Consider the following 461,373-nt stretch of genomic DNA (forward strand, 5'->3'; position numbering starts at 1 on the left):
TCTTTTCGCGCCGCCCCATGCGGCGCGAACCTGACACCAGAGCAACAATCCATTCGTTAACTTTTTTTTAACTGAAAACCAGTTTTATCCACTGCATATTTCACCAGACTCAGAACAACCAGCAACCAGCTTACTCAGGGCACAAATTATCCACTTTTCGCCGCTTTTTTACCCGTGAGCGGCTTTGGCGCCGCGTTGAAATGTCACTTTTGCTATGCCTAATATGGCCTTTCGTCAGTCTAAAAATCATAAAAACTTATGCAAGCATCAATCGCCACAGCTATCGATACCGAACAACAAACGCCCGTTAACTCACGCAGTAAAGTGGTGGTCGCGTCACTTATCGGGACCGCCATCGAATTCTTCGATTTTTACATCTACGCCACCGCGGCGGTCATCGTCTTCCCCCATATTTTCTTTCCCCAGGGGGATGCCACCGCTGCCACGCTACAGTCGCTGGCGACGTTCGCCATCGCCTTCATCGCCCGGCCGGTCGGCTCGGCGCTGTTTGGCCACTTCGGTGACCGGGTGGGGCGTAAAGTCACGCTGGTCGCCTCGCTGCTGACCATGGGCATTTCCACCGTGGTGATTGGCCTGCTGCCAGGCTATGAAACCATCGGGATTATGGCGCCGGTGCTGCTGGCGCTGGCCCGCTTCGGCCAGGGGCTGGGGCTGGGCGGCGAATGGGGCGGCGCAGCATTGCTTGCAACCGAAAACGCCCCGGCACACAAACGCGCGCTGTACGGTTCTTTCCCGCAGCTTGGTGCGCCTATCGGCTTCTTCTTTGCCAACGGCACCTTCCTGCTACTCTCCTGGCTGCTGAGCGACGAACAGTTCATGAGCTGGGGCTGGCGTATTCCGTTTATCTTCTCGGCGGTGCTGGTGCTGATTGGCCTGTATGTGCGGGTTTCGCTTCATGAAACGCCGGTGTTTGCTAAAGTCGCCAAAGAGGGTAAGCAGGTTAAGATACCGCTCGGCACTCTGCTCAGCCGCCACCTGAAGGCCACCGTGCTCGGCACCTTTATCATGCTGGCGACCTATACGCTGTTCTATATCACTACGGTCTATTCCATGTCGTTCAGTACCGCACCCGCGCCCAACGGGCTAGGTTTCCCGCGTAATGACGTGCTGTGGATGCTGATGATGGCAGTGATCGGCTTCGGCGTGATGGTACCCATTGCCGGACTGCTGGCAGACCGCTATGGCCGCCGCCGCTGCATGATTGTGATTACCAGCCTGATTCTGCTGTTCGCGCTGTTCCTGTTCCAGCCGCTGCTGGGCTCCGGTAATCAGGGTGAAGTGATGCTGTTCCTGCTGATGGGGCTGAGCCTGATGGGCCTGACTTTCGGCCCGATGGGCGCGCTACTGCCAGAGCTGTTCCCGACCGAAGTCCGCTATACCGGGGCCTCCTTCTCATATAATGTGGCCTCGATTCTGGGCGCCTCTGTGGCCCCATGGATCGCCGCCTGGCTGCAAACCAGCTACGGGCTGTTCTGGGTGGGAGTCTATCTGGCCGTGATGGCGGCCATAACCCTGGTGGCGCTGCTGTGCGCCCGGGAAACCCGCCACGACACGCTGTGATCACCCCATCCCATCCCCTCACCCTAACCCTCTCCCCAAAGGGGAGAGGGAACTGGCTGGCACACCCTTTCAGGAACAGCTATTTCCCCAACTGCGACAGAATAGTACGACACTGGTTATCCGCACCGCCTTGCGATGGTGAAACCAGCGCCAGCAGCGCCGCAGCGGGCGTCACCAGAGTTGCCAGCGCCGCCGCTACCGCACCACGTACGATCAGCGGTCCCGGTTTGACTCCCGCATCCGGTGACTTAAAGGTACCACGCACGTAGAGCGGCGATCGCAGTGTGATAATACGAATTCCCTTACTTTCCGGCGTGATGGTCAGATCGAGGCGCTCGCTGGCCAGATTCGCGTTACCGGTGATATTGACCAGCGCATTTTCGGTATCGAAGGCGAAGATATCGGGCCTGACCAGTCCATTAGTCAGTTGCAAACCCGCAGCGGCACAGTTCACCCGCACTTCGTCATCGCCAAAGATTTGCCCTACCACGTAGTTCCCCACATTCAGCCCCAGAATCTCCATCAGGTTACGGCTGATCAAGCCATCGTTCATCAGCAGCTTAAGATTACCGTTACTGCTGCCCAATAGCGCCGCCACCGAGTTACCGCTGCCGCGCAATGTGGCATCGCCATTCAGCTCGCCCAGGGTTTTCTGCATCTCCTGAATGTTCGGCATTAACTGCTTGAGCTGCAAACGCCGCGCCCTGATTCTGGCCTCTCCCTGCATCGGCTGCCGGTTGCCCTGCAGGCGAATGTCAGCATCGATATTGCCCCCCGCCATACCAAAGCGCAGCGGCGTCAGACGCAGATCGCCATCGCGCAGATTCAACTGCACGTTAAGGTCGCGCAGCGGCAGGGTACTGCCGTGCTCAATACGCTGACCTCTGAAGCGCACATCGGCATCCATTACCCGCCATTTATCGGTTTCGAAGCGATTCACCGGCAGCACTTTATCTGATGGCTGCACGGTCTGCCCGGGCTCCGATTTCGCACCGCCGGACTCCACGCCAATCAGTGGCCCCAGATCTGCCAGCCGCAGCTGGCGCGAAACCAGATCCCCTTCAAGCTTCGGTCGCGGCTGGCTCTGGCGGTAAGTCAGGGAGCCGTGAATATCGCTGGCGCCAATGCGCCCGTTAAAGTCCCGGTAGTCAAAGCGGTTGCCCTCTTTACCCCCCAGACGCGCGACCAGGTGCCCGTCGGTTTCATAGGGCGGCGAATCGGGCAGCAGAACGCCGGTCAGGGCATAGAGATCCCCCAGCGAATCGCCGGAAAGGCGCAGCCGCAGAGAGGCCCCGCCAAAATCCATGGGGTTGCTGATGGTGCCGCTGACCGCCAGTCGGCTCTGACCGGCGCGCACATCGGCCTGTAGCGGGAATGGCGTCCCTTCGCTACGCAGCGCCAGCATGCCGCCAATCTTGCCGCTACCGGTGATATCCTGCTCTTTATAGCGTCCGTTAATCCGTAACCCGAAAACATAATCCCCCACCTTCGCAGCGCCGGACTTGCCGCTGCCGGTCACTTCGCTAAACGCCAGCGGCTTACCCAGCGGATCGACCATCACGGTCATCTGCGCTTTAGTCACCTGGTCGTCGATGACAATGCGTCCACGGTCAAACAGGATATTGTCGAGCCGGAACGACCAGCCAGAGGGGGGCTTTTTATCTTTCGCGCTATCATCCTCCAGATCAAAGCGCCAGTTATAGCGCTGCTCTGACAGGCGAATCAGCCGCACATCGGGCTGTACCAGACGCAGCCACGGCAGCCAGACGGTTTTCGTCAGCAAAGCTGGCGGGGAAAGGGTCGCTTCCACCTTTGGCAGTAGTACCATAGTCTTATCGGGAATGTTCGGTGGATTCCCCAGCATCACATCCTGAGCCGTCACCTGAGGCCATGGCACCCAGCGCCGCCAGCCCGGCTCTTCCGGATGACGAACCCAGGCCACGCTAAGATCGCCGCGTATCGCAAACGGGCGTCGCAACTCGCTGGACACTTTATCGTTAATCACCGGCTTCAGGCGGTTCCAGTCAAAGGTCGCGATAAAGGTCACCAGGCCCACGCCCAGTACCACAATCGCCACCACCAAGCCCAGCCCTGTTTTTCCCAACCTTGTCATATTCCGTTCCTGTGTTCCCTGACATGATTTAAAGATAGTTGAGGCGCCGGGACACGGCCATCCAGCGAATTACCCGCGAAAACCCGTTCTGGCGCAAGTTTTATCAAAACGGCGTTTTAAAATGATTGACTGTACTGGTATGGCAGACCAAACTAGCGCCAGTCGTCTTACATGCAGGTTTCATTATTATGTCTACACAGAAGATTGCCGTTATCGGCGAATGCATGATCGAGCTGTCGGAAAAGGGCGCTCTGGTTAGTCGCGGCTTTGGTGGCGACACCCTTAATACCGCAGTCTATATCGCCCGTCAGGTGGATGCCAACGCGCTCAGCGTCCATTACGTTACCGCGCTGGGTCAGGACAGTTTCAGTCAGCAGATGCTCGACGCCTGGCAGCAGGAAAACGTTAAAATCGATCTGGTACAGCGCATGTCCGACCGCCTGCCGGGGCTCTACTACATCGAGACCGATGACAGCGGCGAACGCACCTTCTGGTACTGGCGTAATGAGGCGGCCGCTCGTTACTGGCTGGAAAGCGACCAGGCACCGGCTATTATCGAACAGCTCGCCGACTTCGATTACCTCTATCTTAGCGGTATCAGCCTTGCCATCCTCAGCCCTCGCAGTCGTGAAATGCTGCTGGAACTGCTGCGCCGCTGCCGCGACCGTGGCGGTAAGGTGATTTTCGATAACAACTATCGCCCGCGCCTGTGGTCCGGCAGGGAAGAGACGCAGCAAGTCTATCAGCAGATGCTTGCCTGTACCGATATCGCGTTTCTGACCCTGGATGATGAAGACGCCCTGTGGGGTGAACGCCCGGTGGAAGAGGTTATCGCCCGTACTCAGGCGGCTGGCGTGCAGGAAGTCGTGATTAAGCGCGGCGCCGAAAGCTGCCTGGTGGCGGTTGCCGGTGAAGCATTACAGGAAATTCCGGCGGTGAAACTGCCGAAAGAGAAAGTGGTGGATACCACCGCGGCCGGGGACTCCTTCGGCGGTGGCTATCTTGCGGTACGTCTGAGTGGCGGCAATGCCGCAGATGCAGCGGCCCGCGGGCACCTGACGGCCAGCACCGTGATTCAGTATCGCGGCGCCATTATTCCAAAGCAGGCGATGCCGCAGTAAAACGGTTACGCGCCGGGGCCTGGCTCCGGCGCACCGACATTACTGCCGTTCCGGAATATCCGAAACCTCGCCCAGCGGATGTGCGCCTGGAGTCAGGCCTGTCGCACCTTCCGTCGGACTCATCCCTTTATCCCAGGTCGCCTGAAGCTGCTTCATATTAAACTCCGGCTCCCCTTCCGGCTGCTGCAACACCAGCGCCATCTCCTGAGAGAGAATCTGGCGCAAATCCATATTGACCATTTCCGGCGTCAGCTGGTCCAGAAACGTCTGGCGCAGCTTCTGATACTGTTCCGGCGCGAGATCCACCACCTGATTCTGTAGCGAACGCAGGCGCTGATTGGCCAGTACTTCGGTATTGGTACGGGCGTAAGTGGCGAACAGTTTTTCCAGTTCCAGCTTTTTCTGGGCCATCAGCGTTTCGAACTCGGCCGCCGGGAGTCCCCCATCGCGAACATTGGCCAGATCGCGGGCAATCCGCCCCAGATTATCGTCGAGTCGGGCATTGGGGGTGTCGATATGGATACCGCACTGGCCACGCAAGAACAGCACCCGGCAGTCGAAACCCAGTTCAACGTCACGAACGTTATTCTTGTTAAGATTCTGCTGAACGTGCCAGAACAGCGCCTCGCGGGCCAGTTCACTGCGCCAGTAGCGCATCAACCCTTCCGAAGAGCGAATCGGCTGCCAGGGGGTATCCCACATCATCGACAGCCGGTCTTGCTGAATCTTGGGGCTCATGATGCTCACCGCATCACGCTTAAGCGGCGATAGCGTCGGTACCGGGGTCGGGGTTTCGCGCTTGCCTTTCAGAGAGCCGAACAGTTTGTTGACCTGTTCCGACACGCTGCGGCTGTCTACGTTACCCACCACAATCAGCGTCATGGCGTCCGGGGTGTACCACTGCTGGTACCAGGCTTTCAAATGCTCAGCATCCACCGGCTGCCCAACCTGCGCTGCCGGATCGTGCCCCAGCAGCGTTGAGCCTTTCAGACGATAGCGCCACCAGCCATCGCGCGTATCTTCAGGCCAGGTCGCTATGCCATCCTGCACCTGTAGCGCTTTATCGATAGATTCCGGCGTAATGGTTAGCTCACCCGCCGTTTCCGCCAGCCAGCTCAGCGCCTCTTTCAGCGAGTCGCCACGACCGCTGGTGCTGGGCAGACTCAGGTTAAACTGCGTGAGATTATAAGAGACGATCGCGGGCGGCTGGGGGTGGCCGGTCATCCCCTGTTGCCAGGTACTTTTCTCGGGCGATGTCTGCTGACTCAGCGCCAGGCGCGGCAGGAGATGGCTGTAACCGCTCTGCTGCGTACTTTCGGTAAGAGAGCCGGTGTTGACCAGCAGTCGAACTTCTATCCGATCGCCTGGCCGTTGAGGGGTGGCGAGCACCTGCCACTGAAAACCGTTATCCAACTTTCCCTGCTGCCAGGCCGGGTCCGGCTGGAGCATGGCGGCCTGTCCCTGACCGCTAATCGCCGCCAGTAGCGTTCCCCCGGCGATAAGACCCACTTTTGTGCCCTGCATGTCTACCCCTGAATGAGATTCCTGAAAAAAGATGAAAAGGCGGCGCGTCGCGCACAGACGCCCGCCATAGCGGTAACGTTTTTTTCTTGGACCGCAAATAACGGTAAACGTCACTCAACAATGTGAAAATACATGGACTATATCAGAATTATGCGCAGGAGCCCGCGGCAAGGGCAAGGAGCCGCGGGCAATTGACAGGAGTCAGGAGGAGGCTTCCGTGTTCGCGGCAGCGATTTTAGGATTATCCAGGGTCTGTTTGAGCTGTTTTTCATCCAGCTCTTTTACCCATTTCGCTACCACAACGGTGGCTACGCCGTTACCGACCAGATTGGTCAGCGCACGCGCTTCTGACATAAAGCGATCGATACCCAGGATCAGCGCCAGACCGGCCACCGGCAGGTGTCCTACCGCCGAAATCGTCGCCGCCAGTACGATAAAGCCGCTACCGGTCACCCCAGCGGCCCCTTTCGACGATAGCAGCAGTACCACCAGTAGCGTAATCTGATGAAAGATATCCATATGGCTGTTAGTGGCCTGAGCGATAAACACCGCCGCCATGGTCAGGTAAATGGAGGTGCCGTCCAGGTTAAAGGAATACCCGGTTGGAATCACCAGCCCCACCACCGATTTACGGCAGCCCAGCTTCTCCATCTTGTCGAGCATACGCGGCAGCGCCGACTCGGAAGAGGAAGTCCCCAGCACAATCAGCAGCTCTTCTTTGATGTAACGGATAAATTTAAAGATGCTGAATCCGGTGACGCGGGCAATCGAACCCAGTACCAGTACCACAAACAGAATACAGGTGATGTAGAAGCAGACGATCAACTGCCCCAATTGCAGCAGCGTTCCCACCCCATATTTACCGATGGTGAACGCCATGGCGCCGAAGGCGCCGATGGGCGCCAGGCGCATAATCATATTGATGATGCCGAAGATAACCTTCGAGAAGCTTTCGATAACGTTAAAAATCAGCTGTCCTTTCTCGCCCAGGCGATGCAGGGCAAAGCCAAACAGTACGGCAAACAGCAGTACCTGAAGGATATTGCCACTGGCGAAGGCACCAATCACGCTGCCCGGAATCACATCCAGCAGGAAGGCGACCACGCCCTGTTGTTCCGCCTGCTGGGCGTAAATCGCCACCGCTTTGGCATCCAGTGTAGCCGGGTCAACGTTCATGCCAGCGCCTGGCTGCACCACGTTCACGATAATCAGACCGATAATTAGCGCCACGGTACTGACGACTTCAAAGTAGAGCAGCGCCACGGCACCAGTGCGGCCAACGGCCTTCATACTTTCCATTCCGGCAATACCGGTGACAACGGTACAGAAGATGACCGGGGCGATAACCATTTTTATCAGTTTTACGAACCCGTCGCCGAGCGGCTTCATCTGCGCGCCCAGCTCCGGCCAGTAGTGGCCCAGCAGAATACCGATGGCGATCGCCGTCAGTACCTGAAAATAAAGGCTTTTAAACAGAGAGGTTTTCATCAGGGGGTGTCCTTGCAGCGGTAAAAAGCAGAAACCCGCGTTGGGTCTGCGTCGCTAAAATAACACCAGAGAAACACCTCAGATACATCCATGTATCTTATTTGGAACAAAATGATTAGGTTTTTGAGCTGAAACGCTACAGTCTATGACTTTTGGTTAAGGGCTTTTCGGCAATTGCCGGGCGGGTTCGCAGTAAAGCGCCATAAAACGGTGCGGCGGCAGGGCCTTATCAAACAGGAAGCCCTGCCCGATATCGGCGCCGGCCTGACGCAGCCAGTCGCGCTGGGCCGGGGTTTCCACCCCTTCCGCCACCACCTTCATATTCAAATGCTTCGCCAGCGACAGGATCACCGCCACCATGCTGTCGTCTTCCGGCAGCGCGTCGATAAAGGATTTGTCGATCTTAAGAATATCCACCGGCAGCCCCTTAATCTGCTGGAGCTGATGCAGGCTGGCGTACCCCATACCGAAATCATCGATGGCAATGCGCACCCCCAGGGAGCGTAGCGGGCGCAGAATGTCATGCACTTTTTGCGGATTATCGATGCGCTGGCTTTCGGTCACTTCCAGAATCAGCGAGCCCGGATGAATGCGCCAGCGCGTCAGCAGCGCCATAAAGCGATGGCGCAGGTCATCATTAAGCAACTGAAGCGCCGAGACATTCACGCTTAGCGTCAGGGTCACGCCCTGGCTCTGCCACTCCGCCAGCAGGCGGCAGGACTCTTCAAGGATCCAGTCGCCAACCCGCGCCATCATCCCACAGCGCTCGATACGCTCAATCAGCCCTTCCGGCAGCGCAAAATCGCCATCCGGCTGGCGCTGACGCAACAGCGCTTCGGCGCTGACCACCTCTCCGCTGGCCAGATCCACCTGGGGCTGAAGCCACAGCGCAAACTCGCCGTTTTCCAGGCTTTGCAATATATCATGCTGTTCGGTCATCCGCTGTTGGGCCACGGCCAACTGCTGAGGATCGAAGAACTGAATCTGATTTTTACCCAGACGCCGGGCAGAATAGACGGCCGAGACCATCCGCTGATAGTGCTGCTCGCCGTTCACGCCAGGCGCCCATATGGCAATCCCGATGCTGGCGGCCGGATACAGCGGTATCTTTTGCACCGGCAGCTTCTCATTCAGCGCCGTAAGCAGACGCTTAGCCAGGGAAGCCGCCTGCCAGGATTCACTGATGCCGTTAGCCAGAATGGCGAAATCAAAGTGGCTAATCTGGGCCAGCACCATAGAAGGCCCCAGTTCGGCCTGAATTCGGGCAACCATCGAAAGCAGCAGAATCTCGCGCTGCTGCTCGTTCAGGGCTTCGGCGGCTTCCTGCAATGTTTCACAGGAGATCATCAACAGCGGCGCTATCGACTGCTCTTCCTGACCGCGCAGTAGCGCCAGTAACAGCGCTTTATTGGGCAGGCCGGTAACGGGGATATGGGTGGCAAGCTGGCTCATCTCTTCCTGGGCCCGACGCACCTGCTGCTGGTTGCGGTTATAACTGCGCACCAGCATGCCTATCTCATCGTCGTTGTGCAGCCGCGACAGCGTCAACTGATGTTCCGCCGCTTCGCCTGGCGACAGCCCATCCAGCTCACGGGCAATATCACGCAAGGGGTGGACAATCAGGCGGTTAATGCACCAGGTAATCGCCACCGTCAGTACCAGCGCCAGCAGCAGCCAGGTGGTAATCAATGTGGAGAGGGTGCTGATAATAAACTTGTACATGCGCCAGGAGTCAGCCTGAAGCACCAGATAGGCCAGCGGTTGCGGGTTCGCGGGCCGTTCCAGAGAATAGAGCGGCAGGCTTATCTGTACTGGCAACTCGAACAGCCGCGAAATCAGCATCGGCACGGACCGTTCCGGCGCGAAGCTCACCCGCAGCGCCTGAAACTGGTTAGGCAACACCACATCCGCGCGGCTGATAACGCCAACCGGCTGAATATCTTTAAGAATCTCTTCGGCCTGCGGAATATCCGCCCTCAGAATGGCGGAGGAGAGCGGATTACGCACCGAGTGAGCGATACTCTCCATCTGCGCCGCGGTGGTATAACGGCTCTGCTGCACGAAGTGGAAAAGCTGAATCACGGCAAAAACAAAAATAAAGGCCACGGCGACTACGGCCACCATTGCCATCTGTTTTATCGTTAACGAACGCCTGACTCGCAAACCCACTCTCCGCACTCAACTTTCCACGCCTGATGCGGGCAGAGTATACTGCATCGCATGGCGTTTTAACCGCTTTCCTTCCGGTAATCCCCATAATTTACCAGTCCGCATAGGGTACCAGCGGTTGCGGCGGCATATCCATATCCCCCTGCCACCCGGCCTGCGAATAACGCACAAAGATCAGAGCGTGGCTCGGCGTGTAGTCTTTGGCCTCCTGAATATCAATCCCTGCCCCGATGGACCAGTGCGACGTCAGGCGTCGCTCCACCAGCGCCCGGGCGGTATAACCCACGCCGGTCGATGACGACCCTTCTTCCATGGCATCAACCCGGGCAGGTAACAGCCCCTGAAGAGGATAGCGCCGCTCGTTGTCGGTCTTCGCATAGGACCAGGAGACGGAGCCCCCCAGCTCCCACGACCAGTTTTCGGTACGCTGGCGCCAGATGATCGGCACCGAAAACGAAAGATAGCGCTGCGGGCTGTAGTAGCCCCCCTGCCCCAGGGTATAGCTGCTCAGATCTTTATCGTAGTGCCAGAGCATGTTGGTCAGGCCTACGGTCACCCGACGATTATTTTCGTTGAGCAGCTTATAGTAGTAGCCGGTCATCCAGCGTACCCGCCAGTTATCCGCCACGTTCTTCCCTGTCAACTGGTCGGCGCTCAGGCTTGACCAGACGCCGTGATCGCCGCCCTTGTCATAGCTCATACTGATACCGCCACCGTCGGCGCGCACGCCGCCCCACACCTTATGAGTATTGGGATCGCGCTGGCCTGCGAACGAAAGCAGCGAGCTGGAGATCGGCCGCCGGTGGGCATTCAGGGTATAGCCAAACGGCCCCAGATCGCTGCTGTAGCTCAGTCCACCCACCACATCCACCACGTTAAAACCCATCGGCGTGGTGCCGATATCCGCCGCCCAGGTCTCATTCTGCCAGCCTACCGCTACGCTTGCGCCACTGGCCCGCTGCTGGTGGTTGCTGCTACAGGTGAAGTCGTAGCAGGTGCCCCATTTTTCGTCATAGCTACCGCCGCTGAAACTGCCGGCATCCATATTCACCACATCGGTACGCAGCAGCAGGCGCCCGTCGCTGAGCGGCGCATCCACCTGCAGCATCGTAGTATGGGCCCGCAGATCCGAGTAGCCCGGCGTACCGCTGGAGCCCCAGTAGTCGTGATCGAGCGTGACGTTCACGTCCTGCTGGCGATAGAGATCCGCCGCGTCGCTGCGTATACCACGCTTCAGCCAGTCGTCGCTGGCGTCGTTGCGCGTCAGACGGGTAAAGGTATCGTTATCTTCAGGCCGCTTATCGGTAATATCAGATGCCACCATCGCATCGCGATAGCGTTCCAGCGCCTGCTGCGGTTCGCCGCTGGCGGCTTCGAAACGCGCCGCGTCGCGCAGCGCCAGCGCGCTCTCCATCGAAGGCGGCTGCCTTTTCGCCGCCGGGACGATGCGCTGGTAGATCGCACGGGCGCGATCGGGTTTTCCGGCCTCGATCCAGGCGTTCGCCAGCCGTCGTTCGCTGTTTACCGACGGCGCCTCCTGCGCAGGCGCACGCTCAAGCTGCGTTAGCCACTGACGGGCCTGCGCTTTATCGTTCTGAGCCAGCGCCGCCTCTGCCAGCCCCAGTAGCGCATCTTCATTGCCTGGCTCCCGGGCCAGCACCTGCCGGTAGCGGCTGGTGGCTTCCGGGTAGTCTCCCCGCGCCACGGCCCAGTCCGCCAGGGTCAGGTCGATACGGTCGGCGGCGGGCTGGCGTTTCAGCAGCGCGATGGCTTCGGGCTCGCGACCCGACTCTCGCAGTTCCTGTGCCTCGGCGAATATCCGGTCCAGGGTCAGCCGTTGCGCCAGCTCCTGAATATTGTCGCTCCACTGACTGCGAGGCAGCGTATCAAGGTGGCGTAGCGCCGCCTCATCCCGCCCGGAAGAGGAAAGATAAAGGCCATAGGCATAAACCTGGTCGGCATCCGTCGGCTGGCGCCGGGCCAGATCGCGAAACAGGGCGTCGGCCTGGGCGTGTTGACCGGCGGCATAGCGCGCCTTCGCCAGCCGGTAGAGGGTCCAGACGCTGTCGGGATACAGCTGTAGCCGCCGCTGATGCAGTTCGGCAGCCTGATTCCAGCGCCCCTGCGATTCCAGCGCGCTTGCCTGGGCTTCCAGCCGATCGTCTTCCAGACCGCGTTCGATATCGTCAATGCTGCGGCGCTGGCTGGCGCTCAGGGTGTTGATAAAGGCCGTCGCCCGCTCTGGAGACTGACGGCGATAGACATTGGCCAGCCCGCGTACCGCGTTGCTGTTGCCGCGATCCATTCTCAGCGCCTGGCGGTAGAAACGTTCAGCTTCGGCGTCATCGTTACGCGCCACCGCCACGTCTCCCAGACCGAGCACTGCATAGCTGTCGCTACCGTCCACGGCCCGCGCCTGGCGGAATTTACGCTCTGCCAGCGCGGTATCCTGAGCCTTGAGTGCCGTATCCCCTTCATCGATCAACAACCAGTAGCGATTGGTGTTAAGCAGCGATTTCCATTTGCCACTGCTGTCGTTATCGGGATCGAGACGCAGCGCCCGGTTAAGCTGGCGTACCGCGGCGGCGCGTTTTCCGGCCTGGGACCAGGCCTCGCCCAGCGCCGCCACCGTTTCGGCATCGTTCTGATTTTCACGCAGCGCCGTTTTCAGCGGCGCAACCGCCCGGGCGCCGTCGCCTGCGGCCACCTGCGCCAGCCCGGTCGCTTTGGCCCGAAAACCGGGGTCGGCCAGTTGCTTGCGTTGCTCCGCCAGTTTGGCTTTCGCATCATCCACCGTCTCGCCATCGGTAAACAGCGTCAGGAAGCGCTCCAGCGCCGCCACGCTGGCGGCGCTGACCGGCAGCCCCTGAATGCGCTGATACCAGAGATCCGCCGCCTGGCCGCGCCCGGTTCCCGAGCGCGCCATCTGCTCCAGCACGCTGAACCCTTCCTGGGAACGATTGCTGTCGAATAGCAGTCCGGCCAGGCTGGCGCGCAGCGTATCGTTGCCGGGCATTCGGGCATTCAGCGCTTTAAGCTGTTCAATCGCCTGGACGCGTCGTTGCGGCTTTTTCGCCACCAGCAGCCAGTACTCCACCGCCAGGTCGCCATCAGGAGGCGTTCCCTCAAACAGCGCCTGATACGCGGCGATGGCTTCATCGGTATGGCCGGTGGTGCCCAGCAGCCGCGCCTGTTGCAGCGCCTGGCTTCCGGCCGGGGTGGCGAGTTTCATCTCCAGTTGCGAACGTCGGTATGCCGTGGAATCCGCCGCCGTGGTTTTGAGTTTGTTCATCAACGCCTGGGCGCCAGCGCTGTCGCCCTGGCGCAGCAGATAACGCACCCGGGCGGCAATGACTTCCGGGTCATCCGGGGCGATAAGTTCCAGCCGGTAGAGCGACTGACGCACCAGATCGTCACGATGGGTCGCTTCGCCCAGCCGTACCTGTTCCAGCAGGTGCAGCCGGGCGGGGTTCGCCGCCTGGACAGGTACGGTCAGCGCCAGTCCCAGCGCGACGGCAATCAACGTTAACGAGGATCCGCGCATACCCGCTCCCAGTCCGGCACCAGCTCACCCTGGGCATTAAAACGAAAGCGCTGCTGATCCCAGCCCTGGCCAAACAGCGTCAGCACAAAGCTGTAGTAGGACTCATGGTCGGGGAAGTTTTTCGTCAGCCGCTGACGCTGAGCATAGAGCGCCGGGCTCTCCTGAAGCATGGGCAGCATGGCGGCGGAAAAACCGCCGGGACCATCGTTGGTCAACTTACCGGTCACGGTATCGATTTTTTCAGGCGGCGCGCCGCGCTGTTCCGTGGCGGCCACCATCGGCTGGAAATGATTTAGCAGCCGCGCTTTATCGGGGGAGCGATCGCTGAGCATCCCCACCCACAGGTAGACGCGAATCGCATTGTAGCTGCCCGTGAGCGTGGGCTTATCCTGCATCTGCCAGCCGCTTCCCTTGTTCCAGCTCACCCAGTCGGGGGAAAATCCTTTGGGCGCGGTTTCCAGCAGCAGTCGCATCATAGGTTTGCGCATCGCTTTCCAGGGGCCGGGATAACGGGCGAAACGGGCGATAACCTGGGGCGGCAGATAGCTGGGGTTCAGGCGCCAGCGGTTATCATGAGCGAAGCCCTGTGCCCCTGGCAGCAGCATTTCGCCAAGGCCTGGGATCTTCACTACCTCTTTATGGGCAATCAGGTCGAGCAGCGCCCGCCCCTGGGTGGTGTAATCCTCGTTCTTCCAGAGTCTGCCAGCTTCCAGCAGCGCCCAGGCAATCCACACATCGGAATCCGAAGCGGTATTGCTGTCCAGCACCCGCCACTGATTGTCTTCACGCCTGCCCCAAAGCCAGGCGGGCAGGGTCGTGGTTAAATCGCCTGCGCCAAGATTATTGCGGGTCCAGGTCAACAACTGGTCGAAACTCTGGCGATCGTTCGCTACCAGCGCGAAGAACAACCCATAGCTCTGCCCTTCGGAGGTGGTAATTTTGCGCGGATCGCTGGTGTCGATAACCCGCCCTTCATCACTGATATAGTGCTGCTTAAATTGCTGCCAGGCAGGCCAGTCGCAGGCGGCGCTGGCGGTCATCGCCGCCAGCAGCAGGCCCAGAGCTAATGCAGAACGCCATCCCATGATGTTATTCATCCTCCGGATCCAAACGGCGGCGGCTCAGCATTCGCAACACCCGCCATAGTACCCAGGCCAGCAGCACCACACTGATGGCGGCGCAGATAGCCAGCCATACCGGGTGGTTCGCCAGGGCATACCAGATGCGCTCAAACCACGGCAGGTGGCCGACATAGTAAATATCCCCGACCCGCAGGCTGTTGACGCCAGATTCACGAATCACCGACACCGAACCATACATGGCGGCACGCTTGCCGCTGTCGTTCAGGGCGCCGTTCAGCAGCTCATAACCGCGCGGGCTGTCCGCCAGCAGAGCAACAACGCTGCGCTGGCTGTGGAACGGCGACTGGAAGCCGACAATGGCCGCCATCGGTCCCCGGGAACTGATGGTGGTTCGAACATCGGGTTCCCGGTCCGCCGGACTTGCCATAATCGACGGCAGCGGCGTCTGGCGATACGGCATTTTCACCCAGCTCAGCGCCGCTTCCACCAGCAGATCCAGGCGCTTATCATCCTTCAATTTTTCGGGCAGGGAGCCGATTACCATCAGGTCAGCGTCGCGCTTTTTAATTTCGTCGGCGCTGTCCGTCAGCGCCACCTTCACGGCAGGCAACCCGGTCTGGGCGCCGATAATGCCCAGGGTATCCAGCAGGGTGCTGACCTGGGCAGGCGTCGGCTGCTTAGACACCACTACCAGGGTATCCGACAGATCCGCCATCCGGCTGTAGGGGAAGCCCGCATTGGCGAAGGCGCGCAGGTCCGGCATGGCGATAAAGTGATGATAGTTGGAGAAGTCGATGGTCGATTCATCTTCAATCACCACGTGGTTTTGCACCGGCTGGAAGGTAATACAGTTTTCAACAGAGCCGCCGGGCATTGGGTTCATGTACTGGAAGTCGAAGCGTAGCTGGTTAGCGGCCCCCAGGCGCAGCGCCGGAATCGAGACATCGTTCTTACCGTCCAGTAACCCCTGCACCACCGGCAGGCGCATCAGCAGATTGCCTTCCCGGCTCTTCGGCGACAGGCTGAAAGATTGCAGGAACTGATTGTTCAGGTTGATATCCATCCGCGAACTGTCCTTCACCGGCGGCGCGGTATAGCGATATTTCAGATCCATATCGATGCCGTTGCTACGCAGCAGATAGAGATCCGGTGGCAGATTAAGGGTCAGAGCCACGGAGCCGGGCTCAATGCCGCTCGACTGAAGTTGTTGCTCGTAGGTTTTCAGTTCGCCAAAGGTGACGGGCCGGTCGGTACGCACCCAGTGCGGTGCGTCATAAGGCTTACGCGGCAGTAACGGATCCACTTCATCCACAGTAACGGCATCGCCGCGGAACAGGATATCGCCCCGGGCGATCCCCTGAGCCGCCTGAAGCAGATCGCTGTCGTCACGACCAAAGACAACCAGCAGCTTCACGTAAGGATTATCCGGGTGGTTGATCATCTCGATGGTGGGCGCTTTCACCGGCGGGTGCTCACGCAGGAAATCCGGGCGCCTGTCGTTGGTGGCGAAGACGATGGCGTTACTTTCCGGCAACTGGTTATAGAGCACCGGGAAGCGCTGGCCGCGCCACACCGAACGGGTACCGAACCAGGAGGCGATAATCCCGGCTGCGCGCTGCTGCTCCACGTCAGGTGCTGCGGAAAAAACCATCGGCAACGTCAGCGGTCTGTCATCTCTGGAGTCGAAAAACGGCACCGGGAAGTGGGAGAGATCGTTACGCAGTTGCAGTTTCTGATACAGCAGGCTCAGGGAGCTGCCGCGCCCGATATCCATCCATAGCGTGCTGTTGGCCGGGTTTTCGCACACGTCGCGATAGTGACCGACGAACTCCAGCCGCACCCGGTTAAAGTCGCTGACGTAGAGCGGGTCGATGGGCAGCCGGGCCAGCGTTTTCTTACCTAACTGCTCTTTGGTGACCGGCAGTACCCCCATCAACTCATCGTTCAGGTACACCTTAAGCTGCGACTGAACCGGAATCAGCGCCGGAGACGGGGTGTACTCCAGGTTTAATAGCGCGCGGGAGACCACTTCGTCGCTGCGCATGCCGAATTCCACCGAACCGTTGGGATGCACGCCGCGCAGCACCATGCTGCCGGGCGGCGGTGCAATCTGGGCGAAGTTCAGCGTCACTTCGCGGGCCGGTGCATTTTCGGCAACGACCGGCGCTCCGGCGCCAGGTATGCCCGGCATCACCTGCCCGGTTCCCTCTTCCGGCGCCTGCGGCACGACCGCCTCCAGGTCATTACTGGTCGGCCCCTGAGTCACCACGCCTTCGGTTGCCGGAGCCACCGTCGGCACCATCGGCGCCGGAACCGCGCCGGGGTCCGCCGGGGCCGCCATGCCAGGCCGATACGGCAGCGCGCTCAGCCCCAAAACCACTGCACAGATCCAGAAGAGATTTCTTTTCATCGCATTATCATCATTGTTGAGTCATGGCCGAATCCGGTTGCCGATCGCCGGCGCCGCGCGCTGGTCTGCGGGGGATCAGGGAAACCACCCAGTCCACTACCAGCGTGATGCTCCGGAACACATACTTCAGCGACGCCGGGGCGAACTCCGCCAGATGGCGGTAGCCGCGCAGTCCCAGCTTCAGAATATCCAGCAGGCTTTCCAGCGGTTTATCTTCCGGGAAACTGTCCTGCCATAGCGCCCAGGTATCGGCGCGGGCAAAGGTGCACTGAATAAAATCGATATGCTGTCGGGTGGTCATCTCCGCCAGTTGCAGGCCAACGCTTTCTCCGGCGGCGCGAACTACCTGCGCCGGGAAGAAGAACTGCTGCTGACCACGGCGCAGCAGCAGTTGAATGCGCTCGCCGTGGCGCAGCGACAGCGAGCCATGCAGACGAATACCGACACCGCCGTCGGAGTAGTCGCGTACTGTGCAGGGGTAGAGATGGCCGTCTTCCCGGGCCAGCGCCGCAGGCATGGCGATCTCGACCCGGTGAGCCCGGCGCACCTGCTTGCTTTCTACCGAAACCGCCACCGCGCCCCCCAGAATAATCAGGTTGTAGGTCACCCAGGCAATGCTCACCAGCACGGTCAGCATTTCGTGTTCCGGCCCTTCGAAAAAGCGCCAGACGCCGAACAGCAGCCCCAGCACGTTAAGCAGAACCAGCATCAGGTAGGGTCGGGTAATCACCCAATCGACATATTCATGGGGCACCAGCCCCCCTTTCGCCGTGACGTTAAACTTCCCTTTGCGCGGGTTTATCAGCGCGACGATGGTGGGCGGCGTGATGTACCAGGCCAGCACCGTTTCGTAAATTTCACTCCAGAAAGAGTAGCGATAGCGCCCCTGAATTTTCGAGTTGGTCAGGCTGGCGTGAATCATATGGGGCAGGACGAACAGCGCTATCATTAGCGCCGGGGCGTAAATGATATAGGCATGCAGCAGCAGAAAGGCCAGCGGCGCGATCAGGAAGATCAGGCGCGGCAGGCCGGAAAGAAAGTGCAGCATGGCGTTGGCGTAACACAAGCGCTGAGCCAGCTTCAGCCCCTTGCCCAATAGCGGGTTGTCCAGCCGGAAGATCTGAATCATGCCGCGAGCCCAGCGGATGCGTTGACCAATGTGCGCCGACAGGCTTTCGGTCGCCAGACCGGCGGCCTGGGGGATGCGCATATAGGCCGAGGTGTAGCCGCGCCGGTGCAGGCGCAGCGAGGTGTGGGCATCCTCAGTGACGGTTTCTACGGCGATACCGCCAATTTCATCCAGCGGCTGTCGGCGGATAACCGCACAGGAGCCGCAGAAGAAGGTGGCATCCCACATATCGTTGCCGTCCTGCACCAGGCCGTAGAACAGCGCGCCTTCGTTCGGCGTTTTGCGAAAACGCCCCAGGTTGCGCTCAAAGGGGTCCGGCGAAAAGAAGTGGTGCGGCGTCTGAATCAGCCCCAGTTTCTGATCCTTAAAGAACCACCCCATGGTCAGTTGCAGGAACGAGCGGGTCGGCACGTGGTCGCAGTCGAAAATCGCCACAAAGTCGCCCCGGGCCTGCTTGAGGGCGTTATTAATATTCCCCGCCTTGGCGTGCTCGTGGGTGGTGCGGGCGATGTAATTCGCCCCGACTTCATCGGCGAAGCGTCGGAACGCTTCACGCCCACCGTCATCGAGGATCCAGATATTGAGCTTATCCTTCGGCCAGTCCATGCCCAGCGAGGCATAGACCGTACCTTTCACCACGCTAAGCTCTTCGTTGTAGGTGGGAATCATCACATCCACCACCGGCCACTGCGCCGTTGAGGCGGGCAGCGGTACTGGCTGGCGATGCAGCGGCCAGATAATCTGGAAGAACCCCAGCACCAGTACCAGCCAGGCGTAGGTTTCAGCAAACAGTAGAATCAGGCCGCAGACCAGGCTGACCGGATCGTTCCAGTTCAGGGTGGAGGTATAACGCCACCAGATATAACGGCAGGAGATGGTCAGCGACAGCACCACCATCACCAGCGCGGGGAAACGCCCGGGAATGCGCCGTACCACCAGCGCAATACCCCACAGCAGCATCAGAAAAATAAACTGCGCCAGCGGGCTGAAGGGCTGGGTGACGCACAGTACCGCCATAATCAGCGCCACCACAACGACCACCCCCAGCAGAATACGCCTTGCCAGCACGCTGAACTGACTCAGATCCTGAACGTTGCGCCGAAAGCCCTGGCTGCGCTCTACCCGCTGCGGCAGCGCCTTCATCCACTGATAGTAATTTTCCCGCCATGCCTGAATACGCGCCAGCCGCGAGGTTACCGGCGCTGCCAGCCCGCGACCTGGCAGCATCAGCAACAGCCAGAGGGATTGAATAAGATAGCGCAGTGGATCGAGCGGTCGCGGGCGCTGAGGATCGATTTGCGGATACAGGCGCTGGCGCTGGGCCCTGATGCGCTGCCAGCTTTCGCTTTCCAGCCGCAGAAAGATCCAGCCCAGCGCCACCATCAGGCAGCACAGTCCGGCGCTGAACGGCGTGGCGCCGTTACGCCGCCAGCCCATATAGCGCGTTCGCAGGCGCTGGCTAACGCCGGGCGCCAGCAGGCAACGCAGAAGCAGGCTCATGGCTGCGGCTCCGCCAGATTGAGCAGGCACCAGCCCGCCAAGGTCATCAGCTCTTCCGCCACCAGCGAAGCCGGGCTGTACTCGCCCACCGGCTGTTTAGCCGCCATCGATTCCGCCATGGCTTCATCACTGTGCAGAATCACCGGAACCAGACTGCGCTGACTCTGGAGCCAGAGCTGATAAATATCGTCCTGAAGATGGCTGGCAACCCGTAATCCGTTGACCAGCAGGTAAGCGTCCTGAGCCAGCGGCTGCTGATGCAGGCGGGCGTGGCAGTTGGCGTCTGGCGTCGCCACCACAATGCGGCTATCCACCGCCGCCAGGGTTTCCAGAGCAAAGGCGCTGAAACCGGCGGGAATATCCACCAGTATCCAGCGGTAGCGGCCGCTCTGTTTCAGGGTTTTCAGGGCATCCAGAAAATGCGCAACACCTTCCGGGCGCGCCAGCAGTTCGCTGCTCTGCATGGCGTTTAACTGCCCGTATGGAAGAACATCGAGACGCGGCGTATAGCGCCAGGCGGCACTCTGCCAGGCCAGCCCCTCATGCAGGGCATACGCCCAGCCCGCGCTTTGCGCAAACCCGATATTGAACAAAAGACGCAGCAGGTTATCCGGAGCGGCGCCCACCACCAGTACCGACTCGCCCTGCTGTTGCAGCGACCAGCCCAGCCCCGCGGCGATCGACGTCGTTCCCACGCCGCCGCGTAGCCCCTGTAACCCTATCACTGCCATCTGGCCTGCTCCCTTTAGTGATCCTGCGCCAGCTCGGCCAGCAGTGGCCAGCGCTGGAGCGCGATATTCAGCCTTTCCTGCCGGGAGATGTCGGTATAATCAATATCCGGCAAAGCAAATGCCCGAAACAGCGTCTGAATATCATTCTGGGTGGCAATTCCAGGCAAATTCCGGAAATCATCAGATGTGTCATTTTGCTTATTCATACCCTGCACCGGTATAATCTATTGGTGTTGTTATGCACCAGGTAGATTCGCAACAAAAAAAACGCCTCATGCTGCGACAAAGTTTTTGTTTTACAATGCTAAGACCGCTGATGTTTATTTTCAATGTTAGGTTTATTTCCGCACTTTGGCGAGTAAGCGAAGAGAGAGAACATGGGCCCCATTTTTTCTGTTGGAATACACGCACTGTGGAATGAGCTGCGGCATATGCCCACAGGCGGCGTCTGGTGGGTAAACACCGAACGCTACGAAGACGCGGCGCGCCTGGCCAACAGCACCATCTCCGCCCAGAAAAACGACGCAAAAGTCGCGCTCGTCACAATGGGTACGGCACCGAAAAAGATTCTTACTTCGCTTTCCGAAGAAGGGCCGGATGAGATCTTACTCTATAAAGCGCAAAATACGAAAAATAGTCTATACTCGCTATTGCCAGATATGTCATGCAATATAAAACCCAAGCATTATCTGATTATTTTCTTGCTCCAGGACAATTTTTTTAGAAATATAAGCTCAGAAACCCTTCACAAAATTGCCAACCAGATAAATCTCCAGTGCCAGAAATATCAGTGCACATTGCTGGTGATAAACCCGGGAAACCGCAGCGACGATCAATATTCTGCACTGGTCAATGCCCACCGTAGCCTGAACGGTCTGGCCAGCCTGCGCCCACAGAATGATGCCTGGTGTTTCGATGTCGCGTTCTGGTGCAACGAAAAAGGGGTCAGCGCCAGACAGCAGTTAACCATTCGCTGGCAGCAGAGCCGCTGGGAATTATGCCAGTCGGTACAGAGCGCGCCTCAGCCCCGCAGCGATGAGCGCACCATCCTTAGCCACCAGGCCGTCCTGGAAGGCGCGCCGCCACTGTCAGAACACTGGCGATTGTTCGACAGCAACCAGGCTTTGTTCGAAGCGGCGCGCGGCGCCCAGGCCGCGACCATTATCTTTTCGCTCACCAATAACCGCGACGTGGAAACCATCGCCCACGACCTGCATGCGCTACGGCGCCAGCGTGGGAGCGCCCTGAAGCTTGTCGTTCGCGAAAGCCAGGCCAGCCTGCGCGCCGTAGATGAACGTCTGCTTATGGGCAGCGGCGCCAGTCTGGTCATTCCGGGAAGTACGCCGCTTTCCCGTAGCCTGACGCTTATCGAGAGCGTCCAGGGCCAGCAGTACAGCCGCCCGGTACCGGAAAGCCTCGCCGAGCTGGTGGGCGCGCTGCGCCCGCTACAGCTACGCGGCTGGCAGCCCTGGGACGAATTCTGCACCGCCATTGAAGCATTGCTCCATAACCCGCTGATTCCTGAAGATAATCGCGGCGTGCTGGTCGCGCTGCGGCCAGTGCCGGGACTCGCGACCCGGCAGGCGCTCTCCCTCTGCCGTATTAAGCGTCAGGGCGATATTATGGCCGCTAACGACCAACGCATTGTGCTGTTCCTGAGCTACTGCCAGGTCAACAGTCTGGACATCGCCCTGAAGAATATTTTTTCGCTGCCGCCGGAAGAGGTGGTTTCCAACCGCGTAGTGTGGTTCGAAGACCGGCAAATCGCCGCAGAGCTGGTCCAGATGCGCACTCAGGCGCCGCGTCACGACATTATGCCTGCCGCCATCGCCCGCCCCATTGCCCGGGCTGAAGAGATGCAGAGCGCACGACAGCACCAGCCGCAGCCCATTACCCTTATGGCCCCGGAGTCCGCTTATGATGACCATCAGTGACATTCTTCAGTTGATTGCGCTGTGCGCCGTCATCTTTCTGCCGCTGGGCTTTTATGCCCGGCGCTGGCTGACGCCTCTGGCTACATGGATGCGCATCACCTTTTTTAAACCCCGTTTCGTCAAACCCGCCGGTACGCTGCGCCGGCAACAGGCTGCCAGGGCAAACTCAGAACATGACTGAACACAAACCAACGTCTCCGTTATCAATGCCGCTCTGGCAGTACTGGCGCGGGCTTTCTGGCTGGAATTTCTACTTTCTGGCGAAATTCGCGCTGCTGTGGACCGGCTACCTGAATTTCCACGCCCTGGAAAACCTGGTTTTTGCCGCTTATCTGTTATTCCCTCTTCCCAACCCGCGGCTGCATCGCCTGCGTCACTGGGTGGGGCTGCCCATCGGCTTCGCCCTGTTCTGGCACGACACCTGGCTACCAGGCCTGGACAGCATGATGAGCCAGGGCTCCCAGGTGGCCGGTTTCAGTTGGGATTATATTCTGGATCTCACCACCCGCTTTATTAACTGGCAGATGGTAGGCGCGGCCTTTGTGCTGCTGGTGGCCTGGCTGTTTATCTCTCAGTGGGTGCGGGTAACGGTACTGGTGGTAGCAGCCCTGATCTGGCTTAACGTACTGACCGTTTCCGGCCCGGTTATTGCGCTGACCCCCGGCGGCAATACGGCGCCAGCGGCGGTGACCACCGCCATCACATCAGGCGATACCAATACGCCTCAGGTGGGGGATATCCCGGCCCAGACCGCTCCGGCCAGTTCCCAGAATCTGACCGCATGGCTGAACAGCTTTTACGCCAGCGAGGCCAAACGCCAGACCCAATTCCCGGCATCGTTGCCCATGGATGCCCAACCGTTCGAACTGCTGGTGATCAATATTTGCTCTCTGGCCTGGTCTGATATGGAAGCGACCGGCCTGACGTCGCACCCATTATGGTCGCACTTCGATATTCTGTTTAAAGAGTTTAACTCTGCCACCTCTTACAGCGGCCCGGCAGCCATTCGTCTGCTGCGCGCCAGCTGTGGGCAGTCTTCCCATAAGAATCTCTATTCGCCCGCCGGTAACCAGTGCTATCTGTTCGATAACCTGGCGGCGCTCGGCTTTAGCCAGCATCTGATGCTGGATCACGATGGCGTCTTCGGCGACTTCCTGAAGGAGATTCGCCAGTACGGTGGCGTTCAGTCACCGCTGATGAATCAGAATGGCCTGCCGACGAATCTGCTGTCGTTTGATAATTCGCCCATCTACGACGATACGGCGGTGCTACAGCGCTGGCTTTCTGAGGAAGGGCGCGATCCCAACACCCGTTCCGCCACCTTCTTTAACCTGCTGCCGTTGCACGACGGCAACCATTTTCCGGGCATCAGTAAAACTGCGGACTATAAGGTGCGGGCCCAGAAGCTGTTCGACCAGTTGGACAACTTCCTGACCGAACTGGAAAAGTCAGGCCGTAAGGTGATGGTGGTGGTGGCGCCGGAACACGGCGGTGCGCTGAAGGGCGATAAAATGCAGGTTTCCGGGCTGCGCGACATTCCCAGCCCGTCGATCACCCATGTTCCGGTGGGGGTGAAGTTTATCGGCATGAAGGCGCCCCATCAGGGCAGCCCGATTGAGATTAGCCAGCCCAGCAGCTATCTGGCGATTTCCGAACTGGTCGCCCGCTCTGTGGATGGCAAAAATTTTGTGGCCGATCAGGTGGACTGGAATGCGCTGACCAGCAATCTGCCGCAGACGGCGCCGGTCTCTGAAAACGCCAATGCCGTGGTGATTCAGTATCAGGGTAAGCCCTGGGTACGGCTTGGCGGCGGCGACTGGGTGCCGTATCCGCAGTAATAAAAAAAGCGCCCCTTTCACAAAGAAAGAGGCGCCTTATCTACCCATCAAAATCAGAACTGCAACTTAATCCCCAAAGTACCGCGGGTATCGCTGTACTTATTGCGCCCAACCTGCTGGCCCACATCGGCCCACAGCGCCAGATTGCTGTTCAGTTGGCCTTCGGCGCCAATCCGAACTTCCGCCAGATTCTGGGTGCCGATCATAGCGTTACGCTCGCCGTTCATCTTCACCGCAAAGGCCCGGGTGTTATGTATCCAGTTGGCTTCAACGTAGGGGCGGAAGCGGTCAGAACCCCCTTTTTCCGTCCGTCCTTTCATCCAGGCGCGCATACCCAGCTGGGTCATCACATTGCCCGCCCCGCTGCTGCTAACGTGGGTTCCCTGATCTTCTACCAGCGAGTCCGCCCGCACGTCCATCCAGACAGCCTGACCGCGCGGTTCCAGCCAGAAGCTGAAGCGTTCGGAGCTACCGACCGGCAGCGCATAGCCTGCCTCTACCGAGGCCGTCACGCCTCGGGAGCGGTATTTTTCTTCGCGGAATTCGTCGCCAGAAACCCGGTTATGGAACCAGCCGTACTGAACCCAGGTATCAACCCAGGCACCAGTACGCCCGGCATCGTCAGCAAACCAGGTACCGTACAGTCCTACACTATAGCCGTTTACCTGACCGCGTGAGGTGTAGCCGGTCAGTTCCGAGCGGGTTTTGTTCTGGTTATGCCCATAGCCCGCCATCAGGCCAAACCGCCAGCTGTCGCTCTCATTGCTGCTCCAGCGCGCCACATCGCCGCCGAGCTGTACGGCATAGCTGTTGCTGCGGCTAATCAACTGACCGCCCGCCTCTTCAAAGCGGCTGTGAGAGCCGGTGTTACGCAGCCACAGCGTAGTGGAGTGACGTTCGCCAGTGACAGGATCGATATATTCATGCTCCCCCTGCCGGTCATGCAGACGGGTAAGGAACAGCGTATTGGCTGCCGCGATATTGGCGATATAGCTACCGCTTTCCGGGCGATACACCTTGGTGTAGTCGTAACGCCCCTGGGTGCCGCCATCGTCACTGCCGCCGCTGCCATTCCCGGACTTATCCGGATTATCGCTGCCATCCCCAGATTCTCCCGAATTATCGCTGCCATTCCCGGATTCTCCCGGATTATCGCTGTTATTCCCGGATTCTCCCGGATTACCGCTGTCATTACCACTTTCGTTTTCAGCGGGGGCCTCTTCCGGCGTACCCGCGCCACCGCTACCTGACTCGCCGGAGCCGCCGCCCGCACTGCCGGTATCGTTGCCCGTTTCTTCTTCCGCCGGGGCTTCCGGCACATTCGCGCCAGCGCCGTTATCATCCCCAGACTCTACGTCTGAAGCGGGCGTTTCCGGTTCGGCAATAACGCCCGTCACATCCTCTTCGCTGTTACTCAGATACCAGTTGCTTCCTTTCTGCACCAGCGCGTAGTCGTACAGACCAATACCAACCCGTCGATCCAGGCTAAACGCGCCATCGGATACGCCGCCAACGGTGATCAGTTCGATCCCCATATCGGTGTGTTCGCCGTGACCATAGATATTATTGAACTCTACCTGGGTGCTACCGCTGGTGTCGCCGGTGACCACCATACGATCGCCCGGAGAGTCATTGTCGCTATTCAGGGTGACGTTCATCACCAGAGTTCCGCCATCGCCGTGATAATCACCATTAACCGTCAGGGTCTTAAATTCCGAACCGGAATCATTCAGAAAGTTAATGGTGCCGCCGTTAAGCTGCAAACCGGTCAGCGTTGAGTTACCGGTCATATCCCAGACGCTGCCCGCACCGTTCAGCGCCAGATTCACCGTACCGCCATTCATGGCCGTCATGGTGCTGTAGAGATAGGAGTTATCCGCCGTGCGCAGATCGATATCCCCGCTATCGGCAACCACTGCGCCCCAGGCGTTCACCGTCTGGTCATTGAGCGTCACTTTACCGCCGTCCTGAGCAAAAAAAGCGGTGGCGTTATCTGCCGTGCGCAGATCGCCCAGATTGACGCTGCCGTTCAGATCGATGGCGCTGTTGCCTTCGGCCCCCACGTAAATCAGGTCGTTGCCCAACGGCGAACCTTCCGACACCGCAATATTCAGCTCGCCGTCCACCACAATAGTCGAAGCCACATCATCCCGGCTGTTTTGCGCGGTGATAAAGCGATCGGTTTCACTGACGCTGGCATTGCTGTCAAGCATGACCCAGGTATCTGTCAACTGTACCCGTGCGCCATCCTGAGCCAGGACGCCATTAATGCCATGAGTATTACCGGCATCACGTATCAGTTCCAGCTTCGCGCCGCCCTGGAGATCGATATTCGCCAGCCCCGATGCGGACGGACCGCTGGCTGATATCGCCGTTAACAGGCCATTGCCGGAAACCGACAGATCGGTGTAGCCAGCAGCGGTAATGCTGCCGCCGCTGGTGACCAGTCCCTGGATATTCGCATCGTGGCTACCGCTGTTCACCACGATCGAAGATTGATTCATCGCGATATTCTGCCCTGCGGCCTCAATGCCCGTGGCATTGCCTTGCGCGATAATATTTAATCCCAGATTCTCAAGTTGAACATTGGTGCTCTGGCTGGTGTTACAGTTCCCCGCCGGGGTACAGCTTGCCAATATCCCGGTGATGTCACCCGAGCTATTATTAAGTGTCATCTGAGATAAGCCAGTTAAATTCACGAATTGCGAACTGGCATTTTCTGACCTTGCAATCGTGTTTATGCCATATAACTGCGCCATATTCTGACCATAGTTTTCATCTGTAGCCTGAATATCGAGATCCTGGCCACGTACCATCCCGCCATTCTCAACGGTCAACGCATTCGCGCTATTACCAGAAATCATTTGGGTCCCGCTGCCCAAATCAATAGCGCTGCCATTAGCATAAACCACATATCTGGCGAACGCTGCCGATATATTTGAGCTGTCAATGGTCGCGCCGCCGTTAATAACAATATTTCCAGCCGCCAGCACAACACCTTGTCCGGAGCCGCCCGATACGCCGTTGATGGCCCAGACCGCCGAGACCTGGCTGCCGTTATCAATCACCAAATCACTGGCACAGACAGAGGCAGGCAGCAGCGCCAGGGCTATCTGAACAGCGAGTCGTTTCCTTACTCCAGGTAAAATCCGCATGAAGTTTCTTCCTGATACAGGGCTTCCATCTTCTCCGGCAAAAGTGTTCTTTCGCTACGGAGCGCTTTCGAAGAAGATCATTTCCTGTCTGGCTAAAACCAACCTATCTCCTAATGATGGGTACGCCAAGCCACAGACAGAAAATCTATCTCCAGGATAACTAATCAATTTTTAAGACCATTCCCGGATTAATTTCCTATAAAGATTTTCCTTAAAAATGAGATTTTTCACACGAAATTTTAAATTTTAAGAGGAGTAACACAACCCATATAACGGCATACAATTTAGATTCGGACATTTCCAACAATGCATCAAATAAAAACACAGAAAAGTACACGCAAAAATAGATATTACTGACATTTCCATTCAGTGAACAAACAAAAAAAGAGCGCCACAGGGCGCTCTCGAAACATACTGCTACCTCACTCAAGCCGCGCAGGGTGAATCACCGCTATTTCCTTCGTCTTTATCCACGGCAAAGCAGGCCACCAGCTGCCCCTGGTATGACTTAAGCTGCGGCGGGTTTTGAGTGCACGGCTCGAAACAGCGGCGGCAGCGGGCACTAAAGGCGCAGCCCGGCGGCGGATTCAGCGGACTGGGCAGTTCGCCAGTGAGCTTAATTCGCTCCCGACGCTGCGCCGGGTTAAGACGCGGCGTAGCCGACAGCAGCGCCTGGGTGTAAGGATGGCGCGGGTTGTCGAAGATCTGAGATTTGGTACCTTTTTCCACGCAGCGCCCCAGATACATCACCATCACCTCATCGGCGATATGCTCCACCACCGAAAGATCGTGCGAGATAAAGACGTAGGAGAGCCCCATCTCCTGCTGCAGATCCATCATCAGGTTCAGTACCTGCGCCCGCACCGACACATCCAACGCCGAAACAGGTTCATCGGCAATCACCACGTCCGGGTCCAGCATCAGCCCGCGCGCAATCGCGATGCGCTGACGCTGACCGCCGGAAAACATATGCGGATAGCGATCGTAGTGCTCCTGTTTCAGCCCTACTTTCGCCATCATCGCCATGGCCTTTTCCCGACGTTCCACTTTGCCAAGCCCGGTATTAATCAGCAGCGGCTCTTCCAGAATCTGGCCCACCTTTTTACGCGGATTCAGCGAAGCATAGGGATTCTGGAACACAATCTGGATCTTCTGGCGCCGCAGTTTTTCAGCCTGAGGATCATGCTTCAGCAGGTTCTGGCCCTGCCAGTAAAGCTCGCCCCCGGTTGGCGTTTCGATCATGGTCAACAGACGCCCCAGGGTGGACTTACCGCAGCCGGACTCGCCCACCACCGCCAGGGTTTTACCACGCTCCAGGGTGAAAGAGACGCCGTCCAGCGCCTTCACCTGACGCTCCGGTGCGAACAGCCCGGTTTTCACCGGGTAGTACTTTTTCAGATCGGTGGCCTGCAACAGCGGCTGACCGGGGTTATCTTGATTGCTCATAGCGTCGGCCTCCCGGCATCATCAAGCGGATAGTGGCACTTCGACTGACGGCCCTCTTCAAGGCTTGCAAGCCCTGGCTCTTCTGCCCGACAGCGATCGGTAGCGTAAGGGCAGCGCGGGTTCAGCAGGCAGCCGGACGGCCTGTCGTATTTACCCGGAACCACGCCCGGCAGCGAAGCCAGCCGCGCCTTGTCGTGCGCAAACTCCGGCAGCGCCCGCAGTAGTGCCTGAGTGTAGGGATGACGCGGCGCGCGGAAGATCTCTTCCGCTATTCCGGTCTCTACCACCTGCCCGGCATACATGACGATGATCTTGTGAGCGGCTTCGGCCACCAGCGCCAGATCGTGCGTGATCAGAATCAGCGCCATGTTCTCTTTCTGCTGCAGGTCCAACAGTAGCTCGATGATTTGCGCCTGGATGGTGACATCCAGCGCGGTGGTGGGTTCATCGGCAATCAGCAGTCGGGGTCGACAGGCGATCGCCATGGCGATCATCACGCGCTGGCTCATGCCGCCGGAGAGCTGGTGCGGGTAAACCGCAAGTCTTGATTCGGGATCGGGGATCCCCACCAGGTTCAGCAGGTCAATAGCCCGCTGGCGCCGGGTGCGGCGATTGCCGCCCTGATGCACCTTAATCGCTTCCATAATCTGATAGCCCACGGTGTAACAGGGGTTCAGGCTGGTCATCGGATCCTGGAAGATCATCGCCACATCGGCCCCCACCAGATTGCGGCGATCCCGTGAAGAAAGTCGCTGCAAATCCTGGCCGCTGAACATCAGCTCCTGCGCCATCACTTTGCCCGGGAAGTCGATAAGCCCCATCAACGCCAGGGAACTCACCGACTTGCCAGAGCCGGACTCACCGACAATGCCCACCACTTCGCCCTGATCCACGCTATAGCTCACGCGGTCCACGGCACGGAACGGCGCCACTTCGTCGCCGAAGTGCACCGATAAATTATCAACATTCAGTAACGCCATCTCATGCCTCTTTACTGCTTGAGTTTGGGATCGAGGGCGTCACGCAGGCCGTCCCCCATCAGGTTAAACGCCAGCACCGTCAGCAGAATGGCCAGTCCCGGGAAGGTCACGACCCACCAGGCACTCTGGGCAAACTGCAGAACATCCGAGAGCATGGTGCCCCATTCCGGCGTGGGCGGCTGCGCACCCATCCCCAGGAAGCCAAGAGCAGCCATATCGAGAATGGCATTAGAAAAACCGAGCGACGCCTGAACGATCAGCGGAGCAAGGCAGTTCGGGAAGATATTGATAAACATCTGGCGCAGCGCGCCTGCGCCCGCCACCCGGGAAGCGGTCACATAGTCCCGATTAACCTCCGCCAGTACCGCGGCGCGGGTCAGTCGCACATAGTGCGGCAGCGCCACAAAGGTCAGCGCCAGCGAGGCATTAACGATAGACGGGCCGAAGATAGCCACCAGTACCAACGCCAGCAGCAGGCTGGGTAGCGCCAGCATAATGTCGACCACGCGCATAATGGCAATATCCACCACGCCGCCGAAGTAGCCTGCCACCAGGCCGAGGATAATCCCCATCACCAGCGACAGCGCCACCACCAGACAGCCCACCAGCAGTGACAGTCGGGCGCCGTGCATCAGGCGAGACAGCACATCGCGCCCCACGTCATCGGTCCCCAGAATATGCTGCCAGCTTCCTCCTTCCTGCCACACAGGCGGATGCAGCAGCGCATCGCGGAACTGCTCCGCCGGGTTATGCGGCGCAATAAAATTAGCCAGTAGTGCAATCGCAAACATCATCACGATATAGGCCAGGCCAACTACCGCGCCTTTGTTGCGCCGGAAGTAGAACCAGAATTCACGCAGCGGAGACATCGGCACCGGCGCGCTCAGATTATTTTCAGTCAGTTGCGTCATGATGCTCCCCTTACTTCCTGTGGCGAATGCGCGGATTCACCACGCCGTACAGCAGATCCACCAGCAGATTCACCAGGATAATCATGGTCGCCACCAGCAGTACGCCGCCCTGCACTACCGGATAATCGCGGCGCTGTAGCGCCTCAATCAACCAGCGGCCAAGCCCCGGCCAGGAGAAAATAGTTTCGGTCAGAATCGCTCCCGCCAGCAGGGTGCCGACCTGCAAGCCAATCACCGTCACCACCGGCAGCATCGCATTACGCAGTGCGTGCACGATGATCACCCTAAGGCGGCTCAGCCCCTTGGCGCGAGCGGTGCGGATATAGTCCTCGCCCAGCACTTCCAGCATTGAGGAGCGGGTCATACGCACAATCACCGCCAGCGGAATGGTGCCCAGTACGATGGAGGGCAACACCAAATGTCCCAGCGCGTTAATGAAGTCGCCCTCTTCGCCCCAGAGCGCGGTATCAATCAGCATAAAGCCGGTCAGCGGCATGGTATCGTCCAGAAAAACCATATCGCTGATGCGCCCGGAAACCGGCGTCAGATCTAACTGCACCGACACCAGCATAATCAGCATCATGCCCCACCAAAAAATGGGCATGGAGTAGCCGGTCAGCGCCAGCCCCACAGCGGTGTGATCGAAGATTGAGCCACGTTTGACCGCCGCCAGTACCCCTACCGGAATCCCCACCGCCACGGCGAAGATCATGGCGCACACGCCCAGTTCCAGCGTGGCCTTAAAGCGCGGAACGAATTCATCCCAGACCGGGATGCGGCTTTTCAGGGAGATGCCCAGATCGCCATGCAGCACGTTCCAGACATAGGTGAAATATTGCTGCCAGAGCGGCTTATCGAGCCCCAACTGCGCCAGAAGCTGAGCATGACGCTCAGCAGACATACCGCGCTCGCCCGCCATAATCATCACCGGATCGCCGGGAATCATATGCACAAAGGCGAAGGTCAGCAGCGTGATACCAATAAACGTTGGGATAACCAACCCCAGACGTCTGAGAATAAACTGCAGCATATCCTGGATTCTCTGTTATCTCCCCCCGGCGCTGGCGCCGTCTGGCAAACGCCACCGACCGTCCGGCGGGATAGGATGTGTTACAGATACGAAACCCTCCCGCTCCCAAACGGGAGCAGGAAGGCGGCGCATCATAGCGGAACGGGCCAGGATTACTCGTCTAAAGAAACCTGATCAAAATGGTGGTTGCCCAGCGGATCCACAACATAGCCCTTCACCTCTTTACGCACCGGCTCATAGACGGTGGAGTGAGCGATGATCAGCGCCGGAGCCTGATCGTGCATAACCACCTGGGCCTGCTTGTAGAGTTCAATACGCTTATCGTGGTTGTCTGAAGCACGGGCAGTCTGAATCAGATCCTCGAACGGCTTATAGCACCAGCGAGAATAGTTGGAGCCATCTTTAGCCGCCGCGCAGCTGAACAGAGTGGCGAAGAAGTTATCCGGATCCCCATTGTCACCGGTCCAGCCCATCATCACGGTCTGATGCTCGCCATCTTTGGCGCGCTTGAGGTATTCACCCCACTCGTAGGAGACAATCTTCGCCTTCACGCCAATTTTCGCCCAGTCGGCCTGGATCATCTCTGCCATACGACGGGCATTGGGGTTATAAGGGCGCTGTACCGGCATAGCCCACAGATCGATGGTGAAGCCTTTTTCCATTCCGGCCTCTTTCAGCAACTGCTTCGCCTTTTCCGGGTCGTAGCTGTAGTCCTTCACATCGTCGTTGTAGCTCCACATGGTGGGCGGAATCAGGTTTTTAGCCGGCTGGCCAGCGCCCTGGTAAACGGCTTTGATAATCGCCTCTTTGTTCACCGCCCAGGTCAACGCCTGGCGAACCTTCACATTATCCAGCGGCGGCTTTTCAACGTTGAAGGACAGATAACCGACGTTAAGTCCCGGCTGCTCCATCATGGTGATATTTTTATCCTTCTTCATACCTTCGATATCCGCCGGATTGGGATAAGGCATGATTTGGCATTCGTTTTTCTGTAGCTTGGCGTAGCGTACCGAGGCGTCAGGCGTGATGGAGAAGACCAGGCGATCGACCTTCGCTTTATCTCCCCAGTAATCTTTAAAGGCTTTGTAGAGGATGCGCGAATCTTTCTGATACTGCACCAACTGGAACGGGCCGGTTCCCACCGGGTTGAGATCCAACTTCTCTGGCGTGCCCGCCTTCAGCATGGCATCGGCATACTCTTTAGACAGGATGGAAGAGAAGCTCATCGCCAGATCGGCCAGGAACGGCGCTTCGGGGCGGTTCAGCACTATCTGGACGGTGTAATCATCCAGCTTCTTCACCTCTTTAATCAGCGCCGGGAATCCCATACCTTCGAAGTACTCATAGCTGCCGCCAGAGACATTGTGGTAAGGATTCTGCTTATTCATCTGACGATCGAAGGAGAAGATAACATCGTCGGCATTCAGATCGCGGGTGGGCTTAAAGTTTTTAGTGGTGTGCCACTTCACGCCTTTGCGCAAATGGAAGGTGTAGGTTTTACCATCTTCGCTGACGTCCCATTTTTCCGCGACGCCCGGCCGCAGATCGGTGGTGCCCAGCTTAAATTCCACCAGTCGGTTATAAATGGGAAACGCGCTGGCATCGTTAGTAGTGCCAGAGGTGAACAACTGCGGGTTAAACCCTTCCGGAGAAGCTTCTGAACAATAAACCAGTGTTTTTGACTGTACGCTCGCGGCGATGGTCATAGCCAGCAGGCCAAGACCCAGTTTTATCATCCCTGATTTTCGCAAGGAATTTCTCATCAATTTTGCTCCAGTGTGATGTGTGTTGTGCGTTGTTTTCCCCCGCCATAACACCGATTGTTTCACTGTAGCTGGCCGTAAAGCGCCGACAACATCGTCGTCTATACCCTAAATAATTCGAGTTGCAGAAAGGCGGCAGGCTCGTGAATCCCCGGGAGCATAGCCGTACTATGTAACCGGGGTGAGCGAGTGCAGCCAACGCATCCGCAGCTTGAAGTATGACGGGTATATGCACTGAGTCAGGCCAGACTACGTTAATAAAACCTGCGTTATTTAGGGATTAACGTCGGACCTTTTTTATTTTTTACCCGGCCCGTTCGGAATATAAGTGAGGTAATCCCTGAGGTTATGGCCCGGTTATCCAGACAAAGAACCTGTTTACCCCCTTTCTCGCACTACAATCTGTCAACTGACAGACTAAAGGTCAATATAGTCGTCGGGGTTTTGTCAAAATTGTGTGCCATACGAAACAACGCTTAAAAAAAGCCTGTGCCTCGATTCACAGTACAGAAAATTATGCTACTGCCAGTTAATTAGAATAATACGCTGAATACAGGTTAAGAATCAGTCATCAATGAGGTTCTTTTTTCTGTGAAATTTGTCCCAGACAATGTGCTTATAGTGGGTTTATAGCGAACAATCTTCCGGTTTTAGAAGAAAATGCTATGGCGGTATTGAAGAAAAAAGGTGAGTCGGCCCCTCACCCCGTCCCTCTCCCTAAGGGAGAGGGGGCCCACCGACAAACGGTTGGCGTTGAGGGGCCCCGGAAAGCAAAAAACCCAACCTTGCGGTTGGGTTTTTCTGAATTTGGTCGGTGATAGAGGATTCGAACCTCCGACCCCTTCGTCCCGAACGAAGTGCGCTACCAGGCTGCGCCAATCACCGAATGCGGGGCGCATATTACTGCCCCCCTGTTGTGGCGTCAATCCTTTTTAAGAAAAAGAGAATCGATCGCCTGAAATCCCATCAATCCACTGCTTTCGCCGCCGAAGCGTCCGGAATGTGGCACCAGTTATTCTGCTCGTGAATCCCGCCATCCGGCGATGTGTAGCCCAGACAGCCCAGGATAGAGTCGTACAGCTCCACGTGGCGATGCTTCACGCCGCGTTTTGCCTCTTCCTGCATATGCGCAAAGCCGCGGGCGCGCTCAGGATCCTCCAGATACTTATCAGAAGCCCAGACCAGCAGCGGCACCCGGAACTGCTCCGGCGGCGCCATTTCACGCGGCGTACCGTGCAGACGCTCGTGCTCGTTAATGGACTCACCGTGATCCGACGCATAGAAGATCAGCGCCTTCTTATCACGGAACTGGTCATAAACCTTATCGATAAAACTGTCCACATAGAGGATGGAGTTATCGTAAGCGTTGATCAGCTCTGCCTGACTACAGTCCCTATCCCCGCCAATACACTCCGGCTTCCACTTCGCGTAATCACGAGTGTAGCGCTGGGCGTAGGAGAAGTGAGAACCCTTGGTATGCAGAATCACCAGGTGTTTCCCCTTAGGATGTTTCACCAGCGAATCTTTCACCTCATCCAGCAGCAGCATATCGTCCACCCGTTTGCCCTGATGGCGGGCGCCGATGATCTCACGATAGGCAATATTTTCTGCCATGGTGTTGCTGTAAAACCAGAGTTCACTCTGCATCGCAAACAGATCGCTGCTGAAACCCAACTGACGCAGCACCGCAAAAATGTTCTGCTCTTTCAGGGTACGCTGCGGATTATCTTCCGTCCCCCCTTCCCGCACGAACATACAGCGTAGCGAAAGCTTGGTTGCGGTATCGCAGGACTCACCGCGAAAGGCCGCCAGGTTCTTCTCGCGCGAGAGATTCGGCGTGGTATCACGCTCATAGCCTAGCACCCCCATATGATCCCAACGGGTGGTTTCACCGATAATAAACACCACATAGGTCTCGTCGATGCCCTTCGGCGCCTCATATTTGAACTTCTGCGCCGGGTTCATCAGCGAATTGTGATCCGCTGATTCATCTACCTGCGCCCAGGCGTAGAGACCCAGCGCCGCAACCCAGTTCGAAGGCAGATAAGAGTTAGCCACCACGCCGCCGTAGCTCGGCATATCAACCCGGGTGGTCTCTTCAATCTCTTTCATCTGGATATCAATAAAACGCAGCGGCGCCCAAACCAGCAGACCGGCGACAACCACCACGGCCAGGTTCTTCAGACGCAGCCCGGGAGTACGCAGTTGATGAAGCAGAGTAAAACGGCAGCGATTACTCCAGATAAGCAGCAGCGGCAGCGCGCTGACCAGTACCATCCAGATAATGAAATTTTTACCGACCACTTCTTTCGAAAGATCGATATCCGTCGTCATTACCGAGGCAACAATGCCATAGCCAATCACGACATTTAAAAATGTCATGTAATAGCTGGCGCCCACCGAACAGAGCACAACAAAAGAGGCCAGTACCTGCCAGAGCCGACGGCCAAACAGTGAAATAATCCGGAACAAAAAGAAGGTGACCAGAACTGTCGCCGCCACTTCTACCACGGCGGTCACGCCATCGAGCAGCGTGAAGTCCTGTGCGAACAGACTGAAGCGCCGATAAAATACCGATGCATTCAGAAAGAGGCCGATATAGATAGCCAACAGAAAGCAGAGTTTCTGCTGAGTTATCGATTTTATAAATTTCATGCAAGCCGCCCCGGCAAAAATAAAAAGGTCTTAAAACATTTATCTGACCCTGAAAACGCGCCAGAGTTCTGAGGGGAATACCCACGAAGTAAAACAGGATTAATCTGCAACAATCCAGGCAGGTGGAAAAATAAAAGTCGCACATACTTTAAGGTGTTTCGCAATGGATAAAAATTAGACAATTCTGTATCTGACTATTCTGAGCGAATATGCTTAATTTTTTCGGTAAAACTGGACGCGTTATAAGAGGTTATGGGAAAACATCAGAGTAAGTGGCTCAGGTTTCACGGGAGGAAAACGGATGCTGTCACTGGAAGAACACGCTCGCCGCTTTGCAACAAGGGCCCATGCTGCCCAGGATCAACGGCGTAAATATACCAACGATCCCTATATCATCCACCCCGCAGCGGTGGTGGAACAGGTACGTCTGGTACTGCCCGAAGATGAGCCCGCGTTGGCCGCCGCCTGGCTGCACGATACCGTAGAAGATACCGATACCACCCTGGCCGATATCGAAAGCCATTTCGGCCCCGAAGTGGCGCGTCTGGTAGAAATGCTGACCAATCCGCCTACACCGGAAGAGATGAACCGCGCCCAGCGTAAGCGCCTGCACTTTCAGCATACCGCCCACGCCTGTTCCCGCGCCCAGACCATTAAGCTGGCCGACATTATCGACAACACCCGGGAACTATTACATTTCGATCCCGACTTCGCGCGGGTTTACCTGCTGGAAAAGCGACTACAGTTGGACAGTATGACGCTGGGGGATGCCCGACTACGCCAGCAGGCGCAGCAGCTGGTGGAACAGGGGATTACCCAATTAATGAGGCCGCCGTATAACGTCCCGGCGGCCTGGTTTGATAAACGAGCAACGCACTATCTGGCACCTCAGGCGTGAACCTCTTTCAGGTGCTCGCTGCCCGGCTGACGAATAGTGGTGGAGAACGCCAGCGACAGAATCAACAGGGCGAAGATAACGCAGAAGGTGATATAGAAGCCGCCAAACAGCGACGCGATAATCGAACCGCAGATGCTGCCGATACCGAAGCCCAGGTAGATAACGCCGTAGTTTTTAGTCAGGTTATTCAACCCGAAGAATTCGCTGACCAGTGACGGATAGACGGTGATAGTGCCGCCGAAGTTAAAGGCTACGCAGGCAATCGCCGCGAAAAAGGTCATGGCGTTTAGCGGCGCGAACAGCAGCGCGGCCATCCCCACCAGCGAAATCACCTGCCCGAGGGTAATCACCCGAATACGCGCTATTTTGTCCGACAGCACCCCCAGCACCAGGCGACCGCCAAGGTTGGCAATGGAGATAACGGTCACAGCGCTGGCTGCAGTCATCGCATCCAGGTGTACCATCCCCTGGGCGATATCCTTGGCAACGCCGATTACATACAGACCGCTCATGCAGGCGGTCAGAAACATCAGCGCCAGCATCCAGTACTGCGGTTTGCGCATAGATTCGGCCAGCGTGAAATCCTGTTCGGCACTGCCATCGGCCGCGGTGACTTTCTGCGGCGGCGCATCGCTCATCAGGACAGAGCCCGCCAGTACCATCGCCAGCGCCATCGCGCCCCAGATAATAAAGGTGTTTTCCAGGCCGTAAGCCGCCAGCAGGTGGCTGTTGATAAATTTAAAGCCCAGGCTGCCCAGCCCGTAGGAGCCAATGGCAAAGGCGGAAATCAGCCCCTTGCGCTCCGGGAACCATTTAACGCAGTTCGACAGCGTCATCAGATATCCGGCCCCGTCCGCCAGCCCCACCAGTACCCCGGCGCACAGCCAGAGGAGCATCAGGTTACTGGACCAGGCGGTCAGGCACAGCCCCACGCCCAGCATCAGACCCGCAGCGACAGAAACCCGGCGCACGCCGAAGCGGTCCTGCAGCTTACCCGCTACCGAAGAGGAGAGCGCCAGCGCCAGGCTGAGCAGGCCGAAGGAAAAGGCCACCTGGCTCACCGGTTCGCCCAACTTATTCGCCAGCGGGCCATTAAACAGGCTCCAGGTATAGACAGAGCCCAGCGCAAACTGCGTGATGATGGTACCGATAAGGGTTAACCAGCGGGTACGATTCGTTGTAGTCATGTTCATAGCAGAAGTCCTGGTCAACAAATGAAATCGTCAATCTCTGCCAGCTACCTTATCCGTCACGTAATACGACCAGGGGGAAAAAGGAATGAAATGCCGCTCAGGCGGAATGAAATGCCACAGGACGGGAATGAATGACAGCGACACCTGTCCACCCACCAAAAAAGTAAGCAGTCACTTTCCTTTAATACCTTGCTATATAAGGCCTTAACGATTACAAATCAGTATCTGATGATTAACATATCTCCGCCATTGTTAACACATGACGCACAGTGTCAGAGCGCAAACCACAGGAATAGCGGGTTCCCATCACACCCGGCGAAATTCGCCAAAATGATAGTAAGCACTAACTTATTTTTCCTGCTACCCGCCCACCGCGATCCGGGCTGCAAATTTTGGTCATGCCTGACCGGCTACAGCCGAAAAGCGCTATTATCGCCACTGGCGATTCCGCCGGTCTGATTAAGGAGCAATCAATGCAACGCTGTGGATGGGTGACTCAGGACCCGCTCTATCTTGCCTATCACGACAATGAGTGGGGCATGCCGGAAACAGATCGGCAGAAGCTGTTTGAAATGATCTGCCTGGAAGGCCAGCAGGCGGGGCTATCATGGATAACAGTGCTGAAAAAGCGGGAAAACTACCGCCGGGCCTTCCACCACTTCAACCCCGATGTGGTCGCTCAAATGACGCCCGATGACATAGAAAGACTGTTACAGGATCCGGGAATTATTCGCCACCGGGGGAAAGTGACCGCGATTATCGGTAACGCCCGATCACTGCTGGCCATGGAGCAGGACGGCGAAGATTTTGTGCAGTTCGTCTGGTCCTTTGTTGACGGACAGCCCATCATCAACCACGCCGCCAGCCTGGATGAGGTTCCGGTCACCACACCGGCCTCCGATGCGCTGTCGAAAGCACTGAAAAAACGCGGCTTCAAGTTTGTGGGCTCCACCATCTGTTACTCCTTTATGCAGGCCTGCGGTCTGGTTAACGACCACCTGACCAGTTGCTTTTGCCACCCGGAATCGAAGGTGTGATTCGCCCCCTGGTGCCTCAGGCGGATATTTCGCCGCTACTGACGCTATGGCTGGAGAGCACCACCCTGGCTCACCCCTTTATCCCGGCCAGCTACTGGCACGAGAGCCTACCCGCAGTGCGCGACGACTATCTGCCCCACGCCCGGAGCTGGGTGTGGGATGATGGCGCACTGCGCGGCTTCGTCAGCGTGATGAATGAACGTTTCGTCGGCGCGCTGTTTGTCGCCCCCGAATGCGCCCGCCGGGGCATTGGCGGCGCGCTACTGCGCCATGCCCAGAGCCGCTACCCGCGGCTGAGCCTGGAGGTGTACCAGCAAAACACCCGAGCCGTTGCTTTCTATCAGGCCCAGGGGTTTCGCGTGGTGGAATCTGCCTGGCAGCGCGACACCCGCCACCACACCTGGATTATGCAGTGGCAGGCGGATCAAACGCCCTGACCGGCATCTCAGGCCCCTGATATTTTTCCAGCCAGACCAGCGATGAATTAGCCGCACAGCCGTTCGCCAGCCGCGAGGTGGGAATATCCAGGGTCAGCACGTTGACCGCGCCGTGTCGGCAAAGATTGCCGGCTTCCGGCGCCAGATCCGGCCATCCTCCCTCGTGAATACAGATGACGCCCGGCTTAATATCCGCCGTGACCTGCGCGCCAGCCAGCACCTGGCCGCGCTGGTTCCAGACCCGCACCACATCGCCATCGGCAATGCCGCGCGCTGCCGCATCAATAGGATGCAGCGTGACTGGCTCACGCCCCGCCACCGCATAACGTTCACGTAGCTGCGCGTAGTTCAACTGGCTGTGCAGCCGGTGCGCGGGGTGGGAAGAGAGCAACTGAAGCTGCCCTTCCCGGGCGTTGCCATGCCATTCATCCGGCGCCAGCCAGCGGGGATGAGGCGGGCAGTCGGCGTAACCGTAAGCGGCAATGCGTTCAGAATAGATCTCGATTTTGCCGCTGGGCGTCTTCAGTGGATGACCCTGGGGATCGGCCCGAAAGTCTCCAAAGCGCACAAACCGGGCGCTGTTTTCATCTTCCGGCATCTCGACAATCTGATTCGCCGCCCAGAATGCGGAGAATTCCGGCAGCGCAACGCCGCGGGCTTCACCCTGCTTACGTGCAACGTCGTAGAAATAGTTCAGCCAGGCCATTTCATCCCGCCCTTCGGTAAAGCGCTCGCGACCGCCCTGCTCCAGCCGTTCGGCCAGAGAGGCGAAGACATCGAAATCGTTACGCGCGCCGAATTGCGGCGCCACGACCTGCTTCATCGGCACCAGATGCTGCTGACTGTAATCACCGGTCATGGTCAGATCGTTGCGTTCAAACGAGGTGGTAATCGGCAGCACAATATCGGCGTGCTTCGCCGCTGCCGTCCAGAAACATTCGGAGATCACCACCAGCTCCGGCTTCTGCCAGGCGGCAATCAGGCGGTTGGTATCCTGATGATGCGTAAAGTTACCGCCACCGGCCCACCAGACCATGCGGATATCGGGGAACTGACGCGTTTCACCGTTATGCTGATAGACGCCGCCGGGGTTCTCCAGCGCTTCGACAATACGCGCTACCGGAATGCGCTCCACGGCATCGCTACCCCCGGCCACGCGGCCCTGCATCGAAGCCGGTACAGCGGCCCGACGCGTGGGGTTACCGCCGTTCGCAAAGTGGTACGACAGTCCAAAACCGCCGCCGGGCAGCCCAATCTGGCCCAGCATGGCGGCCAGAGTAATCAGCATCCAGTGCTTCTGTTCGCCATACTGCTGGCGCTGCATGCCCCAGCCAGCCATTAACATAGTGCGATGATGGCGAAAGATATCTGCCAGTTCACTAATTTTATCGCCAGATACACCACAGATGGCCGCCGCCCACTCCGCGTTTTTCGCCACGCCGTCATCCCTGCCTGTCAGGTAGCGCTCGAAGATGTCATAACCATGGGTGCATGAGTCCAGGAACGCCCTGTCGTGCCAGCCGTTTTCCACCAGGGTATGGGCAATACCCAGCATCAGCGCCACATCACTGCCCATATGTGGGGCTACCCATTCGGCGCTATCCTCCAGGAAGGCCGCCGTTTCCGAACGCATGGGATCGATACAAATCAGGCGCTTACCGCTCTGTTTAAGCTGTTCGAAGAAACCGATGCCCTGCTCGTCTGATGCATTCCAGGCAATCTTCAACGTATTTAGCGGGTTGGCGCTCCAGAGCACCACCACCTCACTGTGCTCCAGCACCAGCGGCCAACTGGTCTGCTGTTGATATACCTCATTGCTGCCCACCACGTAGGGCATAATCACCTGGGCCGCGCCGGTGGAATAATCGCCCAGATGGCCGGTATAGCCCCCCGCCTGACTCATATAGCGCTGTAGTAGCGTGGCCGCTTTGTGCAGGATGCCGTTAGATCGCCAGCCATAAGAGCCTGCGAAAATCGCGGCGGGGCCATGGCTGGCACGAATGCGTTGATGCTGCGCGTGGATAAGATCCAGCGCTTCTTCCCAGCTTACGCGCACATACTCATCCTGCCCGCGCACGCCCTGCGGTTTATCCGGTGATGTCAGGAATCCCTTACGGACCATCGGCCAACGCACGCGGGTTTTACTGTGAACCTGGTCACGCACCGCGCTCTGTAACGAGTTCGGATGTACCGAAGCCAGGGCCCCCGTGGAGGAAAATACCTGCTCACCGTCGGTCTCAACCAACATGGGCCCCCAGTGGGCCGCGGTCAGAATCGTTTTTGTTGAAGTGGTCAAAGCCTGTGCTCCCGGATGTCTGGGCTCTTTCTGATGCTGTTAATAATTGTCACAAAATTCAGAATTTGGCCTGGAATGTTTTGCGTCATCAAACGGCATAATCTCCCGCGACGCCCATAGGGGCATAATAAAGAAGGACGAAGGAAATAATAAAATGAAAAAACGTAGTGTTATTTATATTGCTGCTCTGGTCAGCGGCGCTCTGGCGGTTTCCGGCTGCACAACAAACCCTTACACCGGTGAACGAGAAGCGGGTAAATCCGGCATTGGCGCAGGTATTGGCTCGCTGGTCGGCGCAGGCGTAGGCGCACTCTCGTCTTCGAAAAAGGATCGCGGCAAAGGCGCGCTGATTGGCGCTGCGGCAGGCGCCGCATTAGGCGGCGGCGCGGGTTATTACATGGATGTACAGGAGGCCAAACTGCGCGACAAGATGAAAGGCACCGGCGTTAGCGTCACACGCAACGGCGATAACATCATCCTCAACATGCCGAACAACGTCACCTTCGATAGCAGCAGCGCAACGCTGAAACCGGCGGGTGCCAATACCCTGACCGGCGTGGCGATGGTGCTCAAGGAGTACAACAAGACCGCCGTTAATGTGGTGGGTTATACCGACAGCACCGGCGGGCAGGATCTGAACATGCGCCTGTCACAACAGCGCGCTGACTCCGTCGCCAGCTCACTGATCACCCAGGGCGTAGAGGCTAACCGCATTCGCACCAGCGGTATGGGTCCGGCCAACCCCATCGCCAGCAACAGCACCGAGCAGGGCAAGGCGCAGAACCGCCGCGTCGAGATTACCTTAAGCCCGATGCAGTAACTCCGGCCACTTGCCATCGCCGATTTTCGCGCTAAGGTGTTGTCACTTCAGCGAAGGAATCGGCGATGAAAAAATCAACTCGAGCGACCATCAGCGATGTCGCAAAAGCGGCTAACACCGGTAAAACCAGCGTTTCGCGCTATCTTAACGGCGAACAGCATCTGCTCTCCGATCCCCTTCTTGCCCGTATTGAACAGGCCATTGCCGATCTCGATTATCGCCCCAGTTTAATGGCCCGGGGCCTGAAGCGCGGTCGTACCCGTTTGATTGGGCTTATCATCGCCGATATAACCAATCCCTACTCGGTGGACGTGCTCAGCGGTATTGAGGCCGCCTGCCGCGAGCGGGGCTTTACGCCGCTGGTCTGTAACACCAATAACGAAGTAGACCAGGAGCTGCATTACCTCGATCTGTTACGCAGCTATCAGGTGGAAGGGATTGTGGTGAACGCCGTCGGTATGCGTGAGGAGGGACTCAACCGCATGCAGCAGTCAGCCCTGCCGATGGTGCTTATCGACCGTAAGATACCGGACTTCGCCTGCGATGTGGTGGGGCTGGATAACGCCCAGGCCGCCAGTACCGCCACCGAACATCTGGTGGAGCAGGGATTCGAAGCCATTCTGTTTCTTAGCGAGCCGCTGGGTTCCGTTAACACCCGTCGCGAACGACTGCGCGCTTTCCGCCATACTCTCTCACGCTATCCGGGCATCGTGGCGGAAAACGCCGAAGTTCCCCTGCATGAAAACGCACAGCTCGATGCCCTGCTGCATCAGTTCAACAGCCGCTGTCGCGGCATGCGCAAAGCGCTTATCTCCGCCAACGGCGCGCTGACGCTTCAGGTGGCCCGCTCTCTGAAACGCCTGGGCCTTAACTGGGGCAGCGATATCGGCCTGCTGGGCTTCGATGAACTGGAGTGGGCGGAGCTGGCAGGCGTTGGCATCACCACGCTGAAACAGCCCACCTGGCAGATTGGCTATGCCGCGCTGGAACAGGTGGTTAAGCGCATTGAAGGGGTCAGCGATCCGGTGCGCGAACAGGTATTTTCCGGTGAACTGATCGTCAGGGGCTCCACCCGTCGTTAACCCCGATGTTCGTGACGACGATCATAAATTATCACTCCAGGACTTCTCGATGGAACCGGTTCCATTTACCGTAAGTGTAAAGAAGATGTTGCCGCTCCGGAGAATCCGATGGAGAGAAAAATTATCGTGGTCACCGCCGCCTATGGACGTGACCGTATCCAGGCGTTGGGCGGTCAATCCGCCGTCCTGCCCATCATTGCCGAAGCCGGCGCCGACGGTGTGGAAATCCGCCGTGAACTGCTTACCTCCACGCAGCCAGACCACCTGACCTCACTGGCGGATGCCATTGCCGTCAACGGCCTGATGGCCTGCTATTCGGCCCCCGAAACGCTGTGCCTGCTGGATGGCAGCCTGAATCCGCAAATCCCGGAACTGCTGCTGGAAGCTCACCGTCTGAATGCCCGATGGCTGAAGCTTTCGCTGGGCCATTTTCAGGAGAATTTTCCGGCCAATCGGCTGCGCCAGTGGCTGGCGGAAAGCCCCGTCGCACTGGTAGTGGAAAACGACCAGACTCCCGGCGGCCGCCTGGCGCCGATGGCGCGTTTTCGCGATGCCTGCCGCCAGCATCAGCTACCGGTCAGTCTCACCTTTGATATGGGCAACTGGCTGTGGGTGGACGAATCTCCGGAACAGGCAGCGCGCCAGCTTGCCCCGGCCGTTGGTTACGTTCATGTGAAGGCCGCCGCGCCCGGCAATCACGGCTGGCGGGCGCTGCCCCCGGATGAAGCCGGTGAACGCTGGGCGGCGCTGCTTAACCTTCTGCCGACGGACGTGCCGCGCGGCATTGAATTCCCGCTGGAGGGCCGCGACCTGACCGCCGTCACCCGCCACTACGTCAACCTGCTACGCGAGGAGTAAGGGATGCCCGATGTCATCACAATTGGCGAAGCGATGGCGATGTTCGTCGCACGCGAAACCGGCGATCTGGCCGACTGCGAAAGTTTTATTAAACGAGCGGCCGGGGCGGAACTGAACGTCGCCACCGGCTTTGCCAGACTGGGCTTCGACGTCAGTTGGGTCAGCCGGGTGGGCGATGATTCCTTTGGTCGCTTTGTTCTTAACGTCCTGAAACAGGAAGGGATCGATACCCGCGGCGTTTCCATTGATGCCAGGTATCCCACCGGTTTTCAGCTTAAATCGAAAGTCGAGGATGGAACCGATCCCAGCGTGGAGTATTTCCGTAAGGGCTCCGCAGCCAGCCATCTGTCGGTGGAGGATTATTCGCCTTCACTGTTTAACAACGCCCGCCATCTGCACCTGAGCGGCGTTGCCGCTGCGCTTTCCGAAAGCTCGCTGGCGCTGCTTAACCACGCCGCGGCGGCCATGAAGGCCAACGGCAAAACCATCTCGTTCGATCCCAACCTGCGTCCGGTGCTGTGGAAAAGCGAGGCGGAAATGGTGCAGAAGCTCAACCATCTGGCCTGCCAGGCGGACTGGGTTCTTCCGGGACTCAGGGAAGGCATGATTCTGACCGGCCGCAAAACGCCCCAGGGCATCGCCGACTTCTGGCTGGAGCGCGGCGTGAAGGCAGTCATTATCAAGACCGGCTCCGACGGCGCCTGGTACAAAACCGCAGAGGGAGAATGCGGCGCGGTGGCGGCAGTGAAAGTGGACAATGTGGTCGATACCGTAGGCGCCGGAGACGGCTTCGCGGTTGGCGCAATCAGCGCGCTGCTGGAAGGGAAATCCCTGGCGCAGGCGTGCCGCCGCGGTAATCACATTGGCGCTTTGGCCATTCAGGTCAGTGGTGACAGTGAAGGCTTACCCACCCGGGATGGGCTGGACGAATAACGGCCTCGACTCCGGAATAGTGAAAAAGAGTTCAACACCAGAATATCGCGCATCGGCCTCTAACCCTACAACCCCTGCGCGCTAGCCTCAACCAGAGGACAGAACGATGAAAAGTCCAACTAATGCAGTAAAACGCTGGTGGTACATCATGCCTATCGTGTTTATCACGTACAGCCTGGCGTACCTCGATCGCGCAAACTTCAGCTTCGCCTCCGCCGCAGGGATCAATGAAGATCTCGGCATCACCAAAGGGATCTCCTCACTGCTGGGCGCCCTGTTCTTCCTGGGTTACTTCTTCTTCCAGATCCCGGGGGCTATCTACGCCGAACGCCGTAGCGTGCGCAAACTGATCTTCGTCTGTCTGATTCTGTGGGGCGGCTGCGCCTCGCTGACCGGCGTTATCAGCAATATCCCGGCGCTGGCGGCCATCCGCTTTATTCTTGGGGTGGTGGAAGCAGCGGTGATGCCCGCCATGCTTATCTACATCAGTAACTGGTTTACCAAATCGGAACGCTCGCGCGCCAATACCTTCCTGATCCTCGGGAATCCGGTCACCGTGCTCTGGATGTCCGTCGTTTCCGGTTACCTGATCAACGCTTTCGGCTGGCGGGAAATGTTTATTCTGGAAGGGATTCCGGCCGTTATCTGGGCCTTCTGCTGGTGGGTACTGGTGAAAGATAAACCGTCGCAGGTGGGCTGGCTGGCGGAAAGTGAAAAAGCCGCACTGCAGGCGCAACTGGATAAAGAGCAGGAAGGGATTAAAGCGGTGCGCAACTATGGCGAAGCCTTCCGTTCGCGTAACGTGGTGCTGCTGTGCCTGCAATATTTCGCCTGGAGCATTGGCGTTTACGGCTTTGTGCTGTGGCTGCCTTCGATTATCCGCAGCGGCAGCGCCACCGGTATGGATATGGTGGAAGTGGGCTGGCTTTCAGCCGTGCCTTATCTGGCCGCGACTATCGCCATGATTGTGGTTTCCTGGGCTTCGGACAAAATGCAGCGCCGTAAGATCTTCGTCTGGCCGCTGCTGCTGATTGGCGGGCTGGCGTTTATCGCCTCCTGGGCGGTGGGCGCAAACCACTTCTGGATCTCCTGGTCTCTGCTGGTGATCGCCGGTGCCGCCATGTATGCCCCTTACGGTCCGTTCTTCGCCATCATTCCCGAAATGCTGCCGAAAAATGTCGCAGGCGGCGCCATGGCGCTCATCAACAGCATGGGTGCGCTGGGCTCTTTCTTCGGCTCCTGGTTCGTCGGCTACCTCAACGGCGCAACCGGCAGCCCGGCGGCTTCTTACGTGTTTATGGGGGTGGCGCTCTTTGCCTCTGTGTGGCTTACTCTGATTGTGAAACCCGCAGACAATCAGAAATCCATTACGCCGGGCGCCCATAGTCACGCATAGCCCTGAAGAATGAAGGAGAGATCAACAATGAAGCCGTCCGTCATCCTCTACAAAGCGCTACCTGATGACCTGACACAACGGCTGGAGACCTATTTCAACCTGGTGCAGGTGAAGGATCTCAGCCCGCAGACCGTTAGCCAGAACGCCGATGCTTTTGCGCATGCCGAGGGAATGCTGGGCTCCAGCCAGACGGTGAATCGCGAGCTGCTGGAAAAGATGCCCGCGCTGCGCGCGGCTTCCACCGTTTCCGTGGGCTATAACAACTACGATGTTCCGGCGCTTACCGAACGCGGCATTGTGCTGATGCACACGCCTACCGTGCTTACCGAAACGGTGGCCGATACGCTGATGACCCTGGTGCTGACTACGGCGCGGCGCGCCGTGGACGTTGCACAACGAGTGAAGCGAGGCGAATGGCGTTCCGGTATCACGCCGGACTGGTTCGGGGTGGATGTACATCATAAAACGATGGGCATTGTCGGTATGGGACGCATCGGTATGGCGCTGGCGCAGCGCGCTAACCTGGGCTTCGGCATGCCGATTCTCTACCACGCCCGCAGCCGCCACCAGGAAGCCGAAGCGCGCTTTAACGCCCGCCACTGCTCCCTGGATACGCTGCTGGCGGAGTCGGATTTTGTCTGTCTGGTGCTGCCGCTAACCGACGAAACTCACCATCTGATTAGTGCGCCGCAGTTGGCGAAGATGAAAGCTTCCGCCATTCTGATCAACGGCGGTCGCGGTCCGGTCGTCGATGAAAAGGCGCTGATCGCGGCACTTCAGGCAGGTCAGATTCACGGTGCCGGGCTGGACGTTTTCGAACAGGAGCCGCTGCCCGTGGACTCCCCGCTGCTGGAGATGTCCAACGTGGTCGCGCTGCCCCATATCGGCTCCGCCACCTTTGAAACCCGCTACAACATGGCCGCCTGCGCCGTGGATAACCTTATCGCCGCCCTGACCGGTAAGGTGGAACAAAACTGCGTTAATCCTCAGGTGCTGAAGTCGTAACCGATTAAAGGCCGGGGTGGCGCCCCGGCCTTAGTTACGTTTCCACTACCGTCTGCCGGTTAAGGCAGGAGATAGCGAATCAGCTCTAAAAGCACCAGCAGCACTTTCAGAACGATGACGGCGATATCCATCACCCGTTTCTCCATAACATGGAGTGAGGAGACCACCGCTTACTCTTACGCTGCCTGTCACGGCGGTTTTCCCTGACTGTTAGGTGAGGGCTGTCTCACCCCGACCAGAGCACCGGAATCGGCACCACCCGATTTCCGGCCAGGACATAAAGAATTCCATAGAAACGCCGGGGGTTAACAGCAACAACGCTAACCCCCTGACAATAATCAGATGGTGGAACTGCCGCCAGTGTGAATGAGGGGAAAGCCGAAACGCATTGTGGACAATCAGCACCAGACGACAACCATTTCACAGAAAATGGAATCAATCCCCCAGGACGCAGAGAGGGAATTGCAAAAAAAAACATGCCGCCATAAACTGGAATCGTTAGGTGAGGACTGTTTCATTTCAACCAGAGCCACCAACTCTGAGTCCGAACAAAAAGCCCAATTTAATCGTTGGGCTTTTTTGTGCCTGAATCCCCCACTTCCACGCTGCCGTTCGGCCTGCTGTCAAAAAATATGATACAAAGTATCAGGTATGGATAATTCAACGCGACAGCATATGGCATCTTATACAATCGATATTATCTCCTGTATCACCGACCGCTTTATGTCGCTGACCGCCACTGAAAAGCGCATTGCCCGCTTTATTCTGGACGATGTCGCGGCGGCGGCGGAGCTGCCCATTGCCGAACTTGCCCGCCTGACTGACAGTAGCCAGGCCTCAGTCACGCGCTTTGCCCGGACGCTGGGTTGCAGGGACGTTCGCGAACTGAAAATGCGGCTGGCTCAGTCCCTGGCGGTGGGGCAACGCTTTATCCTGGATGTGCCGGATCTGGAGGGCGTGCAGGGCATTTACGAATCGATCATCAGCGTGCTGGACATCAACCGACGGGCGCTGAATAGCGAAACGCTGAGTAAGGCCGTGGGCTGGATGAGTCGCGCCCGCCAGATTCTGGCGATCGGCATGGGCGGCGGCTCGACGATCTGCGCTCTGGAGCTGCAACACCGGTTATTCAGGCTGGGGCTGCCGGTCGTCAACCAGAGCGACGGGATGCTGGTACGCATGATGTGCGCCGCGGTGGCGCCCCGAGATGTGGTGATTGCGCTGTCGCTGGGAGGCTACACTCAGGAACTTATCGACAGCGCCGCCATCGCCCGACAGTACGGGGCCAAAGTGGTAGCAATTACGCCCAGGGAGACGCCGCTGGCGAAGCAGTCAGATCTGGTACTGCCGCTGGTGGTGCAGGAAAACGACTACATTTTCAAACCCAGCACTTCGCGCTATGCCATGCTAGCGATGGTAGACGTGCTGGCGACCGAACTGGCCATGGCCAATAAGCCGCAGGCGAAAGACCGTCTGCGGCGAATTAAACTGGCGCTGGACGGCCAGCGTAGCAGCGGCGGCGATCGCCAGCCGCTGGGGGATTAAGACGCCGCCTCCAGGGCTGCGATAAAACGCCGCGCCCGGGCGGCGGTATCTGCCGCACTCTGCCCGGGGCGGTAGAGATCGTTGCCTAACCCCGCCCCTGCACATCCGGCCTGCAGATAGTCGCCCAGGTTTTCCGGCGTGATCCCCCCAACCGCCAGCACCGGCACCGCTGGTGGCAGCACCGCCTTCAGCGCACGAATATAGGCGGGACCAAATGCCGATGAAGGAAAAATCTTCAGCCAGTGCGCACCGGCATCCAGCGCGTTAAAGGCCTCGGTCGCCGTCGCGCAACCGGCACACACCAGCATTCCCTGGCGTACCGCACTGCGAATGACCGCAGGCTGGGTATTGGGCGTAACCACCAGCCTGGCGCCCATCTCCGCCAGTCTGTCTACCTGTTCAACGTTAAGCACAGTACCAGCGCCAATCATCGCCCGTTCGCCAAAACGCTCGACCGTCTGCCGGATACTCTGTTGCCAGTCCGGGGAATTTAGTGGAATCTCAATATAACGGAACCCGGCATCGCACAGCGCGACTGCGTGATCGTCCGCCTCTGTCGGCTGAATCCCCCGCAAAATCGCGACCAGTTTATTTTCCTGCATCCATTATCCTCCCAATCCCCCGTACAAATGCACGCTCGCCATCACAGGCAGATGCGGTAATGCCGGCCAGGGAAAACGCCTTAAGATAGCGCGCCACCAGGGCTTCGCTACCCACCACCACCACCGATTCCGGCCGCAGTTGCGCGCTTTGCGCCGCCACCTCGGCGCCAATCAATAGCCCCGACAGGTAATCACTGACCGATTCACGCGCCAGCGCCCCCAGAAGCCAGGCCGCCCGTGTTTCAAACAGGCGCGGCAGTACCGATGGCGCCTCCAGTCCCGTTTCCAGGCCCCGGTGAAAAGCCTGTTCATCCTCTTTCTGCGCGGGAAGCGACTGCCCCACCAGGGAATGGGTGAGCAGTAGATGGTGCAGTTCGCCGGTCATGACCGTGTCGAAACCCGCCACCTGACGCTCTGCGACCGGCACCCATTTACAGTGGGTGCCCGGCATCACATAGCAGCTTGCAGGCGCCAGTTCATACGCGCCCAGCAACTGGGTCTCTTCCCCACGCATCACGTTGTACACCCCGTGCCGGGCGCTTTTCAGACCAGGCACGATCCACACACCTTTAGCCACGGCACAACGCTGTTCGCCTGGCGCTTCCAGCGTTGCCGGACACGGCAGGTAAGGCACCGGCAGCCAGCCCGATTCACTGCCAATCATGCCAGCCATCACGACCGGTATGGCGTCTTTGCCACGCCAGGGCGCCAGATGGCGCTGGAATATCTCTTCCGCCGTATCCTGCCCCATGCGGGTTACGCCACAGGGCAGCGCCAGCGTATTAACGAACTCTCCGCTGCGGATATGCCAGGCCCGCAGATGGGTAGAGCCCCAGTCAACGGCAATATATTCTTCAGCCATCGCCCTCACCCCGCGTTACGCGTTGTTTTCGCCACTGCCAGCGATCCACTCCGATCTTCGCGCTCGCGGGTGATCGCCTCCAGCGCCTGTTCGCGGCTGAGTTTGTTAGCAGGCGTCATTGCTGTGACAAACACGGCGGACGCCAGACTCACCAGCACGGAAGGAATACAGGGATTGCCCCAGAATGCCAGCCAGTCGGCGCGCGCCAGAATGACGATGGAGGTTAGCATTCCGCCCAACAGCGCCGTCAGCGCCCCCTGCCAGTTAAAACGCCGCCAGAAGCGACCCAGGATGGAGCAGACAAACAGGCCGGACATCAGCATGGAGATCATCCTGGTGATGTAGCTAATGATGTCATCCGAGGTCAGGGCAAAGATTAAAGCCAGCCCAATCACCAGCGTCAGCATCAGACGTGAAAGGCGTATTGCCTTATTTTCCGGCGGCATTCTTCCGGTGACCATGGTGTAGAGATCGCGCATCATGATGGCAACTGCGGCAATGGCATCGGAACTGGCAGACGACATGGTGGCGGATAACCCGGCAATCAGTACAATCATTCCCAGAAAAGGGGGCAGGAAGCTGGTGGCAAACAGGAAGGCATAGTTGCTGTTCGCCAGTTCCGGGTTCATGGCAAATGCCGCCATGCCAATAATCGCAGGCAGTATGGAGAAGAACAGATACAGCACACCGGTGTACACGAAGGAACGGCGCACCGAAGAGACATCCTTACCGGAATAGATACGCTGACGGTAAGACGGCGTCGCCAGTACCCCCACGCCAATCACCATCGCCAGCGAGAGCGCCGGGATTGCTCCCATCTTATCAATGGCAAACAGACTGAGCGCCGCAGGGTCCATCGCCTGTTCGATAGCTCCCCAGCCCCCGGCATGTACCACCGCCAGAATCGCCATCAGGATAAAACCAAAAAACAGAATCAGCGCCTGGATAGTATCGGTCCATACCACTGCGGAATAACCGCCGATGATGACATAAATCGCAAATGCCAGAGCGATAATCAGTTTCGCTACCGTCAGATTTAAACCCGTAGCCCAGGCCAGATATAAGCTGCCGCCAAGAATATGGGCTCCGAGCCAGCCAATAGAGGCAATAAATATCATCAGGCCAACGATATTCTTAATTAAATGGCTGCCACCAGTATAATAAGAGAGCTCCTCACTCATAGTCATAAAGCGTAATTTACGCACCGGCGCAAACAACCAGGCCACCAGCAAAATGCCAACTGCTCCCCCCAGACCATAAAGCATGCCAGCCCAACCGTTGCTGTAACCAAAGCCCACCGCCCCCATACTGGAGCCGGTACCAACCATGGTCGCTACCGTGGAGCCAAGGGTTAAAAACAGCGGCAGGGAGCGCCCGCCCAACAGAAAATCTTCTCCGCTTTTCTGATTCCGTGACACATACCAGCCAAGCCAGATCATGGCGATGGCATAAATAATAAAGCCGACTAAAAAGATAGGACTGTTCATGACTCACATCCTGCCGCTTAGCTAAAAATAGGGTAAGGGGTTCCTGAGTGTTGAATAAATTCAACACTCATTTTTTTACTTTTTTATTTTTTAATGACGATCAGACGCGCGCTGCGTTATAGCAGGTCACATCGACTTCCACCTTGCAGTCAACCACTAAATCCGCCACGCAGCAAATTCTCGCCGGGGGGTGATCGCCAAAAATTTCACTAAACACTTTATTGAAAGACTGGAAATAGCGTGCGTCGGTCAGAATCACGGAAACATGCACCACATCCATAAGGGCGTAGCCTGCCTCAGCCATGATATCCAGGCAGTTCTGAATCGCCAGTCGTGACTGTTCGACAATACCGCCCTCAACCACTTCGCCATCCTTCATCGGCGTCTGGCCGGAGACATACAGCCAGCCCCCTGCTTCTACCGCGCGAGAAAAGGGCAGACGCTGACCGCCGGTTCCCGTACCGCCCTCTGCGCCATAACGTTTAATGCTCATTCATCACTCCTTTATTCCACACTGTGGCGACGCAGAAAACGGCCTGCCCGCCCACTAATTGATTGATCTTTCCCGTAACTCATCGCGCCATTAACCATCACTGCCTCAATGCCTTCGGCAGGCCGCCTGGGATCGTCGAAGCTGGCGACGTCCCGAATGGTCTGAGGATCGAACAACACCAGATCGGCATAGTAGCCTGTTTTGACCAGGCCGCGCTGCGATAGCTGAAAACGCGCTGCCGACAGCCCCGTCATCTTATGAACCGCCGTGGTCAATGGGAACAACTGCTCGTCACGGCAGTAGTGGCCAAGCACTCTGGGGAAGGCGCCCCACAGCCGGGGATGCGGCATCGGGTCGTTGGGCAGACCGTCCGAACCTATCATGGTCACCGGATAACGCATAACCCGACGGACATCCTGCTCGTCCATGTTGTAGTAAATAGCCCCGGCGGGCATCAACTGCTGCGCCGCATCGTGCATGCTCATCTGCCAGTCGTCCGCAATCTGCTGCAGGCTCTTGCCTGCCTGCCCCGGATGCGGCTCCGACCAGGTAATGATAATATCGAACTCATCCGTGACCTGTTTTAAGTCCAGCGTAGAAGAGCTGGCGGAATAAGGGTAGCAGTCACAGCCTATATCCTGGCGCTGACGCATTTTGTCGAAGAACGCCAGCGTCTCGCGGGTTCTCCCCCAGTTTTTCGCCCCGGCGCATTTGTGGTGCGATACCACCACCGGCACCTTCGCGTGGCGGCCAATACGAAATGCCTCATCAAGCGCTTCAAGAATGGGTTCAAATTCAGAACGCAGATGGGTGGTGTAGACTCCCTTCCAGGCTGCCAGCTCCTCCGCCAGCGCCATCACCTCTTCGGTGCTGGACTGGTACGCGCTGGCATACGCCAGGCCGGTGCTCAGCCCCAGCGCTCCCTGTTCCAGCCCTTCCCGCAGCTGCGCGCGCATGGCGGCAATCTCCTGCGCTGTTGCCTCACGGAACAGCGAATCCATATGGTTATTGCGCAGCGTAGTATGGCCTATCAGGGTTCCCACATTCAGCGCCGGACGAGCCGCTTCAACCGCATGGGCATAGTCGCTAACGGTGGGATAAATAAAGTGTTCGCGCTCGCCCAGCAGGTTCATAGGGTCCGGCACTTCGTCTTTTATACTCGCCGTTGCGGCACTGATACCGCAGTTGCCGACAATCACCGTCGTGATGCCCTGGCTTATTTTCGGCAAATATTCGGGAATACGGATCACATTAGTATCGTCATGGGTGTGAACATCGATAAACCCCGGTGACAGCACTTTTCCTGTACCTTCGATAACCTGACGGGCTTCAACATCCAGCCCGGGCGCGATATCGACAATGCGATCGCCTGTTACCGCGACATCGGCGCGGTACTGCGGGCCGCCGCTTCCATCAATCACCGTGACATTTTTAAACAACCAGTCAACCTTCATGCTTTCACCCCTTAGTTTATGGTGAAAAAGTAAACCATTTACAAGCGGTAAAAACAGTGGAAGACTACGCAAAAAGGTTATGATTTATTGATACTTTTATGCATAAAAACAACAAAGCATAACTTTAATGGCTATATTTCAATGATATAAAAATGATACCCAACTGTTTTCGCTATAAGAAAACGAAGGAAAAAAGTTATGAAATACCATCCCGATACGTTAGTCCCTCACAAATCCGCCGTGATGAACACCCCGGCGAATATCCTGGCGGAAGATGTCTGCCTGCCAGCCGCCGTCATTAAAAAATCCGCCCTCGAAAATAACATTCGCTGGATGCAGCAATATGCGGATACGCGGGGCGTTTCACTGGTGCCTCACGGCAAAACCACGATGACGCCATGGATATTTCAGGCCCAACAGCAAGCGGGCGCCTGGGGGATTGGCGTAGGCAGCGCCTGGCAGGCCAGCGTGGCGATGGCCAGCGGCATCCATCGGGTGCTGATGGTGAATCAACTGGTTGGTAAGGCCAATATGCAGCTGATATCCCGCCTGAAAGCGCACTACCACGACGTGGACTTCATGTGCTGCATCGACAGTCTGACCAACGCCCGGGCGCTATCCCATTTTTTTACCGCTTGCGGGCAGACGCTGGACGTTCTGGTTGAACTCGGTGTGGAGGGCGGGCGCTGCGGCTGTCGCACGCCCGATGAAGCGCTGGCGCTCACCCAGGCCGTTAGCGAAATGCCGGGGCTGCGCCTGCGCGGGCTTGAGCTGTATGAAGGCGTACTGCACGGCGATAATCCGCAGCCTCAGGTGGAAGCGCTGTTGCAGAATGCCGCTGCGCTGGCCTGCCAGATGGCGCCCCAGGTCGACGGCGAGTTTATTCTGACCGGTGCTGGCAGTGTCTGGTACGACGTGGTGTGCAATGTCTGGACCACGGCCCAAAAGCCGCCGCAGTGCCGCATCGTCATTCGTCCGGGCTGCTACATCACCCATGACCTGGGAATCTATGATGAAGCCCAGCAGCAGCTAATGGCGCGCGACAGTGTCGCCTGTGACCTGGGGGGGGATTTAACCCCGGCGCTGGAGCTGATTGCTATTGTTCAGTCGGTGCCAGAGCCCGGGCGCGCCATTGTTAACTTTGGTAAGCGCGATAGCGCCTTCGACGCCGGTCTGCCGCAGCCCATCGCCCACTATCGTGACGGACAGGCGCTGGCGCTGAAGAGTGGGGAGATTGCCAGCGTCGGCATTATGGATCAACACTGTATGTTAACCCTGGCGGCGGACAGCGACGTGCAGGTGGGCGATATTCTGGTGTTTGGCACCTCTCACCCCTGCCTGACCTTCGATAAGTGGCAGACCTTACACCTGGTGGACGATGACTATAACGTTATCGAAGAACTGGTAACGATGTTTTAGTCATGAAAAAAGGCCGCGTAAGCGGCCTTTCAGGATTATCGTTCCAGCATTACTGCATCGCGTTAGACGCCGTGTTCCACGCCTGGCTGAATGCCTGATGCTGCGACGCCAGGGGGGCTATCAGACTGTTGTACTGACTGGCCTGCTGGCTGGTGGGGAACTGAATGCCGTTGGCGGCAAAGCCCACTTTATCGCCCTGCTGTTGAATAAAATCACCCACCTGCACAAGCTGCTGAGTAAAGGTTTGCGCCGCTGGAATCAGCGGTTGCAGCGCATTCGCTGGCTGGGTGACGACCTTCTGATAGGCCTGGTCATAGACCTTCTTCAGCTCTTCTGCCTGATTCAGATTAGAGCGGGCGCTGTCGGCCTGCGCCTTTGCGTTCTGTACCTGCTGCCCGACGACGCCAAGGTTGCCGTTAGCCTGGCGCAGCGCTTCGCGCTGAGTCACATAGTCCTGAGGTACGCGAATGGCGTTAACGCTGTCTACCACCGGCTTAATACCGTTATCCACCGCCTGGTTTACCTGACGGGAGAAGCCGTACAGAATCGCATAGTCGGATGTAAACGGACCGAACTGCTTCTTCTGATCCGTGGTCAGCGTCGGCAGACGCTCGCCGCTACGCATCACAGTATTCTGCAGAAAATCGATAAACGCTTTACGCTGATCCCCTTCTTTGTCGAAGCAGCCACTCAGACTAACGACCATTAATAGTGCCGCCAGTGGCGCGAACCAACGGGAGCAGGACTTACCTGTCACCATCTTTTTAACTCCTGGTTATTTTTAGCTATCGCCTGATGACCACAAGAATAGTCTAACACGCAGTCACAGCATAGCCCGGATACCGCTTTTTCTGTGGATCTCCGCCATGTTAACCAGTTGTTATTTAAATCACAAAACCGATGAAATTCTGGCGCAGAAAAACAATAATTAACTTTTTGATTTTTATTAAAAAAATAATTTTTACCCTGCTGCTTTTCCCGGGAACGTCCGATTATCGCACGCTAACGCTGCCCCCCCGGTTGCTGCTCCATCCGGGCTCTGTTTAATTAAAAAGCCGATTAACGGAAAAGTGTTCGAACATCGCCCAACTGACGCGGCGGCGCGAATTATCAAACGCCCCGCCGGTATTCCGCAGGAATTGTCCCTATGACGCAACCAACAACCGTAGATATTCAGACACTGATAAATAACCACCGTATTTCGAAATATCAGTGGCTGATTCTTGTTCTCTGCTTTATTACCGTTGCCATGGACGGCTTCGACACGGCGATTATTGGTTTTATTGCCTCCGACCTGGTTCAGGAATGGGGCGTGAATAAAGCCGATCTCGGGCCGGTGATGAGCGCCGCGCTGGTGGGTCTGGCGGTCGGCGCCCTGACCGCCGGCCCCATGGCCGACCGTATCGGCCGTAAAAAGGTGCTGATTCTGTCGATTATCACCTTCGGTAGCTTCAGCCTGCTAAGCGCCTTCGCCACCAGTCTGAACATGCTGGCGCTACTGCGTTTTCTGACCGGATTAGGGCTGGGCGCCGCTATGCCCAATGCCGCCACGCTGATGTCCGAATATGCGCCGCAGCGTCGGCGGGCGCTGCTGGTGAATCTGATGTTCGTCGGTTTTCCCATTGGCTCATCAATGGGGGGATTTATTTCGGCATGGCTAATCCCTCATTTTGGCTGGCAGAGCGTACTGATTCTGGGCGGCGTGATGCCGTTAATACTGGCGCTGGTACTGGCTATCTGGCTACCGGAATCGGCCCGCTATCTGGTAGTGCATAACAAACCCCAGCCGCAAATAGCCGCCATCATGAGGCGCATTGCCCCCCTACCCGAAGGGGCGCGCCTGGTGTTGGACGAGCCGGATCAGCCTCAGCAAACCTCAGCCATCGGCGTGATTTTCTCGCGGCGCTATATCGTCGGCACCCTGATGCTGTGCTTCACCTACTTTATGGGGCTGCTGATCTTCTATCTGCTCACCAGTTGGCTACCGCTGCTGATTCGCGAAACCGGCGCCACCCTGGCCCAGGCTTCAGTGATAACGGCGCTGTTCCCGCTCGGTGGTGGTATTGGAGTGTTGATTATTGGCGCGCTGATGGATCGCCTGGAGCCCAATAAAGTGGTGGCAGTCAGCTATCTGCTGACCGGCCTTTTTGTCTGCCTGATCGGCTTTGCCACCAGCAGTCTGGTACTGATGGGCATCGCTGTGTTTATTGCCGGAACCATTATGAACGGCGCCCAGTCTTCGATGCCTGCGCTGGCGGCGGGCTTCTATCCGACCCGCGGGCGCGCCACCGGCGTTTCCTGGATGCTGGGGCTGGGACGCTTCGGCGGCATTCTGGGCGCCTTCAGCGGCGCCTTCCTGATGCAGGCCGAGCTCTCATTCCGCACCATCTTTATGATGCTGGCGATCCCCGCCCTGTTCTCTACGCTGGCGCTGTTGGTGAAATACCAGGCAAGCCTGAGGACCGCCCGCCAGGACACGGGCGGTCTGGTGAACGCCAGCAAAGCTTCGCAGTAATCAGCTTCGGATGCATGGCCTGGATCAACCCAGATCGCGTCCGTTGCTGGCGATCACCTGCTTGTACCACCAGAACGATTTCTTACGTCGCCGCGCCAGGGTGCCGCCCCCCTGGTCATCGCGATCGACATACACCAGGCCGTAGCGCTTGCTCATTTCACCGGTCGAGGCGGAAACCAGATCGATGCAACCCCAGGTGGTGTAACCCATCAGCGGTATGCCATCTTCTATGGCCTGGGCCATGGCCCGGATGTGTTCACGCAGATAGCCGATACGGTAATCGTCGTTGATCTCCCCCTGAGCATCGGGCTCATCCCGGGCGCCCAGGCCGTTTTCCACCAGGAACAGCGGCTTCTGGTAGCGGTCATACATCATATTCATGGTGATGCGCAGCCCCAGCGGATCGATACCCCAGCCCCACTGACTCTGCTGAATCCAGGGGTTTTTCAGGGATTTCACCACATTTGCCGCGCTGCTGTTGTTATCGTTCATATCGGCAGAGGCGCAGCGCGAAGCGTAGTAGCTGAACGATACAAAATCGACGGTGTGGCGCAGAATCTCCGCATCGCCGGGCTCCATCTGCACACAGATGCCCTTCTCTTTAAACATCCTCGCCGTCCAGGCCGGATAGGCACCGCGCGCCTGAACATCGATAAAAAACAGATTTTCGCGATCTTTTTCCAACGCCGCCCAGACATCTTCCGGCTTACAGGAGTAAGGATAGAAATTGCCGCCCGCCAGCATGCAGCCCACCTGGTTTTCCGGGTTTACCTCATGGGCGATACGGGTCGCCAGGGCGCTTGCCAGTAGCTCGTGGTGTGCCGCCTGATACTTCACCTGCTCCGGGTTTTCCCCCTCTTCAAACGCCAGACCGGCGCCGGAAAACGGGCTGTGCAGCAGGATGTTGATCTCATTAAACGTCAACCAGTATTTCACCAGACCATTGAAGGCTTCAAAGCAGGTGCGGGCGTAACGGGTAAAGAAGGTCACCATTTCACGGCTGCGCCATGAACCGTACTCAGTGACCAGATGCATCGGCACATCGAAATGACAGAGCGTTACCAGCGGTTCGATGTTATGGCGCCGACACTCCTGAAACAGATCGCGGTAAAAGGCGATTCCGGCCTCGTTCGGCGCACTCTCATCACCGTTCGGATAGATACGGCTCCAGGCGATGGAGGTACGGAACACCCGAAACCCCATCTCCGCCATCAGCGCAATATCCTCTTTATAGCGGTGATAAAAATCGATGGCCTGATGGCTGGGGTAGAACTCATCGTCGCGCAGCGCCGTGCGCCGCTCCAGCCCCAGTTTAATCGGCATACGGTGTGGGCCATGGGGCAGCATATCGACCGTCGCCAGCCCCTTTCCTCCCTCCTGCCAGGCGCCTTCCGCCTGGTTCGCCGCAAGGGCGCCGCCCCACAAAAAATCGTCCGGGAATGCCGTTTCTGACATCAAATCTGTACCTCGTTAATCGTTAATGAGTCGCCTGGGCCGAACCTGCACGGGTCGCGCTGGCCAGGCTTTGCTGAGGCTCTACGGGAATATCCTCAAAGCCAAGCATCAGGGTAAGAATGAAAGAGAGCACCACCGACAGCACCATAATGCCCGCGATCCAGACAATGCTCATCGGGTTGCCGGGGTCGATAAACTGCACGCTGGTAAACAGCCCGGGCGAAGCCATGGAATGGCTGGCAAGTCCCGCAATACCCGCCACGGCTCCGCAGATAAAGCCGCTGATCAGGCTGGCAATCAGCGGGCGTTTCAGACGCACCGCCACGCCGTACAGGGCCGGTTCGGAAATCCCAGCCACGATGGCGGATGCCGCGGCGGCAAGCGCCGTCTGACGTAATGCCGGATTTTTGGTGCGCACCGCCACGGCCAGCGAAGAGCCGCCCAGCGACAGGTTGGCGCCAATCTCAGACGGCATCACCATCCCCTCTTTACCGGTTTCGGCAATGGTCTGAATAATGGTGGGGGTGAATACCCGGTGCATGCCGGTCATCACCAGCAGCGGCCACAGCGCCCCCATAATGGCGACGGAGAGCCAGCCCAGATAACCGTGAATGGTATAAACCAGCGCGGAAATGCCGCTACCGATCCAGATCCCCAGCGGGCCGATCAGCAGGATCGCGATCGGCGCCGCCGTCAGTACGATCAGCATCGGTTTCAGGAAGTTTTTGGTCACCGCAGGCGTAATGCGATCGATACCGCGCTCAATCCACGACAGAATCCAGGTCATACACAGCGCCGGAATCACCGTGTAGGTATATTTCACCGCCGTCACCGGCAGGCCGACGAACTCCACCGGTTGCCCTTCGGCGGCTTTAGCCATCAGATCGATAAAGTTCGGGTGGATTAACACCCCGGCGATGGCGATGGCCAGCGACATATTGGTTTTGAATTTCACGGCCGCCGAGGCCGCGACCATCACCGGCAGGAAGAAGAAAGCTCCATCGCCAATGGCGTTGAGGATAATCAGCGTCGATGCGCCCTTTTCCAGTACCCCGCCCATCTCCAGCATCATCGCCAGCAGCTTAACCATCGAACCGCCGATAATGGCCGGGATCAGCGGCGACATGGTGCCGATCAGCGCATCCAGGATACCGGCGCCGATGCGCCGCAGGCTGAAACCGCCTCGCGTTGGCGAAGTCGGTGCTTCATTCGGCGTCGCCAGCGACGGTAACCGCTTCATCACTTCCGCATACGCCTGCCCCACCGTGTTACCGATAATCACCTGGCACTGGCTATCGGCACGCACCACGCCCAACACGCCATCAATGGCCTGTAGCGCCTGTTCATCGACCCGCCCCTGGTCTTTCACCACAAATCGCAGTCGCGTCATACAGTGGGTAAGCGCCTCGATATTGTCAGCCCCGCCCAGCGCATTCAGGATGGCGCCGGATACTGCCGCATAGTTTTTTGCCATGGACTCTTATCTCATTGTTATTTTGGGTACAGTTGCGCACGGCTTAATGCGCTGAGTCGCGGTGCCCCAATCGCTATCATCCGATGAAACACCATAGGAAACCGGTTTCACAAAATCATGGATAGATCAAATTGCGATCGCAACATATTTCCGATGAGGTAATTTTAAATTTGAGATACTCATCACTATTAGCAGTGAAAAACGCCCCCTGGAGGCGGCTGAAAAAGTGTGAACGCTGAAGTAAACTGTTGCCATCGTGGGTCAAAACGGGACGGCAGACACAGATGACAACCATGCTTGAGGTGGCAAAAAGGGCGGGCGTATCCAAAGCCACCGTCTCACGGGTGCTGTCCGGCAATGGTTACGTCGGCGAAGAGACCAGGGCGCGGGTGTTCCGGGCCATCGAAGAGAGTGGCTACCGCCCCAATCTGCTGGCCAGGCAACTCGCCACCCGCAAGTCGCAAACCCTGGGCCTGGTGATGACCAACACGCTGTATCACGGCAGCTACTTTAGCGACCTGCTTTCCCAGGCGGCACAAATGACCGAAGCCTGCGGCCGACGGCTTCTGCTGGCGGACGGCAAACACAGCGCGGCCCAGGAGCGGGAAGCGCTACAGCATCTGCTGGATCTGCGCTGCGACGCCATCATGATTTATCCCCGCTTCCTGAGCCCTGATGAGATGGATGCGATTATTGATGAGCAGCGGGTGCCGGTGATGGTGCTTAATCGCCGCCTGCGTAAACACCCCAGCCACTGTATCTATTCCGATCAGCTCAGCGCCGCTCGTGACGCCGTTGTCCGCCTGATTGAGCTGGGCCACCGTGATATTGCGTTTGTCACCGGCGCGCTGGATTCCCCGACCGGCCGCGATCGCCTGGCGGGCTATCAGGCGGCGCTGGCGCAGCACGGCATTCCGGCCAGTCAGACCCGGGTGCGGGAAGGTAAGTGGACGCCCGCCTGCGGCGCTCAGGCCGTAGCGTCGCTACTGCAGGATGGCGTCGCTTTCAGCGCGCTGGTCGCCAGTAACGATAATATGGCCATCGGTGCGCTGAAGCAGCTTCACGAAGCCGGCATCGCCGTGCCGGAACAGGTGTCGGTTATCGGTTTCGACGACATTCCCACCGCCCCCTGGGTGGTTCCTTCGCTTTCCAGCGTCCGGCTACCGATTCGTGAAATGATTCAGGAGACGATTAATAAGCTGATTTTTATGCTGGAAGGCGGTGAGCTCGGTACGCCAGCGCGTTTTGAAGGTGAGCTGATTGTGCGGGAGTCGGTGGCCGCCGCGACGTCCAATAGCGGAACGAGATAACTCTATTACACTTGATCGTCATAACGTTCTCTTCACCAGGTAATGCGCGGAATGATCTGCCGCCTGTGTTCCCAACGTGAAAGGTAATCCGATATGACGATGACGTTAAAAGAGAAGCTGACGGGCGCCTGGCAGTTAGTCTCCTATGTGGAAAAACCGCTCGATGGCTCACCGGATGTGTATCCGATGGGAGACGCCCCTATGGGGCTGATTCTGTATACGCCCGATGGCTATATGTCTGCCCAGTTGATGAAACCGAACCGAACGCCGTTTGCATCCGGCGACTGGTTTTCTGCCTCACCGCAGGAGTTTACGGAAGAAGGAAGCACCTATATCGCCTATTCCGGGCGCTTTTATACCGATGAAGCCCAACAAACCCTGTCCCACAGCATGTTTGTTTCGCTTTATCCGAACTGGACCGGTCAGACTCAGCAGCGAGCCTTCCTGTTCGAAGGCGCGCTACTGAAATTAAGTAGCCCAACGCCGATACTTTCAGGCGGCAAAGAGGTGATCCCTTACCTGACGTGGAAGCGGGCAGAACCCAACGCAACATAAAAAAACGCTCCCCAAGGGGAGCGTTTCATCAGCAAACCACAGGGCTTACTGCAGTACGGAGATATCCGCTACCTGCAGGAACAGCTCGCGCAGCTTCGCCAGCAGAGTCAGACGGTTGATGCGCAGATCTTTATCTTCCGCCATCACCATCACTTTATCGAAGAAGGCGTCTACCGGCTCGCGCAGCGCGGCCAGCTCTACCAGCGCTTCCTGATAACGCCCCTCCTGATACAGCGGCGCCAGTTTGTCGCCCAGTACCCGCACCTGGAGCGCCAGGCGAATCTCTTCGTCCTCTTTCAACGCCGAGGCCAGCACCTCATCGTTCAGCGGCTCGTCACTCTTCGCCAGAATATTGGAAACACGCTTGTTAGCCGCCGCCAGCGCTTCGGCATCATCCAGGGTGCGGAAGTGAGAGACCGCCTTCACCCGGGCATCAAAATCAGCCGGGCGGGTCGGACGACGCGCCAGCACCGCCTGGATGGTATCCACGGCATGCCCTTCTTCCTGATACCATGCGCGGAAGCGACCCAGCATAAAGTCGATAACGTCATCAGTCACTTTTGCGTTGGTCAGCTTATCGCCGTACAGACGTACCGCCTCTTCGGTCAGGGTCTGGAGATCCAGCGGCAGCTGTTTCTCGACGATAATACGCAGCACGCCCAGCGCGGCACGGCGCAGCGCAAACGGGTCTTTGTCGCCTTTCGGGTGCTGACCAATACCGAAGATACCCGCCAGGGTATCCATTTTGTCGGCGATCGCCACCGCGCAGGAGACCAGACTGGATGGCAGGTCATCACCGGCAAAACGCGGCATGTACTGCTCATTCAGGGCAACGGCCACATCTTCCGCTTCACCGTCGTGGCGCGCGTAGTGCATCCCCATCACGCCCTGAGTGTCGGTGAATTCGAACACCATATTGGTCATCAGGTCGCATTTGGAAAGCAGACCGGCACGGGTAGCGTGAGTGACGTCAGCGCCGATTTCCCGGGCTACCCAGCCAGACAGCGCCTCAATGCGATCGGTTTTATCGCGCAGGGAGCCCAGTTGCTTCTGGAACAGGACCGTTTCCAGACGCGGCAGGTTGTCTTCCAGGCGCTTTTTACGGTCGCTGTTGAAGAAGAATTCGGCATCGGCCAGACGCGGACGCACCACCTTCTCGTTACCGGAAATAATCTGCTGCGGATCTTTGGAGTCGATGTTAGCCACAAAGATAAAGTTTGGCAGCAGCTTGCCCGCATCGTCATACACCGGGAAGTATTTCTGGTCGCCTTTCATGGTGTAGACCAGCGCTTCGGCAGGCACCGCCAGGAATTTCTCTTCGAACTTCGCGGTCAGTACCACCGGCCATTCCACCAGCGAGGTCACTTCGTCCAGCAGGCTGTCGCTAAGGTCGGCCTTGCCGCCAATCTGGCGCGCCGCTGCTTCGGCATCGGCTTTGATCTTCGCCTTACGGGTGTCGTAGTCGGCAATCACCTTACCGCGCTCCAGCAGGATTTGCGGATACTGATCGGCATTGTCGATGGTCAACGACGGCTCACCCATAAAGCGGTGACCGCGAATAACGCGATCGGATTCAATTCCCAGCACTTTAGCCGGTACTACCTGGTCGCCCAGCAGCAGGGTCACGGTGTGAACCGGACGCACGAAGTGCTCGTCGCTATCGCCCCAGCGCATCAGTTTCGGAATCGGCAGTTTCGCTAACGCGTGGTTGACCATATCCGGCAACAGCGCTTCCACGCTCTCGCCCTTGACGTGAGCGCGATACAGCAGCCATTCGCCTTTATCCGTCACCATCCGCTCAGCTTCAGAAACCTGAATACCGCAGCCGCGCGCCCAACCTTCGGCCGCTTTGCTCGGATTACCGTCGGCATCAAAAGCCTGTGCCACCGCAGGGCCGCGTTTTTCAACGGTACGATCCGCCTGAGCGGCGGCGAGTGTCGCTACTTTCAGCGCCAGACGGCGCGGCGCGGCAAACCACTCAACCTTACCGTGAGCAAGAGAGGCCGCGTCCAGTTCTGCGGTGAAGCGGGCAGCAAAGGCTTCGGCCAGGCTGCGCAGCGCTTTCGGCGGCAGCTCTTCAGTGCCGATCTCCACCAAAAAAGTTTTCTCAGACATGCGCGCCCCTTACTTCTTATTGTTGTTGCACATCGGGAAGCCCAGCGCTTCGCGAGAAGCGTAGTAGGCTTCCGCCACTGCTTTAGTCAGCGTACGGATACGCAGAATATAGCGCTGGCGTTCAGTCACGGAGATAGCCTTGCGGGCATCCAGCAGGTTAAAGCTGTGCGCGGCTTTCAGAATTCGTTCATAGGCCGGCAGCGGCAGCGGCTTCTCAAGAGCCAGTAGCTGCTGCGCCTCTTTTTCATACTGCTCAAAGCAGGTGAAGAGGAAGTCGACATCGGCGTATTCGAAGTTATAGGTGGACTGCTCCACTTCGTTCTGGTGGAAAACATCGCCGTAGGTGGTTTTACCCAGCGGGCCGTCGCTCCAGACCAGGTCGTATACGCTGTCCACGCCCTGGATGTACATGGCCAGACGCTCCAGGCCGTAGGTGATCTCGCCGGTTACCGGCTTACACTCCAGGCCGCCCACCTGCTGGAAGTAGGTGAACTGCGTTACTTCCATCCCATTCAGCCACACTTCCCAGCCAAGACCCCAGGCGCCCAGCGTCGGGTTTTCCCAGTTATCTTCCACGAAGCGGATATCATGAATGGTCGGATCCAGGCCCAGCGCCTTCAGCGAGCCCAGGTAGAGCTCCTGAAGATTATCCGGAGAAGGCTTGATAATGACCTGAAACTGGTAGTAGTGCTGTAAACGGTTCGGGTTTTCGCCGTAGCGGCCATCGGTCGGACGGCGGGAAGGCTGAACGTAGGCGGCAGCGATAGGTTCCGGACCCAGCGCGCGCAGGCAGGTCATTGGGTGAGAGGTGCCAGCGCCGACTTCCATGTCCAGAGGTTGAACAATGGTGCAGCCCTGCGTGGCCCAGTAATCCTGTAAGGTCAGGATCAGGCCCTGAAAGGTCCTGGTATCAAACTTTTGCATAATATGTCGTGTGCGATACGAGTGATGGATTTTGGAAACGATCAGTATACCCTTTGACCGTCAGATATACAGCCCGAATCGCCACCAATCGCAGCATGTTCTGAGCCGGGGGCAAGCCCCCGGTCAGGTTTACATCAGCGCGGGGGCAGGAACAACACCAACCCCGGAAAGATAACCAGTAAGGCGATAAACAGGAAGAACGCCTCCAGATAGGGAACAGAGGCTTTAACAAAGGCCACCGAGCTACAGTTCAGAATGCCGTAACGGTTTTCCGTCACGCTGGCGATCATCCCCGCCAGGGTTTGCGGAATCTGCTCGATAGATAATAGTGACATGGCCCGGAATCGCCGCCGACATAATCAGCAACATCACCGCACGGGAATCATGCCCGATTAGCTTTAATATCTTTCCCCCTCCTTTTTCTTACATCATTCATCATGCAAGTGTCGGCAGGCAGAGAAATTCCAGTAAATAATGGGTAAGTCAGCCAGGTAATTATTTAATTTGAATACCCGGTTCGCCTGCGTTGAATAATAGCCTCTGCCCCTGCGCCAGAAATAATATGACTGGATCACAGATTATCCTCTAGCGCATGGAGAGGTGCAGAAACTGGCCATCTGTTTCGAAAGTACAGGTGAACTGCTCCTGGCTGCCGGTCGCGCCACGCAATTCGTAACTGCCCTGAAACGCGACAACCCCTTCAAGCTGAATCCGGGCCGGTCGCGTATTGTACTGATGAGCGGCTTTATCCCGGCACTGCTGTTCCATGGTCACCGACCGCGCCGAATCGATCCGCGCCTTCTGAGCATACTGGGTACGCCCCTCCTCATGTTCATGCTGAGGCACACTGCACCCCACCAGCATCAGTGTCAGAACCACTACCCGGATCTCATTTTTGCCCATTCTTTATCCCTTTTTCCGTCCTGGTCGCCCGGCGGCGGATTCGCATTTTGCAAAGCCCGGCAAACCTGAGCAAGATAAACCTAAAAACTCAGACAGTTCCGGGAAGTCAATCTGCCCTTCCGGCAGTCACACTGCACAGCTAAAAAGATAGAACAGAGGATCTGAATGCCGCAAAAGATAAACTGGATTGATAACCTGCGTGGTATTGCCTGCCTGATGGTCATCATTATTCATACCACAACCTGGTATGTCACTAACCCCGATATGATTAGTACCGCCAACTGGTGGCTGGCGAACCTGCTTGATGCAGCCTCCCGGGTCAGCGTTCCGCTGTTCTTTATGATCTCCGGCTACCTGTTCTTTGGCGAGCGCAGCGCCCAGGGGCGCCACTTTCTACGCATCACGCTATGCCTGCTGTTTTATAGCGCAGTGGCGCTGCTCTATATCTGGCTGTTAACCCCCATCAGCCCAGGACTTTCACTGACAAACCTGTTCCAGAAGCCGGTGTTCTATCACCTGTGGTTTTTCTTCGCGCTGTTTGCCGTCTACCTGCTGTCACCGCTGATCGAGGTAAAAAAGCCCGCCGTTAAGATGCTGATTCCCCTCCTGCTGGTACTGGGTATTATCGCCAACCCCAATACGCCGGCGCAGAACATCGCCAGGCTGCAATGGCTGCCGGTCGATCTCTATATCAGCGGCGATACCTTCTATTACGTGCTGTATGGCGTGCTGGGGCGTGCTATCGGCATGATGGAGACCGGCAAGGGGCGTACCGCTTCCCTTGCCGCTGTCGGTTTTGTGGGCTGCGTGGCGGCGATCGCCTGGGGAACCTGGCGCGAATTGCTGGCGCGCGGGGACTTCGCCGACACCTGGTACCTGTACTGTGGGCCGCTGGTCTTCCTGGCGGCGCTCTGCGCGCTGTTGATGGCCAAACAGTGGCTCAACGCCCGTCCGCTGCCCGGGCTGGCGTTTATCTCCCGCCACTCGCTGGGCATCTACGGTTTCCATGCGTTGTTTATCCACTTCCTGCGCACCCATCATCTGGATATGAAGCAGTGGCCAGCGCTGGATATCATCTGGATATTCGCCGCCACGCTGTGCGGCAGCGTGCTACTGGCGATGGGGTTACGGCGCATCGATAGCCGCCGATACGTCTGCTAGTAAAAACGCCCCCTCACCCCGGCCCTCTCCCCCAGGGAGAGGGAGTATTCACCTGACTCGGAGGTATCATTCCCCCAACATCAGCGGTTCCAGGCGGTGATACAACTCGCTAAAGACCTTACGCTGCTCGATATAGCGCTGATGGCGCGCCGTATCCGGTTCATGACGCTGCTCCAGCGCCAGTTGCGGTAGCAGTTCGCTGAGCGGGCGTTCGGGGGACAGCGCTATCTGCGCCAGCCGGGCAGCGCCCAGCGCAGGGCCCACGTCGCCGCCAGTGCGATAATCCAGCACCTGACCGCTGATATCCGCCAGCATCTGGCGCCAGTACGGGCTACGAGCGCCGCCGCCGATTAGCGTGACGCTCTGCGGAGTCACGCCACATTCGTGCACCACGTCCATACCTTCCGCCAGACCATAACCCACGCCTTCCAGCACCGCACGCGCCAGCTCCGCCGGACCGTGCTGATGGGTCAAACCAAAGAATACGCCTTTGGCTTCGGGATTGTTATGCGGCGTCCGTTCACCGGACAGATAAGGCAGAAACCAGAGATCCCCCGCCTGCTCGTCTGCTTTCTGAGCCGCCGCCAGCAGGGCCGGTACGTTTTCCATCCCCGTCAGCCGCGCGGCCCAGTCCAGACAGGAGGCCGCGCTCAGCATCACCGACATCAGATGCCAGCGCTGAGGCAGCGCATGGCAGAAGCTGTGCACCGCCCGCTCCGGTTTACTCAGAAACCCATCGCTGACGGCGAAATAGACCCCGGAGGTGCCCAGCGACAGCATGGCCTGGCCGGCATCGGCCATTCCTACGCCCACGGCGCCTGCGGCATTATCCCCGCCACCAGCCACCACCGGCACGCAGCCCATTCCCCAGGCCTCGGCCACCGCTTTACGCAGATAGCCGGTGACGTCACAACCTTCGAACAGTGCGGGCATCTGCGACCTGTTCATATCACAGGCCGCCAGCATTTCGTCACTCCAGTCGCGTTTTGCGACATCGAGCCACATGGTGCCCGCCGCATCCGACATATCGCTGGCGAATTCACCAGTCATCCGCAGCCGCAGATAATCCTTCGGCAGCAGAACTTTATCCAGTTGCCGGAAAATATCCGGTTCATGACGAGCGACCCACACCAGCTTGGGCGCAGTAAAGCCAGGCATAATCAGGTTGCCGGTAATACGCCGCGAAGCAGGCACCTGGGATTCCAGCCAGCCGCACTCTTTGGCGCAGCGACCGTCGTTCCACAGAATCGCCGGTCGCAGCACCTGCTGCTGTTTATCCAGTAGCGTGGCGCCGTGCATCTGCCCGGACAGCCCGATAGCTTTCACGCCCGTCAGCGAATGCTGACTGGCTAGTCCGCGCATAGCGGCATCGGTGACCTGCCACCACTCTTGCGGATCCTGTTCAGACCAGAGCGGGTGGGGGCGCGACACCGTTAGCTTCTGGGTGCAGGATGCCAGGACTTCGCCCTCTTCCCCCAGCAAAATCGCCTTCACCCCGGAGGTACCCAGATCGATCCCGATATACATATAAGGCGCTCCTTAGTACTGCGCCAGGGTTTCCCCTGGCGCGCTAACCTTACTTATCAAAGATATAGTGATTGACCAGGTTTTCAAGCTGCTCCTGGTGACCGCTCTTATGGTGCGGCGCCAGATTGTGCTGCTGCGCATATTCCGCCACCTGCGCCAGATTCATCTGTCCTTTCAGAATTTGCTGACCCAGCTCGCCGTTCCACCCGGCATAGCGCTGCGCGACCCGCCGGTCCAGCTCACCGTCTTCCACCATACCTGCCGCAATTTTCAGCGCCAGCGCCATGGTGTCCATCGCGCCGATATGGCCATAGAACAGGTCATAAGGATCGGTGCTCTGACGGCGTACTTTGGCGTCGAAGTTCAGGCCGCCAGTCGTGAAGCCGCCCGCTTTAAGGATTTCATGCATCACCAGCGCGTTCTCTTCCACGCTGTTCGGGAACTGGTCGGTATCCCAGCCCAGCTGCGGGTCACCGCGGTTAGCATCCACCGAGCCGAACAGCCCCAGCGCGATAGCCGTAGCGATTTCGTGATGGAAAGAGTGGCCAGCCAGAGTGGCATGGTTCGCTTCAATGTTCAGTTTGATCTCTTTTTCCAGACCAAACTGCTTCAGGAAGCCGTAAACCGTGGCGGCATCATAGTCATACTGATGCTTGGTCGGCTCCTGCGGCTTGGGCTCAATCAACAGGGTGCCCTGGAAACCAATCTTGTGTTTGTGCTCTACCACCATCTGCATAAAGCGGCCGATCTGCTCGCGCTCCTGACGCAGGTCAGTGTTCAGCAGGGTTTCGTAGCCTTCGCGGCCCCCCCACAGCACGTAGTTCTCACCGCCGAGTTTATGAGTCGCTTCCATAGCGCTAACGACCTGGGTCGCCGCCCAGGCGAAAACTTCCGGGTCTGGGTTGGTGGCGGCACCGGCGCCGTAGCGCGGGTTAGTAAAGCAGTTGGCGGTGCCCCACAACAGCTTTACACCGCTCTGCTGCTGCTTCGCGGCCAGAACCTCAACCATATGCGCGAAGTTATTGCGGTATTCACGCAGCGAGCCGCCTTCGGGGGAGACATCCACATCGTGGAAGCAGTAGTAAGGTACGTTCAGCTTATGGAAAAACTCAAAGGCGACATCCGCCTTGCGCTCGGCAAGCGCCAGCGCATCGCCCGACTGCTGCCAGGGGCGTTCGAACGCGCCCACGCCAAACATATCGTTACCGTTCCAGCAGAAGGTGTGCCAGTAGCAGGCGGCGAAGCGCAGGTGATCTTCCATGCGCTTACCCAGTACCAGCTCATCCGGGTTGTAGTGGCGGAATGCCAGCGGATTGGTGGTTTTCGGCCCTTCGTAACGTACGCGGTCGAGTTTATCGAAATAAGCTTCCATAGTCGGCTCCAGATTCAAAATAACAGCATCAGGTAGTGATGGTTTATTTATCCTGGATTTTCCGCTTTTCCGGCTCAATTACGTTATTTCACACCGCGATTAAGAGAATACACAAACGTGCGCCAGATCCCAAAAAGCCTTACTGCACCGCGAATCCGCACGTTTTATCGCCGGTTTGCGCAGGGGAAAAATAAAACCAAAAAACGTAACTCAAAAATAAAAAACAGGATTGTCGGCCGCGATCGCAATTCCAGACCATGGTTTCCCTCCAGGAGGCCCGTTTATGGTATTGAAAAGGGAGATTCATCCAGGTAACAGAAAAATATGTTTGAGAAACGTCACCGCATTACGCTGTTATTCAATGCCAACAAGGCCTACGACCGCCAGGTGGTGGAAGGGGTAGGCGAATATTTGCAGGCGTCTCAGTCCGAGTGGGATATTTTCATCGAAGAGGATTTCCGTACTCGTCTCGATAACATCAGCCAGTGGCTGGGAGACGGCGTTATCGCCGACTTTGATGATAAAGAAATTGAAACCCTGCTCAGTGGCACCAACGTGCCCATCATCGGTGTGGGAGGTTCTTACCACGATCCCGCACTCTATCCACAGGTGCATTATATCGCGACTGACAACTTCGCCCTGATCGAGCGCGCCTTTCTACATCTGAAAGAAAAAGGGCTGCATCGCTTCGCCTTCTACGGACTGCCCGCCAGCAGCGGCAAACGCTGGGCGGAAGAACGGGAACTCGCTTTTCGCCAGCTAATGGAGCGGGAACAGTATCGCGGCGTGGTTTACCAGGGCCAGGAGACAGCCCCGGAGAACTGGCAGTACGCCCAGAACCGGCTGGCGGACTGGGTGCAAACGCTACCGCCCCAGACCGGCATCATCGCCGTGACCGATGCCCGGGCGCGCCACCTGCTACAGGTATGCGATCACCTGCACATCCCGGTGCCTGAAAAACTGTGCGTCATCGGCATCGATAACGAAGAGCTGAGCCGCTATCTTTCCCGGGTGGCGCTCTCTTCCGTTGCCCAGGGGGCCCGCCAGATGGGCTACCAGGCCGCCAGCCTGCTGCATCGCCTGCTGGCAGGCGAACAGCCGCCGTTACAGCGAATACTGGTGCCCCCCACCCGGGTGGTGGAGCGTCGTTCCACCGACTATCGTTCGCTGCACGATCCCGCCGTCATTCAGGCCATGCACTACATCCGCAACCACGCCTGCAAGGGCATTAAGGTCGAACAGGTGCTGGATGCCGTGGGTATCTCGCGCTCCAATCTGGAAAAGCGCTTTAAGGAGGAGGCAGGCGAAACCATCCACGCCGTGATCCATGCCGAAAAGCTGGAGAAGGCCCGTAGCCTGCTGGTCGCCACTTCGCTGTCGATTAATGAGATTTCACGGATGTGCGGCTATCCGTCGCTACAGTATTTCTATTCGGTGTTCCGTAAGGAATATCAGACCACGCCCCGGGACTATCGGGAACGCCATAACGAGGTGGGTGTGCGCGGCGAAACATAGCGCAGGGCGCTAAACGGCAAAGCCCCCGCAAGCGGGGGCTTTGCCTGTCAGGCTACCGGTATCAGTTTGATGCGGTCAGCAGATGCTGGTTGCTCTGATACAGAGAGAACAGGTAGTTGTTGTAGCTCTTTCCTTTGGTGGAGTAGCCCTTCAACTTGTGGATCATGTTGCTCGCCGTCAGTTCCGTATCCGACTTGCGCAACTGAGCACGCGACTGCCGGAAGGATTTGTAAGCCGGATGCGTGTTCAGGTTATTCACGTAAGCCGTCACAGACTCCTTTACCGAGTCAAAGTGCTGGTATCCGCCAATCTTCCCCGCACTGCGATTACAGCTACGGCTGGAGCACTTCATTCCAAACAGGTTAGTGTTGGCGCGAGCCAGTTTGGAGGTTCCCCACCCGCTCTCGACCGCCGCCATGGTCACCACCATGCTGCTGGGAATAATGTCTACGCGCTCCAGAAGCGTGTTCCAGGGCACTGAACGGGTATTCCCGCTCCAGGACACCTTATAGCGTGACGCCAGCGCCTTCAGTCGCGCCTTCTCGGAAGGTGACCAACGGCCGTCGTAACGCTTTTGCACCAACCAGTTACGGTCTGCGGTAATCGCCGCATTCTGGTGCTTGATAGAAGGCATCACCGTCCGGATAAAAGCCTTTTTCCTGGCCGTTCCGGAAGGGTATTTTCGCAAATCAGGAAGTGGTCCGCTTTCACTATTGCGAGAATACTCTTTATTATTTTTTGTCAGTAACTTACTTTGTGTAGTCTGGGCTTTATGACTCGTTATTCCTGTCTCTTGCTTGCTCGCCAGCGCGTTGCCGGCAAACCCCCACGCGAGAGACAGGATTACCGCAGCCCCGACGCGTCGGTAGCGTGACGATATCATTATGTCTCCTGGTCGGATGCGACAGCGTCATACATCCTTTGTTATTAAAAAGTAAAATTCAGGAATAAACCCGAAGAAGTATATCAAAGTACCGGCTTCGGGACACTAAATGAATAAACCAAATCCGAATCAGTGTCACGAAATTAGCGCCATAATGGGGTACGAGATTGCTAATTTTGATTATTTTCCCGTTATTTCAATAATTAAAATCCCAGAAAAATCGTGACCGCATGCAGCGACTCAATCTTCCTCTTTCTATATCCAAACGACAAAATCAGTCTTTTAATCCAAAAAAATCAAATTAAAAAGCATAATACACCAGACCATACGGCAGCGCACAGTTTGCAGAGCGAGAACTCTGGCGCTATGGTTAGCTCCTTCCCCTGGCTTTCGACTGACTGACCGCTATGACGTTTTCACTTTTCGGCAACAAATTTACCCGTCCCTCCGCCATTACCCGCCTGATGGAAGATCTCAACGACGGCTTAAAAACCCCCGGCGCCATCATGCTTGGCGGTGGTAACCCGGCACAAATCCCGGCGATGAATGACTACTTCCAGGGACTGCTGGACGAGATGCTCGCCAGTGGTCAATTGACCCGCTCGCTGTGCAATTACGACGGGCCTCAGGGGAAGGATGAACTGCTGAAAACCCTGGCGTCGATGCTGAGAGAAAGCGAAGGTTGGGATATCGGGCCGCAGAATATTGCACTGACAAATGGCAGTCAGAGCGCGTTTTTCTACTTATTCAACCTGTTCGCTGGCCGTCGGGCAGACGGCAGCGTGAAGAAGGTTCTGTTCCCGCTGGCACCGGAATATATCGGCTATGCCGAATCCGGACTGGAAGACGGTCTGTTCGTCTCTAACCGCCCCAATATCGAACTGCTGCCAGACGGCCAGTTTAAATATCACGTCGATTTTGAACATCTGCATATCGGCGAAGATACCGGGATGATTTGCGTATCTCGCCCCACCAACCCCACGGGCAACGTGATTACCGACGAAGAGCTGCGCAAGCTGGACGTTATGGCTAATCAGCACAATGTGCCGCTGGTCATCGATAATGCTTACGGCCTGCCCTTCCCGGGGATCATCTTCAGCGAGGCACGTCCACTGTGGAATCCCAATATCATTCTGTGCATGAGCCTTTCCAAGCTCGGCCTGCCGGGAAGCCGCTGCGGTATTATCATCGCCAACGAAGCGCTGATTAGCGCCATCAGCAACATGAACGGCATTATCAGCCTGGCCCCGGGCGGAGTTGGCCCGGCTATCGCCTGCGAAATGATTAAGCGTAACGATCTGCTGCGCCTGTCAGAAACGGTGATTAAGCCCTTCTACCAGCAGCGGGTCGAAGAGACCATCGCGATTCTGCGCCGCTGGCTGTCGCCGGAACGCTGTCTTATCCATAAACCGGAAGGCGCCATCTTCCTGTGGCTCTGGTTTAAAGATCTGCCCATCACCACCGAACAGCTTTACCAGCGCCTGAAGAAACGCGGGGTGCTGATGGTGCCGGGTAACCACTTCTTCCCCGGGCTGGATAAACCCTGGCCCCATACTCATCAGTGCATGCGAATGAACTATGTGCCGGAACCGGCACAGATTGAGAAAGGGGTTGAGATTCTGGCGGAAGAGGTCGAGCGAGCCTGGCGCGAAGCTACTCCATAGCCGACGGCACGCAGGCCGTTCGCTGTCGTTTGCGTACGCCAGCGGCGGTTAACGCCCGGTCATCCAGACAGCCGAGCGCCCCGGTAGGGCAGACGCTAACGCAGGCCGGGCCGCCTGCCCGTTCGTGGCACAGATCGCACTTCACTATCTGCATCCCCTCACCTGCCGGGGCTGCCACGATATTAATGGCGCCGAACGGGCAAACTACCATGCAGTGCTTACAGCCAATGCAATCCGCATCACGCATACGGATTGCGCCGCCTTCGCGCCACAAAGCGCCGGTGGGGCAAGCGCCGGCACAAGGCGCCGCTTCGCACTGACGACAGGCCAGCGCCACAGACACCTTCCCTTCTTTCACCACCTGAATGCGCGACAGCAGCGTCTGTGCAGTTAATCCCTGTACGCTGTGCTCCGCCCGGTGAGCCACCGCACAGGCCACTTCACAGGTCCGGCAACCGATGCACTTTGCCGCATCGGCGAAAATAAAACGGTTCATCATCCTTATCTCTCCGTTTCTGGATTGCCTGTAACATACTCACAGTGACGGAGAGCGTTATTGATCCCGGTAGTCGTGCTGGCGATTTTTCTTCCCTTAATGTAAAAAACGCCCGGAACGGCTGGAAGTCGCCCGAGCGTAACAGGACCGGCTGTTTTAAAAGAGCCCCTGCGGCTTTTCTGAGTAACTTACCAGCAGGCATTTGGTCTGTTGATAGTGCTCCAGCATCATTTTATGAGTCTCCCGGCCAATACCGGATTGTTTATATCCACCGAAGGCGGCATGGGCAGGATAAGCATGGTAGCAGTTAGTCCAGACTCTCCCGGCCTGAATACCACGCCCCATGCGATAAGCCAGAGCGCCGTTCCGGCTCCAGACACCGGCCCCCAAACCATATTGCGTGTCATTGGCGATAGCCAGGGCCTCTTCCGGCGTTTTAAAAGTCGTCACCGCAAGCACGGGGCCAAAGATTTCCTCCTGAAAGATTCGCATTTTATTGTGACCACTCATGACCGTCGGCTCCAGATAAAAGCCCCCTTCCAGCGCTCCGGTCTGACGGCGCACTTTACCGCCCAGTAGCAAATTAGCGCCTTCACGTTTGCCGATATCAATATAATTCAGAATGGCTTCCAATTGTCCCTTTGATACCTGGGCGCCTATTTGCGTCTTTTCATCCAGAGGATTGCCTCCCCGAATCGCCGCTACTCGCTTCAGAGCACGCTCCATGAAACGCTCATAAATCGATTCCTGAACCAGCGCCCGACTTGGGCAGGTACATACCTCTCCCTGATTGAAGGCGAACATAGCGAATCCTTCGATGGCCTTCTCCAGATATGCATCGTCACTCGCCATCACATCCTCGAAGAAGATATTGGGAGACTTACCTCCCAGTTCCAGCGTCACTGGAATGATATTGCGGGTAGCGTATTGCATAATCTGCCGCCCCACTTCCGTTGATCCGGTGAAAGCGACTTTCGCGATACGCGGCGAAGTTGCCAGATATTCGCCAATTTCTCCACCCGCCCCATTCACGACATTAATCACCCCCGGAGGCAGCAAATCGCCAATAAGCTCCATCAGGACAAGAACAGACAGCGGCGTAAGACGGGCGGGTTTAAGAACAATAGCGTTCCCGGCCGCCAGCGCAGGCGCCATTTTCCAGCAGGCCATCAGTAGCGGAAAATTCCATGGAATTATCTGCCCCACGACGCCCAAAGGTTCATGAAAGTGATAAGCGACAGTATCAGCATCCAGTTCGCTGATTCCCCCTTCCTGAGCGCGAATACAGGCGGCGAAGTAACGGAAATGATCAATGGATAACGGAACATCGGCGCCCCGGGTTTCACGAACAGGCTTACCGTTATCCCAGGTTTCAGCGGCCGCCAACAGATCAATATTCTGCTCCATGCGATCGGCAATCGCTAACAGCAGCGATGCCCGTTCCTGTACCGATGTGCTTCCCCACTGCGCCTTAACCGCATGAGCGGCATCCAGAGCCAGTTCAATATCCTGCCCCGTAGAATTAGCCACCTCGCATAGCGGCTGTCCAGTAATAGGCGTCAGATTCTGATACCACTCCCCCGCCTGTGGAGGCGTCCATTCTCCGCCAATATAGTTGTTATAACGGGCTTTCAGACGCAGTGGATAACCATATTCACCGGGCGTTAATGTATTCTCACTCATCGTTCGACTCCTTGCTGATTGTCACGGTTCATCGCGAAGCGCTGGGTGCTTCGCGCTGATACTGCGCTTTACAACGCCGCACGGTAGATAGCGACGATCTCCTCGTGTGTCGCCTGAATCGGATTGGTGAATCCACAGGCGTCCTTCAGGGCGTTATCAGCAAGCACGGAAAAATCCTGCTCTTTCACGCCTAATTCGCGCAGACCACGCGGAATACCAACGCGTTGGGCCAACTGCCTGATAGCCGTAATACAGGCATCGGCCCCCTCTGCGGCGTTCAACGCTTCAACCGCCACGCCAAGCGCGCTGGCGCAATCACGCAGCCTGTCCGCTGAAACCTGCCGGTTAAACATCTGTACGTGAGGCAGCAGCACTGCATTACAGACGCCGTGCGGCAGGTCGTAAAATCCGCCGAGTTGGTGAGCCATCGCATGAACATAACCCAACGAAGCGTTATTAAACGCCATACCCGCCAGGAATTGCGCCCAGGCCATCTCCTCCCGAGCCTGGCAGTCATTGCCGCTGGCAACGGCGGTCGGCAGCGCGTGCGCGATCATCGCCATCGCCTTCAGGGCGCAGGCGTCAGTAATCGGAGTCGCCGCAGTAGAAACGTAGGCTTCAATCGCATGCGTCAGGGCATCCATACCGGTTGCGGCGGTCAACATCGCAGGCATGCCCAGCATGATCTGCGGATCGTTAACGGAAAGCCTGGGCGTGACATGCTTATCCACAATCGCCATTTTGATATGCCGCTCTTCATCGGTAATGATGCAAAAACGGGTCATCTCCGATGCCGTGCCAGCCGTGGTATTAATCGCCACCATAGGAAGTTGCGGCTGACGAGAGCGATCGACGCCTTCATAATCACGAATCGTACCGCCGTTAGTCGCCACTAAAGCAATCGCCTTCGCACAATCATGCGGACTACCGCCGCCTAAAGAAATAACGCACTGGCAATCAGATTCCCGCAATAATGCGAGTCCCGCCTCTACATTCGCGGTGGTTGGATTGGGATGGGTGCCGTCATAAACGGCGGTCGCGATATTTTCCTGAGCTAAGATCTTAACCAGCATATCTGTCATACCCAGCCCGGATACCCCCTTATCCGTCACTATCAATGCGCGTTGAAATCCCCACGCCTTCAGGTAGCCAGGCACATCATTAACGCTATGCTGACCGATAACGTTAACGGAAGGCATATAAAAACAGCTTGTCGTCATTATTCATCCTCCAGATTTCCATATGGCTTGATGAAAATAACAACCGCTGCGACGAATACTGTGACCGAATTACCGACGCCAAAAACCATTTAATTTGAATGGTTTTATTTTTTTTACTTAATCGAATCACTTCTAAAGAATGGATGAATTACTGCAAGTTCAGTCAATGAATGCGAGGTCTCCATCACGCAACGGGAAAAACCGGTTTTACAGGTGGCAGGCTGCGACGTCCAGACTGATCCCTTAACGCTGCTGTCATCTATGCAGCGTTAAGGGACACGACCTGACAGCAGATTCAGCAATCAGGTATCGAACAACCCGTTATCGCGCAGCAAATGGTCGTTGCCACGCCGCCGGGTAAAGCCGATGCGATCGAAGTATTCCAGAATCTGAATCGCCAGCTTACGGCCAACGCCCAGCCGATCGCGGAAGTCAGCGGCGCAGGTCGTGCCCCGCTCCAGGTCCAGATCCCGCACCAGGTTCGCGAAAGCGCGGATCCGTTCATGGCGGTAGTAGCGATCTTTAACGATCGCCGTGATCAGTCCCTGCTGGGCGGCCATACGCAGCAGTTGGCGCATGGCCTGCTCCTCCTGGCCGGTTTCCCGGGCCAGATCGCGCACCCACCAGGGTTCATCCCCAAATAACGCCTCAACCCGCTGCCACAGCGCCAGCTGTTCGCCGGAAAAGCCCGGCTTATGGTCCGGCAGATGGAGCCAGCCGCGACGGCTTTCCACCAGCCCTTCCTGACGCAGACGTTCAATGAGCCCCAGCACCAGCGCCTCATTTTCCATCGGTAACGCCATGCGTCGCAGACGTTCGCGCCCGGGGCCCGGCTGGTCGTCATGCTGTTCGTGATAGCGCGCCAGGGTTTTCAGCAATGTCTGCTGCCAGGCGGCGGCCACCTCCGGGCTCAGGGCGTGATCCCCGGCCAGTAACAGTCCGGGACGTTGCGTGAGCTGCGCCATGCCCGCGGGTGAAAGCTGGCGCGCCCAGGCGAAGGTCGCCAGCGGCACGGCGCCACGTTCGAGCCAGGCCGTGAAGGAGGCGTCGTCGTCCCGGGCGTTCGCCAGTTGCGCCAGCCAGTCGAGGAATGGACGCTGGCGTTTGCCGCGCCGTGGCGGATTCAGAAGCACCACCCGCGCTCCCGCCAGGGTGGTTCGGGCGCTGATATCCCGCAACACCAGACGATCGTTATCCGCCAGCCAGAGCGGCGTATCCAGCACCAGTTCCGCCAGCTCCCCTTCCAGCAGCGATACCCGCCCGGTTATGTGGCGAGCTGCATGGTACAGGTGCAGCGACTGCCACTGCTGAAGCGCCGTGTTGCCACTCAGTTGCACGATAATCCGTTCGGAAGGTTCGCCAGGGCGCGCCGCCAGCAGCCAGTCACCGCGCTGGATATCCGCTTTTTCCGCATCGCCGCTAATGTTCAGTGCGATACGCTGCCCGGCACGGGCTTTTTCCACCGGCTGGTTCTGGGCATGCAGACCACGCACGCGCATCGGTTTATCCGCCCCGGTCAGCCACAGGGTGTCGCCCTCGCTCACCTCACCGGAAAGCGCAGTACCGGTCACTACCAGCCCGGCGCCCTTAACGGTGAAAGCACGGTCGATAGCCAGACGAAAACGTCGATTAGCGGGATGCTCACGACCGCTTAGCTGTCGAAGATGCTCGCGCAGCGCCTCAATACCCGTGCCCTGGGGGGCCGCAGTGACAAACAGCGACGCCGTCGGCCAGCCCAGCGAAGTCACCCGTTCACGCACCTGCTGCTCCACTTCACGGATGCGCTCTTCGCTAACCCGGTCTGCCCGGGTCAGGGCCACCGTCAGCGATGGCAGGCCGGTCAGTTGCAAAATCGCCAGATGCTCCCGGGTCTGAGCCATGACGCCGTCGTCGCAGGCCACCACCAGCAGCGCGTGGTCGATTCCCCCCACTCCCGCCAGCATATTGGCCAGGAATTTTTCGTGCCCGGGCACATCGATAAAACCGATTACCTCACCGTCGGGCTGCGGCAACCAGGCGTAACCCAGATCGATGGTCATTCCGCGCTTCTTTTCTTCCGGCAGCCGGTCGGCATTGACGCCGGTTAACGCCTGTAACAGCGTGGTTTTGCCGTGGTCCACATGCCCGGCAGTGGCAATAATCATGACTGCAACATCTCCATCAGGCCTGCCTCATCCTCCAGACAGCGCAAATCCAGCCACATCCGTCCATCATTGATGCGGCCAATGACCGGGCGCGCCGCACCGCGCCAGCGTTCCGCCAGCCTGGCCAGCGCGCTGCCGCTGCCGTCGCGCGGGGCAAAGGTCAACGCAGCGCCAGGCAGGCGGTCAACCGGTAACGAACCACTGCCAATCTGCGACAGGCAGGGCTCCACCCGCAGTTCAAAATCCGGGTAGAGCGGCGCCAGCAGTGAAAGCAGACGCTCGCCCTGGGCCTGAATCTCCGCCGGTTTACGGGTGAGCAGACGCAGCGTGGGTAAACGCTCCACCAGTTTTTCAGGGTGACGATACAGACGTAACGTGGCTTCCAGGGCCGCCAGCGTCATTTTATCGGCACGCAGCGCCCGCTTCAGCGGGTGAGACTGCAGGCGGGCGATCAACCCTTTCTTCCCGACGATAATACCAGCCTGGGGGCCCCCCAGCAGCTTATCACCCGAAAAGCTCACCAGGCTGACGCCAGCCGCAATCAGGCGCTGAGGCATCGGCTCTGCGGGCAAACCGTACTGCGTGAGATCCACCAGCGAGCCGCTACCCAGATCCACCACCACCGGGATATCGCTTTCCGCCCCCAACTGCGCCAGCTCCTCTTCGCTCACCGATTTGGTAAAGCCGCTAATCTGATAGTTGCTGGTATGCACCTTCATCAACAGCGCGGTTTCCGGCCCAATGGCCTGGCGGTAATCCTTAAGATGAGTGCGATTGGTGGTGCCGACCTCATGGAGCTGGCACCCCGCCTGACGCATCACATCAGGGATTCGGAAAGCGCCGCCAATCTCCACCAGCTCGCCGCGGGAAACCACTACTTCGCCGCCCTGAGCGCAGGCCGCCAGCATCAGCAGCACCGCTGCCGCGTTGTTATTGACGATGCAGGCGTCTTCCGCGCCGGTCAGCTCGCAAAGCAGTGCTGCCAGCGCGCGGTCCCGGTGGCCGCGCCCTGCGTCATCCAGGTCATATTCCAGAGTGACCGGCGAGCGCATCGCACGGCTGACGGCTTCTACCGCCGCCTCGGCCTGAATGGCGCGCCCAAGGTTGGTATGCAATACCGTGCCCGTCAGATTAAACACCGGACGCAGGGCGCTCTCTTCATCTTTATGCAGGCGTCTTCGCGCTTCCGCCGCCCAGTCGTCACGCCATTCAGGCAACCGTTGATGCGCGCGGATTTCGTCGCGCGCCGCCGTCTGCATCTGCCGCAGGGTATCCACCAGTCGGGTGTGACCAAATTCGGCGCACAGCGCCGTGAACGCCGGTTCGCGCAGCAGACGATCCGTCGCGGGAAGCTGGCTGAATAGTGCGTGTTGACTCATGAGACTGTGTCATTCCGGAAAAAGTGTGGCGATCAGTTTAACAGGGGGGGTCCCCCCTGTCATAAGAGCCAGATCATGGCATTGGCGGTTCGGTGCGGGCAAAGCTTTCACGTTCGAAGAGCTTTCCCGCCAGGCGGACCAACAGCGGGCGTTCAGCGCACCAGCCAGGCGCAATACGTCGGAAGTTAAGATAGCCAATGGCGCACCCCAGGGCGATGGCTCCCAGCCGAGGTGGTTCGCTTTCAATATTCTGGTCGTTGATCTGCTGTTCAAGCCAGTCCAGACCGCGCGCGATCTTCTGGCGCTGACGCAGCAGGAACGCTTCAGATTGCTGCTGCGCCGGACGCTGACGTTCGCGCACCAGCAGCACGGCGGCATCGAGAATACCGTCGGCCAGAGCTTCCACCTGACGCTCCCACAGCGCCAGCTTCAGCTCACGCGGTACCAGCGCCGGAGCAATATCCAGCAGTTCCAGGTAGCCGACAATTACCGGGGAGTCGAACCAGATGCTGCCATCATCAGTGACCAGGGTGGGGACTTTTCCCAGCGGATTGTAATCCGGTACCTGCGTCGCCTCCTCCCAGGGAGTGTCATTAACGAATTCAAACGCAATGCCCTTTTCCAGCAGAACCACCGAGATCTTGCGGACATAAGGGCTGGTGTAACTGCCTATCAGTTTCATATCGCCGTCCCTTTTCGAACCAACCACATATAATTATGGTGCATGACGGCATGAAGAGGGGGTTATTCCAGGGCCGCCATGGCATTTTGATGGGCTCTCGCTTTTCATCAGACGATCCCGATCACAAGCGGAGTAATTCACGGCCACAAATTGTGATTAACATCACAATAACCAAACAAAAACACAATATTAAATTGTGATCAAAATCACATAAAACCACCTTTCGCGACGTTTTTTTCATCGCTGACGTTTTTACACTCGCTGTTTTTGTGATCATAATCACCAAAAAAACCGGTCACCCCCCTAACATTAAGTGACATTTATCACAAAAAAATCCGACATCTGGACAGTCTGCCCATTCGGTGCCAGATTTCGCGTCATGGACGAAAGGTCGGCGACCCCGCCACCTCATGCGGCCTGGAAAAACACCGGGCTGTGCCCTGCTCGACATCACAATAAGGGGTGTAATATGTCATCCGATATCAAGATCAAAGTGCAAAGCTTTGGTCGTTTTCTCAGCAATATGGTGATGCCCAATATCGGGGCGTTTATCGCATGGGGGATCATCACCGCTCTCTTTATTCCCACTGGATGGTGGCCTAACGAAACGCTGGCCAGGCTGGTCGGCCCGATGATCACCTACCTGCTGCCGCTGTTGATCGGTTATACCGGTGGCCGCCTGATTGGCGGCGAGCGCGGCGGCGTGGTGGGCGCAATTACCACGATGGGGGTGATTGCCGGTGCCGATATGCCGATGTTCCTTGGCGCGATGATTGCCGGTCCGCTGGGCGGCTGGTGCATTAAGAAATTCGACGCGGCCGTAGACGGCAAGATCAAGTCCGGCTTCGAAATGCTGGTGAATAACTTCTCTGCCGGCATTATCGGTATGCTGCTGGCGATTCTGGCGTTTCTCGGCATCGGTCCGGCGGTGGAGATACTTTCCAAACTGCTGGCGGCTGGCGTTAACTTTATGGTGACGCACGACATGCTGCCGCTGGCTTCGATTTTTGTCGAGCCGGCAAAAATTCTGTTCCTGAATAACGCCATTAACCACGGCATCTTCTCGCCGCTGGGAATTCAGCAGTCTCAGGAAATGGGTAAATCCCTGTTCTTCCTGATTGAGGCCAACCCGGGTCCGGGGATGGGCGTCCTGCTGGCCTATATGTTCTTCGGTCGCGGCAGTGCGAAACAGTCCGCAGGCGGTGCGGCCATCATCCACTTCCTGGGCGGTATCCATGAGATCTACTTCCCTTACGTGCTGATGAATCCGCGTCTGATTATCGCCGTCATCCTGGGCGGCATGACCGGCGTGTTCACGCTAAACCTGCTGGACGGCGGCCTGGTTTCTCCGGCTTCTCCGGGTTCGATTCTGGCCGTGCTGGCTATGACGCCGAAAGGCGCCTGGTTCGCCAATATCGCCGCTATTGTCGCTGCGATGGTAGTTTCCTTCGTGGTTTCCGCCATCCTGCTGAAAACCAGCAAGGTGAAAGAGGATGACGATATCGATGCGGCCACCCGCCGTATGAAGGAGATGAAAACGCAGTCCAAAGGCGGCAATACAGCGGCAGCCAGTGATGCAGGCGACCTGAGCCACGTGCGTAAGATTATCGTGGCCTGCGACGCCGGTATGGGCTCCAGCGCTATGGGTGCCGGGGTACTGCGTAAGAAAATTCAGGATGCGGGTCTGACCAATATCTCGGTCACCAACTGCGCCATCAACAGCCTGCCGGGCGATGTGGATCTGGTGATTACACACCGCGATCTGACCGAGCGGGCCATGCGCCAGGCGCCGCACGCGCAACATCTCTCGCTGACCAACTTCCTGGATAACGCGATGTACAGCGATCTGACCCAGCGTCTGATCGCCGCACAGCGCCACAGCGAAAACGAAGAGAAGGTGCAGAGCAGCCTGAAAGACAGCTTCGATCAGGATGACAGCCGCCTGTTCAAACTGAGTGAAGGCAATATCTTCCTGGGCCTGCAAGCCGCCAGCAAAGAGGAGGCTATCCGCTTTGCCGGTGAACAACTGGTTAAAGGCGGCTATGTTGAGCCGGAGTACGTCGCAGCCATGCTGGAGCGTGAAAAACTGACGCCGACCTACCTGGGCGAATCCATCGCCGTGCCGCACGGCACCGTAGACGCCAAGGATCGCGTGCTGAAGACCGGCGTTGTCTTCTGCCAGTACCCGCAAGGCGTCCTGTTCGGTGAAGAGGAAGACGATGTCGCACGTCTGGTTATCGGTATTGCCGCGCGCAATAACGAACACATCCAGGTGATCACCAGCCTGACCAACGCGCTGGATGATGAGTCGGTTATCGAAAAACTGGCGAATACCACCAGCGTGGACGAAGTTCTGTCGCTGCTGGGAGCGAAGTAACCTTAAACTCCCTCTCCCTTCGGGGAGAGGGTTAGGGTGAGGGGCAATGCCTCACCCCAGCCCTCTCGGGGTCAGTCAAATTGAAAAGGGTTCAGACAATGAAAGCATTACACTTTGGTGCAGGTAATATCGGACGCGGATTCATCGGCAAACTGCTGGTGGATGCCGGCATTCAACTGACGTTTGCCGACGTTAACCAGACGGTGCTGGATGCTCTGAACGACCGCCACAGCTATCAGGTTCGGGTTGTTGGCGAACAGCAGCAGATCGATACCGTCGCCAACGTCAACGCCGTTAACAGCAGCAGCGAAGCGGCTGAAGATCTGATAGCCCAGGTCTCTCTTATTACTACCGCCGTCGGTCCCGTGGTGCTGAAGCTTATCGCCCCGACCCTGGCGAAAGGACTGGCTAAGCGCCGCGCCGCCGGTAACGAGCAGCCGCTGAACATCATCGCCTGTGAAAACATGGTACGCGGCACCTCGCAACTGAAAGACCATCTGTTTGAGGTTCTGGCGCCGGAAGAGCGTGACTGGGTGGAAGCCCACGTAGGCTTCGTCGATTCCGCCGTTGACCGCATTGTGCCGCCGTCCGAATCTGCCGACAGCGACCCGCTGGCGGTCACCGTAGAAACCTTCAGCGAATGGATTGTCGATAAAACCCAGTTTAAAGGCGCCCTTCCCGCCATTCCGGGTATGGAGCCGACCGATAATCTGATGGCCTTTGTGGAGCGCAAACTGTTCACTCTGAACACCGGCCACGCTATTACCGCCTGGCTGGGTCAGCAGGCGGGCCACAAAACCATTCGTGACGCGATTCTTGACCAGAACGTTCGCGCCGTTGTGCAAGGCGCAATGGAAGAGAGTGGCGCGGTGCTTATCAAGCGTTACGGCTTCGATCCTGAAAAACACGCTGCCTATATTCATAAAATTCTGGGCCGCTTCGAAAACCCTTACCTGAAAGACGACGTGGAACGTGTGGGGCGTCAGCCGCTGCGCAAGCTGAGCGCCGGTGACCGTCTGATCAAACCACTGCTCGGCACCCTGGAATACGGCCTGCCTCACACCAATCTGGTACAAGGCATTGCCGCCGGTCTGCATTACCATAGCCCGGAAGATCCTCAGGCCCAGGAACTGGCGCAGTTGTTGGCGGAAAAGGGCCCTGCGGCGACGCTGGTACAAATTTCCGGTCTGGATGCCGCAAGCGAGGTGGTCGCAGAGGTGGTACAGGCCTGGCAGGCTCAGGCATAATAGCTTCCGGGCGCACTGCGCCCGGCGTCTTTGTCTAACCATGCAGGCTGAAATGGAAGAAACCCAGGTCTTTGAAAACCGCGTGCTGGAGCATCTTAATGCCGGCAACAGCGTCAGGAGCCTGCTGATTGCCGCTGTAGAAATGCTGACCGAAGCGGTCGACATGCTGGTACTCCAGGTATTCCGGAAAGATGATTATGCGGTGAAATATGCCGTTGAACCGCTGCTCGACGGCAACGGTCCGCTGGGCAACATGTCGGTGCGCCTGAAGCTTATTTACGGGCTTGGCGTCATTAGCCGTGCCGACTATGAGGATTGCGAATTGCTGATGGCGCTACGTGAAGAGCTGAATCACGACGGCACCGAATACACCTTCATCGATGACGAAATCCTGGGTCCTTTCGGCGAGCTGCACTGCGTGTCGGCGCTACCTCCAGCGCCGCCGCCAGGCGATGATCCCGAACTGGCTACCATGCAAAAGCTGCGCTATCAGCAGATCGTGCGTTCCACGATGGTGCTTTCCCTCACTGAGCTGATCGCCCGGATCGGCTTAAAAAAAGCGTTCAGTAAGTAAAGGCTTTTCCCTCTCGCCCCCTGACTGATGTATCCTTGCCGCCCTGTCTGATCACAACTATCCTGAATACCATGTCAAAAGAGATCGAAAAGAACGAAATTAAACGCCTGAGCGACCGCCTTGATGCCCTGCGCCATCAGCAGGCCGAGCTGTCACTGGTCGAGCAAGCGGAAAAGTACGCTCAGAACGAAAAAGAGATAGCCACACTGGAAAGTGAAATCGCGCGTCTGAACGCGGTGCGCCACCAGAAGCTCAGTAAGGAAGCGCAAAAGCTGATGAAAATGCCCTTCCGCCGCGCCATCACCAAAAAAGAGCAGGCCGATATGGGTAAGCTGAAAAAGAGCGTACGCGGTCTGGTCGTGGTACACCCCATGACCGCTCTGGGCCGCGAGATGGAGCTCACAGAGATGACCGGTTTCGCTCGCACCTCATTCTGATTTGCCGTCAGCGACCGAATAACCGCCGCGAAAAGCCTTCTATTCCGCCGGAAATTCGGCGATTTTGCAGGGTCTGCGTCCAACTGGCCGACAGCCCGGCGGCGCTCAACAAGCGATGATACTGCTCATCGTCGAAAGGTTGATGCCAGGCGATGACGCCCGCCTCATGCACGCTGATATCGCTCAGCCGCGATACCAGTTCCAGCGGGGCATCGGCACTCACAGCCCCCGATGCAATCACCCGATACAGCCAGCCGGTTTTCCCGTTTTGCTGCATTAGCTGCGATAAATCTTCTATCTCAAAATGGAAGTTGAGCTTAAAACAGGGGGAACGCGGCTGGGTGACCTGAATCAACGCATCTCCCCAGCGCCATACGTCGCCAATGAAGGTGTTCTGCTCCGTCAGCCCGGTGGTAGAGAGGTTTTCACCGAAGCCCGGCGCGTTAAAGCGTTCAGCCTGCTCGGGAAAAGCCAGCGCCCAGTCATCGTAGTGTTCGCGGGGATAGTGGCACAGCGCGCGGTCAGGGCCTCCGTGGTATTTGCGCTCTGCCTGACAGTCGCCAGAAAGCCCCGTCGGCGTCAGCATCAGTTCGCCATCAACCTGATATTTTTCGATAGCGCTGGGACGTCCGCCCGGATAGTCGCGAACCTTTCCTGTATAGACCTGCACGGGATAGTGCATCCTCTCCCCCCTCATCTGAGCACCTTTGCCTGAAAGTATGAGGGTATAAAAAAGGACGTCGATGGACCAGCGAAAACGAGGGATTGAGGTGGGATGGGCGTCCTCCCGTTCCCTGTGGAGGACGCGCCGGGATAACGCTTACTTCGAAGAGGAACCGAAAAGTCCGCCCAGTACGCCCTTCAGAATGCCGCTCACGGTATCGCCTACGGTCCCCGCAGCCTCACCCGCAGTGTCACCAACACCGCCAATCACTTTATCTGCCAGTTTCGCTATGCTCACCACAGTGCTCAAAACGGAACCACCTGAAACATCGTCCAGCATCTCGTCCGACAGCTCGATCATGTTTGCTTCTGCTTTATCTGTCATCATAGTTTCCTCACTCTTTATCAGTGTTTACATAATGGTTCAGACCGTGATGTCACCATAACTGCCCCTGCTTCCTTTCACCCTCCTGGCTGAGCTGCCATTTCCGTGACGAGTTAAATCCTGGCACAAACATTAGAATTGTGAATGTTTTTAGGATTAGTTTTATTAAAAAATCGTTAACCACATGCTAATTGTGAGTAAAACACACGAAAAACCACAATACCAACGATGAATAAATAAGAACTGCTTATCTATTGATCCAGAAAGAACTTTGCCTGTTTCGGAGGGATACTTCGGGAATAAACCAAAAAAAAGCGAGCCCGAAGGCTCGCTTATCCGTCTTAAGTGACGCGATTATTTTTTAGCGGCGAAACGCGCTGCAGCTTCGTCCCAGTTCACCACGTTCCAGAATGCTTTGATATAGTCCGGGCGGCGGTTCTGGAATTTCAGGTAGTAAGCGTGCTCCCACACGTCCAGACCCAGGATCGGGTAGCCGGAAGCGCCAGAGATAGCTTCACCCATCAGCGGACTGTCCTGGTTTGCGGTAGAAACTACAGCCAGCTTGTCGCCTTTCAGCACCAGCCATGCCCAGCCGGAGCCGAAGCGGGTTGCAGCCGCTTTCTCGAACTCTTCCTGGAATTTCTCAACGCTACCGAAATCGCGCTCAATGGCGGCTTTCAGGTCGCCCTGCAGGGTGGTGCCTGTTTTCAGACCTTTCCAGAACAGGCTGTGGTTAGCGTGGCCGCCTGCGTTGTTACGCAGCGCGGTTTTCTTATCGGCCGGAACCTGATCCAGACGGGTAATCAGTTCTTCTACCGGCAGAGCAGCCAGTTCCGGCAGGCTTTCCAACGCAGCGTTGGCATTGTTTACATAGGTCTGATGGTGTTTGCTGTGATGAATTTCCATCGTCTGCTTGTCAAAGTGCGGCTCCAGCGCGTCGTAGGCGTACGGCAGGGATGGCAGTGTATAGCTCATACTCTTCTCTCCATTTATTGTCGGGCGGCAGAGTTTTTGTTAATGCCGCGTAAGCATTCGGTTCATTATAGTTAATTAAATGATATTGAAAATGTTTATCAATGCCACACATTTCGTGCGCATATTACTAAATCATAACTTTTGGTTATGATAGTAAAAATGTGAAGCCATACAAGCAATTCCTGATCATTTTGCCAGCCGACACGCCATTGCGGCAGCAGTGTAAAGGTTCTCCCAGGCGTCTCTTTTTTAGACTGCCAGACGGGTAGCGCCGCGAGCGATATCCGACAACCCCCAGGGAGAACAAAAAAATGAATGACGCAATTTCAACGGGCATCCTCTGGCATCTGGTGGGCGCAGCCAGCGCCGCCTGCTTTTATGCCCCCTTTAAAAAGGTCAAAAACTGGTCATGGGAAACCATGTGGTCCGTGGGTGGTATTGTCTCCTGGATAATCCTGCCCTGGGCAATCAGCGCCGCGCTACTGCCCAACTTCTGGGCCTATTACGGCTCCTTTAACGCTTCTACCCTGCTGCCGGTATTCCTGTTTGGCGCCATGTGGGGGATCGGCAATATCAACTACGGCCTTACCATGCGCTATCTCGGTATGTCGATGGGCATCGGTATCGCCATTGGTATTACCCTTATCGTCGGTACGCTGATGACGCCTATCCTGAACGGCAAGTTTGGCGTGCTGATCGGCACCCCAGGTGGCCAGATGACCCTGCTGGGCGTTCTGGTAGCACTGATCGGCGTGGCAATAGTCACCCGCGCAGGCCAGTTGAAAGAGCGCCAGATGGGCATCAGGGCCGAAGAGTTCAACCTGAAGAAGGGGCTGATTCTGGCGGTGATGTGCGGCATCTTCTCTGCCGGTATGTCCTTCGCCATGGATGCGGCCAAACCGATGCACGAAGCCGCAGCGGCGCTGGGTGTTGATCCTATGTATGTCGCACTGCCCAGCTATGTGGTGATTATGGGCGGCGGCGCGCTGATCAACCTGGGTTTCTGCTTCGTGCGCCTGGCAAAAGTGCCAGGAATCTCCCTGAAGGCGGATCTGTCGGTGATGAAGCCTCTGCTGATTACCAACGTCCTGCTTTCCGCACTGGGCGGCCTGATGTGGTACTTCCAGTTTTTCTTCTACGCCTGGGGACACGCCAAAATCCCGGCCCAGTATGACTACATGAGCTGGATGCTGCATATGAGCTTCTACGTACTGTGCGGCGGCCTGGTGGGGCTGATCCTGAAAGAGTGGAGCAACGCAGGACGTCGCCCGGTAGGGGTTCTGAGCATTGGATGTATCGTGATTATCATTGCCGCCAACATCGTTGGCCTGGGCATGGCGAAATAACGCGCGCTGTGGCACCCGGAACGATACGGCTACAGACCAGCGCGGGTGAGCACTGGCTCACTCGCGCTCCCCTCCTCCCGCTGGCGCCACTGGCTTGGCGAAGCCCCACTCTCCCGGGTAAAGACCACCGAAAAGTAGTTACTGTCTTCAAAACCACACTGCATCGCCACTTCGCTGATTCGCATAGCAGTATGGCGCAGCAGGTACTGGGCATGGCAGATGCGTAACTGGCGCAGATACTGGCCCACGGTCATGCCCGTCTGCTGGCGGAACTGCTGACGCAGAGTACGCACGCTGCACTGCTGCACGGCGCAGAAAGCCTCCAGATCGAAAGGGGCGCTCAAACTCCCCGCCAGTGCGGTAATGAGCCGATCCAGCGCGCCGCCTTCGGTTTCCTGGCCTTCAATCTGCTCTGGCAAATAACGGTGACGTTGCAGGAGCAGCAAAATCTGCAAAAACAGGGTTTCCGCCATCGACTGCGACAGCGTATCGCGTCGGGCGCTTTCCAGCTCCAACTGGCCGATCACCTGACGCGCCTGGCTCATCCCCTGGCTGCTCAGCCGCCAGGCCCGCTGCTGCGCCATATTGGGAATCATCTCGTCCCAGTTAACGCGCAGCCGGAACCGCTCCGGACACCAGATTATGTTCTGCAATACCAGATCGTTAACCGAGGCATAGCTGTGGCAATCGTCGGCGCGAATATAGAACAGATCGCCGCGGGTAATGCGGTATGGTCGCCCGTTCAGCACGTGCAAACCGTTGCCGCGCCAGACCACCACCAGCTCGCAAAAGTCATGGGTATGTTCAGCAAAAACGCTCTGGGGATAACGGTCCGCCACCGCCACCGACTGGGTGGAAAACGCGAAAAAATCCGTCTTGTGAAGGGTCAGACCGGCCACGGCGCCTCCTTAGAAATCGGGAGCCGGGTATTATCTGTTGTTACACCGCAAAAAAGGGTGACTCCCTTCGCGTTACTGAAGTTGGACATCGCGCCCCTGGCGCACATCGCGCGGCGACCAGTGAAATTCCCGCTTAAACAGCGTGGAAAAGTGGTTGCTGTCGCCAAAGCCGCACTGGAAGGCGATGCCAGTGACGCTCTCTTCGCTATGGCGCAGCAGGTGCAGGGCGCGCATCAGACGCAGACGGGTCAGATAGCGCTGGGGGGTCAGGCCGGTGCGCTGCTTAATCTGGCGGTGCAGCGTACGCAGCGACAAAGTAAACCTGTCGGCCAGCGCTTCCCAACAGATCTCTTCAGCGAAATGCGCCTCCAGCCACGAAAGCAGCTGATTCAGGTGGCCTGGACTTTCGCCATCACCGTCGCTGCGGCAACTCTGACGCAGCAGCACCAGCAGTTGCATAAACAGGATCTCGCGGCTGGCAACATCGTGCGCCTCTCCCTCTTCGCCGCCGGGCCGTTCCAGACTGGCAATCAACTGCCGCACCTGCTTCAGCGCATCGGGGTTTACCCGCCAGTGGGAAGGATAGTAACCGTCACGCTCCTGCGGCAGCAGCTGTTCAACGCCAGAAAGAAAGTTAAAGGCGTCCGGCGCACGATAGAGCACGTTGGTCAGGCACAGGTTTTCGGTATGTTCGAACAGATGACGATCGTGGTCGCGCACAAAACAGACCGAACCGCCGCTCAGAGTATAGGGCTGGCCGTTGAAGATATGGGTGCCGGTCCCCTGTTCAACAATAACAATCTCATAGAAATCATGATGATGCTCCGGGAACGCGGACTGCGGTATCCGGGGCTCAATCGCCACAGGAACCCGACCGGAAGAGAAAAAGTCCGAGCTGTGCAGTACCGTCATTATCGTCCCCTCAGTTTGTTAACCTGCCCGCGATAGTATTAAACGAGAGTTATTCTCACCTTAAAATTTCGGCGTGAACGGCGGCAAAAGCTGCTCGTTTTTCAAGATTCCGCTGGCTATTGCGCGGATTTGCGGCAGGCATCACACCCCCCTGCAAACGTCTGAGGCGCTGTCATCGCGTTTATCGGGCTTTAATTTGTGAACTCTCTCACGTTCACCTTTGATTCCTTGCCAGCGGCCTGTTTGCGCTGTCAGTAACAAGAAGGTGTCGCACAACGCGACTTTTTAGACTGAGGACCAACGATTATCAGAAGGACCCCATCATGACTGTTCGCCATTGTGTCGCCGTTGATTTGGGCGCCTCCAGCGGTCGCGTAATGCTGGCCCGCTATAGCCGAACTGAACGCAGCCTGGAACTCAGGGAGATCCATCGCTTTGCCAACTGCCTGCGCCAGGTTGACGGCACCGACTGCTGGGATGTGGATACCCTGGAAACGGAGATCCGTACCGGCCTGCGCAAGGTGTGCGAAGAGCAGACTATTCGCCCGGACAGCATCGGCATTGATACCTGGGGCGTGGACTTTGTTCTTATCGACGACAACGGCGAGCGTGTGGGACTGCCGGTTTCCTATCGGGACAACCGCACCGATGGCGTCATGGCCCGCGCCGTGGAGCAACTGGGCCGCGAAGAGATTTACCGCCGTTCCGGTATTCAGTTCCTGCCCTTTAACACTCTCTATCAGTTCCGGGCGCTGAGCGAACAGCGGCCTGATCTGGTAGAGAAAGCGGCCCATGCCCTGCTGATCCCCGATTATTTCTGCTACCGCCTGACCGGCGAGATGAACTGGGAATATACCAACGCCACCACCACCCAACTGGTGAACATCAACACCGATAATTGGGACGATCGCCTGCTGGAATGGGCTGGCGTTCCGCGCCGCTGGTTCGGCACGCCGGGCCACCCGGGTAACGCCATTGGCCACTGGATCTGCCCTCAGGGCAATCAGATTCCGGTGGTATCGGTGGCGACCCACGACACCGCCAGCGCGGTACTCGCCGCGCCGCTGGAAGATGGCGATGCCGCATACCTCTCTTCCGGCACCTGGTCGCTGATGGGCTTTGAGAGCAAAAGCCCATACACCAGCGACCAGGCGCTGGCCGCCAATATCACTAATGAAGGCGGCGCCGAAGGGCGCTACCGGGTACTGAAAAACATCATGGGGCTGTGGCTGCTACAGCGAGTCCTGCGCGAACAGAAGGTCAGCGATCTGGGGAGTCTTATCGACCACGCCCGCCAGATCCCGGCCTGCACCTTTACTATCAACCCCAACGACGACCGTTTTATTAATCCGGACAACATGAGCCAGGAGATTCAGGCCGCCTGCCGTGAGAGCGGGCAGCCGGTTCCCAACAGCGATGCCGAACTGGCGCGCTGTATCTTCGACAGTCTGGCGCTGCTGTACGCCAAAGTGCTGGATGAACTGGCGGCGCTGCGTGGCCGTCCCTTTACCCGGTTGCATATCGTCGGTGGCGGCTGCCAGAACGAACTGCTCAACCAACTGTGCGCCGATGCCTGCGGTATTCCGGTACTGGCCGGTCCGGTAGAAGCCTCGACCCTTGGCAATATCGGCTGCCAGCTGATGGCGCTGGATGAGGTCGCCGATGTGGACGAGTTCCGCCGCCTGGTGGCCCAGAGCCACACCCTGATCCCTTTTAATCCCGATTCGAACAGTGAAATTGCCCGCTACGTTGCGCAGTTTCAGCCACAACGTCAAAACAAGGAGCTTTGCGCATGACTACCCCCATCGAACAGGCCTGGGGCCTGGCTAAAGAGCGTTTCGCCGCCGTCGGCGTTGATGTCGAAGCGGCACTGCGCCAGCTGGATCGCCTGCCGGTTTCTATGCACTGCTGGCAGGGTGACGATGTCGCCGGTTTTGAAAACCCCGAAGGCCAGCTTACCGGCGGCATTCAGGCCACCGGTAACTATCCGGGTAAAGCGCGCAACGCCACCGAACTGCGCGCCGACCTGGAACAGGCCCTGAGCCTGATTCCGGGGCCGAAGCGCCTGAACCTGCACGCTATCTATCTGGAAAGCGATAGCCATGTCGATCGCGACCAGATCAAGCCGGAACACTTTAAGAACTGGGTGGAGTGGGCCAAAGCCAACCAACTGGGGCTGGACTTCAACCCCTCTTGCTTTTCACACCCGCTGAGCGCTGACGGTTTTACCCTGTCCCACGCCGACGACAAAATCCGTCAGTTCTGGATCGATCACTGTAAGGCCAGCCGCCGCGTATCCGCATACTTCGGTGAACAGTTAGGCACGCCGTCCGTCATGAATATCTGGGTACCGGACGGCATGAAGGACATCACCGTAGATCGCCTGGGGCCGCGCCGCCGCCTGATGGAAGCGCTGGACGAAATTATCAGCGAGAAGCTGAACCCGGCACACCATATAGACGCGGTAGAAAGCAAGCTGTTCGGCATTGGCGCCGAAAGCTACACCGTCGGCTCCAACGAGTTTTATATGGGCTACGCCACCAGCCGCCAGACTGCGCTCTGCCTGGATGCCGGTCACTTCCACCCCACCGAGGTGATCTCCGACAAGATCTCCAGCGCCATGCTTTATGTACCGCGCCTGCTGCTGCACGTCAGCCGCCCGGTTCGCTGGGACAGCGACCACGTGGTACTGCTGGACGACGAAACCCAGGCCATCGCCAGCGAAATTATCCGCCACGACCTGTTCGACCGGGTGCATATCGGTCTGGACTTCTTCGATGCGTCCATCAACCGCATCGCCGCCTGGGTTATCGGCACCCGCAATATGAAGAAAGCGCTGCTGCGCGCCCTGCTGGAACCGACCGCCAGACTGCGCGAACTGGAACTGGACGGCGACTACACCGCCCGTCTGGCACTGCTGGAAGAGCAGAAGTCGCTGCCGTGGCAGGCGGTCTGGGAAGTTTACTGCCAGCGTCACGACACCCCGGCCGGTAGCGAATGGCTGGATAAGGTCCGCGGCTATGAGCAGGACGTATTGCGTCAGCGTGGGTGATTGCCCCTCCCCTCACCCCGGCCCTCTCCCCAAAGGGGTGGAGGAGAAGGACCAAATAGTTCCCTCTCCCCTCTGGGGAGAGGGTTAGGGTGAGGGGAAAAACCTCACCAACCCAACAGAGAACACAAGACTATGCAGAACATCCTCAACGCCTGGTTTGTCCTGGGCATGATCAAGGCCACTTCCGATGCCTGGCTGAAAGGCTGGGACGAACGTAACGGCGGCAACCTGACGCTGCGCCTGGACGCTGCCGACATTGAGCCATACCATGCTGACTTCCACGCACAGCCGCGCTACATCGCCCTGAGCCAGCCAATGCCGGAGCTTGCCGGCATGCCCTTTATCGTCACCGGCTCCGGCAAGTTTTTCCGTAACGTGCAGCTCGATCCCGCCGCCAACCTGGGAGTGGTACAGGTAGACAACGACGGCGCCGGTTACCACATCCTGTGGGGCCTGGAAAATGACGCAGTTCCCACATCTGAACTCCCGGCCCACTTCCTGTCACATTCCGCGCGCATCAAAGCTACCAACGGCCAGGATCGCGTTATTATGCACTGCCACGCCACCAACCTGATCGCCCTGACCTACGTACTGGAAAACGACAGTGACGTCTTTACCCGCAAACTGTGGGAAGGCAGCACTGAGTGTCTGGTGGTCTTCCCGGACGGAGTGGGCATTTTGCCCTGGATGGTCCCCGGCACCGATGAGATAGGCCAGGCGACCGCCGATGAAATGGCGCACCGTTCGCTGGTGCTCTGGCCGTTCCACGGCGTCTTCGGCAGCGGTCCGACGCTGGACGAAACCTTTGGCCTTATCGACACCGCAGAAAAATCGGCCCAGGTGCTGGTAAAGGTCGAGTCGATGGGCGGAATGAAACAGACTATCAGCCGCGACGATCTTATCGCGCTGGCTAAACGCTTTGGCGTAACGCCGCTGCAGAGCGCTATCGATCTCTGAAAGCCCGGGCGGCGGATCGCACAGGATACAGGTTCAGGCGTGCCCGATGGGCCGCCCTTTAAGGAGAAAAAGATGAGCTTTATGCTGGCACTGCCGAAAATCAGCCTGCACGGCGCAGGCGCTATCGGCGATATGGTAAAGATGGTCGCCGGAAAGAACTGGGGCAAGGCGCTGATCGTCACCGACGCACAGCTGGTGAAACTGGGTCTACTCGACAGCCTGTTCAGCGCGTTGGAGGGCCACGGCCTGACCTGGCATCTGTTTGACGGCGTATTCCCCAACCCCACGGAAACCCTGGTGCAAAGCGGCTACCGGGAATACCAGGAAGCCCACTGCGACTACCTGATCGCCTTCGGCGGCGGTAGCCCCATCGATACCGCCAAAGCCATTAAGATCCTGACCGCTAACCCGGGCCCCTCCACCGCCTATTCTGGCGTGGGTAAAGTGACCCACCCCGGCGTACCGCTGGTCGCCATTAATACCACCGCAGGCACCGCCGCCGAAATGACCAGCAACGCCGTTATTACCGACAGCGCACACCAGGTAAAAGAGGTGATTATCGACACCAACATCATCCCGGATATCGCCGTGGATGATGCCAGCGTGATGCTGGGGATTCCACCGGACGTTACCGCCGCCACCGGGATGGACGCCCTGACCCACGCTGTCGAAGCCGTGGTTTCGGTCGGCGCGCATCCGCTCACCGATGCCAATGCGCTGGAAGCCATCCGCATTATCAGCCAGTGGCTGCCTGTCGCAGTCGCAGAGGGCCACAATCTGGAAGCCCGCGAGATGATGGCCTATGGCCAGTATCTGGCGGGTATGGCCTTTAACAGCGCCGGTCTGGGGCTGGTACACGCCATGGCCCACCAGCCGGGCGCCACCCACAACCTGCCCCACGGCGTCTGTAATGCCATTCTGCTACCAGTGGTGGAAAACTTTAACCGTCCGCAGGCGCCTGCCCGCTTTGCCCGTATCGCCAGGGCCATGGGGGTTCATACCCAGGGGATGGACGACGATCGGGCGAGCCAGGCGGCTATCGACGCCATTCGCGCACTGTCGGAAAAAGTGGGCATTCCCTCTGGTTTCCGCGAGTTGGGTATCAGCGAAGCGGATATCGAAGGCTGGCTGGATAAAGCCCTGGCCGACCCCTGCGCGCCCTGTAACCCGCGCATCGCCAGCCGGGACGAAGTGCGCGCGCTCTATCTGGAGGCTCTGTGATCCGTAAAGCTTTCGTTATGCAGGTTAACCCCGACGCTCACGAAGAGTATCAGCGTCGTCATTCGCCCATCTGGCCGGAACTGGAAGCGGTGCTGAAATCCCATGGCGCCCACCATTACGCCATCTGGCTGGATGCCGCGCGCAATCTGCTGTTCGCGACGGTAGAGGTAGAATCCGAGGAGCGCTGGAACGCCGTGGCGCAGACCGAGGTCTGCCAGCGCTGGTGGAAACATATGCGGGAAGTTATGCCGAGCAACCCGGATAACAGTCCGGTGAGTGAAGAGCTGAAAGCGGTGTTTTATCTGGAATAAGTCTCTCCGCGCTGTCATTGTACAGCGCGGTGCTTTTAATATCCTCTTTTTAATCTCCGGGATTAATCGCACATCGCGTTTATTATTTCCTGATGAATAGCTGCGGTTTCCAGAAATAATTTCTTTATTGCAATTATATTAAAAACGATAAATGATAGAGTTTATTGATAGCTAAAAGGATTTTCGGATTAATGAAGATGGAAACGCTGCTTGTTATTGTATTGTTCGCTATCCTTATTTATCTCCTGATAGCAAGGGGAAAAAAGCGTTATCGCCCTACGAATACATCCAAAGCACGCAGCGTCAGCAATATCGCCGATCAGCTCTATTTTGTTGAAACAGCATCGTTTGAAAAACGCAATTTAATGAATAAAAAAGAATATTACCTTTTTCGCAACATCGAAGCATATCTTCAGAAAAACCACCCAACGTTTCGGGTATTCCCGCAGGTATCGATGGGTGAATTCTTGAGTTCCAAAAGCGATAATGCCTATAGCTCCATTAACAGCAAAAGAGTGGACTTTATTATCATTTCAAAGTTTGGTCAGCCATGTATTGCTATAGAATATCAGGGCACAGGCCACTACCAGAACAACGCTATCTCGCGCGATGCCGTGAAAAAAGAGGCCTGCCGGAAAGCCGGCATTCGCTATATTGAGTTCGAAGCCAGCTACCGTGATGAGGATATGGCGTCTATAGGCCGCTATCTGTCACAGCTTCAATAAAATCAGGCTATACCCGCAACCGCTGAGGATGGGTATAAACCGTAGCGCGTCCCGGCTTGCTGAAACCCACCAGCGTCAGATTCGCTTTATGCGCCACTTCAACAGCAAGCGTAGTGGCGGCAGAAACGGCAAACAGAATTTCCACGCCGCACATCGCGGCCTTCTGCACCATCTCGTAGCTGGCACGACTGGAAACCAGCGCGGCCCCTTCCTGCCACTGCTCGCGGCTGCGATGACCCAGCAGCTTATCCAGCGCCACGTGGCGCCCCACGTCTTCATGACCGCTGGCTATCTCACCGTCGGGCATCAGCCACGCGGCCGCGTGGGTACAACCGGTCAGTTGGCCCACGGGCTGAAACTGACGCAGCTGATCCAGCCCGCGATCGAGGGCGGAAAGCTCAAAACGCTGAGTAAAGGGCAACGGCGTGACCGGGCGAACCACCTCATTCAGTTGCTCAACCCCACAGACGCCGCAGCCGGTGCGGCCCGCCAGCTGACGACGGCGCTCTTTCAGCCCCATAAAGCGGCGGCTGGAAAGCTCGATATGTACCTCGATTCCCCGACAGCCCCGCTCGATATCCATGCCGTAGATATCATTAGCGGATTCAATAATGCCTTCCGATAACGAGAAACCTAATGCAAAAAATTCCAAATCACGGGGTGTCGCCATCATCACAACGTGTGAAATACCGTTATAGACCAGCGCGACCGGTACCTCTTCGGCCAGCCAGTCATCGCTGGCGTTATGCAGATCGGCACGTGACCAGACCGGCGCTGCACGATAGCAAGCGCTCTCAATCACATTTTCTTGTCTTTTTTTTGTAAACTCATTCACTATTTTTTAACCGTATATGAACTGTTTTAACGGCGTTATGGTATTCTTTAACCATTACCCCTCACTCAGAAGGGGCAATGTGTTCAATTCTGAACCTAAGCGGCTCCAACCGCAAAAAAAACTCTCAATGTGACGTGTCGAATAACAAGGAGTGACCCATGCAGGTCAGCAGAAGGCAGTTCTTTAAGATCTGCGCTGGCGGTATGGCAGGCACCACTGCGGCAGCTTTGGGTTTTGCACCCGCCGTCGCGCTGGCAGAAACGCGGCAGTATAAGCTGCTGCGTTCCCGGGAAACCCGGCAAACCTGCACATACTGTTCCGTCGGCTGTGGGCTGTTGATGTACAGCCTGGGCGACGGTGCAAAAAACGCCAAAGCCTCAATTTTCCACATCGAAGGCGATCCGGATCATCCGGTGAACCGCGGTGCCCTGTGCCCGAAAGGCGCAGGACTGGTGGACTTTATTCATAGCGAAAGCCGCCTGAAGTATCCGGAATATCGCGCTCCTGGCTCCGATAAATGGCAGCGCATCAGCTGGGAAGACGCCTTTGAGCGTATCGCGAAGCTGATGAAAGCCGACCGCGACGCTAACTTTATTGCCCAAAACGACCAGGGCGCCACCGTTAACCGCTGGCTCTCTACCGGTATGCTGTGCGCATCCGCTTCCAGTAACGAAACCGGCTATTTAACCCAGAAGTTCGCCCGCTCCCTTGGGATGCTGGCGGTCGACAACCAGGCGCGTGTCTGACACGGACCAACGGTAGCAAGTCTTGCTCCAACATTTGGTCGCGGCGCCATGACCAACCACTGGGTGGATATTAAGAACGCCAACCTCGTCGTCGTAATGGGCGGGAACGCGGCCGAAGCGCATCCGGTCGGATTCCGCTGGGCGATGGAAGCCAAGATCCACAACGGCGCCAAACTGATCGTCATCGATCCGCGCTTTACCCGCACGGCATCGGTCGCCGACTTCTATACGCCGATCCGCTCCGGTACCGACATCGCCTTCCTGTCGGGCGTATTGTTGTACCTGCTGACCAACAATAAATTCAACCGCGAATACGTTGAAGCCTATACCAACGCCAGCCTGATCGTGCGTGAAGACTTTGGTTTCGACGACGGTCTGTTCACCGGCTACGACGACAGCAAACGCCAGTACGACAAAACAAGCTGGCACTACGAACTGGATGAAAACGGCTTCGCGAAGCGCGATACCACGCTCAGCCATCCGCGCTGCGTCTGGAATCTGCTGAAAACCCACGTTTCGCGCTATACGCCTGAAATGGTCGAAACCATCTGCGGCACGCCGAAAGCGGACTTCCTGCAGGTCTGCGAATATATCGCCGAAACCAGCGCCAAAGACAAAACCGCCTCGTTCCTCTACGCACTGGGGTGGACTCAGCATTCCATCGGCGCTCAGAACATCCGCACCATGGCGATGGTTCAGCTACTGCTGGGCAATATGGGCATGGCGGGCGGCGGCGTTAACGCGCTGCGCGGCCACTCCAACATTCAGGGACTGACTGACCTGGGGCTGCTTTCCACCAATCTGACGGGCTATATGAACCTGCCCAACGAGCAACAGCTGGATCTGGAAACCTATCTTGCCGCCAATACGCCGAAGCCACTGCTGGAAGGCCAGGTTAACTACTGGGGTAACTACCCGAAATTCTTCGTTTCGATGATGAAAGCTTTCTTCGGCGATAAAGCGACGAAGGAGAACAGCTGGGGCTTCGACTGGCTGCCGAAATGGGACAAGGGCTACGACGTCCTGCAGTACTTCGAGATGATGAACGAAGGCAAGGTCAACGGCTACATCTGCCAGGGCTTTAACCCGGTAGCCTCGTTCCCCAACAAGAACAAGGTCGTGGGCGCACTCAGCAAGCTGAAGTACCTGGTGACCATCGACCCGCTCAACACCGAAACCTCTACCTTCTGGCAGAACCACGGTGAATCCAACGATGTGGATCCGTCGCAAATTCAGACCGAGGTCTTCCGTCTGCCCTCCACCTGCTTTGCCGAAGAACATGGTTCTATCGTCAACTCCGGTCGCTGGCTACAGTGGCACTGGAAAGGGGCCGACGCCCCCGGGGATGCGCTGAACGACGGTGAAATCCTGGCGGGTATCTTCCTGCGTCTGCGCGAAATGTATCAGCGCGACGGCGGCGCGGTGCCGGAACCGGTACTGAACATGACCTGGGATTATAAAACCCCGGAAGCACCGGATTCCGAAGAGGTGGCGAAAGAGAGCAACGGTAAAGCGCTGGCCGACATTCTGGACGACAACGGCAACGTGCTGGTGAAAAAAGGGCAGCAGCTCTCGACCTTCGCCCATTTACGGGACGACGGTACCACCTCCAGCGGCTGCTGGATTTTCGCCGGTAGCTGGACCGAACAGGGCAACCAGATGGCGAACCGTGACAACGCCGATCCCTCTGGCCTGGGCAACACCCTGGGCTGGGCCTGGGCGTGGCCGCTTAACCGCCGCATTCTCTACAATCGCGCCTCCGCCGACCCGCAGGGTAACCCCTGGGATCCGAAGCGCAAACTGCTGGAATGGGACGGCGCCAAATGGGGCGGCGTGGACATCCCCGACTACAGCACGGCGGCACCGGGCAGTGACGTCGGGCCGTTCATCATGCAGCCGGAAGGCATGGGGCGCCTGTTTGCTATCGATAAGATGGCCGAAGGTCCGTTCCCGGAACACTACGAGCCTTTTGAGACGCCGCTGGGCACCAACCCGCTGCATCCCAATGTAGTCTCTAACCCGGCGGCCCGCGTCTTTAAAGGCGATCTGGAAGCCATGGGCAAGGCCGATAAGTTCCCCTATGTGGGCACCACTTATCGTCTGACCGAACACTTCCACTTCTGGACCAAGCACGCGATGCTGAACGCCATCGCCCAGCCCGAACAGTTCGTCGAGATCGGCGAAAAGCTGGCGAATAAGCTGGGGATTGCCCAGGGCGATACCGTGAAGGTTTCCTCTAACCGCGGCTACATCAAAGCCAAAGCGGTGGTGACCAGGCGTATCCGCACCCTGAACGTCCATGACAAAGAGGTGGATACCATCGGTATTCCGATCCACTGGGGCTATGAGGGAATTGCGAAGAAAGGTTTCCTTGCCAACACCCTGACGCCGTTCGTCGGCGATGCCAATACCCAAACGCCGGAGTTCAAGGCGTTCCTGGTTAACGTTGAAAAGGTGTAACGGAGACGAGATATGGCTTATCAATCACAAGACATTATTCGCCGCTCCGCCACCAACGGTTTCACGCCTGCCCCGCAGGCGAGAAATCACCAGGAGCCCGTGGCGAAGCTTATTGACGTCACCACCTGCATTGGCTGCAAGGCCTGTCAGGTGGCCTGTTCAGAGTGGAACGACATCCGCGACGAAATTGGCCACAACGTGGGGGTGTATGACAACCCGGCTGATCTCACCGCGAAATCCTGGACGGTCATGCGTTTTTCGGAAGTGGAAGAGAACGGCAAGCTGGAGTGGCTGATCCGCAAGGACGGCTGCATGCACTGCGCCGATCCGGGCTGCCTGAAGGCCTGTCCGGCGGAAGGGGCTATCATTCAGTATGCCAACGGCATTGTGGATTTTCAGTCCGAGCACTGCATTGGCTGCGGCTACTGTATTGCTGGTTGTCCGTTCGATGTGCCGCGTATGAACGCGGACGATAACCGGGTCTACAAGTGCACACTGTGCGTGGATCGCGTCAATGTGGGTCAGGAGCCCGCCTGCGTGAAGACCTGCCCCACCGGGGCTATCCACTTTGGCAGCAAAGAGGATATGAAGAACGTGGCAAACGGGCGGGTGGAAGAGCTGAAAACCCGCGGCTACCAGAATGCCGGCCTCTACGATCCTCAGGGCGTTGGCGGCACGCACGTGATGTACGTGCTGCACCACGCCGACAAGCCGAATCTGTATCACGGCCTGCCGGAAAACCCGGAAATCAGCGAAACCGTGAAGTTCTGGAAGGGAATCTGGAAACCGCTGGCCGCCATCGGCTTTGCGGCCACCTTCGCCGCCAGCATTTTCCATTACGTGGGCATGGGTCCCAACCGCGTGGACGATGACGACGACGATGATACGGACACAAAAAGCGATGAGGTGCGCAAATGAAAAAACGTGACACCATCGTGCGCTACACGGCGCCGGAGCGAATCAACCACTGGATAACCGCCTTCTGCTTTATGCTGGCGGCCATCAGCGGGCTGGGGTTCTTCTTCCCCTCCTTTAACTGGCTGATGTACGTTCTGGGCACGCCCCAGCTGGCGCGGATACTGCACCCCTTCGTGGGCGTGGTGATGTTTGCTTCCTTCATCATCATGTTTTTCCGCTACTGGCACCACAACCTAATCAACAAGGAGGATATCTTTTGGGCGAAGAATATTCGTAAGATTATCGCCAATGAGGAGGTCGGCGACGTCGGGCGCTACAACCTCGGCCAGAAGTTCGTTTTCTGGTCGGCTATCCTGCTTTTGATACTGTTGCTGGTCAGCGGCGTGATTATCTGGCGCCCCTGGTTTGCGCCCGCGTTCCCGATTCCTGTGATCCGCTTTGGCCTGATGCTGCATTCATTTGCCGCAGTGGGGTTAATTGTGGTTATTATGGTGCATATCTACGCCGCCCTTTGGGTTAAAGGCACCATTACCGCCATGGTGGAGGGCTGGGTTACCAAAAGCTGGGCGAAGAAACATCATCCACGCTGGTACCGGGAACTGCGCCAGAAACAGGAAAAATCGACTGAATGAGTATTCGCATTATCCCGCAAGATCAGCTGGAGAAGAGCGATAAACGTGCGGCGGAAGTGATTCCGCCGTTATTGTTCCCCAGACTGAAAAATCTTTATAACCGCCGCGCCGAGCGCCTGCGTGAACTGGCGGAAAGCAATCCGCTGGGCGACTACCTGCACTTTGCCGCCCTCATCGCCCATGCCCAGGAAGTGGTGCTGTATGACCACCCACTGGAGATGGATCTGGCCGCGCGCATTCGTGAAGCAGCCGAACAGGGCAAGCCACCGCTGGACATTCACGTTCTGCCCCGCGACAAACACTGGCAGCGTCTGCTGCATTCGCTGATCGCCGAACTGAAGCCGGAAATGAGCGGCCCGGCGCTGGCGGTCATCGAAAATCTGGAAAAAGCCTCTGAACAGGAGCTGGAAGAGATGGCCAGCGCGCTGTTCAGCAGCGATTTCAGCGCCGTCAGCAGCGACAAAGCGCCGTTTATCTGGGCCGCGCTGTCGCTCTACTGGGCGCAGATGGCCAGCCTGATTCCGGGCAAAGCGCGCGCTGAATACGGCGAACATCGCCAGTTCTGCCCGGTGTGCGGCAGTATGCCGGTTTCCAGCATGGTGCACATCGGCACCACCAACGGCCTGCGCTATCTGCACTGCAACCTGTGCGAAACCGAATGGCACGTGGTGCGCGTGAAGTGTAGCAACTGCGAGCAGACCCGCGACCTGCACTACTGGTCGCTGGAAAGCGAAGAGTCGGCCATCAAAGCAGAAAGCTGCGGCGACTGCGGCACCTACCTGAAGATTCTCTACCAGGAGAAAGAACCGAAGGTCGAAGCCGTGGCCGACGATCTGGCCTCGCTGGTGCTGGATGCGCGCATGGAGCAGGAAGGCTTCGCCCGCAGCAGCATCAATCCATTCCTGTTCCCCGGCGAAGGGGAATAGCGCCTTTCTGGCGTGGCGAAAGCCGCGCCAGATATCATTATCCCATCAGCCAGACGCCCCACCCGGCCAGTGCCAGCCAGGGACCAAATGGCACCGCTTCACCCAGCGCTTTCCCGGAAAATAGCTTTGCCAGTACCACCAGCGCCAGCGCCATCAGGGAAGCGACCAACAGCACCTCAGGTATCGCCCGCCACCCCAGCCAGGCGCCCAGCGCCGCCAGCAGCTTAAAATCACCATATCCCAGCCCCTCGCGCCGCCGGACAGACCAATACAGCCAGTAGATTATCCAGAGGAAAAGATAGCCGCCAGCGGCCCCCAGCACCGCCTCTTCAAGATTGACCGGCGAGTCATCAGGTAACAACAGATGGAATAATAAACCGCCCCACAGTAGCGGCAGCGTCAACATATCGGGCAACAGCATATGCTGGAAGTCGATAACGGCCAGCGCCAGTATGCTCCCACAAAAGAACAGCCAGAAGGCCATGCACAGCGGTTCGGTAGCATAACGCCAGCACAGTAGCGTCAGCGCCATAAACAGCAACTCAATGGCCGGATAGCGCCACCCAATCGCCTGGCGGCAAAAGGCGCAGCGCCCGCGCAACATCAGCCAACTAATCACCGGTATGTTGTGCCAGAGACTCAGTTTATGGCGGCAGTGAGTACAGTGAGAGCCGGGCACCAGAAGATTAAAACCATGGCTGCTTCCCCTGGTTTCCATGGCAGGAATCCGCCAAATAACGACATTAATAAAACTCCCAAGGCAAAGCCCGAAGAGCCCCAAAAAGATGTATGGAATAGCGACCTCGACGTCCATGTAACCGTCTCCATGATAAAAAAGGCGCGACAATCATCGAATCGCGCCTTAGCCAGATGGGAAAACCGGTGTCGTTCGTTCGCCATCTCTGCGACACCATCACCGGCTCCACGCCTTATAAGCCGACGGATATATCTGTCCTCTTCGCCGCTGTGGCCCATATCAAACCCGCGGCGAAAACAGATATATATCCAACCGAACCATTTATTCACAAAAAATAAAACTAAGAGCAATTTATTACCAATCCATGCGATCCATCCCGCAATAAAAATCATTAAGCTAAGATATAATAAACACAAATAAACATTTTACATACACAACTTCTCCACCCTAAATTTTATATATCACACAAGTTAATATCGAAAAAATGCAATCGGCGGGAGCTGATTGATATAACAGGAGATACAACAGAACCTACCCCCGAGAAACAGAGAATTCGTTCTCTGAAACCGGGAAAGTGATAACTGCCGATAAAAACAAATATTCTGCACTCTAAAAATATTCATCCGATATGATTCACAGCACTCAAAAAAAAGCACAGTAGACTGAAAACATATTATTAATAATCCAGAAAACTTTATTCAATGTATTTACGAGGAAAACATAAATTGCAGAAATAACATTTATGATAGAGGTAAAAAAAAATTACGGACAGTGATAACCTCTTTGCTGCAAATCAGGACTTACCGCTCTTAACGATACCTGAAAAGCAAAATAAGCCCCTGACGGCGTAAAAATGAGCAAAAACCCTGCCAGGGCTAGTGGTTAGCGAAAGAAAGGCGCTATAATGCGCTCGCCTCCATGTAGCAATGCAGGCGCGGAAGATCGTCGTCTCCGGTGAGGCGGCTGGACTTCAAATCCAGTTGGGGCCGCCAGCGGTCCCGGGCAGGTTCGACTCCTGTGATCTTCCGCCAATTTGCTCCTCCCGAACCTTCCTGAAGTTAACCAAACCCTGGTCATCTCTGAACACCAACCGACTGCCCGGTTCGTCAACGCCACTAGCCAGCGATAAAAGCGAAGAGATACTTAACTGTCGCGAAAAACAACCTTAACCAGAATATATTTATGATGTTCGCCAATCCCCCCCTTCCCGGCTCGCCAGGGCGATAAGCGCGAGCACAACAGGCGCCAGCGCGCCCCACAGTACAGCATTCCAGCCAAACTGATTCAGTAACGCTCCCGAAGAAAACGACCCCACCATCATCACGCCGAACACAATAAAGTCATTCAGCGACTGGACCCGCGTTTTCTCTTCCGGGCGGTGATAGTCGATAATGCTGGCCGATGCGCCCGTGAATCCCAGATTCCAGCCAAGACCCAACAAGATCAACGACAGCCAGTAGTGTGCTACTCGGTCCCCGCCAGCCCTACCGCGATCGACAGCCCGGTAATCACCAGACCAGCGATGCCCACCCGGTTAGCGCTAAAGCGGTTAATCAACCTGCCCGTGAAAAAAGCGGGCCCGTACATGGCAATCACGTGCCACTGAATCCCCAGGTTCGACACCTGCTGCGAAAGGCCATGCTTATGCATCGACAGCGGCGGCGCCGCCATCAGAAAATTCATCACCGATAAACGATTAGCCAAAGCGGAATATCGTCCGATTTTCAACATTATGCAATCGAAAGCAGAGCAACTCAAAGAGGGCAAAAAGCGTTAATCGTCAGATATCAGCTACTCTCCTGACCGTTGCATGGAAGCCATTGCATCATGCCATTACTGGCTAATGTCGCCATAAAGCTCCGCATGATCTTCAATCACCTGTAGCATGCTTTGCCGGATATCATCTTCTCTGTCTTTAAGCCATACCACCGATAGCGGTAGCCCCGCCAGCGCCGACGCCGATGCGATGGGCAGAAACTTCACGCCATTCACCGCAAAACGGCTTATCCATAACGGCACTATCGCCAGCCCCATTCCCGCCGCCACCAGATTAATGATGGTTTGCTTCTCATTAGCAACCTGTGAAATTGATGCCTCAATCCCTGCCTCATGGAACAGGTTCATGGTCATATCATGGCTATGAGGTCGTGAGCGCCGCTCCGGCACAATCATCGGCATATTTTCCAGCTGGCGAATCTCAATACTCCCCTGAGCAGCCAGAGAATGATGCTGTGGCACTGCCACCAGCCCCGGTTCAAAACAAAGAAAGTGGTGAGCGATTTCCGCAGACATCATTTCGGGGGGTCTGATAAAGGCAATGTCCAGTCGGCCATTTAAAATTTTTGGGAGCAGGTTCACTGTTTTATCTTCATATATCTGAACCTCAACCTCCGGATATTTTATTTTAAAGAGCTGGATTAACTGAGGCAATAAACCAATGGCCGCACTATCGATAGCCCCCACCCGTAAAAGCGGATATGAATGATGTGACTTTTGACGAAACTGCAACATTAATGCATCCGCATGAGCCAGTAGCTTTCTGGCCTCTTCACGCAACAAAAGACCACTATCCGTCAACGCCACCCGCCGGGTAGAACGGGTAAATAATCGGGTCCCAAGTGACTCTTCTAACAGGCGAATATGCCTTCCCAGCGCGGAAGGTAGCATATCCATACGTTGCGCGGCCTGACCAAAATGCAGCGTCTGTGCGACAGTAAGAAAACAGCGCAACTGATGAAGGTCCATAATAGCTCCCAACGCGATTATATGATTTTTTTGTATAAACCCATGCGCATGATCATGCAACAAAACTCTGCATACTGGAATGAGCAGCCTGCTGCTTACCCTACAAAATAATGACAGAGGATAACCTCACATGACCTGCGAACTCGAAAAAAGGGTGATGCGAAAAATAACCTTACGCATCGTGCCCTTCATCATGATTTTGTATTTCATCGCTTTTCTCGATCGTGTCAATATTGGTTTTGCGGCGCTGACCATGAATGAGGATCTGGGCTTTTCACCTACCGTATTTGGTCTGGGCGCGGGGATCTTTTTTCTGGGTTATTTCCTGTTCGAAGTTCCCTCTAACCTTATTCTGCATAAAGTCGGAGCCCGCATCTGGATAGCCCGGGTCATGATTACCTGGGGGCTGGTTTCAGGCGCCATGGCCTTCGTTCAGGGCACCACCAGTTTTTATACCCTGCGCTTCCTGCTGGGCGTGGCGGAAGCTGGTTTTTTCCCGGGCATTATTCTCTATTTAAGTTACTGGTTTCCCGCACAAAAACGTGCCCAGGTGACCGCCATTTTTATGGCGGCGGCGCCAATCTCTACCGCCCTGGGCTCCCCCATTTCGGCAGCGCTGCTGGAAATGCACGGTTTTCTGGGGTTCGCGGGCTGGCAGTGGATGTTTGTTCTGGAAGCCATTCCCGCAATCATACTGGGCATAGTCGTGCTGTTCTGGCTGACCGATCGACCTGAAAAAGCCCGCTGGCTGAAAGAAGATGAACGTGCATGGCTCATCTCAACTCTTGCGGCGGAGCAGGCCCGCAAACCAGCTTCGGCTCAACACAGCATCTGGAGTGGGCTGCTTGATAAACGAGTACTCGCGCTGGCGCTGGTCTATTTCGGCACCTCTGCCGGGCTCTACACCCTGGGAATCTGGTCGCCGCAGATCATTAAAACACTGGGCCTCTCTTCCATGACTATTGGCCTGCTTAACGCCATTCCCGCCGTTGTTTCCGTGCTGGCCATGGTGCTGTGGGCGCGTCATTCGGATAAAACCAACGAACGCTCGTGGCATGTGATTGCCGCCTGCCTGCTGGCCGCTTGCGGTTTGTTGTTTGCCGGTACGGCAGGGACTGTGGTGACAGTGATCCTGGCGCTGACGCTGGTCAACTGCGGTATCAGCGCCTCGAAACCGCCCTTATGGAGCATGCCGACGCTGTTCCTTTCCGGCCCGGCTGCAGCCGCAGGCATCGCCACCATCAACTCCATCGGCAATCTTGGCGGGTTTATTGGTCCGTTTATGATTGGCCTGATTAAGCAACACACCGGCAGTTTCAGTTGGGGACTCTGGTTTGTCGCCGGGCTGCTGGTGCTCTCCTCTTTAACCGTATTTGCTCTGTCATCCATGTCGCACAGGAAACCAACCTCGCGGGACAGCGCTATCACACACCCCAAAATACATTAATTATTAAGGAAATATCATGAAGAAATATGCTATAGCCGCTATTCCTGCTGACGGTATCGGCCCGGAAGTGATTTCCGCAGGCATTGACGTTTTGCAGGCGCTGGCTCAGCGCCAGGGCAATATTGAATTCAGCGTGCAGACCTTCGAATGGGGTTCAGATTATTACAAAGCGCATGGCGTAATGATGCCGGAAGACGGGCTGGCGCAGTTGAAAGATTTTGACGCTATCTATTTTGGTGCCGTAGGAGCGCCGGATGTCCCGGACCATACCACGCTCTGGGGCTTACGTTTGCCGATCTGCCAGGGTTTCGACCAGTACGCTAACGTGCGGCCAACCCGTATCCTGCCCGGTATTCAGTCACCGCTGCGCAAAGCCGTCCCAGGCATGCTGGACTGGGTTATTGTGCGCGAGAATTCTGAGGGAGAATACTCCGGCCACGGCGGCCGGGCCCATAAAGGACTGCCGGAAGAGGTGGGTACCGAAGTCGCGATTTTCACCCGCACCGGCGTTACCCGCATTATGCGCTACGCCTTTCAGCTTGCGCAGTCGCGCCCCCGCAAGCTGCTGACCGTGGTCACCAAGTCTAACGCGCAGCGCCACGGCATGGTGATGTGGGACGAAATCGCGGCTGAAGTCGCGCAGGATTTTCCGGACGTCAGTTGGGATAAAATGCTGGTGGACGCCATGACGGTACGTATGACGCTGCACCCGGAATCTCTGGATACCATTGTGGCGACCAACCTGCACGCCGATATCCTCTCCGACCTTGCGGGGGCGCTGGCCGGAAGCCTGGGGGTCGCGCCAACGGCGAATATCGACCCTGAACGCCGGTTCCCTTCCATGTTCGAACCTATCCACGGCTCAGCCTTTGATATTACCGGCAAAGGCATCGCCAATCCGGTCGCCAGTTTCTGGACAGCGGCTCAGATGCTGGAACATTTAGGCGAACAGGAAGCGGCAACCGTGTTAATGGCGGCGGTGGAACAGGTCTGTGCGGCTGGGATTATGACGCCCGATGTCGGCGGTAAGGCCACCACTCGTGAAGTAACCCAGGCCGTGGTGAAGACCATTCTGGGCTGGCAGGAATCCTGACGGCATAATACAGAAGCCGCCCCCTGACAGGTGCGGCTTCAACGACTCACGTTAATAACGGGCCTCCCGATGTGGAGAAAGGGTTAACGGTACGGAGAAAACATCTGGCTGGAATAGGCGTTACTGCACTTCTGGTTCTGGCGAATATTATCAATCTTACCGCTCAGCGCATCCAGACGCGCCTGCAACAGCTGACGAATCTCTTTCTCGTTATTCAACAAGCAAGTCAGCGAGCTGAAAGCCTGCTCTTCATCATCAAACGCCAGCCCTCCTTTTTCCCCCAGCAGATTTTGCACGGCAGAGATGTAGTGGGTGTTTAGTTCAATAAAGTCATCCCAGTTACCCTGCTTTGCCTTAGTCAGCATGTCATCACTTAACTGTAGGGCAAGCTGATATTTCTGAGCAGAAAGGGCCATATTAGCCATAGGTGCAGAATTAGCCATTCAGTTTCAACCTTTAGTTCGGCGCTATTTGTTTCCACGCGTCCGAAATACTCATTAAGAGCTCATCGACGTGTTGTAAAGTATCAATATTGTTATCCAGGTTGGCCCGCATCAGCGTCCGCGTCATGTAATCATAAAGCTGCTCCAGATCGAGCGATATTTCGCCCCCTTTCTCATGATCGAGTGACGCACGCAGCCCGTTATCAATGATGTTAATGGCTTTAGTTATCGCCGCTCCCCGGGCCGATACATCGCCCTTTTCCATCAGGATACGGGCGCGAACCAGCGCGTTGTGGGCGCCATCAAACAGCATCGAAATCAGCTGATGCGGGCTGGCAGACTGAACCCGACTCTGCAGATCGACCTGTGCATAGGCTTTAACGCCCTGGCTACCGTACATATTTCATCTCCTTCCCTGAGTAAGGCGCCACGCGGCGCCGTTACTGCTTGTTACTATCATCATGAGTACTGCATCAGCATCGCGGTAATTGAATTACTGGTTCCGGTTAACTGCGTCATAACGGAGTCCAGGTTCTGGAACTGAGTGCGGTAGCGTTCAACCTGAGCATCAATCAGTTTCTGGGTCTTATCAATCTGCGTTTTCACCAGTTTGAGCTGCTCATCAAGACCATCTTTGGTCTGCTTGATGGTGCCTTCGATTTTTTTCTCTTCATCCCCGGCGTAGGTAGTGATCACCTCGCCCAGCTGCACGGCCAGCCCGGGATTACTGCTGGTACCCGCAAACATCTTCTCTACCTGGTCGGGGTTGTCCGCCAGGGCTTTATCCAGCTTGGTTTCATCCAGCGTCATCTGGCCGGTAGCAGCATCGATCTTGATACCCAGATCCGCCAGCGCCCGAATATCGGCATCCGAATCGCCATAGATGCCGTTGGATATACCGCGAATCTCATCCACCATACCGCGCAGCGTCGAATCGCCCATCAGGGCGCCGTTCTGGCTATTTGGGGTGGCAACTTCACCATCCTGCAGGCCGGAAGCATCGTTCGCGACCCATTTACTGGCGCTGGAGGTCTGGGTCAGTAGCGCATTGTAGTTCTTAACGAAGTCCTGGATGGCGGTTTTGGCAACGCTGGTATCTTTGGTCAGAATCAACTGCTCGCCATCACCATCCTTGGAAACTTTATTCAGCGTCAGGGTCACATTATCGATAATATCGGTAATGTTATTGCTCGGGCGGGTATACTTAATGCCGTTCACTTCCAGCCTGGCGTCGCGGGCTTCCCCGACTTCGCTCATATTATTGTTTTTGCCAAGCGCTGGATCGTAACTCAGCACTTCACCCAGCTTATCGTCCCCCTCAACCCGAACGCTCATCTGCCCCTCTTCGCCGGAGGTTTTCGAGGTCAGGATCAGCTGGTAGCCCTCATCGCTACGCACCACGCTGGCTTTAACGTCCCCTTCGGCCTGGTTAATCTTTTTGGCGATCTGGTTAAGGGAAGTTTCATCGTCCGCCAGGTCGATCCGCATCTCTTCGCCATTTTTATGGGCAATCACCAGAGTGCGATTACCGCTGCCGTTAGTACCCAGGCGTTCGTCGGCATCGCTGACCTTGCTGCCATCCGTCGCCAGCGAGTGGGAGGACGCCAGTTGAGTCACCACCACCTTATGGGTGCCGGACAGCGCGCCAGCGCTGGCGGTAGCGGTAAAGGCTTCGTTGGAGCTCAGTTTCTGAGTATTAAACGCATCGCCGCTCAACTGCTTCGTGGTGGTCTGCAGCGTTTTCATTGCGTCTGTAATCTGCCCCCAGGCGGAAATTTTGGCCTGGAAGCTGCTTTGCCGATTGGTATAAGGCGTTAAGCGCGTCTGCTCCGCCGCAGCGATCTGAGTCAACAGGGCGGCAGTATCTAATCCCCCCGTACCAACTCCAAGTCCACTAATGGTTGCCATAACGTTTTGCCCTTTTCCTGTGCTGTAGAAATCTTCTGTTCTTCAGCCATACCTATCGGCCTGTCGCGAGCAAAAGTTTAATCCTTTTCGCCAGGGTCAATGGCGAGAGAAGGCGGTAAAACCGTCGCTATATTTCGGCTTAAGATTTTTCTTCGCACGCTCCAGGAACGGTAAAACAGACAGATAAATAAAGAAGGAAAAAACGCCTGACAATCCGGCAACTCAGAGACCGGAAAGCTAAATGAGAAAAACAAAATAGCTAAAAATCAAATAGTTGATTTGTTTTTTCACTAACTGAAAAATTTCTTTAAAGTAAAAAAAAACCTCACCGATAACTGTAGTGCAAGCGGGAAACCGCAAACGACACTGAACGGCTGTAACAGCACAGCAAGCAAAAAAGGAATGAATCATGGCACAGGTTATCAATACTAATACTCTGTCTCTGACCGCTCAGAACAACATGAACCGCTCACAGGGTGCGCTGGGTACCGCGATCGAGCGTCTGTCTTCCGGTCTGCGTATCAACAGCGCCAAGGACGATGCCGCTGGTCAGGCAATCTCTAACCGCTTCACCGCCAACATCAACGGCCTGTCCCAGGCTTCCCGTAATGCCAACGACGGTATCTCCATCGCTCAGACCACCGAAGGCGCGCTGAACGAAATCAACGACAACCTGCAGAACATCCGCCGTCTGACCGTACAGGCGCAGAACGCCACCAACTCCGGCTCTGACCGTAAGTCCATCCAGGACGAAATCGACCAGCGTCTGTCTGAAATTAACCGTATCTCCGAGCAGACCGAGTTCAACGGCGTGAAGGTACTGAGCAAAGATCAGACTCTGAGCATTCAGGTAGGTTCTAACGATGGCCAGACCATCGAAATCAACCTGAACAAGATGGATGCCACCACCCTGGGTATGGATGGCTTTAACGTAAACAACGTTGCCACCAAGCTGAAAGAAGGTTCTAGCATCACTACAGGTAGTGAGTCTTATAAGCTGACTGCTACGGATATGACCACCTACAATGGCGGCGTGGTATCCATGAAAAATGACAGTGGCGACGACGTTGTCTATGGTATTAAAGAAGCGGCTGATGGCGCCAAGACCTACTTTACACTGACAGCAAAAGCGGGCACTAACGCAGGCGATCCGAGCGAGCTGGACTCAGCCGCGATGACGGATACGACTACCATCGCAAAAATCGATGCTGCCTCTTCCCCGCTGGCTGACATCGATGCCGCTATTGCTCAGGTTGACGATCTGCGCTCCGGTCTGGGTGCGGTACAGAACCGTTTTGACTCTGTTATCAACAACCTGGACAGCACGGTTAACAACCTGTCTGCTTCCCGCTCTCGTATCCTGGACGCTGACTACGCGACCGAAGTGTCTAACATGAGCCGCGCGCAGATCCTGCAGCAGGCGGGCACCACGGTTCTGGCTCAGGCCAACCAGGTTCCGCAGAACGTCCTGTCTCTGCTGCGTTAATTCGCAAGCCACCGACAGAAAACAACCCTCGCCGCTCTGCGGCGAGGGTTTTTTATACCCGCAATAAGGGGGTGTTTCACGGGTTTATTCCGGCCATTGATTCCACATTAACCAACGATAATAAACGCGGGTTTTAGATTGTCGGATAAGCGTGATGGTGAACAACTTATATACTGCGGCAGGCACGGTAACAGATAAAAACGCGCTCTGGACGGAGTACGCGCCACTGGTACGCCACGAGGCGCTGCGCCTGCAGGTGCGCCTGCCCGCAAGCGTCGAACTGGATGACTTAATTCAGGCCGGCATGATCGGGCTGCTTAGCGCCATCGACGGTTACGATCCCCAGCAGGGAACCCAGCTACGCACCTGGGTCACTCAGCGGGTACGCTGGGCGATGATGGATGAACTGCGCGAACGCGACTGGGTTCCGCGCCGGGTACGTAGCAATGCCCGCGACGTTTCCGCCGCTATTCACCGGGTTGAACAACGGCTGGGCCGCACCGCTTCGGAGCCCGAAGTCGCCGAAGAGCTGGGGGTGGATCTTGAAACTTACCAGCAAATTCTGATGGATACCAATACCAGCCAGCTCTTCTCCCTGGACGAACTTCAGGAAGAACAAGGGGGCAGCATGGAACTGCCCGATGAACAGCACGCACGCCAGAATCCACTCCAGCAGCTTCTTTCCAGCAGCCTTCGCCAGCGAGTTATCGAAGAAATTCAAAGACTTCCTGAAAGAGAACAGCTTCTGCTCAATCTCTACTATCAGCAGGAGCTGAATATGAAAGAGATTGGCGCCGTGTTGGGGGTAGGCGAACCCCGGGTCAGTCAGCTTCACAGCCAGGTCATTAAGCGCCTGCGCGCCCGCCTGCAATCCGCCGAATAATCTTTCTATGTAAGAAAACGTCAGAGCCCTCTCAACATGACTGACGTTTCTTTACACTCTGCGATACTCAACGCCTGGTTAAATAACGCAAGGTTCCGCCAAATTTACCGATAACACTAGCGTCAGTCTCCACCAGGAAGAGAGAAATGAAAACCCTGAAGTTATCCACGTACCTGAAAGGTGCGCTGGTCATATTTTGCGTTATCACCTTTATTACCAACGCGATGGTGATTATTAACGCCAATAAAACCCGCGACTCTTTTGCCCTATTTAGCCTTGCCGACAGAAACTCCCGGGAAATATCCCGTCTGGTGGATGCGCTCTATAGCGTTCGCGGCGACCTGAACTACGTTCACAACGACCCCAATATGTCCCATGAAACCATCGACAGAAAACATCGTGAAATTCAGGAGTCCATTGCCCGGGCAAAAGAACACGCCCGTATTTTCCAGGGTCTGGAACGTTCCAGCGCAGAGACCCGCATGAGCGCTGAAGAGATCGTCAAAGCCTTTAACGCGCTCGTCGCCCGCTATGACGGAAATATCCAGCAGTTGGAAAACTACAACAATACCGGTTTCGACAACGGCGAATATGAACGCAAGCTCAGCACGGCCATCGATCGCTATATGCAACAAAACAAAGCCGTCAGCCTCCATGCCCAAACAGATGCCGCTGGAGATCGTACCAAAGCGATCTGGACCGCCATCGTCTTTATTATTGTCACCGTCTTCATCTCCGTCTTCGCCAGCTTCTGGCTGCGCAAGAACCTGTTCCAGCGCCTGAGCTTGACTGCAAATACGCTGGAATCTATCGGTCATGGCGAGCTGTATCACAACTTCGACCCCGGCCCGCGTAACGAGATTGGCGAAATGCTGCTGGCACTGAAAAATATGCAGACCTCACTGGTTGATATGGTCAGCAAGATTCAGGGGGGATCAGCAAACATTACCACCAGCGCCGGCCGAATCGAGGTGGGCAACAACGATCTCTCTTCCCGTACCGAACAACAGGCCGCAGCGCTACAGGAAACCGCAGCCAGCATGGAAGAGCTGCGTATTACCGTGAAGCAGAACGCCGACAACGCCCGTCACGCCAGCCAGCTTACCGTGCACGCCAGCGATGTGGCCCGTAAGGGCGGCGAAGTGATGACCAATGTCATCCAGACCATGGATCAGATTACCGAAAGCTCGCGTCGGATTGCCGACATCAACTCGGTCATCGACAGCATCGCCAACCAGACCAACATTCTGGCGCTTAACGCCGCCGTGGAAGCGGCCCGGGCAGGCGAACAGGGTCGCGGCTTTGCAGTGGTGGCCAGCGAAGTGCGTAACCTGGCGAAGCGCAGCTCCGACGCCGCCAAAGAGATCAGCGGCCTGATTTCTCACTCGGTAGAAAGCGTTAACGACGGCGCAAAGCTGGTTGAAAAAGCCGGTGAAACTATCCAGGGCATTGTGACTTCTGTTGCCCAGGTGAGCGACATCATGAATGAGATCACCTCAGCCACCGATGAACAGAGCACCGGTATCGATCAGATTGCCCAGGCGATTAATGAAATGGACCTGGTCACCCAGCAGAACGCCTCGCTGGTTGAAGAGGTGGCATCCGTCTCCACCACCATGTCTTCTCAGGCTAATGCCCTGAAAAGCAGCGTGTCGATTTTCCAGATCCGTGAGCACCAGGAGCCGGTACGCCATAAAATCGTGCGCCCTGAACCGAAAATCGCCCACGTCGAAACACCGGCGAAGCCTGCCCGTCAACCAGCCAAAGAGGAGAAGACGGAAGTGCATGACGAATGGGATACCTTCTAATCCCGTCTTAGCGTTCATCTTGATGTAGCAGACCAGGCGGGGTTCTCCTCGCCTGTTTGCTTCACGCTGTTTTTTTCAAATGACACCGGCAATACCTTTCCTGATTCATCTGGGTAGAAGATGAAAGACGGCAACACTCCCCGGCTCAAAAATGCCGACAGGATTCCGGCTCTCAGGGACGCCCCGCAGGGATGCGGGGCGAGGATGCGCCTTACAGGGACGTTACATCGCGCCCGGTCCCGTTAAGAGAGCCGGGAGCACGGAGGGGACCCGAAGGGCATTTTTTTCGCCGGGCGCCGGGGGTTGTCAGGGGGCCGGGCGTAAGGCCACCTGACCCGTTCACCGGCTCCGCTATTTGCATAAGCAAAATCACCTTAAGGTGAACGGAACCTTCCCCCTGCGCTGCATGTTTATCCAGAAAATGGACTAACCACGATAACTTCATTTTCACGCTAACCTGCGATGAACCAAAAAAAAGCCCCCGAAACCGGGGGCAAAGGGCGGTGTAAACCGATTACTGCGCCTGTAACAGCGTACGCAGCATTAAGCAGGCATCGGGGCTGACATCCTGCGGATGGCGATAGTTAATGTTCTCCGTCGCGCGGGTCCAGAGCGCTACCAGCCAGTCGTACACATAGTGCGTGGCGGCATGCACCGGGTTCGCCTCCAGCTTCGTCAGTCGCTCGCTGCTGCGTGGGCGCACGCCAAGCGAAAAGATAGGGTGACCCGGGTTCCAGCGGCTGGCCGGACGCACGGAAGCATCCAAACCGGCATAGCCAAGCCAGGAGATAAAATCACTCAGGGCAGACATCACCCGGGCGCTGTCCGCCAGCGCGCTACGCTCACAGCCCACCAGAACCCGGGTAAACACCCCCGGCAGATTCAGGCGATAGCTGGTGGTAATCAGAATTTCGCACAGGGTACGACGCTGCGGGGTCGACAGGTTCAGGCCGTCGCTCCCCTTCTCTGCCCACTGTCGCAGGTGGTTCACCCACAGCCTGTGTACCGCATGTTCGAAATCGGCGCGACTGGCTTCAGGGGCAGCCACATCACGACGATCGTCTGCAAACAGATCGAGAGAAAAATCAAACAGATCGGTACCGGACTCCAGCGACGGCGGATACTGCTGCCACACGCGCTGTAGCGCGCTTCGGGCAGGCAGTAAGGCATTCAACAACGCGCCATGGCCCGCCGCCTGCTGCTGTAGCACCCTGACCAGCTCTTCCAGTTCAAGATTACTGGCCGGCCCCAGAGTGGCGGGATCCACTAACCAGCGCCGGAACAGTTCGCTGACCTCCGTTTCCAGTTCGCGCTGACGACGCTGGATCTGTGCAGTCCGTCTGTCATCCCCCAGGTTATCACCCAGCCAGCGCACCAGACGCCGGGCGTCGTTGTCCGTGATGACCTGGCAGACTCCCCAGGGATAGCGGGCGCTATCCAGCAGGCTCTGCACTGCGCTGTCTATAGATTCTGCGCCGGGAACAGCGTCGAAACGGGTATCAAAGGGCGTAATGGCCCAGGCCAGTCGCGGCGTGTCGGCAGTCGCAGGCAGCCAGTCAATCAGCAGGGAAGCCACCTCGCGGTTATCCTTGCGCTCCTGCACCGACTGACACACCAGCAGCAGATCGGGTTCGCCGTTCTGGCGATAAAATTCGCTCAGGAAATTACGCTTACTCAGGCCCAGGTTACGCCCGGTATCACGCTGAAAACCGGGGATATCCAGTACGTTAAGCGCTGGCAGATCTTCAACAGACCCGGCGCCAGAGGCCAGTTCGGCGCACAGCAGGGAAAGCTGGCTACAGGGTACGGCGATCGGCTCTGCAAGCTCGCCCCCCACCAGCGGGCGGACGCCGATCGACGCCGCTTCGCCTGTGGACTCCTCAGGAGCCAGGAACTCCATGACCGGCTGGCGATATCTGTCCAGCAGCAGTTGCTCCGGCGCCAGAACGTAACGCGCATTGCCCAACTGTTGCAGGGCAGAGGTCACACCCTGCCAGCGCCGGGTCAGCGCGTGGTTGTCACCCCACAGCAGCGCCAGGCAGCGCGTGCGCTGCGCCAGACTCATCAGCGGCAGCGCTTCCGCCATTTGGCTCCAGATCCCCGGCTCGGCAATGCCCGTTAACTGGCGATAAGCCGCGGCCAGTCCGACAATCTGTTCCGCATCGATGCCGGTGGCTTCGCCGCTGTCGTAGCTGCGGCGAGCCTCGTCCAGACGCTCGCGCATCTGCGCTGGCTCAAAGGGGCGGCCATCGCCGCTGGCCATATGGTGACGCAGGAAAATCTGAGCCAGTTCCCCTTCGTTGAACAGCGTCAGGTACAACGGAAATCCCGGGTGCTCCGGCCAGTGGGCAGGACCAAAACGCACGGCCATCTGCGGCTGTTTGTCAGCCCCTGCCAGCGCGCTTAAAAACGCCGCGTGTTCCGGCTCCGTGACCATCAACTGTCTGAGATGGGCCTTACCCCGGGCCGAATGACCATACAGTCCCACGGTGGGCAGCGCGGCCGTCGCGCACTCGGCCTGTAAATACTGCTGACGTACCTGACGCAGGCGCAACAGAATACCGTCAGCGACATCGTCCAGCAGCGGCGATTGCTGGCGATTCACCGTCACCCAGTGGAACAGCGCGCTAAAGACGGCGGTGTTTAATGAAATAGAGGCGCTCATTTGTTGTACAGGTTCCCGCTGTCAATCCAGTATTCAGACACGCTGCCGCGTGAGTCGGTCAGGGTATTTAAGGTCAGGCTCAGCCGCTGCGGCGACACCTTCTCGCCGCTGGCGAGCCGGGCTTCAGCCAGTACGAATGCCTCTCCCTGTCCGGCTTCCTTGTTTAGCGCCAGGCGCACGTAAAGCGGCCCCTGGCTGGCAATGGCCACCGTCAGCTGCGGATCGACGATATTCAGGGTGTAGAGCGGCGTGGCGGGCCAGCGGGCATTATCCAGCTGGCGGAAACCCAGCCGAACGTTGCCGCGAATCGCAAAGGCGTTATCGCTCTCCAGACAGCCCCGAGGGTCATCCAGATCGATATCGCGATACCAGATATCTTCATCCGCCAGGCGGTTCTGTTCGTCCAGGACGCCCAGGTAACGAATGGTCGACCAGGCCTGAATCCCCGCGGTCTGGAACAGGAAACCCGGCAACCGCAGGGACTGTGACAGACTGAACAGCATGGCGCCCACCGCCGCGGTGGACTTCGGGTGGCCGTTAAAGGGGTACCACTCATGCACCGGGTAGTCGTTCATCATCACCATACGGTTGACCGGTACCGGTTGCAGATAACGCAGCAGCGCCTGAATACCCGGCAGTCCCACGGGGCGGCCGGTCATCAGTACCAGGTCGCAGTCGTACCAGGTGACGGCCTCGCACAGCGCATGCAGCGGCGACGAGATGGCAAAGCGCCGTTCCAACACCGCCTGCTGCAGCTCGGTAAAGTTGGTCCGCAGCGGCATGGCCGCTAAATCGAAAGGCGTCGCGTCATCCGCCAGCGCAGGCTGCACCAGTCGGGCGACTTCCGTGATCAGCTCATCTGAAAGCGGGTCCGTCAGCATATCGCCCGCCAGCATGTCGAGCCCGGGCAACCGATCGTCCGGACGGCTCCGTTCCCAGGCGGCCAGAATGGCGTTACCAAGCGGAATAAAGAATTGCAGCGTCATCTGCTGGCGCAGCATATCTCCGGATTCGGGGTACTCAGCTTCACCGACCAGCCGCTGCATCAGGATATCGATATCGCGCGCGCCGCACTGGCGTAGCCAGTTTGCCAGCGCCGGCAGCAGACACTGGCCAATCACGTCCAGCAGAATGTCGTCGCCCGCCACCCGGAAGCCTTCCCGGAACAGCAGGCGCGGCGTTATCCGCACGCTGCGGCTGTCATCTTCCTGCAACGAATACTCTGTAACGGCCATATCGGTGGTCCCGCCACCAATATCGATAGAGGCCACCCGCAGCGGATAGCGCTGTTCCGGGTCAACTCCCGGCCGGGCCAGCGCACTGAACAACGCCCCGGCGCTTCCGGCATAGTTTTGATGAATCTCGTTATACAGCCAGAACATCTGGCCGCAGCTTGCCTCGTCCCATTCGGCCTGTACCACAGGCAGCGGTACGCTACGTCCCTGGTCCGCTTCCTGTGGATGCCAGCCCATAGCGCGCCAGACCAGGTTAATCGCCTGCTCCATCCGCTGGCGGAAAATATCACGCTCCCTGGCCGGCATACCGGTCGGCAGGGTTAAAATTAAGGTCCGCAGCTGGCGCGGCGCATCGGGGCGCCCCATGCGCAGGCGGTTATCCACGCTGTTAATCTGACTCAACGCCTGGGCCAGCAGCTCGCAGAGTAACTGGGTCATCAGCGCGCTGCGGCTGTAGTTTGCGGAAAATACCGGCAGACGCTCATCAGCGGGGAGCTCCGCCAGCGGCACGCCTTCGTCGTTCATCAGCATCATCAATGGCCGGACGATGGCTTCCGCTTCTGCGCCGTTAGCGCTGCGGCTAAAGCGCCACGCATTATCCACCGGCGAACAGTCCCACAGGTAGCGACGCGGGCTGGAAAGGCTGCATGCGCCGGAAATGGCCGGACGTCGGGCCGCAAGCTGGCAAGCGTCATGGCCCACCCGCGCCTGTGAAGGCCAGATGAAGGCGTCGTCGCGCCCGCTTTCCACGGAATAAAAACGCTTGCCGAAATCGGCACGGGCAAAAGTCAGGCGACTAGGGAAAAACGACGCGCTGGCGAACTGCGGCGCCTCTGGCGAACGTAGCTGAAGCTGTGCGGTATGGCGCAGGCCGTTATCGCCAATGCCGTGATCTTCGATCAGGAGCCCGCAGGTGTGGGTATTCCCCACATCCAGCACCAGATCCGCCGGGATCGTCTCCGTAGGCGATCCCGCCGCGACGATCTTAAGCTCGGGGATCGCCAGGTGCTGCCCCATCAGTTCCAGCAGATTCAGCCAGTGCGCCTGATATTCGAATTTTTTCAGCGCCAGTTGAATATCGCCCTGGGTTCGGTCTTCCAGCTCCGCGGCGGTCATAAAGCTTTCCCGCAGCCAGCCGTCTACCCACGTCTGATCGATAAAGTCATCCAGCTCGCTATCGTGCCAGGCCAGCGCAAAGCGCGTACCGGCGGTAATATCGCTCTCGACCGGCGCCAGCAGCTCTTCCCCTTCGACATCGCGGGCGATACGGGTATCCAGCGCCAGCGTCAGGCGGTGGGTATGGCCTGCGTCATCCGGCTGCGCCAGGCGGCGAACCTGGAAGCGCGCCCAGTTGCAGGGGCCCTGGGCAAAGCGACGCATGGCGCTCACCCGCAGCACCGGCAGAGGCAACCATTCGCCATCCAGCAGATTTAAAGAGTGGCTGATGGAAATCCGGCTTTCCGGTTCAACCACCTCTGGCGTGCCGCCATCGTGGGCAGGCAGGGTAAACTTTTGCCGGTCCTGGTCCCACGACAGACGCAACAGCGGACCATTAGCTGTTTTACGCACAAAACAGCCGGATGCTCCCGGTTCGGCCAGCGTGATGCCAAAGTCCAGGAACTGAATGCCGCTATCCCGAATCAGGGAGACATCATGACGGTACGGATACAGATTAACCAGCATGGCTTACTTACTCACTTTCTTAAACGTTAGCGGCAGGGATTGCTCCTGATCGTTATAGCGCGCCTCGCAGCGAGCCGCGCCGGTCTCCCCCTGGCGGCAGGCGATCTCCGGCATCGGATAGCGCGAGCCATCGCTACAGCGCGCCCGGGCGCGACTTTTCACCATCAGGGTGCCGGAAGGCATCAGTCCGGAATAAATATCCGTCTTACAGCTGAGCTTACCGTCGAGCGCCAGAGTCGCACTCCCTTCGTTATCTTTGATTTGCAGCGTGATGGCGTGCAGCACCGGCAGTTTATCCAGTCGGACAACCGGCCCACGGTTCTCGCCGCTGATTCGCCAGCGGCCATTCAGAAAGCGGGTAGAGCCCGCCTTGACCGCATCGACGGGCATCACCAGCGCGCCCGGTGTTAGCGGCGGAGGCGGAGGCGGTGGCGCTTCCAGTACCGTGGCGAGCTGAAGCGGCAGCGTTGACGGAGCTGGCGGCTCAGGCGCCTTAACCGGCTCAGGCTCCGCTTCTTCGCTTATCTGCGGTACCGCCGTCTCCGCTTCCGGTGTGCCGGACAGCGTGAACCAGGCCGCCGCAGAAGCGATACACAGCATCAGCACCATGCCGCCTACCAGCGGTAAACTGCGCGAGCGCTTCTTCGGCGCAGGGATTTCCACCTCTTCCGGCTCGACAGGCACGGCAGAGGTGGTTTCATAAAGGCGGGTACCCAGCGCGGCCTGGGTGTTAACCGCCTCAGGCTCCGGTACGGGCGGAGTGGAATCTGCCGCGGCGACAGGTTCAGGTTCGGGCACCGGTTCCGGTTCGGGAAGCGGCTCCGGCGCCACGACGCTGCGCAGTACGATCAGGGCATCCTCCGGTACCTTCTGATGATGCGCAATAAAGCCCCAGAAGGTAATTACCGGACGATCGTCCACCAGAAAGACGTGATTGGCGCCGGGAAACATAAAGGCGCGCGCCAGCAGCAGACCAAAACGGCGCATCGACGGTCTGGAAGCCCGCTGGCTGCGTTCACTTAATGTCGTGACCTCCTCCAGGCAGCGCTCCAGCTGTTTGAGCGCCTTACGGCGTGTTTCGCCGTCAGCGCCAATCCAGGAAACCACCCGCTTTCCGGCAGGGGCATACCAGTCTACGCGCTGACCTGCGTCATCGACCTGAGGAATCGCCAGAATACTGGCCGCCTGTTCCAGCCCGCGTAATCGCAGCGCCTCGCGGATCTGCACCGCAGACTCAAACACCGCCTGCCCGTTATTGCCTACGGCCTGAAAGTCATTCAGGGAACCGCTGCGAAGTAAGACGTGAGCCACGTTAACACGCTCCTGAGAGCCCGGGGGCTCCCGGCACCAGGTAGGTCACAGGACATCTCGTATTCATAGGCAGGTCGCTTTCACTCAGGAAGTGGGATCAGGGAATTACGGCCTATTCTATGGGATGCCAGCGCAGATCTTTTGCGCTAAAAACGGCCGTTTTTGCTGCTTAATTTGTTTTGACTTCCGCTTTATTTTATGAATGTACCTGCCACTGGCCTGTTTTACCGCTCCCCCTGATAAACAGCTTCAGAAAATAACAATAATGCCACCTACCGCGAACATTTAATCCACATTTAAAAGAATTATCCTGGCTATCACGCTGGCATCATAGCAGTCCATTGACGAAAGTCAGATTAATAATTTCATTTAACCACCATTTAATTTCTCATCCGTATATATCTATTGACATACGTCCTTCCCAGCCAGAGAAACGCATTCCGCCATGATTCAAAATGACCATGAAAAATATAGCGCAGAGCAAAATCTCAAATACATTTTTATTATATTATTCTTTAACATCATTGCATTCTCTCGCTATATCATGCTTGACATATTTAACAAACGCACCACTATATACGATCGCGCCAGCGATAAGGTTTATAACCTTTCCGGGGTGAACGTCCAGCAGCTGCTTAAAGCGCCGGGAAATACTCTGCTACAAATGGCCCAGAGACTCTTCGTTATAAGACCAGGCAGGGCGGCAAGAGAATGAAAAATAAAAAAATACCCGTCAGAAATATGCTACTGGCTATCAGCACCGCGCTGGCTATCTGGCTGGTCGGGGCGCTACTGATCCACCAGCAGACCCTCAGCACTTACCAGGCCGAGGATGAAATTAGCATGGCCAACGCCATCAGCCGCATCGATATGATTTTTGAGACGGTCAACCAGTCGCTGGGTAAGGCGTCCGACCTTTACAGCGACCGCTGCCCCGAAATGGCCCATTCGCTGCGCCAGTTAACCGCGCTTTCCCCTTACTCACGCTCCTTTAGCATGGCGAAACAGGGCACCATTTATTGTTCATCACTGTCGGGAGAGGTCGCCATTCCGGTTAGCGATTACTTTAAAAACGACAGGAAACTCTCTTTCAGCTATGGTCCTGTTCCTGCCCAAAAAACCCAGGTCATTAACCTGAAGCGCCAGTTTCAGAACGTCGAGATCATCGCCAGTATTCCCGGTTTCTATTTCTATAATGACCTGACCGGGCAGAACGACAAAGAGCAGCACTATCTGAGCATTGACGGCCACTATCTGGACAGATCAGGGCAACTGCATACGGCACCGCTGGCGCGGAGCAATACGCGCACACGGGTTCAGGCATCGACAAACTATGACTACAGCCTTGTGTACGTGCTGCCGGACAGCTACACCTGGCGACAGTACTATCAGGCCTCTGCCGTACTGTTTTTCGTTTTTCTGGCCATTGGTCCGCTGGCGGGCGTGTGGGTCTACAGCACGTTAATCAAGCCGAAATCCCTGCGTAAAAAGCTGGAGGTCGCTATCGATCGGGGTGAAATACAGCCGTGGTTTCAGCCCCAGGTCGATACCCTGACCGGCGAACTGACTGGCTGTGAGGTGCTGGCACGCTGGATCTCTACCAGCGATGGCATTATCCCGCCCAACCAGTTTATTCCCCTGGCCGAAGAGTCCAGGCTGATCATCCCGATGACCCGGGACCTCATGCGCCAGGTCAGAAGCTGGCTGCTGACGGAAAAACGCCATATTACGCCGGGCTTCCACGTCAGCATTAACTTCAGTTCACACCATATTCTGTCCGGTCAGATAATCAAAGACTGCCGCCACTTTCTGAACGGCCTCCCGGACGGGCTGATCCACCTGGTGGTCGAAATTACCGAAAGCGAAATCCTTAACGATAACCGGCAGATCAACGATGTTCTCACCCAGTTACACCAGCTTGGCGTGATTATCGCTATCGATGATTTTGGTACCGGGTATTCCAACCTCAGTTACCTACAGGACTACCCGCTGGATATTCTGAAGGTGGACCGCAAGTTTATTACCCATCTTGAACCCGAAGTCGCCCATCGCCATCTGATTGCCGGTATCATCGATATTTCAAAAAAGCTGGATCTGAGTACCGTGGTGGAAGGCGTGGAAACCGAAAAGCACGTAGAGAGCCTGAAACAGTTGGGAGCTACCTGGCTTCAGGGCTTCTATTACGGAAAACCGGTCCCGGCCAGCGAATTTTCCCGGATCTGGCTCAAAAAAACGGGCGCCTGACCACGCTCCGCCGTGATACAGATTTCAGCTATCTGGATAACCCGAAAAAGCTGAACGAACAGTCATCATCCGTGGCGCCCGTTTCCCCTACAGGCGTTGCTTCCCTTCCCCTCATAATCCCGGGCAGAAAAGGCTCGCCCCTTCCGTTTACCATCTATTTTTTCAAATAAAAACAAACAATTAATATATGATGCACTTTTACAAAAGAAATCCACATTTTTGGAAAAGTTCTCATCTCGCTGACCGATAACTACTCCGTGCATTTGTTACCCACCGGCCCGAAGGTAGAGAGCTTTATGTTAAAAACAATACGAGCCCGCATCACTGCTGCGGGCATCGCTATCGTCGTCAGTGTTCTGATGTTGAACACTTTCCTTAACTACAGCGTTGCTCACAGAAACAACGATCAACTCATCAACGCCAGCCTGTCGTCCATCAGCAGTAGTCATGCTACGGCGCTGGCCGACTGGATAATGATCAAGAAGCGCAATATTGAGTCATTAACCGATGAAGCGCTGATGGAAAATCCACGGCCTTACTTCCGTTCGATCATCGACGCTTCCGGTTTCACCAATATTTATGTGAGCTTTACCAATAAAACCACGCAGTTCGAAGGTATTACCGATGTGCCGCTGGATTATGATGCCACTTCCCGCCCCTGGTTTACCCAGGCCGTTAATGCGGGCCATACCATCGTGACCGAGCCCTATATGGATGATGCCAGCGGTATCCTGGTAGTGACCGTCGCGACGCCGATTACCAAAGAGGGCGTGCTATTGGGTGTGGTCGCAGGCGATATGGCGATGGACACGGTGATTAACAACGTGCTCAGCATCCATCCGGCGGAAAAGAGCTTTGGCATGCTGATTAACCGCAGCGGCACCATTATCGCCAACGCCGATCCCAGTCTGACGCTCAAGCCCATTACCGAGCTGTCGCCCAATTTCGACATGACCAAATTGTTGATGACCACAACGCGTAAAGAGGTGGAAATCGATAACGAAATGACGCTGGTTCGGGCTAAAGAGGTTGCAGGGACCGACTGGCTGGTCATGGTCGTGCTCAATAAAGCGGTAATGAACGAAGGCAGCGCCTGGATGTTAACGCTGTCGCTGATATCGCTGGTGGTACTGGCAGCGGGCGCTGCACTGATTATCAGCCTGATTATGGCCAAAGTGCTTAAACGTCTGGCGCTGGTGCGCGACTCTATGCTGGCCATCAGCAGCGGCGATGCCGATCTGACCCAGCGTCTGCCGGATCAGGGGGGCGACGAGGTGTCGCAAATCGCCAGCGCCTTTAACCAGTTTGTCGGTAATCTGGGCGGAATCATGAGCCAGATCCGCGACACCAGCCATTCGGTACACACCGCGTCGGATGAGATAGCTGCTGGCAACCGCGAACTCTCCGGCCGTACCGAATCCGCCGCGGCCAGCCTGCAACAGACCGCTTCGTCGCTGGAACAGATTACGGCAACCGTCGCCCAGTCGGCAGACTCCGCGCGTCAGGCGGGAAGCATTACCGAATCCGCCACCAGTGCCGCCCAGCATGGCGGCGAGGTGGTTAATACTGTGCTCAGCACCATGGGCGATATTGAAAACGCCTCCGACAAAATTCGCGACATTATTAGCGTTATCGACGGCATTGCCTTCCAGACCAATATCCTGGCGCTCAATGCCGCGGTAGAAGCGGCGCGGGCCGGAGAACAGGGTCGGGGCTTCTCGGTGGTCGCCAGCGAAGTCCGCAGCCTGGCGCAGCGCTGCTCCCATGCCGCCAGGGAAATTAAAGATCTGATCGAAGCCACGGTTGAAAGCGTCATGTCTGGCGCCTGCCAGGTGCGGGAGGCTAATGATGCGATGGACAACATCATCATCAACGTTGAGAACGTCACGCAGATCATGAAGGAGATTCAGGACGCCACTGCCGTGCAGATGGTGGGAATTAACGAAATCAATCAGGCGGTGCATCAGCTCGACGGCATCGTTCAACAGAATGCCGCCATGGTGGAAGAATCCACTACGGCCGCCGCAGCGCTCCAGGATCAGGCCGCCAGCATGACCCGCGTCATTGGCCGGTTTCGGATCGAATAATTAACAATAACAGAGAGATAGCTCTCACCTTTTTTTCTGTCGCTTTCCGCCAGCTTCGCTGGCGGCTTTTTTCTGGTCATACCGCAATTAAAGAATTTTCACAATTAACCGATAGCACTACATAAGACTCCCCACTCCACTGATCTGAAGGGAATCAATCAGACATGTAGTGAGCAACGATTAAAGGGACTAAAGACCGTCATGCAACGAGAAGTAGACATACATAATCCAGCTACCGGCTCACAGCTCTGTGACAACATCAATAAGTTTATGGTCCGTGTGCCACTGACGGAACCGGAATTTAAAAAGCTCAGCCAGCTGATTTATCAACGTGCCGGTATCGTTCTGGCTGATAACAAGCGGGATATGGTTTACAACCGACTGTCCCGCCGTCTGCGGGCGCTAAATCTGGACAATTTTTCACAGTATATTGGCCTGCTGGAAAGCCATACGCTACACGCAGAGTGGCAACCCTTTATCAACGCGCTTACCACCAATCTGACCGCGTTTTACCGCGAATCGTATCACTTCCCTATTCTGGCCGAACACGCCCGTTCGCGCCCGGGCGGCTACAGCGTCTGGAGTACTGCGGCCTCTACCGGTGAGGAGCCCTGCTCCATCGCCATTACGCTGGATGAGACCCTGGGGCGCAGTACCGGCACCCGAATCTGGGCAACGGATATCGACACCGAGGTTCTGGACACCGCCACCCGCGGTATCTATCGCGAACTGGACATCGCCAAGCTGACGGAAGCGCAGAAAAAACGCTACTTCCTGCGCGGTACCGGCAGCCAGGAAGGCAAGGTGCGGGTGCGCCCCGAACTGCTCTCAGGCATCCAGTATCAGCCGCTGAATTTGTTGGATAACGACTGGGCCGTTCCCGGCCCTTTCGATGCCATCTTCTGTCGTAACGTAATGATTTATTTTGATAAGGATACGCAACGGAAAATTCTGCGCCGATTCGCTGGCATGCTGAAAGAAGGTGGAATTCTGTTTGCCGGACATTCCGAACACGTCAGCCAGCTTAGTGATGATTTCTATCTGAAGGGGCTGTCCGTCTATGGACTGACTAAGGATAAGCGATGAAAAAGATACAGGTACTGTGCGTTGATGACTCGGCATTAATTCGTCAGTTAATGACCGAGATCGTTAACAGCCATTCGGATATGGAAATGGTGGCGACGGCACCGGATCCGCTTATCGCCCGTGATTTAATTAAGCGCCATAACCCGGACGTGCTGACGCTCGATGTGGAGATGCCGCGCATGGATGGCCTCGATTTCCTGGAGCGCCTGATGCGGCTGCGCCCGATGCCGGTCCTTATGGTTTCTTCGCTGACCAGCAGGGGGTCGGAAATCACCCTGAACGCGCTGGAACTGGGGGCCGTGGATTTCGTGACCAAGCCGCAGATCGGCCTGCGAGAAGGGATGATGCACTATAGCGACGCCATCGCCGATAAGATCCGAGCCGCCTCGCGGGCGCAGATCGCACGCCATACACCCGCGGCGCCCCCCAGGCGCCTGGTTTCTCCTCCCATGGTGGGCAGTGAAAAAATTATCGCTATCGGCGCCTCCACTGGCGGTACCGAAGCCATTCGTCAAACCCTGGTGCCGCTGCCCCCCACCTGCCCGGGACTGCTGATTACCCAACATATGCCGCCAGGCTTTACCCGCTCCTTTGCCGATCGCCTGAACAAACTGTGCCAGATCTCGGTAAAAGAAGCCGAAGACGGCGAGCGTGTTATGCCAGGCCATGCCTATATCGCCCCTGGCGATAATCATATGGAGCTGGTGCGCAGCGGGGCGAACTACCACATCAAGCTGCATGACGCACCGCCAGTGAATCGCCACCGCCCGTCGGTAGACGTGCTGTTCCATTCGGTGGCGCGCACCGCAGGCAAGAACGCCGTGGGCGTTATTCTGACCGGTATGGGCAACGACGGCGCCGCCGGACTGCTGGCCATGCGTAATGCAGGGGCCTGGACTCTGGCACAGAGTGAAAAAAGCTGTGTGGTTTTCGGCATGCCCCGTGAGGCCATCGCCGCAGGCGCCGCCTGCGAGGTTGTCTGTCTGGAACATGTCAGCCAGAAAATGCTTAACGCCGTCGTGGGCCAGGCCCAACGCATCTGATTAACCACGTTCCGGCCGCGCCGGAGATATTGAGACGTTTATTTAATTTTTTACAGAGGTAATGAAAAACATGGCCGATAAAAACATGCGCTTCCTGGTTGTTGACGACTTTTCCACCATGCGCCGCATTGTCCGCAACCTGCTTAAGGATCTGGGCTTTCATAACGTGGAAGAAGCCGAAGACGGTCAGGACGCATTGAACAAACTGCGTGAATCCAAATTTGATTTCGTCGTCAGCGACTGGAATATGCCGAACATGGATGGCCTGCAATTACTGTCTGAAATTCGTAAGGATCCGGCGTTGGGTCAGACGCCGGTACTGATGGTGACAGCGGAAGCGAAGAAAGAGAACATCATCGCCGCAGCCCAGGCTGGCGCCAGCGGTTACGTGGTGAAACCCTTTACTGCCGCGACGCTGGAAGAAAAGCTGGGCAAAATCTTTGAAAAACTCGGGTGGTAACGGTGATGGATACAATGACTACAGCCCAGGCGGCAGGTAACGTTAACGACATTATTTCGCGCATCGGTAATATGACCCGCCTGCTGCGCGACAGCCTGAAAGACCTGGGACTGGATCAGACCATTATCCAGGCAGCCGAAGCCATCCCTGATGCCCGGGAGCGCCTGAGCTACGTGGTGAGCAAGACCTCTCAGGCGGCAGATACTGTACTAAACTGCGTGGACGAAGCGCGTCCTTTGCAGGACCGTTTGCACAGCGGTGCGGGTGAGCTCTCTCTGCGCTGGGATGCCTGGTTTGAGGATCCGATTGAGCTGTCCGATGCCCGTGAGCTGGTACGCGACACCCGCAGCTTTTTGAAAGAGACGCCAGCGCTGGTCGATAAAACCAATGCGCATCTGATGGATATTATGATGGCGCAGGATTTCCAGGATCTGACGGGTCAGGTCATCAAACGCATGATGGACATGATCCAGGAGATCGAAAAAGAACTGATCCAGGTTCTGCTGGAAAACATCCCGGAATCGGCACGCACGGAGCAGCCTAAAAATAGTGGACTGATCAACGGACCGCAGATAGACAGCTCACGCAATGGCGTAGTGGCAAGCCAGGATCAGGTGGATGACTTACTGGATAGCCTTGGTTTTTAAGCAACAATACCTCTCTTTATGCGCCAGCCGCCTGTTTTTATCTGCGGATCGGGCTGGCGCATCCCTTCATCGCTTTTTCGTGGGTCAATAGACGCTATCAGCGAAAAAGCGCCTAAAAGGCATCTCTTTTCCCCGCATGATTCTGGCCAAAATTTGGCATCCTATACAGCCTGAAACCCTCTAAATACAGAGCACAAACGACGGGCTACCGTGGCTGAAGAAAGCGACCAGGAAAAAACAGAAGACCCCACCCCCACACGACGAGAGAAAGCGCGAAAAGAGGGACAAATCCCCCGTTCGAAAGAGCTGACCTCGCTGTTGATGCTGGTGGCTGGCTGGGCACTGCTGTGGACGGTGGGGCACCACATGGCCCGCGATCTCGGGTTGCTATTGCAGGACGGGCTGAATTTCGATCACAGCATCATTAACGACCAGAAGACCATGGTGCGTCAGTTCGGGCGCCTGATACTGGAGGCGGTCAGCGCCCTGGTGCCGCTGATGATGGGGCTGGTGCTGGTGGCGATAGGCTCGCCGATGCTGCTGGGCGGTCTGCATTTCAGCGGCAAGTCGTTTAAGCCCAACTTTAAACGGATGAACCCGCTGCCCGGCATTAAGCGCATGTTTTCCAAACAGTTTGTATCAGAGATGCTGAAAAGCGTGCTGAAAGTCACCCTGGTGACGGTGACCTGCAGTCTGTTTCTGTGGGGCAACTGGGCCAAAATGATGCGCCTGCTGCACGAAACGCCATTGACCGCCATTGATGACGCGCTGGCCCTGATTTCGCAGTGCATGTTGCTGATTACGCTGAGCCTTATTCCAATGGTGGCTTATGACGTATTTTACCAAATCTTCAGCAACCTGAAGAAAATGCGTATGACCCGCCAGGAGATCCGCGACGAATTTAAACAGCAGGAGGGGGACCCGCACGTTAAAGGACGCATCCGTCAGCAGCAGCGGGCCGCGGCCCAGCGCCGCATGATGAGCGACGTACCCAAAGCGGACGTGATTGTGAATAACCCGACTCACTATTCCGTTGCCCTACGCTATGAGGAAGGCGCTATGTCGGCGCCAAAAGTGGTGGCGAAAGGGGCTGGCGCCATTGCGCTGCGCATTCGCGAACTGGGCAACGAACACCGCATTCCCATGCTGGAAGCGCCGCCGCTGGCGCGCGCGCTGTATCGCCATAGTGAAATCGGCCAGCCGATTCCCACCGCACTCTATAGCGCGGTGGCCGAAGTGCTCGCCTGGGTCTATGGACTGCGCCGCTGGCGTAAAGAAGGCGGGCTTATCCCGCGCAAACCGCAAAACATTTCGGTTCCGGCAGGGCTGGACTTTGCACGAGAGAGTAAACACTGATGTCCAACATCGCCACAAAGCTACGCTTACCCAATCTTAAAGAGACCCAATGGCAAATCCTTGCCGGTCCGGTACTGATCATGCTGATTCTGGCGATGATGGTACTGCCGCTACCGGCGTTCCTGCTGGATCTGTTCTTCACCTTCAACATCGTCCTGGCGCTGATGATTCTGATGGTGGCCATGTTCACCCAGCGAACCCTGGAATTCGCCGCCTTCCCGACCATCCTGCTGTTCTCCACCCTGCTCAGGCTGGCGCTCAACGTCGCTTCCACCCGTATCATCCTGATGGAAGGTCATACCGGTTCAGCGGCGGCGGGCCATGTGGTAGAGGCCTTTGGTCACTTCCTGGTGGGCGGTAACTTCGCCATCGGTATCGTGGTGTTTATTATCCTTGTGATCATCAACTTTATGGTTATCACCAAGGGTGCAGGCCGTATCGCGGAAGTAGGTGCTCGCTTTACTCTGGACGGAATGCCTGGCAAGCAGATGGCTATCGATGCCGACCTGAACGCCGGTCTGATTGGCGAAGAAGAAGCCAAACGTCGTCGTACCGAAGTGACTCAGGAGTCCGACTTTTACGGCTCCATGGACGGTGCGAGTAAATTCGTCCGCGGTGACGCCATCGCCGGTATTCTGATTCTGGTTATCGAGATGGTCGGCGGCCTGCTGGTGGGTATGCTGAGCCACGGCATGCCGTTCGGCCAGGCTGGTGAAACCTACGTTCTGCTGGCGATTGGTGACGGTCTGGTCGCCCAGATCCCGGCGCTGATTATCTCCACCGCCGCCGGTGTTATCGTGACCCGCGTGTCGAATGAGCAGAGCGTGGGCGAACAGATGTTTACCCAGTTGTTCAGCAACCCAAGAGTCATGGTGCTGGCTGCGGGCGTAATCGGCTTGCTGGGGCTGATCCCCGGCATGCCGAACTTCGTCTTCCTGCTGTTTACCGGCGGGCTACTGGGACTAGCCTGGTGGCTGCGCGGCGCCGACGGCAAAGGGCGGACCTCTTCCGGAACCGCGGCAGACGGTCAGACGGAGAAAGATCCCATCAAGCAGGAGTCCCTGCAGGCCAGCGAAGCTACCTGGCAGGACGTACAGTTCGAAGATATGCTGGGGCTGGAAGTGGGTTACCGCCTGATTCCAATGGTGGATGGCGCCCAGAGCGGCGAACTGCTTGGCCGTATCCGCGGCATTCGTAAGAAATTCGCTCAGGATATGGGCTTCCTGCCGCCGGTGGTGCACATCCGCGACAATCTCGACCTGACGCCGACTCACTACCGTATTCTGATGAAAGGGGTGGAAATAGGCAGCGGTGAAACTCAGCCGGAGCGCTGGATGGCAATTAATCCCGGTAATGCCGTGGGCTCCCTGGAAGGCGAGCCCTGCCAGGAGCCAGCCTTCGGTCTGGAAGCGGTCTGGATCGACGAAGTTCTGCGCGAACAGGCTCAGACCCAGGGCTACACCGTGGTGGATGCCAGCACCGTGATGGCGACACACCTTAACCATCTGATTGCCATGAATGCCAGCGATCTGTTTGGTCGTCAGGAAACCCAGCAGTTGCTCGATCGCATCACCAAAGATATGCCGAAGCTTATCGAGGATCTGATCCCCGGTACCGTCAGCCTGACCGTGCTGCATAAGGTTCTGCAAAATCTGCTGGCCGAGCGCGTCTCCATCCGCGATATGCGCTCGATTATTGAAGCCCTGGCCGAACATGCGCCGGGCCAGACCGATCCGGATGAGCTGACCGCGCTGGTGCGCGTGAAGCTGGGTCGCGCCATTACTCATCAGTGGTTCCCGGGCAGTGGGGAGCTGCAGGTGATTGGTCTGGATGTGGGGCTGGAGCGCATTCTGATTCAGGCAGCCCAGAGCGGCAGCGGCCTTGAACCGGGCATCGCGGAAAACCTGATGATTCAGACGGAACGTGCGCTCCAGCGTCAGGAGGCTATGGGTGCGCCGCCGGTACTGCTGGTGAACCACATCCTGCGTATGATGCTGTCGCGCTTCCTGCGCCGCGCCATGCCGCAGCTGGTGGTGATGTCCAATATGGAGATCGCAAACCATCGCCCTATTCGGATGAGCTCTATCGTGGGGGGTCAATAGTAATGCGCCGCAGTATCGCTCTGGCTTTGATTTGTGGTCTGTTACCGCAGGCCGCCCTTGCCGCCACCGCCTCCTGGAGCCAGACCACCGTCGGCGGCATACTGAACGTCGGCAACCAGATAATGTCCGGCAGGCCGCTAACCCCTTCTGTCGCCGTACCGCCTCAGGCCACCGTCACCCGTATCAGCTGGCGGATTTCGTTACTCAATCCCCCGCCACCGGGGCTGGAGATTAAGCTGTGCACCCAGGCCCGCTGCGTCAAAATTGACGCGCTGGCCGGCCAGCGAGCGCTGCCGGAAAATATGCGCCCCGGCGATACCTGGCGCTTTATTTATTCGGTAAATCAACGCGGCCAGCTACGCCCGCCGCTTAATGTCGTCAGTCAGCAGCTCACCGTGAATTACCGTCTGACATCATCATAAAGGAAATTTGAGCCCAGGTGCGGGCGAGCGGCCCGCCCTGCCATACCCCATTCCTGAATGCCTTGTAAGCGCTCTTTCTCAACACCTTTCTGCTCCAGGTTTAGTGCATGGTTATAAAGAGATCCTCATGTTGCGGTGAACGGCGCCAAAATAATTTGCCTGGACTGTAGCAGCCCGGACAGCGTCTGAGTGTGATATCCTCAATAAAAAACACCCATCATTAATGCAGCATATCAGCGAACGCCGTCATCGAGACCGGTCTGGAATAATAAAAGCCCTGATGAAGATAAATCCCCAGTCTCTCCAGTTGCTGTTTTTGATACTCTGATTCCACGCCCTCGGCGATCAAAATGACATTCATTGCCCGGGATGCAGCCAGTAAACCCTGGAGAATCTTTTTATAATAAAGCGTCTGTTCCCGACATCGGGTCAGGCTTTTATCCAGCTTGATAGTATCAACCTCAACCAGATTAAGATAATCAAACGCCGAAGACTCAACACCAAAGTCATCCAATGAAATCTTTATACCTTGCTGATTCAAAAAATGGCTCGCCTCGATAACATCATCACCTATTTCCTGATGAATATGACGTTCGACAATTTCAACCTGAATATGAATATTGTTACCAGCAACTTTTTTCAACTGAACCAGGCGCTGAATCAGCGTTCTGTCACAAAGCTGAAACAGACACAGATTGAGAGAAAACGTAAAGCCGCTATCCAGTTTATTACGCTGCTGGATGATAAACCCCTGAAGTCTGGAGATTAATGCCATCGAATAAATACTGGCAAACTCAGGTTCTTCAAGGTGACGAATAAGCTCCCCGGTAAGTATGTATTCATCGTTAATCAGAAACCTGGCCAGAGCCTCAACGCCAATAACGCGATGAGACGCCGAATTAAATATTGGTTGAAAAAAAAAGCGTTAGTGACCTTAAGCCCTCAGTAATTCCAGGAAATAACTCTGCGTTAACATCACCATCTCCATACTCCCTGTCAGGGTATTTATCAATATAAGCCTTCATCTCCCCGCCTGTGTTTAATAAAAGTTAATAAATTGAAATTAAATTTGCATAATCAGATTATTCTGATGCATATTGCTCTTCCGGTGACGATCGCGGCTTACGGGGGTGATAATAACGGAAAACGCAAAATTTCGAGTATTTATATTGATAAATCACATGATTATAGGTTAAGACACTGAAAATATGTGGTTTTACAGAGTAAGTATTCATGGATACAAAATATCCTACCAAAAACGATTTGACTGCGGGTAAATCCTGAACGGAAATTTAATGTAAAGGTCTTATGATGGTTTATTTAATTAATGACACGGTTGTTTTTCGAATGGAAGATGGCGCGTTATGGAATACCACAGCTGCGGAAGAAATCATCCACATCTCCTCTACCATCGCCAGGATACTAAGTTTTTTCATAGAAAATCATGGCGTGATCTTAAGGAGGACGGCCATATTATCAGAAGTCTGGGAAAAATATGGCTTGTATTCATCCAATAATACGTTGAATCAGTATATCTCGATACTGAGACGCACCTTTGTACGGCTGGGTCTGGAAGGCGAAGTTATTCAAACAATACCCAGGGTCGGCTTTATTATGCTGGAACACGTTGGTATCCAGACGATTGATCTCAACAATACACAGGAAAACGATAAGCACTCCGACACTTCCGCAGTGCAAAAATCACCCGCCGAAAATATGCCAGGTTGGCAGCATCTCAGGCTCAGTTCGGGAAAGCTGATCAAAGCCTTTGCGATTAGCGTTATCGGCATCGCGTTTCCCTGCCTGATTTATGCTATCCACCCGAACAATACGCCAGCGCCTAATCTGATCTATGATCAAAAAAATCGCCATGGCCCATGTGAAATCTATTCACTAAGTAAAAAAACGTCTGACTGGATAGCAGCAGATGACAATCTGCAACGCTTGTTGGATGAAAGTAAAATAACATGCGACGAAGGGGACACCATTATTATGAAGGTGAGTGAATATTCAATAAATGCTCATCCGGAACAGTTGTTTGTAGCGAATTGCCTGCCCGATGAAAATGCTCCCACTACATTCAAAGCCTGTAAGAGCATCTATCACTATGAATAATAAAATAATATTAATCGCCAGTTTTCTGACACCGCTTATTATTCTGGCGGTGTTACTCTTTACTGTACTACACCCCACGCGCAATAATCGTGTTGATATTAGCTGCATCTCATCCTTCGAATCTTCATCGGATATTGCACACTTCAGTACTCATGGTTACTTCATGCTGCAAACCCAAAGCCGTCATACAGGAATCATCAGGATCTCAGCCATCCTGAGGGTCAGCGGCGCCGACAGTTCAGCGAATCGATACCGGGTTGCCCGCGACCTGCATTTTAAATATGCCGCCGATCGCGAAGGGAATATGACGATGAGACATATCAAAATCCATAAGAGGAATGTCGATACCATCACCGATGAACTCTTCAACCGCTATGTGTTCAGCGTGGAGCCGCACAAACAGTACTCGATAGTAAAAATGAAAAACGCATATCTGATTGGCAATAGACTGATGCCGCTCTGGAGCTGCGTGAATCTTTAGTCGTTTGAGGGTAAAGCGCGCACGCCACGGGCGCGCTTATGATTAGCCAATGTCGCCCATAATCTGCGTCAGACGCTCAAAAACATCGCTGATCAGATATTCAGCGAACGGCGCCAGGGTGTAGATCAGCAGCGACATCGCCACCATTCCCACCGTCAGGGTCAGCGGGAAACCCACCACAAAGATAGAGAGCTGCGGCGTCAGGCGATTCAGCAGACCCAGGGTAATATTCAGCGTCAGTAGCAGGGTAATAATCGGCAGTCCCAGCATCAACCCGTGGGAAAAGATAATCCCCCCGGTTTTCACGATAGCCAGAAAGCCGTGGCCATTCAGCGGTTCCGGGCCGATGGGGATCACGGTAAAGCTGTCCGCCAGAATGGAGATCATCCACAGATGGCCGTTGAATGCCAGAAACAGCAGAATCATCAGCACGTTCAGTAATCGCGCCAGTACCGGCATGTTAGGGCCGCCGGAAGGATCGACGAAGGTCGCGAAAGAGAGCCCCATCTGCAGGCCGATTATCTCCCCCGCCGTACGTACCGCGGCAAAAATCATCTGCATGGTCAGGCCAATGGCCGCGCCAATCAGAATCTGCTGCAGCGCCAGCCACAGCCCGCTCACCGTCACAATATCAACCTTCACCGGCGGGAGCGAAGGCGCAATCAGAAAAGAGATGAGCATCGCCAGGCCAATTTTCACCCGGGTGGTTATCTGTTTTTCACTGATAATCGGCGCCGTGGTAAACAGCGCCAGCACCCGCACGCTGGGCCAGAAGTAGTGGCTTATGAGCGCACCAATCTGGGAAATATCGACCTGGTACATGTCAGCCAATAATGTACGGCAGGCTGTTAAACAGCGTGCGCATATAGTCCAGGAACATATTCATCAGGGTCGGACCGGCGAGCACCACGGTCAACGCAACGGCCAGAATTTTCGGGATAAACGACAGCGTCATCTCGTTAATCTGGGTCGATGCCTGGAGGATACTGACCACCAGGCCGGTAATCAGGGCGGCAATCAGCAACGGTGACGCCATAGAGAATCCGATGCGCATAGCCTGATAGCCGAGCGCCATAACGCTTTCAGGAGTCATAGCATGTCCTCGTGATTAACTGAAAAAGCTCTGGGCGAGCGAACCGGTCAATAGCTGCCAGCCATCCACCAGAACGAACAGCATCAATTTGAAGGGCAGCGAAATACCGGCTGGCGGCACCATCATCATCCCCAGCGCCATCAGCACGCTGGCGATCACCAGGTCGATAATCAAAAATGGTATAAAGATGGTAAAGCCTATCTGGAATGCGGTTTTCAGCTCGCTGGTAACAAACGCCGGCAGCAGAACGCGCATCGGTACATCTTCCGGCCCCTGAAATCCATTCTCTTTCGCCAGCCGGGCATAGAGCGCCAGGTCGGTTTCCCGGGTCTGGTTTAGCATAAATTCACGCAGCGGACTGGCCGCACGATCGAGGGCGGTTTCCATATTAATTTTATCTTCGGACAGCGGCAGGTAAGCGTCCTGATACACCTTGTCGAAAACCGGCGACATCACGAAAAAGGTTAAGAATAGCGCCAGTCCCAGCAGCACCTGGTTCGGCGGGGACGACGGCGTGCCCAGGGCGTTACGCAGCAGACCCAGCACGATAATAATGCGGGTAAAACCGGTCATCATCAGCAGCACCGCGGGCAGGAAGGTCAGCGACGTCAGCAGGACCAGCGTCTGCACCGGCAGTGACCAGCTTTCGCCGCCGCCGGGCAGCGGTCGGCTAATCACGATTCCCGCATCAGCGGCCAGCGCGCTCTGTACAGGCAGCAATATCAGAAACGCCAGCGCCAGCAGCGGCATCAGACGACGGTTCAGGGTAAAGCTCATTGCGGTGACTCCGGTTTACGACCCTTCTTCAGCAGCGCCCCCAGCGCCGCCTGAAAATCCACGACGGCTTTGCCGGTTTCCGGTTCGCCGTCCGCCGCCCGAGCGTCCAGGGTATGCAGATGCGTCACCTGCTCCGCCGTTACGCCCAGCACCAGCCACTTGCCTTCAATCTCTACCACCGCCACCTGCGCCTTCTGTCCCAGCGAGCACTGACTCTTAACGCTCAGCAGCCGCTGACCGGGGTGCTTCAGCGAGGTCAGGTTAAACCGGCGCACCAGCCAGGCGATGGCCAGAATAAACAACAGGATAAAACAGAGTGCCCCGCCGACGTTCACCATCAGTGAAGCCGGCGTGGTCACAGGCGCCGATGGCGCCGGGATGGAAACCTGATTTTTCATCAGCGGCTCAGACGGCGCATACGTTCGGAAGGCGTGATGATATCGGTAATGCGGATGCCGAATTTATCGGACACCACCACCACTTCGCCCTGGGCTATCAGGTAACCGTTGATCAGAATATCCAGCGGCTCACCGGCCAGACCGTCAAGAGACACCACTGAGCCCTGACTCAGGCGCAGTAGCTCTTTGATAGTCATCTTGGTGCGCCCCAGTTCCACCGTCATTTTGACGGGAATATCCATAATCAGATCGAGATCGGCGGACAGATTCATCTGCGGGCTTTCTTTATCCAGGGCCTGGAAAACGGCGCTGCTTTCAGCGGTGAGCTGCTCGCTCATCGCCTCGCCCCAAAGATCGTCCACAGACTCCTTTTCCGGGCTGGACGGCTGTTGGGTATCATTCATGGGGTAATTCCTCGTCGTTCAGGGACTGTAATGCGGAGTTAAACAGGTGTTCTACCTTCAACGCGTACTGACCATTCAGGCTGCCGTACTTCCCGTACAGCACAGGGACATCATCAACCGTCACTTCGGTGCGTTCTGGCGCGTCGATCGGAATGACATCACCCTCTTTCATCTTAAGCACTCGCGAAAGACGGGTAGGGATCCGGGCGAAGTTCGCGACCAGCTCTACTTCGGACGCTTTCACCTGGGTGGCCAGGGTATCGCGCCACTGTTCGTCTTCCTGACGCGAGTTTTCCAGCGGTGGGCTGGTCAGCAGCTCGCGCAGTGGCTCAATCATGCTAAAAGGGATACAGATCTCAAATTCCCCGCTCTGCGCGCCAATCTCCACGTAAAACGGCGTGGTCACCACAATATCGTTCGGCGACGTGGTGATATTGGTAAACTTCACCTGGATTTCAGCACGTACGTACTCGACATCCAGTTTATAAATGGAGCTCCACGCTTCACTGTAGGCATCCAGCGCCATATTCAGGATGCGCTTGATGATGCGCTGTTCGGTCGGCGTAAATTCACGCCCCTCGACCTTGGTCGGAAAACGCCCGTCGCCGCCAAACAGGTTATCCACGGCCACGAACACCAGATTGGGCGAAAAGACGAACAGCGCCGTACCACGCAATGGGTTCAGGTGCACCAGGTTCAGGTTGGTGGGCACCGGCAGATTACGTGCGAACTCGAGGTACGGTTGAATCTTAATATTGCCGACGGTGACATCCGGGCTGCGGCGTAGCAGGTTGAATAGCCCGATACGAAACTGTCGGGCAAAGCGTTCGTTGATAATCTCCAGAGACTGAAGACGCTCGCGCACCACGCGACGCTGCGTAGTGGGATCATAGGGCGTCACGTTATCGCCCGGCAGAGCAGCGTTCTGGGCAGCGGTATCGTTTTCCGCGCCACTGCCGCCGTTAAGCAGGCGGTCGATTTCGGCCTGGGATAAGATGCTGTCAGACATGGCGTTTACCGCAGGATAAAGGCGTTATACAGCACGTCGGTGACGGCGGCAGTACGGTCAGAAATAGGCTTATTCAGCTCCGTTTTAATCTGATCGCTCAGTGCCGTTTTACCGTCGTTGGTCGCCAGCTGTTCGGCGGTCTGCTGAGAAAGCAGCACCAGCAGGCGGCTGCGAATTTCCGGTAAGAACTCTTCCAGTAGAGCCCGGGAGTTTTCATCGCGCAGACGCAGCGTCAAACCGATATACAGCACGCGATCGGCGTCTTCTTCGGTCGGCTTCAGGCTGACGGTAAAGGTTTCCAGCGGCATATATAGCGGAACCTGACTGACTACGGGCGGCTGTTCTTCGACCCCATTGGCAATCTGTGATTTAACATTTTTCAGCTCATACCAGGTGTAACCGGCGGCGGCACAGGCGCCCAGAGCGATGAGGGCAAACAGAGCAACCCCCAGTCCCCCCTTTTTCTTCTTCTCATCCGCTGAATCTTTCTTTGCCATGGAATTTCTCGATCCTTTCACAACATTAGCGCCAGCCCCGGCGCTAAAACTTCGTCAACAACGCAATAATATGCTGCACATTATCGCAGCAAACTTTTGAAGCAATGGTCCGAATAACACGGGAAAATAGCGCCACATCGACCGTTAAAACGGGATCAGGCAAAGGTGTCCACACCGCCTGGCCGCATGATGGTTCGGGTCTGAACAGTGGTCTGTTCGGCCTCATCCTGGCCGCTACCGCCTGCGCCTGAGCCATTGCCACCCTCGCCGTCACCCCCCTGACGATTTTCACCAGAAGCATCCTGCCAGGGCGCAGCATTATCGGCGCTGACGCTGCTTTGGCTCAGTTCGATACCCGCTTCAGCCAGTGAGGTTCGCAACTGAGGCATAGCTGCTTCCAGCGCGGCGCGCACGTGGTGGTTATCAGAGACAATATGCAACTGGGCCTGCTCCTGGCTCATACGAATATTGAGCTGTAGCGCGCCAAGATCCTGGGGATGCAGCCGCAATTCGGCGTTGTGAATACCGTTGCGGGTAAACATGGCCAGCTGCTGCCCCAGCGCCTGCTGCCAGGCGGCGGAGCCCAGCGGCTGACTAAGGACCGGCGCCGCATTGGTACTGGCGGTCGCCAGCGCGTTGGCGTGGCCCGTAGTGCCCCCTTCCGGCGCCAGACGCAACAGCGCGGCGTTCAGAGGCTGGGTTTCATGCGTGACGCCCGCCTGAGGCAGTGAGGATTCCTGCACCAGCGCCGTCGCGTTGGCTCGGCTGGCCTCGGTCATCTCGGGCTGTACCGCCATTTTGCCCTGGGTCAGCGCATCGTTCACCGGCGCCTGTTCCTGGCCGGAACGGCGCTTTTCAATATTCAACGCCGATGCCACCAGCGCCGGAATATGTCCGCCGGACGACGTAGTAGCGGCACTGATTGACGCCAGCGTGGTTTTGCCTTTACCTTCATCTTCGATCAGGCTTTTAAGCAACGTTGTGGCCTCTTCTCCGGTCACCCCGTCAGCGCTGGCGCTAAGGCGCATAAGCAGCGCGTCTTTCTGCTCCTGCGTCTGCGGCTCCGGGCTATTGGTGAGCTGCGCCAGCCACTGCTGAAGCTGCTGTACCTGCCCACCGTCCAGCGCCGTGCCTTCCGGCAACGTGCCAGATTCCAGCGCATCGCGAATCTGCTGTATCAGTTTTTCAGCCAGCGGCAGCGTATCTGTCGTCATCTCCGGCATAACGTCGGCAACCGTTTCATCGCCAGGCAGCGCCGATGCCAGTTGCAGCGCGAAATCCGCTTCCCCGTTCGCAGTGCGCGCCTCAGGCGAGGAAGCGGCCAGACCCGCCACGCCCATATTCGGTAATGTATTCGGAATCATAAGTTATCCTTCCTCAGGCTCGCGCGCTGCGCATATTCATCCATCAATTTTTGATCCAGCTTGTTCTCTCGCAGCAGCTGGGTTGCCATCGCCCGGTCTCTGAGCGTTTCAAACGCGTTCAGACGCTGCTTTTTCTCCTGCCAGGTTTTCAGCGCCAGACTGACATGATGCTGGCACTGAGCCACATGCTGACGATGGTGCTCAAGGGTTTTGTCCAGGGATGTCATAAACTGTTGATAATTCATCCAGTTCGTTGCCGCCATTCCCTCGGCCGTCATATTGGTATGTAGCCGCTGTCGGTATTCCTGCTCATAGTTAATGAGCTGGTTCAGCTGATCTTCCGCCTGCTGGCAGGCCAGACGCATTTTTCCTAACTGGGTGGTCGCCTCCTGCAAGGCCTCTTCGGCCAGTTCTCGCAAGGTGTCCATTGGGGAAGCGGTCGCCATTTATTCCTCCTGTGTTACCGGGAAGAGAGGTCGGGGAACAGCGCAAACAGCGCCTCGCGTGCCTCTTCATAACTGCTGCGTTCAAGGATGCCCTGCTGTAACCAGGCCTCCAGTTGCGGATAAATCCTGATAGCGTGATCGAGCTGCGGGTCGCTGCCCGCGGCGTAGGCGCCCACGCTTATCAGATCGCGGTTGCGTTGATAGCTGGAGATCAACTGCTTAAAGGTGTTCACCATCTTGTAGTGTTCCGGGGCAATCAGCTCGGTCATGGCGCGGCTGATAGAGGCTTCGACATCGATTGCCGGATAGTGACCGGATTCAGCCAGACGGCGTGACAGCACGATATGGCCGTCGAGGATCGCGCGCGCCGAGTCGGCGATCGGATCCTGTTGATCGTCCCCTTCGGTCAACACGGTATAAAACGCGGTGATCGATCCGCCATCCTGGGTGCCGTTCCCGGCGCGCTCCACCAGCGCGGGGAGCCTGGCGAATACCGAAGGCGGGTAGCCTTTGGTGGCTGGCGGTTCGCCAATGGCCAGCGCGATTTCGCGCTGCGCCATGGCATAACGGGTCAGCGAATCCATGATCAGCAGTACATCCTGTCCGCGATCGCGAAAGTCTTCCGCAATGCGCGTAGCGTAAGCGGCCCCCTGCATACGCAGCAGTGGGGAAACGTCCGCGGGAGCGGCGATGACCACGGCGCGCTTCAGGCCCTCTTCGCCCAAAATATTTTCAATAAAGTCTTTAACTTCGCGCCCGCGTTCACCGATCAGTCCCACGACGATCACATCGGCTTTGGTGTAACGCGCCATCATGCCAAGCAGCACGCTTTTACCCACCCCGGAACCCGCAAACAGGCCCACACGCTGCCCCTTACCAATGGTCAGCATGCCGTTAATGGCGCGTACGCCGGTATCGAGTACGTTATGGATCGGCACCCGCTGAAGCGGGTTAAATGGCGGGGTAATTAGCGGTGCGCGATAGCCGGTATCCGGCGCGGGTTTACCATCAAGCGGCCGGGCGCTGGCATCCAGCACCCGGCCAAGAAGCTCAGGGCCAAGGGGCAACTGCTTACCGGGCGGCAGGCCATTTACCATGCCTGGGGCATAGACGCGGGCGCCGGGCAGAATGCCGTCTACCTGCTCCAGCGGCATCAGATAGAGCATCTGGCCGTTAAAGCCCACCACCTCGCTTTCCACCTGCTCAATGCCCTGGCCGTTATTACGTTCGATAATGCAGTTGGTGCCGATAGGAAGCTGCAGTCCGGTGGCCTCCATGACCAGCCCGGTGGCACGGGTCAGCTTGCCGTACTGACGGTAGGGCGCCAGGTTCTTCATCCGCTTTTCACTACGGCTCAGGGTGCTGAGCCAGCGGTCGAGGCGCGCCGTCATAACAGCGTCTCCTCCTGGGTCAGATGGCACAACGCTTCCCAGCGAGTCCCCAGGGTGGCATCCAGTTCGCCGTCGGTAGAACAAATACGGCAACCGCCGCGTAAGATCTTGCCGTCTGAGTACAGACGCCAGCCGTGATTTTCCAGGGTGCTGCCCAGCTGTTCCTGAACCATCGGATAATCATCCGGGCTGACCCAAAGCTGCGGCTGGCCGTTGAACAGCGTCTCTTCATGCAGCAGCTTACGCACCTGTTCAACCAACGCGCTGGCATCGCACATCGGCGCCTGACCAATGACCTGACGGGCGGCGGTGAGCGCCATCTGCACCAGGCGCGCCGGAATCACTTCATCCAGGCTTTCCATGGTGACGTTAAAGTCCTTCAACAGGCTGGCGAACTGGTCTGTCAGTTCCTGTTGTTCGGCTTTGGCCTGCGCCAGACCCAGTTCGATCCCTTCGGCTTTGCCCTGTTCAAGGCCGCGCTCATAGCCCTGGGCATGACCCTCTTCTTCGCCCTTTTTCAGTCCTTCGTTGTAACCCTGCTGCTGCGCCTGCTGACGCAGACGGTTAAGCTCGGCCAGCTTCTCTTCCGGGCTACTCTCTACGCCTGCCTCGGGAATCGGCGGCAGGCTATCCAGCGACGCAAAGGGAGAACCGAGATCTTCCGGCATCCAGCGGCGCCAGTCGTGCTTCAGACGCCCGTCAGACATACTCGTCCTCGCCACTGCTCAGTACAATCTCGCCGCTTTCCGCCAGGCGGCGCACCACCATCAGAATGCTCTTCTGCTCGGTCTCGACCTGAGACATACGTACCGGGCCGCGGGAACTGAGATCTTCGCTGAGAATCTCGGCCTGGCGACGGGACATATTGCGGAAGAACTTGTCGCGCAGCGGCTGTTCAGCCCCTTTCAGTGCAACGATAAGCGATTCGTTTTCCACATCCTGCAGGATGCGCTGAATGCTGCGATCTTCCATTTCGACCAGGTTTTCGAACAGGAACATTTCGTCGATAATCTTCTGCGCCAGTTCGCCGTCGTATTCGCGAACCGCCTCGATAGCCGCCTCTTCCTGCTGCGATTTCATCAGGTTCAGGATCTCCGCCGCCGGACGGATACCGCCCATCTTACTGCGCTTGATGTTCTGACCATCCAGCAGGTTGTTAAGCACTTCGGTCAGTTCCTGCAGCGCCGCCGGCTGAACGCCGCCAAAGGTCGCGATACGCAGCATGATGTCGTTGCGCTCGCGGTCGTCGAATCGTGCCAGTACGTCCGCCGCCTGGCCGCGTTTGAGATGTACCAGGATGGTCGCGATGATCTGAGGATGCTCTTCGCGGATCAGATCGTACACCATCTGAGGCTCCATGAAGTTCAGGGTTTCGATACCGTTGGTACTGTTCTGAGAATCCAGCAGATCTTCCAGCAGGCTGGAGGCGCGCTCTTCACCCAGCGCCTTCACCAGAACGCTACGCACGTAGTCATTGGTATTTACGCTCAGGGCGGAGAAGTCCGCCGCATCTTTATGGAATTCGCGCAGGACTTCGGCCAGCTGCTCATGGGTAAAGCTGGTCATGTTGACCATCGCGGAGCTGATCTGGGTCACTTCCTGATTGTTGAGGTGTTTAAACACCTCAGCAGCCCGGGCTTCTCCCAGCGTCATCATCAGGATGGCGCTCTTCTCAATCGCATTCATGGGTTATTTCTGCTCTTTACTTAGCCATTGACGGATCACCAAGGCAATCACCTGCGGCTCCTGGTCGGCCATGTTGCGGATGGTCTGGCTGTGCATTTCTGTTTCAGTACGCAACTGGGCACGGGCGTTCTCTTCCTGCTCGGCACGGGTGCTCTGGCGCGGCGCTTCCGGTTTGGCCCGACGGGCTTCTTTATCGGCCTCGATTTGCATGCGCGTCAGTTCACGCTGTTTCTCGAGCTGCGGACGAATGCCCTTACGCCACAGAATCCACGCCACCAGAAGTACTACCAGATAACGCAGGCCAGAGAGCATCAGGTCGATGAAGCGATCCTGCTGCCAGAACGGCAGTTCCACGCTCAGCTCGCTGTTATCGGTGAACGGCGAATTCACTACGCTCAGGTTATCGCCGCGATCGGTTGAGTAGCCCATCGCACCGCGTACCAGCTGATTGATCTGATCCATCTGCGCCTGGCTCAGGGCGACCGGCTTACCTTCTTCGTCATTCTGATAGTTCACCACCACCGCAACGGACAGACGCTCAATATTACCTTTGCCTCGTTTGGTATGGGTCAGCGTGCGGTCCACTTCATAGTTGGCGGTTTCATCGCTGCGATTGCTGTACGGGCCACTCTGGGTCGAGTTGGTGCTTACCGTATTTCCTGCCGCTGCGTTATTGTTGTTATTGTTGTTGGCGCCAGCGTTAGCGTTGTTATTCCCCTGGGCGGGCGGCGTTTCAATCGGCGCGCTCGGCGGTGGTGCGGGCTGGTTGCTTAGCGCTCCCGGCACGCCACCCACGTTGCCCATACCGGCCTGCTGACTCTGGCTGGTCTGGCGGCTGCGCAGCGCCATTTTTTCCGGATTGTTATTAGGCTGATACTGTTCCGCCGTCTGTTCATGGGTCGAAAAGTCAATCTGCGCTGTCACCTGCGCGTGCACGTTCTGGCTGCCGACCACCGGCGCCAGTATTGACTGGATACGCTGCTGATAATCGGCTTCAACTTCGGCGATATACTTAAGCTGCGAGGCATTCAACGACTGTTCATCGCTGCCTGACTGAGTCAGCAGGCGGCCGCTCTGATCCACCACGGTAACGTTACCTACTGGCAGACCCGGTACCGCACTGGAAACCATATAGGCGATAGCATTCACCTGACCGCTATCCATGGTGCGACCCGGATACAGGTTCAGCGTAACGGATGCCGTGGGCTGCTTCTGCTCACGCACAAAAAGAGAGGGTTTAGGAATAGCCAGGTGGACGCGCGCGTTGCGCACCGGCCCCAGAGTTTCCATGGTCCGCGCCAGTTCACCTTCCAGCGCGCGCTGGTAGTTCACCTGTTCGCTGAACTGGCTGATGCCGAACTTCTCTTTATCCAGTAGTTCAAAGCCTATCGCACCACCTTTCGGTAATCCCTGTTGAGCCAGCTTCAGGCGCGCGTCATGTACTTTATCCGCCGGAACCATGATCGCGCCGCCGCTATCGCTAAAGCGATAGGGCACCTTCATCTGTTCAAGCTGAGCAATCACCGCACCGCCATCCTGGTCGCTGATGTTGCTATAAAGGACGCGATAGTCAGGGGAGCGAGCCCAAAGCAGAGCCGCAATAACCACGGCCACCGCCGCTGCTATGGAAACGAGTAAAAGAAGTCTGGGGTTTGCACGAAAACGTTCCAGTTGGGCCATTAGGCCTGCAGTTTTATTCGTGGGTATGCCGTTTGACTGGGCACTCATGCCATATTCCTGCCTGATTATCTAAATGAAGTCATTAACGCGTACTGAATGGGTTACCCGATCCTCAGGGCCACACTCTTTAGCGTCCGGCTTCGGGGTAGACATTATTTGCGATTTGCACCGATATCGATGGGTGAATAAGCCTGCCTTTTTGCCTGCTATTTACCGGTTTTGTTTGCATTCCACTGTGTTATGGTGCGCAACACTGATACAAGCCTGGCGAAACAGGCTAAATAATCAGCGATTCGACAATCTGGTTTAAGGTGAAAATATGGCCGTTCCGGCAATAAATAGTGTTGTTGAAAGCATGCAAGCGCTGGCTGCGCAGGCATCCGGCGGTATTCAGTCGCCAGCCGTTAATCTTAATTCCGCCTTGCAGGAAAAAAGCGAAACCCGCTTTTCCGATGTACTGCTGGATAGCGTGAAGAGCCTGAATGAAGTTCGTAACCAGTCTTCCGCCATGACGGAGAAGTTTATGCTCGGCGCCCCGGACGTGAGCCTGAATGACGTGATGGTCGGGATGCAAAAGTCATCCCTGGCGCTGAACCTGGGTGTGCAGGTGCGTAATAAGCTGGTGAGCGCCTACCAGGAAATTATGAGTATGCCGGTCTGATTGTGAATGGGGAGAGGAGGAAAAGAGGCAATCCGACCCTGGAGCCGCTGATCACCCTCACCCCGTCCCTCTCCCTAAAAGGGAGAGGGGGAAAACCAAAGCTAACATAGTCCCCTCTCTCCTTTGAGATGTACGCTCAAGAAAACCGAAGCTAACATAACCCCCGCTCCCCTTTTAAGATGTACGTTCAGAAAACCGGAGCCAACATCGTTCCCGCTCCCCTTTTGAGATGTACGTTCAGAAAACAGGAGCCAGCATAGTCCCCTCTCCCCTTTGGGGAGAGGGTTAGGTGAGGGGGAAGGGTTACAGCGCAAGCGCGCTGGCATCACCGTGAATCTTATCAACCAGCTCCATCTCTTCACTGCTCAGCAGTTTTTCGATATCGACCAGAATCACCATCCGCTCATCAATGGCCCCCAGCCCCACCAGGTACTCGGTGGACAGCGTCACAGAAAACTCCGGCGCCGGTTTTACCTGTTCGGCGGTCAGGGAAAGGACATCAGAAACGCCATCCACCACAATGCCCACCACCCGCTGGTTCACGTTCAGAACAATCACCACGGTGTTATTGTCGTAGCGGATATTTTCCTGAGCGAATTTGACCCTAAGATCGACGATCGGCACGATAATGCCGCGCAGGTTGGTAACACCTTTAATAAACTCCGGCGTATTGGCGATGCGGGTAACGCGATCGTAACCGCGAATCTCCTGCACCTTAAGAATCTCGATACCGTACTCTTCATTGCCCAGCGCAAAAATCAGGTACTCCTGTCCGAGGTTTTCAACCGCCATCTGGTTGTCTGAAGTCATGCTCATCATGCTGATATCTCCTGGATACGCTGCCGTCACGCAATGACGTCGGCGATACGTTTGTCACGACATAAAAGTGGCAACGCGGCCACATCCACAATCAGGGCTACACTGCCATCCCCCAGAATGGTGGCGGCGGAAATACCGGGAACTTTGCGGTAATTCATCTCCAGGTTTTTGACCACTACCTGGTGCTGCCCAATTAACTGATCGACCAGCAGCGCGTATCGTCTTCCTGCACTCTGCAGAATAACGGCAATTCCCTTGCCCGGTTCAGTCTGGGCATCGCTAATATTCAGCACCTCATGGAGCTGAATCAACGGCAGATACTCTTCGCGCACCTGCAACATCAGTTCGCCGCCTGCCATCGGGTGCAGCGCTTTTTCCTGAGGCTGTAGCGACTCCATCACCGCGTTCAGCGGCAGAATAAAGGTCTCTTCCCCTACCCTGACCGACATCCCGTCAAGGATCGCCAGCGTCAACGGTAGGATAATGCGGATGGTGGAACCCTTATCTTTCTCGGAACGGATTTCCACATAACCGCCCATGTCCTGGATATTTCGCTTCACAACGTCCATACCCACGCCACGGCCGGAAACATCCGTCACCTTTTCCGCAGTAGAGAATCCCGGCGCGAAGATCAGCATCCAGACCTCTTCGTCGCTGATGTTTTCGCTAACGTCCATCCCCTGAGAAACCGCCCTGGCGAGAATTTTTTCCCGGTTAAGACCGGCGCCGTCGTCGATCACTTCGATGACGATGTTGCCCCCCTGATGCTCCGCAGAGAGGATCAGGTTGCCTCGGGCGGATTTGCCCTTCGCCAGGCGGGTTTCGCCATCTTCAATACCGTGGTCGATACTGTTACGCACCAGGTGAGTCAGCGGGTCGATAATGCGTTCGATCAGGCTCTTATCCAGTTCAGCCGAACCACCATGCAGCGTCAGTTCCACCTGCTTTTGCAGCTTGCCAGCCAGATCGCGTACCAGACGCGGGAAGCGACTGAAGACATACTCCATCGGCATCATACGGATGGACATCACCGACTCCTGCAGATCGCGCGCGTTGCGCTCCAGCTGACCGATGCTGTTCAGCAGATCGCCGCTGATCGCCGGGTCGAGCGAAGTAGACAGCTGCGACAGCATGGACTGGGTGATAATTAGCTCGCCGACCTGGTTAATGATCTGGTCAACTTTCTCTACCGCCACGCGGATACTGCTGGACTCCTGGACCGCGCTACGCTGTGGACGGGCCACTGCCGCCGGGGCTTTAGGCTGTACCGCTTCAGGACGCTTTTCCGCGGGTTCGGGCTGCTCGTTTTGCACCACCGTCGGTTTGACCAATTCGGCCGACACCGGCACAGCGGTAATCTGGTCCGGCTCTACGATGAAGCACATCACGGCAACGATATCGTCGGCTGGCGTCTGGGTGTCCAGGGTCGCAATCAGGCTGTCTCCCTGCTGCTGATGCGCCACAACGGCGCCCAGATTGCCCAGTTCTTCAAGCAACAGCGCAGGTTCGTTCTCTTTTAATTTGCTCAGCGTCACCTGCAGGTGAGTATGCTCAGCCGCTGCGTCTACCGGTGCCTGCGGGGCAAGCGCAGAGGGGGTCGCGGTTTCTGGCGCGTTGCCTTCCTTCGCGGCTTTGTTCTCCAGCGCCAGTTCGCGCAACGCCTGACAGATATATTCAAAGCTCGCGCTGTCCGGCTCCTGGGACGATTTATAAGCCTCTAGTTGCTCTTGCATAATATCTTTGGTTTCCAGAAACAGGTTGATGATGTCGCCATTTAGCGCCAGTTCACCACAGCGGGCTTCATCCAACAGGTTTTCCAGCAGGTGCGTGGTCTCCTGCAAAATGCTGAAGCCAAATGTTCCCGCTCCGCCTTTAATCGAATGAGCCGAACGGAAAATCGCATTCATCAACTCCTTATCGGGCGTCTGCGGATCCAGCTCCAGAAGGTGCTGTTCCATATCCGCCAGGAGTTCGTCGGCCTCGTCAAAGAATGTCTGATAAAAATCACTAATATCCATAATCGCTCGCCGCTCTAACGTTCCTGTATTAGGACGCCGGAGGAACCTGTTCCTGAATCTGCTGGATCCCCTGCGGATCCTCCTCGCTCAGGGAGATGTCCCGCGCCTCATTGTTATCTTCATTCAGAATCTCATGTGCTTTTTCTTTGGTCAGAATCAGGATGCTGATTCGACGGTTCGAGGGATCGTCCCCGGGCACGTTTTTCAGATTCATCGCGTCGGCCATCCCCACCACCCGCAGGATCTTATTGGCCTGCAGGCCACCGGCAACCAGCTCACGGCGCGAAGCATTGGCGCGGTCAGCGGAAAGTTCCCAGTTACTGTAGCTACGTTCGCCGTTTGCATAAGGGGCGTCATCGGTATGGCCGGAAAGGCTGATGCTATTGGGGATATCGTTCAGGACCGGTGCAATCGCGTGCAGGATATCCCGCATATAGGGTTCAACCTCTTTGTTGCCGCTACGGAACATGGGCCGCTGCTGGCTATCGATTATCTGAATACGCAGGCCGTCATTCAGTAACTTAATCTTCAGGTTGGGCTGTAGCTCTTTCAGGCGAGGGTCATTTTTAATCAGTTGATCGAGACGCTCACGCACCCGATTCAGACTCTGCATATCCCGCTGGCGGCTGCTATCCGCACGGCGCTTCTGGACCTCTCCCTGGACCTTCATCATATCGTCACCGCCGCCCGGAATGGTGCTGTCGCTCAGGCTGAAGCGATCGCCATTCGACATCGCCGTCTTCAGCGGCATTTGAAAATATTCGGCAATCTGGTGGCGCTCTTCAGGCGTGGAGTTAGACAGCAGCCACATTACCAGGAAAAACGCCATCATCGCGGTCATAAAGTCTGCGTAGGCAATCTTCCACGAGCCGCCGTGATGGCTGTGCCCGTGCGATTTCTTTTTTTTGACGATAATGACGGAACTGTCTTTTTTACTCATGGCCGATTATTCCGTGCTGTTGCCGGCTTTCTTCACCTGGCGTACGTGCTCTTCCAGTTCGGTAAACGACGGACGCTCGGTGGAGTACAGCGTCTTACGGCCGAACTCAACGGAGATTTGCGGAGCATAACCATGGATGCTGGACAGCAGCGTGACCTTGATGCACTGCATCATCTTGATGTTTTCACTGCTCTTCTGGCGCAGCAGCGCCGCCAACGGCAGAATAAAGCCGTAAGCCAGCAGGATCCCCAGGAAAGTCCCCACCATGGCGTGGGCGATCAGCGCCCCCAGTTCGGCGGCCGGGCGATCCGCAGCCGCCAGGGCGTTAACCACCCCCATGACCGCGGCCACAATACCAAATGCGGGGAAAGCGTCGCCGACCTGGTTAAGACTGCTGGCCGGAACTTCGTTTTCGCTTTCGCAGGTTTCGATCTCTTCGTCCATGAGCGCCTCTATTTCGAAGGCATTCAGGTTCCCACTGATCATCAGACGAAGGTAATCGACGATAAACTCCATCAGTTGCTTATCGTCCATCAGGCGGGGATAGGCAGAAAAAATCGCGCTGCTGGCGGGATCTTCAATATCCGCTTCCAGCGACATCATCCCGTTCTGGCGCCCTTTAGCGAGCAGCAGAAACATCAGCGCCATCAGATCCATATACATCTCTTTGGTGTATTTAGACCCACGAAACAGGCGTGGAAACGCTTTCATGGTGGCGCGAATAGCCTTACCGTTATTACCGACCACAAATGCGCCGACACCAGCGCCGCCGATAATCAAAAGTTCAGTGGGCTGGTACAGCGCGCCGAGCTGGCCGCCTGACAGCATAAACCCACCAAAAACACATACAAATACAATGACATAACCGATAAGAACTAGCACACGATTCCCTTAACGATCCGATGCTTAACACAAATGCTTCCCGGGCGTTATGAAGAATTACGCACGCCCCTGAGCGTTGTATCCCTCATTCGCCAGCGCGAGAGAAGCGCTGTGCCACTCATGCTCATCCAGCTTGAGTTGGTGTAAGAGGTTATCGGCCACCTCTTCGGAAAGTTTACTTTTTTTCACCGCCCGGGAAGGCGGGTTGCACAAACTGCACACAAAGTTGTGCTTCGGCTGATAGCTGTAGACGATGAAAGCCCCTTTGCAGCAGGAACATTCGGTGCGATCCAGCATGCCGCTTTCGATAAAACGCAGTAGCGTCCAGGCGCGGGTCAGCCCCAGCACCGGCTCTTCTCCGGGGTTATGCGGCGGGCACTGTTCCAGATACAGGCGGTAGGCCTTAATGATCGCCTCAATCGGACGACACTTATCGGTCTTGAGCAGATACAGATAGATGTTGTAGAACATTGAGGAGTGAATATTCTGCTCCCATGCCATAAACCAGTCGACCGAGAATGGAAGCATGCCTTTCGGCGGCGGCGCTCCCCTTAGTTCCTTGTAAAGTTTTAGAAGGCGTCCCCGACTGAGGCTGGTCTCATTCTCAAGAATCTGCAAACGGGCGCCCAGGGAGATAAGCTCCATAGCCAGCTGAATATCCTGGATTTCACGAAGAATGCTTTTTTCACACATATCATGACAGCCTCTTGGCAGCAGGCATTTCCGGCTCGGTCAACGTACTGAGCAGATCGGTCGACAGCAGAATACCGGCATGAATCTGCTGCAGGCCGTCAATACGCGACTCTTTGGTCAAACGGCCAATGACACCGTCTTCATCAAAGCGCAGTCGGCAAATCACCTGATTGGTGGTCGATAGCTTGATCAGTTGAGAAAGCGAAAGCTCCTTCAGGGTGCTAATTGTTGATTCACTCAACCCCAGCCTGAAACTGGCGGCAGTTTCATCCTCCATGATTAAACGCTGAGCGAGTAACAGGTAAGACAGGTTAATGTTATGGATACTCTGCAGCTGTTTATCGATGTTCATAGGCAATAACTTTCCAAAAGAATAATAGGGCCAGACTATAAAATGCACACGCAAAGTTAACAATGAACAAGCACTGATTAACATATATTAAACATGTGAAATGAATAACAACACTGGCGAACTTTCGGGCTTATTATTGTGATAAGTCCGAGGTTGTTCAATTTTAATTTTGTATATTTTTTACAATAATTGCGTTCTGAGGGAAAAAGTCAGATATGACGCGGCCTGAGAGGAAACCAAAACATAAAAATATAATAACTATAGTGATAATACGGCCAGAAAACGCCTGAAAAAAAGAGGCTTATATGTAATTTTATGTAAGCAAAGGAACATCAAATCCAGAGCAGGCTTTCACTAACTAATTGAAATAAAACAAAATAAATAACAATGCGGTTAAAAATCGCAATGTCATTGCTTTTATTTATCAAAACATCACCTCCATCTATAGGCAAGTTCATAAACGGAGTGTAAACAAATTCAGAAAACCCAGGACAATTCTAATAAGGACGTTTTTATTATCTTATAAATATTATATTGTTAATTATATTTTATAAAATAGTAGATACTAAGATCCTTTATAAACCCTCTATAAACTAATAAAGAAAAATACTCAACAATATAAAAATTAGAATAGGACAAATCTACTCAATAAAAAATCATACATTGATGTTAAAAGAACGGCCGGAAGCGCCAGTGCGTGACTGCCCGTCAGATCCATAGACCATCTGGCCGACGCGAGTCTTATTCATGGCATTCTGTAATTTCCTGACGTTCTCCTGCTGCTTTTCCAGTAACAGACCGCTACGCTGGTTAAGTTCACTAAGGCGTACCGTAAGTTGATGAATCTGTTGCCAGCTGGTCTCCAGCCCCTGGATGCCCGCATAAGGCGCACGTTGGTGATGCAGGGTCTCTTCTTCCTGGCGGCGGGTGTCATAGTGCGCGATCGCGGCCAGCAGGCTGCTCTTTTTATCCGTAACCACCTGAAGCGAGACAGGGTCTATTTGCGAGCCGCTAAGCTGCGTGTTTTCTTCCAGCAGCGTGACCTCCAGCTCGCAGAGTGCCCCGTACATTTTCTCCAGAATGAGCGCTAAGTTTTCCATAATACCTGTGACAATCGTTGATTATTCAAAGAACGCGCTATCGGCAAGCAGCGCATCCGCAATCTTTCCTGCATCCAGATGCAGTTCGCCACGGGCAATGGCATCTTTAATCTGCTCTACGCGCGCCATATCGATATCTTCACTGCCGGCGATCTGGCGTGATGCATCGCTGATGGCAACCTGAACGCCCGGTTTTTCGGTAGTCCCGGTCCTGGCAGGCTGCTGCTCACGAACGCCTTTGGCGTCGTTCATGGTTGACTGAACCGCACCAGTGGTAGCGATGGGTTGGGTCGGCAGTGTGCGCTCAATACTCATAGTTTTCCTCACAATCTCTGTGCCTGACGGCTTATCTTGTAGTTGTTAACTGGGTTATCGGCGGGATAAAACAAAACTTGCGCTTTTTTTTACCCAGATTCACGGCACTGCTACTGCCGCACCACGACATCCCCGTTAACGGCCACATTACCGCTGATGACCTGCCCGGATGCCATACGAATACGTACCGACTCATCCACCGCGGCGTTACTCATGGCCTTCCCCTTACTGCGAATGCGAAAGCCTTCACCGCTCAGGATAACATCCACTTCATCACCGGTTTTAATCCGCCACGATTTACGCAGCTGGCTGGCAATGATCGGCTGACCGGGCCTGAAAGCGCGGGAAGCAACGCTACCCACAATCTCCTGAGGCTGGAACGCCAGACCCGCAGGCAACTTGCTTAACGGGCCGCTACGCGTACCAATTTGCGACCGGGTAATCGCCTCCCCCGCGGGAATAGCCTGTTCGGCGACCCAGTAGCGCCCTTCAGCCTCGACCATCACTTGCAGAAACTGCTTACGTTCACACTGCACCGCCACGCTCATATTGCCCGTTAACCGGTTGCCATCCGGCAGCGTCAGCTTCGGACGCTGGCAGCCTGGCCACTGCGCCCGGGGCGTTTTGATCGTGACCTGATGCCTGATGCCTTTATCAGCGTGGCGCGCATTAAGCTGCGTCTCAATTTGCTCAGCGAGTGCGGAACGCTCCGCGCTCCAGGCCGGTGTACTGCCCGCCAGAGCAAGCGCAACCAGCCCGGACAGGCCAAAAACAGCAATTTGAACGCGCGCAGATAACGACATCACAGCCCCCAGGTTAACCCATCGTCGGCGATACGACGACAATTTCTCAGGACGCCAGTCTATAGAAAAACGCGCCAGGTTAAGGGGACAAATAACCAAAGTTTTTGCCCTTATTCGTCGGATAGCCTTTTCCCTTTCGGTTTTAAAATAGCCACCTCATAAATACCCGGAGTGGGAGGAGAGATGCTCGACAAACTAGACAGTCACCTGAATTTCCAGAAGGAAGCGCTGCATTTACTGTCCCGGCGTCAGGAAGTGCTGGCGGCCAATATCGCCAACAGCGATACCCCGGGCTATCAGGCTCGCGATATCGATTTTGCCGCGGAACTGAAAAATGCCGTGGAACAGGGTCGAACGTCCGGCAAGGGCGCGCTATCGCTCAATCTCACGTCCAGGAGCCATATTCCAGCCACCGGGCCGGACAGCCTGGATACCCAACTGCTCTATCGCGTTCCGGATCAGCCGAGCGCCGATGGCAATACCGTCGATATGGACAGAGAAAGGGTGAACTTCGCGGATAACAGCGTGAAATACCAGACCAGCCTGACCATGTTGAACTCGCGTATTAAAGGCATGATGACCGTCATGAACCAGGGATAATTTTAGCCATGTCCATTTTCAGCATTTTTGATATTTCAGGTTCGGCCCTGACGGCGCAGTCCCAGCGTCTTAACGTTAGCGCCAGCAATATGGCCAATGCGGATAGCGCCACAGGCCCCGACGGACAGCCCTGGCGTGCCCGCCAGGTTGTTTTCCAGGTCAACGGCGCGCCGGGTCAGGATGTCGGCGGCGTAAAAGTGGCCTCGGTCGTGGAAAGCAACGCACCGGACCGTATGGTGTATGACCCGGGCAATCCGCTGGCGGACGGCAGCGGCTATGTCCGTATGCCTAACGTGGATGTGGTGGGTGAAATGGTCAATACCATCTCTGCCTCGCGCAGCTATCAGGCGAACGTGGAGGTGATGAATACCGCCAAGTCGCTGATGTTAAAGACTCTGAGCCTCGGCCAGTAAGGAAACGATAAATGGCGATATCTCCTCTGATGTCCTCCGCCACCAGTAACCAGAGTACGGCTAAAGCCACCAGCAGTACCTCTGATACCAGCACGGCGACGGCAACCAGCAACAATACGCTGGGTAACTCCGCCGATGAGCTGCTGAACAACTTTATGACGCTGCTGATCACCCAGATGCAGAACCAGGATCCCACCAACCCGATGGACAATAACCAGCTCACCGCACAGCTGGCGCAGTTCCAGACCGCGGCTGGGGTTCAACAGCTGAACTCCAGCGTTGAAACGGTGGGCATGATGATGACCAGTATGCAGCAGATGGGCGTCTCCGACTGGGTGGGACGTACCGTAATGATCGAAGGCGATCCGACCGTTTCCACCAGCGAGGATGGCAACAAAGTGTTTGGCCTGTCGCTGGGTAGCGACGCCGAAACCGTGACGGTCACGCTGACCGACAGCGCGGGCAACGTCTTCACCGGGGAACTGAAGGACGTGAAGGGCGGGGTTCACAAATTCACGCTCGACGATCTGGAAAACGTTCAGCCAGGCCCCCCTACCGCCGACAAGGAATTCAAGGTGTCCTTCAGCGCCAAAAACGCCGATGGCGATGCCCCGAATGTTGTGGCACTGAAAGCCGCGAAGGTGGAAGCCGTCGCCTTTGGTCCGAACGGCGCAATATTACAGCTGGGCATGGATGGCACGGCCACCCTCGGCAAGGTTTACATGGTCGAATAACCCATTTTTGGATTTAACGCTTTTTATTACAGGAAACATTAAATGAGTTTTTCACAAGGACTTAGCGGCCTGAATGCCGCCTCCCAGGCGCTGGACGTGGTGGGTAACAACATTGCTAACTCCCAGACGGTGGGCTTTAAATCCGGCTCGATCGCCTTTGCCGACGTTTTCGCCGGTTCCCAGATCGGGATGGGTGTCACCGTTGCAGGCGTGAATCAAAACTTCACGGACGGCGTACTGGGTGCAGGCGCCAGCAGCCTGGATATGGGGATTTCCGGCAACGGCTTCTTCCGTATGACCGACTCCGCAGGCCGGACCTTCTACAGCCGTAACGGCCAGTTCAAATCCGATGAGAACGGCTTCGTGATCAATAACCAGGGCATGTTCCTGAACGGTTATCAGGCCACCGGCACGCCGCCGACCATTGAAGCAGGCGCCCCCGTGGGTCCGATTCAGATCCCAACCGGGCAGATGCCGGCCAGCGCGTCGACCGGCGGCACCATGAAGGGCAACCTGAACTCCGATGAAACAGCCATCAATACCGCGGAATTCCCGTTCGATCCGGCCGAGAGCAAATCCTACAACAATGTAACTCAGGTCGATGCCTACGACAGCCTCGGCAACAAGCACACCATTAACGTCTACTTTGTCAAAACCGGTGACAACACCTGGAAGGCTTACAGCAGCGATACCACCGCTCCGTTACGCGACGCCGATGGCAACCCGGTCTATCAGGAGCTGGAGCTAAACTTTGACTCTTCAGGCCAGCTGACCACCAACCCGCCGCAGCTCAACGTGCAGAGCTCCGGATATAACGGCGCCGATCCGCTGGACTTCGCGCTGGATATGGACGGCATGATTCAGCAGGGGGCCGAGACCTCGATGAACAGCCCCAGCACCAATGGCTTCCCGCCGGGACTGATGAACGGCTATTCCGTCAGCGACAACGGTCAGATCATCGCCTCTTATTCCAACGGCCAGAAGCAGCTGCTGGGCCAGGTGGTACTGGCAAACTTCACCAACCCCGGCGGCCTGAGCTCTGAGGGGAACAACTGCTGGTCTGAGACCCCACAGTCCGGCCAGCCGACCATTGGTGTTTCCGGTACCGGTAACCTTGGCAACCTGTACGGCGGCAAGCTGGAAGCGTCGAACGTCGATCTGGGCCAGGAGATGGTCAACATGATCGTTTATCAGCGTAACTACCAGTCTAACGCCCAGACCATCAAGACCCAGTCTGAAGTGCTACAGACCCTGGTCAACCTGCGTTAAAGGTAATCCGCTATGGATCGCGCTATTTATACCGCATTAGGCGCCGCGTCAGCGGCGCTGGATCGCCAGGCTGTCACCTCCAACAACCTGGCCAACGCCTCCACGCCGGGCTTTCGCGCCCAGCTGGCGGCGTATCGCGCCGTCCCCATTAACGGCCCCAGTATCCAGACCCGTGCCCTGGTCACGGCATCCACCCCTTATCACGACACCACCATGGGCACCGTCAGCCAGACCGGGCGCAACCTGGATGTGGCCCTGCCCCAGGACGGCTGGCTGGCGGTTCAGCTACCCAACGGCGGCGAAGGCTACACCCGTAACGGCAATATCGAAGTCGATGCCGAAGGCCAGCTCCGGGTACGCGGTTATCCGCTGATGGGCGACGGCGGTCCGATCGCCGTGCCGCCTCAGGCAGAAATCACCATTGCGCCGGACGGCACCATCTCGGCGCTGGGCGCCGGTGACGAAGCGACAGCCGTCGCCCAGGTCGGACGCCTGAAGATGGTGAACGCCGAAATGTCCGAACTGAACCACGGCGACGACGGCCTGTTCCACGTTAACGCAGGTGCTGCGGCGCAGCGTGGCGCGGTACTGCCGCAGGATCCGGAACTGGTGTTGATCCCCGGCGCCATTGAGGGCAGCAACGTCAGTCCGGTGAAATCGATGGTGGACATGATTAGCAACGCGCGCAGCTTCGATATGCAGATGAAAACCATCTCCAATCTCGATGACAACGCCAAACGCGCCAACCAATTACTGAGCCTTGGCTAACGCCGGGCACAAGGAGTAGCACAATGATCCGCTCTTTATGGATTGCCAAAACCGGCCTCGAAGCCCAGCAGACAAATATGGATGTGATCTCCAACAACCTGGCGAACGTTAGCACCAACGGCTTTAAACGCCAGCGCGCCGTGTTTGAAGATCTGCTGTATCAGACCATGCGTCAGCCGGGGGCTCAGTCATCCGAGCAGACCACCATTCCGTCTGGCCTGCAGTTGGGTACCGGCGTGCGGCCGGTCGCCACCGAGCGCATTCACAGCCAGGGCAGCCTGACCCAGACCAATAACAGTAAGGATGTGGCCATCGACGGTCAGGGCTTTATTCAGGTACTGATGCCCGATGGCACCACCGCCTACACCCGCGATGGCTCTTTCCAAATCGATCAGAACGGCCAGTTGGTGACCTCCAGCGGCTACCAGATCCAGCCAGCGATTACCGTACCTCAGGACGCCCAGACCATCACCATTGGTAAGGACGGGATCGTCAGCGTCACCATCGCAGGCCAGACCAGTCCGCAGCAGGTGGGGCAGCTGACTCTGGCAACCTTTATCAACGACTCCGGTCTGGAAAGACTGGGCGAGAACCTGTACCGCGAAACTCAGGCCTCTGGCGCACCAAACGAAAATACCCCGGGGCTGAACGGCGCCGGTTCTCTGATTCAGGGCTACGTGGAAACCTCGAACGTGAACGTGGCGGAAGAACTGGTCAATATGATCCAGACCCAGCGTGCCTATGAAATCAACAGTAAAGCCGTATCAACGTCTGACCAGATGCTCCAGCGTCTGAGCCAGCTTTAATACCGCTTAGCCATACCGTGCTCCGCCTGAAGGCGGAGCCGTAACCGCAGTGACCAAAGACATGACCTTATCCTGTACTCAAATGTCCGCCAGTGGCGGCCGCTCTACCCTCCGTAAACGGTCCGGTGCCTTTGCTGCTCTGGGCCTGAGCCTGTTGCTCAACGGCTGCGCCTATCTCCCGCACAAGCCGCTGGTTGATGGCCCGACCACAGCACAGCCGGTGCCGGTGGCGTCCAGCGCTGCCAGCGGTTCCATTTTTCAGTCTGGACAGGCCATGAATTACGGCTATCAGCCGATGTTCGAAGACCGTCGCCCGCGCAACATCGGCGACACCCTGACCATTGTGTTGCAGGAAAACGTCAGCGCCAGCAAGAGCTCTTCGGCCAACGCGTCGCGCGATGGCTCCGCAGGCCTGTCGTTTGAAGCCATGCCGCGCTTTATGAACGGCCTGTTCGCAGGCGATCGCGCCAATACCGCCATCACCGGCAATAACGACTTTACCGGTCGCGGCGGCGCGGCGGCGCAGAACACCTTTAGCGGCACCATTACTGTGACGGTTCACCAGGTTCTGGCTAACGGTAACCTGCATGTGGTGGGTGAAAAACAGATAGCCATTAACCAGGGCACGGAGTTTATCCGCTTCTCCGGCGTAGTGAACCCGCGCACCATTAGCGGCAGCAACACCGTGATCTCCACCCAGGTGGCAGACGCCCGCATCGAGTATGTCGGTAATGGCTATATTAACGAAGCGCAGCAAATGGGCTGGCTCCAGCGCTTCTTCCTGAATCTTTCTCCGTTTTGAGTAGGTGATAATGAAGAATTCAGTTTTTGCCTGGTGCCTTTGCCTGCTGTCTGTCGGTGTAAGCCTGATGGCGGCCCCCTCTGCCATGGCCGAGCGCATCCGGGATTTAACCACCGTTCAGGGCGTGCGCAGTAATGCCCTGATCGGCTACGGTCTGGTGGTGGGTCTTGACGGTACCGGCGACCAGACCATGCAGACCCCGTTTACCACCCAGAGCCTGAACAACATGCTCTCTCAACTGGGGATTACCGTTCCGGCGGGTACCAATATGCAGCTGAAAAACGTGGCCGCCGTGATGGTGACCGCACAGCTTCCCCCGTTTGCCCGCGCCGGGCAGAAAGTGGATGTGGTGGTCTCTTCACTGGGTAACGCCAAGAGCCTGCGCGGCGGCACCCTGCTGATGACGCCGCTGAAAGGCGTGGATAACCAGGTCTACGCCCTGGCTCAGGGTAACCTGCTGATTTCCGGCGCCGGTGCCCAGGGTGGCGGTAGCAGCGTTCAGGTCAACCACCTGAACAGCGGACGTATCACCCACGGCGCCATCATTGAACGCGAAGTACCGGCGGATTTCGCCAACGGCAACACGCTGAATCTGCAACTGAATGAAGAAGACTTCACCGTAGCGCAGCAGATTAGCGACGAGATTAACCGCCGCTTCGGCGGCGGCACCGCGCTGCCGGAAGATGGCCGCACGGTGCGGGTCTACGTACCGCGCGACGGCGCCGGTAAGGTGCGCTTCCTGGCCGATATGCAGAATATCCCCATCCGGGTGGGCGTATCGGACGCCAAAGTGATCCTTAATTCGCGTACCGGTACCGTGGTGATGAACCGCAACGTGGTACTGGATTCCTGCGCCATCGCTCAGGGCGATCTGACCGTGGAAGTCAACCGCTCTCTGGAAGTTAATCAGCCGGATACGCCGTTTGCCGGTGGCCAGACCACGGTCACGCCGAACACCCAGATTTCGTTGCGCGAACAGGGCGGCTCGCTACAACAGGTCAATGCCAGCGCTAATCTGAACAGCGTGGTACGGGCGCTGAACAACCTGGGGGCCACCCCGAACGATCTGATGGCGATTCTGCAGGCGATGCAAAACGCAGGCTGTCTGCGTGCGAAACTGGAGATTAACTAATGAAAGGGACGGCAGCATTCGATATCCAGTCGCTCGCCGCACTGAAGAAGGAGGCGAACACCTCCCCCAACGGTGCGTTAAGGAAAGCGGCGCAGCAAATGGAAGGGCTGTTCGTACAGATGATGCTAAAAAGCATGCGCGACGCCACCCCGGAAGGCGGGCTACTCGACAGCAGCCAGTCGCGGATGTTTACCGCGATGTACGACCAGCAGATCTCCCAGGATATCGCCGCCCGGGGCCTGGGGCTGGCGGATGTGATGGTTAAGCAGTTCGGCGGCGAGCCGGAAACCACTACGGTACACAGCGCCTCTCACGAGGTACCGCTGGCCCTGAGCCAGGAGGCGCGCAACAACATGCCGCTTCAGGCTCTGAACCAGGCCGTACGACGGGCGGTTCCTTCGCTGGAATCTGCGCCGCTGCCTGCCCAGCCCACCGGCCCGGTGCTGAGCAACGCCAACTTTATTTCACGCCTGTCCGCACCGGCCCAGCAGGTCGCGCGCGAAAGCGGCATTCCGGCGCAGCTGATTATGGCTCAGGCGGCGCTGGAATCCGGCTGGGGTCAGCGCGAAATCCCGACTCAGGACGGCAAACCGAGCCACAACCTGTTCGGCATTAAGGCGACCGGCGGCTGGAAGGGACGCACCACCGAAGTCACCACCACCGAATATGTGGACGGTATCGCACAGAAGGTGAAGGCGAAATTCCGGGTTTACGACTCTTATGCCCACGCGCTTTCCGACTATGCTTCGCTGCTGACCCGCAACCCGCGCTATCAGAAAGTAGTTGGCGCGCAAACTCCCGAGCATGGCGCCAAAGCGCTTCAGGCGGCGGGCTACGCGACCGACCCCAGATATGCGCAGAAGCTGATTTCCATTATTCAAAACGTGAAAGGCAATCTGAACCAGGCGGTAAAAGCGTACCAGACCGATCTGAGTTCAATTTTCTAAAAATGACAGAGAAGTTTTGCCCTGTTATGCCGATAACGCTAGCAGGGACTTCACTCTGCCAGCGCCCCGCGACTGGCCGGAAAGATAAAACGGGAACACTATGTCCAATCTCATGTATCTGGCCCGCAGTGGGCTAAGCTCAGCCCAATCGGCCCTTAACGTCGTGGGTAACAACATGAACAATGCCTTCACCGAAGGCTACAGCCGACAAAGCATCGTTCTGGGACAGGCCGGCGGTAAAAGCACCAACTACGGCTTTTTCGGCTATGGCGTGCAGGTAGACGACGTCCAGCGCGCCTACGACGGTTTTATTAATAATCAGCTGCGCGGCGCCACCACCAATTTTATGTCGCTGTACAGCCGCAATACCCAGCTCACCCAGATCGACAATATGCTGGGCGACGACAGCTCTAATGTCTCCGCTTCGCTGAACAATATTTTCACCGCCATGGAGGGAATTTCGAAGGATCCGGTGGGGGCTGCCGAACGTCAGGAAACGCTGTCGAATATGCAGTCCATCAGCTACCAGTACCAGAGCTACAGCAACACGCTGAACGGACTGGAAAAGAGCACCAACACGCTGATCGAACAGTCGGTAAAGGACATTAATACCGCCACCGAGCAGCTGGCGAATATCAATAAAGAGATATCCAAGATCCAGGCACAGACCGGCGGCGTACCGGCGGATCTGCTGGATCAGCGCGATCTGCTGCTGAACCAGCTGAGCCAGCAGGTCGATATCCGGGTGGAAGAGAACACCACCACCGGCATCGTTTCGGTTTCGATGGCTAACGGCCTGCCGCTGGTTAACGGCGATCGCTCCTACAAGCTGGAAACCAGCGCCTCGCCGGAAAATCCGGCGCAGACCATCGTCTCTTACGTTGACGCTTCCGGTAATAGCATCCGTCTGGACGAAAGCAAAATCACCAACGGCAACCTCGGCGGCCTGTTCAAGTTCCGCAACGAAGACCTGGTACAGGCGCGCAACGACCTGAACATGATGGCGTTACAGATGGCCAATCGCTTCAATGAAGTGAACCGCGATGGCTACGATCTGAACGGTAATCGCGGCGAGGATCTCTTCAGCTTTAAAGATCCGGTGGCGCAGGCCAACCGCAACAACGCCGGTGACGCCAGCTTTGACATTAGCTGGACCAACATCAGCGAAGTACAGGCCCAGGAATACACCCTCACCTTTAAAGGCCCGGGTCAGGACGACTGGGAAGTAGTACGCGCTGACGGCAGCAAGGTCACGCCAACCATTGGCGACAACGGCGAGCTGGAGTTCGACGGTATCTCCATGATGCCGAACGGTACGCCTCAGCCGGGCGATAGCTTCCGCATGAACCCGGTGGAAAACGCGGCCGGTAGCCTGAAGGTCGCCATCACCAGCGGCGATCAGATTGCCGCTTCCAGCTCTGACGATCCCACCAACGAAAGTAACAACGAAAATATTAAAGCGCTGATCGCCATTCGCGATGAGCGTCTGATCGGTAACGCGACCCTGACGGAAGCCTACGCCAGCCTGGTGAGCAACGTCGGTTCTTCCATGAGTTCGCTGAAAAGCAACCTGCAAACCAGCGCTAAAGTGGTCACGGCAGTACAGACCCAGCAACAGTCCGTAGCCGGCGTGGACATCTATGAAGAGTATGTGAACCTGCAGATGTTCCAGCAGTATTACCAGGCCAACGCCCAGGTGCTGCAAACCGCAGTGAGCATTTTCGACACTATTCTGAGCATTCGATAACGGCTGCCGTGACAAGGAGAGACCAGGACTATGCGTCTAAGCACTAATTTTATGTACCAGAAAAATATCGAAAGCCTGTCGAATGCGATGGTTAAAGGCAACGATATCTACACGCGTCTGGCGGCGGGCAAAATGCTGCTCAATCCGTCTGACGATCCCTCCGCTGCTTCCCAAGCCGTGACGCTGCAGAACAGCCTGTCCCGCGCCGATCAGTTTACCACCGCGCGTACCTACGCCCAGGACAAGCTGGGTCAGGAGAATAACGCGCTGACGGCGATCTCTAATCTGATGACCAATAATCTGGCGGAAAAGATTGTGGCAGGCGGTAACGGCTCTTACTCCGACGCCGACCGCGAAGCTCTGGCGACCGAACTGCAGGGCATTCGCGATAACATAATGGATATTGGCAATAGCAAAGACAGCAATGGCCGCTATATCTTCTCTGGCTATAAGACCAACACCCAGCCGTTTGATAAAGAGACCGGCGCCTATTCCGGCGGCGATACTCCCATGTCTCAGGTCGTGGCCGACAGTACCGAAATGCAAGTGGGCCATACCGGTAGCGACGTCTTTATGAGCGGCACCGACGACGATATCATCGTCCAGTTGGATCGCGCTATTGCAGCGCTGAAGCAGCCAGTGGAATCTGATGAGGATCGCGAAGCGCTGCAAAAAACCCTGGACGAGGTGAACGTCTCTATTAAGAAAGGCGTGGACAACCTGGGCCGTATCCAGGCGGAAGTGGGTACCAGCCTGCAACAGCTGGAAGCCCTGGGCTTTAGCGCCGATACCCAGCGGGTCAACCTGGAAACCCGCCTGCAGGATACCGTGGGTTCTGACCCCAACTCGATGGTCACCATGGTGGCGGCATCGAAGATGTCGGAGTTCTCACTGAGCGCCTCGATGATGGTGTTCCAGTCCATGCAGAGCATGTCGCTGTTTAATATGGTGCGTTAAGCACACGGGGCCGCCAGTTCCGGCGGCCTTTTTTATTCGATAACCCGCCGTTTATCATTATCTCATCCCCCTACTGCCACCGGGCATTTTATCGTAGAGGGCACGGCGCAACAGGGATTAGCGCTTGTTTACGCCGAAATACCACGACATATTTACACACAACCTCTAATGCGTATACTTCTCACTTGTATTCACATAATTATTCATTGTCTCTTTTTTTCGGCTTACCGATCTCACGCCAGCGAGACCAGAGACTTCGTGTGGGCCTGATAGCATCCATAACAATAAGGATTCCAGTCACAATGCCTTCCCCATTCAGAGCAGCATCCACCCCCTCGCTGTTGGCCGTCAGTATTGGCCTGGCGCTACTCTCTCCGACCTTCGCGGCCCAGGCCGAACCCGAAGAGACGATGGTCGTCGACAGCAGTGCAACACCGAACGTGGCAGACGATAAGCAGGACTACAGCGTCAAGACCACCACGGCGGGCACTAAAATGCTGATGATCCAGCGCGATATTCCGCAGTCGGTCAGTATTATCAGCAAACAGCGTATGCAGGATCAGCAACTGAATTCGCTGGGGGATGTCCTGAGCAACACCACCGGTATTACCACCAACATGTCGGATTCGGAGCGTAGCCTCTATTATTCTCGCGGCTTTCTGATTGATAACTACATGGTGGACGGGATCCCCACCTTCTTTGAATCGCGCTGGAATCTGGGAGATGCGCTGTCCGATACCGCGCTGTTCGAACGCGTGGAGGTAGTGCGTGGCGCCACGGGGCTGATGACCGGCACCGGCAACCCTTCGGCGGCCATCAATATGGTGCGTAAACATGCCGACAGCCGCACGCCGACCGGCGATATCTCTGTGGAGTATGGAAGCTGGAACAAGCAGCGCTATGTGGCTGACCTTTCCACGCCGCTGACCAGCGACGGGCGCATCCGCGGTCGGATGGTGGCGGGCTATCAGCATAACGATAGCTGGCTGGATCGCTACACAAGTGAGAAGAAGTTCTTCTACGGCGTGCTGGATGCCGACCTGACCGACGCCACCCGCTTTTCTGTGGGCTATGAATACCAGCAGATCGATGTCGATAGCCCAACCTGGGGCGGCCTGCCGCGCTGGTATACCGATGGGGGCTCCACCCATTTCGACCGCAGCCGCAGCACCGCGCCGGACTGGGCCTATAACGACAAAACCTTCAAGAAAGTCTTCGCTACCCTAAACCACCGCTTCGATAACAACTGGGAAGTGACCCTGAACGGCACCCACAGCGAAACGGAACTCGACAGCCGCCAGATGTACCTGGACGCGCTGGTCGATCGCAGCACTGGCAATCTGGTCAGCCCTTATGGTCCCTCTTACCCCGTAGTGGGCGGAACCGGTTACAACACCGGAAAACGTAAAGTCGATGCGCTCGATCTGTTCGCCAGCGGCAATTATGAGCTGTTTGGCCGTCAGCATCAGTTGATGGTCGGCACCAGCTACAGCAAGCAGAATAACCGTTACCTGAACGCCTGGGCCAATGTCTCCGCCGAAGAGGTGGGCAACGTCTGGAACGGCACCGCGCACTTCCCGGAAACCGACTGGGGCCCGATGGACGTGGCGCAGGATGACACCATCCACATTAAATCGGCCTATACATCGACCCGTATCTCGCTGGCGGACCCGCTGTACCTGATTCTGGGCGCCCGCTACACCAAATGGAGCATCGACGGGCTGACCCAGCATATGGAGCAGAACCGCACCACGCCTTACGCCGGGCTGGTGTATGACATCAACGATAACTGGTCGACCTACGCCAGCTATACCTCCATCTTCCAGCCCCAGAGCTACCGGGATATTAACGGCAAGTATCTGTCGCCCACCACCGGTGAAAACTACGAGCTGGGCGTGAAGTCCGACTGGATGAACAGCCGTCTGACCACCTCGCTGGCGGTGTTCCGTATCGAGCAGGATAACGTGGCCCAGACCACCAACCAGATTATCCCCGGCACCACCGAAACCGCATACCGGAGCGTAAACGGTACCGTCAGTAAAGGGGTTGAGCTGGAAGTGAACGGCGCGCTGACCGACAACTGGCAGATGACTTTTGGCGCCACCCGCTATCTGGCCGAGGATGGCGACGATAAGGCGATCAATCCAGAGCTGCCGCGCACCTCGCTGAAGCTGTTCACCAGCTACCGCCTGCCTGCGCTTCAGGCCCTGACCGTTGGCGGCGGCGTGAACTGGCAGAATGGCACGTATCAGGATGTCGCCACCCCGGACGGCACCTGGCGCGCGAAGCAGGGCAGCTATGCGCTGGTCGATCTGTTCGCCCGCTATCAGGTGAATAAAAACCTGTCGCTACAGGCTAATCTGAATAACCTGTTCGATGAGGCCTACGACACCAGCGTCAGCCGCTCCGTGGTTTACGGCGCGCCGCGCAACTTCAGCGTTACCGCCAACTACCGGTTCTGATGATGTCCCGGGTGGCGCTACCGCCGCCCGGTCATTTCGCTTAGCGCCTGCTGCAACTGGCGGTAAAGCCCGCGAATGGCCGGAGAAAACTGACGCCGGTGGGGGCAGATAAAGTTCAGGGGCGCCGCCTGGCCCGGAATCTGCGGCAGCAATATCTCCAGCCTGCCGGCGGCGATATCCGGATAGAGATCGATCCACGATTTATAGACAATCCCCATACCTGCCACCGCCCAGCGCCGGGCCACATCGGCGTCGTCGCTAATCAGTCTGCCGTGAATTTTTAACTCCCTCGGCCCCTCTTCGGTATCAAACGGCCAGCGATCCCACGCATGACCGTTGATGGTAAACAGAATGCAGTGGTGACTGGCCAGAGCGTCCAGACTTTCCGGCCTGCCGTAACGCGCCAGATAGTCCGGCGAAGCCGCCAGCACCCGACGATTATCTTGCGCCAGCGGCAGAGCCACATAGCTGCTGTCATCCAGCACGCCATAGCGGATTGCCACATCCACCGGATCGCGAAACACATCGCTTATCCTGTCGGAAAGCGCCAGCCGCAGCGTGAGCTTAGGGTGCTGTTCACAAAACGCGGTAATCGCCGCCAGCAGCACATTGCGGCCGGTATCGGAAGGGACGGAGATTTTCAATTCGCCGCTGAAGGCTTCATCGCCGCTGTGCAAACTTTCCGCGCCCGCCTGGACGACCTCCAGCATCTCCAGCGCATAGGGCAGATACCTTTCCCCTTCCGCCGTCAGCCTCAGGCTGCGGGTGGAACGGGCGAACAGCCGCTTATCCAGTTCCCGCTCCAGGCGCTGCACCGCCGCGCTCACCTGGCCAGGCAGCAGATTGGCTTCGCGCGCCGCGTTGGAAAAACTGCCCAGCGCGGCGGAGCGAACAAACAGCCTGATATCTTCCAGACGAATCATCCGGTACCCCCAATACTTAGAAGCGACGGCTAACACTGTAAATGATTTTCACTGCAAGAGTGAAAGTCCTGCTCTTTATCTGCCGTTTTTCGCTGATAGCGCGGCGGCTACCCTGTTTTTTAGCAACGCGGCACCGTGGGCGCCGTTTATTCACCACTTTATAAGGAAGCGTTATGAAAGCCATTGTCTACAGCCAGAACGGTTTACCCATTACCGACCCCCAGTCGCTGTATGAAACCGAGCTGCCCAAACCGCAGCCCGGCGCCCACGATCTGCTGGTTAAAATCCGCGCCATCTCCGTTAACCCGGTGGATACCAAAGTCCGCAACGGCGCGCCGACCGATACGCCGCGCATTCTGGGTTGGGATGCCGTTGGCGAAGTGGAAGCCGTGGGTGAAAGCGTGACGCTGTTTCAACCCGGCGATGAAGTGTTTTACGCAGGCTCTATTGTGCGGCCCGGCGCCTATGCCGAATATGGCCTGGTGGATGAACGTATCGCGGGACATAAGCCGCGCTCCCTGGGCGATGCCGATGCCGCGGCGCTGCCGTTAACCTCCCTCACCGCCTGGGAACTGCTATTTGACCGCCTGCAGGTGGGCGAAAAAGAAGATGCGGCGCTGCTGATTGTCGGTGCGGGCGGCGGTGTGGGCTCTATCATGACCCAACTGGCGCGCCAGCTTACGTCGCTGACCGTGATCGGTACCGCCTCGCGGCCGGAAACCGCCGAATGGGTGAAATCCCTGGGCGCTCATCATGTTATCGATCACAGCCGTCCGTTGGCCGAAGAGCTGAAAAAAATCGGCATCGACCAGGTACGTTACGTGGCCAGCCTGACCCATACCGATAAGCACTTCCCTCAGATTGTAGAAGCGCTGGCGCCCCAGGGGCGGATGGGGGTCATCGACGATCCGGAAGTGCTTGATGTGATGCCGCTGAAACGCAAGGCCGTTTCACTGCACTGGGAGCTGATGTTTACCCGCGCTATCTTTCAGACCGAGGATATGCAACGTCAGCATGAAATTCTGGAAAACGTCAGCCGCCTGATTGATAACGGCACCCTGCGTTCCACCCTGGGTGACCACTACGGCCAAATCAACGCGCAGAACCTGCGCAAGGCCCACGCGTTAATCGAAAGCGGTAAAGCGCGCGGGAAGATTGTGCTGGCAGGGTTTTAACCTCTTTTGCTATTCAAGCGCTACCGCCTTAACCCTCTGCCTGGCAAAGATGTCATACGCCAGGCTCTGGCGTTACGACTCTTGCGGGTTACTCATTAATGCATCGGATTCATAACAGCATATCGTTATCGTCTGTAGTGGCTCGTCTGTCCATGGTCTATAGTGATTGTCGCCGTGGCCGGAAAAACAAACCTCTCCCCTCACATCCCCCGGCCATCGCCCCTCTAAGCCTCATCCACACCAACAAGCTCAGGAGCGTATTCATGAAAGTTTTAGGTTATGCCGCGCAAAACGCTACCACACCTCTGGCGCCCTGGACCTTCGAGCGCCGCGCAATGCGCCCGGACGACGTCGAGATTGAAATTCTCTACTGCGGCGTATGCCATTCCGACCTGCACCAGGCCCGTGATGACTGGGGATTCAGTCAGTTCCCGCTGGTGCCAGGTCACGAAATTATCGGTCGCATCACGGCCGCCGGCGACAAAGCCAGTAAGTTTAAAGCCGGTGAGCTGATGGGTGTCGGCTGCATGGTGGACTCCTGCCGCGAATGTTCCCCCTGCAGCCACGGCCTGGAGCAGTACTGCGAAGAGGGCAATATCCAGACCTATAACGGCCGGGATCGCTTTGACAGCCAGACGACCTACGGCGGTTATTCGCAGTCCATCACCGTAAGCGAGGATTTTGTCCTGCGCATGCCAGAGGGCATGGATCTGAAAGGCGCCGCGCCACTGCTGTGCGCCGGGATCACCACCTGGTCCCCCCTGCGCCACTGGAAGGTCACCAAAGGCAGCAAGGTCGCCGTGATCGGCCTGGGTGGTCTGGGCCATATGGCGCTGAAACTGGCTCATGCGATGGGCGCCGAGGTAACGCTGTTTACCCGCTCCCCCGGTAAAGAGGCCGATGCCCGCCGTCTTGGCGCGCACCACGTCATCCTCTCCACCCGGCCGGAGCAGATGGAAACCGTAAAGAGCACCTTCGATTTAATTATCGATACCGTGCCTTACGAACACGATATCAATCCCTACATGCCAACCCTGACCCTTGACGGCACGCTGGTGTTCGTTGGCCTGCTGGGCGATGTTACGCCTCCGGTAAGCACCCTTCCCCTGATTCTGGGGCGCCGTACCGTATCGGGTTCCTGCATCGGCGGCATTGCAGAAACTCAGGAGATGCTGGATTTCTGCGGCGAGCACGGCATTACTGCGGACGTGGAAATGATTGATATCCAGAATATTAACCACGCCTTCGAACGTATGGAAAAGAGCGATGTGAAGTACCGCTTTGTTATCGATATGGGCACGCTAAAGGCCTGACCCCGCTACAGCCGCAAATGATGGAGACAAATAATGACGCAACGAACCTGGTTCATTACCGGCGTGAGTAGCGGTTTTGGCCGCGCGCTGACACAGCAGCTGTTACAGAAAGGCGATCGCGTGATCGGTACGGTACGCAGCCACGGCAAAGTAGAGGATCTGCTGGAAAACTGGCCAAAAACATTTAGCGCGCCGCTGCTGGAGATGACGGACAGCGCCGCCGTGCGTCGAACCGTCGATGATGCCTGGCGTCAGCACGGGCGTATCGATGTGGTTATCAGTAATGCCGGTTACGGCCTGTTTGGCGCCGCCGAAGAGCTGAGCGATGATGAGATTCAGCAAATCATTGCGACCAATCTGACGGGCGCCATCCAGCTTATTCGCAGCGCCCTGCCCCATATGCGCCAGCAGGGCGGCGGGCGGATTATTCAGATCTCCTCTTACGGCGGGCAGGTGGCTTTTCCGGGCAACTCGCTGTACCACGCCACCAAGTGGGGTATCGAAGGCTTTGTGGAGTCCGTGGCGCACGAAGTGGCCCCCTTCGACATTGGTATGACGCTGGTAGAACCCGGCGGCGCCCGTACCGAGTTTCGCTACGGCAGCGCCCGCGTGGCTAAACTGATGCCGGAATACGACACCAGCCCCGCCCATGCTTTCCAGAGCATGCTGGATCCCGCCAACGGCCTGGCGCCGGGCTGCCCAGAGCGCATGGCGGCACGCATTATCGAAAGCGTGGACATCAACCCAGCGCCGTTGCGTATGGTGCTGGGCTCCAAAGCCCTGCAAAACACCATCGCCGTGCTGCGCCAGCGCATTACGGATTTTGAAACCCAGCGTAAACAGGCGGCCTCCACCGACATTCCTGACGGCCGGTAACCTTCCCCGGCGCTATCATTCACGATAGCGCAGCGCCTCCACCAGCAGGGAGAATGCCCGGGTATGCTGTCTGCGGCTGGGATAGTAAAGGTAGTAGCCAGGGAATGGCTCACACCAGGACTCCAGCACCCGCACCAGGCTCCCTTCCTTCAGCTCCTGCTCCACGCAGTTTTCCGGCAGATAAATCAGACCTAAGCCCGCCCGGGCGGCGGCGATACGGTGGCGCAAGTCGTTAATGGTCAACTGCCCCTCCACCCTGACCCGCAGCTCTTTACCGTCGGCAGAAAACTCCCACGGCAGCATCCCCCCCAGGGTCGGCAGGCGCATATTCACACAGCGATGGTGCTGAAGATCCGCCGGGATCTGCGGCGGCGCATGGTGGGCAAACCAGTCGGGCGACCCTACCACCGCCATGCGCATCGGCGGGCTGACGGGAACCGCCACCATATCCTTCGCCACCTGTTCGCCCAGCCGGATACCGGCGTCAAAGCGGTGGCTGACAATATCCATCAGCGTATTATCTACGGTGACTTCCACATGAATATCCGGCCACTGGGTCATAAAGCCCTGCAACACCGGCCAGAGCACGGTATCGACGGCGTGCTCACCGGCAGTGATACGAATATTGCCCGCAGGCCGATCACGCAACTCCTTTAACAGACTGAGCTCCAGCTCAATTTCGCTGAAGTGCGGACCAATACGCTCCAGCAACCGTTCACCGGCTTCAGTAGGCGAGACGCTGCGGGTGGTACGGGTCAACAGACGAATGCCCATTCGCTCTTCCAGCGCGCGCATCGAATGGCTGAGCGCCGACTGGGAAAGCCCCAACCTGGCGGCGGCGCGGGTGAAACTGCGCTCTCTGGCCACCACCAGAAAGGCAATCAGGTCGTTAAAATTCTCTTTAAGCAAAAGGGCGCTCCGGTAAGATCTTATCCCCCAGTATATGCTCAGTTATGAGCTTAGCTCATGAGTCCATTCACATTTTGCCCGCTAATCAACCTGAGCCACTCCTGTTACGCTTATTCCATCAGCAATTCACCAATGGAGAACCTGCCATGAAAATTATCCGCAACGCCTCAACCCCCTCCGTTCAGGGACCGGAAAACTGCTTTACTGGCCGGGTGCGTATCGATTCCCCGTTCCAGGCCACAGAGCCCGCAAAAGTGGGCGGCGCAACCGTCACCTTTGAACCCGGCGCCCGTACCGCCTGGCACACCCACCCACTGGGCCAGACGTTGATTGTCACCCACGGCAAAGGGTGGATTCAGTGCGAAGGCGAAGCCATTGAAGAGATGAACCAGGGCGATATCGTCTGGATCCCTGAAAAGGTAAAACACTGGCACGGCGCCACGCCGGATAACGCCATGACCCATATCGCCATTGCCGAGTCGGTGGATGGTTCACCGGTGACCTGGCTTGAGCAGGTCACCGATCGGCAGTACCAGAAATAATCCCGCCGCCGGGCAGTACGCCCGGCGCGAGCCCTTTCCGTTACATTCCCCCACGTTATCCAATCCGCCCGTTAAATAAATTTTTAATATGACTCAGTGACTTGCCAATTCCCCCTGGCTGTGACAGTCTGTTTTTCGATCTTGTATATACAACCATAGTCATTCGCAGATTGCGACGTTCTGCCTGTCATCTTCCCGCCGCCACTGGCGCAACTCATCCTGGCAAGGAGAACCTATGTCTTCCCCATCGATCCATACTCAAACAACCAACGCGCCGGGGGTCTCGCTGAGGGAGTTCCGGTCTATCGACTACATTCCCCATACGGAGCGTCACGGCCACCCTTTCAGCCAGTTTACCCTGTGGTTTGGCGGCAATCTGCAAATCACGGCCATCGTCACCGGCGCGCTGACGGTAGTGCTGGGGGGCGATGTGGTCTGGTCGCTGGTGGGTCTGTTGACCGGCCAGATTCTGGGGGCCGCTGTGATGGCGCTGCACGCCATTCAGGGACCACGCTTCGGCATGCCGCAGATGATTATCAGCCGGGTGCAGTTTGGCGTTTATGGCGCGGTGATCCCGCTGGTGCTGGCCTGCCTGATGTACATCGGCTTTTCGGCGAGCGGCACGGTGCTGGCCGGACAGGCGATGGCGCAACTGCTGCACGTGGGCAACAGCACCGGCATGATGCTGTTCAGCGCCATCATCATCGTGGTGGCGATTCTGGGCTACCGGGTGATTCATAAGCTGGGCAAACTGGCGAGCGTTATGGGGATTCTGGCTTTCGCCTGGCTGTTTGTGACGCTGCTGCTGTCCAACGATGTCGCCACGCTGCTGCACAATCGCCACTTCACGCTGTCTTCCTTTTTGCTGGCGGTGTCGCTTTCCGCCTCCTGGCAGCTGGCCTTCTGCCCCTATGTTTCTGACTACTCCCGCTATCTGCCCCATACCGTTTCGGCTCGCTCCGTCTTTAGCGCCGCCTTTTGCGGCACGGTGCTCGGTACCCAGGCTTCCATGACGCTGGGAGTGTTCGCCGCCGCCATTGCCGGTAGCGCCTTTTCCGGCAATGAAGTCAGCTATATCGTTGGCCTGGGTAACAGCGGCGCCATGGCGATGGTCATCTATTTCGCCATCTGTTTCGGCAAGATAACCTTCACCACCATGAACGCCTATGGCAGCTTTATGTCGCTCACCACCATCGTCTGCGGCTTTCGCAAGACCACCGCCATCGGCCAGAGAACGCGCACGCTGTTTGTGGTGACGATGGTCGGCCTTTCCTGTGCTATTGCGCTGCTCAGCGAGCCTGACTTCCTGAAAAGCTTCACCCATTTTCTGCTGTTACTGCTGGCCTGTTTTATTCCCTGGAGCGCCATGAGCCTGACGGATTACTACCTGATTTCCAGAGGCAAGGTAGACATTCCGGCCCTGAGCGCCCCCCATGGCCGCTACGGACGCTGGAATGGTTATGGTATTGCGGTTTATCTGCTGGGACTGGCGATTCAGGTGCCGTTTGTCGCTAACGCGTTCTGGCAGGGAGGGCTGACCTGGCTGTTTGGCGGTAACGATATCTCGTGGATTATCGGCTGGTTCTTTACCGCCATTCTCTACTACAGCCTGCGACGTTTTGACCGGCGCCGGTTGCCGGAGCAAACCCGTCTCCCCTGAACGACTATGCCCCAAAATCCCCGCCGTTCGCCAGCCTTTCAAGAAAGGCGCGGAGCAATGGCTTCAGCGCCTTTGCCTTGTCATCGACCAGGTTGAAAGGATGGCTTTCGCGCATATAGTTGCACTGCGCCAGTTCGACCTGCACCGCATACTGACGTCGAGCCGGGGAGCCGTACTGGCGAGTGATATAGCCGCCCTTAAAGCGACCATTCAGGACATAGCGGTACTGCGGGTATGACTCGCACAATTCAACCATCGCCTGCGCCATGGCAGGCGGGCAGCTCCTGCCGTCGTTGGTGCCCAAATTAATATCGGGCAGCGCGCCGTCGAACAGGCGGGGGATCATCGAAGCAATAGAGTGGGCATCGTAAAGCACCACATAGCCGTGCTGCTGCCTGATGCGCGCCAGCTCTGCCTGGAGTTTCTGATGATAAGGCTGCCAGATCTCCGCCAGCCAGCGCTGGCGACAGGCATCATCCGGCTCCTTTCCTGCTTTCCAGGCGAGCGTGCCGTCGAACAGCGTCTGAGGGAACAGCCCGGTGGTGGCGCTGGCGTAGAGCGGTGTGTCGTCCGGCGCCCGGTTAAGATCGACCACAAAACGCGAATAGTGCCCGCGAATAATGCTGGCTCCCAGCCCGGCGGCAAAATCATAGAGTTCAGGGATATGCCAGTCGGTATCCGGCAGGGGCAGCGCTTCGGGGCTAAGCCCCTGCTCCGCTTCCGGCGTCAAACGGGTTCCGGCATGGGGAATGCTGACCAGCAGCGGTGCGCTGCCCTGGTGAAAATCATACGCCATCATCGCAGTTCTCCTCTGTAGACCACCTCGCACGGCAGGGTACCGCCGAGCCAGTACACCAGCCCGGCGGGCTCGGTAATGTTCCAGTGCACGAAGTCCGCCACTTTGCCCGGCTCCAGGCTGCCGTGGCTTGCCTGAAGACCGAGCGCCCGGGCGGCGTTGAGAGTCACCCCCGCCACAGCCTCTTCCGGCGTCAGCCCAAACAGGGTACAGCCCATATTGAGCATCAGCCGCAGCGACAGCGCCGGAGAGGTGCCAGGGTTAAGATCGCTTGCCAGCGCCATCGGCACCTTATGCTGCCGGAAACCGGCCACCGGAGGGTGCTGCGTTTCACGCATCAGATAGAAGGCGCCGGGCAGCAGTACCGCTACGGTGCCGTGCTCCGCCATCGCGCGAATATCTTCATCCGTGGCATATTCCAGGTGATCGGCAGACAGCGCCTGATAGCGTGCCGCAAGCTCCGCGCCGCCCAACGCCGAAAGCTGTTCGGCATGAAGCTTCACCGGTAGCTCCAGCTTGCGGGCCGCCTCAAACACCCGCGCCACCTGGGCGGGGGAAAAGGCCAGATGCTCGCAGAAGGCATCCACCGCATCGGCCAGACCGGCGGCGTGGGCTTCCGGCAACAGTTCGTCGCACACCACCTGAATCCAGTCATCAGGATGGTCACGATATTCCGGCGGCACCGCATGAGCCGCCAGGCAGGTGGTCACCACCTCCACCGGCATCTGCTCCCCCAGACAACGCGCGGCCCGCAGCATACGCAGTTCGGTCGGTTTATCCAGGCCGTATCCGGACTTGATCTCCACCGTAGTGACGCCGTCCGCCATCAATAGCGCCAGCCGCTCCCGGGCCAGTTCAACCAGGGTTTCCAGGCTGGCTTCGCGGGTGGCCCGCACTGTGGAAAGAATGCCGCCGCCCTGAGCCGCGATATCGGCATAGCTCACGCCGTTAAGCCGCTGTTCAAACTCGGCGCTGCGGTCGCCGCCAAACACCAGATGGGTATGGCAGTCGATAAACCCTGGCGTCACAATTCCCCCCGCAAAGCGGTGGCGATGGGTCGGATTGAAGCGGACCGCCTCCTGCGCCGGGCCGATCGCGACTATCCTTCCTGCCGTCACGGCGATAAAGCCATCGCGAATAATATTCCATGCGCCGTCGCGCATGGTGACCAGGTCCGCGCCGCTCCAGAGCGAGTCGCAATCATTACTGGATTGTTCAGCCATATCGCCTCTTCGATGATTTACAGTGCGTCATAGTGTATGTATATGTATATACAACTACGACAGCGAGGATCAACCATGACCCGATATTTTGTGGAGCGTGCCTTACTGGATGACCAGTTGGCCAGCGATGTAGCCATTGAGGTTAATCACGATGGCAATATCGAAACCCTGGCCCCCAATGCCAAACCGGAAGGCGCCCACCGGCTTGCGGGGATCATGATTCCCGGCCTCGCTAACCTGCATTCCCACGCCTTCCAGCGGGCGATGGCCGGGCTGACCGAAGTCGCCGCTGACGACAGCGACAGCTTCTGGACCTGGCGCGACCGGATGTATCAATTGCTCGGCGCCATGACGCCGGAACAGGTGGGCATCATCGCCCGCTATCTCTATATCGCGATGCTGAAAGGGGGCTATACCCAGGTCGCAGAGTTTCACTATCTGCACCACGCGCCGGACGGCACCCACTACGCCGGTGACGATATGCTGTGGCAGCTTATCCATGCGGCGCGGGAGAGCGGTATTGGTATGACGCTGCTGCCCGCGCTCTATAGCTGGTCCGGCTTTGACGAACGGTCGCCGGAAGCCGGTCAGCGCCGCTTTATTCACTCGACCGACGACTATCTTCAGCTTCAGACACGGCTTGCGGCGGCCATCCGCGACGAGCGGCTCATCAACCACGGTATCTGTTTTCATTCGCTGCGCGCCGTTAGCGAGCGGCAGATCGATGAGGTGCTGGGCAGCGCCGGGTCGCATCTCCCGGTGCATATTCATATCGCAGAGCAGGAAAAAGAGGTGCGGGACTGTCTGGCCTGGTCAGGTCAGACGCCGGTGGCCTGGCTGCTGGACCATGCGCCGGTGGATGAGCGCTGGTGCCTGGTGCATGCCACTCACCTAACCGGGCAGGAAACCGCAGCCCTGGCCCACAGCGGCGCGATTGCTGGCCTGTGTCCCACTACCGAAGCCAGCCTGGGAGACGGTCTGTTTCCCGCCACCAACTACCTGCGCCACGGCGGGCGTTGGGGCATTGGTTCGGACAGCCACGTCTCGCTGAGCGTGCTGGAAGAGCTGCGCTGGCTGGAATACGGGCAGCGCCTGCGCGACAGGCAACGCAACCGGCTGGCGACCCGGGCGCAGCCCATGGTCGGGAATCTGCTGCTGTCGCAGGCGGCAAGCGGCGGTGCTCAGGCCTGCGGCATTCGCGGCGGCCGTCTGGCTCCCGGCCTGCGCGCCGACTGGCTGCTACTGGACGACGACGCCTGGCTGGGCGCCTGCCCCGAAGCGCATATGATAAACCGCTGGCTGTTTGCAGGCGACAGCAGCACTATCCGCCACGTCTGGGTCGCAGGCAGGGCAGTGATTCAGGATAGAACGCATCCGCTGGAACAGCAGGCGGCCCGCGACTTTGCGCGGGTGATGAGGGAGTTATAAAAATAACTCAACTTATATCACTGCCGGACTATTCACCAGCAGGCAAAGAGAACTGTCCATCGGCGGGCTTATTTTTCTTCAGAACCAAGGCGAGTAAATCCCCGAACCACACATCCGTGGCAAGTTGCAAACCTACACCGTTACTGTAGTCAGAATAGTGGCTATAGCTACCAGACTTACGCTTCAGGTCAGCCAGCGAATTATCGGTACCTGACGACTATCAAAACCGCGCACCTTAACCTGTAATTCGTTACGATCACCGTTTTTCTGAAGGATCACACCGGGCACGACACTCAGCGCCTGTGCCACATTCTCTTTATCCAGCGCTATCAGGGTGTTCCTGTCCAGAATGGTGGAGGTCGCAGCAGCAGGGTTTGGCCAGACGGTCATCGTTTCTGTAGCGAGGCCATCAGACGCGCAAACGAGCGATAACGCCGAATAAAGACAGCTTCTTGAGAATTCCATTTTTCTGTTTCCATATTATAGGGATCATTGGGTAGAGTTTTCCGGAATCAATCTGACCCCAATATCCGCCGGTGTGGCGTAATAAGGTGCAGAGGTCACAAACAGCCTGATGCCGCAATCGAGATATTCCGGTAGCGAGGCAGACGTTATGCCGCCGGTCAGAGCCAGCGAACAATCGGGGGCAGTCATCGCGGCCTGTTTCGCTACCTGCAAGGCCTGGTCGGGGGTAAATTTATCGAGCTGGATAAGGTCGGGCGCCGCCGCCAGCGCAGCCATGGCTTCATCCGGAGTATCCGCCTCTACGACGATTTTTTTCTCCGGCGCCGCACGCCGCAGGCGATCGACGATATCCCGCCACGCCTGGTTATTCGCCAGAAAGCGCCGATGATTAGCGAACAGCAACACTGTTTCCGCGCAGCCGGCCCGGTGAATCAATCCACCGGCGGCGATAACAGCCTGAGTTGCCAACAATTTAGTACCGGGAATCGCCTTCCGGGTGCAGGCAATATGGCCGTCTGGGTGACGCTGACGCAGCACCGCGAGCATGTCAGACAGATAGCCGGAAACGCCGCAGCTCCACTCCAGCACGTTCTGCACCGCCTTCCAGCCCTGATGTAGCGCCGCGGCACAACCACTGGCTGTCAGCAGCGCCTGACCCGGAGCTACCCGCTCGCCGTCACAGGCAAGCGTCGTAACCGACAGCCCCAGGGCACATAGCATCTGCCTGCCCGCGACAATACCGCTGACACAGCCGCCTTTACGGTGGCAAAAGATTATCCGGCCGGGAATATCGCCAATACCCAGGGCCCGGGTAGTCACATCCCCACCGTAGATATCTTCCTGCAACCAGGCATCGGTAAGTGCCTGAGGGATGAAGATCATCTGAGCCTCTCCTCTGGTACGCTGTCCCAGTATATGAGCGCCCAGTCGCGGCGCGCAGGCGCCAGCGCGCTGGCGTCATATCGCTGGTACCAGCGATACAGACGCTGACGCTCATCATCGTCCAGCCCCCCCAGGTGCCAGCGCATATTCTCCTCAAACAGCTCAAAAGTGCTGGTATCCTGGCGGTATTCACACTGACCACGAATAAAATCGACCCGGGCCTGTATCCCCATCTGATAGAGCACGTTCAGGGCATAGATATAATCCGGGAGTTCTACAACCTCACGCCCCAGCGCCCGTAGAATCGACGGTGGAACGAACGAGCTACTGGCCATATGGGTGGAGTACACTCTTAAGCGTGCCATGCGGTTAAGGCGAACCATGGCCTGCCGGATATCGGCGACCAGCGTCGAGCGGGAAGCCACCGCAATATCGCACTGTGGCAAATCATCCCAGGGGTCTTCCCAGGCCCGCTTTACCCAGTGAACGTTCTTAATCGCCCTCTCCTGCGCACGCCTGGCGGCGACCGCCAGCATCCCCGGACTGTAATCCACGCCATAAACTTCGCGCAGCTTGTCTGCCAGCTCAAGCGCCACCGTTCCCGGCCCACACCCCATATCAAATAGTGTCTGCGCGCCGTGCAGATCGATCTTCGCCAGCAGCTGTTGCAGATAGCTATTTTCCGGTGCATCACTCCGGGTCGCCATTTTCTCCGCCCGCAGATCCCAGTGCTCAGGTGTTTTTTCGGTACGCTGCGCCAGCCGCATCTGCTGGCGGTAAAGTTCTGCAAAATCAATATGATCAATAAGCATAAAACGATCTCCGTTACGCCAGGTATTTTTAGCGATGTACTCTGCGGGTCAGCAATAGAAGGAAAAAAGGCGCTCCTAAAAATGCCGTTACGATACCCAGAGGGATTTCCACATCGTTCAGGGTTCGGGCCAGAGTGTCAGTTAATAACAGCAAAATTGCCCCACATCCCATGGCGACCGGCAGCAGTCGCTGATAATTACCCCCCGTCATCAACCGGGCGATATGTGGCACAATCAGACCAATCCAGCCAATAACTCCCGCAACGGCCACCGCGCTGGCAGTGATCAGGGTGGCGCAAACAATCAACCCAAAACGCAGCCTGCTAACGTTTATCCCCAGGGATAGCGCCTCTTCATCAGACAGCGTCAGCAGGTTCATACGCCAGCGCAACAACAGTAAGGGCGCGGACCCCATCAGTATCACCGGTGCGCAAAATCCAAGATCGGTTAGCGTCATGCCCGACAGTCCTCCCATCAGCCAGAAGGTAATAGACGGCAATTGGGTATAGGGATCGGCAAGCGTCTTGATTAGCGAGATCCCGGCGGCACACAAAGTGCCCAATGCAATCCCGATCAGCACCAGGCTTAACACCGGATCGCGGCGCGTTATCAGGCGGGAAATCAGCCAGACGCCGAACACCACGATCAAGCCACCGCTAAACGCCAGCAGTTGAATAAATTCCATCGACAGGCCCGCACTTATGGCAATACAGGCGCCCAATCCCGCGCCAGCAGAAACGCCAAGAATATCCGGTGATACCAGCGGGTTACGAAAGATTCCCTGGTAGGTGGCACCTGCTCCTGCCAACCCAGCGCCAATCAGTAACGCCGAGGCAATGCGCGGCAGGCGTATATACCAGAACATAAAGCGCTCGCGGTCGGGAACCCCATCCTCATTGAGCAACACCGCAGCCAGCCGCCGGAAACTCAGAGGGTAAGCACCGGACATGGCCGCCAGCGCAACGCAACCCACAATCAATACGCCAATAAGAAACAGCTGCGTCGAGGGTTTCATCGGGGATCAACCAGATTGTGATACTGCGCCTTGCTGAGCCGGGTATGCCAGAACAGCGCCGCAAAGCGCATCATATCCTGTTCAAATCCCCGGCGGACGGATGCATCCAGCCAGCCATGCAACCGGCGTAGTCCCAGCAAGCGATTAATGCCTGGCGGCGCATCCAGCCAACCGAAAGGCAAACCACTCAGAAACAGAATGCGCTTTCTGGCCACCGCCTTCACGCCCTGCCAGACCAGATCGCGGGTCAGGCTGTGCAGGGTCGCTGCTTCCTGCACCAGAATGATATCGGGCTGCCATTCCAGAAGATTTTCCATCGATACCTGAGTCAAACCGCTACGTCCATTTACCCGGGCAACATTCTCCAGTCCAAGCAATTCGGCAGCTTCAGTATGCAGGGAACCCCGCAATCCCGTCTGAAGCCCACGGATACCGCGAGCGGCATAGAAGCGTACCCTGGCGCCGGAGGTACGGGAAAAGGCCAGCGCGTCCTGGATAAACTGGCGAGCCAGCGCCACTTGTGCCGTGGTACGAAATTCAGTGCCCAGTATCTGCCCTATTGCCTGTAACTGCTCCGGGGTCCGGCGGAGTTCACCATTAATCAACAGCCATGGAATATGCGTCTGACTGCCAATACGCCTGGCCTGTGAACGCCAGGTCTCATCGGCGTTACCGCAGTCAACAATCAGATCCGGACTCAGCGACAGCAGTTTTTCCAGCGGAAGCGTGCTGGCCTGTCCGGCGAGCCGTCCATATTTCGGCAGCCGTGCGATCCTCTGCGGCAGGAGTCCATCCTGATTCAGGCTGAAATCAAAGGAAGAGAAACCGATCAGCTTCTCTGGCGCTGCGGCCAACAACAGCATATCCGCAGGCCCGCCAGCCCCCATAACCCGACGAATTTCGTGAGGAGCGGGTATTCCACCAACGGAAAAAGTAGCAGGCTCTGCGGCAAAAGCAGGCATGCCGCGCATCAACGCAGTCGCAGCCACTCCCTGAATCAATCTCCGTCGCGTAACCGGCATCGTTGCTCTTCGTCCTGAAAAATGATCGATATATAAAAAAATATATAACGAAAAAAATGAAAAAAAGTGGCTCAAAATCACAGCAATGACATTCAGCTCATCTCTATCTGAAGGTTGTACTTACACGCCATCGTTTTTTCTTTCAGAGTTGGCCGCAGCAATATCCAGCGCAACACTGAAATATCGCTCAAGAAAGCGGGAAGAATGAATAGATTAAATCCATCATAACGGCATACGCTAAAAATCAGTTATGACCGCGAAACTTGCCTAACAGCTTATAGCGGGTGCCGGGATAGAGCAGACGGGCGCCGGTCACCGCATGGTTGCCGCTCCATGTCTGGCGGCGCACCAGCAGGCAGGGCTCCCGGGCATCAATCATCAGCGTCTTCTGCTGGAAGGCATCGGGCATCACCGCTTCCACCACATGTTCCCCGGCGGAAAGCGGCGCCACCTGCATCAGGTAGGTATAGGGCGTGATGACCTGATAATCCTGCTTCAGGTAATCGGGCGCCATAATGGGATTCACCAGCCGGTCTTCCAACTGAACCGGAATACCGTCTTCGTAATGCACAATCTGCGAATGAAACAGGGGCTGACCTTGCGCGACGCCCGGCATGGTCAGCCGCTCGCCGTCTGCCTGTATTTCTTCCAGCGTCAGCAACCGACTGGTGTGCTCATGGCCGCGCAGGGCGATCTCTTCAGCAATATTGTGCACTTCCAGCATCGCCGTATAGCCTTTGCTTTCCGCCACAAAGGTACCCACGCCCTGCATGCGCACCAGATAACCTTCGCTGGTCAGTTCACGCAGGGCGCGATTAATGGTCATGCGACTGACCCCCAGCTCATTAACCAGTTCGCTTTCCGAAGGAATACGCTGATGCGGCTGCCAGTGGCCGGCGCGAATCTGGGTAATAATCGCCTGCTTCACCCGAAGATAGATGGGGGCGGGCTGCTGGCCCATAGCGCTGGCTAACTGAGAAACGGCGGACTGGCTGGTCATTGGCTTACCCTGATGCAGAATATAACGCTAGTGTACTGGCTACCCACCAGGATGTATAGACATCTGACACCGCGACAGACTCGTCTCTTCACGTCATTTACCCACTGATACCCGACTTTTCACGACAAAATTTGTCACTGTGATCCCGTTCCCGCCTGGTTGTATAGACAAGATAATACAAATATGCTTGACTCAAAAATAACCGCCCGCAGGAGGGGCAATACACCTTGTCTCAACACAGGAGTGATTATGTCATCTGTCGAATGCCGCCTGACGCCCGGAGAAGTCAGTCTGGCAACCCTGAAAGCGATCTACCACGGTAACGTCACGCTGACGCTTGCCGACAGCGCCTGGAGCGCCGTCAATGCCGCCCGACGCACGGTCGACGAGATTGTCGATGCCGGGCGGGTGGTTTACGGCATCAATACCGGCTTCGGCAAACTGGCCCAGACCACCATCCCCCACGAACGACTGGCCGAGCTACAGCGCAATCTGATTCTGTCGCACAGCGTCGGACTGGGGGCACTACTGCCGGATAACGTCACGCGGCTGGTGATGGCCACCAAAATTATCAGTCTGGCCCGGGGCCATTCCGGCGTACGGCCTGCATTGATTGAAGCCCTGATCGCCCTGTATAACGCGGGAATCATGCCCTGCATCCCGGAAAAAGGCTCCGTGGGCGCCTCCGGCGATCTGGCGCCGCTGGCCCATCTGTCGCTGATGCTACTGGGAGTCGGTGATGTGCGGGATAACGGGCGAATTGTTCCCGCCCGGGAAGCGCTGGCCAGAGTCGGTCTGAACCCGCTGGAACCCGGTCCGAAAGAGGGGCTGGCGCTGCTGAACGGCACTCAGGTTTCAACAGCGCTGGCCCTGCGCGGGCTGTTCGAAGCTGAAAACCTGTTTGCCGCCGCGCTGGTTTCCGGCGCGCTGTCGCTGGAGGCAATCAAAGGTTCGATACGCCCGTTCGATGTCCGCATTCACCAGGCCCGCGGCCAGCGCGGCCAGATTGCGGTGGCGCAGGTCGTCTCTTCGCTGCTGACCGGCAGCGAAATCCTCACGTCCCACGCCAACTGCGGTCGGGTGCAGGACCCCTACTCCATTCGCTGTATCCCTCAGGTGATGGGCGCCTGCCTGGATAACCTGCGCCACGCCGCCGGAGTCCTGCAAACCGAAGCCAATGCGGCGTCAGACAATCCGCTGGTATTCAGCGACGATGATGATGTTATCTCCGGTGGTAACTTCCACGCCGAGCCTGTCGCCTTTGCCGCGGACATTATCGCCCTGGCGGTGGCGGAAGTCGGCGCTATCTCCGAACGGCGGCTGGCGCTGCTGCTGGACAGCGCGCTTTCCGGGCTGCCGCCGTTTCTGGTTAACGACGGCGGCGTCAATTCCGGCTTTATGATTGCCCAGGTCACCGCCGCCGCACTGGCATCAGAGAATAAATCTCTGGCTCATCCCGGCAGCGTGGACAGCCTGCCCACCTCCGCCAACCAGGAAGATCACGTCTCGATGGCAACCTGGGCCGCGCGCCGTCTGGGCGAGATGTGTTTTAACAGCGCGGCAGTGGTCGGTATTGAAGCCATGGCCGCCGCCCAGGGCATCGACTTCCACCGCCCGCTCCAGAGCTCGGCGCTACTGGAAACGGAGCTGGCCGCCATCCGCCATCAGGTGCCTTTCCTGGAACAGGATCGCCTGCTGGCGCCAGAGCTTGATGTGATGCGCCAGTGGGCCAGCCGCAGCGCCTGGCCTGACGTTATTACCGCCATTCTGCCCACCGTAACCGAAGGATAACCCCATGTCTGACTCCCGGAACGCGACGATGAATCGCGAAATCAGAGCGCCTCACGGCACTGAACTGCACTGTGAAAACTGGCTGATCGAGGCGGCATACCGCATGATTCAGAACAACCTGAATCCCGATGTGGCCGAATGCCCGGAGGATCTGGTGGTGTACGGCGGTATCGGCAAGGCGGCCCGGAACCCTGAGTGCTTTGAACAGATTCTGGCGACGCTAAAGCGTCTGAAAGCCGATGAAACGCTGCTGGTGCAGTCCGGCAAGCCGGTCGGGGTTTTCCGCACCCACGCCGATGCCCCCAGGGTGCTGATCGCCAACTCCAACCTGGTGCCCCACTGGGCCACCTGGGACCACTTCCACGAACTCGACAGGGCCGGGCTGATGATGTACGGCCAGATGACGGCGGGCTCCTGGATCTATATTGGCGCCCAGGGCATTGTGCAGGGCACCTTCGAAACCTTTGTCGAAGCCGGGCGTCAGCACTACGGCGGCGATTTAACCGGCCGCTGGATCCTGACCGCCGGTCTGGGCGGCATGGGCGGCGCCCAACCGCTGGCCGGCGTGCTGGCGGGGGCCTGCGTACTGGCTATCGAATGTCAGGAATCGCGCATCGATTTCCGGCTGCGTACCCGCTATCTCGACCATAAGGTCACCACTCTGGACGAAGCCCTGGCGCTTATCGACAAAGCCACCCGGGCCGGTGAGGCTATCTCGGTAGGGCTTCTGGGTAACGCCGCCGAAATTATGCCGCAGCTGGTGGAGCGCGCGAAACACGGTGGGCCGCGACCGGATATCGTGACCGACCAGACCTCGGCTCACGATCCGCTAAACGGCTATTTGCCATTGGGCTGGAGCGTGGCGCAATGGCATGAACGCCAGCGCACCGATCCCGCAGCGGTAGAGGCGGCAGCCCGGGCCTCTATGGCCGAACACGTTCGGGCAATGCTGGCATTCCACCATATGGGGGTCCCCACTATCGACTACGGCAACAACATCCGCCAGGTAGCGCTGGAAGAGGGGGTAAAAAACGCTTTTGACTTCCCCGGGTTCGTTCCCGCCTGCATCCGCCCGCTATTCTGTGAAGGCAAAGGTCCGTTTCGCTGGGTTGCGCTTTCCGGGGATCCCGAAGATATCTACAAAACCGATGCAAAGTTAAAAGAACTGTTCCCGGATAACCGCAATCTGCATCGCTGGCTGGACATGGCCAGGGAGCGCATCGCTTTCCAGGGGTTACCCGCGCGTATCTGCTGGCTGGGGCTGGGCGAGCGCCACCAGGCGGGGTTGGCCTTTAACGAGATGGTGCGCAACGGCGAACTGAAGGCGCCGGTAGTGATTGGCCGCGATCATCTCGACTGCGGCTCAGTGGCCTCGCCAAACCGGGAAACCGAAGCGATGAAAGACGGCTCCGACGCCGTTTCCGACTGGCCGCTGCTGAACGCACTGCTTAACACCGCAGGCGGCGCCACCTGGGTCAGCCTGCATCACGGCGGCGGCGTCGGGATGGGCTTCTCACAGCATGCCGGGGTGGTTATTGTTTGCGACGGCAGCGATGCCGCAGATGCCCGGCTGGGAAGGGTGCTGTGGAACGATCCGGCCACCGGGGTAATGCGCCACGCCGATGCGGGCTACGATATCGCCATCGACTGTGCCCGGCGTCATCATCTGGACTTGCCGATGGTGAATCGGGAATAGCGCCTGACGGAAGCAGACCCCAAAGGGGTCTGCAACTCTTACTGGCGAATCTGCCGCAACACCTGTTCCGACAGACCAGTAGCCTCGGCAATCACCTCCAGGGATAACCCCCTCCCTAACAGGCGACGGGCCACATCCTGCATCGCCTCCTGGCGGCCTTGCTCCAGGCCTTTCGCCAGACCTTGCTGCAACCCCCGCTCCAGACCTATTTGTTCCAGTGCCTGCGCTATCGTCATAAACTCCTCCCTGTGTTGTGGCATCCGGTGCGCCAGTTCCTTCACAAAGGCGACCGGTTCAACGGTATTCGCAGTATGCAGCATCCAGTTCATCAACGCCGTTAACCGCGCCTGCGTAGTGTATCCCTCCTCCAGCAGGCAGACCAACGGTTCGATCACAGCCATAAGATCACGGATATGGCTGTGCTTAAGCAGCAGTTCCAGCATCGCCATGCGTTTGTGCTTCATGATGTCGTCGTCGTCCAGCGCCCCCACGTCAACCAGAGGGAAGCTTGCGCTGTATAGCTGGCGCGCCACCTCCGGCTCGTTAAACAGCTCCAGCCAGTTCAACGTATAAGGCCAGGGCGTGGCGCGACCGTGGCAGAACAGTATCGGCACCACCAGCGGTAGCCGCTCATGACCGGCATCCAGATGGCGCTGCATGGCGGCAATGGCATACCTCAACAGCCGGAAGGCCATATGCCTGTCGGGCGTGCTCTGATGCTCGATCAGCGCATAGATATAGCCTTCACCGTTGGCGGTCTTCAGCGACCAGAGCACATCCGCAAAGTAAGGGTGCAGCCCTTCTTCAATAAAAGAGCCGGACTCCAGCTTCAGCGTATTCAGATCGCAGATTTTCAACAGCGCGGGCGGAAGATAGAGCGCCAGAAAATCCCGAGCAGTATCGGGGTGAGTCAAAAAGGTTTTATACACTTCATACTTCAAGCTGCCTCTTTGTTGGCTGCCTTCACTCACCACGGTCACATAGGACTACTATGCTCCCGGGGATTCGTTCAGTTGCCGCCGCGATGCAACTTGAATTATTTTGTGTATCAACAATCCATCGTGAGGCACCGGCGGGCGCTTTTTCTTCATCGTCCTGACTCCGAAAAAATTTTTCAGGCATTCTGCCACGTGGCATGAATGCCTGTATCCGCACATTACCGGTTTTGCGCGGCCGATTCAGAACAATAATCACCGCCTCTGAAACGGTACATATAACTACTGAGTCACACTCAAAATCGTCCTGATATTGCGGGCGCTGGTGGCGATAACGTCGATGGCGCCGGTACGCAGCGCGCCCATAATCGCCATCGCTTTGGTGCTTTCAGAAGCAATAGCAATAACACAGGGGATCTGGCGCAGCTCTTCCACGCTCAGACCAATAACCCGATCGTCCATCACCGTATGCACGTGCTGGCCCTGAGCGTTAAAGAAGTCATAGCCCGCGATATCGCCGATCACGCCCTGATTCAGGCTGGCGTCATTAATCTCCTGAGGCGTGAACCAGCCCAGCTTCACCATATAGCTGTCTTCATTCATATCGCCGATACCCACCAGCGCGATATCCGCCTTACGCGCCCGGTCCAGGGTCTCTTTAATGGTGCCGTTACGCAGCAACGCCGACTTTAGTTCGGTATTTTCCACATAGGCCGGCGCGTAGAGCGATTCACTGCTGCCGCCGAACTTTTTCGCCAGCAGGCGGCTGATATGGTCGGCGTTAATCACATCGCCGGGGCGGTGAGTGCCGCCGATGCCGCAGATAAAGCGGCAGTCTTTCGGCTGTACCGTGCTGGTGTACTCCGCCACCGCCGCCACGTTGCGCCCCTGGCCCACGGTGACCACCATATTGTCGCGCAGCGAGGCCGCCAGATAGCCGGAAACCAGCGCCGCCACCTGACGGCGCTGTTCATCTTCATCGTTATGATCCAGCGCAATTAGCGCACGTTTCACGGAGAAGCGCTCTTTTAGCTGCTTTTCAAGCTGGGTGCTGAACACCGGATGGTAGCGAACATTGATCTCGACAATGCCCTCTTCCTTCGCGCGTTTCAGCAGACGGCCCACCTTGATACGTGAAAAGCCGAAACGTTTGGCGATCTCCTCCTGGGTGACCTCATCGCAATAGTAGGCGATGGCGATCTCCGTCAGTAATTCGTAATCCTTTGAGTCGTTGGATCTATCCATACGGGCTGCGATCTCCACGTCGTGAAATTGTCAGGGTGATGAACATTTGCCAAAAACTATACCAGATAACGGATAGACAGAGGATGACTACACCGACAATCCCTGTACGGACAAACCCTTAGCCGCCAGCAGCTAAAGCGCGCCGGACAATGCAGCGGCCTCATCAAGAATGGCGCGGTAAGCTTCAGGCTGATGGGCGAAGCGCCCCAGGAACAGACCATCGACATCCGGCCACAGCTGGCTAAGCAACCCCGGCCCGGCACTGCCGCCATAAATCACCCGGTGTGGATCCGGCGTATTGTCCTGCAACCACGCCCGCAGGCCGGAACAGACCTCGCGAATATAATCATCGCCAGCAGGCTGAGGCGCGCCGATGGCCCACTGGGGCTCCCAGGCGAAAATCACCGCCCCCTGCGGCGTCGTTCCCGGCTCGCCCAGTACCTGGCGAGCCTGTTCAATAGCGACACGGGTCGCGTCGGCAGGGCTAAGCTGCTCCGGCTCGCCGATGCAGACCACCGGCGTCAGACCGTGCTGAAGCGCAATATTGACCTTACGCTGAATGAGCTCGTCGGTTTCAAAGAAGTGGCGACGCCGCTCGGCATGGCCGATTTCCACATAGCGACAGCCCATCTCCTGCAGCATGGCGGCGCTGACTTCGCCAGTCCAGGCGCCCGGCGGCTCCGATGAGACATTCTGGGCGCCGACCCCCATGGCAGTGCCCCGAAAAGCCTGTAGCGCCCCTTCAATGGCAGGCGCCGACGGGAAGGTAAACAGCGTGGCCTGCCCTTCCCGTTGAGTCAGCGGGTGGCTGGCGATGATGCCGGACACCGCCCGACACCACTCCAGGGTCTGCTGGTAGCCGAAGTACATCTTCATACTCGCGCCGATAACCGGTTTCAGTGACATGCCATTCCCCCTGTTTCGGATTCACGGTTCATGCAGCGACCAACGGCCCGAATAATCTGCGCCAGTGAGACGGCGCCCGCATCCGGCGTGCCTTTACTGCGCTCCGCCAGCGGTCGGGCTCGCCCGATTTTAGGTACCATATCCGCGGTCTCCCGGGCGCTGCGTTCCGCAACATCGGCAGCGTTCCACCAGGCTTCCGCCAGCGGCTGCCCCCGGGAAGCCTGTTGATTCAGCGCTTCGCTGAACGGCAGCAGCACGTCCACCAGCGTCTTATCGCCGGGCTTCGCCTTACCAAAGTGCATCACGCCGTCACAGGCCCGGGTTATGGCCTGCGCCACCACCAGAGTATCCGGCTGGCGCTCATTGCCCAGGGTAATACCGATGGTATTCAGAATCACGCCCCAGATGGCGCCAGAGGTTCCACCGGCCTTGTCGGCCCAGGCATCGGCGGCCTGTTGCAGCACGCTGCCCGCCCCGGCGCCGCGTTCCAGCGCCTGACGCGCCTGCTCACGGGCAGCCCGCACGCCGCGCTCCATACCAATGCCATGGTCACCATCGCCCGCCACGGCATCAATACGCCCCAGCTCTTCGGCATTTTCGATGACCGTTTCCGCCAGCGCATCCACCATTCCGGCAATCCGTACCGCGCACTGGCGGGATTCGGCACTGGCTTTCGGCAGCGGCGCTACCTGATTTTCACTCTCCTGCCCCGCAGGCAGCGGCTCTTCGTTAAAACGCGATCCTTTACGGAATGCCGAACTGTAGACAGGTGCCTGCCACAGCCCTTCCAGCTCGTCATTCAGCCAGAACAGCGTCAGGGAAAGTCCTGCCATATCAAAGCTGGTGACGAATTCCCCAACCTGGGGATCCACCACCTCAATGCCGCGCTGCGCCAGATCTTCCGCCACGCTGTGCCACAGCACAAACAGCTCTTCATACTTCACCGACCCCAGACCGTTCAGGATCGCACCGACCCTGGCCCCCTTAACCTGAGGCACCGAAGAGGGAACGTCGCGCAGCAGGTGTTCCACCAGGTGGTGAGACAGCTCGCTGGCGGTGCCTATCGGCATTTCACTGATGCCCGGCTCGCCGTGAATCCCCATGCCGAAAGCCATCTGCCCCTCGGGAATGGTAAACAGCGGCTGTCCGGCGCCGGGCAATTTACAGCCGGAAAATGCCACGCCGATAGTGCGGGTGCGCTGGTTAGCAAGCCGCGCCGCCGCCAGGACCTGTTCCAGGCTGTCGCCGCGCTCTGCGGCAGCGGCCGCCGCCTTGAACACTACCAGATCGCCCGCCACCCCGCGCCGCTTTTCCTCTTCGTCGGCCACAGCGCTGGAAATATCATCGGTAATGGCGATGACCTCACAGGGGATCCCTTCGGCAATCAGCCGCTCCCGGGCCAGACCAAAGTGCAGAACATCCCCGGCATAGTTACCGAAGGCCAGCAACACGCCGCCGCCGTTGTTGGCTGCCCGGGCCACCGAGCAGATCTGCTGGGCCGACGGCGAAGCAAACAGATTGCCCATAGCCGCACCGTGGGCCAGCCCCTGACCAACCAGACCGGCGAACGCCGGATAATGGCCGGAGCCGCCGCCGACCACCACGGCCACGGTACCCGGTTTACTGCAGGTACTGCGTACCACGCCGCCGGGAACCTGACGAACAATGGCGGCATTGGCACTGACGAAGCCTGAAACCATCTCTTTGGCGAAATCGGACGGGTGATTAAAAAGCCATGTCATAACGCTGCTCTCCTGCCTGTCTATTCTGTCTGTATCGCGGCGCCGCACGGTTGTGTCGGCATCGCCTTGTGGGGTTCACCCTGACTCAGCATCGGGTTTGTTATCGGATTGTTATCTGATAATGAACATAACAGTTGACCCAAAATGAGCATATGAACATCAATTGAAACTGTGAGCGATTTCAAAAATGGCGAAAAAAACCCTTATTCGCCATATAAAGGCGAAATAAGGCGGTACAAAGGGAAAATCAGTTGCCGCGCCGCCTGTTCAAATGAAATGCTATTGAACTTATGAATATTTAAAGCTACTTTTTTAACCGGACCTGAATGTTCATGTGTTTCGATGAAAAGCATCTGAACGAACCACGGAAGGGCGACACGACAACCACCGGAGGTAAACACTATGGCGACTATCGCAATCGGCGCCGACGACGCGGCAACCGAGATGAAAAACATCGTAAAGTCACACCTGCAGGCAAAGGGGATCGACGTAAAAGACTTCAGCCACGACGTGGTCGATAACGATCAAATCTATCCGGATATCGCCTTCCATCTGGCAACGGCCATTAGCGAAGGCAAGTTTGAGCGCGGTATTCTGTTGTGCGGAACCGGTATCGGCATGGCGATCGTCGCCAATAAGGTCCCCGGCGTTCGGGCGGCCCAGTGCCACGATGTCTACTCTGCCGAACGGGCCCGCAAGAGCAATAATGCCCAAATCATGACCATGGGCGCCCGGGTCATCGGCCCCGAACTGGCGAAATCTCTGGTGGATGCCTGGCTGGAAAGCGAATTCGAATCCGGCCGCTCCGGCCCGAAAGTGGAGCGCATCAGCTACTACGAGCATCAGGCACATCAGGGCAGCTAAGGAGCGCAAAGATGCAACAAAAACTGGAGCCAGGCGTTAATACCGCCATGTTCGACGGCGTGGAACCGGAAGTGGCTTTCAGTACCATCCGGGAAGCCGGTTTTCGCTATATCGAACTGGCGTACAATCAGGGCTACGTGGGGAATCTGGACCCATCGCTGTTCGGCCCGGAAAACGCCGCACGGATTTTGGATCTACTGGAAAAGTACCAGTTACAGACCCGGGCGCTGGGCTGCACCATGAACCTGGCGGCGCCAGACGCCGTGGCGCAGTTTACAACGCGGATTCAGTTTGCCACCCGCATCGGCGCCACCTTCCTTAACGCCTGTATCGGCAAACGCGAAGACCGGCAGACCATTATCGCCAACCTGCAGGAACTGGCGCCGCTGGCCGCCGACAGCGGCTGCGTTATCTGCATCGAAAACGGCGGCGATCCCAATTACGATGTCTTTGCCGTCGCCGAAGAGGGTATGGCGCTGCTGGAGGCTATCAATAGCCCGGCGGTCGCTTTTAATATCGATCCGGGCAACACCGTTTCGCTGCGCCCGGAGCGCGATGCCATTAACGAATGCATTCATATGCTACCCGGCGCGCGTCACGCCCATATTAAAGATGTGCTGTGCAAAGAGGGCGAGTTCTTCTTCCCGGCTATTGGCGAAGGCGTGCTGGACTACCAGCCGCTGCTGCGCGAACTTGAGCAACGCGCCATTCCCTGTAGCCTGGAGATTCCACTGCGGATGCATCGCAGCAGCGATACTCTGCCCCATCGGGCATCACAACCGGTGGATCCCGCCATTAGCCTTGAGGTGCTGAAACGCTCACGTCAGCAGCTAGAAGCCCTGCTCGGTTATCCGCTGTAATCTCTGTGCGGGCCGCAGCGTGCGGCCCGCACTTTACGCCATAGCCGCCTGTAAAAACTCCCGGCATTCGCGCTCATTTGCCCACAAATCGTCCTGTTCTGTGGTGCGCATTTCAATGGCGATGGTAATTTCATCCAGCTCCGGTGGCGGTTCCAGGCTACGGGCTACCGTAATGATCTCCCGGGCCACCTCAGCCGTCAGAAAACCCGGTGCGCCGAACTTCATGTGGTAGTCGCCATAGCCGGGCTGCGCCGGGTCGAGAATCGCATTAGAGAGATGCAGCTGCGACATCAGCGGCGCGCACTGGCGCAGCGAGGTGGCCAGCGCTTCCTGATTAAGCGCCACGTGAGCGCTATCCCAGGCGATATAAAGCTTCGGGCAGTCGGGGCGCAGCGCCTGCATCCACCTCGCCGTCTCGTCGCTAAATCCGATGAGCTGGCGCTTATGGGCAAAGCGGTCCAGCGGCTCCAGTTGCAGAATCATATCCGGGTACTGACTGACCGTTTCCCCCAGCGCCACCAGCGAATCGCCAAAGGCGGCCAGCGCTTCATCACGGCGAGCCTCGCCGGGGTCGGCACCGCTCACCAGCGAAAGCTTACGGGTGCCGCACTCCGCAGCCAGATGCGCCAGTTCCCGGGCTCTGGCTACCGACTTGCGGCGTAGCGCCGGATCAAGACTACTCAGGTTAAGCTGCTCGTTAAGTAGCGCAAAGGTCAGCCATTGGGTCAGTATCAGCGGCGTGGAGGCGACCCGTTCGCGCAACGCCTCTCTTTCCCGGGAGCCGGTGATAATGCCGGTCTCAACGGCCCGGTAGTACCCGAACCCGGCAATGCGCCGGACCGTCTCGACGACCTGGGGTTCCGAGGCCATCAGGGGAAAAAAGAGTTCAGCGATATGGGCAGAGGGAACCAGCCGCGCGGAGGATCCAGACATTATTATGCTCCTTATCCAAACGCGGCCAGGCTCGGTTTCCTGAACGGCGTTCATTCGTTTTAACCAAATACTTATGTTCAATCTTATCAAAGCAGAAATGGCAAATAACTGAGGGTGATACAAATCACATAATTTAGTGAAATATAAAACAAGATATTTCTAAAACCCTATTAAGCCACACCAATGATACGGTTATAAAATGAAATAACCATCGTTTCAATAACATCATAACGAATTATTGTCCATAGCATTTACGCGTTAATATCAGAATAAAACAATTAAAATAAAATCATTATAAAACAATTAAATGAAAACAAAAATCCGTTGCAAGAAATGATGATAACGGTAATTAACAAACCCGAATAATTACCTGGTAGAATTAAAAAGCCAAACAAATGATATATGTAAAATAAAAATACGAACAAATGTTCTCATTCATGAGAGGGAAATAAAAAAATCCTCTATTTTTATTCCATCGTTTTCGTTTTTTGTGATTCCTTTCATTTTTTCACATCAGAATTCCCTCTACTTTCTTAAACACAAGTTACTGTTATGAACATCTGAACAAACATCACACCGCTGGCCACCGCCGGAAATTCCGGACGTCTGCCTTAGCGCCTGGGGCGCGACAGGCGCCTGTGACGATAGCAACGGAGAACCGATATGCGCATTTCAACCCCCCCGCTGTCTGCCACACAGGAACAACCCACCCGAGTCCGCTGGCGGATTTTTGCGGTGCTCTTCTTCCTGCTGGCGGTCAATCTGATGGACCGCATCACTATCTCCATTGGCATCCCCTATATCAAAGAAGAGTTCCACCTGTCGCCGACCATGCAGGGGCTGATTCTCAGCAGCTTTTTCTGGTCATACGCGCTGTTGCAGATCCCCGGCGGCTGGGCGCTGGACCGCTTTGGTCCCCGTAAGGTGTTGACCACCTCTACGGTACTGTGGGGCGCCAGCCAGATTGGCCTGGCGCTGGCGACCGGCGGCCTGTCGCTTATCTTCGCCCGTATCGCGCTGGGAGTGGCGGAAACGCCGGTTTCCCCTTCCGGCGCCAAGATGAGCTCCACCTGGCTGGCCCGGGCCGAGCGTGGTCGCGGCGCTTCGATAATGGACTGCGGCAGCCCGCTGGGCGTGGCTGTAGGAGGCTTGATCATCGCGTATCTGATAGACCTGCTCGACTCCTGGCGTCTGGCCTTTGTGGTCGCCGGGGTGTTCAGCATGTCGCTGGCGCTGCTGGCCTGGTTCAAGCTGCGCGATAAACCCACCGAAGATAAGCGCGTGAATGCCGCCGAGCTGGCGCTGATTCAGGCCGATGATGAAGCCGCCCGTAACAACGAGGAAGAAGCGCCCTGTAAAGGTATGGGCATCGATACCCGTTCGCTGGTGGGCATTATGTTCGGCCGCGCCACCTGGGCGATGATTTACTTCGGCCTGCTGACCTGGGGGCCCAGCTACCTGGCCCAGGCGCGCGGCTTCGACCTTAAGGCCATCGGTAACGCCACCTTTATCATCTTTATGATGGGGGCTCTGGGCTCGCTGAGCGCCGGGTTCCTGGTCGATTTTCTGGTAAAACGCGGCATGCGCCACGGCCTTGCCGTGAAAAGCCTGATCGCCATTTCCGGACTGGTGACTCTGACTATCTTCCTGCTGCTGCCTGGCATCAGCGATCCGATAAGCGCCGTGATGATGCTTTCTGTCGCCTCGTTCTTCCTGACCGGCGGCGGCGGTATCTACTGGAGTCTGCCTGCGCTACTGGCCCATAAATCCCGGGTAGGCCTGGTGGGCGGCACCATGAATATGGCAGGCAGCGTCGGCGGTATTCTGGTTCCCATCGTGGTGGGGCTGATTTTGCAGGCCACCAATAGCTTCACCGGCGTGCTCACCTTCTTCACTGTCTGTTCTGGCCTTTATGTGCTCGGCACTCTGGTGATTCGCTTTCACAAGCCCGGCGTACCAGACGCGCTGGACCAGGCCCCGGCCCGTTAACAGCCGATATCCGTTATGACGATGTAAGGAGTTTTTATGCTGCGTTTTGCCGCTAACCTGACCATGCTGTACCCCGAATATCCGTTCCTGGAGCGCTTCGACAGGGCCGCCGCCGATGGCTTTCAGGCCGTGGAGTTTTTCTTCCCCTACGGCACACCGGCAGAAACTTTTAGCCAGGCGCTGGAACGTAATCAGCAGGAGCTGGTGCTGTTTAATATGCCGCTGGGCGACTGGGACGCAGGCGAACGCGGCTTTGCCTCGCAGCCATCGCGGTGCGACGATTTCCGGGCAGGGCTGGATCAGGCCGTCGCCTACGGTAAGGCCCTGCGGCCGCCGCGCATTAACTGCCCTTCCGGCCCCGAAGGCAACGATGCGCAGCCCTGGCCAACGCTTGTGGAAAACATGACCATGGCGGCCCGGGCGCTGGCGGATATCGACGTTCAGTTAGTGGTGGAGCCCATTAACCGCAACGACGTGCCCGGCGCCGTGATCTCTAACGTCGAACAGGCGCTGGCCCTGTTTGAAAAAGTGGATAGCGACAATATCGCCATTCAGTTCGATCTCTGGCACTCGCTGCGCGCCGGTGAAGATCCGTTCTCGGTGCTGAAGAGCCATATGGACAGGATTGCCCATATTCAGATAGCCGACGTCCCCGGGCGCCACCAGCCCGGCACCGGCGAGGTGGATTTCGAGAAGCTGTTTACCCTGATCGATAATTCCGGCTATCAGGGCTGGGTAAGCCTGGAATATCACCCTCAGGGCGGGACTCAGGAAAGCTTTTCCACGCTGCGCCAGATGGGGATTCTGGGCTAAACGACTAGCGAAAATGGCCGCTAAAGCTGAGCGTGCCGCCCCAGACGGTATCGCTCAGCGCCGAACGCCCCACCGAGGGCATCAAGGCAATCTGCATATCCTGGTTCAGATTCCAGACCAGCCCGGAGCTTATCTCACCACGGGTATGGGAAATATCGGCATCTTTGCGGTACGAACCCATCCAGGGAATATCCGCCGACAGTGACGGCTCGTCTTTATCCAGATCCTGTTCCACTTCTGCACGACTGACCCACGCCACCTCTTCACTCAACGGGATACTGTAATGCCCCCCCAGGTAAGCAGAGGTGGTTCGATAATTCACCTCGTCATAATCCACAGGGAAGACCACCCCTTTTTCGGTATAACCGGTTTGCCGCAAGTCGCTGTAACGCAACCCGGCATACCATCCGGCCTGATGCTGATGCCATACCTGCAAATTTTGCCCGCCTTCCAGCGAAGCGCTCCAGCCCTTAATGTCACTGTCGCCTCTTCCCGATTCAGTGTGATCCCTGTACGGGCGGCGGATACTGACATCAAAACGATTTCCTGCCAGCGCGCCACGCAAATACCATTCCCCTTCGCCCCCGTTCAGGGGTGCATGCCATACGCCATAAAGCCCTAATCCGATGTTGTTGTTGTCTTTGCGATAGCTCTCTGGCAGAGAGCTATCGAGAGAATGTTCCAGACTGCCACCAATCGCAAAATTGTCAGTAACCCCGTATCCCATCCGGATACCCGCCGGTGCATCCCGGTTTCCCCCTTCGCCCATCATCCCGGCGTAAATGGAATAACAAAGATCCCCCTGTCCGCGCCACTGGCACCCTTCCTGTAACCTCCCCAGCCCCCAACGCTGCATCTCCATCACCGAAAAAGTGTCCCCGCCCAGTTGCGCGACGGTCTCAAGGGTGTTGGTCGCATCCACCATAATGACCTGAGGTATTGGTGTCGGCGACGGGGTTGGGGTCGGTGGTGAAGGATTCGGCGCGGGCGTGGGCGTCGGTGAAGGTTCGGGATCGGGTGAAGGCGTCGGCCGATCCGGGTCATCCGGCGGCGTGGGATTGTCCGGCGGTGGATTTGGATTATCCGGCTCACCGGGAGCGTCAGGCTCGTCCGGCGTGGGCACATCCGGTGTCGGCAGAGGAGCAGGTTGCGGGGCGGGATCATCCGTTGGAAGTCTGGAATCATCGACAATCTTCCAGACAACAGCGTGAGTATTACCGGTTTCAGTAACCGACTGTCCGGCAGCAACAGTTCCATCGGCAGAGACTGCATAGGCAACTGAGCTGCCCCAGTTGCCGCTGGTCAAAGTGCCAAGATCGACCTTTGTGGCATAGCCCTCCCCTGACCACCAAGTCGCGCGGGAAACGTTATCATCACTGTCCGCCTGACCGACAGCCACGCTACCGTCGTCAGATAGAGCATAAGCCACCGAATTTCCGCTGTTATCGGCCCGCAGCGTACCGAGATCGGTTTTGGTGCTCCAGTTAGTACCGGACCAGACCGCCGCGTGGAGCGTGTTGCTGGTATCCGTTTCGGCCTCACCGGCCGCCACGCTGCCATCACCAGACAACGCGCGCGCCATGGAATGCCCGCTATTGTCTGCTCGCAGCGTGCCCAGGTCGCCCTGCGTGGCCAGACCATCGCCGGACCATATCGCCGCCCGCTGTTCTGCGCTATCCGTTGCCGAGACCCCGGCAACTACACGCCCCTCGCCGGAAACGGCCATGGCCTGGGAAACACCGCCATTATCGCTACGCAGCGTTCCCAGATCCTGCTTTGCGCCATAATCCGCACCAGACCACACGGCCGCATGAGTGGGACCGGCATCACTGTCCCCGGCCCCGACGATCGTGGTGCCGTCCGCCGAGATAGCGTTAGCCACCGAGTTACCGTAAATATCCGATCGCAGGGAGCCCAAATCTATCTGCTCTTCTCCTTGCCAGACCATCGCCCGATTACCCAGCGTATCGATATTGGCGAAACCAACGATAGTGCTTTTATCATCAGAGATACCGAACGCACTGGAATAATCACTATTCATCAACTGTTCAGCGCCGTAATCATCTCCGGCCCAGTAAGCCGCCGACTCGCTGTTGTTATTTACACCGCCGATGTATCCCACCAGCACCGAGCCATCTGCCGAGATGCCATTCGCCTGAGTCCAGGCAGTATCATCGGGGGCGGGATCCATTTTACTCACGGCCACCGTGGCCGCCTGGCTGCCGGAAACCCCCAGAAAAACCGACAGGCAAATCAGACTTTTTTTCCTGGAAAGTTGAAACATGTCACCCCCGGGATAAAAAATGGCGTGTGAAAGTTCAGCGCATCAAAAGCAACGCACCAACCCCCAGGGAATAAACATAGACAAGATTATTGCGGCTCGCCGAATCTGGATGGCATCGGATTTTCAGGATGGGAAGAGAAGCATCAGCGATTTGTCTGGATTTCCAAAGCACAGCGCAACCAGAAGCGACGTTGTCAGCAATCTGAACGCCACAGGCGTGGCGCTCAGAACACAGCGCTATTCAGGGCATTTGATCTGCTTAATAGCAGCGTCATACTGCTGCTGATTTTTACGCTGCATCGCCTGAGTCGCCTGCTGAATATTCTCTTTATTACCCTCCATCCCCAGCAGGCGGTTCTGCCATTCGGTATCACTCTGCTCCAGACTGACACCGCACTTCGCCCGCATCTCTTTCACGATCTGCGCACGCTGCTGCTGAAACTGCAACCCGGCGAAGGGATTGTCCGCCAGGGCACTTATCGGCACGGACAACACGCTACCCAGAAGAAAAAATTTCAGTGATTTCATAAACTCATCCTTAATGTTAACGGTCTTTCTTTATCCGAATGAGTATAGCAGCCTGGAGGAAAGAGGACGGGACAGAACGCCCCGTCCGGGGGATCAGAAGTCGTACTGAAGCGTCAGGCGATTCTGCCAGAAGTCTTTCTCATACAGCGGTGAAGTCTGAACGCCGACGAAGTCGCTCAGGCTCAGGCCTTTCAGCGCGCCCTGGAAGTTCCAGATGAAGTAGAGCAGATATTCAGATTGACGCAGGCTACCGGAATCCACCGACGGCGTGAGATCCATCCATGAATAGCGCGCCCCCATGGTCAGGCTTTCGCTGGCCTGCCAGTTCAGGTTGGTGGCCCAGGCGTTGCCGCTGCCCAGATCCTGAGTGCTGGTGAAATACGGCTGCGCGAAATAAGGGCCAGAGGCGGTATTGTGTGCGTAAGGGGTCACCAGCGATCCGTAACCATAGCTGTTGCCGCTGGCGGCGATATGGTCATACCCCATGGCCCAGGAGAGGTTCGGAGTCAGCGTCAGCGCCAGTTGGGCGCCAAAGGAACGGTTATCCACCTCGCCCACCAGCGCCTTACCTTCACTGGTGCCGCGAATAAACTGCAAGCCGAAGTCCGGGCTCAGCGGCGCCTGCTGCCACTGAATATGGCCTTCGGTATAGAAGATGTTAGAGAAGTCGTCATAGCTTTCATACCACATCTGGCCGGTCAGCTTTTTGTCGTCCCACATCAGGTGATGTCCGGCACCGATAGCCCACATGCCGTCGGTCTTCTCGTCCACTTCGGTGTAGGCGGTGGTGCGCTTAACCTGATCGCTGCCCCAGCCTTTATAGCGCCAGATTTTAGTAGCGCGCAGGAAGTCATCGCCGCTGCCGTACTGCATATCTACCGCCTGATAGAGGATAGGGGTGATACGCCAGTCGTAGTCGCCGACAAAAGGCAGATCCAGACGCTGATTACCGCCGGTAATGCGGAAATCGCCGTGACGCCAGGTCAGCCAAGCTTCGCCGATATTGGTCTGGTTATCGCCAATATCGCTAATGACGCGCTCTTCGGGCGGGTGATTGATACCGCGCAGGAACAGGCCGCTGACCCCGACGTTAAAACCGTACAGAGGCGCGGTTTCATACTTCACAAAACCGCCGTAGCTGATGGTGTCCTGATTAAAACCTTTAGAGAAATAGGCGTTATGGGTGGTGTAGTAAAGCGCCCGGGCGCTGCCGCTAACCTTACCGCAGCTAAAGGCATCGGCCAGACTGCTGACGTTGCCGTTGCTGTCGAAACAGGCGCTGTCAGACTTAAAGGAGACAGCCGCCTGCGCGCTCAGAGGCAATGCCAGCGCCAGACAGACCGCAGCCCCGCCAACGAATAATGATGATATCCCTGCGCGCCGTGCGCCGTTTACCCCTGCTTCCCAACATTTGTTCATGTTGATACCCTGATGATGAAAACAAAAAAGAGCCAAAATAAATGGTGCAGCACCTGCCCATCCGCCTGGCTCGTCCCTTTAAACAGGTCGATACCACGCGGAAATATGGCCCATACAAGGCCCCGCCCCGGGGTGCCATGCCACACAAGGCTGCGATTATCATCATCTGAAGGGTTGCAATCCAGTGCTGAGCGCAAACGTTTGCTTCCTTTCAACGGAGTGATATTCTGGCAAAATGTCAAACCAGAAACAGATCCCCAAAAACCGACGCTGTCATCCAGAATATAAGACTAAAAATTTTTAAAAAGTAATACATAACCCTCATTTTACGATCTACGAAAACGTTTGCTGACTGCTGTTTTTTCAGACACCCTGCGCGGAAAATCTCAGAAGTAATAGCCAATATTAACGTTGGTACGGAAATACCACTTGCCGCTGCCCTGAGACTCGGTATTGGTCCAGCCGGTGGCGTTGAGCGCACCGCCCCATGGATTCACGTTCTTCGCCCAGCTAAAGTCCACCCAGAACATCACCGGCATGGCGAAAACCTGCACCCCCACGGTGTTCATCTGCGAGTCACTCCAGTCGCCTTTATCTTTCCACAACACGCTGTAGTCATTGTAGAAACGCAATTTCGATACCGGCCCCCACTTCACATCCACGTCCCGGGCCAGATTGAGCGACGCGGTGGTCGCCTTTGCCGGGATCAGGTAAGCCGGGGTCAGGCCGTTGCCGCCCATCAGTACTGTATCGTCATCCACACCCGTGGGGTTTTTGGGTGAGTACTGGTAGCGAATCAACTGGGATGAAAGCTGCCAGGGACCGTTCTGCAAACGCCCATGCAGACCCGCCGCCCAGAAGCTGCCGTCATCGCCGGTATCGCGATTATGCAGGCGCGCCAGCGCCAGAGATCCTCCCAGCTCGTTGCGCCAGTCGCCAGACTGAAATTCGCGGGCCAGCCGTACATTGACCTGGTCGCGCTTTTCGTTACGCTGCTGATGTTGAGTGGGATATATGGTGTTTTTCAGACGGCTGTAGTCCCCCACCTCCGGGGCATAGCGCAGATTTTCCGGCTCCATCCACGGGAAATAAGCCACATCTAACGACCAGTGATTATCATGGTACTGATATTTAATGCCGCTTGCGGCATTGACGCCAAAACCTAAATAAAACGGAATACCATACGACCAGCCAAACTGGGGATAGGGTTCAAGCCCAAAAGGCTTTCCGGGAATACCCAGTTGAACGCTATTATTCTGATTAAACCGATAACCCACAAACGCCCGATCGATGGCATATTTTCGATTATCCTGAAACCAGAACCCGGCATCGAAAAAATAATTATTATAATAGCCACTGCTGTCTATTCTGAACGTATCAAAGCGTAAGTGAGGGGGATTACGATAATGACTTCCCTGCCAGTCTTCATAGCGATAATTGGCACGCAGTGCGCCACCGATATCCAGCCCGGCGTTACCGTCCGCGCTGCGCCATCCAATATGGGGAAACGGCTTACCCACGGCCATTGCCGGAGCCGCTCCCGCAGTCAATCCGCCCACCAATAGTGATATTATTATTTTCCGCATAGCCCACTCCCTTACATTAAATAAGCAATAGCCCACCACCACAGATTATTTATCTGCGTTATTGACAGGTCGCCTGGTTTCACCGGCGAAACAAAACATTATAAATAGCAGTGGTTATTATTTTATAGTTTCAAATATGATACCCGATATATTATTTGATACCGGGAAAATCTCATGGGGCGATATGGGAGTCAAGGTTCAAACTTTGAGCTATAACGCAATACTATTAATACTGTGGTCTGGTGTCAGAATTTGCGAATAATATCCAAAAATATTCTCAAATATGAAACTTATTTCGTGATATCAGCCGACAGCGATGGTCGGCTGACAAGAAGTGAACCTGATTGTCAGGCAGCCATTGCCTGTTCGAAAGAGTCCGGCGAGGCCATCCGCCACATGCGAGCGTAAAACTCGCTGGCGATCTCTGGCTCCAGCAGAGCGCCGGGCTCCAGATAGAAATAGATATCCGAGTAAGCCTTAATTTCGGTAGGCGCAATGCGGCGCAACATATGGTGTGAAGTCAGGTCCTCAGGGCGGCTGACCCCTGCCGCCGCCAGCATCTCCGCCAGCGCTTTAATAGTGTTGTGATGGAAGTTGTAAACCCGCTCGGCTTTATCCGGCACCACCAGCGCCTTCTGGCGTTGGGGATCCTGAGTCGCGACACCAACCGGACAACGATTGGTGTGGCAACTCTGGGACTGAATACAACCCACCGCAAACATAAATCCGCGGGCCGAGTTCACCCAGTCGGCTCCCAGTACCATCATGCAGGCGATATCGAAGGCGCTGATAATCTTACCGCTGGCGCCAATGCGGATTTTGTCGCGCAGCCCGCAGCCCACCAGGACGTTATGCACAAACAGCAGGCCTTCGCGCAGCGGCATCCCCATATAGTTGGAAAGCTCCAGCGGCGCGGCGCCGGTGCCGCCTTCTTTGCCGTCCACCACAATAAAGTCCGGCGTAATGCCGGTTTCCAGCATCGCCTTCACGATAGCGACAAATTCCCAAGGGTGGCCGATACAGAGTTTAAAGCCCACCGGCTTACCGCCGGAAAGCTCACGCAGTTGGGCGATAAATTCCATCATCTCCAGCGGCGTGCTGAAGGCGCTGTGAGAGGCAGGCGAGATACAGTCCACCCCTTCCGGCACCCCACGCGCGGCGGCGATTTCGGCATCCACTTTACTGCCTGGCAGAATACCGCCATGGCCCGGTTTCGCCCCCTGGCTCAACTTGATTTCCACCATCTTCACCTGAGGCATCCGCGCCTGGGCGGCGAAACGTTCGGGATCGAAACGACCATCGACGGTACGGCAGCCGAAGTAGCCGCTGCCAAGCTCCCATACCAGATCGCCGCCATATTCCCGGTGGTAGCGGCTGATACTGCCTTCGCCGGTATCGTGATAGAAATTGCCTTTCGCCGCGCCGCGATTCAGGGCGCGAATCGCATTGGCCGACAGCGCGCCGAAGCTCATTGCCGAAATATTGAAGATCGACGCCGAATAAGGCTGCTGGCACGCCGGTCCACCAATCGTCACCCGGAAAGAGGCGGGATCCGCCGCCGGGACCGGATACATGGAATGGCCAATGCACTCATAGCCGGTGACATACACATCCAGCAGCGTACCGAAGGGTTTGTCGCCCATCTCGTTTTTAGCCCGGCGATAGACCAGCGAGCGCTGGGCCCGGGAAAATGGCACCTGCTCCTGATCCTCTTCCAGCAGGTACTGGCGCACCTCGGGGCGGATAAATTCAAAGAAGAAACGCAACCGTCCAATCACCGGATAGTTACGGCAGATGGCATGGCGGGTCTGGGTCAGATCCAGCACCCCCAGCGCAGTCAACGCGCCGAACAGCGCCATGGGCACCAGAAACCAGAGCGACTGAGGGATCATCGCCAGCGAAATCAGGGTCAGAATGATGCAGAGTACAAAACAGGTATAGCGGCTGAACAGGAACGTTTTCATGGTATCTCCTGATATAACTTTCTGTCCTTATTTCTTTTTTATAGAAGGCCGTCCTGGCCTGTCGGGCCGTAGAAGCAGATGGAATGTTATTAAATTGTTAACTTAAGGTTGTTGCGGAAAGTGTGCAATACCCACATCCAACGGCGGTTTTCTGTAATCAGATATGTAGCGGAAAAACTATGATCCGGCTCTCCTGGCGTTGTGCAAAGTTACAACAATGATGATTTATTGTGTGTTTTTTGTTGTGAACAGCCACCCAATATCCTCCCTCCCCGCTCTCTAGACTGCTGGCAATGTATTTGGCATTGCCAGGAGAGAGAGATGACGAGCGGCACTAACGCTTCCAATATGTACCAGATGCTGTGCCACAGCGCGCAACGCTATCCCGATTCCCTGGCGCTGGCGTTTGAACAGCAACGCTACAGCTATCGGGAGTTCCACCATCGGGTGCAGAGCGCCATGGCTCAGCTCAGCCACGGCTGGGGACTTAACCAGGGGGATCGTATTGTCCTGGCCTGGGGCAATCACCCGGCGTTCTGCGAGCTGTTTTTCGCCGCGCTGGGGCTCGGCATCGAAGTCGTGCCGTTCAGCACCAAGCTGCCGGAAGCCGAAGGCAAAAGCCTGATTGACCATATCGCGCCTGATGCGGTGCTGTGGCATCACGGCCACCAGGAGTGGCTTTCCCGCACTCCGGGAGCGCGCTGCGTCTCGCTGGCCGAATGGCAGGCGCTGACCCTGCCCGCCCCCCTGAGCGGGCCGCTCCCCGGGGTTGGCCCGGAAGATACGGCGGTCATCATGTTTACCTCCGGCACCACCGGCAGCCCGAAAGGGGCGGTGATCAGCCATGGCAACCTGCTGCATGCGGTTCAGGCTTATGCCAAAGAGCTGAAGCTGAGCCATCGCGACAGCACCGTGCTGGCGGTGCCGATTTATCACATCACCGGTCTTTCCGCCCTGCTGGCGCTGTTTATCTATCTGGGCGGCGCCATCTGGCTGCAGCAGCGTTTTAATGCGCGGGAAGTGGTCAATACCGTACGCGAGCGCAATATCTCGTTTCTGCACGGCTCGCCGACCGTGTTTATTCTGCTGTGCCAGGCCGTGCGGGCCACTGAGCAGCCGGTGCCGGAAAATTTCCCTGCCCTGCGCGCCATTGCCTGCGGCGCCGGGCATCTGAACCAGGGGCTGATTCGCGAGCTTAAAGAGTGCTTTCCCCATACCGCTATCCACCCCATCTACGGGCTGACCGAGACCACCTCGCCCGCCACGCTGCTGTGTGAAGATGCCGCCGATGGCGCCCGGCCCGGCAGCGCCGGTCGGCCGATCCCCGGACTGGAGGTGGCGATTCTCGATGACCACAAACGGCCACTGCCGGACGGAGAAATTGGCCAAATCTGGCTGCGCGGCGAGGTAGTTATTCGCCACTACTGGCAGCCCTCGGCCTGGCGCCCCGCCTGCGATGAAAACGGCTGGTTCGCCACCGGCGATCTGGGCTATCTGGACTCTGATGGCTACCTGTTTGTTAAAGATCGCAGCAAAGACATGATCAATCGCGGCGGCGAGAAGATCTACTCCATCGATCTGGAAAACCTGCTTTCCACCTACCCCGGCGTTGAAGAGGTGGCCATTATCCCGGCCCCCAGCCCGGTCTACGGCGAGGAGCCGGTGGCCTTTATCGTCCCCGACAGCCACCACCGCCTGACCCGCGACGAGATAGTCGCCTGGCTCAAAGGGCGGGTGGCGCGCTTCAAGATACCGGCCCACATCATTTTCACCCACACGCTGCCGCGCACCCACAACGGAAAAATAAGCAAATGCCAGCTCCGTGAACAGCTGGCCGGGCATATTCCATGGATTAACGGGAGAGACGACTGTGACCACTAAATTTATCCGCGCCGACCTGGCGGCGGCCATGATTCAAAACGGCGATACCGTCTGTACGGTCGGCATGACGCTTATCGGCGCCGCCGGGTCGATACTCAGCGCCATCGAAGCGCGCTTTCTGTCCGGCGGCGAACCGCGCGACCTGACCCTGGTGCACGCCGCCGGTCAGAGCGATCGCCAGCGCGGCAATCAGCACTTTGCCCACCCGGGGATGGTCACCCGGCTGATTGGCTCGCACTGGGGGCTGGCGCCGCGCTGGATGGCGATGATCGACCGCGATGAGGTCGAGGCGTGGTGTCTGCCCCAGGGGCAGATGGTGCACCTCTACAGCGATATGGCCGCCGGTCTGGACGGGCGTCTGTCGCGGGTGGGACTGGGCACTTTTGTCGATCCCGACGTCGAGGGCGGGCGGATGAACGCCCGCACCCGGGAGTGCGGTCAGTTAGTGGAAAAGGTGAGCTTTCGCGGCGAGCCCTGGCTGTTTTACCCGGCAATACCGCTCAACGTGGTGATTATTCGCGGCACCCATGCCGATGAAGACGGCAATCTCACCACCGACGAAGAGGCGATGAAGCTGGAACTGCTGCCCGCGGTCCTGGCGGCGAAACGCTATGGCGCCAGGGTGCTGGCCCAGGTGAAATACCGCGTGGCCCGCCACACCCTGCACCCCAGGCAGGTGACGGTGCCGGGAACGCTTATCGACGCCATCGTGGTGTGCGAGCAGCCAGATCGCGATCACCGCCAGACCTCAAGCTGCGCCTTCGATCCGGCGCTGTGCGGCGATACCCGCATCCCGGAAGACGGCACCACCCCCCTGGCGCTCGATTTGCGCAAGCTGATTGGCCGTATCGCCTGTCGTTTCCTGACCCCGGGCTGCGTGATCAACCTGGGCACCGGCATTCCCAACGACGTGATCGGCGCCATCATCCATGAAGAGAAAGTCGCGGACCAGGTGACCATTACCGTGGAGTCCGGTATCTACGGCGGCCTGCAGCAGGGCGGCATCGACTTCGGCATTGGCCGCAACCTGAGCGCCATGATCAATCACCGCGATCAGATGCTCTATTACAACGGCGCCGGGGTGGATATCACCTTTATGGGCGCCGGTGAAATGGACCCCAACGGCCACGTCAACGCCACCCGACTGGGCAGCGTCTGCCCCGGCGCCGGGGGCTTTATCGATATCACCCAGAATGCCCGCCACGTGGTGTTCTGTTCCTCTTTCACCGCCCGGGGACTGGAAATCGCCTGCCAGAACGGTGAGTTGCAGATCCTGCGCGAGGGCGACGTCTGCAAGCTGGTAAGCCTTGTCAATCAGATCTCATACAACGGCGAACAGGCCAGGGCCAACGGCCAGACCATGCACTACGTCACCGAGCGCGCCGTTTTCGAGCTGCGCCCCGAAGGGCCGGTGCTTATCGAGATCGCCCCGGGAGTCGACCTGCAACGCGACATTCTGGACCAGATGGCATTTCGCCCGCAGATAGCAGAAAACCTGGCCGTCATGGATAGCGCGCTGTTCCAGAACGCCCCCTTTAACCTGGCCGGACAGCTGTCGGCCGCCACTCAACAGGGAAATACGCTATGAAACTCGCCAATAAAACCGCCATTGTCACCGGCGCAGGCCGCGGCATTGGCCTGGGCATCGCCCAGGTACTGGCCCGGGAAGGCGCCCGGGTCGTTATCGCCGATATCGGCGACCAGGGAGAACGCGCCGCCGATACCCTGCGCAGCGCCGGTCACGAAGCGCTGTTTATCGCCTGCAATATTGCCGACCCCGCTCAGGTAGAGGCGCTATTCGCCAGGGCGCAGGAATGGGCCGGCGGCATCAATATCCTGGTCAATAACGCCGGCATCAACCGCGACGCCATGCTGCATAAGCTGAGCGAGGCCGACTGGGACATGGTCATCGATATCAACCTGAAAGGCACCTTTCTGTGTATGCAGCAGGCCGCCCGCCTGATGCGCGAGGCCGGGGGCGGTCGCATTATCAACATCGCTTCCGCCAGCTGGCTCGGCAATGTGGGGCAGTCGAACTACGCCGCTTCTAAAGCGGGCGTGGTCGGGCTGACCAAAACCGCCTGCCGTGAACTGGCGAAAAAGGGCGTCACCGTCAACGCCATCTGCCCGGGCTTTATCGATACCGAGATGACCCGCGGGGTGCCGGAAAAGGTCTGGGATCTGATGATTAGCAAAATTCCCGCCGGTTATGCCGGGGATGCGGCCGACGTCGGCGAATGCGTGGCGTTTCTGGCTTCGGACGGCGCCCGCTACATCAACGGCGAAGTGATTAACGTTGGCGGCGGCATGGTGCTGTAAGGAGAACCACATGAAACAACCCAACGATATTGTCATCGTCAGCGGCGTGCGTACCGCCATTGGCACCTTTGGCGGCAGCTTCAGCCATACCCACCAGCACGACCTGGCGGCCGCCGTTATCCGCGAGGCGGTCGCACGGGCGGGTCTTCCCCCGGAAGCGGTCGATGAAGTGGTGGTGGGCAACGTCGGCCAGATAGCCGAAAGCGGCTTTATCGCCCGCGTCTGCCAACTGCGCGCCGGGCTGCCGGAAGAGACCACCGCCTGGTCGGTCAACCGCCAGTGCGCCTCGGGCCTTCAGGCGCTGGCCGACGGCATGATGTCGCTGCAAACCGGCCAGGCCAGCGTCGTGGTGGCCTGCGGCACTGAAAACATGACCCAGCTCCCCTACTACCTGCGCCGGGCCCGCGAAGGCTACCGGATGGGACACGGCGAACTGGAGGATGGCTTAACCACCATACTGACCTGGCCGGAGGGTCCGTGGCACAACGGCACCACCGCCGAGAATGTCGCCGAACGCTTTGGCATCAGCCGCGAGGCCATGGACGATTTCGCCAGGCACAGCCAGCAGAAGGCGCTGCGCGCCATCGCCGAAGGACGATTCCGGGAACAGATCCTGGCGATGGACGTGCCGGAAGGGAAAAAAGGCACCCGCCGGTTCGATACCGATGAGCACCCACGCGACACCCCGCGCGACAAGCTCGCCACGCTACGCCCGGTGTTTCGCAGCGGCGGCAGCGTCACGGCGGCCAATTCATCCGGTATTAACGACGGCGCCGCCGCGCTGGTGATGATGACCCGCGCCGAAGCTGAACGCCGCGGCCTGCGCCCCAGGATGTCGATTAGCGGCTGGGCGGTGGCGGGCTGCGACGCCGCCATTATGGGCATCGGCCCGGTACCGGCCACCCGCCGCCTGATGGCGCGGCTGGACCGGGACATTCAGTCGGTGGATCTGATTGAACTTAACGAAGCGTTCGCCGCCCAGGCGCTGGCGGTGATTCAGGAGCTGCGGCTCGACCCTGAGCGGGTCAACGTTAACGGCGGCGCGATTGCGCTGGGGCACCCGGTGGGCGCCAGCGGCGCCATTCTGCCCGTCAGGCTGATGTATGAAATGGAGCGCAGCGGCGCCCGCAGCGGGCTGGTCACGCTCTGTGCCGGCGGCGGTCAGGGCATGTCCATGTTATTCGAGCACGAAGGCGAGTAACTCAGAGGCGAAAAGGCCCGATGTGGGGCATCGGGCCTGACGTCGTTCGGTTCAGGTCCTCCGACAACCCGTTACCACCCGGGGATCGACGAAGGCATTTGACCGTGACAACGGGAGAATAGTAACCATGTCACCATCTCATGAAAAGATAAAACCAGAAGCTCAGCGCATCAACAGCAAGATCTATCGCCACCTGATGCCGCTGCTGATTATCGCCTACATCATCAGCTTTATTGACCGGACCAATATCGGTATGGCGAAAGCCTCAATGTCGGTGGATTTGGGGCTGTCCGCCACCGCCTTCGGGCTTGGCGCCGGGCTGTTTTTCCTGACCTATGCGGTGCTGGAGGTCCCCAGTAACCTGCTGCTCGCTAAAGTCGGCGCCCGACTCTGGATAGCCCGCATTATGTTGACCTGGGGGGTTATCTCCTGCGCCATGGCCTTTGTCACCGGCCCCTGGTCGTTCTATGCCATGCGCCTGCTGCTGGGCGCCGCCGAAGCAGGGCTTTATCCCGGCATTATCTACTATCTGACGCTGTGGTTTGGCCGGGAAGATCGCGCCAAAGCCACCGGGCTGTTCCTGCTGGGGGTCTGCTTCGCTAATATCATCGGCGCACCTCTGGGTGGAATACTGCTGGAAATGCACGGCCTGGCGGGCTGGTCCGGATGGCAGTGGATGTTCTTTATTGAAGGGCTGCCCGCCGTAGTACTGGCCTTCGTGGTGTGGCGCAAACTGCCGGATACACCCGCCGCTGCCCCCTGGCTGACCCGCCAGGAGAGTGACTTCATCGGGCAGAAGCTGGCCTGCGAAGCCCGTGAAGCGCCACAGTCGGATGGTGGATTTTCGCTGAAAAAGGCGTTTACCACCCGCCTGTTTCTGCTGCTGGTGCTTATCTACTTTACTCACCAGTTTTCGGTCTACGGCCTGAGCTACTTTCTACCGGGCATTATCGGCGCCTGGGGCGAGCTTTCGTCATTGCAGATTGGCCTGCTGACCGCCATTCCGTGGATTGCGGCGGCCATCGGCGGCGTGCTGCTCCCTCGTTTCGCCCGCAGCGAAGCGCGTTCCCGGCGGCTGTTAATGCTGGGTTATCTGGTGATGGCCGCAGGAATGACGCTGGGCGCCACCGCCGGGCACAGCCTGGCGCTGGTGGGTTTCTGTCTGGCGGCCTTTATGTTCTTCACGGTGCAGTCGGTTATCTTCAGCACCCTGCCGAACCTGATGAGCGGAAGTATGCTTGCGGGCAGCTTTGGTCTGCTGAACTGCCTGGGGCTGTGCGGCGGCTTCCTCGGCCCCTTTATTCTGGGGGCATTCGAGGACCGCACCGGCAGCGCCACCTCCGGCCTGTGGTTCGCCGTCGCGCTGCTGATAGTCGGCGCCATCGCCAGCGCGTTTATTCGCCCGTCGCACTCGCGCCCGCTTCCCGAACCTTCTCTTAGCAGTAAATCCTGACTGCAGGAACGACAGGTATTACCGGCCGGGCGCTGGCCCGGTCGGGATAATGAGGCCACCCTACAGCGAAAAGGAATAATAAGATGAAAATCGTTATCGCACTGGACTCCTTTAAAGGCAGCTGCAGCGCCCGGGCCGCCTGCTCGGCCGTAGCGGAGGGCTTACGCCGGGTCAGTGATTCACTGACCCTTATCGAAATGCCGATTTCCGACGGCGGCGAAGGCATGCTCGCGGCACTACAGGACAGCCCGCTGCTGGCCCGGGCACAGTGGCATGCACGGCGTATCACCGGGCCCTATGGTCAGCCGACCGAAGCGGGGTTTATGCAGCTCCCGGACGGTAGCGCCCTGATTGAAATGGCGCAGTGCTGCGGGTTGGAATTAACCCCCGCAGCCCGGCGCGACGTGCGCCACGCCACCAGCTACGGACTGGGAGAACTGCTGAGCGCTGCGCTCGACGTCGGCTGTCGCGATATTGTGATTGGGCTGGGCGGGAGTGCGACCAACGACGGCGGCCTGGGGTTCGCCCAGGCGTTGGGCGCCCGCTTCTGGCATGCCGACGGCACGCCGCTGAAATGCCCGGCAACCGCGGTCGATCTGGCCTGCGTCGACAGGATCGATCTTAGCGCGCTCGATCCGCGGCTGGCCCGGATCGGCGTCCAGGCGTCGTGCGATGTCACTAATCCCCTGCTCGGCGAGCAGGGCGCAACCCGGGTCTACGGGGCGCAAAAAGGGGCCGATGCCACCACGCTGAACCGGCTGGAAGCGGGGATGAGCCACTACGCACAGCGGCTCATCCTGGCCACCGGTCGCGACGTCAGCCGCGTTCCCGGCGCCGGGGCCGCTGGAGGGATGGGCGCCGCCCTGCTCTGGTATACCGACGCCCGGCTGCGACCGGGGATTGAGCTGGTGCTGTCGCTGCTGAATGCCGATACCCAGCTGCACGAAGCCGATCTGGTCTTTACCGGCGAAGGACGGCTGGACAGCCAGAGCGTCTGGGGCAAGGCCCCGATCGGAGTCGCCCACGCCGCCGCCCGCCACGGGGCGCCGGTGATTGCGCTGTGCGGCGGGCGCGACGAGAGCAGCCGCCAGCTCTATCAGCACCACATCGATGCCATGTGGTCCATCTGCCCGCGTCCCCTGAGTCTGGAGCAGGCGATGGCCGATGCCGAACGCCTGCTGGCCGATACGGCGGAAAACGCGCTGCGCACCTTTTTGGCCGGGCGGCGCTCCCCGCCCTCTGCGACCCGGGATCAGGCATGAACAGAGTAATCACAAAATCCCTGGCCAATGAGATAGTCAGCCGGGCGATGGCCATCATTCACCATAACGTGAATGTTATCGATCACCACGGGCGCATTATCGCCTCCGGCGATCGCCAGCGCATTGGCGAACAGCATGAAGTGGCCCGCGAGGTGATCCGCACCAGTAAGCGGATCTGCATTCATAATGCCGCCGAGGCCGCACCCTTTAAGAACGTGAATCCGGGAATTAATCATCCGATACTCGTGGATGAGCAGGTGGTGATGGTGATTGGAGTTAGCGGCGATCCCACGGCCATTTCACGCTATGCCGAGCTGGCTATCCTCACCGCCGAACTGCTGGTGCGCCAGGCGCTGGAGATGCGCGATATGAACTGGCGCCAGCACCTGCGCAATACGCTGTTTTGCCAGTATCTGGAGCACGGCGAGGCTCGCGAAGGCCAGGAGGCGCTGCGCCGCCTGGGCGAAATGGGTTTTGCCCTGCGCCTGCCGCTGGTGCCCATCGTGATTGCGCTGGAGGTCGCCCAGCATCGTCTGAGCGATATTTTAGGCACCCTGCTGCGGGAGTTTTCCCGCCTTACCGCCGTCCATGAGGTTATCCTGCTCAGTAGCCACGAAATTCTGATTCTGGTGTCGGTTAAAGCGCCGCAGGAGACGCTACTGGAACGGATTGGCTTTATTCTCAGCAGCCAGATTAGCCACTATCACATCGGCGTCGGGGTCAACGCCGACGACACCCACGCGATTCGCGAAGCCGTGCGCTTCGCCCGTTCGGTTATCGAGGTCGGCAGCCAGGTCGAGCCCCGGCGTCAGGTGTACTACTTCCGGGAAATGGCTATGCTCTGTCTGTTCCAGGTGCTGGAAAACAGCTACATGGTCAACTTTTTCAAAAATAACGTGCACCTGTTGCTGGCCCACGACTCCGGGGAAATGCTGCTCGACACCCTCGACTGCTTTATCACCAACAATGGCGAGGTCGGAAAAAGCTCGCAGCAACTGGGTATCCACCGCAATACCCTGACCTACCGACTCCAGCAGATAAAAAAGCTGACCCAGCTCGACCCCACGGTATTTACCGATCTGGTGCAGCTTTCGGTTTCGGTGCACTGCTATCGCCGGACTCACCCACGTCAGAGCCCCTGGATAGACACCCTGAGCTGAATGGCCTTGTCTTCAGGGCAGGCCATTGCTATGCCAGGTTCTCTGCGGTTATCAGATTAAAAGCGACTTTCCCGGCCTCGTAAACATCCGGCTGCCAGCCGGTATCAAGGTGACGCAGCAGGATCCCTATCGCCAGCTGGGCATGCTGCGCCGCATTCTGATCGAGGGTAAAGCTCAGGATATCCTGTTGTAACAGGCGGCGGGTAACGGAATAGAGTTCATGCGTGATGTAGGTGCAGCGCCCGCTCAACTGGTGCTGCATCAGGACGTCGCTGATTTCGGTATTGCCAAGGCCGGTATTGTATAAGCCGACGATATGGCCCGCCCGGCCCAGGCTTTGATCCAGCAACTTACGAATGGTCTGGCGCTGATCCTGTCCGGCCAGCACCTCGCGCAACCGCAACTGCGGCGCCCGCTGTTGCAGCGCATCCCGAAAGCCCGCTACCCGCTGGCGGTGAGCGCGATAGTCGAAGCGGCCGCTGACGACAATGGCCTCCCCCGCCTGAGGCGTGGCGCGGCTCATCAGCAGCCCGGCGGTGCGGCCCGCCTGATATTGATCGATACCCACATGGCACAGCCGCCCGGCATCAGGCAGATCGGTGGCGATGGTAACGACCGGTACGCCGCGAGCCTGACACAGCGCCAGCGCGTCGCGTACCGGCCCATAATCGTGAGCGAAAACAATAATGCCGTCGCGGGATTCTATGCAGTCGATCAGGTGGCGGGCCAGCCGTTCCGGCTGGGATTCCGGAATCAGCGTCCGGTGCAGGCAAACGCGCTGATAGCCCACGGCATCCGCCACTTCGCTAAAATCCCTGGCCAGCTTCTTGAAGAAGAAGGCGTTATTACCGCTCAGCAGCAGCTCTATCTGCCAGGGACGCTGGTAGGCTTCCGGCAGAACCCGGCGCAGATTGGCTTTGCGCGCCGCCTCAAGCACTTTACGGGCGGTTTCCGGAGAAACGCCGCCGCGCTCATTCAGTACCCGATCGACCGTCGCCACGCCAACGCCCGCCATTTTTGCCAGGATCTCCAGCGTCAATTTTTTCATTGCCATAATGGGAATCCCGTGAAAATAAAACGCTCCATCATGTAATAATCCAAAGGATTTACGCAATCACCTGTTTTTATTTTTCAGCCACTTCTATTTTTATATCGCACAAAAGGATGATTCCCCTCTGGTGCAATCCTTTTGATTCTTCCTGACTTATTAGTTGCGACAAAACCCATTATTTCCACCCGGCAATTTGTAACTTTTTATGACGCTCCTGCCCTGAGAAATATCGTTCAGTGAAATGTTAAAAACCTTATCATTCATGAGATTGTTTTTCATCCACGCCACCACACCAGCGCCGGATATTCAGGTTATCATAGCGTACCCGGCGCCATAATACGTTCAAATTTTATCCGCCATCACTGAGTTGATGGAAAACCATCAAGCCAGATGTACCCAAAAAGTAACAACCTCGTTAACATCCAATACGGATTAAAATGGCTACCGCGTTGTTCAATCAGGGAAGAATTTCATACCGCGAATATCTTATTTAATTAATGTCGTTGGCTCTCTGATTTCCTTATCTGTTATCCGGAAAGTGTACTGATGGATTATTACGCGTATTTCTGATGGACTGCCTGATACCCTCCAGAAGCGCCTGTCATTTACGGTGGCAACCGTGGTAAGCCGCACCAGAAATAATGATGAGCACAGGACAAACCAGATGAAACGTAGAGAGTTTTTATCGTCTCTCGCCGTCCTCGGCGTGGCTTCCACGTTGCCTGCAGCCGGTAAAGCGGCGGAGGTAAGCGGCGGCCAGCCCTGGGAACCCGGAAAAATACAGACGCCCCCGGCACCGCCGCGTAAAGGCGGCCTGCAATTTTTTACCCAGCATGAATTCGAAACCGTCGGCGCCATCGCCGAATGCTTTATTCCTGCCGATGAGCTTAGCATTAGCGGTAAAGAGGCTGGTTGCGCCACCTTTATCGACCGCCAGTTGGCCGGTGACTATGGCCGGGCCGCTACGCTGTATCGCCGCGGACGCTTTATTAAAGGCACCCCGGAACAGGGGCCGCAGTCGGCGCTGACCCCCGCCGAACGCTATCGCCAGGGGCTGAAAGCACTGGATACCGCCACCCATAAGCGTTTCGGCAAAGATTTTGTCGCGCTGTCGACAGAGCAGCAGGAACAACTGCTGCACGCCATGGAAGCCAATAATCTCGACCTTGGTCCGGAGGTCGACACAAAAGTGCTGTTCGAACTTCTGCTGCAAAACGTGCGCGAAGGTTTCCTTGCCGACCCTATCTACGGCGGTAACAAAGGGATGGCCAGTTGGAACATGATCGGCTTCCCGGGCGCCCGCTATGACTTCCGCGATCTGCTCAGTAAGAAGGGGCAGAAGCTGAACATTATCCCCACCAGCCTGATCGATAACGGCCTGTAAACCACAGTCTACGAAAGCGGTAAAAAAATGAAAAATGTACGCCCAAAAGCGGATGTCGTGGTCGTCGGCCTTGGCTGGTGCGGTTCGCTGATTGCCGAAGAGCTGACCCGTGCTGGTCTGAACGTGGTCGCCATTGAGCGCGGCCCCTGGTTTGAGACCGCCACCGACTTCCCCCCTTCCGTCGATACCGACGAACTACGCTGGGACACGCGCCGCGGCATGCTGCTGCCCCCGGCAGTAGAAACCTCGACCTTCCGTAATAACAGTAGTCAGAAAGCGCTGCCGACCCGAGACTGGAACCTGAACGAGATGGGCTATAACGTGGGCGGTTCCGGCACCCACTGGGCGGGTATGGCCTGGCGCTTTACGCCATTCGACCTTGAGCCCTACACCCAAACCGTGCAGCGCTACGGCGAAAAACAGATTGCCGACGGCCTGATCCTCCAGGACTGGGGCGTCACTTACGACGAACTGGAGCCGTTCTACGATCGCTTCGAGAAAATTTCTGGCGTTTCCGGTAAAGCCGGGCGCCTGAACGGTGAAACAATCCCCGACGGCAACCCGTTTGAAGGTAACCGCAGCAGCGAATATCCGCTGCCGCCGCTGGAAGGGATGCGCCTGACCGATATCTTCCGCGACGCCACTAAAGCCATGGGCTACCACCCGTTTATGGTCCCGGCGGGCCAGGCGTCCCGCGCCTATGTCAATCCGCTGGGCGTGCGTATGGGTCCCTGCACCTATTGCGGCTACTGCCTCTATTACGGCTGCGGTAACTTCTCTAAGTCCAGCCCCAACGCCTGCGTGATCCCGGCGCTGATGCAGCGTGAAAATTTCACCGTACTGACCGAATCCGCCGTAGTGCGCGTCAACAAGGCTGACGACGGCAAGACCGTTACCGGCGTGACCTATATCGACCGCAATAACCAGGAGTGGGAACAGCCCGCGGATATCGTGGTGTTAAGCGCCTTCCAGATGCAGAACGTGCGCCTGCTGCTGCTGTCGAAAATCGGCCAGCCTTACGATCCGGTCACCAAAACTGGCGTGGTAGGCCGCGCCTACAGCTTCCAGACCGTCTCTGGCGCTAACCTGTTCTTCGAAGACGAAAATCTCAATCAGTACATCGGCGCTGGCGCCCTTTCCCAGCAGATCGATGATTTTAACGGTGACAACTTCGACCATAGCAATCTTGGCTTTATCGGCGGCGCCGGTATCCTGGTGGTGGCGCGCGGTGCCCGCCCCATCGGCAATGCCGATCTGCTGCCGCCCGGTACGCCGCGCTGGGGTAAAGACTGGAAGAAGGCCTATACCCACGCCTTCCAGAACGCCACCTTTATCTTCGGCCAGGGAACCAGCTACTCCCACGAGGATTACTACCTCGACCTCGATCCGGAATACACCGACGATTACGGTTTGCCGCTGCTGCGCGTGACCTTCGACTACAACGAAAACGATCGCCGCTCCGCAAAGTTTATTGAAGAGAAGAGCGTCGCCATCGGTAAGGCCATGGGCGCGAAAACGGTGGTGGGCACCAACTCCGCCTCCGGCCACTATTCGCCCTACAACCTGGCAAGCGATCACACCATCGGCGGCGCGGTGATGGGAACCGACCCTAAAACCAGCGTGCTTAACCGCTATCAGCAGAGCTGGGATATGCACAACCTGTTTGTACTGGGTGCTTCCTCGTTCCCCAATAACGCAGGCTATAACCCCACTGGCACCATCGGCGCCCTGAGTCTGTGGACGGCAAAGGCCATTATCGAACAGTACCTGAAAAACCCCGGACCGCTGGTAAAGGTGTGATATGAAAAAGAGAAAAATCGTTGGCGGTCTTGCCGTTATCGCCGCTGTGGTCGCGGCGGCTCTGCTGTGGCGCAACGGCGACGCATCGGCGGATGACGTGGCCGATAATCAGATTCCAATGAAGCAGCCGCCTGCCCCGCAGGACGCCGCCGCGGTGGCTCGCGGCAAGTATGTCGCCATTGCCGGCGACTGCGTGGCCTGCCATACGGCGCCGGGCAGTAAGCAGCCCTTCTCCGGCGGTTACGCCATCAGCACCCCGTTTGGCGATATCTTCGCCAGCAACATCACGCCGGATGTCGAAACCGGCATTGGTAACTGGACCGAGCGCGACTTTTACCGGGCTGTACGCCACGGCAAAGGGAAAGAGGGGGAAAACCTCTACCCGGCGATGCCTTATAACGCCTATGTGAAGGTCAGCGACAAGGACATGCACGACCTCTGGATGTATATGCGGTCGGTAAAGCCAGTGCACAGCAAGGTTCCTGAAACCCAACTGCCGTTCCCCTATAACATCCGGCTGGCGATGATGGGTTGGAACCTGCTGTTTTTCGATAATTCCGGCTTTACGCCGGACCCCAGTCAGTCCGATGCCTGGAACCGTGGGGCTTATCTGGTTCAGGGGCTGGAGCACTGCGCCGCCTGCCATACCGCCAAGAACCTGCTGGGCGGTGATACCCGCGCTTACCTGCAGGGCAGTAATCTGGGCGACTGGCACGCGCCGGACATCACCAGCAATCCCCATACCGGTATCGGCCAGTGGAGCGAAGCGCAGATCGTGCAGTATCTGAAGCTCGGCAGTAACCACGTCGCCGTGGCTTCCGGGCCGATGGCGGAAGCGGTGACCAATTCGACTCAGCACCTGAGCGATGAGGATTTGCAGGCCATCGCCCGTTATCTGAAGTCGCTGCCAGGTGATGACACCCAGCCGCCGCAGCCGCTGGCCGCCAGTCATCCGCAGATGAAGAGCGGGGAAAATATCTATTCGGTGAACTGTACCGCCTGCCATAACAGCGACGGTAAGGGCATTGCCAACCTGGCGGCGGGTCTGGCCAATAATCCGGGACTGCGGGCGGATGATGCCTCTTCCATCATCACCACCATTTTGCAGGGTGGACGCGGCGCCGTAACTCAGGGCAACCCCACCAGTGGCGCCATGCCCAGCTTCGCCTGGAAGCTTTCCGACCAGCAGGTGGCCGCCGTTGCTACTTACATCCGCAACGCCTGGGGCAATGCGGCAACGCCGGTCAGCGCGGAAGAGGTCGCGAAACAGCGGGCTAAACTCAAGCTGCCGGAGCAAATGCCGGAACGCTAAGAACGCTAATCATCCTTCGGCCCGGCACCCGCCGGGCTGAGGGTTTTCCATCATCAGGCCCGTCCCCAAAAGCGTGAACGCTTATCTATAGTCAGCTCTCGGAACCCACAACAGAATAATCAGGAGCAGCTATGTTTCCCTCCTCTTTACCCACACCGCGGCGCCCGGCTCCACAGACCATTCCCGAACTACGCTGGGGCATTATCGGCCCGGGCTGGATTGCCGAACGCTTTGTTCAGTCGCTGCGCGAGAACAGCCGCCAGCAATTAACCGCCGTGACGGCCCGCAGTCAGGAGAAAGCCGGGGCCTTTGCGCAGCAGTGGCAGATTCCGCACGCGTTTGACGATACGGACGCGATGCTGGCTCATAACGGACTCGATGCCATTTACATCGCCACGCCCCACAACCGCCACTTTCCGGACGCCATGCGCTGCCTGCAGGCCGGGAAACACGTGCTGATCGAAAAGCCGCTGGCGTTAAACGCCCGGGAAGGGGCGACGTTACAGGCGGAAGCCCGCGCCCGGGGCCTGCTGTGTATGGAAGCCATGTGGTGCGACTTCCTGCCGAAATATGACGTGCTGCGCCAGTTGCTGGAAGATGGCGTACTGGGCGATGTTCACACCCTGATTGCCGATCACGGCGAATTTTTTACCGCCGATCACCGAATTTTCAACGCCAGCCTGGCCGGAGGGCCTATGCTGGATCTCGGTAGCTATCTGGTGGCTTTTAGCCTGATGGTGGGCGGCGAGCCGCAGGAGATTATCGCTCGCGGCCAGCAGGTGCCGGGCGGAGTAAACGGACAGGCGTCGATATTGATGGTGCATAACAGCGGGATGCAGTCGGTGTTAAACACCACGCTGTTTAGCAACACGCCAGGCGGCGCGGTTATTGCCGGACGCGACGCCACCCTGACTCTGGACGGACAGTTTTATGCACCTGGCAACTTTACGCTGCGCGCCAGCCAGGGAGACCGGACGCTGACGTGGCAGGAACCCACCAACCGCTACCAGCAACTGTTTCACGAAGCGGAACACTTCGCATGGTGTCTGGAACAGGGGCTGACAGACTCCCCCATTCGCCCGCTTTCCGCCTCTTTGTCTACCCTTAGCGCGATGGATGAGGTCCGCCGCCAGTTGGGTATCGTCTTTAACGAAGAGCGTTAATTCGCGATATTCCGGCCGCCAGCGGTGGCCGGTTACAGGAAGCGATCGCCAAAAGCCCCCTGCCAGTCCTGTTCGAAGCGTTCAACGGCGGCTTCAACCGCTGGCGCCTGAATAAACTGCTGTGCGATCTCTACCGGCAGCGTAATCGCCTCACAGCCTGCCAGCAGGCACGACAGCGCCTGGCGGGCAGTTTTAAAGCTGGCGGCCAGCACGCGGGCATGGGGAGCATGTTGGGTCAGCAACTGCTGGAGATCGCGCGTTGTCTGTACGCCGTCTCCGCCCTGTGCATCCATACGATTAACGTAAGGAGAGATATACTCCGCCCCCGCCAGTGCGGCAAACAGCCCCTGCCCCGCACCATAGACCGCCGTTCCCAGAGTCGGGATTTTTTCCTGTTTCAGCAGGCGGATCGCCGCCAGTCCTTCCGGTATTGCGGGAATCTTCACCACCAGATCGGGGACCAGCGTTCGTAACTGTCTGGCCTGAGAGACCATGCCTTCCGCATCCGGGGCCAGCACCTGGGCAAACAGCCGCCCTTCGCAACCCAGGGCTTCGCGCAGCGCTATGAGCGTCTCGGCCAGTGGCCGACCCGCAGCGGCCGCAATAGAAGGATTGGTGGTCACCCCCGCAACGGGAAAGCAGCGCGCCAGGCGCGCTACGGCTGCGGCATCGGCGGTATCGAGATAAAGCTCCATTGTCCACTCCAGGTTAAAAATGTGATAACGGTCAACCGTTGCTCAGTATAGAGAACCCGGGGGAATCGTGCCGTTTTTACAAAATGGGAACTGAAACCACGTGGAACCTGCCATGCCAGGTCATAATCAGAACAGCGGCATCAGAGAAACATGAGGAATTCCATGAGAATAGTGCATAGCGGCATTCGCGACGTCAGCGCTGGTAATAATGTTACGGTGGTGGCGCCGGTAAATCTCTATGAGTGTGAGCTTCAGGATGATGTCTTTATCGGTCCTTTTGTGGAGATCCAGCGTCACTGCCGCATCGGTAAAGGAAGTCGGGTGCAATCCCACTCTTTTCTCTGCGAAGGCGTCACTCTGGGCGAAAACTGCTTTATTGGTCATGGGGTAACCTTTGCCAACGATCTGTTTAAGGACGGTGCCCCGGAGCCAGACCCTGCACGCTGGATAACCATTATCCTGGGCGATCATGTCACCGTAGGCAGCGGAGCGACTATTCTGACCGATACCATTTGCCCTGGAGCAGTCATCGGGGCCGGTAGTGTGGTGGTGAAACCCATTACCCGTAAAGGGATCTATGCGGGGAACCCAGCCCGGCTGATTCGGGTGCTTTAATATCCACCAGCATGGACTAATCCTGGACACCGGGGAGTGGCTGTCGGGAAGGGGAAAAACGTATAATAGCCGGAAATAGATCAACCGATGAAAATATGAAGAATACACTGGCCGAATGTGGCGATTGCGATAGCTGCTGTTTTGGAAAAATATGCAAAGACTATCTGTTCGACAACCCTGTACCCCAACTGGTGCAAAGCCTGGAACGCAAAAGATGTTACAAGAAAGGAGAAAGCCTGTTTTCTTGCGGCGATGAGGTCACTCATTTGCTGGCACTGCGACGCGGCGCAATAAAGTTGTATGATGCCGCGGGTAATATTCAGAATCTGTTTATTTCCGGCCAGTTGATTAACGGTGATGCACTGCACAATGGCCGCTACCATTACGATGCCATTGCGGCTACCGATACCGAAATCTGTATGCTGGAAACCCGTCGGCTTTATGATTTGAGCCTGATAACCACCGACTTTCTTAACTATACCCTGGCGTTACTCTCCCGTGCAGTATATGAAAATCAGCGCCTGATTTCTGTATTAACTCGTGGCGAAGCCGCCGGTCGCATTTGCGCCTTTATTTCCTTGCTGTCTCAAAAACTTGAGGAAAACACCTTTCCGCATCAGCACTTTAGCCTGCCGGTCACCTTAAAGGAGATGGCTACCCTGCTGGCTATTTCCCCCTCAACCCAGAACCGAATAATAAATGAACTCTGCCTTCAGGGAATTATCGCCACCGAGAAGAAAGAGATTATTATTATAAATAAAGAGCTGCTATGGCAGCGCTGCAATTTCAATCACTTCCCGCTATGACAATATTACGCAGGTCATCACCGGTGATACCATATTCCCTAAAAGAATATAGCCATCACGATGACGTTCCATATAAACATAAACACCGCCGACAAGGCCAATAACCCGGTAGATTTTTTGTGCTACCTCGTCCGGCGCCGAATCATGGCCAATCTTGTTTACTTTGTTAATCGCCATACGGTAGCGATTATTGTTTTCATTCAGATAGCTAAAGTTAACGTAGCGGGAAAAAATATAATCCTGGTCAGCACTTCGTGCGCTGCCTGAAAGATAGAGCTGTCCGGTACGGTTAGTTTCAAAATCAAACACCAGATTACCATAAAAATGGTACGGGTCGCCTTCCGTACTGTCGCTGTAGTTAAGGTTGACCTCACAACTACTTTGATAATAACCCCGACCATGATTCAGGCTTAGCCAGGCGAAGCTCGCCGCCAGAGCCATAAGAATAAGCAGTAATGCGATCGTTCTTTTCATTTATAGCGCCCAGTTATAATAGTACGAGCTTTCACACCATGAAACATTGCCATTACTGAGTGGGCAGAATGACAAAAACAGCCGCCCCCCTCCTCCGTACAGGACATTACGCTGCGCCTGCACAATCACCAGCGCGGGGTGATGAGTACAACGTTCTTTAAGATAAGGCGATATTCTATTAATTGCCTCAGTTATCTTATTCATTGCACGAGCAGGAATCCCAATATAGGATTTAACCTGGCATTTCTTTATTTGATAGAGTTTTACTGTTTTAGTATAAGGCTGCCAGAGGTTATTTTTAAATAATGCATCAATATTTAAGAAAAGCACCATGACGATCAGAGCACAGAGTAATGCATCCAAAAACCATAACGGCACACGGCGTTTTTTTGATACCTCAACGGTTTCCTTCCAGGGCAGGACATCAATATCAGGCGAAAACAGAAACCCCACCTTTGGCACCGCAATAATGATATCATCAAGGTCGGTTAATGAGGCCAGAGATTTTCGTAATATACTAATGTACTGATTTAAAGAGCCGTTAGATCCCACATGACCATACGACTCCCAGACATTCTCCAGTAAATATTGACGTTCAATGACTTCACCGCGGGACTCAATCAGCAACACCAGGATACGATTCGCCGTATTAGTCAATTTTTTTGACTCATGATATTGCACATCATTACAGATCAGTAATGCTGCATCGGAATCATAAACAACCCTGTTGGCGATAATATACTTCATAAAATCCCTGTATTGCTCATTATCTCTCTGATCGAACAATCAAAGAGAAAAATCGTAAACGATTATACCCGTAGGACGCACTGATAAACGTCATCAAGATGCCGCTTAACAATATCCACCACATCACCGTCCAGCTTATTTCCGGCAACTTCCTCTTCCAGGATAGTTAATGCTTTCTGCGCCGCCATTCCCTGACGATAGGGCCGATTTTCCGTTAGCGCGGTAAAGACATCGGCAACGGCCATAATCCGGCTGGGCAGATCGAGATCCCGGGCCGTCAGACCAAAGGGATAGCCGCCACCATCAAGTCGTTCGTGATGATTCACCGCCCAGGGCGTAATTCGTTTAAGGGGCTTAATCAGGGCTAATATTTCCAGCGTTTTATAGCTGTGCTTACGAATCAGCGCATATTCGTTGTCCGTCAGGCGTCCCTCTTTTTCCAGCACCGCCAGCGGAATATGCACCTTACCTATATCGTGAAGATAGCCCGCAATGGCGATTTCGGTCTGATCGTGAAGCGAAAAGCCCATAAGGTTGGCAATTTTGCAGGAAACATTCGACACGCTGGTGCTGTGCGTCATCGTAAAGCTGCTGTATTTATCCACGATTCGGGAAATCAGCAGGCAGAACTCCAGAAAATCCTGGCTGTCCATCAGCATATTCGCCACCGGGGTAATACGCTTTAGTACGCTGTGCAACCGCTGGGATTCCAGGCGAAACCAGAAAGCATCCCGTTGGCTAAGTTTACGCAGCGTTACGATTAATTCTGGCGGATAATCGGAATGAGCCATTAGAAAATCATTAATAATTTCATCAGCATTGACGATGAAATCTTTCGGGCATTTTCTTAAATAGAGATCAAACTCATCTGCCATATGGATAATATGATTATCCAGCGGATACTCATCCGGATGTTGGCTGTTCCAGTGAATATGGTGGTGACGAATCATCGATTGCACTTCCGGAGGAAAGCTGATTCCCGCCACCATAGCTTCGCCAATCTCTTCATGATGGAACATCAGGTTTTCATTGCTCAGGTTGTCGGCGGTAATTTCACGCTGCTTTTTCGCCAGCAGGCCAATATCGTGGATACTGGCAGCCAGATAGATATTCCGGACCCGATCTTCCGGCAGTTCCAGAGCTCTGGCCAGACTCAACGAAATATAGGTTGTACGCTGCATATGGGATGCCAGATCCGGGAAAATCGGCTCAATAATGATATTGAGAAGATTAATTGCATCCTGTAAAGATATTATCATTATTAATTCAGGCCATTATTACAATGCAAAATAAGAAAACTGTTTTTCAGGGCAACTTGTGACTGCCATCAATCGTAACCGAACATAATTTGCGCGGTTGCCACGACTTTGCCTGAGGTTAAAGCTGATGCGTTATAGACCTTATAATAAGCATTCATATATAACGCAAAGTAACCATCAACCGCTTCACCTTCGTCTATTGTGAATATTTCGGTTGCGCCCAGATCGGTCATCCCGCTGGAAATGACCAGGTCATCCTCTGCAATACCAAGATTATAGGGCCGTAATGATATCCCAACGCCGCCGGCATCGGTTTCATCATTGACCAGAATGGTGCCGGTACTGGCATCATTAAGAATATCGTTGCTGGAAATCCAGGCGCGAATATTACGGGTGGATTTGCTGCCCCCCAACATGTTGACGCAGGTAATCGGTACAACAAAATTGGTGCCGGGTGCCTTACCGTCGCGCTGTAATATGCTGACGGAAGTCGGCGGCAGTTGCACTGTCATATCTTTTTTCAGATTGCAGGTGGTCTGATTCGGGTCGAACTGAATATACAGGCGTTCAAAGGCGATATAGCGACTGGTTGACCAGGAAGAACGGTCCAGATCGTTCATCATATTGTCAAACACTTCCTCTGCGTAGGTATATTTATTACCCCAAATACCGCCAAAAGTTGAATCACTGGCTCCTGCTCCACTCATTACTGCCGGAATTATTGAAGCCACGCCGGAGGTCGTGGTTTTGGTATAACTTTCAACGCCGGAAGGTGCCATAGAGAGCAGCTCTGCGGTAATGGTATAGCTGGTTTGATAGCTAATGGAATGAGTACCGATAATCCCGTTTACCGTCACCTTAGTATCGCCGGTAATTTCCGCGGTCACTTTAACCCAGTAGTCCGATTCACCATCGGCGCTGGTGAAGTTCAGATAAACAGGGTTGCCACCCAGCGCGGTAAAATAATAGAGGTGGTCCTGAAGCAAGCCGCCGATACCCACGTTGCCATAGGTACAGCTCATTCTCCCACTCCAGGCCGTGGTATAGGAAAATGTCGCTTTAGTACCACTCAAAAACGCCGTAGAAAGGTTAAGCGTTTTGTCAGACTCAGCCACGCGGGTTTTTGAAAACAGGCCGCTGATAATACCGCAGGTATCCCCCGCCAGACCATAGGCATCTATATCCGCCGCCGGTAGCTGCGCCATTGTGCCCGTGGTGAAAAGGGTTGCCACCACGGCAATTGCGGTAAAAAAACGCTTAAGCATAACGATTTCCGGTAATAGCTGAAGAAACAGAGCGACCAGGCACGGCGTAATGGCTGATGTTTTCATCAGTTCGGGAATTCAGGCTGCGCAGGCTGGCGTGGTCAAAATGCAGTAAAAACTTAAGGGTCAGCCAAAACTGGGCATTGGTATGGCAATGCATCTTAGCCATGACCTGACGCTTACGGTTAGAAACCGCCTTAATACTGCAATTTTCAATGCGCGCTATCTGTTTGGCGCATAACTGCTTCATATGATAGTAAATTAGTTCAAGTTCCCCTGGGGTAAATCGTAATCCAGGCCAGGGGATCACTTTGGGCTCAAACTCATGGGTAACAATGCGACGAATATTCTTTTTAATCAGCGCATATTCAGAATCCAGGCAAACAAACCTTAACCGCCACTTAGTAAAAAAGTGCTGGATAAGCGCATAGTAAAATTGCGAGCACAGGATCAGATCATACCGATCGGGATTAACGCGACAAAAACGAGCCAGTCCTTCAACAGGATCTTTTTCAGCAATCACCAGAATTCTCAGATGCGCCACATTCACGTTTTCGACTGCCAGCTCATCCAGCATATTGTTGAGCGCCAGCCGAATATAGCTATCGGCGCATTCAACGGAGTGCGTACGCTCAACGGCAAACATTTATCACTCCCTCTTTTGGTGCTTCGATCACGCAGGTTTCCCGCTTATGACGAGTACCGACGTTAATTTTCAATCTTTGCGGCATCTGTTCCGCCTTCACATACAACTGGCTGCCCTGAGAGACATAGCCCAGATTCTCCCCGTTGCCATCGAGCACTGCGGTGCCGAACGGCAGCGACTCGCCATTTTCACGCCGGGCCTCCAGGGTAAACAGCCGACGGGTATCCGTCTGGTATTTCAGGTATGTGATGCTGCCTTCGTAGGGGGCCATATGCATGATGTTGCCCAGCAGATCGACATCGCTATCCTGTTTTTCATCGGCATCGATACTGAAGTTGTTCTGCCGGTAGGCGACCGCGTTGGTAACCAGCGCCTTACCACTGGCGTTGGTGCGTACCGAAGAATCGCCGTTGATGGTGGCATTCTTCATTCCTGGCGCATCGACAATCACAAAGCTTCTGCCGGTTGAACCAGAGGCCAGTACCCCACCGGACCAGGCCAGCAGGCTGCCGCTGGCACCCATACTCATCTGACGGTAGTCGCTGGCTTCGGTTAAACCACCGCTCAACCGGCTCCAGGAGGTATCCCACGAGCCGTACAGATCGGCTGAACGGGTTTTCGCGTCGTTATCGTTGGTCAGTACCAGGCTGTAATCCACGTCCTGCTTCGTGCCATTCACGCTCAGATCCGTAGAGGCATATTTCCCCTGCTGGAAACTGGTGCGGGTCGAAATACTGCCCGGGCTGTCGAAGATGCTCATCGGAATGGTCAGTGACAGATAGACGCTGTTTTCCGACTTACGCTGGCTGCGTAGATAGCTGCTCTGGTTACCTTTGTAACTGTCATAGTCATAGTAGCTCTGGTTGTATTCAGAGCGGCGCAGCGACAGGGTGTAATTCACCGAATTAAACTTATTGCTGTAGCTCAGGTTGTACTGTTTGGTGCTCTTACGGTTATTCCAGTAGTCGCGCCAGTAGGCCGTTAGCGACAGACGCCCGTAGTTTTCCCCCAGCGGCTGGCTCACGGTGGCGCTGAATGCCTGTTTGCTATAGCGGGTGATGCCGTTATAGCCGTAGTACTCAATGTTGTCCTTCGTGGCGATGTAGTCGCTGAACGAAGCGTAATCCTGGGTACGGTAGTAGTACGACGCCAGCGTGATATTGGTACGGCTGGGCAGATACTTACTCCAGGAGATGGTGTATTTCTCGCCGCTGCGCTTTTCATCCCCCGGCAACTGATAGCGGGCCTGCTCCATCGAGCCAGAAACCGATCCCACCCAGGGGATGGAAACCGCGCTACCAGCCAGCCAGGACTGGTAATCGCTGCTCGCTGTCAGACCGGAATAGAGAGTCCAGTAGTTATTCATGCCTCGGGTGTAGCTGAACTGCATAAATCGGGTGTCATCCCCGGAATTCAGCACGTTCACTTCGCCCGCGTTAAAGCGCCAGTCGCTGGTGCCTGGCCGCAGCATGTCGGGGATAGAAGAGAATGGCACCACGAAGGTTTCAACGTTACCGCCACCGCCGCTGTTTTTAACTTCCACAGTCAGGTCGCTACGCGAGCCGGTCGGCATCAAATCACGGATTGCGAACGGCCCGGGCGGTACTGTGATTTGGTAAATCACGTGTCCGTCCTGATACACGTTCACGATTGATGCCGTGTTGGCTACGCCACTTATCACCGGCATATAGACCTGTTCGCGATCCGGCAACATCTGGCGACTCTTGTTCAGCGTTACGCCGCGAAAGCGAATGCTGTCGAAATATTCCGATGAGGTATAGGCATCACCAATGCGCAGCACTGCCCCCAGGCTGGCGAACGGGCGTTCCAGATAGCGGGTGGAGTTACGCCAGTAGCCTTTGCCGGTGTTGCTGTAACGCATATAAGTCGAGTTATCGATCAGGTGCCAGCCAAACAGATTTAACCCGCTGTTCAGCGACAGGTAGATATTATCGGTGTTGCTGTAGTCCGCCTGTTTCGCGTGAAAGCTGTAGTAGTTCAGGTTGTAGTTGGTATACAGGCCGTTAATGCCCTGGTCCCATTTTTCTGGTGCTACCCAGTTACGATCGGACTTATTGACCCATGCCTGAGGCACTTCCAGGTTGACCCGCATTTCTCCCGGCTTTAGCGAACTTTTACCGCCGTGCAGCAGGGTATCGATATCGATGTACTCCGCACCGCCGGTTGCTGTGCTGCTGATATCGCGAATATCCAGCATGCTTATCTGGCTGGCCTGAATCTGCAGCGTGCCTTCTTTGCCATTCGTTACTTTGAATGGAAATTTCCCTTTCCATTCATCATTCACATAAACATCAAATTCATATTCACCGGGTGTCATCACCATGGCCTGGTTATTCCAGTCCATGCTGCCAGCGCTGCCCACCAGCAGGCTGCTGTTAAAACTCTCACCAAATACACAGCAGGAATAAAGCGCGGCGCCAATGGAGTTCACTAATAATCCATTACGGATAAGAGCCTTACATTTCATTGGAAAAGAACCCGATGAAAAATACCGTTAAGTCATTTACTGAATGACGCCGAATTTTTTACTGCCGTAGTCATCCATCCATGTCACCCGATAGCGGGAACCGGCTTTAATGCTGGCCGGTACAGACTGACAGCCAAAAGGTTCAACAAACACGGTGGCTTTCAGCAGGTTATCGTCCGTTTTCTTTTTCAGATCGCCGCCGCTCCATGCAATGATTTGCGGCACGGTCACGTAATAAGGGCCGCTGTTTTTCAGGCAACTGCCGCCCGAGCGCGACTCCAGCGTCAGTTTTTTATGGATATCGCTGGCCGGTGACGGTATTTCATCCGGGCGATAGAGCAGTTTGATGCGACTGCGAATGGCTACCTGCAGGTAATTATCACCACCGCTGGCGTTTTCCGGAACCGGAGGAATATCCAGCACGTTCAGCCAGTAGACGGTTTCCCGATCTTTCGCCAAAGGCGTGCCTTTGCGCAGGGTGATTTTCAGGGTCTGCCCTTCACTGGCGGCCATTTTGACGACCGGCGGCGCCAGGGTGAAAGGCACTTTAATACTTTCCGGCGCTGCGGCCGGGTTACCATCGTCGATCCAGGACTGAACCAGATGCGTGGTGGTGCTACGGTTGACCAGTTGCACATTCACGAATTTGGATGAGGATGGATAAATAACACGCGTTGCGTTAATCACAACGCTGGCATGGCCCGATACCGATAACAGCATCACGCTCAGCAGAATAAGAAAATGGCGCATAGGTTTTGATCAAACACAGAAGCCGGGAAGCAGGGGGGCTCCCCGGCCACGCGTTTTTACTCGTAGGTAAAGGTGTAAGTCGCGGTGGTCACTACGCTACCGGTAGAGACACTGGCGCCGCCGTAGTTGTAGTAGTTAGCGAAGAAGCTAACGTTAGCACCGGTGGTGGAAGCCGCGTCGGTAGAGGTGACGCCAGTATCCAGCGCGCTATCAAAAGCCACCGCCGTACCGGCGGAGCCATCGGTCGTCAGCGCGATACCAACACCTTCAGCGTCGCCGCTGTAGTTGGTCAGGTATTTTTGATCGTCAGAAACGTTGCTGCTGCTGAAGGTAATTTTCAGCGTGTCATCTGCGGTGGAAGAACCCGTGCAACCAGAAACCGCCATGGTAAATTGTTTAGCACCGTTCGCGACAACACCCGCAGTAGTACCCAGAGAATCCAAAGTAATGGGATCAAGACTTACAGTAAAATCTGAACCATTATTTGTGGTCACATTACAGGTAGTATCTGTTACCGAACCATTGAAGGTAATAGTACCCCCCGCAACACCTTCATCAGTTGCTGCATGAGCAACACCAGCAAACATAATTACGGCAGCCGCCACCAGACTTTTCTTGAACATATCGATGTCCCGGTAATCCTTAGAATTAATATCCTGCGGGAAATTAAAAGGAGCACCAGTAAGTCAGGCGTCCGTTAATAACCCGTATCACTTTTCAGAGTTGCCTTCCATTGAGCATCATGGCTATCGCAGCCGCTCGGGAAGTGAGGGATATAACACCACCAAAGAATCACACGGTAAACAATTATTCTTATAAATTGCACTTTTTAAACAAAAAACACCATCAACAATTAAAATAACAGACCAAAACACCAATAAATGATAGTAACAGGTAGCCACAACCCACACAAAAAACTACCTTTCAGCAGCCTTAAAAAACTTAAAAATCGCATACAGGTGTTTTTATCTTATCAAATAGCCCTGTTTATTTAAAAAAGGCAACATCACAGTACAAACATTTAACAGTATATTTTCAACAGTCGATAAAAACGCCCTCTCGCTACCCATAAAGTGGATTAGGATAATGCCCGAAAAATAACAACAGGAAGGAAAATCACAGTAAGAGGAATAACAGAAAACCTGGTGTACCAGGCGTGAGGCGATGATCGAAAGCGAACAGTTCTTTACATCATAAAGCCAACAAAAACACCTCCACCCAAAATAATAAAGCAGGCAACCAGGTGCAGGCTAAATATTTCACCCGGTAACGCTCGATAGTTTGAAACAATTTCGTCAAAAGCTGGACAAACAATAAAAAGAGCCCGGCGTCCGAAAGCGCCGGGGAATAATAATGTTTTATTGCGCCACCCAACCGCCGTCCATATTCCAGGCAGCGCCGCGAACCTGAATAGCGGCATCGCTGCATAAAAAGAGCGCCAGTTCACCCAACTGTTCCGGCGTGACAAATTCGCCGGAAGGATGTTTTTCTGCCAGTAACGCATCCCTCGCCTGCCGGGGAGTGGCGCCTTCGGCAATACGCTTATCGATTTGCTGTTGAACTAGCGGCGTCAGCACCCAACCCGGACACAGCGCATTGCAGGTGATACCGGTTTGCGCCGTTTCCAGCGCCGTGACTTTGGTGAGTCCCAGCAGACCATGCTTGGCCGCCACATAGGCCGATTTTTCCCGGGAGCCCACCAGCCCATGCACTGAAGCGATATTAATGACGCGTCCCCAGTTGCGGGAACGCATCTCCGGCAGCGCCAGCCGGGTGGTATGAAACGCCGCGCTCAGGTTGATGGCCAGTATCGCGTCCCATTTTTCTACCGGGAAATGCTCTACCGGCGCCTGATGCTGGATTCCGGCATTGTTGACCAGAATATCTACGCCGCCGTACTCCCGGGCGGCCCAGGCCATCATCGCCTCGATTTGCGCCACGTCGCTCATATCCGCCGGGTGGTATCCCGGCTGTTTTCCCTGAGCCGCCACCCGCGACCGGGCGGTCGCCACATCACCAAAACCGTTCAGGAGCACCTGAGCGCCAGCCCGGGCAAGGCTTTCGGCCAACCCCAGACCAATACCGCTGGTCGAACCGGTCACCAGCGCCGTTTTTCCTTCCAGATTCATCACAGACTCCTGCATTGTTAGTCGCGCTCAATCGCCAGCGCCACACCCTGCCCACCGCCGACGCACAGCGTCGCCAGTCCCCGGGTTACCTTCCTGCGCCGCATTTCATGCAGCAACGTCACCAGAATTCGGCAGCCGGAAGCGCCGATCGGGTGTCCCAGCGCTATCGCACCGCCGTTCACATTGACCCGCTCATCGTCCCAGCCCAGCTCCTGGCCTACCGCCAGCGCCTGAGCTGCAAAAGCTTCGTTGGCTTCAATCAGAGAGACGCTGTCCAGCGTCCATCCGGCCCGCGTCAGACAGCGGCGGCTGGCCAGGACCGGGCCAATGCCCATAACCGCCGGGTCTACACCCGCCAGGGCGCCAGCCGTAATGCTTCCCAGCACCGGAAGACCCAGCGCCGCCGCCCGCTCTGCGCTCATCATCAGGACCGCTGCCGCCCCGTCGTTGAGGGTGGAGGAATTACCGGCAGTCACCGTACCTTCTTCACGCAGGAAGGCCGGGCGCAGGGCGGCCAGGCGCTGAGCGAAACTGTCCGGCCTGGGTTGTTCATCCTGGCTCACTACTCTGGGCTCCTTTTTACCCTGGGGAACCGTGAGCGCCACAATCTCATCATCAAAACGCCCGGCGGCCTGGGCCGCTGCGGCCCGCTGCTGAGAGCGCAGGGCAAAGGCGTCCTGGCTTTGCCTGTCTATGCCGTAACGCTGCGCCAGGTTTTCTGCGGTTATCCCCATATGATAGTCATTGAAGGCGTCCCACAGGCCGTCGTGAATCAGAGAATCCACCATGTTGCCGTGGCCCAGCCGCAACCCGGAGCGGGCACCGGTGAGTACATAAGGAGCCTGACTCATGCTCTCCTGACCACCAGCGATAACGATCTCCGCATCGCCGCTGCGAATCGCCTGTGCCCCCTGCAACACCGCTTTCAGCCCGGATCCGCACACCTGATTAAGGGTGACGGCAGGCACGCTGTACGGCAAACCGGCCCGTACCGCCGTCTGGCGCGCCGGGTTTTGACCGCAACCGGCGCTGAGTACCTGCCCGAAGATCAGCTCATCTACCTGTTCTGGCGGCACGCCGCTGTTTTCTATTAACGCCTTCACCAGCGCGCTACCCAGATCGACAGCGCTTAGCGAGGAAAGCGCGCCATGAAAGCTGCCAATGGGCGTTCGCAGGGCGTTAACAATCACCACATCCCGCATCAGGCACCTCCCGGAGTCAGCGTCATTTCCGGCACTGCATCCGGCACAATCAGTTTTCCCGCAGTCTTCGCCACAATCTCTTCCACGCTGACGCCGGGCGCCCGCTCCCGCAGAATAAAAGCGCCATCTTCAATTTCCAGATAAGCGAGATCGGTCACCACCCGCCGGATGCAGCCCGCGCCGGTGAGCGGCAGGGTGCAGCGCGGCAGCAGTTTGGATTCGCCGCTCTTTGACGCATGCGTCATCATCACAATGATATTTTCCGCTCCGGCCACCAGGTCCATGGCTCCGCCCATTCCCTTCACCATCTTGCCAGGGATCATCCAGGAGGCGATATTGCCGGTCACATCCACTTCCAGCGCGCCCAGAACGGTAAGATCGACATGACCGCCGCGAATCATGGCGAACGAATCCGCAGAATCGAAGACAGCCGCCCCTTTGCGGGCCGTGACCGTCTGTTTACCGGCGTTGATCATGTCCGGATCCAGCTCTTCTTCTGTGGGAAAAGCGCCCATCCCCAGCAGGCCGTTTTCCGATTGCAGCATGACATCCACACCGGGCGGCACATAGTTCGCCACCAGGGTAGGAATGCCGATCCCCAGGTTTACGTAGTAGCCGTCGCGCAGTTCGCAGGCCACACGCTGCGCCATTTCTTGTCGTGTCAGCATTTGTGCCTCCGGTTATGCGCGCAGGGTGCGCTGCTCAATGCGTTTTTCGAACTGGCCCTGGATCAGGCGATCCACATAGATGCCCGGGGTATGAATGGCATTGGGATCCAGCTCGCCGGGGGCGACTATCTCTTCAACTTCGACCACCGTAATACGCCCGGCGCTGGCCATTAGCGGATTGAAGTTCCGGGCGGTGTGGCGGTAAATGACATTGCCGTACCAGTCCGCTTTCCAGCCTTTAACAATGGCGAAATCGCCGGTAATGGCCCGTTCCATCACGTAGTGGCGGCCATCGAATTCCCGCACCTCTTTGCCTTCAGCCACCGGCGTGCCGTAACCTGTGGCAGTGTAGAACGCGGGTATCCCGGCGCCGCCTGCGCGGATTTTCTCTGCCAGGGTGCCCTGCGGCGTGAGTTCTACCGCCAGAGAGCCGTTGAGCACCTGCTGTTCAAACAGGGCGTTTTCCCCCACGTAAGAGGCCACCACGTTGCTGACCTGGTGAGTTTCCAACAGGCGACCCAGGCCGAAGCCATCCACCCCGCAGTTATTAGAGACCACCGTTAGCCCGCGCACGCCGCGGCGGCGAATTTCGTCGATCAGGTTTTCCGGAATGCCGCACAGGCCGAAACCGCCTGCCAGCACCGTCATGTTGTCCGTTATTCCGTCCAGCGCTTCCTGATAGCTGGCGACTCGTTTATCCAGTCCGGCCATATCGTTGCCTCTTGCTCACTCTGATATCCGCCATCTTGTTAATCCTGCGACTGATTTGTGAATTTTGTTTTTGTGAGCCATTAATCCGTTTTTGTTATTAATTTATTGTTAATGTATGTTTTCCAATTAGTTAAATGGCGGCAGAATGAAAATCAGCGTCAAACAGTTACGCGCGTTTTTAGCGGTGGCTCACACTCTGAACTTTGCCCAGGCCAGCGAGCGGCTGAATCTTTCCCAACCGGCACTGAGTCTGGCTATTCGCGGGCTGGAAGAGGCATTAGGCGGCGCGCTGCTGACGCGTACTACCCGGCGGGTGGCACTTACGCCGGAAGGCGAAGCGCTGTTTCCGATGGCGCGCCAGTTACTGGCGGACTGGGATAATGTGGAAGAGGCGATGCGCCAGCGCTTCACGCTCCAGCGCGGTAAGGTTTCGGTCGCCGCAATGCCGTCGTTCGCGGGCAATCCCCTGCCGCCAATTCTGCGGGCCTTTCGCGATCGCTATGCCGGTATTAACGTGACGGTGCATGATGTGGTTAATGAGCAGGTGCTGGAGATGGTGCGCGATGGCCGGGTAGAAATGGGGATAGCCTTCGAGCCGGAACCTGATTCCGGTCTGCATTTTACCCCTCTGACCTGCGATCGCTTTGTGGCGATTGTGCCCGCCGACTCCCGACTGGCAACGCGGTCTAAACTGAGCTGGCGTGAACTGCTCTCGCTCGACTTTATTACCCTGCCGCGCCCCTCTGCGGTGCGGCTGTTACTGGAAGAGAGCCTGATGAAAAGCGGTCGTCGGCTGGAGGTCGCCTTTGAAAGCCACCAGTTGGTGACCGTCGGCCGTATGGTCGCCAGCGGCCTGGGTGCCAGCGCGGTGCCAACGCTGTGCGCTGGCCAGATGACGGAACTGGGCGCGGTCAGTCTTCCCCTTAGCCACCCGGTTATCGAACGGCGGGTGGGGGTGATTCGCGCCAGTCGCCAGCCGCTTTCCGCCGCCGCTCAGGCCCTGCTGGACACCGTACGTACCGCCTTTCCAGCCCTCTGGTGGCCCGCTTCGTTGACTGGCAACCCTCGTTGCAATAAAAACTTTACACTGCCATATAAATAATAATCAGTATAAATAACCTAATCATATGGATATATTGCTGCCATATGTTAGATTTTCAGCGCATTTATCTGGCACATCGCCAGTTCTTTCATTTTAGCGACTCCGTTAATTGTCATGAAAACAAATGATAATCGCCATCTGTTGATCATGTTGATCCTGCTGGTGGCCGTCGGCCAGATGGCCCAGACCATTTATATTCCAGCTATTGCCGATATGGCGCAGACGCTGGGCGTGCGTGAAGGCGCAGTACAGGGCGTGATGGCCGCTTATCTGCTGACTTACGGAGGCTCGCAGCTAATTTACGGCCCCATTTCCGATCGCATTGGACGCCGTCCGGTGATTCTGGCAGGCATGATTATCTTTATGGTGGCGACGCTGTTCACCATTACTACTCACAGCCTGACGGTGCTGATTGCCGCCAGCGCTATGCAGGGAGTGGGCACCGGCGTGGGCGGCGTGATGGCGCGTACCCTGCCGCGGGATCTTTATGAAGGCCCGAACCTGCGCCACGCGAACAGCCTGCTGAATATGGGCATTCTGGTGAGTCCGCTACTGGCGCCCATGATCGGCGGCGTATTGGATACGCTGTTCGGCTGGCGCGCCTGTTTTATTTTTCTGCTTACCCTGAGCGTTCTGGTCACCTTCAGCATGTGGCGCTGGATGCCGGAAACCCGCCCGGAACAGGCATCCCGTACCCGTCTTCTGGCCAGTTATCGCACGCTGTTCGGTAGCCTGGCATTTAACTGCTATCTGGTGATGCTGATTGGCGGCCTGGCCGGGGTGGCGGTGTTCGAAGCCTGCTCCGGGGTGCTGTTGGGCGCCAGACTGGGTCTGAGCGGCCTGGCGGTCAGCATTCTGTTTATTCTGCCGATTCCGGCCGCCTTTTTCGGTGCCTGGTACGCAGGTCGCCAGACTAAGCGCTTCTCGTCGCTGATGTGGCAGGCGGTGCTGAGCTGTCTGCTGGCAGGTATTCTGATGTGGCTGCCCGGCCTGTTTGGCGTGATGAATGTCTGGACTCTGCTGGTGCCTGCGGCGCTGTTTTTCTTCGGCGCCGGAATGCTGTTTCCTCTGGCCACCAGCGGCGCGATGGAGCCTTACCCTTTCCTGGCCGGTACTGCAGGGGCGCTGATTGGCGGCCTGCAAAACGTGGGATCCGGCGCTCTGGCGTCGTTTTCCGCCGTGCTACCTCAGGACGGGCAGTTCAGCCTGGGCGTGCTGATGCTGGCAATGGGGCTTCTGATTCTGCTGTGCTGGCTGCCGCTGACCCATCACGATCAGCGTCACGGTCAGACGGTGTAGCCTTCCACGCTTACGCCGGACGTTTCTCACTGGCATGCAGCATCGCCATCAGTTCTACCGGCGAACGACGCTGACGAATAAGATCGCGCATGGTCTTCATATAAGGCGCCGTGCGGGTAAAGAAGTCGCGATAACCAGCGCACAGCACACTCTTACCACCGTCCAGTCGGTGTTTGGGGCAATCCCCCTGACACAAAGGCCGCGCCCGGCATTCCAGACAGTCATTCACCAGCGAGCGTCGCTTGTGCTGACCAAAATCCCGGGCGGCGTCACTGGCGTTGATCTGCGCAATGGAGATCTCATGCAGATTACCCAGCCGGTATTCGGGAAAGACGTAGTGATCGCACTGATAGAGGGTGCCATCAGCTTCCAGCGCAAAGGCGTGGCCACAGGTTTCACTAAATACGCACATCTGGGAAGGCTGGCCGCACCATACCCCAAGGGTTGAATCGAACAACTGAACGAAGACCCGACCGATATCCTCGCGCACCCAAAGTGCAAAGACCGCATTCAGGAAACGCCCCCAGGCTTCGCCGCTGACCGATTCCGGCGTCAGTGCGCCCTGTTCGTCCGACTCCACCAGCGGAATAAATTGCAGATGCGGCGTGCCCAGGTCGCGCAGATAACGGTACAGCCGTTCTGGCTGCCCGATGTTGTGCGCATTCACCACCGTCAACAGATTAAAGTCCACGCCGTGCGCCTTCAGGCGCCCCATCGCTTCCATCACCCGTTCATGGGTTGGCTTACCGGCGCGGGTGACCCGGTAGCGATCATGGAGATCCGCAGGGCCGTCCAGCGATAGTCCCACCAGCCAGCCGTAGCGGGCCAGGAAGGCGCACCAGGCTTCATCCAGAAGTATACCATTGGTTTGTAAGGTGTTCTGAATGCGTCTGCCCGCGGCATAGCGCTGCTGAAGCGCCACGGCCCGCTCAAAGAAAGCCAGCCCCGCCAGCGTCGGTTCTCCCCCCTGCCAGGCAAACTCCACCACCTGGCCCGGCTGGGCGTCGATATGCTGGCGGATATAGGCCTCAAGCGTGGCGTCATCCATGCGAGGCTGGCGTGGTTTATCGATATAGAAGCAGTAATGGCAGTCCAGGTTACACCGGGAACTGGCGGGTTTCGCCATGACGTGGCAACCGTTCATGATGCAGCACTCCATAGCACCAACAGTTGATTAATATGAGAGACGGCAAACAGCGCAGCCAGCAGGCAGACTGCCAGCGCGATCAGCATTTTGGCACGTACCGGACCGGATTTTGCGAAGTCATCCGTCGCCACGTCCATCAGGTTACGCTGGCGGGCGTAGCCATAGACCAGCAACGCCACCACCAGAATAATCACCAGCGAGAACCAGAACAGCATGCCCGCCTGATACCAGGCGTGGCGCAGGGCCAGCGCCATCAGGGCGCCATAGCCCAGCAGCGTGCGAAACCAGGCGAGCGAGGTGCGCTCTGGTTGCAGGCCGGGATCGGCAAGACGGCGCGCCCGGCGCTTATCCGGCATACAGCACCATCAGCGCCACGGTGCCCGCCGCTACAACCATCGCAATACTGACGATAAGCAGCGTGCGGGTATAGGGCAGATCCTGCTTCAGGCGCATCGCTTTCTCGTTACGCAGCCAGCGCAGGTAACCGTAGACCGCCAGCAGGCCGGCGAAGACACACAGCAACAGCGAAATCGCTTCACGCACTGCGGGTGTCGCAAGACTCGGCGCCAGTTGATCCAGCCCCACCCCCGCCGCCAGGAACCCCAACGCGGTACGAATCCAGGCGAGGAAAGTGCGTTCATTCGCCAGCGAAAAGCGGTAGTCGGGCGCTTCGCCGAGCTGTGATATCTTCATGCCATCTCCTTGTGTGTTGCCTCCCTGTCGGGAGCATCAGAACTTCTGTTTCTTCTCTTCCACCTTCACCCCCTGAGTGGGCATACCAGTGTCGTAGTCGCGCACCACCGGCGAATAACCATCTTTCGGACGCGGGCGGAAAGCGCCCATCCAGCGCGGCTGCGCGTCTGGCCGCCAGGGGCGGCTCGCCCACTGCCAGGTGCGGAAGGGGTCGCGAATCCTGTCCATATAGTCCAGCAGGGCGTCGTGCAGCTGGTTACGCTGCTCAGCATAGCGCGAATCGTCGATCAGGTTATGCATCTCCTGCGGGTCGGCGTGCCTGTCGTAAAGCTCATCGCTGCTGAACAGGTTTAGCACCAGTTTAAAGCGATTGGTGACCCAACAGCGTACCGGAATAAAGCCGCCAAAGCTGTCATGTTCGATCTCATAGCGGTTAAATTCCACCATCACGCCGCGATCCTGAGCGGCCTCCAGCAGATTACCGCCCGGCAGGATTTCCGGCTGTTCGATGCCCGCCAGCGCCATCATGGTCGGCAGGATGTCAATATGGCTGACCGGAACATCTTCCTGACGCGGCGCGGCCTGACCCTGAGGCGGGCGGAAGATCAGCGGAATGCGGGTGATATCGTCATACATCGCCGCCCCTTTGCTGATGAGCTTATGCGCCCCCATCATTTCGCCGTGATCGGAGGTGTAAATCACCCAGGTGTTGGCGCACTGTTCCGGGGTCAGGGCCGCGATCACCCGGCCAATCTCATCATCCACAAAGTCATTGCAGGCGAAGTAGAGCGGATGGTGATACAGCCCGTCTTCCCCCACCGGTGCCGGCATGGCCTGGGCCCACAGGCGGTGGTGTTCCGGTTTGTTTTCCAGATTATCGCGACCTTTTTCCCCCAGGTCATAGTAAAAGTCCTGATACTTTTCCAGATATTCCGGCGGGCAGGTAAAGGGGTGGTGCGGTTCGTCATAGGAGAGCACCAGCAGGAAAGGTTCGTCCTGGCGTTCCGGGCGCCCCAGGTAGTCCAGCGCCCGGTCACTGATGCGGTGGGCCCAGGTGAAGGTTTCGTCGATATTGTTTTCGCGCAGATCGTCGAGGGTATTCAGGCCGTTACGCCACAGCCCGATCTCCTGTTCGCTCAGATCTTCCAGGTAGTTAGCGCCGTCATACCAGTAGTCGGCATCCCATTCCGGCGGGCAGATCCCGGTGCCGAAGTAGTCATGACCGTCCAGGTGCCACTTGCCGATATAGCAGGTCTGGTAGCCCGCATCCTTAAAGTAGCGACCCATGGTGGAGATATTTTTCCCGGGGGCTACGTTATTGGTCCAGGGGCCAGACTGGTTGGCATAGATGCCGGTAAACAGCCCCGCCCGCGCCGGGGTACAAACCGGGGTACAGGTATAGGCGGAGTTAAAGCGAATGCCTTCTTCCGCCAGGGCGTCGATATGGTCAGTGTTGAGCGGCTTACCGCTGTAGCAGCCCACCATATTGGTGGCCTGGGTATCAGTCATAATAAACAGGAAGTTAGGGCGAGACATCTATTTCTCCTTAACGTCACAAGCCAGTTTTGACGCCGCGCGTTTTGCACAGCGACCGCTATAAATCAGGTATCCCACAATACCGACCACTACGGCATAGCAAGCCACCGCCAGCCATTTGGTCGGGTAGCCGCCAAATTGCGCCAGCCCGGCGTAAACGCCGATCATGCCCAGCAGTACGCCCACGGCGGCGATTTTAGTGTGGCGCCAGGGCTGCATATCCACGGCGAAGGCGTCGTTAAAGCGGAACGCCGTTTCCCGTGGTTTCCACCAGCCCAGGATAAGCATCAGCACAACGTTGATACAGAAGGTGATAAACAGCACGTAGAGGAAGTGGAAATCGAAATCCACCAGGTAGTTGATCACGATATAGCTAACAATGCCGAACAGCAGTGCCGCCTTGGCCGCCAGCGCTGGAATGCGCGGGAAGAAGAAGCCCATGATCACAATGGTAACCAGCGGAACGTTATAAATGCCGTTCAACTGCTTCATCCATGAATAGAGCCCTTCCGGCGCGTTGGCTATCCACGGCGCTACCAGTACGGAAACCAGCGCCAGTCCCAGACCAAACCAGCGACCCACGGTGACCTGCTTCTGGGATTCGGCGTTAGGGTTAATCAGACGGCTGTAGATGCCTAAGCTAAACAGGGTGCTGGCGCTGTTCAGAAAGCCGTTAAAGGTGCTGATGATGGCCCCGAAAAGTACCGCGCCGAAGAAGCCCACCAGCGGCGTTGGCATTACGGCATTGACCAGCGCCGGGTAGGCCATATCAGCCTTGGGCAGCGACTGGAACAGATGGAAGGCGATAAGCCCCGGCAGCACCAGAATCAGCGGGTCGAGCATTTTCAGCACCGCGGTCAGCAGGGCGCCTTTCTGCCCTTCGGAAAGACTTTTCGATGCCAGGGTGCGCTGCACAATGCCCTGGTTGGTGCACCAGTAAAAGGTATTCACCAGAATCAGGCCGGTCAGCGCCGCGCCGATCGGTACCGGATCGCTACTGCCGCCAATGGAGTTCAGCTTTTCGCTGTGTACCGTGGTCAGTTGCTCAACGCCGCGCAGGAAACTGCCCTGCCCCATGGCCATCAGACCAAAGATCGGCACCATCAGACCGCCGATCACCAGACCGATACCGTTAATGACATCGGCGACGGCAATGGCCTTCAGGCCGCCGATAACGGCGTACATCATGCCGGCGAAGCCCAGCAAAATCACCATCCCCCAGATAGCGGCATTTTCGGTGATCCCCAGCGATTCGCCCACGTGGAACAGGCTGTTAAGGGCCAGCGCGCCGGAATAGAGCACGATGGGCAGAAAGCAGATACCGGTGGCGATCAGAAAGCAGCAGTCCACGACAATACGAGTGGTTTTGTCATAGCGCTCCTCAATGAAGTCCGGAATGGTAGCGATACCGCGCTGCAGATATTTGGGCAGGAAAATCAGCGCCAGGAAGATCAGCGGAATGGCCGAGATAACCTCCCAGGCCATGACCGACATCCCGCTCTTATAGGCCTGCCCGCTTAACCCCACCAGCTGTTCGGTAGAAAGATTGGTTAACATCAGCGAGGCGGCGATAACCGGCGCCTTCAGAGAGCGACCGGCCAGGAAGTATCCCTGCTGGGATTGGGTATCATCTTTACGCAGCTTCCACCAGGTGATTATCGCCACCAGCAGCGTGAAAGCAAAAAAGCTCACGAGTTGTAATGTGTTCATCTCATTGGCCTATAGTTATCGTTATGCCCCACTATTCCTGATTACAGAGGTAATGGAAGAAGGTTGGCGGGGCTCAGGCTGACTGAAATCTCAAACCAGGAAAGTATGTTTCCCCGGCGGAAGGAAGAGCTGTTAATCTCTTCGACCAGGTTGGGTGCATCATTCTCTTCTGGAGAAATAAAATGAATGGAAAAATCGGAGTTTCGGATGTAAAAACCGAAACTACCTATAACATTCCGCTGGTTCTTGAAGAAAATGTGATCTCAAGCGGCCTCGCGCTTCTGGCGCTGTGGCATACCCTGGCGGATAACCACTACGTGGTCAGCTGGCCACGTGATAAACGGAAACCGCTGATTGCCAACTCCTGGGTGGCGATTTATACGCTCCAGGGCAGCGGTAAAGTTATCCTTCAGGATAATTCAGTCATTACGCTTAACGGTAATTGCGTTATTTTTCTGAAACCCACGGATATAAAATCCTATTATTGCGACGGGCTGGTCTGGGAACAGTACTGGATGGAATTTATTCCTACCGGAGCGATGGATATTCCGTTATCTCAACCAGCGCTAATATATAACGGCGACGCATTTAATCGCCAGTTGGAAGAGGTGGCGCGGCTAATTCAGAGCCCGGTATCGATGGAAAACAACCTGGCGGTGGCCGCACTGACCCATATGATCTACCAGTGGATCTGCCTGATTGCCCGTAATGGTACCCGGGAGCCGCAGTTTATCCGCCTGGAAAAATTGCTGACCGCGCTCCATGCCGACCTTCAACGGCGCTGGACGGTCAGTGAAATGGCGCAGCGTATGCAGTGCAGTGAACAGTATCTGCGGCGACTGTTTCTGCGTTATACCGGTAAGAGCCCCAGAGAATACTACCTGGATGCCCGCCTGGAACTGGCGCAGTCGCTGTTGAAGCAGGAGCGCCATGGCGTGAGTCAGGTGGCGGATATGCTGAACTTCTTTGACACCTTTCATTTCAGTAAAGCGTTTAAGCAGAAATTTGGCGTGGCGCCGTCGATGCTGATTCGGCACAGGGAGCCATAAAAAAGCCCCCGCAGTTGCGGAGGCCTTTTCAACGTCGACGAAAGATTACTCTTTCGCGCCGCGGTTTGCGCGTTTACGCTCGTTTTCCGTCAGATGACGCTTACGCAGACGCACAGAGGTCGGGGTGACTTCTACCAGTTCATCATCATCGATGAACTCCAGCGCCTGCTCCAGGGTCATTTTGATCGGCGGAGACAGGGTGGTGGCTTCGTCAGTACCGGAAGCACGCATGTTGGTCAGCTTCTTACCGGTCAGGCAGTTCACAGTCAGGTCGTTGGAACGGCTGTGAATACCGATAATCTGGCCTTCATAGACTTCCGCGCCGTGGCCCAGGAACAGCTTACCGCGATCCTGCAGACTGTAGAGCGCGTAAGCGACCGCTTTACCCTGGCCGTTAGAGATCAGCACGCCGTTCTGACGCTGACCGATTTCACCCGGACGCACGTCATCGTAGTGGCTGAAGGTGGAGTACAGCAGACCGGTACCGGAAGTCATGGTCATGAAGTCGGTACGGAAGCCGATCAAACCACGGCTCGGGATGATGTAGTCCAGACGTACGCGGCCTTTGCCATCCGGCAGCATGTCGCGCAGTTCACCTTTACGCAGGCCCAGCGCTTCCATGACGGAACCCTGGTTCTGCTCTTCGATATCCAGCGTGACCTGCTCGAACGGCTCCTGTTTACGGCCGTCGATTTCGCGGAAGATAACTTTCGGACGGGATACCGCCAATTCGAAACCTTCACGACGCATGTTCTCGATAAGAACTGACAGGTGCAGTTCACCACGGCCGGAAACGCGGAAAGCATCCGGGTCTTCGGTTTCTTCTACGCGCAGCGCCACGTTGTGAACCAGCTCTTTGTTCAGGCGGTCCAGAATCTGACGCGAAGTGACGTATTTACCCTCTTTGCCGCAGAACGGCGAGGTGTTAACGCAGAAGTACATGGAAACGGTCGGCTCATCAACGGAGAGCGGCGGCAGCGCTTCAACGGTACCCGGATCGCACAGGGTATCGGAGATGTTCAGCTCGCCCAGACCGGTGATAGCGATGATATCACCCGCTTCGGCAGAAGCAGACTCGATACGCTGCAGACCCATGTGGCCCAGAACCTGGCTCACCTTACCGTTACGGCGTTTACCTTCCGTATCGATGATGGTGACCTGCTGGTTCGGCTTCACCACGCCGCGCTTGATACGACCAATGCCGATAACGCCCACGTAGCTGTTGTAGTCCAGCTGGGAGATCTGCATCTGGAACGGACCGTTCAGGTCAACGTTCGGCGCTTCCACGTGCTTAACGATAGTTTCGAACAGCGGGGTCATATCGTCGGCCATGTCTTCATGGTCCAGACCGGCGATACCGTTCAGCGCAGAAGCGTAAACGATGGGGAAGTCCAGCTGCTCATCGGTAGCGCCCAGGTTAACGAACAGGTCGAACACCTGATCGACAACCCAGTCCGGACGCGCGCCGGGACGGTCAACTTTGTTGATGACCACGATCGGCTTCAGCCCGTTGGCGAATGCCTTCTCGGTCACGAAACGGGTCTGCGGCATCGGGCCATCCATTGCGTCGACAAGCAGCAGAACAGAGTCAACCATCGACATTACGCGTTCTACTTCACCACCGAAGTCGGCGTGCCCCGGGGTATCAACGATGTTGATGCGGTAGTCGCGCCAGTTAATAGCCGTATTTTTCGCGAGGATGGTAATCCCACGCTCTTTTTCCAGATCGTTGGAGTCCATGACTCGCTCGGTAAGCTCATTACGCTCACCGAAGGTGCCAGATTGTTGCAGCAGCTTGTCAACCAGGGTGGTTTTCCCATGGTCAACGTGCGCAATAATGGCGATGTTACGCAGATTTTCGATCACAACTTTGCCTCAGGCATTAGAAATAGCGCGTTATTGTACACGGATTAATCGGAGGACTGAACAGATCGCAGGAAACCTTTTTCTTTTGGTGTCTGTGATCGTTTTCACGGAGAGAGAAAAAGAGAGGTTCGCACCATTTTGGTGCCCTGACATCCTCTGGGTGCACCATTATAGTGCATAATGTTCAGTGTGGTGCAGCCCTTTTCACTGCGGTGCGCATCATAGCGCCTTTTTGGGGCGATGTGAAAGTTGGCACGCTTTTCGCTTTTTTATCTATAAAGAGCCTGTACAAGGCGAAAAGCCACTTTAAACAAAAGTTGTACCACGACGACAATGACAAATCCGGGAGAGTTACCTATGTCCGCAGAACACGTTATGACGCTGCTGAGTGAGCACGAAATAAAGTTTGTCGATTTGCGCTTTACCGATACTAAAGGAAAAGAACAGCACGTCACCATTCCTTCCCATCAGGTGGACCAGGACTTCTTTGAAGAAGGCAAAATGTTCGACGGTTCCTCGATTGGTGGCTGGAAAGGCATTAACGAATCCGACATGGTACTGATGCCGGACCCGTCAACCGCCGTGATCGACCCGTTTTATGAAGAGCCGACGCTGCTTATCCGCTGCGATATTCTGGAGCCGGGCACGCTGCAGGGCTACGATCGCGACCCGCGTTCTATCGCCAAGCGCGCTGAAGACTACCTGCGCGCCACCGGTCTTGCCGACACTGTGCTGTTCGGGCCGGAGCCGGAATTCTTCCTGTTCGACGACATCCGTTTCGGTAGTTCCATTTCCGGCTCTCACGTCGCCATCGACGATATCGAAGGCGCCTGGAACTCTTCCACCAAATACGAAGGCGGCAACAAAGGCCACCGTCCGGGTGTGAAAGGCGGCTATTTCCCGGTTCCGCCGGTAGATTCCGCTCAGGACATCCGTTCCGTGATGTGTATGACCATGGAAGAGATGGGTCTGGTGGTTGAAGCGCATCACCACGAAGTCGCGACCGCAGGTCAGAACGAAGTGGCAACCCGCTTCAACACCATGACCAAGAAAGCGGACGAAATTCAGATCTATAAGTATGTGGTCCACAACGTCGCTCACCGCTTCGGCAAAACCGCAACCTTTATGCCCAAGCCGATGTTCGGTGATAACGGTTCCGGTATGCACTGCCACATGTCCCTGTCGAAAGACGGCAACAACCTGTTCGCCGGTGACAAATATGCCGGTCTGTCCGAAATGGCGCTCTACTACATTGGCGGTGTGATCAAGCACGCGAAAGCCATTAACGCCCTGGCCAACCCAACCACCAACTCTTACAAGCGTCTGGTGCCTGGCTATGAAGCGCCGGTCATGCTGGCTTACTCTGCCCGTAACCGTTCCGCCTCTATCCGTATCCCGGTCGTCACTTCTCCGAAGGCTCGCCGTATCGAAGTGCGCTTCCCGGATCCGGCTGCCAACCCGTACCTGGCTTTCGCCGCCCTGCTGATGGCCGGTCTTGACGGTATCAAGAACAAGATCCACCCGGGTGAAGCGATGGATAAAAACCTGTACGACCTGCCGCCGGAAGAAGCTAAAGAGATCCCGCAGGTTGCCGGTTCTCTGGAAGAAGCGCTGGAAGCCCTGGATGCCGATCGCGAGTTCCTGACGGCAGGCGGCGTGTTCACCAACGACGCTATCGATGCCTACATCGCCCTGCGTCTTGAAGAGAACGACCGCGTTCGCATGACGCCGCACCCGGTTGAATTCGAACTGTATTACAGCGTTTAAGATGTTACTGACTGCGCCTGCCATCTTTTGGGCGCAGCAGACGATTTTTTTGTTGCCGTGGAAACGTTTAGCCCATCTCTGATGGGCTTTTTTCTCCCATGTACCTGCGTGTACGGTTCATTAGTACCCTGTGTAGCGGCAAAGAATACCGCCCGGGGCCAGGCTATTAATGAAGCGAACACCAGTATGCACTAAAATAGTGCAATAGCTGGAAGGGGGCTAATAATGGCAAATGGCACACAGCCCGATGCAGGGCTTATCCTGAATTCGCTGATGAACAGCATTCTGCTGGTGGATGACGAACTTGCCGTACACTATGCAAATCCCGCCGCCCAGCAGTTGCTGGCGCAGAGTTCGCGCAAGCTGTTCGGTGCGCCGCTGCCGGAGCTTCTTAGCTATTTTTCGCTGAATATCGAACTGATGCGCGAAAGCCTGAATACCGGCCAGGGCTTTATCGATAATGAGGTCACGCTGGTGATTGACGGTCGCGCCCATATTCTTTCGCTATCAGCGCAGCGTATGCCGGATGGCCTGATTCTGCTGGAGATGTCCCCAATGGATAACCAGCGACGACTCAGCCAGGAGCAGTTGCAACACGCCCAGCAGGTGGCGGCCCGTGACCTGGTACGCGGCCTGGCGCACGAGATAAAAAATCCGCTCGGCGGGCTGCGCGGCGCGGCACAATTGCTTAATCGCGCCCTGCCTGACCCAACGCTTACGGAATATACCACCGTTATTATTGAGCAGGCCGACCGGTTGCGTAATCTGGTCGACAGGCTACTGGGGCCTCAGCAGCCGGGGATGCATATTACTGACAGCATCCATAAGGTGGCCGAGCGGGTGGTGAATCTGGTGAAGCTGGAGCTGCCGGAAAACGTCACCCTGGTGCGTGACTACGACCCCAGTCTGCCGGATCTGACCCACGACCCCGATCAGCTTGAACAGGTGCTGCTGAATATCGTGCGCAACGCGCTCCAGGCGCTGGGCGAACAGGGCGGCGAAATTACGCTACGCACCCGTACCGCCTTCCAGTTGACCCTGCACGGCGAGCGCTACCGCCTGGCGGCACGCATTGATGTTGAAGATACCGGCCCCGGTATTCCCCCCCACCTGCAGGATACGCTGTTCTATCCCATGGTCAGCGGCCGCGAAGGGGGGACCGGGCTGGGGCTCTCTATCGCCCGCAGCCTTATCGATCAGCACTCGGGAAAAATTGAATTTAGCAGTTGGCCGGGACACACCGAATTTTCGGTTTATCTGCCCATCCGTAAATAAGCGCCTGAATAGAGGTCACTATGCAACGAGGGATAGCCTGGGTAGTCGATGACGATAGCTCCATCCGCTGGGTACTGGAGCGAGCGCTCACCAGCGCTGGCATTAGCTGTACCGCCTTTGAGAGCGGCCATCAGGTACTGGACGCCCTTGCCACACAGACCCCGGATGTTCTGCTTTCCGACATTCGCATGCCGGGTATGGACGGGCTCACGCTGCTTAAACAGATTAAACAGCGTCATCCCATGCTTCCGGTCATCATTATGACCGCCCATTCCGATCTGGACGCCGCCGTCAGCGCCTATCAGCAGGGCGCTTTCGACTATCTGCCTAAACCCTTTGATATCGACGAAGCGGTAGCCCTGGTGGAACGCGCCATTAACCACTATCAGGAGCAGCAGCAGCCGCGCCTGACTCAGGCTAATAGCCCCGCCGCCGATATTATCGGTGAGGCGCCAGCCATGCAGGACGTGTTTCGGATTATCGGGCGTCTGTCGCGCTCGTCAATAAGCGTGCTGATTAACGGCGAGTCAGGCACCGGTAAAGAGCTGGTCGCCCACGCCCTGCATCGTCACAGCCCGCGGGAAAAATCACCATTTATCGCCCTGAATATGGCGGCTATCCCGCGCGATCTGATTGAATCTGAGCTGTTTGGCCACGAAAAAGGGGCCTTTACCGGCGCCAGCCAGATCCGCCAGGGGCGCTTCGAGCAGGCCGACGGCGGCACCCTGTTTCTGGACGAGATCGGCGATATGCCGCTGGATGTTCAGACCCGCCTGCTGCGCGTGCTGGCCGATGGCCAGTTTTATCGGGTGGGTGGTTATGCGCCGGTGAAAGTGGACGTACGGATTATTGCCGCCACCCACCAGAATCTGGAGCAACGGGTGCAGGAAGGCACCTTTCGTGAGGATCTGTTCCACCGCCTGAACGTAATCCGCGTTCATCTGCCGCCCCTGCGCGAGCGACGCGAAGATATTCCACGACTGGCGCGCCACTTTTTGCAGAAGGCCGCTCAGGAACTGGGGGTCGAGACCAAGCAGTTGCACCCGGAAACCGAAGCCGCGCTCACCCGCCTGGCCTGGGGCGGCAACGTGCGCCAGCTGGAAAATACCTGTCGCTGGCTAACGGTAATGGCCGCCGGTCAGGAGGTGCTGATTCAGGATCTGCCTCCCGAACTGTTTGAAACCAGCGTGCCAGAAAGTAACGGCACCCAGGTTCAGCCCGACAGTTGGGCGACGGTGCTGGCCCAGTGGGCGGATCGGGCGCTGCGTTCCGGTCATCAAAATCTGTTGTCCGAAGCGCAACCGGAAATGGAACGAACTCTGCTGACCACGGCGCTGCGCCATACCCATGGCCACAAACAGGAGGCGGCGCGCCTGCTCGGCTGGGGACGAAACACCCTGACCCGTAAGCTCAAAGAGTTAGGAATGGAGTAGAAAAGGACCGTTTTTTGACGTTTTTTTAGCCTTTGACTCAGAGGCAAGGATGAGTATGATCGGGCGCGATTATACGGAGGTTTACCATGCTGGAATCATTCATCAATGTGATTTCGAGCAGCGCTGACGTGGGCGCGGCAGCCAGCCAGTCACCCCATGCGGCCATTGCGGCGCTACTCTGCGCGGCGCTGTTCAACTTCTTGAGTTAAAAAAAGCGGGGAGCCTGAATCAGGCTCCCCGCTTTTTTAGTTTTCCTAAATGACCCGAGAAAACTTCTGCAATTTGGCCTTACGGCGCAAATAAATATCAAAGCACATACAGATATTACGAATCAGCAGACGCCCTTTCGCCGTCACCTGAATGCCCTGGTCATTAATATCCACCAGCCCATCCTGCGCCAGCGGCGCCAGCAGCGCTAAATCCTCGGCAAAGTCATTATGAAAATCGAGCTGCCATGCGCGCTCGATATCGGCAAAATCCAGCCGGAAGTTACAGATAAGCGCCTTAATGATATCGCGACGAATGCAGTCATCCCGGGTAAGCGTCAGACCACGCCACAGGGCATCGCCCTGCTCTTCTACCTGCTGATAATATTTCTTCAGCTCTTTCTGGTTCTGGGCATAGCAGTCTCCCAGCATGCTGATGGCGGAAACCCCCAGCCCCAGCAGGTCGGTATCTCCCTGGGTGGTGTAACCCTGGAAGTTGCGATGCAGCACGCCGTTACGCTGGGCAACCGCCAGTTCATCATCCGGACGCGCAAAGTGGTCCATACCGATAAACTGATAGCCTGCGCCGGTCAGGGAAGCGATAGTCTGCTGCAAAATATCAAGCTTCTGCTGCGCTGAAGGCAGGTCATCCTCTTTAATTTTGCGCTGGGCGGCAAACAGCGTTGGCAGGTGAGCATAGTTAAAGACGCTCAGCCGATCCGGGCTTAGCTCCGCCACCTTATTCAGGGTGAAGGCAAAGCTTTCCGGCGTCTGCTTCGGCAAACCGTAGATCAGGTCGATATTGGTGGAAGTGAACCCCAGTTCCCGGGCCCGGGCGATCAGCGCGAAGATAAACTCTTCATCCTGCTCGCGGTTGACCAGGCGTTGCACCTCTTTATTGAAGTCCTGAACCCCCATGCTCAGGCGCGTGAAGCCTTCCGCGCGCAGGTGGTCCAGCATATCCAGTTCGATTTCCCGCGGATCCAGCTCAAGAGAAAGCTCGGCATCGTCGTTAAAGCGGAAATTTTCACGCAGCAGCCCCATCAGGCGGCCGATCTGCGCTTTATTCAGGTAAGTCGGCGTACCGCCGCCCCAGTGCATCTGGCTAACCTGACGCTGCCCGAAACGCGGCGCCTGATGGCGAATTTCACGCTCCAGCGCGTCCAGATACTGGTCGGCCTTATGGCGCTGGCGGGTGACGACCTTATTGCAACCGCAGAAGTAGCAGAGCTTATGGCAGAACGGGATATGCACGTAGAGTGACAGCGCCCGCTCCGGATAACGCTCCGCCGCGCGAGTAAAATCGTCTTCACTAAAGGATTCTGAAAACTCAAGGGCGGTGGGGTAAGAGGTATAACGCGGCCCGGAATAGTTATATTTCTGGATTAGGGCCAGATCCCAGTCAATTAACTGCTCAGACATACTCACTCCTTCCTGCGGCGCCGCAACCGCCTTCCTGCGCGCCCCGGATAAGACGCGCCGCCCGAGCCCCGGGCCATCATGCGGTTGCGCAGCCACCGTTGTCGGCGCGACAACCGCTGTAGTTTAACGAATAACCACAACAGATAACAGGCTATGGGTAGAACGATGATCAGAACCAGCGGCCCCATAGCGCTACGTTTAGTCTCCGCCCTTAAGCAGGCGCATCAGATCTTCTTCACCCTCTTCCTCTTCATCGTCGTCGAAGGAGAGGCCGAGCTGCTGCATCAGTTCATCAATGCGATCGAGTTGAGCGTTGACCCAATCCCGGTCTTTTTTGTCGATCGCTTCCCCGGACTCAATCCTGTCCAGCAGCGCATCCAGTCGAGGATCGTTTTCCAGCTTTTCCAGCTCTTCACTGGGGGAAAGCAGTGGTCGGGCAGGCACTTTTTCCGCTTTCGGCGCCTGGCTTGCTGGCACGCCCAGAGCAACAGGCTTTTTGCTGCCCAGGCGCGGATCGGGAAGGTTTTTCCCCCCTTTCCCGGAATTGCCCTGCCGGGAATCGCTGTTACGGTTACCGGACGAAAGGCCGCGATGCTTTTTCTGGCGCTTGCGATCGCGCGCCTGCTGGTTCAGCTCTTCACGCGTCGAACGGCGTTTATTTGGCCCTTTAGCGCGGGCAGGGGTTTGTTGCTTCATGATTCTGTGTCTCGAGGCCGTTTCAGGTCGGTATGAAGTGAGAATAATAGCAGGTTCGGCGGCAAATCTGCGATAGCGCCCCCGGACAGGAGTGAAAAATAAAAAAGGCGGCAGGATAGCCTGCCGCCTGATTCATCACTAAACTCTTGCGAGTTAAATCGTCCGTGTTTGCTGTCGACGCCCTGTCTTTCCCTCAGCGTACTACGTCCTTTGTGTTGTCCCTGTCCCTTTATCTGTTCCGCCATCCCAGCGGTCGCCCATCCTGGCTTGTCCCTACTCTTCGACGTCCTGTCACTCCTGAGCGTTCATCCTGAACCGAATCCTTAGGGCTCCTTGCCTGTGAGACATACTTTACGCTTATCCCTTATTTTCACAAGGAGATACCCGGGAGCGGTCATGCGTCTCACAGGGTATAAATGTATTACTACACTGTTTTTATTACCGTTTTATTAAAGTTCAGATCAATAAAAGCCGCTTTTTCCCGCCTCAACAATGGTCAATGTCTTACAAAGCGTATGGCAATGCTGCCAGCCTGTTCGCCAATAGCGGGCTTCCGGTGGTGCATATCAGGTATAATCCCGGCCATATGCATCCCTGATGGAGACGACCATTTTGACTAACTGGAATTATCAACTGACGCACTTTGTAACCAGTGCGCCAGATATTCGCCACCTCCCCGCCGACAGCGGGATCGAGGTTGCCTTTGCAGGCCGCTCCAACGCCGGTAAGTCGAGCGCGCTGAATACGCTGACCAACCAGAGAAACCTGGCGCGAACCAGTAAGACGCCAGGCCGTACTCAGCTGATCAACCTGTTTGAGGTGGCTGAAGGCAAGCGTCTGGTCGACCTGCCGGGGTACGGGTATGCCGAAGTCCCGGAAGAGATGAAACGTAAGTGGCAGCAGGCGCTCGGTGAGTATCTGCAAATGCGTCACTGTCTTCAGGGGCTGGTGGTACTGATGGATATTCGCCATCCGATGAAGGATCTCGATCAGCAGATGGTCGCATGGGCCGTGGACAGCCATATTCCGGTGCTGGTCCTGCTCACTAAAGCCGATAAACTGGCCTCCGGCGCCCGTAAAAAGCAGCTGAATCTGGTGCGCGAAGCCGCTATCGCCTTTAACGGAGACGTTGAAGTCGAGATCTTCTCTTCGCTGAAGAAGATGGGCGTGGATAAGCTAAGAAACAAGCTGGACAGCTGGTTTAACGATCTCCCAGGGATCGTAGCCGAAGAGCCGGAAACAGAAGCGTAATTCCGATCTGCCGCGTGCCGGGCGCGCGGTATTTTTGCGGATCGCAGACAATAAAAAACGCCCCGGTCATTAGATGACCGGGGCGGCTAAAATATTCAGCCAAATCCGATTACGTGAAGTAAAAGGTCTGAAAGATAGAACATCTTACCTCTGTACCCTACGTCGTTAACTCTACTCTTTTTTAATGCGAGGAAAAAGCATTTTTTGTAGTTTTTTTTCATTTTTTACATTATGAACTTGAACAACCATCACAAAAACCTATCTCTGATGTTGCTTAGTTACAAAACATAAGGTTCGGATTCCGGTTCAGCGCGCCGGGCTCGTCCGGCGCGAATGGCCTGTCAGTTAGTGCGCCTCATCCCAGTTTTTACCGCTACCCACTTCCACCAGCAGAGGCACTTCCAGCTTCATGCAGCCTTCCATCAGCTCATGGATCTTCTGAGAGACGGCCTGCAGATCGTCTTTATGTACTTCGAACACCAGTTCATCGTGTACCTGCATGATCATTTTCACTCGCGGTTCGGACTTCAGTAGCCAGTCATCTACCGCGATCATGGCGCGTTTAATGATGTCCGCCGCGGTACCCTGCATAGGCGCGTTGATTGCCGCACGCTCCGCCGCAGCGCGACGAGCGCCGTTACGGGAGTTAATTTCCGGCAGCCACAGGCGACGCCCTTCCAGGGTTTCAACGTAGCCCTGCTCTTTCGCCTGCTGACGTGTGCGCTCCATATATTCCAGCACGCCAGGATAGCGTTCAAAGTAGAGATCCATATACTTCTGGGCCTCTTTACGCGGAATATTAAGCTGGCGCGCCAGGCCAAAGGCGCTCATGCCGTAAATCAGACCAAAGTTAATGGCTTTAGCGCTACGGCGCTGTTCAGATGAGATACTCTCCAGCGGCCTACCGAAAACCTCCGCCGCCGTGGCGCGGTGGATATCCTTCCCTTCGGCAAAGGCGGTCAGCAGGCCTTTATCCCGGGACAGGTGCGCCATAATACGCAGCTCAATCTGGGAATAGTCCGCGGAGACAATTACGTAATCCTCCGGGGCGATAAAGGCCTGACGGATACGGCGCCCCTCATCATTACGTACCGGGATATTCTGCAGGTTGGGATCGGTCGACGACAGACGCCCGGTGGCGGTTACCGCCTGGTGATAAGAAGTATGCACCCGACCCGTCTTCGGATTGATCATTAGCGGCAGCTTGTCGGTATAGGTCGATTTCAACTTCGCCAGTCCGCGATATTCCAGGATCACCTTCGGTAGCGGATAGTCCAGCGCCAGCTCTTCCAGCACCTCTTCCGAGGTGGAAGGCGCGCCGCCCGGTGTCTTCTTCAGCGGTTTAATGCCCTGCTTCTCGAACAGAATGGTCTGCAACTGCTTGGGAGAAGAGAGGTTAAATGGCTCGCCTGCAATCTCATGAGCCTGCTGCTCCAGCTCGACCAGGCGCTTGCCCAGCTCTTCGGAATGGGCATGCAGCACGGCGGGATCGATCATCACACCGTTACGCTCTACCCGGGACAGAACCGGAACCAGCGGCATTTCAATAGTACGGAAAATATTGAGCGGACCTTTTTCCTGTTCCAGTTGCGGCCACATGGTCTGATGCAGGCGCAGTGTGACGTCGGCATCTTCCGCGGCATAGCGGCCCGCTTCTTCCAGCGCGATCTGGTTAAAGGTAAGCTGATTTTTCCCCTTACCCGCGATCTCTTCAAAGGTGATGGTCTTGTGGCTCAGCCAGCGGCTGGCCAGACTGTCCATATCGTGGCGCCCGGCCACGCTGTTCAGCGCATAGGATTCCAGCATGGTATCGAAGGCGATACCCTGTAGACTGATGCCATAGTTATCAAGAATCCCCCGGTCATACTTCAGATTCTGACCAACTTTCAGCGCTTTTTCATTTTCCAGTAGCGGCTTAAGTAGCTCCAGCACCCGATCGCGGGAGATCTGATCCGGCGCATCCAGATAGTCATGCGCAACCGGCACATAGGCCGCATGGCCCGGCTTGTCGGCAAAGGAAAGGCCCACAAGACTGGCAGTCAGACCATCCAGGCTATCGGTTTCGGTATCAAAGGCGAAGACTGGCGCTTTCTCCAGACGGGCGATCCAGGACTTCAGGGTCTCTTCATCAAGGATGGTGACATAATCATCACTGGACAGTACGCTGGCCTCCTGCGCTTCTGGCTGAGACTCGGCGCTCACACTCTCAACCTTCTTGCTCTTCGCCGCGCTGGCGTTGCCTTTCGCCTGGAGCCACTTACCGGCGGCAACATCGGCGGTCCAGCGCTTAAAGTCATATTTTTCAAACTGGGCCAGCAGGTTGTCGGCTTCCGGTGCCTTCACTTCCAGTTCATCGCAGGTCAGTTCCAGGGGTACATCGGTCTTAATGGTCGCCAGCTGATACGAAAGACGCGCCATCTCCTGGTTCTGTTCCAGTTTGGCACCCATGGTTTTGGCACCGCGGAAGCTGAGGTCGGCAACCTTATCCAGGTTGCCATAAAGCACATCCAGTCCCCCCAGCCCCTGCAGCAGCGCCTGAGCGGTCTTCTGGCCCACACCGGGTACGCCGGGAATGTTATCTGACGAGTCGCCCATCAGCGCCAGGAAGTCGATAATCAGTTCCGGCGGTACGCCGTACTTCTCACTCACCTCATCCGGCCCCAGAACGGTATTGGTCATGGTGTTGATAAGCGTAATGGATGGCGTGACCAGCTGCGCCATATCCTTATCGCCGGTACTGATCAGCACGTGTCGGCCAGCGCCTTCTGCTTCACGCGCCAGGGTGCCGATAACATCATCGGCTTCAACGCCAGACACGACCAGAAGCGGCAGCCCCATCGCCTTCACCATGCTGTGTAGCGGTTCGATCTGCGCACGCAGATCGTCCGGCATGGGAGGACGGTGCGATTTATAGTTTTCAAACAGTTCGTCGCGAAAGGTTTTGCCTTTGGCATCAAAGACAACGGCAGCATGGGACGGCTGGTACTGTAGCAGCAGACTGCGCAGCATATTGAGCACGCCGTACATCGCTCCGGTCGGTTCGCCCGCGCTGTTGGTCAGCGGGGGGAAGGCGTGATACGCCCGATAAAGGTAGGAGGATCCGTCGACGAGGATAAGTGGATTTTCTGCGATCTGGGCCATAGTGTTCCGTGCCTGATGGTTGTCTGTCAGTGGGTAAAGGATGCCACAGCCGGGCATAAAACATGAAGCGGCTTGCCGCCGAACGGTAAAAAAGAAGTCACGATCTGCGGGATCGCTTCCAGGATCTGGCTGTGGATAACTTTGTGCACAAAATCGTTATCGATTGATATTCCACAAATTAAACATCCGTGACGGGATAATAATCTGTTTTAATTCAAGATGTTAAAATTGATCCAGGCCATAAACAGGCTCGATGTGCACAGAACGTTAATGTGGATATAAAAGCAGGTTATGCCATTATCGTTAACAGGAGGGACTCATCCGCGCCTGATATTTCAAAGTCCGTTACTTTTAGTGCCATCATTAATGACGGTTTTCTGATAAGATTTGCGCCCTGTCATATTTATTGCCAGCGTCTTTCGTTTTCTAACCATCTAAAAAATAACTATGTCGAGATTGCTCGCCACGCTCACTTTACTCTTAAGCGTTGTCCTCACTATTCTGGTCACGATTGGTTGCTCCGTGCCCATCATTGTTGCGGGCGTGCTCAAGCTGCTGCTCCCCATTCCCTTCGTGTGGCGTTCAATTTCCCGTTTCTGCAACTTCATGATGTATTGCTGGTGTGAAGGGCTGGCGCTACTGCTGCACCTTAATCCGTGGCTAAAGTGGGATATCGAGGGACTGGAAGGGCTGAGCAAGAAAAACTGGTACCTGCTGATCTGCAACCACCGCAGTTGGGCCGATATTGTGGTGCTCTGCGTGCTGTTCCGTAAGCAGATCCCAATGAATAAGTACTTTCTCAAGAAACAACTCGCCTGGGTTCCGTTTATAGGCCTGGCCTGCTGGGCGCTGGATATGCCGTTTATGAAACGTTACTCGCGCAGCTACCTTATTCGCCATCCGGAAAAACGCGGCCAGGATGTGGAAACCACGCGCCGCTCGTGCGAAAAATTTCGCCATCATCCGACAACCATTGTGAATTTTGTGGAAGGCTCACGGTTTACGCCGGACAAACACCGACAGTTGCGGTCACCATTCAGAAATTTACTACCGCCGAAAGCGGCCGGTATCGCAATGGCGCTTAACGTGCTGGGAAAGCAGTTTGATAAGCTGCTTAACGTAACCCTCTGCTATCCGGAAAATAATCGTTCGCCATTTTACGATATGCTGTGCGGGCGCCTGACCCGGATTGTGGTACGGGTCAATCTGGTGCCCATCAACGAAAACCTGCACGGCGATTATGTTAACGATAAGAACTTTAAGCGTCGCTTCCAGCTCTGGCTGAATACCTTGTGGGGCGAGAAAGACGACCAGCTGGAGGCCATCCAGCAGAAATACAAAAACGCCGGTCAATGACCGGCGTTTTACTGTTCTGACAGCGCTGAAGTTTACTTCTTCTCGACCAGGAATTTTACCGTGTCAGCATATTCCTGAACGAATTTATCCATGCTGCTGGTATCCATGCCCTGCATATTGATGGCATATTTACCGTTAACAAACATTGCCGGAACGCCCTGCAGCTGCAGATCGGCAGCGGCTTTCTCCTGCTGGGCAACCAGAGATTTCACCACGAAGCTGTTCCATGCGGCGTCATACTCTTCCGCCTTCACGCCAGCATCGATAAATACCTGACGGATATCGGCCACACTCTGTACAGTCTGGGTTTTCTGTACTGCTTCGAACATCGGAGCCGTGATCTTATCCTGCACGCCCAGCGATATAGCAACCGCCCATGCCTGAGTCAGTTGTTTACCCAGCGGCCCCAGGAATTCGACGTGGTACTTGGTCATTTTGGTGCCTTCCGGCAGCTTTTTCTTCACGTTGGCCGGAATATGCCATACCTGCTCGAACTGATAGCAGTGCGGGCAATAGAAAGAGAAGAACTCCAGAACCTGAGGTTCTCCCTGTACAGGCTTATCCAGCGTGGTGTACTGCTTGCCATCGGTGATCTGTGCCGCGGAGGCGCTGAACGCCAGAATCATTCCCGCCAGGGCCAGCCAGACTTTTTTCATTTAGATCTCTCCTGAAAATATCGCTTTAATACATGGGCGTTAATTGTAGTGGGGGTTCACGTAGAACCCTGACCTGCTCATTAAAGGTGGCAGTTTGTCTTCGCCAGAAATCTTCCTCTTTCATCCAGGGGAAGCTTCCAGGGAAAGCCGGGTCATCCCAACGGCGCATTATCCATGCCAGATACCAGACCATACGCATGGCCCGCAGGGGTTCAATCCGTTTTAACTCATCGGTATTAAAGGAGCCAAACTCCTCATAGGCTTCAATAATGGTTTCAAGTTGTAGTCGCTGGCTGGCTTTATCGCCGTTCAGCAGCATCCAGATATCCTGAACGGCCGGGCCGTTACGGGAGTCATCCAAATCGACAAATAGCGGACCGTCGCGCCACAGGATATTACCGGGATGGCAGTCACCGTGCAGCCGAAGGGCCCTGTAGTCAAGGTCCCACCGTGCCGTTACTTCTGCGATCAGTGCATCGACCGATTGCAAAAACGCGGCTTTCAGCGCAGAGGGGATCAGATAGGTGGCATCAAACAGCGCTCGCGGCTCCAGGAGGTATTCCTGAATTCCGATAGTTGGCCGATGATGAAAACATTCACCGCGCCCGGTCTGGTGTATACGCCCAAGGTAGCGCCCGACCTGCTCCATCTGATCCAGATTATCTGTTTCATACTGGCGACCACCCAGGCTCGGAAACAAAGCGAACAGAAAGCCCTGATGCTCAAACAGCGTTTTACCATCAATAGATAACGGCGCAGCCAGCGGAACCTCATTAGCCTGTAACTCCAGAGCAAATTGATGCTCTTCCTCGATCTGCTCCGCATTCCAGCGAGCCGGACGATAGAACTTCACCACATAGCGACGGCGATCCTCATCCAGGAACTGATAAACCCGGTTCTCATAGCTATTGAGCGCCGTCAGGCCAGAATCCACCCGGATCCCCTGCTCAAACAGGGCATCAAGTATGGTATCCGGGTGTAATGTTTGAAAATGAAAAGCGCTATCTGTCATTCGATATCCGCGCGGTCATACAAGTGTTATTCGGTTCAGGATAACATTTCACAGGCTTTGCGGACGATTCGCTTACAAGCTTTTACTCTTTAATAACGCCGCGCGCTTTTAACAGAGCGGTTTTAAAATCTTCCTCATAATCTTTTTTCAGGCCGGGAATGGCTTCGTCTTTCGCCGAACCACGCATTTTCAGGTGATAGATCAGAATATCGTCTGTCAGATCTGCCAGTTCTCCGGTAAAACCTGACTCCTGAGCCAGTTTCTGCAAAAATTGCAGCAGGTTTAGATCGGGCTCTTCCTGCCAGGCAGGCTGAAGCAGTTCGATCACTTCGTTAAGACGTTTACATTTCATATCTGTGCTCCTTTATCCTGTGACAGGACAAATTAGCAGGCTCAAACCCACATTAAAAGAGGCGACTTTCATGACCAGGCTGACGGAAGTTTGTGGCGTCATTCTTGCGGGCGGGCGAGCCACCCGAATGGGCGGCCAGGACAAGGGGTTGCTGCTGTTAAATGATCAGCCGCTCTGGCAGCGCATCTTTAACCGGCTCTTTCCCCAGGTAGGCCAGATTATTATTAGCGCTAACCGCAATCTGGAATCTTACCGGCAAAGCGGTCTGCCGGTCATTAGCGATACGCTTCCGGACTATCCGGGGCCGCTGGCGGGTATGCTGTCGGCCATGCAGAGCCAGAGCAATGACTGGTTCCTGTTTTGCCCTTGTGATACCCCAAATATCCCCCGGGATCTCGCTATACGGCTGTGGCAGGCTCGAGAGAAAGCTCCCGCAGTCTGGATAAACGACGGCGAGCGGGACCATCCTACGCTTGCCCTGGTACATCGACGGCTGATCCCCATGCTGGAAGGCTATCTGGCGAGTGGTGAGCGGCGGGTAATGGTGTTCCTGCGTCAGGCTGGCGGTCATGCGGTTACTTTTTCCGACAGGAAGAGCTGCTTTATTAATGTGAATACGCCGCAGGATCTGGAACGACGCCATCTTCCACCGTTACTGGCCATTGCCGCCTGGAGCGGTACCGGAAAGACGACACTACTGAAGCAGTTAATCCCACTGTTGCGTGAGCGTGGAATACGTCCCGGCTTGATTAAACACACACATCACGATATGGATGTCGATAAACCCGGTAAGGACAGCTACGAACTGCGTAAGGCGGGTGCGAACCAAACGCTGGTGGCCAGTCGCCAGCGTTGGGCATTAATGACCGAGACACCTGACGGCGCAGAGCCGGATCTGTACCAACTGGCAGGCAGAATGGATAGCCGTCATCTGGATATGATTCTGGTGGAAGGCTTTAAACATGAGGCGATCGCCAAAATTCAGCTTTATCGCGACGGTTGCGGTCACCAGCCAGAAGAACTGCAGCCAGACAGCCATACGCTTGCTCTGGCCAGTGATGTGCCATTCGATGTCGGGCTGCCGCAGCTGGATATCAATCAACCCCGGGAGATCGTCGATTTTATTGCTGAGTGGATGAAGCAACAGCGCCAGTAAAGGAGTGTGAGCGGACAGATTCTCTCAGGCCCTCTCCCAAAGGAGGGGGCGATTTTTACCGTGCCATAAACGCAAAAAACCCCGGTCAATGACCGGGGTTTTTCACTAATTTGATGCCTGGCAGTTCCCTACTCTCGCATGGGGAGACCCCACACTACCATCGGCGCTACGGCGTTTCACTTCTGAGTTCGGCATGGGGTCAGGTGGGACCACCGCGCTATCGCCGCCAGGCAAATTCTGTTCCGCTTACCGCCACACACGGCCATAAACGTTTATCCGTCACAAGCTGATTTGATTCTGTCTCTCAACATCACACCAAAACATCTTTGGCGTTGTAAGGTTAAGCCTCTCGGGTCATTAGTACCGGTTAGCTCAACGCATCGCTGCGCTTACACACCCGGCCTATCAACGTCGTCGTCTTCAACGTCCCTTCAGGAGACTCAAAGGTCTCAGGGAAGACTCATCTCGGGGCAAGTTTCGTGCTTAGATGCTTTCAGCACTTATCTTTTCCGCACTTAGCTACCGGGCAATGCAATTGGCATCACAACCCGAACACCAGTGGTGCGTCCACTCCGGTCCTCTCGTACTAGGAGCAGCCCCCCTCAGTCTTCCAGCGCCCACGGCAGATAGGGACCGAACTGTCTCACGACGTTCTAAACCCAGCTCGCGTACCACTTTAAATGGCGAACAGCCATACCCTTGGGACCTACTTCAGCCCCAGGATGTGATGAGCCGACATCGAGGTGCCAAACACCGCCGTCGATATGAACTCTTGGGCGGTATCAGCCTGTTATCCCCGGAGTACCTTTTATCCGTTGAGCGATGGCCCTTCCATTCAGAACCACCGGATCACTATGACCTGCTTTCGCACCTGCTCGCGCCGTCACGCTCGCAGTCAAGCTGGCTTATGCCATTGCACTAACCTCCTGATGTCCGACCAGGATTAGCCAACCTTCGTGCTCCTCCGTTACTCTTTGGGAGGAGACCGCCCCAGTCAAACTACCCACCAGACACTGTCCCCACGCCCGATTAGGGCGCCAGGTTAGAACATCAAACATTAAAGGGTGGTATTTCAAGGTTGGCTCCACGTGTACTTGCGTCCACGCTTCAAAGCCTCCCACCTATCCTACACATCAAGGCTCAATGTTCAGTGTCAAGCTATAGTAAAGGTTCACGGGGTCTTTCCGTCTTGCCGCGGGTACACTGCATCTTCACAGCGAGTTCAATTTCACTGAGTCCCGGGTGGAGACAGCCTGGCCATCATTACGCCATTCGTGCAGGTCGGAACTTACCCGACAAGGAATTTCGCTACCTTAGGACCGTTATAGTTACGGCCGCCGTTTACCGGGGCTTCGATCAGGAGCTTCTGGTTACCCATAACCCCATCAATTAACCTTCCGGCACCGGGCAGGCGTCACACCCTATACGTCCACTTTCGTGTTTGCAGAGTGCTGTGTTTTTAATAAACAGTTGCAGCCAGCTGGTATCTTCGACTGACTTCAGCTCCACCCGCAGGGGCTTCACCTACATGTCAGCGTGCCTTCTCCCGAAGTTACGGCACCATTTTGCCTAGTTCCTTCACCCGGGTTCTCTCAAGCGCCTTGGTATTCTCTACCTGACCACCTGTGTCGGTTTCGGGTACGATTCGTTGTTACCTGAAGCTTAGAGGCTTTTCCTGGAAGCAGGGCATTTGTCACTTCAGCACCGTAGTGCCTCGTCATCACGCCTCAGCCTTAACTTTCCGGATTTGCCTGGAAAGTCAGCCTACACGCTTAAACCGGGACGACCGTCGCCCGGATGACATAGCCTTCTCCGTTCCCCCATCGCAGTAACACCGAGTACGGGAATATTAACCCGTTTCCCATCGACTACGCCTTTCGGCCTCGCCTTAGGGGTCGACTCACCCTGCCCCGATTAACGTTGGACAGGAACCCTTGGTCTTCCGGCGAGCGGGCTTTTCACCCGCTTTATCGTTACTCATGTCAGCATTCGCACTTCTGATACCTCCAGCATACCTCACAGTACACCTTCAACGGCTTACAGAACGCTCCCCTACCCAACAACACATGAGTGTCGCTGCCGCAGCTTCGGTGCATGGTTTAGCCCCGTTACATCTTCCGCGCAGGCCGACTCGACCAGTGAGCTATTACGCTTTCTTTAAATGATGGCTGCTTCTAAGCCAACATCCTGGCTGTCTGGGCCTTCCCACATCGTTTCCCACTTAACCATGACTTTGGGACCTTAGCTGGCGGTCTGGGTTGTTTCCCTCTTCACGACGGACGTTAGCACCCGCCGTGTGTCTCCCGTGATAACATTCTCCGGTATTCGTAGTTTGCATCGGGTTGGTAAGCCGGGATGGCCCCCTAGCCGAAACAGTGCTCTACCCCCGGAGATGAATTCACGAGGCGCTACCTAAATAGCTTTCGGGGAGAACCAGCTATCTCCCGGTTTGATTGGCCTTTCACCCCCAGCCACAGGTCATCCGCTAATTTTTCAACATTAGTCGGTTCGGTCCTCCAGTTAGTGTTACCCAACCTTCAACCTGCCCATGGCTAGATCACCGGGTTTCGGGTCTATACCCTGCAACTTAACGCCCGGTTAAGACTCGGTTTCCCTTCGGCTCCCCTATTCGGTTAACCTTGCTACAGAATATAAGTCGCTGACCCATTATACAAAAGGTACGCAGTCACACCCATAAAGAGTGCTCCCACTGCTTGTACGTACACGGTTTCAGGTTCTGTTTCACTCCCCTCGCCGGGGTTCTTTTCGCCTTTCCCTCACGGTACTGGTTCACTATCGGTCAGTCAGGAGTATTTAGCCTTGGAGGATGGTCCCCCCATATTCAGACAGGATAACACGTGTCCCGCCCTACTCATCGAGCTCACAGCATGTGCATTTTCGTGTACGGGGCTGTCACCCTGTATCGCCGGACTTTCCAGACCGTTCCACTAATACACACGCTGATTCAGACTCTGGGCTCTTCCCCGTTCGCTCGCCGCTACTCAGGGAATCTCGGTTGATTTCTTTTCCTCGGGGTACTTAGATGTTTCAGTTCTCCCGGTTCGCCTCATTAACCTATGGATTCAGTTAATGATAGTGTGACGAATCACACTGGGTTTCCCCATTCGGACATCGTCGGTTATAACGCCTCATATCAGCTTACCGACGCTTTTCGCAGATTAGCACGTCCTTCATCGCCTCTGACTGCCAGGGCATCCACCGTGTACGCTTATTCGCTTAACCTCACAACCCGAAGATGTCTTCGTGTTGTAAGCTTGAGAGACCCATTAAACGGTTGTCCCGTTTATGGATTATCAATTTTCAGCTTGTTCCGGATTGTTAAAGAGCAGATACTTCACAATGCACGATTAAGTACATTCTGAAGTAGTGTTATGGTGGAGCTATGCGGGATCGAACCGCAGACCTCCTGCGTGCAAAGCAGGCGCTCTCCCAGCTGAGCTATAGCCCCAAAGTCGTTAGTTAACCTCGATACCAAATGCAATTCTTTTCCGGACAAGGCGTGAGTCCACGAAGTTTATTGAAATAAACGAGTGGGCGAACAACGCAGTACGGGGAAGAATTTGGTAGGCCTGAGTGGACTTGAACCACCGACCTCACCCTTATCAGGGGTGCGCTCTAACCACCTGAGCTACAAGCCTGTAGAGGTTTTCACTGCTTCTTTGTTTTTCATCAGACAATCTGTGTGGACACTGCGAAATCTGTATCCAAAGGTAAGGAGGTGATCCAACCGCAGGTTCCCCTACGGTTACCTTGTTACGACTTCACCCCAGTCATGAATCACAAAGTGGTAAGCGCCCTCCCGAAGGTTAAGCTACCTACTTCTTTTGCAACCCACTCCCATGGTGTGACGGGCGGTGTGTACAAGGCCCGGGAACGTATTCACCGTGACATTCTGATTCACGATTACTAGCGATTCCGACTTCATGGAGTCGAGTTGCAGACTCCAATCCGGACTACGACGCACTTTATGAGGTCCGCTTGCTCTCGCGAGGTCGCTTCTCTTTGTATGCGCCATTGTAGCACGTGTGTAGCCCTGGTCGTAAGGGCCATGATGACTTGACGTCATCCCCACCTTCCTCCGGTTTATCACCGGCAGTCTCCTTTGAGTTCCCGACCGAATCGCTGGCAACAAAGGATAAGGGTTGCGCTCGTTGCGGGACTTAACCCAACATTTCACAACACGAGCTGACGACAGCCATGCAGCACCTGTCTCACGGCTCCCGAAGGCACAGTCTCATCTCTGAGACCTTCCGTGGATGTCAAGACCAGGTAAGGTTCTTCGCGTTGCATCGAATTAAACCACATGCTCCACCGCTTGTGCGGGCCCCCGTCAATTCATTTGAGTTTTAACCTTGCGGCCGTACTCCCCAGGCGGTCGACTTAACGCGTTAGCTCCGGAAGCCACGAGTCAAGCTCACAGCCTCCAAGTCGACATCGTTTACGGCGTGGACTACCAGGGTATCTAATCCTGTTTGCTCCCCACGCTTTCGCACCTGAGCGTCAGTCTTCGTCCAGGAGGCCGCCTTCGCCACCGGTATTCCTCCAGATCTCTACGCATTTCACCGCTACACCTGGAATTCTACCTCCCTCTACGAGACTCCAGCTGGCCAGTTTCAAATGCAGTTCCCGGGTTGAGCCCGGGGATTTCACATCTGACTTAACCAACCGCCTGCGTGCGCTTTACGCCCAGTAATTCCGATTAACGCTTGCACCCTCCGTATTACCGCGGCTGCTGGCACGGAGTTAGCCGGTGCTTCTTCTGTCAGTAACGTCAATGTATGAGCGTATTAAGCTCACACCCTTCCTCCTGACTGAAAGTACTTTACAACCCGAAGGCCTTCTTCATACACGCGGCATGGCTGCATCAGGCTTGCGCCCATTGTGCAATATTCCCCACTGCTGCCTCCCGTAGGAGTCTGGACCGTGTCTCAGTTCCAGTGTGGCTGGTCATCCTCTCAGACCAGCTAGGGATCGTCGCCCAGGTAGGCCATTACCCTACCTGCTAGCTAATCCCATCTGGGTTCATCTGATGGCGTGAGGCCCGAAGGTCCCCCACTTTGCTCTTTCGAGATTATGCGGTATTAGCCACCGTTTCCAGTGGTTATCCCCCTCCATCAGGCAGATCCCCAGACATTACTCACCCGTCCGCCGCTCGCCGGCAAGGAAGCAAGCTTCCTTCCGCTGCCGCTCGACTTGCATGTGTTAGGCCTGCCGCCAGCGTTCAATCTGAGCCATGATCAAACTCTTCAATTAAAGTTTGATGCTCAAAGAATTAAACTTCGTAATGAATTACGTGTTCACTCTTGAGACTTGATATTCATTTAGCGTCTTTCGACGTTCAGGATATCAGTGCTTTCGAGTGCCCACACAGATTGTCTGATAAATTGTTAAAGAGCAGTGCGCGCTGTTTTGTCAGCGGCGCGGGCTGCGTATATTACGCTTTCCCGCCCGGGAGTCAAGCGTTTATTTTCGCTTTCGTCCCGCTGACCCGGTGTGCCGTAAGGCGTTGTTCCGTGTCAGTGGTGGCGCATTATAGAGCCTGAATTCGTGCTGGCAAGAGGTTAATTCAAAAAAACTTTCAAGCGCATGCTTTTTCGCCTTTAAGCATGAAAAAGCAGCAATTTGTGTGATATTTGCCGTTTTTGCCACCGTATAATTATGGCTAATGGCATACTAGTCCCGATAACAGCGATTCAGAGAATGCCTCTATGTCTTTAAATGCACAACAACAGGCAGCACGCAAAAATCTCTCCTGGGTGCTGGCTGAAAAGCTGGCGCAGCAGATTCTTAACGGCGAGTATGCGCCGGGCAGTATTCTTCCGGGTGAGATAGAGTTGGGCGAGCAGTTTGGCGTAAGCCGCACTGCAGTAAGGGAAGCCGTAAAGACGCTGACGGCAAAAGGCATGTTGCTGCCGCGGCCGCGTATTGGTACCCGCGTTATGCCACAGAGTAACTGGAACTTCCTGGATAAAGAGCTGCTCACCTGGTGGATGAAGGTAGAAAGCTTTCCCCGTGTCATCGACGCTTTTCTGGTTATGCGCCACTCTCTGGAACCCAAGGCCTGCTCGCTGGCCGCATCCAACGGCAACGATTCACAGCGTGAAGCATTACAGACACTGATGGCGCAGATGAATGAGCTGGAAAAAGAGTTCGATCGCCAGCGCTGGGTGGAGGTCGATATGGCATTCCATGAGCAAATTTATGCGATGAGCAACAATCCGTTTCTCTCTTCATTCGCAAATCTGTTCCGCTCTGTCTATTACAACTACTTTTCGTTTATTACTGACAACAGCGTGGTGAAACTCGAACTCCACCAGGCTGTTGTTAATGCCATTATAAAAGGAGACAGCCAGGCGGCAGAGCAAGCCTGTCAGGCACTCCTTTTGGCCCCGTTACCGAATACATCACTGACTCAATGAAAAAACGTCGCAGTATGGCCGGGCTACCGTGGATTGCAGCCATGGCCTTCTTTATGCAGGCGCTGGACGCCACCATACTCAATACCGCGCTACCCGCCATCGCACATAGCCTTGACCGTTCGCCGCTGGCAATGCAGTCCGCCATTATCAGCTATACCCTGACGGTCGCCATGTTGATTCCCGTGAGCGGTTGGCTGGCCGATCGCTTCGGTACCCGGCGTATTTTTATGCTGGCGGTCACGCTCTTTACCCTGGGCTCTCTGGCCTGCGCGTTATCCAGTACCCTGACGGAGCTGGTTATCTTTCGCGTGGTTCAGGGGATTGGCGGCGCCATGATGATGCCTGTAGCGCGTCTGGCGTTACTGCGGGCTTACCCACGTAATGAGCTACTGCCGGTGCTGAACTTTGTCACCATGCCGGGTCTGGTGGGACCGGTCCTCGGCCCAATGCTGGGCGGCGTACTGGTGACATGGGCCAGCTGGCACTGGATATTCCTAATCAACATTCCTATCGGCATTCTGGGGCTGATCTACGCTCACCGCCATATGCCTGACTTTACCGCGCCGCGCCGGGGATTTGATATGGTCGGCTTTCTGCTGTTCGGCCTGAGTCTGGTGCTCATTTCCAGCGGGATGGAGCTTTTTGGCGAGCGCGTCGTTGCCAGTCTGGTGTCGCTGTCGGTGGTCGCCGGGGGGATACTACTGCTGATGGTCTACGTGCTACACGCCCGTTACCACCCCACGCCGCTTATCGCACTACCGCTATTTAAGGTACGTACCTTTTCCATTGGCATCACCGGTAATATCGCCTCCCGATTGGGCACCGGCTGCGTTCCGTTCCTGATGCCGTTAATGCTGCAGGTCGGTTTTGGCCATAATGCGCTGATCGCAGGCTGTATGATGGCGCCCATCGCCATTGGCTCCATTCTGGCAAAATCTACCGTTACCCCAATTTTACGTCGCGTGGGCTACCGCCGTACCCTGATTGGCGTGACCATTTTTATCGGTCTGATGATTGGCCAGTTTGCGCTACAGGATGCGCAAATGCCGATGTGGCAGCTGCTGATACCGCTGTTTATTCTGGGGATGGGGATGTCTACCCAATTCACCGCCATGAACACTATTACGCTTGCGGACTTAAACGACGATAACGCCAGTAGCGGCAACAGCGTGCTGGCAGTGACCCAGCAGCTATCCATTAGTCTGGGCGTCGCCGTGAGCGCAGCGGTATTGCGCTTTTATGAAGGGCTTAGCGATAGTTCGACGACGGTGCAGCATTTCCACTACACCTTCCTGACGATGGGAGCCGTCACCATCATGGCCGCAGCGATCTTTATGCTGCTGCGCGCCCATGACGGACGCAACCTGATTAAGGCGCGACGTCGCGATTAAGTCGAGCCGCGCACGATCAGTTCTGGGGTCAGTTGCAACCGCTGCTGACCCAGAGAAGGCTGAGCCATCCGATGGATCAGTACGTCGATGGCCAGTTCCCCCAGCTCGTCCTTGGCCTGATGAACGGTGGTCAACGGCGGCGTCATATAACGCGCCAGTTCGATATCATCATAGCCGACTATCGCCATATCCCCGGGCACGGACAGCCCGGCCTGCCACAGCGCCTGATAGGCCCCCAGCGCCATGGCATCGTTGCCGCTAAATACCGCATGAGGCGGGGTTTCCAGAGCCAGTAGCCTGTTCATAGCGGTAAAACCGCCGCTAAATTCAAAGTCGGCCACAATTTCATAATCCGGCGCAATGCTCAGCCCGGCAGCACGCATGGCATTACGATACCCTTCAAGGCGCTGGCGGGAGGGGGTTTTATCCAGCGGGCCCGTGATACAGGCAATGCGGGTATAGCCTTTATCTATAAGGTGTCGGGTGGCGATCCCCCCCCCCAGCAGCGAGTTATCCTGAATCAGGTCGCTGTCGCCGTCAAAGGGCGCCCAGTCCATCATCACGGTGGGGATGGAAGGGTAGCGGGTCATGATATCCGGTGCCGGAAGATGCGTTTCGGTACACAGCAACAGCAGGCCATCCACCCGCTTTTGCAGCAGCGTTTCCAGATTGCGGTTCATCCGCTGCTCATCCCCTTCGGTATTACAGAGCACCAGGCTGTAGCCCCGCTCAAAGCAGCTACGCTCCACGCCGCGCACCAGTTCAGAATAGAAGGGGTTACTACTGGCGGTCAGCAACATGCCAATGGTGTGGGTCTGATTAAGCTTCAGGCTGCGAGCCAGTGCGGAAGGCGCATAATTCAGCGACCGTATCGCGGATTCTACCCGTTCCCGGGTAGCGTCGCTGACAAAGCGATCGTTATTGATGACATGCGAAACAGTCGATGTCGATACGCCCGCCAGGCGGGCGACATCTTTCATGGTCGCCACGAATTACCCCTGTTGCTGCAAAAAGGCATCGATTTCCTGGCGCCAGGGTACGGAAGGCTGTGCGCCCTTACGGGTGACCGCAATCGCCGCCGCCGCATGGGCAAAGCGCACGGCATCCTCCATCGATCGGGACTCCAGCAGCGCAGTCATCAGCGCGCCATTAAAGGTATCGCCAGCCGCAATGGTATCCACCGCTTTAACGCTAAAACCTGGGATCCGCTGGCCAGCACCGTTTTCACTTAACCAGACACCGCGTTTTCCCAGGGTGATCAGGACAGTAGAAATGCCTTTATCATGCAGCGCCGCCGCCGCCCGGGCCGCGCTCTCATCGTCATCCACGTGAATGCCGGTAAGGATCTCCGCTTCCGTTTCGTTGGGTGTGATGATATCCACCAGCGCCAGCAGTTCGTCCGGTAATGGGCTGGCGGGCGCCGGATTAAGAATGGTTTGGGTCTGGTTATGATATGCAATACGCGCCGCTGCCAGCACCGTTTCCAGTGGCGATTCGAGCTGCATCAACAGCGCCTGCGCCCCGGCAATACGATCGTGGTGCTGTTCCACCCGTTCAGCCGAAAGCGCTCCATTAGCACCGGCATTGATGCCGATAAAGTTTTCACCTTCGGCGTTAACGAAGATCAGCGCCACACCGGTAGATTCTCCCTTAATGACCGCCACAGGCACCGTATCGATACGATCCTTTGCCAACTGCTGCCGGATTCGTTCGCCGGTATCGTCATCGCCCACGCAGGCGATAAAAGCGATATCCGCCCCGCTACGCCCGGCCGCCACAGCCTGATTCGCCCCCTTACCGCCAAACGCCACCTGATAGTGGTTACCGTTTAGCGTCTCTCCCGGCATGGGAAAGCGATCGAGATTCAGAATATGGTCGGCATTGATACTGCCTAATACAACGAGCTGACCTGTGGTTTTCATTATGGATATCCATTTTATGTGCGCCGCCCAAAGGCGGCGCATTTGCCCTGCTTTTCTTTATATTGACTTATTTAGTGACCAGTTTCAGATCGACCGGGATTTTAGCGTCCACGTTCTCGCCTTTCAGCACTTTATCCGCGGTCTGTACGCCGATAATACCAATCTGCTCCGGCTGCTGAGCCACGGTAGCGCCCAGTTTTCCGCCCTGTACCGCTTTCATACCGTCTGCGGTGCCGTCAAACCCCACGACCAGCACGTCAGATTTGCCCGCGGTCTGCAATGCACGCAGCGCCCCCAGCGCCATCTCGTCATTCTGAGCGAAGACGGCCTGTACGCCCGGATGCGCGGTCAGCAGGTTCTGCATAACGTTCAACCCTTTGGTACGATCGAAGTCCGCTGGCTGGCTGGCCAGAATACCAAATTTATGTGCGGTCACCGCCTGCTTGAAGCCCTGGCCACGCTCGCGCGCCGCAGAGGTTCCGGCAATGCCTTGTAGTTCTATCACTTTCGCGCCTTCGCCCACCTTACTGGCAATAAAGTCACCGGCCATCTTGCCGCCCGCCACGTTGTCAGAGGCGATATGGCTGACCACCTCACCTTTGGACGCCTGCCTGTCCAGGGTGATGACCGGAATCTTCGCCTGGTTCGCCATCTTCACGGCGTTCCCCACGGCGTCGGAATCGGTCGGGTTAATCATCAGCAGCTTAGCCCCGCGTACCGTCAGATCCTGGACGTTCGCCAGCTCTTTCGCCGGGTTATTCTGAGAGTCCAGCACCACCAGCTTATAGCCCAATTTGTTCGCCTCTTTCTGAGCACCATCCTTCAGAGAGACAAAGAAGGGGTTATTCAGGGTGGAGACTACCAGCGCAATCGTCTCCTGCGCCATAGCATTCGCGCTAAGGGTGGCGCTAAGGGCCGCGGCAGAAACCAGGGTAGCCAGTTTTTTCATGTTCATATCAGATGTCCTGTAGAGTTATGCTTTGCTGCTTTTGTTATCCACCAGCACCGCCAGCAGGATCACTACCGCTTTGACGATCATCTGGTAATAGGAAGAAACGCCTAATAAATTCAGACCATTATTCAGGAATCCCAGGATTAAAGCGCCGATCAGCGTCCCAACAATACGCCCCTTGCCGCCAGCCAGACTGGTCCCTCCCAGAACCACCGCCGCAATAGCGTCCAGCTCATAGCCAGTGCCCGCCGTCGGCTGGGCCGAAGAGAGACGCGCCACTTCAATGACCCCGGCCAGGGCAGCCAGCAGGCCACACAGCGCATAAACGACGATCTTGATTTTATCAACGCTGATACCGGAAAGACGGGTCGCCGCTTCGTTACCCCCCAGCGCATAGATATAGCGCCCCAGACGAGTGTGATGCAGCATGTACCAGGCCGCCAGGAAGACGACGGCCATAATCCATACCGGCGTAGGGATGCCCAGCGGGCGGCCAATACCAAACCAGCCAAACAGATCGGCATTATCAGAGAAACCGGTACTCACCGGGCTACCGTCGGTATAAACCATGGTGACCCCGCGCAGCAGCAGCATCATCACCAGTGTGGCAATAAAGGCCTGAACCCGCCCTTTAGCAACGATGATCCCGGTCACGCCGCCAATAGCCGCACCCAGCGCCAACGCGCCCGCCACGGCAACCAGCGCATTCACCTCGAAGCCCACAATGGAAGCCGCCACAGCGCCGGTCAGCGCCAGCAGCGACCCCACGGAAAGATCGATGCCCGACGTCAGAATCACCAGCGTCATCCCCACCGCCATAATGGCGTTGACCGATGTCTGCTGCAGAATATTGAACAGGTTATTTACCGTAAAAAAGTTGGGGCTTAGCGTCGAGACAATCGCAATCAGCACCAGGAGTGCGATCAGCGATTTTTGTTCCATTAACCACGCCTTGCTGAACCAGCGGCGGTTTGAGATGGTGGTCATTAATTATTGCTCCTGATTCACGCGGTTAAGCTTGCCAACGGCGGCAGCCATCAGCGCTTCCTGGGTGGCCTGCTCGCGTGTGAATTCACCGCTAATATGGCCTTCATGCATCACGATGATGCGATCGCTCATGCCCAGCACTTCCGGCATCTCGCTGGATACCAGGATGATGCTCAGTCCTTCGGCTTTAAACTGGTTAATGAGCTGATAGATCTCTTTCTTGGCCCCCACGTCCACGCCGCGGGTCGGCTCATCCAGAATCAGGACGTCGGGGCGGGTCATCAGACCGCGGGCGATAGCCACCTTCTGCTGATTCCCGCCAGAGAGCAGGCCGATGGTCTGCTCCATTGATGGCGTTTTCACATTGAACAGTCGGATAAAGTCCTGCACCGCCAGCGCTTCAGCGCCGTGCTTCAGACCACCGCCAGCGTAGCTAAAGTAACGCAGCGCCGTCAGCGACATGTTCTCTTTCACCGACATGCCCAGCACCAGACCATCACGCTTACGATCTTCCGAGATGTAGACGATACCGTTCGCCAGCCCCTCCTGAGGCGAGCGGGCATAAACTTCCCGGCCGTCCAGGGTTACGCGCCCCTGGCTGCGCGGCAGCGCGCCGTACAGGGTTTTCATCAGTTCGGTGCGCCCTGCACCCATCAGACCAGAAACCCCAAGAATCTCCCCTTTGCGCAGGGTAAAGCTCACATCATGCAGATCCTTACCGCTCAGGTTTTCCACCCGCAGCCGGATCTCGCCGGGCGCTTTATCGATATGGGGATACTGTTCTTCGAGCTTACGGCCAACCATCATCTCGATCAGGGTATCTTCCGTTAGCGTGGAAACGTCTCGCTCGGCAATAAACTGCCCGTCCCGGAAAACGGTCACGTCATCACAAATCTCGAAGATTTCCTTCATGCGGTGGGAGATATAGACAATTCCGCGCCCCTGTGACTTAAGTTCGCGGATGGTACGGAATAGCGATTCGGTTTCGGTATCCGTCAGGGCGTCGGTAGGCTCATCCATAATGATGACCCGGGACTCAAAACTCAGGACTTTGGCAATCTCCACCATCTGCTGATCGCCGATAGAGAGATCGCCCACCAGCCGGTGGCTGTTAAAGCGCAGATTAAGCTTTTTCAGCAGCTTATCTGCCTCTTCATACATCCTGCCCCACTGGATACGGCCAAAACCGTTCACGAACTCGCGGCCCAGAAAGATATTCTCGGCAATGCTGAGTTCGGGGATCAGGTTCAGCTCCTGGTGGATAATACCGATTCCCGCCTCCTGGGAGGATTTCGGGCCGCTAAATGCCGTCTCTTTGCCCAGCCACAACAGCGAACCGGCATCTTTGGTATAGATACCGGTCAGTACCTTCATCATGGTGGATTTACCGGCGCCGTTTTCGCCCACCAGCGCCATCACACGACCGGGATAGACGTTAAGCGCAGCGCCGGAGAGCGCCTTCACGCCGGGGAAGGATTTATCGATCCCTTTAAGTTGTAAGAGTGCGTTCATCCCTGCCTCAGAAGGTCACGCCAGCGCAGAGAATGACGTTGGCATACGGGGAACACTCCCCGCTGCGAATCACCGCCAGGCTGGTTGCTGTCTGCTGTTTAAACTGCTCATGTCGGGTGTAACGAATTTCAATGGTGTTTCCCTGGTGTTGCTGCAATTGAAAAAAGAATTCGAGCAACAGATCGTGGAGTGCCGGGTTATATTTTTTTATTTCATCGGCCAGGATGGCAGCTTCAACCTGCATCTCCTGACAGACGTTTTCCAGTACCTGAATAAATGAAGGTATCCCATGCGTCAGAGCCAGATCGATGCGCTGAGGCCCCTGGGGAATGGGAAGTCCTGCATCGCCAATCACCAGCGTATCGGTATGGCCAAGGCGGGAAATGACTGAGGAGATCTCAGCGTTAAGTACAATGCCTTTTTTCATTTTTTTGGTAACTCCACGAGCGAAACGTTTCGCTGGTGAAAGTGTAATCAGACAACGCCCACGACAACAATCAGGTTATGGCAGAAGTGTGATCGCTATCGAAACGTTTCGCAGGCGGGAACAAAACAGGAATTTTTGTATCGATTCAGCTATATAAACAAAAGGCTCCTTATAAATAAGGAGCCTTAAGAGACATTAGATTTCGACCTGGGTCCCGAGCTCGATCACCCGGTTAGGCGGAATTTCGAACTGATCGGGTGCCCGCAGCGCATTACGTTGCAGCAGCAGAAACAGGCGGCCACGCAGACGCAGATACCAGGGCCGTTTACCGATAATCAGCGACTCATGGGACATAAAGAACGAGGTTTCCATCATCCGGCAGCTCAGCCCTTCCAGCCCGCAGCGGTGGAACACCTCTTCAACATTCGGAGTCTCACGCCAGCCATAGCTGGCTACCACCCGCCAGAAGGTCGGCGACAGCTGTTCGATGGACACGCGCTTCACGTTATGAACATAAGGCGCATCTTCCGTGCGCAGCGTCAGCAGAATCACCCGTTCGTGCAGCACCTTGTTGTGTTTCAGGTTATGCAACAGCGCAAAAGGAATGACGTTCAGCGCCCGGGACATATAGACCGCAGTACCGGACACCCGCACCGGCGGCGACTTCTCCAGCGAGGCTATCAGCGCTTCCAGCGAGTTACCGTGCTCATGCATCCGGCGCAACAGGCGGAAACGCTCGCTCTTCCAGGTGGTCATCACAATAAACATGATCAGACCCAGCGCCAGCGGCAGCCAGCCGCCCGAGAAGATCTTCTGTACGTTGGCGGAAAACAGCGGTACGTCGACACACAGAAAAGCCAGACCAATAAGCAGTACCAGGAATTTATTCCAGTGCCAGTTCTTACACGCCACGGTACAGGAAAGAATAGAGGTCAGCACCATGGTAGCCGTCACCGCAATCCCGTAAGCCGCAGCCAGATTACTGGAATGCTCAAAGCTGATAATCACCAGCACGACAGAGAAATAGAGCAGCCAGTTAATGAACGGAATGTAGATCTGGCCGGATTCCCGCTCCGAAGTATGAATGATACGCATCGGCGACAGATATCCCAGACGCACCGCCTGACGGGTTAGGGAGAAAACGCCGGAAATCACCGCCTGGGAAGCAATCACCGTTGCCATGGTAGCCAGAATCAGTAGAGGGATCAGCGCCCAGTCCGGCGCCAGTAAAAAGAAGGGGTTCTTGATGGCTTCCGGGTTACGCAGCAGTAGCGCCCCCTGACCGAAGTAGTTCAGCGCCAGCGACGGCAGTACCACGGTAAACCAGGCGATACGGATGGGCAGCTTACCAAAGTGGCCCATATCGGCATACAGCGCTTCAACGCCGGTGATCGCCAGCACGACCGCACCGAGCGCCACAAATGAAACGGCCTTGTACTCCATAAAGAAGTGCGCAGCCCACATGGGGTTCAACGCCTGCAATACCTGAGGAGAAGCCATAATGCTACGCACGCCCAGCACCGCCAGTACAATAAACCAGGTCATCATTATGGGCGCAAACAGCTTACCCACCATGCCAGTACCGTGCTTCTGGATCATAAACAACAGCGTCAGTACCAATATCGAGAGCGGCACAATGTAAGGGTCGAGCGCCGGGGCGGCTATCTCCAGCCCCTCTATCGCCGACATCACCGAAATGGCCGGGGTAATGACCACCTCACCGTAGAAAAAGCTGCCGCCAATCAGCCCCATGATCACCAGAATCGAGGTGACCCGCGCCGAGGTATTACGCCCGGCCAGAGACATCAGCGTCAGGATCCCCCCTTCACCGGCGTTATCGGCCCGCATCACGAAGGTCAGATATTTAATGGAGACTACAAAGACAAGTAGCCAAAAGATAAGAGAGAGAAAGCCAAAAACAGCGTCACGTTCAACGCCAAACCCAAACTGACCGGACAGACATTCACGTAGCGTATAGAGCGGGCTGGTACCGATATCACCATATACCACGCCTATCGCCGCCAGCGTAATAGCTGGCAATGCTTGCTTATTATCAGTGCTCATAGCGTCATCTTAAGTCAGGAAACAACCCTTCCCGATCGCGTATGACCGCGAAGAATGAGAGAAATTTCTGCTTCCTGGTTCACAAAAAGCGCACAGTATGCACGATTATGGAAAAAATCGTACCCCTGGATCTGGCCTAATCGTGCAGCTTTAAGGAAAATTGCACCGCACTTCAGGCTATTACTGAGTATTAACGTAAACAACTATACTCGCTCTTTATTACGGGTAAGGATGCAGATGTCTATTATGGCCCAGCCCCCACTTTTAGCAGAACGTATTTCACGACTCAGCCAGGCGCTGGAAAGTGGACTCTATGAGCGTAGCCACGCCGTTCGCCTCTGTCTGCTGGCAGCCCTGAGTGGCGAAAGCGTTTTTCTGCTCGGTCCGCCGGGCATCGCCAAAAGCCTGATCGCAAGGCGTCTTAAATTCGCTTTTAGCAACGCCCGGGCGTTCGAATACCTGATGACCCGCTTCTCCACGCCGGAAGAGGTGTTTGGTCCCTTATCCATTCAGGCTCTGAAAGATGAAGGGCGCTATGAGCGACTGACCGACGGCTATCTGCCGGAAGCGGAAATCGTTTTTCTGGATGAAATCTGGAAGGCCGGCCCCGCCATTCTAAACACGCTGTTGACCGCCATTAACGAACGTCGCTTCCGTAACGGCACCCGGGAAGAGAAAATCCCTATGCGTCTGCTGGTTGCCGCTTCCAACGAACTGCCGGAAGCGGATAACAGTCTGGAAGCGCTCTACGATCGCATGCTGATCCGCCTGAATCTGGAGCGGGTACAGGATAAGGGCAACTTCCGCGCCATGCTGACCAGTCAGCACGACGAAAAAGAGAACCCGGTGGCGCCGGGGCTTCAGGTCAGCGATGAAGAGTATCAACGCTGGCAGCAGGAGATAACACGAATCACCCTGCCCGATCACGTCTTCGAACTGATATTCCAGTTGCGCGAACGCCTGGAGGCACAGCCTCAGGCACCGGGCATTTCCGACCGCCGCTGGAAAAAAGCGCTGCGCTTGCTGCAGGCCAGCGCCTTCTTTAGCGGCCGCGATGCGGTAGCCCCCATCGATCTGATCCTGCTTAAAGACTGCCTGTGGCACGATATCAACACCATGCATCAGCTCAACAAAGAGGTTGAGTTATTGATGACCGGAAGCGCCTGGCAACAGCAGGCGATGCAGTCCCGCCTGGGGGCCATCAAACAGCATCTGTTGCGGCTGCAACAGCACCAGAGCGATCGGGATGCGCTGAAGGTAGAGCGCCAGAGCGGCATGTTCAATCGTCGCCACAGCTACAGCCTGCCGGAAAGTCTGCAGGACGCCAACCTCACCCTGCTGCTGCAAAAACCGCTGCGACTCCATGAGATGGAAGTGATTCACGTGGAAATCACCCGTAGCGCATTGAGCAACTGGTTACAGAAGGGCGGTGAAATTCGCGGCAAGCTGAACGGTATTGGCTTCGCCCAGCCGCTGAATATGGAAGTGGATGGCAACCGCCATCTGGTGATCCGTGATGTCAGCCTTCAGGAAACGTTCCTGGCGCTACCGGGTGCTCATAAGCCCGGCGTACCAGAATCGATTATCGAACAGCTCGATGAACTGGAAAACACCTGGCGCCAGCAACACCACGACTTCAATGAACAGCAGAAGTGTCTGTTTATCCCGCGGGAGTGGCTGGGGCAGATAGAAGCCAGTCTGGAAGAGGTCGCAACCCAGATAAAACAGGCGCGACTGTGCTGAGTCTGGCGGCGCTGGACTCCATCCTCGCCATCAGCGAAGGGGAGCTGATAGAAGGGGTTATCGTCATGCTGCTGGCCGCCCCCCAGCTGGAAAGCTTCTTCAAAAAGTTCCCGCGTCTGAAGAATGCCGTTTCCCGGGATGTGCCGCGCTGGCGGGAAAAACTGAGCCTGCGGCTACATGAAACCCGGGTGCCGCCACAGCTGGCCCGGGAAGTTCTGCACTATCAGTCCTGCCAGCAACTGGAAACCCCGGACTTTGTCGCACGGTTACCCTCTACCCTGACCCTGCTGTCAGAGGTGGCCTCACCTTTTGCCGCCCAGGCCCAGCAGATGGCGGCAGATAATCCCCTTTTTACTCCTTCGCTCCATACCCTGTTTCTGCAGCGCTGGCGCCTGAGCCTGATTGTTCAGGCCACCACGCTAAGCCAAAAGCTGCTGGAAGAAGAACGCGAACAGCTACTGGCGGAAATTCAGCAGCGCCTGGCGCTGAGCGGCCAGTTAGATCCGGTACTGGTGGCTAACGATAATGCCGCCGGGCGTCTGTGGGATATGAGCGCCGGGCGCCTGGGCCGCGGCGACTATCAGATGATTGTAAAGTACGGCGATTTTCTACAGCATCAGCCCGAACTCCAGGCGCTGGCGGATCAGCTAGGTCGATCCAGGGAAGCGCGATCGATCCCCAAACCAGATGCCCCCACGGAGATCTGGCGCCAGCAGGTGTGCGTACCCGCTTCAGTGCCCGAACAGGTAGAAGGACTACATCACAGCGACGATATTCTGCGGCTGCTACCGCCGGAGCTGGTCACTTTGGGGATTAGCGAGCTGGAGTATGACTTTTACCGGCGTCTGGCGGAAAAACAGCTCATCACCTACCGGCTGCACGGCGACGCCTGGCAGGAAAAAATCAGCGAACGCCCGGTGATTCATCAGGATTTTGACGAGCAGCCGCGCGGGCCCTTTATCGTCTGTGTCGATACCTCCGGCTCAATGGGCGGCTTTAATGAGCGCTGCGCCAAAGCGTTCTGCCTGGCGCTGATGCGTATAGCCCTGGCGGATAAACGCCGCTGCTTTATTATGCTGTTTTCCAGCGAGGTGGTGCGCTATGAACTGAGCGCCGATGACGGTATCGAGCAGGCGATTCGCTTTCTGAGCCAGCACTTTCGCGGCGGCACCGACCTGGCAGGCTGCCTGCGATCGGTCATCGAAAAGATGCAGGACGGCGAGTGGTACGATGCCGATGCGGTGGTTATCTCCGACTTTATCGCTCAGCGTCTGCCGGATGAGGTAATTCGTAAGGTGAAATCACTACAGCGCCGCCAGCAGCAGTGCTTTCACGCGGTCGCGATGTCCGCCCACGGTAAACCCGGCATACTGAGGATCTTCGATCATATCTGGCGTTTTGATACCGGCATGCGCAACCGCCTGCTGCGGCGCTGGAAGCGAAGCGATCGTAAGTGAAACAAGCCGGGCGACGAATGCCGCCCGGCGGGGGAAATTACAGCAGCGCGTCCACGCTTTCATGCACCTGAGCAGGCCAGACGCCGCACTGTACCTGTCCGATATGCGGCAGTTGCAGCAGCAGCATCACCAGCCGCGACTGACCAATGCCACCGCCAACGGTCTGCGGCATCTCACCGGCCAGCAGGCTCTGGTGCCACAATTGCTGAAGACGATCTTCATCACCGGTCAGCTTAAGCTGACGCTTCAGGGTTTCAGCATCCACCCGGATCCCCATCGATGAGATCTCAAAGGCGTCTTCCAGAATCGGGTTCCATACCAGGATATCGCCGTTCAGCCCGGCAAAACCGTCCGCCGTCGGCGTGGTCCAGTCGTCATAATCCGGCGCACGCACGTCGTGGCGCTGACCGTCCGCCAGCTTGCCGCCAATGCCAATCAGAAATACGGCGCCCAGTTCACGGGCAATAGCGCGCTCGCGCCCTTTACCGTCCAGATCCGGGAAACGGCGCTGCAACTCTTCGCTGTGAACAAAGTGGATCTGTGCTGGGAGGAACGGCGTCAGGCCAAACTCGCGACTCACTTCGGCTTCGGTATTCCGAATCGCCTGCCACAGGGTTTCAACCGTCTGCTTCAGGGTACCAAGGTGACGTTCGCCGTCGCCCATGACCCGCTCCCAGTCCCACTGATCGACATACACCGAATGTACCGGAGAAAGCCGGTCTTCATCGGGACGCAGCGCTTTCATATGGGTGTAGATCCCTTCACCGGCGCTGAAGTCGTGCAGCCCCAAGGTTTTACGCTTCCATTTAGCCAGCGAGTGAACAACTTCGAACTGGGCTTCCGGCAGCGCCTTTACTTTCACCTGCACCGCCTTTTCACAACCGGACAGATTGTCCTGGGTGCCATCACCCACCTGACTCAGGATGGGAGCCTGCACTTCCAGCAGACCCAGCTTCTCTTCCAGTTGGCGGGAGAAGTGGGATTTAACGAAACTGATTTGGCGTTGTTTTGCGATCCAGGTGGATTTCATGGTCTTTACTCCTGTATTCAATAGGGACGATTAAGCAACAAAACCCGCCACATATTCAATATTCATCATTAAAAAAGCCGATATCAATTATAATCCACTAATTAATCCCTTATAAAAATGAACATAATTCAATACCCATAAGGAAAAGCGATGGAAAATTATCAGATCGACAATCTGGACCGCGGCATCCTGACGGCATTAATGGAAAATGCCCGCACTCCCTATGCCGAACTGGCCAAACAGTTTGGCGTTAGCCCCGGCACCATCCATGTGCGGGTAGAGAAGATGAAGCAGGCAGGTATCATTACCGGCGCACGTATCGACATCAGCCCAAAACAACTGGGCTACGATGTCTGCTGTTTTATTGGCATCATCCTGAAAAGCGCCAGAGATTATCCGGCGGCGCTGGCAAAGCTGGAAAGCCTGGATGAGGTAACGGAGGCGTACTACACCACCGGCCACTACAGCATCTTTATTAAGGTGATGTGCCGCTCTATCGACTCCCTGCAACAGGTACTTATCAACAAGATCCAGACCATTGATGAGATCCAGTCTACCGAGACGCTGATCTCCTTACAGAACCCGATTATGCGTACAATTACCCCCTGAGAGGCTAAATTTAATACCCATGTTGTCCACAGGTAGATCCCATCACGTACACAGCGTACAATGGCGGCGTTTTGATTAACGACGGGACGTTGTAATGGCGGATATCACCCTGATTAGCGGCAGCACGCTGGGCAGCGCTGAATATGTTGCGGAGCATCTGGCGGAAAAGCTGGAAACCGCGGGCTATACCACCGAAACCTTGCATGGTCCCGCGCTTGCGGATCTTTCCCTGACGGGGACCTGGCTGGTGGTGAGCTCCACGCATGGCGCAGGCGATCTGCCGGATAATCTTCAACCGCTATATGACGAACTCAGCGCGGCGCGTCCGGATCTTAGCGCGCTACGTTATGGCGCTATCGGTATTGGCAGTAGCGAATATGACACCTTCTGCGGTGCTATAGAGAAGTTCGATACGCTGCTGAGCGATCTGGGGGCTCACCGTACTGGCGAAATCCTGAAGATCGACATCCAGCAGCACGACATTCCGGAGGATCCGGCGGAAGCCTGGCTGGGATCCTGGCAAAAATTGCTGTGAGAATTGTAAAGATCGTACGATCTTCTGTGGATAACTATGCTTAAAAGCTCGGATTAAGCGGTAGTTATCCAATGTACAACCGCAGTTCAGTTTTTGTCCTGTGTATAAACCCCCATTTTGATCCCAGCTTATACGGTTCGGGATCACCGATCATTCACAGAAAAGGATCCTTCTTAATTGTATGATCCATCTGGGAAGATCCTGCTTATCCACAGGATCGGTCGATCCTAATAAGAGATCACAATAGAACAGATCCAATATATAAAGATCTTCTTTTTAATAAGCGACTATCCCAACACTTTCTCGGGAGTCTAAAGTTGAGTAGAATTCCCGCCCCGGGGAGCTCCCAACCCAATGCGCAACACCGCGAGGCAGTTAAACATGTTTTATCCGGATCCTTTCGACGTCATCATCATTGGTGGAGGCCATGCCGGCACTGAAGCCGCGATGGCCGCCGCTCGTACGGGCCAACAGACCCTGCTTTTGACGCACAATATCGATACTCTGGGGCAGATGTCCTGTAACCCGGCGATCGGTGGAATCGGAAAGGGACATCTGGTTAAAGAAGTTGATGCACTTGGCGGACTGATGGCACGGGCCATCGATCAGGGCGGTATTCAGTTCAGGATACTAAACGCCAGCAAGGGGCCAGCCGTCCGCGCTACTCGGGCACAGGCCGACCGCGTGCTCTATCGCCAGGCTGTACGCACCGCGCTTGAGAATCAACCTAACCTGATGATCTTTCAGCAGGCCGTTGACGATCTGATCGTAGAAAACGATCGCGCCGTCGGTGTGGTAACCCAGATGGGGCTAAAGTTCCGGGCAAAAGCGGTTGTGCTAACGGTCGGGACCTTCCTGGATGGCAAAATTCATATCGGAATGGATAACTACAGCGGTGGCCGTGCAGGCGATCCGCCATCCATTCCGTTGGCGCGTCGCCTGCGTGAGCTACCACTGCGCGTAAGCCGTCTTAAAACCGGTACGCCACCACGTATCGACGCTCGCACCATCGATTTCAGCGTGCTGGCACCACAGCATGGCGATAATCCGCAACCGGTCTTCTCTTTCCTGGGGAACGCCAGCCAGCATCCGCAGCAGGTGCCCTGTTATATCACCCACACCAACGAAAAAACCCATGAGGTGATTCGTAACAACCTCGATCGCAGCCCGATGTACGCCGGAGTGATCGAAGGCGTGGGGCCGCGTTACTGCCCGTCCATTGAAGACAAGGTCATGCGCTTCGCCGATCGTAATGCTCACCAAATCTTCCTTGAGCCGGAAGGGCTGACCAGCAACGAAATTTACCCGAACGGTATCTCCACCAGCCTGCCGTTCGACGTCCAGATGCAGATTGTGCGTTCCATGAAAGGCATGGAGAACGCGAAGATCGTGCGTCCTGGCTATGCCATCGAATATGACTTCTTCGATCCCCGCGATCTGAAGCTGACCCTGGAGAGCAAACATATTCAGGGGCTGTTCTTCGCCGGACAGATCAATGGCACTACCGGCTACGAAGAGGCCGCGGCCCAGGGACTGCTGGCGGGGTTGAATGCCTCCCGCTACTCTGCCGACAAAGAGGGCTGGGCACCGGCTCGCGCCGAGGCTTACCTTGGAGTGCTGGTGGATGACCTTTGCACGCTGGGGACCAAAGAGCCCTATCGCATGTTCACTTCTCGTGCCGAATACCGTTTGATGCTGCGCGAAGATAACGCCGATCTGCGTCTGACTCCCATCGGCCGTGAACTGGGACTGGTCGACGATGAGCGCTGGGCCAGTTTTAACCAGAAGGTTGAGAATATCGAGCGCGAACTCCAGCGCCTGCGGGATACCTGGGTGCATCCGGGCACGGCAGCCGGTGAGGCGGTTAATGCGCTGGTCAATTCTCCGCTTTCCCGGGAAGCAAACGGCGAGGATCTGCTTAAGCGTCCGGAAATGACTTACCAGAAATTGACCACGAATGCGCCTTTCGCTCCGGCGCTGGAAGACGAGCGGGCGGCGGAACAGGTTGAGATCCAGGTGAAATACGCGGGCTATATTGCGCGCCAACTGGATGAAATTGATAAGCAGCAGCGCAATGAGAACACCGTACTGCCGACCGACCTTGATTATCACCAGGTGACGGGGTTGTCCAATGAAGTGATCGCCAAACTGAACGATCACAAGCCAGCTTCTATTGGCCAGGCCTCGCGGATCTCCGGCATTACTCCGGCGGCGATCTCCATTCTGCTGGTATGGCTGAAAAAACAGGGGATGCTGCGCCGCAGCGCCTGACGGATTATCGACGATATGGGTAAGGGGAACCTTGCCCATTTTTTATTGGATATAACCATGCTGAATAAACTCGGACAGCTGCTGGCCGCAGCGGGTATCGAACTCCCCGATCATCAAAAACAGCAACTGGTGGACTATGTTGGTCTGCTGCACAAGTGGAACAAAGCCTACAATCTGACTTCGGTACGCGATCCGATGGATATGCTGGTACGCCACATCCTGGATAGCATTGTGGTGGAGCCTCACCTGCAGGGCGCGCGCTTTATTGATGTGGGCACCGGTCCGGGATTACCGGGGATTCCGCTGGCCATCGTCCGCCCCGATGCTCACTTCACCTTACTCGACAGCCTGGGCAAGCGGGTGCGCTTTCTGCGTCAGGTGCAGCACGAACTGGGGTTGGAAAACGTGACGCCGGTTCAGAGCCGGGTGGAAGAGTGGCCGGCCGAACCGCCATTTGACGGAGTGATTAGCCGGGCTTTCGCTTCGCTGAATGATATGGTGAGCTGGTGTCACCAGCTGCCGGGGGAGGGGGGCGCTTTCTATGCCCTGAAAGGCGTGCGCCCCGATGACGAGATATCGTCACTGCCTGCTAGTGTCAGCGTTCAGCAGGTGGTTAAACTGGATGTTCCCGAGCTGGATGGCGAGCGTCATCTGGTGATAATCAAACCAAACAAAACTTAATATTTATCAAAAAAAGAGTGATTAACAGGCGCTACATTTGGTGGAAAATTATACGGTATTGGTTTGTTATGGTTGGTTACATTTAACCTCACAACAACAAAGGTTTTCCTGCCGATTAACGTAGCGCTTTTTGCTAACACAGAATAATAATCAACATGGAAAATATCAGGGCGCTATAAATTTGGCAGGCTAATTTAAAATGGGATGTTAAATGTTGGTTTTAAATGTCAATGGGATGATTTCTGCTTGTTTAGCCCTGTTTAAATAACAATAGAATAAAATTATCTTTTTTATCAGCAGGATGAGTTTTTGTACCGACGACGCATTGCTTAAAAAGTTTACAGTGAAAAGTGCTTTATGTGATCAATTGCACGTTTTGTTGTCAGTCGATTCCGCTTTTTTGCACTTTTGAATGAGCCCGTGGGGTTTCTGTAAAAGTTTGGAAAATGGGCTCCTGAAAATTTTTTAAATAATTATTCACCTTTTTGCTACTTATGGTTTGAAATCACGAGGCCGCACCGTATAATTTGACCGCTTTTTGATGCTTGACTCAGAGCCCCAAAGACAGTTTGATACGACACGCGGTATACCTCGAAGGGAGCAGAAGTGGAGAACCTATGTCCGTGTCGCTCATGAATAGAAACGTGGCCCGCAAGCTTCTGCTTATTCAGTTACTGGCAATTGTCGCAATCGGACTGCTGTTTTGCCTGAAAAGTCCCTTTTGGGGCGCTTCCGCGTTAGGTGGAGGCATGGCAGCCTGGCTGCCGAATGCGCTGTTTATGATTTTTGCCTGGCGCCACCAGGCTCACACCCCCGCTAAAGGCCGCGTGGCCTGGTCCTTCGCATTGGGCGAAGCGGTGAAAGTGGTCGTGACTTTTGTCCTGCTGGTGGTGGCGTTGGCTGGTTTTAAGGCGGCATTTTTGCCGTTGATCGTGACCTGGATATCGGTGCTGGTGGTACAGATGCTGGCGCCAGCTGTAATTAACAACCAAGGGTAAGAGGCATCATGTCTGCAGGAGAAATCTCAACCCCGCAGGACTACATCGGGCACCATCTGAATAACCTTCAGATTGACCTGCGTACGTTCTCGCTGGTGGATCCGCATAACCCCCCGGCCACATTCTGGACGCTTAACATTGACTCTATGTTCTTCTCTGTGGTTCTGGGTCTGTTGTTCCTTTGGCTGTTCCGTAAGGTAGCTAAAGGCGCCACCAGTGGCGTTCCGGGGAAATTCCAGACGGCGGTCGAACTGGTTGTCGGCTTTGTCAATAACAGCGTCAAGGATATGTATCACGGTAAGAGCAAGGTGATTGCGCCGCTGGCGTTAACCATCTTCGTCTGGGTGCTCCTGATGAACCTGATGGACCTGCTGCCTATCGACCTGCTGCCTTATATTGGCGAGCACGTATTCGGGCTGCCGGCTCTGCGCGTGGTGCCCTCTGCGGACGTCAACATCACCCTGTCGATGGCGCTGGGCGTATTTATCCTGATTCTTTTCTACAGCATCAAAATGAAAGGCGTGGGCGGCTTTACCAAAGAGCTTACCCTGCAGCCGTTCAACCACTGGATCTTCATCCCTGTGAACCTGATCCTGGAAGGCGTAAGCTTGCTGTCCAAGCCGGTATCTCTCGGCCTGCGACTGTTCGGTAACATGTACGCCGGCGAGCTGATTTTCATTCTGATTGCAGGCCTGCTGCCGTGGTGGTCACAGTGGATTCTGAATGTGCCATGGGCCATTTTCCACATCCTGATCGTTACGCTGCAGGCTTTCATCTTCATGGTTCTGACGATTGTCTATCTGTCGATGGCGTCTGAAGAGCATTAATTTTACACAACACTACTGCGTTTAAACTGAAACAAACTGGAGACTGTCATGGAAAACCTGAATATGGATCTGCTGTACATGGCTGCCGCTATTATGATGGGTCTGGCGGCAATCGGTGCTGCGATCGGTATCGGCATCCTCGGGGGAAAATTCCTGGAAGGCGCAGCGCGCCAGCCTGATCTGATTCCTCTGCTGCGTACTCAGTTCTTTATCGTTATGGGGCTGGTGGACGCAATTCCGATGATCGCTGTGGGTCTGGGTCTGTACGTGATGTTTGCGGTCGCGTAACTCGCGCGTTGCTGTCATTCGAGTATAGATAGATACGCAATATCAGAACGTTAACTAATTAAGAGGCATTGTGCTGTGAACCTTAACGCAACAATCCTCGGCCAGGCCATCGCGTTTGTCCTGTTTGTTCTGTTCTGCATGAAGTATGTATGGCCGCCGATTATGGCTGCCATTGAAAAACGTCAGAAAGAGATTGCTGACGGTCTTGCTTCCGCAGAGCGTGCCAAAAAGGATCTTGACCTTGCACAGGCCAACGCGACCGACCAGCTGAAAAAGGCGAAGGCGGACGCCCAGGTGATTATTGAACAGGCTAACAAACGCCGTTCTCAGATCCTGGACGAAGCAAAAGCCGAAGCAGAGCAGGAACGTAACAAAATCGTGGCGCAGGCTCAGGCTGAAATCGACGCCGAACGTAAGCGCGCTCGCGAAGAACTGCGTAAGCAGGTTGCTGTGCTGGCCGTGGCTGGCGCCGAGAAGATCATTGAACGTTCCGTGGATGAAGCTGCTAACAGCGACATCGTGGATAAACTGGTCGCTGAACTGTAAGGAGGGAGGGGCTGATGTCTGAATTTATTACGGTAGCTCGCCCCTACGCCAAAGCAGCTTTTGACTTTGCTGTCGTTCACCAGAGCGTCGATCGTTGGCAGGACATGCTGGCGTTTGCCGCCGAGGTATCCAAAAACGAACAAATGACAGAGCTTCTCTCAGGTGCCCTGGCACCTGAAACGCTCGCTAATTCGTTTATCGCCATCTGTGGCGATCAGCTGGACGCTAACGGCCAAAACCTGATTCGGGTGATGGCCGAAAATGGGCGTCTGGTTGTGCTTCCGGACGTACTTGAAGAGTTTCTCCGGTTACGCGCAGCCCAGGAAGCGACCGTGGAGGTCGATGTCACCTCCGCCAGCCGGCTTAGCGAAGAGCAGCTTTCGAAGATCGTCAGCGCTATGGAAAAACGTCTGTCACGCAAAGTGAAGCTGAATTGCAAAATTGATAAGTCTGTAATGGCAGGTGTCATCATCCAGGCGGGTGATATGGTCATTGATGGTAGCGTACGCGGCCGTCTTGAGCGCCTGGCAGACGTCTTGCAGTCTTAAGGGGACTGGAGCATGCAACTGAATTCCACCGAAATCAGCGAACTGATCAAACAGCGAATTGAACAGTTCAATGTTGTGAGCGAGGCTCACAACGAAGGTACTATCGTTTCCGTCAGCGACGGAATCATCCGCGTACACGGCCTGGCCGATGTTATGCAGGGTGAGATGATCTCCCTGCCGGGGAACCGCTACGCTATCGCACTGAACCTGGAGCGCGACTCCGTTGGTGCGGTTGTTATGGGTCCTTATGCGGATCTGGCCGAAGGCATGAAAGTAAAATGCACCGGTCGTATTCTGGAAGTTCCGGTAGGCCGTGGTCTACTGGGCCGCGTTGTTAACACCCTGGGTGCGCCGATTGACGGTAAAGGGCCTGTCGATAATGACGGTTTCTCTCCGGTTGAAGCCATTGCGCCGGGCGTTATTGAGCGTCAGTCCGTCGACCAGCCGGTTCAGACCGGTTATAAGTCTGTCGATGCTATGATTCCGATCGGCCGTGGTCAGCGTGAGCTGGTCATCGGTGACCGTCAGACCGGTAAAACCGCGCTGGCCGTCGATGCCATTATCAACCAGCGTAACTCCGGCATTAAGTGTGTCTACGTCGCTATCGGCCAGAAGGCGTCCACCATCTCTAACGTGGTGCGTAAGCTGGAAGAGCACGGCGCGCTGGACAACACCATCGTGGTTGTCGCAACTGCGTCTGAATCCGCCGCACTGCAGTACCTGGCGCCGTATGCCGGTTGTGCGATGGGTGAATACTTCCGCGACCGCGGTGAAGACGCGCTGATCGTTTATGACGATCTGTCCAAGCAGGCCGTTGCTTATCGTCAGATTTCCCTGCTGCTGCGCCGTCCGCCTGGACGTGAAGCATTCCCGGGTGACGTATTCTACCTCCACTCTCGTCTGCTGGAGCGTGCTGCTCGCGTTAACGCCGAGTATGTAGAAGCTTTCACCAAGGGTGAAGTGAAAGGCCAGACCGGTTCTCTGACCGCTCTGCCGATCATCGAAACCCAGGCGGGCGACGTTTCTGCATTCGTACCGACCAACGTTATCTCCATTACCGATGGTCAGATCTTCCTGGAATCCAGCCTGTTTAACTCCGGTATTCGTCCGGCGGTTAACCCGGGTATCTCGGTATCCCGTGTTGGTGGTGCAGCCCAGACCAAGATCATGAAGAAACTGTCCGGTGGTATCCGTACCGCACTGGCGCAGTATCGTGAACTGGCAGCGTTCTCGCAGTTCGCTTCCGACCTGGATGATGCAACGCGTAAACAGTTGAATCACGGTCAGAAAGTGACCGAACTGCTGAAGCAGAAGCAGTATGCTCCGATGTCCGTTGCTCAGCAGTCTCTGGTTCTGTTTGCCGCTGAACGTGGCTACCTGGAAGACGTTGAGATCGCGAAAGTAGGTAGCTTCGAAGCTGCGCTGCTGGCTTATGTTGATCGCGATCACGCGGCCCTGATGCAGGAAATCGACAAGACTGGCGGCTACAACGATGAGATCGAAGGCAAGCTGAAAGGCGTCCTCGATTCCTTCAAAGCAACTCAGTCCTGGTAATGGTCTGGCGGTTCGCGTAATGCGGACCGCCAGGCTTTGAGGAGAAGCTCATGGCCGGCGCAAAAGAGATACGTAGTAAGATCGCAAGCGTCCAGAACACGCAGAAGATCACTAAAGCGATGGAGATGGTCGCCGCTTCCAAAATGCGTAAATCGCAGGAGCGTATGGCGGCCAGCCGTCCTTATGCCGATACCATGCGTAAGGTGATTGGTCACCTTGCTAACGGTAATCTGGAATATAAGCATCCTTACCTGGAAGAACGCGAGGTGAAGCGCGTAGGTTACCTCGTGGTCTCTACCGACCGTGGACTGTGTGGCGGTCTGAACATTAACCTGTTCAAAAAGCTGCTCGGCGAAATGAAGACGTGGTCCGACAAAGGCGTTCAGAGCGATCTGGCGCTGATTGGCTCTAAGGGCGTCGCGTTCTTTAACTCCGTTGGCGGTAATGTGGTTGCCCAGGTGACAGGTATGGGGGATAACCCTTCCCTGTCGGAACTGATCGGCCCGGTTAAGGTTATGCTGCAGGCCTACGACGAAGGCCGTCTGGACAAGCTTTATATTGTCAGCAACAAATTTATCAACACCATGTCCCAGGAACCGACCATCACTCAACTGCTGCCGCTGCCTGCGGCGGAAGACGAGGAACTGAAGCGTAAAACCTGGGATTATCTGTATGAGCCGGATCCGAAGGCGCTGCTGGATACCCTGCTGCGTCGTTATGTGGAGTCCCAGGTTTATCAGGGCGTGGTGGAAAACCTGGCCAGCGAGCAGGCTGCCCGTATGGTGGCGATGAAAGCCGCAACCGACAACGGCGGAAACCTGATTAAAGAGCTGCAACTGGTGTACAACAAGGCTCGTCAGGCCAGCATTACTCAGGAACTCACCGAGATCGTCTCGGGGGCCGCCGCGGTTTAACCAGGTTTACGAATTACGTAGAGGATTCAAGATGGCAACTGGAAAGATTATCCAGGTAATCGGCGCCGTGGTGGACGTCGAGTTTCCTCAGGATGCCGTACCTAAGGTGTACGACGCTCTTGAGGTCATTAATGGTAACGACAGGCTGGTGCTGGAAGTTCAGCAGCAGCTGGGCGGCGGCGTGGTACGTACCATCGCTATGGGTTCTTCCGACGGTCTGCGTCGTGGTCTGGAAGTGAAAGACCTCGAGCACCCGATCGAAGTACCGGTAGGTAAAGCGACCCTGGGTCGTATCATGAACGTACTGGGTCAGCCGATCGATATGAAAGGCGACATCGGCGAGGAAGAGCGTTGGGCGATTCACCGCGAAGCGCCGAGCTATGAAGAGCTCTCCAACTCTCAGGAACTGCTGGAAACCGGTATCAAAGTTATGGACCTGATCTGCCCGTTCGCGAAGGGCGGTAAAGTCGGTCTGTTCGGTGGTGCGGGTGTTGGTAAAACCGTAAACATGATGGAGCTTATTCGTAACATCGCGATTGAGCACTCCGGTTACTCCGTGTTTGCGGGCGTGGGTGAGCGTACCCGTGAAGGTAACGACTTCTACCACGAAATGACCGACTCCAACGTTCTGGACAAAGTATCCCTGGTGTATGGCCAGATGAACGAGCCGCCGGGAAACCGTCTGCGCGTGGCACTGACCGGTCTGACCATGGCTGAGAAATTCCGTGACGAAGGCCGCGACGTTCTGCTGTTCGTCGATAACATCTACCGTTATACCCTGGCCGGTACTGAAGTATCCGCACTGCTGGGCCGTATGCCTTCCGCGGTAGGTTACCAGCCGACGCTGGCGGAAGAGATGGGTGTCCTGCAGGAGCGTATTACCTCCACAAAGACTGGCTCCATCACCTCCGTACAGGCGGTATACGTACCTGCGGATGACCTGACTGACCCATCTCCGGCAACCACCTTTGCGCACCTTGACGCAACCGTGGTACTGAGCCGTCAGATCGCGTCTCTGGGTATCTACCCGGCCGTTGACCCGCTGGACTCCACCAGCCGTCAGTTGGATCCGCTGGTTGTGGGTCAGGAGCACTATGACGTTGCCCGTGGCGTGCAGTCTATTCTGCAGCGCTATCAGGAACTGAAAGACATCATCGCCATCCTGGGTATGGATGAGCTGTCTGAAGAAGATAAGCTGGTGGTAGCCCGCGCACGTAAGATTCAGCGCTTCCTGTCCCAGCCGTTCTTCGTGGCGGAAGTTTTCACCGGCTCTCCGGGCAAGTTCGTATCCCTGAAAGACACCATCCGTGGCTTTAAAGGCATTATGGACGGTGAGTACGATCACCTGCCGGAACAGGCTTTCTACATGGTCGGTACCATTGAAGAAGCCGTGGAAAAAGCCAAGAAACTTTAACGCCTTAATCGGAGGGTGATATGGCTATGACTTACCACCTGGATGTCGTCAGCGCAGAGCAGCAGATGTTCTCTGGTCTGGTCGAGAAAATCCAGGTTACAGGCAGCGAAGGTGAACTGGGTATCTACCCGGGCCACGCGCCGCTGCTTACCGCCATTAAGCCTGGTATGATCCGCATCGTGAAACAGCACGGCCACGAAGAGTTTATCTACCTCTCCGGCGGTGTTCTGGAAGTGCAGCCCGGCGCCGTAACGGTGCTGGCTGACACTGCGATCCGCGGTCAGGATCTCGATGAGGCGCGGGCGATGGAATCGAAGCGTAAAGCAGAAGAGCATATCCGTAATTCGCACGGCGACGTCGATTACGCGCAGGCCTCTGCCGAACTGTCCAAGGCTATCGCGAAGCTGCGTGTTATTGAGCTGACCAAAAAAGCGATGTAACTCAGGTTTAAAAAGTAAAATGCCAGCCAGGGCAACCCGGCTGGCATTTTTTATGGCTGCGAATCAGGTCTTCACCAGAAAATCTGCGGTATCAAAGCTGCCATCGGCCTTACGCTGCAGCGGCTCCGGCAGCGCCAGCGACTGATACTGGTCAGGCGTCAGTGTTCGGCCATTGCGGTCGCGGCTTTCTCCGCGCTCAATAAAGACGTTGCCGCTGTCGATATTTCCGGTGACCGCATCGTCATAGCGCCCCGGGCTGCTGCGCAGCGAAAGATTATCCCGGAAATGCCCCTGGGTCTGCGGTCCGCCATAGGGGCTGGGTCGGAAGATAAAGTTAAAGCGCCGGTTATCTACCGCGACGTTATTCACCACCTGTAGCGGACCAGGGTTAAAGTTATCGCTAAAGCCATCCAGGTGATTGCCGATGGCGATGCTGTTACGGATCTGGTGCGCCACGGGCTGGCCTTCTCCGCCCAGTTTAAAGCCGTTACTGGTATTATTGCGGGCGATGGAGTTCTCAATAATAACTGCGCCGTTAGGGCCATCTTCAATCTTATTAAAGAGATCGTAGCCGTCATCGATATTCCCCCAGGCGTAACAGCCCTCCAGTCGGTTCCCCTCACCTACCCGCATCTTCACCGCAAAACCGTCAGCATTAATTTTTCCGGGATCTTCGTTTTGATACGAGGTGGAATTGACGATACGGTTATAGCTGGCCCAAAGCGGTCGGCCGATTCCCGCCGGTGAGGAGATCTGAATGCCGGTATCGCTGTTATGGTAAGCGGTCACTCGCTCTATCAGGTTATGACTGCCCTGAATGCGCAGGCTGTTATCGGTAATGTCGATATCCCGGATCTGCCAGTAGCTGGCATTCAACAGCATGCCATGAATTACAACCTTTCCCTGGCCTTCCAGCCGTTTTTCCCTGCCGGGAAGGCCGCTGACCTGAAGCGGTAGCGTTATCCGGGGATAGTGACCGGCGGCCAGGATTACCCTGCCGCCTGGTGCAACCAGGTTAATAGCGCTGGCCAGATCCAACGGTGACTGCGGCGTGCCCGGATTATCGGCTGCCCCTTCCGGCGAGACGTACAGCGTATCCGGTACCTGGAGCGGTAACAGGTTCAGCGTTTTTCGAACCGGTTTATGTCGCGTATCATCGGGGGTAAAGGTGAGGCTTATCGTCGTTTGCCCTTTTAGTGGGATGCTATGGCGAAACATCTTCCCGGCTTTTACGCCCTTTTGTTTCCCGATCACCATTTCCCGTTCCAGCACCCGGAAATCGCCGTCATAATTAGCCCAGGCCTGAACCACGTAGTCGGAAGATGAGCTCTGTTCTGATGAGGCTAATTGCATCACCAGCGGCCAGGTTTTGGGCTGCCAGTCAGGCGAAGTGACGGTTTGCGCTGGAGAGGTGGTTAGTGAGGCATCACTAATGGTTATTCTGGCATTTCGGGCAGCGAAGAAGCCCAGATGGTAAGCGTGAGGATCCTGAACGGTAACGATATCGGCCGGGGACACTTTCTGCATAACCCATTTATCACTGCCCTCTGGTGCCCAACCGGCGATAAAACCGGTGTCAGTACGTACTAACTTCATCCGGAAGCGCGGCGTTTTCTGGATGTCGATTCCCTGCTGATAGCTGGTTCGTGTGATATCGGCACCGGCATTCCCCCAGGGGCGGTTGATGCCCTGGCGTCTGATGGCCTGGAGCTGCACACGGTGATGATCTTTCCGGTCCTGAGTCATGATGGCGTTCATCATCATGTTCGACGCTGCCGGAAACTCTTCATAGCCCTCTTTTAACGGCTGCTGACGTGGAGGGCCCAGAATATCGCGCACCATCAGGCCCGCGCCTTCCTGGGCCGCAGGACGGGCGCCGTTTTCCGGGCCAAACTGCTCTACGGTGACCAGGGCTTCAAGGCTAAAGTTGCTACTTGCCGGTAGCGTGGTATAGAAAAAGGTCAGGCCGTCGTGGGTATTGGCGATTTTCCCCCCGCGGCTTTCAATGGTCACCGGCTGTGACAGATCGGCATACATTGTTGGGGTTAACACCCTGCCATTAATTTCTACCTGATTGATACCTACTTTGGCGGGCAGTACGTTAGAGGAAAAGTTGATATCGGTTGATTGTCCAAAGGTGATGGCCCGCCATTCTCCCGGGGCTGCCTGCGCCATCAGCGGCAACCAGCAGAGGGCTGCAACCAGCGAATATGTAGACGCCATGTGTTTCTCCTGAAAAAATCTGGCATCATTATGCTTAAAAATGAAACGGTGTTTCTTTTATTTTCATCACAGTTATCCATACTGAAAATGATAAATGGCGAGCTGATACTTTATTTTTTTTGGGAAAAAAGTCTGAATGCCGTGGTTTCGCGACATTTCACTGATGCGAGGGTACTTTTTTGTCCGTCATACACCTAAACTAGGAACAGCTACGAAAAAGAGCGTGTTTCTGGCCGCAATATGGCCTTTTTTTCGCCGCCCCGTTTTTACATGCAAAATATGTAGAAGTTTCAGGGGGAAACCGTTTTACTTTTCACTCTATTCAAAGTCAGGACGCGTATGTCAAACAGTGCGATGAGCGTGGTGATCCTTGCAGCCGGTAAGGGCACCCGTATGTATTCCAATCTTCCTAAAGTGCTGCATACCCTTGCGGGCAAACCGATGGTGCAGCACGTCATCGACGCCGCCGGGGAACTGGGCGCGCGTCAGATTCACCTGGTTTATGGCCACGGAGGCGATTTGTTGAAGCAGACGCTGAAGGATGATGCACTGAACTGGGTACTGCAGGCGGAACAACTGGGCACCGGCCATGCCATGCAGCAGGCGGCACCGTTCTTCGCTGATGATGAAGATATCCTGATGCTTTACGGCGACGTGCCGCTGATCTCAGTGGACACCCTGGCGCGCCTGCGGGAAGCGAAACCGCAGGGCGGTATTGGCCTGTTGACCGTCGAGCTGGCCGATCCCGCCGGTTATGGTCGCATCACTCGTGAAAATGGCCGGGTGACTGGTATCGTTGAACATAAAGATGCCAGCGACGCTCAGCGCCAGATTAATGAAATCAACACCGGCATTCTGGTGGCGGGCGGCGCTGACCTGAAGCGCTGGCTGGGGCAATTGGATAACAACAATGCTCAGGGCGAATTCTATATCACCGATATCATCGCCATGGCTTACCAGGAAGGCCGCGAGATAGCCGCGGTTCATCCCCTGCGACTCAGTGAGGTGGAAGGGGTCAATAACCGCCTGCAGCTCTCCAGGCTGGAGCGGGTTTACCAGGCCGAGCAGGCGGAAAAGCTGCTGCTGGCAGGCGTGATGCTGCGCGATCCCCAGCGTTTCGACCTGCGCGGTACTCTGACGCACGGCCGGGATATTGAGATCGATGCTAATGTGATTCTGGAAGGTCAGGTGACGCTGGGCGATCGAGTTAAGATTGGCGCCGGTTGTGTGATTAAAAACAGCACCATTGGCGATAACTGCGAAATCAGCCCCTATACCGTGGTGGAGGATGCCCACCTGGAGGCTGACTGTACTATCGGGCCGTTTGCGCGTCTGCGCCCTGGCGCCGAGCTGGCGGAAGGGGCCCACGTGGGCAACTTCGTCGAAATGAAAAAGGCGCGACTGGGTAAAGGTTCTAAAGCCGGGCATTTGTCCTATCTCGGTGATGCCGAGATTGGTGATAACGTGAATATCGGCGCAGGCACCATCACCTGTAACTATGATGGCGCTAACAAGCATAAGACCCTGATTGGCGATGACGTTTTTGTAGGTTCTGACACTCAACTGGTGGCGCCGGTCAGTGTGGCGCGCGGCGCGACAATTGGTGCGGGAACCACGGTCACGCGCGATATCAAGGAAAATGAACTGGCCATCAGCCGGGTGAAGCAGACCCATATCCAGGGCTGGCAGCGTCCGGTGAAGAAAAAATAATTTTTACCCCTCTCCCTCAGGGAGGGGGGGGCAGTACTTATAAAAATACCCCCATTCTCTACAAAGGCTCGGGGCCCGGAAAAAACCGGAATAACAGGTCAGCGACAACGCAGGCGGAAACGCCTTGATCAAGGAATTAATACGATGTGTGGAATTGTTGGCGCGGTCGCGCAACGTGATATTGCTGAAATCCTTCTCGAAGGGCTACGTCGTCTGGAATATCGGGGCTATGACTCCGCCGGGCTGGCGGTGGTTGATGCGCAGGGTAATATGACCCGCCTGCGCCGTCTGGGCAAGGTGCAGGCGCTGGCGCAGGCTGCGGAAGAACACCCGCTGCATGGCGGCACCGGTATTGCGCATACCCGTTGGGCAACTCACGGCGAACCGTCGGAAGCGAATGCTCACCCGCATGTTTCCGGCCATATCGTGGTGGTACACAATGGCATTATCGAAAACTATGAGCCGCTGCGCGAAACTCTAAAAGCGCGCGGTTATCAGTTTATCTCTCAGACCGATACCGAAGTTATCGCTCACCTGGTCCACTGGGAAATGGAGCAGGGTGGCAGCCTGCGCGACGCGGTTCTGCGGGCGATCCCACAACTGCGCGGCGCTTATGGCACCGTCATTATGGATACCCGTAATCCGGATACGCTGCTGGCGGCCCGTTCGGGTAGTCCGCTGGTGATTGGCCTGGGCGTCGGCGAAAACTTTATCGCTTCTGACCAGCTGGCTCTACTGCCGGTGACCCGTCGCTTTATGTTCCTGGAAGAGGGCGATATCGCGGAAGTGACCCGTCGCAGCATCACCGTCTTCGACCGTTCTGGCGAACCGGTAACGCGCGAAGAGGTGGAATCTAATCTGCAGTACGATGCCGGCGATAAAGGCGGCTATCGTCACTATATGCAGAAAGAGATCTATGAGCAGCCGAACGCCATTAAAAGTACCCTGGGCGGGCGTATCAGCCATGGCGCTATCGATCTCAGTGAGCTGGGGCCGGACAGCGACGAGCTGCTGTCTAAGGTTGAGCATATCCAGATTGTGGCCTGTGGTACCTCCTACAACTCCGGGATGGTTTCCCGCTACTGGTTTGAAGCCATGGCCGGCGTCTCCTGTGATGTGGAGATCGCCTCTGAGTTCCGCTATCGCAAATCGGCCGTGCGTCGTAACAGCCTGATTATCACCCTTTCCCAGTCCGGTGAGACCGCCGATACCCTGGCGGCGCTGCGCCTGGCGAAAGAGCTGGGTTACCTGGGATCGCTGGCAATCTGTAACGTGCCCGGCTCTTCGCTGGTGCGTGAGTCGGATCTGGCTTTAATGACCAAAGCGGGCACCGAGATTGGCGTGGCCTCTACCAAGGCCTTCACCACCCAACTGACCGTGCTGCTGATGCTGGTGGCGAAAATCGGTCGTCTGAAAGGTGTGGATCCGAAGATAGAGCACAATATTGTGCACGCGCTACAGACCCTGCCCAGCCGCATTGAGCAGATGCTGGCCCAGGACAAGCGGATCGAAGCCCTGGCGGAAGACTTCTCTGACAAGCACCATGCGCTGTTCCTGGGGCGCGGCGATCAGTACCCCATCGCGCTGGAAGGCGCGTTGAAGCTGAAGGAAATCTCCTATATTCACGCAGAAGCCTATGCCGCTGGCGAGTTGAAGCACGGCCCGCTGGCGCTGATCGACGCCGATATGCCGGTTATTGTGGTCGCGCCGAATAACGACCTGCTGGAGAAGCTGAAGTCCAATATCGAAGAGGTGCGCGCCCGCGGCGGTCATCTCTACGTCTTTGCCGATGAGGATGCCGGTTTTGTGGACAGTGAAACCATGCACATCATCCAGATGCCGCACGTGGAAGAGGAGATCGCGCCTATTTTCTACACCGTGCCGCTACAGCTGCTGTCCTACCATGTCGCGCTGATTAAAGGCACCGATGTGGACCAGCCGCGTAATCTGGCGAAGTCGGTAACGGTTGAATAATCGGTTATCGTCCAGTGAAAGCCCGCCGTGAATGGCGGGTTTTTTACTTTATTTTGCTACTCAACTGACTGATTTCCTGTTTCAGTGAGCTGATTTCACGGGCGCTGCTCTCCTGACTGCGCTTTAAGGCCTCATTTTCCCGGGAAAGGCCGTCTATCTGCTTGCTAAGGCTGCTGGTTTCTTTTTTCATATCATCCAGTTGGCGTTTCATATTTTCGCCTGATTGCTTGCTGGTATCCTCTATCTGACGCTTTAAGTCATCCCGATCGCGTTTCAGTTGTTCCACATCATTTTGGGTCTGTTTTAATGACTCTATGCTCGGGTTATCGATGGTATTTAAATGGATGATGCCATTCATATCGTCCCTGCCGTCGGTGGTTACCAACTGCGAACCCATGGATGGAGAGCCTGAGAATTGCAGATTGTTTTCGGCACTGGCGCAAAGTGGAACCATCAGACAGAGTATGCTGGTACCGACGAGTAATGGTTTAAACATATTTCACCCTTCCTTTTTTGTGGATAACGAAAAGTATAAATTCAAACTGTGTCGTTTTTAGGGAGACTTTATGGAGTCGTCGATGCCTGTCTCATCCACGCCAACCTGCCTGCTGTCATAAAACTGTCATAATTCGTACATGTTGCTGTCACCAAACTGTCCTATTTTGTCCATGCAGTCACCTGAGAGCCTGGCGTGGACGACAAAGCAATGAGCACAGGCTCCTTACACAGCAAATGATGACTCTTGCAGGAGACACTATGAACGTTATGCGTACCACCGTCGCTACTGTTGTCGCCGCGACCTTCTCTCTGAGCGCGTTTTCCGCTTTTGCGGCAGCCAGCCTGACTGGCGCGGGCGCCACCTTTCCTGCTCCGGTGTATGCCAAATGGGCCGACAGCTATCAGAAATCCACGGGGAATAAAGTGAACTATCAGGGGATTGGCTCCTCTGGCGGCGTGAAGCAGATCGTCGCGCATACCGTTGATTTTGGTGCTTCCGACGCCCCTCTCTCCGATGAAAAATTGCAAAATGATGGCCTGTTCCAGTTCCCAACCGTTATCGGCGGGGTGGTAATGGCGGTTAACCTGCCAGGCGTTCAGTCCGGTCAGCTGACGCTGGACGGCAAAACCCTGGGTGATATCTATCTGGGCAAAATTAAGAAGTGGAACGATCCGGCCATTGCGCAGCTGAACCCGGGCATTAAGCTACCTGAGCAGAACATTGCCGTCGTGCGTCGCGCTGACGGTTCTGGTACTTCCTATGTCTTCACCAGCTATCTGTCTAAAGTGAATGAAGAGTGGAAGTCGAAAGTCGGCGCCGGTACCACAGTGAAATGGCCGACCGGTCTGGGTGGTAAAGGCAACGACGGCATCGCCGCCTTTGTTCAGCGTTTGCCTGGCGCCATTGGCTTTGTTGAGTATGCCTACGCCAAGCAGAACAACCTGGCCTATACCAAACTGATTTCGGGTAATGGTCAGCCGGTCAGCCCAACCGAAGAGAGCTTCTCTAAGGCGGCTGAAAGCGCGGACTGGAGCAAAACCTTTGCCCAGGATCTGACCAATCAGACCGCCGAAGGCGCATGGCCAATCTCTTCCGCCACCTTTATTCTGGTGCATAAGGATCAGAAGAAGCCGGAGCAGGGCACAGAAGTACTGAAGTTCTTCGACTGGGCCTATAAAAATGGCAGCGATGAAGCCAAAGCGCTGGATTACGCCACCCTGCCGGAAAGCGTGGTTGAGCAGGTTCGCGCAGCGTGGAAGACCAGCGTTAAGGACAGCAGCGGTAACCCGCTGTATAAATAAGTTTTTCCAGAAGGCCGGTACGCCGGCCTTCAAAACTGATTAAGTTGAGTGAGTTTATGGCAGCAAGCAGGCCTGCATTTACACCTCCTGGCAAAAAGGGCGACATTCTGTTCGGCGCGCTGGTAAAACTGGCTGCGCTGATTGTCCTGTTTCTGCTGGGCGGGATTATCGTCTCCCTGATCTTTTCTTCCTGGCCGAGCATCGAGAAATTCGGCTTCGGCTTTCTGTGGTCCAAAGAGTGGGATGCCCCTAACGATACCTTCGGCGCGCTGGTACCGATTTACGGCACCCTGGTGACATCGGTGATTGCACTGATTATCGCCGTGCCGGTCAGTTTTGGTATTGCCCTGTTTCTGACCGAACTGGCCCCCGGCTGGCTGCGGCGCCCGCTGGGTATCGCCATTGAGCTACTGGCGGCTATCCCCAGTATCGTTTACGGCATGTGGGGACTGTTTATCTTCGCCCCGCTGTTCGCCACTTACTTTCAGGAACCGGTCGGTAACGTGCTGTCGTCGGTCCCCATCGTCGGCGAGCTGTTCTCTGGCCCGGCCTTCGGAATCGGAATCCTGGCGGCAGGGGTGATCCTTGCCATCATGATCATTCCCTATATCGCCTCGGTGATGCGTGATGTATTTGAGCAGACGCCGGTGATGATGAAAGAGTCCGCTTACGGTATTGGCTGCACGACCTGGGAAGTTATCTGGCGTATCGTCCTGCCATTCACCAAAAACGGGGTGATTGGCGGCGTGATGCTGGGGCTGGGACGCGCGCTGGGTGAAACCATGGCGGTGACCTTTATTATCGGCAACACCTACCAGCTCGACAGCGCTTCGCTCTATATGCCGGGTAACAGCATCACTTCAGCGCTGGCGAATGAGTTCGCCGAAGCGGAATCCGGACTGCATACCGCTGCGCTGATGGAGCTGGGCCTGATTCTGTTTGTGATTACCTTTATCGTACTGGCTGTCTCCAAGCTGATGATTCTGCGACTGGCGAAGAATGAGGGGGCGCGCTGATGGCCACCATGGAACTGCAAGCGGCGGCAAATCTGGCGGAATCACGCCGTAAAATGCAGGCAAAGCGCCGCTTTAAGAATCGTATTGCCCTGACATTGTCGATGGCCACCATGGCATTCGGCCTGTTCTGGCTGATCTGGATCCTGTTCGCCACGGTTACGCGTGGTATCGACGGCATGTCACTGGCGCTGTTTACCGAAATGACGCCGCCGCCCAATTCAGAAGGCGGCGGTCTGGCTAACGCCCTGGTCGGTAGCGGGCTGCTAATCGTCTGGGCTACCGTTTTTGGTACGCCGCTGGGCATTATGGCGGGGATCTACCTGGCGGAATATGGCCGTAAATCATGGCTGGCGGAGGTGATCCGCTTTATTAACGATATTCTGCTGTCTGCTCCCTCCATCGTAGTGGGTCTGTTCGTCTACACCATCGTTGTCGCCCAGATGCAGCACTTTTCCGGCTGGGCCGGGGTGATCGCGCTGGCGTTGCTGCAGGTGCCTATCGTGATTCGTACCACGGAAAATATGCTCAAGCTGGTGCCGGATAGCCTGCGTGAAGCGGCCTATGCGCTGGGTACGCCAAAGTGGAAGATGATCTCGGCCATTACCCTGAAGGCGTCTGTTTCCGGGATTATCACCGGTGTGCTGCTGGCAGTGGCGCGTATCGCAGGGGAAACGGCGCCGCTGCTGTTCACTTCGCTCTCCAACCAGTTCTGGAGCACCGATATGATGCAGCCGATAGCCAACCTGCCGGTGACCATCTTTAAGTTTGCCATGAGCCCCTTCGCCGGATGGCAGGAGCTGGCCTGGGCCGGGGTGTTGATCATCACCCTCTGCGTTCTGTTGCTGAATATTGTGGCGCGCGTACTGTTCGCGAAACGTAAACACGGTTAATAAGTACGGCGTGGGCTGTGGCGGCGCCGGATGAGGAAAGAGAAGCAATGAGTATGGTTGAAACCACCCCGGGTAAGATTCAGGTTCGTGATTTGAACTTCTGGTACGGGAAATTCCATGCCCTGAAGGACATCAGTCTGGATATCGCCAAAAACCAGGTAACGGCCTTTATCGGCCCTTCCGGCTGCGGGAAATCGACGCTGCTGCGTACCTTCAACAAGATGTTCGCGCTCTACCCGGAACAGCGTGCCGAAGGCGAAATTTTGCTGGATGGCGAAAATATTCTGACCCAGAGTCAGGATATCGCCCTGCTGCGTGCAAAGGTCGGTATGGTGTTCCAGAAACCCACACCGTTCCCGATGTCGATTTACGATAATATCGCCTTTGGTGTGCGCCTGTTCGAAAAGCTGTCGCGCGCCGATATGGACGAGCGCGTACAGTGGGCGCTGACCAAAGCGGCGCTGTGGAATGAGACTAAGGATAAGCTGCACCAGAGCGGTTATTCGCTGTCCGGCGGTCAGCAGCAGCGTTTGTGCATCGCCCGCGGCATTGCTATTCGCCCCGATGTTCTGCTGCTGGATGAGCCCTGCTCGGCGCTGGATCCCATCTCTACCGGGCGCATTGAAGAGCTTATCACCGAACTGAAACAGGACTATACCGTGGTGATCGTGACCCACAATATGCAGCAGGCGGCGCGCTGCTCTGATCACACGGCGTTTATGTACCTCGGCGAGCTGATCGAATTCAGTGACACGGATTCACTGTTTACCACGCCGAAGAAGAAGCAGACCGAAGATTACATCACCGGACGCTACGGCTGACCGTGGGAGAAGAACATGGATAACCTGAATCTTAATAAGCACATTTCCGGCCAGTTCAATGCCGAACTGGAACATATTCGCACCCAGATTATGACCATGGGCGGGCTGGTGGAGCAGCAGCTGACCGATGCCATTACCGCCATGCATAACCAGGACGCCGAACTGGCACAGCGGGTTATCGAAGGCGATAAAAAGGTCAATATGATGGAGGTGGAAATTGACGAGGCGTGCGTACGCATCATCGCCAAGCGTCAGCCCACCGCCAGTGACCTGCGCCTGGTAATGGCGATCATCAAGACTATTTCCGAGCTGGAACGCATCGGCGATGTGGCGGATAAGATCTGCCGCACGGCGGTCGAGAAGTTCTCCCGCCAGCACCAGCCGCTGCTGGTCAGCCTGGAGTCGCTGGGTCGCCATACGGTGCAGATGCTGCATGACGTACTGGACGCCTTTGCCCGCATGGATATTGACGAAGCGGTGCGAATCTACCGTGAAGATAAAAAGGTCGATAAGGAGTATGAAGGCATCGTTCGTCAGCTGATGACCCATATGATGGAAGATACGCGAACCATCCCGAGCGTGCTGACCGCGCTGTTCTGCGCCCGCTCCATTGAACGTATCGGCGATCGCTGCCAGAACATCTGCGAATTTATCTTCTACTTCGTGAAGGGCCAGGACTTTCGCCACGTGGGCGGCGATGAACTGGATAAGCTGCTGGCGGGCCACGATCCGAAAGAGTAACGCTTAATGTCCCTCTCCGCCCTGGAGAGGGAGCATTATCACTGCGGTTTATCCAGCAGCCTGCGCGCCAGACCATCAATATCATCGTAAAACCAGAGCAGGCGACGCCAGCGTTCCGGAATAGCTTCTACCCCGAACCAGGCGCCAGCTATCTGTCCGGCGATGGCGGCGGTGGTGTCGGCATCATCACCGAGATTGGCCGCCAGCAGGATGGTCTGCTCAAAACTCTCAGCGTGGAAGAAACACCACAGCGCGGCTTCAAGGCTCTGAACGCAGTAACCGGTCCCGTGGATTGCGGCTCGGGATTTGTTCTGGTATTCCCCTGCGGCAATGCGGCGGACGTTTTCCGTGGCGGGCATGTCTGGAATCTCCAGCAGTGTCTCTGTTTTTCCTTTGCCGCTGAGCGCATTGACCAGGATCTGAGCGAATAGCCGGCAGCAGTCAATCGCTTCGGCTGCCGCGTGGGTGGTGCGCGATGACTCTCCTGCGTAGTACAGTGCACGCTGAGTATCGGGAAAGTAATAGAGCACCACGGGCGCCAGGCGCATCAGTGAGCCATTACCTGCCGTATCCGGCGCGCTGGAGCCCGCGAAGGGATCGCCATCAACTGAGAACTTTGACAGCGCTTTGACAACGGTGGTGCCGATATCAAAGCATTCCCCGGTGGCGCTGAGATAGCCCCACTGCCACCAGTTCAGGTAACGCGTCATTTGGTCGTGGGCGTTAAATCCCCGGCAGTGGGTCAGGCTTTCGGCCAGACAGAGCGCCATGGAAGTATCGTCAGTCCATTGCCCCGCCTTCAGCCTGAAGGGACCGCCACCGACCATATCGGTCAGGGGGGTAAAGCTCTCTCTGGGGCTGAATTCAACGCTGGTACCTACCGCATCGCCAGCCGCCAGTCCCAGCAGACAACCCTGATAGCGTTCGAACATGTCGGGCATATGCGCCTCCTTCTGTTAACAGGGCGAGAATCAGGAACGGTTAATTTCCCAGCCCCGGGCCTTCCACAACGCGGGCAACTGTGCCAGATCGGTAAAGGTGGTCACTTTCGGGTGATCGATAGGCTTATTGTGAGGGTCGGCGCAGAAGTAGAAAACCTCCATACCGGCGGCGATACCGGCCTGGGCGCCCGCCATAGAATCATCCACCAGAATACAGCGCTGCACGTCGACTTCCATCACCTCTGCGGCATGGAACATCATGGCCGGATCCGGCTTCCAGCGTTGCAGATCGTAACCGCTGAATAAACGCTGCGGGAAGTGGTGCAGCATGCCGGTTCTGCCCAGCGAGTGCTCCATTTTGCTGACCGGCCCGTTAGAGACCACGCACATGGGCAGGCTGATGCTGTCCAGTAGCTCCCGGGCGCCGGGAATAGCTTCCAGCTCGGCTTCGAACAGGCGCGCCACTTCGGCGCGATAGACTGGCTCCAACGCTTCCCGGGTCAGGGCGGTGCCGTGCTCCTGATTAATGATGTCGATAATTTCGTAGAGCTTCACGCCTTTAAAGCGTTTAAAAACCTCTTCCAGGTCCAGCTCAATGCCGTGGCTGGCAAACATATGCACATAGGCACGGGAACAGATGACTTCGCTGTCGACCAGCGTTCCGTCACAATCGAAAAATAGCGCTTCTATCTGAGACATGCTGTTTCCTGTCGATAAAAATGTTAAGAGGAATTGTGCCACGCAATCGATGCCGTATAAGCAATTTCAATGAAAAAAGTGCATATTTACCGTCAACCGGGCGCCGTTTTGGTATAGGATAGCGGCGGATTTTTTCCCCTCTTAAAATTCGGTAACTGATGATGAGCCAACAACAGATTCCCCGTCCGGCGGACCAGGGACTTTTTGAGCGCGTGTTTAAATTACGCGATCACGGCACGACGGTACGCACCGAGGTGATAGCCGGTTTTACCACATTCCTGACCATGGTCTACATCGTTTTCGTCAACCCGCAGATTCTGGGGGCGGCGGGTATGGATACCCAGGCGGTGTTTGTCACCACCTGCCTGATTGCCGCCTTCGGCAGTATCCTGATGGGCCTGTTTGCTAACCTGCCGGTTGCGCTGGCGCCTGCGATGGGGCTGAACGCCTTTTTCGCCTTTGTGGTGGTAGGCGCTATGGGGCTTTCCTGGCAGGTGGGCATGGGCGCTATCTTCTGGGGTGCGGTCGGGCTGCTGCTGCTGACGCTGTTTCGCGTACGTTACTGGATGATCGCCAATATCCCGCTGGGTCTGCGGGTAGGGATCACCAGCGGTATCGGGCTATTTATTGGCATGATGGGGCTGAAAAACGCCGGTATTATCGTTGCCAATCCTGAAACCCTGGTGGCGATTGGCGATCTCAGCTCTCATAGCGTGCTGTTGGGCGTTCTGGGCTTCTTTATTATCGCGATTCTGGCTTCACGCAATATTCACGCCGCAGTGCTGGTGTCTATTGTGGTGACCACGCTGCTGGGACTGTGGTTTGGCGATGTGCATTACAACGGGCTGGTTTCGATGCCGCCGGGCGTGACCTCTGTCGTGGGGCAGGTGGACCTCGCAGGTGCGCTCGATCTGAGCCTGGCCGGTGTTATCTTCTCGTTTATGCTGGTAAACCTGTTCGACTCTTCCGGCACTTTGATTGGCGTAACGGACAAAGCGGGACTGACCGACAGTCAGGGGAAATTCCCGCGGATGAAGCAGGCGCTGTTTGTGGATAGCGTATCGTCGGTTGGCGGTGCCTTTATTGGCACCTCTTCGGTCACGGCGTACATTGAATCCACCTCCGGGGTTTCCATTGGCGGGCGTACCGGTCTGACGGCAGTGGTGGTCGGTCTTCTGTTCCTGCTGGTTATCTTCCTGTCACCGCTGGCGGGAATGGTGCCGGGCTACGCTGCGGCTGGCGCGCTGATTTACGTGGGCGTGTTGATGACCTCCAGCCTGGCGCGGGTGAAGTGGGACGATCTGACCGAGGCGGTACCGGCCTTTATCACGGCAGTGATGATGCCGTTTAGCTTTTCCATTACCGAAGGGATTGCCCTGGGCTTTATCTCTTACTGCATAATGAAAGTTTTCACCGGCCGCTGGCGCGATCTTAGCCTGTGTGTGGTAGTGGTGGCGCTGTTGTTTGTGCTGAAAATCGCCTTTATTGATTAAATGGTGGCTGGCGGCAGTTCGCCGCCAGCGGATTTATGAGGCGGCGGGAAAAATAAAGAACTGAAACAGTGCGATAAGACACAGGCCGCTAATCATCAGCGCGTAGACCTTATCGTGCCGGTAGCTGAAAGAAGACAGCCCCCGCTCTTTGCGTGCTCTGAGATAAAAACCCAGACCGATGGCATATAAAATCATCGATAACAGCAGGTAAGAGACACCGCCTGCGTAAATGAGCCACAGACCGTATACTGACCCGCCTGTTCCGACCACCATTAATAATGGTTGTTTATCCTGTCGCGCCAGCTTAAACACAAAGACTGCCGCCAGCAGATAGGGGATCAGCACCATAGAGGTAGAAAGCTGGATCAGCGTGTTATAGCCGGACTCATAAAAGTGAGCCAGCAGAATCAGCACCGTGATGCAGGATGTGGTTATCCATAGCGCGTTTTCAGGCGAGCCTGCCCGGTTCAGCTTGCCGAAGCAGGCGGGAACCGTATGCTGCGCATCGCGACCGGCCAGCCACAGCATTTCCGCCGACAGCATCAGCCATGACAGCAGTCCGCCACTGACCGAAACCACCAGGCCGACGTTAATCAGCGTGGCGCCCCAGTGGCCCACGATACGTTCCAGCACCAGCGCCATAGAGGGATTCTTCATCGCCGCCAGCTCTTCCTGAGGAATAATCCCCAGCGAAAGAATCGAAACGCACATCAGCAGCAGGCTGGTAATAAAGAAGCCAAGAAAGGTCGCCCGGCTAATGGTGGCAATACCCTTAGTGCGCGACGAATAGACCGTGGCGCTTTCTATCCCCAGATAGACCCACACGGTATACAGCATGGTGTGCTTTATCTGCGTCATCACGCTGCCCAGTTTTGGCGTTCCCCAAAAGTCGAGGCGGAATGTCTCTATCTTAAACGCCAGGATGATGCAGACAATAAACAGCGCGATAGGGACAATCTTGGCAATGGTAATGACGCAGTTAAGCAGAAACGCCGTATAGACGCCGCGTAACACAAAGAAGTGGACCACCCACATTAAAATCAGCCCGCAAATCACCGAGGCCAGCGTGGTTCCATCGCCAAAGAAAGCGAGTGGCGCAAATGACCCCAGCGCGCTGAATAAAATAATGAGATAGCTGGCACAGGCCATCCAGGCGGAAATCCAGTAGCCCCATGCGGCGTTAAAGCCGATGTAGTCGCCGAATCCCTGGCGCACATAGCCATACAGGCCATCGCTTTGTTGATGAAAGCGTAAAGACAGATACTGGAAAGCCCTTGTCAGCGTCAGCATTCCACAAAGGGTAATTCCCCAGGCGATGAGTATGGCGCCTGCGCCAGCGCCTTCTGCCATATTCTGCGGCAGGCTGAAGATACCGCTACCGATGATGCCGCCGACCACCAGAATGGTCAGCGGCAATAGCCCCAGCCTCTTTTTTTCGTTGGTCATAATCAGTCATGCCGTTACATAAAAAGGGTCGCTGTAAACAGCGACCCGAAAGCATTAGAAGCGTAGCGACATGCAGCTCACACCGCCGTCAATTTTCCGGTATTCGGAGGTATCGACGGTTATCACCTGATACCCCAGCGCCGCAATTTTTTCACTGGTCTGCGGATAACCGGACGGCATAATCACCCGGCCATTCACCCAGATACAGTTGGCCGCGTAGGATTCCTCTGGCGGAATTTCAATAATATTCAGGTGCTGAAAATCTGGTTTGGTGATGAATTCTCCGGCGGCCAGCAGGTTGTTATTTTCCAGATAAGCCAGACCAGTTTTCAGGTGCAGCACTTTTTCCAGGGTGACCACCGATCCGGTCAGGCCATATTTATTCAGAATCGCAATCATTTGATCGGCGCCGGCCTGATTGGTGCGTGCGGACAGGCCAATATAGTAATGAGAGCCAACCATCATAATATCACCAGCCTCTACGGTGCCTGGCGCGCTGATGCGTTCAACGTTACCGGGATAAAAGCGGGTAACGGTTTCTTCAATGAGTTCGGTTTCCTGGCGGCGGCTGGGGGCGCCGGGGCGGGTGATAATGACGCAGTGCGGGGTACAAAGCGCCACATCTTCAACAAATACCGAATCCGGAAAGCGTTCATCCGCTGGCAGCAGCGTGATATCGACATCACACTGCTGTAGAGCGCGTATGTATTCATTATGCTGATCCAGCGCTTTCTGGTAGTCAGGCTGGCCAAGACTGGCGGAAGTTAGCCCGTTAACTAATGCTTTGCAGGGAGTTCTGGCAATAATATGCTTAAACATTAATAAATCCTTTTAGATAATTATGTTAATTTTATGCATATTAATGCGATTTTGTTGTTGATGTCAACACACGAAGCCCGGGAAGGGCCCTGGGACAGGAAGCGACGATAAGGCACTTCCTGTTCCTGGCCCTGCGGGTTGGCGTTTGCTGGTCAAAAGTAGCGCAGCCAGCGTAGATCGCGGCGCCGTGCCTTGAGCCTGGCAAAAGCGCGTACCGGCCAGAACAGAATCACAGTCAGCGCCAGAGTACAGAGCCAGAGCTGCCAGACGGCGCTAAAGCCGAACCACTCCCCGTAATTTTTGCCCCAGATGGCCACGGCCGACAGATAAAGTCCCTTCAGCAGATAAAGATGGACCAGGTAAAAGAACATCGGTGCCGCGCCAAAGGCGGCCAGCAACGTTATCAGGCGATTTGGTCGTGGGCATTCAAACAATGCCAGTAACGCCAGTCCAATGCCCAGCGTCAGGCACAGGAACAGCAGAGAAGGCGGATACTTGGTGATATTGAAGAAACTCATCAGCGTGGCGCTGAAGCGCTCTCCCTCTACCCAGGTTTTTTCACCGTAGCCGTTGATCATCCTCAGCAGGAAGAAGGCAGCCAGCAGCCCTGCCGCCAGCCAGGCGAGGATTTTCCGGCGATCCTGCTGATGCGCTGGTCGGTATAAGGCGCCAGCGGCGAAACCCAGAGCAATCACGCCAATCCACGGCAGTACCGGGTAGGAGGTACGAATACGTAGCGCATCGCCCACGGTTAGCCAGCTACGATCGTGCAATATCGCCCAGGGAATAAACCATGAACTGTCCGGCGCGGCATGTAGGGTATCGAGCAGGTTATGGCCTGCGACAATCACTACACCACTGGCGATAAGCAGCACCGGAGGCAGCCACAGCAGCAGACTCAGGGCTACCATGCTCAGGCCGATGGCCCAGATCACCTGGAGGTAGAGAGTGTGTGGGGGAAATTCGAAGGTCCAGGCGAAGTTAACCAGCGTCAGTTCCAGCGCCACCAGAAACAGGCCGCGCTTGAGCAAATACAGCGCCGTCTGGCGCCTGTCGCCACAGCGCTGCCAGTAGAGCGCTGCGGAAAGACCGGTCAGAAAGACAAACACCGGCGCGCACAGGTGGGCCAGAGTTCGGCTGATAAACAGAGCCGGTTGCGTGGTATTCACATCAATGGGATCGCTTAACTGAAGGTGCAGGTAGAAGGTTTCCCGCACGTGATCCAGAAGCATTAAGAGCATCACCAGGCCACGCAGGGCATCAATGGCAATAAGGCGTTGAGTGGTCGTTCCTGACATAATCGCAAAAGAGGGTTAATTGGTTTGTTATAACATAACAAAATCAGCGCTCTTAATGCTACCTCAAGCCAAACCATTTTTTAGAAAAAGCTCCCTGCTTCAGGGAGCTTAAGGAGGGTTATGCCTTAATGCTGACCCGGGCAATATAGTCGGCAAAGGCCGTTAGCTGACCGCCAAGATGATCGCGGGTAGCCTGATCGATAACTTCACCGCTTTCGGGATCGATTTTGTTCTGAATGACGCCACCCATAAATTCCGGCTTATTCATCACCATGGCATCCAGGAAAACCAGAATCTGGCGCAGGTGATACTGGCAGCGGGCGCCGCCAATCACGCCCATCGAACTGGTCTGGATCAGTACCGGTTTGCCCGCCAGAGGTTGGTCGGGCAGGCGCGAAAGCCAGTCGATAGCGTTCTTCAGACCGCCAGGTACCGAATAGTTATATTCCGGTGTAACGATGACCAGGCCATCTGCCAGGCGGATTTGTTCAGCCAGCGCATTGACCGTGGCGGGGAACCCCTGTTCTTCCTGAATATCGGCGTTATAGAGTGGGATGTCGGCAATCGAAGGCAGGGGATTCACCGCCATATTGGACGGCGCTACCTGCGGCAACGTACGGGCTACCATCGCGTTGAAGGACCCTTTACGCAGGCTGCCCAGCAGCGTAACAACTTTCAGTGTTTCTGACATCGTGACTCCTTATGTCGCGGAAGTGTGAAATGGCTTAAAGGTTAGCGCTTTCTCTTTCGGATGGCAGATAAAACGCATCATACGGTTAATGGACTCCCCGTTGGTGCGCTGCTCTTCGGCTATGGCCTGCCAGCCGTAGCGGTTATCCAGCTCCCAGAACTGTAGCGAACCCACTTCAGGAGAAGCGGCCAGGCTCCAGATAAGGATGTCTTCGGCGTCGCAAAGCGCCTCTATCCTGTGGCCGCTTTCAAGGCGCATGCGGCCAGCGCCTGGCTGTAATTCTACCGCCATCCCCGATGGACCCAGTAATTTTCCAATACTTTTTCTGAGCGTTGTTAGCTGGATACGCGCTTCGATGGGATCGTTCTGGTTATTGATCCAGATAAGTTCCGTGCGGGTAAAACCGTTATTTTCATTACCCAGGCTGGTGGGACCAGGAATGCTGGCGCTGCGTCGTAGCGCCATCTCCAGCCCGCATTCACCGCTGGTTGAGAGTGCTACTCCAACTACATTTCCTGCGCAGGCCAGTGAAAAAGAGGCAGGGATATCATCGGCAAAACTCAGGCGACCGCCGGGTCCGGGAATGATGGCCGGGAGTCGGGCGGTGCCGTATAGCATAAACATCAGTTCGGCCAGTAACGCCCGGGTCGCCAGAAAGCGGTTGCGCCGAAAGGGCGGCATCTGTCTGGCCTGGGCATGGCATTCCGCGGAAAGGCGGGTGGAGATAGGGTAGCTTGGGTTGATGATCCCTCTTGCGAAATGCATAGCCATTTTTCACTCCGTGATGAATGGTATTAGGAGTAAGAGTAGGTGTTTTATTTAAGAAAGACCTTGAATAACAGAGTAAACCAGGAAAAAAACTTTTGCATTTAGTGCGATTAACGGTTTTTTCTTCGTTCGGAAGCCAGAGATGAGATGATAGCGGAGTTTTTGCGCATAAATCAGCGCCGGACCTTGTCGATCCGACGCTGATGGCGATTACTTACCAATACAGAAACTGGAGAAAATCCGGCCCAGTAGATCGTCGGAGGTGAACTCGCCGGTGATTTCGCTTAACTGCTGCTGCGCCAGGCGTAGCTCTTCAGCCAGCAGCTCACCAGCCAGGGCGTCCAGCAGCTGGGATTTACCCTGTTGCAGATGCTGTGCGGCCTGTTCCAGTGCCTGAAGATGGCGACGCCGGGCCATAAATCCGCCTTCCATTCGGGTATCAAAACCCATGCTCTGCTTAAGATGATCGCGCAGCAGCGTCATTCCTTCGCCGGTCCGCGCTGAAAGGCGAATTAACGTATGGTTCTGCATTTGAGTGATACCGGTGGATTCCCCCGTCACGTCGGCTTTGTTACGCACTACGGTTACAGGCAGTTTTGCCGGTAGTCGGGCGATAAAGTCGGGCCAGATCTGTGCCGGGTCGGTCGCTTCCGTGGTGGTGCCATCCACCATAAACAGTACCCTGTCCGCCTGTTCAATTTCCTGCCAGGCGCGCTCGATGCCGATACGTTCTACCTCGTCGCTGGCGATACGCAGGCCAGCGGTATCGATAATATGGAGCGGCATGCCGTCCAGATTGATCTGCTCGCGCAGTACGTCGCGGGTGGTACCGGCAATATCGGTAACAATTGCCGCCTCACGCCCGGCCAGGGCATTCAACAGGCTCGACTTTCCGGCGTTAGGGCGCCCGGCAATCACCACCTTCATCCCTTCACGCAGCAGGCTGCCCTGATGGGCCTCGGCACGTACGGCATCGAGATCGGTGATGACCTGGTTAAGCTGCGCTTCGATCTTCCCGTCGGAGAGAAAATCGATCTCTTCGTCGGGGAAGTCGATGGCGGCCTCGACGTATATACGCAGATGGGTCAGCGCTTCCACCAGGGTATTCACTCGGGTAGAGAAGGCGCCCTGTAGCGAGCCGATCGCAGAACGGGCAGCCTGCTCTGAACTGGCGTCAATCAGGTCGGCAATGGCTTCAGCCTGAGCCAGATCCAGCTTGTCATTCAGAAACGCGCGCTCGGAAAACTCGCCGGGACGGGCGATGCGCAGGCCGGGTAGCTGCAAAATGCGTTTTAACAGCAGATCGAGAATAACCGGGCCGCCGTGGCCCTGGAGCTCCAGCACATCTTCGCCGGTAAAGGAGTTCGGACCCGGGAACCACAGGGCGATCCCCTGATCCAGCACGCTGCCGTCAGCGTCGAGGAACGGCAGATAGTCGGCATAGCGCGGCTTCGGGAGCTTACCCAGCACCGCCTGGGCCACTTCGCGGGCATGTCGCCCGGAAATACGCAGAATACCGACTCCGCCGCGCCCCGGAGGGGTGGCCTGAGCGATGATGGTGTCGTTATGATTCATAAAATGGCTCTTAATAAAAAAGGCGGTCATTAAGACCGCCTTCTGCATTTAGTTAGCTGAACCGCTATCAGGTCTTTTTCTTGTCGCGGCTGTGCAGACCACGTTTCTCAAGACCGCGATAGATCAGCTGCTGCTGAATGATGGTCACCAGGTTACTGACGATATAGTACAGCACCAGACCGGACGGGAACCACAGGAAGAAGACCGTGAAGATGACCGGCATAAAGGTCATGATCTTCTGCTGCATCGGGTCGGTCACGGTGGTCGGCGACATCTTCTGGATGAAGAACATCGTCACGCCCATCAGAATCGGCAGAATGTAGTACGGGTCCTGCGCCGACAGGTCATGGATCCACAGCGCGAACGGCGCATGGCGCAGCTCAACGGAGCCCATCAGCATGTAGTAGAGCGCCAGGAAGATAGGCATCTGGATCAGCAGCGGGAAGCAACCGCCCAGCGGGTTAACCTTCTCTGATTTGTACAGCGCCATCATCTCCTGACTCATGCGCTGCTTATCGTCGCCAAGACGTTCGCGCATCGCCTGAATCTTCGGCTGCAGCATACGCATCTTCGCCATCGAGGTGTACTGCGCTTTAGTCAGCGGGTACATGATACCACGCACGATAAAGGTGATGACGATGATGGAGAAGCCCCAGTTGCCCAGGAAGCTATGGATCCACTTCAGCAGCTTAAACAGCGGCTGAGAGATGAACCACAGCCAGCCGTAATCCACGGTCAGATCCAGATGCGGCGCAACAGCGGCCATCTTGTCCTGAATTTCCGGGCCGACCCACAGGGTGCTGGCAATCTTACCGGTCTGACCTGGCTGAACCAGAACAGGCGCAGACTTATAACCTACCGCTGCGGTACCGTCCTGCAGCTTGTTGGTATAGAAGTGATTGTCACCCTCTGTACGCGGCACCCATGCGGTAGCGAAGTACTGCTGGAGCATTGCCACCCAGCCGTTTTTGGAGTTCAGGTTCAGGTTCTCGCCGTCGGCGATAGTATCGAACTTGTACTTAGTGTACTTCTCGTCGCTGGTGGAGTAAGCCGCGCCGCGGAAGGTGTGCAGCGCGAAATTGCTGCTACCGGTATCGCGATGCTTCGGCAGATCGATAGTCTGTTTAAGCTGACCGAAGCTTGAAAGCTCCAGCGGCTTCTGACCGGTGTTCTGCACGCTGTAGTCCACGTTTACCGCAAACTCACCGCGTTTCAGGGTGAAGGTTTTGGTAAAGGTGTTGCCTGCGGCATCGGTATAAGTCAGCGGAATCGCCAGTTCGTTCTGGCCGTCTGCCAGCGTAAAGCTGTCCTGAGCGGCGCTATACAGCGGGCGATCGCCATTAGCCGGGTTATCCGGGCCGTCGCGTCCGGTCAGACCGCTCTGAGCCTGATAAACGAACTGCGGCGTGGTTTCCAGCAGTTGGAAAGGTTCCTGAGAGCCCAGTTCCTTTGGATAAGTCAGCAGCAGCGCCTGCTCAACATCACCGCCACGGGTGTTGATGGTCAGATCGAGGACATCCGTTTTAACTGTAATCAGTTTTCCCTGGCCACTGGCCGGCACGCCCTGGTTTGCGGCGCTACCCGGGCTGTTCGTTGTCTGTGTGGTCTGAGTCTGCTGAGGCTGCGGGGCTTTGTCCTGCTCCCATGCCTGCCAGATCATAAAAGACACGAACAACAAAGCGATGATAAGGAGATTGCGTTGCGAATCCATCGTTAGTGTTCTCTGGTATCAAATGGTCCAGGCGGGACAGGATCGTCCCCACCGGGGTTCAAAGGGTGGCATTTTAATACGCGTTTTATCGTCAACCAACTGCCTTTTATCACTCCAAACCTGCGCAATGCCTCAATTCCGTAGTGCGAACAGGTTGGCGTGAACCGACAGTGCGGCCCGAGAAGCGGACTAATCAGGCGCTGATAGACCCTTATCAGGGCTATCAGGATTCGCGAGCCAGGCGACAATGGCGGCGCCATAATTTTTCCAGTGCTTCCGACAGCGCCCGATTATCAAGGTCGGCTACGCCCTTTTTCGCCACTATCACAAAATCCATTGGTGGAAGTTTATGCTGACGTAAGCGGAAGCTTTCGCGTACCAGACGCTTAATCCGGTTGCGCTCATGTGCGCGCTTGACGTTCTTTTTGGCGACGGTAAGACCGATACGGGGATGCCCCAGCGAATTCAGGCGGCCGAGGATGGTGATTTGTGGCGTACCCGCACGAACTGGCTGCTGGAAGACAAATGTGAAATGACCGGGAGTTAACAAACGTAACTCCCTGGGAAAAGCGAGCTTAACCACAGAGGGTTAGCTATTACTTAGAAGAAACGGTCAGACGAGCGCGGCCTTTAGCACGACGACGTGCCAGAACCTGACGACCATTTTTGGTTGCCATACGAGCACGGAAGCCGTGAGAACGGTTGCGCTTCAGTACAGACGGTTGAAAAGTGCGTTTCATGGCGATTTCTACCTAAACAATTAATATCACTGATCTTTTGCGTATGCCCGCACGGTAAGCGAACGACCAACGCCGAAGTCGTGGCGGATTCAAAGAGGCCGGATTGTAATAATTGTACACTCCGGAGTCAATTCACTTCCTTTATTTCTCTGGCCTTTTCTATATAAGGAAGAGGCCGGAAAAGCCGGGGCGCTACACACCGGGTGGAGAATTATACGGGGGACTCGCCAAAGTGCAAGGATCCTGCGGGATCTTCTGACGATCGCCTTAGCAAAAAAGCGCGTTCTGGTATTGAATTTTCTGATATGGGGTAGAAATCATGCCGCGTCCGGCTCAGGATCGTTTACACTTAACCGGCCCGAGCGTCCCTGTGGATAAATCGGGAGAAATCTGTGAGAAACAGAAGATCTCCGGCGCGCTTTAGGCTATGATCCGCGTCCCGATCGGGATCCAGGATCCTGAATAAGATCTCGGGGAAAACCGCAGATAGCGGTTCGCACGCTGCCCGTACCGGGTTGTCGGCGTGTGTCAACAATCATGATGAATCAGTCTTTTGTCTTTTGATCGACTTTTGTTCGAGTGGAGTCCGCCGTGTCACTTTCGCTTTGGCAGCAGTGTCTTGCCCGATTGCAGGATGAGTTACCAGCCACAGAATTCAGCATGTGGATACGCCCCCTACAGGCGGAACTGAGCGATAACACGCTGGCCCTGTATGCGCCAAACCGTTTTGTGCTCGATTGGGTAAGGGACAAGTACCTGAATAACATCAACGGACTGCTTAACGACTTTTGCGGTAGCGACGCGCCGTTGTTGCGTTTCGAAGTTGGCAGTAAGCCAGTCAGCCAGACGTTAAACGCGCCCGCAAGCGTGGCGGTGCCGGAAAAGCAGAGCGCGCGGGTGACCGCTGCGCCGGTAACGCCCAGTTGGGACAACGTGCCAGCGCCGGCTGCGCCGTCCTACCGTTCCAACGTCAATCTGAAACACACCTTTGATAACTTCGTTGAGGGTAAATCTAACCAGCTGGCACGCGCGGCGGCGCGTCAGGTGGCGGACAACCCAGGCGGCGCCTATAATCCACTGTTCCTGTATGGCGGAACCGGTCTGGGTAAAACCCACCTGTTGCACGCCGTGGGCAATGGCATAATGGCCCGTAAGCCCAACGCCAAAGTGGTCTATATGCATTCGGAACGCTTTGTGCAGGACATGGTAAAGGCGCTGCAGAATAATGCCATTGAAGAGTTCAAGCGCTACTATCGCTCGGTAGATGCCCTGCTGATCGATGATATTCAGTTCTTTGCCAATAAAGAGCGTTCTCAGGAAGAGTTCTTCCATACCTTCAATGCGTTACTGGAAGGTAATCAACAGATCATCCTGACGTCGGATCGCTATCCCAAAGAGATCAATGGGGTGGAAGATCGCCTGAAATCGCGTTTTGGCTGGGGGCTGACGGTAGCTATCGAGCCGCCGGAACTGGAAACCCGGGTGGCGATCCTGATGAAAAAGGCCGACGAAAACGATATCCGCCTGCCGGGCGAAGTGGCGTTCTTTATCGCCAAGCGTCTGCGCTCCAACGTTCGTGAGCTGGAAGGGGCGCTGAATCGCGTTATTGCTAACGCCAACTTTACCGGGCGCGCCATCACTATCGACTTCGTCCGCGAAGCGCTGCGCGATCTGCTGGCGCTTCAGGAAAAACTGGTCACCATCGACAATATCCAGAAGACGGTGGCGGAGTATTACAAGATCAAGGTTGCCGATCTGCTCTCCAAGCGGCGTTCCCGCTCGGTTGCCAGACCTCGCCAGATGGCGATGGCGATGGCAAAGGAGCTCACCAACCACAGCCTGCCGGAGATCGGTGACGCTTTTGGGGGTCGTGACCATACCACGGTGCTGCACGCCTGCCGTAAAATTGAGCAGTTGCGTGAAGAGAGCCACGATATTAAAGAAGATTTTTCCAATTTAATCAGAACATTATCTTCGTGACGCTATGAAATTTACCGTTGAACGTGAACATTTATTAAAGCCGCTACAGCAGGTGAGCGGCCCGCTGGGAGGCCGCCCGACGCTTCCTATTCTCGGAAACCTGCTGCTGCAGGTGGCTGACGGTACCCTTTCGCTGACCGGCACCGATCTGGAGATGGAAATGGTCGCCCGCGTTGCGCTGGCGAATCCCCATGAGCCAGGCGCCACCACGGTACCGGCGCGTAAGTTCTTCGATATCTGTCGCGGTCTGCCTGAAGGGGCGGAGATCGCGCTGCAGCTGGAAGGCGATCGCATGCTGGTGCGCTCCGGACGCAGTCGTTTTTCGCTTTCCACGCTACCGGCGGCGGATTTCCCGAATCTGGACGACTGGCAGAGCGAGGTGGAATTTACGCTGCCGCAGGCCACCATGAAGCGTTTGATTGAGGCGACTCAGTTCTCGATGGCGCATCAGGATGTGCGTTACTACCTGAACGGAATGCTGTTCGAAACCGCAGGTGAAGAGTTACGCACCGTGGCGACCGACGGCCACCGCCTGGCGGTCTGCTCGATGCCGATTGGCGAAGCGCTGCCCGACCATTCGGTAATCGTGCCGCGTAAAGGGGTGATTGAGCTGATGCGTATGCTCGACGGCGGCGATACGCCGTTGCGCGTGCAAATCGGCAGCAATAACATCCGTGCCCACGTTGGTGATTTTATCTTCACCTCCAAGCTGGTGGATGGTCGTTTCCCGGACTATCGGCGGGTACTGCCCAAAAGCCCGGATAAAACCCTGGAAGCAGGTTGCGATCTGCTGAAGCAGGCGTTTGCCCGCGCGGCGATCCTCTCTAACGAGAAATTCCGTGGCGTACGCATTTATCTGGCTGAAAACCAACTGAAAATCACCGCCAATAACCCGGAACAGGAAGAAGCGGAAGAGATTCTGGATGTCACCTACGGCGGCACCGAGATGGAGATTGGCTTTAACGTCAGCTACATCCTGGACGTGCTCAATGCGCTGAAGTGCGAAAACGTGCGTCTGCTGCTGACCGACTCGGTATCCAGCGTGCAGATTGAAGATAGCGCCAGCCAGGCGGCGGCCTATGTCGTCATGCCCATGCGCTTGTAGAATATATCGGGCTGGCTTACTTGCCATTTTAAACCAGGGCAGTGCTCGCCCCGGTCACGTACTTCGTGTACGCTCCCGGGTCTGCGCGCTGTCCGTGTTTAAACTGGCTGCGCCGCCGACGCCCTGGAAGCGGCGATCCCCATTTTCTGCCCGGAAAGGAATATGTCTTTATCCCGCCTTCTTATCAAAGACTTCCGCAATATCGAAAATGCGGATCTCGCACTCTCTTCGGGGTTTAATTTTCTGGTTGGCGCCAACGGTAGCGGTAAAACCAGCGTGCTGGAGGCTATCTACACCCTGGGGCACGGACGCGCTTTTCGCAGCCAGCAGACGGGAAGGGTGATTCGCCACGAACAGCCCAGCTTTGTGCTGCACGGCCGTCTACAGGGCATTGAGCGGGAAACCGCCGTTGGGCTGACCAAAGACCGCCTGGGCGACAGCACGGTACGTATCGACGGCAGCGACGGCCACCGGGTGGCGGAGCTGGCAAAGATGATGCCGATGCAGCTCATCACCCCGGAAGGGTTTACTTTGCTCGGCGGTGGCCCCAAATATCGTAGGGCCTTCCTTGACTGGGGATGCTTTCATAACGAGCCAGGCTTCTTTGTGGCCTGGAGCAACCTTAAGCGCCTGATGAAACAGCGTAATGCGGCGTTGCGTCAGGTCACCCGCTACGCACAGCTGCGCCCCTGGGATCAGGAACTGATACCGCTGGCGGAGCAAATCAGCCGCTGGCGCGCACAATACAGCACTGCCATCGTCGAAGATATGGCGGATACCTGCGCCCAGTTTTTACCGGAATTTTCCCTGAGTTTCTCTTTCCTGCGCGGTTGGGAAAAAGAGAGCGACTACGCGGAAGTGCTGGAGCGTAACTTTGAGCGTGACCGCATGCTGACCTACACCGCCCATGGCCCTCACAAGGCGGATTTCCGCATTCGGGCCGATGGGGCGCCGGTAGAAGATACCCTGTCTCGCGGTCAGCTTAAGCTCCTGATGTGCGCCCTCAGGCTGGCTCAGGGTGAGTTCCTGACCCGGGAAAGCGGACAGCGCTGTCTGTACCTGATTGACGACTTTGCCTCGGAGCTCGACGATCAGCGACGCGGGCTGCTCGCCAGTCGCCTGAAAGCCACGCAGTCACAGGTTTTTGTTAGCGCCATTAGCGCAGAACATATAATGGACATGGCGGATAAAAATTCGAAGATGTTCGCCGTGGAACAAGGTAGAATAACCGATTCATCCAGGATTAAATGAGCGAGAAACGTTGATGTCGAATTCTTATGACTCCTCCAGTATCAAAGTCCTTAAGGGGCTGGATGCGGTGCGTAAGCGCCCGGGTATGTATATCGGCGATACGGATGACGGCACCGGTCTGCATCACATGGTATTCGAGGTCGTGGATAACGCAATCGACGAAGCGCTCGCGGGGCACTGTAAAGACATCGTGGTCACCATCCACGCCGACAATTCCGTGTCGGTACAGGACGATGGCCGCGGCATTCCTACCGGGATCCACCCGGAAGAAGGGGTTTCTGCTGCCGAAGTGATCATGACCGTTCTGCACGCGGGTGGTAAGTTCGATGATAACTCCTACAAGGTTTCCGGCGGTCTGCACGGGGTAGGGGTTTCCGTGGTAAACGCCCTTTCCCAGAAGCTGGAACTGGTGATTCGCCGCGAAGGCAAAATCCACAAACAGGTTTACGAACACGGCGTACCGCAGGAACCGCTGGCGGTGACCGGCGATACCGAAGATAGCGGTACTCTGGTGCGCTTCTGGCCGAGCCTGGAAACCTTTACCAACGTGACCGAATTCGAATACGAGATTCTGGCCAAGCGTCTGCGCGAACTGTCGTTCCTGAACTCCGGGGTTTCCATTCGCCTGCGCGATAAGCGCGACGGCAAAGAAGATCACTTCCACTACGAAGGCGGTATCAAGGCGTTCGTTGAGTTTCTGAACAAGAACAAAACGCCGATTCACCCGAATATCTTCTACTTCTCCACCGAAAAAGACGGTATCGGCGTGGAAGTGGCGCTGCAGTGGAACGACGGCTTCCAGGAAAATATTTACTGCTTTACCAACAACATTCCCCAGCGCGACGGCGGAACCCACCTTGCGGGCTTCCGTGCGGCCATGACCCGTACCCTGAACGCCTACATGGACAAAGAAGGCTACAGCAAGAAAGCCAAAGTCAGCGCTACCGGTGACGATGCGCGTGAAGGCCTGATTGCCGTGGTTTCCGTGAAGGTGCCGGATCCCAAGTTCTCCTCCCAGACCAAAGATAAGCTGGTCTCCTCCGAGGTGAAATCGGCGGTTGAGCAGCAGATGAACGAACTGCTGGGCGAATACCTGCTGGAAAACCCGTCTGACGCGAAAATCGTTGTCGGCAAGATTATCGATGCCGCCCGCGCTCGTGAAGCCGCACGCCGCGCCCGCGAAATGACGCGCCGTAAAGGCGCGCTGGACCTGGCGGGCCTGCCGGGCAAACTGGCGGACTGCCAGGAGCGCGATCCGGCACACTCTGAACTCTACCTGGTGGAGGGTGACTCCGCGGGCGGTTCCGCCAAGCAGGGCCGTAACCGTAAAAACCAGGCGATTCTGCCGCTGAAGGGTAAGATCCTGAACGTTGAGAAGGCGCGCTTCGATAAGATGCTCTCTTCTCAGGAAGTGGCAACGCTGATTACCGCGCTGGGCTGCGGCATTGGCCGGGATGAGTACAATCCGGACAAACTGCGCTATCACAGCATCATCATCATGACCGATGCGGACGTCGACGGTTCGCACATCCGTACCCTGCTGCTGACCTTCTTCTATCGTCAGATGCCGGAAATCATCGAGCGCGGCCACGTCTACATTGCGCAGCCGCCGCTGTACAAGGTGAAAAAAGGCAAGCAGGAGCAGTACATCAAAGATGATGAGGCGATGGACCAGTACCAGATCGCCATCGCGCTGGATGGCGCCACGCTGCACACCAATGCCAGCGCTCCGGCGATTGCCGGTGGCGCGCTGGAGCAGCTGGTTGCCGGATACAACAGCGTGCAGAAGATGATTGGCCGCATGGAACGTCGCTTCCCGCGCGCGCTGCTGAAGAGCCTGATCTATCATCCGACCCTGACGGAAGCAGATATGGGTGATGAGGCGAAGGTAACCCGCTGGATTTCCGAACTGGTGACCTCGCTGAACGATAACGAGAAGCACGGTAGCCTGTGGAAGTACGACGTGCGTGAAAATGGCGATCGGAACCTCTTCGAACCGGTTATTCGGGTGCGTACCCACGGCGTGGATACCGACTATCCGCTCGATCACGACTTTATCACCGGCGGCGAATATCGCCATATCTGCTCCCTAGGCGATAAGCTGCGCGGGCTTATCGAAGAAGATGCTTATATCGAGCGCGGCGAGCGTCGCCAGCCGGTAAGCAGCTTCGAAAGCGCGCTGGAATGGCTGGTGAAAGAGTCGCGTCGCGGCCTTTCCGTACAGCGCTATAAAGGGCTGGGCGAGATGAACCCGGAGCAGCTGTGGGAAACCACCATGGATCCGGAAAGCCGCCGTATGCTGCGGGTCACGGTGAAGGACGCCATCGCGGCGGACCAGCTGTTTACCACGCTGATGGGCGATGCGGTTGAGCCGCGCCGTGCCTTTATCGAAGAGAACGCCCTGAAAGCGGCCAATATCGATATTTAAGGCATACCGCTTTATCAAGCGCCGTGCATCTTTGCGCGGCGTTTTTATTTGCGGGACTACACTAAGTAAGAACGAACACAATCTGGAGGAAACGATGGGACTTTTAGATCAGGTAACCGGCATGTTGGGTGGCGGTCAGGGCGGTGAGGCCAGTAAATTTCAGGCCATCCTGAGCTGGGTGAATGAGCAGGGCGGCGTTCAGGCCATTCTGGATAAATTCCGCCAGGGCGGCCTGGCAAGCGTTGTGGAGTCCTGGATCAGCAGTTCCATGACTAACCAGAGCATCAGCGCCGGCCAGATTCAGGATGTGCTGGGCTCGCCGGCTATTGGCGCTCTGGCCAGCAAACTGGGCATCGACGCCGGTAAAGCTTCCTCTTTGCTGGCGGAATACCTGCCGCAGATCGTCGATAAACTCTCTCCGGAAGGTGAAGTTAAAGCGGATAACGGTAACGATCTGCTGGCAAAAGGCTTCGATCTACTGAAAGGAAAGCTGTTTTCGTAACTTCCCGCCGCCGCTGGCAGCCGCCAGCGGCGCATTCAGCACGTGCTGCTGTTTTTGTGACCATAATCACGTTAAAATATGGGTAAACCCCACAACTCCACAGGTCTTATGCCCATAAAACTGATTACTATCGATATGGATGGCACGCTGCTGCTGCCGGATCACACCGTCTCTCCCGGCGTTAAAGCAGCCATTACCGCTGCCCGTGCCCGGGGTATCAGGGTGGTGCTGACCACCGGTCGTCCCTTTGCTGGCGTGGAACGCTATCTGGCAGAGTTGGGAATGACCGGGGCAGAGGATTACTGCATCACCTACAATGGTGCGCTGGTACAAAAAGCGCAGGACGGCAGTACGGTGGCCCAGACGCCGTTAAGTTACGACGACTACCGCTTTCTTGAGCAGCTATCGCGCGATGTGGGTTCCCATTTCCACGCCCTGGATCGCCATACGCTTTATACCGCTAACCGTGATATCAGCCGCTATACGGTGCACGAATCTTACGTGGCTACCATCCCGCTGGTGTTCTGCGAGGCGGAAAATATGGACCCCAACGCCACCTTCCTGAAAGTGATGATGATCGATGAGCCTTCCATCCTCGATCAGGCTATTACCCGTATTCCTGACGAGGTTAAGGCGAGTTATACCTTCCTGAAGAGCGCCACCTACTACCTGGAAATTCTGAATAAGCGGGTCAATAAAGGCGAAGGCGTGCGTCTGCTGGCGGAATCCCTGAATATCAGTCCTGATGAGGTGATGGCGATTGGCGATCAGGAAAACGATATCGCCATGATCCAGTACGCCGGTACGGGTGTGGCAATGGGCAATGCTATCGATTCTGTGAAAGAGGCTGCCAATTTCATTACCGGCACTCACCTGGAAGATGGCGTGGCGCAGGCCATTGAGCGCTTCGCGCTGGTCTGACGGCTCTCCGCTTCGCTGTGGTGCGACTCCTGCCCGGGTAAATCCCCGAAGATGTCCCTATAATCGGGGCGGTTAAAGCAGGGGAGAACAATAGTGAAAACCGATATTGAGATTGCCCGCGACTGTGCAATGAAGCCAGTCGCGGAAGTCGCCGACGCGCTGGGAATCGACGCGGAGGATCTGGAACTCTACGGCAGATATAAAGCTAAATTTTCCGACGCGCTATGGAGCAAGCTGGATTCCGCTCCCCAGGGAAAGCTGGTGCTGGTCACCGCTATTAACCCCACTCCGGCCGGCGAAGGCAAGACCACGGTCACCGTTGGCCTTGGTCAGGCCCTGTCCCGTCTGGGGAAGAAAGCCATAGTCGCGCTACGCGAACCCTCCCTTGGCCCCTGCTTTGGCATGAAAGGCGGCGCCACCGGTGGCGGATATGCGCAACTGGTGCCCATGGAAGATCTCAACCTCCATTTTACCGGTGACTTCCACGCCATTACCGCCGCCAATAACCTGCTGGCGGCGCTGCTGGATAATCATCTGCATCAGGGAAATGCCCTGAATATCGACAGCCAGCAAATCACCTTCAGACGCTGCATGGATATTAATGACCGTGCGTTACGCCACACCGTTGTTGGCTTGGGCGGGCGAGTTAACGGCGTGACGCGTGAAGATGGTTTCATGATTACGGTGGCGTCGGAAATCATGGCGATTCTGTGTCTGGCCCGAGATCTGGCCGATCTGAAACGCCGTCTGGCGCGGATGATTGTCGCCTGGCGGCGGGACGATACGCCGGTTACCGTGAGCGACCTGCAGGTGACAGGCGCGCTGGCGGCGCTGCTTAAGGATGCACTGAAGCCCAATCTGGTTCAGACCCTGGAGCACAGCCCGGCGATTGTACACGGCGGGCCCTTCGCGAATATCGCTCACGGTTGCAGCAGCGTGCGCGGAACCCGGCTGGCCCTGAAACTGGCGGATATCGTGGTGACCGAAGCGGGCTTCGGCGCCGATCTCGGTGCCGAGAAATTTTTCAATATTAAATGCCGCGCCAGTGGATTACGGCCGGATGCCGCCGTGCTGGTGGCGACGGTCAGGGCGCTGAAATATAACGGCGGCGTGGCGAAGCGTGAACTGGGTTACGAGAATCTGGACGCCCTGCGCCAGGGGCTGGGGAATCTGGGCAAACATATTGAAAACCTGCATAAATTTGGCGTGCCGGTGGTGGTTACGCTGAATGTCTTTACCTCTGATACCGATGCCGAGCATGCGCTTATCGACCAGTATTGTCGGGAGCGTGGTTGCGATTTGGTGCTGTCCCGGGTCTGGGAACAGGGCGGCGCCGGGGGCGAAGCCCTGGCGCTGCGGGTCGTTGAGCTGCTGGAAAATTCGGATATAGAGTTCCGCCTGCTCTATCCGGATGCGCTGCCGCTGGCAGAGAAAATCGCCACCATCGCCACGGAGATCTACGGCGCGCAAGGCGTCAGTTACAGCCCGGCGGCGCACAAAGCCCTTAAGCGCATCAGTGATGCCGGTATGGCGTCACTGCCCATCTGCATGGCGAAGACTCAGTATTCATTGTCGGACGATCCCAAAGCGCTCGGGCGTCCCGAAGGGTTCCGGTTGCATATCCGGGATGTTCAGGCGGCGGCCGGTGCCGGATTTGTGGTGGCTTATGCCGGAGACATTATGACCATGCCAGGCCTGCCTGCGACCCCGGCGGCGCTGAATATCGATATCGACGATAACGGCGTTATCAGCGGCCTGTTCTGATCCCTCCTCATTTTGACGCCTTTCGTGGCCCGGTTCCGGGCCGCGTTCCTTTACGCCCTTACCCCCCCCAATTGTCTTTTTTGTGATCTAAATTGTAGTACAACACAATTGTATTGTACTACTATGTCGTTATTAACAGAGGTGTAACAAAAAGTCTTGTAGTACAAAAACGATGCCAAAACCGGCGTTCCAGGGTAAACAGAGGGGACAGTCTGAACAGAAAGGAATGAACATGACCCTGACGAAGACCGACCGCATTATCGATGCTCTTGGCCGCCAGATTGTTGATGGGAAGTATGCTCCTGGGGCGGCGTTGCCGGCAGAAACCGAACTGTGCGACGAATTTGAAACGTCACGCAACATCATCCGCGAAGTGTTTCGCTCGCTAACGGCGAAGCGGTTGATTGAAATGAAACGTTATCGCGGGGCCTTTGTCGCGCCGCGCGGCCAGTGGAATTACCTCGATACCGAGGTTCTTCAGTGGGTACTGGAAAACGATGACGACCCGCGGCTGATTAGCGCCATGAGCGAGGTGCGTAACCTGGTGGAACCGACCATTGCACGCTGGGCGGCGGAGCGGGCGACATCAGGCGACCTGGCGCACATTGAGTCAGCGTTAAACGACATGATCGCCAACAACCAAAACCGTGATGCCTTTAACGAAGCGGATATCCGCTATCACGAAGCGGTGCTCCAGTCGGTGCACAACCCGGTTTTACAGCAGCTTAGCGTGGCGATCAGCTCGCTACAGCGGGCGGTATTTGAACGGACCTGGATGGGCGATGAGGCCAATATGCCGCAAACGCTCCAGGAACATAAAGCGCTGTTCGATGCGATACGGCATCAGGACGGCGATGCGGCAGAACAGGCGGCATTAACCATGATTGCCAACTCGACACGAAGGTTGAAGGAAATCACATGACATCTCGCTACATCGCTATTGACTGGGGATCGACCAATTTACGTGCCTGGCTTTATCAGGGCGATACATGCCTGGAGAGCAGGCAGTCGGAAGCTGGCGTCACCTGCCTGAATGGCCGGGATCCGGAAGCGGTGTTAGCAGAAGTCACCCAAAACTGGCGCGACGAATCCACGCCCGTGGTGATGGCTGGAATGATCGGCAGCAATGTCGGCTGGAAAATCGCGCCTTACCTGCCGGTTCCCGTCCATTTTTCCGCTATTGGCGAGCAGTTAACCGCCGTTGGCGACAATATCAGGATCGTTCCCGGGCTTTGCGTTTCCCGTGAGGATAACAACAACGTGATGCGCGGCGAAGAGACGCAACTGCTTGGCGCGCGCATGCTCTCTCCTTCTTCTGTCTATGTGATGCCTGGTACTCACTGTAAATGGGTGCAGGCCGATGATGCGCAAATTCTGGATTTTCGTACTGCGATGACCGGCGAGCTGCACCATTTGCTGCTGCGTCATTCGCTGGTGGGGGCTGGGCTGCCTGAACAGGCGAATTCCGCTAAGGCGTTTAGCGCCGGGCTGGAACGTGGGCTGGCCACGCCTGCCGTCCTGCCGCAGCTTTTTGAAGTTCGCGCTTCACACGTGCTGGGCGCGCTCCCGCGCGAGCAGGTCAGCGAATTTTTATCCGGTCTGCTGATTGGTGCGGAAGTCGCCACGCTTGGCGAACGCTTTTGCGCACAGCAGGTCACGATTGTCGCCGGTGAGGCGCTGGCTGAACGCTACCGACAAGCGCTGGACGCGGTGGGTCGGCGCGTGACGGTGGTTTCCGGCGATACGGCATTTCAGACAGGTATAAGGAGCATCGTACATGCAGTGGCAGACTGAACTTCCGCTGATTGCCATCCTGCGCGGCGTACAGCCCGACGAGGCGCAGGCGCACGTTGGCGCGGTTATCGAGGCGGGGTTTGACGCAGTGGAGATTCCCCTTAACTCTCCCCGCTGGGAACAAAGCATCCCGGCCGTGGTAGAGGCTTACGGCGAAAAAGCGCTCATTGGCGCAGGGACGGTATTAAAACCGGAACAGGTGGACCAGCTTGCTGAGATGGGCTGCCGACTTATCGTTACGCCCAATATCCAGCCCGAAGTCATTCGCCGCGCGGTGGGTTATGGTATGACCGTCTGCCCCGGTTGCGCCACCGCCAGCGAAGCGTTTGCCGCGCTCGATGCCGGGGCGCAGGCGTTGAAGATTTTTCCGTCATCGGCCTTCGGTCCTGATTACATCAAAGCCCTGAAAGCGGTTCTTCCTGCGGATGTTCCGGTATTCGCCGTCGGCGGCGTCACGCCGGATAACCTGGCGCAATGGATTAGTGCAGGCTGTGTCGGAGCCGGGTTGGGCAGCGATCTCTATCGTGCCGGACAGCCCGTTGAGCGTACCGCGCAGCAGGCGGCTGCATTTGTTAAGGCGTATCAGGAGGCTGTGAAATGAAAATAACCAAACTCACGACATACCGGTTACCCCCGCGCTGGATGTTCCTGAAAATCGAAACCGATGAAGGCGTTGTTGGCTGGGGCGAGCCCGTTATCGAAGGGCGCGCACGCACGGTAGAAGCGGCGGTTCACGAACTGGGGGAATACCTGATTGGTCAGGATCCGGCGCGGATTAACGACCTGTGGCAGGTGATGTACCGCGCTGGCTTTTATCGCGGTGGCCCGATACTGATGAGCGCCATCGCTGGTATCGATCAGGCGTTGTGGGATATCAAAGGTAAGGTGCTGAATGCCCCGGTCTGGCAGCTAATGGGCGGCCTGGTACGTGACAAAATCAAAGCCTACAGTTGGGTGGGGGGCGACAGACCAGCGGAAGTGATTGATGGTATAGGAAAACTGCGCGCTATTGGTTTTGATACCTTCAAACTTAACGGCTGTGAAGAGATGGGCATCATTGATAGTTCACGCGCGGTAGATGCGGCAGTGAATACCGTGGCGCAAATCCGTGAAGCTTTTGGTAATGATATTGAGTTCGGGCTCGATTTCCACGGGCGCGTCAGTGCGCCGATGGCGAAAGTGCTGATTAAGGAGCTGGAGCCGCATCGGCCACTCTTTATTGAAGAGCCGGTACTGGCTGAACAGGCTGAGTACTACCCGAAACTGGCTGCGCAAACTCATATCCCCATTGCGGCAGGTGAGCGGATGTTCTCACGCTTTGAGTTCAAACGCGTTCTGGAAGCGGGAGGGCTGGCTATCCTGCAACCGGATCTCTCCCACGCGGGGGGCATTACCGAGTGTTATAAAATCGCCGGTATGGCGGAAGCCTATGATGTGGCGCTGGCGCCGCACTGCCCGCTGGGGCCCATTGCGCTGGCGGCATGCCTGCATGTGGATTTTGTCTCGCGCAATGCGGTATTCCAGGAGCAAAGCATGGGCATCCATTATAACCAGGGTGCGGAACTGCTCGACTTTGTGAAAAACAAAGAGGACTTCAATATGGAAGGCGGCTTCTTTAAACCGTTAACCAAACCGGGGCTCGGCGTGGAAATTGATGAAGAGCAGGTGATCGAACGCAGCAAAAATGCGCATGACTGGCGTAATCCGCTCTGGCGCCATGAAGATGGCAGCGTAGCGGAGTGGTAATTTTCCGTTCCCGTTAATTTATAAAAACAGAACAACAATACTCAATCCGCTGTTTTAAGACAGAGGCCGGGCAGCGTCCGCGCCATGGTGAGGTAATGATAATGAATCTGTACTCTACAACCTTGCGGCAATTAAATAAGAGAATTATTCCGTTTATTGTTATCTGCTATTTTGTGGCAAATCTCGATAAAACCAATATTTCCATCGCCGCACTGCAAATGAATGCCGACCTTGGACTGAGCGCCAGTATGTATGGTCTTGGGGTCGGGATGTTCTATATCTCATATATTATTTTCGAAATACCCAGCAACGTCATTATGACGAAGGTGGGGGCCAGGTTATGGATCGCCCGTATCATGATCACCTGGGGTATCGTCAGCGCTGGCATGTCGCTGGTACAGACGCCGACTCAGCTTTACGTTATGCGGTTTCTGCTGGGTATGGCGGAAGCGGGGTTCGCTCCGGGGATTATCTGGTATATCTCCTGCTGGTTCCCGAAGAGTAACCGGGCCAGGGCTATGTCATTCTTTTATATGGGTTCTGTCATGGCGTCGGTTATTGGTCTGCCGCTCTCCGGCTCATTGCTGAATATGCATGGCCTGGCGGATATAGCAGGCTGGCGTTGGCTGTTTGCCCTGGAGGGCATTCCGGCTATCGTTCTGGGGATTATGGTGCTGCGGTGGTTGCCGCAATCGCCGGACCAGGCGGCCTGGCTGAGTCCGCAGCAAAAGAGCTGGCTGACTCGCCAGTTGGCGCAGGATAACGCGGGCGCAGAGGTGAGCGATCACCGCTGGTGGCGGGCGTTGAAAGATAAAACCGTGTTGCTGCTTAGCCTGGTGTGGTTCCTGCAGGCGTTTGGCACCATCGGTATTACCCTGTTTTTGCCCCTGATTATCAAAAGTATGGCCAGCGACAGCAGTAACCTGCTGGTGGGTGTCCTTTCGGGAATCCCCTTTATCTTCGCCTGCCTGTTTATGTACCTGAATGGTCGTCATTCCGATACCAGCGGCGAGCGCGCCCTGCATATGGGGCTACCGCTTATCCTTTCCGGGCTGGCGCTGGCGATGGCGGTATGGTCGCCGAGCCAGGGGCTGGCGTATCTGCTGCTAATCCTGACGGTGGGGCTTAACTTTGCCCTGACGCCAGTGTTCTGGGCCGTCACCACCGAAAAACTGGCGGGCGTGGCGGCTGCGGCTTCCATCGCGTTTATCAACACCATCGCCAACTTTGTTGGACTGGGGCTGCCGCCGGTTCTGGGGCGGATAAAGGATCTGACCAACAGCTACCATTCAGGGCTGATGATTGTGGCGGCAGCGCTGGTGCTGGGCGGTATTCTGGGGGTAATCGTTGCTCGTCCGGGGCGGCATCAGGCAGCAAAAGGCGCGGCAACGCGTATCTGAGGAATCATCATGACGAAGCAAAAGGTACTGAAGCAGGCGGGCCTGCCGGATGCGCTAACGGCGGAACTGGCGGAACGCTACGACCTGTATGACTATGACGCGCTGACGCCGGTTGAAGCGCAAACGCTGGCGGAAAGTTGCGAAGTGGCCATTACCAACGGCGAGGCGGTAGTCTCCCGGGAGTTTATTGCCTCCATGCCCGCGCTAAAGCTGATTGCCGTATTTGGTGTGGGCTATGACGGCGTGGATGTGGCCGCGGCGCGCGAATATGGCGTGACCGTTACCCATACGCCGGGCGTGCTGACCGATGATGTAGCCGATCTGGCCATGGGGTTAATGCTGGCGACGTCGCGACGCATTGTCGCGGCCCAGAAATTTATCGAACGCGGCGGCTGGCGGGATGGCGGTTTTACGTGGACGCGTAAAGTCAGCGGCGCCCGGCTGGGAATTGCCGGCATGGGGCGGATTGGTCAGACCCTGGCCCGCCGGGCCAGAGGGTTTGATATGACGATCGCGTACTATAACCGTACGCCGGTTGCCGGCCCCGACTGGCAACGGGTTGAGGATCTGAGCGCACTGGCGGCTGACAGCGACTTTCTGGTGGTTTGTATTCCCGGAGGCGAAGAAACCCGGGGGCTTATTGGTAGCAAGGTGCTGGCGGCGCTGGGGCCGGAAGGGATTCTGATTAACATTGGGCGCGGCAGCGTGGTGGATGAAGCGGCGCTGATAAAGGCGCTGGACGCGGGGACTCTCGCCGGTGCCGGGCTGGATGTGTTTGCCTGTGAGCCAGAAGTGCCAGAGGCGCTCCAGGGGCGCGATAATGTGGTGATTACGCCCCATATGGCGAGCGCCACGCACGATACCCGGGCTCAGATGTCCCGGCTGGTTCTGGACAACGTAGCGGCCTGGTTTGAGACGGGAAGGGCGGTCACGCCAGTGGCATAACAATAGGTTTTTGGTTCAGGATCTTCTACCCTATACAGCGATCAGGGTCGGGAGATTATCCACGTGAAACAGCTTACCTTTGCTAAGCGCAACCATCAGCTTACCAATATCAACGCCTGGACGCCGGACAGCCGCTGGCTGGCTTTCGATGTTCGCCCGTCCGGCGCGTCCTTTACCGGCCAGACCATCGAGCGGGTTAATGTGGAAAGCGGTGAGATCGAGGTGCTTTATCGGGCGCCCCAGGGGGCTCATGTCGGCGTGGTGACGGTGAATCCACACGCTCCTGACCGCTATGTCTTTATCCATGGGCCCGAGAATCCCGATGCTGCCTGGCGGTACGACTTTCATCACCGGCGCGGCGTGGTAGTGGAAGGGGGGCGGGCGACTAATCTGGATGCGATGGATATCACCGAACCCTATACGCCCGGCGCCCTGCGTGGTGGCAGCCACGTTCACGTCTGGAGCCCGGACGGTAGCCGACTCAGCTTTACCTATAATGACCACGTGTTGCATGAGCGCTGTCCGGCGCTCGATTTGCGCAACGTCGGCGTGGCGCTGCCGTTCGGCCCGGTCACGCCGCCGCAAAGCCATCCGCGGGAATACGGCGGTAGCCACTGGTGTGCGCTGGTCAGCCATACCACGCCGACGCCGCGCCCGGGCAGTGATGATATCAGCCGCGCCTATGAAGAGGGCTGGGTAGGGAATCAGGGCTATCTGAAGCCAGACGGTACGCGTCAACGCTGGGCGCTGGCCTTTATTGGCGATACCTGCGATCGCCATGGCGGCAGGGTGCCGGAGCTGTTTATTGTCGATCTTCCCGAGGATGAGGCGGCATGGAAGCGTCCCGGTATGTCGCCGCTGGCGGGAACACCCACGACAATGCCGGCACCGCCGGATGGCGTTGCGCAACGTCGACTGACCTTTACTCACCATTTTAGCCATCCCGGGCTGGTCAATTCGCCGCGCCACTGGGTACGCAGCGATCCTGGCGGTGCAAACCTGGCGTTCCTGATGGGTGATGCGAATGGCGTGGCGCAATTGTGGCTGATGTCTCCCAATGGCGGCGAACCGCGACAGCTAACGCACGGGTTGCAGGGAGTGGATTCCGCCTTTAACTGGCATCCGTCGGGCCGGGCGCTGGGCTTTGTTCAGGGAAAACGTATTGTACTGTGCGATGCCAATAGCGGGGCGATTACGCCATTGACCGAGCCGCTTGCGGTGCCGCCGTCTGCCGATGCGGTTGTTTTCTCACCGGATGGTCGTCACATTGCCTGGATGCAGGAGGTGGAAGACTTCCGGCAACTGTTTATGACTCCGATCGACGATTGATCAGGAAGCAGGAGGAATCGCGGAGTTAGTGGCGAGGTTTTTGCTTTCGCTCTCTTCAACCCGGGATTTGATGGATTTGTCGGTGCGGAAGGCATCCCAGGGGATCAATACCGTATCCATTACTGCGGTAAACGGCATATCCAGCGCGACCAATGGTTTCATCCCCCAGCTGGTTTCGTCATCCTTTAACATCTTGTAGCTGGCGCGGGTGCCGGGGTAGTAACCCAGTTCACCGCCGCCAGTATGGCTCATGACGCTGGAACATCCACACATAGCAGTAACTGCGCTGCTGAGCAGGAGCTTCTGAAAGGATCTTTTCATTTTCACTCTCTTCCGTTGGGAGACATATACCCGTCATATTTCAGGCTGCAGATGCGTCGCTGCTTCTGGCTGTAGTCTAAGCAAAGATAAGCGCGGCGACAAAAAAATCTCCATCCTGCCTTGAAAATTTGCGAGGCGACGCCACTTAAAAAGTGTGCCCAATTGAGGCGCTTGCCGACAGGGAGCGCGGGCCATCCGGTCTGTCCGACAGGAAGACTTTTATTTATCTCGCTGATTTCAGGAGCAAACTCATGCGTAATTTTGATTTATCCCCCCTTTATCGTTCCGCTATTGGTTTCGATCGCCTGTTCAACCTGCTGGAAAACAATCAGAGTCAGAGCAACGGCTATCCTCCGTACAACGTTGAGCTGGTCGATGAGAACCACTACCGCATCGCTATCGCCGTGGCTGGCTTCGCCGAAAGCGAACTGGATATCACTGCGCAGGATAACCTGCTGGTGGTGAAAGGCGCCCATGCCACTGAGCAGAAAGAGCGGACCTATCTCTACCAGGGCATTGCCGAGCGCAACTTCGAGCGCAAATTCCAACTGGCGGAAAATATTCACGTTCGCGGCGCGAATCTGGTGAATGGCCTGCTGTACATCGATCTGGAACGCGTGATTCCGGAAGCGATGAAACCGCGTCGCATCGAAATTAACTAATTTTCCGGGTTGGCTACAGGGCCGGCCCATACTCACTGCTTGCCGAATTCGGGAGCAGACGCTGGTGCCAGGGGCACCGGTGCAACATGACTCGCTTCAAAGAAGGAGAAATGCCATGCGTAACTTTGATCTTTCACCGCTGCTGCGTCAGTGGATAGGCTTCGACAAACTCGCTAATGCGCTGCAAAGCGCCGGTGATGCTCAGGGCTTCCCCCCGTATAACATCGAAAAGAGCGATGATAACCACTATCGCATCACGCTGGCGCTGGCCGGTTTCCGCCAGGAGGACCTGGATGTGGAGCTGGAAGGCACCCGGCTGAGCGTGAAAGGGACGCCTCCGGCACAGGAAGGCGAAACCCACTGGCTGCATCAGGGGCTGGTGACTCAGCCGTTCAGCCTGAGCTTTACCCTGGCTGAACATATGGAAGTCTCCGGCGCGACCTTTACCAATGGTCTGCTGCATATTGACCTGACCCGCAACATTCCGGAAGCCATTGCTCCGCAGCGTATTGCCATCAGTGAACGCCCGGCGCTGAATAGCTGATTCGCTGTATGACGAAAGAAAGCTCCCATCCGGGAGCTTGAGACTGTTGATAAACCTGGGACGAACGCGTTCGGCCAGAAGCCCAGAAAAATAAACAAGGAAAATCAATTCATTGATTTTCTACTGATAAACCCAAAGAGGGAAAAACCCCGTTTTTTCCCTCTTTGTCATCAACCTGAAGCTCCCATCCGGTAGCTTTTTTTGTGCGCTGACCCCCTGTTCATTTGGGGGGGCTCTGTCAGAATCCCTTTTAACAGTATGGTTTACAGGGAAGTCTGATGAGCGGAATCGCATTAACGGTTAGCGTACTGGCGCTGGTGGCCGTCGTCGGGTTGTGGATTGGCAGTATCAAAGTCCGTGGTATCGGTATGGGCATTGGCGGTGTGCTGTTCGGTGGCATTATCGTCGGCCATTTTGTCGATAACGCCGGGCTGATGCTCAATGCCGATATGCTGCACGTATTACAGGAGTTCGGCCTGATTCTGTTCGTGTATACCATCGGCATCCAGGTGGGGCCGGGTTTTTTTTCCTCGCTGCGAGTTTCCGGACTGCGGCTTAATCTGTTCGCCATTCTTATTGTGCTGCTGGGGGCGTTGGTCACTGCGGCGCTACACGTTTTTTTCGCCGTGCCGCTGCCGGTTATCCTGGGTATTTTCTCTGGCGCGGTCACTAATACTCCGGCGCTGGGGGCCGGACAGCAGATTCTGAGCGACCTTGGTATGCCGACAACGCAGGTCGATATGATGGGTATGAGCTATGCCATGGCTTACCCCTTTGGGATCTGCGGTATTCTGCTTACCATGTGGCTGATTCGCCTGGCGTTTCGGATCAACCTTGAGCAGGAAGCCAGCCAGTTTGAAGCGAGCTGCGGCAGCGGTCAGGAACGTCTGCATACGCTCAATATTCGGGTCGAGAATCCTAACCTTGATAATCTTGCCATTCAGGATGTGCCGCTGTTGAACAGCGACAGCCTGGTCTGTTCGCGCCTGAAGCGCGGCGAGCTTCTGATGGTGCCGTCTCCGGCAACCCGTTTACAGAACGGCGATCTGCTGCACCTGGTGGGTAAAGAGCGGGATCTGCACGATGCGCAGCTGATTATCGGCAAAGAGGTGGCGACTTCGCTTTCCACTCGCGGTAGCGACCTGCGGGTGGAGCGGGTAGTAGTGACTAACGAGCGGGTGTTAGGAAAACGAATCCGCGATCTTAACTACAAGCAGCGTTACGATGTGGTGATTTCGCGCCTGAATCGAGCCGGTGTTGAGCTGGTGGCGGGGAGCGGCGCCAGCTTGCAGTTTGGCGATATCCTGACGCTGGTCGGCAGGCCGGGATCGATAGAAGCGGTGTCTGCGGAGATGGGGAATGCGCAGCAGAAGCTACAGCAGGTGCAGATGTTGCCGGTGTTTATCGGTATCGGTCTGGGCGTTCTGCTGGGCTCTATTCCGTTGTTTATCCCAGGTTTTCCGGCGGCGTTGCGTCTGGGGTTGGCCGGCGGGCCGTTGATTATGGCGATTATTCTGGGGCGTATCGGCAGTATTGGTCGCCTTTACTGGTTTATGCCGCCCAGCGCTAATCTGGTGCTGCGCGAGTTGGGCATCGTGCTGTTTCTGGCGGTGGTGGGGCTTAAATCCGGCGGTGACTTTCTGGATACCCTGGTTCAGGGCGACGGCCTGAGTTGGATCAGCTATGGTGTAGCGATTACTGCGTTGCCGTTGCTGGGGGTGGCGCTGCTGGCGCGTCTGTTCACCGGTATCAATTATCTGACTCTGTGTGGAATGCTGGCGGGCTCCATGACCGACCCTCCCGCGCTGGCGTTTGCCAATAACCTGCATGCCACCAGCGGCGCCGCGGCGCTCTCTTACGCCACGGTATATCCACTGGTGATGTTCCTGCGCATCATTACGCCTCAGTTACTGGTGGTGATGTTTTGGTAATTGTGGCGGTCCGTCCAGGAGGATGCGGATGGCTAAAATTACTATCCGTCGCTACGCTTCATTAAGGACTCAATTGCAACAAAGGGGATAACAGAAAATGCTCTATATCTTTGATTTAGGGAATGTCATTGTCGATATCGATTTCAGGCGCGTGCTGGGAGCCTGGAGCGATTTCAGCCGTATTCCCCTGGCGGAGCTGCAAAAGAGTTTTGTGATGGGAGAAACCTTTCACCGTCATGAACGCGGCGAAATCAGCGATGAAGAGTTTGCCAGCCAGCTGTGCCATGAGATGTCACTGCCTCTGAGCTATGAACAGTTTACCACGGGATGGCAGGCCATTTTCGTGGCGTTGCGTCCGGAAGTGATTGATATCATGAACCGGTTGCGTGAGCAGGGGCACAGGGTGGTGGTACTCTCCAACACCAATCGTCTGCATACTACTTACTGGCCGGAACAGTATCCGGAAATTCAGAGTGCTGCGGATCGCATCTGGCTGTCTCAGGATATGGGAATGCGTAAGCCGGAGCCGGGAATTTACCAAAAAGTCCTTAAAGAAGAGGGCTTCTCCGCCGAACAGACACTGTTCTTTGATGATAATGCTGACAATATTAACGGTGCCGAAGCGTGCGGAATCACCAGCATTCTGGTTACCGACAACCGCACCATTCCGGACTGGTTCGCCCGGCAGTAACCGTTCTGTTCTCTTTCCTCCTCGCGTTGATTTCATCCCCGTCTTGCCTGACGGGGAAATAGCTGTCACTCTCACAAACGGTTGTCCGTAAATAAGAAAGTGAAAATGATTGCATTAATTCAACGCGTCACCCGGGCTTCTGTCACCGTAGATCAGGAGACGACGGGTGAAATAGGCGCGGGACTTTTGGTTCTGCTGGGTGTCGAAAAAGAAGATAACCAACAAAAAGCCGATCGGCTCTGCGAGCGGGTGCTGGGTTACCGCATCTTCGGCGATGAGCAGGGGAAAATGAATCTCAACGTGCGCCAGGCGGGCGGTAGTGTCCTGGTCGTGTCGCAGTTTACGCTGGCGGCGGATACCGAACGCGGCATGCGCCCGGGATTTTCGCGCGGGGCCGCGCCACAGCAGGCAGAAGCGCTGTACGACTATTTTGTCGAACGCTGTCGCAGTCAGGGGGTGGAAGCCGCAACCGGCCGCTTTGCTGCCGATATGCAGGTGTCGCTGGTCAATGATGGCCCGGTCACCTTCTGGCTACAGGTCTGATACGCCGTCGGCAGTTTCCGGCGGCGGCAACAGGAGAGAGCACGGTTATGTATTACCTTCGCGTACCAGAAACCGAAGAAGAACTCGAATGTTACTACCAGTTCCGCTGGGAGATGCTGCGTAAGCCGCTGCATCAGCCTAAAGGATCTGAACGGGATGCCTGGGACGCCATGGCGCATCATCAGATGGTCGTGGATGAAGAGGGAAATACCGTCGCCGTAGGGCGCCTCTACGTCAATGCCGAAAATGAAGCCTCTATTCGCTTTCTGGCCGTTCACCCTTCGGTCCAGGAAAAGGGGTTAGGAACGCTGGTGGCAATGACCCTGGAGTCGGTGGCGCGTCAGGAAGGGGTGAAGCGACTGACCTGCAGCGCTCGAGAAGATGCGATGGAGTTCTTCTCCCGACTGGGGTTTGTGAACCAGGGCGAGATCACCACGCCCCAGACCACGCCGGTACGTCACTTCCTGATGATTAAACCGATACAGACGCTGGATGATATTCTGCATCGCGCCGACTGGTGCGGCCAGCTACAGCAGGCCTGGTATCAGCATATTCCGCTAAGTGAAAAGATGGGCGTGCGCATTCAGCAATATACCGGCCAAAAATTTATAACCACCATGCCGGAAATCGGTAACCAGAATCCTAACCATACGCTGTTTGCCGGTAGCCTGTTTTCGATAGCCACTTTGACCGGCTGGGGGCTGATCTGGTTAATGCTGCGCGAGCGTCACCTGGGCGGCACCATCATTCTGGCGGATGCCCATATTCGCTATAGCCGCCCGATTAGCGGGCGCCCCAGCGCCGTGGCCGATCTGGGATCGCTGAGTGGCGATCTCGACCGCCTGGCGCGCGGGCGCAAGGCCCGGGTTCAGCTTGAAGTGACGCTCTACGGGGATGAAACCGCCGGGGCGGTCTTTGAAGGCATCTTTATTGTCCTCCCCGCGCGACCCTTTGGGCCGCTGGAGGAGGGAGGAAACGAAGAGGAGTAGGCGGCAACGGGGCGCGTCGTTTAAAATTTATACGCCATTCCCAGCCAGAAATTGCGCCCCTCTTCAATAAATCCTTCGCTGTAGGCGTAGCGTGAGTCAAACAGGTTGTTGACCGAAACGTTAACGCTCAGGCCATAGCCCACATCATAATCCGCGCGCAGATGCGTCACGGCAAAACCCGCGGCCTTAAAGTCGTATTGAGTGGTGCTGTAACTGGACGTTCTCGCCTCTTCCGACAGCGTAAGCCGCAATTTCGGAATCGGCGTGATAGTCAGCCATCCATTAACTGACTGTGTGGGCGCTCCGGTGATATGGCGGATCTCTTTGCTTTTGGGCGAAGCGTGGATCAGACCATAGCTTATTCCCACGCTGAGATAGTCCGTGATGTCGCCCTTAATGCCCAGGTCCAGCCCGCTGAAATCAATCCGGCCGCTGTTTCTGTTCTGGTCGTGTCCCGGATCGATGCTCTGAGTCAGGATAGCGTCGCTGATGCGGTTATAATACACACTGATTTCGTAATCCCAGCTGCGCCAGGGGCTGCCGCTCAGGGTAACATCGATACCGCGCGCGCGTTCCGGCTGAAGGCTGGGGTTGATGAGTCCGACACGGTGTCCGGCGGGTTTATTGGTGGTGTAGCGCTCTTTTAGCGTCGGAAAGCGGGTTTTATCGGTTAACGCCAGCGCCAGGGTATGCCGGTCATTGAGTTGATACTTCGCCATGACTTCCTTGTTAACAGCGTGTTTGCTGTTTTCCGGATAATGGGTAATGGAGCCATTTCTTTCATGCGCCATCGCCTGTTTGCTGTCACGCCAGTCATAGCTGATACCGCCGACCACATTAAGCGCCTGGGTCGCTGTCCACTGATATTCGCTGGCCAGCGACCAGGTTCTGTCGCGGTATCGATCCTGGGAGCCATTACGCGTGCCGGTTGAACGGTGAATATCATCCTTCCAGTTTACGGCGAACGAGAGTAAATCGCTCTCCCTGAGATCGGTGGACAACTGAAGGCCCGCGCCATTGCTGAAATCGGCATAGCGGCTGTAGCCACCATTTTTATTCTTTAGTGCACTCAGTGAGTTATAGATTAAAAGCGTATTATTGAAGGTGTCGTGATAATAGCGACTCTTAAGGGTGAAATGATCGCCCATGTGCGTCGTTCCCTGATAGTAAAAACTTTTTTTGTCGTACTCTGGCCACTGCCAGTAGCGCGCTCCCTGGAGACTGTTCTTTCCGGTATAGGGCGGGTCACTCTTCGCGCCGTCCTGATAGGTATAGGTGAAGCTGTATTCATCGCTGCCGCGAGGAGTGAAGCCTATTTTAAGGGTGCCGCGTTTATCGTCGGTGGCGGAGTTGGCTATTTGGCCGTTGTGGCCGCTGATGTCATTATTCACATCGTGTGGCAGACCCAGATAATCCTGTTTAAAACGGCTGCCGCTGAACAGGATGTAGCCCAGATCGTGACTGACGCTAAAGGAGGCATAAGTATCGTAAGCGTTTTGCGATCCTCTGCTCCAGCCCTGACGATAACCCACGGACGCCTCCAGCTCTTTTCGGGGCTTACTGGTGGTGATATTAATGGCGCCGCCCATCTGGTTCGGGCCCTGTAGCAGGGAGGCATAGCTTTTTGACACTTCCACGGAACTGACGTCAGAGGTCATTATCCGCCCTAAATCAATATTGCCGTCATAGGGTACATAGATAGGAACGCCGTCGAGGTAGACAGGCACCTGGCGGTTATCCATTCCGCGTACCCGTATCTGTAACTCATTGCGCGCGCCGTGTTTTTGCAGTGTGACGCCAGGAATCACCGCCAGTGCTTCAGCGATATTTTTCTTATCCAGTTTTTCGATAGTCTCCCGTCCTAAAATACTGGTGGTTGTCGATGCCGGGCTGCTCCAGACGGTCATCGTCTCTTCTTGTTCCGCTGCGAAAGTATAAGAAGCCGCCGTTAGTGTGACAGCGACGCAAAGCGCGTTTGTTCTCCATTTCATATTCGTCGTCCTGGTTGTGTTATCTGTAGGGTGATACAAGGAAAAATTGGTTACTGAAGACAGTAACAGAATGATTTAAATATATTTTTATCAGCAATAAATGGGAAATTGCGCTATATAATGACATATATAGCGAAGGGGGTATTGCTCAGAATCACATGTTATGAAAAAAGGATTTATTTCAGAATTTCATAACCGGCGGGGAATGCTATGGATGGAGACAATGCGATATTTTCCTCTGGTGGTCCGCAGATCGCCAGAGGAGTGATGAACTCAGGGGGCTGGCATGGCGGCCTGAGGCACCAGCGGCGGTTGTGGCGCAGGCGTGGGCGCATTGCCTGTAAGCTCGCCGTTAACCCGCTGATGTTCCGTCTGGCGACCTTGCGTGTCGGTGACCTTCAACTGGCCGTTCAGGCCGGACTTCAGCGGCGTACCTGCCGCCAGGCTACCGTTCAGATTCAGCGTTATATTGCCGTTGCCCTTCTGGCCCGGTAGCGGCCAACCCCAGTGGTTCAACACATCGAGCGGTACGTTGCGGCCGTTCATCGTTAATGAGAACTGACGCTGCGGCAGTTGGGATACCGTGGCGCTGGCCTCCATCAGCCCTTCTCCGGCAAAAGCGCTCAGTTCGCTGACCCGAATCGCATCGGATGCCGCGTCCAGTTTGATTGAAGGATGTCGGAGATCGGTACGATTAAAGGTGGCCGTGGCGGCGTTCAGATTCAGGGTGCCGGACCACAATCCCCACTGGCGGTTGCGTACCAACTGAAGCTGGCTACCGCTGCCGTCCAGACCCGTAAGTTGGAATGGGAAGTCGGGATTGATATCGATCAGCAGGTTACGGCTGGCGGAGGCGCTTTTTACCGCGACGGTATTCAGCCATTCGGGCAGTTGCGTCTGCCACAGCGAGCGCCAGTTTTCGGGCAGCGTATATTCAACGCCCGCCAGTACCAGTTCGTTGAGCGCCAGAGTCTGACTGGTGCGCTGCCATTCGCCGCTCGTGCGCACCATACCGTTTTCCCAGCGTGAGGTGAACTGGCGCAGTTTCACGCCACCGGGCGCGAGATCGGCGTTAAAGATGGGGTCGAACAGATGCAGTCTGCCGTAGATAAGTTCGCTGGCATTTAATGACAGGGTGCCGTCGTCGCTACGCCATGCACCGTGATTCAGTGTGACATTACGCAGATTCATATCCAGATCGGTCACGGCCCATCCCGGTCCCTGGAGGCGGGCATCGGTCACATCCATATTGTTGATTTTCACCGAAGCCAGATCGGTTACCGGTTTCAGGAGTTCGCCTGGCGACTTGTCGGACTGCAGGCGAATATTGTTCAGGCGTAGCGTGTTGATCAGCCAGTGGCCGCTGACATCACGCCGGGCGCTGGCGGTCAGCGTGCCGCGCGACAGATCGGCGCCAATGGTGGTCAGCGTCAGGTTACGGTCGCGGATATTGCCCTGAACCAGAACGTTACGCGCCGGTATGCCATTCAGCGTTATTTCTCCTGCGCTTATTTCTATCTGCGCCTGCTTACCCAATGGATAACCCGCTTCCGGTAGCCAGGGGCTGATGCCGCCGTTGATCTGGTGTCCGCTCAACTGCCATGGATCTCCTGAGCGGTTTAGCGCCATTCGGTTCAGGCGCAGAGTATCGGCCTGCAACGGAACGGAAAGCGGGCGATTGTTCAGATTCAGGGTACCGTCGATGAGCGTGAGAGAGGCAACGTGGCGCGGCCTGGTCAACTGACGGCTGCTAAGACCGATATCCACGCTTTTCGCCACCAGAGAGGCCGGGTGGCCATTTTGCCCGAAGCTGACGTTATCCAGCACCAGATGGGTTGGGGAGGTCCAGCGGTGATCCAGACGATCGAAAGTCAGGTGATAGCGGCTGTTTTCGTTGATCCAACGGGTGACCTGGCTCGCCCCCCAGCGGGTTTGTACCACGATATACAGCGCCACAATCACCAGAATAATGGCGACAAGTAGCGTAACGATCAGTTTTTTAAGCAATGTGATTACCTCCATCCCCGGGGAAGCCTACAGGCTGTTATGCACGATTTAACGCATCGGCTCAAGAAGGAGAATCTCAAACAAAAACGGCGGGCGGTGAACAGAGTGTGCCACCGCCCGCCGTTTCAGGCCTGAAAGAACCGAAACGTTATGACTGTTTTTCCTGCTCCGGCGGGAAAATCAGGTTCAGCACAATGGCGGTGATACCCCCGGCGGCAATCCCGGAAGAGAGCAGATTTTTCACCCAGTCCGGGGCGAACTGCAGAATCAGCGGCTGTTGAGATACGCCAAGGCCAACGGCCAGAGACAGGGCGATAATCATGATGGCGCGGCGGTTCAGCGGCTCGCGAGAGACGATACGCACGCCCGAGGCCGCAATGGTCCCGAACATCACGATGGTGGCCCCGCCCAGCACCGGCTCCGGAATATGCTGCACAAAACCGCTAACGGCCGGGAACAGACCCAGTACCATTAGCATCAGCGCCACCACAAAGCCCACGTAGCGGCTAGCGACGCCGGTCAGCTGAATAACACCATTATTCTGACCAAAGCAGGAGTTCGGGAAGGTATTAAAGATGGCCGATACGAAGGAGTTTAGACCGTTCGCCAGCACGCCTCCCTTCAGGCGTTTCATATAGACCGGGCCGGAGACCGGCTGTTCGGACACATCGGAAGTGGCGGTAATATCGCCGATGGTTTCCAGCGAAGTGATCATAAAGACCAGCATCAGCGGCAACAGCAGATTCCAGTCGATGCCCAGGCCATAATAAAGCGGGGTCGGCACCATAAACAGCGAGGTGTTGGTCGGTGTGGTATCTGCCGGTAGCATATCCATTCCCCAGGCAATCAGGTAGCCAATCGCCATGGCGATCACCAGCGACGAGATACGCAGATAGGGGTTACGCTGACGGTTAAGCAGAATAATGGTCAGCAGCACCGCACCAGCCAGCAGCAGGTTTTTCGGTGCGCCAAAGGTGTGATCGTTCATCGCCGCATAGCCGCCGCCGATAGAGGTCAGCCCCACCTGAATCAGCGACAGGCCGATTATCATCACCACCACACCGGAAACCAGCGGCGTAATAATGCGGCGCGCCAGGTGAAGTACCCGGGAAATAATCATCTCGGTACAGCTGGCCAGCATCAGCGTGCCGAACAGCGCAGCCATCATGCTGGGTACATCGGCGCCGCCGTTCTTCAGCGCCAGGCCGCCCATAATCAACGGAGACACAAAGTTAAAGCTGGTTCCCTGAATCGACAGCAGGCCGGAACCAACTGGTCCCCATGCTTTGATCTGGATAATGGATGCAACGCCGGAGGCAAACAGCGACATACTGATAATGTGCTGAGTATCGGAAGCGGGCAGGCCCAGCGCCTGGCAGATTAGCAGAGCGGGGGTAATGACGGCGACGAACATCGCCAGCAAATGCTGCAGGGCAGCAAACAGCGTCTGGGGCAGCGGCGGTCGGTCTTCCAGACGATAGATTAATTCGCTGGTGCTGGTCCGGGTTACCGGTGGCGCATTTTCCGGTTTAGCGGCTTTGGCGTTGGCGGACATTAAAACAATCCCATAGTGGAAAAGCGGTGATTTTATCGGAGTGTGACGGGTAAAAGCAAACGATTGCTTTGCGGAAGTGCAAATATTTAAAACTGCAAAACAGGACTTTTATATAACTTTTGACCACTTTTTGTTTAGAATCCGGTTCCTGTTATTAAAACACAGAGAAAAACAGGGGAAGTGTTTCGCGTTTGAGCGAAACGTTGTGCGATAAAGGAGCTCACTATGTTTCACCTCGACACCCTCTCCACCCTCGTAGCCGCTACGCTGGTTCTGTTGCTCGGACGTAAACTGGTCCAGGGCGTTCCTGTTTTAAAGAAATACACTATTCCTGAACCGGTTGCGGGCGGTTTGCTGGTGGCGTTAGCGCTACTGGTGCTGAAACTGAGCATCGGATGGGAAATCGACTTTGATATGAGTCTGAAAGACCCGCTAATGTTGGCTTTCTTTGCGACCATTGGCTTGAATGCTAACCTGGCCAGTCTGCGTTCCGGCGGCAAGGTACTGGGTACCTTCCTGATTGTGGTGGTGGGACTGTTGCTGATGCAGAACGCTATTGGCATCGGTATGGCCAGCCTGCTGGGGTTGGATCCGCTGATGGGGCTGCTGGCGGGTTCAATAACCCTGTCCGGTGGTCACGGAACCGGTGCGGCATGGAGTAAGCTGTTTGTTGAGCGCTATGGTTTTGAAAATGCGACCGAAGTCGCTATGGCCTGCGCTACCTTTGGCCTGGTGCTGGGGGGGTTGATCGGCGGTCCGGTGGCCCGCTTCCTGGTGAAGCACTCCTCCACGCCGGAAGGCATGCCGGACGACAGCGAGACGCCGAGTGCATTCGAAAAACCGGCCATTGGCCGCATGATTACCTCGCTGGTGCTGGTGGAAACCATTGCGCTGATTGCAATCTGTCTGACCGTGGGTAAAGTGGTTGCGCAACTGCTGCAGGGCACGGTCTTTGAGTTGCCAACCTTCGTTTGTGTTCTGTTTATTGGGGTTATCCTCAGCAATACCCTGGCATTCCTGGGGTTCTATCAGGTTTTCGATCGAGCGGTCTCTGTTCTGGGCAACGTCTGTTTGTCGCTATTCCTGGCGATGGCGTTAATGAGCCTCAAGCTGTGGGAACTGGCGTCGTTGGCGCTGCCGATGCTGGTGATTCTGGCGACCCAGACGCTGTTTATGGCGCTGTACGCCATCTTTGTGACCTGGCGATTTATGGGTAAGAACTACGATGCAGCGGTTCTGGCGGCAGGTCACTGCGGCTTTGGCCTGGGGGCGACCCCGACGGCTATCGCCAATATGCAGGCCATTACAGAGCGTTTTGGTCCGTCCCATATGGCCTTCCTGGTGGTGCCGATGGTCGGAGCTTTCTTTATTGATATCGTGAACGCGTTGGTGATTAAGCTCTATCTGCTGCTGCCGATTTTTGGCTAGCAAATCACGTACATTCTGTACAGAACGGATTACGGCCATCACTGCCCGTAATCCGTTTTTTATGAATTTTGCCGCGGTTGTGCAAAAAAGTGAGGGGATCTTCGCAGCAATAGCTGTTCATTTCGGAAAGGTATTTGGTGATGGTGCAATATAAGGCGCATAGCGCCTGAGGTTTCTGCCTTCTGGCGGAAGAGGTCAGGCGTTGGAGTAGCGTTCGGTTTCCGGCATCCAGCGTTCGATAAGCGCCTGAGCCTGTTCCGGCCAGCGTTCGTGGATATGGCGGGCTACGCGCTGCACTTCTGGGATCATGGCCTGATCGCGTAGCAGGTCCGCAACTTTGAATTCCGCATTACCAGTCTGGCGGGTACCCAGTAATTCGCCGGGGCCGCGAATCTCCAGATCCTTCTGGGCGATAACAAAACCGTCGTTACTGTCACGCAGTACCTGCAGACGCTTCTGAGCCGTTTTTGACAGCGGCGATTTATAGAGCAGTACACAGTGTGAGGCCACGGCGCCACGCCCGACGCGGCCGCGTAGCTGATGGAGCTGGGCCAGACCCAGCCGTTCCGGGTTTTCGATAATCATCAGACTGGCGTTGGGAACGTCCACCCCCACTTCAATTACCGTGGTGGCTACCAGCAGGTGTAGCTCGCCCTGTTTAAAGGCCCGCATGACCTCCTGCTTTTCCTGAGGCTTCATGCGACCATGCACAAGTCCGACATTCAGCTCGGGTAGTGCCACTTTCAACTCCTGCCAGGTGGCTTCGGCGGCCTGGGCTTCCAGCAGATCGGACTCTTCAATCAGGGTACAGACCCAGTAGGCCTGACGACCTTCCTGAAGGCAGGCATTGCGTACCCGTTCGATAATATCGACGCGTCGGGTATCGGGGATCGCCACCGTCGTCACTGGCGTGCGACCCGGCGGCAGCTCGTCGATAACAGAGGTATCGAGATCGGCATAGGCGGTCATGGCCAGAGTTCGGGGAATGGGAGTGGCGGTCATAATCAACTGGTGGGGATGGAAACCCTGCTGCTCGCCCTTTTCCCACAGCGCCAGGCGCTGGTGTACGCCAAAACGATGCTGTTCGTCGATAATCACCAGAGCCAGACTATGGAACTGCACCTGCTCCTGAAAGATGGCGTGGGTGCCCACCACCATAGAGATCTGGCCGCTGGCGATGGCCTCCTGCTGGGCCTGACGCGCTTTCCCCTTCTGCTTGCCCGCCAGCCAGCCGACCTCGACGCCCAGGGGCTCAAACCAGGCGCGGAAGTTGTTGGCATGCTGTTCTGCCAGCAGTTCAGTTGGCGCCATCATTGCCACCTGCTGACCGTTGGCGATAGCGCGCAACGCTGCCAGTGCGGCGACCAGCGTTTTACCGGAGCCAACATCGCCCTGGACCAGGCGCATCATCGGGGAATCCAGGGCCATATCGCGCTCGACATCCGCCACCACGCGCTGCTGGGCGCCGGTGGGTTTAAAAGGCAGTGCGGTCAGAAGGGCATTTTTCAGATTGTCCTGCGCTTCCAGGGGGCGGGCCAGATACCGTCTGGCGCCAGCACGTAACGCCAGCATGCTGAGGTTATGGGCCAGTAACTCTTCCAGAATCAGGCGGCGCTGGGCCGGATGTTTACCGCTTTCCAGATCGCTGAGCTGCAGCGATGGCGGTGGCCGGTGCAGCGTACGTAGCGCATCCGGCAGACTCATCATGCCAGAGGCCAGCTCTGGCGGCAGCAGTTCGGCAATGGCGCAGCTTTCCAGCAAATCCAGTGCCTGGTCCGTGAGTTTGCGCAGCGTGGCCTGGCGCACTCCTTCGGTGGTGGGGTAAACCGGTGTGAGCGTCTCCTGCAGTTCGGGCGTTCCCTGTTCCCCCTGAATGCGATATTCCGGGTGGATCATCTCGGCGCCGTGTTGCCCGCGCTTCGCCTCACCCCAGGCCTGTACTCGCCGGCCGGGGGCCAGACTGTTTTTCATGGCCGCGTTAAAGTTGAAGAAGCGCAGGGTAAGTATGCCGCTGCCGTCGCTTATCTGGCAGACCAGCATACGGCGTCGACCAAAGGTAATGCTGCTATTCAGGACTTCGCCTTCCACCGAGGCATAGACGCCGGGCAGAAGTTCGCCAATGGGGTAAAGTCGGGTGCGGTCTTCATAGCGCAGCGGCAGATGCAGCAGCAAATCTTGGACGTTGTACAAGCCAATCTTCGCCAGCTTCTCACTCTGACTGGCGCCAACGCCAGTCAGCGAATGGAGTGGAACGGCGTCAAGAAGTCGGCCTTTCATGGCTCACCCTGCCGCCTGCATAGCGGCCCACCAACCAGGCTCAGCATCAATTTCGCCGCTGTCGGTAATGTGAGGGTAGGGTAATCCTTTACGCTTTGCCACTTTCGCCAGCACCGGGAACCCTCCTTCGAACAACAGGCGCTGCTGATCGGCATCGGGCAGCATGCTGTTGTGCCGCTGGTACATGCCGGCATTCTGGCGCTGACGCTGCGCTTCATAAAGAATCAGGGCCGATGCGACGGAAACATTCAGTGACTGCACCATACCGATCATCGGAATAATGATGTCGCAATCGGCCAGGTCCAGCGCTTCCTGAGTGATGCCGGTTTTCTCCTGCCCCATCAGAATACAGGTGGGGCGGGTATAGTCGATTTCACGAAAATCGACGGCGCTATCGGAAAGATGAGTCGCCAGAATCTGCATGCCCTGCTGTTTCAGATGCACAACCGCATCGTCGATAGTGGGATGGGTCTTCACCTGCACCCAACTGTTGCTACCTGCGGCGGAGGAATACATGGTGCGGAGGCGATTGCCCGGCCAGATCGCATGGACCTCATGTACACCAACGGCATCTGCGGTACGGATAATGGCAGAGACGTTATGGGGTTTATGTACCTGCTCCATACACACCGTCAGGTCGGTCTGGCGACGGGCCAGCATCTCGCGGATTCGGGCGTGGCGCTGCAGGTTCATGATTAGTTTCTGTTGCGGGTGACTTTTATCACATCCGGCATTACGCGAATCTTACGCATAATGTTTGCCAGATGGATACGGTCGCGGGCCGTCAGGCGGATAAAGGCGGTGTAGACACGACCGTCTTTTTCTTCCGTATTCAGACTCTGAATATTCGAACCAGCCGTGTTAATCGAGGCCGTCAGGTTGGCCAGTGCGCCCTGGTGGTTAAACATATCCACCTTAATTTCAGTAATGAATTCCTGCTCGGTCTCTTTATCCCACTCGACCGCCATAAACTTCTCTGGCTCTTTCTGGTAGCCGCGAATATTACGGCAGGATTCATGATGGATAACCAGCCCTTTACCTGGACTCACGTGTGCCACAATGGGATCGCCAGGAATGGGGCGACAGCACTTGGCGAAGGTGATCAGCACGCCATCGGCGCCTTTGATCGGCAGGTGATGGTGATTAGTGGCCGTACCTTGCTCGGAAGAAGTTTCGCCCTGTAGAAGGTTTTTGGCGACGACGACGCTCATGGCGTTACCCAGACCGATTTCCGCCAGCAGATCGTCAAGAGAGCCGAGCTTCATGCGATCCAGCTCGCGCTGGATATCCTGCTGAGGGATTTCTGCCAGTTTACGGCTACCGCCCAGCGCGTGATTCAGCAGGCGACGCCCCAGGCTGACGGAGTCATCACGCTTGAGATTCTTCAGCATCTGACGGATGCGCGCCCGGGCTTTCGAGCTCACCACAAAGTTAAGCCATGCGGCATTGGGGCGGGCGCCAGGCGCGGTGATAATTTCGACGGTCTGGCCGCTGGCCAGCGGCTGGGAAAGCGGGTAGGGCTGTCTGTCGACGCGGGCGCCGACGCAGGCATGACCGATATCGGTATGTACCGCGTAGGCAAAATCCACCGGCGTGGCGCCGGTAGGCAGTTCGACGATGCGTCCTTCGGGTGTGAAAACGTAAATCTCATCCGGGAACAGATCGGATTTTACGCTCTCGATAAATTCAAATGAGCTACCGGCGCTCTGCTGAAGTTCCAGCAGGCTTTGCATCCAGCGCTGGGCGCGGATCTGCGCGGTGGTGCTGCTTTCGCCCTGCTCTTTATAGGCCCAGTGGGCGGCAACCCCCATCTCGGCCATCTGATCCATATCTTCGGTACGGATCTGCACTTCCACCGGCACGCCGTGCGGCCCGATCATCGAAGTGTGCAGCGACTGATAGCCGTTGGCCTTGGGAATGGCGATATAGTCTTTTACCCGGCCAGGGCGTGGCTTATACAGGCTATGCATCTGCCCCAGAACCCGGTAACAGGTATCGACATCTTTCACGATCACGCGGAAGGCATAAATATCCATGATCGAGTGAAAACGCTGCTCTTTCAGCACCATTTTGCAGTAGATCGAATACAGATGCTTCTCACGACCGCTAACGCGACAGGGAATTCCCGCTTCCTGGAGCCGCCCTTCAATTTCCGAGAGGATTTTTTGAATCATCTCTTTACGGTTCCCGCGCGCTGCTTTAACGACTTCTTTAATGACGCGATAGCGGTTGGGATAAAGGGCTTCAAATCCCAGCTCTTCCAGCTCGGTCTTCAGGTTATGAATACCCAGACGATGGGCCAGAGGGCTGTAGATCTCCAGTGTTTCCCGGGCGATGCGGCGCCGTTTATCCGGACGCAGGGCGCCCAGGGTCCGCATATTGTGGGTGCGGTCGGCCAGTTTAATCAGAATGACGCGGATGTCTTGCACCATCGCCATAATCATTTTGCGGAAGTTTTCCGCCTGGGCCTCTTTTTTGTCGCGGAATTTAAGCTTATCCAGCTTAGAAACCCCTTCCACCAGTTCGGCAACGCTTTTGCCGAACAGCTGTTCCATATCCTGGTAGGTGGCGGGGGTATCTTCAATCACATCATGCAGCAGGGCGGCCATGAGCGTTTCATAGTCGAGTTTCATCTCGGCCAGAATGCAGGCCACCGCTACCGGGTGAGTGATATAGGGTTCGCCGCTTGAACGTGTCTGGCCCTCGTGAGCATCACGCGCAACTAAATAAGCCTGTTGCAGACGCTTAATCTGGTCTGCAGGCAGATAGTTTTGAATCAGCTGATTCAGGCTTTCGAACAGATACAAAGGTTACCCGCTATGTGAATTAACGACGGCCTTCGGCAATAGCGGTGACGGCCTGGATTTCAGCGGCTTCCTGCTCCTGCTGCTCCTGGCGCTCGCGCACATCAAGGATCTGATTATTGATCAGACCTTCTTCGATTTCGCGCAGTGCGATAACGGTCGTTTTATCGTTTTCTTCCGGTACCAGCGGATCTTTGCCGCCTACCTGCATCTGACGAGCGCGACGCGCGGCGACCAGTACCAGGTCAAAACGGTTACCAATTTTCTCTACAGCGTCCTGAACAGTTACGCGTGCCATATTTAAAATGCTCCACAGGTGAAGAAATGACTGGGCATGATACGAAAACCAGGCTCAGTCTGCCAATAGTTTGGTGATTAAAGCGTCATGTCGCTGTTTCTGACGACCCATGCGCAGACGCTCTGCGCGAATAATGGTCTTCAGATCGTTCAGCGCGGTATCGAAATCGTCGTTGACGATCAGGTAATCATATTCGGCGTAGTGGCTCATTTCCGCTACCGCCAGCGCCATACGGCGGGAGATGACCTCTTCGCTATCCTGCCCGCGGCCACGCAGGCGGCGATCCAGCTCCTCTTTCGAGGGAGGCAAAATAAAGATGCTGCGCGCCTGCGGCATCCTGTTGCGAATCTGCTGGGCTCCCTGCCAGTCGATATCCAGAAAGATATCCACTCCGGTAGCCAGCACCTGCTCGATAGTTTCGCGCGAGGTGCCGTAATAATTGCCGAACACTTCCGCGTGCTCCAGGAAAGCATCCCGGGCGATCATTTGCTGAAACTCTTCTCTGTCTGTGAAGAAGTAATGCTCGCCGTGCACCTCGCCGGGGCGAGCCGCGCGCGTAGTGTGTGAGACGGAAACCTGAGTATCGTACAGCGGTTGCGTTTTCAACAGAGCCTGAATCAGGCTGGATTTACCCGCACCGCTGGGCGCGGAAACAATATAGAGCGTGCCCTGAACCATGAATTCTTTACTTAGATATGTATAAATGGAGTGTTTATACCCGCCTATTATACACGTCGCCGCGGCCTGACGTAGCTTTTGTCACATCTTTCCTGGCGTTTTGTTCACCATTGCGAACCGTTTTCCTGTTTTTATGCTGGCGTTATGCAACAGCGAAATAAGCCTGGAATCTTTCCCGAATAATCAAACCCTGGCGCTGGGAGCGGTTATCGGTCAGCGCTAGTGTTGGCCCGAAACACCACGGAGGGGGAGGGAAGGATGTGGAAATGTGTGTTGTTATGGTTGGTGAGTTTCGCGGCGCTGGCGGAATGTCCGGCCTGGTCTGCCGGTCAGTTACGGCAGGAAACCGGGCGGCTGGCGCAGAAAATCGCGTTATGGGATCGCGCTTATCATCAGCAGGGCGAAAGCCAGATAAGCGACGCATTGTACGATCGTCTTAGCGAACGCCTGGCGCGTTGGCGCCGCTGTGCGGGGGAACCGCCGCGGGATGAACGCCGTTTGCCGGGGCGGGGGAATCGCGAGCACCCCGTTGCCCATACGGGGGTGGCGAAACTGCGTGATGTAATGGCGTTGACGGCGTGGATGCGCGACAAAGGGGCTCTTTGGGTTCAGCCGAAAGTGGACGGCGTCGCCGTGACCCTGGTGTATCGTGGCGGGCGGTTTGAACAGGCGATCAGCCGGGGCGATGGACTGCAAGGCGAGGACTGGACGGAGAAAGCCAGGCTCATTCCCGCCATTCCTCAGCATGTGCCAGCCCCCCTGGCAGACAGCGTGCTGCAGGGAGAGATATTTCTGAAGCGTGACGGGCATATCCAGGGGCGCGATGGCGGGATGAATGCGCGTGCGACAGTCGCGGGCGCCATGATGCGGAAAAAACCGCAGTCCGATATCTACCGGCGGTTAGGACTCTTTATCTGGGCCTGGCCGGATGGTCCAGTCCGGATGCAGGAGCAGTTAGAGATACTGGCTGGCGCAGGCTTTACCCTGACGCGTGACTGGTCTGAGCCGGTCAGCGATGCCACTCAGGTGGTCAGGTTACGTGACCGCTGGCTCAATCAGCCGCTACCCTTTGTGACCGATGGTATCGTGATTCGCAGTGAACGGGTGCCGCCATCTGCTGCCTGGCGCCCGGGGCAGGGGAGCTGGATCGCGGCATGGAAATATCCGCCTCAGCTTCAGGTCGCATCGGTTAAAAAAGTGCTGTTCCAGACTGGCCGCACCGGCAGAGTGGCGGTGGTTCTGGCTCTGGAGCCGGTGATGCTGGGCGATAAGCGCGTCACCAGGGTCAATATCGGTTCCGTGAAGCGCTGGCGACAGTTAGATGTCGGCCCAGGGGATCTGATTAGCCTGAGTCTGGCGGGGTTGGGCATTCCTCGGCTGGATGAGGTAGCCTGGCGTGCGGTGTGTCAGACCGATGCTTCCCCATTGCCGAATGAGGGGGGAACCCTCGACTGCTTTCGGGATACTGCGGTCTGCCGGGAGCAGTTCCTGGCGCGCCTGATCTGGCTGGGTCAGCGTCAGGCTCTGGATATTACCGGTCTGGGGCCGTCAGGCTGGCGGCAACTGCTACAGACACACCGCTTTGAACATCCATTTAGCTGGCTGGCGCTATCGCCGCAGGCGCTGCGTCTGACGCCGGGTTTTTCGCCACAGCGTGCCGCGGCGCTCTGGCATCGCTTTAATTTAACCCGCCGTATGCCTTTGCCGCGCTGGATAAAGGCGCTGGGACTTCCTTTGCCTGAACAGGCCTCGCTTTCGCTGGCGGAGGTCCGCTGGCCACAGCTCATGAGCTGGAATGAACTGGAGTGGCGTCGCCTGCCCGGGGTAGGGGCGGTACGTGCCAGAGCGCTGATGGATTTTATCCATCACCCGGATGTGATGATGATAGTGGACTGGCTTACTCGTCAGGGGGTTGAGGCCTTTGCCGATATGAGCAAGGCCGTTAATGGGACGAATGATTATAGTGAAACACCGGCAACCCCAACCGAAAGCGCAGTGCCAGCAGGCGGGCGGTAAAGCCGAACAGCAGGGTGGCGATCACAACCGTATCCTGACTGGTGACCAGATGTTGCAGAGCAATATAAAGTACGGCGGAAGCGAAGGAGATACCGGCGTACAGCTCTTTCTGGAATACCAGAGGAATGCGTTTACAGAACATGTCGCGCAGTACGCCGCCAAAAACGCCGGTAATGACTGCGGCGATGGCGGCGATAACGGGCCCTTCCCCCATATCCAGCGCGATTTGAGCGCCGATAATGGAAAACACCACCAGGCCCAGGGCATCGAGCACCAGAAACAGGCGTCGCAGGTGCGGCATCACCGGGGCCAGAATGGTGGTCACAACTGCGGCTATTGCCACAATAACCACATATTCCGGATGCTTTACCCAGCCAAGAGGGTAATGGCCCAGCAGGAGATCGCGTACCGAGCCGCCGCCCAGGGCGGTGGCTGTTGCAATAATAATGACCCCGAAGGTATCCATGCGGCGGCGGCCTGCAGCCAACGCGCCCGTCATGGCTTCCGCGGTTATTCCAATAAGGTAAAGAATGTGTAGCAGCATTGCGTTCTCCGTCACTGTTGCGGCGCAGGGTAACGAGTTACGGTGAAATCCTCGATTGAGATTTTTTGTAGAAGGCTTTATTGATAAGTTTTTTTAATGATGTGATTGCACTATTTTTATGTTTTTATTCAATTTTTATACTTTCCTTCCTGTTTTTTATCATAAGTATTTCCTGTCTTTTTATTGCATGAATGACCTGTTATCACTTCCTGCCAGGCTATACCGGGTTCCGTCGTTAATGGCGTGACTAAAGGTGCGCTTCGCTAATTTTTCGATTTTTTTCTGCGCAAACAATAGTCAACAAAGTTCATATTCTAATTATTACCCAGTGCAAAAAAGTTATTTCTTATAGGATTTAACTGAATCCTCTATTTTTGTATGGATATGTGTTTGGGGGTTTTTCTTTTTTAAAACGTAAGGTTACTTAAATAATCAGACTGTTTAGCTGAATTTTTCCGATTGTTGGGCATGTATCAATGGGATTGAATTGTATTCTCTGTCATGTAAAATCTTGAAAAAACTTTTTAACAATAAAATAACCATAGGGTTTTGCGGTGTAAAACCCCTGCGGTAGCTATGCCTTAACCCTACAAATATCAGGGAGTGGAGAACCCACTCATCTGTCTGAAAATATGCATTTCAGTGCCTGTCACGAAAATAACAACATGTTATTTCCCTTTGATAATCAAATAAAAATGTAACCTGTAGTGGAAAAAATAATGAAGATGAGAATCATCCTAACTTGTTTGGTTGTTACAGCAATATCGGGTTGTCAGGCGCCAGCGCCAGCGCCCTCCATCACAGACGATACGATTGTCTCGTCGGAAGTAAACGGCACAACGCTGACTCACCGCCATGCGGTTGTGCCACCCAGGGAATTTAAACCCATTAATAAAGAGTACCGGGCGCTGTATGGTGCTGCAGTTATGAGTACGCCGGGCTTTGGCGGTACGGAGATCCGCCGTCTACAAAGCGGCGCCACCTATAACATCCTGGGCCAGGCAGAGAACTTCTGGATGGCCGTTGCCGAGCGCGGTAGAGGCGAAATGATTGGCTATGTGCCTCTGCGCTCGGTGGTGCCCAGCGAACGCTATGAGCAAACCATCCGACGTCCGCGCCCGGCGCGTCGTGCCGCACCGAAACCGGTGAAGCAAAATAACTGCGTCGACGTAGGCAGCAGCAGCACCGCTTGCCGCAATGCGGATAGCGGTACCTGGATTATCGACTAACTCTGTTCTGTTGACCTTGAGCGATGCCTTATGATGAGAAGCGATTTATTGCGCCACGTCTGGCTGGCGCTTTTTCTGGCCGTTTTTGCCCTGATAAGCGGCTGTAGTTCATCGACACACAGCGATGCTCCCTCCTATCGCCTGACATTCCGTGCTCATCCGCAGATTAACAATGCCGCACCGCTTAAGGTCAGGGTGCTGTTGCTGAAATCCGACGCTGGCTTTATGTCCGCCGACTTCTGGTCATTGCAGAACGGTGATTCGAAAGCGCTGGCGGGTAGCCTGCTGAACAGCGACGAATTCTTCCTGATGCCAGGACAGCTTAATAAAGTCCTGACCGGGCGTAGTTCGCCCGAGGCACGCTATATCGGCATCGTGGCGGAGTATCAGCAGCTGGACGGAAAAAAATGGCGCATCTCGCTACCGCTTCCTTCTCCCGATGACAGCAGTTTCTGGTCATGGTCCTCCGACGAGCTCCAGGCCAGCCTTTTCCTTGATATCAACGGTATTCGGGTCGTTGATAAGTAATGGCTCTCCCGACAGGAAATCAGTATGAATAAAGCAGAAAAGGTGGTCTGGACGGAAGGCATGTTCCTGCGCCCTCACCACTTTCAGCGTGCCGAAAGCTTCCTGCAAAACCAGATCAGGGAGTGGGGCGGCGTACAGCGTCCCTGGCTGTGGGGCTTTCTCGATATGGAATTCGACGAGGCGATGCTGCGCCAGGGCTGTGTAGCTCTTAGCACCGCCAGCGGTATTCTGCCGGACGGCACGCCCTTTTCTTTTCGCGAAGCCCGGCTGGGCCCCGTACCGCTCGAGATCCCGGATAATCTGAGTAACGCCCGCGTGGTGCTGGCGCTGCCTGCCCGTCGCGGCGGCCGGGAAGAGGTAATTTTTAGCGATGCGCCGGACTCGCTGGCGCGCTATGTCACCTTTGAAGAAGAGGTGGATGACGATAACGCACTTTCCGTTGGTCCGGCGGCGCTACAGTTCGGTCGTCAGCGTCTGCGATTGATGCTGGAAGAGGAACTTAGCCCGGAATGGACGGCTATTGGCGTTGCGCAGGTCATTGAAAAGCGCAACGACAACCAGGTTCGTCTGGACACTGGCTACATTCCTCCCACTCTTAACGCCATCAATAATGGCCAGCTTTACGGCCTGCTCAACGATATGCAGGGGCTACTGCAACAGCGCAGCCAGCAAATTGGCCTGCGCCTGCGCAAACCCGGGCGCTTCAATACTTCCGAGATGGTGGAGTTCTCGCTGCTGGCGTTGGTGAATCACCATATCGGGCTGGTCAGCCATCTGAAAGCGCTACCACTGCTGCATCCCGAATCACTGTGGCGTGACTGGCTGGCTTTTGCCACCGAGCTCACCTCCTGGGGACCACAGCGTATGCCAGATGCCGTACTGCCGGCTTATGACCATGACGATTTGGCGGGCTGCTTCGGCAAGCTGATGCTAATGCTGCGCCAGTCCCTCTCTCTGGTGATGGAAGAGAGCGCCATCCAGATCCCGCTGGTGGAACGTACTCACGGCCTGAACGTCGCCACAGTACCGGACAGCAACATGGTTCGCGACTTTGGCTTTGTGCTGGCGGTCAAGGCCAGCGTACCGGGCGATACGCTCCAGAGCCACTTTCCGGCACAGATGAAGGTGGCACCGGTCACCAAAATTCGCGATCTGGTACAGCTTCAACTGCCTGGCATGGTGCTGCGAACCATGCCGGTTGCGCCGCCGCAGATCCCCTGGCATGCCGGCTATAGCTATTTCGAGCTGGAAAAAGGGGGCGAGCTCTGGAAAGAGATGGAGAAATCCGGCGCCTTCGCACTGCATCTGGCCGGGGAATTCCCGGGCCTGGATATGGAATTTTGGGCAATTCGCGGCCCGAAAGAGTAACGAGAAAGAGCCTTTATGCAGGAACACCAGGTTAACGGCAGCGATGCCGACTTTTCCGGGGCAGGCGGTACCAATCCACTGGTTTCTGCCGCCAACCCGCTGCTCAATGCGATTTCGCAGATTCGCCATTCGGTGTCTCACGACGACCAGAGCGGTCTGCGCCAGCGCCTGATCGATGAAATTCGTCGCTTTGAAGTGCGTTGCCAGAAGGCGGGGCTGAGCTATGAAGCCATCGTCGGCGCCCGCTATTGCCTGTGCACTGCCCTGGATGAGGCGGCTTCACTGACGCCGTGGGGAAGTCGCGGCATCTGGTCCGGCAGCGGTCTGCTGGTGACCTTTCATAATGAAACCTGGGGCGGCGAAAAGTTCTTCCAGCTACTGGCGCGTCTGTCTCAGAACCCACGCCAGCACGTCGAGCTGCTGGAGCTGATTAACTTCTGCCTGCTGCTGGGCTTTGAGGGACGCTACCGGGTGATGGATAACGGCCGTACCCAACTGGACACCATCAAGCAGCGGCTGGGGCAGATGATTCGCGGCGTACGTGGCAGCTACCCGCCCCCCCTCTCTCCACATCCGGAAGATCAGCCGGTCATGAGCAAGCTGTGGCGCCCGGCGGTACCGCTGTGGGCCTGCGCGGCGCTGGCGGGATTCCTGGCCTGTCTGTTCTACATCATCCTCAACTGGCGTCTGGGCGATGCCACCAGTCCGGTGCTGGCGAAAATCTATCAAACGCCGCTACCGGAAACCAAAATTCAGAAGCCCGCAGAGCCGCTCCCTGCGGTGCTGGATCTGCGCGGTTTCCTGCGTCCGGAAATCGAAGAGGGGCTGGTGGCGGTCCGCGACGAGGCCGATCGCAGCGTGGTAATTCTGAAAGGGGATGGCCTGTTCGCTTCCGCCTCTACCGTGGTGCGCGATCGCTACGAAGCGGTCATCAACCGCGTCGCTCAGGCGATGAATAACGTCAGCGGCCGGATTCTGGTGATCGGTTACAGCGATAACGTGCCAATCCGCAGCGCCCGCTTTGCATCGAACTACGAACTTTCCCTGGCCCGCGCCGAATCGGTACAGAGCATGTTACGCAAACATCTCACGCAGCCGGACCGCGTCAAGGCGGAAGGCCGGGGCGAAATGGATCCCGTTGCGCCGAATAATTCGGCGGCAAACCGCGCCCTTAACCGCCGCGTGGAGATCACGCTGCTGGTCGCGCCGGGCACTACCCAGGCGGAGTTGAACGGGATGTCGCAAGGAAACTAAGCATGCTGAATACACTCATCGCAATTCTGACCAACCGCCTGCTCTGGGGATTCCTGGGGGCCACTGCGGTGGCGGCGGTCATCTGGATGATTGGGCCGCTGATGTCTATTGCCGACACCCGCCCCCTGGAATCCACGCAGAACCGGGTGATCAGCATCGGGCTGATCTATCTGATCTGGATCCACAGCCATCTGGTGCCGCGGTTATACAACGCCTGGCTTAACCGCAAGCTGGTGGATAACCTCAACAGTGGCAAAGCCGCCCCGGAAGGGGAGGATGGCTCGGATCGCAAGCGCCTCAACAACGAAGAGGGGATCCTGGCCGATCGCTTTGATGAAGCCGCCCAGGTTCTGAAAAAGGCCCACTTCAGCCAGAAAGAGAAGCGCAGCGCACTCTGGTCGCAGCGCTTTAGCAGTCAGTATCTTTATCAGCTCCCCTGGTATGTCATTATCGGGGCGCCGGGCTCCGGTAAAACCACGGCGCTGGTTAATTCCGGGCTCCAGTTCCCGCTGGCGGACCGCTTTGGCCGTACCGCGCTGCGTGGTATCGGCGGCACCCGCAACTGCGACTGGTGGTTTACCAATGAAGCCGTGCTGCTGGATACCGCCGGGCGCTATACCACCCAGGAGAGCGAGCAGGAGCGGGATGCCGGAGAATGGCTCGATTTTGTCGGCCTGCTGCGTAAATATCGCCGCCGCCAGCCGATTAACGGCGTGATTGTTACCGTCAGCGTTAGCGATCTCCTGACGCTGTCGCCGGAAGCCCGGGAACAGCAAGCGGTCAGCATGCGCCAGCGTCTGGCGGAACTGCATGAGCAGCTCGGCATTCGTTTTCCGGTGTATGTGCTGGTTACCAAGTCGGACCTTCTGAAAGGGTTCCGCGACTACTTCGCCAGCTTTGATAAAGCGCAGCGCGATCAGATCTGGGGCTTTACCTTCCCCTGGGAACAGTCAAAGCAGGCAGGTTTTGATGTGATGGGAGCGCTGCATCAGGAATACGCCCTGTTACAGCAGCGGCTGGAAGCCGGACTGCCGGATACCCTGCTGAATGAAAACGACTCTCAGGCCCGGGCCAACAGCTATCTGTTCCCTCAGGAGTTTGCGGCGCTGCGTCCGCTGTTGACCGATTTTCTGGGCACGGTATTCGCCCGTTCTAACTTCGAAACCCAGTTTTCACCGCGCGGTATCTATTTCGCCAGCGGTACTCAGGAAGGGCTGCCGTTCGATCGGGTGATGGGCAACCTTAATCGAGCGCTGTCGCTGCCCACCGATGGCGATAACGGCGGTGACTGGGATTCGGTGAGCAAAGAGGCGCCGATCCCCGGCGCCAAAGGTCAGAGCTTCTTTATTAAGAACCTGCTGCACAACGTTATCTTCCGTGAAGCGGGAATTGCCGGCCATAACCGCTGGTGGGAGCTGCGCAGCCGTGCGCTGCTCTGGTCCGGTTATGCGGCCTTGCTGGCGCTGCTGGTGATTCTGGGCACCCTGTGGCTGATTAGCTATGGCAAAAACCGCAGCTACCTGAATGAGGTGGATGCCAAAGTTCCGGGTATTGAACAACAGAGCCGGGATCTGCAACAGCAGAATCAGCGCGATCTCTATTCCATGCTGCCGCTGCTTAACGGCCTGGTCACCTTGCCGAACAGCGATGCCTTTGATGTTAAGGATCCGCCGCTGGCGCGCCGTATGGGGCTGTATCGCGGTTTCGACGTCAGCGACGCTTCGCAATCGCTCTACCAGAAAGCGCTACAGCAGATGCTGATGCCGGAAGTGGCCCAGCGCATCACCGGCTGGCTGCGCAGCGACGACGGCAGCGACGTGGAGTACAGCTATGAAGCGCTGAAGGCGTATCAGATGCTCTACCAGCCGAAGCACTACGACGGCAAATTCCTGCACTCCTGGGTGATGCTGAATCTGCAACGCAACCTGCCGCAGAACATTACCCGTGAACAGCTGGCGCAGCTTTCTGAGCATCTGCGTCAGTTGCTGGAGCCGCAGATTCAGTCCTCGCCATGGGAAAAAGACGAAGCGCTGATCGCCAGAGAACGGCAGCTTATCAACCAGAATCCACTGGCGACCCGGGTGTATGGCCGACTCAAGCGCCTGCTGGAACGCGATGACGGGCTAAAGCCGGTCTCGCTGGCGACCCTGGGCGGTCCCCAGAGCGAACTGGTCTTTTCCCGTAAAAGCGGACAGTCGGTCAGTGATGGCGTACCGGGGCTCTACACGCCGGACGGTTACTGGAATCACTTTAACGGACAGATAGCCAGTGTCGCCGCCGATCTGCACGATGACGATGCCTGGGTACTGGGCGTAAGCGGCCCGCAGGAATACAAACAGCAGACCGACAACGCGGTGCGTCAGCTCTATATGCGCGACTTCATCGCCCACTGGGACGGCTACCTGGCCGATCTGCAACTGAATAACAGCGCCGATCTTTCCCAGCGTATTAACACCACGCGGCTGCTTTCCGGCAGCAACTCACCGCTGCGCCGGATGGTAATTAACCTCAGTAAGGTGCTGACCCTGTCGCGCAACGCGCCTGCGGTTGAGGGGCAGGCCGATGCGGAGCAGAAGAGCAGTAAGGCCACGCAAACGCTGGAAGCGTTGTTCCACAGCGATGGCGATACGGCACAGGGGGCCGCCACCGCTCAGACGCCTGAGCAACTGGTCACCGATCACTATGCGCCCATTATCGAACTGGCCCAGCCGCTGGAGAAAGGCGGCAAAACTATCGTGCTGGATGATTTCCTGCGTCAGCTTGATGAGCTGTACCGCTATCTGACCTCGGTACAGGATGCCGCCAACAGCGGCATGCCTGCCCCGGGCGGCGAGGCCATCAGCCGGCTTCAGGCCAGCGCCGGGCGCCTGCCCGGGAGCCTTAAAACCATGTTTAGCGGCATGGCCGTGGGCGCCAGCAGCGACACCCAGCGCCGCGAGCTGGAAAACATGCGCAAGCGGGTGAACGTGGAGGTGGGCGGCTTCTGTCGTCAGGCCATCGCCGGTCGTTATCCGCTGGTGCGCTCGGCGCGCAGCGAAGTGACGCCGGACGATCTGGCGAAGATGTTCGCGCCGGGCAGCGGGATGATGGACAGTTTCTTCCGGGATAACCTGGCCAACAAGGTGGACACCACCCGCTCCAGTTGGCGCTTTATGCCGGGCATTGACGGTAAAACCCTGCCGGGGAGCGAAGGACTGCTGCGCCCCTTCCAGCAGGCGCAGCACATTCGCGATGCCTTCTTTGCCGGTAACGCCACCAGCCCTTCATTCCGGGTGACGGTACGTACCCTGGAGATGGACAACAATGTGCTGAATATGACCCTGGACGTGGACGGTCAGCAGTTGCAGTACAGCCATGGCCCTCAGGCTTCACGCCTGGTGAGCTGGCCCGGGCCAGGCGGCAGCAACCAGGTGCGGATGCAGTTGGGACTGGCGGACGGCACCACGGCCACTCTGGTCACCAACGGTCCCTGGGCGCTTAACCGCTTCTTCGACCAGGCGCGCCAGTCGGCCGGTAGCAACAATCTGAGCCGCAGGGCCAGCTTTACGGTCGACGGGCACCATGTGTCCCTGGAATTTACGCCTAACAGTATTCGTAACCCTTTCCGGTTGCCTGGCTTCTCATGCCCATAACGACAAGGACAGGAGAATGAGTCACTACCCTGCGATTAGCTGGTACGGGAAATTACCCAGTGCCGGTGACTTTTTACAGCGCCGGTTCCCCGACGCCCTGCAACGTCAGTGGTCCCACTGGTTCCAGGTGGGTCTGCTGAACTGGCAGGAAGAGGAACAGCGCAACAACGGCGAGCAGCGCTTTGGTAGCGCGCCGGTGTGGAATTTTGTGGTGCCGCCGATGCTTGGCGGTCAGCAGGTGCAGATGGGCTGCCTGCTCCCCGGTCGCGACAGCGTGGGGCGCCAGTATCCCATTTGCGCGCTTTGCGCCTTTAACCCGGCGGAGTGGTCGCCGCAGCAGCTGGCGCTGGCGGAAGAGTGGTATCGCCAGTTGGGCCGCACGCTACTGCACGCGGTACGCAACGGCTACTCCACCAGCCAGTTAGATGAGGCGCTGTTGTCGATCCCGGCACCCCAACTGCCGTCGGAAGAGCAGCGCTCCGACATTCTGGATGTGATCGGCTACGACGATGCTCCGGCGACCCTGAGCTGGCGTCAGGCGGCTGACTGTTTCGATCCCCAGCGTCAGACCAGCTTCTGGTGGACCAACCGCAGCGACGGTTATCCGCTCTACACCCACGTTCACAGCGGCAATTTTACCGCGCAGCTTTTTTCGCTGCTGTTTGACCCCGCAGGCGGTGCCCGACCGGGACGCCACGGGCTTTATCCGCCGATGTTTGAATAGGTTGTGCCATGAATATTGACGATTTCCTGGCGCCGGTTAGCGAATCGCAACCGTGCGGCGAAAACCTGGAGTACGACGCCGACTTTATGGCGATGGAGCAGGCCGGTAAGGGGAAGGCGGAACAGCAGTTCGGCGACACCATTATTCCGGCTGAGCCTGCGGACTGGAGCCGGGTGGAAAAACTGGCGACCTCACTGCTGGCACGCACCAAAGATCTGCGCGTGATGCTGGCATTGACCCATGCCTGGACCCGACGTCGCGGACTGGAAGGTTATGCCGATGGCCTGCTACTGATTGAACGTTCCATCACGCAGTGGTGGCGCGAGCTTTATCCGCTAATGATTGATGATGGCGAAGAGGATCCTTTCTACCGCATCAGCGCGCTGGCCTCGCTGGGCGATCGCTCGGCACTGTCGGCGGCGCTGCGTCAGTCGGTGTTGCTGAGTGCCGGTAGCGACGTATTAACGCTACGCGACGCGCTGGCGCTGCTCGACGGCAGCCGTACCGAATGCCCGGAGTATCCGGGCGGTCGGCCGCGGCTGGAAGAAGAGCTGGCGCGTGGCGGTCAGCCGGGCGTTGAGGCCTTGCAGTTGATCCACCAGCGTCTGGAAACCCTGCGTCAGTACCTGGTCGAACAGTTGGGGCAGGGGGGCGTACCGGAAATGGAAGAGCAACAGAAGATTATCGGCACGGTAATCGCCCTCTGTCAGGGCAATCATTCCGCTGCACCTTCCCCGGAACAGAGTGTCTCGCAGGTCAGTGAACCGACGGCGGCGCCTGCCGCATTGGCACCGGTTGCGGACTGGCGCAGCGTATCGCTGGCGACTCGCGACGATGCCCAACTGATGCTGGAAAAGGTTAAACAGTACTTTGCCCGTCACGAACCCAGCCACCCGGCTCCGCTGATGATTGAGCGGGTCCAGCGGCTGATTGAGAAGGATTTTATGGACATTATCCGCGACCTGGCGCCCGACGGCGTCAATCAACTGGAAAATATCTTTGGACGCCGTGATTAACCGCGTCCGCCCGTTATGGCGGCTGAATGGCCGCCGCCACACTTCACCGCGCATATTCGACGGAGAACAGCATGCCAACCAATAAATCCAGTGGGCAGAAATTTATCGCCCGTAATCGCGCGCCGCGCGTACAGATTGAGTACGACGTGGAGATCTACGGCGCGGAACGCAAAATTCAGCTTCCTTTCGTTATGGGGGTCATGGCGGATCTGGTGGGGAAACCCGTCGACCCGCTGCCTGCCGTTGAAGACCGCAAATTCATGGAGATCGACATCGATAACTTCGATGAGCGCATGAAGGCGCTGAAACCGCGGGTGGCTTATCAGGTGGATAACACCCTGACCGGCGACGGCAAGCTGAACGTCGAGCTGACCTTCGACAGCATGGAAGATTTCCAGCCGGATGCAGTGGCCCGCAAGGTCGAGCCGCTCAACAAGCTGCTGGAGGCCCGTACTCAGCTTTCCAACCTGCTGACCTATATGGACGGCAAAAACGGTGCCGAGGAGCTGATCGCCAAAGTGCTGAAAGATCCGACGCTGCTTAAGGCGCTGAGCCAGATGCCGAACAAAGACGAGCCGTCGCAAGGTAACGGAGAGTAATCTATGAGCAAATCATCACAACAGCAGAGTTCGCAGGCTCAGGCGCAGGAATTCAGCACCGATGAGTTCAGCTCTCTGCTGAATAAAGAGTTCCGACCCAAGACCGACCAGGCACGCTCGGCGGTGGAAAATGCGGTCAAAACCCTGGCCGAACAGGCGCTGGAAAGTACGGTAACGGTCTCTTCCGATACTTATCGCACCATTCAGAATCTGATTGCCGGTATCGACGAGAAGCTTTCCCAGCAGGTTAACCAGATTATCCACCATGACGAGTTCCAGAAGCTGGAAAGCGCCTGGCGTGGGCTGAGCTATCTGGTCAACAACACCGAAACCGACGAGATGCTGAAAATCCGCTTTATGAGCATCTCCAAGAAAGAGCTGGGCCGCACCCTGAAACGCTACAAAGGGGTGGGCTGGGACCAGAGCCCGATCTTCAAAAAAATCTACGAAGAAGAGTATGGCCAGTTTGGCGGCGAGCCGTTCGGCTGTCTGGTGGGTGACTATTACTTCGATCACGGTCCGCAGGATGTTGAACTGCTGGGAGAGATGGCACGTATTGGCGCGGCGGCCCACTGTCCGTTTATTGCTGGTACTTCGCCGGACGTAATGCAGATGGAATCCTGGCAGGAGCTGGCGAATCCGCGCGATCTGACCAAAATCTTCCAGAACACCGAATACGCCGCCTGGCGTAGCCTGCGTGAATCGGAAGATGCCCGCTATCTGGGGCTGGCGATGCCGCGCTTCCTGGCTCGTCTGCCGTACGGCATTCGCACCAACCCGGTGGACAGCTTCGACTTCGAAGAAGAGACCGATGGCGCTAACCACGCCAACTACACCTGGGCCAACTCGGCCTACGCCATGGCGGCCAACATCAACCGCTCCTTTAAAGAGTTCGGCTGGTGCACCTCCATTCGCGGTGTGGAATCCGGCGGTGCCGTGGCGGATCTGCCCTGCCACACCTTCCCGAGCGACGACGGCGGCGTGGATATGAAGTGCCCCACCGAGATCGCCATCAGCGACCGTCGCGAGGCGGAACTGGCGAAAAACGGCTTCATGCCGCTGGTTCACCGCAAGAACTCCGACTTTGCCGCCTTTATCGGCGCCCAGAGCCTGCAAAAGCCGGCGGAGTATCACGATGCGGATGCCACCGCCAACGCACGTCTGGCGGCCCGTCTGCCTTATCTGTTCGCCTGCTGCCGCTTTGCTCATTACCTGAAGTGCATCGTGCGCGACAAGATTGGTTCTTTCCGCGAGCGTGAAGATATGGAGCGCTGGCTGAACGACTGGGTGATGAACTACGTGGATGGCGATCCGGCGAACTCTTCGCAGGAGACCAAGTCCCGCAAACCGCTGGCAGCGGCCGAAGTTCAGGTTCAGGAAATCGAAGACAATCCGGGCTATTACAGCGCCCGCTTCTTCCTGCGCCCGCACTATCAGTTGGAAGGGCTGACCGTCTCTCTGCGTCTGGTTTCTAAACTGCCGTCGCTGAAAACCAAAGAGGCGTAATTCGCCATCTGAATATTGATATTCGAATTCGGTGGGCTCTGTTATTGAGCCCGCCGTTTAGCCTGGCTATTCGCAGCAGTAACCAGGAATGAGGCAGAGGTGAAATATGGATGGTTTATGCCCCATGCTTTCCCGTTTGCCATAAAAACGCTTTTCACAAGCAATAACTGTCACTTAAAAAAGAGTAGGTATTATGGCTATTGATATGTTTCTGAAAGTCGAAGGTGCGACGGGAGAGTCGAAAGATTCTAACCACAGCGGCTGGACCGACATTACCTCTTTCTCCTGGGGCGCATCCCAGCCGGGAAATATGGGCGTGGGCGGCGGCGGCGGCACCGGTAAGGTAAACTTTAACGACCTGCACGTAAACGCGCTGATCGACAAATCCACCACGGCGATTCTGAAGCACTGCGCCAGCGGTAAGCACATCACCAAAATCGAACTGTCCGTCTGTAAAGCTGGCGGCCAGCAGGTTGAGTATTCCCGCATCACGCTGGAAGAAGTGCTGGTGACTTCCGTGCAGTACACCGGCGCGGAAAACGGCGACACCGTTGGTGTGACCTACGCTTTCCAGGCCGCAAAAGTGAAGCAGCAGTACTGGGAGCAGGCTTCCTCTGGCGGTAAAGGCGCTGAAAGCACCGCTGGCTGGAACATCAAAGAAAACCGCGAAGCGTAATCGGGCGTCTGACCGGTGGTCCCTCTCTCCCTGCCCGGGAGAGAGGCTTTACGTCACTTTCCTTCCCCTTCCTCAAATGCCGCGGTTTTCCCCGAGAGCCGCGACCTTTGAGCGTCGATAACGACCTGGCAGGACAAGACTATGCGATTTACCATCACCACCCTTAAGCCCGGCAATCAGCCGCCCCAGAGCAGCTTTGAATTCTCCGCGCCGGGCGGCACCATTGGCCGCGGTACCGATAACAACCTGGTTTTGCCGGACAGCGATCGCGCTATCTCGCGGTTGCAGGCTATCGTCCATATTTCCGCAGACGGAGAATGCCGCATCACCAACCGCGGCAACGTGACCCGGGTGCTGCTTAACGATATTCCACTGGAGCGTGGCCGTCAGGTCGAATTACAGGATGGCGATGTCATTGGTATCGATGAATATCGTCTGACCGTGAGCGATCCGCGCCAGGGGGTACCGCAAAGCGCGCCGCCGCAGCCTGCGGTGGTTCAGCCACCCCAGCCCGCGCCGCAGCCTCAGGATGCGCCGATAGAGAGCGCACACGCAGAGCACGCGCCAACGGCAGTCCCGACAGAAATCTGGGACAGCCTGATGCAGGAATTCTCGATTGCCGACAGCATCTCCAGCAGCCGTCGTGCTGCGCCAGAGCCCCAGAGCGTGCCGGAAAATCCCTTCCACGCGCCCAGCGAGCCGGAGCGTAACCCGGAAGATCCGCTGGCTCACTTTAACAGCGATGACGACGCGCCCCTGTTTGAATCGAAGCCTGTGGCCACCGATAAACTGTTCAGCGAGGAAGAGTTATTCAGCGGCGACAGCATCCTGAAAGATGGCACTCCGTCTACCCTGCAACAGCCGGAGGCCGGGCGTCAGCCAGTACCGGAGCAGGATCCGGCCGATGGCGAACTCGATCCGCTGGCGCTGTTTGGCGGTAGTAATGCGAAAGAGAGCCCCAGCCAAAGTACCCGTCATGACGACCCACTGGGTCTGATGGGCGGCACGCCGCTGACTCATCCGGATGATTTAGCACCGGAACCGGCAAGCGCTACGGCGCCAGAGCCAGAGCCCGAACCCGCGCCGGAAGAGACGCCAGAACCAGCACGGGACGAAATGCCACTAGCTTCGCTAAGCGACTCGCCGCTGTTTGCCGAAGAGCCCGCTGCGCCTGTGCCGCCGGTTGCCGCCAGCGCGGAACCACAGCCGCCGCAGGAGCCGCCCGTGCAGCCGGAACCGCCTTATGCCGCCCGTGACGATATTCCACTACCCGAGCCGCATGCGGTTCAGCATCGGGCCAGTGCCAGCACCAGCGGTCGCCTGCGTATCGATCCCGTCTCTGCCGCGCCGCGTGCGGGCAAAGTGGGAGAGGCAACTCCCGCTGGCGGCGGCGATGTGTTGCAGGGTGAACTACTGGAAGCGCTGCTGGAAGGAATGGGGCTCAGCGACATGCAGCCGGTGCCGCAGTTTGACCGAGACAATATGCGCCAGCTTGGCCAGATGCTCAGCATGTTCTCTCAGGGAACGGTGGCGCTGCTCTCGTCGCGCTCGATTCTTAAGCGCGGCGTAAAAGCCGATATGACCATGATCCTTGATGACGCCAACAACCCCTTTAAGCTGCTGCCGTCAGGTAAAACCGTGTTGATGCAGATGTTTGGCTCCCGTATGCCGGGCTTTATGGAGCCCAAAAAATCGGTCCGCGATGCGCTGATCGACCTCCAGGCCCACCAGTTGGGCATGATCTCCGGTATCCGCGCCATTATCGCCTCTATGTTGCAATCCTTTAATCCGGAGCAACTGGAAGAAGAGGCGAAGCGTGAAGGGGCCGCCTCACGCCTGGCACTGCCCGGCAGCCGTAAAGCCGCGCTGTGGGACTATTTTGTCCGCCAGTACGGCGCTACCGCCGGTGAAATTGAAGACGACTTCCATACGCTGTTCGGCGAAGCCTTCCTGCACGCTTACGACATGGAAGTGAATCAGTACAAAGACTCTCAGAGCGGATCGGAAGGAGAATGATGAATATCACAACGGCCTCACTTTCCCGGCAGGGCGCCCGCGCCAGTAACCAGGATCAGACCGGTGAGACCATCGGCGACCGTTCGGCCTGTTTTGTGGTGTGCGACGGCATCGCCGGCTCGCCCGGCGGCGATGTGGCGGCCCGCCTGGCGCGGGATGCCATTCTGTCGCGCTTCGACGGTGAAGAGCACCTTAATGCCCAGCATACCCGCGACTACGTGAACCACGCGAACCAGACCATTCGCGATGCCCAGAAGGCCGAGCCTGAGCACCAACGTATGGGAACGACTCTGGTATCGCTGTTTATCGATCGCGACTACGACCTGGCCTGGTGGGCCCACGCGGGAGACAGTCGTCTTTATCTGTTCCGTCGCGGCTGGCTGTTTCACGTCACCACCGATCACAGCCTGATTCAGCAGATGAAAGATGCCGGACATCAGACCGAAGGCATCAACAGCAACCTGCTCTATTTTGCGCTGGGAATGGGGGAGGATGAACGGGAAGCCAGCTACAGCGACGTGATGCCCATTGAAGATGGCGATGTCTTTTTACTGTGCACCGATGGCTTCTGGCACGGGGTGAGCGAAGTACAGATGAAGCAGTCGCTAAATATGGTCAGCAACCCCCAGGAGTGGCTGACGCTCATGGATCAACTATTACAGAAAAATGCCGGAACGGCCCCGGACAAACAGGATAACTACAGCGCCGTGGCTATCTGGGTGGGTGCCCCTCAGGAGACGACGCTGCTGCACTCGCTCAGCGATGCGGCGCAGTTCTTTCCTCTTCGCGACTGACTGTTAACAAGGACTTTTATGAAACTTTGGCTTGCGGGGCTGGCCCTGATGGTGGCGTCTTCCAGTACCTGGGCGATGAACTATCGCATTGTACAGTCCCCTTCCCAGAAACTGGATGTCTGGATCGATAACGTATCAGGCAAAAAACCCGCCGCCTGGTGCGGTAATACCCTGGCGCTGCGCATTGTGACCGGCGGTAAGAAAGATCCCGAGGCGTTGAAGGCCTTTATGCCACGCCTGGGCATGTTGCTGGCGAGGCAGTGTCCGGCGATGGAACGCATTGACTGGCATCTGGAAGATAGCGCGGGTAAGCGTCTGGCGGACGGTAGCGCCAGTCAGTCTGACAAATGGGCATTGAAGGTGGAAGCCGATGCGCCACCGCCCAACCCGGAAACGCTCTCTCCCCCTGCTTCCCGCGCGCAGCCGCAAACCTTCAGCCTGAAGTCCGACTGCCGGGTACGTACCTTCTGGCCGCAGAACGGCGCGCTGTTTATTCCTGAACAGGGCGATAACTGCAAGAAGGGTGAATGGCTGAACCAGCGCGGGCAGATGGCGGGTCACTCGGTGGCCTTTATTCAGGGCTACCCGGTGGCCGGGCTTGGCGAAAAGGCTGCCATCAACAACCTGAACATCAGTGCCGCCAGCCATGAACGTCTGGTGGTGAGTGATGAACGTTCGCCCCAGAGCTGGATGATTCTGCCCTGGTCGACGCCGGTTAGCGGCTGGCACAGCCAGGGAACGGTGGCGGTAGAGATAAGTCGCCGCCAGGCTGAAGACGCCGCCGAACTGCGGGCGCGCCTGAATGAGGTGCGTAAGGTCTGGTCGGGATATCTCCCGGCAGGTCAGTCACTGACCATCCTGCTGATTGAAAAACTTCACCCCACGCTTCGCGATCCGGCGGCGGGCGCTTATCGCACTCTGAAGTAACAGGAGATTTGACGATGTATACCCTGGAACAACAGCTGGCGGGTCACTCACTCGCCGACGCCCTGGCACAAATAGAAAGCGACATTAAATCCAGGCCTGCGGATGCCGACCTGCGCGCCGCCTTTGTTCAGCTGCTGTGCCTGGCGGGAAACTGGACCCGTGCCGCCACTCAGTTGAAGAGCTGGCTGGCGTTAAAGCCGGCCGCTCAGCCGACGGTGACCCTGCTGGAGCAGGCCATTACCGGTGAATTGCAGCGCGAGGCGGTGATGACCGGTGCGGCCGCGCCAGATATGCCCGTAGCCCAGTGGCCCTGGTTACAGGAGATGGCGAGCGCCCTGACGGCGGAGGCCGCCGATGCGGCGGCGCTACGGAATACGGCGCTGGACAGCGCCGAGGCGAATCCCGGCACGCTCACCGGGCAGAATCAGGATTCCCGCGAATTTGACTGGCTGATGGATGGTGATGCCCGCCTGGGACCGGTTTGCGAGCTTATCGTTAACGGTAAATATTGCTGGCTGCCGTTCAGCGCCATTGAAGAGATGCGCTTCCAGGCGCCGGAAGGCGCTATCGATCTGGTATGGCGCCATACCCTGGTGCGGCTGGTGGACGGCAGCGAACAGGTGTGTCAGATCCCGGCCCGCTATCCGCTGGAGCCTGGCGCCGCCGACCGCTTCCTGCTGGGGCGCGCCACCGAATGGCAGGCTCTGGATGAAGAGGGGATTCACTACCAGGGCCGGGGGCAGAAGGTGTGGCTGAACGCCGACGGCGAATTCCCGCTGCTGACCCTGGAAACCCTGACCTTCCGCGGCGGTGATGACAGCGATGAGTGATTCATATCGCCACGGCAGCGACGATCTGTTGCGCAGCGGCTATCGCCATCGGCGCAATCAGGAGCTGATCGCTTCACGCGATAAAATGCAGCCCTCGCTGTTGGATCGCCTGACCGACGATCAGCCCCAGAAGCGGCTGGAGCCGGTTAACAGCAACCTGCTAACCCATAGCGCTCTGCGCCGCCGGGTACTGCGCGATCTACAGTGGCTGTTCAACACCATCAATAACGAAGCTCAACTGGATATGCGCGGCGCAGAGCACGTACGGCGTTCGGTCTGCAACTTTGGCGTAGAGGCGCTGGCGGGCAGACGGATGTCGGATATCGAATGGTCTGACATTCAGCGCAAACTGACCGAGGCGATCCTGAATTTCGAACCGCGGATCCTGCCCCAGGGGCTACAGGTCCGCTGCATCTCCGATCCGCACTCGCTCGATCTGCATAACGTGCTGTCGATCGAAATCAAAGGCCGTCTGTGGTGCGTGCCCTGGCCGCTGGAGTTTCTGTTTCGTACCGATGTGGATCTGGAGAACGGCCACTTTGAACTGAAAGATGTGGGGTAAGCGTGGACAGTAAACTGCTTGACTACTACAACCGCGAACTGGCCTGGCTGCGCGAAATGGGGGCGGAGTTCGCCGAACGCTACCCCAAAGTGGCTGGCAGACTCGGCATGCGCGGTATCGAGGTCGCGGACCCTTACGTCGAGCGTCTGATGGAAGGTTTCGCCTTCCTGACCTCCCGCGTGCAGCTCAAGATGGATGCCGAATTCCCGCGCTTTTCCCAGCGTCTGCTGGAGATGATCGCCCCGAATTATCTGGCGCCGACCCCTTCGATGGCCATTGCCGAACTGCAACCGGATATCGGCAAAGGAGATCTGAGCAACGGCTTTGTGGTGCCGCGCGGCACCATGATGGACAGCCAGACCCTGAAGAAGAATGGCGTTACCTGTAGCTATACCACCGCCCACGACGTGAATCTGCTGCCGCTGCGCATCGAACAGATAGAGCTGGGCGGCGTACCCGCCGACGCGCCCCTCAGCCAGTTGGGACTTAACCAGCGCGGCGCCGCCAGTGCCCTGCGTATCCGCATTGCCTGTGACGGCCCGATGCTGCTGACCCATCTGGACTTTGACCGCCTCGACCTGTTCCTGAGCGGCCCGGATATCCAGGCGCTGAAACTGCTGGAGCTGCTGATGCAGCACCAGGTGGGCATCTTTTGCCAGAGCGTGGAGAAAACGCCGCAGCGCATTGTGCTGGGTGACGACGCCCTGCGTCAGGAAGGTTTCGACGCCGACCAGGCGCTGCTGCCGGACGATCTGCGTAACTTCGACGGCTACCGGCTGTTGCAGGAATATTTCGCCTTCCCGGCGCGCTTTCAGTTCATCAGCATCAGCCAGCTACGCGGCCTGCTGAAGCGCTGTACCGAAGCCCGGGCCTTTGAGATTGTTATCCTGCTGGATAAGAGCGAGGGCCCCCTTGAGCGGGTAGTGGATCGTACTCACCTGGCCCTGCACTGCACGCCGGTGATTAATCTGTTCCCCAAACTGGCGGCGCGCCAGAAGGTGGATGATTCGCGCAGCGAGTGCCACCTGGTGGTGGATAATATTCGCCCCCTTGATTATGAAATCTTTGCCGTTAATAAGATCTGGGCCAGCGAAGAGGGGCGGCGCGAAGAGCAAATCTTCCGCCCCTTCTGGAGCACCTGGAGTCGGGACGACGGTGACTACGGCGCCTATTTTTCCCTGCGTCGCGAACAGCGCGCGCTTTCCGAACAGGCTCAGCGCTATGGCACCCGTACCGGCTATATCGGTTCAGAAGTTTTCGTCTCGCTGGTGGATGAAAGCCATACGCCGTGGCGCGATGAGCTGCGTTACATCACCGCAGAGGTACTGTGCACCAGCCGCGATCTGCCGCTGATGCTCCAGCAGGATATCGGCCAGTTTGTGCTGCCGGACTCCATGCCGGTACGCGGCCTGACCATGCGCCGTGGCCCAACGCCGCCGCGCCCGGGCCTGGCGGAAGGGCTGAGTAGCTGGCGGCTGATTAGTCAGCTACAGATGAACTACCTGAGCCTGGTGGACAGCCAGGATGGCGAAGGCGCCGCCTCGCTGCGCCAGTTGCTGGGGCTCTATGCCCGACTGGCGGAAGCGCCCGTCGCCCGGCAGATTGAGGGCATTCGCCACTGCCGGTTAAGCCCGGTGCACCGCCGAGTGCCAGAGCCGGGTCCGATTGTCTTTGCCCGCGGCACTGGCATTGAGATAACGGTAGATGAACAGGCTTTTTCCGGCTCCAGCCCCTGGCTGTTTGGTAGCGTGCTGGAACGTCTGTTCTCGCGGCTGGTGGCGATGAACAGTTTTACGGAATTCACGCTGAACAGTCAGCAGCGCGGCGAAGTCGGCTACTGGGGGCCGCGGATGGGGAAAAGGGCGCTGATATGAGTGAAGCCACCACTGGCGCCGCCCCCATTCAGCGCCTGACCCGGCTACCGGAGGGTTTCTGGCATCAGGTAACGGCCGCGCCCTGGCGTTATGACCTGTTCCAGCTACTGCGCCGTCTGGATGCTCAGGGCGGCCAGCGTTACCCGCTGGGTCGGGCGCCGCTGCCGCGCTTCGAGCCGCTGCGTATTGGTCAGAAACCCTCAATGGCCTTTGCGCCTTCCACGCTGGCGGATGCCAGCAAACGTGAAGGCTCGTCTCTCTATGATGTTTCCATCTTAAGCTTTGGGCTGTTCGGCCCCAACGGTCCGCTACCGGTCCATCTGACCGAATATGTCCGCGAACGTATCTGGCATCACCAGGACGACACCCTGAGCGCCTTTGCCGATCTGTTCCACCATCGCCTGACCCTGCTGTTTTACCGGGCATGGGCGGATGCCCAGCCTACGGTGTCGCTGGATCGCGGCGATAACAAACGCTTCGAACGCTATCTGTCCTGCCTGATCGGCATGGGGCAACCGGGGCAGATGGAAAAGGGCAGTCTGAGCCAGCACGCCCGCTATACCCTGGCCGGTCACCTGACCCGCCACGGGCGCGATGCCGAAGGGCTGCAAAAAATCCTGCGCCACTATTTTGGCGTGCCGGTACGGCTGGTGGAAAACGTTCCCCAGTGGATGCCGCTGTCGCGCCGCGAGCAGGCGCGCCTGGGGGCCGGTCGCCACTCTCCCCGCCTGGGGGAATCCGCTTTCCTGGGAGAAGCGGTGCGCGACGTTCAGCATAAATTCCGCATCGAAATCGGCCCGCTCTCTCTGGAACAGTATCGCCGCTTGCTACCGGGCGAACCGGACGTCACGGCGCTGCGCGACTGGGTGCGTCAGTACCTGGGCATTGAGTACCAGTGGGAAACGCGCCTGATCCTGCGTGCGGAAGAGGTTCAGGGCGCGGCGCTGGGGGGCGAAGGCCGCCTGGGCTACAGCGCCTGGTTGGGGCATCAGCCCACTCCCGAACCGCGCGGGGATTTGCAGTTTAGTCCGGAAGGATCTCCCTCACCCTAACCCTCTCCCAGAGGGAGAGGGGACTGGTTGATGATTAATTTGCCCTATCTCCCAGAGGGCGAGGACTGGTTGATGATTAACTTGCCCTCTCTCCCTGGGGGCGAGAGGACTGGTTAGCGCTGGTTTTCTAATTTCCCCCTCTCCCTCCGGGAGAGGGCCGGGGTGAGGGCCCCCTTCCGTCACCTATTGATGATTAATGGAACTTCACATGTCAGAAATCAGCCGCGCCGTACTGTTCGGCAAACTGGATACGCTGTTATTTACCTCGCTTGAGAGCGCCACCGCCTTCTGTAAGCTGCGCGGCAACCCGTATGTGGAGCTGGCGCACTGGCTGCATCAACTGATGCAGCAACAGCAGGGCGACCTGCAACAGCTTATTCAGCATCTTTCTCTGGACGAAGAGGCGCTGGCTCGCGATATTGTGGCGGCGCTGGACCAGTTGCCGCGCGGCGCCAGCTCGGTGTCCGATCTTTCTGAACATATCGATAACGCCGTGGAGCGCGCCTGGGTTTATGGTTCGCTGAAGTTCGGCGTCAACCGCATTCGCGGCGGGCACCTGCTGATCGGCATTCTGAAAACCTGGAGCCTGGCCAGCGTACTGCGCGGTATCTCGCCGCAGTTTGAGCGGCTGAGCGCCGATGCGTTGATCGACAGCTTTGACGAAGTCTTTGCCGGCAGTAAAGAGGAACAGCAGGCGACGGCGGCTGGCACGGAAGAGGTGGCGCCTGCCGCAGGGAAAGGGGCGTTGACGCAGTACGGTCAGGACCTGACTGCCCGGGCGCGGGACGGCAAAATCGACCCGGTGGTGGGGCGCGATGAAGAGATTCGCCAGATGGTGGATATCCTGATGCGCCGCCGTCAGAACAACCCGCTGCTGACCGGCGAAGCCGGGGTAGGGAAAACCGCGGTGGTGGAAGGGCTGGCTCGCCGTATTGCCGCCGGGGATGTGCCCGAATCGCTGCGCGATATTCAGCTATGGCTGCTGGATATCGGCATGTTGCAGGCCGGGGCCGGGATGAAAGGCGAGTTCGAAGCCCGACTGCAATCGCTTATCAACGAGGTACAGTCCAGCCCCACGCCGGTGGTGCTGTTTATCGACGAAATCCACACCCTGATTGGGGCCGGTGGCCAGCAGGGGACCGGCGATGCCGCTAACCTGCTGAAACCGGCGCTGGCCCGCGGTCAGTTGCGTACCATCGGCGCTACCACCTGGGCCGAGTACAAAAAATATATTGAAAAAGACCCGGCGCTGACCCGTCGCTTCCAGACCATACAGGTAGCGGAGCCGGATGAAGATAAAGCGGCGCTGATGCTGCGCAGTACCGTTCCGGCGCTGGAAAAACATCACCGGGTGCTACTGCTGGATGAAGCGGTAAGCGCCGCCGTGAAACTTTCGCACCGCTATATTCCGGCGCGCCAGTTACCGGATAAAGCCGTGGCGCTGCTCGACACCGCCTGCGCCCGCGTTGCGGTTAGCCAGAGCGCACCGCCGTCGCAACTGGAAGCCTGCCAGCAGCGTATTGCCGCCCTGGAGGTGGAAAAAGAGATTGCCGGTCGTGAGGCGAAAGTCGGCGTAGGCGATCCAGTGCGGATCAAGGCTCTGGAGGCAAAGCTTGCGGACGAGCAGGCGCAAAATGAGGCGCTGACCCAGCGCTGGCAGCAGGAGCGCGCGCTGGTGGACGAGATTATCGCGCTGCGTGGGGAATTACAGCAGGCCGAAGAAGAAGACGAAGCGCAGGCGGAGATTCGCGCCACGCTGGATGCGCGTCAGCAGGCGCTGAACGAACTGCAGGGCGAAGCGCCGCTGCTGTTTGCCGCCGTGGACGCAAGCGTTGTGGCGGCAGTGGTTTCCGACTGGACCGGCATTCCGCTGGGCCGCATGGTCAAAAATGAGATCGACTCGGTGCTGAATCTGGCCGATACCCTGAATCAGCGGGTGATTGGCCAGCGTCACGGCCTGGAGCAGATAGCCCGCCGGGTGCGTACCGCCCGGGCGCGGCTTGACGATCCCAATAAGCCGGTGGGGGTCTTTATGCTGTGCGGACCGTCCGGCGTTGGTAAAACCGAAACTGCCCTGGCGCTGGCGGAGTCGCTGTACGGCGGCGAGCAGAACGTTATCACCATCAATATGAGTGAATTCCAGGAGGCGCACACCGTCTCTACCCTGAAGGGGGCGCCTCCGGGTTACGTCGGTTACGGCGAAGGCGGCGTGCTGACCGAAGCGGTACGGCGTCGGCCCTACAGCGTGGTACTGCTGGATGAGATCGAAAAGGCGCATCCGGACGTGCATGAAATCTTCTTCCAGGTCTTCGATAAGGGCTGGATGGAGGACGGCGAAGGCCGTCACATCGATTTCCGTAACACCATTATTATTCTGACCTCCAATGTCGGCACCGATCTGATTAGCGCCATGTGCGCCGATCCAGAACTGATGCCGGAGCCGGAGGCGCTGACCGGCGCTCTGCGCCAGCCGCTGTTGCAGGTCTTCCCACCGGCGCTATTGGGGCGTCTGCTGGTGGTGCCTTACTACCCGCTCAGCGACGCCATGCTGGCGGAGATTGTGCGCCTGCAACTGGGCCGCATTCAGCGCCGCCTGCTGGAAAATCACGGCATCGAAACCGAGGTGGACGACAGCGTAACGGCCCAGGTGGTTCAGCGCTGCACCGAAGTGGAGTCCGGCGGTCGTATGGTCGACGCCATTCTTACCAACACCCTGCTGCCGCAGATAAGCAAAATGCTGCTGACCGCCAGCGCCCGGGCAGAAAAATACCAACGCCTGCGCATTACCTTCGAACAGGGTGATTTTCAGTATCAGTTTTCGGCGTAATCGCCATCATCAGGAGAGTTTTCCACTATGCCGGATCGTGAAAACAAGCGCAGCGTGCCTGGCGCGCTGCCGCCCGGATATCGCTTCAACGAGTTTGAAATCGAAGAGGTGATTGGCGGAGGCGGCTTTGGCATTGTCTATCGCGCAAAGGATCACCAGCTTGAACGCACCATCGCCATTAAGGAATTTATGCCGGCCACCCTCGCGATGCGCGGCGAGGATATGCGACTGGTGCTGCGCAGCCAGCGCTTTGGCAAGGCCTTCCAGGCCGGGTTGAACAGCTTTATTCAGGAGGCGCGGCTGCTGGCGCGCTTTAATCACCCGAACCTGCTGCATGTGCTGCGTTTCTGGGTACAGAACGATACCGCCTATATGGGCACGGTGTTTTACAGCGGAACCACGCTTTCGCGCCTGCGGGAACAGCATCCGGAACAGATTGACGAAGCCTGGATCCGCCGAACCCTGCCGATGCTGCTGGGTGCGGTGAAAACCATCCACGATGAAGGATGCCTGCATCGCGATATCTCGCTGGATAACATCCAGATTCAGGACAATGGTCTGCCGGTGTTGCTCGACTTTGGCTCGGCGCGCCGCAGTATCGGTAACGTCTCGGACGAAACTGAAACCATGCTGCGACCGGGCTTTGCGCCGATTGAACAGTACACCGATGATAACGAAAGCGAACAGGGGCCCTGGACCGATATTTATGCGCTGGGAGCGGTGCTTCATACCCTGATCGTCGGCGCGCCGCCGCCAGTCAGCGTGGTGCGCAGCATCCAGGACAGCTATCAGCCGCTGGCGGAACTGCGCCCCGAAGGCTACTCACTGCCGCTGCTGCAGGCGGTGGACCGTGCGCTGGCGCTGCATATTGAGGATCGCCCCCGTTCGGTGGATGAATTTGCCGCGCTTATCGATATGACGGTGGCGGATGTTGAAGAGGTCGCCAGCGTCAAGCCCACGAATACCATGCTGGCGGTGGTCGAAGAGGAAGAAGAGCCCGAAGAGGAGGTGCGCCCGGCATGGTATCCCCTGTGGCAGCGTTACAAGCTGCCGGGCATGGTGGCCGCAGGTGTACTGGCAGGGCTGCTGGTGGGCGGCCTGATGTTCGGCGGTAGCGATGCGCCACAAGAGAGCACCGTCGAACCCGACGTGGCCGCTACGCAGTCCGCGCCGCCGCCTCCGGTGGCGAAGGCCGATAAACCTGCCGCCGCGCCGTCCACTGACCCTGTCGCCAGGGTGCTGGTACGAATGGCGAAAGGGGATGAGCTGCGGGTCAACGATAAGCCGCGCAAAGTGCAGGTCAGCGAAGGAATCGCCGCGCTGGATCTGCCGCCAGGCCAGTATCGACTCAGTCTGGGAAGCCAAAGCCAGACGTTGCATATCGACCAGCCGGGCACCTGGCTGGTTAATCTTAAGGGTTAATTTTCTGACGCGCGGCCCTGTTGCCGCGCGCCTCTTTTCTATTCGGGATTCGCTTCTATGCTAGATCGCATTACCGTCCAGTTACCCGTTCCCGGGCTGCTTTTCTGGAAACTTTCCGGGCGCGAGGCGCTCTCGGAGCCGTTTGAACTGAGCGTCACGCTGCTGGGCAGCGATGCACGTATTGACCGCAGCAGCCTGCTGGGCCAGCCGATAACGGTAACCATCCCGACCCGGTCCCTGATGGGCAAGCGCTACCTGAACGGTAAGGTGACCCGGGTGGCGGTAAGCGCGGTGGAGCTGGGCGGCACCCGCTATGCGGAGTACCGGCTGACCATGGAGCCAGACCTGTGGCCAATGAAGCGCGACCGTAACTTGCGCATCTTCCAGGGTCAGACAGTGCCGCAGATAGTGAAGGCGCTGCTGGGTGAAAACCAGGTGAACGTGGAAGACAGGCTGACGGGCAGCTACCGCCCCTGGGAGTACTGCGTGCAGTACCAGGAGAGCAGCCTGGCGTTTATCAGCCGCCTGATGGAGCTGGAAGGTATTGCGTACCACTTCAGCCACGAGGCGGACAAGCACACCCTGGTGCTGACCGATGCCCCCCAGCAGCACCAGCCGTTCAGCGGTTACGAAAGCATTCCCTATCACGTCAGCCCTTCCGGTGGCAGCACCGACGAAGAGGGCATCAGCCAGTGGGCGCTGGAGGACAGCGTGACGCCGGGCATCTACAGCCTGGACGACTACGACTTCCGCAAGCCCAACGCCTGGCTGTTCCAGGCTCGCCAGAACCCGGCATCACCGTCGCCGGGCAGCATCGACGTGTACGACTGGCCGGGGCGCTACGTGGAGCACGGCCACGGGGAATTCTACGCCCGCATCCGTCAGGAGCGCTGGCAGGTGGACCACCAGCAGATTCAGGGCACCGGCACTGCCATCGGGGTGGCGCCGGGGTATACCTTCGCCCTGCTGAACGCGCCGTTCTTTAGTGACAACGGCGAATACCTGACCACGGCGGTGCACTATCAGTTTGAAGAGAACCGTTACGCCAGCGGGGACGGCGGAGAAACCATCCACCGGCTGGACTTTATGGTTATCCCGTCGTCGGTGGTGTTCCGCCCGGCGCAGGTCACGGCGTGGCCGCGCACCTATGGTCCGCAGACCGCGAAAGTGGTGGGGCCGAAAGGGGAATCGATCTGGACCGATAAATATGGCCGGATAAAGGTGAAATTCCACTGGGACCGTCAGGCGAAAGGGGACGACACCAGTTCAGGCTGGGTGCGGGTATCCAGCGCCTGGGCGGGCCAGGGGTTTGGCGGGGTGCAGATCCCGCGGGTCGGCGACGAGGTGGTGATCGACTTTATCAACGGTGACCCGGATCGTCCCATCGTCACTGGCCGGGTCTATAACGAAGCCAGCATGCCGCCGTGGGCGCTACCGGCGGCGGCTACCCAGATGGGCTTCCTGAGCCGCAGTAAAGACGGCTCGGCCGATACCGCCAACGCCCTGCGCTTTGAGGATAAAGCGGGGGAAGAGCAGGTCTGGATCCAGGCCGAGCGCAATATGGACACCAACGTTAAAAATGACGAAACCCATAGCGTTGAGAAAAACTACACCCACTTCGTGGGAGAAAACGAAGTGCGCAGGGTGGCGAAGAAGCAGGAAACCGGGGTGAAGGAAGATGCCACATCGTTAACCGGAGGCGATCGTACCGATAAAGTGGTGAAAAATTTTGTTCTTGGTGCCGGAGATTCACTGCGGCTGGAATGCGGCGAATGCGCCATTGAGCTGACCAAAGGTGGCACCGTGAATATTATCGGCAAGACCTTTAATTTCACTGCAACGGAGTCGGGTGAAATCAATACCATGAGTGGCCCGCTCAATTTGAACAGCTCTGATAAGACGATCGGTGTTCTGCCTCCGAGCGATACTTATGATCAGGAAATTCAGGCCGATGTTGATAGCTTCTTTATTTTTAACTCGGCGCCTAAAGGGTGAACTAATTCATACAATTCCTGGATCTGATTTGTCAGATGCGGTCTACGCTGACAACTGGGGTTCTTTCGCTATCCATCATCGCCGCCTTAAAAAGGATCGACGTTATGTTAGAGCGTATTACCGTCCAGTTACCCGTTCCCGGGCTGCTTTTCTGGAAACTTTCCGGGCGCGAGGCGCTCTCGGAGCCGTTTGAACTGAGCGTCACGCTGCTGGGCAGCGATGCGCGTATTGACCGCAGCAGCCTGCTGGGCCAGCCGATAACGGTAACCATCCCGACCCGGTCCCTGATGGGCAAACGTTACCTGAACGGCAAAGTAACCCGGGTGGCGGTAAGCGCGGTGGAGCTGGGCGGCACCCGCTATGCGGAGTACCGGCTGACCATGGAGCCGGACCTGTGGCCAATGAAGCGCGACCGTAACCTGCGCATCTTCCAGGGCCAGACGGTGCCGCAGATAGTGAAGGCGCTGCTGGGTGAAAACCAGGTGAACGTGGAAGACCGTCTGACGGGCAGCTACCGCCCCTGGGAGTACTGCGTGCAGTACCAGGAGAGCAGCCTGGCGTTTATCAGCCGCCTGATGGAGCTGGAAGGTATTGCGTACCACTTCAGCCACGAGGCGGACAAGCACACCCTGGTGCTGACCGATGCCCCCCAGCAGCACCAGCCGTTCAGCGGTTACGAAAGCATTCCCTATCACGTCAGCCCTTCCGGTGGCAGCACCGACGAAGAGGGCATCAGCCAGTGGGCGCTGGAGGACAGCGTGACGCCGGGCATCTACAGCCTGGACGACTACGACTTCCGCAAGCCCAACGCCTGGCTGTTCCAGGCTCGCCAGAACCCGGCATCACCGTCGCCGGGCAGCATCGACGTGTACGACTGGCCGGGGCGCTACGTGGAGCACGGCCACGGGGAATTCTACGCCCGCATCCGTCAGGAGCGCTGGCAGGTGGACCACCAGCAGATTCAGGGCACCGGCACTGCCATCGGGGTGGCGCCGGGGTATACCTTCGCCCTGCTGAACGCGCCGTTCTTTAGTGACAACGGCGAATACCTGACCACGGCGGTGCACTATCAGTTTGAAGAGAACCGTTACGCCAGCGGGGACGGCGGAGAAACCATCCACCGGCTGGACTTTATGGTTATCCCGTCGTCGGTGGTGTTCCGCCCGGCGCAGGTATCGCCCTGGCCGCGCACCTATGGTCCGCAGACCGCGAAAGTGGTGGGGCCGAAAGGGGAATCGATCTGGACCGATAAATACGGTCGGATAAAGGTGAAATTCCACTGGGACCGTCAGGCGAAAGGGGACGACACCAGTTCAGGCTGGGTGCGGGTATCCAGCGCCTGGGCGGGCCAGGGGTTTGGCGGGGTGCAGATCCCACGGGTCGGCGACGAGGTGGTGATCGACTTTATCAACGGCGACCCGGATCGTCCCATCGTCACAGGCAGGGTGTATAACGAAGCCAGTATGCCGCCGTGGGTATTGCCAGCAGCGGCCACCCAGATGGGCTTTATGACCCGCAGCAAGGACGGGCATATCGATAATGCCAGCCATCTCTACTTTGAAGACAGCCCCGGAGCCGAAATGCTGTCGATGCATTCGGAAAAGGATATGCGGGTGACTGTCGAGAACGACCAGAATGTGGCGATTGACGGCAACCGTACCACCACCATTCTGAAAGAGCAGAAGGATGAGGTGACGAAGGCGGCAACCTTTGATTATTTCGATACCCGTACCACGACGGTGGTGAAGAAAGAAACCAAAACCTTTAAAGGCGGTGAGAAAACAACGATCACTAAAGGGCGCGATCTGGATATTAGCGGTGATGATATCGTTAAGGTTAAGGATAAACGCGATACCACTATTACCGGTGATGAATTTCATCATGTGACCGGGAAAATCACTCAGGATTTTGATGGTGGACAGATCACCAATATCAAGAAAGGCGGGAAGGAAGAGACCATTACTGCCGGTGGGTTAACGGTTAATGTTAATGGTGGTGACTGGACCCAGAATATAAATAAAGGAAAGATAACTATATATAGTCCACATCAGATTTCAATTACGAGTGAGACCGGAATTGACCTGAAGGCTCCTAAGGCGTTAATTCAACCTAAAGTCCATTCGTTGACTATTACGGCGCTCAATGAAGCTATTACAGGGAATAATGTTGCTGTTTCGGGAGTGACGTCAGCCATTTCGACGATGTCTAATACTGCAACTTTAGCGGCAGCGACAATTAAGCTAAAAGACTGGTCGAAAACGGTTTTTGAAGTAAAGACGGATAACGTTACTGTTAACCTGGCCATGGCCAGGATAACCAATACGGTGACACATGTCTCGAATAATACGATATTTATTATAACCTAGGGCTCCATATGTCTATTAAAAACTTTCTTTCAAGCTTATCGGCTCTGGAGTTGACGTTTATGCTGATTGGTATTGCTATACCAGTCATTTTTATCGTTGTGGTTTTTTTTTCTTCTAGGGGGGCCTCAACCAGCATCCGGTCGGCAAGGATGTTTTTGAAAAGGAACTCCTGGCCGGGTGAAATTCATCAATCCCGAATTGAATCCTGGCAACAGACCAATACCCGTTATGGAAATAATTACTTTTTTGACATCTATTTCTATTTGGATGATATGCAGAAATTACATGCTGCCAAAGCATTGATAGAACCCGGGCAAATTCATCTGCTTCGCAAGGGTTTGCCTATTTCTGTTAAAATCGGGAAAAAAGATCGTATTGCCGTTATGCAAATTGGTTAAGAAACCACGCAGTATTAATTTCAAAAAACCATGAATTATAAAAACCATAATTCATCACATTCTGATTCATTATTTCACTATAAAAGAATACCCTGGCCTACGGGGTGTTTTTTGTAATCGCATTACAGTTGTCTGACGAAGGATTAACGTCATGTTAGATCGTATTACCGTCCAGTTACCCGTTCCCGGGCTGCTTTTCTGGAAACTTTCCGGGCGCGAGGCGCTCTCGGAGCCGTTTGAACTGAGCGTCACGCTGCTGGGCAGCGATGCGCGTATTGACCGCAGCAGCCTGCTGGGCCAGCCGATAACAGTGACTATCCCGACCCAGTCCCTGATGGGCAAGCGCTACCTGAACGGTAAGGTGACCCGGGTGGCGGTAAGCGCGGTGGAGCTGGGCGGCACCCGCTATGCGGAGTACCGGCTGACCATGGAGCCGGACCTGTGGCCAATGAAGCGCGACCGTAACCTGCGCATCTTCCAGGGTCAGACAGTGCCGCAGATAGTGAAGGCGCTGCTGGGTGAAAACCAGGTGAACGTGGAAGACCGTCTGACGGGCAGCTACCGCCCCTGGGAGTACTGCGTGCAGTACCAGGAGAGCAGCCTGGCGTTTATCAGCCGCCTGATGGAGCTGGAAGGTATTGCGTACCACTTCAGCCACGAGGCGGACAAGCACACCCTGGTGCTGACCGATGCCCCCCAGCAGCACCAGCCGTTCAGCGGTTACGAAAGCATTCCCTATCACGTCAGTCCTTCCGGTGGCACCACCGATGAAGAGGGCATCAGCCAGTGGGCGCTGGAAGACAGCGTGACACCGGGCATCTACAGCCTGGACGACTACGACTTCCGCAAGCCCAACGCCTGGCTGTTCCAGGCTCGCCAGAACCCGGCGTCACCCTCGCCGGGCAGCATCGACGTGTACGACTGGCCGGGGCGCTACGTGGAGCACGGCCACGGTGAATTCTACGCCCGCATCCGTCAGGAGCGCTGGCAGGTGGACCACCAGCAGATTCAGGGCACCGGAACGGCTATCGGGGTGGCGCCGGGGTACACCTTCGCGCTGCTGAACGCGCCGTTCTTCAGCGATAACGGCGAATACCTGACCACGGCGGTGCACTACCAGTTTGAAGAGAACCGTTACGCCAGCGGGGACGGCGGAGAAACCATCCACCGGCTGGACTTTATGGTTATCCCGTCGTCGGTGGTGTTCCGCCCGGCGCAGGTCACGGCGTGGCCGCGCACCTATGGTCCGCAGACCGCGAAAGTGGTGGGGCCGAAAGGGGAATCGATCTGGACCGATAAATATGGCCGGATAAAGGTGAAATTCCACTGGGACCGTCAGGCGAAAGGGGACGACACCAGTTCAGGCTGGGTGCGGGTATCCAGCGCCTGGGCGGGCCAGGGGTTTGGCGGGGTGCAGATCCCGCGGGTCGGCGACGAGGTGGTGATCGACTTTATCAACGGCGACCCGGATCGTCCCATCGTCACAGGCAGGGTGTATAACGAAGCCAGTATGCCGCCGTGGGCGTTACCGGCAGCGGCCACCCAGATGGGTTTTATGACCCGCAGCAAGGATGGGCATATGGATAATGCCAGCCATCTCTACTTTGAAGACAGCCCCGGAGCCGAAATGCTGTCGATGCATTCGGAAAAGGATATGCGGGTGACTGTCGAAAACGACCAGAATGTGGCGATTGACGGCAACCGTACCACCACCATTCTGAAAGAGCAGAAGGATGAGGTGACGAAGGCGGCGACCTTTGATTATCTTGATACCCGTACAACCACGGTGGTGAAGAAAGAAACCAAAACCTTTAAAGATGGTGAGAAAACAACGATCACCAACGGGCGTGAGCTGGATATTAGCGGTAATGATATCGTTAAGGTTAAGGATAAGCGTGATACCACTATTACCGGTGAAGAGTTGCATCATGTGACCGGGAAAATCACCCAGAATTTTGATAGTGGGCAAGTTATCAATATTGAGGAAGGCGGGAAGGCAGAAACGATCACTGCCGGTGGGTTAACGGTTAATGTAAATGGCGGTGACTGGAAGCAGAATGTTAATAATGGGGAAATACATGTGTTCAGTCCTAACTTGATTAAAATAACAAGTGAAACAAAGGTTCTAATTGATACTCCGTCATTTGAACACACAGATAAAGACAAAAAAATGAACTCTAATGTAGTATCAGAGTTCATAAAGGATAATGTATCTGTGCAGGCTTCTTCTCTTGGGTTTAAAGGATTAGATATATCAATTACTGATGCTGCGGTAGAGGCTAAAGGAGTTGTTTTCTCTAAAGTTGCTTTCGATGTTTCCAGTAAAGCTGGACAAGCTGAATTTCTGAGTGCAGCAAAAACAACAGTGAGTGGATTAAAGTTGGTTTTGTCAAAATTAAATATCATTTCTTAAGGTAATATATGAAAGAGTTTGTTGTTATATTCATAGTTATTGTTTTTTTTGCTTATATAGGAAGAGAGTTTTACTCCAATATCCAAATAGATAAAAAAGGTAAGGAGTCAATCGCTATTATTATAAAGTCAAAGCAGATTAGTTCAAACACAGGGGGGAGTATTAATGGTGAGTTCCTTGTTTCTTTTATAAATGATGAAAATAAAGAAGAGAGGGTGTTATTTCAGGAAACCATTCCTCAGCTATATGCGTCACGAGTGCAGCCAGGTGAGAAAATAAAAATTAAATATATGAAAAAGAAAAATAAAACTATAGCGTCCTTTGTTTTTGACTAATTTGTTCTGAGCGGTTGTAATTTTATGGTTTATTTTGAATATCGAGAAATATGAAAATCATAAAACCCCTGCGCCTAAGCGTATTAAATCGTCCTTATCGCTGGCAGGGCCATAATCACCTGGGCGTGTCGGTGATGGCGCTGGCGGATATGGGCGATGCGCCACAACTGCGTCCAGAGGTCGAGCTGTGGCAGTTGGCTGCCGATGAGTTGCAGACCAGCGGTGGGGTGATCGATATGGCGATCCCCAAATCCCGGGCGGAATTTTTAGCCACGGGATATGCATACAGCCACCACCAGCCTGACAAAACTGCCGTTGCGGCGCGTATTGATATCGAAGGCCTGAGCAAAACTCTGGAAGTGTACGGCGATCGCTTCTGGGCGGGGGATAAGCCAACGCCGCCGCAGCCCTTTGAGCAGATGCGCCTTGACTGGAGCCGTGCCTGGGGCGGCGAAGGCGATGAAGAAAACCCTCACGGTATTGGCCGCCATCCTGTGGCGGTGGGCGGCTACCAGTTGCGTCCGCTACCCAATATTGAGTCGCCGCGCGAACGTATGACGGCTGTAAATCAGCATCCGGAGCCAGCGGGTTTTGGTGCGCTGGATCTGCTGTGGCCACGGCGTTTTAAGCGGATGGGTAAAAAATATGATGCCCGCTGGTTAAAGCAGGACTTCCCCGGCTTCGCCCGGGATATCGACTGGCGGGTGTTTAACGCGGCCTCTCCCGATCAGTGGTGGCATGACCGCGATGCGCTGCCGCCCCAGGCTCGCTGGCGTATCTGGAATATGCATCCGGAACAGCCGCTTCAGGAAGGGACGCTACCACCGTGGCAGGCCCGCTGTTTTATCAACCGGCAACGCGGTGACGAGACGCTGTTTGAAGAAGTCGTGCTGCGTGCCACCACCGTCTGGTTCTTCCCTCACCTGCAACAGATGATCCTGATCTGGCAGGGTAATATCCGCATCAATGAAGATGATGCTGCCGATGTGCTGCAACTGATGCCGGCACTGGAAAATTTCGGCGCCCCCCGTTCGACCAGCCACTATCGTAAAGTGCTGAGCCAGCGTATGGATAAAGAGCGCGGCGCGCTGTTTGCCTTTCGGGAAAAAGATCTGGTGCCGGAAACGGCTATTGGCCCCTGGATTGATAGCGAGGTAGAGCAGGGCGAGAGCCCGATGCGCGATAACATGAAAAATCGCGCGAATCTGTTACGCGAACAGCATCGGGTACGGCTGGAAGCTCAGGGCGGTAGCGTAGATGAGTTATTGCCAGCGTTTGAAGAGCCGGAAATCCCGCAGCTGGATGAACTGCCGGAATTTATCGACAAACTGGAGCAGCAGGCGGAAGAACAGCGCCTTGAAGCCGAAGCGCGTAAGCGTGAGATGGAGGCTCGCTTCCCGGACGCGGCAGATGATGAAAACCGGCCCCGGGGGCCGGAGTCGATGCAGCGTATGCAGCGTATGCAGGAGATGCTGCATCAGAATAAGGATGCCCTGAGCGAGAAGAAGCTGGCCCAGAGTCAGGCGGCATTGCACCAGATGTATCTGCTGTCGGTACAAAGTCAGCCTCCGGCCCGACGCCTGAAGGGTGATCTGGCGCAGATCATTCGCGACCGTGCTCAGCGAACCCTGGCGCAGGGAGGCGATTTTAGCGGAATGGATCTGACCGGCGCTGATTTTTCCGGTATGGATTTACGCGGCGCTAACTTCAGTCGTGCGCTGCTGGAGTGCGCCGATCTCAGCCACTGTCAACTGGATGGCGCTAACTTTCACGAGGCGATGCTGGCGCGCTGCGAACTTCATCACAGCTCGCTACGGGAATGCAGTCTGGAAGGCGCCAGCCTGGCGCTGGCCCAGTGTTGCCACAGTGACTTTAGCGGCGCGCGCTTTAAAGAGACCCAGCTTCAGGAAACACTGTTCGATGACTGCCTCTTTGACGATGCTGTTCTGGATGGTCTGCTGCTGCGTGAAACCTGGATGACCCGCTGCCGGTTCCGACAGGCTCGGCTGGATGGCTGCGTGTTTATGGAGCTGACGCTACCGGCGCTTGATTTCAGTTCGGCCCGTCTGCATAAAACCACTTTCCTGAAAACCACGCTGGAAGCGGTTAGCTTCAGTGGCGCCAGCCTGGAAAGCTGTTCCTGGGTGGAAAGTCACGCGGAGCAGGCGTGTTTTGACGGCGCTACCCTGGTAACCTGCGCGGCGGCATCGGAGTGTGTGTTAGACGGTGCCGATTTCAGCAACGCTACCCTGAAGCAGTGCAACCTGCGTCAGACGTCGCTGCGTGGTTCCCGGTTCACGCTGGCATTGCTGGAAAATAGCGATCTCAGTGAAGCCTGTTGCCAGGGTGCCGATTTCCGGCGAGCGAATCTGGTAGGCAGTCTGTTCATGCGCAGCGATTTCCGTCAGGTTGATTTTAGTGATGCCAATTTGATGGGCGCTATTTTGCAAAAGAGTTTGCTGGGCGGCGCTTGTTTTCGCGGTGCCAACCTGTTCCGGGCCGACCTTTCTCAGGCCGTGACTGATACTGAAACCAGCCTGGACGGCGCCTGGACCAAACGGATTAAAACCCTGCCCGGTCGTGATGGAGAAACGGTATGACCTCCCTTAGCGCTACAGATCTACAGCAGCGGGTGAAAAGCGGTGAAACGATTAGCGAGCTGGCGCTGGATGGTCTGGATCTGCGCAACTGCGATCTTTCCGGCGGTATCTTTCAGGAAGTCACGCTAAACGGTGCCGATCTGCGGGGGGCTAACCTGCATGAAGCGGTATTTACCGAGTGCGAACTGAACGATATTCAGGTCAGTGGGGCAACGCTGACGCAGACCGTGTTTAACCAGTGTGTAATGGCGAACCTACGGGCTGACAATACGGCGCTGTGCGAAAGTGTCTTTAACGAATGTGGGCTGGCGGGCAGCGACTTTTCTGACAGCAAGTTGGATAAAACCCAGTTTATGCGCTGCGAACTGCAACGCAGCCGCTTTAGCCATAGCGAGCTGGATCGCAGCACCTTTTTTGAAACGCCGCTCGATGAGGCGCAGTTTGCGCAATGTCGTCTGCTGCTGACCACCTTTTATGGTATCGACCTGCGTCGTGTGGATTTCAGCGCTGCCACCTTCGAACGGGTAGTGTTCTTCGAATGCGATCAGCGCAATAAAAGCTATGCCCGCCAGCATTTTACCGGCTGCCAGTTTACCGACAACCGCCTCGACGAGGCGGATTTCAGTGGCGCGCAGTTGACTCAGTGCAATTTTAAAGGCGCTTCGCTACAGCGGGCGAACCTGCGCCAGGTCGACGCCCGCCAGGCGCTGTTTATGGAAGCCGATCTGAGCGGTGCGCAGTGCCAGAGTGGGGTGTTCGATCAGGCCATGATGGTTGGCGCGGTGCTTAACGGCGTCGATTTCAGTCAGAGCCGGCTGTTTCAGACCATTTTGCAGCAGGCAGTCGCTGCGGGAGCCTGCTTCCGGCGCTGTGATTTGACTTACAGCGATTTTTCCGGCGCCGATCTGCGCCAGGCGGATTTTACCGACGTCCGGTTCTCCCGGACCCGCTTTCACCGTGCCCGCCAGGAAGGTGCGCACATCCCGAATCGCAGAGGGATGCTGGAATACGATGAAGAATTACTGGCCGCCGAAGCCTGGAGCGCACAGCGCCAGAGCCGCGGTTAAAGGAGAGGTGATGAACAATATCAATCATAAACTGGCTCAGGCCGCGCTGCCGCCGCTACAGGCCGCGGGTCGGGTGACCCACTGTTTTGCCGATGGCAGCCTGATGGTGGAAAGTGAAGGGCGCGGCTGGCACTGTCGTCGGGCGGCGAGCTGCCTGATTGCTCCGGCCACGGGGGATAGCGTGCTGATTGCCAGCGCGGCGGATCAGGCATGGCTGTTGGCGGTACTGGAACGGGCCGATGAAAGCAGCGCCGAACTGTCGTTGCCGGGGGATCTGCATATCCGCAGCGCCGGAGAGCTGAGCCTGAGCGGCGCCACCCTGAAGGTGGATGCGCAGCAGGGGGACTGTCATATTGGCGAGATGAACTACAGTGGCGATAAGCTTTCCGCCTGGGTCAGCCTGACCCGGCTGGTAGGCAAACGCGTTGAATCGGTGTGGCAGACGGTGACCCAAATCAGCCACAACCTGTTCCGCCATACCCGTAATACCGAGCAGGTTCGGGCCGGGCAGGTGGATATCCGGGCCGATGATTATGCCCGCCTGCATGCGCACAATACGGTGATTACCTCTAAGGCGATCACCAAAGTCGATTCTGAACAGATCCATATGGGCTAAGGAGCCGTTATGTTTGCTAACTGTCAACTGAGCGGTATGGACCTGGCTTTCCCTGATGTCTGCCTGACTCCCACACCTGCCCCAACGCCGATACCCTATCCGGATATTGCGCTGGGCCCGACCGCGATCCCCAACGCTCTGAATATTCTGTTTATGGGCATGCCGGCTCACAATATGGCCACGGTAACGCCGCTGACCAACGGTGATAACCCCGGGGTCGCTACCGGGGTGGCGTCCGGCACCGTGATGGGGCCTTCGCGACATCTGACCGGTGCTTTTACCGTGCTGCTAAAAGGCACGCCAGCGACCCGCCTGACCAGTGTCTCCTTACAGAATTCCACCAATGCGGTGGGGATGCGTATTGTTCCCAGCCAGTTTAAAGTGTTGATGCTGGCACCTTGAGGCGCCAGCAACTTACGCCAGCACAATTTCCCCCGTCAGTTGGCATTCCCTGGCAAAGTCATCATCGTGGGTGACCAGAATCAGTGCGCCGGGCCAGGAGGCAAGCGCCTGAGCCAGAGCGGCTCTGGCATCGAGATCGAGATGATTATCCGGTTCATCCAGTAGCAGTAGCGGCGTGTCGGGCTGATGGCTGACGATAAGCATCGCCAGTTTCATTTTTTCACCGCCGCTCAGCTCCGTGACTTTTTGTTGGACCTGTTCACGACGAAAGCCCGCCTGGGCCAGCAGCGTCCGTCGCAGGCTCTCTGCCTTTATCATTCCTTCTGACAAGGCTTCCAGCAGGCTGAGTTGTGGATTCAGTAGCTGGTAATGCTGATCCAGATAGCTACACCCCCCGCCCAGCCACAGCCTTCCCGCCTGTAACGATATCTCCTGCCTTAACACTCTTAACAGCGTTGATTTACCGCAGCCGTTATTGCCGCGCAGACGCAGCTTCTCCCCCTGTCGTAGGGAAAAACTCAGGGGCGACTGTTGCCCGAAAGGCAGTATCCCTTCACTCATTTGTACCAGCGTGTGCTTCCCGGTTTCCGCTTCTCCCGGTGTGATTTTCAGCGCGGGCGTTGCTACCTGGCGCGCTTTGAGTTCGGCGAGCCGTGATTGTAACTGGCGCTGCTGATTTTCGGTGCGGGTTACCCTGGCTGCAGCAGCAGCGCCTGCCTGTTCCTTTTTACCGTCGAGCAAAATCTTTGCCTGGCTGCCGCTGCGCGCCAGTCTGTTACCCTGGGCGGCGCGACGCTCGGCTTTTTCTTTACTGAGCTGAGCCTGACGGCGGGCCAACTGTAGCGCTTTGCTGGCACTGGTAAGCTGCCTGTCGAGTGCAGCCTGCTGTTGATGCTTCAGGGTAGCGAAAGTGTCGTAATTACCGCCGTAGCGCTGAAGTCCGTGTTCATTCAGTTCCCAAATTTCTTCCATGGCTCGTAGCAGGAAGCGATCGTGGCTGATCAGCAGTATGGGGCCCGGGAACTGCTGAATTTGTGCCAGTAGCCAGTGCTTACCTGCGATATCCAGGTGGTTGGAAGGTTCGTCGAGCAGTAACCAGCTATCGGTCTGCTGGAACAGATTCCACAGGGTGATGCGAGCCTGCTGGCCGCCGCTCAGGGCGCTAAACGGCCTGTCGGGTACTGGCGGCAGCGCCAGTTCCTGGCAGCATTGCGCAAAGTGCTGGCGGCAATCCCAGCGTTCGTTCAGCATATCGAACCAACGTTCGTTGACACTGCCCTGTTCAATATGCATCAGCGCCTTCAGGGCATCCTCGAGCCCAAGACAGGCCGCCAGACTGCGGCTCTGCTGCGTTGCATTATGCTGACGATAGATGCCGCACGGGGCATTGAGCCTGAGCATACCGGAAGTGGGTGGGCGCTTGCCGCTAAGTACCTCGCCCAGCAGCGTTTTGCCGATGCCGTTACGTCCGGTGAGTCCGGTCAGCCTGACGGTCGGCTGACAGCTCAGATCCTGGAACAGCGTATCGCCTGTTTCGGTGCGTAATGAAATTTGTTGTGCATGAAAAGCGTGCATATAACCTCCCTGGGGCAGGGTGGCGTGCGCGGATAGCAACGGGCTAAAGATAGCCAAAGAAATTTATGAAGACGGAACCACGCCGACTAAACCCTGCCAGTTGCCTGATAAATAAAAATAAAGCGACTGGTGTAAGGGATTAATCATTCATGTCGGCGAAGACACCATGGAAGAGGGGAGGTGAAATTATAACCGGCGGCAGTGTTGCAGGTAAAGCGTGGCATAGAGCCCCGGCGGTTCGCCGGGGTTCCGGGATTTACTCGATATTCTGGATCTGCTCGCGCATCTGTTCGATCAACACCTTCAACTCAATGGCGGAGTTAGTGACATCGGCATTGATGGACTTGGACGCCAGGGTATTCGACTCACGGTTGAATTCCTGCATCATAAAGTCCAGACGGCGGCCCACTGCCTCTTTCTTTTTCAGGATGTTCCAGGTCTCTTTGACGTGGGCTTCCAGGCGGTCCAGCTCTTCCGCCACGTCCAGGCGCTGGGCCATCAGCACCAGTTCCTGTTCCAGGCGATTGTTTTCCAGCTGTACTTCGGCGTCTTCCAGTTTAGTGACCAGGCGATCGCGCTGCCATTTCATAATTTCCGGCATATGGGCACGAACTTTCGCCACTTCGGCGCTCACGGCTTCCAGACGCTGTTCGATCAGGCTCTTCAGGGCCTGGCCTTCGGTTTCACGTGCCACGACGAAATCATCCAGCGCACCGTTCAGTGCGGTCAGCAGTTCCGCGGTGATGGCGTCCAGATCCTGATCTTTCGCCGACATTACGCCTGGCCAGCGCAGGATGTCTACCGGGTTTATCTCCCCTTCGTCACTCTGCATTTTTACCCAGTTGGCGGCCTGCACCAGTTGCTTTGCCAGGGTTTCATTGAGGATAAGTTCGCTCTGGGCGCTGGCATCTGGCTCAAAGCGCAGGTGGCATTCGACCTTACCGCGCGTCAGACGGCTGCGGATCCGCTCACGAACGACGGGCTCCAGGCTACGGAATTGCTCCGGCATCCGGAAATAAGTTTCCAGGTAGCGTTGGTTTACCGAGCGCAACTCCCAGGTGGCGCTGCCCCATTCACCCTTAATTTCCCGCCGGGCGTAGGCTGTCATACTGCGGATCATAGTAATACCCATTTTTTGAGGTGGATGAGGGGATTATAGCCAGCACGACCCTGGCAGGATAGGAATAAGCGAGTGAAGTCCGTATAATGCGCAGCCACACTCGTTTCAAGCAGGAGTTTGCCCTATGCGTCCATCAGGTCGTAGCGCCGAACAGGTGCGCCCCGTCACCCTGACCCGTAATTACACTAAACACGCTGAAGGCTCCGTGCTGGTCGAGTTTGGCGAAACCAAAGTTCTGTGCACCGCCAGCGTGGAAGAGAGCGTTCCGCGCTTCCTGAAAGGCCAGGGGCAGGGCTGGATTACTGCCGAATACGGCATGTTACCGCGTTCTACCCATACCCGTAATGGTCGTGAAGCCGCACGCGGCAAGCAGAGCGGCCGTACCATGGAAATTCAGCGTCTGATTGCCCGGGCGCTGCGCGCTGCCGTCGATCTCAAGGCGCTGGGCGAATTTACCATCATCCTGGACTGCGACGTGCTGCAGGCGGATGGCGGTACTCGTACCGCGTCTATCACCGGTGCCTGCGTGGCGCTGGCCGATGCCCTGAATGGCCTGGTAGCAAGCGGCAAGCTGAAGAGCAATCCGATGAAAGGGATGGTCGCGGCAGTATCCGTGGGCATTGTGGACGGTCAGGCGGTGTGCGATCTGGAGTACGTTGAAGACTCCGCGGCGGAAACCGATATGAACGTGGTGATGATGGAAGATGGTCGCATGATTGAGGTGCAGGGCACCGCAGAGGGCGAGCCTTTCAGCCACGAGGAGCTGCTTTCGCTGCTGGCACTGGCCCGCGGGGGTATTGAATCGATCGTCGCGTCGCAGAAGGCGGCGTTGGCAGAGTAATTTTTTCAGGCGACCGACGGGTCGCCTTTTTTATGACCGGATGCGGTCGTTTAAGTCGTGCAGTGTATTAGTCAACATCTTAGGAGTGGATCCATGAAACCGTATCAGCGCCAGTTTATTGAATTCGCGCTTAGCAAGCAGGTACTGAAGTTCGGCGAGTTTACGCTGAAATCCGGGCGCATTAGCCCCTATTTCTTCAACGCCGGGCTGTTTAATACCGGCCGCGATTTGGCGTTACTGGGCCGCTTCTACGCCGAAGCGCTGGTGGATTCCGGTATCGACTTCGACCTGCTGTTTGGTCCGGCCTATAAGGGCATTCCCATCGCCACCACCACGGCTGTGGCGCTGGCGGAGCATCATGAGCGCGATCTGCCTTACTGCTTTAACCGTAAAGAGGCGAAAGATCACGGCGAAGGCGGTAGCCTGGTAGGTAGCCCGCTGACCGGGCGAGTGATGCTGGTGGACGATGTGATTACTGCGGGCACCGCCATTCGTGAATCGATGGAAATTATCCAGTCACATGACGCCACTCTGGCTGGCGTGCTGATTTCGCTGGACCGCCGCGAGCGCGGGCGTGGCGAGATCTCGGCCATCCAGGAAGTGGAGCGTGACTACGGCTGTAAGGTCATTTCTATCATTACCCTGAACGATCTGATCGACTATCTGGCGGAAAAACCCGAGATGGCCGAACACCTGGCGGCAGTGCGCGCTTACCGCGAACAGTACGGCGTGTAAGCCTTTGCACCCGGCGTTACGCCGGGTGAAGCACTATCTTGCCAGTGACGCCGCCTGCTTCCAGCATCTGGTGAGCGTCGGCGATATCCTCCAGCATAAACTGTGCGGCAATCCGTGGGTGGTAGTTACCCTGTTGCAGGCAGCGGGTGATATCCGCGATGGCTTGCTGTTTGGCTGACTGCGGCGCGTGGTAAATATAGACAAAGCGCAGTACGCAGCCCTGCATCATGGCGTTGAGCAGCGGCACGGGAACGGCGGCAGTGGCATCCGGTGTGGCATAGGCGCAGATAACGCCGTCCCGGGCCAGGCAGGCGAGATCAACGCTCAGGTTTTCCATCAGGTTCACATCGATAATGCGCTCCACACCCTGGCCTTCAGTTTCGGCGGCAATCTGCTGCACGATATCGTCTTTTCCCTGATACAGCACCCGATCTGCGCCATATGCCAGCGCAGCCTCTGCCTGGGCGGGGTTTCTGACCGTGGCGGCGACCCAGGCGCCAGCCCATTTAGCCAGCATAATGGCCGCCGAACCCACGGCTCCCGCGCCGCCGTGAATAAGTACCCGCAATCCACGCGGGGATCCGTCGGCAAACAGACAGCGGTGCGCCGTCAGCGCCGGAATGCCCAGTGCGGCACCGGTGTCGAAGTCGATGTTTTCCGGAAGGACTACGGCATTTTGCGCCGGTAGCGTAATATATTGCGCAGCGGTGCCCCACGCCCGGCCGTACTGGGCTTCGTAGAGCCAGACCCGCTGGTGTAGTCGTTCAGCGCTAACGCCTTCGCCAACGGCCTCAATCACCCCTGCGCCATCCTGATGAGGGATGATGCGTGGAAATTTCATGGTGCTGGAAAAGGCGCTACGGGCTTTAAGATCGGTGGGATTCAGGCCGGAACTGTGGACTCTGACCAGCACTTCTCCTGGTCCTGGCTGCGGAGTGGTTACTTCTGTGACCTGCAGCACTTCATTTGCGGGGCCCTGTTTTTCATACCAGGCAGCTTTCATTGGAGTCTCTCTTGTCGGCAGTAAATTTTATGAACCCCAGTATTTTTCTTTTGTTTAATTTTGACAAGTACGCACAATTATTATACTTAAGGATAAAAAGTATACTTAGGAGCTATTAATATGAAAGCGTATCGCTGTGCTGTTGAAGTGACGATTGAGGTGGCGGGAGGGAAGTGGAAGCCGCTGATTATTCATTACCTGTTGTCCGGTACTAAGCGTTTTGGTGAATTGCAGCGCCTGATTGGCGGCGTAACGCAGCGTTCCCTGACCCTGCAACTGCGCGAACTGGAAAGCCACGGTATGGTGAACCGGGTGGTGTATGCCGAAGTGCCGCCCCGGGTGGAATATTCCTTGACTGAGCTGGGCAGAACGCTGGCCCCTACGCTGGTGGCAATGCGTGAGTGGGGGGAGAATTACATGGCGCGGCGGGAAGCGGAACAGCAGTAAGCCGTTCCGCGGTGATTCTTACACCAGAATCGCGCCCTGGGCATTAACGAACAGCGAATAGATTGAGGTGCTGGCTGCCATAAACAGCCGGTTGCGCTGTTCGCTGCCGAAACAAAGATTGGCGCAGCGCTCCGGTAGATGGATCATGCCAATGGCCTTTCCCTGGGGATTAAAGACCCGTACGCCGTCCAGTTCCGGACTACCCATGCCCCAGCCGCACCAAAGGTTTCCAGCGGTGTCGCAGGCTATACCGTCTGCGGTGCCGTTGCCGCAGTCGATGTGTATCCGCTTATTTTTCAACTGATTATCTACTACGTCCCAGGCCAGAATCAGGCGATTGGGTTGCGCCCGGCTTTCCACCACATACAAAATCTTACCGTCCGGCGAAAAGCACAGACCGTTAGGGCCTCTAATGCCTTCCATTGCAATGGTAAGTTCTCCGCTATCGGGCGCTATCCGGTAAAGATTTTCCGGCAGCTCCGATTCGGCGTGGTGACCTTCATAGAAACCGGCGATGCCGAACGGCGGATCGCTAAACCAGATACTGCCATCCGCACTGACAGCGATATCGTTCGGGGAGTTAAGGCGCTTCCCCTGATAGCTGTCGGCCAGAACGGTCAGGGTGCCGTCATATTCGGTGCGGGTTACCCGGCGGGTATCGTGTTCACAGCTCAAGAGCCGCCCCTGGCGGTCGCGAGCGTGGCCGTTGCTGTTATTAGAGGGCTTACGAAAAGCGCTGACCTGGCCGGTGACTTCATCCCAGCGCATAACCGCATTGTTGGGAATATCGCTCCACAGCAGCATGCGGGCGTCGCCGAACCAGATCGGGCCTTCGGCCCAGCGGCAGCCGGTGGCGATACGCTCGATCTTCGCGCTGGGCAGGATGAGTTTACTGAAACTGGGGTCCAGCGCGACGATAGCGGGGTCGGGATAGCGCTGGGAGGGAGCCCAACTGGCGAAACTGTTACGGGTGAGTAGCGCAGAGGCAGCGACGGCGCCGCCCAGCTTGAGCAGATCGCGACGAGATGAAGGCATTGTGTTTCTCCTGTCCTGTAGGGGGTTTTTGTTATGTTCAGGCTCAGAGTAGAGAAACGTGCCACGACGGACATCTGGCAATTCCCCGAAGAGATTCGGGCAATTCACCAGGAACTAAAGAGTGCGGCCCGGGGGCCGCCAGCAAGATGAGGCTACTGTAGCTGTGCGGCGACCAGCGGCCAGCGGGCTTCGAAATCGTCGGTGGGACGGTAGCGGAATTCGCTGCGCACGAAGCGTGACAGCATGCCCTCGCAGAAAGCCAGCAGTTGGCTGGCCAGCAGCGTTTCGTCGGTTACATAGCCTTTGCCTTCACGCATTTTGCGTTCGCGCAACACCTGGCGCAACTGGGCTTCAATGCGTTCGAATAGCTGGTTAATACGGCCCTGGAGACGGTCCTGTTCAAACATCAGCGCATGACCGGTCATAATGCGAGTCAGCCCCGGGTTACGCTCGCCGAAACCCAGAATCAGCAGCACAATCAAACGCAGGCGGGCGCTGGTCTCTTTCTCATCTTTCAGAATTAAATTAATACGGGTGATCAGGCTGTCTTCAATAAACTCGATCAGGCTGTCAAACATCCGGGTTTTGCTGGGAAAATGGCGATAAAGTGCAGCTTCAGAGACGCCTACGGACGCGGCCAGCTTTGCTGTGGTAATGCGCTGGCTTCCATCGCTGGATTCAAGCATCTGTGCCAGAGACTGAAGTATTTCTTCGCGACGATTCCTTTTCGCAGTCTGTTTTTCTGCCATGTTTTAAAATACCCCTGAAATGAACACGAGCGGCCACGCAGAATCCGCAGGCATTTTACCTGCGGAGATATTTTTACGTTATTAACGCTGCGGGCGCGTCTGAATTCCGGACTGATTTACTGACGGCCGGAATGGCCAAAGCCGCCTTCGCCACGGTCGGTGACGTCGAAGGATTCAACCAGGTTAAATTCCGCCTGAACAACCGGAACAAATACCATCTGGGCGATGCGTTCGCCCGGCTCGATAGTAAAGCTATCCTGACCGCGATTCCATACGGAGACCATGAGCTGACCCTGATAGTCGGAATCGATAAGCCCTACCAGGTTACCCAGTACAACGCCGTGCTTGTGGCCCAGGCCGGAGCGCGGAAGAATCACGGCAGCAAGGCTTGGGTCGGCGATATGAATGGCCAGACCGGTAGGCAGAAGCGTGGTTGCACCCGGCGCCAGTTCTACGGCGTCGTCCAGACAGGCACGCAGGTCAAGTCCGGCGGAGCCAGAGGTGGCATAAGTTGGTAGCGGAAACTGCTGACCAACGCGCGGGTCCAGAATCTTAACGTCGATTTTTTTCATCATAACGGGTAACAATCTCGTCGAGTAACTGATGGCCAAGGAGAGACTTCCGCCCATGCGGCAGGATCTTATCTCCCCCCTGCCAGAAAAGATGCAGCGCATTGCTATCGCTATTAAATCCCTGATCAGACTGGGAAACATCGTTAGCGCAAATCAGATCGAGGTTTTTCCTCTCGCGTTTTTGCCGGGCATATTCTTCCACATTATTTGTTTCTGCGGCAAACCCAACAACGTAGGGTCGTCTGGTTTTTAAGGCTGCTACCCCGGCGACAATATCCGGGTTTTTGACCATTTTTATTGTTAATTCATCGCCTTGCTTTTTGATTTTCTCATCAGCGATTGCGGCAGCGCGGTAGTCGGCCACTGCGGCGCAGCCGATAAAAATATGCTGTTGCGCTGCGTGCTGTTGTACGGCAGCTTCCATCTCCAGGGCGGAAGTGACGTCGATACGTTTTACCCAGGGCGGCGTGGCCAGGGAAACCGGCCCGGCCACCAGGGTGACATTCGCGCCACGCGCAGCGGCGGCGGCGGCAATGGCAAACCCCATCTTACCCGAGCTGTGATTGGTGATATAGCGCACCGGATCCAGCGGTTCGCGGGTTGGGCCGGCGGTAATCATGATATTCAGATGCTGGAGGTCTTTCGCTGGCGCGAAGTGATGCCCTGCCATATCGACGATGGTGAGCGGATCGAGCATGCGTCCGGGACCGATGTCGCCGCAGGCCTGGCTGCCGCTGTCCGGCCCCCAGATTAACAGTTCGCGGTCGGCCAGGACCCCAAGATTATGCTGGGTGGCGGCGGCGCGATACATCTGTTGGTTCATGGCAGGTACGACCGCAACTGGCGCAGGCGTCGCCAGGCAGAGGGTGGAGACCAGATCGTTGGCCATGCCTGCGGCAATCCGGGCGATGAGGTCGGCAGTGGCAGGGGCCAGAATCACCAGATCGGCCCATTTACCCAGCTCGATATGTCCCATAGCCGCTTCTGCTGCGGGATCCAGCAGGCTATCGGATACCGGGTAGCCGGAAACGGCCTGCAGGCTCATAGGCGTAATAAAGGCTTTGGCCGCATCGGTCATGGCCACACGTACCTCAGCGCCGTGCTCCCGCAGACGGCGTACCAGTTCGGGCGCTTTATAGGCAGCGATGCCGCCGCTAATTCCCAGAACGATTTTCTTGCCGGAAAGCCCCATCATCATTGGTTCCTGTAGTCATTTTCAGTCAGTGTAATGGCCTCATTTTACCATAACCCTTGCATCGTGATCGGCGTGTGCATTGCGAGATGTGCCGCAAATTGTTTGTTTCTTGCTCGACGCCATGTGGACTCTTACGACAAAATAACTGTAATTATATACAGTATTTGAGAAGGAGGACAGTATGGATGGCGAATTATCGATTCTGCCGCGGGAAAAGCTGTTGTGTTATGGTGCCAGCGCGCTGACGGATGTTGAACTGCTGGCTCTTTTTCTGCGCACAGGCAGACCGGGAATGCATGTGCTGGAATTATCGAACAGATTACTTCAGCATTTTTGTTCGTTGCGACGGCTACTGACTGCTGAACTGGATGATTTTAAAGTCGTTGGCGGTATTGGGCACGCTAAATATACGCAGCTCAGGGCTATTGCGGAGCTGGCGCGACGCTATCATGCGTCTCAGATGGAAGAGGAGAAACCGTTACTTAACCCTGAAATGGTGCGCTATTTTTTGCAGGGCCAGCTGGCGGATGAAGAGCGGGAAATTTTTATGGTGCTGTTTCTGGATAATCGTAATCGGGTTATCAGCCACGGTCGGTTATTTTCCGGCACGCTAAGCCATGTGGAGGTTCATCCGCGGGAAATTGTCCGCGAAGCGTTGAAACATAATGCGGCGGCGGTGATTCTGGCCCATAATCATCCTTCGGGCAAAGCGGAACCCAGCCGCGCCGACCGGCTACTGACGGAAAATATCGTCAGGAGCTGTAATTTGATGGAGATTCGGGTGCTGGATCACCTGGTTATCGGCCGCGGAGAGAGCATCTCTTTTGCCGAACGCGGGTGGATTTAGAGCAGATCGCGCGATCCTTCGGGATCTTTATCTGTTCGGGACTTGAGCACATCCCTGACACAGCGTATACTACGCCACCTTTGAGAATCTCGGGTTTGGCATTTGGGCCTGGCATACGCGGTTCAAATGAACTGCAGGACCAGGCCAACAGCAGGCCTGACGAGGCTGCCAATACCCTATACGAAGCTCGAGCTAATTTGATTTTTGGAGAATAGACATGTCCCGAGTCTGCCAAGTTACTGGCAAGCGTCCGGTGACCGGTAATAACCGTTCCCACGCACTGAACGCGACTAAGCGCCGTTTCCTGCCGAACCTGCACTCTCACCGTTTCTGGGTTGAGAGCGAGAAGCGTTTCGTCACCCTGCGTGTATCTGCTAAAGGTATGCGTGTTATCGATAAAAAAGGCATCGACACCGTTCTGGCGGAACTGCGTGCCCGCGGCGAGAAGTACTAAGAGGAACTGAATCATGGCTAAAGGTATTCGCGAGAAGATCAAGCTGGTTTCTTCTGCCGGTACTGGTCACTTCTACACGACCACTAAGAACAAACGTACTAAGCCGGAAAAACTGGAACTGAAGAAATTCGATCCGGTTGTCCGTCAGCACGTGATGTACAAAGAAGCTAAAATCAAATAATTTTAGTGGATTGTACGAAAACCCGGCTTCGGCCGGGTTTTTTTGTTTCCGGGGTATGGGAGGAGAGCATGCCGGAATTACCGGAGGTGGAAACCAGCCGTCGCGGTATTGAGCCGCACCTGGTGGGGGAGACTATTCTCCACGCCGTCGTTCGCAATGGGCGTCTGCGCTGGCCGGTCTCTGAAGAAATTTACAGACTCAGCGATCGGCCAGTCCTGAGCGTGCAGAGGCGGGCGAAATACCTGCTGCTGGAGCTGGCAGAGGGCTGGATTATTATTCATCTGGGGATGTCAGGTAGTCTGCGAGTCCTGCCTTCTGAACTTCCCCCGGGTAAGCATGACCATGTCGATCTGGTTCTGAGCAACGGCAAGGTGCTGCGCTATACCGATCCGCGCCGTTTTGGGGCATGGCTATGGGCGAAGGTGCCTCTGCAGCATAGCGTACTGGCGCATCTTGGGCCGGAGCCGCTTAGCGATGCCTTTAACGGCACCTGGCTGCATGAAAAGAGCGCTCGTAAAAAAATTGCGATTAAACCGTGGCTGATGGATAACAAGCTGGTCGTCGGCGTGGGAAATATCTATGCCAGCGAATCTCTATTTGCCGCCAGGATCCATCCCGATCGTCTGGCGAGTTCGCTCTCTGTGGAGGAGTGCGAGCGGCTGTCACAGGCGATTAAAGCCGTGCTGCAACGTTCGATAGAGCAGGGCGGCACCACGCTGCGTGACTTTTTGCAAAGCGATGGCAAGCCGGGATATTTCGCTCAGGAGCTACAGGTTTATGGGCGGGAAGGAGAGCCATGCCGCAACTGTGGAACGCCGGTTGCGGCCGGGAAGCACGGGCAACGCCGTACGTACTGGTGCAGGCGCTGCCAGCACTAGCCGTGCAGCTTTTCCAGCAGGGCGGTACGTACGTGCTCAGGCAGGAAGTGCGCCACATCGCCATGGTGGCGCGCGACCTCTTTCACCAGTGAAGAGGAAACAAAAGACCATTCCGGAGCAGGCATCAGGAAGACGCTCTCCAGCTCTGGCATCAGGTGGCGATTCATGTTCGCCAACTGTATTTCATATTCGAAGTCGGCAACGGCACGCAAACCCCGCACCAGAATATTGGCCTGTTGCGTGCGGGCGAAGTTGGCCATCAGATCGCTAAACCCCACCACTTCAACGTTATCCAGGTGCGACAGCGCCTGCTTTGCCAGGTCGACGCGCTCGGCAAGGGTGAAAATCGTCTTTTTATGCGGGCTGGCAGCAATGGCAAGAATCACGCTGTCGAACATCTTCGCGGCACGGCAGACAATATCGATGTGGCCATTGGTGATGGGATCGAAGGTTCCGGGATAGATAGCGCGTTGTTGCATGATAGCCCCTTAATGCATCCTGGTGGGTAAGTAAGGATCCAGTAACTGCAGAAGCCGCTGTAGCGCACCCTGATTCTGGTATAGCACCTCGACGGCATGGCGGCCATAGTAACTGCGATAATCCTCATCAGAGAGCAGAGAACTCATCTCCTTCACCAGCGATGTGGCGTCGGTAACGGTGATTAGCCCGTTTGCCTGCTCAAGACGCGCGCAGATATCCTTAAAGTTGAAAATATGGGGCCCCATTAGTACCGGAATGGCGTGGGCAGCAGGCTCCAGAGGATTATGACCGCCGCGCTCAACCAGAGAGCCGCCGACAAAAGCCATATCTGCAATGCCATAGAGCAGCATCAGCTCGCCCATGCTATCGCCAATCACCACCTGGGTACTGCCGGATGGCACTTCACCAGAAGAACGGGTAATAAAGCTCAGACCCGCTTCTCGTACCAGATCAATGGCATCGGGGAAGCGTTCCGGATGGCGCGGTACCAGGATAAGCAGCAGATTGGGGTATTGCTTAAGCAACTGCTGATGAGCCGCCACGATAATGCTTTCTTCACCTTCGTGGGTGCTGGCGGCGATCCAGACCGGACGATGTGGAGCCCACTGGCGGCGTAAGGTAACGGATCTGGCGGCCATCTGCGGCGTGACGGAGATATCAAACTTCAGACTGCCGGTGATGGCAAGCTGTGAACGTTTGGCGCCAAGTTGAATAAAACGTTCACCGTCTTCTTCGTTCTGGGCGGCGATAAGCGTGATTCGACGCATTAGCGTACGCACAAAGCGCCCCAGTTTGGCATAACCTTTTGCCGAGCGTTCAGAAAGACGAGCGTTAGCAATAACCAGTGGGATCTGACGACGATGCAGTGCAGAAATCAGATTTGGCCACAGCTCGGTTTCCATAATCAGCACCAGCCGGGGATCGACCCGATCGAGAAAGCGGTTTAATGCATCTGGCAGATCGTAGGGCAGATAGACGTGTTGGACGTCGTCGCCGAAAGCGGAAAGCACGCGTTCAGAGCCGGTGGGAGTCATTGTTGTGACGGTAATCGGCAGGGAGGGGTGGCTATGGCGCAGGGCGCGAACCAGCGGAATTGCCGCCAGAGTTTCGCCAACCGAGACCGAATGCAGCATAATCCCGCCGCCTTTCAGCTCTTTATTATAGAAGCCGTAACGTTCTCCCCAGCGCTTGCGATAGGCTGGTGCCTTACGACCACGCAGCCAAAGCCGAATCCAGATTAGCGGTTGGATTAGGTAAAGCAGCGTCGTGTAAAGCAATTGGAGCATAGTACATTCTTGTGCTGGGAACTTGCAGGGGATTCTATGTATTTCACTCCGCCATTGCCATTACTTTCGCGGCATCCGGGAATTAGACTGGAAGATTTATTAATTAACGCTTTGTTTTAAAAGATTTTTGTTGGGGGTATTCCGGCCCAATAGAAAGCGCATAAAACCGTTTGCCTGTCTCTTTTTGGTACTCTTCAGTGTCGTGACAGAAAATTCTTCATATCATTGAAATAAAGGGAAAATTAATTTATTCGCGCAAAAAACATTCAACTCGGCTTAATGCAGAGGAAGTGGTACACTAGCGGACTAAATTTAAGAAGCGGGTCAGTGAACAGGTAGCTGTAAAGCCTGGGGCGGTAGCGTACCCTTTTGTTGCGACTGGCAGTGTCTGATTAGCTAAAGAGATGCTTGTGGAAAAGTCATTTAACAGAATTCTCATCATCAAAATGCGTTTTCATGGGGATATGCTGCTAACCACGCCGGTTATCAGCACGCTTAAGCGGCGTTACCCCGATGCGCAAATAGATGTTCTGCTCTACCAGGATACCATCCCGATTCTTTCAGAAAATCCGGAGATTCATGCCCTGTATGGCATGGCGAAAAAAGGGTCAGGAACCAAAGAGAAAATAAGTAATTTTCTGAGCCTGGTTAAGACGCTGCGTGCCCGACGTTATGATCTGATCGTGAATTTGACCGATCAGTGGATGGTTTCGTTACTGGTGCGGTTATTGCCTGCCCGACTCAAACTCTCTCAGGATTACCATCACCGGCAGTCCGCTTTCTGGAAAAACAGTTTTACCAATATGGTGCCGATTCAGGGGGAGCATATTGTTGAACGCAATCTTTCGGTGCTGGCGCCTCTGGATGTGACCGATTATTACCGTGACACAACGATGAGCTATCGACCCGAGCACTGGGAAAAACTTCGTACTCAACTGGCAGAGCAGGACATCACCGGGCAATATGTGGTGATCCAGCCGACAGCCAGACAGCTGTTTAAATGCTGGGACGACGAGAAATTTTCTGAAGTAGTCGATGCGTTGCAACAGCGTGGTTATGCTGTGGTGCTGACCTGCGGGCCCGGGGAAGAGGATTTAGCCTGTGTCAGACGCATCGCCGAAGGATGCCAGCATAAGCCTGTGACGGCGCTGGCGGGTAAAACGCGATTCCCGGAACTGGCTGCGCTAATCGATCATGCCGCGCTCTTTATTGGCGTCGATTCTGCCCCGATGCATATTGCCGCGGCGGTAAAAACGCCGATCGTCTGTCTGTTTGGCGCCACCGACCATGTGTTCTGGCGTCCCTGGTCGGATAACGCGATTCAACTTTGGGCGGGAGATTATCAACCTATGCCGGAACGTAAGGATCGGGATCGCAGTAAAAAATATCTCTCCGTTATTCCGGCACAGGATGTGATTGCCGCAGCGGATAAACTGCTGGCCGTTGCCCCGCAAGAGGCAACATCATGATTGTCGCGTTCTGTCTCTATAAATATTTTCCCTTTGGGGGCTTACAGCGCGACTTTCTGCGTATTGCTAACACGGTAGCGGCACGCGGCCACAAGGTTCGGGTTTACGTTCAGTCCTGGAGTGGCGAGAAGCCGGAAGCGCTTGAGATTATTCAGGTGCCGGTGACGTCCCGCACCAATCATGGGCGCAATACTCAATACTATGAGTGGGTACAGGTGCATTTGCAGCAGCACCCCGTAGATCGGGTGGTTGGATTTAACAAAATGCCGGGGCTGGATGTCTACTATGCGGCGGATGTCTGCTACGCCGAAAAAGTGGAACGAGAGAAAGGTTTTTTCTATCGCCTGACCGGGCGCTACAGGCATTATATGTCGTTTGAGCGGGCCACCTTCCAGCAGGGGGCAAAGACCGAGCTGTTGATGTTGACGGATAAGCAGATTGCCGATTTTCGTCGCCATTATCATACCGAGCCGGAGCGTTTTCATATTCTGCCGCCGGGTATCTATCCGGATCGCAGATACAGCAATCAACCCGCGGGTGCCCGTTTGACGGCGCGTGAGAAAAACGGAATTGCTCAGGATGATTACCTGGTACTGCAGGTGGGGTCCGATTTTAAACGTAAGGGCGTCGATCGCAGCATTCGGGCTGTGGCGTCGCTTCCAGAAGAGATTCGCCAGCGCACGTGCTTGATGGTAGTGGGGCAGGATAAGCCAGGACGCTTTGCACAACTTGCGGAACAGCTCTCTGTGGCTGACCAGGTCAGCTTCTTCAGCGGTCGTAATGATGTCGCGGAACTAATGGCGGCAGCCGATCTGCTGATTCATCCCGCTTACCAGGAAGCCGCGGGCATCGTGCTGCTGGAAGCCGTTGCTGCAGGTTTGCCGGTACTGGTTACCTCGGTGTGCGGCTATGCTTACTATATTGCGGATGGACAGTGCGGCGCTGTGATTCAGGAACCGTTCGAACAATCTCAGTTGAATGTGCGGCTGCTCGAAGGGTTACAGAATGAAGAGGTTCGTAAAACCTGGGCGGAAGCCGCTCGCTATTATGCCGACACGCAGGACTTATACAGCCTGCCGGAAAAGGCGGCTGATATCATAACAGGTAAGGGGCATGGTTGAATTAAAAGCGCCTTTTGACACGCTCTGGCTGGGTAAAGATGCCTTTGTTGAAGCGTCGCGGCTGCAGGGCGATGTGTTTCGCGAACTGGAAAGCAGGCGGACGATACGCTTCGAAGTGAATAACGCCAGCTATTTCCTGAAATGGCACCAGGGTACCACGCTTAAAGAGGCGATAAAAAACCTGATCTCCTTACGGCTGCCGGTATTGGGAGCTGACAGGGAATGGAATGCTATTCATCGTCTGAAGGCCCTTGGCGTTGATACGATGGAAGGAGTTGCATTTGGTCAGAAAGGAAGTAATCCGCTACGGCGCACCTCATTTATTATCACTGAAGATTTATCGCCCGCCATTAGTCTTGAGGATTATTGTGCCGACTGGATAATGAATCCCCCTGCACGGGATATTAAACGGATGCTGATTCGCCGCCTGGCAACTATGGTGCGCAAGATGCATCTGGGGGGGGTGAACCATCGGGACTGTTATCTGTGCCATTTTTTATTGCGGCAGCCGTTTAACGGAACCGAAGAGGATATGAAGCTTTCCGTTATCGATTTGCACCGTGCTCAAATTCGGCGGCAGGTACCACAACGCTGGCGCGATAAGGATCTGATTGGGCTTTATTTTTCATCCCTAGAGATAGGATTAACTTCCCGGGATGTATATCGTTTCTTACAGATCTATTTTAAACAACCTTTGCGAAATATTTTAAAAAATGAATCTGGATTATTTTTAACTGCTCACCGTAAAGCAGAAAAAATAAGAGAAAGAACAGTTAGGAAATCACTTTAGCCTGAGGTTGTTATGTATTTTCATGAGAGTGAAGTTATCAGGGATAAAATCATTCTTGGTAATGAGATAGATCACGGGAGTGAGACGCAACACATAGCTTATGGTACAGATGCGGGCTTTTTGATTGGTTGTGCGGTCTCGGTTGCATCAGTGCTTCAGAATAATAAAGATAAGACTTTTTGTTTTCATCTTTTTACTGATAAATGTGATAGCCAGAATATTTCTAAATTCCAACAGCTTTCTAAGGAGTTTTCTTCCTGCATCATTGTTTATATTATATCAACAGAAAGGCTGATTGGTTTGCCAAGTAATAAGTTATGGTCAACTGCAATTTATTACCGATTTATCATTGCTGATATTCTTCGTGAAAAATGTCAGCGGGTTTTATACCTTGACTCAGATATTATTTGTCAGGGGGATATTAGTGAGCTTTTTCTGGTTTCATTGGCAGATAACATCATCGCTGCATCTATCGATAGAAATAAGGAATGGTGGCAGAATAGAGCTCATGCCCTGAATATGCCAGAGTTAGAAAATGGGTATTTTAATAGTGGCGTGTTAGTTATTAATACTAATGGATGGGCATCTTTTAACCTTAGTGAAAAAGCCATATCACTATTGTCAGACGATAACGTAGTTCCCAGGCTAGGATATTATGATCAGGATGTTTTAAATATTCTAACTTGTGGGAATGTATTATTTATTAATCCTATTTTCAATACTCAATATAGTTTGAATTATGAGTTAAAAGATCATCCAGATTGCCCAATAGAAGATACAACAAAGCTGATTCACTACGTGGGACCAACTAAACCATGGCATATTTGGGCAAAAGATTATCTTGCTGCGAGACCCTTCGTGCAAGCAAAAGAGGCCTCCCCATGGTGTGATACCCCGTACCAAAAACCATCAACTGCGATGCAGTATCGTTATGCAGCAAAACACAGTCTGAAGGCAGGGGAATATATTGCTGGTGCTTGTTTTTATTACTCCTATATCTTTTGTAAAATATTTAAATGAAAGCTGACACGATGAATTACAATATAAGTTCGGCAATAGTATCCACCACTTGTATCGATTACTCAGAAAGTGATTGTTCGGATTGGTTTCATGTTACATGGGGTGTTGATGAAAACTATCAATTTGGTGTTGCTATATCTGCAACGTCACTCCTGATTCATAATCAACATATCCATTTTTGTTTTCACATTTTTCTGGATACAGTCTCTGATCATTATCTTGAAAAAATGCATCAGTTAGCAAAGGATTTCAGTATCCGAATTGTAATATATACGGTCTCGTCAGAGATATTCTCAAAATTACCCAGCACTCGAATCTGGTCGTATGCGATGTATTTTCGGTTGCTTGGTTTTGAGTATTTAGGCAGTCTTTGCCCAAAGGTATTATATCTGGATGCAGATGTTATTTGTAAAGAAAGGATAGACGAATTACACCAACTTGACTTTGGTGATAAAGTTGCGGCTGTTGTCAAGGATATATCATCTACCCAAAGTAAGAGTATAAAAAAACTGGGGATGGAACATCTTACCAACCTGGAGTATTTTAATTCCGGGGTTATGTATGTTGATCTCGAAAAATGGCAGTATGGTGATTTTACCAATAAGGTTCTGGACTTATTATTTGATCCAAATGTTGGGGGGAAGGTTAAATATCCTGATCAGGATGCGCTTAATATTGTAATGAGTGGAAAGTTGATTTATCTATCAGAACGGTATAATAAAATCTATTCATTAAAAAATGAACTGTCTGACAAGACTCATTCCCTTTATTTAAATACGATCAAAAAAGACACGATATTTATTCATTATACTGGAATTACTAAGCCATGGCACAAATGGGCTAATTATCCATCTGCCAATTATTTTTATACTGCATACAAACAGTCTCCATGGTGTAATGATGCATTGAAATTGGCCTGTACCCTTCCAGAGAAGCAGAAAAGATATAAGCATGAAATAAATCAAGGACATTATTTTAAAGGGATTATTTCCTGTGCCGAGTATAATATAAATAAATTTTTTGTCAGGTGGTCATAAGAAATGATAAGCGAGTATAAGTATAAAGGACTTTCAGTATACGTTAAGGATAACGATGAAAGGTATAAAAACATACTCAGCGACGTCTTATCGTATAATATTAATACGCTTAAAATATTGCGCAGCATCGAGGATACTAAAGTATCTTTAATTGATACTCAATATGGTAAATTTATATTAAAATTCTTTGCGCCAAAAGAAAAGAAGACGGAGCGTTTCCTTAAATCTTTTGTTAAGGGTGACTATTATAAGAATTTGATTGTACAAACCAATCGAGTTAGGAATAAAGGTAACAGTTTTCCAAATGACTTTTATCTGTTAGCTGAACGTAAGATTTTCAATTATGCCAGTCTCTTTATTATGCTCATTGAGTATATTGACGGGACGGAGCTTAATGATATGGACTCTATTAGCGATGAAATCAAACAAGAAATAAAAACGTCAATGGAAAACCTGCATTCAGATAGGATGCTATCGGGGGATCCTCATAAAGGAAATTTCATAGTAAGTTCGTCTGGAGTCCGGATTATCGATCTCTCGGGTAAAGGATGTAACTCGCAGCGAATGGCGAAGGATCGTATTGCTATGGAGCGCCATCTTGGAATAAAGAATGAGAAGAAAGATTTTGGTTATTATATGGTGATATATAAAGCCCGGGTGCGGCTGTTAATTAAAAAAATAAAAGGTAAAAAATAGCATTGAGGAGTAATATACGCATATGATTAAAAAAGTTGTTTTTACTGTAACTCCTATCTATTCCATTCCACCAAAATCTGCTGCTGCAGTTGAGACATGGATCTATAAAGTCGCTCAAAGGATATCAATAAAAAATAAAATTATCTGTATTAGAAATGAAGGGTATGAGGAAAAAACACATATTTCAGACAATTGTTCTATTTATAGGATAAAGTTTGGAAAAATATACACACGGTTGTTTAAGAAATGGACTCGACTAGATCCTTTTTCCTATGCAGTGAGAATTACTAGTACTTCAAAGAAATTTTTTGATAATGAATCATGTGATAATGCGATTATTGTACACAACAATATCAAATTATTTTTAAAGATAAACTCGCGAATTAAAAATGAAAATATAATATTGCACATGCATAATATGTTAGATCCTGCACCTTTACCCGAAAACGTTAAAATCATTGTTCCTAGCAAGTTTTTGAGCAATTGGTATGAGGAAAGAAAACCTCAGGCTTCTATTAAAATTGTACCCAATGGTTTTTCACTGGAAAATTATCAGCAGCTTCCTGAAAGCCAAGTTGTTAGATCTGAATGTGGTTTTAAAGAGAGTGATAAAATAATTTTATTTGCTGGAAGGTTTTCACCTGAAAAAGGAATTATTGAATTAATGCGTGCGGTAAAGATGCTTCATGAGAAAGATAGCAGTATTAGATTAGCATTAATAGGTAATCCTGAAGCTTCAATCAAAGGTGAGAAAGTAGCTTACCAGCAAGAGGTTAAAGATTTTGCTAAACAAAATATGACAGGATACTGTTTCTTTTTAGGGAGCAAGAGCCCTGATGAGATGCATAAATATTTCTCTCTGGCCGATCTTGTCGCAGTTCCCTCAATTGTTGATGAAGCTTTTTGTATGGTTGCTCTTGAGGGAATGGCAGCCGGTAAACCAGTAATAGTTTCTCCCCGGGGAGGTATGACTGAATTTGTGATAAATGGAGAGACAGGTTTTCATTTTAGCTCCCCTATGTCAGCAGAGAGTATGGCATCCGATCTGGATAAAGCGTTGAAGCATCCGAGAAGGTTAGAAATTGCTTCCTGTGCAAAAAATTATGCCTTTTCTCACTATACTTGGGAGCATGTCTCCAAGGACTTAGAAAGAGTCCTTGGAGAATGGTTTTAATGTTCGAGTTATGTATCAAGTCAATTTTTTTGATTCTTGTAACGCATGATAAGTAATAATCCTATGAGTATGCCAAGTGGTTTTATATCAACCAACTCAAACATTCCTCTTATAATGTAGAATCCAAAAAATGATACTGTAAGCATAAGATAAGTCATTTTATCAGGATCTGTTGTTCTGGAAATACTTTTGATAAGGGTTGTTAGTACTACAATTATTACACCCAAAAATGCCATGAGTCCTATAACTCCACAACCAAACCAAATATCTAAGTAAATATTGTGTGGTCCAATGGAATGTTTAAAAATCCAGTTGGGATGATCCTTTACTCTCTCATTGTATATATTGTGGAAAATATTTTTCCCATATCCATAACCTACTACTGGTTTTTCCATTATTAACTCTAAAGCTGTTCCTTGAGTACCATTACGATATCTGGCACTGCTATCAGTCTGGTGTATTTTATTTAATAGTTTAGTTGTGTATTGAGGTTGTATATTTTGTATAGCAATAAACCCTGCAAATGTTAAAAGTAACGATAAAGTAATTAATTTCCATTCTCGGTACGCAATAAGCCAAATAAGGCCCATTATTATGGTTGCGAGCCATGCTCCCCTGGCTAGAGTTCCCAGGCAGAGGATACAAAAAACCATAGTTAACAGAATAAAGATAGCTTTGATATCCACTCTTTTGTTATGCCATAACGGAATTAATCCTGGGAAAAGAAATACAAGTGCGTCAGATACATTGCGATATCTTGTTGACTCAAAAGGTATAATTCCATGTTGATAACCTAAAAAATATATATAGCCTTCAATTGCCATACGCATCGATAATGCAGATATGAAAGAAATGATAACTAACTTTATGATTCTTTCTTTGGTTTCGTAAAACAGGACTATTGGAATTAATAACGATGAAAGGAGGAAACCCTTAGTCAGCATATCTCCTTTCATAGCATCCCAACTAATTTTTATATCAGTGCTAAAGATTAGTGAATATAACATGCTGATGCAAAGTAATATTATCATCAACATAATTTTATTAAAAAAAACTCGAATAATTTTTTTGTTTCTTACAAGATAAATTATGGCTGTAATCAACATAAGTAGTGGAAGCGCATTTTTATAGCGTGTAATACCATCTATGAAATACGTAACAATGTATAGAAAAACCAGCCCTAGATTCCACAGACTTTGTTTTTTCAACTTTTTTCCAGGGTCTTCCAGTGTTAACCGCATGGTTATCCTCATAAAAAATTTAGATGTGATAATCAAATAGAGATTTAATTTCTAGTAGTAGATCTTTACTAGCAATATCACTTATATCTTTATTTTTAGCACAACACGCCACCTGATTCTTCCCATAGCCGCCGATCAATCCTGGATCGGTAGGGCCGTATAGCGTGATATTAGGGCGGTCGAGCGCGGCGGTCAGATGGCTCAGCCCGGTATCGACAGAGACCACAAAGCGGGCGCCGGCCAGCTCTCTGGCGACCTCTTCAAGACTCATCCGCGGTAGTACCTCTACGTAGTCAAAACCTTCTGCCAGTCGTCTGGCTCTTTCTTCCTCATGAGGGGCCCCCCATGGCAATTTGATGCGCAAGCCGCTATCGGCCATCAGGGCGATCAGTTCACGCCAGTGTGATTCCGGCCAGTGCTTATCGTCGCGCGTGGTGGCATGCAGGAACACGGCGTAGTGACCGGCATCCGGATTCAGATGGTTAAGGAAGTGGCGGGCGATGGCATAATCACCCTGGGTTATGGGTTTGTCGTAGCCAAGGCTTTTGGCGAACAGCTCCCGGGTGCGCTCGACCGCATGCTGTGGTTTAGGGATCTGGTGGCGTCGATTATAGAACAGGCTGGCCAGCGGTTCGCGGGCACTATGCCAGTCCATGCCGTGTTTAGTTCCGTGGGCCAGGCGAGTCACCAGCGCAGCGCTTTTCAGTAGCCCCTGGGCATCGATCACGGTATCGTAGCGAGTCGCCTGTAATCTGGTACGAAATGCCTGGCGTTCAGCCTTTATTGGTGCAGAAAACCAGGCTTTGCGCCAGCGACGCAGCGCGACCGGAATAACGTTGTCTACCGCATCGTGCCAGCCCGGTATCTGGGCAAAACCTTCCTCCACGACCCAGTCAAAACGAATCCCTTCAATCGCCTGAGCAGCATCCGTGAGTGCCGGTAAGGTATGCAGTACATCGCCCATCGACGAGGTTTTTACAATCAGTACCCGCATTCGTTACTGTTCCTCGCCCTGCATCAGTTCATGAAGTTCTGCCAGTACCTTCTCCGGCTGGATATCGATCAGACTTTGATGATAACCCTCTTCGGCATCGCCTTTACGCACCCGATGGTAGCCACTGATCAAGCGAATGACCCGCGCCTTGTGGGAGAGCGGCGGCGTAAAGTCCGGGCTACTGGGACCATAGAGCGCTACCAGCGGGCGATCGAGCGCAGCTGCAACGTGCATCAAACCCGAATCGTTGGTGACCACGGCCTGGCAGGAGGCAATGAGTATGACGGCCTGCTCCAGCTCGGTATCGCCCGCCAGGTTATGGCACCACGACTGCTGTTCCCGGGGTAGGGCGGAACAGATTTGATCGCCAGCTTCCCTGTCTTTCGCCGAGCCAAACAGCGCTACCTGGAAGCCTTCGCCAATCAGCGATTCGGCCAGACTGGCGTAGTGGTAGTGTGGCCAGCGCTTGGCCGGGCCAAATTCGGCGCCGGGGCAAAAACCGATAAGCGGGCGCGCGTCAGACAGCGAAAACGTAGCACGCGTCTGACGCTTCTCTGCTTCGCTAACCTGGAGTTGAGGCCACAGCAGCGGTTGGGGCAGATCCCGTGCGGATTGCATCACGCCTTTATCAAAAGCCAGCGCGACGTAGCGCTCCACCATTAGCGGCCAGGCCTGTTTATCCAGCGTCCGCACATCGTTTAGCAGGCCATAGCGCATTTCTCCACGCCAGCCGGTTCGTTGGGGGATGTTGGCAAACCAGGGGACGAGAGCGGATTTCAGGGAATTGGGCAACACAAATGCCCGATCGTAGCGACGCTCGCGCAGGCTGATACCGAGACGACGGCGTTCGCCAATAGCCAGTGCGCCATGGCCCAGAGGCATCGGAATCGCTTCATGGACCTCGGGCATACGGGATAACAGAGGACGGCACCACGCGGGTGCCATCACATCGATTACCGCTTGGGGATAGCGCGCCCTGAGCGTGCGGTAGAGACTTTGCGACATCATCATGTCGCCCACCCATGATGGGCCGATCACCAGTATTTTCATAGGCCAGGTTACCCGTTAAGCGTCACGGTTTAGCCAGGTCATATACTCCGTAACCCCTTCGGCAACGGTTTTGAAGGGTTTGTCATAGCCTGCAGCGCGCAGGTTGGTCAGGTCGGCCTGGGTAAAGGCCTGATAGCGACCCTTAAGCTTGTCCGGGAATGGGATGTATTCGATGCTTCCTTTTTTATGGAACGCCAGGGTCGCGTCCGCCACGGCCTGGAAGGATTCCGCACGACCGGTACCGCAGTTAAAGATGCCAGAGACGCCATTTTCCATGAACCAGAGGTTAACCGCTGCCACATCGCCCACGTAGATAAAGTCGCGTTTGAAGCCATCGCTGCCTTCAAACAGTTTCGGGCTTTCGCCGTTATTCAACTGGGTATTGAGGTGGAAAGCCACGCTCGCCATGCTGCCCTTGTGACCTTCACGCGGGCCATAGACGTTGAAATAGCGGAAACCCACGATCTGCGACTGGGCTTCTGGAAGAATACTGCGAACATATTCGTCGAACAGGAACTTGGAGTAGCCGTAAACGTTCAGCGGCTGTTCGTATTCGCGGGACTCGATAAAGTCGCTGGTGCGTCCACCGTAGGTGGCGGCGGAAGAGGCGTAAAGGAATGGGATCTCGCGTTCCAGGCAGTAGTGCAACAGCTCTTTGGAGTACTGATAGTTGTTATCCATCATGTACTTGCCGTCCCACTCGGTGGTGGAGGAACAGGCGCCTTCGTGGAAGATGGCTTCGATATCACCAAACTCTTCACCCGCCATAATCTGGATCAGAAAATCTTCTTTATCCATGTAGTCGGCGATGTTCAGGTCGACCAGATTGACGAACTTGGTGCCGTCTTTCAGGTTATCGACCACCAGAATATCGCTGTGTCCAAGGTCGTTCAGAGCCTTAACAATGTTGCTGCCGATAAAGCCGGCACCGCCGGTTACAATGATCATAAGCGTTAACCTTTAAGAAGTGGGGCCGGGGAACAGTTCCCGACGCTAATGTCTCTTATCATATCATCTCATCGATTACCCGACAGCCGCCGGAAGAGATGATGGCGGTAACTTTGATCCGTTAGTCGTGATTTATGCTGCAAAAAGCATAATCCCTGAAGCGTCATCTCGTATCAGGGTATAGCTTTGAGTAAGATGTGCCACAGTATGCCATGTATGGAGAATCGCAATGCGAGGGGATTTTTATCAACAGTTAGCGGCCGATCTGGATACGGCACGCGCAGAGGGGCTGTTCAAGGAAGAGCGTATCATCACCTCTGCGCAGCAGGCAGATATTACGGTGGCGGATGGCAGTCATGTCATTAACTTCTGCGCCAACAATTATCTGGGGCTGGCCAATCACCCGGCGCTGATTGAAGCGGCGAAAGCGGGTATGGATAGCCACGGCTTTGGTATGGCGTCGGTGCGTTTTATCTGCGGTACTCAGGACAGCCATAAAGCGCTGGAGCAGCAGTTGGCGGCATTCCTGGGTATGGACGATGCCATCCTTTATTCCTCCTGCTTCGATGCCAACGGCGGTTTGTTCGAAACCCTGCTGGGGCCGGAAGACGCCATTATTTCCGATGCCCTTAACCACGCTTCTATTATCGACGGCGTGCGCCTGTGTAAGGCGAAGCGTTATCGCTATGCCAATAACGATATGCAAGAACTGGAAGCGCGCCTGAAAGAGGCCCGCGCGGCCGGGGCGCGTCACGTGATGATCGCCACCGATGGCGTGTTCTCTATGGATGGCGTTATCGCCAATCTGAAGGGCGTTTGCGATCTGGCGGACCAGTATGATGCGCTGGTGATGGTGGATGATTCCCATGCGGTAGGTTTTGTCGGCGCCAATGGTCGCGGCACCCATGAATACTGCGACGTGATGGGCCGGGTAGATATCATTACCGGCACCCTGGGTAAGGCGCTGGGCGGCGCTTCCGGCGGTTATACCGCTGCGCGTAAAGAGGTCGTGGAGTGGTTGCGCCAGCGCTCGCGTCCTTATCTGTTCTCTAACTCCCTGGCGCCGGCGATCGTTTCGGCCTCAATAAAAGTGCTGGAGATGCTGTCGTCTGGCGATGAACTGCGCGATCGGCTGTGGGCCAACGCGCGTCTGTTCCGCGAGAAAATGACCGCCGCAGGCTTTACGCTGGCTGGGGCCGATCACGCCATTATTCCGGTGATGCTGGGCGATGCGGTTGTGGCCCAGGATTTTGCCCGCGAGCTTCAGAAAGAGGGGATTTACGTGACCGGCTTCTTCTATCCAGTGGTGCCGAAAGGCCAGGCGCGTATCCGTACTCAGATGTCGGCGGCCCATACTCCGGCACAGATTGAGCGTGCGGTCGACGCATTTACCCGTATCGGTAAACAGTTGGGCGTAATCGCCTGAGTCCGAGGATGTCGCAATGAAAGCATTATCGAAACTAAAAGCGGAACAGGGAATCTGGATGACCGATGTCCCTGAGCCGGAGATAGGTCATAACGACCTGCTGATCAAAATTCGTAAGACCGCGATCTGTGGTACCGATGTTCATATCTACAACTGGGATGAGTGGTCCCAGAAAACCATTCCGGTGCCGATGGTGGTGGGTCATGAATATGTGGGTGAAGTGGTTGGTGTTGGTCAGGAGGTCAAAGGTTTCAGCATTGGCGATCGGGTTTCGGGAGAAGGACATATCACCTGCGGCCACTGCCGCAACTGCCGTGCCGGTCGTACCCACCTGTGTCGTAATACCATCGGCGTCGGAGTGAACCGCCCGGGTTGTTTTGCACAATATCTGGTGATCCCTGCCTTTAACGCGTTCAAAATCCCGGACAATATCTCTGACGATTTGGCCTCTATCTTTGACCCCTTCGGTAATGCGGTTCACACAGCGCTGTCGTTCGACCTGGTCGGGGAAGATGTGCTGGTTTCCGGTGCGGGTCCCATCGGTATTATGGCGGCGGCTGTAGCGAAACACGTCGGTGCCCGAAACGTGGTGATCACTGACGTTAACGAATACCGTCTGGCGCTGGCGCGCGATATGGGGGTAACCCGGGCGGTTAATGTCAGCCAGCAGAGCCTGCAGGATGTGATGGCTGAGCTGGGCATGAGCGAAGGCTTTGACGTCGGGCTGGAGATGTCTGGCGCGCCTGCGGCTTTTCGCACCATGCTGGATACCATGAATCATGGCGGCCGTATCGCGATGCTGGGGATTCCGCCGTCGGAGATGGCTATCGACTGGAATAAGGTTATCTTTAAAGGATTGTTTATTAAAGGTATTTATGGTCGCGAGATGTTTGAAACCTGGTATAAGATGGCGGCATTGATTCAGTCCGGGCTCGATCTCTCACCCATCATTACCCATCGCTTCTCTATCGATGACTTCCAGAAGGGCTTCGACGCCATGCGGTCGGGGCGATCAGGAAAAGTGATTCTAAGCTGGGATTAAATAATAGAAAGCCGGGATTCCCGGCTTTTTATTTGCGATAAATCTCAAATTAGAAATTGATTTGTCAGTTTTTGTCATTCTAATAAAGTATACGTAAGCCGGATTTGCTCTGATATCTTTATTCCTGGTTGGTCGATTAAATTAAGGGTTCTTAATAAAAGGTAGTTTTTATACGATTATTCTGGAAATTAATGCCCTTAATATTTCTTTAATAAAACTGCGATATTACTAAAAGTACATTCACAGACCACCAGGATTATAATTTAATGAATGATAGCCAAAAACTGAGCATTATTATGCCGTTATATAATGCCGGTAATGACTTCATCGCCTGTATGGATTCACTGCTGGCGCAAACCTGGCGCGACCTGGAGATTATTATCGTTAACGATGGTTCGACCGATAATTCGGGCGAACTGGCGCAGCGCTATGCCGATGCACATGCGCATATCCACCTGATTCATCAGACTAATGCCGGGGCGTCTGTTGCGCGTAACCGCGGGATGGCCGTCGCCAGCGGCGACTACGTGGCCTTTGTGGATGCCGACGACATCGTCTATCCCACCATGTACGAAACGCTGATGAATATGGCGCTGGAAGATGGCCTGGATGTGGCTCAGTGTAATGCCGACTGGTGCGATCGCCGTACCGGCCATACCTGGCTGTCAATTCCTACCGACCGCCTGCGATCCACCGGTGTACTGAGCGGACCCCAGTGGTTGCGTCAGGCGCTGGCCTCAAAGCGCTGGACACATGTTGTCTGGATGGGCGTGTATCGTCGGGAATTAATTAATCAGCTGAAATTACAATTTATTCCCGGGCTGCATCACCAGGATATTATCTGGAGTACCGAATTTATGTATAACGCCAAACGCGCGCGTTATACTGAGCAGCCATTATATAAATATTTCCTGCACGATCAGTCGGTAAGTCGGTTGAAACGACGCGGCGGAAAAAATGTCGCCTATCAGCGTCACTATATAAAAATCACGCAGTTGCTGGAAAAAATGAACCGTGACTATGCCGGAAAAATTACCCTGTATCCGGAGTTTCATCAGCAAATTACCCGCGAGGCGTTACGGGTATGCCATGCAGTGCGTAAGGAGCCTTCACCCAGCGCACGTCAGGCGATGATTCGGGAAATTATCGATAGCGGCACCCACCTGCGGATGCTGCGTAATGTACGTAGCCCACAGGTAGGTTACCAGGCTGCACTGTGGCTGACGCGGCTCTGGCGTATGCGTCAGGGCGGCCGACGCGCTATGACACGGGCGATGCGCCGCAGGCTAGCTTCTTTTTGGTAACGTCTGGTTTTCCGATTGCCGGGGGGCGTTGTTCAGGGCGCGTCCCCAGCCCCTCCACTGATTCTGGAAGTAGCTCACCAGCGAACTCTGGCTGAAGCTATCGCTCAATACTTCAAAGAAACGGGTTACCGGCACCGGCTGCAGCGGTTGTTTACTGCTGCAGAGCTTCGCGCCGCCGCGGAACGGGTTGCGCGGCGTGGTGGCCGGAGGCGGCGGCGCCGTTCCCGGCGCTGCAGTACCCAGCTGTGGCTCATTCAGCAGGTCGCTGGGCCGCACCAGTTGAATATCCGGCGGTAAACGGTAGAGTTGCTGCTGGAGTACGCGAACGGTGACCGGATGCGGATGACCGATAGCAATAGTGTGACCGTGGCGCCGGGCAAAGGCAATTGCGCGATCGAACTGATGGCGCACCTCGGCTTCGTCCTGCTTATCATCCAGGAAGATATTACGCCTGACGACCTTAATGCCGGTTCCGGCGGCGGCGCGCGTCGCCTGGGTACTACCGATAGTGACGCTGTCCAGGAAATAGAGCAGGTTATAATTTTCCAGGGTCTGCATCACTTTCTGCATGCCAAACAGGCTGGAGGTCATGGCGCTGCCCATATGGTTATTCATGCCGACCGCACCGGGCACCTTTTGCACGGCGCTGCGGATGATGCGCTCAATTTCGGCACTGCTCATATCCGGGCGCAGCGTATCTTTCTCCAGCGGCTGTTTACTGATGGGCGCCATCGGCAGATGGATAAGCACTTCGTGTCCGGCCTGATGCGCTTTCAGCGCCATCTCCCGGGCATGGGGCGCGTTGGGGAGTACTGCAACCGATACCTGAGCTGGTAGAGCAATAACCTGATTTTCCTGGTGTGGTCGATAACCGAAGTCATCGATGACGATTGCCAGCTTACCGGCGTGGACGGGGGCCGCCAGCGAGAGCGCGGCGGTAAGGGCGAGCATGACGCGGCGAAATTGAGACAAAACTTATCTTCCCAGCCATGGTAGTGGATTAACGGCCTGACCCTGGCGACGGATTTCGAAATAGAGCGAGGGTCTGCCCTGACCACCGCTGTTACCTACCAGCGCGATAGGCTGGCCTGCGCGCACCTGGGTGCCGACATTGACCAGCGCGCTCTGATTATAACCGTAAAGGCTCATATCACCTTTACCGTGCTCCACGACAACCACCAGGCCGTAGCCCTGCAGCCAGTCGGCGAGGATCACCCGGCCATCGGCGATGGCTTTTACCTCGGTACCTTCAGAAGCGCCGATGACGACTCCCTTCCAGCGCAGCTCTCCCTGTAGCTGTTCGCCAAAGCGGTGCAGCAGGGAACCGCGTACCGGCCAACGGGCCTGGCCGCGCGGTGAGCCAAGGCCGCCGGTACGCGCCATCAGAGAGCGTTCGCTTTCGGTCGGTTTGTAGGTGCTGCCTTTGCTCGATGCCTCTTTTTGGCGATCGCGTACTTTCTGCGCTTCCCGGGCTTCCCGTTCGGCTTTGGCCTTTGCCGCAGCGGCGGCGCGTGCGATACGGTCACGCATGCGCGATTCGTTCTGGCGCAGTTCGCTCAGCTGTTGCTGGCCTTTGTGAATCGAAGACTCCAGGCTGTCGACGGTTTTCTTACGCTCGTTGCGGGCTGCCTCCAGGCGACGCTGCTGGGCGCGCTGTTCATACAGCAGCGTCTGTTGACGGGACTGCTTCTCTTCCAGTTCACTTCTCTGGGCGGCGACCTCAGCGCGGGTCTGCTGCAGACTGGCGATGGTCTCCTGACGAGCCTTATTCAGGTAGCCGAAATAGGCCTGCAGGCGCTGGCCGCGTTGGCTCTCTTCGCCGCTAAGGATCAGTTGAATGCCGGTATGCTGCCCCTGGCGAAACGCGGCGTCGAGCTGGGCCGCAAGATTGCGTTCCTGCTCCTTACGCTGCTTTTCCAGTCGGGCAATAGAGGCGTTCATTTCGTCGATCTGGCTGTTGAGGGAGTCCAGCACTTTTTGGGTCTCGCGCAGCTTACGGGCTGCGGTGGCTATCGCCTTTTCCTGAGCCTGAAGCTGTTCGAGCAGCCTGGCGCGCTGCTGCTGCTGCTGGCGTACCGCACGCTCTTTGGCGGCGATATCCTGCTGGATGGCATTAAGCCTATCGCGATCGTTGGCGTGGGCGGGCGAAAGACATAGCAATACGCCAGCGCAGATCGCACTGGCGTAACTGAGGGACCTGGCAGAGAATCGTCGTCCCGGCTGACAGCCCCTGATGATACTTAAAATCGTCTTTCCCCTCATGGGGAAAGATTATTCCACGATGAACAGCGGCTTACCAGTCATCTCTTGCGGGATTTCCATTCCCATCAGGCTGAGCATGGTCGGCGCGATGTCTGAAAGTTTACCGCCCGCAATGGCATCCACCGCCCGATCGCCGACATAAATCAGCGGTACCGGCAGGTTAGTGTGCGCTGTATGGGCCTGTCCGGTGGACGGGTCGCGCATCTGTTCGGCGTTACCGTGGTCGGCGGTAATCAACAACTGGCCGCCTGCGGCTTCAACGGCCTTCACCACTTTATCGATGCACTGATCCAGAGTTTCCACCGCTTTCACTGCCGCGTCGAACACGCCGGTATGACCGACCATATCACCGTTCGGGTAGTTACAGATGATGGTGTCGTACTTACCGCTGGCAATGGCGTCGGTCAGTTTTTCGGTCAGTTCCGCAGAGCTCATTTCCGGCTGCAGGTCGTAGGTGGCCACCTGCGGCGAGTTGATCAGGATGCGATCTTCGCCAGCGAAAGGTGATTCAACGCCGCCGTTAAAGAAAAAAGTAACGTGAGCATATTTTTCCGTTTCGGAAATACGCAACTGGGTTTTATCGTGTTTCGCCATCCACTCGCCGAAGGTGTTGAGCAACGCGGTAGGGGGATAAGCGCAGGCGGTTTTGATGTCAGCTGCATATTCGGTCAGCATCACGAAATCGCAGAACTTAACCACTTTTTTGCGGGCAAAGCCGTCGAAGTCGGCATTCACAAAGGCGCGAGCGATCTGGCGGGCACGGTCGGCACGGAAGTTCATAAAGATCAGCGCGTCGCCGTCTTCCATCGCTACGGCTTCTTCGCCAGCGGCGCGAATCACGGTGGGCTTCACGAATTCGTCGTTTTCGTCGCGGGCATAGGCGGCCTGCAGACCGGCAACGGCGTTGTCCGACTGGAACTCGCCTTCGCCCAGAGTCAGCAGGTCATAGGCCAGCGCTACGCGATCCCAACGGTTGTCGCGATCCATGGCGTAGTAGCGGCCGATTAGGGTCGCGATACGGCCTTTGCCCAGTTCGGCAAACTTGTCGGAGAAACGCTTCAGGGAAGATTCTGCGCTACGCGGCGGGGTATCTCGGCCATCCAGGAAGGCGTGCAGATAGATTTTTTCCGCTCCGCGTTCGGCTGCCAGTTCAACCATTGCCATAATATGGTCTTCGTGGCTGTGTACGCCGCCAGCAGAGAGCAGGCCCATGATGTGCACGGCCTTGCCTGCGGAAACGGCGCGGTCAACCGCGCCAGTCAGCGCCGGGTTGGCAAAGAAAGCACGATCTTTAATTTCCACATCCAGGCGGGTGAGATCCTGGTAAACAACGCGACCAGCCCCCAGGTTGACGTGACCCACTTCGGAGTTACCCATCTGGCGGTCAGGCAGCCCCACTTCCAGCCCGGAAGCATCGATCAGCGTATGGGGGCGGCTGGCCCACAGACTATCCATGACCGGCGTGCGGGCCTGGGTGATTGCGTTATCCTGCTGATCTTCGCGATAGCCGTAGCCATCCAGAATCACCAGCACCATGGGTTTTTTTGAAGCCGACATTGAAAAACCTCATACGTCAGAGATAAAAAATTGGCGTAACTTTACTACAGAAGCGGCGCAAAAATAGCCGCAGAAGATCAAAGAAAGGGGCCGGAATGGCGGGAATTCCTCGGCGGATGATGGTTTTTTTACGTAACAGGCCGCAGAAACGCGATTACCTCCCGCTCCCTGGCTGTATTTGACACAGTGCACAGGTATACTCCCCAACGGGTTTTTTTATCTACATCATCAGTCGGGAGTTGTTACCCCCCATGCAAGAGATTATGCAATTCGTTGGCCGCCACCCCATACTTAGTATCGCGTGGATTGCGCTGCTGGCGGCCGTGCTATACACCACATTTAAAGGGCTGACCTCGAAAGTGAAGGTCATTACCCGTGGCGAGGCGACGCGCCTGATCAACAAAGAAGAGGCCGTTGTGGTCGATCTGCGTACCCGCGATGAGTTCCGCAAAGGGCATATCCCCAGCGCGCTGAACCTGCAAACCGCCGAGATCAAAAACAATAACTTCGGTGAGCTGGAAAAACACAAATCCAGCCCCATCATTATTGTTGATGCTAACGGCGTGAATGCGCAGGAGCCTGGCGCTCTGCTGAACAAAGCCGGTTTCGAGCGTGTCTTCGTGCTGAAAGAGGGGATCGCTGGCTGGAGCGGGGAAAACCTGCCTCTGGTACGCGGCAAAGGGAAATAAGACCAGTTATTTAGGGGGGATCATGGCTCATATTGAGATCTACACCAAAGCCACCTGTCCGTTTTGCCACCGCGCCAAAGCGCTGCTGGAAAGCAAAGGTGCCGCTTTTGACGAACTGCCCATCGACGGTGATGCGGCAAAGCGTGAAGAGATGATTGAACGCAGCGGCCGTACCACGGTACCGCAGATTTTTATTGATCAGCAGCATATTGGCGGCTGCGATGATTTATACGCACTGGATGCGAGCGGCGGGCTGGACCCTCTGCTGCGCTGATGCGGCCACCAGGAACTTCACTCTGCAACGTTGGGGTGCACACGGCGGCGGCAATAGGCGGGCGCCAGGAGTGTGGCCTGAGGTATGACGAGGATATTAAGGACATTACTGTAAAGGGTTAATTATGTCAGAGCAAAACAACACCGAAATGACTTTCCAGATTCAGCGCGTTTACACGAAGGATATCTCCTTCGAAGCGCCGAATGCACCTCAGACCTTCCAGAAAGAGTGGGAGCCGGAGGTGAAACTGGATCTGGATACCGCCTCCAGCCAGCTGGCGGATGATGTCTATGAAGTGGTTCTGCGCGTAACCGTGACCGCTTCACTGGGCGAAGAGACCGCATTCCTGTGCGAAGTCCAGCAGGCGGGTATCTTCTCTATCGGCGGTATCGAAGGGACTCAGATGGCTCACTGCCTGGGCGCATACTGCCCGAATATTCTGTTCCCGTACGCCCGTGAATGCATCACTAGCCTGGTTTCCCGCGGCACCTTCCCGCAGCTGAACCTCGCGCCGGTAAACTTTGATGCGCTGTTTATGAACTACTTACAGCAGCAGTCTGGCGAAGCAGATGAGCAAGAACATCAGGATGCCTGATGAACACCATTAATGCGTCAATGACAGTGATCGGTGCCGGCTCTTACGGCACCGCTCTCGCCATCACCCTCGCAAGAAACGGCCACGATGTCGTTTTGTGGGGGCACGATCCCAACCATATCGCTACGCTGCAGCACGATCGCTGTAATGCTGCCTTTCTTCCCGATGTCCCCTTTCCCGATACCCTGCACCTTGAAAGCGACCTCGCTACGGCGCTGGCCGCCAGTCGTGACATTCTGGTCGTGGTGCCGAGTCACGTCTTTGGTCAGGTGTTAGGGAGTATTCGTCCGCTGTTGCGCGACGATGCCCGTCTGGTCTGGGCAACCAAAGGGCTGGAAGCCGAAACCGGTCGTCTGCTGCAGGATGTGGCGCGTGAAGTCCTGGGAGATCGGATCCCGCTGGCGGTAATTTCCGGGCCGACCTTTGCTAAAGAGCTGGCCGCCGGGCTGCCGACGGCGATTGCCGTTGCGGCGACCGATGACGTCTTTGCCAGCGATCTCCAGACGTTGCTGCACTGCGGCAAGAGCTTTCGCGTCTATCGTAACCACGACTTTATCGGCGTGCAGTTGGGCGGCGCGGTGAAGAACGTTATTGCCATTGGCGCCGGGATGTCTGACGGCATCGGTTTTGGGGCGAATGCCCGCACGGCGTTAATTACCCGTGGCCTGGCAGAAATGTCGCGCCTTGGAAGCGCCCTGGGGGCCGATCCTGCCACCTTTATGGGGATGGCCGGGTTGGGCGATCTGGTGCTGACCTGTACCGATAACCAGTCGCGTAATCGACGTTTTGGCATGCAACTGGGGCAGGGGGCGGATGTCGACAGCGCCCAGCAGCAGATTGGCCAGGTGGTGGAAGGCTATCGCAATACCAAAGAGGTTCGCGAGCTGGCGGCCCGCTGTGGCGTCGAAATGCCAATAACCGAGGAAATTTATCAGGTATTGTATTGCGGAAAAAATGCGCGCGAGGCAGCATTAACGCTACTGGGTCGTGCGCGTAAGGACGAGAGTCACTAACGGAGCGCAAATCATATAATCATGCGGCCGGGCGATTACGATGGGATCGTCAGCGCCGCTGTTTTTGTCTGGAGAGAGCAATGTTGTGTGAAGAAGTCGAACTGGTCTGGAATAACATCAAAGCCGAAGCTCGGGCACTGGCCGATTGTGAGCCGATGCTGGCCAGTTTTTATCACGCAACGCTGCTAAAACACGAAAGCCTCGGCAGCGCGCTGAGTTATATGCTGGCGAATAAGCTGGCATCACCGATTATGCCTGCCATCGCCATTCGTGAGATGGTGGAAGAGGCCTACGCGGCCGACCCGCAGATGATCGCCGCAGCCGCCTGCGATATCCAGGCGGTACGCACCCGCGACCCGGCGGTGGATAAGTACTCCACGCCGTTGCTGTATCTGAAAGGGTTCCATGCGCTGCAGGCGCATCGTATCGGTCACTGGTTGTGGAACCAGGGGCGCAGGGCACTGGCGATTTTCCTGCAAAATCAGGTTTCGGTTTCCTTCCAGGTCGATATTCACCCGGCGGCGAAAATCGGTCGCGGCATCATGCTCGACCATGCGACGGGCATTGTGGTGGGTGAAACCGCGGTGATTGAAAACGATGTCTCCATTCTGCAGTCGGTGACCCTGGGCGGTACTGGCAAAACCAGCGGCGATCGCCATCCCAAGATTCGCGAAGGCGTGATGATTGGCGCGGGTGCTAAAGTGCTTGGCAATATCGAAGTGGGGCGCGGTGCCAAGATTGGTGCGGGTTCCGTCGTACTTCAGCCGGTGCCGCCTCATACCACCGCGGCGGGCGTGCCGGCACGCATCGTCGGGAAACCCGGCAGCGAGAAGCCGTCGATGGATATGGATCAGCACTTTAACGGTAACTGGAACGGCTTCGAATACGGCGACGGGATCTGATCCCGATAGCAATTCCGGATCAGACCGGATCCCGCAATACGGCGCCGGGATACCCTAACTGCCGCCAGGCCTCATAGACCACAACTGAGACGGCATTCGACAGATTCATGCTGCGGCTGTCCGGCACCATCGGTATGCGAATCTTCTGCTGTGGGGGGAGCGCATCCAGAATGGTGGCGGGAAGGCCGCGGGTTTCGGGGCCGAACAGCAAGTAATCTCCTTCCTGATACGTCACGGCGCTGTGCGCTGGCGTCCCTTTGGTCGTCAGGGCAAACAGTCGTTGCGGGCGTTCACTCTCAAGAAAGGTAGGGTAGTCGCGATGGCGGGTGACCGCGGTAAATTCGTGATAATCCAGCCCTGCGCGACGCAGGCGTTTATCGTCCCAGGTAAAGCCGGTTGGCTCAATAATATGCAGCCGGAAGCCGGTATTAGCGCATAGTCGGATGATATTCCCGGTGTTAGGTGGGATTTCAGGTTCAAATAATACGATATTCAGCATGGACGCCCCCTTCTGGAAGGGGGGCAAGGATAGCAGGTTTTTACGCTGTCTGCCCCTCTCTGGGGAGAGAGGGGCAGATATCAGGTGCGCTGATACAGCGGTAGCCAGAGCGTCAGGTGCAGGCCGCCCAACGGGCTGTCGTCGGCCTTAACCCAACCGCGATGCTGTTGTACGGCGGTCTCAACAATGGCCAGCCCCAGGCCGGTACCACCCGATTCCCGATCCCGGGCTTCATCGGTACGGAAGAAGGGACGGAAGATCTGTTCGCGGTCTTCGGGACTCACTCCCGGACCGTCGTCGTCTACCGTCACGGTAATTCCCTGGTTATCCACCGAGAAGTTAACGGCGATTTGGGTATGCGAGTAACGCAGCGCATTACGGACGATATTCTCCAGCGCGCTTTCCAGTGCATTTCGGTTGCCGTAAATCTGCCACGGGCCAGGCGGATAGGTAATCTCGAAGGATTTTCCTTTCTGCTCGGCTTCGAAGGCGGCGTTATCCAGCATCTCTGCCCACAGCTGATTGGCCTTGAGCGTTTCGCTGACCAGCGCATTTTTCTGCTGACTGCGGGACATGACCAGTAGATCGTTGATCATGCTGTCCAGACGCTGTGCTTCAGTCTCTATCCGCTCCAGTTCTTTGCTTTCGCCGCTGCGGCGACGTAGCAGGGCCGTACCCAACTGCAGGCGGGTTAGGGGAGTGCGCAGCTCGTGGGAGATATCCGACAGTAGCCGCTGCTGGCTGGTCATCATGCGCTCCAGCGCCGTCACCATCTGGTTAAAGCTGGCGCCAGCGGCCAGGAACTCCTGGGGACCCGCTTCCAGTTCCGGATGTTGGCGCAGGTTACCCTGTGCGACTTCATCGGCGGCGTTCTTCAGCTTACGGGCGGGTTTCGCCAGACTCCAGGCAAGCCAGAGCAGCAATGGTGCGCTGACCAGCATGGTGACGATAAGTAGCAGTAACGGGCGATCGAACAACAGGTTAATAAAATCGGATTGCGAACTACTGGCCGGGCGGATCAGGTAGAGCTGATAGTTATCTTCACCGTCGCGAACCGAGAAAGGGCCGACCAGTTCAACGCGGCCATATTTTTTCTTCTGCGGGTGATCGGCGTTGTCCGCTTGACCGATAAAGTTGCGGATAATCTGCATTTCGTTGCGCTGGGCGCCGATGACGCGCCCTTCGCTTGTGACCAGCAGCAGACGCTGCCCCGGTGGGGCCCACTTATCGATGGCGCGGAACAGGCGACGCCACCACATCAGATCATTGGGGGGATCGCTTGCCAGCTCCGCTTCCACGTGCTGTTCAATCATAATGCCCTGGCGATGCTCGCTCTCCATCAGCTCTGTCATTTGACGGGAGTCCAGCTTGGGCAACATCAGTACCAGCATTAAAACCAGCGCGAGCGTTAACCAGAATATGGCAAAAATACGCGCTGTAAGACTACTTATCATGAAGCGGACACCATCAGGTAGCCCCGGCCGCGCAGGGTTTTAAACCACGGTTGGCCGTCCTTACGCTCCGGCAGTTTGCGGCGCAGGTTCGATATGTGCATATCGATTGCGCGATCAAACGGCGTCAGGCGCTTGCCCAGTACTTCCTGGCTCAGGTGCTCGCGAGAGACCACCTGGCCCAGATGCTGTGCCAGCAGGTACAGCAGCGTAAATTCGGTGCCTGTCAGCTCCAGGGTCTGGCCTTCAAAGTTGGCCTCCTGGCGGCCGGGGTTAAGGCTCAGAGCGTCTACTTCCAGGGTTGGGGAACCGCTAACTTCGCTGCTCTGCTGCTCGCTCCAGTGGGAGCGGCGCAGGATTGCGCGAATACGGGCCACCAGTTCACGATCGTTGAATGGTTTCGGCAGATAGTCGTCCGCACCCAGTTCAAGGCCGAGAACGCGATCCAGCTCGCTACCGCGCGCGGTCAACATAATCACCGGCGTTTGATGTGTTTGTCGTAGCTCTTTAAGGGTGTCGATACCGTTCTTCTTGGGCATCATCACGTCGAGCAAAAGCAGGTCGATGCTATCATCAAGGAGGTCGAGAGCCTGTTCACCATCGTGAGCAACAAGCACGTTGAAGCCTTCCATGTCGAGCAATTCCTTTAGCAGGGAAGTCAGCTCTTTATCATCATCGACTAACAGGATTTTATTCATTTTTAATACCTCCGAGGCAGAAATTACGTCATCCAGCACGGCTAATCCATGACTTTACGTTGTTTTACACCCCCTGACGCTTGTTTGCAGCGAGAATCGTAGACTGGCCCTCGTTGAATCGCAGCACAGTATTTTGGGAGCAAGTGATGCGCATTGTTACTACTGCCGTCATGGCCTCTACGCTGGCTCTAACGGCCTTAACTGGCCAGGCTGCTGAAGCCGTCAAGAGTGGCGACTGGCATTCCGCTAAGGACCTGGAGTCTCAAGGCAGCAGTGTTCAGGGCCATATGTTTGATGGCATTAGTTTAACCGAACATCAGCGCCAACAGTTGCGCGATCTCATGCAACAGGCCAGACACGAGCAGTCTCCTGTTAATGTTAGCGAAATCGAGACCATGCATAAGCTGGTCACGGCAGAAAAATTTGACGAAAGCGCCGTGCGCGCTCAGGCCGAAAAAATGGCTCAGGAACAGGTTAAGCGCCAGGTCGAAATGGCCAAAGTTCGCAACCAGATGTTCCACCTGTTAACGCCCGAGCAGCAGATGATTTTAAACAACAAGCACCGTCAGCGTATGGAGCAAATGCGCGACCTGGCGGAGATGAAACCGAGTTCCGGATTACGGCTTAGTAGCAGCGGTAATCAGCGTCACCAGTAACAAACCTGTTTTCCTTGCCATAGACACCATCCCTGTCTTCCCCCGCTTTTAGCGGGGTTTTTTTTATCCTTTTTTTCGTCGTCTGTCGCCTGAAAAAGTTATGGAAACCATAAAAAAATAGCTAAAGGTTAATAATGGTCTGTTTTTACCGTTTTATCGCGTGCTGGTGCGGAAAAAGTTTGAGGTATAAGGCCGCTTTCGATCGCTGACCCGTAAATGAAATTTTCACTCCCTGCTATGGGCCTGTTCGCTATACTAGCCGCAATTACGCAGAGGAAGGGTTATGAATCAACAGTATGGGCGGCTGGTAAGTCGGGCAGCGGTGGCGGCGACGGTGATGGCATCGCTGTTGCTGCTGATTAAAATTTTCGCCTGGTGGTATACCGGCTCGGTCAGTATTCTGGCATCGCTGGTGGACTCTCTGGTGGATATCGGTGCATCGCTGACTAATCTGCTGGTCGTGCGTTATTCGCTTCAGCCAGCCGATGAAGAGCACACTTTTGGTCATGGAAAGGCGGAGTCGCTGGCAGCGCTGGCGCAAAGCATGTTTATCTGTGGTTCAGCGTTATTTTTGGTGCTGACCGGTATTCAGCACCTGGCGCAGCCGGTACCGATGAATCAGCCGCAGGTGGGCATTATTGTGACCGTCGTTGCACTGGTCAGTACCCTGATACTGGTCACCTTCCAGCGCTGGGTGGTTCGTCGTACCGGCAGTCAGGCGGTACGCGCTGATATGCTTCATTATCAGTCCGATGTCATGATGAACGGCGCCATTCTGATTGCACTGGGCCTGGCCTGGTTTGGGTGGCATCGGGCAGATTCCCTGTTTGCTCTGGGAATTGGCATCTATATTTTGTATAGCGCCCTGCGCATGGGTTATGAAGCGGTACAGTCGTTGCTTGACCGTGCGCTGCCGGAAGAAGAGCTGCAGGCGATCGAAGAGATTGTTCACGGCTGTTCGGGTATTCGTGGCGCACATGATTTCAGAACGCGGCAGTCAGGGCCGACCCGCTTTATTCAGCTCCATCTGGAAATGGACGATCGTTTACCGCTCGTAGAGGCGCATCGGCTTGCCGAGCGCGTGGAGCAGGCGATTTTGCAGCGTTTTCCGGGATCCGATGTGATTATTCATCAGGATCCCTGCTCGGTAGTGCCAGAGCCACAACGAAAGATTTAAAAAAGGTTCATAAAGGCGTTTTTTCGTATAAATTACCGCCATATGGCCTGACCTGAATCAATTCAGCAAAAGACGACTGGTATACTATCTGTAGCATCGTGGTTGATCATTGCGGGGTTACCGTACGGTCTCCGGCAACGGGATTAATTAGCATTCTAAGTTCAGAGGTAGTCATGATTAAGAAAATCGGTGTATTGACGAGCGGCGGTGACGCGCCTGGCATGAACGCTGCGATTCGTGGCGTGGTACGTGCCGCGCTGACGGAAGGGCTCGAAGTCTTTGGTGTTTATGATGGCTATCTTGGCCTGTACGAAGACCGGATGATCAACCTGGACCGCTACAGCGTTTCCGACATGATTAACCGCGGCGGCACCTTCCTTGGCTCCGCCCGCTTCCCTGAATTCCGCGAAGAGCACGTTCGCAATGTCGCTATCGAAAACATGAAAAAACGCGGCCTGGATGCGCTGGTGGTGATTGGGGGCGACGGTTCATACATGGGCGCCAAGCGTCTGACCGAAATGGGGTTCCCCTGCATCGGCCTGCCGGGCACCATCGATAACGATATTAAAGGCACCGACTACACCATCGGTTTCTTTACCGCGTTGGGGACTGTCGTTGAAGCGATTGACCGCCTGCGTGATACCTCTTCTTCCCACCAGCGTATCTCTATCGTCGAAGTGATGGGTCGCTACTGTGGCGACCTGACTCTGGCGGCGGCCATTGCCGGCGGCTGCGAGTTTATCGTCGTTCCGGAAGTGGAATTTAAGCGTGAAGATCTGGTCGCGGAAATCAAAGCTGGTATCGCCAAAGGCAAAAAACACGCCATCGTAGCGATTACTGAGCACATCTGCGATGTTGATGAGCTGGCGAAGTACATTGAGGACGAAACGAAGCGTGAAACTCGCGCGACCGTTCTGGGCCACATTCAGCGCGGTGGTTCTCCGTGCCCTTATGACCGTATTCTGGCCTCGCGCATGGGAGCATACTCTATCGAGCTGCTGCTACAGGGCTTTGGCGGTCGCTGTGTGGGTATTCAGAACGAGAAGCTGGTGCACCACGACATTATCGACGCCATCGAAAATATGAAGCGTCCGTTCAAAAGCGACTGGATGGATTGCGCCAAGAAGCTGTACTGATTTGCTCTTTATGAGACAGCGGAAAGCCGGGGTTACCCGGCTTTTTTATGCTCCAAAGTTATAGCCAATCTTTTTTTATTCTTTAATCAATCAGTCGCTTTCTGGCAGGCTCCTGTTATTACCCGAATAACGACAGAGAGAGCGAATGATGAATAAATGGGGTGTCGGATTCACGCTGTTACTGGCATCAATGGGCGCGCTGGCGAAAGATGTTCAACTGTTGAACGTTTCTTACGATCCCACCCGCGAACTGTATGAAGCCTACAACAAAGCCTTCACTGCTCACTGGAAAAAGGAAACGGGCGATAACGTGGTGATTCGCCAGTCCCATGGTGGATCCGGTAAGCAGGCAACTTCGGTAATCAACGGTATTGAAGCCGATGTGGTGACCCTGGCGCTGGCCTACGATGTGGATGCCATTGCCCAGCGCGGGCGTATCGACAAAGCCTGGATGAAGCGCCTGCCGGATAACTCTGCACCCTATACCTCGACCATCGTCTTTCTGGTACGCAAAGGTAATCCGAAACAGATTCACGACTGGAACGACCTGGCGAAGCCTGGCGTTTCTGTCATCACCCCGAATCCGAAGAGCTCCGGCGGTGCGCGCTGGAACTATCTGGCCGCCTGGGGCTATGCGCTGCACCACAATAACAACGATAAAGCGAAGGCGCAGGAGTTCGTGAAAGCGTTGTACAAGAATGTGGAAGTGCTCGATTCCGGTGCTCGCGGTGCCACCAATACCTTCGTGGAGCGGGGTATTGGCGATGTGCTGATTGCCTGGGAAAATGAAGCGCTGCTGGCAACCGAAAAACTGGGCAAAGGTAAGTTTGAAATTGTCACCCCGAGCGAATCCATTCTGGCTGAGCCTTCCGTTTCGGTAGTGGATCGGGTGGTGGATAAGAAAGAAACCCGCCCGGTGGCGGAAGCTTATCTGAAGTATCTCTACTCGCCTCAGGGGCAGGAGATAGCAGCGCAAAACTTCTACCGACCGAGGGATGCGAAAGTGGCACAGAAGTACGCCGCGCAGTTCCCGAAGCTGAAGCTGTATACCGTGGATGATCTGGCGGGTGGTTGGGCTGAAGCTCAGAAAACGCACTTCGCCAGCGGCGGCATCTTCGATCAAATAAGCCGGCGCTAACAGAGCGGCCCTGCGGGGCCGTTTTTTATTTCCGCAGATTGCGCTACGCTGCCTGCTTCCAACGCCGGGAGAAACGCGTGCGACGTCTGTTACTGATTCTGCTCATCCCTTTGACGCTGCTGCTGGCCGGGGTCGGTTATCTTCATCTGGCGGGACATCCGGATGCTTTGCGCCATATCGTACTGAAACAGTGTCTGCCGGGCTGGCAGCATGGCAACCCTGCTCCCTGTACCCGGGTCACGCAAGATGCCGCTCTTCTTAAGGATCGGAACGGCCTTTTGCAGTATCTGCTCCTTCCGGTCATCAGAATTAACGGCATTGAAAGCCCGATGCTGCTGGATGCTGAAACTCCCAACTATTTCTGGCTGGCCTGGCAGGCACGGGATCTGCTGGGCGTGAAACGCAGCGCGCCGGTGCCGGATACGGCCATTGCGCTGACGGTGAATTCCCGGATGGGTCGTACCCAGAATCACCTGCACATTCATATCTCCTGCCTGCGTTCTGAGGTGAGAGCACAGCTTAACCGCAGCGCTGCCGGAGTAGGCCCTCGCTGGCAACCTCTTGATGGCAGCATTAGCGGTCATCACTATATGATACGTCGGGTCAGCGCCGATGCGCTCAGCAGGCAGAGCCCGTTCCGTCTGCTGGCGAACGAGGTGCCCGGTGCCCGTGCGCATATGGGGCGCTATGGACTGGCGCTGGCATTGCTTCCCGACGGAGATTTCGTCCTGCTGGCCACCGAACGTCATCTGCTGCGCCTGAATCTGGCCTCGTCCGAGGAAATTCAGGATCACGACTGTGCGATCCTCCACGACAGCTAACCTCCGGCTCCCTTCCCAAAAGTAAAAGGTATGTGACAGCGATCAAAAGATATAAAAGTATACCTTTATGTCTTTTGATTAAATCTTAGACTGTACCTGCCACACCAACCCGTGAAGTCTGCCGTATTGTTCGGGAATTTAATAAAAAAGACATTATTTTTCATGCCATTAATTTAAATCCACCTTCGGTGACTGCCGAAGGCCCTGAGAGGGGTACTGATGATGAAGCTCTCTGTTGTGGAAAAAATAGGCTTTGGCGCTGGGGATATGGCCGTCAACGTGGTGATTGTCGCCATGCAATTGCTACTGGCTTACTTCTATACGGATATTTATGGGCTGCGCCCGGCTGATGTGGGGGTCTTACTGATCGTGGTGCGGATGATCGATGCCATTATCGACCCAGCCATGGGGATCCTCACCGACAAAATAAATACCCGCTGGGGGCGTTATCGCCCCTGGCTTATCTGGTTCGCCATTCCGTTTGGCTTTGCCGTGTATCTGATGTTTATTACCCCGGATCTGGCCTATACCACCAGGCTCGCCTGGGCCTATTTCTCTTACATTCTGATGACCCTGGTCTACACGGCGATCACCATTCCTTATATCTCCCTGATAGGCGTGATTACTGACGATCCGGTGGAGCGTCTGAGCGCGAATGGCTACCGGTTTGTCATGACCAAAATCGCCGCTTTCCTGGTGACCATTGTGGTGCCGATGCTGGCGGTCTGGTTGGGGCAGGGGAACAAAGCGTTGGGGTATCAGTTTGCGATGGGGTTGATGGGTGCGATGGGGACGCTGCTGTTTCTGTTCTGTTTCTTTACCACCCGTGAACGACTGAAACCGGAAATTCCCACCCTACCGTTGAAGCAGCAGTTTGCCTGCATGCTGCGTAACGATCAGTGGATTATCCTGGGTATCGTGATTTTACTGCTGATGTGCGGCTACGTGATTCGCGGCTCGGTGGCGGCCTATTACGCTAAATATTTTTTAGGCGGCGGCGATGCACTGATTTCGCCATTCCTGACGGTGGGGGTGGTGGCTTCGATTCTGGCGATGGTCAGCACCACCTGGCTGACCCGGTTTTACGACAAAATTAAACTGTTTCGCTATACCCAGCTTATTACCTTCGCGCTGAGCATTGCCATGTATCTGCTGGTGGGTCAGCAGGATGTGGTGCTGGCGTTTGTTTTCTACTTCCTGATCAATTTCTTCTGCGACATGCAGATGCCGGTGTTCTGGTCCTCCATCGCCGAAGCTGTAGATTACGGTGAAAAGAAGAACGGCCAGCGTGTTTCCGGCCTGGCATTTGGCGGCATCCTGTTTTTCCAGAAATTTGGAATGGGCATTGCTGGCGGCATGCTGGGTTTCCTGCTTAATGCGTTCGGTTATCAGGCCGATACCGCCCAGAGCGCGAGCTCGCTGGCGGGTATTGCGCTGATGATGACGCTGATCCCCGCGCTGTTCCATCTGGCTATCGGCCTGCTGATGAAACGCTACCGCATTAATAACGACTATTACCGCGAAATTCGCGGTGAGCTGGCACGTCGCCAGGCGTAAGGAGGGGCGATGAGCAGAGTCTGGGTAATGGGTGATGCCTCTGTCGATCTGATGCCGGATGATGAGACGCACTACCTTAAGTGCCCCGGTGGTGCCGCGCTGAATGTGGCGGTGTGCGTGGCACGACTGGGAGGGGACTGCGGCTTTATTGGTCGTCTGGGGCAGGATGATACGGGCGCCTTCCTGCGTCATGTCTTTATGCGTGAAGGCGTGGATGTCACGCATCTGCGCCCGGATGCGGCGCTAACCAGCGCCGTGTTAATCGTCAGCCTGGACCCCTGCGGGGAACGCAGCTTCACCTATCTGGTGCGGCCGAGCGCCGATACCTTCGTGACCGCGCAGGATTTACCGGTGTTCCAGCCCGGGGAATGGCTGTGCTTTAGCTCGATCGGCCTGACCGACGAACCGGCCCGCACGGCCTGCCTGGAGGCTGCCCGCCGAATGCGCCACGCAGGTGGCAGCGTTATGTTTGACGTCAATCTGCGCGAGGCGATGTGGCCTGAGCCTCAGGCAATTTCCCGGGTGATCGAGCAGGCCATTGGTTTTGCATCCATTGGCAAGGTATCGGCAGATGAACTCTGTCGCCTGAGTGGCACGCATCACTGGCGGGAAGCGCGTTTCTACCTGCGCGATCGCGGCTGCCCGATCACGGTGATCTCATTGGGCGATGAAGGCGCCTGGGTGATTTCGCCTGAGGGAGAACGCCATTTTAGCGGCTTTCCGGCTCAGGTGCGGGATACCACCGGTGCCGGAGATGCCTTCGTGGGTGGACTGCTTTACACCCTTTCCTGTGAGAGCGCCTCTCTGGCGGCGGCGGTCAATAATGCCAATGCCTGCGGCGCCCTGGCAGTCACCGCGAAAGGCGCCATTACCGCGCTGCCCAACCTCGCACAGTTGCACCAGTTCCTGGCCCGAAAAGCCGGAACATCGCTTTAATAACCAATGACAGGAGCAAAATCATGCAAGTGGATTCAGATAAGGTTCTGGGATGCCTGGTGGGGGCCGCGGCGGCCGATGCCATGGGCGCGGCAACCGAAGTTCGCACTCAGCAGCAGATTCAGGATTACTTCGGCGGTTGGGTCACCGACTTTCGCAAACCGCCTGCCGACACCTTTGGTCGTTGTAATGAGGCCGGGATGTGTACCGATGATTTTCTGCAGGGTTATTACATCATGGAGTCGCTGCTGAACCACCAGCGCCAGGTGAGTGATGCTGCGATGCGCGAGGCATTCTCTCGCTGGCTGGCTTATCCTTACTACGCTAATTTTACCGGCCCGACCACGCGTGCGGCCATGAAGGCGATTTTTAATGACGAGCGCCCCTCGCTTCAGGGAGAGCTGGAGGGCGAAAAGCAGTCGGTACAGATTATTAATAACGGCAACGCCGAGGCAACCAACGGCTCGGCAATGAAGATCTGGCCCGCGGCATTGCTTCATCCTGGCGATACTGACGCGGCCATTGCCTGCGCGCTGGATGTTTGTCGCTTTACCCATAATAACCTGTTGGCGATGTCTGGTGCTGCCGCCGTCGCGGCTGCGATAAGCGAAGCTCTGCGTCCGGTGACCAGCGCCGATGCCATCATCGCCGCTGGCGTCTATGGCGCGACCCGGGGTTACCGACTGGCGCAAGAGCAGGGGGCAATGACCGTTGCCGGGCCTTCTGTGGCACGCCGCATTGATCTGGCAGTGCAAATTGGCAGGCGTCATCGTCACTGGGAAACGGCCATCGTAGAGCTGAATGATATTATCGGTAGCGGCCTGCACGTCAGCGAAGCGGTTCCTGCCGCGTTTGGGCTGTTCGCCTGCTGTCCGGATTCTGCCGTTGATGCTATTATTTCGGCCGTTAATATTGGCAATGATACCGATACGGTAGCCACGATGGTGGGGGCCATTTCCGGCGCATTTCACGGCGCGGGAGCGCTTCCCGCCCATTATCTGACTACCGTCGACAGCATGAACCACTTCGATCTGGCTACGCTTGCCAGGAAGATTGCAGGGTAAGTGAAGCGGTTACCCTGCCGGGGATGGTGTGGCCATCCCCCGCAATCCAGTGAGGTAACCCGGTGCAGGTTGATAAGGAAAGTTTCACGCCACTCTACAAGCAGTTGTTTTACATTATCTGCCAGCAAATCCAGAGCGGGACCTGGGCGCTGGGTCAGCAGCTTCCGACTCAAAAAGAGATTGCCCGCCTTTACAATGTTTCGCTGATTGTCGTTAAGCAGGCGTGGAATGAGCTGGTCAGCGCCGGTTTTATTACCTCCCAACGCGGCAGCGGCTCGGTGGTGAGTGCGGTGCCGGACGGAGTGAGCTATGGTCATACCTTCCGGGGGATTACCCGCGACCTCCAGGATGCCAATATCCCGGTGGAAAACCAGATTCTGGAGATATCACCTCGCCATGCGCGTGATGCGCTGGCACACGGACTGAGCCTGCCTCCCCATCATCAGTTCCTCTATATTTCCCGGGTGCGCAGTCTGAAAGGGCGGCCTTTCAATCATGAGCATATCTATCTTGATACGACCTTTTTCCCGCAGCTAACGCTCAATGCTGACGATCTGCGGCACGAGTCGCTGTATGCGTTGCTTGGCGTGCATAGCGATTCGGCTATCGAAAAAGTGGATGCCATTCTGCCCACGGCCGCGCTGTGTGACAGTCTGGGGATTTCGGCGCAGAAGCCGCTGCTGTCGGTGGCGCGCCAGACCTTTCAGGCCGGGCAGGAGCGCCCCTTTGAGTATTGCCGCTACTACGTACTGTCAGACTATTTTGGCGAAATCTATTACCACTGAGTTTCCAATAACAACAATGACCCCTTGCTGGAGACAGGCATGTCTGAATTACTGACCCATCCGCTGTTCTGGCCGACCCTGGTGATTACCGTTACGTTGATTCTGTGGGCAACGTCGGCGCTGCCGGAGTTCCTGACGGCGCTGCTGTTTTTTGCCGTCGCTATGATGGGTCATATCGTGCCTGCGCAAACGCTGTTTAGCGGTTTTGCCTCCTCTGCGTTCTGGCTGGTGTTTAGCGGATTTGTACTGGGGGTCGCCATTCGCAAGACCGGGCTGGCCGACCGGGCCGCCGCCGTGATTTCGGCGCGCCTGACCGGCAGCTGGTGGCAACTGGTGGCGAGCGTGGTATTGCTGAGTTATGCGCTGGCTTTTGTGATGCCTTCCAATATGGGGCGTATCGCGCTGCTGATGCCGGTGGTGGGCGCTATGGCGAAGCGGGTAGGGATTATGGAAGGCAGTCGCGGCTGGTTTGGTCTGGCGCTGGCGGTAGGGTTTGGTACTTTCCAACTTTCCGCCACCATCTTGCCTGCCAATGTGCCCAACCTGGTGATGAGCGGGGCGACGGAAGGCGCCTACGGCATCCATCTGAACTATCTGCCTTATCTGTTGCTGCACACCCCTGTGCTGGGCATCCTGAAGGGGATCGTATTAATCGCCCTGATTAGCTGGTTGTTTCCGGGCACACCGCAGCTTCCCCGTGAACCGATGCAGTCAGAGCCCTTTAGCATGGCGGAAAAGCGCTTAGCCGTGCTGCTGGCGATAGTTCTGGGACTATGGGTGAGCGAAAGCTGGCACGGCATCGGCCCGGCATGGATTGGGCTGGCTGCCGCCTGTGTGACCCTGCTACCACGGGTAGGTTTTATTAACGGTGAGGAGTTTGCCAAAGGCGTGAATATGCGCACCTGCATCTACGTGGCGGGCATTCTGGGGCTGGCAGCGGCGGTAACGCAAAGCGGACTGGGAGATGCGGTTGGCGCCTGGTTGATGGAGGTGATGCCGCTGGATCCCGGGCGGCCCTTTACCAGCTTCGCGGCGCTAACCGGGATCACCACGGCGCTGAATTTTATTATGACCGCCAACGGTGTACCGGCGCTGTACACTACGCTTGCCCAGAGCTTTTCCGGCGCAACCGGCTTTCCGTTGCTGTCGGTGATTATGATTCAGGTGCTGGGTTATTCCACGCCGCTGCTGCCGTATCAGGCATCGCCCATTGTGGTGGCGATGGCGCTGGGCAGAGTCCCGGCGCGTCAGGGCATCAAGCTTTGTCTGGCGCTGGCGCTGGTGACTTTCCTTGTTCTGCTGCCGCTCAATTACGGCTGGTTTCTGGTGTTGCACCAGCTATAAAAAAACCCGCCAGCGACGGGTTTTTATCGTTCAGTCAGCGAGCAATCAGGCTTTTTTCGCTGCTGCCGCGGCTTTAACGATGGTCGCGAAAGCGTCGGCTTTCAGAGAAGCACCGCCGACCAGCGCGCCGTCGATATCCGGCTGGCTGAACAGTTCTGCGGCGTTCTTATCGTTAACGGAACCGCCGTACTGAATGATGACCTGCTCGGCCACTTTCGCGTCGGCTTTCGCGATGTGATCGCGAATAAATTTGTGTACCGCCTGAGCCTGAGCCGGGGTAGCGGATTTGCCGGTGCCGATGGCCCATACCGGCTCATAAGCGATAACCACGCCTTCAAAGGCAGCGGCGCCCTGGGTTTTCAGCACGGCGTCGATCTGGCGAGCGCAGACTTCTTCGGTTTTACCCGCTTCATTTTCTGCTTCGGTTTCGCCGATGCACAGAACCGGGGTCAGACCCTGTTCTTTCAGTACCGCAAATTTTTTGGCGATAAACTCATCGGATTCTTTGTGATAAGTACGACGCTCGGAGTGGCCGATAATGATGTACTTCGCGCCGACATCTTTCAGCATTTCGGCGGAGGTTTCACCGGTGAAGGCGCCGGAGAGGTTAACGTCGACGTTCTGGGCGCCGAGCTGAATGTGGCTGCCGCCAGCGACATTGCGGGCCATATCCAGATACAGATCCGGCGGCGCGATGGCAACGCCGCAACCGTCTACGGCCGACAGCTCTTTGCGCAGGTTGGTGACAAGCTCGTTAACCATATGGCGGCTGCCGTTCAGTTTCCAGTTACCCATCACTAATGGATGTCGCATTTTTATTCTCCAGGTAATAAAGATAAGACAGGCTGCCGGGCAGGCAGCCCAGGTTGAGAAACAGTATAGAGACTCTGGGCCGGAAAGGCCTGGCTTTTTATCATTATTGCGCGATTGTCTCACCGGATAGCGTAAGCTTAATCGGTTCAACGGCGAAAGTTAGCCCTTTTTCGCCGTTGTCCGCGACAACATAGCGCACGGCGCCTTCACTCCATGCATAGTAGATTTTGTCTTTCCCTTCTTTGAGCAGCCTGTCCAGACGGGACCGGCTCTGCTGTGGAGTAATACCAGGGGTAAAGACCCGCAACACCGCGCTCATCCAGACCTTTGCCTTCTCTTTTGCTGCCTTTTGTTCGGGGCCCTGAATGGGTAGCCAGGTAATCTGCATACTTTTGATTTTCAGGGTACCTCGCTCCAGGGCGCTGGAGGCATAGAGATTTTCGTTGATCTTACTGGCGGCCCGGGTCACCCGGGCGGCATCTGGCGCGCTGTCGATGGCGCGGAACTCGTTGATCTTAAGCGAGGGGTTTTCCTGATTAAATTTTTCCCGGAACTGGGTGATATTCAGTTCGAACGCGGGGGCGCCCGGCAGTAGATAAGGGGCGACCGGTCCGGGAGAAGCCGCAGGCTCGTCAGCCAGACTGACGGCCGGAAACAGGGCTATAAGCAGAAAGGTGAAGGTACGGATGTTCATCATATTGTTTTTATCTTGTCCCATTACCGGGATTAAATCGGTATCGGAGCATCTTGTCAAAAGCCATTACAGGTTAAACTAACGGCTGAAGCAATGACCTGGGAAGTGATGATGACCATACAGCAGTGGCTGTTTTCTGTTAAGGGGCGTATTGGGCGCCGGGAGTTCTGGATCTGGATGGCGATATGGCTGTGCGCCATGGCGCTGCTGTTTACGCTGGCAGGCAGCGACTGGCTCAGCCTGCAGAGTGCCGCCTTTATTCTGGTTTGTCTGCTGTGGCCTACTGCTGCCGTGGTGGTGAAACGTTTGCACGATCGAGGGAAGTCCGGCGCCTGGGCGCTGCTGTTGATTCTGTCCTGGATGCTGATGGCCGGGAACTGGGAGATGCTGGCCGGTATCTGGCAGTGGGCGCTGGGGCGCTTTATGCCTACGCTGATTATGGTAATGATGCTGATAGAACTGGGCGCTTTTGAGGGAAAACCGGGCGGGAACAAGTACGGCGATGAAGCCCGCCCGGTAAAGTTTCGCTAAGGCTACCAGTAGAGTTCGGCGGTGATATGGCCGGGGCGACGACGCAGATGTTTGGCCATCTGGCGCGTCTCTTTCAGAAGCTGGGTGGTGTCGCGCACCATTTGCGGATTGCCGCACAGCATGACGTGGCTGGTCCCGGGCGTCATGCTAAGGCCGACGCTGGCTTCCAGCTCGCCGCTGTTAATCAATGCCGGAATACGGCCGTGGAGCGCCCCGGGGGCGATTTCGCGGCTGATGACTGTCTGGATACGCAATTTGCCTTCATAGCGCGCCTCCAGTTCCTGCATCAGTGGCAGATAGCTGAGATCGTCTGCGTAACGCACGGCGTGTACCAGCACGATCTCCTGGAAGCGCGCCAGATAGTCACCCTGTTGCAGAATGGAAAGATAGGGGCCGATAGCGGTGCCCGTTGAAAGCATCCACAGGGTTTGACAGTCGGGCACTTCCTCCAGCACGAAGAATCCCGCGCCGTCCTTTACCAGCAGGATCTCATCGCCGGGCTTCATCGCGTGCAGGCGTGGGCTCAGCTTACCTTCCGGCACTTCCACCAGGTAAAATTCCAGATCCGGGCTGGCGGGCGCATTCACGTATGAGTAGGCGCGCTGCACCCGCTCGCCGTCAATTTCCAGTCCCAGCTTGGTGAACTGCCCCGCGGTAAAGGGGGCGATGGGGGCATGGACGGTCAGACTGAAAAGCGCGTCCGTCCAGTGCTGGATTTTTGTGACCTTACCGGTAATCCAATCTGCCATTGTGCGCTCCTGTTACTGATTCTGCTGTGGTTATCTTCGCAGGGATCGATAACGCTTTTCCAGCCCGTGGGGGCTGGAAAGCTCTATCGGACAAACGCGGCCATTACAGGATATGTTCCTGCACGCCGGGGTCTTTGCGGTCCAGATAGTGGATGGATTTTATGCGGCGAATGGTGCGGGATTTACCGCGGATCAGCAGGGTTTCTGTGGTGGCCATATTGCCCTTGCGGGTGATACCGTCCAGCAGATCGCCTTTGGTAATGCCGGTGGCGGAGAAGATGACGTTATCGCTGCGCGCCATTTCATCCAGCTTCAGCACTTTACCGGGCGTAATGCCCATTTGCTGACAGCGGGCTATTTCCTGTTCGCCGATACGGCGGTTCTCTTCGCTGTCGCCTTTGACCTCATGACGGGCCAGCAGGCGTCCCTGCATATCGCCATCCAGCGCGCGGATCACGGCAGCGGAAACCACCCCTTCCGGCGCGCCGCCAATGCCGTAAAGCACGTCCACTTCGCTATCCGGCATACAGGTCAGAATAGAGGCTGCCACGTCGCCGTCCGGAATCGCGAAGACCCGCACACCCAGTTCCTGTAATGCTTTGATGGCCGCGTCATGGCGCGGTTTGGCGAGAATAGTGACGGTCAGTTCCGACAGCGGTTTATCGAGAGCGGCGGCGATACGCTTCAGGTTTTCCGTCAGCGGCAGATTCAGATCGATGGCGCCGTGGGCCCCCGGTCCGACGATCAGCTTTTCCATGTACATATCCGGCGCGTTCAGGAAGCAGCCTTCGTCGCCTACCGCCAGTACGGCCAGCGCGTTAGCCTGCCCCATAGCGGTCATGCGGGTGCCTTCGATAGGATCCACGGCGATATCCACCGCATCGCCCTGACCGGTACCGACCTGCTCGCCGATGTAGAGCATGGGGGCTTCATCGATCTCGCCTTCGCCGATCACGATAGTGCCGTTGATATTGACCTGGTTGAGCATAATGCGCATGGCATTGACCGCTGCGCCGTCCGCGGTGTTTTTATCGCCGCGACCCAGCCACTTGTAGCCGGCCAGAGCGGCGGCTTCGGTCACGCGGGAAAATTCGATGGCAAGTTCTCGTCTCATTGCTGACTCATAACGGGTTTAGGTGCGCTCGAGTTTAGCACAGGGGGGAGAGGGGCGTTATTGAGGGAGATTAACCGGGCGGAAGTCTCCGCCCGGCAGGGGGTTAGCGTTTCTCGTGGTCTTCCCAGTCCAGCGAGCGCTGTACGGCCTTCTTCCAGCCTGCATAGTGGTAGTTACGCTCTACGGTTTCCAGGCCGGGGCGGAATTCGCGCTCTATGGTGGCTTTTTCATGCAGTTCATCCAGATTCTGCCAGTAGCCCACAGCCAGCCCGGCCAGGTAGGCGGCGCCCAGGGCGGTCACCTCGCGCACTTCCGGGCGCTCTACCGGGGTACCCAGAATATCGGCCTGGAACTGCATCAGGAAGTTGTTGGCCACCGCGCCGCCGTCGACACGCAGCGAGCGCAGACGGGTACCCGCGTCGGCCTGCATCGCTTCCAGCACGTCCCGGGTCTGGAAGGCGATGGACTCCAGAGTGGCGCGGATAATGTGGTTGGCGTTAACACCGCGGGTCAGCCCCAGGATGGCGCCACGGGCGTAAGGGTCCCAGTAAGGGGCGCCCAGACCGGTAAAGGCCGGCACCACATAGACGCCGTTGGTGTCGTCGACCTTGGTGGCGAAATATTCGGAATCGGCGGCGTCGCCAATCAGCTTCATTTCGTCGCGCAGCCACTGAATGGAGGCGCCAGCCATAAAGACAGCTCCTTCCAGCGCGTAGTTGACCTCGCCCTTTGGTCCGCAGGCGATGGTGGTCAGCAATCCGTGCTCAGAGGTAACGGCCTGCTCGCCGGTATTCATCAGCATAAAGCAGCCAGTGCCGTAGGTGTTCTTCGCCATACCGCTTTTCACACACAGTTGACCGAACAGCGCGGCCTGCTGGTCTCCGGCGATGCCGGCGATAGGAATACGGGTACCACCTTTACCGCCGATGTTGGTCTGACCATAGACTTCCGAAGATTTACGTACCTGGGGCAGCATGGCGCGCGGAATATCCAGCGCTTCCAGCATGCGATCGTCCCAGTCCAGCTCGTGGATGTTGAACATCATGGTGCGGGAAGCGTTGGTGTAATCCGTGACGTGGACCCGCCCCTGGGTCATCTTCCAGATAAGCCAGGTATCAATGGTGCCGAATAGCAGCTCGCCACGGCGGGCACGGTCACGAGCGCCTTCCACATGATCGAGGATCCACTTTACCTTGGTGCCGGAAAAGTAAGGGTCGATGATAAGACCCGTGGTGTGGCGTACGTATTCTGCCATACCATCACGCTTAAGCTGCTCGCAGATTTCCGCGGTGCGGCGGCACTGCCAGACGATGGCGTTATAAATGGGCTTGCCGGTTTCCCGATCCCAGACCACCACGGTTTCGCGCTGGTTGGTGATGCCGATGGCGGCTATCTGGTCAGAATTGATATCCGCCCGGGAGAGTGCTTCGGTCAGCGTGGAGCTCTGGCTGGCCCAGATCTCCATCGGGTCGTGCTCCACCCAGCCTGCTTTGGGGTAGATTTGCTGGAACTCGCGCTGGGACGCGCTGATGATATTGGCATCGTGATCCAGGATAACGGTCCGTGAGCTGGTGGTCCCCTGGTCAAGGGCAACGATATATTTTTTAGTCATAGTGCGGTCCTGAAAATCAAGTTACAGCGGTGCATTGTGGTGCTTAGTGACGTCCGCGGCGCGTTTGGTCCCGGTCTGGGGCTTCATATTCGCCGGCAGATAGTTTGCCACACCTTTACGATAGACAAATGCGCCCAGCAGTGCCCCAACCACAGGCGCTAAAAGCGGCACCAGGAAGTAGGGGATGGACAACCCGCCGGTAAAGGCGACGTCACCCCAGCCTGCCAGCCAGGCCAGCGCCTTTGGACCGATATCACGGGCCGGGTTCATGGCGAAGCCGGTCAGCGGCCCCATCGAGGCGCCGAGTAGGGCGATCAACAGGCCAATTAACAACGGCGCCAGCGGGCCGCGAGGCAGACCGTTGTCATCGTCATTCAGCGCCAGAATCAGCCCCATCAACACGGCGGTAATGGTCACCTCTACGGCGAAGGCCTGCCAGAAGTTAATATGGGAGTTCGGGTATGTCGAGAAAATACCGGCCAGCTCCAGACTCTGGACACTGCCGCGCACCATTTGGTGCGTCTGCTCGTAATCGAAAAACAGGTTGTAGTAGAGCCCGTAAACCAGGGCGGCGGCACAGAATGCGCCGAGGAACTGGGCGATAATGTAGGGGACAACCTTACGGCTGTCGAAACCGGCGAACAGACACAGGGCAATAGTGACCGCAGGGTTCAGATGGGCACCGGAAACGCCGGCGGTCAGATAGATGGCCATCGCCACGCCCAGACCCCAGATGATGCTGATTTCCCACTGGCCGAAGCTGGCGCCGGCGATTTTAAGCCCGGCGACGCAGCCTACGCCGAAGAAGATAAGCAGCCCGGTGCCCAGAAACTCCGCGATGCACTGGCCTTTTAAGGTAGATGTTTGACTCATAAGCAGGGTCCTGAAGACAAAGAGAAGATACTTGTTATCGTCAGAAGCGTGTCTGCTCCGTCAGTACGCCTCTCGTACTGTTAATTTATCGTTAACGAACAGAAACGAGAAATTTCGAAATTGAAATATGTGTGTTGCGTCAAAAAAATGAGCGTTTACGCGCCATTTTGTGGATAAAAACGCGCCTTCACGAAGCGGATGTGCGCAAAACACCGTCCATATTTGTTAACAAACTACCCTGGCGGAGCCGCGAAGGCTTTCGGCATAAACTGAAAAGTGTCGCAAAGCGTAAACTGCATGGCGCGCTGCTGGACACCGCCTGCCGCGCTCCATACAATCGGACTATCGCGTATGCGCACGTGTTAATTAAGGCGTCGCCGGTATTCGGGAGCGGATATGGCTATCCATCAACGCCTTGCAAATTCAGGAGAGATTTGACGATGTCATTTGAAGTGTTTGAGAAACTGGAAGCGAAGGTTCAGCAGGCGATTGATACCATCACCCTGCTGCAAATGGAAATCGAAGAGCTGAAAGAGAAAAACAGCAGCCTTTCTCAGGAAGTTCAGCAGGCCCAGGGCAACCGTGAAGCGCTGGAACAGGAAAACGCGCAGCTGAAAGAACAGCAGACCGTCTGGCAGGACCGCCTGCAGTCGCTGCTGGGCAAAATGGAAGAAGTGAACTGAGAGAACAGGTAGCGCCCGTCAGGGCGCTTCTGCGTGACCGCTGGCTTATTCGATATCCAGCGGATCTTCCGAAAGGATGATGCCGGTGTTGTCGGCATAGAGGTGGTCGCCAGAAAAGAAGGTTACTCCGCCAAAATTGACGCGCAGATCGCTTTCGCCAGTGCCTTCACCTGCGGCGCCGACCGGAATAGCCGCCATGGCCTGGATACCGATATCCAGCTCTTCCAGATCGTCTACCTGGCGTACCGCGCCATAGCAAACAATACCTTCCCACTCGTTTTGAACCGCCAGACGCGCCAGATCGGCATCAATCAGCGCACGACGTACTGAGCCGCCGCCGTCAATAACCAGCACGCGGCCACGACCGTTTTCTTCGAGCAGGTCGTACAGCAGCCCATTGTCTTCAAAACATTTTACCGTGATGATCTGTCCGCCAAACGACGCCCGCCCACCAAAATTGGAGAACAGGGGTTCAACGACGTTGACATCTTCCTGGTAGATGTCGCAAAGCTCGGAAGTATCGTATTTCATAGGCTGACTATTTTTCGTTGCTGGCGGAGTTGTCAGTATATCCCTTAACGTTCACTGTTGGCAAAATCATCAATGGAGAGCCGGGACCTGGCTCAGTATCACACCAAGCGCAAACAGCAGATTTGTTAACAGCGCACCTTTCACCGTGCGCTCCAGCATCGGACGAATAGCCACCGGATCCCGCTCGCGGATAACATAGCGCGCCTGACGGATAAGTAGCGGCGCCGCCAGCACGAACAGCCAGCCCCACAGGCTGTGCAGCCACAGCAGATTGAACAGCGCCAGGCAGAGCAGGGCGCCCATCAGTAGCCCGGCGTGGTAACGACGCGCCAGTACCGGCCCCAGCCTGACGGCCAGGGTGTTCTTACCGTTTTCCCGATCGCTGTCGATATCGCGCAGATTATTGATATTGAGCACAGCGGTTGCCAACAGGCCGCTGGCTGTGGCGGGCAGGAAGACAGAGAAGGTCAGCGAGTGGGACTGCAGATACCAGCTTCCCACTACGCTCAGCCAGCCAAAGAAAATCAGCACCGAAATATCGCCCAGCCCCATATAGCCATAGGGTCGGGTGCCTACAGTGTAGGTAATGGCGGCGATAATCGACAACAGACCCAACAACAGGAAGCCCAGCACGTCCGCCAGACTGTGGCAGGCTACGCTTACCAGCGCCAGACCTGACAGACAGATCAGCACTACGGTAATGATTAGCGCGACTTTCATCTGCTGCTGGGTGATAACGCCTTTTTGCATACCGCGCAGCGGCCCGATACGATCCGGTTTGTCGCTGCCTTTTTCCGCGTCGCCATAATCGTTAGCAAGGTTGGAAAGGATCTGCAGCAGCCCTGCGGTCAGTAGCGCCAGCAGGGTCACGGCAGGATCGAAAACGCCCTGCCACCAGGCCAGGGAGGCGCCCACGACAATAGAGGCGAAGGCCAGGGGAAGAGTGCGCGGGCGCAGACTTTCCAGCCAGGCGCGGGTACGGCTTATCGGTTGAGGTTCGGTCATGATTCTCGTCGGCAATAAAAAATGGGGGCTGATATAGCCCCCATCAAGTGTGATGAAAATGCTCTGAGCGGGATTATAGGATAAAACGGCTCAGATCTTCATCTGCCACCAACTCATCAAGGTGTTTGCTGACATATTCCGCATCGATGGTGATGGTCTGACCGTTGAGATCGCTGGCTTCAAAGGAGATGTCTTCCACCAGACGCTCCAGCACCGTATGCAGACGACGTGCGCCGATGTTTTCCGCGCTTTCGTTAACCTGCCAGGCCGCTTTCGCGATATGGCGGATGCCATCTTCGGTAAATTCGATATTCACCCCTTCGGTCTCCATCAGCGCCTTGTACTGCACGGTAATTGAGGCACTTGGTTCGGTCAGAATGCGCTCGAAGTCATCGGTGGTCAGCGCCTGCAGTTCAACGCGAATCGGCAGACGGCCCTGAAGTTCCGGAATCAGATCGGAAGGACTGGCGACCTGGAAAGCGCCGGAGGCGATGAACAGGATGTGGTCGGTTTTCACCATACCGTGCTTGGTCGAAACGGTGCAGCCTTCCACCAGCGGTAGCAGGTCGCGCTGTACCCCTTCACGGGAGACATCCGGGCCGGAAGCGTTGCCGCGCTTACAGATTTTATCGATCTCATCGACAAACACGATGCCGTGTTGTTCAACGGCGTCGATAGCCTGCTGCTTCAGCTCTTCCGGATTCACCAGTTTGGCGGCTTCTTCTTCAATCAGCAGCTTCATTGCATCTTTGATTTTCAGCTTGCGCGGTTTCTGCTTCTGACCGCCCAGGTTCTGGAACATAGACTGTAGCTGGCTGGTCATCTCCTCCATTCCAGGGGGAGCCATAATCTCTACGCCCATGGATGAAGCGGAAAGTTCGATCTCGATCTCTTTGTCGTCCAACTGGCCTTCGCGCAGTTTTTTGCGGAACGACTGGCGCGCAGCGGAGGGCTCTTGAGCGGCTTCTGCCTGGCCCCAGTTATTCTTCGCCGGCGGAATCAGTACATCGAGAATGCGCTCTTCGGCCAGCTCTTCGGCGCGATAGCGATTTTTTTCGATGGACTGCATGCGTACCAGTTTCATCGCTGAATCGGTCAGATCGCGGATAATTGAGTCCACTTCCTTACCGACATAGCCAACTTCAGTGAATTTTGTCGCTTCAACCTTGATGAACGGCGCATTAGCCAGCTTCGCCAGACGACGAGCGATTTCAGTTTTACCGACACCGGTCGGGCCGATCATCAGAATATTTTTCGGTGTGACTTCATGACGCAGCTCTTCATCAAGCTGCATGCGGCGCCAGCGGTTACGCAGCGCAATAGCGACGGAACGCTTGGCGGCGTCCTGGCCGATAATATGTTTGTTCAGTTCGCTGACGATTTCGCGTGGGGTCATTTCAGACATGGGAGATCCTTACGCTTCTTTAGACGGGAGTTCTTCGATGGTCAGGAAGTGGTTGGTGTAGATGCAGATATCACCGGCGATCCCCAACGACTTTTCCACAATTTCACGGGCGCTCAGTTCGGTATTTTCCAGCAGCGCGCGGGCGGCAGACTGAGCGTAGGGGCCGCCGGAGCCAATGGCGATCAGATCGTTTTCCGGCTGAACCACATCACCGTTACCGGTGATGATCAGCGAAGCATTTTCGTCTGCTACCGCCAGCAGGGCTTCCAGACGTCGCAGCATGCGGTCGGTACGCCAGTCTTTGGCCAGCTCGACTGCGGCTTTAACCAGATGCCCCTGGTGCATTTCCAGTTTGCGCTCGAAAAGTTCAAACAGCGTAAAGGCATCCGCGGTTCCGCCCGCGAAGCCTGCGATGACCTGATCGTTATACAGGCGGCGCACTTTCTTCACGTTGCCTTTCATTACGGTGTTGCCTAACGTGGCCTGACCATCGCCACCAATTACCACCTGGCCGTTGCGGCGCACACTTACTATTGTTGTCACGAGCAGACCCCTTTTTTAGAGCTGAATAGGGGACCCTGCACGCTGGCGTACAGGGTCGAATGAACTATAGATGGGGGGGATTTCAGGGGTTTCAACCCCTGACGGCGAGACGAATGCAGTTTGCGTGACCGGCCGACTTCAGGCGGCTGAGGGTGTTGTCCACGCTCTGTTTGCCTTTAATCGGGCCGATAACTACCCGGTTCCAGCCGTTATTAGTGGTTATGTGGGAAGCAAAGCCTTCAAACGCCAGCTGGGCACGGACACTTTCCGCCTGCTCGGCGCCGCGGAACGAGCCGCACTGTACCATCCACTGACGCGAATCACCGCTGGCTGCGGTTTGCTTAGGCGCCTGAGTTTCATTGGTCACCGGCGCGCTCTGCTGTTTAGGCGCCTGCGTTTGGGGGCGGGCCGGCTCCTGATAAGGCTGGGTCTGGCTTTGAACCGCGCGCTGCTGCTGTTGCTGGCGCTGCTGGGTGGCCTGCTGCTGACTCCGCATCTGCTGTTGCTGTTCCTGCAGATAGCGCTGCTGCTGCTGGCGCTGTAGCGTTTGCTGGCGCTGCGCCGGTGTCTGCTCGTCCCACGGTACTTCGTTAAGCTGAGTTGGCTGCTGGCGCATATCGGCCTGCATCTGCTCCAGCAACTGGCGTTGCTCATTGGTCAGCTGGTTTTTATTCAGAGGCTGGCCACCCGCCGAAGGCTCGGTGGGTTGGGTGATTTGCGGTTGGCGGCTCTCCAGCTCTTTGATATAGCGCCAGCGCTCTTCCGGCTTGGGCGGCAGACCGTTACCGGTGACTTTCTGACCCGGCATGGTCTCTGATTCTTCTTTCTTATGGTGAGTAATGAACCACAGCCCGCCGATAAAGGCCACCAGAACGGCAGCGGCAATCGCCACCATCATCGGGGAGACGGCGGGCATGCTGTTACGCTGTTTCTTACGGGAGTTCCCTTTTTTACGCCGCGCAGAAGAGGGTTGTCCGCGACGAACATAATCTCGTTGTGCCACTATCGTTTCGCTGTTTTCATTCGTGATTTAGTCCGCCATGTTACTTAAGGGATGGCTCTTTGACCAGTTTGTAAATCTGAAAGCCAGCATTGAAGGCTTAACGCGCCCGGGTGGATTCGCGTACCACCAGCTGACAGTCCAGCAACCGGGAGCCGTTATTAACGCTATGTCCTTGTAATTGCTCAAGTAACAGTAACATCGACTGTTGGCCGATCTCGAAGCGCGGCTGAGCCACGGTGGTTAGCGGCGGATCGCAATATTGGGTCAGGGCGATATCGTCAAACCCGATCAGGGAGATATCCTGAGGTACGCGCAGATGGCGGCGTTTAATCAGTGAAAGCGCGCCCAGCGCCATGATGTCGCTGTGGCAGAACACCGCTTCCGGCGGCTGAGGCAGATCCAGCAGTTGTCCCATCGCCCGCGCGCCGGCCTCGTAGCTGAAATCTCCACGGGTGATGTAGTGGGGATCCACGTTCAGGCCGTTGCGGCGCAGCGCCTGAATATAGCCCTGCAGGCGGTAGTGGCACTGAGGCATCTCTTCAGGCCCGGCGATGCAGGCGATACGACGGTGCCCCAGTTCGTGAAGATAGTTCACGGCATTAAAGGCGGAGGTCAGGTTGTCTATATGAACTGTGGGCAACTCCAGCTCGGCGGCGAATTCGTTCGCCATCACCATGGGCGGCAGATTACGTTGTTCTTCTTTGCCGGCATCGAACGGCAGGCGTGAACCCAGCAGCAACATACCGTCGATCTGGCGGGGAATGACTAAGTCGATCAGCGTTTTTTCCTGCTGATTCTGGTGAGCGCAGTCGCCTATCAAAACCAGGTAGCCGTGGCTGGCGGCGGTCACTTCAATGCCGCGAATAATTTCACTGAAGAAGGGATCGCAGATATCGGGGACGATAACCATAATGGTACGTGAGTCGCTGCGTCGGATGCTGCGCCCCAGTGTGTGGGGCAGGTAGCCCACCTCGATGGCGGCCTGTTCCACCCGGCTGCGGGTAGTCTGGGAGACCTTCTCCGGATTGGTCAGGGCCCTGGATACCGTCGCCGTGGAGACCTGTGCCTGACGGGCGACATCTTTCATGGTTGCACCTGCAACCTGCTTCCTGGTCTTCAACTTCTTCTACCTCACGCGCTTCCGCCGGGACAGCAACATCCGGTTAGCTGTCGGATTCCACATTCTTAACAGATTATCAGAGACAGCTGTTACAAAAATTTCATCCGAATTGTGACTGAAGTTAAATTCTTAGATCCGCCTCGCATTCCCTTACTAGCTCTCGATGGGGTCGACATCCAGCACCCATTTCACCCGTCGCGCTTCCGGAAGGGTATTCACCAGTTTCAGGCTGTCGCTGAGCAGTCGCTGCAGACGGGCGCGTGAGCCGTGCTGTAGTAGCAACTGCCAGCGGAAACGTCCGCCGCGTTTGGGTTGAAGCGCGGGGACCGGGCCTATCAGCCAGAGCTGCTGATCCGCCAGCGGGCTGCTTTGCAGAAGATTGCGAAACTGCTGAAGAAACACCGGCGCCTGCTGGTTATTGTGATCTTCGGCACGAATCAGGATATGGCTGCTCCAGGGAGGTAGCATCATAGTCTGGCGTTCCGCCAGCGCCTGGTCGGCAAAGGCGTCATAGCCCTGATGCAGTAGGGTCTGCAGCAGCGGATGATCGGGGTGATGGGTCTGCAGCACCACTTCTCCCTGCTTACCAGCGCGCCCGGCCCGGCCGGAAACCTGGGTATACAACTGGGCGAAACGCTCGGCAGCCCGGAAATCGGCGGAAAAGAGCGCGCCGTCAACGTCCAGTAACGACACCAGAGTCACATCCGGGAAGTGGTGCCCTTTGGCCAACATCTGGGTACCGATCAGGACACGGGCGCCGCCGCGGTACACATCTGCCAGTTGCTGTTCCAGGGCGCCCTTACGGCTGGTGGTATCTCGGTCAATACGTGAGATCGGTACCCCCGGAAATAGTGGTGCCAGCAACTGTTCAAGCTGCTCTGTCCCCAGACCGACCGGAACCATATGCGTGGAGCCGCACTGGGGGCACTGGGGCGGTAGCGGGCGCTGGCTATCGCAGTGGTGGCAGCGTAGATGGCGCTGGGCCTGATGCAGTGTGTAGTAGTGATCGCAGCGCGGGCATTCGGCAATCCAGCCGCAGTCGTGGCACAAAAGTGCAGGGGCGAAACCGCGTCGGTTCAGGAACAGAATCACCTGATTATCGGCCTGTAGATGCTGACGCATACGGGCGATAAGCTGGGGCGCCAGTCCCGCCTGGAGCGCCTGGCCTTTCAGATCCAGTACGTGCTGGGTTGCGGGGCGGGCATTACCGGCCCGGCGGGTCAGTTTAAGCTGGCGATATTTGCCGATCCGCACGTTGTGCAGCGTTTCCAGCGCCGGTGTCGCCGAACCCAGAATGATGGGGATATTTTCGGCATGAGCGCGAAATACCGCCAGATCCCGGGCATGGTAGCGCCAGCCTTCCTGCTGTTTATAAGAGCTGTCGTGCTCTTCGTCGATCACGATGACACCCAGATCTTTAAACGGCGTAAACAGCGCGGAGCGGGTACCGATTACGATAGCCGCCTCACCGCTGCGCGCCTTGAGCCAGGCGCTCAGCCGTTCGCTGTCGTTCAGGGCCGAGTGCAGCACTTCCACCGGCGCATTAAAACGTTCGCGAAAACGGGCGATAGTCTGGGGCGTTAGCCCGATCTCCGGTACCAGCACCAGAGCCTGGCGACCCTGAGCCAGTACGTTTTCCAGAACGCTCAGATAAACCTCTGTCTTGCCGGAGCCGGTAATCCCCGCCAGCAGCCAGGCGGCGAACTGCCCGGACTCTCCGTGGATTGCGCCCACCGCCGTCGCCTGTTCGGTATTCAGGCGCAGGCGATCGCCGCTGACCGTAAAGCCGGGGCGCCAGTCGGTGATTTCAGGCAGCTGGCTGTGAATATCGCACAGCCCTTTCTTACGCAGCGCCTGTAATGCCGTCTCGCTAATTTCCAGCTCTGGCACCTGGTGACGCCAGATATCACGCTGACGCAGCATCGCCAGTGCCTGCTGCTGCTTCGCTGCCCGCTTCAGGCTGTTAATATCAATGGACTGACCTTCTTCGCTGGCGCGCCAGTACCAGAGCGGCGCCGGATGATCCGGCTTACCCTGGCGCAACAGCACGGGCAGGGCATGAAAGAGCACCTCGCCCACCGGATGGTGGTAATAGTCTTTAGCCCAGAGCAGCAGGCGCCATAGCGGCGCCGGGAACAGCGGCTGACTGTCCAGCGCTTCGCTGACGCTCTTCAGCTCGTTATGGGGGAGTTCGCTGTGTTCGCTAACGGCCAGGACTATTCCCACCATCTGGCGTCTGCCGAACGGGACACTGGCGCGACACCCCGCAGCTATCGTCATGCCATCGGGAATGAGATAGTCAAAGGTGCGGGCCAGCGGTACCGGCAGAGCGATATGGGCAACGAGCATGCGAGCATCCAGGCTGAGGAAAATGACGGGATAGTGTACACTGTGTGCTGTTCATTGTGAGGATAAGAATTGCATTGCCTGATGCGATTCTGTATGATTCGCCGCCTTTGAAGCGTGAATTACGTCTTCGAAAGAACCTATTTTATTAACATCGCGTGGTGTCTGGCGTTGGGGCCGGAAGAGCGACGCGGCCTTAGACTGAGGTTTCCCATGAAAAAAGGTATTCACCCGAATTACGGCGAAATTACTGCAACCTGTTCTTGCGGTAACGTGATCAAAATTGGTTCCACCGCGGGCCACGATCTGAACCTGGACGTATGTGGCAAATGCCACCCGTTCTACACTGGTAAGCAGCGTGAAGTTGCGACCGGCGGCCGCGTAGATCGCTTCAACAAGCGTTTCAGCATTCCGGGCAGCAAATAAGTCCGGTTCGGAACGAAAAAAAGCCGCCTTTCTGGCGGCTTTTTTGTTGCTAGTATTCCCACGTATCCGGATCGATACCCAGTTCACGCATAATCTCTTTGGCCGCTTCCGGGATCTCATCACCGCGCTCTTTACGCAAGTCTTCATCATTCGGCAGGGGCTGGCCGGTAAATGCATGCAGGAACGCTTCGCACAGCAGTTCGCTGTTGGTGGCGTGACGCAGGTTATTCACCTGACGGCGCGTGCGTTCGTCAGTGAGGATTTTTAACACCTTCAGAGGAATGGATACCGTAATTTTCTTTACTTGCTCACTCTTCTTACCGTGCTCAGCGTAGGGGCTGATATATTCGCCGCTCCATTCAGCCATGGGATACCTTTTAATCCTCTCAAATCTGTGTAATCAACGCCGGAACCGTCGCCCGACCTTTTTTGCCTTTGTATAATATACCGTTCTTTCCGGCAGATTACTGTGGCTGTTCGCTAAAACCCATAATTTTAGCGGCAATTATGCTTTTGCTCAATCTATACGCAAAGAAGTTTAGATGTCCAGATGTATTGACGTCCATTGCCGCAGTGTTTACCCTGTGGCTGACTTTTATTCGCAAGCCAGGACCGACACTATGACGCGTAAACAGGCCACCATCGCAGTACGTAGCGGTTTGAATGACGACGAGCAGTACGGCTGCGTTGTCCCGCCTATTCATCTCTCCAGTACCTACAATTTTACCGGCTTCAATGAACCACGCGCCCATGACTATTCGCGACGCGGCAACCCGACGCGCGACGTGGTACAGCGAGCGCTGGCTGAGCTGGAAGGAGGGGCGGGCGCCGTGATGACCAATACCGGGATGTCGGCTATTCATCTGGTGACTACCGTCTTCCTGAAACCTGGGGATCTGCTGGTGGCGCCTCATGACTGCTACGGCGGCAGTTACCGCCTGTTTGATAGCCTGGCGAAACGTGGTTGCTACCGTGTTGAATTTGTCGATCAGGGCGATGAGGCGGCGCTACGCGCTGCACTGGCGCAGAAACCGAAACTGGTGCTGGTGGAAAGCCCCAGCAATCCGCTACTGAGAGTGGTAGACATTGAGAAGATTTGCCAGCTGGCGCGGGAAGCAGGCGCAGTCAGCGTGGTGGATAACACTTTTATGAGCCCCGCGCTGCAGAGCCCGCTGGCGCTGGGCGCCGATCTGGTGCTCCACTCTTGCACCAA

Annotated in this window: 401 protein-coding genes, 4 tRNA genes, 3 rRNA genes and 4 pseudogenes (1 of these 412 cut by a window edge); 215 read left to right on the forward strand and 197 right to left on the reverse strand. The window is 56.4% G+C overall.

Translation table 11 applies throughout. The features are described from left to right. The first annotated feature begins 258 nt into the window (after positions 1-258). Positions 259-1,581 carry an MFS transporter gene (locus FEM41_RS04280; RefSeq protein WP_138094779.1) on the forward strand — a complete coding sequence of 441 codons (1,323 nt, stop codon included), beginning with the start codon at positions 259-261 and terminating at the stop codon, positions 1,579-1,581. Positions 1,582-1,660: 79 nt separating this feature from the next. Here FEM41_RS04280 and FEM41_RS04285 read toward each other — a convergent pair whose 3' ends face one another. After that, positions 1,661-3,694: an AsmA family protein gene (locus FEM41_RS04285; protein ID WP_138094781.1), complete on the reverse strand. Its 2,034-nt coding sequence runs from the start codon at positions 3,692-3,694 to the stop codon at positions 1,661-1,663. A gap of 188 nt (positions 3,695-3,882) precedes the next feature. On the opposite strand from FEM41_RS04285, the gene kdgK reads away from it, so the two are divergent. After that, positions 3,883-4,815, forward strand: coding sequence for a 2-dehydro-3-deoxygluconokinase (gene kdgK, locus FEM41_RS04290; protein WP_138094783.1), 933 nt, complete (start codon positions 3,883-3,885; stop codon positions 4,813-4,815). Positions 4,816-4,854: 39 nt separating this feature from the next. On the opposite strand, the gene FEM41_RS04295 is transcribed toward kdgK, so the two are convergent. The 9 genes from FEM41_RS04295 to bcsR form a co-directional block, all read right to left on the reverse strand. Beyond that, the gene (locus FEM41_RS04295) at positions 4,855-6,339 is read right to left on the reverse strand and encodes a M16 family metallopeptidase (RefSeq protein ID WP_138094785.1); all 1,485 of its coding nucleotides are present in this window, start codon (positions 6,337-6,339) and stop codon (positions 4,855-4,857) included. Positions 6,340-6,540: 201 nt separating this feature from the next. After that, complete coding sequence (locus FEM41_RS04300; protein WP_138094787.1) at positions 6,541-7,827, reverse strand: dicarboxylate/amino acid:cation symporter; 1,287 nt, start codon at positions 7,825-7,827, stop codon at positions 6,541-6,543. A 156-nt stretch (positions 7,828-7,983) separates the two neighbouring features. Beyond that, entirely contained in the window at positions 7,984-9,990 is a 2,007-nt protein-coding gene (gene hmsP / locus FEM41_RS04305) for a biofilm formation regulator HmsP (protein ID WP_138094789.1), read from the reverse strand. Positions 9,991-10,087: 97 nt separating this feature from the next. Beyond that, complete coding sequence (bcsC, locus tag FEM41_RS04310) at positions 10,088-13,540, reverse strand: cellulose synthase complex outer membrane protein BcsC (RefSeq protein ID WP_138094791.1); 3,453 nt, start codon at positions 13,538-13,540, stop codon at positions 10,088-10,090. Then, a complete protein-coding gene (gene bcsZ, locus FEM41_RS04315; RefSeq protein ID WP_241666569.1) occupies positions 13,522-14,625 on the reverse strand; it encodes a cellulose synthase complex periplasmic endoglucanase BcsZ in 1,104 nt (367 codons plus the stop codon). Before bcsZ ends, bcsC begins: the two co-directional genes overlap by 19 nt. A 4-nt stretch (positions 14,626-14,629) precedes the next feature. Continuing rightward, positions 14,630-17,032, reverse strand: a complete 2,403-nt coding sequence (bcsB, locus tag FEM41_RS04320) for a cellulose biosynthesis cyclic di-GMP-binding regulatory protein BcsB (RefSeq protein WP_138094795.1) — start codon at positions 17,030-17,032, stop codon at positions 14,630-14,632. A 10-nt stretch (positions 17,033-17,042) separates the two neighbouring features. Further along, the gene (gene bcsA / locus FEM41_RS04325) at positions 17,043-19,661 is read right to left on the reverse strand and encodes a UDP-forming cellulose synthase catalytic subunit (RefSeq protein ID WP_138094797.1); all 2,619 of its coding nucleotides are present in this window, start codon (positions 19,659-19,661) and stop codon (positions 17,043-17,045) included. Continuing rightward, positions 19,658-20,392, reverse strand: a complete 735-nt coding sequence (gene bcsQ, locus FEM41_RS04330) for a cellulose biosynthesis protein BcsQ (RefSeq protein WP_138094799.1) — start codon at positions 20,390-20,392, stop codon at positions 19,658-19,660. Before bcsQ ends, bcsA begins: the two co-directional genes overlap by 4 nt. Positions 20,393-20,406: 14 nt before the next feature. Beyond that, positions 20,407-20,598, reverse strand: coding sequence for a cellulose biosynthesis protein BcsR (gene bcsR / locus FEM41_RS04335; protein WP_138094801.1), 192 nt, complete (start codon positions 20,596-20,598; stop codon positions 20,407-20,409). Positions 20,599-20,769: 171 nt separating this feature from the next. Between bcsR and bcsE the strand changes: the two genes are divergently transcribed. Genes bcsE through bcsG form a run of 3 tightly spaced genes read left to right on the forward strand, consistent with a single transcriptional unit; the run spans position 20,770 to position 24,164 of the window. Next, positions 20,770-22,326 carry a cellulose biosynthesis protein BcsE gene (gene bcsE / locus FEM41_RS04340; RefSeq protein ID WP_138094803.1) on the forward strand — a complete coding sequence of 519 codons (1,557 nt, stop codon included), beginning with the start codon at positions 20,770-20,772 and terminating at the stop codon, positions 22,324-22,326. Continuing rightward, positions 22,310-22,507 (forward strand): cellulose biosynthesis protein BcsF, encoded by a 198-nt coding sequence (bcsF, locus tag FEM41_RS04345; protein ID WP_138094805.1) that lies wholly within the window; start codon positions 22,310-22,312, stop codon positions 22,505-22,507. Before bcsE ends, bcsF begins: the two co-directional genes overlap by 17 nt. Further along, positions 22,500-24,164, forward strand: a complete 1,665-nt coding sequence (bcsG, locus tag FEM41_RS04350) for a cellulose biosynthesis protein BcsG (RefSeq protein WP_138094807.1) — start codon at positions 22,500-22,502, stop codon at positions 24,162-24,164. Before bcsF ends, bcsG begins: the two co-directional genes overlap by 8 nt. A gap of 53 nt (positions 24,165-24,217) precedes the next feature. Here the strand turns inward: bcsG and FEM41_RS04355 are convergent, their stop codons facing one another. The 8 genes from FEM41_RS04355 to eptB all read right to left on the reverse strand — a co-directional run bounded on the left by FEM41_RS04355 (position 24,218) and on the right by eptB (position 36,104). Continuing rightward, positions 24,218-27,319, reverse strand: coding sequence for an autotransporter outer membrane beta-barrel domain-containing protein (locus FEM41_RS04355; RefSeq protein ID WP_138094809.1), 3,102 nt, complete (start codon positions 27,317-27,319; stop codon positions 24,218-24,220). A gap of 426 nt (positions 27,320-27,745) precedes the next feature. Beyond that, positions 27,746-28,765, reverse strand: a complete 1,020-nt coding sequence (gene dppF, locus FEM41_RS04360) for a dipeptide ABC transporter ATP-binding subunit DppF (protein ID WP_138094811.1) — start codon at positions 28,763-28,765, stop codon at positions 27,746-27,748. After that, on the reverse strand, positions 28,762-29,745 hold the full coding sequence (gene dppD / locus FEM41_RS04365; RefSeq protein ID WP_138094813.1) for a dipeptide ABC transporter ATP-binding protein: 984 nt from the start codon (positions 29,743-29,745) through the stop codon (positions 28,762-28,764). Before dppD ends, dppF begins: the two co-directional genes overlap by 4 nt. Positions 29,746-29,756: 11 nt before the next feature. Continuing rightward, complete coding sequence (gene dppC / locus FEM41_RS04370) at positions 29,757-30,656, reverse strand: dipeptide ABC transporter permease DppC (protein ID WP_138094815.1); 900 nt, start codon at positions 30,654-30,656, stop codon at positions 29,757-29,759. Positions 30,657-30,666: 10 nt separating this feature from the next. Continuing rightward, the gene (gene dppB / locus FEM41_RS04375) at positions 30,667-31,686 is read right to left on the reverse strand and encodes a dipeptide ABC transporter permease DppB (protein WP_138094817.1); all 1,020 of its coding nucleotides are present in this window, start codon (positions 31,684-31,686) and stop codon (positions 30,667-30,669) included. Between the two features lie 152 nt (positions 31,687-31,838). Continuing rightward, positions 31,839-33,449: a dipeptide ABC transporter periplasmic-binding protein DppA gene (gene dppA / locus FEM41_RS04380; RefSeq protein ID WP_138094819.1), complete on the reverse strand. Its 1,611-nt coding sequence runs from the start codon at positions 33,447-33,449 to the stop codon at positions 31,839-31,841. An 808-nt stretch (positions 33,450-34,257) separates the two neighbouring features. Further along, positions 34,258-34,334, reverse strand: a tRNA-Pro gene (locus tag FEM41_RS04385). A gap of 81 nt (positions 34,335-34,415) precedes the next feature. After that, on the reverse strand, positions 34,416-36,104 hold the full coding sequence (eptB, locus tag FEM41_RS04390) for a kdo(2)-lipid A phosphoethanolamine 7''-transferase (RefSeq protein ID WP_138094821.1): 1,689 nt from the start codon (positions 36,102-36,104) through the stop codon (positions 34,416-34,418). A 301-nt stretch (positions 36,105-36,405) separates the two neighbouring features. Between eptB and FEM41_RS04395 the strand changes: the two genes are divergently transcribed. Continuing rightward, positions 36,406-37,002 carry an HD domain-containing protein gene (locus tag FEM41_RS04395; protein WP_138094823.1) on the forward strand — a complete coding sequence of 199 codons (597 nt, stop codon included), beginning with the start codon at positions 36,406-36,408 and terminating at the stop codon, positions 37,000-37,002. Here FEM41_RS04395 and FEM41_RS04400 read toward each other — a convergent pair. Continuing rightward, complete coding sequence (locus FEM41_RS04400) at positions 36,993-38,195, reverse strand: L-lactate MFS transporter (protein ID WP_138094825.1); 1,203 nt, start codon at positions 38,193-38,195, stop codon at positions 36,993-36,995. The genes FEM41_RS04395 and FEM41_RS04400 overlap by 10 nt on opposite strands. Before the next feature lie 473 nt (positions 38,196-38,668). Between FEM41_RS04400 and tag the strand changes: the two genes are divergently transcribed. Further along, the gene (gene tag, locus FEM41_RS04405) at positions 38,669-39,232 is read left to right on the forward strand and encodes a DNA-3-methyladenine glycosylase I (RefSeq protein WP_138099107.1); all 564 of its coding nucleotides are present in this window, start codon (positions 38,669-38,671) and stop codon (positions 39,230-39,232) included. Next, positions 39,232-39,669, forward strand: coding sequence for an N-acetyltransferase (locus tag FEM41_RS04410; protein WP_241666609.1), 438 nt, complete (start codon positions 39,232-39,234; stop codon positions 39,667-39,669). Before tag ends, FEM41_RS04410 begins: the two co-directional genes overlap by 1 nt. Here FEM41_RS04410 and FEM41_RS04415 read toward each other — a convergent pair. After that, positions 39,638-41,965 carry a molybdopterin guanine dinucleotide-containing S/N-oxide reductase gene (locus FEM41_RS04415; protein ID WP_138094827.1) on the reverse strand — a complete coding sequence of 776 codons (2,328 nt, stop codon included), beginning with the start codon at positions 41,963-41,965 and terminating at the stop codon, positions 39,638-39,640. The genes FEM41_RS04410 and FEM41_RS04415 overlap by 32 nt on opposite strands. 154 nt (positions 41,966-42,119) lie before the next feature. On the opposite strand from FEM41_RS04415, the gene FEM41_RS04420 reads away from it, so the two are divergent. The 6 genes from FEM41_RS04420 (at position 42,120) to ghrB (ending at position 48,059) form a co-directional block, all read left to right on the forward strand. Beyond that, positions 42,120-42,785 (forward strand): OmpA family lipoprotein, encoded by a 666-nt coding sequence (locus FEM41_RS04420; RefSeq protein WP_138094829.1) that lies wholly within the window; start codon positions 42,120-42,122, stop codon positions 42,783-42,785. A 65-nt stretch (positions 42,786-42,850) separates the two neighbouring features. Next, on the forward strand, positions 42,851-43,867 hold the full coding sequence (locus FEM41_RS04425; RefSeq protein WP_138094831.1) for a LacI family DNA-binding transcriptional regulator: 1,017 nt from the start codon (positions 42,851-42,853) through the stop codon (positions 43,865-43,867). A 108-nt stretch (positions 43,868-43,975) separates the two neighbouring features. After that, positions 43,976-44,725: a sugar phosphate isomerase/epimerase family protein gene (locus FEM41_RS04430; protein ID WP_138094833.1), complete on the forward strand. Its 750-nt coding sequence runs from the start codon at positions 43,976-43,978 to the stop codon at positions 44,723-44,725. 3 nt (positions 44,726-44,728) lie between these two features. Further along, complete coding sequence (locus tag FEM41_RS04435; RefSeq protein WP_138094835.1) at positions 44,729-45,658, forward strand: sugar kinase; 930 nt, start codon at positions 44,729-44,731, stop codon at positions 45,656-45,658. Between the two features lie 106 nt (positions 45,659-45,764). Then, positions 45,765-47,054, forward strand: a complete 1,290-nt coding sequence (locus FEM41_RS04440) for an MFS transporter (protein ID WP_138094837.1) — start codon at positions 45,765-45,767, stop codon at positions 47,052-47,054. Positions 47,055-47,081: 27 nt separating this feature from the next. Further along, positions 47,082-48,059 (forward strand): glyoxylate/hydroxypyruvate reductase GhrB, encoded by a 978-nt coding sequence (ghrB, locus tag FEM41_RS04445; RefSeq protein WP_138094839.1) that lies wholly within the window; start codon positions 47,082-47,084, stop codon positions 48,057-48,059. Positions 48,060-48,118: 59 nt separating this feature from the next. On the opposite strand, the gene dinQ is transcribed toward ghrB, so the two are convergent. After that, positions 48,119-48,205 (reverse strand): damage-inducible type I toxin DinQ, encoded by an 87-nt coding sequence (gene dinQ / locus FEM41_RS25140; protein ID WP_421805403.1) that lies wholly within the window; start codon positions 48,203-48,205, stop codon positions 48,119-48,121. 529 nt (positions 48,206-48,734) lie between these two features. Here dinQ and FEM41_RS04450 point away from each other — a divergent pair. Beyond that, a complete protein-coding gene (locus FEM41_RS04450; RefSeq protein ID WP_241666571.1) occupies positions 48,735-49,604 on the forward strand; it encodes a MurR/RpiR family transcriptional regulator in 870 nt (289 codons plus the stop codon). Here FEM41_RS04450 and FEM41_RS04455 read toward each other — a convergent pair. From FEM41_RS04455 to FEM41_RS04475, 5 genes are all read right to left on the reverse strand, one after another. Further along, on the reverse strand, positions 49,601-50,206 hold the full coding sequence (locus FEM41_RS04455; RefSeq protein ID WP_138094843.1) for a 2-dehydro-3-deoxy-6-phosphogalactonate aldolase: 606 nt from the start codon (positions 50,204-50,206) through the stop codon (positions 49,601-49,603). The two genes, FEM41_RS04450 and FEM41_RS04455, sit on opposite strands and share 4 nt — an antisense overlap. Continuing rightward, entirely contained in the window at positions 50,193-51,068 is an 876-nt protein-coding gene (locus tag FEM41_RS04460; RefSeq protein ID WP_138094844.1) for a 2-dehydro-3-deoxygalactonokinase, read from the reverse strand. The genes FEM41_RS04455 and FEM41_RS04460 overlap by 14 nt, the downstream gene beginning before the upstream one ends. A gap of 5 nt (positions 51,069-51,073) precedes the next feature. Further along, positions 51,074-52,555 carry a sodium:solute symporter family protein gene (locus FEM41_RS04465; protein WP_138094845.1) on the reverse strand — a complete coding sequence of 494 codons (1,482 nt, stop codon included), beginning with the start codon at positions 52,553-52,555 and terminating at the stop codon, positions 51,074-51,076. Positions 52,556-52,655: 100 nt separating this feature from the next. Further along, complete coding sequence (locus tag FEM41_RS04470) at positions 52,656-53,048, reverse strand: RidA family protein (protein WP_138094846.1); 393 nt, start codon at positions 53,046-53,048, stop codon at positions 52,656-52,658. Between the two features lie 11 nt (positions 53,049-53,059). After that, positions 53,060-54,502 carry an N-acyl-D-amino-acid deacylase family protein gene (locus FEM41_RS04475; RefSeq protein WP_138094847.1) on the reverse strand — a complete coding sequence of 481 codons (1,443 nt, stop codon included), beginning with the start codon at positions 54,500-54,502 and terminating at the stop codon, positions 53,060-53,062. A 198-nt stretch (positions 54,503-54,700) separates the two neighbouring features. On the opposite strand from FEM41_RS04475, the gene FEM41_RS04480 reads away from it, so the two are divergent. Further along, on the forward strand, positions 54,701-55,921 hold the full coding sequence (locus tag FEM41_RS04480) for an amino acid deaminase (RefSeq protein ID WP_138094848.1): 1,221 nt from the start codon (positions 54,701-54,703) through the stop codon (positions 55,919-55,921). Positions 55,922-55,970: 49 nt separating this feature from the next. On the opposite strand, the gene FEM41_RS04485 is transcribed toward FEM41_RS04480, so the two are convergent. Further along, positions 55,971-56,681 (reverse strand): DUF3053 domain-containing protein, encoded by a 711-nt coding sequence (locus FEM41_RS04485; protein WP_138094849.1) that lies wholly within the window; start codon positions 56,679-56,681, stop codon positions 55,971-55,973. Between the two features lie 387 nt (positions 56,682-57,068). Here FEM41_RS04485 and FEM41_RS04490 point away from each other — a divergent pair, with 387 nt between their 5' ends. Further along, on the forward strand, positions 57,069-58,436 hold the full coding sequence (locus FEM41_RS04490) for an MFS transporter (RefSeq protein ID WP_138094850.1): 1,368 nt from the start codon (positions 57,069-57,071) through the stop codon (positions 58,434-58,436). 24 nt (positions 58,437-58,460) lie between these two features. On the opposite strand, the gene FEM41_RS04495 is transcribed toward FEM41_RS04490, so the two are convergent. Both FEM41_RS04495 and ascF read right to left on the reverse strand, forming a co-directional pair. Next, on the reverse strand, positions 58,461-59,891 hold the full coding sequence (locus tag FEM41_RS04495; RefSeq protein ID WP_138094851.1) for a 6-phospho-beta-glucosidase: 1,431 nt from the start codon (positions 59,889-59,891) through the stop codon (positions 58,461-58,463). A gap of 22 nt (positions 59,892-59,913) precedes the next feature. Beyond that, positions 59,914-61,365 carry a PTS cellobiose/arbutin/salicin transporter subunit IIBC gene (gene ascF, locus FEM41_RS04500; protein ID WP_138094852.1) on the reverse strand — a complete coding sequence of 484 codons (1,452 nt, stop codon included), beginning with the start codon at positions 61,363-61,365 and terminating at the stop codon, positions 59,914-59,916. A gap of 284 nt (positions 61,366-61,649) precedes the next feature. Here ascF and FEM41_RS04505 point away from each other — a divergent pair, with 284 nt between their 5' ends. Then, the gene (locus FEM41_RS04505; protein ID WP_138094853.1) at positions 61,650-62,675 is read left to right on the forward strand and encodes a LacI family DNA-binding transcriptional regulator; all 1,026 of its coding nucleotides are present in this window, start codon (positions 61,650-61,652) and stop codon (positions 62,673-62,675) included. A 93-nt stretch (positions 62,676-62,768) separates the two neighbouring features. Next, positions 62,769-63,230 (forward strand): lipocalin-like domain-containing protein, encoded by a 462-nt coding sequence (locus tag FEM41_RS04510; protein ID WP_138094854.1) that lies wholly within the window; start codon positions 62,769-62,771, stop codon positions 63,228-63,230. A 45-nt stretch (positions 63,231-63,275) separates the two neighbouring features. On the opposite strand, the gene glyS is transcribed toward FEM41_RS04510, so the two are convergent. The 4 genes from glyS to FEM41_RS04530 all read right to left on the reverse strand — a co-directional run bounded on the left by glyS (position 63,276) and on the right by FEM41_RS04530 (position 67,172). Further along, complete coding sequence (gene glyS / locus FEM41_RS04515; RefSeq protein WP_138094855.1) at positions 63,276-65,345, reverse strand: glycine--tRNA ligase subunit beta; 2,070 nt, start codon at positions 65,343-65,345, stop codon at positions 63,276-63,278. A 9-nt stretch (positions 65,346-65,354) separates the two neighbouring features. Beyond that, on the reverse strand, positions 65,355-66,269 hold the full coding sequence (glyQ, locus tag FEM41_RS04520; RefSeq protein ID WP_138094856.1) for a glycine--tRNA ligase subunit alpha: 915 nt from the start codon (positions 66,267-66,269) through the stop codon (positions 65,355-65,357). A gap of 134 nt (positions 66,270-66,403) precedes the next feature. After that, the gene (locus FEM41_RS04525; RefSeq protein ID WP_241666572.1) at positions 66,404-66,604 is read right to left on the reverse strand and encodes a hypothetical protein; all 201 of its coding nucleotides are present in this window, start codon (positions 66,602-66,604) and stop codon (positions 66,404-66,406) included. A 250-nt stretch (positions 66,605-66,854) separates the two neighbouring features. After that, on the reverse strand, positions 66,855-67,172 hold the full coding sequence (locus FEM41_RS04530) for a YsaB family lipoprotein (RefSeq protein WP_138094857.1): 318 nt from the start codon (positions 67,170-67,172) through the stop codon (positions 66,855-66,857). A gap of 165 nt (positions 67,173-67,337) precedes the next feature. On the opposite strand from FEM41_RS04530, the gene FEM41_RS04535 reads away from it, so the two are divergent. Then, positions 67,338-68,333 (forward strand): acyltransferase, encoded by a 996-nt coding sequence (locus FEM41_RS04535; protein ID WP_138094858.1) that lies wholly within the window; start codon positions 67,338-67,340, stop codon positions 68,331-68,333. Positions 68,334-68,399: 66 nt separating this feature from the next. Here FEM41_RS04535 and xylB read toward each other — a convergent pair whose 3' ends face one another. Continuing rightward, a complete protein-coding gene (xylB, locus tag FEM41_RS04540; protein WP_138094859.1) occupies positions 68,400-69,860 on the reverse strand; it encodes a xylulokinase in 1,461 nt (486 codons plus the stop codon). Positions 69,861-69,909: 49 nt separating this feature from the next. Continuing rightward, on the reverse strand, positions 69,910-71,232 hold the full coding sequence (gene xylA, locus FEM41_RS04545; RefSeq protein WP_138094860.1) for a xylose isomerase: 1,323 nt from the start codon (positions 71,230-71,232) through the stop codon (positions 69,910-69,912). Positions 71,233-71,556: 324 nt separating this feature from the next. Between xylA and xylR the strand changes: the two genes are divergently transcribed. After that, a complete protein-coding gene (gene xylR, locus FEM41_RS04550) occupies positions 71,557-72,747 on the forward strand; it encodes a D-xylose utilization transcriptional activator XylR (protein WP_138094861.1) in 1,191 nt (396 codons plus the stop codon). Between the two features lie 61 nt (positions 72,748-72,808). Here xylR and FEM41_RS04555 read toward each other — a convergent pair whose 3' ends face one another. Continuing rightward, a complete protein-coding gene (locus FEM41_RS04555) occupies positions 72,809-73,630 on the reverse strand; it encodes a protein bax (protein ID WP_138094862.1) in 822 nt (273 codons plus the stop codon). 407 nt (positions 73,631-74,037) lie between these two features. On the opposite strand from FEM41_RS04555, the gene avtA reads away from it, so the two are divergent. Further along, on the forward strand, positions 74,038-75,294 hold the full coding sequence (avtA, locus tag FEM41_RS04560) for a valine--pyruvate transaminase (RefSeq protein ID WP_138094863.1): 1,257 nt from the start codon (positions 74,038-74,040) through the stop codon (positions 75,292-75,294). On the opposite strand, the gene FEM41_RS04565 is transcribed toward avtA, so the two are convergent. From FEM41_RS04565 to FEM41_RS04590, 6 genes are all read right to left on the reverse strand, one after another. Beyond that, positions 75,284-75,790 (reverse strand): 4Fe-4S dicluster domain-containing protein, encoded by a 507-nt coding sequence (locus FEM41_RS04565; RefSeq protein ID WP_138099109.1) that lies wholly within the window; start codon positions 75,788-75,790, stop codon positions 75,284-75,286. The genes avtA and FEM41_RS04565 overlap by 11 nt on opposite strands. A gap of 156 nt (positions 75,791-75,946) precedes the next feature. Beyond that, positions 75,947-77,473 (reverse strand): aldehyde dehydrogenase family protein, encoded by a 1,527-nt coding sequence (locus FEM41_RS04570; protein WP_138094864.1) that lies wholly within the window; start codon positions 77,471-77,473, stop codon positions 75,947-75,949. Between the two features lie 68 nt (positions 77,474-77,541). Next, positions 77,542-78,693: an L-threonine dehydrogenase gene (yiaY, locus tag FEM41_RS04575; protein WP_138094865.1), complete on the reverse strand. Its 1,152-nt coding sequence runs from the start codon at positions 78,691-78,693 to the stop codon at positions 77,542-77,544. A gap of 302 nt (positions 78,694-78,995) precedes the next feature. Further along, entirely contained in the window at positions 78,996-80,837 is a 1,842-nt protein-coding gene (gene selB / locus FEM41_RS04580) for a selenocysteine-specific translation elongation factor (RefSeq protein WP_138094866.1), read from the reverse strand. Then, positions 80,834-82,216: an L-seryl-tRNA(Sec) selenium transferase gene (selA, locus tag FEM41_RS04585; protein WP_138094867.1), complete on the reverse strand. Its 1,383-nt coding sequence runs from the start codon at positions 82,214-82,216 to the stop codon at positions 80,834-80,836. Before selA ends, selB begins: the two co-directional genes overlap by 4 nt. Positions 82,217-82,289: 73 nt before the next feature. Continuing rightward, positions 82,290-82,898: a glutathione S-transferase gene (locus FEM41_RS04590; protein WP_138094868.1), complete on the reverse strand. Its 609-nt coding sequence runs from the start codon at positions 82,896-82,898 to the stop codon at positions 82,290-82,292. Positions 82,899-83,367: 469 nt separating this feature from the next. On the opposite strand from FEM41_RS04590, the gene FEM41_RS04595 reads away from it, so the two are divergent. The 4 genes from FEM41_RS04595 (at position 83,368) to FEM41_RS04610 (ending at position 87,533) form a co-directional block, all read left to right on the forward strand. Then, positions 83,368-85,275, forward strand: a complete 1,908-nt coding sequence (locus FEM41_RS04595; RefSeq protein WP_138094869.1) for a PTS mannitol transporter subunit IICBA — start codon at positions 83,368-83,370, stop codon at positions 85,273-85,275. 98 nt (positions 85,276-85,373) lie between these two features. Then, positions 85,374-86,522, forward strand: coding sequence for a mannitol-1-phosphate 5-dehydrogenase (gene mtlD, locus FEM41_RS04600; protein ID WP_138094870.1), 1,149 nt, complete (start codon positions 85,374-85,376; stop codon positions 86,520-86,522). Between the two features lie 40 nt (positions 86,523-86,562). Further along, entirely contained in the window at positions 86,563-87,096 is a 534-nt protein-coding gene (gene mtlR / locus FEM41_RS04605) for a mannitol operon repressor MtlR (protein WP_138094871.1), read from the forward strand. A 71-nt stretch (positions 87,097-87,167) separates the two neighbouring features. Beyond that, positions 87,168-87,533, forward strand: a complete 366-nt coding sequence (locus FEM41_RS04610) for a YibL family ribosome-associated protein (protein WP_138094872.1) — start codon at positions 87,168-87,170, stop codon at positions 87,531-87,533. Between the two features lie 7 nt (positions 87,534-87,540). Here FEM41_RS04610 and yiiM read toward each other — a convergent pair whose 3' ends face one another. From yiiM to sodA, 3 genes are all read right to left on the reverse strand, one after another. Further along, the gene (gene yiiM / locus FEM41_RS04615) at positions 87,541-88,215 is read right to left on the reverse strand and encodes a 6-hydroxyaminopurine reductase (protein WP_138094873.1); all 675 of its coding nucleotides are present in this window, start codon (positions 88,213-88,215) and stop codon (positions 87,541-87,543) included. Between the two features lie 138 nt (positions 88,216-88,353). Further along, positions 88,354-88,584, reverse strand: a complete 231-nt coding sequence (locus FEM41_RS04620) for a hypothetical protein (protein ID WP_138094874.1) — start codon at positions 88,582-88,584, stop codon at positions 88,354-88,356. Positions 88,585-88,935: 351 nt separating this feature from the next. Then, entirely contained in the window at positions 88,936-89,556 is a 621-nt protein-coding gene (sodA, locus tag FEM41_RS04625; RefSeq protein WP_138094875.1) for a superoxide dismutase [Mn], read from the reverse strand. Positions 89,557-89,867: 311 nt separating this feature from the next. Between sodA and rhaT the strand changes: the two genes are divergently transcribed. Next, the gene (gene rhaT / locus FEM41_RS04630) at positions 89,868-90,902 is read left to right on the forward strand and encodes an L-rhamnose/proton symporter RhaT (protein ID WP_138094876.1); all 1,035 of its coding nucleotides are present in this window, start codon (positions 89,868-89,870) and stop codon (positions 90,900-90,902) included. Positions 90,903-90,931: 29 nt separating this feature from the next. Here rhaT and rhaR read toward each other — a convergent pair whose 3' ends face one another. Both rhaR and rhaS read right to left on the reverse strand, forming a co-directional pair. Continuing rightward, the gene (gene rhaR / locus FEM41_RS04635) at positions 90,932-91,801 is read right to left on the reverse strand and encodes an HTH-type transcriptional activator RhaR (protein ID WP_138094877.1); all 870 of its coding nucleotides are present in this window, start codon (positions 91,799-91,801) and stop codon (positions 90,932-90,934) included. 72 nt (positions 91,802-91,873) lie between these two features. Beyond that, positions 91,874-92,713, reverse strand: coding sequence for an HTH-type transcriptional activator RhaS (rhaS, locus tag FEM41_RS04640; protein WP_138094878.1), 840 nt, complete (start codon positions 92,711-92,713; stop codon positions 91,874-91,876). Between the two features lie 323 nt (positions 92,714-93,036). On the opposite strand from rhaS, the gene rhaB reads away from it, so the two are divergent. The 6 genes from rhaB (at position 93,037) to FEM41_RS04670 (ending at position 98,979) form a co-directional block, all read left to right on the forward strand. Beyond that, entirely contained in the window at positions 93,037-94,509 is a 1,473-nt protein-coding gene (gene rhaB, locus FEM41_RS04645) for a rhamnulokinase (RefSeq protein ID WP_138094879.1), read from the forward strand. Beyond that, positions 94,506-95,765: an L-rhamnose isomerase gene (rhaA, locus tag FEM41_RS04650; RefSeq protein WP_138094880.1), complete on the forward strand. Its 1,260-nt coding sequence runs from the start codon at positions 94,506-94,508 to the stop codon at positions 95,763-95,765. Before rhaB ends, rhaA begins: the two co-directional genes overlap by 4 nt. Before the next feature lie 132 nt (positions 95,766-95,897). Further along, positions 95,898-96,722 carry a rhamnulose-1-phosphate aldolase gene (gene rhaD / locus FEM41_RS04655; RefSeq protein ID WP_138094881.1) on the forward strand — a complete coding sequence of 275 codons (825 nt, stop codon included), beginning with the start codon at positions 95,898-95,900 and terminating at the stop codon, positions 96,720-96,722. Positions 96,723-96,794: 72 nt separating this feature from the next. Next, on the forward strand, positions 96,795-97,943 hold the full coding sequence (fucO, locus tag FEM41_RS04660; RefSeq protein WP_138094882.1) for a lactaldehyde reductase: 1,149 nt from the start codon (positions 96,795-96,797) through the stop codon (positions 97,941-97,943). After that, positions 97,940-98,254 (forward strand): L-rhamnose mutarotase, encoded by a 315-nt coding sequence (gene rhaM, locus FEM41_RS04665; RefSeq protein ID WP_138094883.1) that lies wholly within the window; start codon positions 97,940-97,942, stop codon positions 98,252-98,254. The genes fucO and rhaM overlap by 4 nt, the downstream gene beginning before the upstream one ends. 191 nt (positions 98,255-98,445) lie before the next feature. Next, on the forward strand, positions 98,446-98,979 hold the full coding sequence (locus tag FEM41_RS04670; RefSeq protein ID WP_138094884.1) for a DUF2726 domain-containing protein: 534 nt from the start codon (positions 98,446-98,448) through the stop codon (positions 98,977-98,979). Between the two features lie 7 nt (positions 98,980-98,986). Here the strand turns inward: FEM41_RS04670 and fdhD are convergent, their stop codons facing one another. After that, positions 98,987-99,781, reverse strand: a complete 795-nt coding sequence (gene fdhD, locus FEM41_RS04675) for a formate dehydrogenase accessory sulfurtransferase FdhD (protein ID WP_338324501.1) — start codon at positions 99,779-99,781, stop codon at positions 98,987-98,989. A 191-nt stretch (positions 99,782-99,972) separates the two neighbouring features. Between fdhD and fdnG the strand changes: the two genes are divergently transcribed. The 4 genes from fdnG to fdhE are packed head-to-tail and all read left to right on the forward strand — an operon-like array spanning position 99,973 to position 105,496. Continuing rightward, complete coding sequence (fdnG, locus tag FEM41_RS04680; protein WP_138094886.1) at positions 99,973-103,020, forward strand: formate dehydrogenase-N subunit alpha; 3,048 nt, start codon at positions 99,973-99,975, stop codon at positions 103,018-103,020. Between the two features lie 12 nt (positions 103,021-103,032). Continuing rightward, positions 103,033-103,938, forward strand: coding sequence for a formate dehydrogenase subunit beta (gene fdxH, locus FEM41_RS04685; RefSeq protein ID WP_138094887.1), 906 nt, complete (start codon positions 103,033-103,035; stop codon positions 103,936-103,938). Continuing rightward, positions 103,935-104,570, forward strand: a complete 636-nt coding sequence (gene fdoI, locus FEM41_RS04690; protein ID WP_138094888.1) for a formate dehydrogenase cytochrome b556 subunit — start codon at positions 103,935-103,937, stop codon at positions 104,568-104,570. Before fdxH ends, fdoI begins: the two co-directional genes overlap by 4 nt. Further along, a complete protein-coding gene (gene fdhE / locus FEM41_RS04695; RefSeq protein ID WP_138094889.1) occupies positions 104,567-105,496 on the forward strand; it encodes a formate dehydrogenase accessory protein FdhE in 930 nt (309 codons plus the stop codon). The genes fdoI and fdhE overlap by 4 nt, the downstream gene beginning before the upstream one ends. Before the next feature lie 37 nt (positions 105,497-105,533). On the opposite strand, the gene FEM41_RS04700 is transcribed toward fdhE, so the two are convergent. Continuing rightward, positions 105,534-106,214, reverse strand: coding sequence for a prepilin peptidase (locus tag FEM41_RS04700; protein ID WP_241666574.1), 681 nt, complete (start codon positions 106,212-106,214; stop codon positions 105,534-105,536). A gap of 915 nt (positions 106,215-107,129) precedes the next feature. On the opposite strand from FEM41_RS04700, the gene FEM41_RS04705 reads away from it, so the two are divergent. After that, positions 107,130-107,224: transfer RNA gene (locus tag FEM41_RS04705), tRNA-Sec, on the forward strand. A gap of 149 nt (positions 107,225-107,373) precedes the next feature. On the opposite strand, the pseudogene FEM41_RS04710 reads toward FEM41_RS04705, so the two are convergent. Together FEM41_RS04710 and FEM41_RS04715 are read right to left on the reverse strand one after the other, a co-directional pair. Further along, a pseudogene (locus tag FEM41_RS04710) lies at positions 107,374-107,879 on the reverse strand (MFS transporter); the annotation flags it as partial. Positions 107,880-108,026: 147 nt separating this feature from the next. Then, a complete protein-coding gene (locus tag FEM41_RS04715) occupies positions 108,027-108,998 on the reverse strand; it encodes a LysR family transcriptional regulator (RefSeq protein ID WP_241666576.1) in 972 nt (323 codons plus the stop codon). A gap of 70 nt (positions 108,999-109,068) precedes the next feature. On the opposite strand from FEM41_RS04715, the gene FEM41_RS04720 reads away from it, so the two are divergent. Continuing rightward, positions 109,069-110,385 carry an MFS transporter gene (locus FEM41_RS04720; RefSeq protein ID WP_138094891.1) on the forward strand — a complete coding sequence of 439 codons (1,317 nt, stop codon included), beginning with the start codon at positions 109,069-109,071 and terminating at the stop codon, positions 110,383-110,385. Between the two features lie 16 nt (positions 110,386-110,401). Continuing rightward, positions 110,402-111,478, forward strand: a complete 1,077-nt coding sequence (locus FEM41_RS04725; RefSeq protein WP_138094892.1) for a tartrate dehydrogenase — start codon at positions 110,402-110,404, stop codon at positions 111,476-111,478. Between the two features lie 83 nt (positions 111,479-111,561). Here the strand turns inward: FEM41_RS04725 and FEM41_RS04730 are convergent, their stop codons facing one another. Genes FEM41_RS04730 through fliD form a run of 3 tightly spaced genes read right to left on the reverse strand, consistent with a single transcriptional unit; the run spans position 111,562 to position 113,829 of the window. Next, complete coding sequence (locus FEM41_RS04730; protein ID WP_138094893.1) at positions 111,562-111,921, reverse strand: flagellar protein FliT; 360 nt, start codon at positions 111,919-111,921, stop codon at positions 111,562-111,564. Between the two features lie 13 nt (positions 111,922-111,934). Next, positions 111,935-112,321 (reverse strand): flagellar export chaperone FliS, encoded by a 387-nt coding sequence (gene fliS / locus FEM41_RS04735; RefSeq protein ID WP_138094894.1) that lies wholly within the window; start codon positions 112,319-112,321, stop codon positions 111,935-111,937. A 59-nt stretch (positions 112,322-112,380) separates the two neighbouring features. Further along, the gene (gene fliD, locus FEM41_RS04740) at positions 112,381-113,829 is read right to left on the reverse strand and encodes a flagellar filament capping protein FliD (protein WP_138094895.1); all 1,449 of its coding nucleotides are present in this window, start codon (positions 113,827-113,829) and stop codon (positions 112,381-112,383) included. A 409-nt stretch (positions 113,830-114,238) separates the two neighbouring features. Between fliD and FEM41_RS04745 the strand changes: the two genes are divergently transcribed. The 3 genes from FEM41_RS04745 to FEM41_RS04755 all read left to right on the forward strand — a co-directional run bounded on the left by FEM41_RS04745 (position 114,239) and on the right by FEM41_RS04755 (position 118,006). Beyond that, positions 114,239-115,315: a FliC/FljB family flagellin gene (locus FEM41_RS04745; RefSeq protein WP_138094896.1), complete on the forward strand. Its 1,077-nt coding sequence runs from the start codon at positions 114,239-114,241 to the stop codon at positions 115,313-115,315. A gap of 157 nt (positions 115,316-115,472) precedes the next feature. Further along, the gene (locus FEM41_RS04750; protein ID WP_138099111.1) at positions 115,473-116,198 is read left to right on the forward strand and encodes an RNA polymerase sigma factor FliA; all 726 of its coding nucleotides are present in this window, start codon (positions 115,473-115,475) and stop codon (positions 116,196-116,198) included. Between the two features lie 146 nt (positions 116,199-116,344). Continuing rightward, positions 116,345-118,006: a methyl-accepting chemotaxis protein gene (locus FEM41_RS04755; RefSeq protein ID WP_138094897.1), complete on the forward strand. Its 1,662-nt coding sequence runs from the start codon at positions 116,345-116,347 to the stop codon at positions 118,004-118,006. A 514-nt stretch (positions 118,007-118,520) separates the two neighbouring features. Here FEM41_RS04755 and FEM41_RS04760 read toward each other — a convergent pair. The 3 genes from FEM41_RS04760 to FEM41_RS24485 are packed head-to-tail and all read right to left on the reverse strand — an operon-like array spanning position 118,521 to position 124,900. Then, positions 118,521-120,671, reverse strand: coding sequence for a virulence factor SrfC family protein (locus tag FEM41_RS04760; protein ID WP_138094898.1), 2,151 nt, complete (start codon positions 120,669-120,671; stop codon positions 118,521-118,523). Beyond that, positions 120,668-123,589 carry a virulence factor SrfB gene (locus FEM41_RS04765; RefSeq protein ID WP_138094899.1) on the reverse strand — a complete coding sequence of 974 codons (2,922 nt, stop codon included), beginning with the start codon at positions 123,587-123,589 and terminating at the stop codon, positions 120,668-120,670. Before FEM41_RS04765 ends, FEM41_RS04760 begins: the two co-directional genes overlap by 4 nt. 3 nt (positions 123,590-123,592) lie before the next feature. After that, a complete protein-coding gene (locus FEM41_RS24485) occupies positions 123,593-124,900 on the reverse strand; it encodes an SrfA family protein (protein ID WP_168198761.1) in 1,308 nt (435 codons plus the stop codon). Positions 124,901-125,345: 445 nt separating this feature from the next. On the opposite strand from FEM41_RS24485, the gene FEM41_RS04775 reads away from it, so the two are divergent. The 10 genes from FEM41_RS04775 to FEM41_RS04820 all read left to right on the forward strand — a co-directional run bounded on the left by FEM41_RS04775 (position 125,346) and on the right by FEM41_RS04820 (position 136,347). Continuing rightward, complete coding sequence (locus FEM41_RS04775; protein WP_138094901.1) at positions 125,346-125,615, forward strand: hypothetical protein; 270 nt, start codon at positions 125,346-125,348, stop codon at positions 125,613-125,615. After that, positions 125,612-127,144, forward strand: coding sequence for an EAL domain-containing protein (locus FEM41_RS04780; protein ID WP_138094902.1), 1,533 nt, complete (start codon positions 125,612-125,614; stop codon positions 127,142-127,144). Before FEM41_RS04775 ends, FEM41_RS04780 begins: the two co-directional genes overlap by 4 nt. Positions 127,145-127,440: 296 nt before the next feature. Beyond that, positions 127,441-129,231, forward strand: a complete 1,791-nt coding sequence (locus tag FEM41_RS04785) for a methyl-accepting chemotaxis protein (RefSeq protein WP_138094903.1) — start codon at positions 127,441-127,443, stop codon at positions 129,229-129,231. Positions 129,232-129,501: 270 nt separating this feature from the next. Further along, positions 129,502-130,317, forward strand: a complete 816-nt coding sequence (gene cheR / locus FEM41_RS04790; RefSeq protein ID WP_241666612.1) for a protein-glutamate O-methyltransferase CheR — start codon at positions 129,502-129,504, stop codon at positions 130,315-130,317. Then, positions 130,314-131,360: a protein-glutamate methylesterase/protein-glutamine glutaminase gene (locus tag FEM41_RS04795; RefSeq protein ID WP_138094905.1), complete on the forward strand. Its 1,047-nt coding sequence runs from the start codon at positions 130,314-130,316 to the stop codon at positions 131,358-131,360. Before cheR ends, FEM41_RS04795 begins: the two co-directional genes overlap by 4 nt. Before the next feature lie 70 nt (positions 131,361-131,430). Then, positions 131,431-131,820, forward strand: a complete 390-nt coding sequence (gene cheY / locus FEM41_RS04800; RefSeq protein ID WP_138094906.1) for a chemotaxis response regulator CheY — start codon at positions 131,431-131,433, stop codon at positions 131,818-131,820. A 2-nt stretch (positions 131,821-131,822) separates the two neighbouring features. Further along, entirely contained in the window at positions 131,823-132,467 is a 645-nt protein-coding gene (cheZ, locus tag FEM41_RS04805; RefSeq protein WP_421804979.1) for a protein phosphatase CheZ, read from the forward strand. Between the two features lie 210 nt (positions 132,468-132,677). Beyond that, a complete protein-coding gene (gene flhB / locus FEM41_RS04810; RefSeq protein WP_138094908.1) occupies positions 132,678-133,823 on the forward strand; it encodes a flagellar biosynthesis protein FlhB in 1,146 nt (381 codons plus the stop codon). Next, on the forward strand, positions 133,823-135,925 hold the full coding sequence (gene flhA / locus FEM41_RS04815; protein ID WP_138094909.1) for a flagellar biosynthesis protein FlhA: 2,103 nt from the start codon (positions 133,823-133,825) through the stop codon (positions 135,923-135,925). The genes flhB and flhA overlap by 1 nt, the downstream gene beginning before the upstream one ends. Positions 135,926-135,927: 2 nt before the next feature. Next, positions 135,928-136,347: a flagellar protein FlhE gene (locus tag FEM41_RS04820; protein WP_138094910.1), complete on the forward strand. Its 420-nt coding sequence runs from the start codon at positions 135,928-135,930 to the stop codon at positions 136,345-136,347. A gap of 220 nt (positions 136,348-136,567) precedes the next feature. Here the strand turns inward: FEM41_RS04820 and FEM41_RS04825 are convergent. Next, positions 136,568-137,257: pseudogene (locus FEM41_RS04825) on the reverse strand (EAL domain-containing protein); the annotation flags it as partial. A gap of 398 nt (positions 137,258-137,655) precedes the next feature. Between FEM41_RS04825 and FEM41_RS04830 the strand changes: the two are divergent. Continuing rightward, on the forward strand, positions 137,656-138,462 hold the full coding sequence (locus FEM41_RS04830; protein ID WP_138094912.1) for a winged helix-turn-helix domain-containing protein: 807 nt from the start codon (positions 137,656-137,658) through the stop codon (positions 138,460-138,462). Beyond that, the gene (locus FEM41_RS04835; protein WP_168198762.1) at positions 138,455-138,943 is read left to right on the forward strand and encodes a hypothetical protein; all 489 of its coding nucleotides are present in this window, start codon (positions 138,455-138,457) and stop codon (positions 138,941-138,943) included. Before FEM41_RS04830 ends, FEM41_RS04835 begins: the two co-directional genes overlap by 8 nt. 42 nt (positions 138,944-138,985) lie before the next feature. Here the strand turns inward: FEM41_RS04835 and fliR are convergent, their stop codons facing one another. The 13 genes from fliR to fliF form a co-directional block, all read right to left on the reverse strand. Next, on the reverse strand, positions 138,986-139,765 hold the full coding sequence (fliR, locus tag FEM41_RS04840; RefSeq protein WP_138099112.1) for a flagellar biosynthetic protein FliR: 780 nt from the start codon (positions 139,763-139,765) through the stop codon (positions 138,986-138,988). 1 nt (position 139,766) lies between these two features. Further along, positions 139,767-140,036, reverse strand: coding sequence for a flagellar biosynthesis protein FliQ (gene fliQ, locus FEM41_RS04845; protein WP_138094914.1), 270 nt, complete (start codon positions 140,034-140,036; stop codon positions 139,767-139,769). Between the two features lie 15 nt (positions 140,037-140,051). Continuing rightward, complete coding sequence (gene fliP, locus FEM41_RS04850) at positions 140,052-140,813, reverse strand: flagellar type III secretion system pore protein FliP (protein WP_138094915.1); 762 nt, start codon at positions 140,811-140,813, stop codon at positions 140,052-140,054. Further along, positions 140,810-141,211: a flagellar biosynthetic protein FliO gene (gene fliO, locus FEM41_RS04855; RefSeq protein WP_138094916.1), complete on the reverse strand. Its 402-nt coding sequence runs from the start codon at positions 141,209-141,211 to the stop codon at positions 140,810-140,812. The genes fliP and fliO overlap by 4 nt, the downstream gene beginning before the upstream one ends. After that, positions 141,211-141,615 (reverse strand): flagellar motor switch protein FliN, encoded by a 405-nt coding sequence (gene fliN / locus FEM41_RS04860; protein WP_138094917.1) that lies wholly within the window; start codon positions 141,613-141,615, stop codon positions 141,211-141,213. The genes fliO and fliN overlap by 1 nt, the downstream gene beginning before the upstream one ends. Next, the gene (gene fliM, locus FEM41_RS04865; protein WP_138094918.1) at positions 141,608-142,624 is read right to left on the reverse strand and encodes a flagellar motor switch protein FliM; all 1,017 of its coding nucleotides are present in this window, start codon (positions 142,622-142,624) and stop codon (positions 141,608-141,610) included. Before fliM ends, fliN begins: the two co-directional genes overlap by 8 nt. A gap of 5 nt (positions 142,625-142,629) precedes the next feature. Then, positions 142,630-143,121, reverse strand: a complete 492-nt coding sequence (gene fliL, locus FEM41_RS04870) for a flagellar basal body-associated protein FliL (protein WP_138094919.1) — start codon at positions 143,119-143,121, stop codon at positions 142,630-142,632. Between the two features lie 155 nt (positions 143,122-143,276). Continuing rightward, positions 143,277-144,485, reverse strand: a complete 1,209-nt coding sequence (locus tag FEM41_RS04875) for a flagellar hook-length control protein FliK (RefSeq protein WP_138094920.1) — start codon at positions 144,483-144,485, stop codon at positions 143,277-143,279. Beyond that, entirely contained in the window at positions 144,482-144,931 is a 450-nt protein-coding gene (gene fliJ, locus FEM41_RS04880) for a flagellar export protein FliJ (protein ID WP_138094921.1), read from the reverse strand. The genes FEM41_RS04875 and fliJ overlap by 4 nt, the downstream gene beginning before the upstream one ends. A 14-nt stretch (positions 144,932-144,945) precedes the next feature. Further along, the gene (gene fliI / locus FEM41_RS04885) at positions 144,946-146,322 is read right to left on the reverse strand and encodes a flagellar protein export ATPase FliI (RefSeq protein WP_138094922.1); all 1,377 of its coding nucleotides are present in this window, start codon (positions 146,320-146,322) and stop codon (positions 144,946-144,948) included. Then, entirely contained in the window at positions 146,319-147,029 is a 711-nt protein-coding gene (fliH, locus tag FEM41_RS04890) for a flagellar assembly protein FliH (protein WP_138094923.1), read from the reverse strand. Before fliH ends, fliI begins: the two co-directional genes overlap by 4 nt. Further along, entirely contained in the window at positions 147,022-148,008 is a 987-nt protein-coding gene (gene fliG, locus FEM41_RS04895) for a flagellar motor switch protein FliG (RefSeq protein WP_138094924.1), read from the reverse strand. Before fliG ends, fliH begins: the two co-directional genes overlap by 8 nt. A 3-nt stretch (positions 148,009-148,011) precedes the next feature. Beyond that, the gene (fliF, locus tag FEM41_RS04900; RefSeq protein WP_138094925.1) at positions 148,012-149,736 is read right to left on the reverse strand and encodes a flagellar basal-body MS-ring/collar protein FliF; all 1,725 of its coding nucleotides are present in this window, start codon (positions 149,734-149,736) and stop codon (positions 148,012-148,014) included. Between the two features lie 271 nt (positions 149,737-150,007). On the opposite strand from fliF, the gene fliE reads away from it, so the two are divergent. Next, a complete protein-coding gene (gene fliE / locus FEM41_RS04905; protein ID WP_138094926.1) occupies positions 150,008-150,349 on the forward strand; it encodes a flagellar hook-basal body complex protein FliE in 342 nt (113 codons plus the stop codon). Positions 150,350-150,652: 303 nt separating this feature from the next. On the opposite strand, the gene cheW is transcribed toward fliE, so the two are convergent. From cheW to flgA, 9 genes are all read right to left on the reverse strand, one after another. Beyond that, the gene (gene cheW, locus FEM41_RS04910) at positions 150,653-151,168 is read right to left on the reverse strand and encodes a chemotaxis protein CheW (protein ID WP_138094927.1); all 516 of its coding nucleotides are present in this window, start codon (positions 151,166-151,168) and stop codon (positions 150,653-150,655) included. A 26-nt stretch (positions 151,169-151,194) separates the two neighbouring features. Then, a complete protein-coding gene (gene cheA, locus FEM41_RS04915) occupies positions 151,195-153,186 on the reverse strand; it encodes a chemotaxis protein CheA (protein ID WP_138094928.1) in 1,992 nt (663 codons plus the stop codon). Positions 153,187-153,214: 28 nt separating this feature from the next. Continuing rightward, the gene (motB, locus tag FEM41_RS04920) at positions 153,215-154,126 is read right to left on the reverse strand and encodes a flagellar motor protein MotB (protein ID WP_138094929.1); all 912 of its coding nucleotides are present in this window, start codon (positions 154,124-154,126) and stop codon (positions 153,215-153,217) included. Positions 154,127-154,132: 6 nt separating this feature from the next. After that, entirely contained in the window at positions 154,133-155,008 is an 876-nt protein-coding gene (gene motA, locus FEM41_RS04925; protein WP_138094930.1) for a flagellar motor stator protein MotA, read from the reverse strand. A 57-nt stretch (positions 155,009-155,065) separates the two neighbouring features. Continuing rightward, positions 155,066-155,701, reverse strand: a complete 636-nt coding sequence (gene flhC, locus FEM41_RS04930) for a flagellar transcriptional regulator FlhC (protein WP_138094931.1) — start codon at positions 155,699-155,701, stop codon at positions 155,066-155,068. 1 nt (position 155,702) lies between these two features. After that, positions 155,703-156,053 carry a flagellar transcriptional regulator FlhD gene (gene flhD, locus FEM41_RS04935; RefSeq protein ID WP_421804986.1) on the reverse strand — a complete coding sequence of 117 codons (351 nt, stop codon included), beginning with the start codon at positions 156,051-156,053 and terminating at the stop codon, positions 155,703-155,705. A 656-nt stretch (positions 156,054-156,709) separates the two neighbouring features. Then, entirely contained in the window at positions 156,710-157,153 is a 444-nt protein-coding gene (locus tag FEM41_RS04940) for a flagella synthesis protein FlgN (protein WP_138094933.1), read from the reverse strand. 21 nt (positions 157,154-157,174) lie between these two features. Further along, complete coding sequence (flgM, locus tag FEM41_RS04945; protein WP_138094934.1) at positions 157,175-157,468, reverse strand: flagellar biosynthesis anti-sigma factor FlgM; 294 nt, start codon at positions 157,466-157,468, stop codon at positions 157,175-157,177. A 110-nt stretch (positions 157,469-157,578) separates the two neighbouring features. Continuing rightward, entirely contained in the window at positions 157,579-158,271 is a 693-nt protein-coding gene (flgA, locus tag FEM41_RS04950) for a flagellar basal body P-ring formation chaperone FlgA (RefSeq protein WP_138094935.1), read from the reverse strand. A 183-nt stretch (positions 158,272-158,454) separates the two neighbouring features. On the opposite strand from flgA, the gene flgB reads away from it, so the two are divergent. The 12 genes from flgB to fhuE all read left to right on the forward strand — a co-directional run bounded on the left by flgB (position 158,455) and on the right by fhuE (position 170,908). Further along, entirely contained in the window at positions 158,455-158,871 is a 417-nt protein-coding gene (flgB, locus tag FEM41_RS04955; protein ID WP_138094936.1) for a flagellar basal body rod protein FlgB, read from the forward strand. Positions 158,872-158,879: 8 nt separating this feature from the next. Further along, the gene (flgC, locus tag FEM41_RS04960; protein ID WP_138094937.1) at positions 158,880-159,284 is read left to right on the forward strand and encodes a flagellar basal body rod protein FlgC; all 405 of its coding nucleotides are present in this window, start codon (positions 158,880-158,882) and stop codon (positions 159,282-159,284) included. Between the two features lie 11 nt (positions 159,285-159,295). Continuing rightward, positions 159,296-160,018, forward strand: a complete 723-nt coding sequence (locus tag FEM41_RS04965) for a flagellar hook assembly protein FlgD (protein WP_138094938.1) — start codon at positions 159,296-159,298, stop codon at positions 160,016-160,018. Positions 160,019-160,060: 42 nt separating this feature from the next. Continuing rightward, positions 160,061-161,287: a flagellar hook protein FlgE gene (gene flgE, locus FEM41_RS04970; RefSeq protein WP_138094939.1), complete on the forward strand. Its 1,227-nt coding sequence runs from the start codon at positions 160,061-160,063 to the stop codon at positions 161,285-161,287. A 12-nt stretch (positions 161,288-161,299) separates the two neighbouring features. Further along, positions 161,300-162,055 carry a flagellar basal body rod protein FlgF gene (locus FEM41_RS04975; protein ID WP_138094940.1) on the forward strand — a complete coding sequence of 252 codons (756 nt, stop codon included), beginning with the start codon at positions 161,300-161,302 and terminating at the stop codon, positions 162,053-162,055. Between the two features lie 23 nt (positions 162,056-162,078). Continuing rightward, positions 162,079-162,861 (forward strand): flagellar basal-body rod protein FlgG, encoded by a 783-nt coding sequence (gene flgG / locus FEM41_RS04980; protein WP_138094941.1) that lies wholly within the window; start codon positions 162,079-162,081, stop codon positions 162,859-162,861. A 139-nt stretch (positions 162,862-163,000) separates the two neighbouring features. Continuing rightward, positions 163,001-163,663, forward strand: coding sequence for a flagellar basal body L-ring protein FlgH (locus FEM41_RS04985; RefSeq protein WP_421805406.1), 663 nt, complete (start codon positions 163,001-163,003; stop codon positions 163,661-163,663). 67 nt (positions 163,664-163,730) lie between these two features. Continuing rightward, the gene (locus FEM41_RS04990) at positions 163,731-164,795 is read left to right on the forward strand and encodes a flagellar basal body P-ring protein FlgI (protein ID WP_241666616.1); all 1,065 of its coding nucleotides are present in this window, start codon (positions 163,731-163,733) and stop codon (positions 164,793-164,795) included. Further along, positions 164,795-165,742: a flagellar assembly peptidoglycan hydrolase FlgJ gene (flgJ, locus tag FEM41_RS04995; RefSeq protein WP_138094944.1), complete on the forward strand. Its 948-nt coding sequence runs from the start codon at positions 164,795-164,797 to the stop codon at positions 165,740-165,742. Before FEM41_RS04990 ends, flgJ begins: the two co-directional genes overlap by 1 nt. Before the next feature lie 100 nt (positions 165,743-165,842). After that, entirely contained in the window at positions 165,843-167,489 is a 1,647-nt protein-coding gene (gene flgK, locus FEM41_RS05000) for a flagellar hook-associated protein FlgK (RefSeq protein WP_138094945.1), read from the forward strand. A 30-nt stretch (positions 167,490-167,519) separates the two neighbouring features. After that, a complete protein-coding gene (gene flgL / locus FEM41_RS05005) occupies positions 167,520-168,446 on the forward strand; it encodes a flagellar hook-associated protein FlgL (RefSeq protein ID WP_138094946.1) in 927 nt (308 codons plus the stop codon). Positions 168,447-168,748: 302 nt separating this feature from the next. Next, complete coding sequence (fhuE, locus tag FEM41_RS05010; protein WP_138094947.1) at positions 168,749-170,908, forward strand: ferric-rhodotorulic acid/ferric-coprogen receptor FhuE; 2,160 nt, start codon at positions 168,749-168,751, stop codon at positions 170,906-170,908. A 17-nt stretch (positions 170,909-170,925) separates the two neighbouring features. Here fhuE and FEM41_RS05015 read toward each other — a convergent pair whose 3' ends face one another. Beyond that, positions 170,926-171,831, reverse strand: a complete 906-nt coding sequence (locus FEM41_RS05015) for a LysR family transcriptional regulator (RefSeq protein ID WP_138094948.1) — start codon at positions 171,829-171,831, stop codon at positions 170,926-170,928. 173 nt (positions 171,832-172,004) lie between these two features. Between FEM41_RS05015 and FEM41_RS05020 the strand changes: the two genes are divergently transcribed. The 3 genes from FEM41_RS05020 to FEM41_RS05030 all read left to right on the forward strand — a co-directional run bounded on the left by FEM41_RS05020 (position 172,005) and on the right by FEM41_RS05030 (position 175,195). Then, positions 172,005-173,006: a zinc-binding alcohol dehydrogenase family protein gene (locus tag FEM41_RS05020; protein WP_138094949.1), complete on the forward strand. Its 1,002-nt coding sequence runs from the start codon at positions 172,005-172,007 to the stop codon at positions 173,004-173,006. A gap of 263 nt (positions 173,007-173,269) precedes the next feature. Beyond that, a complete protein-coding gene (locus tag FEM41_RS05025) occupies positions 173,270-174,319 on the forward strand; it encodes an NAD(P)-dependent alcohol dehydrogenase (protein ID WP_138094950.1) in 1,050 nt (349 codons plus the stop codon). A 33-nt stretch (positions 174,320-174,352) separates the two neighbouring features. Next, complete coding sequence (locus FEM41_RS05030; protein ID WP_138094951.1) at positions 174,353-175,195, forward strand: SDR family oxidoreductase; 843 nt, start codon at positions 174,353-174,355, stop codon at positions 175,193-175,195. A 15-nt stretch (positions 175,196-175,210) separates the two neighbouring features. On the opposite strand, the gene FEM41_RS05035 is transcribed toward FEM41_RS05030, so the two are convergent. Then, positions 175,211-176,104: a LysR family transcriptional regulator gene (locus tag FEM41_RS05035; RefSeq protein WP_138094952.1), complete on the reverse strand. Its 894-nt coding sequence runs from the start codon at positions 176,102-176,104 to the stop codon at positions 175,211-175,213. Positions 176,105-176,250: 146 nt separating this feature from the next. On the opposite strand from FEM41_RS05035, the gene FEM41_RS05040 reads away from it, so the two are divergent. Together FEM41_RS05040 and FEM41_RS05045 are read left to right on the forward strand one after the other, a co-directional pair. After that, the gene (locus FEM41_RS05040) at positions 176,251-176,646 is read left to right on the forward strand and encodes a (R)-mandelonitrile lyase (protein ID WP_138094953.1); all 396 of its coding nucleotides are present in this window, start codon (positions 176,251-176,253) and stop codon (positions 176,644-176,646) included. 286 nt (positions 176,647-176,932) lie between these two features. Then, on the forward strand, positions 176,933-178,306 hold the full coding sequence (locus FEM41_RS05045) for a purine-cytosine permease family protein (RefSeq protein ID WP_241666617.1): 1,374 nt from the start codon (positions 176,933-176,935) through the stop codon (positions 178,304-178,306). 4 nt (positions 178,307-178,310) lie between these two features. Here FEM41_RS05045 and hutG read toward each other — a convergent pair whose 3' ends face one another. Both hutG and hutI read right to left on the reverse strand, forming a co-directional pair. Further along, positions 178,311-179,105 (reverse strand): N-formylglutamate deformylase, encoded by a 795-nt coding sequence (hutG, locus tag FEM41_RS05050; RefSeq protein WP_138094955.1) that lies wholly within the window; start codon positions 179,103-179,105, stop codon positions 178,311-178,313. Next, complete coding sequence (hutI, locus tag FEM41_RS05055; protein ID WP_138094956.1) at positions 179,102-180,325, reverse strand: imidazolonepropionase; 1,224 nt, start codon at positions 180,323-180,325, stop codon at positions 179,102-179,104. Before hutI ends, hutG begins: the two co-directional genes overlap by 4 nt. A 75-nt stretch (positions 180,326-180,400) precedes the next feature. On the opposite strand from hutI, the gene FEM41_RS05060 reads away from it, so the two are divergent. Continuing rightward, the gene (locus FEM41_RS05060) at positions 180,401-181,753 is read left to right on the forward strand and encodes a formimidoylglutamate deiminase (RefSeq protein ID WP_138094957.1); all 1,353 of its coding nucleotides are present in this window, start codon (positions 180,401-180,403) and stop codon (positions 181,751-181,753) included. A 201-nt stretch (positions 181,754-181,954) separates the two neighbouring features. Here the strand turns inward: FEM41_RS05060 and FEM41_RS05065 are convergent. From FEM41_RS05065 to hutC, 6 genes and pseudogenes are all read right to left on the reverse strand, one after another. Then, positions 181,955-182,218, reverse strand: a pseudogene (locus FEM41_RS05065) (TonB-dependent receptor plug domain-containing protein); the annotation flags it as partial. 24 nt (positions 182,219-182,242) lie between these two features. Further along, entirely contained in the window at positions 182,243-183,100 is an 858-nt protein-coding gene (gene modD / locus FEM41_RS05070) for a ModD protein (RefSeq protein ID WP_138094958.1), read from the reverse strand. Further along, positions 183,097-183,912, reverse strand: coding sequence for a class I SAM-dependent methyltransferase (locus tag FEM41_RS05075; RefSeq protein WP_138094959.1), 816 nt, complete (start codon positions 183,910-183,912; stop codon positions 183,097-183,099). The genes modD and FEM41_RS05075 overlap by 4 nt, the downstream gene beginning before the upstream one ends. A gap of 28 nt (positions 183,913-183,940) precedes the next feature. Beyond that, the gene (locus FEM41_RS05080; RefSeq protein ID WP_138094960.1) at positions 183,941-184,927 is read right to left on the reverse strand and encodes a FecCD family ABC transporter permease; all 987 of its coding nucleotides are present in this window, start codon (positions 184,925-184,927) and stop codon (positions 183,941-183,943) included. Then, positions 184,924-185,949 (reverse strand): ABC transporter substrate-binding protein, encoded by a 1,026-nt coding sequence (locus tag FEM41_RS05085; protein ID WP_138094961.1) that lies wholly within the window; start codon positions 185,947-185,949, stop codon positions 184,924-184,926. Before FEM41_RS05085 ends, FEM41_RS05080 begins: the two co-directional genes overlap by 4 nt. A gap of 244 nt (positions 185,950-186,193) precedes the next feature. Further along, a complete protein-coding gene (gene hutC, locus FEM41_RS05090; protein ID WP_138094962.1) occupies positions 186,194-186,949 on the reverse strand; it encodes a histidine utilization repressor in 756 nt (251 codons plus the stop codon). Between the two features lie 249 nt (positions 186,950-187,198). On the opposite strand from hutC, the gene hutH reads away from it, so the two are divergent. Together hutH and hutU are read left to right on the forward strand one after the other, a co-directional pair. Further along, positions 187,199-188,740 (forward strand): histidine ammonia-lyase, encoded by a 1,542-nt coding sequence (gene hutH / locus FEM41_RS05095; RefSeq protein WP_196240477.1) that lies wholly within the window; start codon positions 187,199-187,201, stop codon positions 188,738-188,740. Between the two features lie 4 nt (positions 188,741-188,744). Continuing rightward, complete coding sequence (gene hutU / locus FEM41_RS05100; protein WP_138094963.1) at positions 188,745-190,436, forward strand: urocanate hydratase; 1,692 nt, start codon at positions 188,745-188,747, stop codon at positions 190,434-190,436. 38 nt (positions 190,437-190,474) lie between these two features. On the opposite strand, the gene FEM41_RS05105 is transcribed toward hutU, so the two are convergent. The 4 genes from FEM41_RS05105 to FEM41_RS05120 form a co-directional block, all read right to left on the reverse strand. Then, the gene (locus FEM41_RS05105) at positions 190,475-191,377 is read right to left on the reverse strand and encodes an Rpn family recombination-promoting nuclease/putative transposase (protein ID WP_138094964.1); all 903 of its coding nucleotides are present in this window, start codon (positions 191,375-191,377) and stop codon (positions 190,475-190,477) included. Between the two features lie 276 nt (positions 191,378-191,653). Beyond that, the gene (locus FEM41_RS05110; protein ID WP_138094965.1) at positions 191,654-192,616 is read right to left on the reverse strand and encodes a sugar-binding transcriptional regulator; all 963 of its coding nucleotides are present in this window, start codon (positions 192,614-192,616) and stop codon (positions 191,654-191,656) included. Between the two features lie 132 nt (positions 192,617-192,748). After that, positions 192,749-193,522, reverse strand: coding sequence for a triose-phosphate isomerase family protein (locus tag FEM41_RS05115; RefSeq protein WP_138094966.1), 774 nt, complete (start codon positions 193,520-193,522; stop codon positions 192,749-192,751). Continuing rightward, on the reverse strand, positions 193,513-195,264 hold the full coding sequence (locus FEM41_RS05120; RefSeq protein ID WP_138094967.1) for a dihydroxyacetone kinase family protein: 1,752 nt from the start codon (positions 195,262-195,264) through the stop codon (positions 193,513-193,515). The genes FEM41_RS05115 and FEM41_RS05120 overlap by 10 nt, the downstream gene beginning before the upstream one ends. 402 nt (positions 195,265-195,666) lie before the next feature. Between FEM41_RS05120 and FEM41_RS05125 the strand changes: the two genes are divergently transcribed. Next, the gene (locus FEM41_RS05125; protein WP_138094968.1) at positions 195,667-196,128 is read left to right on the forward strand and encodes an RpiB/LacA/LacB family sugar-phosphate isomerase; all 462 of its coding nucleotides are present in this window, start codon (positions 195,667-195,669) and stop codon (positions 196,126-196,128) included. 11 nt (positions 196,129-196,139) lie between these two features. Beyond that, positions 196,140-196,988: a sugar phosphate isomerase/epimerase family protein gene (locus tag FEM41_RS05130; protein ID WP_138094969.1), complete on the forward strand. Its 849-nt coding sequence runs from the start codon at positions 196,140-196,142 to the stop codon at positions 196,986-196,988. A gap of 33 nt (positions 196,989-197,021) precedes the next feature. Here the strand turns inward: FEM41_RS05130 and FEM41_RS05135 are convergent, their stop codons facing one another. Next, positions 197,022-197,921: a sugar phosphate isomerase/epimerase family protein gene (locus FEM41_RS05135; protein ID WP_168198763.1), complete on the reverse strand. Its 900-nt coding sequence runs from the start codon at positions 197,919-197,921 to the stop codon at positions 197,022-197,024. Positions 197,922-198,584: 663 nt separating this feature from the next. Between FEM41_RS05135 and FEM41_RS05140 the strand changes: the two genes are divergently transcribed. Further along, positions 198,585-199,910, forward strand: coding sequence for an MFS transporter (locus FEM41_RS05140; RefSeq protein ID WP_138094971.1), 1,326 nt, complete (start codon positions 198,585-198,587; stop codon positions 199,908-199,910). Positions 199,911-199,946: 36 nt separating this feature from the next. Next, the gene (locus FEM41_RS05145; RefSeq protein ID WP_138094972.1) at positions 199,947-200,723 is read left to right on the forward strand and encodes a hydroxypyruvate isomerase family protein; all 777 of its coding nucleotides are present in this window, start codon (positions 199,947-199,949) and stop codon (positions 200,721-200,723) included. Between the two features lie 4 nt (positions 200,724-200,727). Here FEM41_RS05145 and FEM41_RS05150 read toward each other — a convergent pair whose 3' ends face one another. From FEM41_RS05150 to FEM41_RS05170, 5 genes are all read right to left on the reverse strand, one after another. Further along, positions 200,728-203,007, reverse strand: coding sequence for an autotransporter domain-containing protein (locus tag FEM41_RS05150; RefSeq protein ID WP_138094973.1), 2,280 nt, complete (start codon positions 203,005-203,007; stop codon positions 200,728-200,730). A 237-nt stretch (positions 203,008-203,244) separates the two neighbouring features. Beyond that, the gene (locus FEM41_RS05155; protein ID WP_138094974.1) at positions 203,245-203,535 is read right to left on the reverse strand and encodes a YicS family protein; all 291 of its coding nucleotides are present in this window, start codon (positions 203,533-203,535) and stop codon (positions 203,245-203,247) included. A gap of 93 nt (positions 203,536-203,628) precedes the next feature. After that, positions 203,629-204,954, reverse strand: coding sequence for an OprD family outer membrane porin (locus FEM41_RS05160; protein ID WP_138094975.1), 1,326 nt, complete (start codon positions 204,952-204,954; stop codon positions 203,629-203,631). A 386-nt stretch (positions 204,955-205,340) separates the two neighbouring features. Next, positions 205,341-206,540, reverse strand: a complete 1,200-nt coding sequence (locus tag FEM41_RS05165) for a hypothetical protein (protein WP_138094976.1) — start codon at positions 206,538-206,540, stop codon at positions 205,341-205,343. A gap of 347 nt (positions 206,541-206,887) precedes the next feature. Beyond that, positions 206,888-208,504, reverse strand: coding sequence for an FMN-binding glutamate synthase family protein (locus FEM41_RS05170; protein WP_138094977.1), 1,617 nt, complete (start codon positions 208,502-208,504; stop codon positions 206,888-206,890). Positions 208,505-208,825: 321 nt separating this feature from the next. Between FEM41_RS05170 and FEM41_RS05175 the strand changes: the two genes are divergently transcribed. The 7 genes from FEM41_RS05175 to FEM41_RS05205 all read left to right on the forward strand — a co-directional run bounded on the left by FEM41_RS05175 (position 208,826) and on the right by FEM41_RS05205 (position 217,780). Beyond that, positions 208,826-210,385 carry a class I adenylate-forming enzyme family protein gene (locus tag FEM41_RS05175; protein WP_138094978.1) on the forward strand — a complete coding sequence of 520 codons (1,560 nt, stop codon included), beginning with the start codon at positions 208,826-208,828 and terminating at the stop codon, positions 210,383-210,385. Next, the gene (locus FEM41_RS05180; RefSeq protein WP_138094979.1) at positions 210,375-211,973 is read left to right on the forward strand and encodes an acyl CoA:acetate/3-ketoacid CoA transferase; all 1,599 of its coding nucleotides are present in this window, start codon (positions 210,375-210,377) and stop codon (positions 211,971-211,973) included. Before FEM41_RS05175 ends, FEM41_RS05180 begins: the two co-directional genes overlap by 11 nt. After that, the gene (fabG, locus tag FEM41_RS05185; protein ID WP_138094980.1) at positions 211,970-212,704 is read left to right on the forward strand and encodes a 3-oxoacyl-ACP reductase FabG; all 735 of its coding nucleotides are present in this window, start codon (positions 211,970-211,972) and stop codon (positions 212,702-212,704) included. The genes FEM41_RS05180 and fabG overlap by 4 nt, the downstream gene beginning before the upstream one ends. A gap of 10 nt (positions 212,705-212,714) precedes the next feature. Beyond that, positions 212,715-213,905, forward strand: coding sequence for a thiolase family protein (locus FEM41_RS05190; protein WP_138094981.1), 1,191 nt, complete (start codon positions 212,715-212,717; stop codon positions 213,903-213,905). 127 nt (positions 213,906-214,032) lie between these two features. Next, positions 214,033-215,358 carry an MFS transporter gene (locus FEM41_RS05195; RefSeq protein WP_196240478.1) on the forward strand — a complete coding sequence of 442 codons (1,326 nt, stop codon included), beginning with the start codon at positions 214,033-214,035 and terminating at the stop codon, positions 215,356-215,358. Positions 215,359-215,441: 83 nt separating this feature from the next. Beyond that, complete coding sequence (locus tag FEM41_RS05200) at positions 215,442-216,620, forward strand: glycerate kinase (protein ID WP_138094982.1); 1,179 nt, start codon at positions 215,442-215,444, stop codon at positions 216,618-216,620. Next, positions 216,617-217,780, forward strand: a complete 1,164-nt coding sequence (locus FEM41_RS05205; RefSeq protein ID WP_138094983.1) for a CdaR family transcriptional regulator — start codon at positions 216,617-216,619, stop codon at positions 217,778-217,780. Before FEM41_RS05200 ends, FEM41_RS05205 begins: the two co-directional genes overlap by 4 nt. Positions 217,781-217,808: 28 nt before the next feature. Here FEM41_RS05205 and FEM41_RS05210 read toward each other — a convergent pair whose 3' ends face one another. Beyond that, positions 217,809-218,828: a LacI family DNA-binding transcriptional regulator gene (locus FEM41_RS05210; protein ID WP_138099115.1), complete on the reverse strand. Its 1,020-nt coding sequence runs from the start codon at positions 218,826-218,828 to the stop codon at positions 217,809-217,811. Positions 218,829-219,495: 667 nt separating this feature from the next. Between FEM41_RS05210 and FEM41_RS05215 the strand changes: the two genes are divergently transcribed. The 4 genes from FEM41_RS05215 (at position 219,496) to FEM41_RS05230 (ending at position 224,490) form a co-directional block, all read left to right on the forward strand. After that, entirely contained in the window at positions 219,496-220,215 is a 720-nt protein-coding gene (locus FEM41_RS05215; RefSeq protein ID WP_138094984.1) for a gluconate 2-dehydrogenase subunit 3 family protein, read from the forward strand. A 27-nt stretch (positions 220,216-220,242) separates the two neighbouring features. Beyond that, positions 220,243-222,015 (forward strand): GMC family oxidoreductase, encoded by a 1,773-nt coding sequence (locus tag FEM41_RS05220; protein WP_138094985.1) that lies wholly within the window; start codon positions 220,243-220,245, stop codon positions 222,013-222,015. A gap of 1 nt (position 222,016) precedes the next feature. Continuing rightward, positions 222,017-223,327, forward strand: a complete 1,311-nt coding sequence (locus FEM41_RS05225; protein WP_138094986.1) for a c-type cytochrome — start codon at positions 222,017-222,019, stop codon at positions 223,325-223,327. A gap of 131 nt (positions 223,328-223,458) precedes the next feature. Further along, positions 223,459-224,490 carry a Gfo/Idh/MocA family protein gene (locus FEM41_RS05230; RefSeq protein ID WP_138094987.1) on the forward strand — a complete coding sequence of 344 codons (1,032 nt, stop codon included), beginning with the start codon at positions 223,459-223,461 and terminating at the stop codon, positions 224,488-224,490. Positions 224,491-224,522: 32 nt separating this feature from the next. On the opposite strand, the gene fsa is transcribed toward FEM41_RS05230, so the two are convergent. Further along, positions 224,523-225,185: a fructose-6-phosphate aldolase gene (fsa, locus tag FEM41_RS05235; protein WP_138094988.1), complete on the reverse strand. Its 663-nt coding sequence runs from the start codon at positions 225,183-225,185 to the stop codon at positions 224,523-224,525. Between the two features lie 162 nt (positions 225,186-225,347). Between fsa and FEM41_RS05240 the strand changes: the two genes are divergently transcribed. Further along, positions 225,348-225,800 (forward strand): acyltransferase, encoded by a 453-nt coding sequence (locus tag FEM41_RS05240; protein WP_138094989.1) that lies wholly within the window; start codon positions 225,348-225,350, stop codon positions 225,798-225,800. Between the two features lie 95 nt (positions 225,801-225,895). After that, entirely contained in the window at positions 225,896-226,606 is a 711-nt protein-coding gene (locus tag FEM41_RS05245) for a Crp/Fnr family transcriptional regulator (RefSeq protein WP_138094990.1), read from the forward strand. Here the strand turns inward: FEM41_RS05245 and FEM41_RS05250 are convergent. The 12 genes from FEM41_RS05250 to FEM41_RS05305 all read right to left on the reverse strand — a co-directional run bounded on the left by FEM41_RS05250 (position 226,601) and on the right by FEM41_RS05305 (position 238,945). After that, on the reverse strand, positions 226,601-227,080 hold the full coding sequence (locus tag FEM41_RS05250; protein WP_138094991.1) for a FidL-like protein: 480 nt from the start codon (positions 227,078-227,080) through the stop codon (positions 226,601-226,603). The two genes, FEM41_RS05245 and FEM41_RS05250, sit on opposite strands and share 6 nt — an antisense overlap. Further along, positions 227,081-227,827, reverse strand: a complete 747-nt coding sequence (locus tag FEM41_RS05255; protein WP_138094992.1) for a winged helix-turn-helix domain-containing protein — start codon at positions 227,825-227,827, stop codon at positions 227,081-227,083. A gap of 62 nt (positions 227,828-227,889) precedes the next feature. Next, positions 227,890-229,086, reverse strand: a complete 1,197-nt coding sequence (locus FEM41_RS05260) for an HD-GYP domain-containing protein (protein ID WP_138094993.1) — start codon at positions 229,084-229,086, stop codon at positions 227,890-227,892. Between the two features lie 68 nt (positions 229,087-229,154). Further along, a complete protein-coding gene (locus tag FEM41_RS05265; protein WP_138094994.1) occupies positions 229,155-230,351 on the reverse strand; it encodes a fimbrial protein in 1,197 nt (398 codons plus the stop codon). Continuing rightward, positions 230,344-230,997, reverse strand: coding sequence for a helix-turn-helix transcriptional regulator (locus tag FEM41_RS05270; RefSeq protein WP_138094995.1), 654 nt, complete (start codon positions 230,995-230,997; stop codon positions 230,344-230,346). Before FEM41_RS05270 ends, FEM41_RS05265 begins: the two co-directional genes overlap by 8 nt. Beyond that, positions 230,984-233,485, reverse strand: coding sequence for a fimbria/pilus outer membrane usher protein (locus FEM41_RS05275; protein WP_138094996.1), 2,502 nt, complete (start codon positions 233,483-233,485; stop codon positions 230,984-230,986). The genes FEM41_RS05270 and FEM41_RS05275 overlap by 14 nt, the downstream gene beginning before the upstream one ends. A 36-nt stretch (positions 233,486-233,521) precedes the next feature. Then, positions 233,522-234,235 (reverse strand): fimbrial biogenesis chaperone, encoded by a 714-nt coding sequence (locus FEM41_RS05280; protein WP_138094997.1) that lies wholly within the window; start codon positions 234,233-234,235, stop codon positions 233,522-233,524. 56 nt (positions 234,236-234,291) lie between these two features. Next, positions 234,292-234,858, reverse strand: coding sequence for a fimbrial protein (locus FEM41_RS05285; RefSeq protein WP_138094998.1), 567 nt, complete (start codon positions 234,856-234,858; stop codon positions 234,292-234,294). Positions 234,859-235,593: 735 nt separating this feature from the next. Next, complete coding sequence (locus tag FEM41_RS05290) at positions 235,594-236,364, reverse strand: 3-hydroxybutyrate dehydrogenase (protein WP_138094999.1); 771 nt, start codon at positions 236,362-236,364, stop codon at positions 235,594-235,596. A 17-nt stretch (positions 236,365-236,381) separates the two neighbouring features. After that, positions 236,382-237,566: an acetyl-CoA C-acetyltransferase gene (locus FEM41_RS05295; protein ID WP_138095000.1), complete on the reverse strand. Its 1,185-nt coding sequence runs from the start codon at positions 237,564-237,566 to the stop codon at positions 236,382-236,384. Next, entirely contained in the window at positions 237,566-238,234 is a 669-nt protein-coding gene (locus tag FEM41_RS05300) for a CoA transferase subunit B (protein WP_138095001.1), read from the reverse strand. The genes FEM41_RS05295 and FEM41_RS05300 overlap by 1 nt, the downstream gene beginning before the upstream one ends. 12 nt (positions 238,235-238,246) lie before the next feature. Then, the gene (locus FEM41_RS05305; RefSeq protein ID WP_138095002.1) at positions 238,247-238,945 is read right to left on the reverse strand and encodes a CoA transferase subunit A; all 699 of its coding nucleotides are present in this window, start codon (positions 238,943-238,945) and stop codon (positions 238,247-238,249) included. Positions 238,946-239,090: 145 nt separating this feature from the next. On the opposite strand from FEM41_RS05305, the gene FEM41_RS05310 reads away from it, so the two are divergent. Continuing rightward, entirely contained in the window at positions 239,091-240,047 is a 957-nt protein-coding gene (locus FEM41_RS05310) for a LysR family transcriptional regulator (protein ID WP_138095003.1), read from the forward strand. A gap of 114 nt (positions 240,048-240,161) precedes the next feature. Further along, positions 240,162-241,346 (forward strand): multidrug efflux MFS transporter EmrD, encoded by a 1,185-nt coding sequence (emrD, locus tag FEM41_RS05315; protein ID WP_138095004.1) that lies wholly within the window; start codon positions 240,162-240,164, stop codon positions 241,344-241,346. 10 nt (positions 241,347-241,356) lie between these two features. Here emrD and FEM41_RS05320 read toward each other — a convergent pair whose 3' ends face one another. The 5 genes from FEM41_RS05320 to FEM41_RS05340 are packed head-to-tail and all read right to left on the reverse strand — an operon-like array spanning position 241,357 to position 246,432. Beyond that, positions 241,357-242,490, reverse strand: coding sequence for an anaerobic sulfatase maturase (locus FEM41_RS05320; protein ID WP_168198764.1), 1,134 nt, complete (start codon positions 242,488-242,490; stop codon positions 241,357-241,359). Next, positions 242,487-242,849 carry a DUF202 domain-containing protein gene (locus FEM41_RS05325; protein WP_138095005.1) on the reverse strand — a complete coding sequence of 121 codons (363 nt, stop codon included), beginning with the start codon at positions 242,847-242,849 and terminating at the stop codon, positions 242,487-242,489. The genes FEM41_RS05320 and FEM41_RS05325 overlap by 4 nt, the downstream gene beginning before the upstream one ends. Next, positions 242,839-243,186: a YidH family protein gene (locus FEM41_RS05330; protein WP_138095006.1), complete on the reverse strand. Its 348-nt coding sequence runs from the start codon at positions 243,184-243,186 to the stop codon at positions 242,839-242,841. Before FEM41_RS05330 ends, FEM41_RS05325 begins: the two co-directional genes overlap by 11 nt. 36 nt (positions 243,187-243,222) lie before the next feature. Then, positions 243,223-244,722 (reverse strand): sulfatase-like hydrolase/transferase, encoded by a 1,500-nt coding sequence (locus FEM41_RS05335; protein ID WP_138095007.1) that lies wholly within the window; start codon positions 244,720-244,722, stop codon positions 243,223-243,225. Continuing rightward, complete coding sequence (locus FEM41_RS05340; protein WP_138095008.1) at positions 244,723-246,432, reverse strand: solute:sodium symporter family transporter; 1,710 nt, start codon at positions 246,430-246,432, stop codon at positions 244,723-244,725. It lies immediately after the preceding gene. A gap of 182 nt (positions 246,433-246,614) precedes the next feature. Between FEM41_RS05340 and FEM41_RS05345 the strand changes: the two genes are divergently transcribed. Beyond that, positions 246,615-247,481 carry a helix-turn-helix transcriptional regulator gene (locus tag FEM41_RS05345; RefSeq protein ID WP_138095009.1) on the forward strand — a complete coding sequence of 289 codons (867 nt, stop codon included), beginning with the start codon at positions 246,615-246,617 and terminating at the stop codon, positions 247,479-247,481. Between the two features lie 45 nt (positions 247,482-247,526). Here FEM41_RS05345 and typA read toward each other — a convergent pair whose 3' ends face one another. Next, a complete protein-coding gene (gene typA / locus FEM41_RS05350; protein WP_138095010.1) occupies positions 247,527-249,347 on the reverse strand; it encodes a ribosome-dependent GTPase TypA in 1,821 nt (606 codons plus the stop codon). Between the two features lie 357 nt (positions 249,348-249,704). Here typA and glnA point away from each other — a divergent pair, with 357 nt between their 5' ends. The 4 genes from glnA to FEM41_RS05370 all read left to right on the forward strand — a co-directional run bounded on the left by glnA (position 249,705) and on the right by FEM41_RS05370 (position 254,031). Continuing rightward, positions 249,705-251,114, forward strand: a complete 1,410-nt coding sequence (gene glnA / locus FEM41_RS05355) for a glutamate--ammonia ligase (RefSeq protein WP_138095011.1) — start codon at positions 249,705-249,707, stop codon at positions 251,112-251,114. Positions 251,115-251,339: 225 nt separating this feature from the next. Next, on the forward strand, positions 251,340-252,389 hold the full coding sequence (glnL, locus tag FEM41_RS05360; RefSeq protein WP_138095012.1) for a nitrogen regulation protein NR(II): 1,050 nt from the start codon (positions 251,340-251,342) through the stop codon (positions 252,387-252,389). Between the two features lie 20 nt (positions 252,390-252,409). Beyond that, positions 252,410-253,822 (forward strand): nitrogen regulation protein NR(I), encoded by a 1,413-nt coding sequence (gene glnG / locus FEM41_RS05365; protein ID WP_138095013.1) that lies wholly within the window; start codon positions 252,410-252,412, stop codon positions 253,820-253,822. 86 nt (positions 253,823-253,908) lie between these two features. Next, positions 253,909-254,031, forward strand: a complete 123-nt coding sequence (locus FEM41_RS05370; protein ID WP_138095014.1) for a YshB family small membrane protein — start codon at positions 253,909-253,911, stop codon at positions 254,029-254,031. Between the two features lie 45 nt (positions 254,032-254,076). Here FEM41_RS05370 and hemN read toward each other — a convergent pair whose 3' ends face one another. Together hemN and yihI are read right to left on the reverse strand one after the other, a co-directional pair. Beyond that, complete coding sequence (gene hemN, locus FEM41_RS05375) at positions 254,077-255,450, reverse strand: oxygen-independent coproporphyrinogen III oxidase (protein WP_138095015.1); 1,374 nt, start codon at positions 255,448-255,450, stop codon at positions 254,077-254,079. A gap of 198 nt (positions 255,451-255,648) precedes the next feature. Then, positions 255,649-256,146, reverse strand: coding sequence for a Der GTPase-activating protein YihI (yihI, locus tag FEM41_RS05385; protein WP_138095017.1), 498 nt, complete (start codon positions 256,144-256,146; stop codon positions 255,649-255,651). Between the two features lie 612 nt (positions 256,147-256,758). Here yihI and yihA point away from each other — a divergent pair. After that, positions 256,759-257,397: a ribosome biogenesis GTP-binding protein YihA/YsxC gene (yihA, locus tag FEM41_RS05390; protein WP_138095018.1), complete on the forward strand. Its 639-nt coding sequence runs from the start codon at positions 256,759-256,761 to the stop codon at positions 257,395-257,397. Positions 257,398-257,492: 95 nt separating this feature from the next. Here the strand turns inward: yihA and spfP are convergent, their stop codons facing one another. Both spfP and polA read right to left on the reverse strand, forming a co-directional pair. Further along, a complete protein-coding gene (spfP, locus tag FEM41_RS25265; RefSeq protein ID WP_071892919.1) occupies positions 257,493-257,540 on the reverse strand; it encodes a small protein SpfP in 48 nt (15 codons plus the stop codon). 202 nt (positions 257,541-257,742) lie between these two features. Then, positions 257,743-260,538, reverse strand: a complete 2,796-nt coding sequence (gene polA / locus FEM41_RS05395; protein ID WP_138095019.1) for a DNA polymerase I — start codon at positions 260,536-260,538, stop codon at positions 257,743-257,745. Positions 260,539-260,985: 447 nt separating this feature from the next. On the opposite strand from polA, the gene FEM41_RS05400 reads away from it, so the two are divergent. Further along, the gene (locus FEM41_RS05400; RefSeq protein ID WP_138095020.1) at positions 260,986-261,894 is read left to right on the forward strand and encodes an acyltransferase; all 909 of its coding nucleotides are present in this window, start codon (positions 260,986-260,988) and stop codon (positions 261,892-261,894) included. A 32-nt stretch (positions 261,895-261,926) separates the two neighbouring features. Here FEM41_RS05400 and dsbA read toward each other — a convergent pair whose 3' ends face one another. The 3 genes from dsbA to FEM41_RS05415 all read right to left on the reverse strand — a co-directional run bounded on the left by dsbA (position 261,927) and on the right by FEM41_RS05415 (position 263,914). Further along, a complete protein-coding gene (gene dsbA / locus FEM41_RS05405) occupies positions 261,927-262,550 on the reverse strand; it encodes a thiol:disulfide interchange protein DsbA (RefSeq protein WP_138095021.1) in 624 nt (207 codons plus the stop codon). A 25-nt stretch (positions 262,551-262,575) separates the two neighbouring features. Further along, positions 262,576-263,562 (reverse strand): serine/threonine protein kinase, encoded by a 987-nt coding sequence (locus FEM41_RS05410; RefSeq protein WP_138095022.1) that lies wholly within the window; start codon positions 263,560-263,562, stop codon positions 262,576-262,578. Between the two features lie 82 nt (positions 263,563-263,644). After that, the gene (locus tag FEM41_RS05415) at positions 263,645-263,914 is read right to left on the reverse strand and encodes a YihD family protein (protein ID WP_138095023.1); all 270 of its coding nucleotides are present in this window, start codon (positions 263,912-263,914) and stop codon (positions 263,645-263,647) included. A gap of 79 nt (positions 263,915-263,993) precedes the next feature. Between FEM41_RS05415 and mobA the strand changes: the two are divergent. Both mobA and mobB read left to right on the forward strand, forming a co-directional pair. Next, positions 263,994-264,551, forward strand: a pseudogene (mobA, locus tag FEM41_RS24820) (molybdenum cofactor guanylyltransferase MobA); the annotation flags it as partial. Further along, entirely contained in the window at positions 264,543-265,070 is a 528-nt protein-coding gene (mobB, locus tag FEM41_RS24825; RefSeq protein WP_241666619.1) for a molybdopterin-guanine dinucleotide biosynthesis protein MobB, read from the forward strand. The pseudogene mobA and the gene mobB, both read left to right, overlap by 9 nt. Before the next feature lie 115 nt (positions 265,071-265,185). Here the strand turns inward: mobB and rrf are convergent. The 5 genes from rrf to FEM41_RS05445 all read right to left on the reverse strand — a co-directional run bounded on the left by rrf (position 265,186) and on the right by FEM41_RS05445 (position 270,344). Then, positions 265,186-265,301 (reverse strand): 5S ribosomal RNA (gene rrf / locus FEM41_RS05425). A gap of 105 nt (positions 265,302-265,406) precedes the next feature. Further along, positions 265,407-268,313 (reverse strand): 23S ribosomal RNA (locus FEM41_RS05430). A gap of 150 nt (positions 268,314-268,463) precedes the next feature. Then, positions 268,464-268,539, reverse strand: a tRNA-Ala gene (locus tag FEM41_RS05435). Positions 268,540-268,652: 113 nt separating this feature from the next. Further along, a tRNA-Ile gene (locus FEM41_RS05440) sits at positions 268,653-268,729 on the reverse strand. Between the two features lie 73 nt (positions 268,730-268,802). Further along, a 16S ribosomal RNA gene (locus FEM41_RS05445) occupies positions 268,803-270,344 on the reverse strand. Together the 16S, 23S and 5S rRNA genes with 2 tRNA genes alongside form the textbook arrangement of a ribosomal RNA operon. A gap of 455 nt (positions 270,345-270,799) precedes the next feature. Here FEM41_RS05445 and FEM41_RS05450 point away from each other — a divergent pair. Continuing rightward, the gene (locus FEM41_RS05450) at positions 270,800-271,510 is read left to right on the forward strand and encodes a FadR/GntR family transcriptional regulator (protein WP_138095025.1); all 711 of its coding nucleotides are present in this window, start codon (positions 270,800-270,802) and stop codon (positions 271,508-271,510) included. Then, the gene (mdtD, locus tag FEM41_RS05455; RefSeq protein ID WP_138095026.1) at positions 271,507-272,901 is read left to right on the forward strand and encodes a multidrug transporter subunit MdtD; all 1,395 of its coding nucleotides are present in this window, start codon (positions 271,507-271,509) and stop codon (positions 272,899-272,901) included. Before FEM41_RS05450 ends, mdtD begins: the two co-directional genes overlap by 4 nt. On the opposite strand, the gene rbsR is transcribed toward mdtD, so the two are convergent. The 7 genes from rbsR to kup all read right to left on the reverse strand — a co-directional run bounded on the left by rbsR (position 272,898) and on the right by kup (position 280,765). Further along, a complete protein-coding gene (gene rbsR / locus FEM41_RS05460; RefSeq protein ID WP_138095027.1) occupies positions 272,898-273,890 on the reverse strand; it encodes a ribose operon transcriptional repressor RbsR in 993 nt (330 codons plus the stop codon). The genes mdtD and rbsR overlap by 4 nt on opposite strands. A 3-nt stretch (positions 273,891-273,893) precedes the next feature. Beyond that, positions 273,894-274,823, reverse strand: coding sequence for a ribokinase (gene rbsK, locus FEM41_RS05465; RefSeq protein ID WP_138095028.1), 930 nt, complete (start codon positions 274,821-274,823; stop codon positions 273,894-273,896). Positions 274,824-274,890: 67 nt separating this feature from the next. After that, complete coding sequence (rbsB, locus tag FEM41_RS05470; RefSeq protein WP_138095029.1) at positions 274,891-275,778, reverse strand: ribose ABC transporter substrate-binding protein RbsB; 888 nt, start codon at positions 275,776-275,778, stop codon at positions 274,891-274,893. An 18-nt stretch (positions 275,779-275,796) separates the two neighbouring features. Beyond that, positions 275,797-276,762: a ribose ABC transporter permease gene (rbsC, locus tag FEM41_RS05475; protein ID WP_138095030.1), complete on the reverse strand. Its 966-nt coding sequence runs from the start codon at positions 276,760-276,762 to the stop codon at positions 275,797-275,799. Positions 276,763-276,765: 3 nt separating this feature from the next. Beyond that, positions 276,766-278,274 (reverse strand): ribose ABC transporter ATP-binding protein RbsA, encoded by a 1,509-nt coding sequence (gene rbsA, locus FEM41_RS05480; protein WP_138095031.1) that lies wholly within the window; start codon positions 278,272-278,274, stop codon positions 276,766-276,768. A 7-nt stretch (positions 278,275-278,281) separates the two neighbouring features. Further along, positions 278,282-278,701, reverse strand: coding sequence for a D-ribose pyranase (rbsD, locus tag FEM41_RS05485; RefSeq protein WP_138095032.1), 420 nt, complete (start codon positions 278,699-278,701; stop codon positions 278,282-278,284). Positions 278,702-278,896: 195 nt separating this feature from the next. Then, complete coding sequence (gene kup / locus FEM41_RS05490) at positions 278,897-280,765, reverse strand: low affinity potassium transporter Kup (RefSeq protein ID WP_138095033.1); 1,869 nt, start codon at positions 280,763-280,765, stop codon at positions 278,897-278,899. Positions 280,766-281,011: 246 nt separating this feature from the next. Between kup and ravA the strand changes: the two genes are divergently transcribed. After that, complete coding sequence (gene ravA, locus FEM41_RS05495) at positions 281,012-282,508, forward strand: ATPase RavA (protein WP_138099117.1); 1,497 nt, start codon at positions 281,012-281,014, stop codon at positions 282,506-282,508. Then, positions 282,502-283,965, forward strand: coding sequence for an ATPase RavA stimulator ViaA (viaA, locus tag FEM41_RS05500; RefSeq protein WP_138095034.1), 1,464 nt, complete (start codon positions 282,502-282,504; stop codon positions 283,963-283,965). Before ravA ends, viaA begins: the two co-directional genes overlap by 7 nt. Before the next feature lie 37 nt (positions 283,966-284,002). Here viaA and asnA read toward each other — a convergent pair whose 3' ends face one another. Next, a complete protein-coding gene (asnA, locus tag FEM41_RS05505) occupies positions 284,003-284,995 on the reverse strand; it encodes an aspartate--ammonia ligase (protein WP_138095035.1) in 993 nt (330 codons plus the stop codon). Between the two features lie 150 nt (positions 284,996-285,145). Between asnA and asnC the strand changes: the two genes are divergently transcribed. The 13 genes from asnC to FEM41_RS05570 all read left to right on the forward strand — a co-directional run bounded on the left by asnC (position 285,146) and on the right by FEM41_RS05570 (position 296,620). Further along, positions 285,146-285,604, forward strand: coding sequence for a transcriptional regulator AsnC (gene asnC, locus FEM41_RS05510; RefSeq protein ID WP_138095036.1), 459 nt, complete (start codon positions 285,146-285,148; stop codon positions 285,602-285,604). A 94-nt stretch (positions 285,605-285,698) separates the two neighbouring features. Beyond that, positions 285,699-286,139, forward strand: coding sequence for an FMN-binding protein MioC (gene mioC, locus FEM41_RS05515; protein ID WP_138095037.1), 441 nt, complete (start codon positions 285,699-285,701; stop codon positions 286,137-286,139). Between the two features lie 381 nt (positions 286,140-286,520). Further along, positions 286,521-288,410: a tRNA uridine-5-carboxymethylaminomethyl(34) synthesis enzyme MnmG gene (gene mnmG / locus FEM41_RS05520; RefSeq protein ID WP_138095038.1), complete on the forward strand. Its 1,890-nt coding sequence runs from the start codon at positions 286,521-286,523 to the stop codon at positions 288,408-288,410. Positions 288,411-288,467: 57 nt separating this feature from the next. After that, positions 288,468-289,091, forward strand: a complete 624-nt coding sequence (gene rsmG, locus FEM41_RS05525; protein ID WP_138095039.1) for a 16S rRNA (guanine(527)-N(7))-methyltransferase RsmG — start codon at positions 288,468-288,470, stop codon at positions 289,089-289,091. Between the two features lie 617 nt (positions 289,092-289,708). After that, positions 289,709-290,089: a F0F1 ATP synthase subunit I gene (atpI, locus tag FEM41_RS05530; RefSeq protein ID WP_138095040.1), complete on the forward strand. Its 381-nt coding sequence runs from the start codon at positions 289,709-289,711 to the stop codon at positions 290,087-290,089. 8 nt (positions 290,090-290,097) lie between these two features. Further along, entirely contained in the window at positions 290,098-290,916 is an 819-nt protein-coding gene (gene atpB / locus FEM41_RS05535) for a F0F1 ATP synthase subunit A (protein WP_138095041.1), read from the forward strand. Between the two features lie 48 nt (positions 290,917-290,964). Further along, the gene (gene atpE / locus FEM41_RS05540) at positions 290,965-291,204 is read left to right on the forward strand and encodes a F0F1 ATP synthase subunit C (protein ID WP_004393045.1); all 240 of its coding nucleotides are present in this window, start codon (positions 290,965-290,967) and stop codon (positions 291,202-291,204) included. Positions 291,205-291,279: 75 nt separating this feature from the next. Then, positions 291,280-291,750, forward strand: coding sequence for a F0F1 ATP synthase subunit B (gene atpF, locus FEM41_RS05545; RefSeq protein WP_138095042.1), 471 nt, complete (start codon positions 291,280-291,282; stop codon positions 291,748-291,750). Positions 291,751-291,764: 14 nt separating this feature from the next. Further along, a complete protein-coding gene (gene atpH, locus FEM41_RS05550) occupies positions 291,765-292,298 on the forward strand; it encodes a F0F1 ATP synthase subunit delta (RefSeq protein WP_138095043.1) in 534 nt (177 codons plus the stop codon). A 12-nt stretch (positions 292,299-292,310) separates the two neighbouring features. Further along, positions 292,311-293,852, forward strand: coding sequence for a F0F1 ATP synthase subunit alpha (gene atpA / locus FEM41_RS05555; protein WP_138095044.1), 1,542 nt, complete (start codon positions 292,311-292,313; stop codon positions 293,850-293,852). A gap of 50 nt (positions 293,853-293,902) precedes the next feature. Then, positions 293,903-294,766 carry a F0F1 ATP synthase subunit gamma gene (gene atpG, locus FEM41_RS05560; RefSeq protein WP_138095045.1) on the forward strand — a complete coding sequence of 288 codons (864 nt, stop codon included), beginning with the start codon at positions 293,903-293,905 and terminating at the stop codon, positions 294,764-294,766. Between the two features lie 31 nt (positions 294,767-294,797). Further along, positions 294,798-296,180, forward strand: a complete 1,383-nt coding sequence (gene atpD, locus FEM41_RS05565) for a F0F1 ATP synthase subunit beta (protein ID WP_138095046.1) — start codon at positions 294,798-294,800, stop codon at positions 296,178-296,180. A 20-nt stretch (positions 296,181-296,200) separates the two neighbouring features. Then, a complete protein-coding gene (locus FEM41_RS05570; RefSeq protein WP_138095047.1) occupies positions 296,201-296,620 on the forward strand; it encodes a F0F1 ATP synthase subunit epsilon in 420 nt (139 codons plus the stop codon). Positions 296,621-296,683: 63 nt separating this feature from the next. Here FEM41_RS05570 and FEM41_RS05575 read toward each other — a convergent pair whose 3' ends face one another. Then, entirely contained in the window at positions 296,684-298,843 is a 2,160-nt protein-coding gene (locus FEM41_RS05575; RefSeq protein WP_138095048.1) for a right-handed parallel beta-helix repeat-containing protein, read from the reverse strand. A 339-nt stretch (positions 298,844-299,182) separates the two neighbouring features. Between FEM41_RS05575 and glmU the strand changes: the two genes are divergently transcribed. Together glmU and glmS are read left to right on the forward strand one after the other, a co-directional pair. Then, positions 299,183-300,553, forward strand: coding sequence for a bifunctional UDP-N-acetylglucosamine diphosphorylase/glucosamine-1-phosphate N-acetyltransferase GlmU (gene glmU, locus FEM41_RS05580; RefSeq protein ID WP_138095049.1), 1,371 nt, complete (start codon positions 299,183-299,185; stop codon positions 300,551-300,553). A 144-nt stretch (positions 300,554-300,697) separates the two neighbouring features. Further along, positions 300,698-302,527: a glutamine--fructose-6-phosphate transaminase (isomerizing) gene (gene glmS / locus FEM41_RS05585; RefSeq protein WP_138095050.1), complete on the forward strand. Its 1,830-nt coding sequence runs from the start codon at positions 300,698-300,700 to the stop codon at positions 302,525-302,527. 43 nt (positions 302,528-302,570) lie between these two features. On the opposite strand, the gene FEM41_RS05590 is transcribed toward glmS, so the two are convergent. Continuing rightward, entirely contained in the window at positions 302,571-303,023 is a 453-nt protein-coding gene (locus FEM41_RS05590; RefSeq protein WP_138095051.1) for a hypothetical protein, read from the reverse strand. 260 nt (positions 303,024-303,283) lie between these two features. Between FEM41_RS05590 and pstS the strand changes: the two genes are divergently transcribed. Genes pstS through phoU form a run of 5 tightly spaced genes read left to right on the forward strand, consistent with a single transcriptional unit; the run spans position 303,284 to position 307,795 of the window. Next, positions 303,284-304,327: a phosphate ABC transporter substrate-binding protein PstS gene (gene pstS / locus FEM41_RS05595; RefSeq protein ID WP_138095052.1), complete on the forward strand. Its 1,044-nt coding sequence runs from the start codon at positions 303,284-303,286 to the stop codon at positions 304,325-304,327. A gap of 56 nt (positions 304,328-304,383) precedes the next feature. Further along, positions 304,384-305,343 carry a phosphate ABC transporter permease PstC gene (gene pstC, locus FEM41_RS05600; RefSeq protein WP_138095053.1) on the forward strand — a complete coding sequence of 320 codons (960 nt, stop codon included), beginning with the start codon at positions 304,384-304,386 and terminating at the stop codon, positions 305,341-305,343. Then, positions 305,343-306,233, forward strand: a complete 891-nt coding sequence (gene pstA, locus FEM41_RS05605; protein WP_138095054.1) for a phosphate ABC transporter permease PstA — start codon at positions 305,343-305,345, stop codon at positions 306,231-306,233. Before pstC ends, pstA begins: the two co-directional genes overlap by 1 nt. A gap of 47 nt (positions 306,234-306,280) precedes the next feature. Beyond that, positions 306,281-307,054: a phosphate ABC transporter ATP-binding protein PstB gene (pstB, locus tag FEM41_RS05610; protein WP_138095055.1), complete on the forward strand. Its 774-nt coding sequence runs from the start codon at positions 306,281-306,283 to the stop codon at positions 307,052-307,054. Between the two features lie 15 nt (positions 307,055-307,069). Further along, a complete protein-coding gene (gene phoU / locus FEM41_RS05615) occupies positions 307,070-307,795 on the forward strand; it encodes a phosphate signaling complex protein PhoU (protein WP_138095056.1) in 726 nt (241 codons plus the stop codon). Positions 307,796-307,833: 38 nt separating this feature from the next. Here phoU and FEM41_RS05620 read toward each other — a convergent pair whose 3' ends face one another. Both FEM41_RS05620 and yieH read right to left on the reverse strand, forming a co-directional pair. Beyond that, positions 307,834-308,736, reverse strand: a complete 903-nt coding sequence (locus tag FEM41_RS05620) for an ADP-ribosylglycohydrolase family protein (RefSeq protein WP_138095057.1) — start codon at positions 308,734-308,736, stop codon at positions 307,834-307,836. 30 nt (positions 308,737-308,766) lie between these two features. After that, on the reverse strand, positions 308,767-309,435 hold the full coding sequence (gene yieH / locus FEM41_RS05625; protein ID WP_138095058.1) for a 6-phosphogluconate phosphatase: 669 nt from the start codon (positions 309,433-309,435) through the stop codon (positions 308,767-308,769). 161 nt (positions 309,436-309,596) lie between these two features. Here yieH and FEM41_RS05630 point away from each other — a divergent pair, with 161 nt between their 5' ends. Next, complete coding sequence (locus tag FEM41_RS05630; protein ID WP_138099118.1) at positions 309,597-310,928, forward strand: NCS2 family permease; 1,332 nt, start codon at positions 309,597-309,599, stop codon at positions 310,926-310,928. A gap of 33 nt (positions 310,929-310,961) precedes the next feature. On the opposite strand, the gene FEM41_RS05635 is transcribed toward FEM41_RS05630, so the two are convergent. The 10 genes from FEM41_RS05635 to rpmH form a co-directional block, all read right to left on the reverse strand. After that, positions 310,962-312,374, reverse strand: coding sequence for a basic amino acid/polyamine antiporter (locus FEM41_RS05635; RefSeq protein ID WP_206665546.1), 1,413 nt, complete (start codon positions 312,372-312,374; stop codon positions 310,962-310,964). A 54-nt stretch (positions 312,375-312,428) separates the two neighbouring features. Further along, positions 312,429-313,193: a dimethylargininase gene (gene ddaH, locus FEM41_RS05640; RefSeq protein ID WP_138095060.1), complete on the reverse strand. Its 765-nt coding sequence runs from the start codon at positions 313,191-313,193 to the stop codon at positions 312,429-312,431. Positions 313,194-313,345: 152 nt separating this feature from the next. Further along, positions 313,346-314,491 (reverse strand): acetyltransferase domain-containing protein, encoded by a 1,146-nt coding sequence (locus tag FEM41_RS05645; RefSeq protein ID WP_138095061.1) that lies wholly within the window; start codon positions 314,489-314,491, stop codon positions 313,346-313,348. A 118-nt stretch (positions 314,492-314,609) separates the two neighbouring features. Next, positions 314,610-315,182, reverse strand: coding sequence for an NADPH-dependent FMN reductase (locus FEM41_RS05650; RefSeq protein WP_138095062.1), 573 nt, complete (start codon positions 315,180-315,182; stop codon positions 314,610-314,612). Between the two features lie 9 nt (positions 315,183-315,191). After that, positions 315,192-315,953 carry a 4'-phosphopantetheinyl transferase family protein gene (locus tag FEM41_RS05655; RefSeq protein WP_138095063.1) on the reverse strand — a complete coding sequence of 254 codons (762 nt, stop codon included), beginning with the start codon at positions 315,951-315,953 and terminating at the stop codon, positions 315,192-315,194. A 207-nt stretch (positions 315,954-316,160) separates the two neighbouring features. Continuing rightward, positions 316,161-317,525 carry a tRNA uridine-5-carboxymethylaminomethyl(34) synthesis GTPase MnmE gene (mnmE, locus tag FEM41_RS05660; protein WP_138099119.1) on the reverse strand — a complete coding sequence of 455 codons (1,365 nt, stop codon included), beginning with the start codon at positions 317,523-317,525 and terminating at the stop codon, positions 316,161-316,163. Between the two features lie 67 nt (positions 317,526-317,592). Continuing rightward, complete coding sequence (gene yidC, locus FEM41_RS05665; RefSeq protein WP_138095064.1) at positions 317,593-319,236, reverse strand: membrane protein insertase YidC; 1,644 nt, start codon at positions 319,234-319,236, stop codon at positions 317,593-317,595. Between the two features lie 2 nt (positions 319,237-319,238). After that, on the reverse strand, positions 319,239-319,496 hold the full coding sequence (gene yidD / locus FEM41_RS05670; protein WP_138095065.1) for a membrane protein insertion efficiency factor YidD: 258 nt from the start codon (positions 319,494-319,496) through the stop codon (positions 319,239-319,241). Next, positions 319,460-319,819, reverse strand: coding sequence for a ribonuclease P protein component (rnpA, locus tag FEM41_RS05675; RefSeq protein WP_138095066.1), 360 nt, complete (start codon positions 319,817-319,819; stop codon positions 319,460-319,462). The genes yidD and rnpA overlap by 37 nt, the downstream gene beginning before the upstream one ends. A 13-nt stretch (positions 319,820-319,832) precedes the next feature. Continuing rightward, positions 319,833-319,976: a 50S ribosomal protein L34 gene (gene rpmH, locus FEM41_RS05680; protein WP_004906236.1), complete on the reverse strand. Its 144-nt coding sequence runs from the start codon at positions 319,974-319,976 to the stop codon at positions 319,833-319,835. Between the two features lie 591 nt (positions 319,977-320,567). On the opposite strand from rpmH, the gene dnaA reads away from it, so the two are divergent. The 14 genes from dnaA to FEM41_RS05750 all read left to right on the forward strand — a co-directional run bounded on the left by dnaA (position 320,568) and on the right by FEM41_RS05750 (position 337,141). Beyond that, positions 320,568-321,956, forward strand: a complete 1,389-nt coding sequence (gene dnaA, locus FEM41_RS05685) for a chromosomal replication initiator protein DnaA (RefSeq protein ID WP_138095067.1) — start codon at positions 320,568-320,570, stop codon at positions 321,954-321,956. Between the two features lie 4 nt (positions 321,957-321,960). After that, positions 321,961-323,061: a DNA polymerase III subunit beta gene (dnaN, locus tag FEM41_RS05690; RefSeq protein WP_138095068.1), complete on the forward strand. Its 1,101-nt coding sequence runs from the start codon at positions 321,961-321,963 to the stop codon at positions 323,059-323,061. A gap of 162 nt (positions 323,062-323,223) precedes the next feature. Beyond that, positions 323,224-324,312, forward strand: a complete 1,089-nt coding sequence (gene recF, locus FEM41_RS05695) for a DNA replication/repair protein RecF (protein ID WP_138095069.1) — start codon at positions 323,224-323,226, stop codon at positions 324,310-324,312. A 13-nt stretch (positions 324,313-324,325) separates the two neighbouring features. Continuing rightward, on the forward strand, positions 324,326-326,740 hold the full coding sequence (gene gyrB / locus FEM41_RS05700; protein WP_138095070.1) for a DNA topoisomerase (ATP-hydrolyzing) subunit B: 2,415 nt from the start codon (positions 324,326-324,328) through the stop codon (positions 326,738-326,740). Positions 326,741-326,834: 94 nt separating this feature from the next. After that, positions 326,835-327,242: a YidB family protein gene (locus FEM41_RS05705; protein WP_138095071.1), complete on the forward strand. Its 408-nt coding sequence runs from the start codon at positions 326,835-326,837 to the stop codon at positions 327,240-327,242. 108 nt (positions 327,243-327,350) lie between these two features. Next, on the forward strand, positions 327,351-328,163 hold the full coding sequence (gene yidA / locus FEM41_RS05710) for a sugar-phosphatase (protein WP_138095072.1): 813 nt from the start codon (positions 327,351-327,353) through the stop codon (positions 328,161-328,163). Between the two features lie 93 nt (positions 328,164-328,256). Continuing rightward, the gene (locus FEM41_RS05715; RefSeq protein ID WP_138095073.1) at positions 328,257-329,927 is read left to right on the forward strand and encodes a formate--tetrahydrofolate ligase; all 1,671 of its coding nucleotides are present in this window, start codon (positions 328,257-328,259) and stop codon (positions 329,925-329,927) included. A gap of 232 nt (positions 329,928-330,159) precedes the next feature. Next, positions 330,160-330,849 (forward strand): D-galactonate utilization transcriptional regulator DgoR, encoded by a 690-nt coding sequence (dgoR, locus tag FEM41_RS05720; protein ID WP_138095074.1) that lies wholly within the window; start codon positions 330,160-330,162, stop codon positions 330,847-330,849. Continuing rightward, positions 330,846-331,721: a 2-dehydro-3-deoxygalactonokinase gene (locus FEM41_RS05725; protein WP_138095075.1), complete on the forward strand. Its 876-nt coding sequence runs from the start codon at positions 330,846-330,848 to the stop codon at positions 331,719-331,721. The genes dgoR and FEM41_RS05725 overlap by 4 nt, the downstream gene beginning before the upstream one ends. Then, positions 331,705-332,322 carry a 2-dehydro-3-deoxy-6-phosphogalactonate aldolase gene (locus FEM41_RS05730; protein ID WP_138095076.1) on the forward strand — a complete coding sequence of 206 codons (618 nt, stop codon included), beginning with the start codon at positions 331,705-331,707 and terminating at the stop codon, positions 332,320-332,322. Before FEM41_RS05725 ends, FEM41_RS05730 begins: the two co-directional genes overlap by 17 nt. Further along, positions 332,319-333,467 (forward strand): galactonate dehydratase, encoded by a 1,149-nt coding sequence (gene dgoD, locus FEM41_RS05735; protein WP_138095077.1) that lies wholly within the window; start codon positions 332,319-332,321, stop codon positions 333,465-333,467. The genes FEM41_RS05730 and dgoD overlap by 4 nt, the downstream gene beginning before the upstream one ends. Before the next feature lie 95 nt (positions 333,468-333,562). Next, positions 333,563-334,867: an MFS transporter gene (locus FEM41_RS05740; protein ID WP_138095078.1), complete on the forward strand. Its 1,305-nt coding sequence runs from the start codon at positions 333,563-333,565 to the stop codon at positions 334,865-334,867. 9 nt (positions 334,868-334,876) lie between these two features. Next, the gene (locus tag FEM41_RS05745) at positions 334,877-335,812 is read left to right on the forward strand and encodes a 2-hydroxyacid dehydrogenase (RefSeq protein ID WP_138095079.1); all 936 of its coding nucleotides are present in this window, start codon (positions 334,877-334,879) and stop codon (positions 335,810-335,812) included. A gap of 63 nt (positions 335,813-335,875) precedes the next feature. Then, positions 335,876-337,141 carry a YidR family protein gene (locus tag FEM41_RS05750; protein ID WP_138095080.1) on the forward strand — a complete coding sequence of 422 codons (1,266 nt, stop codon included), beginning with the start codon at positions 335,876-335,878 and terminating at the stop codon, positions 337,139-337,141. On the opposite strand, the gene FEM41_RS05755 is transcribed toward FEM41_RS05750, so the two are convergent. Then, positions 337,142-337,462: a YceK/YidQ family lipoprotein gene (locus tag FEM41_RS05755; protein WP_138095081.1), complete on the reverse strand. Its 321-nt coding sequence runs from the start codon at positions 337,460-337,462 to the stop codon at positions 337,142-337,144. Positions 337,463-337,713: 251 nt separating this feature from the next. Between FEM41_RS05755 and ibpA the strand changes: the two genes are divergently transcribed. The 6 genes from ibpA (at position 337,714) to fabY (ending at position 342,822) form a co-directional block, all read left to right on the forward strand. Then, positions 337,714-338,124: a small heat shock chaperone IbpA gene (ibpA, locus tag FEM41_RS05760; RefSeq protein ID WP_138095082.1), complete on the forward strand. Its 411-nt coding sequence runs from the start codon at positions 337,714-337,716 to the stop codon at positions 338,122-338,124. Between the two features lie 115 nt (positions 338,125-338,239). Beyond that, positions 338,240-338,668, forward strand: coding sequence for a small heat shock chaperone IbpB (gene ibpB, locus FEM41_RS05765; RefSeq protein ID WP_138095083.1), 429 nt, complete (start codon positions 338,240-338,242; stop codon positions 338,666-338,668). Positions 338,669-338,946: 278 nt separating this feature from the next. Beyond that, positions 338,947-340,599: a putative transporter gene (locus FEM41_RS05770; RefSeq protein WP_138095084.1), complete on the forward strand. Its 1,653-nt coding sequence runs from the start codon at positions 338,947-338,949 to the stop codon at positions 340,597-340,599. 97 nt (positions 340,600-340,696) lie between these two features. After that, positions 340,697-341,290, forward strand: coding sequence for a glucose-1-phosphatase (gene yihX / locus FEM41_RS05775; RefSeq protein ID WP_138095085.1), 594 nt, complete (start codon positions 340,697-340,699; stop codon positions 341,288-341,290). 105 nt (positions 341,291-341,395) lie between these two features. Next, the gene (gene dtd, locus FEM41_RS05780; protein WP_138095086.1) at positions 341,396-341,833 is read left to right on the forward strand and encodes a D-aminoacyl-tRNA deacylase; all 438 of its coding nucleotides are present in this window, start codon (positions 341,396-341,398) and stop codon (positions 341,831-341,833) included. A 47-nt stretch (positions 341,834-341,880) separates the two neighbouring features. Beyond that, the gene (fabY, locus tag FEM41_RS05785; protein WP_138095087.1) at positions 341,881-342,822 is read left to right on the forward strand and encodes a fatty acid biosynthesis protein FabY; all 942 of its coding nucleotides are present in this window, start codon (positions 341,881-341,883) and stop codon (positions 342,820-342,822) included. A gap of 20 nt (positions 342,823-342,842) precedes the next feature. Here the strand turns inward: fabY and FEM41_RS05790 are convergent, their stop codons facing one another. From FEM41_RS05790 to FEM41_RS05800, 3 genes are all read right to left on the reverse strand, one after another. Continuing rightward, a complete protein-coding gene (locus tag FEM41_RS05790) occupies positions 342,843-344,813 on the reverse strand; it encodes a TonB-dependent receptor plug domain-containing protein (protein ID WP_138095088.1) in 1,971 nt (656 codons plus the stop codon). 273 nt (positions 344,814-345,086) lie between these two features. Then, positions 345,087-346,826 carry an AsmA family protein gene (locus tag FEM41_RS05795; RefSeq protein WP_138099120.1) on the reverse strand — a complete coding sequence of 580 codons (1,740 nt, stop codon included), beginning with the start codon at positions 346,824-346,826 and terminating at the stop codon, positions 345,087-345,089. Between the two features lie 142 nt (positions 346,827-346,968). Further along, the gene (locus FEM41_RS05800; protein WP_138095089.1) at positions 346,969-348,375 is read right to left on the reverse strand and encodes a nucleobase:cation symporter-2 family protein; all 1,407 of its coding nucleotides are present in this window, start codon (positions 348,373-348,375) and stop codon (positions 346,969-346,971) included. A gap of 225 nt (positions 348,376-348,600) precedes the next feature. Here FEM41_RS05800 and gltS point away from each other — a divergent pair, with 225 nt between their 5' ends. After that, positions 348,601-349,803, forward strand: a complete 1,203-nt coding sequence (gene gltS, locus FEM41_RS05805; protein WP_138095090.1) for a sodium/glutamate symporter — start codon at positions 348,601-348,603, stop codon at positions 349,801-349,803. A gap of 195 nt (positions 349,804-349,998) precedes the next feature. On the opposite strand, the gene recG is transcribed toward gltS, so the two are convergent. Genes recG through gmk form a run of 5 tightly spaced genes read right to left on the reverse strand, consistent with a single transcriptional unit; the run spans position 349,999 to position 355,860 of the window. Beyond that, positions 349,999-352,080 (reverse strand): ATP-dependent DNA helicase RecG, encoded by a 2,082-nt coding sequence (gene recG / locus FEM41_RS05810; RefSeq protein WP_138095091.1) that lies wholly within the window; start codon positions 352,078-352,080, stop codon positions 349,999-350,001. A gap of 3 nt (positions 352,081-352,083) precedes the next feature. Next, a complete protein-coding gene (gene trmH, locus FEM41_RS05815) occupies positions 352,084-352,773 on the reverse strand; it encodes a tRNA (guanosine(18)-2'-O)-methyltransferase TrmH (protein ID WP_138095092.1) in 690 nt (229 codons plus the stop codon). 2 nt (positions 352,774-352,775) lie between these two features. Further along, on the reverse strand, positions 352,776-354,887 hold the full coding sequence (spoT, locus tag FEM41_RS05820) for a bifunctional GTP diphosphokinase/guanosine-3',5'-bis pyrophosphate 3'-pyrophosphohydrolase (protein ID WP_138095093.1): 2,112 nt from the start codon (positions 354,885-354,887) through the stop codon (positions 352,776-352,778). 19 nt (positions 354,888-354,906) lie between these two features. Further along, positions 354,907-355,182, reverse strand: coding sequence for a DNA-directed RNA polymerase subunit omega (rpoZ, locus tag FEM41_RS05825; protein ID WP_000135057.1), 276 nt, complete (start codon positions 355,180-355,182; stop codon positions 354,907-354,909). Between the two features lie 54 nt (positions 355,183-355,236). Then, entirely contained in the window at positions 355,237-355,860 is a 624-nt protein-coding gene (gene gmk / locus FEM41_RS05830) for a guanylate kinase (protein WP_138095094.1), read from the reverse strand. Between the two features lie 258 nt (positions 355,861-356,118). Here gmk and ligB point away from each other — a divergent pair, with 258 nt between their 5' ends. Beyond that, a complete protein-coding gene (ligB, locus tag FEM41_RS05835; protein WP_138095095.1) occupies positions 356,119-357,876 on the forward strand; it encodes an NAD-dependent DNA ligase LigB in 1,758 nt (585 codons plus the stop codon). Here the strand turns inward: ligB and FEM41_RS05840 are convergent. Beyond that, positions 357,803-358,420 carry a trimeric intracellular cation channel family protein gene (locus FEM41_RS05840; protein WP_138095096.1) on the reverse strand — a complete coding sequence of 206 codons (618 nt, stop codon included), beginning with the start codon at positions 358,418-358,420 and terminating at the stop codon, positions 357,803-357,805. The genes ligB and FEM41_RS05840 overlap by 74 nt on opposite strands. 719 nt (positions 358,421-359,139) lie before the next feature. Between FEM41_RS05840 and FEM41_RS05845 the strand changes: the two genes are divergently transcribed. The 28 genes from FEM41_RS05845 to FEM41_RS05980 all read left to right on the forward strand — a co-directional run bounded on the left by FEM41_RS05845 (position 359,140) and on the right by FEM41_RS05980 (position 395,448). Further along, positions 359,140-359,649 carry an SH3 domain-containing protein gene (locus tag FEM41_RS05845; protein ID WP_138095097.1) on the forward strand — a complete coding sequence of 170 codons (510 nt, stop codon included), beginning with the start codon at positions 359,140-359,142 and terminating at the stop codon, positions 359,647-359,649. Between the two features lie 30 nt (positions 359,650-359,679). Next, complete coding sequence (tssJ, locus tag FEM41_RS05850; RefSeq protein ID WP_138095098.1) at positions 359,680-360,177, forward strand: type VI secretion system lipoprotein TssJ; 498 nt, start codon at positions 359,680-359,682, stop codon at positions 360,175-360,177. 24 nt (positions 360,178-360,201) lie between these two features. Beyond that, on the forward strand, positions 360,202-361,545 hold the full coding sequence (tssK, locus tag FEM41_RS05855) for a type VI secretion system baseplate subunit TssK (RefSeq protein ID WP_138095099.1): 1,344 nt from the start codon (positions 360,202-360,204) through the stop codon (positions 361,543-361,545). 15 nt (positions 361,546-361,560) lie between these two features. Next, positions 361,561-362,799 (forward strand): DotU family type VI secretion system protein, encoded by a 1,239-nt coding sequence (locus tag FEM41_RS05860; protein ID WP_138095100.1) that lies wholly within the window; start codon positions 361,561-361,563, stop codon positions 362,797-362,799. A gap of 2 nt (positions 362,800-362,801) precedes the next feature. Beyond that, on the forward strand, positions 362,802-366,431 hold the full coding sequence (tssM, locus tag FEM41_RS05865) for a type VI secretion system membrane subunit TssM (RefSeq protein WP_138095101.1): 3,630 nt from the start codon (positions 362,802-362,804) through the stop codon (positions 366,429-366,431). 16 nt (positions 366,432-366,447) lie between these two features. Further along, positions 366,448-367,155 carry a type VI secretion system-associated protein TagF gene (tagF, locus tag FEM41_RS05870; RefSeq protein WP_138095102.1) on the forward strand — a complete coding sequence of 236 codons (708 nt, stop codon included), beginning with the start codon at positions 366,448-366,450 and terminating at the stop codon, positions 367,153-367,155. Between the two features lie 8 nt (positions 367,156-367,163). Further along, positions 367,164-368,171: a type VI secretion system protein TssA gene (gene tssA / locus FEM41_RS05875; RefSeq protein ID WP_138095103.1), complete on the forward strand. Its 1,008-nt coding sequence runs from the start codon at positions 367,164-367,166 to the stop codon at positions 368,169-368,171. Positions 368,172-368,242: 71 nt separating this feature from the next. Continuing rightward, positions 368,243-368,770, forward strand: a complete 528-nt coding sequence (gene tssB / locus FEM41_RS05880) for a type VI secretion system contractile sheath small subunit (RefSeq protein WP_138095104.1) — start codon at positions 368,243-368,245, stop codon at positions 368,768-368,770. Positions 368,771-368,773: 3 nt separating this feature from the next. Next, a complete protein-coding gene (tssC, locus tag FEM41_RS05885; RefSeq protein WP_138095105.1) occupies positions 368,774-370,276 on the forward strand; it encodes a type VI secretion system contractile sheath large subunit in 1,503 nt (500 codons plus the stop codon). 193 nt (positions 370,277-370,469) lie between these two features. Beyond that, on the forward strand, positions 370,470-370,952 hold the full coding sequence (locus tag FEM41_RS05890) for an Hcp family type VI secretion system effector (protein WP_138095106.1): 483 nt from the start codon (positions 370,470-370,472) through the stop codon (positions 370,950-370,952). 141 nt (positions 370,953-371,093) lie between these two features. After that, on the forward strand, positions 371,094-372,968 hold the full coding sequence (gene tagH / locus FEM41_RS05895; RefSeq protein WP_138095107.1) for a type VI secretion system-associated FHA domain protein TagH: 1,875 nt from the start codon (positions 371,094-371,096) through the stop codon (positions 372,966-372,968). Further along, a complete protein-coding gene (locus FEM41_RS05900; RefSeq protein ID WP_138099121.1) occupies positions 372,968-373,762 on the forward strand; it encodes a PP2C family protein-serine/threonine phosphatase in 795 nt (264 codons plus the stop codon). Before tagH ends, FEM41_RS05900 begins: the two co-directional genes overlap by 1 nt. Before the next feature lie 18 nt (positions 373,763-373,780). Beyond that, entirely contained in the window at positions 373,781-374,689 is a 909-nt protein-coding gene (locus FEM41_RS05905) for a hypothetical protein (RefSeq protein ID WP_138095108.1), read from the forward strand. Between the two features lie 14 nt (positions 374,690-374,703). Further along, the gene (locus FEM41_RS05910; RefSeq protein ID WP_138095109.1) at positions 374,704-375,519 is read left to right on the forward strand and encodes a type VI secretion system accessory protein TagJ; all 816 of its coding nucleotides are present in this window, start codon (positions 374,704-374,706) and stop codon (positions 375,517-375,519) included. Beyond that, on the forward strand, positions 375,512-376,081 hold the full coding sequence (gene tssE / locus FEM41_RS05915; protein WP_138095110.1) for a type VI secretion system baseplate subunit TssE: 570 nt from the start codon (positions 375,512-375,514) through the stop codon (positions 376,079-376,081). The genes FEM41_RS05910 and tssE overlap by 8 nt, the downstream gene beginning before the upstream one ends. Positions 376,082-376,083: 2 nt before the next feature. Next, positions 376,084-377,955 carry a type VI secretion system baseplate subunit TssF gene (gene tssF, locus FEM41_RS05920; RefSeq protein ID WP_138095111.1) on the forward strand — a complete coding sequence of 624 codons (1,872 nt, stop codon included), beginning with the start codon at positions 376,084-376,086 and terminating at the stop codon, positions 377,953-377,955. Then, positions 377,952-379,007 carry a type VI secretion system baseplate subunit TssG gene (gene tssG / locus FEM41_RS05925; protein WP_138095112.1) on the forward strand — a complete coding sequence of 352 codons (1,056 nt, stop codon included), beginning with the start codon at positions 377,952-377,954 and terminating at the stop codon, positions 379,005-379,007. Before tssF ends, tssG begins: the two co-directional genes overlap by 4 nt. 208 nt (positions 379,008-379,215) lie before the next feature. Further along, complete coding sequence (gene tssH / locus FEM41_RS05930) at positions 379,216-381,834, forward strand: type VI secretion system ATPase TssH (protein WP_138095113.1); 2,619 nt, start codon at positions 379,216-379,218, stop codon at positions 381,832-381,834. Positions 381,835-381,861: 27 nt separating this feature from the next. Next, positions 381,862-383,256 (forward strand): serine/threonine protein kinase, encoded by a 1,395-nt coding sequence (locus FEM41_RS05935; RefSeq protein ID WP_138095114.1) that lies wholly within the window; start codon positions 381,862-381,864, stop codon positions 383,254-383,256. Positions 383,257-383,313: 57 nt separating this feature from the next. Continuing rightward, positions 383,314-385,251, forward strand: a complete 1,938-nt coding sequence (locus FEM41_RS05940; RefSeq protein WP_138095115.1) for a type VI secretion system Vgr family protein — start codon at positions 383,314-383,316, stop codon at positions 385,249-385,251. A 104-nt stretch (positions 385,252-385,355) separates the two neighbouring features. Continuing rightward, positions 385,356-387,617 carry a type VI secretion system Vgr family protein gene (locus FEM41_RS05945; RefSeq protein ID WP_138095116.1) on the forward strand — a complete coding sequence of 754 codons (2,262 nt, stop codon included), beginning with the start codon at positions 385,356-385,358 and terminating at the stop codon, positions 387,615-387,617. Between the two features lie 59 nt (positions 387,618-387,676). Then, on the forward strand, positions 387,677-388,015 hold the full coding sequence (locus FEM41_RS05950; RefSeq protein WP_138095117.1) for a hypothetical protein: 339 nt from the start codon (positions 387,677-387,679) through the stop codon (positions 388,013-388,015). Between the two features lie 151 nt (positions 388,016-388,166). Continuing rightward, complete coding sequence (locus FEM41_RS05955) at positions 388,167-390,428, forward strand: type VI secretion system Vgr family protein (RefSeq protein ID WP_138095118.1); 2,262 nt, start codon at positions 388,167-388,169, stop codon at positions 390,426-390,428. A gap of 8 nt (positions 390,429-390,436) precedes the next feature. Further along, positions 390,437-390,763: a hypothetical protein gene (locus FEM41_RS05960; protein ID WP_138095119.1), complete on the forward strand. Its 327-nt coding sequence runs from the start codon at positions 390,437-390,439 to the stop codon at positions 390,761-390,763. Positions 390,764-390,813: 50 nt separating this feature from the next. Continuing rightward, positions 390,814-393,363: a DUF2169 domain-containing protein gene (locus tag FEM41_RS05965; RefSeq protein WP_138095120.1), complete on the forward strand. Its 2,550-nt coding sequence runs from the start codon at positions 390,814-390,816 to the stop codon at positions 393,361-393,363. Then, positions 393,360-394,430, forward strand: a complete 1,071-nt coding sequence (locus FEM41_RS05970) for a pentapeptide repeat-containing protein (protein WP_138095121.1) — start codon at positions 393,360-393,362, stop codon at positions 394,428-394,430. The genes FEM41_RS05965 and FEM41_RS05970 overlap by 4 nt, the downstream gene beginning before the upstream one ends. Before the next feature lie 10 nt (positions 394,431-394,440). Continuing rightward, positions 394,441-395,046: a DUF3540 domain-containing protein gene (locus FEM41_RS05975; protein ID WP_138095122.1), complete on the forward strand. Its 606-nt coding sequence runs from the start codon at positions 394,441-394,443 to the stop codon at positions 395,044-395,046. Positions 395,047-395,055: 9 nt separating this feature from the next. Then, positions 395,056-395,448, forward strand: coding sequence for a DUF4150 domain-containing protein (locus FEM41_RS05980; RefSeq protein WP_138095123.1), 393 nt, complete (start codon positions 395,056-395,058; stop codon positions 395,446-395,448). 12 nt (positions 395,449-395,460) lie between these two features. On the opposite strand, the gene FEM41_RS05985 is transcribed toward FEM41_RS05980, so the two are convergent. Both FEM41_RS05985 and FEM41_RS05990 read right to left on the reverse strand, forming a co-directional pair. After that, positions 395,461-397,023 carry an ATP-binding cassette domain-containing protein gene (locus tag FEM41_RS05985; RefSeq protein ID WP_138095124.1) on the reverse strand — a complete coding sequence of 521 codons (1,563 nt, stop codon included), beginning with the start codon at positions 397,021-397,023 and terminating at the stop codon, positions 395,461-395,463. A 256-nt stretch (positions 397,024-397,279) separates the two neighbouring features. Further along, positions 397,280-398,143, reverse strand: coding sequence for a YicC/YloC family endoribonuclease (locus FEM41_RS05990; protein ID WP_138095125.1), 864 nt, complete (start codon positions 398,141-398,143; stop codon positions 397,280-397,282). 124 nt (positions 398,144-398,267) lie between these two features. Between FEM41_RS05990 and rph the strand changes: the two genes are divergently transcribed. Continuing rightward, on the forward strand, positions 398,268-398,984 hold the full coding sequence (gene rph, locus FEM41_RS05995) for a ribonuclease PH (protein WP_138095126.1): 717 nt from the start codon (positions 398,268-398,270) through the stop codon (positions 398,982-398,984). Between the two features lie 93 nt (positions 398,985-399,077). Next, positions 399,078-399,719 (forward strand): orotate phosphoribosyltransferase, encoded by a 642-nt coding sequence (gene pyrE / locus FEM41_RS06000; RefSeq protein ID WP_138095127.1) that lies wholly within the window; start codon positions 399,078-399,080, stop codon positions 399,717-399,719. 16 nt (positions 399,720-399,735) lie between these two features. Here the strand turns inward: pyrE and FEM41_RS06005 are convergent, their stop codons facing one another. Then, positions 399,736-400,722, reverse strand: coding sequence for an NADPH:quinone reductase (locus FEM41_RS06005; protein ID WP_138095128.1), 987 nt, complete (start codon positions 400,720-400,722; stop codon positions 399,736-399,738). 120 nt (positions 400,723-400,842) lie between these two features. On the opposite strand from FEM41_RS06005, the gene FEM41_RS06010 reads away from it, so the two are divergent. Next, positions 400,843-401,169, forward strand: a complete 327-nt coding sequence (locus FEM41_RS06010) for a winged helix-turn-helix transcriptional regulator (RefSeq protein ID WP_168198765.1) — start codon at positions 400,843-400,845, stop codon at positions 401,167-401,169. An 18-nt stretch (positions 401,170-401,187) separates the two neighbouring features. Here FEM41_RS06010 and FEM41_RS06015 read toward each other — a convergent pair whose 3' ends face one another. The 4 genes from FEM41_RS06015 to coaBC all read right to left on the reverse strand — a co-directional run bounded on the left by FEM41_RS06015 (position 401,188) and on the right by coaBC (position 404,717). Then, on the reverse strand, positions 401,188-402,204 hold the full coding sequence (locus tag FEM41_RS06015) for an SMP-30/gluconolactonase/LRE family protein (protein WP_138095130.1): 1,017 nt from the start codon (positions 402,202-402,204) through the stop codon (positions 401,188-401,190). 152 nt (positions 402,205-402,356) lie between these two features. Next, on the reverse strand, positions 402,357-402,953 hold the full coding sequence (slmA, locus tag FEM41_RS06020; protein ID WP_138095131.1) for a nucleoid occlusion factor SlmA: 597 nt from the start codon (positions 402,951-402,953) through the stop codon (positions 402,357-402,359). Positions 402,954-403,069: 116 nt separating this feature from the next. Beyond that, a complete protein-coding gene (gene dut, locus FEM41_RS06025; RefSeq protein WP_168198766.1) occupies positions 403,070-403,528 on the reverse strand; it encodes a dUTP diphosphatase in 459 nt (152 codons plus the stop codon). After that, entirely contained in the window at positions 403,506-404,717 is a 1,212-nt protein-coding gene (gene coaBC / locus FEM41_RS06030; RefSeq protein ID WP_196240485.1) for a bifunctional phosphopantothenoylcysteine decarboxylase/phosphopantothenate--cysteine ligase CoaBC, read from the reverse strand. The genes dut and coaBC overlap by 23 nt, the downstream gene beginning before the upstream one ends. Before the next feature lie 184 nt (positions 404,718-404,901). Between coaBC and radC the strand changes: the two genes are divergently transcribed. From radC to mutM, 4 genes are all read left to right on the forward strand, one after another. Beyond that, positions 404,902-405,567, forward strand: coding sequence for a RadC family protein (gene radC, locus FEM41_RS06035; protein ID WP_138095132.1), 666 nt, complete (start codon positions 404,902-404,904; stop codon positions 405,565-405,567). A gap of 217 nt (positions 405,568-405,784) precedes the next feature. After that, positions 405,785-406,021, forward strand: a complete 237-nt coding sequence (rpmB, locus tag FEM41_RS06040) for a 50S ribosomal protein L28 (protein ID WP_000091955.1) — start codon at positions 405,785-405,787, stop codon at positions 406,019-406,021. 13 nt (positions 406,022-406,034) lie between these two features. Then, positions 406,035-406,202 (forward strand): 50S ribosomal protein L33, encoded by a 168-nt coding sequence (rpmG, locus tag FEM41_RS06045; protein ID WP_013094893.1) that lies wholly within the window; start codon positions 406,035-406,037, stop codon positions 406,200-406,202. A gap of 68 nt (positions 406,203-406,270) precedes the next feature. After that, complete coding sequence (mutM, locus tag FEM41_RS06050; RefSeq protein ID WP_138095133.1) at positions 406,271-407,080, forward strand: bifunctional DNA-formamidopyrimidine glycosylase/DNA-(apurinic or apyrimidinic site) lyase; 810 nt, start codon at positions 406,271-406,273, stop codon at positions 407,078-407,080. Here mutM and coaD read toward each other — a convergent pair. Both coaD and waaA read right to left on the reverse strand, forming a co-directional pair. After that, a complete protein-coding gene (coaD, locus tag FEM41_RS06055; protein ID WP_138095134.1) occupies positions 407,077-407,559 on the reverse strand; it encodes a pantetheine-phosphate adenylyltransferase in 483 nt (160 codons plus the stop codon). The genes mutM and coaD overlap by 4 nt on opposite strands. A 9-nt stretch (positions 407,560-407,568) precedes the next feature. Further along, positions 407,569-408,846, reverse strand: a complete 1,278-nt coding sequence (gene waaA / locus FEM41_RS06060) for a lipid IV(A) 3-deoxy-D-manno-octulosonic acid transferase (RefSeq protein ID WP_138095135.1) — start codon at positions 408,844-408,846, stop codon at positions 407,569-407,571. A 410-nt stretch (positions 408,847-409,256) separates the two neighbouring features. Here waaA and rfaQ point away from each other — a divergent pair, with 410 nt between their 5' ends. From rfaQ to FEM41_RS06095, 7 genes are read left to right on the forward strand one after another with little or no spacing between them, the layout of a single operon-like run. After that, complete coding sequence (rfaQ, locus tag FEM41_RS06065) at positions 409,257-410,315, forward strand: lipopolysaccharide core heptosyltransferase RfaQ (RefSeq protein ID WP_138095136.1); 1,059 nt, start codon at positions 409,257-409,259, stop codon at positions 410,313-410,315. Then, on the forward strand, positions 410,312-411,436 hold the full coding sequence (locus FEM41_RS06070; RefSeq protein WP_138095137.1) for a glycosyltransferase family 4 protein: 1,125 nt from the start codon (positions 410,312-410,314) through the stop codon (positions 411,434-411,436). The genes rfaQ and FEM41_RS06070 overlap by 4 nt, the downstream gene beginning before the upstream one ends. Next, the gene (gene rfaP, locus FEM41_RS06075; RefSeq protein WP_138095138.1) at positions 411,429-412,226 is read left to right on the forward strand and encodes a lipopolysaccharide core heptose(I) kinase RfaP; all 798 of its coding nucleotides are present in this window, start codon (positions 411,429-411,431) and stop codon (positions 412,224-412,226) included. The genes FEM41_RS06070 and rfaP overlap by 8 nt, the downstream gene beginning before the upstream one ends. Before the next feature lie 12 nt (positions 412,227-412,238). Continuing rightward, positions 412,239-413,246 (forward strand): glycosyltransferase, encoded by a 1,008-nt coding sequence (locus tag FEM41_RS06080; RefSeq protein WP_138095139.1) that lies wholly within the window; start codon positions 412,239-412,241, stop codon positions 413,244-413,246. Between the two features lie 11 nt (positions 413,247-413,257). Continuing rightward, positions 413,258-414,283 (forward strand): glycosyltransferase family 8 protein, encoded by a 1,026-nt coding sequence (locus FEM41_RS06085; protein WP_168198767.1) that lies wholly within the window; start codon positions 413,258-413,260, stop codon positions 414,281-414,283. Positions 414,284-414,286: 3 nt separating this feature from the next. Continuing rightward, positions 414,287-414,979, forward strand: coding sequence for a lipopolysaccharide core heptose(II) kinase RfaY (gene rfaY / locus FEM41_RS06090; RefSeq protein ID WP_138095141.1), 693 nt, complete (start codon positions 414,287-414,289; stop codon positions 414,977-414,979). 22 nt (positions 414,980-415,001) lie between these two features. Beyond that, positions 415,002-416,153, forward strand: a complete 1,152-nt coding sequence (locus FEM41_RS06095) for a glycosyltransferase (RefSeq protein ID WP_138095142.1) — start codon at positions 415,002-415,004, stop codon at positions 416,151-416,153. 20 nt (positions 416,154-416,173) lie between these two features. Here the strand turns inward: FEM41_RS06095 and rfaL are convergent, their stop codons facing one another. The 4 genes from rfaL to rfaD are packed head-to-tail and all read right to left on the reverse strand — an operon-like array spanning position 416,174 to position 420,386. Further along, a complete protein-coding gene (gene rfaL / locus FEM41_RS06100) occupies positions 416,174-417,361 on the reverse strand; it encodes an O-antigen ligase RfaL (protein WP_168198768.1) in 1,188 nt (395 codons plus the stop codon). Positions 417,362-417,413: 52 nt separating this feature from the next. After that, the gene (gene rfaC, locus FEM41_RS06105) at positions 417,414-418,388 is read right to left on the reverse strand and encodes a lipopolysaccharide heptosyltransferase RfaC (protein ID WP_138095144.1); all 975 of its coding nucleotides are present in this window, start codon (positions 418,386-418,388) and stop codon (positions 417,414-417,416) included. A 3-nt stretch (positions 418,389-418,391) separates the two neighbouring features. Beyond that, entirely contained in the window at positions 418,392-419,438 is a 1,047-nt protein-coding gene (gene rfaF / locus FEM41_RS06110; protein WP_138095145.1) for an ADP-heptose--LPS heptosyltransferase RfaF, read from the reverse strand. A 15-nt stretch (positions 419,439-419,453) separates the two neighbouring features. After that, positions 419,454-420,386 (reverse strand): ADP-glyceromanno-heptose 6-epimerase, encoded by a 933-nt coding sequence (gene rfaD, locus FEM41_RS06115; RefSeq protein WP_138095146.1) that lies wholly within the window; start codon positions 420,384-420,386, stop codon positions 419,454-419,456. 229 nt (positions 420,387-420,615) lie between these two features. Here rfaD and kbl point away from each other — a divergent pair, with 229 nt between their 5' ends. From kbl to FEM41_RS06130, 3 genes are all read left to right on the forward strand, one after another. Next, positions 420,616-421,812: a glycine C-acetyltransferase gene (kbl, locus tag FEM41_RS06120; protein ID WP_138095147.1), complete on the forward strand. Its 1,197-nt coding sequence runs from the start codon at positions 420,616-420,618 to the stop codon at positions 421,810-421,812. A gap of 16 nt (positions 421,813-421,828) precedes the next feature. Next, the gene (gene tdh, locus FEM41_RS06125; protein WP_138095148.1) at positions 421,829-422,854 is read left to right on the forward strand and encodes an L-threonine 3-dehydrogenase; all 1,026 of its coding nucleotides are present in this window, start codon (positions 421,829-421,831) and stop codon (positions 422,852-422,854) included. Positions 422,855-423,120: 266 nt separating this feature from the next. Continuing rightward, positions 423,121-424,158, forward strand: a complete 1,038-nt coding sequence (locus FEM41_RS06130; RefSeq protein WP_138095149.1) for a glycosyltransferase — start codon at positions 423,121-423,123, stop codon at positions 424,156-424,158. On the opposite strand, the gene FEM41_RS06135 is transcribed toward FEM41_RS06130, so the two are convergent. The 3 genes from FEM41_RS06135 to gpmM are packed head-to-tail and all read right to left on the reverse strand — an operon-like array spanning position 424,141 to position 427,977. Beyond that, positions 424,141-425,130 carry a divergent polysaccharide deacetylase family protein gene (locus tag FEM41_RS06135; protein WP_138095150.1) on the reverse strand — a complete coding sequence of 330 codons (990 nt, stop codon included), beginning with the start codon at positions 425,128-425,130 and terminating at the stop codon, positions 424,141-424,143. The genes FEM41_RS06130 and FEM41_RS06135 overlap by 18 nt on opposite strands. Positions 425,131-425,133: 3 nt before the next feature. After that, entirely contained in the window at positions 425,134-426,420 is a 1,287-nt protein-coding gene (envC, locus tag FEM41_RS06140; RefSeq protein WP_138095151.1) for a murein hydrolase activator EnvC, read from the reverse strand. Between the two features lie 9 nt (positions 426,421-426,429). Beyond that, complete coding sequence (gpmM, locus tag FEM41_RS06145; RefSeq protein ID WP_138095152.1) at positions 426,430-427,977, reverse strand: 2,3-bisphosphoglycerate-independent phosphoglycerate mutase; 1,548 nt, start codon at positions 427,975-427,977, stop codon at positions 426,430-426,432. Between the two features lie 251 nt (positions 427,978-428,228). Here gpmM and FEM41_RS06150 point away from each other — a divergent pair, with 251 nt between their 5' ends. From FEM41_RS06150 to cysE, 5 genes are all read left to right on the forward strand, one after another. Beyond that, positions 428,229-428,666, forward strand: coding sequence for a rhodanese-like domain-containing protein (locus FEM41_RS06150; RefSeq protein WP_138095153.1), 438 nt, complete (start codon positions 428,229-428,231; stop codon positions 428,664-428,666). A 22-nt stretch (positions 428,667-428,688) separates the two neighbouring features. Next, the gene (gene grxC / locus FEM41_RS06155) at positions 428,689-428,940 is read left to right on the forward strand and encodes a glutaredoxin 3 (RefSeq protein WP_138095154.1); all 252 of its coding nucleotides are present in this window, start codon (positions 428,689-428,691) and stop codon (positions 428,938-428,940) included. 124 nt (positions 428,941-429,064) lie between these two features. Beyond that, positions 429,065-429,535, forward strand: coding sequence for a protein-export chaperone SecB (gene secB, locus FEM41_RS06160; RefSeq protein ID WP_138095155.1), 471 nt, complete (start codon positions 429,065-429,067; stop codon positions 429,533-429,535). Beyond that, the gene (gene gpsA, locus FEM41_RS06165; protein WP_138095156.1) at positions 429,535-430,548 is read left to right on the forward strand and encodes an NAD(P)H-dependent glycerol-3-phosphate dehydrogenase; all 1,014 of its coding nucleotides are present in this window, start codon (positions 429,535-429,537) and stop codon (positions 430,546-430,548) included. The genes secB and gpsA overlap by 1 nt, the downstream gene beginning before the upstream one ends. 80 nt (positions 430,549-430,628) lie before the next feature. Continuing rightward, on the forward strand, positions 430,629-431,450 hold the full coding sequence (gene cysE, locus FEM41_RS06170; protein ID WP_138095157.1) for a serine O-acetyltransferase: 822 nt from the start codon (positions 430,629-430,631) through the stop codon (positions 431,448-431,450). Between the two features lie 19 nt (positions 431,451-431,469). Here cysE and trmL read toward each other — a convergent pair whose 3' ends face one another. From trmL to cpxR, 3 genes are all read right to left on the reverse strand, one after another. Next, positions 431,470-431,949 carry a tRNA (uridine(34)/cytosine(34)/5-carboxymethylaminomethyluridine(34)-2'-O)-methyltransferase TrmL gene (trmL, locus tag FEM41_RS06175; RefSeq protein WP_138095158.1) on the reverse strand — a complete coding sequence of 160 codons (480 nt, stop codon included), beginning with the start codon at positions 431,947-431,949 and terminating at the stop codon, positions 431,470-431,472. An 80-nt stretch (positions 431,950-432,029) separates the two neighbouring features. After that, positions 432,030-433,403: an envelope stress sensor histidine kinase CpxA gene (gene cpxA / locus FEM41_RS06180; RefSeq protein WP_138095159.1), complete on the reverse strand. Its 1,374-nt coding sequence runs from the start codon at positions 433,401-433,403 to the stop codon at positions 432,030-432,032. After that, entirely contained in the window at positions 433,400-434,098 is a 699-nt protein-coding gene (cpxR, locus tag FEM41_RS06185; RefSeq protein ID WP_138095160.1) for an envelope stress response regulator transcription factor CpxR, read from the reverse strand. The genes cpxA and cpxR overlap by 4 nt, the downstream gene beginning before the upstream one ends. 146 nt (positions 434,099-434,244) lie before the next feature. On the opposite strand from cpxR, the gene cpxP reads away from it, so the two are divergent. The 10 genes from cpxP to FEM41_RS06235 all read left to right on the forward strand — a co-directional run bounded on the left by cpxP (position 434,245) and on the right by FEM41_RS06235 (position 444,712). Beyond that, positions 434,245-434,754: a cell-envelope stress modulator CpxP gene (cpxP, locus tag FEM41_RS06190; RefSeq protein ID WP_138095161.1), complete on the forward strand. Its 510-nt coding sequence runs from the start codon at positions 434,245-434,247 to the stop codon at positions 434,752-434,754. A 283-nt stretch (positions 434,755-435,037) separates the two neighbouring features. Beyond that, positions 435,038-435,931 (forward strand): CDF family cation-efflux transporter FieF, encoded by an 894-nt coding sequence (gene fieF / locus FEM41_RS06195; RefSeq protein WP_138095162.1) that lies wholly within the window; start codon positions 435,038-435,040, stop codon positions 435,929-435,931. A 173-nt stretch (positions 435,932-436,104) separates the two neighbouring features. Further along, a complete protein-coding gene (pfkA, locus tag FEM41_RS06200) occupies positions 436,105-437,067 on the forward strand; it encodes a 6-phosphofructokinase (protein WP_138095163.1) in 963 nt (320 codons plus the stop codon). 148 nt (positions 437,068-437,215) lie between these two features. After that, positions 437,216-438,205, forward strand: coding sequence for a sulfate ABC transporter substrate-binding protein (locus FEM41_RS06205; protein ID WP_138099124.1), 990 nt, complete (start codon positions 437,216-437,218; stop codon positions 438,203-438,205). A 77-nt stretch (positions 438,206-438,282) separates the two neighbouring features. Next, positions 438,283-439,026 carry a CDP-diacylglycerol diphosphatase gene (locus tag FEM41_RS06210; RefSeq protein WP_138095164.1) on the forward strand — a complete coding sequence of 248 codons (744 nt, stop codon included), beginning with the start codon at positions 438,283-438,285 and terminating at the stop codon, positions 439,024-439,026. A gap of 222 nt (positions 439,027-439,248) precedes the next feature. Beyond that, entirely contained in the window at positions 439,249-440,583 is a 1,335-nt protein-coding gene (locus tag FEM41_RS06215; protein WP_138099125.1) for an MFS transporter, read from the forward strand. A 9-nt stretch (positions 440,584-440,592) separates the two neighbouring features. Then, the gene (locus tag FEM41_RS06220; protein WP_138095165.1) at positions 440,593-441,519 is read left to right on the forward strand and encodes an aminoimidazole riboside kinase; all 927 of its coding nucleotides are present in this window, start codon (positions 440,593-440,595) and stop codon (positions 441,517-441,519) included. Positions 441,520-441,542: 23 nt separating this feature from the next. Next, on the forward strand, positions 441,543-442,583 hold the full coding sequence (locus tag FEM41_RS06225) for an ADP-ribosylglycohydrolase family protein (protein ID WP_138095166.1): 1,041 nt from the start codon (positions 441,543-441,545) through the stop codon (positions 442,581-442,583). Positions 442,584-442,645: 62 nt separating this feature from the next. Beyond that, on the forward strand, positions 442,646-443,368 hold the full coding sequence (locus tag FEM41_RS06230; protein ID WP_138095167.1) for a GntR family transcriptional regulator: 723 nt from the start codon (positions 442,646-442,648) through the stop codon (positions 443,366-443,368). Positions 443,369-443,407: 39 nt separating this feature from the next. Then, positions 443,408-444,712 (forward strand): SLC13 family permease, encoded by a 1,305-nt coding sequence (locus tag FEM41_RS06235; protein WP_138095168.1) that lies wholly within the window; start codon positions 443,408-443,410, stop codon positions 444,710-444,712. 45 nt (positions 444,713-444,757) lie between these two features. Here FEM41_RS06235 and tpiA read toward each other — a convergent pair whose 3' ends face one another. Beyond that, positions 444,758-445,525 carry a triose-phosphate isomerase gene (gene tpiA / locus FEM41_RS06240; protein WP_138095169.1) on the reverse strand — a complete coding sequence of 256 codons (768 nt, stop codon included), beginning with the start codon at positions 445,523-445,525 and terminating at the stop codon, positions 444,758-444,760. Positions 445,526-445,628: 103 nt separating this feature from the next. After that, positions 445,629-446,222, reverse strand: coding sequence for a DUF1454 family protein (locus FEM41_RS06245; RefSeq protein ID WP_138095170.1), 594 nt, complete (start codon positions 446,220-446,222; stop codon positions 445,629-445,631). 108 nt (positions 446,223-446,330) lie between these two features. On the opposite strand from FEM41_RS06245, the gene FEM41_RS06250 reads away from it, so the two are divergent. Continuing rightward, the gene (locus FEM41_RS06250; RefSeq protein WP_138099126.1) at positions 446,331-446,750 is read left to right on the forward strand and encodes a DUF805 domain-containing protein; all 420 of its coding nucleotides are present in this window, start codon (positions 446,331-446,333) and stop codon (positions 446,748-446,750) included. Between the two features lie 2 nt (positions 446,751-446,752). Here the strand turns inward: FEM41_RS06250 and fpr are convergent, their stop codons facing one another. From fpr to FEM41_RS06270, 4 genes are all read right to left on the reverse strand, one after another. After that, positions 446,753-447,499, reverse strand: coding sequence for a ferredoxin--NADP(+) reductase (fpr, locus tag FEM41_RS06255; RefSeq protein ID WP_138095171.1), 747 nt, complete (start codon positions 447,497-447,499; stop codon positions 446,753-446,755). 103 nt (positions 447,500-447,602) lie between these two features. Continuing rightward, on the reverse strand, positions 447,603-448,613 hold the full coding sequence (gene glpX / locus FEM41_RS06260; protein ID WP_138095172.1) for a class II fructose-bisphosphatase: 1,011 nt from the start codon (positions 448,611-448,613) through the stop codon (positions 447,603-447,605). Between the two features lie 103 nt (positions 448,614-448,716). Further along, entirely contained in the window at positions 448,717-450,225 is a 1,509-nt protein-coding gene (gene glpK, locus FEM41_RS06265; RefSeq protein WP_138095173.1) for a glycerol kinase GlpK, read from the reverse strand. Between the two features lie 21 nt (positions 450,226-450,246). Continuing rightward, on the reverse strand, positions 450,247-451,098 hold the full coding sequence (locus FEM41_RS06270; RefSeq protein WP_138095174.1) for an MIP/aquaporin family protein: 852 nt from the start codon (positions 451,096-451,098) through the stop codon (positions 450,247-450,249). 434 nt (positions 451,099-451,532) lie between these two features. On the opposite strand from FEM41_RS06270, the gene zapB reads away from it, so the two are divergent. After that, positions 451,533-451,781, forward strand: coding sequence for a septal ring assembly protein ZapB (zapB, locus tag FEM41_RS06275; protein WP_168198769.1), 249 nt, complete (start codon positions 451,533-451,535; stop codon positions 451,779-451,781). 45 nt (positions 451,782-451,826) lie between these two features. Here the strand turns inward: zapB and rraA are convergent, their stop codons facing one another. From rraA to priA, 7 genes are all read right to left on the reverse strand, one after another. Further along, positions 451,827-452,312 (reverse strand): ribonuclease E activity regulator RraA, encoded by a 486-nt coding sequence (gene rraA / locus FEM41_RS06280; protein WP_138095176.1) that lies wholly within the window; start codon positions 452,310-452,312, stop codon positions 451,827-451,829. 69 nt (positions 452,313-452,381) lie between these two features. Further along, positions 452,382-453,317: a 1,4-dihydroxy-2-naphthoate polyprenyltransferase gene (gene menA / locus FEM41_RS06285; RefSeq protein WP_138095177.1), complete on the reverse strand. Its 936-nt coding sequence runs from the start codon at positions 453,315-453,317 to the stop codon at positions 452,382-452,384. Positions 453,318-453,390: 73 nt separating this feature from the next. Then, positions 453,391-454,722 carry an HslU--HslV peptidase ATPase subunit gene (gene hslU, locus FEM41_RS06290; protein WP_138095178.1) on the reverse strand — a complete coding sequence of 444 codons (1,332 nt, stop codon included), beginning with the start codon at positions 454,720-454,722 and terminating at the stop codon, positions 453,391-453,393. A gap of 9 nt (positions 454,723-454,731) precedes the next feature. Then, positions 454,732-455,265: an ATP-dependent protease subunit HslV gene (gene hslV, locus FEM41_RS06295; protein ID WP_138095179.1), complete on the reverse strand. Its 534-nt coding sequence runs from the start codon at positions 455,263-455,265 to the stop codon at positions 454,732-454,734. A gap of 91 nt (positions 455,266-455,356) precedes the next feature. Continuing rightward, positions 455,357-456,268 (reverse strand): cell division protein FtsN, encoded by a 912-nt coding sequence (gene ftsN, locus FEM41_RS06300; protein WP_138095180.1) that lies wholly within the window; start codon positions 456,266-456,268, stop codon positions 455,357-455,359. A 97-nt stretch (positions 456,269-456,365) separates the two neighbouring features. Then, entirely contained in the window at positions 456,366-457,388 is a 1,023-nt protein-coding gene (gene cytR / locus FEM41_RS06305; RefSeq protein WP_138095181.1) for a DNA-binding transcriptional regulator CytR, read from the reverse strand. A gap of 153 nt (positions 457,389-457,541) precedes the next feature. Next, on the reverse strand, positions 457,542-459,737 hold the full coding sequence (gene priA, locus FEM41_RS06310) for a primosomal protein N' (protein ID WP_138095182.1): 2,196 nt from the start codon (positions 459,735-459,737) through the stop codon (positions 457,542-457,544). A gap of 210 nt (positions 459,738-459,947) precedes the next feature. Between priA and rpmE the strand changes: the two genes are divergently transcribed. Next, positions 459,948-460,160, forward strand: a complete 213-nt coding sequence (rpmE, locus tag FEM41_RS06315; RefSeq protein WP_138095183.1) for a 50S ribosomal protein L31 — start codon at positions 459,948-459,950, stop codon at positions 460,158-460,160. Positions 460,161-460,209: 49 nt separating this feature from the next. Here rpmE and metJ read toward each other — a convergent pair whose 3' ends face one another. After that, complete coding sequence (metJ, locus tag FEM41_RS06320; protein WP_138095184.1) at positions 460,210-460,527, reverse strand: met regulon transcriptional regulator MetJ; 318 nt, start codon at positions 460,525-460,527, stop codon at positions 460,210-460,212. 253 nt (positions 460,528-460,780) lie between these two features. Here metJ and metB point away from each other — a divergent pair, with 253 nt between their 5' ends. Continuing rightward, positions 460,781-461,373, forward strand: partial view of a cystathionine gamma-synthase gene (gene metB / locus FEM41_RS06325; RefSeq protein ID WP_138095185.1) — the 5' portion only. It continues 568 nt past the right edge of the window; 593 of the gene's 1,161 nt are visible here — the first part of the coding sequence; its start codon is at positions 460,781-460,783; its stop codon lies off the right edge, out of view.

The organism is Jejubacter calystegiae, from assembly GCF_005671395.1.
In the GTDB taxonomy this organism is placed as follows: Bacteria; Pseudomonadota; Gammaproteobacteria; order Enterobacterales; family Enterobacteriaceae; genus Jejubacter; species Jejubacter calystegiae.

What these genes read in the sequence shown, in the direction of transcription:
- FEM41_RS04280 (WP_138094779.1), top strand. Translation starts at nt 259, where the DNA reads ATGCAAGCATCAATCGCCACAGCTATCGATACCGAACAACAAACGCCC.
- FEM41_RS04285 (WP_138094781.1), bottom strand. Translation starts at nt 3,694, where the DNA reads ATGACAAGGTTGGGAAAAACAGGGCTGGGCTTGGTGGTGGCGATTGTG.
- kdgK (WP_138094783.1), top strand. Translation starts at nt 3,883, where the DNA reads ATGTCTACACAGAAGATTGCCGTTATCGGCGAATGCATGATCGAGCTG.
- FEM41_RS04295 (WP_138094785.1), bottom strand. Translation starts at nt 6,339, where the DNA reads ATGCAGGGCACAAAAGTGGGTCTTATCGCCGGGGGAACGCTACTGGCG.
- FEM41_RS04300 (WP_138094787.1), bottom strand. Translation starts at nt 7,827, where the DNA reads ATGAAAACCTCTCTGTTTAAAAGCCTTTATTTTCAGGTACTGACGGCG.
- bcsC (WP_138094791.1), bottom strand. Translation starts at nt 13,540, where the DNA reads ATGCGCGGATCCTCGTTAACGTTGATTGCCGTCGCGCTGGGACTGGCG.
- bcsZ (WP_241666569.1), bottom strand. Translation starts at nt 14,625, where the DNA reads ATGGGATGGCGTTCTGCATTAGCTCTGGGCCTGCTGCTGGCGGCGATG.
- bcsB (WP_138094795.1), bottom strand. Translation starts at nt 17,032, where the DNA reads ATGAAAAGAAATCTCTTCTGGATCTGTGCAGTGGTTTTGGGGCTGAGC.
- bcsA (WP_138094797.1), bottom strand. Translation starts at nt 19,661, where the DNA reads ATGAGCCTGCTTCTGCGTTGCCTGCTGGCGCCCGGCGTTAGCCAGCGC.
- bcsQ (WP_138094799.1), bottom strand. Translation starts at nt 20,392, where the DNA reads ATGGCAGTGATAGGGTTACAGGGGCTACGCGGCGGCGTGGGAACGACG.
- bcsR (WP_138094801.1), bottom strand. Translation starts at nt 20,598, where the DNA reads ATGAATAAGCAAAATGACACATCTGATGATTTCCGGAATTTGCCTGGA.
- bcsE (WP_138094803.1), top strand. Translation starts at nt 20,770, where the DNA reads ATGGGCCCCATTTTTTCTGTTGGAATACACGCACTGTGGAATGAGCTG.
- bcsF (WP_138094805.1), top strand. Translation starts at nt 22,310, where the DNA reads ATGATGACCATCAGTGACATTCTTCAGTTGATTGCGCTGTGCGCCGTC.
- bcsG (WP_138094807.1), top strand. Translation starts at nt 22,500, where the DNA reads ATGACTGAACACAAACCAACGTCTCCGTTATCAATGCCGCTCTGGCAG.
- FEM41_RS04355 (WP_138094809.1), bottom strand. Translation starts at nt 27,319, where the DNA reads ATGCGGATTTTACCTGGAGTAAGGAAACGACTCGCTGTTCAGATAGCC.
- dppF (WP_138094811.1), bottom strand. Translation starts at nt 28,765, where the DNA reads ATGAGCAATCAAGATAACCCCGGTCAGCCGCTGTTGCAGGCCACCGAT.
- dppD (WP_138094813.1), bottom strand. Translation starts at nt 29,745, where the DNA reads ATGGCGTTACTGAATGTTGATAATTTATCGGTGCACTTCGGCGACGAA.
- dppC (WP_138094815.1), bottom strand. Translation starts at nt 30,656, where the DNA reads ATGACGCAACTGACTGAAAATAATCTGAGCGCGCCGGTGCCGATGTCT.
- dppB (WP_138094817.1), bottom strand. Translation starts at nt 31,686, where the DNA reads ATGCTGCAGTTTATTCTCAGACGTCTGGGGTTGGTTATCCCAACGTTT.
- dppA (WP_138094819.1), bottom strand. Translation starts at nt 33,449, where the DNA reads ATGAGAAATTCCTTGCGAAAATCAGGGATGATAAAACTGGGTCTTGGC.
- eptB (WP_138094821.1), bottom strand. Translation starts at nt 36,104, where the DNA reads ATGAAATTTATAAAATCGATAACTCAGCAGAAACTCTGCTTTCTGTTG.
- FEM41_RS04395 (WP_138094823.1), top strand. Translation starts at nt 36,406, where the DNA reads ATGCTGTCACTGGAAGAACACGCTCGCCGCTTTGCAACAAGGGCCCAT.
- FEM41_RS04400 (WP_138094825.1), bottom strand. Translation starts at nt 38,195, where the DNA reads ATGAACATGACTACAACGAATCGTACCCGCTGGTTAACCCTTATCGGT.
- tag (WP_138099107.1), top strand. Translation starts at nt 38,669, where the DNA reads ATGCAACGCTGTGGATGGGTGACTCAGGACCCGCTCTATCTTGCCTAT.
- FEM41_RS04420 (WP_138094829.1), top strand. Translation starts at nt 42,120, where the DNA reads ATGAAAAAACGTAGTGTTATTTATATTGCTGCTCTGGTCAGCGGCGCT.
- FEM41_RS04425 (WP_138094831.1), top strand. Translation starts at nt 42,851, where the DNA reads ATGAAAAAATCAACTCGAGCGACCATCAGCGATGTCGCAAAAGCGGCT.
- FEM41_RS04430 (WP_138094833.1), top strand. Translation starts at nt 43,976, where the DNA reads ATGGAGAGAAAAATTATCGTGGTCACCGCCGCCTATGGACGTGACCGT.
- FEM41_RS04435 (WP_138094835.1), top strand. Translation starts at nt 44,729, where the DNA reads ATGCCCGATGTCATCACAATTGGCGAAGCGATGGCGATGTTCGTCGCA.
- FEM41_RS04440 (WP_138094837.1), top strand. Translation starts at nt 45,765, where the DNA reads ATGAAAAGTCCAACTAATGCAGTAAAACGCTGGTGGTACATCATGCCT.
- ghrB (WP_138094839.1), top strand. Translation starts at nt 47,082, where the DNA reads ATGAAGCCGTCCGTCATCCTCTACAAAGCGCTACCTGATGACCTGACA.
- dinQ (WP_421805403.1), bottom strand. Translation starts at nt 48,205, where the DNA reads ATGGAGAAACGGGTGATGGATATCGCCGTCATCGTTCTGAAAGTGCTG.
- FEM41_RS04450 (WP_241666571.1), top strand. Translation starts at nt 48,735, where the DNA reads ATGGCATCTTATACAATCGATATTATCTCCTGTATCACCGACCGCTTT.
- FEM41_RS04455 (WP_138094843.1), bottom strand. Translation starts at nt 50,206, where the DNA reads ATGCAGGAAAATAAACTGGTCGCGATTTTGCGGGGGATTCAGCCGACA.
- FEM41_RS04460 (WP_138094844.1), bottom strand. Translation starts at nt 51,068, where the DNA reads ATGGCTGAAGAATATATTGCCGTTGACTGGGGCTCTACCCATCTGCGG.
- FEM41_RS04465 (WP_138094845.1), bottom strand. Translation starts at nt 52,555, where the DNA reads ATGAACAGTCCTATCTTTTTAGTCGGCTTTATTATTTATGCCATCGCC.
- FEM41_RS04470 (WP_138094846.1), bottom strand. Translation starts at nt 53,048, where the DNA reads ATGAGCATTAAACGTTATGGCGCAGAGGGCGGTACGGGAACCGGCGGT.
- FEM41_RS04475 (WP_138094847.1), bottom strand. Translation starts at nt 54,502, where the DNA reads ATGAAGGTTGACTGGTTGTTTAAAAATGTCACGGTGATTGATGGAAGC.
- FEM41_RS04480 (WP_138094848.1), top strand. Translation starts at nt 54,701, where the DNA reads ATGAAATACCATCCCGATACGTTAGTCCCTCACAAATCCGCCGTGATG.
- FEM41_RS04485 (WP_138094849.1), bottom strand. Translation starts at nt 56,681, where the DNA reads ATGGTGACAGGTAAGTCCTGCTCCCGTTGGTTCGCGCCACTGGCGGCA.
- FEM41_RS04490 (WP_138094850.1), top strand. Translation starts at nt 57,069, where the DNA reads ATGACGCAACCAACAACCGTAGATATTCAGACACTGATAAATAACCAC.
- FEM41_RS04495 (WP_138094851.1), bottom strand. Translation starts at nt 59,891, where the DNA reads ATGTCAGAAACGGCATTCCCGGACGATTTTTTGTGGGGCGGCGCCCTT.
- ascF (WP_138094852.1), bottom strand. Translation starts at nt 61,365, where the DNA reads ATGGCAAAAAACTATGCGGCAGTATCCGGCGCCATCCTGAATGCGCTG.
- FEM41_RS04505 (WP_138094853.1), top strand. Translation starts at nt 61,650, where the DNA reads ATGACAACCATGCTTGAGGTGGCAAAAAGGGCGGGCGTATCCAAAGCC.
- FEM41_RS04510 (WP_138094854.1), top strand. Translation starts at nt 62,769, where the DNA reads ATGACGATGACGTTAAAAGAGAAGCTGACGGGCGCCTGGCAGTTAGTC.
- glyS (WP_138094855.1), bottom strand. Translation starts at nt 65,345, where the DNA reads ATGTCTGAGAAAACTTTTTTGGTGGAGATCGGCACTGAAGAGCTGCCG.
- glyQ (WP_138094856.1), bottom strand. Translation starts at nt 66,269, where the DNA reads ATGCAAAAGTTTGATACCAGGACCTTTCAGGGCCTGATCCTGACCTTA.
- FEM41_RS04525 (WP_241666572.1), bottom strand. Translation starts at nt 66,604, where the DNA reads ATGTCACTATTATCTATCGAGCAGATTCCGCAAACCCTGGCGGGGATG.
- FEM41_RS04530 (WP_138094857.1), bottom strand. Translation starts at nt 67,172, where the DNA reads ATGGGCAAAAATGAGATCCGGGTAGTGGTTCTGACACTGATGCTGGTG.
- FEM41_RS04535 (WP_138094858.1), top strand. Translation starts at nt 67,338, where the DNA reads ATGCCGCAAAAGATAAACTGGATTGATAACCTGCGTGGTATTGCCTGC.
- xylB (WP_138094859.1), bottom strand. Translation starts at nt 69,860, where the DNA reads ATGTATATCGGGATCGATCTGGGTACCTCCGGGGTGAAGGCGATTTTG.
- xylA (WP_138094860.1), bottom strand. Translation starts at nt 71,232, where the DNA reads ATGGAAGCTTATTTCGATAAACTCGACCGCGTACGTTACGAAGGGCCG.
- xylR (WP_138094861.1), top strand. Translation starts at nt 71,557, where the DNA reads ATGTTTGAGAAACGTCACCGCATTACGCTGTTATTCAATGCCAACAAG.
- FEM41_RS04555 (WP_138094862.1), bottom strand. Translation starts at nt 73,630, where the DNA reads ATGATATCGTCACGCTACCGACGCGTCGGGGCTGCGGTAATCCTGTCT.
- avtA (WP_138094863.1), top strand. Translation starts at nt 74,038, where the DNA reads ATGACGTTTTCACTTTTCGGCAACAAATTTACCCGTCCCTCCGCCATT.
- FEM41_RS04565 (WP_138099109.1), bottom strand. Translation starts at nt 75,790, where the DNA reads ATGAACCGTTTTATTTTCGCCGATGCGGCAAAGTGCATCGGTTGCCGG.
- FEM41_RS04570 (WP_138094864.1), bottom strand. Translation starts at nt 77,473, where the DNA reads ATGAGTGAGAATACATTAACGCCCGGTGAATATGGTTATCCACTGCGT.
- yiaY (WP_138094865.1), bottom strand. Translation starts at nt 78,693, where the DNA reads ATGACGACAAGCTGTTTTTATATGCCTTCCGTTAACGTTATCGGTCAG.
- selB (WP_138094866.1), bottom strand. Translation starts at nt 80,837, where the DNA reads ATGATTATTGCCACTGCCGGGCATGTGGACCACGGCAAAACCACGCTG.
- selA (WP_138094867.1), bottom strand. Translation starts at nt 82,216, where the DNA reads ATGAGTCAACACGCACTATTCAGCCAGCTTCCCGCGACGGATCGTCTG.
- FEM41_RS04590 (WP_138094868.1), bottom strand. Translation starts at nt 82,898, where the DNA reads ATGAAACTGATAGGCAGTTACACCAGCCCTTATGTCCGCAAGATCTCG.
- FEM41_RS04595 (WP_138094869.1), top strand. Translation starts at nt 83,368, where the DNA reads ATGTCATCCGATATCAAGATCAAAGTGCAAAGCTTTGGTCGTTTTCTC.
- mtlD (WP_138094870.1), top strand. Translation starts at nt 85,374, where the DNA reads ATGAAAGCATTACACTTTGGTGCAGGTAATATCGGACGCGGATTCATC.
- mtlR (WP_138094871.1), top strand. Translation starts at nt 86,563, where the DNA reads ATGCAGGCTGAAATGGAAGAAACCCAGGTCTTTGAAAACCGCGTGCTG.
- FEM41_RS04610 (WP_138094872.1), top strand. Translation starts at nt 87,168, where the DNA reads ATGTCAAAAGAGATCGAAAAGAACGAAATTAAACGCCTGAGCGACCGC.
- yiiM (WP_138094873.1), bottom strand. Translation starts at nt 88,215, where the DNA reads ATGCACTATCCCGTGCAGGTCTATACAGGAAAGGTTCGCGACTATCCG.
- FEM41_RS04620 (WP_138094874.1), bottom strand. Translation starts at nt 88,584, where the DNA reads ATGATGACAGATAAAGCAGAAGCAAACATGATCGAGCTGTCGGACGAG.
- sodA (WP_138094875.1), bottom strand. Translation starts at nt 89,556, where the DNA reads ATGAGCTATACACTGCCATCCCTGCCGTACGCCTACGACGCGCTGGAG.
- rhaT (WP_138094876.1), top strand. Translation starts at nt 89,868, where the DNA reads ATGAATGACGCAATTTCAACGGGCATCCTCTGGCATCTGGTGGGCGCA.
- rhaS (WP_138094878.1), bottom strand. Translation starts at nt 92,713, where the DNA reads ATGACGGTACTGCACAGCTCGGACTTTTTCTCTTCCGGTCGGGTTCCT.
- rhaB (WP_138094879.1), top strand. Translation starts at nt 93,037, where the DNA reads ATGACTGTTCGCCATTGTGTCGCCGTTGATTTGGGCGCCTCCAGCGGT.
- rhaA (WP_138094880.1), top strand. Translation starts at nt 94,506, where the DNA reads ATGACTACCCCCATCGAACAGGCCTGGGGCCTGGCTAAAGAGCGTTTC.
- rhaD (WP_138094881.1), top strand. Translation starts at nt 95,898, where the DNA reads ATGCAGAACATCCTCAACGCCTGGTTTGTCCTGGGCATGATCAAGGCC.
- fucO (WP_138094882.1), top strand. Translation starts at nt 96,795, where the DNA reads ATGAGCTTTATGCTGGCACTGCCGAAAATCAGCCTGCACGGCGCAGGC.
- FEM41_RS04670 (WP_138094884.1), top strand. Translation starts at nt 98,446, where the DNA reads ATGAAGATGGAAACGCTGCTTGTTATTGTATTGTTCGCTATCCTTATT.
- fdxH (WP_138094887.1), top strand. Translation starts at nt 103,033, where the DNA reads ATGGCTTATCAATCACAAGACATTATTCGCCGCTCCGCCACCAACGGT.
- fdoI (WP_138094888.1), top strand. Translation starts at nt 103,935, where the DNA reads ATGAAAAAACGTGACACCATCGTGCGCTACACGGCGCCGGAGCGAATC.
- fdhE (WP_138094889.1), top strand. Translation starts at nt 104,567, where the DNA reads ATGAGTATTCGCATTATCCCGCAAGATCAGCTGGAGAAGAGCGATAAA.
- FEM41_RS04700 (WP_241666574.1), bottom strand. Translation starts at nt 106,214, where the DNA reads ATGGAAACCAGGGGAAGCAGCCATGGTTTTAATCTTCTGGTGCCCGGC.
- FEM41_RS04720 (WP_138094891.1), top strand. Translation starts at nt 109,069, where the DNA reads ATGACCTGCGAACTCGAAAAAAGGGTGATGCGAAAAATAACCTTACGC.
- FEM41_RS04725 (WP_138094892.1), top strand. Translation starts at nt 110,402, where the DNA reads ATGAAGAAATATGCTATAGCCGCTATTCCTGCTGACGGTATCGGCCCG.
- FEM41_RS04730 (WP_138094893.1), bottom strand. Translation starts at nt 111,921, where the DNA reads ATGGCTAATTCTGCACCTATGGCTAATATGGCCCTTTCTGCTCAGAAA.
- fliS (WP_138094894.1), bottom strand. Translation starts at nt 112,321, where the DNA reads ATGTACGGTAGCCAGGGCGTTAAAGCCTATGCACAGGTCGATCTGCAG.
- fliD (WP_138094895.1), bottom strand. Translation starts at nt 113,829, where the DNA reads ATGGCAACCATTAGTGGACTTGGAGTTGGTACGGGGGGATTAGATACT.
- FEM41_RS04745 (WP_138094896.1), top strand. Translation starts at nt 114,239, where the DNA reads ATGGCACAGGTTATCAATACTAATACTCTGTCTCTGACCGCTCAGAAC.
- FEM41_RS04755 (WP_138094897.1), top strand. Translation starts at nt 116,345, where the DNA reads ATGAAAACCCTGAAGTTATCCACGTACCTGAAAGGTGCGCTGGTCATA.
- FEM41_RS04760 (WP_138094898.1), bottom strand. Translation starts at nt 120,671, where the DNA reads ATGAGCGCCTCTATTTCATTAAACACCGCCGTCTTTAGCGCGCTGTTC.
- FEM41_RS04765 (WP_138094899.1), bottom strand. Translation starts at nt 123,589, where the DNA reads ATGCTGGTTAATCTGTATCCGTACCGTCATGATGTCTCCCTGATTCGG.
- FEM41_RS04775 (WP_138094901.1), top strand. Translation starts at nt 125,346, where the DNA reads ATGATTCAAAATGACCATGAAAAATATAGCGCAGAGCAAAATCTCAAA.
- FEM41_RS04780 (WP_138094902.1), top strand. Translation starts at nt 125,612, where the DNA reads ATGAAAAATAAAAAAATACCCGTCAGAAATATGCTACTGGCTATCAGC.
- FEM41_RS04785 (WP_138094903.1), top strand. Translation starts at nt 127,441, where the DNA reads ATGTTAAAAACAATACGAGCCCGCATCACTGCTGCGGGCATCGCTATC.
- cheR (WP_241666612.1), top strand. Translation starts at nt 129,502, where the DNA reads ATGGTCCGTGTGCCACTGACGGAACCGGAATTTAAAAAGCTCAGCCAG.
- FEM41_RS04795 (WP_138094905.1), top strand. Translation starts at nt 130,314, where the DNA reads ATGAAAAAGATACAGGTACTGTGCGTTGATGACTCGGCATTAATTCGT.
- cheY (WP_138094906.1), top strand. Translation starts at nt 131,431, where the DNA reads ATGGCCGATAAAAACATGCGCTTCCTGGTTGTTGACGACTTTTCCACC.
- flhA (WP_138094909.1), top strand. Translation starts at nt 133,823, where the DNA reads ATGTCCAACATCGCCACAAAGCTACGCTTACCCAATCTTAAAGAGACC.
- FEM41_RS04820 (WP_138094910.1), top strand. Translation starts at nt 135,928, where the DNA reads ATGCGCCGCAGTATCGCTCTGGCTTTGATTTGTGGTCTGTTACCGCAG.
- FEM41_RS04830 (WP_138094912.1), top strand. Translation starts at nt 137,656, where the DNA reads ATGATGGTTTATTTAATTAATGACACGGTTGTTTTTCGAATGGAAGAT.
- FEM41_RS04835 (WP_168198762.1), top strand. Translation starts at nt 138,455, where the DNA reads ATGAATAATAAAATAATATTAATCGCCAGTTTTCTGACACCGCTTATT.
- fliR (WP_138099112.1), bottom strand. Translation starts at nt 139,765, where the DNA reads ATGTACCAGGTCGATATTTCCCAGATTGGTGCGCTCATAAGCCACTAC.
- fliQ (WP_138094914.1), bottom strand. Translation starts at nt 140,036, where the DNA reads ATGACTCCTGAAAGCGTTATGGCGCTCGGCTATCAGGCTATGCGCATC.
- fliP (WP_138094915.1), bottom strand. Translation starts at nt 140,813, where the DNA reads ATGAGCTTTACCCTGAACCGTCGTCTGATGCCGCTGCTGGCGCTGGCG.
- fliO (WP_138094916.1), bottom strand. Translation starts at nt 141,211, where the DNA reads ATGAAAAATCAGGTTTCCATCCCGGCGCCATCGGCGCCTGTGACCACG.
- fliN (WP_138094917.1), bottom strand. Translation starts at nt 141,615, where the DNA reads ATGAATGATACCCAACAGCCGTCCAGCCCGGAAAAGGAGTCTGTGGAC.
- fliM (WP_138094918.1), bottom strand. Translation starts at nt 142,624, where the DNA reads ATGTCTGACAGCATCTTATCCCAGGCCGAAATCGACCGCCTGCTTAAC.
- fliL (WP_138094919.1), bottom strand. Translation starts at nt 143,121, where the DNA reads ATGGCAAAGAAAGATTCAGCGGATGAGAAGAAGAAAAAGGGGGGACTG.
- FEM41_RS04875 (WP_138094920.1), bottom strand. Translation starts at nt 144,485, where the DNA reads ATGATTCCGAATACATTACCGAATATGGGCGTGGCGGGTCTGGCCGCT.
- fliJ (WP_138094921.1), bottom strand. Translation starts at nt 144,931, where the DNA reads ATGGCGACCGCTTCCCCAATGGACACCTTGCGAGAACTGGCCGAAGAG.
- fliI (WP_138094922.1), bottom strand. Translation starts at nt 146,322, where the DNA reads ATGACGGCGCGCCTCGACCGCTGGCTCAGCACCCTGAGCCGTAGTGAA.
- fliH (WP_138094923.1), bottom strand. Translation starts at nt 147,029, where the DNA reads ATGTCTGACGGGCGTCTGAAGCACGACTGGCGCCGCTGGATGCCGGAA.
- fliG (WP_138094924.1), bottom strand. Translation starts at nt 148,008, where the DNA reads ATGAATGCGATTGAGAAGAGCGCCATCCTGATGATGACGCTGGGAGAA.
- fliF (WP_138094925.1), bottom strand. Translation starts at nt 149,736, where the DNA reads ATGAGTGCCCAGTCAAACGGCATACCCACGAATAAAACTGCAGGCCTA.
- fliE (WP_138094926.1), top strand. Translation starts at nt 150,008, where the DNA reads ATGGCCGTTCCGGCAATAAATAGTGTTGTTGAAAGCATGCAAGCGCTG.
- cheW (WP_138094927.1), bottom strand. Translation starts at nt 151,168, where the DNA reads ATGATGAGCATGACTTCAGACAACCAGATGGCGGTTGAAAACCTCGGA.
- cheA (WP_138094928.1), bottom strand. Translation starts at nt 153,186, where the DNA reads ATGGATATTAGTGATTTTTATCAGACATTCTTTGACGAGGCCGACGAA.
- motB (WP_138094929.1), bottom strand. Translation starts at nt 154,126, where the DNA reads ATGAGTAAAAAAGACAGTTCCGTCATTATCGTCAAAAAAAAGAAATCG.
- flhC (WP_138094931.1), bottom strand. Translation starts at nt 155,701, where the DNA reads ATGTGTGAAAAAAGCATTCTTCGTGAAATCCAGGATATTCAGCTGGCT.
- flhD (WP_421804986.1), bottom strand. Translation starts at nt 156,053, where the DNA reads ATGAACATCGATAAACAGCTGCAGAGTATCCATAACATTAACCTGTCT.
- FEM41_RS04940 (WP_138094933.1), bottom strand. Translation starts at nt 157,153, where the DNA reads ATGGAAAACTTAGCGCTCATTCTGGAGAAAATGTACGGGGCACTCTGC.
- flgM (WP_138094934.1), bottom strand. Translation starts at nt 157,468, where the DNA reads ATGAGTATTGAGCGCACACTGCCGACCCAACCCATCGCTACCACTGGT.
- flgA (WP_138094935.1), bottom strand. Translation starts at nt 158,271, where the DNA reads ATGTCGTTATCTGCGCGCGTTCAAATTGCTGTTTTTGGCCTGTCCGGG.
- flgB (WP_138094936.1), top strand. Translation starts at nt 158,455, where the DNA reads ATGCTCGACAAACTAGACAGTCACCTGAATTTCCAGAAGGAAGCGCTG.
- flgC (WP_138094937.1), top strand. Translation starts at nt 158,880, where the DNA reads ATGTCCATTTTCAGCATTTTTGATATTTCAGGTTCGGCCCTGACGGCG.
- FEM41_RS04965 (WP_138094938.1), top strand. Translation starts at nt 159,296, where the DNA reads ATGGCGATATCTCCTCTGATGTCCTCCGCCACCAGTAACCAGAGTACG.
- flgE (WP_138094939.1), top strand. Translation starts at nt 160,061, where the DNA reads ATGAGTTTTTCACAAGGACTTAGCGGCCTGAATGCCGCCTCCCAGGCG.
- FEM41_RS04975 (WP_138094940.1), top strand. Translation starts at nt 161,300, where the DNA reads ATGGATCGCGCTATTTATACCGCATTAGGCGCCGCGTCAGCGGCGCTG.
- flgG (WP_138094941.1), top strand. Translation starts at nt 162,079, where the DNA reads ATGATCCGCTCTTTATGGATTGCCAAAACCGGCCTCGAAGCCCAGCAG.
- FEM41_RS04990 (WP_241666616.1), top strand. Translation starts at nt 163,731, where the DNA reads ATGGCGGCCCCCTCTGCCATGGCCGAGCGCATCCGGGATTTAACCACC.
- flgJ (WP_138094944.1), top strand. Translation starts at nt 164,795, where the DNA reads ATGAAAGGGACGGCAGCATTCGATATCCAGTCGCTCGCCGCACTGAAG.
- flgK (WP_138094945.1), top strand. Translation starts at nt 165,843, where the DNA reads ATGTCCAATCTCATGTATCTGGCCCGCAGTGGGCTAAGCTCAGCCCAA.
- flgL (WP_138094946.1), top strand. Translation starts at nt 167,520, where the DNA reads ATGCGTCTAAGCACTAATTTTATGTACCAGAAAAATATCGAAAGCCTG.
- fhuE (WP_138094947.1), top strand. Translation starts at nt 168,749, where the DNA reads ATGCCTTCCCCATTCAGAGCAGCATCCACCCCCTCGCTGTTGGCCGTC.
- FEM41_RS05015 (WP_138094948.1), bottom strand. Translation starts at nt 171,831, where the DNA reads ATGATTCGTCTGGAAGATATCAGGCTGTTTGTTCGCTCCGCCGCGCTG.
- FEM41_RS05020 (WP_138094949.1), top strand. Translation starts at nt 172,005, where the DNA reads ATGAAAGCCATTGTCTACAGCCAGAACGGTTTACCCATTACCGACCCC.
- FEM41_RS05025 (WP_138094950.1), top strand. Translation starts at nt 173,270, where the DNA reads ATGAAAGTTTTAGGTTATGCCGCGCAAAACGCTACCACACCTCTGGCG.
- FEM41_RS05030 (WP_138094951.1), top strand. Translation starts at nt 174,353, where the DNA reads ATGACGCAACGAACCTGGTTCATTACCGGCGTGAGTAGCGGTTTTGGC.
- FEM41_RS05040 (WP_138094953.1), top strand. Translation starts at nt 176,251, where the DNA reads ATGAAAATTATCCGCAACGCCTCAACCCCCTCCGTTCAGGGACCGGAA.
- hutG (WP_138094955.1), bottom strand. Translation starts at nt 179,105, where the DNA reads ATGATGGCGTATGATTTTCACCAGGGCAGCGCACCGCTGCTGGTCAGC.
- hutI (WP_138094956.1), bottom strand. Translation starts at nt 180,325, where the DNA reads ATGGCTGAACAATCCAGTAATGATTGCGACTCGCTCTGGAGCGGCGCG.
- FEM41_RS05060 (WP_138094957.1), top strand. Translation starts at nt 180,401, where the DNA reads ATGACCCGATATTTTGTGGAGCGTGCCTTACTGGATGACCAGTTGGCC.
- modD (WP_138094958.1), bottom strand. Translation starts at nt 183,100, where the DNA reads ATGATCTTCATCCCTCAGGCACTTACCGATGCCTGGTTGCAGGAAGAT.
- FEM41_RS05075 (WP_138094959.1), bottom strand. Translation starts at nt 183,912, where the DNA reads ATGCTTATTGATCATATTGATTTTGCAGAACTTTACCGCCAGCAGATG.
- FEM41_RS05080 (WP_138094960.1), bottom strand. Translation starts at nt 184,927, where the DNA reads ATGAAACCCTCGACGCAGCTGTTTCTTATTGGCGTATTGATTGTGGGT.
- FEM41_RS05085 (WP_138094961.1), bottom strand. Translation starts at nt 185,949, where the DNA reads ATGCCGGTTACGCGACGGAGATTGATTCAGGGAGTGGCTGCGACTGCG.
- hutC (WP_138094962.1), bottom strand. Translation starts at nt 186,949, where the DNA reads ATGACCAGCCAGTCCGCCGTTTCTCAGTTAGCCAGCGCTATGGGCCAG.
- hutH (WP_196240477.1), top strand. Translation starts at nt 187,199, where the DNA reads ATGTCATCTGTCGAATGCCGCCTGACGCCCGGAGAAGTCAGTCTGGCA.
- hutU (WP_138094963.1), top strand. Translation starts at nt 188,745, where the DNA reads ATGTCTGACTCCCGGAACGCGACGATGAATCGCGAAATCAGAGCGCCT.
- FEM41_RS05110 (WP_138094965.1), bottom strand. Translation starts at nt 192,616, where the DNA reads ATGGATAGATCCAACGACTCAAAGGATTACGAATTACTGACGGAGATC.
- FEM41_RS05115 (WP_138094966.1), bottom strand. Translation starts at nt 193,522, where the DNA reads ATGTCACTGAAACCGGTTATCGGCGCGAGTATGAAGATGTACTTCGGC.
- FEM41_RS05120 (WP_138094967.1), bottom strand. Translation starts at nt 195,264, where the DNA reads ATGACATGGCTTTTTAATCACCCGTCCGATTTCGCCAAAGAGATGGTT.
- FEM41_RS05125 (WP_138094968.1), top strand. Translation starts at nt 195,667, where the DNA reads ATGGCGACTATCGCAATCGGCGCCGACGACGCGGCAACCGAGATGAAA.
- FEM41_RS05130 (WP_138094969.1), top strand. Translation starts at nt 196,140, where the DNA reads ATGCAACAAAAACTGGAGCCAGGCGTTAATACCGCCATGTTCGACGGC.
- FEM41_RS05135 (WP_168198763.1), bottom strand. Translation starts at nt 197,921, where the DNA reads ATGTCTGGATCCTCCGCGCGGCTGGTTCCCTCTGCCCATATCGCTGAA.
- FEM41_RS05140 (WP_138094971.1), top strand. Translation starts at nt 198,585, where the DNA reads ATGCGCATTTCAACCCCCCCGCTGTCTGCCACACAGGAACAACCCACC.
- FEM41_RS05145 (WP_138094972.1), top strand. Translation starts at nt 199,947, where the DNA reads ATGCTGCGTTTTGCCGCTAACCTGACCATGCTGTACCCCGAATATCCG.
- FEM41_RS05150 (WP_138094973.1), bottom strand. Translation starts at nt 203,007, where the DNA reads ATGTTTCAACTTTCCAGGAAAAAAAGTCTGATTTGCCTGTCGGTTTTT.
- FEM41_RS05155 (WP_138094974.1), bottom strand. Translation starts at nt 203,535, where the DNA reads ATGAAATCACTGAAATTTTTTCTTCTGGGTAGCGTGTTGTCCGTGCCG.
- FEM41_RS05160 (WP_138094975.1), bottom strand. Translation starts at nt 204,954, where the DNA reads ATGAACAAATGTTGGGAAGCAGGGGTAAACGGCGCACGGCGCGCAGGG.
- FEM41_RS05165 (WP_138094976.1), bottom strand. Translation starts at nt 206,540, where the DNA reads ATGCGGAAAATAATAATATCACTATTGGTGGGCGGATTGACTGCGGGA.
- FEM41_RS05170 (WP_138094977.1), bottom strand. Translation starts at nt 208,504, where the DNA reads ATGAAAACGTTCCTGTTCAGCCGCTATACCTGTTTTGTACTCTGCATC.
- FEM41_RS05175 (WP_138094978.1), top strand. Translation starts at nt 208,826, where the DNA reads ATGACGAGCGGCACTAACGCTTCCAATATGTACCAGATGCTGTGCCAC.
- fabG (WP_138094980.1), top strand. Translation starts at nt 211,970, where the DNA reads ATGAAACTCGCCAATAAAACCGCCATTGTCACCGGCGCAGGCCGCGGC.
- FEM41_RS05190 (WP_138094981.1), top strand. Translation starts at nt 212,715, where the DNA reads ATGAAACAACCCAACGATATTGTCATCGTCAGCGGCGTGCGTACCGCC.
- FEM41_RS05195 (WP_196240478.1), top strand. Translation starts at nt 214,033, where the DNA reads ATGTCACCATCTCATGAAAAGATAAAACCAGAAGCTCAGCGCATCAAC.
- FEM41_RS05200 (WP_138094982.1), top strand. Translation starts at nt 215,442, where the DNA reads ATGAAAATCGTTATCGCACTGGACTCCTTTAAAGGCAGCTGCAGCGCC.
- FEM41_RS05205 (WP_138094983.1), top strand. Translation starts at nt 216,617, where the DNA reads ATGAACAGAGTAATCACAAAATCCCTGGCCAATGAGATAGTCAGCCGG.
- FEM41_RS05210 (WP_138099115.1), bottom strand. Translation starts at nt 218,828, where the DNA reads ATGAAAAAATTGACGCTGGAGATCCTGGCAAAAATGGCGGGCGTTGGC.
- FEM41_RS05215 (WP_138094984.1), top strand. Translation starts at nt 219,496, where the DNA reads ATGAAACGTAGAGAGTTTTTATCGTCTCTCGCCGTCCTCGGCGTGGCT.
- FEM41_RS05220 (WP_138094985.1), top strand. Translation starts at nt 220,243, where the DNA reads ATGAAAAATGTACGCCCAAAAGCGGATGTCGTGGTCGTCGGCCTTGGC.
- FEM41_RS05225 (WP_138094986.1), top strand. Translation starts at nt 222,017, where the DNA reads ATGAAAAAGAGAAAAATCGTTGGCGGTCTTGCCGTTATCGCCGCTGTG.
- FEM41_RS05230 (WP_138094987.1), top strand. Translation starts at nt 223,459, where the DNA reads ATGTTTCCCTCCTCTTTACCCACACCGCGGCGCCCGGCTCCACAGACC.
- fsa (WP_138094988.1), bottom strand. Translation starts at nt 225,185, where the DNA reads ATGGAGCTTTATCTCGATACCGCCGATGCCGCAGCCGTAGCGCGCCTG.
- FEM41_RS05240 (WP_138094989.1), top strand. Translation starts at nt 225,348, where the DNA reads ATGAGAATAGTGCATAGCGGCATTCGCGACGTCAGCGCTGGTAATAAT.
- FEM41_RS05245 (WP_138094990.1), top strand. Translation starts at nt 225,896, where the DNA reads ATGAAGAATACACTGGCCGAATGTGGCGATTGCGATAGCTGCTGTTTT.
- FEM41_RS05250 (WP_138094991.1), bottom strand. Translation starts at nt 227,080, where the DNA reads ATGAAAAGAACGATCGCATTACTGCTTATTCTTATGGCTCTGGCGGCG.
- FEM41_RS05255 (WP_138094992.1), bottom strand. Translation starts at nt 227,827, where the DNA reads ATGAAGTATATTATCGCCAACAGGGTTGTTTATGATTCCGATGCAGCA.
- FEM41_RS05260 (WP_138094993.1), bottom strand. Translation starts at nt 229,086, where the DNA reads ATGATAATATCTTTACAGGATGCAATTAATCTTCTCAATATCATTATT.
- FEM41_RS05265 (WP_138094994.1), bottom strand. Translation starts at nt 230,351, where the DNA reads ATGCTTAAGCGTTTTTTTACCGCAATTGCCGTGGTGGCAACCCTTTTC.
- FEM41_RS05270 (WP_138094995.1), bottom strand. Translation starts at nt 230,997, where the DNA reads ATGTTTGCCGTTGAGCGTACGCACTCCGTTGAATGCGCCGATAGCTAT.
- FEM41_RS05275 (WP_138094996.1), bottom strand. Translation starts at nt 233,485, where the DNA reads ATGAAATGTAAGGCTCTTATCCGTAATGGATTATTAGTGAACTCCATT.
- FEM41_RS05280 (WP_138094997.1), bottom strand. Translation starts at nt 234,235, where the DNA reads ATGCGCCATTTTCTTATTCTGCTGAGCGTGATGCTGTTATCGGTATCG.
- FEM41_RS05285 (WP_138094998.1), bottom strand. Translation starts at nt 234,858, where the DNA reads ATGTTCAAGAAAAGTCTGGTGGCGGCTGCCGTAATTATGTTTGCTGGT.
- FEM41_RS05290 (WP_138094999.1), bottom strand. Translation starts at nt 236,364, where the DNA reads ATGAATCTGGAAGGAAAAACGGCGCTGGTGACCGGTTCGACCAGCGGT.
- FEM41_RS05295 (WP_138095000.1), bottom strand. Translation starts at nt 237,566, where the DNA reads ATGCGGGATGTGGTGATTGTTAACGCCCTGCGAACGCCCATTGGCAGC.
- FEM41_RS05300 (WP_138095001.1), bottom strand. Translation starts at nt 238,234, where the DNA reads ATGCTGACACGACAAGAAATGGCGCAGCGTGTGGCCTGCGAACTGCGC.
- FEM41_RS05305 (WP_138095002.1), bottom strand. Translation starts at nt 238,945, where the DNA reads ATGGCCGGACTGGATAAACGAGTCGCCAGCTATCAGGAAGCGCTGGAC.
- FEM41_RS05310 (WP_138095003.1), top strand. Translation starts at nt 239,091, where the DNA reads ATGAAAATCAGCGTCAAACAGTTACGCGCGTTTTTAGCGGTGGCTCAC.
- emrD (WP_138095004.1), top strand. Translation starts at nt 240,162, where the DNA reads ATGAAAACAAATGATAATCGCCATCTGTTGATCATGTTGATCCTGCTG.
- FEM41_RS05320 (WP_168198764.1), bottom strand. Translation starts at nt 242,490, where the DNA reads ATGAACGGTTGCCACGTCATGGCGAAACCCGCCAGTTCCCGGTGTAAC.
- FEM41_RS05325 (WP_138095005.1), bottom strand. Translation starts at nt 242,849, where the DNA reads ATGCCGGATAAGCGCCGGGCGCGCCGTCTTGCCGATCCCGGCCTGCAA.
- FEM41_RS05330 (WP_138095006.1), bottom strand. Translation starts at nt 243,186, where the DNA reads ATGAAGATATCACAGCTCGGCGAAGCGCCCGACTACCGCTTTTCGCTG.
- FEM41_RS05335 (WP_138095007.1), bottom strand. Translation starts at nt 244,722, where the DNA reads ATGTCTCGCCCTAACTTCCTGTTTATTATGACTGATACCCAGGCCACC.
- FEM41_RS05340 (WP_138095008.1), bottom strand. Translation starts at nt 246,432, where the DNA reads ATGAACACATTACAACTCGTGAGCTTTTTTGCTTTCACGCTGCTGGTG.
- FEM41_RS05345 (WP_138095009.1), top strand. Translation starts at nt 246,615, where the DNA reads ATGAATGGAAAAATCGGAGTTTCGGATGTAAAAACCGAAACTACCTAT.
- glnA (WP_138095011.1), top strand. Translation starts at nt 249,705, where the DNA reads ATGTCCGCAGAACACGTTATGACGCTGCTGAGTGAGCACGAAATAAAG.
- glnL (WP_138095012.1), top strand. Translation starts at nt 251,340, where the DNA reads ATGGCAAATGGCACACAGCCCGATGCAGGGCTTATCCTGAATTCGCTG.
- glnG (WP_138095013.1), top strand. Translation starts at nt 252,410, where the DNA reads ATGCAACGAGGGATAGCCTGGGTAGTCGATGACGATAGCTCCATCCGC.
- FEM41_RS05370 (WP_138095014.1), top strand. Translation starts at nt 253,909, where the DNA reads ATGCTGGAATCATTCATCAATGTGATTTCGAGCAGCGCTGACGTGGGC.
- hemN (WP_138095015.1), bottom strand. Translation starts at nt 255,450, where the DNA reads ATGTCTGAGCAGTTAATTGACTGGGATCTGGCCCTAATCCAGAAATAT.
- yihI (WP_138095017.1), bottom strand. Translation starts at nt 256,146, where the DNA reads ATGAAGCAACAAACCCCTGCCCGCGCTAAAGGGCCAAATAAACGCCGT.
- polA (WP_138095019.1), bottom strand. Translation starts at nt 260,538, where the DNA reads ATGGCCCAGATCGCAGAAAATCCACTTATCCTCGTCGACGGATCCTCC.
- FEM41_RS05400 (WP_138095020.1), top strand. Translation starts at nt 260,986, where the DNA reads ATGTCGAGATTGCTCGCCACGCTCACTTTACTCTTAAGCGTTGTCCTC.
- dsbA (WP_138095021.1), bottom strand. Translation starts at nt 262,550, where the DNA reads ATGAAAAAAGTCTGGCTGGCCCTGGCGGGAATGATTCTGGCGTTCAGC.
- FEM41_RS05410 (WP_138095022.1), bottom strand. Translation starts at nt 263,562, where the DNA reads ATGACAGATAGCGCTTTTCATTTTCAAACATTACACCCGGATACCATA.
- FEM41_RS05415 (WP_138095023.1), bottom strand. Translation starts at nt 263,914, where the DNA reads ATGAAATGTAAACGTCTTAACGAAGTGATCGAACTGCTTCAGCCTGCC.
- FEM41_RS05450 (WP_138095025.1), top strand. Translation starts at nt 270,800, where the DNA reads ATGTCTTTAAATGCACAACAACAGGCAGCACGCAAAAATCTCTCCTGG.
- mdtD (WP_138095026.1), top strand. Translation starts at nt 271,507, where the DNA reads ATGAAAAAACGTCGCAGTATGGCCGGGCTACCGTGGATTGCAGCCATG.
- rbsK (WP_138095028.1), bottom strand. Translation starts at nt 274,823, where the DNA reads ATGAAAACCACAGGTCAGCTCGTTGTATTAGGCAGTATCAATGCCGAC.
- rbsB (WP_138095029.1), bottom strand. Translation starts at nt 275,778, where the DNA reads ATGAACATGAAAAAACTGGCTACCCTGGTTTCTGCCGCGGCCCTTAGC.
- rbsC (WP_138095030.1), bottom strand. Translation starts at nt 276,762, where the DNA reads ATGACCACCATCTCAAACCGCCGCTGGTTCAGCAAGGCGTGGTTAATG.
- rbsA (WP_138095031.1), bottom strand. Translation starts at nt 278,274, where the DNA reads ATGAACGCACTCTTACAACTTAAAGGGATCGATAAATCCTTCCCCGGC.
- rbsD (WP_138095032.1), bottom strand. Translation starts at nt 278,701, where the DNA reads ATGAAAAAAGGCATTGTACTTAACGCTGAGATCTCCTCAGTCATTTCC.
- kup (WP_138095033.1), bottom strand. Translation starts at nt 280,765, where the DNA reads ATGAGCACTGATAATAAGCAAGCATTGCCAGCTATTACGCTGGCGGCG.
- ravA (WP_138099117.1), top strand. Translation starts at nt 281,012, where the DNA reads ATGGCCCAGCCCCCACTTTTAGCAGAACGTATTTCACGACTCAGCCAG.
- asnA (WP_138095035.1), bottom strand. Translation starts at nt 284,995, where the DNA reads ATGAAATCCACCTGGATCGCAAAACAACGCCAAATCAGTTTCGTTAAA.
- asnC (WP_138095036.1), top strand. Translation starts at nt 285,146, where the DNA reads ATGGAAAATTATCAGATCGACAATCTGGACCGCGGCATCCTGACGGCA.
- mioC (WP_138095037.1), top strand. Translation starts at nt 285,699, where the DNA reads ATGGCGGATATCACCCTGATTAGCGGCAGCACGCTGGGCAGCGCTGAA.
- mnmG (WP_138095038.1), top strand. Translation starts at nt 286,521, where the DNA reads ATGTTTTATCCGGATCCTTTCGACGTCATCATCATTGGTGGAGGCCAT.
- rsmG (WP_138095039.1), top strand. Translation starts at nt 288,468, where the DNA reads ATGCTGAATAAACTCGGACAGCTGCTGGCCGCAGCGGGTATCGAACTC.
- atpI (WP_138095040.1), top strand. Translation starts at nt 289,709, where the DNA reads ATGTCCGTGTCGCTCATGAATAGAAACGTGGCCCGCAAGCTTCTGCTT.
- atpB (WP_138095041.1), top strand. Translation starts at nt 290,098, where the DNA reads ATGTCTGCAGGAGAAATCTCAACCCCGCAGGACTACATCGGGCACCAT.
- atpE (WP_004393045.1), top strand. Translation starts at nt 290,965, where the DNA reads ATGGAAAACCTGAATATGGATCTGCTGTACATGGCTGCCGCTATTATG.
- atpH (WP_138095043.1), top strand. Translation starts at nt 291,765, where the DNA reads ATGTCTGAATTTATTACGGTAGCTCGCCCCTACGCCAAAGCAGCTTTT.
- atpA (WP_138095044.1), top strand. Translation starts at nt 292,311, where the DNA reads ATGCAACTGAATTCCACCGAAATCAGCGAACTGATCAAACAGCGAATT.
- atpG (WP_138095045.1), top strand. Translation starts at nt 293,903, where the DNA reads ATGGCCGGCGCAAAAGAGATACGTAGTAAGATCGCAAGCGTCCAGAAC.
- atpD (WP_138095046.1), top strand. Translation starts at nt 294,798, where the DNA reads ATGGCAACTGGAAAGATTATCCAGGTAATCGGCGCCGTGGTGGACGTC.
- FEM41_RS05570 (WP_138095047.1), top strand. Translation starts at nt 296,201, where the DNA reads ATGGCTATGACTTACCACCTGGATGTCGTCAGCGCAGAGCAGCAGATG.
- FEM41_RS05575 (WP_138095048.1), bottom strand. Translation starts at nt 298,843, where the DNA reads ATGGCGTCTACATATTCGCTGGTTGCAGCCCTCTGCTGGTTGCCGCTG.
- glmU (WP_138095049.1), top strand. Translation starts at nt 299,183, where the DNA reads ATGTCAAACAGTGCGATGAGCGTGGTGATCCTTGCAGCCGGTAAGGGC.
- glmS (WP_138095050.1), top strand. Translation starts at nt 300,698, where the DNA reads ATGTGTGGAATTGTTGGCGCGGTCGCGCAACGTGATATTGCTGAAATC.
- FEM41_RS05590 (WP_138095051.1), bottom strand. Translation starts at nt 303,023, where the DNA reads ATGTTTAAACCATTACTCGTCGGTACCAGCATACTCTGTCTGATGGTT.
- pstS (WP_138095052.1), top strand. Translation starts at nt 303,284, where the DNA reads ATGAACGTTATGCGTACCACCGTCGCTACTGTTGTCGCCGCGACCTTC.
- pstC (WP_138095053.1), top strand. Translation starts at nt 304,384, where the DNA reads ATGGCAGCAAGCAGGCCTGCATTTACACCTCCTGGCAAAAAGGGCGAC.
- pstA (WP_138095054.1), top strand. Translation starts at nt 305,343, where the DNA reads ATGGCCACCATGGAACTGCAAGCGGCGGCAAATCTGGCGGAATCACGC.
- pstB (WP_138095055.1), top strand. Translation starts at nt 306,281, where the DNA reads ATGAGTATGGTTGAAACCACCCCGGGTAAGATTCAGGTTCGTGATTTG.
- phoU (WP_138095056.1), top strand. Translation starts at nt 307,070, where the DNA reads ATGGATAACCTGAATCTTAATAAGCACATTTCCGGCCAGTTCAATGCC.
- FEM41_RS05620 (WP_138095057.1), bottom strand. Translation starts at nt 308,736, where the DNA reads ATGCCCGACATGTTCGAACGCTATCAGGGTTGTCTGCTGGGACTGGCG.
- yieH (WP_138095058.1), bottom strand. Translation starts at nt 309,435, where the DNA reads ATGTCTCAGATAGAAGCGCTATTTTTCGATTGTGACGGAACGCTGGTC.
- FEM41_RS05630 (WP_138099118.1), top strand. Translation starts at nt 309,597, where the DNA reads ATGAGCCAACAACAGATTCCCCGTCCGGCGGACCAGGGACTTTTTGAG.
- FEM41_RS05635 (WP_206665546.1), bottom strand. Translation starts at nt 312,374, where the DNA reads ATGACCAACGAAAAAAAGAGGCTGGGGCTATTGCCGCTGACCATTCTG.
- ddaH (WP_138095060.1), bottom strand. Translation starts at nt 313,193, where the DNA reads ATGTTTAAGCATATTATTGCCAGAACTCCCTGCAAAGCATTAGTTAAC.
- FEM41_RS05645 (WP_138095061.1), bottom strand. Translation starts at nt 314,491, where the DNA reads ATGTCAGGAACGACCACTCAACGCCTTATTGCCATTGATGCCCTGCGT.
- FEM41_RS05650 (WP_138095062.1), bottom strand. Translation starts at nt 315,182, where the DNA reads ATGTCAGAAACACTGAAAGTTGTTACGCTGCTGGGCAGCCTGCGTAAA.
- FEM41_RS05655 (WP_138095063.1), bottom strand. Translation starts at nt 315,953, where the DNA reads ATGGCTATGCATTTCGCAAGAGGGATCATCAACCCAAGCTACCCTATC.
- mnmE (WP_138099119.1), bottom strand. Translation starts at nt 317,525, where the DNA reads ATGAATCATAACGACACCATCATCGCTCAGGCCACCCCTCCGGGGCGC.
- yidC (WP_138095064.1), bottom strand. Translation starts at nt 319,236, where the DNA reads ATGGATTCGCAACGCAATCTCCTTATCATCGCTTTGTTGTTCGTGTCT.
- yidD (WP_138095065.1), bottom strand. Translation starts at nt 319,496, where the DNA reads ATGGCGCCGCCATTGTCGCCTGGCTCGCGAATCCTGATAGCCCTGATA.
- rpmH (WP_004906236.1), bottom strand. Translation starts at nt 319,976, where the DNA reads ATGAAACGCACTTTTCAACCGTCTGTACTGAAGCGCAACCGTTCTCAC.
- dnaN (WP_138095068.1), top strand. Translation starts at nt 321,961, where the DNA reads ATGAAATTTACCGTTGAACGTGAACATTTATTAAAGCCGCTACAGCAG.
- recF (WP_138095069.1), top strand. Translation starts at nt 323,224, where the DNA reads ATGTCTTTATCCCGCCTTCTTATCAAAGACTTCCGCAATATCGAAAAT.
- gyrB (WP_138095070.1), top strand. Translation starts at nt 324,326, where the DNA reads ATGTCGAATTCTTATGACTCCTCCAGTATCAAAGTCCTTAAGGGGCTG.
- FEM41_RS05705 (WP_138095071.1), top strand. Translation starts at nt 326,835, where the DNA reads ATGGGACTTTTAGATCAGGTAACCGGCATGTTGGGTGGCGGTCAGGGC.
- yidA (WP_138095072.1), top strand. Translation starts at nt 327,351, where the DNA reads ATGCCCATAAAACTGATTACTATCGATATGGATGGCACGCTGCTGCTG.
- dgoR (WP_138095074.1), top strand. Translation starts at nt 330,160, where the DNA reads ATGACCCTGACGAAGACCGACCGCATTATCGATGCTCTTGGCCGCCAG.
- FEM41_RS05725 (WP_138095075.1), top strand. Translation starts at nt 330,846, where the DNA reads ATGACATCTCGCTACATCGCTATTGACTGGGGATCGACCAATTTACGT.
- FEM41_RS05730 (WP_138095076.1), top strand. Translation starts at nt 331,705, where the DNA reads ATGCAGTGGCAGACTGAACTTCCGCTGATTGCCATCCTGCGCGGCGTA.
- dgoD (WP_138095077.1), top strand. Translation starts at nt 332,319, where the DNA reads ATGAAAATAACCAAACTCACGACATACCGGTTACCCCCGCGCTGGATG.
- FEM41_RS05740 (WP_138095078.1), top strand. Translation starts at nt 333,563, where the DNA reads ATGATAATGAATCTGTACTCTACAACCTTGCGGCAATTAAATAAGAGA.
- FEM41_RS05745 (WP_138095079.1), top strand. Translation starts at nt 334,877, where the DNA reads ATGACGAAGCAAAAGGTACTGAAGCAGGCGGGCCTGCCGGATGCGCTA.
- FEM41_RS05755 (WP_138095081.1), bottom strand. Translation starts at nt 337,462, where the DNA reads ATGAAAAGATCCTTTCAGAAGCTCCTGCTCAGCAGCGCAGTTACTGCT.
- ibpA (WP_138095082.1), top strand. Translation starts at nt 337,714, where the DNA reads ATGCGTAATTTTGATTTATCCCCCCTTTATCGTTCCGCTATTGGTTTC.
- ibpB (WP_138095083.1), top strand. Translation starts at nt 338,240, where the DNA reads ATGCGTAACTTTGATCTTTCACCGCTGCTGCGTCAGTGGATAGGCTTC.
- FEM41_RS05770 (WP_138095084.1), top strand. Translation starts at nt 338,947, where the DNA reads ATGAGCGGAATCGCATTAACGGTTAGCGTACTGGCGCTGGTGGCCGTC.
- yihX (WP_138095085.1), top strand. Translation starts at nt 340,697, where the DNA reads ATGCTCTATATCTTTGATTTAGGGAATGTCATTGTCGATATCGATTTC.
- dtd (WP_138095086.1), top strand. Translation starts at nt 341,396, where the DNA reads ATGATTGCATTAATTCAACGCGTCACCCGGGCTTCTGTCACCGTAGAT.
- fabY (WP_138095087.1), top strand. Translation starts at nt 341,881, where the DNA reads ATGTATTACCTTCGCGTACCAGAAACCGAAGAAGAACTCGAATGTTAC.
- FEM41_RS05790 (WP_138095088.1), bottom strand. Translation starts at nt 344,813, where the DNA reads ATGAAATGGAGAACAAACGCGCTTTGCGTCGCTGTCACACTAACGGCG.
- FEM41_RS05800 (WP_138095089.1), bottom strand. Translation starts at nt 348,375, where the DNA reads ATGTCCGCCAACGCCAAAGCCGCTAAACCGGAAAATGCGCCACCGGTA.
- gltS (WP_138095090.1), top strand. Translation starts at nt 348,601, where the DNA reads ATGTTTCACCTCGACACCCTCTCCACCCTCGTAGCCGCTACGCTGGTT.
- recG (WP_138095091.1), bottom strand. Translation starts at nt 352,080, where the DNA reads ATGAAAGGCCGACTTCTTGACGCCGTTCCACTCCATTCGCTGACTGGC.
- trmH (WP_138095092.1), bottom strand. Translation starts at nt 352,773, where the DNA reads ATGAACCTGCAGCGCCACGCCCGAATCCGCGAGATGCTGGCCCGTCGC.
- rpoZ (WP_000135057.1), bottom strand. Translation starts at nt 355,182, where the DNA reads ATGGCACGCGTAACTGTTCAGGACGCTGTAGAGAAAATTGGTAACCGT.
- gmk (WP_138095094.1), bottom strand. Translation starts at nt 355,860, where the DNA reads ATGGTTCAGGGCACGCTCTATATTGTTTCCGCGCCCAGCGGTGCGGGT.
- ligB (WP_138095095.1), top strand. Translation starts at nt 356,119, where the DNA reads ATGTGGAAATGTGTGTTGTTATGGTTGGTGAGTTTCGCGGCGCTGGCG.
- FEM41_RS05840 (WP_138095096.1), bottom strand. Translation starts at nt 358,420, where the DNA reads ATGCTGCTACACATTCTTTACCTTATTGGAATAACCGCGGAAGCCATG.
- FEM41_RS05845 (WP_138095097.1), top strand. Translation starts at nt 359,140, where the DNA reads ATGAAGATGAGAATCATCCTAACTTGTTTGGTTGTTACAGCAATATCG.
- tssJ (WP_138095098.1), top strand. Translation starts at nt 359,680, where the DNA reads ATGATGAGAAGCGATTTATTGCGCCACGTCTGGCTGGCGCTTTTTCTG.
- tssK (WP_138095099.1), top strand. Translation starts at nt 360,202, where the DNA reads ATGAATAAAGCAGAAAAGGTGGTCTGGACGGAAGGCATGTTCCTGCGC.
- FEM41_RS05860 (WP_138095100.1), top strand. Translation starts at nt 361,561, where the DNA reads ATGCAGGAACACCAGGTTAACGGCAGCGATGCCGACTTTTCCGGGGCA.
- tssM (WP_138095101.1), top strand. Translation starts at nt 362,802, where the DNA reads ATGCTGAATACACTCATCGCAATTCTGACCAACCGCCTGCTCTGGGGA.
- tagF (WP_138095102.1), top strand. Translation starts at nt 366,448, where the DNA reads ATGAGTCACTACCCTGCGATTAGCTGGTACGGGAAATTACCCAGTGCC.
- tssA (WP_138095103.1), top strand. Translation starts at nt 367,164, where the DNA reads ATGAATATTGACGATTTCCTGGCGCCGGTTAGCGAATCGCAACCGTGC.
- tssB (WP_138095104.1), top strand. Translation starts at nt 368,243, where the DNA reads ATGCCAACCAATAAATCCAGTGGGCAGAAATTTATCGCCCGTAATCGC.
- tssC (WP_138095105.1), top strand. Translation starts at nt 368,774, where the DNA reads ATGAGCAAATCATCACAACAGCAGAGTTCGCAGGCTCAGGCGCAGGAA.
- FEM41_RS05890 (WP_138095106.1), top strand. Translation starts at nt 370,470, where the DNA reads ATGGCTATTGATATGTTTCTGAAAGTCGAAGGTGCGACGGGAGAGTCG.
- tagH (WP_138095107.1), top strand. Translation starts at nt 371,094, where the DNA reads ATGCGATTTACCATCACCACCCTTAAGCCCGGCAATCAGCCGCCCCAG.
- FEM41_RS05900 (WP_138099121.1), top strand. Translation starts at nt 372,968, where the DNA reads ATGAATATCACAACGGCCTCACTTTCCCGGCAGGGCGCCCGCGCCAGT.
- FEM41_RS05905 (WP_138095108.1), top strand. Translation starts at nt 373,781, where the DNA reads ATGAAACTTTGGCTTGCGGGGCTGGCCCTGATGGTGGCGTCTTCCAGT.
- FEM41_RS05910 (WP_138095109.1), top strand. Translation starts at nt 374,704, where the DNA reads ATGTATACCCTGGAACAACAGCTGGCGGGTCACTCACTCGCCGACGCC.
- tssE (WP_138095110.1), top strand. Translation starts at nt 375,512, where the DNA reads ATGAGTGATTCATATCGCCACGGCAGCGACGATCTGTTGCGCAGCGGC.
- tssG (WP_138095112.1), top strand. Translation starts at nt 377,952, where the DNA reads ATGAGTGAAGCCACCACTGGCGCCGCCCCCATTCAGCGCCTGACCCGG.
- tssH (WP_138095113.1), top strand. Translation starts at nt 379,216, where the DNA reads ATGTCAGAAATCAGCCGCGCCGTACTGTTCGGCAAACTGGATACGCTG.
- FEM41_RS05935 (WP_138095114.1), top strand. Translation starts at nt 381,862, where the DNA reads ATGCCGGATCGTGAAAACAAGCGCAGCGTGCCTGGCGCGCTGCCGCCC.
- FEM41_RS05940 (WP_138095115.1), top strand. Translation starts at nt 383,314, where the DNA reads ATGCTAGATCGCATTACCGTCCAGTTACCCGTTCCCGGGCTGCTTTTC.
- FEM41_RS05945 (WP_138095116.1), top strand. Translation starts at nt 385,356, where the DNA reads ATGTTAGAGCGTATTACCGTCCAGTTACCCGTTCCCGGGCTGCTTTTC.
- FEM41_RS05950 (WP_138095117.1), top strand. Translation starts at nt 387,677, where the DNA reads ATGCTGATTGGTATTGCTATACCAGTCATTTTTATCGTTGTGGTTTTT.
- FEM41_RS05955 (WP_138095118.1), top strand. Translation starts at nt 388,167, where the DNA reads ATGTTAGATCGTATTACCGTCCAGTTACCCGTTCCCGGGCTGCTTTTC.
- FEM41_RS05960 (WP_138095119.1), top strand. Translation starts at nt 390,437, where the DNA reads ATGAAAGAGTTTGTTGTTATATTCATAGTTATTGTTTTTTTTGCTTAT.
- FEM41_RS05965 (WP_138095120.1), top strand. Translation starts at nt 390,814, where the DNA reads ATGAAAATCATAAAACCCCTGCGCCTAAGCGTATTAAATCGTCCTTAT.
- FEM41_RS05970 (WP_138095121.1), top strand. Translation starts at nt 393,360, where the DNA reads ATGACCTCCCTTAGCGCTACAGATCTACAGCAGCGGGTGAAAAGCGGT.
- FEM41_RS05975 (WP_138095122.1), top strand. Translation starts at nt 394,441, where the DNA reads ATGAACAATATCAATCATAAACTGGCTCAGGCCGCGCTGCCGCCGCTA.
- FEM41_RS05980 (WP_138095123.1), top strand. Translation starts at nt 395,056, where the DNA reads ATGTTTGCTAACTGTCAACTGAGCGGTATGGACCTGGCTTTCCCTGAT.
- FEM41_RS05985 (WP_138095124.1), bottom strand. Translation starts at nt 397,023, where the DNA reads ATGCACGCTTTTCATGCACAACAAATTTCATTACGCACCGAAACAGGC.
- FEM41_RS05990 (WP_138095125.1), bottom strand. Translation starts at nt 398,143, where the DNA reads ATGATCCGCAGTATGACAGCCTACGCCCGGCGGGAAATTAAGGGTGAA.
- rph (WP_138095126.1), top strand. Translation starts at nt 398,268, where the DNA reads ATGCGTCCATCAGGTCGTAGCGCCGAACAGGTGCGCCCCGTCACCCTG.
- pyrE (WP_138095127.1), top strand. Translation starts at nt 399,078, where the DNA reads ATGAAACCGTATCAGCGCCAGTTTATTGAATTCGCGCTTAGCAAGCAG.
- FEM41_RS06005 (WP_138095128.1), bottom strand. Translation starts at nt 400,722, where the DNA reads ATGAAAGCTGCCTGGTATGAAAAACAGGGCCCCGCAAATGAAGTGCTG.
- FEM41_RS06010 (WP_168198765.1), top strand. Translation starts at nt 400,843, where the DNA reads ATGAAAGCGTATCGCTGTGCTGTTGAAGTGACGATTGAGGTGGCGGGA.
- FEM41_RS06015 (WP_138095130.1), bottom strand. Translation starts at nt 402,204, where the DNA reads ATGCCTTCATCTCGTCGCGATCTGCTCAAGCTGGGCGGCGCCGTCGCT.
- slmA (WP_138095131.1), bottom strand. Translation starts at nt 402,953, where the DNA reads ATGGCAGAAAAACAGACTGCGAAAAGGAATCGTCGCGAAGAAATACTT.
- dut (WP_168198766.1), bottom strand. Translation starts at nt 403,528, where the DNA reads ATGATGAAAAAAATCGACGTTAAGATTCTGGACCCGCGCGTTGGTCAG.
- coaBC (WP_196240485.1), bottom strand. Translation starts at nt 404,717, where the DNA reads ATGGGGCTTTCCGGCAAGAAAATCGTTCTGGGAATTAGCGGCGGCATC.
- radC (WP_138095132.1), top strand. Translation starts at nt 404,902, where the DNA reads ATGGATGGCGAATTATCGATTCTGCCGCGGGAAAAGCTGTTGTGTTAT.
- rpmB (WP_000091955.1), top strand. Translation starts at nt 405,785, where the DNA reads ATGTCCCGAGTCTGCCAAGTTACTGGCAAGCGTCCGGTGACCGGTAAT.
- rpmG (WP_013094893.1), top strand. Translation starts at nt 406,035, where the DNA reads ATGGCTAAAGGTATTCGCGAGAAGATCAAGCTGGTTTCTTCTGCCGGT.
- mutM (WP_138095133.1), top strand. Translation starts at nt 406,271, where the DNA reads ATGCCGGAATTACCGGAGGTGGAAACCAGCCGTCGCGGTATTGAGCCG.
- coaD (WP_138095134.1), bottom strand. Translation starts at nt 407,559, where the DNA reads ATGCAACAACGCGCTATCTATCCCGGAACCTTCGATCCCATCACCAAT.
- waaA (WP_138095135.1), bottom strand. Translation starts at nt 408,846, where the DNA reads ATGCTCCAATTGCTTTACACGACGCTGCTTTACCTAATCCAACCGCTA.
- FEM41_RS06070 (WP_138095137.1), top strand. Translation starts at nt 410,312, where the DNA reads ATGATTGTCGCGTTCTGTCTCTATAAATATTTTCCCTTTGGGGGCTTA.
- rfaP (WP_138095138.1), top strand. Translation starts at nt 411,429, where the DNA reads ATGGTTGAATTAAAAGCGCCTTTTGACACGCTCTGGCTGGGTAAAGAT.
- FEM41_RS06080 (WP_138095139.1), top strand. Translation starts at nt 412,239, where the DNA reads ATGTATTTTCATGAGAGTGAAGTTATCAGGGATAAAATCATTCTTGGT.
- FEM41_RS06085 (WP_168198767.1), top strand. Translation starts at nt 413,258, where the DNA reads ATGAATTACAATATAAGTTCGGCAATAGTATCCACCACTTGTATCGAT.
- rfaY (WP_138095141.1), top strand. Translation starts at nt 414,287, where the DNA reads ATGATAAGCGAGTATAAGTATAAAGGACTTTCAGTATACGTTAAGGAT.
- FEM41_RS06095 (WP_138095142.1), top strand. Translation starts at nt 415,002, where the DNA reads ATGATTAAAAAAGTTGTTTTTACTGTAACTCCTATCTATTCCATTCCA.
- rfaC (WP_138095144.1), bottom strand. Translation starts at nt 418,388, where the DNA reads ATGCGGGTACTGATTGTAAAAACCTCGTCGATGGGCGATGTACTGCAT.
- rfaF (WP_138095145.1), bottom strand. Translation starts at nt 419,438, where the DNA reads ATGAAAATACTGGTGATCGGCCCATCATGGGTGGGCGACATGATGATG.
- rfaD (WP_138095146.1), bottom strand. Translation starts at nt 420,386, where the DNA reads ATGATCATTGTAACCGGCGGTGCCGGCTTTATCGGCAGCAACATTGTT.
- kbl (WP_138095147.1), top strand. Translation starts at nt 420,616, where the DNA reads ATGCGAGGGGATTTTTATCAACAGTTAGCGGCCGATCTGGATACGGCA.
- tdh (WP_138095148.1), top strand. Translation starts at nt 421,829, where the DNA reads ATGAAAGCATTATCGAAACTAAAAGCGGAACAGGGAATCTGGATGACC.
- FEM41_RS06130 (WP_138095149.1), top strand. Translation starts at nt 423,121, where the DNA reads ATGAATGATAGCCAAAAACTGAGCATTATTATGCCGTTATATAATGCC.
- envC (WP_138095151.1), bottom strand. Translation starts at nt 426,420, where the DNA reads ATGAGGGGAAAGACGATTTTAAGTATCATCAGGGGCTGTCAGCCGGGA.
- gpmM (WP_138095152.1), bottom strand. Translation starts at nt 427,977, where the DNA reads ATGTCGGCTTCAAAAAAACCCATGGTGCTGGTGATTCTGGATGGCTAC.
- FEM41_RS06150 (WP_138095153.1), top strand. Translation starts at nt 428,229, where the DNA reads ATGCAAGAGATTATGCAATTCGTTGGCCGCCACCCCATACTTAGTATC.
- grxC (WP_138095154.1), top strand. Translation starts at nt 428,689, where the DNA reads ATGGCTCATATTGAGATCTACACCAAAGCCACCTGTCCGTTTTGCCAC.
- secB (WP_138095155.1), top strand. Translation starts at nt 429,065, where the DNA reads ATGTCAGAGCAAAACAACACCGAAATGACTTTCCAGATTCAGCGCGTT.
- gpsA (WP_138095156.1), top strand. Translation starts at nt 429,535, where the DNA reads ATGAACACCATTAATGCGTCAATGACAGTGATCGGTGCCGGCTCTTAC.
- cysE (WP_138095157.1), top strand. Translation starts at nt 430,629, where the DNA reads ATGTTGTGTGAAGAAGTCGAACTGGTCTGGAATAACATCAAAGCCGAA.
- trmL (WP_138095158.1), bottom strand. Translation starts at nt 431,949, where the DNA reads ATGCTGAATATCGTATTATTTGAACCTGAAATCCCACCTAACACCGGG.
- cpxA (WP_138095159.1), bottom strand. Translation starts at nt 433,403, where the DNA reads ATGATAAGTAGTCTTACAGCGCGTATTTTTGCCATATTCTGGTTAACG.
- cpxR (WP_138095160.1), bottom strand. Translation starts at nt 434,098, where the DNA reads ATGAATAAAATCCTGTTAGTCGATGATGATAAAGAGCTGACTTCCCTG.
- cpxP (WP_138095161.1), top strand. Translation starts at nt 434,245, where the DNA reads ATGCGCATTGTTACTACTGCCGTCATGGCCTCTACGCTGGCTCTAACG.
- fieF (WP_138095162.1), top strand. Translation starts at nt 435,038, where the DNA reads ATGAATCAACAGTATGGGCGGCTGGTAAGTCGGGCAGCGGTGGCGGCG.
- pfkA (WP_138095163.1), top strand. Translation starts at nt 436,105, where the DNA reads ATGATTAAGAAAATCGGTGTATTGACGAGCGGCGGTGACGCGCCTGGC.
- FEM41_RS06205 (WP_138099124.1), top strand. Translation starts at nt 437,216, where the DNA reads ATGAATAAATGGGGTGTCGGATTCACGCTGTTACTGGCATCAATGGGC.
- FEM41_RS06215 (WP_138099125.1), top strand. Translation starts at nt 439,249, where the DNA reads ATGAAGCTCTCTGTTGTGGAAAAAATAGGCTTTGGCGCTGGGGATATG.
- FEM41_RS06220 (WP_138095165.1), top strand. Translation starts at nt 440,593, where the DNA reads ATGAGCAGAGTCTGGGTAATGGGTGATGCCTCTGTCGATCTGATGCCG.
- FEM41_RS06225 (WP_138095166.1), top strand. Translation starts at nt 441,543, where the DNA reads ATGCAAGTGGATTCAGATAAGGTTCTGGGATGCCTGGTGGGGGCCGCG.
- FEM41_RS06235 (WP_138095168.1), top strand. Translation starts at nt 443,408, where the DNA reads ATGTCTGAATTACTGACCCATCCGCTGTTCTGGCCGACCCTGGTGATT.
- tpiA (WP_138095169.1), bottom strand. Translation starts at nt 445,525, where the DNA reads ATGCGACATCCATTAGTGATGGGTAACTGGAAACTGAACGGCAGCCGC.
- FEM41_RS06245 (WP_138095170.1), bottom strand. Translation starts at nt 446,222, where the DNA reads ATGATGAACATCCGTACCTTCACCTTTCTGCTTATAGCCCTGTTTCCG.
- FEM41_RS06250 (WP_138099126.1), top strand. Translation starts at nt 446,331, where the DNA reads ATGACCATACAGCAGTGGCTGTTTTCTGTTAAGGGGCGTATTGGGCGC.
- fpr (WP_138095171.1), bottom strand. Translation starts at nt 447,499, where the DNA reads ATGGCAGATTGGATTACCGGTAAGGTCACAAAAATCCAGCACTGGACG.
- glpX (WP_138095172.1), bottom strand. Translation starts at nt 448,613, where the DNA reads ATGAGACGAGAACTTGCCATCGAATTTTCCCGCGTGACCGAAGCCGCC.
- glpK (WP_138095173.1), bottom strand. Translation starts at nt 450,225, where the DNA reads ATGACTAAAAAATATATCGTTGCCCTTGACCAGGGGACCACCAGCTCA.
- FEM41_RS06270 (WP_138095174.1), bottom strand. Translation starts at nt 451,098, where the DNA reads ATGAGTCAAACATCTACCTTAAAAGGCCAGTGCATCGCGGAGTTTCTG.
- rraA (WP_138095176.1), bottom strand. Translation starts at nt 452,312, where the DNA reads ATGAAATACGATACTTCCGAGCTTTGCGACATCTACCAGGAAGATGTC.
- menA (WP_138095177.1), bottom strand. Translation starts at nt 453,317, where the DNA reads ATGACCGAACCTCAACCGATAAGCCGTACCCGCGCCTGGCTGGAAAGT.
- hslU (WP_138095178.1), bottom strand. Translation starts at nt 454,722, where the DNA reads ATGTCTGAAATGACCCCACGCGAAATCGTCAGCGAACTGAACAAACAT.
- priA (WP_138095182.1), bottom strand. Translation starts at nt 459,737, where the DNA reads ATGCTCGTTGCCCATATCGCTCTGCCGGTACCGCTGGCCCGCACCTTT.
- rpmE (WP_138095183.1), top strand. Translation starts at nt 459,948, where the DNA reads ATGAAAAAAGGTATTCACCCGAATTACGGCGAAATTACTGCAACCTGT.
- metJ (WP_138095184.1), bottom strand. Translation starts at nt 460,527, where the DNA reads ATGGCTGAATGGAGCGGCGAATATATCAGCCCCTACGCTGAGCACGGT.